Annotated in this window: 432 protein-coding genes, 6 tRNA genes and 1 pseudogene (2 of these 439 running past the window's edge); 179 read left to right on the top strand and 260 right to left on the bottom strand. The window is 68.0% G+C overall.

Annotated elements, in window-relative coordinates:
• The 14 genes from DFQ59_RS06935 to DFQ59_RS06870 form a co-directional block, all read right to left on the bottom strand.
• Positions 1-1,367 carry the 5' portion of a patatin-like phospholipase family protein gene (locus tag DFQ59_RS06935; protein WP_170142069.1) on the bottom strand. The gene continues 34 nt to the left of window position 1, outside the view, so 1,367 of the gene's 1,401 nt are visible here — the first part of the coding sequence; the start codon lies at positions 1,365-1,367; its stop codon lies off the left edge, out of view.
• Between the two features lie 46 nt (positions 1,368-1,413).
• Positions 1,414-2,517 (bottom strand): ABC transporter permease, encoded by a 1,104-nt coding sequence (locus tag DFQ59_RS06930; protein WP_114278941.1) that lies wholly within the window; start codon positions 2,515-2,517, stop codon positions 1,414-1,416.
• Between the two features lie 13 nt (positions 2,518-2,530).
• The gene (locus tag DFQ59_RS06925) at positions 2,531-3,658 is read right to left on the bottom strand and encodes an ABC transporter permease (RefSeq protein WP_114278940.1); all 1,128 of its coding nucleotides are present in this window, start codon (positions 3,656-3,658) and stop codon (positions 2,531-2,533) included.
• Positions 3,655-4,605, bottom strand: coding sequence for an ABC transporter ATP-binding protein (locus DFQ59_RS06920; protein ID WP_114279212.1), 951 nt, complete (start codon positions 4,603-4,605; stop codon positions 3,655-3,657). Before DFQ59_RS06920 ends, DFQ59_RS06925 begins: the two co-directional genes overlap by 4 nt.
• The gene (locus DFQ59_RS06915) at positions 4,598-5,563 is read right to left on the bottom strand and encodes an ABC transporter ATP-binding protein (RefSeq protein WP_114278939.1); all 966 of its coding nucleotides are present in this window, start codon (positions 5,561-5,563) and stop codon (positions 4,598-4,600) included. The genes DFQ59_RS06920 and DFQ59_RS06915 overlap by 8 nt, the downstream gene beginning before the upstream one ends.
• Positions 5,560-6,405 (bottom strand): HD-GYP domain-containing protein, encoded by an 846-nt coding sequence (locus DFQ59_RS06910; protein WP_114278938.1) that lies wholly within the window; start codon positions 6,403-6,405, stop codon positions 5,560-5,562. Before DFQ59_RS06910 ends, DFQ59_RS06915 begins: the two co-directional genes overlap by 4 nt.
• A gap of 1 nt (position 6,406) precedes the next feature.
• Complete coding sequence (locus tag DFQ59_RS06905; RefSeq protein WP_211314812.1) at positions 6,407-7,423, bottom strand: HlyD family secretion protein; 1,017 nt, start codon at positions 7,421-7,423, stop codon at positions 6,407-6,409.
• Positions 7,423-8,769 carry a TolC family protein gene (locus tag DFQ59_RS06900; protein ID WP_114278936.1) on the bottom strand — a complete coding sequence of 449 codons (1,347 nt, stop codon included), beginning with the start codon at positions 8,767-8,769 and terminating at the stop codon, positions 7,423-7,425. Before DFQ59_RS06900 ends, DFQ59_RS06905 begins: the two co-directional genes overlap by 1 nt.
• Position 8,770: 1 nt before the next feature.
• A complete protein-coding gene (locus DFQ59_RS06895) occupies positions 8,771-9,805 on the bottom strand; it encodes a hypothetical protein (RefSeq protein ID WP_147275189.1) in 1,035 nt (344 codons plus the stop codon).
• 108 nt (positions 9,806-9,913) lie between these two features.
• Positions 9,914-13,024: an efflux RND transporter permease subunit gene (locus tag DFQ59_RS06890; RefSeq protein ID WP_114278934.1), complete on the bottom strand. Its 3,111-nt coding sequence runs from the start codon at positions 13,022-13,024 to the stop codon at positions 9,914-9,916.
• Positions 13,024-14,163: an efflux RND transporter periplasmic adaptor subunit gene (locus tag DFQ59_RS06885; RefSeq protein WP_114278933.1), complete on the bottom strand. Its 1,140-nt coding sequence runs from the start codon at positions 14,161-14,163 to the stop codon at positions 13,024-13,026. The genes DFQ59_RS06890 and DFQ59_RS06885 overlap by 1 nt, the downstream gene beginning before the upstream one ends.
• Before the next feature lie 90 nt (positions 14,164-14,253).
• Entirely contained in the window at positions 14,254-15,231 is a 978-nt protein-coding gene (locus tag DFQ59_RS06880; protein WP_114278932.1) for a porin, read from the bottom strand.
• A 151-nt stretch (positions 15,232-15,382) separates the two neighbouring features.
• The gene (locus DFQ59_RS06875; RefSeq protein WP_114278931.1) at positions 15,383-15,826 is read right to left on the bottom strand and encodes a cytochrome c; all 444 of its coding nucleotides are present in this window, start codon (positions 15,824-15,826) and stop codon (positions 15,383-15,385) included.
• 59 nt (positions 15,827-15,885) lie between these two features.
• Positions 15,886-16,479, bottom strand: coding sequence for a TetR/AcrR family transcriptional regulator (locus DFQ59_RS06870; protein WP_114278930.1), 594 nt, complete (start codon positions 16,477-16,479; stop codon positions 15,886-15,888).
• A 90-nt stretch (positions 16,480-16,569) separates the two neighbouring features.
• Between DFQ59_RS06870 and DFQ59_RS06865 the strand changes: the two genes are divergently transcribed.
• The 3 genes from DFQ59_RS06865 to DFQ59_RS06855 all read left to right on the top strand — a co-directional run bounded on the left by DFQ59_RS06865 (position 16,570) and on the right by DFQ59_RS06855 (position 19,388).
• Entirely contained in the window at positions 16,570-17,787 is a 1,218-nt protein-coding gene (locus DFQ59_RS06865; protein ID WP_245937207.1) for a hydrogenase small subunit, read from the top strand.
• A gap of 57 nt (positions 17,788-17,844) precedes the next feature.
• The gene (locus tag DFQ59_RS06860; RefSeq protein ID WP_170142068.1) at positions 17,845-18,207 is read left to right on the top strand and encodes an EF-hand domain-containing protein; all 363 of its coding nucleotides are present in this window, start codon (positions 17,845-17,847) and stop codon (positions 18,205-18,207) included.
• 236 nt (positions 18,208-18,443) lie between these two features.
• A complete protein-coding gene (locus DFQ59_RS06855) occupies positions 18,444-19,388 on the top strand; it encodes a tyrosine-type recombinase/integrase (RefSeq protein ID WP_114278927.1) in 945 nt (314 codons plus the stop codon).
• A 14-nt stretch (positions 19,389-19,402) separates the two neighbouring features.
• Here DFQ59_RS06855 and DFQ59_RS06850 read toward each other — a convergent pair whose 3' ends face one another.
• The 16 genes from DFQ59_RS06850 to DFQ59_RS06780 all read right to left on the bottom strand — a co-directional run bounded on the left by DFQ59_RS06850 (position 19,403) and on the right by DFQ59_RS06780 (position 26,464).
• A complete protein-coding gene (locus DFQ59_RS06850) occupies positions 19,403-19,669 on the bottom strand; it encodes a hypothetical protein (protein WP_114278926.1) in 267 nt (88 codons plus the stop codon).
• Positions 19,670-20,182: a class I SAM-dependent methyltransferase gene (locus DFQ59_RS06845; RefSeq protein ID WP_245937206.1), complete on the bottom strand. Its 513-nt coding sequence runs from the start codon at positions 20,180-20,182 to the stop codon at positions 19,670-19,672.
• Positions 20,179-20,346: a hypothetical protein gene (locus DFQ59_RS19785; RefSeq protein WP_170142067.1), complete on the bottom strand. Its 168-nt coding sequence runs from the start codon at positions 20,344-20,346 to the stop codon at positions 20,179-20,181. The genes DFQ59_RS06845 and DFQ59_RS19785 overlap by 4 nt, the downstream gene beginning before the upstream one ends.
• The gene (locus tag DFQ59_RS06840) at positions 20,347-20,877 is read right to left on the bottom strand and encodes a hypothetical protein (RefSeq protein ID WP_211314811.1); all 531 of its coding nucleotides are present in this window, start codon (positions 20,875-20,877) and stop codon (positions 20,347-20,349) included.
• Entirely contained in the window at positions 20,870-21,646 is a 777-nt protein-coding gene (locus tag DFQ59_RS06835; protein ID WP_211314810.1) for a hypothetical protein, read from the bottom strand. The genes DFQ59_RS06840 and DFQ59_RS06835 overlap by 8 nt, the downstream gene beginning before the upstream one ends.
• Entirely contained in the window at positions 21,640-21,960 is a 321-nt protein-coding gene (locus DFQ59_RS06830; RefSeq protein WP_147275188.1) for a hypothetical protein, read from the bottom strand. The genes DFQ59_RS06835 and DFQ59_RS06830 overlap by 7 nt, the downstream gene beginning before the upstream one ends.
• Complete coding sequence (locus DFQ59_RS06825; RefSeq protein WP_114278923.1) at positions 21,947-22,276, bottom strand: hypothetical protein; 330 nt, start codon at positions 22,274-22,276, stop codon at positions 21,947-21,949. Before DFQ59_RS06825 ends, DFQ59_RS06830 begins: the two co-directional genes overlap by 14 nt.
• A gap of 105 nt (positions 22,277-22,381) precedes the next feature.
• Entirely contained in the window at positions 22,382-22,687 is a 306-nt protein-coding gene (locus tag DFQ59_RS06820; protein WP_114279210.1) for a carbon storage regulator, read from the bottom strand.
• Positions 22,680-23,654, bottom strand: coding sequence for a tyrosine-type recombinase/integrase (locus DFQ59_RS06815; RefSeq protein ID WP_114278922.1), 975 nt, complete (start codon positions 23,652-23,654; stop codon positions 22,680-22,682). The genes DFQ59_RS06820 and DFQ59_RS06815 overlap by 8 nt, the downstream gene beginning before the upstream one ends.
• Entirely contained in the window at positions 23,647-24,003 is a 357-nt protein-coding gene (locus DFQ59_RS06810) for a hypothetical protein (RefSeq protein WP_114278921.1), read from the bottom strand. The genes DFQ59_RS06815 and DFQ59_RS06810 overlap by 8 nt, the downstream gene beginning before the upstream one ends.
• Before the next feature lie 41 nt (positions 24,004-24,044).
• Positions 24,045-24,440, bottom strand: a complete 396-nt coding sequence (locus tag DFQ59_RS06805) for a hypothetical protein (protein ID WP_114278920.1) — start codon at positions 24,438-24,440, stop codon at positions 24,045-24,047.
• Entirely contained in the window at positions 24,437-24,619 is a 183-nt protein-coding gene (locus DFQ59_RS06800) for a hypothetical protein (RefSeq protein WP_114278919.1), read from the bottom strand. Before DFQ59_RS06800 ends, DFQ59_RS06805 begins: the two co-directional genes overlap by 4 nt.
• A gap of 53 nt (positions 24,620-24,672) precedes the next feature.
• On the bottom strand, positions 24,673-24,885 hold the full coding sequence (locus tag DFQ59_RS06795) for a hypothetical protein (RefSeq protein ID WP_114278918.1): 213 nt from the start codon (positions 24,883-24,885) through the stop codon (positions 24,673-24,675).
• A complete protein-coding gene (locus DFQ59_RS06790) occupies positions 24,885-25,466 on the bottom strand; it encodes a hypothetical protein (protein ID WP_114278917.1) in 582 nt (193 codons plus the stop codon). The genes DFQ59_RS06795 and DFQ59_RS06790 overlap by 1 nt, the downstream gene beginning before the upstream one ends.
• The gene (locus tag DFQ59_RS06785) at positions 25,463-26,212 is read right to left on the bottom strand and encodes a recombinase family protein (RefSeq protein WP_114278916.1); all 750 of its coding nucleotides are present in this window, start codon (positions 26,210-26,212) and stop codon (positions 25,463-25,465) included. Before DFQ59_RS06785 ends, DFQ59_RS06790 begins: the two co-directional genes overlap by 4 nt.
• An 18-nt stretch (positions 26,213-26,230) precedes the next feature.
• Positions 26,231-26,464, bottom strand: coding sequence for a hypothetical protein (locus DFQ59_RS06780; protein WP_114278915.1), 234 nt, complete (start codon positions 26,462-26,464; stop codon positions 26,231-26,233).
• A gap of 118 nt (positions 26,465-26,582) precedes the next feature.
• Here DFQ59_RS06780 and DFQ59_RS06775 point away from each other — a divergent pair, with 118 nt between their 5' ends.
• Genes DFQ59_RS06775 through DFQ59_RS19500 form a run of 4 tightly spaced genes read left to right on the top strand, consistent with a single transcriptional unit; the run spans position 26,583 to position 28,765 of the window.
• Positions 26,583-27,038, top strand: a complete 456-nt coding sequence (locus DFQ59_RS06775; RefSeq protein WP_114278914.1) for a helix-turn-helix domain-containing protein — start codon at positions 26,583-26,585, stop codon at positions 27,036-27,038.
• Positions 27,039-27,066: 28 nt separating this feature from the next.
• Entirely contained in the window at positions 27,067-27,492 is a 426-nt protein-coding gene (locus tag DFQ59_RS06770) for a hypothetical protein (RefSeq protein ID WP_114278913.1), read from the top strand.
• A gap of 13 nt (positions 27,493-27,505) precedes the next feature.
• Complete coding sequence (locus DFQ59_RS06765; RefSeq protein ID WP_114278912.1) at positions 27,506-28,180, top strand: hypothetical protein; 675 nt, start codon at positions 27,506-27,508, stop codon at positions 28,178-28,180.
• A gap of 12 nt (positions 28,181-28,192) precedes the next feature.
• Positions 28,193-28,765, top strand: a complete 573-nt coding sequence (locus DFQ59_RS19500; RefSeq protein WP_147275187.1) for a hypothetical protein — start codon at positions 28,193-28,195, stop codon at positions 28,763-28,765.
• A gap of 4 nt (positions 28,766-28,769) precedes the next feature.
• Here DFQ59_RS19500 and DFQ59_RS06760 read toward each other — a convergent pair whose 3' ends face one another.
• The 27 genes from DFQ59_RS06760 to DFQ59_RS06640 form a co-directional block, all read right to left on the bottom strand.
• Positions 28,770-29,531: a DNA adenine methylase gene (locus DFQ59_RS06760; protein ID WP_114278911.1), complete on the bottom strand. Its 762-nt coding sequence runs from the start codon at positions 29,529-29,531 to the stop codon at positions 28,770-28,772.
• A 176-nt stretch (positions 29,532-29,707) separates the two neighbouring features.
• Positions 29,708-30,025: a hypothetical protein gene (locus tag DFQ59_RS19495; protein ID WP_147275186.1), complete on the bottom strand. Its 318-nt coding sequence runs from the start codon at positions 30,023-30,025 to the stop codon at positions 29,708-29,710.
• Positions 29,992-30,426: a hypothetical protein gene (locus tag DFQ59_RS06750; RefSeq protein WP_114278909.1), complete on the bottom strand. Its 435-nt coding sequence runs from the start codon at positions 30,424-30,426 to the stop codon at positions 29,992-29,994. Before DFQ59_RS06750 ends, DFQ59_RS19495 begins: the two co-directional genes overlap by 34 nt.
• Positions 30,423-30,638, bottom strand: a complete 216-nt coding sequence (locus DFQ59_RS06745) for a hypothetical protein (protein ID WP_114278908.1) — start codon at positions 30,636-30,638, stop codon at positions 30,423-30,425. The genes DFQ59_RS06750 and DFQ59_RS06745 overlap by 4 nt, the downstream gene beginning before the upstream one ends.
• Positions 30,635-31,180, bottom strand: a complete 546-nt coding sequence (locus DFQ59_RS06740) for a M15 family metallopeptidase (RefSeq protein WP_114278907.1) — start codon at positions 31,178-31,180, stop codon at positions 30,635-30,637. The genes DFQ59_RS06745 and DFQ59_RS06740 overlap by 4 nt, the downstream gene beginning before the upstream one ends.
• Complete coding sequence (locus DFQ59_RS06735) at positions 31,180-31,569, bottom strand: hypothetical protein (RefSeq protein WP_114278906.1); 390 nt, start codon at positions 31,567-31,569, stop codon at positions 31,180-31,182. The genes DFQ59_RS06740 and DFQ59_RS06735 overlap by 1 nt, the downstream gene beginning before the upstream one ends.
• Positions 31,570-31,725: 156 nt before the next feature.
• The gene (locus tag DFQ59_RS06730) at positions 31,726-32,397 is read right to left on the bottom strand and encodes an SPRY domain-containing protein (protein ID WP_170142066.1); all 672 of its coding nucleotides are present in this window, start codon (positions 32,395-32,397) and stop codon (positions 31,726-31,728) included.
• Positions 32,397-33,824: a DUF2793 domain-containing protein gene (locus DFQ59_RS06725; RefSeq protein WP_170142065.1), complete on the bottom strand. Its 1,428-nt coding sequence runs from the start codon at positions 33,822-33,824 to the stop codon at positions 32,397-32,399. Before DFQ59_RS06725 ends, DFQ59_RS06730 begins: the two co-directional genes overlap by 1 nt.
• A gap of 10 nt (positions 33,825-33,834) precedes the next feature.
• The gene (locus tag DFQ59_RS06720; protein WP_114278903.1) at positions 33,835-37,026 is read right to left on the bottom strand and encodes a phage tail protein; all 3,192 of its coding nucleotides are present in this window, start codon (positions 37,024-37,026) and stop codon (positions 33,835-33,837) included.
• Positions 37,023-37,493, bottom strand: a complete 471-nt coding sequence (locus tag DFQ59_RS06715) for an NlpC/P60 family protein (protein WP_114278902.1) — start codon at positions 37,491-37,493, stop codon at positions 37,023-37,025. The genes DFQ59_RS06720 and DFQ59_RS06715 overlap by 4 nt, the downstream gene beginning before the upstream one ends.
• On the bottom strand, positions 37,493-38,338 hold the full coding sequence (locus tag DFQ59_RS06710) for a DUF2163 domain-containing protein (RefSeq protein WP_170142064.1): 846 nt from the start codon (positions 38,336-38,338) through the stop codon (positions 37,493-37,495). The genes DFQ59_RS06715 and DFQ59_RS06710 overlap by 1 nt, the downstream gene beginning before the upstream one ends.
• A complete protein-coding gene (locus tag DFQ59_RS06705; RefSeq protein WP_114278900.1) occupies positions 38,335-39,195 on the bottom strand; it encodes a DUF2460 domain-containing protein in 861 nt (286 codons plus the stop codon). Before DFQ59_RS06705 ends, DFQ59_RS06710 begins: the two co-directional genes overlap by 4 nt.
• 1 nt (position 39,196) lies before the next feature.
• The gene (locus tag DFQ59_RS20035; protein WP_211314809.1) at positions 39,197-41,317 is read right to left on the bottom strand and encodes a phage tail tape measure family protein; all 2,121 of its coding nucleotides are present in this window, start codon (positions 41,315-41,317) and stop codon (positions 39,197-39,199) included.
• Positions 41,298-41,633, bottom strand: a complete 336-nt coding sequence (locus DFQ59_RS06695) for a DUF1799 domain-containing protein (RefSeq protein ID WP_114278899.1) — start codon at positions 41,631-41,633, stop codon at positions 41,298-41,300. Before DFQ59_RS06695 ends, DFQ59_RS20035 begins: the two co-directional genes overlap by 20 nt.
• 20 nt (positions 41,634-41,653) lie before the next feature.
• A complete protein-coding gene (locus DFQ59_RS06690; protein WP_114278898.1) occupies positions 41,654-41,980 on the bottom strand; it encodes a hypothetical protein in 327 nt (108 codons plus the stop codon).
• 58 nt (positions 41,981-42,038) lie between these two features.
• On the bottom strand, positions 42,039-42,821 hold the full coding sequence (locus tag DFQ59_RS06685; RefSeq protein ID WP_114278897.1) for a phage tail tube protein: 783 nt from the start codon (positions 42,819-42,821) through the stop codon (positions 42,039-42,041).
• Between the two features lie 47 nt (positions 42,822-42,868).
• Positions 42,869-43,039 carry a DUF7210 family protein gene (locus DFQ59_RS19780; RefSeq protein WP_170142063.1) on the bottom strand — a complete coding sequence of 57 codons (171 nt, stop codon included), beginning with the start codon at positions 43,037-43,039 and terminating at the stop codon, positions 42,869-42,871.
• Positions 43,040-43,041: 2 nt separating this feature from the next.
• The gene (locus tag DFQ59_RS06680; protein ID WP_114278896.1) at positions 43,042-43,485 is read right to left on the bottom strand and encodes a hypothetical protein; all 444 of its coding nucleotides are present in this window, start codon (positions 43,483-43,485) and stop codon (positions 43,042-43,044) included.
• The gene (locus DFQ59_RS06675) at positions 43,482-43,853 is read right to left on the bottom strand and encodes a hypothetical protein (protein WP_114278895.1); all 372 of its coding nucleotides are present in this window, start codon (positions 43,851-43,853) and stop codon (positions 43,482-43,484) included. Before DFQ59_RS06675 ends, DFQ59_RS06680 begins: the two co-directional genes overlap by 4 nt.
• Positions 43,850-44,281 (bottom strand): hypothetical protein, encoded by a 432-nt coding sequence (locus tag DFQ59_RS06670; RefSeq protein WP_114278894.1) that lies wholly within the window; start codon positions 44,279-44,281, stop codon positions 43,850-43,852. The genes DFQ59_RS06675 and DFQ59_RS06670 overlap by 4 nt, the downstream gene beginning before the upstream one ends.
• 194 nt (positions 44,282-44,475) lie before the next feature.
• Complete coding sequence (locus tag DFQ59_RS06665) at positions 44,476-45,546, bottom strand: hypothetical protein (RefSeq protein ID WP_114278893.1); 1,071 nt, start codon at positions 45,544-45,546, stop codon at positions 44,476-44,478.
• Between the two features lie 41 nt (positions 45,547-45,587).
• Positions 45,588-45,935, bottom strand: a complete 348-nt coding sequence (locus tag DFQ59_RS06660; protein WP_114278892.1) for a DUF2190 family protein — start codon at positions 45,933-45,935, stop codon at positions 45,588-45,590.
• Positions 45,936-45,971: 36 nt separating this feature from the next.
• Complete coding sequence (locus DFQ59_RS06655; protein ID WP_114278891.1) at positions 45,972-47,072, bottom strand: hypothetical protein; 1,101 nt, start codon at positions 47,070-47,072, stop codon at positions 45,972-45,974.
• Entirely contained in the window at positions 47,069-47,305 is a 237-nt protein-coding gene (locus DFQ59_RS06650; RefSeq protein WP_114278890.1) for a hypothetical protein, read from the bottom strand. Before DFQ59_RS06650 ends, DFQ59_RS06655 begins: the two co-directional genes overlap by 4 nt.
• Positions 47,306-47,847: 542 nt before the next feature.
• Complete coding sequence (locus DFQ59_RS19490; protein WP_147275185.1) at positions 47,848-48,039, bottom strand: hypothetical protein; 192 nt, start codon at positions 48,037-48,039, stop codon at positions 47,848-47,850.
• Between the two features lie 69 nt (positions 48,040-48,108).
• Complete coding sequence (locus DFQ59_RS06645; protein WP_114278889.1) at positions 48,109-48,492, bottom strand: hypothetical protein; 384 nt, start codon at positions 48,490-48,492, stop codon at positions 48,109-48,111.
• Positions 48,489-48,737, bottom strand: coding sequence for a hypothetical protein (locus tag DFQ59_RS06640; RefSeq protein WP_211314808.1), 249 nt, complete (start codon positions 48,735-48,737; stop codon positions 48,489-48,491). The genes DFQ59_RS06645 and DFQ59_RS06640 overlap by 4 nt, the downstream gene beginning before the upstream one ends.
• A 39-nt stretch (positions 48,738-48,776) precedes the next feature.
• Between DFQ59_RS06640 and DFQ59_RS19485 the strand changes: the two genes are divergently transcribed.
• Positions 48,777-49,307, top strand: a complete 531-nt coding sequence (locus tag DFQ59_RS19485; protein ID WP_170142031.1) for a hypothetical protein — start codon at positions 48,777-48,779, stop codon at positions 49,305-49,307.
• 1 nt (position 49,308) lies between these two features.
• On the opposite strand, the gene DFQ59_RS06635 is transcribed toward DFQ59_RS19485, so the two are convergent.
• From DFQ59_RS06635 to DFQ59_RS06595, 9 genes are all read right to left on the bottom strand, one after another.
• Positions 49,309-51,411 carry a structural protein gene (locus DFQ59_RS06635; RefSeq protein ID WP_114278888.1) on the bottom strand — a complete coding sequence of 701 codons (2,103 nt, stop codon included), beginning with the start codon at positions 51,409-51,411 and terminating at the stop codon, positions 49,309-49,311.
• 17 nt (positions 51,412-51,428) lie between these two features.
• Positions 51,429-51,932 carry a hypothetical protein gene (locus DFQ59_RS06630; RefSeq protein WP_114278887.1) on the bottom strand — a complete coding sequence of 168 codons (504 nt, stop codon included), beginning with the start codon at positions 51,930-51,932 and terminating at the stop codon, positions 51,429-51,431.
• Complete coding sequence (locus DFQ59_RS06625; RefSeq protein ID WP_114278886.1) at positions 51,929-53,776, bottom strand: hypothetical protein; 1,848 nt, start codon at positions 53,774-53,776, stop codon at positions 51,929-51,931. Before DFQ59_RS06625 ends, DFQ59_RS06630 begins: the two co-directional genes overlap by 4 nt.
• 4 nt (positions 53,777-53,780) lie before the next feature.
• A complete protein-coding gene (locus tag DFQ59_RS06620; protein ID WP_114278885.1) occupies positions 53,781-54,047 on the bottom strand; it encodes a hypothetical protein in 267 nt (88 codons plus the stop codon).
• A 2-nt stretch (positions 54,048-54,049) separates the two neighbouring features.
• Positions 54,050-54,745 (bottom strand): hypothetical protein, encoded by a 696-nt coding sequence (locus tag DFQ59_RS06615; protein ID WP_114278884.1) that lies wholly within the window; start codon positions 54,743-54,745, stop codon positions 54,050-54,052.
• Between the two features lie 46 nt (positions 54,746-54,791).
• Entirely contained in the window at positions 54,792-55,055 is a 264-nt protein-coding gene (locus tag DFQ59_RS19775) for a Mor transcription activator family protein (RefSeq protein ID WP_170142062.1), read from the bottom strand.
• A gap of 10 nt (positions 55,056-55,065) precedes the next feature.
• Positions 55,066-56,136, bottom strand: a complete 1,071-nt coding sequence (locus tag DFQ59_RS06605) for a tyrosine-type recombinase/integrase (protein ID WP_114278882.1) — start codon at positions 56,134-56,136, stop codon at positions 55,066-55,068.
• A 340-nt stretch (positions 56,137-56,476) separates the two neighbouring features.
• Positions 56,477-56,998, bottom strand: coding sequence for a replication protein P (locus DFQ59_RS06600; RefSeq protein WP_147275183.1), 522 nt, complete (start codon positions 56,996-56,998; stop codon positions 56,477-56,479).
• Between the two features lie 40 nt (positions 56,999-57,038).
• Positions 57,039-57,953: a hypothetical protein gene (locus tag DFQ59_RS06595; protein ID WP_114278880.1), complete on the bottom strand. Its 915-nt coding sequence runs from the start codon at positions 57,951-57,953 to the stop codon at positions 57,039-57,041.
• A gap of 364 nt (positions 57,954-58,317) precedes the next feature.
• Between DFQ59_RS06595 and DFQ59_RS19480 the strand changes: the two genes are divergently transcribed.
• The 7 genes from DFQ59_RS19480 (at position 58,318) to DFQ59_RS06560 (ending at position 66,101) form a co-directional block, all read left to right on the top strand.
• The gene (locus tag DFQ59_RS19480) at positions 58,318-58,497 is read left to right on the top strand and encodes a hypothetical protein (protein ID WP_147275182.1); all 180 of its coding nucleotides are present in this window, start codon (positions 58,318-58,320) and stop codon (positions 58,495-58,497) included.
• A gap of 49 nt (positions 58,498-58,546) precedes the next feature.
• The gene (locus DFQ59_RS06585; protein WP_170142061.1) at positions 58,547-60,610 is read left to right on the top strand and encodes a marine proteobacterial sortase target protein; all 2,064 of its coding nucleotides are present in this window, start codon (positions 58,547-58,549) and stop codon (positions 60,608-60,610) included.
• Complete coding sequence (locus DFQ59_RS06580) at positions 60,607-61,200, top strand: class GN sortase (RefSeq protein WP_211314807.1); 594 nt, start codon at positions 60,607-60,609, stop codon at positions 61,198-61,200. Before DFQ59_RS06585 ends, DFQ59_RS06580 begins: the two co-directional genes overlap by 4 nt.
• A 157-nt stretch (positions 61,201-61,357) precedes the next feature.
• Positions 61,358-62,863 (top strand): efflux transporter outer membrane subunit, encoded by a 1,506-nt coding sequence (locus tag DFQ59_RS06575; RefSeq protein WP_342768426.1) that lies wholly within the window; start codon positions 61,358-61,360, stop codon positions 62,861-62,863.
• A gap of 12 nt (positions 62,864-62,875) precedes the next feature.
• Positions 62,876-64,177, top strand: a complete 1,302-nt coding sequence (locus tag DFQ59_RS06570) for an efflux RND transporter periplasmic adaptor subunit (protein ID WP_114278877.1) — start codon at positions 62,876-62,878, stop codon at positions 64,175-64,177.
• Positions 64,174-64,893 carry an ABC transporter ATP-binding protein gene (locus DFQ59_RS06565; RefSeq protein WP_114278876.1) on the top strand — a complete coding sequence of 240 codons (720 nt, stop codon included), beginning with the start codon at positions 64,174-64,176 and terminating at the stop codon, positions 64,891-64,893. Before DFQ59_RS06570 ends, DFQ59_RS06565 begins: the two co-directional genes overlap by 4 nt.
• Complete coding sequence (locus tag DFQ59_RS06560) at positions 64,893-66,101, top strand: ABC transporter permease (protein WP_114278875.1); 1,209 nt, start codon at positions 64,893-64,895, stop codon at positions 66,099-66,101. Before DFQ59_RS06565 ends, DFQ59_RS06560 begins: the two co-directional genes overlap by 1 nt.
• A gap of 178 nt (positions 66,102-66,279) precedes the next feature.
• Here DFQ59_RS06560 and folE read toward each other — a convergent pair whose 3' ends face one another.
• A complete protein-coding gene (folE, locus tag DFQ59_RS06555; protein ID WP_114278874.1) occupies positions 66,280-66,918 on the bottom strand; it encodes a GTP cyclohydrolase I FolE in 639 nt (212 codons plus the stop codon).
• A 248-nt stretch (positions 66,919-67,166) separates the two neighbouring features.
• Between folE and DFQ59_RS06550 the strand changes: the two genes are divergently transcribed.
• On the top strand, positions 67,167-69,404 hold the full coding sequence (locus tag DFQ59_RS06550) for a mechanosensitive ion channel domain-containing protein (protein ID WP_114278873.1): 2,238 nt from the start codon (positions 67,167-67,169) through the stop codon (positions 69,402-69,404).
• A 12-nt stretch (positions 69,405-69,416) separates the two neighbouring features.
• Here DFQ59_RS06550 and dusA read toward each other — a convergent pair whose 3' ends face one another.
• The 8 genes from dusA to acnA all read right to left on the bottom strand — a co-directional run bounded on the left by dusA (position 69,417) and on the right by acnA (position 78,583).
• On the bottom strand, positions 69,417-70,421 hold the full coding sequence (gene dusA, locus DFQ59_RS06545; protein WP_114278872.1) for a tRNA dihydrouridine(20/20a) synthase DusA: 1,005 nt from the start codon (positions 70,419-70,421) through the stop codon (positions 69,417-69,419).
• Positions 70,422-70,486: 65 nt separating this feature from the next.
• On the bottom strand, positions 70,487-71,560 hold the full coding sequence (gene modC / locus DFQ59_RS06540; RefSeq protein ID WP_114278871.1) for a molybdenum ABC transporter ATP-binding protein: 1,074 nt from the start codon (positions 71,558-71,560) through the stop codon (positions 70,487-70,489).
• A gap of 125 nt (positions 71,561-71,685) precedes the next feature.
• Entirely contained in the window at positions 71,686-72,162 is a 477-nt protein-coding gene (locus DFQ59_RS06535) for a GNAT family N-acetyltransferase (protein ID WP_114278870.1), read from the bottom strand.
• Between the two features lie 115 nt (positions 72,163-72,277).
• Positions 72,278-73,126: a ModD protein gene (gene modD, locus DFQ59_RS06530; RefSeq protein ID WP_114278869.1), complete on the bottom strand. Its 849-nt coding sequence runs from the start codon at positions 73,124-73,126 to the stop codon at positions 72,278-72,280.
• A 68-nt stretch (positions 73,127-73,194) separates the two neighbouring features.
• The gene (gene modB, locus DFQ59_RS06525; protein ID WP_114278868.1) at positions 73,195-73,863 is read right to left on the bottom strand and encodes a molybdate ABC transporter permease subunit; all 669 of its coding nucleotides are present in this window, start codon (positions 73,861-73,863) and stop codon (positions 73,195-73,197) included.
• Between the two features lie 39 nt (positions 73,864-73,902).
• Positions 73,903-74,676, bottom strand: coding sequence for a molybdate ABC transporter substrate-binding protein (modA, locus tag DFQ59_RS06520; RefSeq protein ID WP_114278867.1), 774 nt, complete (start codon positions 74,674-74,676; stop codon positions 73,903-73,905).
• Positions 74,677-74,717: 41 nt separating this feature from the next.
• On the bottom strand, positions 74,718-75,563 hold the full coding sequence (locus tag DFQ59_RS06515; protein WP_114278866.1) for a TOBE domain-containing protein: 846 nt from the start codon (positions 75,561-75,563) through the stop codon (positions 74,718-74,720).
• Positions 75,564-75,907: 344 nt separating this feature from the next.
• Positions 75,908-78,583: an aconitate hydratase AcnA gene (gene acnA, locus DFQ59_RS06510; protein WP_114278865.1), complete on the bottom strand. Its 2,676-nt coding sequence runs from the start codon at positions 78,581-78,583 to the stop codon at positions 75,908-75,910.
• A 295-nt stretch (positions 78,584-78,878) separates the two neighbouring features.
• Between acnA and acnB the strand changes: the two genes are divergently transcribed.
• Positions 78,879-81,461 carry a bifunctional aconitate hydratase 2/2-methylisocitrate dehydratase gene (gene acnB, locus DFQ59_RS06505; RefSeq protein WP_114278864.1) on the top strand — a complete coding sequence of 861 codons (2,583 nt, stop codon included), beginning with the start codon at positions 78,879-78,881 and terminating at the stop codon, positions 81,459-81,461.
• 84 nt (positions 81,462-81,545) lie between these two features.
• Here the strand turns inward: acnB and DFQ59_RS06500 are convergent, their stop codons facing one another.
• The 9 genes from DFQ59_RS06500 to uvrY all read right to left on the bottom strand — a co-directional run bounded on the left by DFQ59_RS06500 (position 81,546) and on the right by uvrY (position 88,585).
• Entirely contained in the window at positions 81,546-83,003 is a 1,458-nt protein-coding gene (locus tag DFQ59_RS06500) for a sensor histidine kinase (protein WP_211314804.1), read from the bottom strand.
• 212 nt (positions 83,004-83,215) lie between these two features.
• Positions 83,216-83,722: an anti-virulence regulator CigR family protein gene (locus tag DFQ59_RS06495; protein ID WP_170142060.1), complete on the bottom strand. Its 507-nt coding sequence runs from the start codon at positions 83,720-83,722 to the stop codon at positions 83,216-83,218.
• Between the two features lie 259 nt (positions 83,723-83,981).
• Positions 83,982-84,068 (bottom strand) — tRNA-Leu (locus DFQ59_RS06490).
• Positions 84,069-84,106: 38 nt separating this feature from the next.
• Positions 84,107-84,180: transfer RNA gene (locus DFQ59_RS06485), tRNA-Cys, on the bottom strand.
• 96 nt (positions 84,181-84,276) lie between these two features.
• Positions 84,277-84,352, bottom strand: a tRNA-Gly gene (locus DFQ59_RS06480).
• A gap of 104 nt (positions 84,353-84,456) precedes the next feature.
• The gene (pgsA, locus tag DFQ59_RS06475) at positions 84,457-85,023 is read right to left on the bottom strand and encodes a CDP-diacylglycerol--glycerol-3-phosphate 3-phosphatidyltransferase (protein ID WP_114278862.1); all 567 of its coding nucleotides are present in this window, start codon (positions 85,021-85,023) and stop codon (positions 84,457-84,459) included.
• Between the two features lie 280 nt (positions 85,024-85,303).
• Positions 85,304-87,148, bottom strand: coding sequence for an excinuclease ABC subunit UvrC (uvrC, locus tag DFQ59_RS06470; protein ID WP_114278861.1), 1,845 nt, complete (start codon positions 87,146-87,148; stop codon positions 85,304-85,306).
• Positions 87,145-87,798, bottom strand: a complete 654-nt coding sequence (locus DFQ59_RS06465; RefSeq protein WP_114278860.1) for a uracil-DNA glycosylase — start codon at positions 87,796-87,798, stop codon at positions 87,145-87,147. Before DFQ59_RS06465 ends, uvrC begins: the two co-directional genes overlap by 4 nt.
• A 139-nt stretch (positions 87,799-87,937) precedes the next feature.
• Entirely contained in the window at positions 87,938-88,585 is a 648-nt protein-coding gene (gene uvrY, locus DFQ59_RS06460) for a UvrY/SirA/GacA family response regulator transcription factor (protein WP_114278859.1), read from the bottom strand.
• A gap of 518 nt (positions 88,586-89,103) precedes the next feature.
• Here uvrY and proV point away from each other — a divergent pair.
• From proV to proX, 3 genes are all read left to right on the top strand, one after another.
• Positions 89,104-90,294, top strand: coding sequence for a glycine betaine/L-proline ABC transporter ATP-binding protein ProV (gene proV, locus DFQ59_RS06455; RefSeq protein WP_114278858.1), 1,191 nt, complete (start codon positions 89,104-89,106; stop codon positions 90,292-90,294).
• Between the two features lie 121 nt (positions 90,295-90,415).
• Positions 90,416-91,387, top strand: coding sequence for a glycine betaine/L-proline ABC transporter permease ProW (gene proW / locus DFQ59_RS06450; protein WP_114278857.1), 972 nt, complete (start codon positions 90,416-90,418; stop codon positions 91,385-91,387).
• Positions 91,388-91,418: 31 nt separating this feature from the next.
• On the top strand, positions 91,419-92,435 hold the full coding sequence (gene proX / locus DFQ59_RS06445) for a glycine betaine/L-proline ABC transporter substrate-binding protein ProX (RefSeq protein WP_114278856.1): 1,017 nt from the start codon (positions 91,419-91,421) through the stop codon (positions 92,433-92,435).
• Between the two features lie 216 nt (positions 92,436-92,651).
• On the opposite strand, the gene clpX is transcribed toward proX, so the two are convergent.
• The 10 genes from clpX to DFQ59_RS06395 form a co-directional block, all read right to left on the bottom strand.
• Positions 92,652-93,944: an ATP-dependent Clp protease ATP-binding subunit ClpX gene (clpX, locus tag DFQ59_RS06440; RefSeq protein WP_114279205.1), complete on the bottom strand. Its 1,293-nt coding sequence runs from the start codon at positions 93,942-93,944 to the stop codon at positions 92,652-92,654.
• Entirely contained in the window at positions 93,937-94,827 is an 891-nt protein-coding gene (gene nifM / locus DFQ59_RS06435) for a nitrogen fixation protein NifM (RefSeq protein ID WP_114278855.1), read from the bottom strand. Before nifM ends, clpX begins: the two co-directional genes overlap by 8 nt.
• Before the next feature lie 3 nt (positions 94,828-94,830).
• Positions 94,831-95,271, bottom strand: coding sequence for a nitrogen fixation protein NifZ (locus DFQ59_RS06430; RefSeq protein WP_114278854.1), 441 nt, complete (start codon positions 95,269-95,271; stop codon positions 94,831-94,833).
• A gap of 14 nt (positions 95,272-95,285) precedes the next feature.
• Positions 95,286-95,609 carry a nitrogenase-stabilizing/protective protein NifW gene (gene nifW / locus DFQ59_RS06425; protein WP_114279204.1) on the bottom strand — a complete coding sequence of 108 codons (324 nt, stop codon included), beginning with the start codon at positions 95,607-95,609 and terminating at the stop codon, positions 95,286-95,288.
• Between the two features lie 54 nt (positions 95,610-95,663).
• Complete coding sequence (locus DFQ59_RS06420; RefSeq protein WP_114279203.1) at positions 95,664-96,203, bottom strand: hypothetical protein; 540 nt, start codon at positions 96,201-96,203, stop codon at positions 95,664-95,666.
• A gap of 5 nt (positions 96,204-96,208) precedes the next feature.
• Positions 96,209-96,952, bottom strand: a complete 744-nt coding sequence (gene cysE, locus DFQ59_RS06415) for a serine O-acetyltransferase (RefSeq protein ID WP_425451008.1) — start codon at positions 96,950-96,952, stop codon at positions 96,209-96,211.
• Positions 96,953-97,019: 67 nt separating this feature from the next.
• Positions 97,020-98,174, bottom strand: coding sequence for a homocitrate synthase (gene nifV, locus DFQ59_RS06410; protein ID WP_114278852.1), 1,155 nt, complete (start codon positions 98,172-98,174; stop codon positions 97,020-97,022).
• 244 nt (positions 98,175-98,418) lie between these two features.
• On the bottom strand, positions 98,419-99,627 hold the full coding sequence (gene nifS / locus DFQ59_RS06405) for a cysteine desulfurase NifS (RefSeq protein WP_114278851.1): 1,209 nt from the start codon (positions 99,625-99,627) through the stop codon (positions 98,419-98,421).
• A 2-nt stretch (positions 99,628-99,629) separates the two neighbouring features.
• Positions 99,630-100,517 carry a Fe-S cluster assembly protein NifU gene (gene nifU / locus DFQ59_RS06400; protein WP_114278850.1) on the bottom strand — a complete coding sequence of 296 codons (888 nt, stop codon included), beginning with the start codon at positions 100,515-100,517 and terminating at the stop codon, positions 99,630-99,632.
• A gap of 36 nt (positions 100,518-100,553) precedes the next feature.
• Positions 100,554-100,877, bottom strand: coding sequence for a HesB/IscA family protein (locus DFQ59_RS06395; protein ID WP_114278849.1), 324 nt, complete (start codon positions 100,875-100,877; stop codon positions 100,554-100,556).
• A 283-nt stretch (positions 100,878-101,160) separates the two neighbouring features.
• On the opposite strand from DFQ59_RS06395, the gene DFQ59_RS06390 reads away from it, so the two are divergent.
• On the top strand, positions 101,161-101,907 hold the full coding sequence (locus DFQ59_RS06390) for a hypothetical protein (RefSeq protein WP_114278848.1): 747 nt from the start codon (positions 101,161-101,163) through the stop codon (positions 101,905-101,907).
• Positions 101,908-101,979: 72 nt separating this feature from the next.
• Here the strand turns inward: DFQ59_RS06390 and DFQ59_RS06385 are convergent, their stop codons facing one another.
• Complete coding sequence (locus DFQ59_RS06385) at positions 101,980-103,809, bottom strand: hypothetical protein (protein WP_114278847.1); 1,830 nt, start codon at positions 103,807-103,809, stop codon at positions 101,980-101,982.
• A 6-nt stretch (positions 103,810-103,815) separates the two neighbouring features.
• Positions 103,816-105,486, bottom strand: a complete 1,671-nt coding sequence (locus DFQ59_RS06380; RefSeq protein ID WP_114278846.1) for a thiamine pyrophosphate-binding protein — start codon at positions 105,484-105,486, stop codon at positions 103,816-103,818.
• Positions 105,487-105,600: 114 nt separating this feature from the next.
• On the opposite strand from DFQ59_RS06380, the gene DFQ59_RS06375 reads away from it, so the two are divergent.
• On the top strand, positions 105,601-106,209 hold the full coding sequence (locus tag DFQ59_RS06375) for an HAD family hydrolase (RefSeq protein ID WP_147275181.1): 609 nt from the start codon (positions 105,601-105,603) through the stop codon (positions 106,207-106,209).
• Positions 106,210-106,279: 70 nt separating this feature from the next.
• On the opposite strand, the gene DFQ59_RS06370 is transcribed toward DFQ59_RS06375, so the two are convergent.
• Complete coding sequence (locus DFQ59_RS06370) at positions 106,280-106,699, bottom strand: hypothetical protein (protein ID WP_114278844.1); 420 nt, start codon at positions 106,697-106,699, stop codon at positions 106,280-106,282.
• Positions 106,700-106,857: 158 nt separating this feature from the next.
• Between DFQ59_RS06370 and DFQ59_RS06365 the strand changes: the two genes are divergently transcribed.
• The gene (locus tag DFQ59_RS06365; protein WP_114278843.1) at positions 106,858-107,166 is read left to right on the top strand and encodes an antibiotic biosynthesis monooxygenase family protein; all 309 of its coding nucleotides are present in this window, start codon (positions 106,858-106,860) and stop codon (positions 107,164-107,166) included.
• Positions 107,167-107,202: 36 nt separating this feature from the next.
• On the opposite strand, the gene DFQ59_RS06360 is transcribed toward DFQ59_RS06365, so the two are convergent.
• From DFQ59_RS06360 to nifH, 18 genes are all read right to left on the bottom strand, one after another.
• On the bottom strand, positions 107,203-107,580 hold the full coding sequence (locus DFQ59_RS06360) for a hypothetical protein (RefSeq protein ID WP_114278842.1): 378 nt from the start codon (positions 107,578-107,580) through the stop codon (positions 107,203-107,205).
• A gap of 2 nt (positions 107,581-107,582) precedes the next feature.
• A complete protein-coding gene (locus tag DFQ59_RS06355; protein ID WP_114278841.1) occupies positions 107,583-107,909 on the bottom strand; it encodes a (2Fe-2S) ferredoxin domain-containing protein in 327 nt (108 codons plus the stop codon).
• 9 nt (positions 107,910-107,918) lie between these two features.
• Positions 107,919-108,239, bottom strand: a complete 321-nt coding sequence (fdxB, locus tag DFQ59_RS06350) for a ferredoxin III, nif-specific (RefSeq protein WP_114278840.1) — start codon at positions 108,237-108,239, stop codon at positions 107,919-107,921.
• A gap of 15 nt (positions 108,240-108,254) precedes the next feature.
• Positions 108,255-108,464, bottom strand: coding sequence for a CCE_0567 family metalloprotein (locus tag DFQ59_RS06345; protein WP_114278839.1), 210 nt, complete (start codon positions 108,462-108,464; stop codon positions 108,255-108,257).
• Between the two features lie 14 nt (positions 108,465-108,478).
• Positions 108,479-108,952, bottom strand: a complete 474-nt coding sequence (locus DFQ59_RS06340) for a NifX-associated nitrogen fixation protein (protein WP_114278838.1) — start codon at positions 108,950-108,952, stop codon at positions 108,479-108,481.
• A 14-nt stretch (positions 108,953-108,966) separates the two neighbouring features.
• A complete protein-coding gene (locus tag DFQ59_RS06335; RefSeq protein ID WP_114278837.1) occupies positions 108,967-109,419 on the bottom strand; it encodes a SoxR reducing system RseC family protein in 453 nt (150 codons plus the stop codon).
• Positions 109,416-109,862, bottom strand: a complete 447-nt coding sequence (locus DFQ59_RS06330; protein ID WP_245937204.1) for a NifB/NifX family molybdenum-iron cluster-binding protein — start codon at positions 109,860-109,862, stop codon at positions 109,416-109,418. Before DFQ59_RS06330 ends, DFQ59_RS06335 begins: the two co-directional genes overlap by 4 nt.
• A gap of 10 nt (positions 109,863-109,872) precedes the next feature.
• The gene (nifN, locus tag DFQ59_RS06325; protein ID WP_114278835.1) at positions 109,873-111,294 is read right to left on the bottom strand and encodes a nitrogenase iron-molybdenum cofactor biosynthesis protein NifN; all 1,422 of its coding nucleotides are present in this window, start codon (positions 111,292-111,294) and stop codon (positions 109,873-109,875) included.
• Entirely contained in the window at positions 111,287-112,678 is a 1,392-nt protein-coding gene (gene nifE / locus DFQ59_RS06320) for a nitrogenase iron-molybdenum cofactor biosynthesis protein NifE (RefSeq protein ID WP_114278834.1), read from the bottom strand. The genes nifN and nifE overlap by 8 nt, the downstream gene beginning before the upstream one ends.
• A 219-nt stretch (positions 112,679-112,897) precedes the next feature.
• Entirely contained in the window at positions 112,898-113,839 is a 942-nt protein-coding gene (locus DFQ59_RS06315; protein WP_114278833.1) for a hypothetical protein, read from the bottom strand.
• Between the two features lie 44 nt (positions 113,840-113,883).
• Positions 113,884-114,660 (bottom strand): 4Fe4S-binding leucine-rich repeat protein, encoded by a 777-nt coding sequence (locus DFQ59_RS06310; RefSeq protein ID WP_114279202.1) that lies wholly within the window; start codon positions 114,658-114,660, stop codon positions 113,884-113,886.
• 8 nt (positions 114,661-114,668) lie between these two features.
• Positions 114,669-114,935, bottom strand: coding sequence for a DUF6129 family protein (locus DFQ59_RS06305; RefSeq protein ID WP_114278832.1), 267 nt, complete (start codon positions 114,933-114,935; stop codon positions 114,669-114,671).
• 4 nt (positions 114,936-114,939) lie between these two features.
• A complete protein-coding gene (locus tag DFQ59_RS06300) occupies positions 114,940-115,647 on the bottom strand; it encodes a dinitrogenase iron-molybdenum cofactor biosynthesis protein (RefSeq protein WP_114278831.1) in 708 nt (235 codons plus the stop codon).
• A gap of 93 nt (positions 115,648-115,740) precedes the next feature.
• Entirely contained in the window at positions 115,741-115,935 is a 195-nt protein-coding gene (locus DFQ59_RS06295; RefSeq protein ID WP_114278830.1) for a 4Fe-4S binding protein, read from the bottom strand.
• Between the two features lie 76 nt (positions 115,936-116,011).
• On the bottom strand, positions 116,012-116,236 hold the full coding sequence (nifT, locus tag DFQ59_RS06290; RefSeq protein WP_114278829.1) for a putative nitrogen fixation protein NifT: 225 nt from the start codon (positions 116,234-116,236) through the stop codon (positions 116,012-116,014).
• A gap of 93 nt (positions 116,237-116,329) precedes the next feature.
• Positions 116,330-117,901 (bottom strand): nitrogenase molybdenum-iron protein subunit beta, encoded by a 1,572-nt coding sequence (gene nifK / locus DFQ59_RS06285; RefSeq protein ID WP_114278828.1) that lies wholly within the window; start codon positions 117,899-117,901, stop codon positions 116,330-116,332.
• 102 nt (positions 117,902-118,003) lie between these two features.
• Positions 118,004-119,482, bottom strand: coding sequence for a nitrogenase molybdenum-iron protein alpha chain (nifD, locus tag DFQ59_RS06280; protein ID WP_114278827.1), 1,479 nt, complete (start codon positions 119,480-119,482; stop codon positions 118,004-118,006).
• Positions 119,483-119,580: 98 nt separating this feature from the next.
• The gene (gene nifH / locus DFQ59_RS06275) at positions 119,581-120,474 is read right to left on the bottom strand and encodes a nitrogenase iron protein (protein WP_114278826.1); all 894 of its coding nucleotides are present in this window, start codon (positions 120,472-120,474) and stop codon (positions 119,581-119,583) included.
• A 182-nt stretch (positions 120,475-120,656) separates the two neighbouring features.
• Between nifH and DFQ59_RS06270 the strand changes: the two genes are divergently transcribed.
• The 4 genes from DFQ59_RS06270 (at position 120,657) to DFQ59_RS06255 (ending at position 123,174) form a co-directional block, all read left to right on the top strand.
• Positions 120,657-121,496: an NAD(+)--dinitrogen-reductase ADP-D-ribosyltransferase gene (locus DFQ59_RS06270; RefSeq protein WP_114278825.1), complete on the top strand. Its 840-nt coding sequence runs from the start codon at positions 120,657-120,659 to the stop codon at positions 121,494-121,496.
• A gap of 174 nt (positions 121,497-121,670) precedes the next feature.
• Entirely contained in the window at positions 121,671-122,528 is an 858-nt protein-coding gene (locus DFQ59_RS06265) for an SIR2 family protein (RefSeq protein WP_245937203.1), read from the top strand.
• A complete protein-coding gene (locus tag DFQ59_RS06260) occupies positions 122,525-122,767 on the top strand; it encodes a hypothetical protein (protein WP_114278824.1) in 243 nt (80 codons plus the stop codon). The genes DFQ59_RS06265 and DFQ59_RS06260 overlap by 4 nt, the downstream gene beginning before the upstream one ends.
• Positions 122,764-123,174 carry a bacteriohemerythrin gene (locus DFQ59_RS06255; protein ID WP_114278823.1) on the top strand — a complete coding sequence of 137 codons (411 nt, stop codon included), beginning with the start codon at positions 122,764-122,766 and terminating at the stop codon, positions 123,172-123,174. The genes DFQ59_RS06260 and DFQ59_RS06255 overlap by 4 nt, the downstream gene beginning before the upstream one ends.
• Before the next feature lie 81 nt (positions 123,175-123,255).
• On the opposite strand, the gene draG is transcribed toward DFQ59_RS06255, so the two are convergent.
• From draG to nifL, 8 genes are all read right to left on the bottom strand, one after another.
• Complete coding sequence (gene draG / locus DFQ59_RS06250) at positions 123,256-124,236, bottom strand: ADP-ribosyl-[dinitrogen reductase] hydrolase (RefSeq protein ID WP_425451000.1); 981 nt, start codon at positions 124,234-124,236, stop codon at positions 123,256-123,258.
• A 2-nt stretch (positions 124,237-124,238) separates the two neighbouring features.
• A complete protein-coding gene (locus DFQ59_RS06245; protein WP_114278821.1) occupies positions 124,239-124,817 on the bottom strand; it encodes a nitrogen fixation protein NifQ in 579 nt (192 codons plus the stop codon).
• A 49-nt stretch (positions 124,818-124,866) separates the two neighbouring features.
• Entirely contained in the window at positions 124,867-125,292 is a 426-nt protein-coding gene (locus DFQ59_RS06240; RefSeq protein WP_114278820.1) for an ArsC/Spx/MgsR family protein, read from the bottom strand.
• A gap of 1 nt (position 125,293) precedes the next feature.
• Positions 125,294-125,533, bottom strand: coding sequence for a hypothetical protein (locus DFQ59_RS06235; protein ID WP_114278819.1), 240 nt, complete (start codon positions 125,531-125,533; stop codon positions 125,294-125,296).
• 14 nt (positions 125,534-125,547) lie between these two features.
• Positions 125,548-125,826, bottom strand: coding sequence for a 4Fe-4S binding protein (locus DFQ59_RS06230; RefSeq protein ID WP_114278818.1), 279 nt, complete (start codon positions 125,824-125,826; stop codon positions 125,548-125,550).
• Between the two features lie 11 nt (positions 125,827-125,837).
• Complete coding sequence (gene nifB / locus DFQ59_RS06225; RefSeq protein ID WP_114278817.1) at positions 125,838-127,343, bottom strand: nitrogenase cofactor biosynthesis protein NifB; 1,506 nt, start codon at positions 127,341-127,343, stop codon at positions 125,838-125,840.
• 238 nt (positions 127,344-127,581) lie between these two features.
• Positions 127,582-129,138 (bottom strand): nif-specific transcriptional activator NifA, encoded by a 1,557-nt coding sequence (gene nifA / locus DFQ59_RS06220; RefSeq protein WP_114278816.1) that lies wholly within the window; start codon positions 129,136-129,138, stop codon positions 127,582-127,584.
• 36 nt (positions 129,139-129,174) lie between these two features.
• Positions 129,175-130,800: a nitrogen fixation negative regulator NifL gene (nifL, locus tag DFQ59_RS06215; protein WP_114278815.1), complete on the bottom strand. Its 1,626-nt coding sequence runs from the start codon at positions 130,798-130,800 to the stop codon at positions 129,175-129,177.
• 314 nt (positions 130,801-131,114) lie between these two features.
• Between nifL and rsxA the strand changes: the two genes are divergently transcribed.
• The 8 genes from rsxA (at position 131,115) to DFQ59_RS06175 (ending at position 139,609) form a co-directional block, all read left to right on the top strand.
• Positions 131,115-131,696, top strand: a complete 582-nt coding sequence (gene rsxA, locus DFQ59_RS06210; RefSeq protein WP_114279200.1) for an electron transport complex subunit RsxA — start codon at positions 131,115-131,117, stop codon at positions 131,694-131,696.
• A gap of 53 nt (positions 131,697-131,749) precedes the next feature.
• On the top strand, positions 131,750-132,283 hold the full coding sequence (locus DFQ59_RS06205) for an RnfABCDGE type electron transport complex subunit B (RefSeq protein ID WP_114278814.1): 534 nt from the start codon (positions 131,750-131,752) through the stop codon (positions 132,281-132,283).
• Between the two features lie 28 nt (positions 132,284-132,311).
• On the top strand, positions 132,312-133,778 hold the full coding sequence (rsxC, locus tag DFQ59_RS06200) for an electron transport complex subunit RsxC (RefSeq protein ID WP_114278813.1): 1,467 nt from the start codon (positions 132,312-132,314) through the stop codon (positions 133,776-133,778).
• A complete protein-coding gene (locus tag DFQ59_RS06195) occupies positions 133,775-134,869 on the top strand; it encodes an RnfABCDGE type electron transport complex subunit D (RefSeq protein ID WP_114278812.1) in 1,095 nt (364 codons plus the stop codon). The genes rsxC and DFQ59_RS06195 overlap by 4 nt, the downstream gene beginning before the upstream one ends.
• Complete coding sequence (gene rsxG, locus DFQ59_RS06190) at positions 134,862-135,503, top strand: electron transport complex subunit RsxG (RefSeq protein WP_114278811.1); 642 nt, start codon at positions 134,862-134,864, stop codon at positions 135,501-135,503. The genes DFQ59_RS06195 and rsxG overlap by 8 nt, the downstream gene beginning before the upstream one ends.
• Before the next feature lie 43 nt (positions 135,504-135,546).
• On the top strand, positions 135,547-136,230 hold the full coding sequence (locus DFQ59_RS06185) for an electron transport complex subunit E (RefSeq protein ID WP_114278810.1): 684 nt from the start codon (positions 135,547-135,549) through the stop codon (positions 136,228-136,230).
• 35 nt (positions 136,231-136,265) lie between these two features.
• Complete coding sequence (locus DFQ59_RS06180) at positions 136,266-136,532, top strand: RnfH family protein (RefSeq protein WP_114278809.1); 267 nt, start codon at positions 136,266-136,268, stop codon at positions 136,530-136,532.
• A gap of 233 nt (positions 136,533-136,765) precedes the next feature.
• Positions 136,766-139,609 (top strand): AMP-binding protein, encoded by a 2,844-nt coding sequence (locus tag DFQ59_RS06175; RefSeq protein ID WP_211314803.1) that lies wholly within the window; start codon positions 136,766-136,768, stop codon positions 139,607-139,609.
• 93 nt (positions 139,610-139,702) lie between these two features.
• On the opposite strand, the gene DFQ59_RS06170 is transcribed toward DFQ59_RS06175, so the two are convergent.
• Positions 139,703-139,790, bottom strand: a tRNA-Ser gene (locus tag DFQ59_RS06170).
• Between the two features lie 163 nt (positions 139,791-139,953).
• On the opposite strand from DFQ59_RS06170, the gene DFQ59_RS06165 reads away from it, so the two are divergent.
• Positions 139,954-140,625, top strand: a complete 672-nt coding sequence (locus DFQ59_RS06165; RefSeq protein WP_114278808.1) for a Bax inhibitor-1/YccA family protein — start codon at positions 139,954-139,956, stop codon at positions 140,623-140,625.
• Between the two features lie 76 nt (positions 140,626-140,701).
• Here the strand turns inward: DFQ59_RS06165 and DFQ59_RS06160 are convergent, their stop codons facing one another.
• Entirely contained in the window at positions 140,702-141,247 is a 546-nt protein-coding gene (locus DFQ59_RS06160) for a hypothetical protein (protein WP_114278807.1), read from the bottom strand.
• Positions 141,248-141,382: 135 nt separating this feature from the next.
• On the opposite strand from DFQ59_RS06160, the gene DFQ59_RS06155 reads away from it, so the two are divergent.
• The gene (locus DFQ59_RS06155) at positions 141,383-142,429 is read left to right on the top strand and encodes an Sfum_1244 family protein (RefSeq protein ID WP_114278806.1); all 1,047 of its coding nucleotides are present in this window, start codon (positions 141,383-141,385) and stop codon (positions 142,427-142,429) included.
• A 79-nt stretch (positions 142,430-142,508) separates the two neighbouring features.
• Here DFQ59_RS06155 and DFQ59_RS06150 read toward each other — a convergent pair whose 3' ends face one another.
• The 5 genes from DFQ59_RS06150 to DFQ59_RS06130 form a co-directional block, all read right to left on the bottom strand.
• Positions 142,509-142,847 (bottom strand): TusE/DsrC/DsvC family sulfur relay protein, encoded by a 339-nt coding sequence (locus DFQ59_RS06150; RefSeq protein WP_114278805.1) that lies wholly within the window; start codon positions 142,845-142,847, stop codon positions 142,509-142,511.
• A gap of 138 nt (positions 142,848-142,985) precedes the next feature.
• A complete protein-coding gene (cas6, locus tag DFQ59_RS06145; protein ID WP_114278804.1) occupies positions 142,986-143,672 on the bottom strand; it encodes a type I-MYXAN CRISPR-associated protein Cas6/Cmx6 in 687 nt (228 codons plus the stop codon).
• 18 nt (positions 143,673-143,690) lie between these two features.
• Positions 143,691-144,398, bottom strand: coding sequence for a hypothetical protein (locus DFQ59_RS06140; protein ID WP_114278803.1), 708 nt, complete (start codon positions 144,396-144,398; stop codon positions 143,691-143,693).
• Positions 144,399-144,521: 123 nt separating this feature from the next.
• Positions 144,522-144,701: a sulfur relay protein DsrC gene (locus DFQ59_RS06135; RefSeq protein ID WP_114278802.1), complete on the bottom strand. Its 180-nt coding sequence runs from the start codon at positions 144,699-144,701 to the stop codon at positions 144,522-144,524.
• A gap of 154 nt (positions 144,702-144,855) precedes the next feature.
• Entirely contained in the window at positions 144,856-145,749 is an 894-nt protein-coding gene (locus DFQ59_RS06130) for a TauD/TfdA family dioxygenase (protein ID WP_245937202.1), read from the bottom strand.
• Positions 145,750-146,190: 441 nt separating this feature from the next.
• On the opposite strand from DFQ59_RS06130, the gene dsrA reads away from it, so the two are divergent.
• The 19 genes from dsrA to DFQ59_RS06035 all read left to right on the top strand — a co-directional run bounded on the left by dsrA (position 146,191) and on the right by DFQ59_RS06035 (position 164,586).
• The gene (gene dsrA, locus DFQ59_RS06125) at positions 146,191-147,459 is read left to right on the top strand and encodes a dissimilatory-type sulfite reductase subunit alpha (RefSeq protein WP_114278800.1); all 1,269 of its coding nucleotides are present in this window, start codon (positions 146,191-146,193) and stop codon (positions 147,457-147,459) included.
• 84 nt (positions 147,460-147,543) lie between these two features.
• Positions 147,544-148,614, top strand: coding sequence for a dissimilatory-type sulfite reductase subunit beta (gene dsrB, locus DFQ59_RS06120; protein ID WP_114278799.1), 1,071 nt, complete (start codon positions 147,544-147,546; stop codon positions 148,612-148,614).
• Positions 148,615-148,636: 22 nt separating this feature from the next.
• Positions 148,637-149,029 carry a sulfurtransferase complex subunit TusD gene (gene tusD / locus DFQ59_RS06115; protein WP_114278798.1) on the top strand — a complete coding sequence of 131 codons (393 nt, stop codon included), beginning with the start codon at positions 148,637-148,639 and terminating at the stop codon, positions 149,027-149,029.
• Between the two features lie 13 nt (positions 149,030-149,042).
• Positions 149,043-149,432, top strand: a complete 390-nt coding sequence (gene tusC / locus DFQ59_RS06110; RefSeq protein WP_114278797.1) for a sulfurtransferase complex subunit TusC — start codon at positions 149,043-149,045, stop codon at positions 149,430-149,432.
• 15 nt (positions 149,433-149,447) lie between these two features.
• On the top strand, positions 149,448-149,747 hold the full coding sequence (gene tusB, locus DFQ59_RS06105) for a sulfurtransferase complex subunit TusB (RefSeq protein ID WP_114278796.1): 300 nt from the start codon (positions 149,448-149,450) through the stop codon (positions 149,745-149,747).
• 66 nt (positions 149,748-149,813) lie between these two features.
• Positions 149,814-150,146 carry a TusE/DsrC/DsvC family sulfur relay protein gene (locus tag DFQ59_RS06100; protein WP_114278795.1) on the top strand — a complete coding sequence of 111 codons (333 nt, stop codon included), beginning with the start codon at positions 149,814-149,816 and terminating at the stop codon, positions 150,144-150,146.
• Between the two features lie 76 nt (positions 150,147-150,222).
• The gene (locus DFQ59_RS06095; protein ID WP_114278794.1) at positions 150,223-150,963 is read left to right on the top strand and encodes a respiratory nitrate reductase subunit gamma; all 741 of its coding nucleotides are present in this window, start codon (positions 150,223-150,225) and stop codon (positions 150,961-150,963) included.
• An 18-nt stretch (positions 150,964-150,981) separates the two neighbouring features.
• Complete coding sequence (gene dsrK, locus DFQ59_RS06090) at positions 150,982-152,523, top strand: sulfate reduction electron transfer complex DsrMKJOP subunit DsrK (RefSeq protein ID WP_114278793.1); 1,542 nt, start codon at positions 150,982-150,984, stop codon at positions 152,521-152,523.
• A 35-nt stretch (positions 152,524-152,558) separates the two neighbouring features.
• Positions 152,559-154,541, top strand: coding sequence for an NAD(P)-binding protein (locus tag DFQ59_RS06085; protein ID WP_114278792.1), 1,983 nt, complete (start codon positions 152,559-152,561; stop codon positions 154,539-154,541).
• A gap of 14 nt (positions 154,542-154,555) precedes the next feature.
• Entirely contained in the window at positions 154,556-154,951 is a 396-nt protein-coding gene (locus tag DFQ59_RS06080) for a hypothetical protein (protein WP_114278791.1), read from the top strand.
• Positions 154,952-154,991: 40 nt separating this feature from the next.
• Positions 154,992-155,756, top strand: a complete 765-nt coding sequence (dsrO, locus tag DFQ59_RS06075) for a sulfate reduction electron transfer complex DsrMKJOP subunit DsrO (RefSeq protein ID WP_114278790.1) — start codon at positions 154,992-154,994, stop codon at positions 155,754-155,756.
• 21 nt (positions 155,757-155,777) lie between these two features.
• Positions 155,778-156,992: an NrfD/PsrC family molybdoenzyme membrane anchor subunit gene (nrfD, locus tag DFQ59_RS06070; RefSeq protein WP_114278789.1), complete on the top strand. Its 1,215-nt coding sequence runs from the start codon at positions 155,778-155,780 to the stop codon at positions 156,990-156,992.
• Between the two features lie 58 nt (positions 156,993-157,050).
• Positions 157,051-158,052 (top strand): glycosyl transferase family protein, encoded by a 1,002-nt coding sequence (locus DFQ59_RS06065; protein ID WP_114278788.1) that lies wholly within the window; start codon positions 157,051-157,053, stop codon positions 158,050-158,052.
• An 85-nt stretch (positions 158,053-158,137) separates the two neighbouring features.
• Entirely contained in the window at positions 158,138-159,547 is a 1,410-nt protein-coding gene (locus tag DFQ59_RS06060) for a cobyrinic acid a,c-diamide synthase CobB (RefSeq protein WP_114278787.1), read from the top strand.
• An 89-nt stretch (positions 159,548-159,636) separates the two neighbouring features.
• Positions 159,637-159,972 (top strand): HesB/IscA family protein, encoded by a 336-nt coding sequence (locus tag DFQ59_RS06055; protein ID WP_114278786.1) that lies wholly within the window; start codon positions 159,637-159,639, stop codon positions 159,970-159,972.
• A gap of 13 nt (positions 159,973-159,985) precedes the next feature.
• Positions 159,986-161,425 carry a dihydrolipoyl dehydrogenase family protein gene (locus DFQ59_RS06050; protein ID WP_170142059.1) on the top strand — a complete coding sequence of 480 codons (1,440 nt, stop codon included), beginning with the start codon at positions 159,986-159,988 and terminating at the stop codon, positions 161,423-161,425.
• Between the two features lie 207 nt (positions 161,426-161,632).
• Positions 161,633-163,282, top strand: a complete 1,650-nt coding sequence (locus DFQ59_RS06045) for a GAF domain-containing protein (RefSeq protein WP_114278784.1) — start codon at positions 161,633-161,635, stop codon at positions 163,280-163,282.
• Between the two features lie 153 nt (positions 163,283-163,435).
• Positions 163,436-164,086, top strand: coding sequence for a response regulator (locus tag DFQ59_RS06040; RefSeq protein ID WP_114278783.1), 651 nt, complete (start codon positions 163,436-163,438; stop codon positions 164,084-164,086).
• Positions 164,083-164,586 carry a rhodanese-like domain-containing protein gene (locus DFQ59_RS06035; RefSeq protein ID WP_245937201.1) on the top strand — a complete coding sequence of 168 codons (504 nt, stop codon included), beginning with the start codon at positions 164,083-164,085 and terminating at the stop codon, positions 164,584-164,586. Before DFQ59_RS06040 ends, DFQ59_RS06035 begins: the two co-directional genes overlap by 4 nt.
• A 242-nt stretch (positions 164,587-164,828) precedes the next feature.
• Here the strand turns inward: DFQ59_RS06035 and cysG are convergent, their stop codons facing one another.
• From cysG to ald, 8 genes are all read right to left on the bottom strand, one after another.
• Complete coding sequence (cysG, locus tag DFQ59_RS06030) at positions 164,829-166,292, bottom strand: siroheme synthase CysG (RefSeq protein WP_114278782.1); 1,464 nt, start codon at positions 166,290-166,292, stop codon at positions 164,829-164,831.
• A 93-nt stretch (positions 166,293-166,385) separates the two neighbouring features.
• Positions 166,386-167,660 (bottom strand): serine--tRNA ligase, encoded by a 1,275-nt coding sequence (gene serS / locus DFQ59_RS06025; protein ID WP_114278781.1) that lies wholly within the window; start codon positions 167,658-167,660, stop codon positions 166,386-166,388.
• Positions 167,661-167,669: 9 nt separating this feature from the next.
• On the bottom strand, positions 167,670-167,978 hold the full coding sequence (locus DFQ59_RS06020; protein ID WP_114278780.1) for a DUF190 domain-containing protein: 309 nt from the start codon (positions 167,976-167,978) through the stop codon (positions 167,670-167,672).
• Complete coding sequence (gene crcB, locus DFQ59_RS06015; RefSeq protein ID WP_114278779.1) at positions 167,975-168,346, bottom strand: fluoride efflux transporter CrcB; 372 nt, start codon at positions 168,344-168,346, stop codon at positions 167,975-167,977. Before crcB ends, DFQ59_RS06020 begins: the two co-directional genes overlap by 4 nt.
• Before the next feature lie 63 nt (positions 168,347-168,409).
• Positions 168,410-169,747 carry a replication-associated recombination protein A gene (locus DFQ59_RS06010; RefSeq protein ID WP_114278778.1) on the bottom strand — a complete coding sequence of 446 codons (1,338 nt, stop codon included), beginning with the start codon at positions 169,745-169,747 and terminating at the stop codon, positions 168,410-168,412.
• A 52-nt stretch (positions 169,748-169,799) separates the two neighbouring features.
• Positions 169,800-170,441 carry an outer membrane lipoprotein periplasmic chaperone LolA gene (gene lolA, locus DFQ59_RS06005; protein WP_114278777.1) on the bottom strand — a complete coding sequence of 214 codons (642 nt, stop codon included), beginning with the start codon at positions 170,439-170,441 and terminating at the stop codon, positions 169,800-169,802.
• Positions 170,442-170,458: 17 nt separating this feature from the next.
• Positions 170,459-172,753 carry a DNA translocase FtsK gene (locus tag DFQ59_RS06000; RefSeq protein WP_114278776.1) on the bottom strand — a complete coding sequence of 765 codons (2,295 nt, stop codon included), beginning with the start codon at positions 172,751-172,753 and terminating at the stop codon, positions 170,459-170,461.
• Positions 172,754-172,806: 53 nt separating this feature from the next.
• A complete protein-coding gene (gene ald / locus DFQ59_RS05995; RefSeq protein ID WP_114278775.1) occupies positions 172,807-173,880 on the bottom strand; it encodes an alanine dehydrogenase in 1,074 nt (357 codons plus the stop codon).
• Between the two features lie 134 nt (positions 173,881-174,014).
• Between ald and trxB the strand changes: the two genes are divergently transcribed.
• From trxB to glgP, 5 genes are all read left to right on the top strand, one after another.
• Positions 174,015-175,001 carry a thioredoxin-disulfide reductase gene (gene trxB, locus DFQ59_RS05990; RefSeq protein WP_425451007.1) on the top strand — a complete coding sequence of 329 codons (987 nt, stop codon included), beginning with the start codon at positions 174,015-174,017 and terminating at the stop codon, positions 174,999-175,001.
• Between the two features lie 53 nt (positions 175,002-175,054).
• On the top strand, positions 175,055-175,765 hold the full coding sequence (gene aat, locus DFQ59_RS05985) for a leucyl/phenylalanyl-tRNA--protein transferase (protein ID WP_114278773.1): 711 nt from the start codon (positions 175,055-175,057) through the stop codon (positions 175,763-175,765).
• A 146-nt stretch (positions 175,766-175,911) separates the two neighbouring features.
• A complete protein-coding gene (locus DFQ59_RS05980) occupies positions 175,912-176,631 on the top strand; it encodes an arginyltransferase (protein WP_114278772.1) in 720 nt (239 codons plus the stop codon).
• Between the two features lie 90 nt (positions 176,632-176,721).
• Positions 176,722-176,806, top strand: a tRNA-Leu gene (locus DFQ59_RS05975).
• 480 nt (positions 176,807-177,286) lie between these two features.
• The gene (gene glgP, locus DFQ59_RS05970) at positions 177,287-179,845 is read left to right on the top strand and encodes an alpha-glucan family phosphorylase (protein WP_114278771.1); all 2,559 of its coding nucleotides are present in this window, start codon (positions 177,287-177,289) and stop codon (positions 179,843-179,845) included.
• A 177-nt stretch (positions 179,846-180,022) separates the two neighbouring features.
• On the opposite strand, the gene malQ is transcribed toward glgP, so the two are convergent.
• The 3 genes from malQ to glgC are packed head-to-tail and all read right to left on the bottom strand — an operon-like array spanning position 180,023 to position 184,498.
• Positions 180,023-181,513, bottom strand: coding sequence for a 4-alpha-glucanotransferase (gene malQ, locus DFQ59_RS05965; protein ID WP_114278770.1), 1,491 nt, complete (start codon positions 181,511-181,513; stop codon positions 180,023-180,025).
• Complete coding sequence (locus tag DFQ59_RS05960) at positions 181,510-183,240, bottom strand: glycoside hydrolase family 57 protein (RefSeq protein WP_211314802.1); 1,731 nt, start codon at positions 183,238-183,240, stop codon at positions 181,510-181,512. The genes malQ and DFQ59_RS05960 overlap by 4 nt, the downstream gene beginning before the upstream one ends.
• On the bottom strand, positions 183,230-184,498 hold the full coding sequence (gene glgC, locus DFQ59_RS05955; protein ID WP_114278769.1) for a glucose-1-phosphate adenylyltransferase: 1,269 nt from the start codon (positions 184,496-184,498) through the stop codon (positions 183,230-183,232). Before glgC ends, DFQ59_RS05960 begins: the two co-directional genes overlap by 11 nt.
• 413 nt (positions 184,499-184,911) lie before the next feature.
• Between glgC and glgB the strand changes: the two genes are divergently transcribed.
• Positions 184,912-187,128 (top strand): 1,4-alpha-glucan branching protein GlgB, encoded by a 2,217-nt coding sequence (gene glgB / locus DFQ59_RS05950; protein ID WP_211314838.1) that lies wholly within the window; start codon positions 184,912-184,914, stop codon positions 187,126-187,128.
• Positions 187,128-187,577, top strand: coding sequence for an RDD family protein (locus tag DFQ59_RS05945; RefSeq protein WP_114278767.1), 450 nt, complete (start codon positions 187,128-187,130; stop codon positions 187,575-187,577). The genes glgB and DFQ59_RS05945 overlap by 1 nt, the downstream gene beginning before the upstream one ends.
• Before the next feature lie 266 nt (positions 187,578-187,843).
• Here the strand turns inward: DFQ59_RS05945 and lptG are convergent, their stop codons facing one another.
• On the bottom strand, positions 187,844-188,908 hold the full coding sequence (gene lptG / locus DFQ59_RS05940) for an LPS export ABC transporter permease LptG (protein WP_114278766.1): 1,065 nt from the start codon (positions 188,906-188,908) through the stop codon (positions 187,844-187,846).
• Complete coding sequence (gene lptF / locus DFQ59_RS05935) at positions 188,905-190,008, bottom strand: LPS export ABC transporter permease LptF (protein ID WP_170142057.1); 1,104 nt, start codon at positions 190,006-190,008, stop codon at positions 188,905-188,907. The genes lptG and lptF overlap by 4 nt, the downstream gene beginning before the upstream one ends.
• A gap of 211 nt (positions 190,009-190,219) precedes the next feature.
• Here lptF and pepA point away from each other — a divergent pair, with 211 nt between their 5' ends.
• The 6 genes from pepA (at position 190,220) to DFQ59_RS05905 (ending at position 199,702) form a co-directional block, all read left to right on the top strand.
• A complete protein-coding gene (gene pepA / locus DFQ59_RS05930; RefSeq protein WP_114278764.1) occupies positions 190,220-191,719 on the top strand; it encodes a leucyl aminopeptidase in 1,500 nt (499 codons plus the stop codon).
• 25 nt (positions 191,720-191,744) lie between these two features.
• Entirely contained in the window at positions 191,745-192,182 is a 438-nt protein-coding gene (locus DFQ59_RS05925) for a DNA polymerase III subunit chi (RefSeq protein WP_114278763.1), read from the top strand.
• A complete protein-coding gene (locus DFQ59_RS19475) occupies positions 192,179-192,538 on the top strand; it encodes a hypothetical protein (protein WP_147275180.1) in 360 nt (119 codons plus the stop codon). The genes DFQ59_RS05925 and DFQ59_RS19475 overlap by 4 nt, the downstream gene beginning before the upstream one ends.
• Positions 192,539-192,643: 105 nt before the next feature.
• Positions 192,644-195,448, top strand: coding sequence for a valine--tRNA ligase (locus DFQ59_RS05915; protein WP_114278761.1), 2,805 nt, complete (start codon positions 192,644-192,646; stop codon positions 195,446-195,448).
• Positions 195,449-195,802: 354 nt separating this feature from the next.
• A complete protein-coding gene (locus tag DFQ59_RS05910) occupies positions 195,803-196,864 on the top strand; it encodes an HD domain-containing phosphohydrolase (protein ID WP_245937200.1) in 1,062 nt (353 codons plus the stop codon).
• 279 nt (positions 196,865-197,143) lie between these two features.
• The gene (locus DFQ59_RS05905; RefSeq protein ID WP_114278759.1) at positions 197,144-199,702 is read left to right on the top strand and encodes an ATP-binding protein; all 2,559 of its coding nucleotides are present in this window, start codon (positions 197,144-197,146) and stop codon (positions 199,700-199,702) included.
• Between the two features lie 242 nt (positions 199,703-199,944).
• On the opposite strand, the gene DFQ59_RS05900 is transcribed toward DFQ59_RS05905, so the two are convergent.
• From DFQ59_RS05900 to DFQ59_RS05885, 4 genes are all read right to left on the bottom strand, one after another.
• Entirely contained in the window at positions 199,945-200,850 is a 906-nt protein-coding gene (locus tag DFQ59_RS05900; protein ID WP_114278758.1) for a crotonase/enoyl-CoA hydratase family protein, read from the bottom strand.
• A gap of 339 nt (positions 200,851-201,189) precedes the next feature.
• Positions 201,190-202,233, bottom strand: coding sequence for a beta-N-acetylhexosaminidase (gene nagZ / locus DFQ59_RS05895; protein WP_114279196.1), 1,044 nt, complete (start codon positions 202,231-202,233; stop codon positions 201,190-201,192).
• Between the two features lie 101 nt (positions 202,234-202,334).
• The gene (locus tag DFQ59_RS05890) at positions 202,335-202,679 is read right to left on the bottom strand and encodes a DUF1820 family protein (RefSeq protein WP_114278757.1); all 345 of its coding nucleotides are present in this window, start codon (positions 202,677-202,679) and stop codon (positions 202,335-202,337) included.
• A gap of 104 nt (positions 202,680-202,783) precedes the next feature.
• The gene (locus tag DFQ59_RS05885; protein WP_114278756.1) at positions 202,784-203,260 is read right to left on the bottom strand and encodes a L,D-transpeptidase; all 477 of its coding nucleotides are present in this window, start codon (positions 203,258-203,260) and stop codon (positions 202,784-202,786) included.
• Between the two features lie 515 nt (positions 203,261-203,775).
• Here DFQ59_RS05885 and DFQ59_RS05880 point away from each other — a divergent pair.
• A complete protein-coding gene (locus DFQ59_RS05880) occupies positions 203,776-204,075 on the top strand; it encodes a DUF6763 family protein (protein ID WP_147275179.1) in 300 nt (99 codons plus the stop codon).
• A 106-nt stretch (positions 204,076-204,181) separates the two neighbouring features.
• Here DFQ59_RS05880 and DFQ59_RS05875 read toward each other — a convergent pair whose 3' ends face one another.
• Together DFQ59_RS05875 and DFQ59_RS05870 are read right to left on the bottom strand one after the other, a co-directional pair.
• Entirely contained in the window at positions 204,182-205,006 is an 825-nt protein-coding gene (locus DFQ59_RS05875; protein ID WP_170142056.1) for a universal stress protein, read from the bottom strand.
• A 22-nt stretch (positions 205,007-205,028) separates the two neighbouring features.
• A complete protein-coding gene (locus DFQ59_RS05870; protein WP_114278753.1) occupies positions 205,029-207,446 on the bottom strand; it encodes a Lon protease family protein in 2,418 nt (805 codons plus the stop codon).
• 155 nt (positions 207,447-207,601) lie between these two features.
• Here DFQ59_RS05870 and DFQ59_RS05865 point away from each other — a divergent pair.
• Positions 207,602-207,676 (top strand) — tRNA-Val (locus DFQ59_RS05865).
• A gap of 56 nt (positions 207,677-207,732) precedes the next feature.
• On the opposite strand, the gene DFQ59_RS05860 is transcribed toward DFQ59_RS05865, so the two are convergent.
• Positions 207,733-208,185 carry a peptidase associated/transthyretin-like domain-containing protein gene (locus DFQ59_RS05860; protein ID WP_211314800.1) on the bottom strand — a complete coding sequence of 151 codons (453 nt, stop codon included), beginning with the start codon at positions 208,183-208,185 and terminating at the stop codon, positions 207,733-207,735.
• Positions 208,186-208,478: 293 nt separating this feature from the next.
• Between DFQ59_RS05860 and DFQ59_RS05855 the strand changes: the two genes are divergently transcribed.
• The 8 genes from DFQ59_RS05855 to DFQ59_RS05820 all read left to right on the top strand — a co-directional run bounded on the left by DFQ59_RS05855 (position 208,479) and on the right by DFQ59_RS05820 (position 219,328).
• On the top strand, positions 208,479-209,750 hold the full coding sequence (locus DFQ59_RS05855) for a YfdX family protein (protein ID WP_170142055.1): 1,272 nt from the start codon (positions 208,479-208,481) through the stop codon (positions 209,748-209,750).
• A 290-nt stretch (positions 209,751-210,040) separates the two neighbouring features.
• Positions 210,041-211,483, top strand: a complete 1,443-nt coding sequence (locus DFQ59_RS05850; RefSeq protein WP_170142054.1) for a sensor histidine kinase — start codon at positions 210,041-210,043, stop codon at positions 211,481-211,483.
• Entirely contained in the window at positions 211,476-212,873 is a 1,398-nt protein-coding gene (locus DFQ59_RS05845) for a sigma-54-dependent transcriptional regulator (RefSeq protein WP_114278750.1), read from the top strand. The genes DFQ59_RS05850 and DFQ59_RS05845 overlap by 8 nt, the downstream gene beginning before the upstream one ends.
• A 276-nt stretch (positions 212,874-213,149) precedes the next feature.
• Positions 213,150-214,562: a DegQ family serine endoprotease gene (locus tag DFQ59_RS05840; protein WP_114278749.1), complete on the top strand. Its 1,413-nt coding sequence runs from the start codon at positions 213,150-213,152 to the stop codon at positions 214,560-214,562.
• Between the two features lie 228 nt (positions 214,563-214,790).
• A complete protein-coding gene (locus DFQ59_RS05835) occupies positions 214,791-215,165 on the top strand; it encodes a YidH family protein (RefSeq protein WP_114278748.1) in 375 nt (124 codons plus the stop codon).
• A 19-nt stretch (positions 215,166-215,184) separates the two neighbouring features.
• Entirely contained in the window at positions 215,185-215,838 is a 654-nt protein-coding gene (locus DFQ59_RS05830) for a YfdX family protein (protein ID WP_114278747.1), read from the top strand.
• Between the two features lie 27 nt (positions 215,839-215,865).
• A complete protein-coding gene (locus DFQ59_RS05825; RefSeq protein WP_114278746.1) occupies positions 215,866-216,963 on the top strand; it encodes a transaldolase family protein in 1,098 nt (365 codons plus the stop codon).
• Complete coding sequence (locus DFQ59_RS05820) at positions 216,950-219,328, top strand: glycoside hydrolase family 15 protein (protein WP_114278745.1); 2,379 nt, start codon at positions 216,950-216,952, stop codon at positions 219,326-219,328. The genes DFQ59_RS05825 and DFQ59_RS05820 overlap by 14 nt, the downstream gene beginning before the upstream one ends.
• Before the next feature lie 57 nt (positions 219,329-219,385).
• Here the strand turns inward: DFQ59_RS05820 and DFQ59_RS05815 are convergent, their stop codons facing one another.
• From DFQ59_RS05815 to DFQ59_RS05795, 5 genes are all read right to left on the bottom strand, one after another.
• Positions 219,386-221,131, bottom strand: a complete 1,746-nt coding sequence (locus tag DFQ59_RS05815; RefSeq protein WP_114278744.1) for a SulP family inorganic anion transporter — start codon at positions 221,129-221,131, stop codon at positions 219,386-219,388.
• A gap of 168 nt (positions 221,132-221,299) precedes the next feature.
• Complete coding sequence (locus tag DFQ59_RS05810; protein WP_147275178.1) at positions 221,300-221,635, bottom strand: hypothetical protein; 336 nt, start codon at positions 221,633-221,635, stop codon at positions 221,300-221,302.
• 116 nt (positions 221,636-221,751) lie between these two features.
• Positions 221,752-223,035 (bottom strand): sensor histidine kinase, encoded by a 1,284-nt coding sequence (locus DFQ59_RS05805; RefSeq protein WP_147275177.1) that lies wholly within the window; start codon positions 223,033-223,035, stop codon positions 221,752-221,754.
• Complete coding sequence (locus DFQ59_RS05800) at positions 223,019-223,705, bottom strand: response regulator transcription factor (protein WP_114278741.1); 687 nt, start codon at positions 223,703-223,705, stop codon at positions 223,019-223,021. Before DFQ59_RS05800 ends, DFQ59_RS05805 begins: the two co-directional genes overlap by 17 nt.
• A gap of 37 nt (positions 223,706-223,742) precedes the next feature.
• Positions 223,743-224,231, bottom strand: a complete 489-nt coding sequence (locus DFQ59_RS05795; protein WP_114278740.1) for an aminoacyl-tRNA deacylase — start codon at positions 224,229-224,231, stop codon at positions 223,743-223,745.
• A gap of 169 nt (positions 224,232-224,400) precedes the next feature.
• Here DFQ59_RS05795 and arfB point away from each other — a divergent pair, with 169 nt between their 5' ends.
• Together arfB and hemG are read left to right on the top strand one after the other, a co-directional pair.
• Positions 224,401-224,829, top strand: a complete 429-nt coding sequence (gene arfB, locus DFQ59_RS05790; RefSeq protein WP_114278739.1) for an alternative ribosome rescue aminoacyl-tRNA hydrolase ArfB — start codon at positions 224,401-224,403, stop codon at positions 224,827-224,829.
• Between the two features lie 4 nt (positions 224,830-224,833).
• Entirely contained in the window at positions 224,834-226,180 is a 1,347-nt protein-coding gene (hemG, locus tag DFQ59_RS05785) for a protoporphyrinogen oxidase (RefSeq protein ID WP_114278738.1), read from the top strand.
• On the opposite strand, the gene DFQ59_RS05780 is transcribed toward hemG, so the two are convergent.
• The 3 genes from DFQ59_RS05780 to DFQ59_RS05770 form a co-directional block, all read right to left on the bottom strand.
• Entirely contained in the window at positions 226,165-227,202 is a 1,038-nt protein-coding gene (locus tag DFQ59_RS05780) for a DUF3549 family protein (RefSeq protein ID WP_114278737.1), read from the bottom strand. The two genes, hemG and DFQ59_RS05780, sit on opposite strands and share 16 nt — an antisense overlap.
• Before the next feature lie 65 nt (positions 227,203-227,267).
• Complete coding sequence (locus tag DFQ59_RS05775; RefSeq protein ID WP_114278736.1) at positions 227,268-227,660, bottom strand: VOC family protein; 393 nt, start codon at positions 227,658-227,660, stop codon at positions 227,268-227,270.
• Positions 227,657-228,913: an MFS transporter gene (locus DFQ59_RS05770; protein ID WP_114278735.1), complete on the bottom strand. Its 1,257-nt coding sequence runs from the start codon at positions 228,911-228,913 to the stop codon at positions 227,657-227,659. Before DFQ59_RS05770 ends, DFQ59_RS05775 begins: the two co-directional genes overlap by 4 nt.
• Positions 228,914-228,994: 81 nt before the next feature.
• Here DFQ59_RS05770 and DFQ59_RS05765 point away from each other — a divergent pair, with 81 nt between their 5' ends.
• Positions 228,995-230,197, top strand: coding sequence for a multidrug effflux MFS transporter (locus tag DFQ59_RS05765; RefSeq protein ID WP_211314799.1), 1,203 nt, complete (start codon positions 228,995-228,997; stop codon positions 230,195-230,197).
• Positions 230,194-230,583 carry a VOC family protein gene (locus DFQ59_RS05760; RefSeq protein ID WP_114278734.1) on the top strand — a complete coding sequence of 130 codons (390 nt, stop codon included), beginning with the start codon at positions 230,194-230,196 and terminating at the stop codon, positions 230,581-230,583. The genes DFQ59_RS05765 and DFQ59_RS05760 overlap by 4 nt, the downstream gene beginning before the upstream one ends.
• A 20-nt stretch (positions 230,584-230,603) precedes the next feature.
• Here DFQ59_RS05760 and DFQ59_RS05755 read toward each other — a convergent pair whose 3' ends face one another.
• Genes DFQ59_RS05755 through DFQ59_RS05745 form a run of 3 tightly spaced genes read right to left on the bottom strand, consistent with a single transcriptional unit; the run spans position 230,604 to position 232,865 of the window.
• On the bottom strand, positions 230,604-231,194 hold the full coding sequence (locus DFQ59_RS05755) for a nucleoside deaminase (protein WP_114278733.1): 591 nt from the start codon (positions 231,192-231,194) through the stop codon (positions 230,604-230,606).
• Between the two features lie 2 nt (positions 231,195-231,196).
• Complete coding sequence (nhaA, locus tag DFQ59_RS05750; RefSeq protein ID WP_114278732.1) at positions 231,197-232,393, bottom strand: Na+/H+ antiporter NhaA; 1,197 nt, start codon at positions 232,391-232,393, stop codon at positions 231,197-231,199.
• A 46-nt stretch (positions 232,394-232,439) separates the two neighbouring features.
• Complete coding sequence (locus DFQ59_RS05745; RefSeq protein ID WP_114278731.1) at positions 232,440-232,865, bottom strand: MarR family winged helix-turn-helix transcriptional regulator; 426 nt, start codon at positions 232,863-232,865, stop codon at positions 232,440-232,442.
• A 344-nt stretch (positions 232,866-233,209) separates the two neighbouring features.
• Between DFQ59_RS05745 and zapE the strand changes: the two genes are divergently transcribed.
• Positions 233,210-234,307 carry a cell division protein ZapE gene (gene zapE / locus DFQ59_RS05740; RefSeq protein WP_114278730.1) on the top strand — a complete coding sequence of 366 codons (1,098 nt, stop codon included), beginning with the start codon at positions 233,210-233,212 and terminating at the stop codon, positions 234,305-234,307.
• A gap of 46 nt (positions 234,308-234,353) precedes the next feature.
• On the opposite strand, the gene DFQ59_RS05735 is transcribed toward zapE, so the two are convergent.
• Complete coding sequence (locus DFQ59_RS05735) at positions 234,354-234,926, bottom strand: hypothetical protein (protein WP_114278729.1); 573 nt, start codon at positions 234,924-234,926, stop codon at positions 234,354-234,356.
• Between the two features lie 178 nt (positions 234,927-235,104).
• Between DFQ59_RS05735 and DFQ59_RS05730 the strand changes: the two genes are divergently transcribed.
• The gene (locus tag DFQ59_RS05730; protein WP_114278728.1) at positions 235,105-235,599 is read left to right on the top strand and encodes a tellurite resistance TerB family protein; all 495 of its coding nucleotides are present in this window, start codon (positions 235,105-235,107) and stop codon (positions 235,597-235,599) included.
• Here DFQ59_RS05730 and DFQ59_RS05725 read toward each other — a convergent pair.
• Entirely contained in the window at positions 235,577-235,861 is a 285-nt protein-coding gene (locus DFQ59_RS05725) for an antibiotic biosynthesis monooxygenase family protein (RefSeq protein WP_114278727.1), read from the bottom strand. The two genes, DFQ59_RS05730 and DFQ59_RS05725, sit on opposite strands and share 23 nt — an antisense overlap.
• A 333-nt stretch (positions 235,862-236,194) precedes the next feature.
• On the opposite strand from DFQ59_RS05725, the gene DFQ59_RS05720 reads away from it, so the two are divergent.
• From DFQ59_RS05720 to DFQ59_RS05710, 3 genes are all read left to right on the top strand, one after another.
• Positions 236,195-238,912, top strand: a complete 2,718-nt coding sequence (locus DFQ59_RS05720) for a cation-transporting P-type ATPase (RefSeq protein WP_114278726.1) — start codon at positions 236,195-236,197, stop codon at positions 238,910-238,912.
• A 17-nt stretch (positions 238,913-238,929) separates the two neighbouring features.
• Positions 238,930-240,339: an MBL fold metallo-hydrolase RNA specificity domain-containing protein gene (locus tag DFQ59_RS05715; RefSeq protein WP_114278725.1), complete on the top strand. Its 1,410-nt coding sequence runs from the start codon at positions 238,930-238,932 to the stop codon at positions 240,337-240,339.
• Positions 240,340-240,573: 234 nt separating this feature from the next.
• Positions 240,574-242,451, top strand: a complete 1,878-nt coding sequence (locus DFQ59_RS05710) for a transglycosylase SLT domain-containing protein (RefSeq protein WP_170142053.1) — start codon at positions 240,574-240,576, stop codon at positions 242,449-242,451.
• Between the two features lie 18 nt (positions 242,452-242,469).
• On the opposite strand, the gene DFQ59_RS05705 is transcribed toward DFQ59_RS05710, so the two are convergent.
• Complete coding sequence (locus DFQ59_RS05705; protein ID WP_425450999.1) at positions 242,470-242,871, bottom strand: acyl-CoA thioesterase; 402 nt, start codon at positions 242,869-242,871, stop codon at positions 242,470-242,472.
• Positions 242,872-243,038: 167 nt separating this feature from the next.
• Here DFQ59_RS05705 and DFQ59_RS05700 point away from each other — a divergent pair, with 167 nt between their 5' ends.
• Both DFQ59_RS05700 and DFQ59_RS05695 read left to right on the top strand, forming a co-directional pair.
• Positions 243,039-244,235 (top strand): acyl-CoA dehydrogenase, encoded by a 1,197-nt coding sequence (locus DFQ59_RS05700; protein ID WP_114278722.1) that lies wholly within the window; start codon positions 243,039-243,041, stop codon positions 244,233-244,235.
• A gap of 76 nt (positions 244,236-244,311) precedes the next feature.
• Complete coding sequence (locus DFQ59_RS05695; RefSeq protein ID WP_114278721.1) at positions 244,312-244,740, top strand: MaoC family dehydratase; 429 nt, start codon at positions 244,312-244,314, stop codon at positions 244,738-244,740.
• On the opposite strand, the gene DFQ59_RS05690 is transcribed toward DFQ59_RS05695, so the two are convergent.
• Both DFQ59_RS05690 and DFQ59_RS05685 read right to left on the bottom strand, forming a co-directional pair.
• Complete coding sequence (locus DFQ59_RS05690) at positions 244,730-245,251, bottom strand: L,D-transpeptidase family protein (protein ID WP_114278720.1); 522 nt, start codon at positions 245,249-245,251, stop codon at positions 244,730-244,732. The genes DFQ59_RS05695 and DFQ59_RS05690 overlap by 11 nt on opposite strands.
• A 241-nt stretch (positions 245,252-245,492) precedes the next feature.
• Positions 245,493-245,897, bottom strand: coding sequence for an H-NS histone family protein (locus tag DFQ59_RS05685; RefSeq protein WP_114278719.1), 405 nt, complete (start codon positions 245,895-245,897; stop codon positions 245,493-245,495).
• A gap of 240 nt (positions 245,898-246,137) precedes the next feature.
• On the opposite strand from DFQ59_RS05685, the gene pabB reads away from it, so the two are divergent.
• Together pabB and DFQ59_RS05675 are read left to right on the top strand one after the other, a co-directional pair.
• On the top strand, positions 246,138-248,042 hold the full coding sequence (gene pabB, locus DFQ59_RS05680; RefSeq protein WP_114278718.1) for an aminodeoxychorismate synthase component I: 1,905 nt from the start codon (positions 246,138-246,140) through the stop codon (positions 248,040-248,042).
• 284 nt (positions 248,043-248,326) lie between these two features.
• A complete protein-coding gene (locus DFQ59_RS05675) occupies positions 248,327-248,773 on the top strand; it encodes a hypothetical protein (RefSeq protein WP_114278717.1) in 447 nt (148 codons plus the stop codon).
• A 64-nt stretch (positions 248,774-248,837) separates the two neighbouring features.
• Here DFQ59_RS05675 and rssA read toward each other — a convergent pair whose 3' ends face one another.
• From rssA to cysM, 9 genes are all read right to left on the bottom strand, one after another.
• Positions 248,838-249,773, bottom strand: coding sequence for a patatin-like phospholipase RssA (gene rssA / locus DFQ59_RS05670; RefSeq protein WP_114278716.1), 936 nt, complete (start codon positions 249,771-249,773; stop codon positions 248,838-248,840).
• 3 nt (positions 249,774-249,776) lie between these two features.
• The gene (locus DFQ59_RS05665) at positions 249,777-250,304 is read right to left on the bottom strand and encodes an NUDIX hydrolase (protein ID WP_114278715.1); all 528 of its coding nucleotides are present in this window, start codon (positions 250,302-250,304) and stop codon (positions 249,777-249,779) included.
• Entirely contained in the window at positions 250,301-251,104 is an 804-nt protein-coding gene (gene mazG / locus DFQ59_RS05660; protein ID WP_114279194.1) for a nucleoside triphosphate pyrophosphohydrolase, read from the bottom strand. Before mazG ends, DFQ59_RS05665 begins: the two co-directional genes overlap by 4 nt.
• A gap of 90 nt (positions 251,105-251,194) precedes the next feature.
• Entirely contained in the window at positions 251,195-253,405 is a 2,211-nt protein-coding gene (gene relA, locus DFQ59_RS05655) for a GTP diphosphokinase (RefSeq protein WP_114278714.1), read from the bottom strand.
• Positions 253,399-254,733 (bottom strand): 23S rRNA (uracil(1939)-C(5))-methyltransferase RlmD, encoded by a 1,335-nt coding sequence (rlmD, locus tag DFQ59_RS05650; RefSeq protein WP_114278713.1) that lies wholly within the window; start codon positions 254,731-254,733, stop codon positions 253,399-253,401. The genes relA and rlmD overlap by 7 nt, the downstream gene beginning before the upstream one ends.
• A 51-nt stretch (positions 254,734-254,784) precedes the next feature.
• On the bottom strand, positions 254,785-255,594 hold the full coding sequence (locus tag DFQ59_RS05645; protein WP_114278712.1) for a 3'-5' exonuclease: 810 nt from the start codon (positions 255,592-255,594) through the stop codon (positions 254,785-254,787).
• A gap of 33 nt (positions 255,595-255,627) precedes the next feature.
• Positions 255,628-256,260: a YdbL family probable chaperone protein gene (locus DFQ59_RS05640; protein WP_114279193.1), complete on the bottom strand. Its 633-nt coding sequence runs from the start codon at positions 256,258-256,260 to the stop codon at positions 255,628-255,630.
• Between the two features lie 77 nt (positions 256,261-256,337).
• Entirely contained in the window at positions 256,338-258,422 is a 2,085-nt protein-coding gene (locus tag DFQ59_RS05635) for a hypothetical protein (RefSeq protein WP_114278711.1), read from the bottom strand.
• A 30-nt stretch (positions 258,423-258,452) separates the two neighbouring features.
• Positions 258,453-259,346, bottom strand: coding sequence for a cysteine synthase CysM (gene cysM, locus DFQ59_RS05630; protein ID WP_114278710.1), 894 nt, complete (start codon positions 259,344-259,346; stop codon positions 258,453-258,455).
• A 149-nt stretch (positions 259,347-259,495) separates the two neighbouring features.
• Between cysM and DFQ59_RS05625 the strand changes: the two genes are divergently transcribed.
• The 3 genes from DFQ59_RS05625 to DFQ59_RS05615 are packed head-to-tail and all read left to right on the top strand — an operon-like array spanning position 259,496 to position 265,382.
• The gene (locus DFQ59_RS05625) at positions 259,496-261,490 is read left to right on the top strand and encodes a TonB-dependent receptor plug domain-containing protein (RefSeq protein ID WP_114278709.1); all 1,995 of its coding nucleotides are present in this window, start codon (positions 259,496-259,498) and stop codon (positions 261,488-261,490) included.
• Positions 261,491-261,519: 29 nt separating this feature from the next.
• Entirely contained in the window at positions 261,520-262,536 is a 1,017-nt protein-coding gene (locus tag DFQ59_RS05620) for an ABC transporter substrate-binding protein (protein WP_114278708.1), read from the top strand.
• Positions 262,533-265,382, top strand: a complete 2,850-nt coding sequence (locus DFQ59_RS05615; RefSeq protein ID WP_114278707.1) for a response regulator — start codon at positions 262,533-262,535, stop codon at positions 265,380-265,382. The genes DFQ59_RS05620 and DFQ59_RS05615 overlap by 4 nt, the downstream gene beginning before the upstream one ends.
• Here the strand turns inward: DFQ59_RS05615 and acpS are convergent.
• The 13 genes from acpS to rpoE all read right to left on the bottom strand — a co-directional run bounded on the left by acpS (position 265,360) and on the right by rpoE (position 276,562).
• The gene (gene acpS, locus DFQ59_RS05610; protein WP_114278706.1) at positions 265,360-265,746 is read right to left on the bottom strand and encodes a holo-ACP synthase; all 387 of its coding nucleotides are present in this window, start codon (positions 265,744-265,746) and stop codon (positions 265,360-265,362) included. The genes DFQ59_RS05615 and acpS overlap by 23 nt on opposite strands.
• A complete protein-coding gene (pdxJ, locus tag DFQ59_RS05605) occupies positions 265,746-266,483 on the bottom strand; it encodes a pyridoxine 5'-phosphate synthase (protein WP_114278705.1) in 738 nt (245 codons plus the stop codon). The genes acpS and pdxJ overlap by 1 nt, the downstream gene beginning before the upstream one ends.
• The gene (recO, locus tag DFQ59_RS05600; RefSeq protein ID WP_114278704.1) at positions 266,480-267,214 is read right to left on the bottom strand and encodes a DNA repair protein RecO; all 735 of its coding nucleotides are present in this window, start codon (positions 267,212-267,214) and stop codon (positions 266,480-266,482) included. Before recO ends, pdxJ begins: the two co-directional genes overlap by 4 nt.
• Positions 267,215-267,242: 28 nt before the next feature.
• A complete protein-coding gene (era, locus tag DFQ59_RS05595) occupies positions 267,243-268,145 on the bottom strand; it encodes a GTPase Era (RefSeq protein WP_114278703.1) in 903 nt (300 codons plus the stop codon).
• Positions 268,138-268,818 (bottom strand): ribonuclease III, encoded by a 681-nt coding sequence (rnc, locus tag DFQ59_RS05590; protein ID WP_245937198.1) that lies wholly within the window; start codon positions 268,816-268,818, stop codon positions 268,138-268,140. The genes era and rnc overlap by 8 nt, the downstream gene beginning before the upstream one ends.
• Entirely contained in the window at positions 268,815-269,189 is a 375-nt protein-coding gene (locus DFQ59_RS19770) for a DUF4845 domain-containing protein (RefSeq protein WP_170142052.1), read from the bottom strand. The genes rnc and DFQ59_RS19770 overlap by 4 nt, the downstream gene beginning before the upstream one ends.
• A 278-nt stretch (positions 269,190-269,467) precedes the next feature.
• A complete protein-coding gene (lepB, locus tag DFQ59_RS05580; RefSeq protein WP_114278701.1) occupies positions 269,468-270,274 on the bottom strand; it encodes a signal peptidase I in 807 nt (268 codons plus the stop codon).
• 1 nt (position 270,275) lies between these two features.
• On the bottom strand, positions 270,276-272,078 hold the full coding sequence (gene lepA, locus DFQ59_RS05575) for a translation elongation factor 4 (RefSeq protein ID WP_170142051.1): 1,803 nt from the start codon (positions 272,076-272,078) through the stop codon (positions 270,276-270,278).
• Between the two features lie 366 nt (positions 272,079-272,444).
• Positions 272,445-273,881: a DegQ family serine endoprotease gene (locus tag DFQ59_RS05570; protein ID WP_425451006.1), complete on the bottom strand. Its 1,437-nt coding sequence runs from the start codon at positions 273,879-273,881 to the stop codon at positions 272,445-272,447.
• Between the two features lie 28 nt (positions 273,882-273,909).
• The gene (locus tag DFQ59_RS05565) at positions 273,910-274,386 is read right to left on the bottom strand and encodes a SoxR reducing system RseC family protein (protein ID WP_114278700.1); all 477 of its coding nucleotides are present in this window, start codon (positions 274,384-274,386) and stop codon (positions 273,910-273,912) included.
• Positions 274,379-275,380: a MucB/RseB C-terminal domain-containing protein gene (locus DFQ59_RS05560; protein WP_114278699.1), complete on the bottom strand. Its 1,002-nt coding sequence runs from the start codon at positions 275,378-275,380 to the stop codon at positions 274,379-274,381. The genes DFQ59_RS05565 and DFQ59_RS05560 overlap by 8 nt, the downstream gene beginning before the upstream one ends.
• Positions 275,380-275,946, bottom strand: a complete 567-nt coding sequence (locus tag DFQ59_RS05555; RefSeq protein WP_114278698.1) for a sigma-E factor negative regulatory protein — start codon at positions 275,944-275,946, stop codon at positions 275,380-275,382. The genes DFQ59_RS05560 and DFQ59_RS05555 overlap by 1 nt, the downstream gene beginning before the upstream one ends.
• A 40-nt stretch (positions 275,947-275,986) precedes the next feature.
• Entirely contained in the window at positions 275,987-276,562 is a 576-nt protein-coding gene (gene rpoE / locus DFQ59_RS05550) for an RNA polymerase sigma factor RpoE (RefSeq protein ID WP_114278697.1), read from the bottom strand.
• Positions 276,563-276,890: 328 nt separating this feature from the next.
• On the opposite strand from rpoE, the gene nadB reads away from it, so the two are divergent.
• Positions 276,891-278,531, top strand: coding sequence for an L-aspartate oxidase (gene nadB / locus DFQ59_RS05545; RefSeq protein WP_114278696.1), 1,641 nt, complete (start codon positions 276,891-276,893; stop codon positions 278,529-278,531).
• Here nadB and DFQ59_RS05540 read toward each other — a convergent pair.
• Together DFQ59_RS05540 and DFQ59_RS05535 are read right to left on the bottom strand one after the other, a co-directional pair.
• Positions 278,470-278,928 carry a hypothetical protein gene (locus DFQ59_RS05540; protein ID WP_114278695.1) on the bottom strand — a complete coding sequence of 153 codons (459 nt, stop codon included), beginning with the start codon at positions 278,926-278,928 and terminating at the stop codon, positions 278,470-278,472. The two genes, nadB and DFQ59_RS05540, sit on opposite strands and share 62 nt — an antisense overlap.
• Positions 278,894-279,142 carry an FAD assembly factor SdhE gene (locus DFQ59_RS05535; protein ID WP_114278694.1) on the bottom strand — a complete coding sequence of 83 codons (249 nt, stop codon included), beginning with the start codon at positions 279,140-279,142 and terminating at the stop codon, positions 278,894-278,896. Before DFQ59_RS05535 ends, DFQ59_RS05540 begins: the two co-directional genes overlap by 35 nt.
• Before the next feature lie 92 nt (positions 279,143-279,234).
• On the opposite strand from DFQ59_RS05535, the gene DFQ59_RS05530 reads away from it, so the two are divergent.
• The 6 genes from DFQ59_RS05530 to ygfZ all read left to right on the top strand — a co-directional run bounded on the left by DFQ59_RS05530 (position 279,235) and on the right by ygfZ (position 287,291).
• Positions 279,235-281,499, top strand: coding sequence for an ATP-binding protein (locus DFQ59_RS05530; protein WP_114278693.1), 2,265 nt, complete (start codon positions 279,235-279,237; stop codon positions 281,497-281,499).
• 5 nt (positions 281,500-281,504) lie between these two features.
• Positions 281,505-282,908, top strand: coding sequence for a sigma-54-dependent transcriptional regulator (locus DFQ59_RS05525; RefSeq protein WP_114278692.1), 1,404 nt, complete (start codon positions 281,505-281,507; stop codon positions 282,906-282,908).
• Positions 282,909-283,146: 238 nt separating this feature from the next.
• Complete coding sequence (locus DFQ59_RS05520) at positions 283,147-284,127, top strand: TRAP transporter substrate-binding protein (protein ID WP_114278691.1); 981 nt, start codon at positions 283,147-283,149, stop codon at positions 284,125-284,127.
• Between the two features lie 21 nt (positions 284,128-284,148).
• Positions 284,149-284,709, top strand: coding sequence for a TRAP transporter small permease (locus DFQ59_RS05515; RefSeq protein WP_114278690.1), 561 nt, complete (start codon positions 284,149-284,151; stop codon positions 284,707-284,709).
• Positions 284,706-286,106, top strand: coding sequence for a TRAP transporter large permease (locus DFQ59_RS05510; RefSeq protein WP_114278689.1), 1,401 nt, complete (start codon positions 284,706-284,708; stop codon positions 286,104-286,106). Before DFQ59_RS05515 ends, DFQ59_RS05510 begins: the two co-directional genes overlap by 4 nt.
• A gap of 135 nt (positions 286,107-286,241) precedes the next feature.
• Positions 286,242-287,291: a CAF17-like 4Fe-4S cluster assembly/insertion protein YgfZ gene (gene ygfZ, locus DFQ59_RS05505; protein WP_114278688.1), complete on the top strand. Its 1,050-nt coding sequence runs from the start codon at positions 286,242-286,244 to the stop codon at positions 287,289-287,291.
• 95 nt (positions 287,292-287,386) lie between these two features.
• Here ygfZ and lysS read toward each other — a convergent pair whose 3' ends face one another.
• The 23 genes from lysS to trmJ all read right to left on the bottom strand — a co-directional run bounded on the left by lysS (position 287,387) and on the right by trmJ (position 309,237).
• Positions 287,387-288,940, bottom strand: coding sequence for a lysine--tRNA ligase (gene lysS / locus DFQ59_RS05500; RefSeq protein ID WP_114278687.1), 1,554 nt, complete (start codon positions 288,938-288,940; stop codon positions 287,387-287,389).
• A gap of 295 nt (positions 288,941-289,235) precedes the next feature.
• Positions 289,236-290,334 (bottom strand): peptide chain release factor 2 gene (gene prfB / locus DFQ59_RS05495; protein ID WP_114278686.1). Its coding sequence is split into 2 segments (ribosomal slippage): positions 289,236-290,258 and positions 290,260-290,334, totalling 1,098 coding nucleotides; the frame shifts between segments, so codons are not numbered across the junction.
• A gap of 350 nt (positions 290,335-290,684) precedes the next feature.
• The gene (gene htpX / locus DFQ59_RS05490) at positions 290,685-291,575 is read right to left on the bottom strand and encodes a protease HtpX (protein ID WP_114278685.1); all 891 of its coding nucleotides are present in this window, start codon (positions 291,573-291,575) and stop codon (positions 290,685-290,687) included.
• Positions 291,576-291,658: 83 nt separating this feature from the next.
• Positions 291,659-292,099: an HIT domain-containing protein gene (locus DFQ59_RS05485; RefSeq protein WP_114278684.1), complete on the bottom strand. Its 441-nt coding sequence runs from the start codon at positions 292,097-292,099 to the stop codon at positions 291,659-291,661.
• 190 nt (positions 292,100-292,289) lie between these two features.
• Positions 292,290-293,690, bottom strand: coding sequence for a ribosome biogenesis GTPase Der (gene der / locus DFQ59_RS05480; protein WP_114278683.1), 1,401 nt, complete (start codon positions 293,688-293,690; stop codon positions 292,290-292,292).
• A gap of 26 nt (positions 293,691-293,716) precedes the next feature.
• Positions 293,717-294,874: an outer membrane protein assembly factor BamB gene (gene bamB / locus DFQ59_RS05475; RefSeq protein WP_114278682.1), complete on the bottom strand. Its 1,158-nt coding sequence runs from the start codon at positions 294,872-294,874 to the stop codon at positions 293,717-293,719.
• Complete coding sequence (locus DFQ59_RS05470; RefSeq protein WP_170142050.1) at positions 294,871-295,524, bottom strand: YfgM family protein; 654 nt, start codon at positions 295,522-295,524, stop codon at positions 294,871-294,873. Before DFQ59_RS05470 ends, bamB begins: the two co-directional genes overlap by 4 nt.
• Before the next feature lie 73 nt (positions 295,525-295,597).
• Positions 295,598-296,896 (bottom strand): histidine--tRNA ligase, encoded by a 1,299-nt coding sequence (gene hisS / locus DFQ59_RS05465; RefSeq protein WP_114279189.1) that lies wholly within the window; start codon positions 296,894-296,896, stop codon positions 295,598-295,600.
• Positions 296,897-296,944: 48 nt separating this feature from the next.
• Positions 296,945-298,045: a flavodoxin-dependent (E)-4-hydroxy-3-methylbut-2-enyl-diphosphate synthase gene (gene ispG, locus DFQ59_RS05460; protein ID WP_114278680.1), complete on the bottom strand. Its 1,101-nt coding sequence runs from the start codon at positions 298,043-298,045 to the stop codon at positions 296,945-296,947.
• A 14-nt stretch (positions 298,046-298,059) separates the two neighbouring features.
• Entirely contained in the window at positions 298,060-299,067 is a 1,008-nt protein-coding gene (locus DFQ59_RS05455) for a RodZ domain-containing protein (RefSeq protein ID WP_170142049.1), read from the bottom strand.
• On the bottom strand, positions 299,067-299,849 hold the full coding sequence (pilW, locus tag DFQ59_RS05450) for a type IV pilus biogenesis/stability protein PilW (protein ID WP_114278678.1): 783 nt from the start codon (positions 299,847-299,849) through the stop codon (positions 299,067-299,069). The genes DFQ59_RS05455 and pilW overlap by 1 nt, the downstream gene beginning before the upstream one ends.
• Positions 299,849-300,961: a dual-specificity RNA methyltransferase RlmN gene (gene rlmN / locus DFQ59_RS05445; protein ID WP_114278677.1), complete on the bottom strand. Its 1,113-nt coding sequence runs from the start codon at positions 300,959-300,961 to the stop codon at positions 299,849-299,851. Before rlmN ends, pilW begins: the two co-directional genes overlap by 1 nt.
• Before the next feature lie 49 nt (positions 300,962-301,010).
• On the bottom strand, positions 301,011-301,442 hold the full coding sequence (ndk, locus tag DFQ59_RS05440) for a nucleoside-diphosphate kinase (protein WP_114278676.1): 432 nt from the start codon (positions 301,440-301,442) through the stop codon (positions 301,011-301,013).
• Between the two features lie 282 nt (positions 301,443-301,724).
• On the bottom strand, positions 301,725-301,919 hold the full coding sequence (gene iscX, locus DFQ59_RS05435) for a Fe-S cluster assembly protein IscX (RefSeq protein ID WP_114278675.1): 195 nt from the start codon (positions 301,917-301,919) through the stop codon (positions 301,725-301,727).
• Positions 301,919-302,257 carry an ISC system 2Fe-2S type ferredoxin gene (fdx, locus tag DFQ59_RS05430; protein ID WP_114278674.1) on the bottom strand — a complete coding sequence of 113 codons (339 nt, stop codon included), beginning with the start codon at positions 302,255-302,257 and terminating at the stop codon, positions 301,919-301,921. The genes iscX and fdx overlap by 1 nt, the downstream gene beginning before the upstream one ends.
• Positions 302,258-302,259: 2 nt before the next feature.
• Positions 302,260-304,140, bottom strand: a complete 1,881-nt coding sequence (gene hscA, locus DFQ59_RS05425; RefSeq protein WP_114278673.1) for a Fe-S protein assembly chaperone HscA — start codon at positions 304,138-304,140, stop codon at positions 302,260-302,262.
• A gap of 160 nt (positions 304,141-304,300) precedes the next feature.
• Positions 304,301-304,864, bottom strand: coding sequence for a Fe-S protein assembly co-chaperone HscB (hscB, locus tag DFQ59_RS05420; protein ID WP_211314798.1), 564 nt, complete (start codon positions 304,862-304,864; stop codon positions 304,301-304,303).
• Complete coding sequence (gene iscA / locus DFQ59_RS05415) at positions 304,857-305,180, bottom strand: iron-sulfur cluster assembly protein IscA (protein WP_114278671.1); 324 nt, start codon at positions 305,178-305,180, stop codon at positions 304,857-304,859. The genes hscB and iscA overlap by 8 nt, the downstream gene beginning before the upstream one ends.
• Positions 305,181-305,310: 130 nt before the next feature.
• Positions 305,311-305,694 (bottom strand): Fe-S cluster assembly scaffold IscU, encoded by a 384-nt coding sequence (gene iscU / locus DFQ59_RS05410; RefSeq protein WP_114278670.1) that lies wholly within the window; start codon positions 305,692-305,694, stop codon positions 305,311-305,313.
• A 57-nt stretch (positions 305,695-305,751) separates the two neighbouring features.
• Positions 305,752-306,966, bottom strand: coding sequence for an IscS subfamily cysteine desulfurase (locus DFQ59_RS05405; RefSeq protein WP_114278669.1), 1,215 nt, complete (start codon positions 306,964-306,966; stop codon positions 305,752-305,754).
• Positions 306,967-307,014: 48 nt separating this feature from the next.
• The gene (gene iscR / locus DFQ59_RS05400; RefSeq protein ID WP_114278668.1) at positions 307,015-307,485 is read right to left on the bottom strand and encodes a Fe-S cluster assembly transcriptional regulator IscR; all 471 of its coding nucleotides are present in this window, start codon (positions 307,483-307,485) and stop codon (positions 307,015-307,017) included.
• 78 nt (positions 307,486-307,563) lie between these two features.
• Positions 307,564-308,397: a serine O-acetyltransferase gene (gene cysE, locus DFQ59_RS05395; RefSeq protein WP_114279188.1), complete on the bottom strand. Its 834-nt coding sequence runs from the start codon at positions 308,395-308,397 to the stop codon at positions 307,564-307,566.
• Between the two features lie 84 nt (positions 308,398-308,481).
• Positions 308,482-309,237, bottom strand: coding sequence for a tRNA (cytosine(32)/uridine(32)-2'-O)-methyltransferase TrmJ (trmJ, locus tag DFQ59_RS05390; protein ID WP_114278667.1), 756 nt, complete (start codon positions 309,235-309,237; stop codon positions 308,482-308,484).
• 139 nt (positions 309,238-309,376) lie between these two features.
• On the opposite strand from trmJ, the gene suhB reads away from it, so the two are divergent.
• Positions 309,377-310,174 carry an inositol-1-monophosphatase gene (gene suhB, locus DFQ59_RS05385; protein WP_114278666.1) on the top strand — a complete coding sequence of 266 codons (798 nt, stop codon included), beginning with the start codon at positions 309,377-309,379 and terminating at the stop codon, positions 310,172-310,174.
• Between the two features lie 89 nt (positions 310,175-310,263).
• Here suhB and secF read toward each other — a convergent pair whose 3' ends face one another.
• From secF to DFQ59_RS05345, 9 genes are all read right to left on the bottom strand, one after another.
• Positions 310,264-311,205, bottom strand: coding sequence for a protein translocase subunit SecF (gene secF / locus DFQ59_RS05380; protein WP_114278665.1), 942 nt, complete (start codon positions 311,203-311,205; stop codon positions 310,264-310,266).
• 12 nt (positions 311,206-311,217) lie between these two features.
• Positions 311,218-313,080 (bottom strand): protein translocase subunit SecD, encoded by a 1,863-nt coding sequence (gene secD / locus DFQ59_RS05375; protein ID WP_114278664.1) that lies wholly within the window; start codon positions 313,078-313,080, stop codon positions 311,218-311,220.
• A 17-nt stretch (positions 313,081-313,097) separates the two neighbouring features.
• Positions 313,098-313,430 carry a preprotein translocase subunit YajC gene (gene yajC / locus DFQ59_RS05370; RefSeq protein WP_114278663.1) on the bottom strand — a complete coding sequence of 111 codons (333 nt, stop codon included), beginning with the start codon at positions 313,428-313,430 and terminating at the stop codon, positions 313,098-313,100.
• Positions 313,431-313,469: 39 nt separating this feature from the next.
• The gene (gene tgt / locus DFQ59_RS05365) at positions 313,470-314,585 is read right to left on the bottom strand and encodes a tRNA guanosine(34) transglycosylase Tgt (RefSeq protein ID WP_114278662.1); all 1,116 of its coding nucleotides are present in this window, start codon (positions 314,583-314,585) and stop codon (positions 313,470-313,472) included.
• 35 nt (positions 314,586-314,620) lie between these two features.
• Positions 314,621-316,081 (bottom strand): sensor histidine kinase, encoded by a 1,461-nt coding sequence (locus DFQ59_RS05360; protein WP_114278661.1) that lies wholly within the window; start codon positions 316,079-316,081, stop codon positions 314,621-314,623.
• 58 nt (positions 316,082-316,139) lie between these two features.
• Positions 316,140-316,712, bottom strand: coding sequence for a DUF2058 domain-containing protein (locus tag DFQ59_RS05355; RefSeq protein WP_114278660.1), 573 nt, complete (start codon positions 316,710-316,712; stop codon positions 316,140-316,142).
• A 109-nt stretch (positions 316,713-316,821) separates the two neighbouring features.
• Positions 316,822-317,874 (bottom strand): tRNA preQ1(34) S-adenosylmethionine ribosyltransferase-isomerase QueA, encoded by a 1,053-nt coding sequence (gene queA, locus DFQ59_RS05350; protein WP_114278659.1) that lies wholly within the window; start codon positions 317,872-317,874, stop codon positions 316,822-316,824.
• 163 nt (positions 317,875-318,037) lie between these two features.
• Entirely contained in the window at positions 318,038-318,172 is a 135-nt protein-coding gene (locus DFQ59_RS20475; protein WP_281268236.1) for a hypothetical protein, read from the bottom strand.
• 180 nt (positions 318,173-318,352) lie between these two features.
• Positions 318,353-319,114, bottom strand: coding sequence for an IclR family transcriptional regulator (locus tag DFQ59_RS05345; RefSeq protein ID WP_245937197.1), 762 nt, complete (start codon positions 319,112-319,114; stop codon positions 318,353-318,355).
• 114 nt (positions 319,115-319,228) lie between these two features.
• Here DFQ59_RS05345 and DFQ59_RS05340 point away from each other — a divergent pair, with 114 nt between their 5' ends.
• The 12 genes from DFQ59_RS05340 (at position 319,229) to DFQ59_RS05285 (ending at position 336,550) form a co-directional block, all read left to right on the top strand.
• On the top strand, positions 319,229-321,457 hold the full coding sequence (locus tag DFQ59_RS05340) for a phosphoketolase family protein (RefSeq protein WP_114278658.1): 2,229 nt from the start codon (positions 319,229-319,231) through the stop codon (positions 321,455-321,457).
• 6 nt (positions 321,458-321,463) lie between these two features.
• Positions 321,464-322,819: a four-carbon acid sugar kinase family protein gene (locus tag DFQ59_RS05335; protein ID WP_114278657.1), complete on the top strand. Its 1,356-nt coding sequence runs from the start codon at positions 321,464-321,466 to the stop codon at positions 322,817-322,819.
• A 234-nt stretch (positions 322,820-323,053) separates the two neighbouring features.
• Positions 323,054-324,199: a substrate-binding domain-containing protein gene (locus tag DFQ59_RS05330; protein WP_114278656.1), complete on the top strand. Its 1,146-nt coding sequence runs from the start codon at positions 323,054-323,056 to the stop codon at positions 324,197-324,199.
• A gap of 71 nt (positions 324,200-324,270) precedes the next feature.
• Complete coding sequence (locus DFQ59_RS05325) at positions 324,271-324,966, top strand: TRAP transporter small permease subunit (protein ID WP_114278655.1); 696 nt, start codon at positions 324,271-324,273, stop codon at positions 324,964-324,966.
• Between the two features lies 1 nt (position 324,967).
• Positions 324,968-326,503: a TRAP transporter large permease gene (locus DFQ59_RS05320; RefSeq protein WP_114278654.1), complete on the top strand. Its 1,536-nt coding sequence runs from the start codon at positions 324,968-324,970 to the stop codon at positions 326,501-326,503.
• A 34-nt stretch (positions 326,504-326,537) separates the two neighbouring features.
• Positions 326,538-328,040, top strand: a complete 1,503-nt coding sequence (locus DFQ59_RS05315; protein WP_114278653.1) for an FAD-linked oxidase C-terminal domain-containing protein — start codon at positions 326,538-326,540, stop codon at positions 328,038-328,040.
• A complete protein-coding gene (gene glcE / locus DFQ59_RS05310) occupies positions 328,037-329,101 on the top strand; it encodes a glycolate oxidase subunit GlcE (RefSeq protein WP_114278652.1) in 1,065 nt (354 codons plus the stop codon). Before DFQ59_RS05315 ends, glcE begins: the two co-directional genes overlap by 4 nt.
• A gap of 186 nt (positions 329,102-329,287) precedes the next feature.
• Positions 329,288-330,505 (top strand): glycolate oxidase subunit GlcF, encoded by a 1,218-nt coding sequence (gene glcF / locus DFQ59_RS05305; protein ID WP_114278651.1) that lies wholly within the window; start codon positions 329,288-329,290, stop codon positions 330,503-330,505.
• A 250-nt stretch (positions 330,506-330,755) separates the two neighbouring features.
• Positions 330,756-331,649 carry an NAD(P)-dependent oxidoreductase gene (locus DFQ59_RS05300; protein WP_114278650.1) on the top strand — a complete coding sequence of 298 codons (894 nt, stop codon included), beginning with the start codon at positions 330,756-330,758 and terminating at the stop codon, positions 331,647-331,649.
• A gap of 3 nt (positions 331,650-331,652) precedes the next feature.
• Positions 331,653-333,122 carry a CoA-acylating methylmalonate-semialdehyde dehydrogenase gene (locus DFQ59_RS05295; protein WP_114278649.1) on the top strand — a complete coding sequence of 490 codons (1,470 nt, stop codon included), beginning with the start codon at positions 331,653-331,655 and terminating at the stop codon, positions 333,120-333,122.
• Positions 333,123-333,167: 45 nt separating this feature from the next.
• Complete coding sequence (locus DFQ59_RS05290) at positions 333,168-335,348, top strand: malate synthase G (RefSeq protein ID WP_114278648.1); 2,181 nt, start codon at positions 333,168-333,170, stop codon at positions 335,346-335,348.
• 320 nt (positions 335,349-335,668) lie between these two features.
• Entirely contained in the window at positions 335,669-336,550 is an 882-nt protein-coding gene (locus DFQ59_RS05285) for a DMT family transporter (protein WP_114278647.1), read from the top strand.
• Positions 336,551-336,628: 78 nt separating this feature from the next.
• On the opposite strand, the gene DFQ59_RS05280 is transcribed toward DFQ59_RS05285, so the two are convergent.
• The 6 genes from DFQ59_RS05280 to DFQ59_RS05255 form a co-directional block, all read right to left on the bottom strand.
• Positions 336,629-337,006: a YajD family HNH nuclease gene (locus DFQ59_RS05280; protein WP_114278646.1), complete on the bottom strand. Its 378-nt coding sequence runs from the start codon at positions 337,004-337,006 to the stop codon at positions 336,629-336,631.
• A 32-nt stretch (positions 337,007-337,038) separates the two neighbouring features.
• Entirely contained in the window at positions 337,039-337,926 is an 888-nt protein-coding gene (locus DFQ59_RS05275) for a hypothetical protein (RefSeq protein WP_114278645.1), read from the bottom strand.
• Positions 337,923-338,105, bottom strand: a complete 183-nt coding sequence (locus DFQ59_RS05270; protein WP_114278644.1) for a hypothetical protein — start codon at positions 338,103-338,105, stop codon at positions 337,923-337,925. The genes DFQ59_RS05275 and DFQ59_RS05270 overlap by 4 nt, the downstream gene beginning before the upstream one ends.
• Positions 338,106-338,217: 112 nt before the next feature.
• On the bottom strand, positions 338,218-338,628 hold the full coding sequence (locus DFQ59_RS05265; RefSeq protein WP_114278643.1) for a cytochrome c: 411 nt from the start codon (positions 338,626-338,628) through the stop codon (positions 338,218-338,220).
• Positions 338,629-338,672: 44 nt separating this feature from the next.
• Complete coding sequence (locus DFQ59_RS05260; protein WP_114278642.1) at positions 338,673-339,056, bottom strand: DUF488 domain-containing protein; 384 nt, start codon at positions 339,054-339,056, stop codon at positions 338,673-338,675.
• Positions 339,057-339,078: 22 nt separating this feature from the next.
• Positions 339,079-339,678, bottom strand: a complete 600-nt coding sequence (locus DFQ59_RS05255; RefSeq protein ID WP_114278641.1) for a DinB family protein — start codon at positions 339,676-339,678, stop codon at positions 339,079-339,081.
• Positions 339,679-340,062: 384 nt separating this feature from the next.
• On the opposite strand from DFQ59_RS05255, the gene DFQ59_RS05250 reads away from it, so the two are divergent.
• The 4 genes from DFQ59_RS05250 (at position 340,063) to DFQ59_RS05240 (ending at position 342,837) form a co-directional block, all read left to right on the top strand.
• Positions 340,063-340,827: a hypothetical protein gene (locus DFQ59_RS05250; RefSeq protein ID WP_114278640.1), complete on the top strand. Its 765-nt coding sequence runs from the start codon at positions 340,063-340,065 to the stop codon at positions 340,825-340,827.
• A 58-nt stretch (positions 340,828-340,885) separates the two neighbouring features.
• Positions 340,886-341,428: a trypsin-like serine peptidase gene (locus DFQ59_RS05245; RefSeq protein WP_114278639.1), complete on the top strand. Its 543-nt coding sequence runs from the start codon at positions 340,886-340,888 to the stop codon at positions 341,426-341,428.
• 275 nt (positions 341,429-341,703) lie between these two features.
• On the top strand, positions 341,704-341,853 hold the full coding sequence (locus tag DFQ59_RS19765) for a hypothetical protein (protein WP_170142048.1): 150 nt from the start codon (positions 341,704-341,706) through the stop codon (positions 341,851-341,853).
• Positions 341,854-341,961: 108 nt separating this feature from the next.
• On the top strand, positions 341,962-342,837 hold the full coding sequence (locus tag DFQ59_RS05240; RefSeq protein ID WP_114278638.1) for an alpha/beta hydrolase: 876 nt from the start codon (positions 341,962-341,964) through the stop codon (positions 342,835-342,837).
• Between the two features lie 102 nt (positions 342,838-342,939).
• Here the strand turns inward: DFQ59_RS05240 and DFQ59_RS05235 are convergent, their stop codons facing one another.
• Positions 342,940-343,554 (bottom strand): flavin reductase family protein, encoded by a 615-nt coding sequence (locus DFQ59_RS05235; protein WP_114278637.1) that lies wholly within the window; start codon positions 343,552-343,554, stop codon positions 342,940-342,942.
• 263 nt (positions 343,555-343,817) lie between these two features.
• Positions 343,818-344,015 (bottom strand): DUF3330 domain-containing protein, encoded by a 198-nt coding sequence (locus tag DFQ59_RS05230; protein WP_114278636.1) that lies wholly within the window; start codon positions 344,013-344,015, stop codon positions 343,818-343,820.
• Positions 344,016-344,460: 445 nt separating this feature from the next.
• On the opposite strand from DFQ59_RS05230, the gene DFQ59_RS05225 reads away from it, so the two are divergent.
• Positions 344,461-346,434, top strand: a complete 1,974-nt coding sequence (locus DFQ59_RS05225; RefSeq protein WP_114278635.1) for a B12-binding domain-containing radical SAM protein — start codon at positions 344,461-344,463, stop codon at positions 346,432-346,434.
• A gap of 40 nt (positions 346,435-346,474) precedes the next feature.
• On the opposite strand, the gene DFQ59_RS05220 is transcribed toward DFQ59_RS05225, so the two are convergent.
• From DFQ59_RS05220 to DFQ59_RS05205, 4 genes are read right to left on the bottom strand one after another with little or no spacing between them, the layout of a single operon-like run.
• The gene (locus tag DFQ59_RS05220; RefSeq protein WP_114278634.1) at positions 346,475-347,602 is read right to left on the bottom strand and encodes an ABC transporter permease; all 1,128 of its coding nucleotides are present in this window, start codon (positions 347,600-347,602) and stop codon (positions 346,475-346,477) included.
• 2 nt (positions 347,603-347,604) lie between these two features.
• Positions 347,605-350,331 (bottom strand): ribosome-associated ATPase/putative transporter RbbA, encoded by a 2,727-nt coding sequence (gene rbbA, locus DFQ59_RS05215; protein WP_114278633.1) that lies wholly within the window; start codon positions 350,329-350,331, stop codon positions 347,605-347,607.
• Positions 350,331-351,311: an HlyD family secretion protein gene (locus DFQ59_RS05210; RefSeq protein ID WP_114278632.1), complete on the bottom strand. Its 981-nt coding sequence runs from the start codon at positions 351,309-351,311 to the stop codon at positions 350,331-350,333. Before DFQ59_RS05210 ends, rbbA begins: the two co-directional genes overlap by 1 nt.
• A complete protein-coding gene (locus tag DFQ59_RS05205) occupies positions 351,308-352,018 on the bottom strand; it encodes a TetR family transcriptional regulator (protein ID WP_170142047.1) in 711 nt (236 codons plus the stop codon). The genes DFQ59_RS05210 and DFQ59_RS05205 overlap by 4 nt, the downstream gene beginning before the upstream one ends.
• Positions 352,019-352,150: 132 nt before the next feature.
• Between DFQ59_RS05205 and DFQ59_RS05200 the strand changes: the two genes are divergently transcribed.
• The 3 genes from DFQ59_RS05200 (at position 352,151) to DFQ59_RS05190 (ending at position 361,658) form a co-directional block, all read left to right on the top strand.
• Positions 352,151-356,587 (top strand): Lhr family helicase, encoded by a 4,437-nt coding sequence (locus DFQ59_RS05200; RefSeq protein ID WP_425450997.1) that lies wholly within the window; start codon positions 352,151-352,153, stop codon positions 356,585-356,587.
• Positions 356,588-356,998: 411 nt separating this feature from the next.
• Positions 356,999-357,868: a hypothetical protein gene (locus tag DFQ59_RS05195; RefSeq protein ID WP_114278629.1), complete on the top strand. Its 870-nt coding sequence runs from the start codon at positions 356,999-357,001 to the stop codon at positions 357,866-357,868.
• 247 nt (positions 357,869-358,115) lie between these two features.
• Positions 358,116-361,658, top strand: a complete 3,543-nt coding sequence (locus DFQ59_RS05190; protein WP_245937196.1) for a PPi-type phosphoenolpyruvate carboxykinase family protein — start codon at positions 358,116-358,118, stop codon at positions 361,656-361,658.
• 540 nt (positions 361,659-362,198) lie between these two features.
• On the opposite strand, the gene DFQ59_RS05185 is transcribed toward DFQ59_RS05190, so the two are convergent.
• The 4 genes from DFQ59_RS05185 to DFQ59_RS05170 form a co-directional block, all read right to left on the bottom strand.
• The gene (locus DFQ59_RS05185) at positions 362,199-363,110 is read right to left on the bottom strand and encodes a patatin-like phospholipase family protein (RefSeq protein ID WP_170142046.1); all 912 of its coding nucleotides are present in this window, start codon (positions 363,108-363,110) and stop codon (positions 362,199-362,201) included.
• A 4-nt stretch (positions 363,111-363,114) separates the two neighbouring features.
• Positions 363,115-363,768 (bottom strand): LON peptidase substrate-binding domain-containing protein, encoded by a 654-nt coding sequence (locus DFQ59_RS05180; protein WP_114278627.1) that lies wholly within the window; start codon positions 363,766-363,768, stop codon positions 363,115-363,117.
• A 15-nt stretch (positions 363,769-363,783) separates the two neighbouring features.
• On the bottom strand, positions 363,784-364,866 hold the full coding sequence (nadA, locus tag DFQ59_RS05175; protein WP_114278626.1) for a quinolinate synthase NadA: 1,083 nt from the start codon (positions 364,864-364,866) through the stop codon (positions 363,784-363,786).
• A 344-nt stretch (positions 364,867-365,210) separates the two neighbouring features.
• Complete coding sequence (locus DFQ59_RS05170) at positions 365,211-366,179, bottom strand: NAD(P)H-binding protein (protein WP_114278625.1); 969 nt, start codon at positions 366,177-366,179, stop codon at positions 365,211-365,213.
• 312 nt (positions 366,180-366,491) lie between these two features.
• On the opposite strand from DFQ59_RS05170, the gene DFQ59_RS05165 reads away from it, so the two are divergent.
• The 4 genes from DFQ59_RS05165 to DFQ59_RS05150 all read left to right on the top strand — a co-directional run bounded on the left by DFQ59_RS05165 (position 366,492) and on the right by DFQ59_RS05150 (position 371,334).
• On the top strand, positions 366,492-367,226 hold the full coding sequence (locus DFQ59_RS05165) for an SIMPL domain-containing protein (RefSeq protein ID WP_114278624.1): 735 nt from the start codon (positions 366,492-366,494) through the stop codon (positions 367,224-367,226).
• A 351-nt stretch (positions 367,227-367,577) separates the two neighbouring features.
• Complete coding sequence (locus DFQ59_RS05160; RefSeq protein WP_114278623.1) at positions 367,578-370,034, top strand: PKD domain-containing protein; 2,457 nt, start codon at positions 367,578-367,580, stop codon at positions 370,032-370,034.
• A gap of 198 nt (positions 370,035-370,232) precedes the next feature.
• Complete coding sequence (locus DFQ59_RS20470) at positions 370,233-370,871, top strand: histidine kinase (protein WP_114278622.1); 639 nt, start codon at positions 370,233-370,235, stop codon at positions 370,869-370,871.
• Positions 370,872-371,007: 136 nt separating this feature from the next.
• Positions 371,008-371,334: a hypothetical protein gene (locus tag DFQ59_RS05150; protein WP_114278621.1), complete on the top strand. Its 327-nt coding sequence runs from the start codon at positions 371,008-371,010 to the stop codon at positions 371,332-371,334.
• Positions 371,335-371,420: 86 nt separating this feature from the next.
• Here the strand turns inward: DFQ59_RS05150 and DFQ59_RS05145 are convergent, their stop codons facing one another.
• Together DFQ59_RS05145 and DFQ59_RS05140 are read right to left on the bottom strand one after the other, a co-directional pair.
• Positions 371,421-374,408, bottom strand: coding sequence for a patatin-like protein (locus DFQ59_RS05145; protein WP_114278620.1), 2,988 nt, complete (start codon positions 374,406-374,408; stop codon positions 371,421-371,423).
• 50 nt (positions 374,409-374,458) lie between these two features.
• Positions 374,459-375,595, bottom strand: coding sequence for a M20 family metallopeptidase (locus DFQ59_RS05140; protein WP_170142045.1), 1,137 nt, complete (start codon positions 375,593-375,595; stop codon positions 374,459-374,461).
• A 374-nt stretch (positions 375,596-375,969) separates the two neighbouring features.
• Between DFQ59_RS05140 and torA the strand changes: the two genes are divergently transcribed.
• The 3 genes from torA to pdxR all read left to right on the top strand — a co-directional run bounded on the left by torA (position 375,970) and on the right by pdxR (position 381,256).
• Complete coding sequence (gene torA, locus DFQ59_RS05135; protein WP_114278618.1) at positions 375,970-378,396, top strand: trimethylamine-N-oxide reductase TorA; 2,427 nt, start codon at positions 375,970-375,972, stop codon at positions 378,394-378,396.
• Between the two features lie 102 nt (positions 378,397-378,498).
• A complete protein-coding gene (locus DFQ59_RS20030) occupies positions 378,499-379,515 on the top strand; it encodes a c-type cytochrome (RefSeq protein WP_211314796.1) in 1,017 nt (338 codons plus the stop codon).
• A 250-nt stretch (positions 379,516-379,765) separates the two neighbouring features.
• Positions 379,766-381,256, top strand: coding sequence for a MocR-like pyridoxine biosynthesis transcription factor PdxR (gene pdxR, locus DFQ59_RS05125; RefSeq protein WP_114279184.1), 1,491 nt, complete (start codon positions 379,766-379,768; stop codon positions 381,254-381,256).
• Positions 381,257-381,301: 45 nt separating this feature from the next.
• Here pdxR and DFQ59_RS20465 read toward each other — a convergent pair whose 3' ends face one another.
• The 7 genes from DFQ59_RS20465 to DFQ59_RS05095 form a co-directional block, all read right to left on the bottom strand.
• Positions 381,302-381,436: a hypothetical protein gene (locus tag DFQ59_RS20465; protein ID WP_281268234.1), complete on the bottom strand. Its 135-nt coding sequence runs from the start codon at positions 381,434-381,436 to the stop codon at positions 381,302-381,304.
• 448 nt (positions 381,437-381,884) lie between these two features.
• On the bottom strand, positions 381,885-382,862 hold the full coding sequence (locus DFQ59_RS05120) for an ATP adenylyltransferase family protein (protein ID WP_211314795.1): 978 nt from the start codon (positions 382,860-382,862) through the stop codon (positions 381,885-381,887).
• Between the two features lie 6 nt (positions 382,863-382,868).
• On the bottom strand, positions 382,869-383,510 hold the full coding sequence (gene msrA, locus DFQ59_RS05115; protein ID WP_425451005.1) for a peptide-methionine (S)-S-oxide reductase MsrA: 642 nt from the start codon (positions 383,508-383,510) through the stop codon (positions 382,869-382,871).
• A gap of 147 nt (positions 383,511-383,657) precedes the next feature.
• A complete protein-coding gene (locus tag DFQ59_RS20460; RefSeq protein WP_170142044.1) occupies positions 383,658-386,288 on the bottom strand; it encodes an AAA family ATPase in 2,631 nt (876 codons plus the stop codon).
• Positions 386,269-387,369 carry a metallophosphoesterase family protein gene (locus DFQ59_RS05105; protein ID WP_211314794.1) on the bottom strand — a complete coding sequence of 367 codons (1,101 nt, stop codon included), beginning with the start codon at positions 387,367-387,369 and terminating at the stop codon, positions 386,269-386,271. The genes DFQ59_RS20460 and DFQ59_RS05105 overlap by 20 nt, the downstream gene beginning before the upstream one ends.
• A 55-nt stretch (positions 387,370-387,424) precedes the next feature.
• The gene (locus DFQ59_RS05100) at positions 387,425-388,321 is read right to left on the bottom strand and encodes a helix-turn-helix transcriptional regulator (protein ID WP_114278614.1); all 897 of its coding nucleotides are present in this window, start codon (positions 388,319-388,321) and stop codon (positions 387,425-387,427) included.
• Positions 388,311-389,177 (bottom strand): alpha/beta fold hydrolase, encoded by an 867-nt coding sequence (locus DFQ59_RS05095; RefSeq protein ID WP_211314793.1) that lies wholly within the window; start codon positions 389,175-389,177, stop codon positions 388,311-388,313. The genes DFQ59_RS05100 and DFQ59_RS05095 overlap by 11 nt, the downstream gene beginning before the upstream one ends.
• 250 nt (positions 389,178-389,427) lie before the next feature.
• Here DFQ59_RS05095 and DFQ59_RS05090 point away from each other — a divergent pair, with 250 nt between their 5' ends.
• The 4 genes from DFQ59_RS05090 to DFQ59_RS05075 all read left to right on the top strand — a co-directional run bounded on the left by DFQ59_RS05090 (position 389,428) and on the right by DFQ59_RS05075 (position 395,314).
• Positions 389,428-391,320, top strand: a complete 1,893-nt coding sequence (locus tag DFQ59_RS05090) for an FTR1 family protein (protein WP_170142043.1) — start codon at positions 389,428-389,430, stop codon at positions 391,318-391,320.
• Positions 391,321-391,551: 231 nt separating this feature from the next.
• Positions 391,552-392,571: a PilZ domain-containing protein gene (locus DFQ59_RS05085; RefSeq protein ID WP_147275176.1), complete on the top strand. Its 1,020-nt coding sequence runs from the start codon at positions 391,552-391,554 to the stop codon at positions 392,569-392,571.
• 95 nt (positions 392,572-392,666) lie between these two features.
• A complete protein-coding gene (locus DFQ59_RS05080; protein ID WP_170142042.1) occupies positions 392,667-394,358 on the top strand; it encodes a PAS domain-containing protein in 1,692 nt (563 codons plus the stop codon).
• Between the two features lie 32 nt (positions 394,359-394,390).
• Complete coding sequence (locus DFQ59_RS05075) at positions 394,391-395,314, top strand: isoaspartyl peptidase/L-asparaginase family protein (protein ID WP_114278610.1); 924 nt, start codon at positions 394,391-394,393, stop codon at positions 395,312-395,314.
• Between the two features lie 28 nt (positions 395,315-395,342).
• Here DFQ59_RS05075 and DFQ59_RS05070 read toward each other — a convergent pair whose 3' ends face one another.
• The 6 genes from DFQ59_RS05070 to DFQ59_RS05045 form a co-directional block, all read right to left on the bottom strand.
• Positions 395,343-396,182 carry an ABC transporter permease gene (locus DFQ59_RS05070; protein ID WP_114278609.1) on the bottom strand — a complete coding sequence of 280 codons (840 nt, stop codon included), beginning with the start codon at positions 396,180-396,182 and terminating at the stop codon, positions 395,343-395,345.
• Positions 396,183-396,188: 6 nt separating this feature from the next.
• The gene (locus DFQ59_RS05065; RefSeq protein ID WP_114278608.1) at positions 396,189-397,256 is read right to left on the bottom strand and encodes an extracellular solute-binding protein; all 1,068 of its coding nucleotides are present in this window, start codon (positions 397,254-397,256) and stop codon (positions 396,189-396,191) included.
• Entirely contained in the window at positions 397,253-398,314 is a 1,062-nt protein-coding gene (locus DFQ59_RS05060) for an ABC transporter ATP-binding protein (protein ID WP_114278607.1), read from the bottom strand. Before DFQ59_RS05060 ends, DFQ59_RS05065 begins: the two co-directional genes overlap by 4 nt.
• Positions 398,311-399,093 carry an ABC transporter permease gene (locus DFQ59_RS05055; RefSeq protein WP_114278606.1) on the bottom strand — a complete coding sequence of 261 codons (783 nt, stop codon included), beginning with the start codon at positions 399,091-399,093 and terminating at the stop codon, positions 398,311-398,313. Before DFQ59_RS05055 ends, DFQ59_RS05060 begins: the two co-directional genes overlap by 4 nt.
• A complete protein-coding gene (locus tag DFQ59_RS05050; RefSeq protein ID WP_114278605.1) occupies positions 399,090-399,725 on the bottom strand; it encodes a TIGR00725 family protein in 636 nt (211 codons plus the stop codon). The genes DFQ59_RS05055 and DFQ59_RS05050 overlap by 4 nt, the downstream gene beginning before the upstream one ends.
• Positions 399,726-399,971: 246 nt before the next feature.
• Complete coding sequence (locus tag DFQ59_RS05045; RefSeq protein ID WP_114278604.1) at positions 399,972-400,310, bottom strand: hypothetical protein; 339 nt, start codon at positions 400,308-400,310, stop codon at positions 399,972-399,974.
• 341 nt (positions 400,311-400,651) lie between these two features.
• On the opposite strand from DFQ59_RS05045, the gene DFQ59_RS05040 reads away from it, so the two are divergent.
• Entirely contained in the window at positions 400,652-402,424 is a 1,773-nt protein-coding gene (locus DFQ59_RS05040; RefSeq protein WP_114278603.1) for a DEAD/DEAH box helicase, read from the top strand.
• A gap of 15 nt (positions 402,425-402,439) precedes the next feature.
• On the opposite strand, the gene DFQ59_RS05035 is transcribed toward DFQ59_RS05040, so the two are convergent.
• Entirely contained in the window at positions 402,440-402,712 is a 273-nt protein-coding gene (locus DFQ59_RS05035) for an ACT domain-containing protein (RefSeq protein ID WP_114278602.1), read from the bottom strand.
• Positions 402,709-404,364: an acetolactate synthase 2 catalytic subunit gene (gene ilvG / locus DFQ59_RS05030; RefSeq protein WP_114278601.1), complete on the bottom strand. Its 1,656-nt coding sequence runs from the start codon at positions 404,362-404,364 to the stop codon at positions 402,709-402,711. Before ilvG ends, DFQ59_RS05035 begins: the two co-directional genes overlap by 4 nt.
• Positions 404,365-404,788: 424 nt before the next feature.
• Here ilvG and DFQ59_RS05025 point away from each other — a divergent pair, with 424 nt between their 5' ends.
• The 6 genes from DFQ59_RS05025 (at position 404,789) to DFQ59_RS05000 (ending at position 411,851) form a co-directional block, all read left to right on the top strand.
• On the top strand, positions 404,789-405,589 hold the full coding sequence (locus DFQ59_RS05025) for a hypothetical protein (RefSeq protein WP_114278600.1): 801 nt from the start codon (positions 404,789-404,791) through the stop codon (positions 405,587-405,589).
• Between the two features lie 139 nt (positions 405,590-405,728).
• The gene (locus DFQ59_RS05020) at positions 405,729-406,355 is read left to right on the top strand and encodes a DsbA family protein (RefSeq protein ID WP_114278599.1); all 627 of its coding nucleotides are present in this window, start codon (positions 405,729-405,731) and stop codon (positions 406,353-406,355) included.
• A 100-nt stretch (positions 406,356-406,455) separates the two neighbouring features.
• Entirely contained in the window at positions 406,456-407,913 is a 1,458-nt protein-coding gene (locus tag DFQ59_RS05015; protein WP_114278598.1) for an ATP-binding protein, read from the top strand.
• A complete protein-coding gene (locus tag DFQ59_RS05010) occupies positions 407,910-408,584 on the top strand; it encodes a response regulator (RefSeq protein WP_114278597.1) in 675 nt (224 codons plus the stop codon). The genes DFQ59_RS05015 and DFQ59_RS05010 overlap by 4 nt, the downstream gene beginning before the upstream one ends.
• 128 nt (positions 408,585-408,712) lie before the next feature.
• Positions 408,713-410,908, top strand: coding sequence for a PepSY domain-containing protein (locus DFQ59_RS05005; RefSeq protein WP_114278596.1), 2,196 nt, complete (start codon positions 408,713-408,715; stop codon positions 410,906-410,908).
• Between the two features lie 94 nt (positions 410,909-411,002).
• Positions 411,003-411,851: a fumarylacetoacetate hydrolase family protein gene (locus DFQ59_RS05000; protein ID WP_114278595.1), complete on the top strand. Its 849-nt coding sequence runs from the start codon at positions 411,003-411,005 to the stop codon at positions 411,849-411,851.
• A 1-nt stretch (position 411,852) separates the two neighbouring features.
• Here DFQ59_RS05000 and DFQ59_RS20610 read toward each other — a convergent pair.
• Both DFQ59_RS20610 and DFQ59_RS04990 read right to left on the bottom strand, forming a co-directional pair.
• Positions 411,853-412,241: pseudogene (locus DFQ59_RS20610) on the bottom strand (neutral zinc metallopeptidase); the annotation flags it as partial.
• Between the two features lie 36 nt (positions 412,242-412,277).
• Complete coding sequence (locus tag DFQ59_RS04990) at positions 412,278-413,753, bottom strand: cation:proton antiporter (protein WP_170142041.1); 1,476 nt, start codon at positions 413,751-413,753, stop codon at positions 412,278-412,280.
• Positions 413,754-413,918: 165 nt separating this feature from the next.
• Here DFQ59_RS04990 and DFQ59_RS04985 point away from each other — a divergent pair, with 165 nt between their 5' ends.
• From DFQ59_RS04985 to DFQ59_RS04850, 28 genes are all read left to right on the top strand, one after another.
• Positions 413,919-414,989 carry an SAM-dependent methyltransferase gene (locus tag DFQ59_RS04985; RefSeq protein WP_114278593.1) on the top strand — a complete coding sequence of 357 codons (1,071 nt, stop codon included), beginning with the start codon at positions 413,919-413,921 and terminating at the stop codon, positions 414,987-414,989.
• A 1-nt stretch (position 414,990) separates the two neighbouring features.
• The gene (locus DFQ59_RS04980) at positions 414,991-415,530 is read left to right on the top strand and encodes a DUF2878 domain-containing protein (protein ID WP_114278592.1); all 540 of its coding nucleotides are present in this window, start codon (positions 414,991-414,993) and stop codon (positions 415,528-415,530) included.
• 2 nt (positions 415,531-415,532) lie between these two features.
• The gene (locus DFQ59_RS04975; protein WP_114278591.1) at positions 415,533-416,336 is read left to right on the top strand and encodes a DUF1295 domain-containing protein; all 804 of its coding nucleotides are present in this window, start codon (positions 415,533-415,535) and stop codon (positions 416,334-416,336) included.
• Positions 416,333-417,037 (top strand): DUF6134 family protein, encoded by a 705-nt coding sequence (locus DFQ59_RS04970; RefSeq protein WP_114278590.1) that lies wholly within the window; start codon positions 416,333-416,335, stop codon positions 417,035-417,037. Before DFQ59_RS04975 ends, DFQ59_RS04970 begins: the two co-directional genes overlap by 4 nt.
• Positions 417,034-417,567 (top strand): lipocalin family protein, encoded by a 534-nt coding sequence (locus DFQ59_RS04965; RefSeq protein ID WP_114278589.1) that lies wholly within the window; start codon positions 417,034-417,036, stop codon positions 417,565-417,567. The genes DFQ59_RS04970 and DFQ59_RS04965 overlap by 4 nt, the downstream gene beginning before the upstream one ends.
• Before the next feature lie 151 nt (positions 417,568-417,718).
• Complete coding sequence (locus DFQ59_RS04960) at positions 417,719-418,006, top strand: encapsulin-associated ferritin-like protein (RefSeq protein ID WP_114278588.1); 288 nt, start codon at positions 417,719-417,721, stop codon at positions 418,004-418,006.
• A 331-nt stretch (positions 418,007-418,337) separates the two neighbouring features.
• Positions 418,338-419,588, top strand: a complete 1,251-nt coding sequence (egtB, locus tag DFQ59_RS04955; RefSeq protein WP_211314792.1) for an ergothioneine biosynthesis protein EgtB — start codon at positions 418,338-418,340, stop codon at positions 419,586-419,588.
• Positions 419,585-420,541 (top strand): L-histidine N(alpha)-methyltransferase, encoded by a 957-nt coding sequence (gene egtD, locus DFQ59_RS04950; protein ID WP_114278586.1) that lies wholly within the window; start codon positions 419,585-419,587, stop codon positions 420,539-420,541. The genes egtB and egtD overlap by 4 nt, the downstream gene beginning before the upstream one ends.
• 27 nt (positions 420,542-420,568) lie before the next feature.
• Positions 420,569-420,790 carry a hypothetical protein gene (locus DFQ59_RS04945; protein WP_114278585.1) on the top strand — a complete coding sequence of 74 codons (222 nt, stop codon included), beginning with the start codon at positions 420,569-420,571 and terminating at the stop codon, positions 420,788-420,790.
• A gap of 449 nt (positions 420,791-421,239) precedes the next feature.
• Positions 421,240-421,782, top strand: a complete 543-nt coding sequence (locus DFQ59_RS04940; protein WP_114278584.1) for a Na+/H+ antiporter subunit E — start codon at positions 421,240-421,242, stop codon at positions 421,780-421,782.
• Positions 421,779-422,051, top strand: a complete 273-nt coding sequence (locus DFQ59_RS04935) for an MrpF/PhaF family protein (protein WP_114278583.1) — start codon at positions 421,779-421,781, stop codon at positions 422,049-422,051. The genes DFQ59_RS04940 and DFQ59_RS04935 overlap by 4 nt, the downstream gene beginning before the upstream one ends.
• A complete protein-coding gene (mnhG, locus tag DFQ59_RS04930; RefSeq protein WP_114278582.1) occupies positions 422,048-422,353 on the top strand; it encodes a monovalent cation/H(+) antiporter subunit G in 306 nt (101 codons plus the stop codon). Before DFQ59_RS04935 ends, mnhG begins: the two co-directional genes overlap by 4 nt.
• Before the next feature lies 1 nt (position 422,354).
• Positions 422,355-422,627: a Na(+)/H(+) antiporter subunit B gene (locus DFQ59_RS04925; RefSeq protein WP_114278581.1), complete on the top strand. Its 273-nt coding sequence runs from the start codon at positions 422,355-422,357 to the stop codon at positions 422,625-422,627.
• Entirely contained in the window at positions 422,614-423,321 is a 708-nt protein-coding gene (locus tag DFQ59_RS04920; RefSeq protein ID WP_114278580.1) for an MnhB domain-containing protein, read from the top strand. Before DFQ59_RS04925 ends, DFQ59_RS04920 begins: the two co-directional genes overlap by 14 nt.
• Positions 423,318-423,785, top strand: coding sequence for a sodium:proton antiporter (locus DFQ59_RS04915; protein ID WP_114278579.1), 468 nt, complete (start codon positions 423,318-423,320; stop codon positions 423,783-423,785). The genes DFQ59_RS04920 and DFQ59_RS04915 overlap by 4 nt, the downstream gene beginning before the upstream one ends.
• Positions 423,782-425,260 carry a complex I subunit 5 family protein gene (locus DFQ59_RS04910; RefSeq protein WP_114278578.1) on the top strand — a complete coding sequence of 493 codons (1,479 nt, stop codon included), beginning with the start codon at positions 423,782-423,784 and terminating at the stop codon, positions 425,258-425,260. Before DFQ59_RS04915 ends, DFQ59_RS04910 begins: the two co-directional genes overlap by 4 nt.
• A complete protein-coding gene (locus DFQ59_RS04905) occupies positions 425,257-427,113 on the top strand; it encodes a proton-conducting transporter transmembrane domain-containing protein (protein ID WP_211314791.1) in 1,857 nt (618 codons plus the stop codon). The genes DFQ59_RS04910 and DFQ59_RS04905 overlap by 4 nt, the downstream gene beginning before the upstream one ends.
• Positions 427,113-428,012: a respiratory chain complex I subunit 1 family protein gene (locus DFQ59_RS04900; protein WP_114278577.1), complete on the top strand. Its 900-nt coding sequence runs from the start codon at positions 427,113-427,115 to the stop codon at positions 428,010-428,012. Before DFQ59_RS04905 ends, DFQ59_RS04900 begins: the two co-directional genes overlap by 1 nt.
• Positions 428,013-428,029: 17 nt before the next feature.
• Positions 428,030-428,761, top strand: a complete 732-nt coding sequence (gene nuoB / locus DFQ59_RS04895; RefSeq protein WP_114278576.1) for an NADH-quinone oxidoreductase subunit NuoB — start codon at positions 428,030-428,032, stop codon at positions 428,759-428,761.
• The gene (locus DFQ59_RS04890) at positions 428,758-429,315 is read left to right on the top strand and encodes an NADH-quinone oxidoreductase subunit C (protein WP_114278575.1); all 558 of its coding nucleotides are present in this window, start codon (positions 428,758-428,760) and stop codon (positions 429,313-429,315) included. The genes nuoB and DFQ59_RS04890 overlap by 4 nt, the downstream gene beginning before the upstream one ends.
• Positions 429,312-430,454 carry an NADH-quinone oxidoreductase subunit D gene (locus DFQ59_RS04885; RefSeq protein WP_114278574.1) on the top strand — a complete coding sequence of 381 codons (1,143 nt, stop codon included), beginning with the start codon at positions 429,312-429,314 and terminating at the stop codon, positions 430,452-430,454. Before DFQ59_RS04890 ends, DFQ59_RS04885 begins: the two co-directional genes overlap by 4 nt.
• Positions 430,454-432,286 carry an FAD-dependent oxidoreductase gene (locus DFQ59_RS04880; RefSeq protein WP_114278573.1) on the top strand — a complete coding sequence of 611 codons (1,833 nt, stop codon included), beginning with the start codon at positions 430,454-430,456 and terminating at the stop codon, positions 432,284-432,286. The genes DFQ59_RS04885 and DFQ59_RS04880 overlap by 1 nt, the downstream gene beginning before the upstream one ends.
• Positions 432,283-432,795: a ferritin family protein gene (locus DFQ59_RS04875; RefSeq protein ID WP_245937195.1), complete on the top strand. Its 513-nt coding sequence runs from the start codon at positions 432,283-432,285 to the stop codon at positions 432,793-432,795. Before DFQ59_RS04880 ends, DFQ59_RS04875 begins: the two co-directional genes overlap by 4 nt.
• Before the next feature lie 294 nt (positions 432,796-433,089).
• The gene (locus tag DFQ59_RS04870) at positions 433,090-434,139 is read left to right on the top strand and encodes a tripartite tricarboxylate transporter substrate binding protein (RefSeq protein WP_114278572.1); all 1,050 of its coding nucleotides are present in this window, start codon (positions 433,090-433,092) and stop codon (positions 434,137-434,139) included.
• 90 nt (positions 434,140-434,229) lie between these two features.
• Positions 434,230-435,720: a tripartite tricarboxylate transporter permease gene (locus DFQ59_RS04865; protein ID WP_114278571.1), complete on the top strand. Its 1,491-nt coding sequence runs from the start codon at positions 434,230-434,232 to the stop codon at positions 435,718-435,720.
• A complete protein-coding gene (locus DFQ59_RS04860) occupies positions 435,717-436,160 on the top strand; it encodes a tripartite tricarboxylate transporter TctB family protein (protein WP_114278570.1) in 444 nt (147 codons plus the stop codon). The genes DFQ59_RS04865 and DFQ59_RS04860 overlap by 4 nt, the downstream gene beginning before the upstream one ends.
• A gap of 88 nt (positions 436,161-436,248) precedes the next feature.
• Positions 436,249-437,325, top strand: a complete 1,077-nt coding sequence (locus DFQ59_RS04855) for an ATP-grasp domain-containing protein (RefSeq protein WP_114278569.1) — start codon at positions 436,249-436,251, stop codon at positions 437,323-437,325.
• 369 nt (positions 437,326-437,694) lie between these two features.
• Positions 437,695-441,444, top strand: a complete 3,750-nt coding sequence (locus DFQ59_RS04850) for an efflux RND transporter permease subunit (RefSeq protein WP_114278568.1) — start codon at positions 437,695-437,697, stop codon at positions 441,442-441,444.
• Positions 441,445-441,459: 15 nt separating this feature from the next.
• Here DFQ59_RS04850 and DFQ59_RS04845 read toward each other — a convergent pair whose 3' ends face one another.
• The gene (locus tag DFQ59_RS04845; protein WP_114278567.1) at positions 441,460-442,395 is read right to left on the bottom strand and encodes a class I SAM-dependent methyltransferase; all 936 of its coding nucleotides are present in this window, start codon (positions 442,393-442,395) and stop codon (positions 441,460-441,462) included.
• Positions 442,396-442,808: 413 nt separating this feature from the next.
• Between DFQ59_RS04845 and DFQ59_RS04840 the strand changes: the two genes are divergently transcribed.
• The 6 genes from DFQ59_RS04840 (at position 442,809) to DFQ59_RS04825 (ending at position 448,814) form a co-directional block, all read left to right on the top strand.
• Positions 442,809-444,068, top strand: coding sequence for a tyrosine-type recombinase/integrase (locus DFQ59_RS04840; RefSeq protein ID WP_170142040.1), 1,260 nt, complete (start codon positions 442,809-442,811; stop codon positions 444,066-444,068).
• A gap of 232 nt (positions 444,069-444,300) precedes the next feature.
• The gene (locus DFQ59_RS04835) at positions 444,301-444,525 is read left to right on the top strand and encodes a helix-turn-helix transcriptional regulator (protein WP_114278565.1); all 225 of its coding nucleotides are present in this window, start codon (positions 444,301-444,303) and stop codon (positions 444,523-444,525) included.
• Positions 444,485-444,769, top strand: coding sequence for a hypothetical protein (locus tag DFQ59_RS19465; RefSeq protein WP_170142039.1), 285 nt, complete (start codon positions 444,485-444,487; stop codon positions 444,767-444,769). Before DFQ59_RS04835 ends, DFQ59_RS19465 begins: the two co-directional genes overlap by 41 nt.
• A 596-nt stretch (positions 444,770-445,365) precedes the next feature.
• Positions 445,366-447,189, top strand: coding sequence for a DUF927 domain-containing protein (locus DFQ59_RS04830; protein ID WP_114278564.1), 1,824 nt, complete (start codon positions 445,366-445,368; stop codon positions 447,187-447,189).
• Between the two features lie 274 nt (positions 447,190-447,463).
• A complete protein-coding gene (locus tag DFQ59_RS19755) occupies positions 447,464-447,793 on the top strand; it encodes a hypothetical protein (protein ID WP_170142038.1) in 330 nt (109 codons plus the stop codon).
• Complete coding sequence (locus DFQ59_RS04825; RefSeq protein ID WP_170142037.1) at positions 447,780-448,814, top strand: tyrosine-type recombinase/integrase; 1,035 nt, start codon at positions 447,780-447,782, stop codon at positions 448,812-448,814. Before DFQ59_RS19755 ends, DFQ59_RS04825 begins: the two co-directional genes overlap by 14 nt.
• Positions 448,815-449,493: 679 nt before the next feature.
• Here the strand turns inward: DFQ59_RS04825 and DFQ59_RS04820 are convergent.
• Positions 449,494-450,129, bottom strand: a complete 636-nt coding sequence (locus tag DFQ59_RS04820) for a tyrosine-type recombinase/integrase (protein ID WP_114278562.1) — start codon at positions 450,127-450,129, stop codon at positions 449,494-449,496.
• 381 nt (positions 450,130-450,510) lie between these two features.
• Here DFQ59_RS04820 and DFQ59_RS19460 point away from each other — a divergent pair, with 381 nt between their 5' ends.
• Together DFQ59_RS19460 and DFQ59_RS04810 are read left to right on the top strand one after the other, a co-directional pair.
• Positions 450,511-450,708, top strand: a complete 198-nt coding sequence (locus tag DFQ59_RS19460) for a hypothetical protein (RefSeq protein WP_147275174.1) — start codon at positions 450,511-450,513, stop codon at positions 450,706-450,708.
• Positions 450,709-451,102: 394 nt separating this feature from the next.
• A complete protein-coding gene (locus tag DFQ59_RS04810) occupies positions 451,103-451,480 on the top strand; it encodes a hypothetical protein (protein WP_114278560.1) in 378 nt (125 codons plus the stop codon).
• A gap of 39 nt (positions 451,481-451,519) precedes the next feature.
• On the opposite strand, the gene DFQ59_RS19455 is transcribed toward DFQ59_RS04810, so the two are convergent.
• Positions 451,520-452,230, bottom strand: a complete 711-nt coding sequence (locus tag DFQ59_RS19455) for an ATP synthase subunit B family protein (RefSeq protein WP_147275173.1) — start codon at positions 452,228-452,230, stop codon at positions 451,520-451,522.
• A gap of 181 nt (positions 452,231-452,411) precedes the next feature.
• Here DFQ59_RS19455 and DFQ59_RS04805 point away from each other — a divergent pair, with 181 nt between their 5' ends.
• Together DFQ59_RS04805 and DFQ59_RS04800 are read left to right on the top strand one after the other, a co-directional pair.
• Complete coding sequence (locus DFQ59_RS04805) at positions 452,412-453,878, top strand: hypothetical protein (protein ID WP_147275172.1); 1,467 nt, start codon at positions 452,412-452,414, stop codon at positions 453,876-453,878.
• 153 nt (positions 453,879-454,031) lie between these two features.
• Positions 454,032-454,284: the 5' portion of a hypothetical protein gene (locus DFQ59_RS04800; protein ID WP_114278558.1), read on the top strand. 50 nt of this gene lie beyond the right edge of the window; only the first 253 of its 303 coding nucleotides appear in the window; its start codon is at positions 454,032-454,034; its stop codon lies beyond the right edge, outside the window.

The raw sequence follows: 454,284 nt of genomic DNA, 5'->3' as shown, positions 1-454,284 counted from the left end.
GACGCGCCACCAAGGGCGTGCAGCAGTTGCCGGTAGGCCGGGGAGTGCTCGAGCACGCTGCGGGCGGCCAGGCGCAGGGCATCAACATCCTGCGCCGGGAGCCGGAAGGAGGTGGGCAGGCCCTGCAGACGGGCGCGCTCGGCGGGATCCGATATGGACCCCAGGTTGACCTCCACCAGGTGGAAGTCGATCTCTGCGCAACCGGGCTCCGGCCGGGCGCCGCAACGCTGCTGGATGACCTCCCGGCGCCACAGTTCCATGTGGGAGCGCAACAGCTCGAGGGTCTCGAAGCTGTAGCGGTTGATGGGAACCGTGGTGGCCGAATTGACGATGGAGCTGAGGGCCAGGTCGCCGGGGTTGCGATCCCAGCGCAGGTCGAGCCCTGGTTCGGCGTTGACGACGATGAAGACCACCTGGCGGATGGAATTGAGCCCCTCCCGCTGCATCCGCCCCCAGATGCCCCCTTCCAGGATGAGCTGGTCCAGTGCGCCACGTACCCCCAGGTTGTCCGCCAGTCCGCCATCCAGCAGGTGCAGGTAGGGGCGCTGGGCGGTGTCCAGGTAGGAAACCTGCCAGCGGGCCTGACGGTAGCGCCGGGCAGAGATCCCGGGATTCTCCAGGGCTTCGGTGACCCAGGCCGGGGGGGTGAAGCCGCAGGTGCCGGCATGGTTGTGCAGGGCCACCGGCGAGAACAGCACCGGTACGGCGGATGAGGCCGCCACGGCCCGGGCCACGGAGAAGCGGGAGAGATCGGAGCAGATCCAGTCGAACTGGCCCTGGGTGAAGCTGAAACCCGTGCCCAGGGTCATGTCCGTGGCGTTGATGCGCACCCGGGGCGCTCCGGGCCGATTCATGTCGGCGAAGGTGGCCCCCTGGAACAGCAGCCGGTCGTAGAGATCGGCGGCCAGTTCGCTCTTGCCGTAGAGCGGCGAGCCGAGACGGATCCAGTTCCAGGGGTTGAGCAGGCGCCGGGTGAGGCTGCCCTGGACATCGCGCTTCAGGAAGGCTGGCTCGAAGTCGGTGAAGATGCGCTCACCGTAGAGTCCGTAGTAGGCGGCGGTGAAACTGCCGCCGGAGACCGAGGAGATGAGATCCACCTCGTCCAGCAGCCGGCGCCGGCGTCCCTCCCACTGGATTTCGGTATCCCGCAGGGCCTCCAGCACCCCGTAGCTGAAGGCGGCCGCCCGGGTGCCGCCGCCGGAGAAGGTGAGGATCACCTGCAGGGAGTCGGAACGGTCGTGGGACGACTCCTCGTACAGGTTTTCCTCGCCGGGTGGGTGCGTGGCGGGTGAATTGACCGGGTAGACGCTGCAGGCGGGGAGGGCGAGCTCCAGCAGGATCAGCGCCACCGGTTTCCACCGCCCCATGCATCGGTTCCACATTTCCATGACGGGCTTCCTGTCCTGGGTCCGTTCAGTCCATCCGCTTGCGGAAGCGCGCCGCGCTGAAGCCGAGCAGCAGCAATCCGAGCAGGGCCTGGGCCAGGTACTCCGGCCACAGCACCTCCAGACCCACGCCCTTGAGGAACAGGTCACGGATGATCACCAGGAAGTAGCGCAGCGGGTTGAGGTAGGTGATCCACTGGGCCGGCCCGGGCATGTTCTCGATGGGGAACATGAACCCGGAGAGGAGCACCGCCGGCAGGTAGAAGAAAAAGGCGGACATGAGTGCCTGCTGCTGGGTCTGGGAGATGGTGGAGATGAACAGTCCCACCCCGATGGTGGACATGAGGTAGAGGCCGGCGCCGAGGAACAGCAACGGCAGGCTCCCACGGATGGGCACGTCGAACCAGTAGACCCCGATCACGGTCACCAGCACCACGTCCACGTAGGAGATCACCACGAAGGGCAGCGTCTTGCCCAGGATCAGCTCCAGTGGCCGGATGGGGGTGACCATGAGCTGCTCCATGGTGCCGATCTCCCGTTCCCGCACCACCGCCATGGAGGTGAGCAGCAGCGAGGTGAGCAGCAGCAGCACACCGATGACCCCGGGCACGTTGTAGTAGCGGCTCTTGAGGTCGGGGTTGTACCAGGCGCGGCTGCGCAGATCGATGGGCGGGGCGACGGCCTCTCCGCCCTGGCTCATGGAGTAGTCGGCGATGATGCGCTGGGCGTAGGCCATGGCGACGGTGCCGGTGTTGGAGTCGGTACCGTCGACGAGGGTCTGGACGGCGGTCGGGCGCCCACGCTCCAGGTCCTCGCCGAATCCCCGCTCGATGTGCAGCGCCATGATCGCCTCGCCCCGGTCGAGCCACTCCTGCAGGCGTGTCGGCGACTCCACCCGGGCCAGCACATCGAAATAGCGGGAGCTGGTGAAACGCTGCTCCAGGGCACGGCTGTGACTGCTGCGGTCCTGGTCCAGCACCACGGTCTTGATGTGCTCCACGTCGGTGGTCACGGCGTAGCCGAAGATGATGAGCTGGACCACGGGCGTGACGAACACCAGGAAGCGCATGCGCGGATCCCGCAGCACCTGGATGAACTCCTTGATCAGCATCCGGTAGATTCGTTCCCACATGACGTGTCGCGCCTCAGTCGAGTCTCTTCTTGAACTTGCGCAGCGCCACGCCCAGGACCACCAGGGCGAACAGCGACAGGAAGGCCAGCTCGTTCACCAGCAGGGCGGGGGGGCTGGCCTTGAGGAATACCGCCTTGAGAATGGTCACGTAGTAGCGGGCCTGCACCGCGTGGGTGATGACCTGGAGGAAGCGCGGCATGTTGTCGATGGAGTAGAGGAACCCCGACAGCAGGAAGGCCGGAATGAAGGTGGCCACCATGGCCACCTGGCTGGCCACCAGCTGGGAGCGGGCCGCGGTGGAGATGAGGATGCCGAGTCCCAGGCCGCCGAGCATGAACAGGGCCCCCGAGCCGAGGAGGAAGGCGAGGCTGCCGCGCAGCGGGACATCGAAGACCCACACGGCCATGGCGATGGAGAGCAGCACGTCGAAGACCCCGATGAGAAAGTAGGGGGTCATCTTTCCCAGCAGCAGCTCCAGGGGCTGGATGGGGGTGGCGATGAGCTGCTCCATGGTGCCGGATTCCCACTCCCGGGCGACGGTGAGCGAGGTGAGCAGCGCGGTGATGACCGTCATGATGACGGCAATGAGACCCGGGATGATGAACCAGCGGCTCTTCAGCTCGGGGTTGTACCAGACCCGCAGGCGGTTCTCCACGGCGAGTTCCACCTGCCCCCTGAGATCGGCGGAAAATCCCTCCGTCACCCCCTCGGCGTAGTCGATGGCGATGGTGGCGGTGTTGGCGTCGCTGCCGTCCACCAGCACCTGCACCGCCGCCGTGCGCCGCTGGTCCAGGCGTTCGGAAAAATCGGTCGGGATCACCAGTGCCAGGTGCGCCCGTCCCGAGACGACCGCAGCCTCCGCCTCGGCGTAGGTCGCGGCATCGGTGACCACGGTGAAGTAGTTCGAGGCGGGGAACGCGCGGATGTAGTCGCGGCTGGCGGCACTGCGATCCTGGTCGTAGACGGCCAGATCCAGGTTGTTCACGTCCAGGGTGATGGCGTAGCCGAACAGCACCAGCAGCAGGACCGGCATGAGGAAGGCCATGGCGAGGCTGCGCGGGTCGCGGCGGATGTGCAGTGACTCCTTGCGCACCAGCGCCAGGTAGCGCCGGCCGCTGAAGCGGGTCCGGGTGACATTCATGGGGCGCTCCTGAGGGCATCGTCGGCCTCGATCAGGGACACGAAGGCGTCTTCCATGGACGGGACGATGGGCTCGATGGAGGCCAGGTGGATGTTCTCCAGCGTGAGCTGGCGGCGGATGGCGGCGGTGGCCAGATCCGCGTCATCCACGCTCACGTGCAGGGTGTCGCCGAACAGGGCGGCCTCGGCGGCCTGGGGCAGGGCTTCCAGGGCCTCGAGGGCGGCGTAGGGCTGGTCCACCCGCACCTCCAGGACCGTGCGCGTCACCGCCTCGCGCTTCAGGCGTTCCGGGGCGCCCTCAGCGATGAGCCGGCCGCGGTAGATGAGCGCCAGGGCGTCGCAGTACTCCGCCTCCTCCATGTAGTGGGTGGTGACGAAGACCGTGGTGCCGGCATGGGCCATGCGGGCGATGAGATCCCAGAACCGCCGGCGCGAGAGGGGATCCACCCCCGAGGTGGGCTCGTCCAGGAACAGCAGGGGCGGTTCGTGGAGCACGGCGCAGCCCAGGGCCAGGCGCTGCTTCCAGCCGGCGGCCAGATCGCGGGTGAGGGCGCGGCGCTTGTCCCCGAGCCCCGCCATCTCCAGCACCCAGGCCTTGCGCGCGGCGCGCTGCGCCCGCGGGACATTGTAGAGGCCGGCGAAGAAGTCGATGTTCTCCTCCACCCGCAGATCATCGTAGAGGGAGAACTTCTGCGACATGTAGCCCACCCGGCGCTTGATGGACTCCGGCTCCCGCAGGACGTCGAAGCCGAGTACCCGGCCGCTGCCGCCGGAGGGCAGCAGCAGGCCGCAGAGCATGCGGATGGTGGTGGACTTGCCCGAGCCGTTGGGCCCCAGGAAGCCGAAGATGCTGCCGCGCGGCACCTCCAGGGAGATGTGGTCGACGGCCACGAAGTCGCCGAACACCCGGGTGAGATCGCGCACCGTCACCGCCAGTTCATCACTCATGGCCGGCTCCGCCATCGGCCTCGTCACGGTCCGCCAGGGCCAGCTCGCGGATGAACACGTCCTCCAGGGAGGCGGGGATGGGTCGTGCCGCGCGCAGGGCGATGCCCGCCCGGCTCAGCGCCGAGCGGGCGGTGGCCAGTGTCCCGGGGTCATCGGCGAACAGGTGCAGGTGGCCGCCGAACAGGCTCACCCGCTGCGACCCCAGCCGCTCCACCAGCAACTCGCGGGCCTGCCGCGGAGCATCCGTCTCCAGCTCCAGCAACTGGCCGCTCAGCGTCTCCCGGAGGCGCTTCGGGGTGTCGCAGCGGATCAGGCGACCCTGGTGCATGAGCCCCACCCGGCTGCAGCGCTCCGCCTCGTCCAGGTAGGCGGTGGAGACGAAGATGGTGACCCCCTCCTTGACCATGCTGTAGAGAATGCGCCAGAAATCCCGCCGCGAGACCGGGTCGACCCCGTTGGTGGGCTCGTCCAGGAACAGCACCTCGGGCTTGTGGATGAGGGCGCAGGCCAGACCCAGCTTCTGCTTCATCCCCCCGGAGAGGTTACGCGCCAGGCGCCGGCGGAACGGCGTGAGGTTGCTGAATCCCAGCAGCCGCTCCTCCATCGCCAGCCGGGTCCGGCGGGGCACGCGGTAGAGATCGGCGTAGAAGCGCAGATTCTCCTCCACGGTCAGGTCGGGATAGAGGCCGAAGCGCTGGGACATATAGCCGATGCGGTTCTTGATGGCCTCCTCGCCGCCGGGCAGCGGCTGGCCGCTCACCCGGGCGCTGCCCTCCGAGAGGGCGAGGATGCCGGTCAGCATGCGCAGGGTGGTGGTCTTGCCGGCGCCGTCGGGCCCCACGAGGCCGAATACCTCGCCCCGTGCGACCGAGAGATCGAGTCCGCGCACCGCCCACAGGGCGTCGAAGGTCCGGCCCAGCCCCTCGCAGCGAATGGCGGTTGATACAGCGGAATTCATGACCGGCTCCGTGCGAATTGTTCGAGGATGTCGGCGCGGGTCGCCACGGCCACCACTTCCGCGTCGAAATGACTCCCCGCCGCGGCCCGGATGACCACCGCCGCCTCGGCCGGGGTGATGGCCATGCGGTAGGCGCGGTCGCTGGTGAGGGCGTCGAAGACATCGGCCACGGCAATGATGCGCGCCGGCAGGGGGATGGCCCCGGCCACCAGGCCGAGGGGGTAGCCGCTCCCGTCGAGCCGTTCATGGTGGGCGCGGACGATGGGGGCCAGGTGCCGCAGTTGCGGGCTGGCGGCGAGAATGTCGGCCCCCTGGTCGGGGTGGCGCAGGACGGCGGCCCATTCGGGGCCCTCCAGCTCGCCCGGCTTGGTCAGGATGCCGTCGGGTATGCCGAGCTTGCCGAGGTCGTGCAGCAGCGCGGCCTGGCGGATGGTCTCCACCTCCTCCGCGGGGCGCTGAAGCGCCTCGGCAAGAATGACCACGTAGCGCGCCACCCGGCGGCCATGGCCCGCGGAGTAGGCATCCTTGAGGCCGAGGGCCTGGTTGAAGGCCGTAAGGATCGCCTCGTAGTGGCGCCGGCGCTCGCCCAGGAGCCGGGCCACCAGTTCGCGGCTCCAGCCCAGCAGCAACGACCAGAGCAGGGTGCTGCCGCCGATATAGAGGGCCAGCCGGAGCAGGACCGGGGCGAGGCCGAAGCGCTCCGGAAACCCGAAGCGCAGGGCCGCCAGCTCCCCGGCGCCGATGACCACCAGGCTGACCGCCAGGTAGACCCCCAGCGCGGCCCGGTGCTGGCGGGCCAGTCCTGCCAGCAGGCGTCGATCGGCAGCGGCGGTGCTGGTCATGTCAGTTGACCACCGTCACCGGATTCGCGGGGGAATGGATGACCACATCCGCGGGCATGCCGGGCTTGAGAATCCCCTCGGGGTTCTCCACCCGGACATCCACGGCGAAGACCAGCTTCACCCGCTCCTCCTGGGTCTGCACGTTCTTCGGGGTGAACTCGGCCTCCGAGGCCACGTAGGTGACCCGGCCGCTGAAGCGCCGGTCGGGGTGGGAGTCCACGGTCACTTCCGCATCGCTCCCGAGCCGGATGCGGCCGATGTGCGTCTCCGGGATGTAGACCCGCACCCAGGGACTGGCCAGGTCCCCCACAGTGAGGACGGGCCGTCCGGCGGCGAGGTTTTCGCCCGGCTCGGCATGGGTGCGCAGCACGACGCCGTCAATGGGGCTGACCGCTTCGAGATCGGAGAGGCGTACCCGCGCGGCCAGTGCCGCGGCCGTCGCCTCCTCCATTGCCGCCTGGGCCGCGGCGATCTGCTCGGGCCGGTAGCCGGCTTTGAGCATGGCCAGCTTTTCACGGGCGCTCTGGTAGCGCTGGGCCGCGGTGTCGGCTGCGGTCTGTTCCAGTTCGAGCTTCTGCCGGCTGATGGCGTCCGCCTCGAACAGGGCTTCGGCGCGGCGGGCCTCGGCTCGGCGATATTGCAGGTCGGCCCGTGCCTCGGCCACTGCCGCCTCCGCCTGGGCGATCTCCTCACGCCGGTAACCGGCCTGCAGTTCCTTCAACCGTGCTGAAGCCGCGGAGAGGGAGGCCTGGGCCTGGATGGTGGAGAGCACGGCCTCACGGGTGTCCAGCGAGGCCAGCGGGTAGCCCCGACGGACCGCATCCCCTTCGTCCATGAGTCGCTGGTCCAGGGTGCCGGCCACGGGAAAGGAGATCAGCACCTCGGTGACTTCGACCGTGCCGGAGGCGAGAATCCGGTCCGGATCCTCCTTCGCTGACCAGGGCCACTCCCAGGCGTCCGCGGCGCCGGGATTGAGGATGAGGGCCAGGGCGGATAACAGCAGGGGAATCACTTTCATCATGGTCTGGTTCCTCCGAACCGGTCCGATTCAAGATGGCCGACGGCCAGGAGCAGTCGCGCCTGCTCCACTACGATGCTGTACTCGGCCTCGATGCGGCTGGCCGTGGCGCTCCACAGGGCGGCTTCGGCCGCCAGTAGGTCGGTGACCGTACTGGCGCCGTTGCGGAACTTGAAGGTTTCCACCCGCAACGCCTCACCAGCTTCCCGCTCGCCGGCTTGTGCCGCCTCCAGCTGGGCCCGGCGGGTGGTGAGCCCACCCCAGGATTCACGCACCCCGAGGGTGACCGCGTCCCGGCTGGACTGGATGCCGAGCTGGGCGCGCTCCCGGCGCAGGGCCGCCTGGCGGACCCGGGTGCTGCGCACGGCGCCATCGAACAGCGGCACCGAGATGTTCACCCCCATCTGCCACTCGTCCTCCAGTTCCAGATCACCGCCGGAGTTTCCGTTCAGCCGTGCCTGGAGCCGGACCTCGGGCAGCCGCTCCCCCCGGGCGATGTGGAGATCATCGAGCGCGGTGAGCTGCTCGGCCCGGGAGCGTTGCAAATCGGGATGGCCTGCCAGGGCCTGGGCCAGGGCGGCATCCCGGTCCTCCGGCAGGGGCAATTCCAGGCCGCGGATATCGGCCAGCGGCGGAAGCGGATCGGTGCTGCCCAGCAGTCGCGCCAGTTGATCGCGGGCGTCCCCGGCACTCTGGCGTTCCGTCGCGAGGTCATAGCGCGCTTCGGAAATCTGGGACTGGATCCGCATCCGCTCCAGCGGCGCCGCGGTGCCCTGCTTGATTTTCAGTGCCAGGTCGGCATCCTCTGCCTCCAGTCCACGTATCCGGTGTTCCAGCGCGGTCACCACCTCGCTGTGTTGCAGTGCCGCGGTATACGCGGTCACCACATCGAAGATGAGTTGCTGACGGGAGCCCGCCAGCGCTTGGGACTTCGCCTGCAGGCCGTGTTCCGCACGGCGTTCGCCCGCCACCAGCCTTCCCCCCGCATAGAGGGGCAGGGTGAGGCCCACGCCCAGGCTGGCCGTATCCTCGTCCAGGGGTGGAAAGCTTCCCGGGTCATGGATGGAGTGGGTCAGCGTGGGCTCGGAGTGGTGGGTGTAGTCCCCCTCGAGGGTCAACTCGGGCATCCGCTTGCCGCGGGCCACCTCCCGCTCCAGTGCCTCGGCCTGCAGGTCCCGGTGCAGGCCGGAGAGATTGGGGTTCTCCACCAGTGCCCACTGAATGGCCTGGTCCAGGGTCAGACGCCCGGTGTCGAGGGTCAGCGCGACCGTCGTGGCCGCCGAACCCGGGAGGGGGAGTGCCAGGCCCAGCACCAGCAGGGCGGCGAATCGGACTTTGCGTGCCACGTCAGCTCCTTGTCGTCTCGGTGTGGGGGTTCGGGCAGGCCAGCGGTGAATCGGAGCCGGGAGCGAACACCACCAGGTCGTCCTGATTCATCATGGACGTGGCGAGTTCCTCCTCGATGCGCTCGAGCAGCACCTGCGCGTCCATCCCGGGGGGGATGCAATCGGGTGATTCCAGCACGGCGAGGGCGGCGCAGGGGGCCCGGGAGCCGTCCTCGTCCCGAAGCCCGGGGTCCGTGGCCTCGTCTTTGGCGTCAATGAGGAAGCCCTCGGCCAGCAGCACGGCCTCGTCGCCCGTCAGCCGGGTCAGCACCGCGGCGATGCGCCCGCCGCCCAGGTAGCCCACGAGTTCCACGTTTTCGCTCAGGCCCTGAATCTGGCGGAAGAGGTGCCGGGAGGCCGAACGGAGGTTCTCCGGCGGGTAGGCCTCAGTGGTCTCTGTCCATTGGGTCGGTGCGGATTTGCTGCCGGCGATGCCGGCCAGCAGGAGCATGACCGGCTCTCCATAGTGGCGCAGGGCCGCGAGCCTCTGATCCAGGTAGTGGACGAGAATGTCCCGGTGATAGAGTCCCGCGTCCGGGTCCACGAGCGGCAGGATGGGAAGAAACGCCGAACCCTCTCCCGCCAGATCGGCCAGGCGCCGCAGCAGGGCCTGCCCCAGGTGGCCGAAACAGTGGCGGGTGGCATAGGCGGCGCAATAGCGGCTCGAGGAAACCTGCATGCGCCGGCTGATGTCGGCCAGCAGGGTCGCCAGGAACCTGGCATGGGAGGCGGGCAGGATCGGTGAGGATTCGCTGCCGAGCGCCTGCACCCGTGCCGCAATGGTCTCCCCCTCGCAGGTGTCGAGAATCAGGTCGTTCTGCGTCTCTTCCGCCAGAGTGCCCAGCTTTTCATGAACCACCAGCCCCCGCACCGCCGCCCAGCACCGCAGCGGCCCGGACGGCCGCTCCGACCAGAGGCCGGTGATACGGACCCCGGGGACGACGCACAGTTGTTCGGCGAGCTCCTGCGCCGTTTCACCTCCGCCGAGAATCGCCACTCTGACCTCTCCGGAGATTGTCTCCCGGAATCCGTCGCAGTCGTGCCTGGGGCAGAAAATCCGCTCTTCCGGATGGATGTGTGTCATGGCCGGGATCTCCATTGGCTGTCAGAGGGTTTCCAGCAGGGGGTCGGCGGTGCGGGGATCGGGTGCACGCCGTTCCACCAGGAAGATGAGGACCGGAATGATCACCAGCGTCAGCAGGGTGGCGGCGAGGATGCCCCCGATGACCACCGTGGCGATGGGCGAGAAGCGTTCGGCGCCCACGGCCAGCTCCATGGCCAGGGGCAGCATCCCTGCCACGTCCGACAGCGCGGTCATCATGATGGGCCGGTAGCGCACGTGAACCGACTCGATGATGGCTGCCCGGATCGCCATGCCCGCCCGGCGGCGCTGCAGGACGTAGTCGATGAGCACGATGCTGTTGTTCACCACCGTCCCCACCAGCAGGATGATGCCGAGCAGGGCGGGCATGGATAGGTATTTGCCGGCCACCAGCAGGGCGGCGGCCGCGCCGATGAACTGCAGAGGCACGGCAGCCATGATGGTGAAGGGATGCTTGAAGGAGCGGAACTGCGCCACCAGCACCAGGTAGACGGCGAGCAGGCCGGCGGCCAGTGCCGCCAGCATCCGCTTTCTGGCATCCTGGAAGTCACTCTGTTCACCGGTGATAGCCAGGCTGTAGTCCGCCGGCAGCTCCAGGTCGGCCAGCGCCGTCTGCACATCGGCGATGGTCTCCGACAGGGGGCGGCCATACTGATAACCGAGAACATCCAGGGTCTGCTGGAAATCCTCCCGGGTGACGATACGGGGGCCCAGGCGCTCTTCCAGTTGCGCCACGTCCCGCAGGGGTAGGGTGCCGCCGGGCACCTGCAGGTGGAGGTCGCCCAGGTCGCCGAGATGATCCCGGTCCGCGTCCGCATAGCGCAGGAAGACATCCAGGTCGCGGTGCCGGTCCTGGCGGTAGGGGGTTACCACGCTGCCCTCCATGGCCTCGTAGGCGCGTGCGGCGATGGCCTCGCCGTTGAGGCCGAGCTCGGCGGCCCGTTCCCGATCGATGACCACGTTCACCTCGGGCGTGTCGAGGGCCCAGTTCTTGTAGGGATCCCTGACGCCCGGTACGTTGCGGATGCGATCCAGGACGGCGCTGCCCAGTTGGTCCAGGACCACCGGGTCGGGGCCGCTGAGGCGCACATCGATGGGCGCCGTGGTGGTGGAGCGGGCGGTGCCTCCCTGCTCCTTCAGCACGGCCAGGGTGATGCCGGGAACCCGCTCGATCCCGGCCCGTGTGCGCTCCATGATGGTCCAGATGGAGTCGGTCCGCTCGGTTCGCGGCGTCAGGTTGACGGTGATTTCCGCCTGGTTCACACCCATGGCGCCCCGGTTGCCGAGGTAGTGGCCGCCCGGCTCGTACCCCGTCTGGGTGCTGACGCCGATGACCTCCGGCTCCGCCAGCAGCAGCTGCTCCACCGCCGAGACCGCCTCCAGGGTCTGCTCCAGGGGCATGCCGGGGATGGTGTCGATCTGCACCCGGAAGTTGCCGGCATCGAACTTGGGCAGCATCTCGCTGCCGACGAAGGCCATGAGTCGGGCGCTGGCGACCAGCAGCAGCAGGGTCACGGCAAGGGTGCGCCAAGGCCGGCGCAGGGCCACCTCCAGCAGGGCCAGGTAGCCGTCCTTCAGCCCATCCATGAAGTTGTTGAAGGGCGCGACCCAACGGGCCAGGCGGGTTTCGCCATTGTCCTCGGGATGGAGCCACAGGGCCGTGAGCACCGGGATGAGGGTGACCGAGACCACGAAGGAGGAGGCGAGGGCGAAGGCGAGCGTCCAGGCCAGGGGGGCGAACAGCTTGCCGACGAAGCCGCCCAGGAAGACCAGCGGGATTAGCACCGCCAGGGTGGTGACCGTGCCGGAGAGGTCCGCCAGGAAGATCTCCTCGGTGCCCTCAAGCGCCGCCCGCAACGGGGTCTTGCCCGGCATGGCGAGATGACGGTGAACGTTCTCCAGTACCACGATGCTGTCATCCACCAGCAGGCCGATGGCCAGGATGATGGCGGACATGGTCACCATGTTCAGGTCGATGTTCGCCATCCACATGAGGACGAAGGTCATCAGGAAGGAGACCGGGATGGAGATGGCGATGATGGCGGCCTGGCGCAGATGGGCCAGGAACAGAAAGATGAGGAGAATGACCAGTATGATGGCGGTGAACACCGACGTGGTCATGTTGTCGATGACCAGTTCGGTAAAGGCGGAATCGTCGTCCGCCAGGGTGAACCGGAGCTGGGGCATCTCCCGCTCCAGTGAGGCGACGGCGTCGCGCACCTGCTCCGCCACCCTCACCGTGTTGGCCTCGTCCCGTTTCAGGATTTGCACGGCGATGGCCGGCTCGCCGTTGTAATGGTAGGCGCTGCGGGCCTCGTGAGAGGTCAGGGAGACGTCCGCCACGTCGGCCAGGCGGATCTCACGACCCTGCCGGTGGGCGATGATGAGTTGCCCGGCGTCGCCGGTGTCACGCAGCGGCATGTCGAAGCGGACCACCGCCTCCCGGCTGCCGCTCTGGATGCGCCCCCCCGAGGCGGTGAGGTTCCACCCCGCGAGCGCCTCGGCCACCTGCCCCAGCTCCAGGTCGTAGGCCCGCAGGCGGTCCCGTTGCACGGCCACATGCAACTCATACTTGTGGCCACCGAACACGTCCACCGCGGCCACTCCCGGCACCAGCTGCAACCGGTCGCTGACGGGGTTGTCCGCCAGTTCGCGGACTGCCTCGAGGGACAGGCTGCCGGAACTGATGGCCAGGGTGAGAATCGGCTTGTCGGAGGAGGAGAACTGCAGGACCTGGGGCTCACCGATGCGCGGGGGCAGGTTGCTGCGGACACGGCTGATGGCATTCTGGACATCCACCGCGGCCTCGCCCACCCGGCGATCATAGTGAAACTCCACCTTCACCACCGACAGGCCGGTCTGGCTGGTGGAGGTGACGCGGGCGACGCCATCGATGCCGGCGAACTCCTCTTCCAGGATCTTGCTCAGGTTCTTCCCCACATCGGTGGCGGCCACGCCGGGGTAGTCGGTGATGACCGTCACCACCGGCGGATCGGTGTCGGGGAAGAGCTGAACCGGCAGGCTGAAACGGGCCACCACGCCGAACACCACGACCGCTATGAGGGTGGCGAAGACGGTATAGCGATAGGTGAGGGAAAAGCGGGGCCAGCTCATCAGAGCCCCTCCTTTCCGGCGAGCCAGAGCGGTTGGCCGTCAGCCAGCCGGGGGTCCGGGGTCGTCACGACCCACTCGCCATTTTCCAGCCCATCGATGATCCGAATCCGACGTCCCGTACGCGCCCCCGGGGTGACTGGCCGCCAAACCGCCGTCTGGTCGCGGACGACGTAGACCCCGGATTCGCCGTTCCGCTCCCGGAGCGCCTCGAACGGGAGCACCAGGGCCGACTCTTCGTACTGGAGAACCACTTCCACATCGGCCTGCATCCCGGGCAGGAGCCCTTCGGTGTCGGAGCGGAGAAAGGTTTCGAGCGTGGCCGTCCGGGTGCCGGGCTCGAGCGCTGGATAGAGCTGATCCACCCGTCCGGCGAGGGCCGCGTTCACGGCGGGGATGCGGACCTGGACCGGCAGTCCCTTTCCGAGTCCCGGGAGATCGGACTGGGGCACGCTCACCACCGCCTTGAGGGGTCTGGATGCCACCAGCTCCACAAGCGATTTGCCCGGCATGGCCAGCTCGCCCGGCAGGACGGAAATGGCCTGAATGCGCCCGTCGAAGGGCGCGTTGAGGATGGTGTAGTCCCGCCGGGTGCGGGCCATCGCCTGCTCCTCGCTGTTCTCCCGCAGGGAGGCCTTCAGGGTCGCAACCATCCGGCGTGATTCGTCGCGGTTGCGCTCGGGGATGGTGCCGGCCTTGAACAGCTTCTCGTCGCGCCTGAGCTGGGTTTCCCAGAAATCGAGTTCCGACCGGGTACGCTGCTCGCTGGCCTTGAGGCGACCCAGATCCTCGGTCATCTCCTGGTCATCCAGCAGGGCAATCAGCTGGCCCTTTTCGACGGTCTGGCCCTCGCGGAACGGAATTTCCTTCACCACTGCCGTCACCCGGGCGGAGAGGATCACCCGCTGGTGGGCCTCGACGCTGCCGGTGTATTTATGGCTGACGACGAAGGGTTCCTGCCGCAGCTGTTCAACATCCACGGCGAGGGGCGCACGCGGCAGGACAGGGACCGGCTCAAGCCGCTCCCCGACGCGCAGCGCCGCCATGGCCGTCACAAGAGCCAGGAGGAGCGCCAGCCCGGTCAACGCCATGCGCTGACGGCGTTTCTGGGATGCTGATGGGGCGGTATGTGTTTCTGTCATGCCGTACTCCGGAATACGGATAGTGAAAACTGGTGCCGGGTTGTGCGCCCATCCCTGGGCGCACGGTGTTACACAACGCTGAAAGAACGTCTAAAAGTCGTGCCGGATGCCGACACCAAAACGCTGACCCTCGACGTACTCGACGCAGGAGTCACCACAGCTCACCTTGTTGTGCTCGGAGTCCTCATACTCCGCGTAGACACGGGTGCGCTTGCTGAACATGTGTTCCGCGCCCAGGCTCCAGTTGCTGTATTCGCCACCGGCACCGGCATCCACGTCGCCGTAGACCGCCCTGATGGTGTTGTTGCCGAAATAGGCCTCGCCGCCGACGGCCCAGGAGGTCACGTCGTCGCGCGTCAGCGCCGTGTCGCTGAAAAAGGTGTACTCGGCAATCTCCTCGCTGGCGTTCTCGTACTGGCCAATCACCGCGAAGCGGCCGACATTGAACTTGCCGGCAAGCCCGAACTGGTCGCCTTCGCCGCTGTTCTCGCGCAGCCATGAGGCACCGATGGACAGGGGGCCGTTCTCGTAGTCGAGGGAGAGATTGGTCCAGTCGGCAAAGTCCTCGCCCGTATCCTCGCCGGCACCATCACCGTCGATGACCAGTGCCGCCTTGCCGCTCAGGCCGTTGAAGGTGGGTGTCACATAGGCCACGGCGTTGCCGACCCGCGCCAGGCCGAGGTAGTGGTCGTCCATCGTGTCGATCTGCATGATGTCGGTCTTCGCCACGCTGCCGTAGTAGGGGGTCCACTGCCGGCCCATGGCCACCGTGCCGAACTGGCCGGAGATGCCCGCGTAGGCCAGTCTTCCGTCCAGGTTGCCCGAGTCGGATGCATCGACGCCGAACTCAAGTTGGTAAATGGCAGTCATACTGTTGCCGAGGTCCTCGGAACCCTTCACGCCGATTCGGGAACTGTTGTTTTCCACGTCCCAGGATTCGCTGTCCCCCGTATCCATGTCCTCCTGCACGAGGTTGACATTCACCCGCCCGTAGACAGTGGGGTTCGCGGTGGCGGCCAAGGGCGCCGCCAGGGCCACGGCTACGGAAAATCCAAGCAACTTTTTCATCGGTTTCACTCCTTGGGAAAACGGTTTCGATGCTGATGGCTGCAATCACGCAGTCGGGACTGCGCTGCCCTCCGTGTTGAGAGGGCCCTTCAAGCCAGGCGCCCGGGAACGGTGCACCTGGCGCAAACGGGACACGGTGTCCATGGGTGCATCACGGGTGGAGGAGGGCGCGGACGCGTTGGCGGAAACCGGCGTGACAGTCGACGCACTGTTCCACGAGCAGGCTGTAGTGCGCGGCCGCCGCCAGTGCGTCCTCTCTCTCCGCCGCCTCGGCGAGGCTCGTTGCGGCATCTTGGACGGCGCTGTCGGCACTCCTGAAGCGCTCGGCATCCGTCCCCAGGCCCGCGAGAATCTTCAGCCGCTCGCTCATGCCCGGACGGGGATGATCGGCGATGGCCCGTGCTGCCTCGGCCAGGGTGGGGTAGTCCTCCTGCACCAGAGCCCCGCTCGCCCGGCAGAGGTCATCCCCGAGGGTCTTCATCACCGCCTGCAGGTTAGGTCCCGCGAGCGCCGGCACGCCCTGGAGCAGAAGCAGCAAACCAAGCGCAACCCGGCTCGGGGCAGCGGTGCGAAAGGCGCGATGTCGTGTGGCCATTCAGGTCTCCAGGCGATTAAAAGCAATTAATTGCTCACATTCGGGGCAAAAAAATATACTCAGCCCTCCGGCGCCAGCAGGGGCCAGAGGAACTGCCAGAGCGGCTCCGCCTCGGCATCCAGCGGGAACTCGAAGTCGAAGATGGACCAGCGGGCGATGAGACCCTGGATGAGGGCGATGATGTAGCGGGCGGCGGCATCGGTATCCAGGTCGGGACGGAAGCGGCCGCTCTCGATGCCCTCGGCGAGGAGGGCGGACATTCGTGTGGTGTAGCGATCCATGACCTTCCGCACCACGGCCTTGAGCTTGGGCGACTCCGAGTGTAGGCGGTCCGAGAAGATAAGACGCGGCACGCCGCGCTGGCGGGAGACGAAGGCCAGTTGCCGGGTGATGATCTGCTGCAATCGCTCATCGGCCGGCGCCTTCGCCGTGAACAGGCCGTCCAGGGCGGCGAAGAGTCCGTCGGCCACCAAGTTGATGGCGGCGCCGAAAATGGCATCGCGGCTCTTGAAGTGACGGAAGATGGTCGGCTGGGCAATCCCCACCCGATCGGCGATGGCCTGGGTGGTCACCTTCTTCACGCCGTGCTCCGCCGCCAGTTCAAGTGCGCCCTGGACAATCTCGGCTTTGCGTTCCTCGGTTGGCTTGCCCATACTTTAAGAAAGCTCAAATGTGAGTGATTAATTGCTTTTTAAACGATGTCTTCCCGACTGTCAAGCTCTGGCAATACGGAGGAGATCTATTTGACAACCTGTCTGTGGACCGGGCGGCTGCATGTCGATGCCCCGGAAACGATTTCGTCACCGACCCTCGCGCGGGGGCTCTCAAGGCGCGCCTTTCTCAAGTGGGCCGCGGTGACGGCCTCCAGCCTGGCATTGCCGGCGTCCGCCGCCGCGGAGATGATTGATGCGCTCGATGACCGTCGCCGGTTGCCCGTCATCTGGCTCTCGTTCCAGGAGTGCACCGGCTGCAGCGAATCCCTGACCCGCGCCGAGGCTCCCACCCTCGAGCGGCTGCTGTTCGTCTTCATCTCCCTGGAGTACCACCACCTGCTCCAGGCGGCGGCGGGCACGCGGGCGGAAGCGGCCCGTGACGAAGCCCGGGAGCGGGAGAAGGGCGGCTACCTGCTGGTGGTGGAGGGCTCCATTCCGACCGCCCTGGGCGGCGCCTGCGCCACCACGGCGGGGAAGAGCCACCTGGACCAGCTGCGGGAATTCGCCGCGGATGCCGCCGCGGTCATCGCCGTGGGCGGCTGCGCCACCGACGGTGGCCTGCCGGCCGCGGCACCCAATCCCACGGGCGCCATGGGGGTCGGGGCGCTGATGGAGGCGGGGCTGGTGGCGACCAGGCCACTGGTGAATCTCCCCGGCTGCCCGCCGCTGCCCGTGGTGCTGAGCGGAACGCTGGCCCACTACCTGGCGTTCGGGCGATTTCCCGACAGCGACGAAGCGGGCCGGCCACGGGCCTTCTACGGCGGAACGGTCCATGAACGCTGCAGCCGCTACCACTTCTACCAGCAGGGCCTCTTCGCACGGCGGTTCGACGACGAAGGCGCCCGCCAGGGCTGGTGCCTGTACGAGCTGGGATGCCGGGGACCGGTCACCCGCAACGCCTGCGCCTCGCACAAGTGGAACGGGGGTGTCAGCTTCCCGATCCAGGCCGGGCATCCCTGCATCGGCTGCTCGGAGTCCGGTTTCTGGGACCGGGATGGCTTCTACCGGCCGCTCGAGGCGATAGCCCTGGAGCGAGCCGACGCGTCCGGCCGGGGAGAGGCCCTCTACCAGGGCAACTGCGTCTACTGCCACCCGGTGGACCCGGCGCAGTTCGGCCTCGCGCCCGAAGAGTTGGTCGAGCGCCTGCGCTCGAGCGGAATCCGCGCCCACCGGCGCTTCAGTTTCACGGATGGGGAATTGCAGGACCTGGAAGCCTACCTGTCCGACCGGGCCGCAACACCGCCATGAGCGTGGAACAGGACGGCACCTTGTCTGAGAAGTATTCTTGAAATGTTATGCAACACAATGAATATACATAATAAAACATGGCCGTTTCGGTACGGGATCCGGCTGCTTCCCTGTCTGCTGGCGGCTTTCGTCGTGACCGGCGTCGCCGCGGAGGAGCCGGTAACCAGACCCTTTTCCGTCCACGACCGGGACCAGGACGGCGTCCTGAGCCGCGATGAGTACGCCGCACTGCTGGGACGGATGCAGGAGCGACACGAGGCCGGGCGGTTCCTTTGTCCGCGCCCGCTCGACTTCGAAGAAGTGGACGCCAATGGCGACCAGCAGATTACGGAAGAGGAACTGGGGGCGGCGCTCGAGTCGCAACTGGAGCGCCAGCGCGGCTACCGGCATCGCCGCGGACGCGAGGGGCGGCAGCGCTAGTGCGGTGGAGGTGGATTGCTTGACGCATGATGCCGGGTTGCCGCGCGCAATCCTGCAGGCAACTGAAGCGGGGCGGAGGCGCCTGTGGTGGACGGACGCCACGAAACCGGCCAAGGACAGCTCATGAGAGCCCCATCTGAAAGTTCGCATAATATAGATTATGTTAAATGCTGAAGCGGTCATGACTGATTCCTTTGTGGAAGAAGCGCTTAGGCGCGATTGCATGGCTGCTCGGAATGACGGAACCCGCGTTAAAACGCACTTATGGTCGTGTCGGCGACCTGCTCTACCGGTTCGACCAGTACCTGCTCGTCGGTGGCCGTTCGGCGACGACGCGGCGGGTGTACCTCGCCACGTTGCGCCGGTGGGCCGCTGCTGTTGGTGATCTGCTCGCGCCATCCGGTTCATCACGCGACGACTGGATCCGCGCACGCCGGCGCTCGGTCGGCGTGGCCACCTTCAATGCAGAGATGTCGGCGCTGCGTGCCTTCTACCGCTGGGCCCACTTCATGGACCTGTCGGAGACTGACCCCGCCACGTTCATCCCACACAGCACCCGGGCGCCCCGGCGGCTGGTGCGGGTGCTCAATGAGTACCAGGTTGGCGCCCTGCTCTCCGCGCCGGACCTGCAGACCCTGATCGGTTTCAGGGACCATGTAATCCTCCGCCTGGTGTACGAAACCGGGCTCCGTGCCTCCGAGGTGGTGCGCCTGGAGCTGGGCAGCGTGTCCGATGACCGCACGGTCAGGGTGGACGCCGGCAAAGGCCGGGTGGACCGGATCCTGCCCATCTCCGAGCAGATGCTCGGGCTCCTCGATAGCTGGGTGATGCTCCGCCGGGCAACGCTGCCCGGGAAGTCGGCGGTGCTGTTCTGCACCCACCGCGGCAAGCCATTCCGGTCCGGGCGCAGCGTGTGGGAGATCGTCAACCGCTACGCCCGGGAGGCTATGGGCCTGGCCCGTGGCTACGAAAGCGTCCGCCGGGTGGCCCGCCAGAAGCCCTGGTCCGGCCAGTATCCCCATCTGCTGCGAGCGGCGATGGCCACCCACCTGCTCGAGCGCGGGTGCGACCTGCGGGCCGTGCAGGAGCTGCTCGGCCACGCCAGCCTGTCCACCACGGCGCGCTACCTGGCCGTGGATATCCAGATGCTGAAACGGGAGCATGCCAAGTTGGGGCGTTGAATCGGTCATCAATTTTAGTCAGTTCCTTGCGCCCTCATCACATCGCGCATCACTTCCAAGCGGTCGATGTAATCCTGAACCTCGTCAGGCCCATTGATCAGGTCGGTAATAGGTATCGCCTGCACATCATCACTGCGGCTGGCGTGACTCTTGGCGTATTCCTCTGTGTACAGTTCGGCCATCAAAACTCGGTGCACGTACCCGGCGCTGTTGTGGGCGTAATACATGCCGTTCTTCTTCAACACGTAAGGAATTTCCATTTTCATGCTCCCTAAAGCCATCTATGACTCCTTCATAAACACCAGCCAGTGCGTGAGCCCGCCGCGCCCGGAAACCTGCCCGAAAAGCGGACGCTCCGGAGTCAGCGCCAGCACCTCGCGCAGCTTGACGTGGGTTTCGTTCCACTTGAACACCAGCACACCCTCAGGCTCCAGTACCCGGAAGCACTCGGCAAAGCCCCGGCGCAGATCCTCCCGCCAGTTGTCGGAGAGCTTTCCGTACTTCGTGGCCATCCAGCTTTTCGGCCCGGCCCGCTCCAAGTGCGGCGGGTCGAACGCCACCAACCGGAAGGTGTTGTCAGGGTACGGAATATCCCTGAAGTCCATCAGCACGTCAGGCTCAATGTGCAGCGTCCTGGTGCCATTCTCTCGCCCGTGACTCCGGTCGGTAACGGTGATCGTCTCGCTGCGCTTGTCACCGAACACAGCACCCTGGTGCTGACGGTCGAACCACATCATCCGAGTGCCACAGCAGGCATCAAGCACCTTGAATTTGACCGCGCTGTCTGCGCTCACCCCTTACTCCGCATCATCAGCACCAGTCCGCCGGCCAGGGCGAAGGCGGCGGCGGGGATGTGGGCGAGCGGGCTGGCGAGGGCGTATTCGCACCACCCGCCCGCGGCGAGGTAGCCCCACGGGAGGGCCTTGTAGATGGGTTCAGGCCACCAGATTCCGTTCATTCACGCCACCTCGTCCTGGGTCCATGCCGCCTCGTGGGCGAAGTTCGCCGCGACGAGGGCCTGCGCCAAAGGCGGACAGACGCTGTTGCCGCACCCGCGCACCTGGGCGGCCTTGCTAAGGCGCCTGCCGTCCGGGCCCTGGTCGATGATGACGGTCACCAGCTGCAGACGGTCGCGGGCGGTCACCGTCGGCGCCGGATCGCGCAGGTCGCGTCCGGTGGTACCGGACCCGCTGCCGTAGTACGGCGCCATCAGGGCGGCCACGAGCGCCGCGTGGTTGCCGCCGGCGGTGATGGTCGGCGCCGGGGTGTCCAGCGGACGGTGGCGGCGGTCTCTGCCCTTGAGGTTCAGCAGGTGGGCCGCGCAGAGGGCGTGGTGGTCCTGGGTGGTCACCGTGCCGGCCGGGCGCCGGGCGTCGATGCCGGTGGAGGCGCCGCCTCCGCCGGCGAAGAGGTCCACGACGAGTTCGTGTCCGAGGTCCATCCTGCCCTGCCTCATGTCCCGCACCCCCCGGTGCACTCGCTCAGCCATAGCTTCCCTTGCTCCAAGTCATCCGGCGTCGACAGTGCTTCCTGCAGGGGGCGGAGACTGCGGTGAACGAAGACCGCTTCTGCATGCACCCCATGCATCCCCCCCCCCGGATTGCCGTGTCCACGCGTAGGGCTTCGGCAAAGGCCTCTGGGTCGTTATCTCGCAACTGGAGCCACTCGTTGTTGGTGTGGTACGGGCAGAATACGCAGGCGCTACGTGGCGGGGTCGGGTATCCGTGCCGCGTCATCCAGGCAATGCAGTCGTTCCTCGTCATGCGCTGTTCGATGAGCGGGAATCGAGTGCTGATCCAAGGCTCCCTGGCGAGCTTTGCACGGCGGACTTCATCCGTAGAAATGCCGACCCACTGCTCAACCACAGGCTCTTTGGGCGCACGTTGGCGTGGCTTCAGCCCAAGTCTCTTCCGCAAGTACCGGCGGATGGGGTCAATCTTGTAGTCAGATGTGCATTGCCGAGAGAGCATGGCCTCGCTGCCATTCACGCCCCGCACGAAGAACGGCGGGCGCCCCCACGAGTTACCTTTGTTGGCTGCGGCGTCCAACACCTCGGCCCTAAGATCCCCAGCGGAAACCACATCCACTGGGAGCGGCAACTTCGGCACCAGCCACTCCAGCCACCTGTATACGCTGGCCGGTTCTGCGTGAGTGTCTGCGAAAACAGCCCTATCCGGCATGTCGATTTCGCCGTGTGTCGCCATCATCGCCATGGTGCTCGACTGGACACCACCTCCCAGATTCAGAATGGTCAACATTGCGCCCCCCTCCCCGGCCGGATGTCCGGCAGCTTCTGCATGCGTTCGAGGAACGCCCGGTAGTGTCCGCGCTTCATCTGCTTGGAACTGGAGACGCCGACGGCCCCGAGGTGGAGGCGGTAGAGTTCGTCGTCGCCGGTCTTGCGGTCGATGAGGCCCTTGCGGGCGGCGATGGTGTGAACCTTGGCGATCCGCGACTTGTTCATGACAAAGCGCGGGCGAACGAGGCGGGTGCCGCAGTAGGGGCACTCCTTCGTCCCTGGTGCGGAGAAGCGGCCGCAGAGGCTGCACTGGCGAGGCTTACGCGGCTTCATGCCAGGGCCTCCGCAGCAGGTTGAAGGGCCCCATGTCGGGGATGGGAGTGCGGCGCCGCTCGACCTGGACCAGGCGGGGGCCGTCGTCGTCCTCCACATCGTGCGGCCGGTTCTGCGGCGGCGGGGTGCGCATCCGCGACGGCAAGGTAATGTTGTAGCGACGCGCGTACCGGTAGATGACTCCGGGGTCGCAGGAGAGCATGGCCGCGATGCCGTAGGCGCTGTATCCCCTGCCCGTCAGCTCCTCCAGCACCGCGCGCAGGGGCCTGCCGTGGCTTTTCAGCACGCGCTCGGTCAGGGGTGTCTGGCGGGCCATCAGGCAGCGGCCTCGGCGTCGTGCTTCGCCTGATGCTGGGCGAGTTCTTGGCGGCCAGGGCGTCGCCGAGGGCGGCGTCCAGGGCCTTCGCGTCAAGGGTGATCTTCATGCTACCGCCCTCCCCCGGCCCCGCGGCCGGTTCCCGGGCACCAGCTCCTCGCGGAGAATGTGCACGTCGGCGGGCGCCTCGAAACCGAGGCGCGCCTGCCCGCGGTTGATATCCAGCAGGTGGACGGTGACGACGCCGAGCTGCACGAAGCCGTTGAGCGGGATGATGGAGACCGCCCGCCGGTCGGTGCGCGGCGCGTCGAAGCGCAGCTTGGCGCTGCCCGACCAGAGCGTCTCCAGGGTGCAGATGAGGTCGCCGCCGATGTGGACGGCCTGGCCGGTGGTGCGGCTGAGCTTAAGCATGGCGCGCACCCCCCACCGGGCACTCCCGGAGCAGGCGCATGCGGAGCCGCTCCTGGCTCTGCTGGCCGTAGGTGTCCGCCGTGGTGGACGTGCGGCTGTGCCCGCTCAGGTAGTGCGCCAGCGGCAGGCCGGCGCGGTCCATCACCTCGCCGATGCGGCGGTGGCGGAGCAGGTGGCAGTGCAGGCCCGGAACTCCGGCCCGCTCGCCGTACTCCCGCAGGCGCTGGTGGATACCGGCCCGGGTCAGGCGCCCGCCGCGGGAGGAGAGGAACAGCGCCGGCGGCGAGTCCTGCCGCTCGAAGGCGTGGCGCACGGGCAGCCACTCCGCCAGCCGCTCCATGGCCGTCTCGTCGGCCACGGTCTCCTTCTCCGCCCCGCCCTTGTTCAGGTAGGTCACCCGGCCAGAGGGCAGCACGGTGAAGCGCGGCGGCCGGTCCGGGTCGTAGAGGTCGAGACTGGCGATGGCAGTGACCCGGAGACCGGCGGCGTACATCAGCCGGAACAGGGCCCGGTCGCGCAGCCCGAGGCGGGTGTCGGCCGGGATCCCGTCGATGACCCGCAGCAGGGTGCCCTCCTCCGGCGCCACCACCTTGCGGGCGTGCCAGCGGGGCGGCTCCACGTGCCGCATGGGGTTGGCCTGCTCGGTGAGCCAGTCGCGGCGCACAGCGAAGCGGAACAGCCCCTTGGCCGCCTCCAGCGCCCGGGCCGCCGTGCGCGGGCTCAGCCCCTCGCCGTGGACGAGGGCCTCGAGCCAGCGGTCGATGTGCTGGGGCGCGACCGACTGCACCAGGCGGATGTCCAGCCCGGCGAGGAAGCCCACCAGCCGCTCCAGGTCGCGCCGGTAGGCCTGCAGGGTGTTGGCCGCGTAGCTCCGGGCCGACAGGTGCCCGAGGAAGCGGACCGCCAGCACTTCCAGATCGCCCGCCGGCGTGACGCTGCGGGGGGTGAAGGCGAGGATGTCAGCCATGGGCCGCCTCCTTGGCGCCGATATCGCGGACAGCGAGCACGGCGTCGGCCCAAATCCAGGGCCATATGGCTCGCTTCACGATCCTCGCCTGCTGCGTGTACTCCCTGCGCACCGCCCAGAAGGCGTTCCAGGCATTCTCGTACGGCTTGAGCGATGGCTCGTCCATGTCGTAACAGGGGTCTTTCACCCAGTTGGCGGCGAGAGCAACCAGCTCCGTTGTCAGGTCGCCACACAGCTCACGGGGATCGCGCGGCGGCTCCTCTGGCGGCGGAGATAAGTGTCCAGTGATATCGAAATCCCACAAGGGTTCTGCCGGAGCATGAGCAGCGATGTAATCGCGCAGAAACATGCCATTGTGAGGTCCATGCATCTGGGGGAATGCATACATGGTCACCACCCCCCGTAATTGGCCAGCAGGTCGGCCAGGACGTTGCGGCGGTCCTGGTCGAGGCGGATGGCCAGTGTGCCGACGGTGGAGCGCCGCAGGCGCAGCTTGCGCTTGAGCTCCGCTGCGTCGTCGTCGTTGTAGAAGGAGACCATCTCCAGCAGGAACATCCGCTCGCCGTCGGAGACGGGCATGCGGGCGTAGCCCTCCACGGCCTGCATGTTGGGGATCAGCTGCCACTTGGAGGTGGCGGCGTCAACGGACGGCGCGGGATCATAGCCGCGGGCGCAGGTAAACAGGTATTGTCCAGCCAGCTTCACGCCACGCTTCCAGGCGTCGAGGAAACGGTCGGCACTGGAATCGGGGTTCATCTGCTGCAGTGTCCGGATGGTCGCGTTCATGCCGGCGCCCTCCCCCCGTTCACCACGGGGAAGCGGGTGCGGTTGGCGACGCGGTGCGCCAGCACGTCCATGACGGTCATGCCCCGATGCCAGCGGCGCCAGGCGCGCTGCTCCAGGTCCGAGAGCGGCCGGCACAGCCGGACCATCGCCCCCAGCCTGTTGTGATGGATGTCAGCCATGAGTAAAATCCTCGTGTCGATACGGCCCTTGTGGGCCTTGTTAAGCCCGGCTCTCAGGCCGGGTTTTCTTTTGCCCCCGGGAGGGCGCCCCAGTCGCGCCGGTAGAGCTGGCTGGTCTTGAACCAGCCCAGGCCCGGCGCTTCGGCCCACCAGTGTCCCTGCCGCACCTCGATGCGGCTGATGTGGACCCCGGTGCGCCTGGAGAGGTGGTTGCGCACCGCCTCGATGCGGGCGGTGGCGCGGGTTGATTCAGCACGGGCGGCCATCACTTCACCACCCGCACGCCGCGCTGGACGGCCTGCTCGGCCAGCGCCTGGTCGATGGCTGCCACCAGGCCGGTGGCCTTGCCGATGACGTCGTGCAGTTCGGCCCGGGCCCGTGCGAGGTCCGCGGCGCTGTCCGCCCCGTCGATGCGGCAATCGCCGAGCAGCGCGCCCAGGGCCTCGGTGGCCTCCCCCACTTCCCGCAGCCACTCCCCGGCGTCCTGCACCTGCTGGGCGCGGTCCGCGTCGGGCGCAGCCACATGGAGCAGGCCGTAGCGGGCGGCGAGGTCGGCCACCAGCTCGCGGCGGTGGGGCTCCGGCAGCGCGTAAGCAATGGCCTCCTCGAGGTCCACCGGCAGCCGCGCCTCCCCCTCCATGAACCGCTTCAGGAGCTGGGCGTTGGCCCGCATGTCCTTGTAGGCGTCGCCGCCCTCGTGGAAATGGACGGCTCGCTTCCTCTGGGCGACGCGCGCGGCGTACTGCTCGGATACATCGGCGGCCAGGGTCGGCCAGCTGGTGGCGGTGGCGCGCAGGTAGGCCTGCACGTGGCGGGTGATGGTCTCGGAACGGGTCTCGCGCTTCATGACACGGCCCTCACGGTCGAGACCGGCGTCTCATTGTCGTCGGCCAGAAACGGGATATGCTCCAGATCAGGGTGGGAATCGATCAGCCCGCGCAGCGTGCTGACGTGCCACAGCCGCCCGCCGGACGGGGCCGGGATGCGGCGGGACTGGAGCTCGGTGCAGATGGCCCGGAGGGAGAGTCCACTATGCTCACGCAGGCGCAGGATCTCCTCCCGCACACCCCAGGTCTCGGGGTCGCGGAACAGGCGCTCGCCCTGGCGGACGCAACCGTAGGGCGTCGGCCCCCAGGCCATGGACTGGTCGCGCAGCCCCCTGAATATGCGCACGGCGCGCTGGCGGATCTTGTCGCGGTCGCGCTGGCAGGCGGCCAGCTTGATGGTCAGGATGAACATGCCGTCCGGGTCGGAGGTGTCCACCTTGTCGTCGACGAACGCCATCACCCAGCCGCGCCGGTCGAACTCGGCGGCCACCTGCAGCCCGTCCACCGTCAGGCGGAAGACGCGTTCCAGGTCGATAGCGACGAACCCTTCGGCCTCGCCGTCCCGCAGCCGCTCCAGCAGCTCACGGCCGCCGGGCCGCTTCTCCAGCGGGATACCCGCGGAGACGCCGTCGTCGACGATGACGTCCGCCAGGTCGTGCCCGTACAGGTCGCAGTAGCGGTGCAGGCCCAGGTCCTGGATGGGGAGGCTCCGGCCGCGGTCGGCCTGCTCCTCGGTGGAAACGCGGATGTAGCCCAGCAGCTTCATTGTGAGGCCCTCCCTGGCTCAGGCGGCTTTGCGGGTGGAGTCGTCGTACTCGGTCCAGAGCTCGGCGGGCTTGCCGCGCCAGCCGCGGCTGGCCAGCATCCCCTCCACCACTCTGCGGATCTTCAGCAGGTTGCCGTGCAGCATCCGGTGGCAGCGCTCCCGGTCGAGGGCCTTGTAGGCGATGGTCGGGTCGGAGCCGAGGTGCTGGCTTACCTGGCGGACGGAATATCCGTAATAACGAAGCAGGCGCACGGCTTCGGTTTCTGTCGTAGAATCAATGTGTTTGTTCACCGTCATGACCACCACAACCTGTGTCGGATGCCCAAGTTATGTGTATGTATAGCACCCACAATATGCGGTGTCAACACCAATGAATGAGGTTGTCGGCCTGATTCGGGAGGTCCTCGACCGGTTGAAAGAGATCGAGGGCGTTGAGAACGACTCAGACCTTGCTAACCCGCTGGTGGTCAGCAAGCGACTGATCGCGAGCTGGAAGGAGCGGAACAGCGTCCCGTGGCAGGTGCTTTTCACCTACAGCCGCAAGCACGGTATTTCGCTCGACTACATCCTCAATGGCTGGGGCAGCCCATTCCAGACGGACGCCATGGTTGGTGAACCTGGCGCCATCTACAGCCTGGAGACGAGCGCCGACCCCGTTTATCGGGTTGCTGGGCAGGTGCACCGGGCGCTGAGCGAGCTTGGGGCCGAGCTGGGCGAGGAGAAGTTTTCCGAGACGGTGCGCTACCTGCACCGTTCCATGATGGACAAGGGGGACGATGCGGTCCCCTACGAGCAGGTCCTGTCGGTGGTGAAGCTGGCTGTCTGACCCTCAATTCTCGAAGCAGGGAGGCTCGATGAAAAAGCTGCTGATTGGCATCCTCGTGGTTGGGCTTCTCTTCGGCGGGCTCGTGGTCTGGGCCCGGTCGAACCCGATGCAGGCGCTCGACCTGATAGCGTGGTTCGAGAACATCGGCGACCCCCACCTGAAGCAGTGCGAGGCGCTGCTCGAGGACTCCCTGGTCTCCCCCTCCTCCCTCGACATCATCGAACGCGACGTCTACGCCTTGGAGGACCATAAATCCATCTATCTCAAGTTCGACGCCCAGAACCGCATGGGCGCCGTGCTGCGGATGACCGCAAACTGCAACTATCCCGTCGACCCCGCCACCCTGTTGGGGGAGGACCCGACACCGGCCTACAAGTCGAAGCCGGATGCTATGACGATCAACGGCAAGCCGGTGGAGAATCTGGATTTGAAGGTGCTGCTGCTGGACGACTAAAGGGAGGCCCTGAATGGCCAGGCAGAAGGGACGAATCGGATGTGGCGGGCTTCTTGGTCTGATGTTGCTTGCGCTGATCGTGCTCATCGCGTTCGGCGGTTACATGGAGGAGAAGGATCGCAAGGCCCGGGTCGCCGAGGAGCGTGCACAACAGCAGGAGGAGCAGCGGCGATTTCAGGCCATGACGCCGGAGCAGCGGGCGGAGATAGTCAAGCAGCGCGAGGCGGAGGCAAAGGCCCGCCAGGAGGCCGAGCAGCGGCGCCTGGGCCTGAAGTGGAGCTACTTCGACCGTGAGGACAAGATGGGGCGCGGCACAATCAAAAGCGCCGTGGTGAAGTCACTCAACGAAATCAACCTGAAGTTCCCGTATCAAGGGGCCCAGCGGGCGACCTTGCTGCTCAGGAAACATCCTGAATACGGGAAGGATGTAATCCTGTCCGTAGAGAACGGGCAGCTGCTGTGCGAGTACGACGGCTGCGAACTGACGGTCCGGTTTGGGGAAGGGAAGCCGGTCAAATACAGCGCGGCAGAACCTGCAGACTTCGACCCCACCACCCTCTTCATCCGGAACCATGACCGCTTCGTCGCCAACACCAAGAAAGTGGACAAGGTGGCGGTCGAGGTTCAGTTCTTCCAGCAGGGGAACCGGGTGTTCGAGTTCGATGTCTCGGGGCTGCAGTGGCCGTAACAGGAACGGGCGATGTCAGACGATTGGTGGGATGAGCAGTTCGACAAGCGGGGAGAGGACCCGTTCTATTGGTGGCTGCAGGCCAGGCGTTTGAAGCGTGGGGCAGATCTCATCTGGGAGATATACGAAAAGGAGGTGCAGCGATTCCTCAATGACCCGGATGGTTTCCATGAAGAGGAAAGGTTGGCCGGCACGACTAGCGTCGATATTGAGATGTGTAATGTATATTATTTTCTGTTAGGGCTCGCGGTTGAGGTCTTGGCAAAAGGAATTCTGGTAGGGAGAGACCCAAAGTGCCTGTCAAAAAACAAAAAATATAATCATAATATTAAAGGTTATATCTCTGAATGTGGCATCTCATTCGACGAGAAAAAGAAAGAACTGCTCGATGCATTGTCCACCATTGTGCAATGGAAGGGGAGATATCCCGCGCCGAAGTACCGGGGAGATTGGGCGCCCAGTCGGACTTCATACGCAGAAAAAACAATGCCCGGAACGATAGCCCAGAGAGACAGGCATGAACTGGAAGACATTTATGCCACTCTCAACCAGATCCTCTGCCAAGAACATGCGAACCGTAGTTAACGGCCTACCAGCTGCAGACAATTAACTCCCCCCGCTCCACGGTGCATCGGCTCCCGCCAACGGTGTGCCGCAGACTGACCTCCCGCATTGAAAACCCGGCGAAGGCCTCCCGCATTTCCGGGATATCGTTCACGCTGACGATGGCGCGGCCCTTCAGCTCCCGCATGGCCGTGGCCATCCGGCCGTACTCCTCGAGCCCGAACGGCACTCCGTACCCTTCGGTTTTCCAGTAGGGCGGGTCCATGTAGAACAGCGTGTGCGGGCGGTCGTAGCGCCGCATGCAGGCGTGCCAGTCCTCGCTCTCGATGTAGGCACGGGCGAGGCGGATGTGTGCCCCGGAGAGTTCCTCCTCCACCCGTAGGAGGTTCAGCTTCGGCGGTGCGCTGGGTGCGGTGCCGAAAGTGCGCCCTGTTGGCCGGGCGCCGAAGCAGGTCTTCTGCAGGTAGTAGAAGCGCGCGGCCCGCTGGATGTCGGTCAGGGTCTCCGGTGGAACATCCCGGAGCCACTTGAACATCTGCCGGCTGACCAAGGCCCACTTGAACTGGCGGATGAACTCCTCCAGGTGGTGCTGGACCACGCGGTAGAGGTTCACGATGTCGCCGTTGACGTCGTTGAGCACCTCCACCTTCGAGGGCTCCTTCATGAAGAACAACGCCGCCGCGCCGGCGAACGGCTCGACGTAGCACTGGTGGTCGGGGAACATGGGAAGGATCTGCTTGGCCAGGCGGCGCTTGCCACCCAGCCAGGGGATGAACGGATAGGACATGGCAGTGGTTTCCGGCGGTCTCTGCAATCGGCTTTCGCTGTGCTAGGCTCCACCTACCTCGTCGACGGGGTGGGGGGCCTTGCCTGTTGCAGTGCCTGCCACTGCTTCGGGGGCCGCGCCATGTTGGCGCATGGCGCGGTCGCCCCTCTTTATTCGCTGTCTGGTGGTGTTGCGGTTCAGGGCGGCCGCATCAGCCGATCCAGCGCCTTCTCGTAGGCTCTCACCCGCTCCAGGAGGTCCGTCACCAGGCCGTGGATCCAGGCCTCGCCCTCCGACGTGAGGGCGGACTTTGCGTCCGGGTCGGCCGGCGCGACGAAGGCCCGCGGGGGCGGCGCCTGCACCTGGTAGGGCTCGCGCAGCGCCTCGGGCAGGTACTGGATCTCCGGCACCGTGGGGACCAGCACCTCCACGGTGCGCACCCGTTCCGGCGCCTGTGCGCAGCCCGCGAGCAGCGCGGCAATCAGTAGCGCTGACCAGGCAGCGATTCCGCCCATGCCTGCATCTCCTCGTGTCCGCTGGGGGTTCCCGTCTCGCGCCGGCGTTCCGCTGATCGGCGGAGGACTTCGGCGGCGGCCTGACCGGCCTCGCGCCCGCGCTGCTCCACCTGCCGGATCCCCTCGTTCTGCCGCCCTACATGCGCCTCCAGCGCGGCCAGGTCCGCCGCTGCGGCCTCGGCCTTGCGCTGCCACTCGGCGCGCTCGGCGTCCGCCTCGGCGGCGTCGGCCTGGGCGTGCCACACCCGGGCCTGCTGCACGCCAGCCACCAGCAGGGTGGCCACCAGGCCGACGACGGCGGTGATCAGTACCGCCTGGCCACTGCCGCCCGTGAACCAGCCCACGGCCCGCAGGGCAAACCTGGGGGCTACCTTGGCGAGCAGGCCAAACAGGATGTTCACGGCTTGCCCTCGTCTGGATCGTCGCGGCGCCGGTTGACCCATCGGTAGAGGGCGATGGCCGTCCCCAGCAGGCCGATGACCGCCCCGAGGGCGGCCACGGTGCCGCCGGTGCCGGGGATGTCCGGGGGGGTGGCGCTGAAGGTCCGCACCACGGCCCAGGTGATGACGCCCGCGGCCCAGGCCACCAGCAGCTCGTCGAATAGACTCTTCATGCGCTGTGCCCCTGCCGGATCAGGTCGCGCCAGTCGACACCGGCCGCCTGTAGGTGGGGATACTCCCGGTGGTGCGGGCTCCAGCGGCCGGACCACTCGAACCCTACCCGCTCGCCGAGCGCGCCGTAGCGGTCCCACAACTCACCGTCGACACCAGGGCGTCCCCAGTCTGGACGCCCGTCCGCTCCGGCTGTCGCCCAGACCGGCTTGCCGTCCCGCAGCGGGACAGCGTCCAGGGCCACGCCATACTGGTGAAGGCTCTGTCCGGGCCCGGCCCATGTGACCGGCCCCGGCCCGTACTGAGGGCCGACGTCCATCAGCAGGCGCGCGAAGTCCGACCGGCCGAGCGCCTCCATCTCCCGGGCCTTGCGCTCGATCTCGCGCAGGGCTCTCCCGCGCCGGAAGAGCCGCGCCTGTTCCTCGGCGCTGCGCAGGGTGCAGTAGATCAGCAGGTCCAGCCCCGCCCCATCGGCCAGGCGCACGAGCTCCCGGGCCATCTCGGCGACGTAGGGCTGCAGGTCATCGAGGCGGCGGCTGGCCATCAGGTGCGGCCCTCCTCGCCCTCATGGTGGCGGCGGTCCTCGTCGCTGCGGCGGATGGTGATGGCCGCCTCCCAACCCAGGCGGCGCAGCGTGACGACGGCCGCCAGGTTGCCGGTGGCCATCATCGTGGAGATGGCGAAGCCGGTGAGCAGGCCGCCGCCGATGATGTGGGGCTCGGTGACATGCATGCCGGCGATGAGCGCGGCGGAGAGCACGATGCCGGCCGAGAAGATGCCGAGCACCACGTAGGCCGAGATGAACCCGACGCGCAGTGACTTACGGGTGATCAGCGAATGCTGGATGGCCGCGGCGCAGCCACCCAACCCGCCGGTGATGGCCGCCAGGGCGTAGAAGAACGCGATGACGTGGGGAGCGAGGCGTTCAGGCATGGTCCCTTCCCTGCTGTTTGTGGCAGGGTGGGCGAGGCTGGGCTACATTGTCGTCCGAAACGGGTCACTTTATTCAGGCATGGTGGTGGCAGGGGCGCACGCCGACGCCGCGGCCGGTGCTGCGGCTGCTGGCGCTGTGGCGGATGGTCCGCCGCGTCAATATACCCCCGCGTTGAAGCCACTCGGGACGCTGTAGGAGAATGCGGACGCGCCGAAATTCGCGGTGACGGCACTAGGGTCTGTAGGCGGTCGATAGAGGCCGACGGCGGGATACTGGGTGCCCGCGAGGCCCGTGAATGCTGCCCCCGTGCCCGCAGCCGGATCGCCAGACGCCTGCCAGGTGCCGTTCTTACCCCACCAGATTTTCCCGGCGGTCATGTCCAGCGCCACCTGGATCACGTCGCCAGTCGCATAGGTTGCGCCATAAGCAGTCGTGCTGCCGTTGTTATATTTGTACCCCCCACCTTCCGTGTATGAGTAGGAGGTGGCCGTCGAACCGGGTGCGGCCGCCGTCGGCAGCGATGCGGTGCCGATACCGATCACGATATAAGGCGATGTGTTGCCGCTGATGACCGTGACTTCCCAATACCACTTCCCCGACAGCTTGCCTTTGGTCGCGCGGACAGATTCATATGTTGAACTTCCGCCTTTGGTCGCCGTGAGGTCCCCGCCGCTCAGCGTGATGTTCGGGCCCTTGGCCGACGCATCCCAAGTGGCGTAGATCACGGTGCCGCTTCCGCCGGCGGCGAGCTGCAAACCGTGATGGATCAGGCTATCCGTGCCGCGCGGCAGGATCAGCCCAGTCCTTTCGTCACGACGCCAGCGCATTACTTGCTGTCCTCGAATGCGCGGCCCAGCCGCCAGGTGGTCGCCGCGTCCCGAGTGTAGCCTGCGATCACGTCCACAGCCGCGGCCGCGGCGCTGATTGTCGGCGCGCTGCCGCCGGGCCATTTGGTCCCGGACGGCCATCCGCTGACCGTCCGGCCGCCGGTGGCGTCCTGGGTGAGCTCGATGGTCAGCGGTATCCAGCCGGTGCCACTGGGCAGGTTGGTGATGCTGACGGTGGTCACGTTCTGGTTCAGCGTGACCGCGAAATTCGGCCCGTTGGTGCAGTCGAGCGTGAGGGTCCCGGTCGTGAGCGTGGCGGTTCCCTGCCCCTCGATCCAGCGCCGCAGAATGGGCCGCTTGAGGTCCTTGGCGTTCATGTCGAGGTGGCCGCCGGCCGTCACGTCGCCGCTGTCGGCCTCGACCCACTTGCCGTCCTGCAGAATCCGGCCGGTGGCGCCGTCCTGACGCGGCCAGGCGTTGTCCGTCCCTGTTGCCGGCCCCTCGACGACGAACGGTATCCAGGCGCGCCGGTCGGTGCTGGCGGTCTGGCTGCCGCTGACGGTGGTCACCTGGCGCAGCGGAATCTTCCCGGCGGTGAAGCCGGTGGTGTTGGCCGTGACGGTGCCGCCGGAGTCAATCTCGACGTAGTTGGTGTTGTTGTCGGTGAGCGCGACGGTGCCGGCCGACACACTGGTCACGGTGGTGCGCAGACGGATCGACCCGGCCTGATAGCCCCAGGTCAGGCCGGTGGTAGTGCCGCTGTCCTCGTCGAAATCGCCCAGGCTGCTGCCGCCGCCACCAGCTCCGCCGCCCAGCGAGACCCAGGTGCGCCGGTCGGTGACAGACGTGATGCCGCTACCATCGGTGACGACGGTATAAAGCGGGATGCGGCCGGACGTGTATGCGCTGGTATTGGCCAACACCGTTCCGGCACCGGTCAGCTCGACGTAATTGGTGCCGCTGGCCGTGAGCGCGACGGTGCCGGCCGACACATCGGTGACCGCCGAGTCGTTGCGCACCCGGCCAGCGCGGTAGCCGAATGTCAGGCCGGTGGTGGTACCCGGGTCCTGGCTGAAATCCTGCATCGCCACGATTCGGATCGGGGCCTCCCGCCAGCGGGTGCCGTCATGCGACAGCAGCACGTCCTCGTCGTCGCACCAGACATTCCAGCCCTCGCCCGGGGTGACGGCGTACCACGTTGACGAGTAGTAGCGGGCGATCTGGCCGAGCGTGAAATACGACCAGGCCCCGGTGACGCTGTCGACGATGTAGGTGTGCCCGTTGGCCGGACTCGCCGGCGGCCCGCCGTTGGTGCGGCTCTTGACGTGGAAGCGGCTCTCGATCTCGCGCAGGATGGTATTGACGACGGTATCAGGCTCCTGGGGATTCGAGCTCATCTCCGTGAGTTTCAGATATTCGGTGGTCATGTTCCGCTCCCTAGATCGTGGCGCTGCCGGCGTAGCCGCGGCCGACATCGGTGCTCAGCTGATAGACTCTGACGCTGACCGGCGTGTTGGGCGTCACGCCGTCGGTGCTCATCTGGGCGGTGGTATAGGTCACCGACTCGGTGGCGCTGGTGAGTGTGCGCAGCACGGTGGACCCGCTCATGATGTCCACCTCGTAGCTCTGCAGGTCGCTCAGCCCGGGCCGCCAGAAGGGCCGTGGCACGAACCGGCCGCGGCGCTGCCAGCGGACGGTCAGGGTGCCGCTGGCATCCCGGCTGCCGCGGATCATCACCGGCGCCCAGGGCTCGAGCGAGACGCCCGCAGCGGTGAAGCTGACGGGCTGCACGTCGGCGATGCCGTTACCGAAGCTCACGGCCTTGTATTTTCGGCCGGCCCCGATGCGGCTCACATCCAGGTCGATGCGCTGTAGGGTCGCGGAATCGAGCAGCACTACGGTCTCCGCGGCGGCGTGGCCGCTGGTCGCCCACTCGGTGCCGCGCCGGCCGCGCAGCAGGGTGGAGAGCTGATAGCGGCGAGAGCCTAGATAGGTCACGTCGGCCACGCCCACCACCTCATCGCCCCACAGCAGGACATTTCCGCCCGCGCGCACCTGTGCCTCGGTGGCGCTGGACAGCGCGCCGTTGGGTCCCACCAGCCGCACCACCACCGAGTTGGTGCGGTCCCACATCGTGGCGGCATGGTCGGGCAGCGCCGTCTCGGCTACGCCGATGACCGCCGCCTCGGTGAGGGTGGCCACCAGGCTGTAGCTCTCGCCGTCCTCCGCATCGCTGACGTAGAGGTTGCAGCCGCTCCAGCCGGAGAGATAGCCGCAGGCGGCGACCACGATTCCGGCGCCGGTATGGGCGTCGGTCAGCGCGGGCGGGTCGAGCAGCGCCAGGTGAGTGGGGCCCGGGAGCGCGATACCGCCGGATGGGACCGGCGGGCTGGCGGTGGGCAAACCCTGGCCGGTGTAGGCACTGGCGGCCTCGGCCTGGAGCTCCCACTCGATGGTCCCGTCGCCCGACTCCGCCACCCGCCGCAGCCAGGCGCGGCCCTGCGGCAGATCGAGCACGTCTCCGGCCTCGTACCTCGCGTGTTTCACGCCGACCGATGTGCTCCAGCTCAGGCGCTCCAGGTGGGGCTCCTTGGCGTAGATCGTGGCGATGTCCTTGCACTGGTCGGCGGTCAGGATGGCGGTGGTGCGCAGGGTGAGATCCTGCCCCTCGCCGAAATTACGCATGCGGTAGGTCTGCTGGACCGGGGCATAGTCGGATTCCGGGTCAACGGCCACCACGGTGACGCTGCGCGGGAGCGCGATGCCCTGGGCGGCATAGGTGGTGATGGGCGGGTCGAGCACCGGCGCGCCGCCGTTGGCCGGACGCATGCCGAGGTCGGCCTGCTCGATGGTGGCCACGGCGGAACCGCCCTTGGGCGTGACCTGCAGCTGACCGGCGCTGGTGCGCATGCGGTAGTGGTACAGGCTGGACAGTTGCAGCAGCCAGTCGCGGGCGGCCTGCTGACTGGTGATGGACAGCCGCACGGGCGTCGTCGGCAGCAGGCTCTCGTCGTGGTCGGCAGACGCCACGCCGGCGCGTTCCACCAGGTCGCCCAGCACGGCCGGCAGCGTATCGGCGCCGGCGGCCAGCAGGTCGTCCATGTACATCTGGCCCACGCTCAAGGTGATCATGTAGGGCGCGAGCGGCCAGATGGAGAGGGGAAAGCTGATGTAATCTCCGTGGCTGTATGTCCCTTCCAGGGTCGCCGTGCCGTCGGCGTTGAGCGTGAACAGGCGGATTTCGGCGGACTCCACCAGGATGAACTTGTCCTCGTAGACCCAGAATGCATTGGCCGGGCTGCTGCCGTAGCCGGCGCCGATGGCCCATTGGTCAACGGTGGCCAGTGTATCCACATCGATCTGATAGACGACGGCGGCCGTCGGGCTGGAGTAGAACAGGTACAGACTGGCCCCGTCATGGCTCGGCATCATCCGGTAAAGCGTGGACGTGCCCGTGCCAGCGATGACGGTGACCGAGTCCGACCAGTAGCTGCTGGGGCGCCGCTCGCGGGTATCGTCATCGACCCAGGGCCACTTCGTGATCCGGTAGCCCTCATCGGTAATCCACTGTCCGCGGACGACGGCGCCGTTGACGGCGAACAATGCGGCGCCCGCCGGCAGGGTGACACCGGCAGGAAGATAGACCCGATCCTCGGCGGCATAGGCGGTCGGGTTTTCCCAGCTGCTCCAGTAGAAATAGGTGAACCAGTTGGTCTCGATCCACAGACCCGGACTGTTGCGCACGGGGATGAACGTCGCATCGACACTCGTATACGGCCCGGCGTCGACGGTCTTGATCTCCTTGCTCAGGAGATTGCCGTCGAGGTCGTAGCGGGAGCGGAACACGTCGCGCCAGTACCCGCTGCCGTCGATGAGCTCGTTCTCGCTGCCGACGGCCAGGACGGTGCCGTTGTCCTCCTCGATGCTCATGTTACGCCACTGCAGCGTCACGTTGCCGGGATTGAACCCGGTCAACCGGTGCGGCGGGGTGGAGGCGCTGGCGGCGATCTCAAAGCGCAGCAGCGGCACCTGTTTGGTGGCGCCGCACTTGAGCTTCTCCATGATGCACAGCGCGTGCCCGCGGTAGCCGGGCGACCAGCCCTCTGCGGCCTCGATGAGCGCCGGCGGGTCCTGGTCGCTCGTTCCGGTCAGCACCTGGATGTTGTCGGCTATCTTGCGGCTCTGGATGAGCGTGGCGGCGTCGGCACCGGTGCCCACGTCATAGATCAGCTCGCCCGTGGTGAGGTTCCAGATTCGGCGCACGCCGCTGATGGGATTGCCGTCGGTGCAGTCGCGCAAGTAGAAGGCGATATCGATGCTGTACTCGTAGTATTCCTGGCTGACCCCGCCGCCGCCCTTGCCGCCGCTGCTGGTGGTCTTTTTGTGGGCGTGGAAGTTTGACGCCCACACGGCGAACGGCGCATCGACAGGGTAGGTGCCGTAACCCCACCCCATGAACTTGCCGTAGCCGCTGACGCTGTAGGAGAGGTCTCCCGGGTCGGCCTTGATGGTCTGGCCGGAGGCAAACAGGGAACTGCCGATGGAGAAACCCAGCGACGGCATGCCGAAGAACGATCCGACCCATGCGCCGACCAGGCCGCCGGCGAGCTGTCCGATGGAGCCGCTCACTCGGGCACCCCGGGCAGGCGGAAGGCGAAGCGCAGGCGGCGCTGCCAGCCTGCGTCGATGCCGTTGATGCTGACCTTGCCGGTGGTCTCGTAGGCGTGGGCCATGCGCAGGCCGTGCAGGAGGATGGCGGTGTGGGAGGCGGGCCGGCGGCCGAGGACGACGAACAGCAGCACGTCGCCCGGGTTCGCCTGCTCGACGGGGATCTCGGTGCAGCCGAGGGCGCGGAGCTCCTCCCGGTAGCGCTCGTCTGACTGGTGCAGGTGCCGGTCGGCGCTGTAGGTGGGCAGCGGCGTGCCCTCCGGCACCAGCCCGGCGCCCATGGCCACGCCGAGGATGTAGCTGGCGCAGTCGCAGCCGCCGGTCGGGCCCTTGACCGGGTAGTGTCGCGAGCGGTAGGGCGTGCCCGCCCAAGTGACGGCCTCGGTGAGGATGCGCTCGCGGCGGGCGGTGGCGATGATGTGCGACATCAGCTCTCCCCCGCGATCTGCGTCTCGGGCCGCACGAAGGGCAGGCCCTGGTAGTTGGGCCGGTTACCGAACTTGTCGCAGCCGCCGGCGCCGTCGGTGTGGTCGCACCCGGGCGTGATGGTGAAGGTGTCGCCAATGCTGATGGCGCGGCGGGCCGGCAGCTGCAGGGTCAGCTCGCCGCCGGCGGCATGGGCCTCCACGGTGTAGGAGAGCCCGGCGTTGTCGCCGGTGTCCCAGGTGATGAGCCCGTCGGTCCAGTAGGGCACGGTCTGCGTCAGGCCGGAGTCGGTGAAGGTCACGCGCGGATGGCTGCCGTCAACGGCTGTGACCGTGCCGCTCACTTCGTAGAGCGAGAGGTCCACGTTGCACTGGCCGACGCCGGTCGAGCCGAGCTCCACTTGGCAGTCCGGCCCGGCCGTGCGACCGAGCGGGCGGCTGAGCTTCTGCATGATGTCTTCGGCCTGGAATTGGAACCCGTCACGGCTCCACTGCAGCTTGCCCATGTCGCCGCGGAAGGTGGTCATGAACTCAGGCGGCGAGAGCTTCCAGAAGGCGATGCCCGCGACGATGTAGCACTCGTTGAAAAGGCCTTCGATCAGTGATTGCTCGTTGTAGTCCCCCCAGCCTCCAGAGAGCTGCAGGTTGTCGACAGCGGTGTCGATATAGCTACGCAACGGCGCACGCCAATCGCCGGATGCGGGCTCATATACCACCCCGTCAATGGTAAGTGGCCGGGTATGATTGCAGACACCGAAGGCCGTACCATCGCGCAGGTGAAAACGCACCGCGCGACAGGCGCGGCCAGCTTCCAGCTCAGTCTGACGTGCCGCTGAGATCGGCCTCACTCGTCCACCTCCTCGAAGACCACCTCTCCGAGACGCACAATTCGGCCCACCACTGCGTCGGACGGCGGCTCGATGCGGCTGGATAGGCAGACCTGGAATTCCCACTCAAGGTCTGCCGTTATGATCTCCCCCGCCTGCGGCAGGGTATGTGTGGTGCCGTCATTGGCGCTGTATGCAGGGAAGGCCGAGGAATCAACCGGGATGCTGATGTGGTTGGCGTCGACAACGGCCACTATTTCGCGGCGGTCGTTGAGCCCCGACCACCCCGTTCCTGTGAACGCACCCAGATGGACAGTGTCGCCTGTGGTAAGCCCGTGCCCCGTAATCTCGAGCACGCACGGCGAGGCCGACGTTGCGCCTGTCACCGTGCCGGCGAGATCGGAATCGAACGATACCTCGCCGCTCAACAGGCCGACGCTCCAGCGGCTGGTCTGCGCCACCGGACTGCCGGCCTGGCCGATGTAGATGGCAACCGTCCCATCGACCGGCTTGGTGATGCGGTGGGTGTAATCGTCACCGAAGGACGCTACCAGCTGGTAGGCCTGCGTAACCCCATCACCCGCACCGAGCGCCTGGCCGGCGCGTTTATTGAAATAGGTTCGCGGATCACGCAGCCGGAAACTGTCACGCCGTCCGCCGACGCCGAGACTGAACTCGTAGATAGCCACCCAGTCTGACCACTTGCGCACCTGGGGCGGAAACGTAACCCGATACTGGCCCTCGTCGGTGGTGCTCAAACGCTGCTGCACCAGGCTGCCGTTACCTGCCGAAGATACCGGCGGAGGCAGGATCCCCCCGCGCATCTCCTGCCAGATCAACCGCTCAACAGGAAACAGCCTGTCGACGAATGTTCCCATGTCAGCGGCCGCTCCTGCCCAGGTTCAATCCCTCGATCTCGCGCATGGTCATAACGGCCAGCTCCTGGGAGACGGGCGCCACGGTACGCAGTACATCCTTGGAGTCCATGGCCTTGATCTCGAACCTCGGGGCGATGGTGATCTGCGTTCCCCCTCCGGACACGCCTAGCTTTCCGTCACGCCCCCGCTTGAGCGGTAGGATGGCCTCATCGTCTTCCTCGCCCATCAGCCCGATCCCATCGCGCATCGGGAAGAGCGTCGGCGAGGTGACGATTCCGCCATCAGCGAACGGCACCACGCGACCGCCGGAAAAGACATTCCCTTTCGCGTTGGCCGTGAGCCCGGTGGCGTACTTGACCATGGAGCTGCCGAGGCTGCTCAGCCAGTCGCTGCCGGAGCCCTTCAGCAGGTTGCCGGCGAACAGCATCACTTCGGAGGCGGCGAGTTCCGCCGCCATTTTCCGCAGCATGGTGGTGAACCCGTCCAGCGCCCCGTCGAATCCCTCAGCGAGCGGGTCGAAGAAGAACTGGGAAAAGGCGTCGTGCATACCCTCGGCAGCACGCTCCGAGAACGCGGCCATGGTGGACAGGGACTTCTTCGCTTTTTCCTCGGCCTCGCTGAACCTCTCCCGCGCGTCGGTGACCGCCCGGTTCAGGGTCTCCTGGCTGATGGCGCCGGCCTTGGCCAGGAGGGTGTAGCGCTCCAGCTCGTCGGCGAACTCCTCGAGCGGGGTGCGCATGGCCTCGGTGAGGCGGGCGCCCTCATCCATCAGCGCCTGGCGCTTCTCCTCGGCTTCCCGCGCCGAATCGGTGTCGATGGCCAGCAGCTGGAGCAGGCGGTCGTGCTCGTCGCCGGAGATGAGCCCGGAGGCCCAGGCGCGGTCGAGGTCGGCCACGGCCTGGAGGTATTCCCGGGTCTTTGCCGCCGCGGGGTCGAGTGCGTCAATCAGGCTGGTGAGCCGGGTGCGGTAGGCCTCCAGCTCGGTGGCGGCCGCCTTCTGTGCGGCGGAGGCGGCCGAGGGGTCCCACGGCTTGAGCACCGGCGCCGGCGGCGGCTGGTCCGGTGTCCCGCCAGCCTGGGCGCCCTCGAAGAGTTCCTTCTGGCGCAGGCGGGCCTGCAGCAGCAGGCGGTTGATCTCGTCCAGACGGGCCTGCAGGTCCTCTTCCGAGGGGAGGAACTGCGAGGCCAGCCAATCCTTCATTGCGGCGTTTTCGCTGCTGCCGCGCTGGACGGTCTGCAGCCGCTCCAGGGCGCTATCGCGGAGCTCAAGCAGCCCCTGAATCTCCCGCTCGATGGCCTGCTCGCCCATCTGGTCGACGCTGCCCAGGCTCTCGAAGAAACTCTTGGCGGCAATCGCCAGGTCCTTGAACCCCTCGGCGGCTTCCACAAGGTAGGGGCTGAGCTCGAGCAGGGCCTGGGTCAGGTGGGCATCGACGATTTTCCAGACCGCCTCGAGCTGGGTGTTGGCCTCGGCGGCGTTGCGGATCAAATCGGCGTCCATGACGATGCCGAGGTCCCGCGCCTCCTGCCGCAGGCGGTCGAGCCCGGCGGCCCCGTCGCGCAGCATGTTGACCATGACCACGCCTTCGGAGTCGAAGAGCTTGAAGGCCAGCCGCAGCCGTTCCTGCGGGCTCTCGACGCGGGAGATGGCCTCGGCGACGTCGCGGAACAGGTCCTCGCCCACGCGCAGCTTGCCGCTGGTGTCGGTGAGCTGCACTCCGAGCTCGGCCAGGGCGCCCTTGGCCTCGCCGGTGCCATCGGCCGCCTCCGCGGCACGGCGGAAGAACCGCTGCAGGCCCATCTCCATGGTGGAGATTGCGACGTTACTCTGCTGAGCGGCCCAGCGGTACTCCTGCAGGGTCTCGATGTTGAGGCCCAGCTTGTCTGCGGTTGACTCCAGGGCGTCGGCCATGCCGAGCGCGCCATTGGCGTAGGCGGCCATGGCCCCCACGGTGACGACGCGCAGCAGGTTGCTCCAGTTGAGCAGGCTGGAGTGGCTCTTCTTGACCTTTCCATCGACGCGCTCGAAGCCATGCTCGAGCCCGGCGAGCGAGGCCTTGACCTTGCCGCTCCCGTCGGTCTCGAGCTTGATGATGAGCGTGTCAGTGCGGGTCTTTGCCATGGGTCTTGTCAGCGCGCTCGCGGATTGCTTCCAGGGTGTAGGCCTCCATCTGGCGGATCTGCCCGAACAGATGGGTGCGTTCCCGGCGCGGGACGCCGGCGAGCCGGAACCAGGCCGCAACGCCGGCGTAGTCGAGTCCGGTGGCCCGGCCCCAGGCGTCCCGGCGCCACTGGCTCTGCAGCTCCAGCCAGGCCGTGGCGGCGGCGGTGTTCATGGGCAGCAGCTCGGGCTCCGGGCAGGCCTCGCAGGGGCCGTCGTCGTCCCGGGCCTCGCGGCAGCCCTTGCATATCTCTGGGCCCGCCCCGTCCGCCGCCATCAGCCAGCGGACCCAGCTCCTCAGTTTTTTGCGGGGGCCCCCAGGCAGGCGGCCAGAAACTCCCGGGCCACCGCCCGCTCGAACCAGCGCCGGTCCAGCAGCGCCAGGAACGCCTCCAGGCTGAAGGGGATCGGCTTCCCCTCCGGGTCGGCGAGCCCCTCCCAGCCGAGGGTGTTGTCGACGAGCACCTGCTCGGCCTCCTCATCGCCCAGCTTCCCTGTCACGAGACGCTTGAGCGCCTTCCGGCCGACGAGGCGGAAGGTGAAGGGAATCTTCGCGGTCTGCCCGTCGGGCAGCTCGAACAGGACGGGGCGGGTGACAATGTCCTGGTCAGCGATGCGCAGCATGTGGGAGTCCTCTTGTTATGGCGCGCGGGCGGGGTCCGCCCGCGCGCAGTTATCCGGGTCAGGCCGGGCGGCCGTCGACGTAGAGCGGCGCGGTGTTGGTGTCCTTCTTGAGCAACTCCACCTCGAAGGCGATCTCCTGGTGGCGCTGGCTCTCCGGGTCGCCCTTCAGGTCGAGATCGCCCGTCGGCGTGAGGTTCACCATGGGCATGTAGTAATCGCGGTTCGCGCCCTTGAGGTTGCTGCCGATGACGCGCACGGCGCCCTGCTGGGTGGTGGCGGAGAGCGCGACGACCTGGTCGCGGGTGTTGGCGGCCTTGGTGTAGTCCACCAGGAGGTCGCTGTCGTCGGCGATGCTTCCGCCGGGCACGATGTAGAGCCGGGCCAGGGTGAGGTCCACGGTGTAGTCCGTGCCGTCGACGTAGGTGGTCGTGCCGGTATCGTCCGTCACCGTCACCGCGCTGATGCCGCGCACGCCGGAGGGGTTGCTGGCGTCGGTGCCCAGCTGGTAGTAGCGCCCCTGCTGCACGGCGCTGATGGCCTCGTCGGTCACCGACCCGCTGCTCTGGGTCTTGGTGGACGCGGTGCTCACCACCCACATCGCCAGGTTGTCGATGTCCAGGCTGCGGGTGCGCATGGTGCCCATGCGGTCGAGGCGGGTCGTCACCTCGTCGGCCTTGACAGAGACGCCGTCCTCGTTGTCGTAGGTGGCGATCTTCTCGGCGCTGCTGTTGAGCACGAAGCCCTGGGTGTTGCCGATGTAGCGCTCGCCCGTCCGGTTGCCGTTGGCGTCGAAAGGATCAAAGTAGACCTTGCCGCCCGGGACAATGAAGGTGTCGCCCATGATGTCTCTCCTCTATCGCGTTGCCCCGTTGGGCTCAGATGACGGGCTCAGATGACGCCCTGCTCCTTCAGCCACTCCGCCTGGCGCGGGGTGACGCGGATCTTGTCTCCCACGGCGCAGGGTTTTCCGCGGTGGGTGTGGCCCTCCTTCCTGATGGTCACCTCGACGCGCTCGGCGGGTTCCTGCACGGTGGCGGCCTGGGTCTCGGTCTTCTTCATGATCAGCTCCCCTCGATGTAGAAGGCGGACACGGTGGCCCGCATGACGTGGGTGGGGTGGTTCGCCCCGCGGTCGCTCTCGAAGGCGCTCAGGCGGGCGACCACGCCGGAACCGCCCAGGGACGGGTCGGCGATGATGGCGCGGGCCAGCAGGCCGGGGAGCTCGAGGCGCTGGGCGAAGGCGCTGGACGGGCCGGGCTCCGTCCAGACCAGCGCGATGTGGATGTCGGCGACCCAGTCCTGCAGCTCGCCGTCCGTGCCCTGCCCCTCCCCGTCGCCGAGCTCGAATATCAGCGCCGGCACCTCGCCGTCGCCGAGGGTGTTGATGGGGATGTTCCCGTCAATGGCGGTCAGCGCCCTGCTGAAGTGCCCGGAGGCCCACGCGCCGAGCCCGGCGTCGGACAGCAGCCGCGCCTTCAGTCCGGCGTGGAATGCCTCCAGGCTCACAGGACCATCCTCGTGAAGACGGTCCGCATCTCGTCGCGGATGTACTCGCCCGCGTCCACGTCCTCCGCTGCGTCGTCGAGGAACGGCCGCTCGTCGTGGATCCGCGCGGCGTAGACAGTGGTATTGCCGACGATGGCGAGCCGCGCATTCTCGACCTGGAAGAAGTGCCCGCCGCGCAGTGTGCCCTTGCGCACCGGCACCGGGTAGCTGCCGGGCGCATCGGCGCCGGAGCCGGACAGGTTGCGCACCTGCTCCCGGTCCACCGCGGCTGCGCCCTTCCGGAGCCCGCGGCGCAGCGCGCCGTCGAGCTGGCCCCGGCGGGTGTTCCAGCGGCGGGCGATGGCGAGGGCGTTGCTGGTGGTCTTCACGTGTTCACCTCGGTGAAGGGACCGCTCTGCACGACGCCGACGGCGACACCGCCAGTGGCCAGGCTGCCGGTGACCTTCGAGAGGAAGTCCCAGGCGCGGTCTTCTGCGGCCTGGGCCATGGCGAGGTATTCCCGCTGACGCAGGTAGGCTTGCGAGTCCTCTGTGCGCTGGAGGCGCAGATCCGCGTCGAGCTGCACGGCGCGCCGGCGCCAGAGCTCCGAGGCGACGAAATTCACCTCGGCGCGCTTGAGGTAGAACAGGGTGGTGCCTGCGGCGCCGGCGTAGGCCGCGGCGCCGATCTCACCTGTGATGAATGCCTCGGCATCGTCCAGCATGGGGGCCACGTAGGCGGCCCAGTCGTCAGGAGCGCCGAACTGGACGGCGGAGAAGCCGAGCGCGGTGATGTCTGCTGCGGTGGCCTTGGGCATTCACGGTGTCCTCGTGTCTGCCCGGTAGTCTGGACGGGGCGCGGCGGGCGCGTCGTCCGAAATGGGTCAATTTGTGCCGGGTGTCTCGTCGGACGCGGCCTGCACCGCCAGCAGTGAGAGGAACAGGGGCAGGAAAAAAATGCCCGGGGCGTTTATCCCCGGGCAATCCCATAGCTGACATGGGCGGAGGAGAATCAGCTGAACTTGCAGCGCTTCACCTGGTCGGTGTCGCCGATGGCGGCGTTGTACTGCCCGACGCCGACGATGTCGGTGGCGCTGACGTAGATGTTGCGGTCGGTCTCGGTGGTGAGGTCCTTCCAGACGCCGCGCTTGATCTTCCGGCCCGGGAGCACGAGGTACCAGCCGGTGTCCGATGCGGACACGTGGGTGGTGCCGATGATGCCGCCGATGCGGTGGGCCAGCGGCTGGCTCACCGTGCCCTGGTCGACGATGGCGCTGCCGCGCTGGGCGGTGAGCATGCGCTCCAGGCGACCCACCTGCTCCACCGCGCAGAGGGCGTAGAAAGTGGGGTTGTCGCCCACGGCGTAGCCTTTCTCCTTGACGGCCCGGATGATGGCCGCGGCGGCGTTGTTGGCGGTCTGCACGTCGTCGGTGGCAAAGGCCTGGTCGACGCCCGCGCCGAGCGCAGTGAACAGCCCGTAGTGCAGGGACGCCATCTTGTCGTAGAAGGTGGTCATGAACTCCATGACCGCCTCGTCGATGTTCCAGTACTGCTGGAACTGGAGCCAGGCGTCCAGCAGGCCGAGGCCGTCGCTCCACTCCAGGTAGCTGACGCTGGCCTTCGCCTCGCTGATGTTGCGGCGAATATTCGCGGCCTGCCCCGGGCGGCGCTGGGTCCAGGTGAGGCCCGCGTTGGTGTCGAGGATGTCGAAGTGGTCATGGGTCGAATTGCGCAGGTCGAGAAAATCGAACAGCAGCGCGAAGGCCATGTCCATCTCGGGCATGTTGGTGTGGAACCACTGCTCCATCTGGTTGGACACGTCGTTCAGATAGGGCGTGTCGTCGCTGGTGGCGTACTTCTGGCCCAGGAAGGCCTTCATGTGCGCCTTGATGGCATCGAAGCTGGGCGCGCGACCGGCCCCGCTGACGCCCTTCACGCGGGCGGGATCCACGCCAGCCATGGGCGACATGGCCAGTGCCAGGGGAACTTTGGAGAACTCCCAGCCGATGGCGCCCGCCAGCATCTTGATCTGCTGGTCGTCGGGCAGGCCCCGGAGCTTGTCGAACTTGATGCTGGTGTGCATGGTTTCTCCCTCTTCAGTCGGTCAGGTCCAGGGCCCTACGGTCAGGCGGCGTTGACGAACGGGCTGAGATCGATTTCGCCCTCGGTGTCGGCGCTGGCGGCCGCCTCCGCCACGATGCCGGCCAGGGTGTTGGCGGTGGACGTGGTGGTGAACTTCTCGGCCGTCGCGTCCCAGTAGATCTTCGTGCCGAAGGTCCAGGCCTCGCCGGTGGCCTTGGGCACCCGCACGCGGTCGGCCTTGTAGACGAAGACGTTGTCGGCGTCGGCATCGGCGGCGTTCATGGCCATGCAGACCAGCCCACCCACCACGTAGAAGCCCTTGGCGGTGGTTGCCGCGGTGTGGGCGACGACGGACCCGGTGAAGTCCACGCTCAGGATTTCGGTTGCCATCGTTCTGCTCCTCTACTCTGTTCCGGGCGCGGCCGGTCAGCCGGTGACCAGGGGGTTTTCGGTGGGGTTGAAGGCGCTCTTCTGGCCGTCCTGCTTGGGCCGCGGCCCGCCGCCGGCGGCGGTGGCGTTCGGGTCGCCGCCCGCGATGGTGCCGCCCGCCGGGACCAGTTTCTTCACCCGCTCGGCGTAGGCCTTGAGCCGGTCCATGGACCAGTCGGCGTAGAGGGCCTTGGCGTTCTTGGTGCTGGCCTCATCGTCACCGGTGACCATCCCGGCCAGGCGCTCGGAGGAGACGATGTCGTTCACCAGCTCGTCGTGGGCCGCCTGACCGGCGGACACGGCGGCCTTGAGGGCGTCGGGGTCAGCGGCCAGCCCATCGCCCACCGCCTTGGCGATGGCGTCAAAGCCGTCGGCCTTGGGCTGCAGCGCCTTGGCGCGGGCCTCGGCGTCGTCGGCCTTCTTCTGCAGCGCCTTCATCTGCTCTTCGCTCATCTCGTGATCCTCTGCGGTGGGGCGCGGCGCGCCCTTGTGGAAACGGGCCCCGGGCTGGGCGCCGAGCCAGACAAGCGAGGCCTCCAGCGCCTCGCCGGGTCCGAGCAGCCGGTAGGCGATGGTGTCCCCGGCCGGGTTCTGGATGGCGGTGCGATCCGAAGCGGTGAAGCCGAGCGACTGGTCACCCGCAACGCCGGCGTCGATATCCAGGATGAGGTCGGCGTTCTTCCCGGACCGCGGGAGGTAGCTGGAAGCCTCCAGCAGCTTCGCCCGCTCGGTACCGGGCGGAAACTGCAGGCCGGGCTCCCGGAGGGCCGCGCGGGCCTCGTCGAGGCTCATCTCCACGACCCGGGCCTCGAACCAGCGCCCGATGCCCGGCCCGCTGTCGCCGTTCCAACCGCCCGGGTGGCGCAGGTGCAGGCCCTTGCCCGGCAGGGTGCGGGCGAAGTCGTCCAGCAGCCCGTCGTCCAACACCTCGCGGTCGCGGTCGATGCCGTTGTGGCCGAGGTAGGCGGTGCGCACGTAGACCTGCTCGGCGGCGAGCTCGGCCAGGGCCAGGCGGTTGATGGCCTCCAGCTGGTCGCTGGAGGCCTCGCCCGCGGCTTTGCGGACGGCGGTGGACAGCTTGGTGCGCTGCAGGCTCATTTCGTCAAATGGCGGTTGCGCCAGTCGGCCTGCGCGCAGTCCAGCGGGCCTGTGTAGTCCGCCCGCTTCCAGTCGGGGATCTCGGCGGCCTTTGCCTTCGGGCTCTCGGCCACGGCGTCGGCGCCGGCTGCGGGCTCCGGCGGGGTGCTCTCCGCGGCAGCGGCTTCGGCGGTCTTTGCCTCGGGCGTGGCGGCCTCGGCGTCGGCTTCGGGCTTCGTCTTCTTCGTGGTCACGATCTGCCCCCTGGGTCGGATGGGTCCGGTGCGACCGGCTCGGTTTCGGTCGTGTTCGGGGGCAGTCTGGACGGATGGCGGCGGGCGCGTCGTCCGAAATGGGTCACTTTATGATTTGGGGTATAATGCTCGCAGCGTCATCGGCTTCCCGCCGAGCGGGAAACCCCGGGGCGCGAGGGCCTTCCCACAAAGGCCCTGGTCCTCAAGTGGAGAGGGCTAAAGGGCTGGTCCTGTTAGGCGCTTCGGCGCCGATACGCGGTGGAAACCCCGTATTCGGCCCCGAGGCTACCGAACCAGGATAACCAGTCCGCCGTCCGGAGGGACCGATCATCCCGATGGGCTAGCGCCAGCCAGGGCGCAAATAGAAATACACGGGTTTTATACCCACGGCGCCGTGGGCCGAACCTGAGGGCATCCCTTATGGTCCGTCTCACGATCAAGGTCGAGGTATCGATCTCCATAACCGCACTCCTTCGGGTGGCGGCGGTGGTGTTGATGCTGCTGGCCTAAACCGGGCGGGGGCGCGAGCCCCCGCCCACCTCTCATCTTCGCCCGGCCTCGCGCACCAGCGCCGCGAGCCGCTCGGGGTCAACCACCCACTCCAGCCCCACGGCATCCCGCAGCCGGCGGAACTGCGCCGCCTGCGCCTCGGCGATCTCCAGCCGGCGGTGGAGCTGTTCGTTTTCCTGTTCCAGTTCGCGCAAAATGACTTCCTTCTGTTTTATCAAATCCATCTGCCTATTCTCCGGGTTATCAAATGCTTTGATTGAACTGCCTGACAGTGATAGCCCGGAACGGTGGATTCAGCCCGCGGTGGACGCCAGACGCTCGCCGGCCTGGAGGCGGCGCATCACCTTGCGCAGAACGAGATAGCCGGCGATGTCGCCGTCCACGTCCTCGTCTTCGTCCGGCTGCCCGGAGCGAATGCGGGAGAGTTTGTCGTCCAGCCGCACCGCCAGCTGCTCCATGGGGTTCGCCCGGGAGAAGATGCGCACCGGCTCCAGGGCCGAGTTGCCGTACTTGCGGTTTTTCTCCAGCAGCATCGCGCAGAGCGCGTCGCACTCCTCCCGGATCAGGCGCTGGACCAGGGTCTGCTCTTCCGTCATGGCGTCGGGTCTCTCGAAGTAGGGTCGTTGGGTACGCTCGTACCAGGTGGACTGGACGAGCCGCATGTCGGGGTCGGTCACGGCGCGCGGGCCTCGCGGCGTGGCACCACGATGCGCAGCCACACGCCCTGCCCCCAGGCGTAGGTGAACCAGCAGGTGATGAGGAACAGCCCCCACTGGCCGGATTGGACGGCGGCGGCGAACCAGAAGGGCTGGCCCACCAGCCCCACCAGGTAGCCCCAGCGGCTCCACGGTTCCGGGCGACCCACCATCCAGATGGCGGCGCCGCTGAATAGGGTCATGCCGAGCTGTATTAATGCGTTCATAATGTGGTTCTGTATGTCTAAATTATCGGAGTAATGCGTATGCCATTTATTGGTTACTTTTTGAACTCTGAACACCTTGAGCCGTGGGTTTGGCATATCGGGAAACTGGTAGTGAATTTCAACGCTATTGAGCTAATGACGCTTACGTGGCTTGAGCAATTGGAAAAAGATCCTGAACGGCACGATGAGCTTGTAAATTTGTCGTTTGGAAAACGCGTAGCTGCCATAAAATCTATTGTTGGCAAGACGGCTGTCAGTGAAAACCTTAAGCAAGAGATCCGAGATGCGTGGGGGAAAACCAAAGAGATTGCACGAGTCAGGAATAGCATTGGGCACAATCCAGTTATCTTCGGTTGGCACACAGAAGATGGTCAGCAGCCTGAACGTCCTCCAGATTTTATCGGCCCTCTGAATGTAAAAAACTCAAGGAATAGCGGCGGAGCTGGGGCTCTGATTGTCGAGTTCGACCAGATTACAAATGCTATTGATGATTCGGTCGCGGGTATTCAACGTCTCCACGACCTTCTAATCATGCTGCTCGACGAGATGTCTAAGACACAGTCGACGTGACTCATCTTTCCACTGCCGTCACCGTGCACCGGCAGCTCGGGTGGCTGTCGCGGCTCGGCATGGGTCCGCTGCCGACGGCGTAGGGGCCCGCGCCCTGGCGGGAGAGGCAGATGGGGCAGCTGTCCGGGGCGGCGACCCAGTCGTATTCCTCGATTTCGTGGGCGGCGTACTGGGTGAGCTTGCCGGCGGCCTGGGCGGCGCTGATCTCGCTGCGGGCGATGCGCACCCAGTCCACCTCGTGGGCGTCGAAGCGGGCGCGGAGCTGGCGGGCGACATCGAGCGGGTTGAGCCCGTCGTAGGCGCCCTCCTCGAGGGTGCGGATGATGTCCTCCCGCAACGCCCGGGTGGCGGCGTCCTTCACGAGGTCCATGGCGCCGAGACGCATGGCTTCCCGGGTGGCGCTGCGCACGCTCTCCTCCACGGCGTCGGCGTCGAGCTCGGCGGCGCTGTTGACCACTCCGCGCACCCAGGCGGCGTACATGTTGGTGGCCAACGCGGCGTCCTCGCCGCCGACGGTGGCGATGAACTCCTCCTGCAGGTCCATCAGCAGCTGCCCCATGGCGGCCGGGTCGTAGAGGAACACCGGGCCCTCCGGCGCCTTGGCCCGCTTGCCGCCGGTCTCCAGCCCCAGCGCGGTCAGGGCGTCGCTGTAGAGCTTCCGCCAGGAGCCGAGCAGGGTCCGCTCGGTGGCGCGCTCCAGCCGCGGCAGCTCCGGGTCGTCCTCCACCCACGGTTCCTTGTGCAGGTGACCGTGGGCGTGCTTGCGGTAGTCGTCGTCGATGGGGAAGACCACCTTGCCCGAGGCGGTGACCTGGGCGGGCTGAGACTGCCCGGCGCCGGAGAGCATGAGCTGGGTCTGGGCGTCGAGGAAGGCGGCCTGGGACTGGGCCACGAGGTCCTGCAGGCTGGGGAGGTCCTGCACCAGGCGCCAGTCGCCCTCATTCCAGGTGACGCCGCGGGCGCGCAGCGCCGTGGCCACCACACGGGAGAGCCCGGGCCGGCGAAGGTCCCAGCGGGTGCGGCTCTCCTGCAGCACGAGCTCGCCCTGGCGCTGGGCCAGCCGCTCGGCGGTGGACCAATGGAAGCCGAGCATCCACGACGGCAGGCCGGTCTTGCTGACGATCTGCTCGAGGATGTGTCGGGCCGGGGCCTCCAGTTCCAGCACCTGGCTATCGCCGCCGATCACCTTCAGTTCCAGGTTGTCGTCGCGGCCGACGGCGTTGACGAAGTCGGCGGACTGGCCTTTGCGCTTCAGGTCGAGGACACGACTCAGGTTGTCTGCCAGGGTCTTGCGCCGGGCCTCCAGCTGGGTATCGTTGAGTCTGGCGTTGGTCTTGTAGTTGAGGCTGAAGGCCGGGTTGCCGAACCGCTCCCAGGTCTGCAGGGTGGCGTTGTCGATGGTCAGCAGCACGCGGGCAACGAACTCCATGGAGCGCATGAGGCTAACGCCATAGGGAGAGTCGGCCTCGGGATTGTAGACGGCGTAGACCAGGGCCGCGGGCTCCAGGCGGCGGTAGCCGATGCCCTGCAGGTCGCCGAGGTCGCCGGCGCTGTAGGTGTTGCGGAGCACGCGTTCGATCTGCTCGGTGCCGTCGCGGCGGGTATTGCGCTGTGGCGTCGGCGGACGGTACCAGGCCTCCAGCCGCCCGTCGCGCCGGCGGAAGTGAACGCCCTTGGAGTCGGCCACCCGCAGGCGCTCCACGTCGTCGGCCGTGGTGGATAGCGCCCACTCGCCCACCGTGAAACCCTGCTCGTAGAGCTCGTTGCCCTGCGAGCGGTAGAAGGCCTGGAAGCCGGTCTCCAGATCGTTCACCCGCACGTTGTCCATCCAGTCGGTGATGGCCCGCTGCAGGCGGTCGCTCTCCGCCTCGGGGCGGATGATGCCGTCCAGTGTCACCAGCCGGTTGATGGCCGCGTCGATGGGCGGGATGGCCTCCCGCAGAGCCTCATAGAGCCGCGGCGCCACTTCGCGCGCCACCCAGTCGGACAGCACGTCGGTCCACGGCCCCTGCGCCTGCACCTCGCGGGCGGTCAGGTTGCGGCCCTGCAGCGCCGACTTGGAGCGGCCGAGGCCGGAGAACCAGGATAGGGGGTTGAGGTTCATGCGGTCGTGTCCCGTGGCTAGTCATTGCCGGCATCGTTCGTGATGCCGTCGTAGATCTCTCTGAGATGCCCGCGAATCTCCATACGCCGAAGCGCGGAAACCAGCATCATCGTTTCGCTGCGCTTGCAGCCTGTAAACGGTCTCTCTTTCCACCACATGCAGTTCCCAGGGAACCCATGCACCTTGCGGATCACCTTCGGCGTTGCCCACAGCAGCCCCCACCCGGGCGGCAGGTCATCAGGCCGCACCACGTCAGGCGGTGACAGATAGAACCTCCAATCACCCATCCCGTTCTTTGGAACCATGCGGAACGGTTTATTCTTGTCGGCCTGGAAGTCGCTACGCGACACCTTGCACTCAACCAGAATTGACAGACCATCCCGCCACCCAATCGCATCAGGTAACTCACCATTCGCCGTGTACGCACGGAAAGGATCGCGAATGGTCACGCCACATCCCTGTCGCCTGAGCCACCGTTCGGCGCGTATGACCAGCTCGTCGTGAGTGGGCTGATAGCTCACGCCACATCCCTCCGCTGAACCCCGGACGCGAAGACGTCGGCCACGCCTATCTGCTCGCTGTAGACCTTGCGCAGCAGGGCCACGCGGTCGGCGTCGATGGTGTGGTCGTTGTCCTTGCTGAAAATCCGGTTGCGGGCGCCCTCGCGGGCGGTGTGGTTGCTGTAGTGCTGGATGACGTCCGGGTCCCACGGCATGGCGTAGCCGGCGCGCTGGAGCCGCAGGGTGATGACGTCGGTCGCCCACTCCTTGGCAGGCTTGCGCACGGGCTTCGGGTCGCCGGTCTTCTGGTCCGGTTCCTCGAGCACGTTGCCCTCCTCGTCGATGCAGTCGACGGAGGCGGAGAAGTTGAACCCGGTCAGGCGCTCGTCATAGTGGGCGTCGGCGTACTCGTCGAGGGCCTGGAGCATCTGCACGACGGCGGTGCCGGCGTTGCCGAAGTCGATGCCCCACTCGGGCTGGAAATCCAACAACTCGTCCAGGCAGTAGATGAGCTCGCACTGCACGTCGTAGCCCAGGCCCTTGGCGTGGATGCGGGCGATGCGGCGCAGCTCGCCGCCCACTTCGCGCCAGACCATCAGCTCGGTGGGGTCCTTGGCGAAGCCGAGGTCCGCCCCGCACCAGTAGCGGCCGGGTCCTGGCGGGGTGATGAACTCGCGCAGCAGGCGGCGCACGGCCTCACGCACGGCGGTGCGGTCCTTGGCCTTGAAGGGGGCCAGATCGTCGTCGCGGTCCACCAGCCAGTGTTCCTGGGGGCTGCGGCGACTGCCCTCGGTGGTGACCAGCTCCACGCGGTAGGCGGAGACGTGCAGGTCCCCGCGGGCGGCGTCGGCCACCAGGTGGACGCTGCGGTACTCGGGCACGTCGCGGATGTTCTGCTGCAGCAGCGCCCAGGGCCAGACCGGGTTCTCCTGCTGCCCGTGCAGGCCGAGCACGTTGCGCTGATAGCCGGGGGTGTCGCGCCCGCCGTACCGGCGCTGGAACTCGCGATCGCGCTCCTCGCTCCAGAAGGGGTCCGGCATGAGGGTCTTGGGCCAGTGGAACAGCCGCATGCCGGGCCGGTCGGCCGGCAGGTTGGCGACGGCCCGCTGGGTCATGCGGTAGTACTCGGTGGCGTTGTCGCCGTCCGGCACGGAGTAGATTCGCTGGACGCAGCCGGGCTTGAGGGCGCGGTGGAACTCGGACCAGCAGACCGGGTTCTTGATCTTCGCCGCCTCGTCCATGAACGACATGGCGTTGACGTGCACGCCGCGGAAGGCCTCGCCGTCGTAGCCGGCTGGGCGGAAGTAGACCCGCCCGAGGCCGGTGGGGCCGTTGAAGCGCATCATGTAGTGGGGGTGCTTCTTCGGCTTCAGCCAGAAGCGGTTGATGAGAGGCTTGCGTCCGCCCTGCCCTTCGGCCTCGCCCACGTGCTCCTCGATGGCCATGATGATTTCGTCGAGGTGGGTCTGCTGGGGTGCGCCCACGAGCACCTGCGGGCGCTGAATGGAGCCGCCGAATCCGCTGCACATGCCCCAGAGCACCAGGGCGACGATCTCCCGGGTCTTGCCCACCTCGGCGCCGTCCTGGTGGATGACGTCCTGGAACCAGGCCCGGACGCTCTCCTGCTGATAGGCCCAGAAGTTGTAGGGCTCGCCGGTGTCCGGCTCTTCCATGAAGGCGCGGGCCCAGAGCACCGGGTCCTCGCAGACGTAGAGCAGCTGCGCCTGGTCAAGGCTCAGTCCGTAGTCGCCCCGGTCGAGCCCCTGCCAAGACCACGCCTTCTCACCCAGCCACCAGTCGAAGTCGTCGGCGTCGACAACGCAGCGATTGCGGATCTGGGTGAGTTCTGGGGTTTTGGTTGGCATTGACTCAACCGCTGAAATCGACCCTGAGGAACAGCTTGCCGCCATCTCCGTCAGAGTATTCAGTGGGAAAGTAAATCGTTCCGCCGAACCCGTGATCACCGCATCCACGTTGATCAACGAACTCCATGGGCAGGGTTTTCATGTCCGTAGACTGTTGCTGAAACCCACTCAGGTCCGGGCGAGCATGCAGCCCACCAATAGTCCAGTACACATCGTTTAGGTGGTCCATCAACTCCTTGAGCACGTCCCCGAAATCCATCCTGACGTCCATCGTCACTCCTCCCCGTGGTTGATGGTGACGCGGCGCACCGGGCGTCCGCCGGCGCGGCTCAGGGCGGTGCTGAACAGGTCGCGGATGGCGTCAGTCGCATCCTCAGCCTCCTGCAGCTTCTGGACGCTGCGCGGCGTGACCAGCAGTTCCGGCAGGTTGATGCCGATCCCGTCGAGCAGCTTGATGTAGTGCGCCAACGCCGGGTTGGCGACCGGCTTGTGCCCGACGACATTCCCCTCCTTGTTCACCAGCGGGATCTCGCGGACGACGCCGTTTTCGGCGATCTCGGCACGGAGCTGCTGCAGGACCTCCAGCGCCCCGGCCATCTGGGCGGCCAGCATGCCGTGCCCGCCGGCCACGTCGCCGCTGTGGAGCACGTCCATCAGGGAGTCGAAGGCCTCCAGGTAGACGGTCTTGTCCAGGCAGTCGCCGCCCTCCTTGGTCAGCCCCTGCTCCACCAGGCTGCACGGGTAGCTGTCGCAGGTGGTGCGGCAGGGACGCCCCATCATGCCGAGCCGCTGCCACATCTGGTTGACGGGGCTGTAGAGTCCGGTCTTCCAGGCGTTGCGGCTTGAGGCGGCCTTGCCCTCCTCGGTCACCGGGCCGGTGCTGTGCTGGGCGGCCTGGCGCCGTTGCTCGATGGCGGCGGGCGTCATGGTGTAGGGGCGGCGCTGCGGCTTGTCGGTTTCTTCGGTCATGAGCGGAATCCTCGCTGGTCCATGGGTGCCTGTCGTCCGAAACGGGTCACCGATCGCGGCGGCCAAAGAGGATGCGCCGCACGTGGCGGGTGTCCACCCCGTACTCGGCCGCCAGTTCCTTCATGTTCCAGCCCCGGAACCGCTGGCGGATCTCCTCATCGCGCACTGCTCTCTCCAGGCAGGCCCAGAAGTTGTCTTCCGTAGGGACGTGCACTTTCTCACCGCCCAGCCTCGACAGCACCACGCCCAGGGCGTCGACCCCGATGCGCTGGCCGATCTCGACCCACGGCGAGTGGTCAGGCGCAAACAACTCGAGCAGTTCAGTCCTGTAGCTGGCCGGTCTTGCGCCGGAACCAGAGCGGCATCCCATCTCGCTTCTCCCCAGTGACTTCCAGCAGGCGTTCCACCGGCATGCTGGTTTGCAGCTGCCGGTCGGATACGGCGATGTAACCCCGGGTGGTCTCGATCTTTTCGTGGCCGAGCGCGATGCGGATCCGCTCGATGTCCACCCCGGCGTCATAGAGGTCGGTGGCAAAGGTGACCCGCAGCCGGTGCAGGTGGCTCTGCACGTTGCCGCGCAGGTCGGCCTGGCGCGTGGCCCGCCCCAGGACGTGGCTCATACCTGACCGGTCCAGCCGGCGACCTACCCACCGGCCCTTGACGCCGACGAAGACCGCGGCTGGGTCATCCAACTGGAGGCGGTCCCGGTCGGCGAACCATGCGTGCAGCCCGTCCATGACTGGGCGCTCGAAGCGCACAACGCGCTCCTTGGCACCCTTGCCGTGGAACGTCACATAGCCGAAGCGCTCCCGGAACTCGAGGCTGTCGAGGCTCAGGGCGACCACCTCGTGGCGCCGGGCCCCGGTCCCGTAGAAGAACAGCAGGATGGCGTAGTCCCGCCGCCCCAGCGCCGTGCCACGGTCGCAGGCGCCGAACAGCCGCTGCAGCTGGGCCGCGTTGTACTTCTTCGGCACCCGCCGCTCCTGCCGCGGGCCGGGCACGGAACGCACCGGGCTGATGCCGGCCCCCATCGCTTCCCGCCAGGCGAAGAACCGGCGGATGGCGGTGATGTGCACGTCCCGCGCCTTCGCGCCCAGGCCGATCTCCACGTAGAGGTGGCGCTGGTATTCCTCGGCCAGGGGAGTGGAGACGGCCGCCAGCCCGCTACCGCGCACCGTGAGCCAGGCGAAGAACCGGCTTACTGCATCGAGGTAGTTGTGGACGGTGTTGTGGCTGAAGCCGCGCACCACCCGCAGGTGTGCGCCCCACTCCATCAGCGCCAGGAGCAGCCCGGGCTCCAGCCCGCGACCGTCGATGCGGTCCAGCAGCGCCGACACGCTCGGGTGAGTCCCGGCGAGCAGTTCGCGCAATGTCTGCACCTGGGCGCTCATCCCCCCCGCACCCCCCCTGCGGCGGCCAAGGAGAAGCCCCCCATTTTCGAGGCAGCACCAGGGCGCGGCACCCCCCCGGCCTGGCTGAGCTTTGGGCGGGGGGTGGGGTGGTGTTCTGTACCCACCGGTCCACCACCGCCACAGCCCGCACCAGCCGCGGGGCCCCGGCCGGCGCCAATTCCGTTTTCCGGTTCGTTCGAATGCTGCACCGCACCACACCAATACAACGCAGTTCGTTGGATGCCACGGCCAGCGCGGGCAGCCGCCGAGCACAGAGCAGAAACCGCAAGTACGCCTGCGCCGCAATTCATTGGATAGGAAGGGGAAAAGGTCGGTCCGCTCATCTTCCGAGAATCTCCTTCAGCCGGCCAACAGCAGCCTTCGCCGCCGTCCTGTCGACCACCGTTGCCCGCGTCGGCAACGCCCGCGGAATGGGCGCTGCGAACTCCTCCCCCGCCAGCGTTCTCCGACAGACAATCTGGTAGGCCCGCTCGAACAGCGGCCGCGCCTTTGCCTCGGTGAGAGTGGCAAGCTCGAACAGACCGCACTGCGTCGCCGCGTGATAGATGGCTGGATGCGACCAATCGCCGCGGATGCTCTCGTGTTGTCCAGCCATCCGCACCGCTTCCCGGTAGGCCTGTTCGAGACCCGGCAGTCCCAGGTCTTCCGGAGTCGGCTGGCACCAGCGCCGGAATGTCGGCAGCGGCGGCGGCCAGTCGTCGCCCCTGTCCGCGCACCGCGACAATCCGAACGCCAGCTGCTTGGGTGTGATCCCGCGCAACCCGCGGCGCCAGGTCTGGTATGCACGACCACCTGGTTGTCCGTACTGCGACTCCCACCGGTGCCCGTAGAACTCGGACATCTTCTCCCAGAGCTCCACCATTGCCCGTTCCGCTGGGGGTTCAGATCCGCTGCCCGGCGACGATCCGTTCTCCGTCGCCTCCTGCTCCTGCTTCGACCTCGTCGAGGTATCGGCGTCCTGCCTCTGCCGCCCGGTCAGCGACTGATTGGCGATCTCGTGGGCGCGCTGCATCACGACCTCCGTTTGGGTTTCCCCCGGAGCCGAGCAGCTCCAGGACGATGGGTTGCAGGTAGAACACTCCGAATGGCTGGCCGCGCTTGGCGACCCGAGCCTTTTCAACGGCGAGCTGGAAGTGCTCCAGCTGTGCCCCCGCTTCAATGAGCCTGCCGATGACAGCGCGGTCGTCCGGCCTGATCAGCCAGCTGTGCGGCACTCCGTTGTCGGCCAGAAACCGGATGGCGGCTCCGATGGTCTGGCCCTCGTGTGCGTGCGCGCGCGGGTCTGTCTGTCTGTCTGTAGATCCTGATCCCGGATGTGTGGTGCTCTGCCCTCGTGGCGGCTGGTGCTCTTGGTGGTGTTCTGCACTACTAACGCGCTGAATATTGGAGCTTTCTTCTTGGCGCTCTGGTTGGCGTTCTACCTTGGTGTTCTCTTGGGGTTCTGAATTTGGACGGACTGACCCTGTGTGGGCCATCGGGAGCGAAAAAACGAGATGCCCCCACTGCTGTTTTGCCAGTGCGTTGACGAGCCCGGCGCGCTGCAGCTCACGCAGACGGGCCCGGAGGTAGTCGATGGTGATGGTGGTCGACCTCCGCGCCTTGGCGCTGCTGTGCTGGTCAGGGAGGTGCTCCAGGAGTTCTGCTAGCATCCGGTAGCTGATGCGGCGATACCGGCCGACGATTCCGGTGGAGTAATCCATGTACCGGCGCAGGCCCCGCAGGTAGATCACCTGGGCGTCGGTTGTCAGCCCCTGCAGCGCCATATCCTCGGCGTCGTTCCAGCTGGTGACCGCCACGAGGCGCTACCAGGCAGGCTGGATCTGGTGGCCGTAAGGAGGTAGAAGGGAGGTTGACCGCGGACAGCACATAACGTGACTTATCGTCGCGACCTCCCCTGCCGAGCCGCTAGAAACGAAGGCAGGAAGTGCTCCTAAACAAATATAGATTATGTTAAATAATGAAGCTGCCAGCCTCGACCCATGAGGGTATTGATGGGTTCGATTCGCTTCTGACACCCCTTCTGTCATCCATCCGCCCCAATTATTCGCCACTTTGCCTCCTCCAGGCCCAGCCAGCATCAGGCGGCCGATCTGGAATGGTGTCATGGATGCTGTTCAGCACGGCTTCCAATGCCATCAGCCAGAACGGAGAAGTGAGCTCATGAAACTGTTCATCCCCACCGATGATCCCGCCAGGGATGCCGCGGCGCACACGGAACTTCCCGTTCCTTACCATCCCGACCACCCCTGCCTGCGTCTCTACGCGCAAACCGACCGGATTAAGGGCATCGAGAGTCCCGTGGCTGGGAATGCGCGCGAGGTGAGCCATGGACGGAACTGATATCGGCACCTTTGCCATCCCCCGCGCAGCGGATGGGCGAAATCGAAGCATGCGTACACGCTGGCCCAGCGTGCTTACCTTCGCCGCCGTGCTGTTGTTCGGCGCCGGGTACGCCGAGCGGATCCACGCCGCGATTCTCCCCGACAGCCCCTCCTTTGCCGGCGGCGCCCTGCTGTTCAGCGCTGATCCCGAAGCTGAGCCGCTCCCGGCGCCGCTCCAGAGCACCGAGGCGGCTATCCGGGTCACAGGCATGCTCGCCCGCGTCCGGGTCGTGCAGCAGTTCCGCAATCCGGCGTCCGCATGGGTCGAGGGCCGCTACATATTCCCCCTTCCCGATACCGCCGCGGTGGACCGGATGCGCCTCCGGGTGGGCGATCGCCTCATCGAAGGCCAGGTCCGCGAACGCCGGGAGGCCCAGCGCGTCTATGCCGCGGCGGCTGCTAGCGGGCGCCACGCAGCGCTGGTGGAGCAGGAGCGGCCCAACATGTTCACCACCTCGGTGGCCAATATTCCCCCGGGCGGCACCGTGACCGTGGAACTGGAGTACCAGCAGGCGGTGAGCTACAGCGATGGCCGGTTCAGCCTGCGCTTTCCCATGGTGGTGGGCCCCCGCTACATCCCGGGTCAGCCCATCGTCCCGGATGGGGATGGAGCATCCCTTGCCACGACGGTGGTGGCCGATGCCGGTCGCATCAGCCCGCCCGTCCGGCACCCCGCCGACGGTCCGGTCAATCCCGTACGCCTGAGCGTGGAGCTGGAGCCCGGATTCCCGCTTGCACGGGTCGAGAGTCCCTACCATGCTGTTGCCGTAGGGCAACAGGACGAGCTCCGCTATCGCATCGGACTCGCCGAGGGGCCGGTGCCCGCCGATCGCGACTTCGTCCTGCAGTGGCGCCCGCTGCCGGGTGCCGAGCCGCGCACCGCACTGTTCAGTGAGCCGGACACTGCCGGCGCGGGTGGCTATGGACTGGTGCAGATCCTGCCGCCCTTCGGCGACGACTCCCCTGCCCCGCCGCCGCGGGAGATGGTGCTGGTCATCGATGTCTCCGGTTCCATGCACGGCGAGTCCATCGCCCAGGCCCGGGCGGCGCTCAGCCTCGCCCTGGAGCGCCTGCGTCCGGGGGATCGGTTCAACATCATCCGCTTCAATCACAGTGCGCAGGCGCTGTTTCCGGCCTCCCGTCCGGCCGATGAGCGCAGCCTGTCCCTGGCCCGGCGTCTCGTTGCCGGCCTGGAGGCCGAGGGCGGCACGGAGATGCTCGCCGCCCTGCGGCTCGCCCTGGACCAGCCGCAGAATCCCGAACTGCTGCGCCAGGTGGTGTTCATCACCGACGGCGCGGTGGGCGACGAGGACCGGTTGTTCGATTTCATCCGCCGGCACGCCGGCGCCAGCCGGCTGTTCACCGTGGGCATCGGTTCGGCGCCCAACAGCCACTTCATGCGCAAGGCGGCGGGGTTCGGTCGTGGCACTTTCACCCATATCGGCCGGCCGGGCGAGGTGTCGGAGCGGATGGGAGAGCTGCTGCGCAAGCTGGAGTCCCCCCAGCTCACCCACCTGGAGCTCACCACGCGGGACGGGGCTGCCCCGGTTCGCGTCCTGCCGGAGCGGATTCCCGATCTCTACCGTGGCGAGCCGCTGCTGCTGGCGCTGCACTGGACCGGCGCGGCACCGGTGATCGAGGTGCGCGGCCGGCTGGCGGGCAGGCCCTGGTCCCAGACGCTGGCGCTCGGCCAGGCCCGGGCTGGCGCGGGTATCGGCGTGCTGTGGGCGCGCCGCCGCATCGAGGCGCTCATGGACGCCCACCGGGCGAGCCGCGACGGGACGGTCCGCGACGAGCTCCGCCGGGCGGTGGTCGAGGTGGCGCTGGCTCACCACCTGGCGAGCCCCTTCACCAGCCTGGTGGCGGTGGACGTGACGCCGGTGCGGCCCGGTGCCGAGAGCCTGCAGCGCCGCACCGTGGCAACCAACCTGCCTCACGGCTGGGACTACGACCACGTGTTCGGCCTTCCCCAGACCGCCACGCCGGGTCCGCTGCTGCGCTGGCTGGGGTTGGCGCTGGTGTTGGGGACCCTCCTCGGCTGGCGTCTGCTGCCGGGGAGAGTCCGGACGTGAACCGGCGGACGGGCCTCCTGCTCCTGGGCCTGGTCGGCCTGGGGATGCTGGCCTGGGGCAGCTGGATTCCCCTCAAGGGGCTGCTGGCCCAGGCGCTGCTGGAACGCGCTTGGGCCGCCGGCAGCGCCACCGCGGCCCCGCGCCCCTGGCCCTGGGCCGACACCCGCCCGGTGGGGCGGCTGCGCGTGCCGCGCCTGGGGGTGGATCTCATCATCCTCGCCGGCGACAGCGGGCGGACCCTCGCCTTCGGGCCGGGCCTGGCCGCCGGCAGCGCACCGCTGGACCGCACCGGCACCCACCTGGTGAGCGGCCACCGCGACACCCACTTCAGCTTTCTCGGCGCGTTGCGGGAGGATGACCGGATCGAGCTGGAGCGGCCCGACGGGTCCCGGCGCCGTTACCGGGTCAGCGGGACCGCGGTGGTGGACGCGCGCACCACGGCGTTCGGCGCCGATTCGGACCGGCTGCTGCTGGCCACCTGCTGGCCCCTGGAGACGCCGGTTCCGGGGGGATCGCTGCGCTATCTGGTGACCGCGGCACCGCTGGCCCCCCGGGCTTCCCTGCCAGGCGCCGGAGCGGCCGTTCCCTGAGCCGCCCTGTTCCGCAGGGGGCGACAGCGCCACCCCGCCGCATCCCTGCCGGGTGGCATGACCGCCCCTCCGCCCCCCGCTCTCATGACATTCCCTCAATTCTTCCTCAATTGATGCCAATAGGCGTCCCATACTCATTGGGTGAGCAACGGGGAGAATGCCCGCCGGAATGAGGTTCGCCAGCGTCATGAGAGAAGCACCCGCGTCATCGGCCCGGTCGCGCGAGCAAGGCGGGCGGATCGGTCCGTTGTTTCTCGTCGCGCTTGTTCTGGGCGGCTGCGCCGCGGTGGGGCCGGACTACAAGGCGCCGGAACCCGGGGTTCCCGCGGCCTGGCAGCGGAGCGCGGCGGGGTCGAGCGTCGGGATGGATTCCGGAATCCTGGATCACTCCCACTGGTGGGCGAATTTCGACGATCCGCTCCTGGCGGACCTCGTCGAGCAGGCGCTGGCGGGCAGTCCCGATGTGAAGGCCGCGCTGGCCCGGCTGCGCGAGGCCCGGGCCCGGCGCGGTGTGGCCGCCGCCGAGCGGTTTCCGACCCTCGGCGCCTCCGCCAGTATCAGGCGCAGCACCTCCAGTGGCGAGAGCGGCAGTGGGCAGACCCGGGACCTCTACGCGGCCGGCTTCGACGCCGGCTGGGAGACGGACCTCTTCGGCGGCAGGCGCCGGGCTCTCGAGGCGGCCCAGGCCGACCTGGCCGCCGCCGCGGCAGAGCTTGGGGACGTCCGGATCACGCTGGCGGCCGAGGTGGCCCTGAACTATGTGGAGCTGCGGGACTACCAGACGCGACTGGACATTGCGAGGCGCAACCTGGCCAGCCAGGAAGAGACCCTCGATCTCACCCGCTGGCGGGCGCTGGCCGGGCTGACGACGGCGCTGGATGTGGAACAGGCCCGCTCCAGCCTGGAACAGACCCGGGCCCAGATGCCGGGTCTGCGCACCGGCGCTGTGGCGGCGCAGAACCGCCTTGCGGTACTGCTCGGGCGCAACCCCGGGGACCTCGACGGACAACTGGCGGCGGTGCGGCCGATCCCGTCACCGCCCAGGACCATCGCCGTGGGCATCCCGGCGGACGCCTTGCGCCGGCGGCCGGATATCCGCGCCGCCGAGCGGAACCTGGCTGCCGCGACCGCGCGCATCGGCGAGGCGGAGGCGGATCGCTACCCGGATTTCAGCCTGAGCGGCACCCTGGGGCTGGAGTCTCTGGCCCTCGATTCGTTGTTCGGCGGCGGTGCCGTGACCCGTTCCCTGGCGGCGAGTCTCGCCGCCACCCTCTTCGACGGCGGGCGCATTCGCCGGAACATCGAGATCCGGACCGCGCTCCAGGAACAGGCCCTGGCCAGCTACGAAACCACCGTCCTGAATGCCCTCGAGGAGGTGGAGAACATCCTGGCGGGGCTCGCCAACCGGCAGGCGGAGCGGGATGCGCTGCGCGTCGCCACCGGTTCGGCCCGGAGTGCCGCGGCACTCGCACAGGCGCAATATAGTTCCGGCCTGGTGGATTTCCAGACCGTTCTCGATACTCAGCGCTCGGTATTAAGTCTTGAAAGTCAGTTGAGTAGCGCGGAAAGTGAAATTGTGTCTGAAGTTATACGCCTGTACAAGGCTCTCGGTGGCGGATGGGCAGGGGCGGCCGAGGCCGGCCCCGATGGGCGTCTTGAGTGAGGGACGGGAAACATGAGCGGGCCCGATATCAGGGATAGCGATGATCTCAACCAGGTGTTGAGCTCGAAGGGCGGTTCCCCCCGCGGAAAGGTCCTGCGGCGGGTTCTCATCGGTCTCTGCCTGCTGGCCCTGGTGGCCGCGGGGGTCTGGTACGGAAGCAGCGACACGCCCTCGACCGGGGTGCGTTACCTCACCGAGCCGGTCGTGCGTGGGGACCTCCACGTGACCGTGACCGCCACCGGGACCCTGCAACCCACCAACCAGGTGGAGGTGGGCAGCGAACTCTCCGGCATCATCAAGTCGGTGTTCGTGGAGGAGAACGATCGGGTGGAGGTGGGGCAGGAGCTGGCGCGGCTCGACACCACCAAGCTCGGGGCCCAGGTCCTGCGCTCCCGCGCCGCGCTCAAGTCCGCCGAGGCGAAGGTCCGGCAGGCCGCCGCCAGCGTCCGGGAGGCGCGCGCCAATCTCGCCCGCCTGCGCCAGGTGGCGGAGCTGAGCGGCGGCAAGATGCCGGCGCCCGCGGACATCGACGCCGCTGAGGCCACGCTGGCGCGGGCCGAGGCCGACCAGGCCAGCGCCGAGGCCGCCGTGTCCGAGGCGCAGGCGGCCCTGGAAGTGGACGAGACCGATCTCGCCAAGGCCAGCATCCGCTCTCCCATCAACGGCATCGTCCTCACCCGCTCGGTGGAGACGGGCCAGACCGTGGCCGCCTCGCTGCAGGCGCCGGTGCTCTTCACGCTGGCGGAGGACCTCACCCAGATGGAACTGCATGTGGACGTGGACGAGGCGGATGTGGGCCAGGTGCGCGAGGGGCAGACGGGCAGCTTCAACGTGGATGCCTACCCGGACAAGCTCTTTCCGGCGGAGATCACCCGCGTCAGCTTCGGTTCCCAGACCGTGGAGGGGGTGGTCACCTACGAAACCGTCATGCGGGTGGAAAACAACGATCTCTCCCTGCGGCCGGGGATGACCGCCACCGCCGACATCACCGTGGAGGAGCGCCGTGGGGTGCTGAAGGTGCCCAACGCCGCGTTGCGTTTCACCCCGCCGCGGACGGCGACGGGCACTGACCAGCGTCCCGGGGGCATCGTCTCCAGCCTGATGCCCCGCCCGCCCCGCTCCGTCACCGGCCGCAGGGCCAGCCAGCAGAACGGCGGCGGCGCGGCCAGGCAGGTCTGGATCCTGAGCGACGGAGAGCCGCTGGCGGTGGCGGTCGCCACCGGCGCCAACGACGGGCGCATGACGGAGATCGTCTCCGGCGGATTGGAGGCGGACATGGCGGTCATCGTCGATTCTGAGAGCAATGGGCGATGAGCCCGGATCGGGACCAGGCGGCACCGCTAATCGAGTTCCGCAGCGTCACCAAGGTCTACGGCCAGGGCCAGGCCGCCCTGCAGGCCCTGCGCGGGGTGGACCTGCGCATCCAGGCGGGTGAGTTCGCCGCCATCATGGGGCCGAGCGGCTCGGGCAAGTCCACCGCCATGAACATTCTCGGCTGCCTCGACATCCCCTCCTCCGGCTCCTACCGGTTCCGGGGGGTGGCGGTGGAGAGCCTGAGCCGCAACCAGCGGGCGCTGCTGCGCCGCCACTACCTGGGTTTCGTGTTCCAGGGTTTCAACCTGCTCTCGCGCACCTCGGCGCTGGAGAACGTGGAGCTGCCCCTCATCTACCGTGGCATTGCCCGCGCAGCGCGCCATGCCCGTGCCCGCCAGGCACTGGAGGCGGTGGGGCTGGGCGGCTGGGAGCGGCATACGCCGGGAGAACTCTCGGGCGGCCAGCAGCAGCGGGTGGCCATCGCCCGGGCCATCGTTACCGATCCGGCAGTGCTGCTCGCCGACGAACCCACCGGCAACCTGGACACCGCCCGCAGCCGCGAGATCATGGAGCTGCTCTGCGGTCTCAACCGCGACCAGGGCATCACCGTTCTGATGGTGACCCACGAGCAGGAGATGGCGGCCTACGCCGGCCGGGTGATCCACTTCGTCGACGGCCGGGTGATCGATGAGAGCCAGGGCGGGGAGGAACGCTGATGTTCTGGAATGCGCTGCTGCTCTCGCTGCGGGAGATTCGCCGCAACCTGCTGCGCTCCTTCCTCACCATCCTCGGCATCGTCATCGGCGTGGCCGCGGTAATCACCATGGTGACCCTGGGCAACGGCGCCACGGCCATGGTCTCCAACCAGATCGCCAGCCTCGGCAGCAACCTGATCATGGTGCGCCCCGGCCGGCGGATGGGGCCCGGACGCGATTCGGCCGGTTCCAACCGGTTCAAGCTGGCCGATGCGCAGGCCATTTTCGCCGAGGTGAATTCCATCAAGGCGGTCGCGCCCTCCGCATCCCAGACCGTGACGGCCATCTACGCCACCGAGAACTGGTCCACCAGCGTCACCGGCAGCACCAACGACTACTTCGCCGTGGGCAACTGGGAGCTCCAGGAAGGGCGCGAGTTCACTCCCTCGGAGCTGCGGGCCGGCAAGGCGGCCTGCGTCATCGGCGCGACCGTGCGCAAGGAGCTGTTCGGGACCCGGAGCCCGGTGGGAAGCAAGATCCGGCTCAAGCAGTTCTCCTGCGAGATCATCGGCCTGCTGCGCTCCAAGGGTCAGTCGGCCATGGGGATGGACCAGGACGACGTCATCGTCATCCCACTGCGCACCTTCCAGCGGCGCATATCCGGCAAGACGGAGGTGAGCAGTATCCTGGTCTCGGTGCGCGACGGGGCCTCCACGGAGAAGGTGCAGGCGGACATCACCCGCCTGCTGCGCGAGCGACGCCACATCGCCGCCAACGAGGATGACGATTTCAACGTTCTCGACACCAAGCAGATTGCCGAGACCCTGACCGGCACCACGCGGGTGCTCACCATGCTGCTGGGGGCAGTGGCGGCGGTAAGCCTGCTGGTGGGGGGCATCGGCATCATGAACATCATGCTGGTGTCGGTCACGGAGCGCACCCGCGAGATCGGCATCCGTCTCGCCATCGGCGCACTGGAGCGGGAGGTGCTGCTGCAGTTCCTGGTGGAGGCGGTGGTGCTCTCCTCCCTGGGCGGGGTCGTCGGCGTGGTGCTGGCGGTCAGCGCCTCGATGGTGCTGGCGGACCTGATGCAGGTGCCCTTCATCCTCGACCCGGCCATCACCCTGCTGGCCTTCCTCTTCTCCGCCGCCGTGGGGGTGGTGTTCGGCTACTTCCCCGCGCGCCGGGCCGCCCGGCTGGACCCCATCGAGGCTCTGCGGCACGAGTAGGGCGGCCGTGAGTGCGTGAATGCGTTATTGCGAAAAGGCGGTCGATGCCGACCTACGGCTACGGCTCACGCATTCACGCACTCACGCACTCACGCACTCACGCACTCACGCACTCACGCACTCACGCACTCACGCACTCACGCACTCACGCACTCACGCACTCACGCACTCACGCGCGTCAGCGCCGGATGAGGTCCAGGAACTCGGCGCGGGTGGAGGCGTTGCGCTCGAAGGTGCCGCGCATGGCGCTGGTGATGGTGGAGCTGTTCTGCTTCTGCACGCCGCGCATCATCATGCAGAAGTGGCTGGCCTCGGTGACCACCGCCACGCCGTGGGCGTTCATGATCTCCATCAGCGCGTCGGCGATCTGGTTGGTCATGCGCTCCTGTACCTGCAGGCGCCGGGCGAAGACATCCACGATGCGGGCGATCTTGCTCAGGCCGATGATCTTCCCGTTCGGGAGGTAGGCCACGTGGGCCCGGCCGAAGAACGGCAGGACATGGTGCTCGCACAGCGAGTAGAACTCGATGTCCTTCACCAGCACCATCTCCTTGCAGTCGTCCTCGAACAGGGCGCCCTTCACCACCTCCTCGGCGGTGACGCCGTAGCCGCTGGTGAGGAAATCCATCGCCTTGGCCACCCGCAGCGGGGTGCGGGTGAGTCCCTCGCGCCGGGGATCCTCGCCCAGACGCACCAGCATCCCGTGGACCAGGCTCTCGAACTGCTCGTCATAGGTCTCGTCGGCTTCGGCATCCAGGTTCGCCGCGTAGTGCCCGCCCTTCACGATATCGGTCTTGAGCCGCTTGTTGCTGTCCATTCCTCTCTCCTGCAGGGCCTGCACCGGGTGATTCAGAGCGCCCGTGGCGCCGTGCTGGCTTGATCTGGATTCTGAGTGCCTTACCCTCGTAAGGGTCGGCAGATTGAGTCTGCGGCCGTGGTAATCAGAACGGGACCGACCGGCGACCAGCGCCGGGTGACGCAGAGTTTCATCTGATTGTATCTCCGCGTGCCCAGTATATAGGGCTCTCCCACGGTTTTTTACACAAGTCTTACAGGGACTTTCACATGCATCGGATCCGCCATATCCGCACCGCCAACCTCATCATCCTGCTGCTCCTGGTGTTCCCGCTGCTTCTTCCGGCTCCGGCGGGCGCGCAGCCGGCCGCCGAACCGCCGGCCGCCGATGCGGATGTGGAGGCCCTGATCCACGTACTGGAGAATCCGGACGCCCGTGCGCGACTGCTGGAGCGCCTGCGTGAAACAGCGCCGGCCGCGGCGGGCGACGCGAACGGCGCCGCGCTCCAGGGCGTCACGGCCGACCTGCTCGGGCGCGTTTCCCAGCGCTTCGGCGTGCTGGCCGGAGAGCTCCGGACCGTGGCAAGTGTCGTGGGTGAGCTGCCGCTGCTCCTCGAGCGCCTGCCCCGGCAATGGTCCGACCCCGAACGGCGTTCCTTCTGGCTCTCCGTGCTGGGCAACCTCGCGCTCACCCTCGGTGCCGGCTACCTGGCCTGGATGCTGCTGCGGGTGCTCACGCGGCGCCCGCGACGGGCGCTGGCCGGACGTGTGCGCGATACCCTGGCCTCGCGACTGCTGGCCTTTGTCCCCTCGCTGATGCTGGAAATCGTCCCCGTGGGCGCCTTCGCCCTGGCCGCGTGGACGGCGCTGGCCCTGGTGGACCCGCGCGAGCAGACCCGGCTGGTGGTGCTGGCCTGGGTCTATGCCCTGATCGTGGTACAGGGGCTGCGCGCGGTGGTGCGGGCGGTGGTGACGCCCGATGCCCCCTCGCTGCGCCTGGCCGCCATGGATGACGAGAGCGCCCACTACGTGGACATCTGGACCCTGCGGCTGGCGGGCACGGCGGGCTACGGCTTCTTCCTGCTGCAGGCGGCCCTCCTGATGGGGCTGCCCGGCGACCTCCATGCCTTCCTGCTGCGCCTGCTCGGCCTGGTGGTCGCGGTGCTGGTGGTGATCTTCATCCTGCAGAACCGTGAGCCGGTGGCCACCTGGATTCGTGGCCGGCCGGAGGGGGCCGGGACGCCCCCCGGTGCCGGACTGCAGGCCCTGCGCAACAGCCTGGCGCGGACCTGGCACCTGCTGGCGGCGCTCTATACCGGCCTGCTGTTCGTGATCGGCTCGCTGGGGGTCCCGGGCGGCTTTGTCTACCTGTTCCGCGGCACCGCGCTCACCCTGCTGGTGCTGCTGCTCGGCCGGGGGGCGGACCAGGTGGCGGGCCGGCTGGTGGAGCTGCGGTTCCGTATCAGTCCCGAGCTGCAGCGGCAGCTCCCGGGGCTGGAGCGGCGGGCCAACCGCTACCTTCCCATTCTCTCCGCGGTATTGCGGGCGGTGATCTACGTGATGGCGGCGCTGGCCGTTATGCAGGCATGGGGACTGGGTACCCTGGAGTGGCTGATCTCCGGACCGGGCCGGGCCGTCGTCGCCATTTTCGTCCGGGTGGCCGGCATCCTGCTGGTGGCCCTGGCGGCCTGGGAGATCATCGGCGGCTACCTGGAGCGGCGCCTGCGGGAGACCGGGCCCGATGGCCAGGTGCTGGTGCGCAGTGCGCGCACCCGCACGCTGATGAGCGTGGCGCGCAATGCCCTGCTGGTGGTGGTGAGCGTGGTCTCGGTGCTGATGATCCTCTCCGAGCTCGGCATCAACATCGCCCCCCTGCTCGCCGGTGCCGGCGTGGTGGGCCTGGCGGTGGGCTTCGGCGCCCAGAAGCTGGTGCAGGACGTCATCACCGGGGTGTTCATCCTGTTCCAGGATCTGATGGCGGTGGGCGACGTGGTGAAGCTCGGCGATCGGGCCGGGGTGGTGGAGGCCATCTCGATCCGCTCGGTACGGCTGCGGGACCTCACCGGCACGGTGCACACCATCCCCTTCAGCGCCATCGACACGGTGAGCAACCTCACCCGCGACTTCTCCTTCTACGTCTTCGACGTGGGCGTGGCCTACCGCGAGGACGTGGACCAGGTGATGGACCTGCTGCGCGCGGTGGGCGATGAGCTGCAGGCGGACCCGGCCTTCGCGCCGCTGATCCTCGAGCCGCTGGAAGTGCTCGGGGTGGATGCCTTCGCCGACTCGGCGGTGATGATCAAGGCGCGGATCAAGACCGTGCCGCTGAAGCAGTGGAGCGTGGGGCGGGAGTTCAACCGGCGCATGAAGCACCGCTTCGATGCCGAGGGCATCGAGATTCCCTTCCCCCACCTGTCGGTCTACTTCGGCGCCGACAAGGAGGGCAAGGCGCCGCCGGCGTTCGTCAAGCTCCAGGAGCCGGCGGCGGGAACGGCGGCGGCCGATTGAGCCCGCGCGCCCTCAGGCGCTGAGCGGTTCCCGGACCACCGTTTCAGGCGGGACTTCCCGCAGCGCCGCCCGGATGAGATCGGACCCCGCCCCGGGCCGGTGGGCGCCTTCGGACAGGACCCGGCGCCAGCGCCGCGCCCCGGGCCGGCCCGCGAACAGGCCCAGCAGGTGGCGGGTCATGCGGGTGAGCGGCACGCCCGCCGCCAGCTGGCGCTCCACGTAGGGGAGGTACGCCTCCACCACCCCATGGGGCGTCGGCACCGCGTGGCCGTCGCCGTAGAAGCGCCGGTCCACTTCCGCCAGCAGCCAGGGATCGTGGTAGGCGGCCCGGCCCACCATGACCCCGTCCACCCGCTCCAGGTGCCGGGCGGCGTCCTCCAGGCTGGCGATGCCGCCGTTGACGATGATCTCCAGCGCCGGGAAGTCCCGTTTCAGGGCGTAGACCAGGTCGTAGCGCAGGGGCGGGATTTCCCGGTTCTCCTTCGGCGACAGGCCCTGCAGCCAGGCCTTGCGGGCGTGGACGATGAAGGTGCGGCAGCCGGCACCCGCCACGGTCGCGACGAACCGGGCCAGGGCGTCGTAGCTGTCGAGGTCGTCGATGCCGATCCGGTGCTTGACCGTGACCGGTATCTCCACCGCCGCGGCCATGGCCGCCACGCACTCGGCCACCAGGCCGGGCTCGGCCATCAGGCAGGCGCCGAAGCGGCCGTTCTGCACCCGGTCCGAGGGGCAGCCCACGTTGAGGTTGATCTCGTCATAGCCCCACTCCGCGCCCATCCGGGCGCACCCGGCCAGCGCCCGGGGTTCGCTGCCGCCCAGCTGCAGCGCCACCGGGTGCTCGGCCGCGTCGTATCCGAGGTGGCGCGCGGCGTCACCGTGGAGCAGCGCGCCGGTGGTCACCATCTCGGTGTAGAGGAGCGCGTGCCGGGAGATGAGCCGCAGCAGATAGCGGCAGTGGCGGTCGGTCCAGTCCAGCATGGGGGCGACCGCGAAGCGTCGCTGCAGGGGCGTGTTCATGACGCCATTGTAACCGCAGCCGGTGTCGCGAAAGGAGGCCGGTGGGCCCCCTGCCCGCCGGCGGCTCAGTTCAGCAGCGCCAGTGCCTTGGTCTGGGCGAAGAGCGGCTGGCCCGGCCGCAGGCCCAGGTGGTCGGCGGACTTGCGCGTGATCCGCGCCAGCAGGATCGCATCCCCCACCTCGAGCCGCAGCAGGAGCTTGCTGCCGTTGAGCTCCGCCATCTCCCGTAGCCGGGCGGGGAAGACATTGAGAATGCTGGTCTCCCCGGGACGGTTCAGCGTCACGCTGACGTCCTGGGCATGGATGCGCAGGCGCAGGCGCTGGCCCGGGGTGAGGGCCCGCCGGCTGATGGTGAACCGGCCGCCGGGAAAGTCGAGGTAGGTGAGCTGGTAGCGCTCGTCGTGCTCCGCCACCCGGACCTCCACCACCGCGGCGGCTTCCGGATCCCGGGCCAGGGGCAGATCGAGGCGGGTGAGCGCCTCGTTGAGCCCACCCTGATGGATCACCCGGCCCTCCTGCAGGAGTACCACGTGGTCGGCCAGGCGGGCGACCTCGTCGGGGGCGTGGCTGACGTAGAGCACCGGGATGGCGAGCTCGCCGTGGAGCCGTTCCAGGTAGGGCAGGATCTCCGCCTTGCTGGCCAGGTCGAGGGCGGCCAGCGGCTCGTCCATCAGCAGCAGTTCGGGGCTGCTGAGCAGCGCCCGGGCGATGGCCACCCGCTGGCGCTCGCCGCCGGAGAGTCCGCCGGGCGCGCGCCCCAGCAGCCGGCCCAGCCCCAGCAGCTCCACCGCCTGGTCCATGGCCACCCGCCGCCGGCTGCGGTCAATGCGTTTCCAGCCGAACTCCAGGTTGCGCTGCACGGAGAGGTGGGGGAACAGCCCCGGTTCCTGGAAGACATAGCCGATGGGGCGGCGATGGGTGGGGAGGAAGCGTCCCCGCCCGCTCTCCTGCCATACCTCCCCGTTCACCTCCAGGCGGCCGACAGGGGCCCGCTCGAGGCCGGCGATGCAGCGCAGGAGCGTGGACTTGCCCGAGCCGGAACGCCCGAACAGCGCCGTCACGCCACGGCCGGGGGCGGAAAAACCGGCGTCGAGACTGAACCCGCCCAGACCGAGTTCGAAGTGTGCGTTGATGCCCATCGGCGTCCCCTCCCCCTGGTGTCGGCCCCCGCCTTCCGGTCGCCTGCCGCCGGTGCCGGACAGCGGGGTCGCGCGTACTTTCGTGTCAATCGAAAAAGGTGTCACAACCATTTGATGAATGGTGTTCATTCCAGGCGCCGCCGCAGGGCGACCATCCGGCTTCCGCGCCAGCTCAGCCGCTGATAGAAAGCCAGCGCCGCCCCGTTGCCGCGATCAGCCAGCAGCTGCAGGCGGTGGATGCCCCGCGCCCGCGCCCACCCTTCGGCCGCGTCCAGCAGTGCCGTACCCACGCCGCGGCCACGCCGTTCCGGCAGCACCACCAGGTCCTCCACCAGGCCGCTTTCACCCCCTTCCGCGGTGGAGACCAGCAGCTGCAGGCTCACCATGCCCACCACCCGCCCCGCCATCTCGGCCACCCACAGGCGTGCCGTGTCGGGACGGTTCAGCAACAGCGTCAATCCCTTGCGCTGACGTTCGGGATCGATGCTGAAGTCCGGTTCCACGCGGAACAGAACCTCGAGCAGTTTCACCATTGCGCAGAGGTCCTTCGCTTCGGCCAGGCGGATGTGGAAATTGACTCGTGGCGGGTGATTCCTGTTCATCCTTCCGCTCCCTTGTGGCCGTAGGGTGGGCGCCGGGCCCCGCTGCCGGCCCGGGGACCGGCAGCCGCCGCGCCGGCCGGACATCGATCCGGACACCACCGGCGCACCATGCCGTTCAGGTGGCCGGCGCCAGTCGTACGCCGATGTCGGCGGGCTCGGCGCGGTAGACCGAGCTCAACACCAGGCCGTCCACCCCGGTGGCGGCGTACTTGTCAATGTTGCCGGTCCCGATACCGCCGGCGGCCAGTAGCCGCACCCGCGGCCAGCAGGTGCGGATTTCCTCCACGGCCGTGCGCAACCCCCCGACTGGAAGCTTGTCGAACTGGAGCACATCGACCCCGGCACGGGCGGCCACCCGCGCCTGTTCCAGCGATTCCACCTCCACCACCAGCGCCTTTTCCACCAGCCTGGGCCGCAGGCTGTCCAGGCGTTCGAGCAATCCCTCCAGCCCACCGACGAAAGCCAGGTGCTGGGGGAAAACCAGCACCGTTTCGGAGAGTCCGAGCCGGTGGGGCAGCGCGCCGCCGGCCAGGTATGCCTCCATCGCCAGTCGTTTGAAACCGGGCGGATACTTGCGGGTCGCATACAGTGGCAGATCCGGCCGTACCGTCCGTGCGCGTGCGACGAGCTCCCGGGTGTGGGTGGCGATGCCGCAGGCCTGCTCCAGCAGGTTCTGGGCCACCTTCCAGCCCCGGTGGAGATGGGCGGCGTCGCCAGTGGCCCGCAGCAGGATGGCCCCCGACGCGGCGTGCTCGCCGCTGGCCACGATGCCGGTGATCCGGGCGCCGCAGCGCTCCAGCACCCGCGCGGCGACGGCGCTGCCGGCCACCACCACCGGGGCACGGGTCCGGAAGTTGATCTCCGCGGATTGTGCCCCGATTCCCAGAAGCCAGCTGGTGAGGTCGGGGCCAGGCACATCCTCATCGATCCATCTGTCAATCAATTCATCTGGATAGAAGATCATTTGAATGCTATTCCTCGACGATTCCCGCGCGCCGCCACACACGGACAACCGGGACCGGACGCTCCCGCTCAGGCGCTCGCCCGGGCCATGCGCCGGTTCATCAGCTGCAGGATGAGCAGCACCAGGAAGGCGAAGCCGAGCATGCCGCCGGCGAGCAGGTGGGCGCTGCCGTACTCCAGGGCTTCCACATGGTCGTAGATGGCGATGGAGATGACCTTGGTCTGGCCGGGTATGTTGCCGCCGATCATCAGCACCACGCCGAACTCCCCCACGGTGTGGGCGAAACCGAGGGTGGCCGCGGTCAGGAAGCCCGGCCTGGACAGGGGCAGCGCCACGTGAAAAAAACGGTCCAGGGGGCCGGCCCGCAGGGTGGCGGCCACCTCCAGCGGGCGTCGGCCCAGGGCCTCGAAGGCGTTCTGGATCGGCTGCACCACGAACGGCAGGGAGTAGACGCAGGAACCGATCACCAGGCCCGGAAAGGTGAAGGCGAGGCTGCCCCACCCCAGCTCCTCGGCGAGCCCCCCGAGCGGTCCGTTGGGACCCAGACCCACCAGCAGGTAGAAGCCGAGCACCGTGGGCGGCAGCACCAGGGGCAGCGACACCAGTGCTCCCAGGGGGTGGCGCAGCCAGTGACGGGTATGGGCCAGCCACCAGGCCAGCGGGGTGCCCACCGACAGGAGCACGACCGTGGTCACGGTGGCGAGCTGCAGGGTCAGCAGAATGGGTTCGAGTTCCATGGTCGTGCTCCCGGGCGGGTGTGACGGGGGGCGGATACCCTATTCGGTGCCGTAGCCATAGGCTTCGATGACCGCGCGGGCCGCCGGGCTCTTCAGGTACTCCGCCAGCGCAACGGCTGCCGGATTGCCGGCCCCCTCCTTCAGCAGGACCGCCTGCTGCTGCAGCGGGGCGTAGAGGGACTGGGGGACCAGCCAGCGGGAGCCGACCTTCTCCTCCGGCAGCAGGGCCACCTGGGACAGCGCCACGAAGCCGAGCTCGGCGTTGCCGCTGGCGACGAACTGGTAGGTCTGGGTGATGCTGTCGCCGCGGATGAGGCGATCGGAGACCGCGGCCTCCAGCCCGAGTCCTTCCAGCACCTCCATCGCGGCGGTCCCGTAGGGTGCGGTTTTCGGATTGGCGATGGCGAGCCGGCTGAACTCCCCCGATTTCAGCACCGTACCCTCCCCGTCCACGCGATCCGGGGCCGGGCTCCAGAGCACCAGCCGGCCGACGGCGTAGGTGAAGCGGCTCCCGGGGACCGCCTTCCCCTCCTCCTCCAGTCGTTTCGGGCGGGCAGCGTCCGCGGCCAGGAACAGCCCGAAGGGGGCGCCGTTGACTATCTGGGCATAGAGCTTGCCGGTGGAGCCGTAGCTGGCCAGGACCTTGTGGCCGGTCGCGGCCTCGAAGGCGGTGACGATCTCCTTCATGGCGGCGGTGAAATTGGCCGCCACGGCGGCGTTGACCTCCGCGGCCATGGCAGCGGAGTGCGGCAGGAGTGCCGTGGACGCCAGGAGGAGAGCCCTTGCGAGGTTGGTGAATCCCTGTCTTTTCATCGTTACTCCCTACTGTGGGTGTCGTGGTTGCGAAGCGGCGGTCAGCGGGTTGCCAGGATCACGCTGGAGGCCTTGAACACGGCGCAGGCCCGCATTCCCTCGCGCAGCTCCAGGTGGCCGATGCTCTCGTTGGTGAGAATGGAGGTCAGGGTCTTGCCGCCGCCCAGATCCAGGGTCACCTCGCCGTTCACGGCGCCCTCCCGGCACCAGACCACCTCGCCGCAGAGGCGGTTGCGGGTGCTGAGCCTGAGGCCATCGTCAGCGTCGGTGAGCAGTATCGAGGTGGCCTTCACCAGGGCGTAGGCAGCATTCCCGGGGGAGAGCCCCAGCCGCTCCACGCTGCCCTGGGTGATCATCGCCACGAGGCGGTTGCCGCCACCGATGTCGAGGGTGACCTCGGCGTTGACGGGGCCGCTCGCGATGGCCAGGACCGTGCCATGAAACTGGTTGCGCGCGCTGCTCTTCATTTCCAGTCGCTCCATGAGTTGGCGGAAATCTTCCATTTCATCCAGTGCCTGCAGATCGGCATGCAATTTGTTGAGATAGCGCCTGTGCATGACCTCGACCCGCTCGAACAGCCGCAGCTGGCGCAGGCCATGGGCCGTGATGCGGCTGCCGCCCCCGTGGCGTCCGCCCGCCGCACTTTCCACCAGGGGCCGTGGGGCGAGGTTGTTCATCGCCTCCACCGCATCCCAGGCGGCCTTGTAGCTCATGCCCGCCGCGCGGGCCGCGGCGGTGAGCGTGCCCAGCTCGGCAATCTTCCGCAGCAGCACCATGTGGCGGCGGCCCGCGAACCTGCGGCCCGCGAGACAGAACTGCAGTTCGGCGTCGAAACCCGGCAGGTCGGCTGTTCCGGCTCCGGTCCTGCCCTCGGTGTGTTGCGTCATATAGGGCGCTCCATAACGCGGGTCGTGTCCGCCCCTGTTCGACCGGCAGGAACCGGCGCGCGGCGGGTCTGTACCCTTGCCACAGCAATCTCCATGCCGAAGTATGGGTTCAGCCCAACCCGTTGATTCGACGCCGTTGGCGTATGCGGTTTGTCGGAAAGCCTTCAGTGGGGAGGGCGCAGTGGGGGAAGGTTGTCGGGATGCCGACACAGGCGGAGTGGAGACGGCGGGGAGGCCGTGAAGGGGACTGGGATCGGATGCGGGGTCGGAAAACCGCTGGGCCGGGATGCCCCGGAGCCGCGGGGAGGGCCTGCCCCCCCGCGGCTTCTTCCCGGGTTTTCCGGCTAGGCCGCCAGCAGCTGGCGCAGTACGTAGTGGAGGATGCCGCCGTGACGGTAGTAGGCCTGCTCCTGGGGCGTGTCGATGCGCACCCGGGCGCGGAACCGGATCGGCTCACCGCCGCTGTCCGGGGTGGCGGTGACCTCCACGTCCCCGCCGAGGGCGGCCACGCCGCGGATGTCATAGGTCTCCATGCCCGTGAGGCCCAGGCGCTCGGCGCCCTCCCCGTCCATGAACTGCAGGGGCAGGATGCCCATGCCCACCAGGTTGGAACGGTGGATGCGCTCGTAGCTGCGGGCGATGACCGCCCGCACGCCGAGCAGCCGCGGACCCTTGGCGGCCCAGTCGCGGGAGGATCCGGTGCCGTACTCCTGGCCGGCGAGGACCACCAGGGGCACGCCGCTCGCCTGGTAGTGCATGGCGGCGTCGAAGATGGTCATCTGCTCGCCGCCGGGCTGGTGGCGGGTCCAGCCGCCCTCCGTGCCGGGGGCCATGTGGTTGCGCAGGCGGATGTTGGCGAAGGTGCCGCGCATCATCACCTCGTGGTTGCCGCGGCGGGCGCCGTAGGAGTTGAACTCCAGCTCCCCGATCCCGTGCTCCAGCAGGTAGTGGCCGGCGGGGCTGTCGCGCTTGATGGCGCCGGCGGGCGAGATGTGGTCGGTGGTGACGCTGTCGCCCAGCACCGCGAGGCAGCGGGCATGGAGGATGTCCTCCACCGGCGCGGGTTCCGGCCCCATGGATTCGAAGTACGGCGGGTGCTTGATGTAGGTGGAGGACGGATCCCAGTCGTACAGCTCCCCTTTGGGCACCTCGAGCGCCTGCCAGGCGGGATCGCCCGCGAAGATGCGGGCGTAGCGATCGCGGAACATCTCCGCGTGCACCGATGCCTCGATGGCCGCCTGGATCTCTTGCCGTCCGGGCCAGAGGTCGCGCAGGTGGACCGGCTTGCCGTCGCTCCCCGTGCCGAGGGGCTCGTGGCGCAGATCGATGTCCATGCGCCCGGCCAGGGCGAAGGCCACCACCAGGGGCGGTGAAGCCAGGTAGTTGAGGCGCACCTCCGGGTGCACCCGGCCCTCGAAGTTGCGATTGCCCGAGAGCACCGAGCAGACCGCCAGGTCGCCCTCGGCGATGGCCCGGCTGACGGCCGGGGGCAGCGGTCCGGAATTGCCGATGCAGGTGGTGCAGCCATAGCCCACGGTGTGGAAACCCAGGGCCTCCAGGTGGGGCGTCAGTCCGGCGCGATCCAGGTAGTCGGTCACCACCCGCGAGCCGGGACCGAGGCTGGTCTTCACCCAGGGCGGCACGGACAGTCCCCGCTCGTGGGCCCGCTTCGCCAGCAGCCCGGCGCCGAGCATCACCGCCGGGTTGGAGGTGTTGGTGCAGCTGGTGATGGCGGCGATCACCACCGCGCCGTGGCCGAGGCCGGGGCCGCCGGGCTCCATCTCCACCCGCTTGTCCCGGGGGCCGGCCTCGTCGTGGCCCTGCAGGTACTCCCCGAGGGCGGCTTCGACATTCGCCTTCACATCCGGCAGCGGAACCCGGTCCTGGGGCCGCTTCGGACCGGCCAGGCTGGGCTGGATGGTGGCGAGATCCAGCTCCAGGAGATCGGTGTAGCGCGCCGGCGGGGCGCCGGTCTCGCGCCACAACCCCTGGGCGCGGGCATAGGCCTCCACCAGCGCCACCTGGTCTTCGTCGCGACCGGTCAGGCGCAGAAAGCGCAGCGTCTCCCCGTCGATGGGGAAGATGCCGCAGGTGGCGCCGTACTCGGGCGCCATGTTGGCGATGGTGGCGCGGTCCGCCAGCGGGAGGTGGACGAGGCCGTCGCCGAAGAACTCCACGAACTTGCCCACCACGCCGTGGGCGCGGAGCGTCTGGGTAATGGTGAGCACCAGGTCGGTGGCCGTGGCGCCTTCCGGCAGTTCTCCCTCCAGGCGCATGCCCACCACCTGGGGTGTCAGCATGGAGATGGGCTGGCCGAGCATGGCCGCCTCGGCCTCGATGCCGCCCACGCCCCAGCCCAGCACCCCGAGGCCGTTGATCATGGTGGTGTGGGAGTCGGTGCCCACCAGGGTGTCCGGGTAGGCGAGCCGCTCCCCTTCCCCCTCCGTCCCGAAGACGGTGCGGGCGAGATACTCCAGGTTGACCTGGTGCACAATGCCCATGCCCGGCGGCACCGCCTGGAAATTGGCCAGGGCCTTCTGGCCCCAGCGCAGAAAGGTGTAGCGCTCATGGTTGCGCTGGAATTCCAGATCGGTGTTGCGGGCGAAGGCCGCCGCCGTGCCGAAGGCGTCCACCTGCACCGAGTGGTCGATGACCAGTTCGGCCGGCTGCAGGGGGTTGATGCGGGCCGGATCCCCGCCCATGCGCTCCATCGCCTCGCGCATGGCGGCCAGATCCACCACCGCGGGAACGCCGGTGAAATCCTGCATCAGCACGCGGGCCGGCCGGAAGGCGATCTCCCGATCGGGCTCGGCCCGGGGATCCCAGGCCGCCAGGGCCTCGATATCCCGGCGGGTCACGGTCTGCCCGTCCTCGTGGCGCAGGAGGTTCTCCAGCAGCACCTTGTGGGTGAAGGGCAGCGTGCCGACATCGAACGGTCCGTCGAGCGCGCCCAGACGCCAGTAGGTATAGCGGGCCGCGCCCACGGGGAGCACTGCACGGGCATTGAAGCTGTCGGACATGGAATCCCCCTGTCTGACTGCGTGGCTGGGTCGGGAGCCGGTGCCGTCCTGCAGGCAGACTCCGGCGTCCCGTTCAGAAAGCATAGCGTGTCCGTCAAGACGGACGCGGGCGGGTCTTGTGCAGCGCGGAAATGAAAGGTATTTTGCGCGATAAGTAAATTACGTTGTCCTATAAGCATACTCTATGGCCATGTTTTTTACGGGGAATGGAGCATCGTTTGCCCGCCAGGGTGAGCCAAACGGCGCGCGGTGAAGTACGATATGCGCCGGAAATTTCAGGTATGGAGGAAGTGCAGTGCTCGAAGCCTATCGCCGTCATGTAGAGGAACGCGCCGCAGAAGGTGTCCCGCCGCTGCCGCTCAACGCCGAGCAGGTGGCCGCCCTGGTGGAACTGCTCAAGGCACCGCCGGCCGGCGAGGAGTCGTTCCTGCTGGAGCTCATCACCCAGCGGGTGCCGCCGGGGGTGGATGAGGCCGCCTACGTGAAGGCCGCCTTCCTGGCCGCCGTGGCCCGGGGCGAGGCCGAGTGTCCCCTCATCGACCGCGTGCGCGCCGTGGAGCTGCTGGGCACCATGCTCGGCGGCTACAACATCCACCCGCTCATCGAGGCCCTGGATGACCCGGCGCTGGCTCCCACCGCCGCCCGTGCGCTGTCCCACACCCTGCTCATGTTCGACGCCTTCCACGACGTGAAGGAGAAGGCGGATGCCGGCAACGGCCACGCCCGCTCGGTGCTGGAGTCGTGGGCGGAGGCGGAGTGGTTCACCGCCCGTGCGCCGCTGCCGGAGAAGGTCACCGTGACCGTGTTCAAGGTGCCGGGCGAGACCAACACCGACGACCTCTCCCCGGCCCAGGACGCCTGGTCGCGGCCCGACATCCCGCTGCATGCCAACGCCATGCTGAAGAACCCGCGGCCGGGCATCGACGACGCCCTGGCCCAGATTGCCGAACAGAAGGCCAAGGGCTTCCCGCTGGCCTACGTGGGCGACGTGGTGGGCACCGGCTCCTCGCGCAAGTCGGCCACCAACTCGGTGCTCTGGCACATGGGCAACGACGTCCCCTTCATTCCCAACAAGCGCGCCGGCGGCTTTGTCCTGGGCGGCAAGATCGCCCCCATCTTCTTCAATACCATGGAGGACGCCGGGGCCCTGCCCATCGAGTGCGACGTGAGCGCGCTGGAGATGGGCGACGTGATCGACATCCACCCCTTCGAGGGGGTGGTCCGCCGCCACGACAGCGGCGAGGAGGTGTGCCGGTTCGCCTTCAAGACCGAGGTGCTCGTCGACGAGGTGCGCGCCGGCGGACGCATTCCCCTCATCATCGGCCGCGGCCTGACCGAGCGCGCCCGCGAGGCGCTGGGCCGCGGCCACTCGGAGGCCTTCAAGCGCCCGCAGCCCGCCGCCGACAGCGGCCGCGGCTTCACCCTGGCGCAGAAGATGGTGGGCCGCGCCTGCGGCGTGGAAGGGGTGCGTCCGGGCGTCTACTGCGAGCCGCGCATGACCACCGTAGGCTCCCAGGACACCACCGGGCCCATGACCCGCGACGAGCTCAAGGACCTGGCCTGCCTCGGCTTCTCGGCGGACCTGGTGATGCAGTCCTTCTGCCACACCGCCGCCTACCCCAAGCCGGTGGACATCCAGACCCACCACACCCTGCCGGACTTCATCGCCTCCCGCGGCGGCGTTGCCCTGCGGCCCGGCGACGGCATCATCCACTCCTGGCTCAACCGCATGCTGCTGCCCGACACGGTGGGCACCGGCGGCGACTCCCATACCCGCTTCCCTCTCGGCATCTCCTTCCCGGCGGGCTCCGGCCTGGTGGCCTTCGCCGCCGCCACCGGCGTGATGCCGCTGGACATGCCCGAGTCGGTGCTGGTGCGCTTCAGCGGCGAGCTGCAGCCCGGGGTGACCCTGCGCGACCTGGTGAACGCCATCCCTCATGCCGCCATCCAGCAGGGGCTGCTGACGGTGGAGAAGGCGGGCAAGAAGAACATCTTCTCCGGTCGCATCCTGGAGATCGAGGGGCTGCCGCAGCTGAAGGTGGAGCAGGCCTTCGAGCTCTCCGACGCCTCCGCCGAGCGCTCCGCCGCCGCCTGCACGGTGAAGCTGGACCGGGAACCCATCATCGAGTACCTCAACAGCAACATCACCCTGCTGAAGTGGATGATTGCCAGCGGCTACGAGGATCAGCGCACCCTGGCCCGGCGCATCGAGGCGATGGAGAAGTGGCTGGAGAATCCGGAGCTGCTGGAGGCCGACGCCGATGCCGAGTACGCCGCCGTCATCGACATCGATCTCGCCACCATCCGGGAGCCCATCCTCGCCTGCCCCAACGACCCGGACGACGTGAAGCTGCTCTCCGAGGTGGCCGGCGACAGCATCGACGAGGTGTTCATCGGCTCCTGCATGACCAACATCGGCCACTACCGCGCCGCGGGCAAGGTGCTCGAGGCCTTCGGCGGCGCTGTGCCCACGCGGCTGTGGATCTGCCCGCCCACGCGCATGGACCAGCACCAGCTCACCGAGGAGGGCTACTACGGCATCTTCGGCCGTGCCGGCGCCCGCACCGAGCTGCCCGGCTGTTCGCTCTGCATGGGCAACCAGGCGCGGGTCGCGGACGGGGCCACGGTGATCTCCACCTCCACCCGCAACTTCCCCAACCGGATGGGCAAGGATGCGCGGGTCTACCTGGGATCGGCGGAGCTCTCGGCCGTGTGCGCCGTGCTGGGCCGCATCCCCGGCGTGGAGGAGTACCAGGCGCACATGCAGGGTCTCAACACCCTGGCCGGCGACATCTACCGTTACCTGAACTTCCACCGGATTGCGGAGTTCAAGGAGGTGGCGGACAAGGTGATCCCCCTGGCCCAGGCCTGCCCTTGAGCCACGAATCGGCCCCCGGCGGCTCGTCCGAAGGGGGCCCCCGGTTCATGTCCGCGTCATCCGCGACAGGGCGGGCCGGGCAGGTTACAACCGGAACGGAGCCCCGGCCTGCGGGCGGCGGGCATTAGCCGCCTTTGCGGGGCCGTCGAACACCGCGGGGAGCACGATCCGGAAGGTGGTGCCGTCCGGCCCGCTGCGCTCCAGGATGAGATCACCGCCGTGGGCGCGGACGAGATCGCGGGCGGTGGCCAGTCCGAGTCCGGTGCCGCCGGCGCTCGCGGCGCCGGCGAAGGGCGTGAAGAGATGTTCCCGGGCCGCGTCGGGAATTCCGGGGCCGTCATCGGAAAAGCTGATCCGCACCCGGCCGCCGGGCTCGGTGTCGGCCTCGATGCGCACGGTGCCGTGGTTGTCCATGGCCCGCACGGCATTGCGGCCGAGGTTCATGAAGACCCGGTAGAGGCGGTCGTAATCGGCCTCCACCTCGAGCCCCCGCTCCACCTCCAGCGCCCAGCGCACATCCCCCTTCTCGCAGGGCTCCAGCGAGGCGCCCACCTCCTGCAGCAGCTCCAGCAGGGGAAAGCGGCGCCGTTGGGGAACCGCCTGGTCGCCCCGGGCCAGGTCCAGCGTCTGGGTGCAGAGCTCAACGGCCCGGTCGAGGGAACCCACCAGCAGCGGCGTGACCCGCTTGACCCCGGGATCGTCCACCCGCTGCAGCCGTTCGGCGATGAGGTCTGCGCTGTTGAGGATGCCGCGCAGGTCGTGGGTGATCTTGCTCACCGCGGTGCCCAGCGCCGCGAGCCGGGTCTTCTGGGCCAGTGACTGGCGCAGCTCGGACTGCATGCGGGCGAGCTCCCGTTGCAGCACGCCGATCTCGTCGCCGCGGCGGGTGGGCGGCAGCATCCGGGCCGGGTCCTCGGGCGCCTTGCGGTAGCCGACGAGGTTGAGGGTCAGGCGGCGCATGGGCCGCACCATGAGCCACTGCAGCGTGGCGTAGACCAGCCCGGCGGTGATGAGGGAGATGACGATGGAGAGGTTCAGGATGCGCCAGGAGTAGTCGACCATCTCCCGGAACAGGTTGTCCTCCCGGAGGAAGATCTCGACCTTGATGCCGGGCTCGCCCCGGGCCGGTGTGATGACGGAGATGGTGCGCCTGCCGCCGGCGGCCATGGTCAGGAAGGCATCGCGGATCAGTTCCGGCGCGCCCGCCCCGTCGAGCTCGTAGCTGGCGTCCACCCGGGGCATGCCGCCGAGCATCAGTTCCGCCATGGGGCGCCACAACTCCACCGCCAGCACGCCGGATTGCTGCAGCAGCTGCTGCTCCAGCTCCGGCTCCAGCCGCCCGGTCGGCGTGGCGTCGAGCGCCAGTGTCGCCAGGTGCGCCTCGTTGGCCCGCTCCAGCAGGAAGGACTGGCGGAACCGGGCGATGGAAGGGACGTAGATCAGCACCTCGCTCAACATCACGAACAGGATGGTGAACAGGAGCAGCCGCGCCGAGAGGCTGCGGCGCAGAGGAGGCAGGGTGGTATCGGTGTTCCGGCTCAAGCGTTTCTCCCGCGCGATAGTCAGTGCTCTGCGGAACCGCAGCTGGTTGCGGGTACGGGGTTCCCTCCATCAGACCGTATTCCCCCGCCCGTTCCTTTCCGCTCCAGGGTCGGTCCGGAGGGCGGATTCAGCGCTTGCTGCCGGCGCGGCGACAGAGTCCCGACTCCCGCTCTCCACCCGCCGGGCGGGGAGCGCCCGCACGGGTCCACGCCTTAGTGGAAGACGTTGCGGATCACCTCGCTGACAAGGCCGGTGGCGGCCTGGATCAGCACCAGGTCACTGCCTGTCTGGACCCAGTCGTAACCGTCATGGTACGGGAGGGCGGAGCGCAGATCGGGGTTGACGTAACGCTTGGCGATTCCGGGCGGGAGGGGCTTGCCGCGCGCGAGATTCTTGCGGATGCCGGGCGGCAATGGCTTGGCGCCGCTGTACAGGAGTTCCCGGCGCCGCTCGCCCAGGAGGCCCTCGATGGCCGCCACGGTGAGACCGGTGGTCACCAGGTCTTCCACGGCGGCGGCGTTCCGATCATCCTTCCCCCGCTCGCCATGCCCGTTCATGCCGGACTTGCCGTTCCTTTCCGGTCCGTTCTGGACTTTCTCATGGGATTTACCGTTGCCCTTGCCCTCGGGCGGGGCCGCCTGCAAGGGTGACAACGCCAGGCCGACCACGACGAGTGCGCCGAGGAGTGTATAGAGGCAACGCCTTACGGAATGTCCCATGGGTGCTCTCCTTCGGGTCATGGGAGAGAGGAATTCCAATCGATGTTAGCAGGCGAAATGCGGCGGGTCACCCGGACCCGCCCGGGGAGCACGCCCCGAGGCGCGCTGTTCCGCCATCAGCGGACCATGGGCGTCGCCGCCGGTGTTGCGGGGGGTGCCGGAAGGCAGCGGAAGGGAGTCGAGTCTGGCCCGTCATCCTGGCGCCCGTGGAACGGCCGCTGCCTGAATCCGCTTATGCTGGGCAGTGAAGGGATGAAACTGGTGCCCGGAGCCGGGCTCGAACCGGCACGGGGTCGCCCCCGAGAGATTTTAAGTCTCTTGCGTCTACCAGTTTCGCCATCCGGGCGGGGCTTGTGGTCGTTGGCCCCGGAGGAAGGGAAAAAGTGGAGGCTGGGGTCGGAATCGAACCGGCGTCCACGGCTTTGCAGGCCGCTGCATAACCACTCTGCCACCCAGCCAGGGTAAAATCGTCGGCGCCCTTCGGGGCGCCCGGGCCTCGGGTTGCTGCTGGTCCCTAAGGCCAAAAACCCCGGCGTTGCCGGGGTTCCTGAATCTGGAGCGGGAAACGAGACTCGAACTCGCGACCCCAACCTTGGCAAGGTTGTGCTCTACCAACTGAGCTATTCCCGCGTCATTGTGGGCGCCATTTTAGCGTCCGCTGATGGGTTGTCAAGCCTCGGTCACGGGGTTTTCACAACCACCGCCACCCATCCGCCGAAAGTGGTCCGAAATGATCAGTTTGTACTTTCCCGCCCGGCCATGAGCACCGGCCAGGCGGCGCGCAAGTAGATGAACATCGACCACAAAGTCAGGCCCGCCGCGAGGTAGAGCAGCACGTAGCCGATATCCGCGATGGGCAGACCCACCAGGGGATCATGGTACAGCAGCAGCAGGATGGCCACCATCTGGGCGGTGGTCTTCACCTTCCCCACCCGGGATACGGCCACGTGGGCCCGCTTGCCGAGTTCGGCCATCCATTCGCGCAGGGCCGAGATGGCGATTTCCCGGCCGATGATGATGGCGGCCGCGATCGCCAGGAAGGGGCTCGGATCGTCCTGCACCAGCAGCACCAGGGCCACCGCCACCATGAGCTTGTCGGCGACCGGGTCGAGGAACGCGCCGAAGGGCGAGCTCTGCCCCAGGCGCCGGGCCAGGTAGCCGTCGAGCCAGTCGGTGACGGCCGCAAGGAGGAACAGCGCGGCGGAAATCTCCCGGGCCCAGCCGATGGGCAGGTAGAACGCCAGCACCAGGACCGGGATCAGGGCGATGCGCAGGAGTGTCAGAAGGTTCGGGATGTTCATCAATGGGCCTGTGGGTCTTGTTTTGTTCACACCTGGCGGAGATGGGGGCTGTTCCGGCAGGGCGTCGATACCGCAGAACCACCGTCCTGCCGGGCCGTTGCCCGGCATTCCCGGCACCTCGAACGGCGACACGGATGATTCCGCCCTGCTCCGCTCCTCCGCGCGTTCCGCTGGAGGCTCGGCATTAGTTTACTGCTTCACGGCCCCGGTGTGCCGTGAGAATTGCCGGCCGCGGGCAATGGACGGGGCGAGTGGCGCCCGGCCATGCCCGGGATCGGAGTCAGGATTCGTTGTGGAATGCGTCGTAGAGGCGTTGGGCCAGGGCCCGGCTGATGCCCGGTACCCGGGCCAGGTCCTCCACCCCGGCCCGGGCGATGCCCTGCAGGCCGCCGAAGTGGCGCAGCAGCCCGCGCCGCCGTTTCGGCCCGACCCCCTCCACCGTCTCGAGGGGCGAGCGGCTGCGCTTGCGCGCCCGCTGCTGGCGGTGGCCGGTGATGGCGAAGCGGTGCGCCTCGTCGCGGATCTGCTGGATGAGGTGCAGGGCCGGCGAGTCGGCCCGCAGGGTGAACTCGATCCCGCCGACCACCAGCCGCTCCAGGCCGGCCTTGCGTGAGGGTCCCTTGGCGACGCCCACCACGATCACACCCTCCACCTGCAGCTCCTCGATGACCTTGAGCGCTTCGGCCACCTGGCCCCGGCCGCCGTCGATGAACAGCACGTCGGGCAGCTTGCCCTCCCCGCTCTTGAGGCGGGTGTAGCGCCGCGACAGCGCCTGCTGCATGGCGGCATAGTCGTCGCCGGGGGTGATGCCGGAGATGTTGAAGCGCCGGTAGTCGGACTTGAGCGGACCGTTCCGGTCGAACACCACGCAGGAGGCGACCGTGGCCTCGCCCATGGTGTGGCTGATGTCGAAGCACTCCAGCCGCTGGGGCAGCGCATCCAGATCGAGTGCGTCCTGCAGCGCCTCGAAGCGGCGGTAGACGTCCTGGCGGCTGGCCAGCCGGCTGGCCAGGGCCTGCTCGGCGTTGGTGCGGGCCAGGACCACCCAGCGGGCGCGCTCCCCCCGCAGCCGGTGCAGCAGCCGCACCCGGTGGCCGGCCTCCGTCCCGAGCACCTCCTCGAGCAGCTCGGAGGCATCGAACCCGGCCTCGATGAGAATTTCCCCGGGAATGTCGGCCGCGTGGCGGGCGTTGAGATAGAACTGGGGCAGGAAGGCCTGCAGGATCTCCCGCGCCTCGATCCCCTCCGGGGCCCGGGGGAAGAAGTCCTTGCTGCCGAGCAATCGCCCGCCGCGGACGAACAGCACCTGGACGCAGGCCATGCCGGCCCGGGCGGCCACCGCCACGATATCGGCATCCCCTCCGCCACCGCTCACATACTGGCGCTCCTGCACGCGCCGGAGGCTGGTGATCTGATCGCGCAGCCGGGCCGCCTGCTCGAACTCCAGGGCCGCGGCGGCAGTCTCCATCCGTTCGGCGAGCTCCTCCGCCACCGTGTTGCTGCGCCCCTCCAGGAACATCACCGCGTGGCGGACGTCCTCGGCGTAGGTCGCCGGGGTCACCAGCCCGACACAGGGCGCGGTGCAGCGCTTGATCTGGTACTGCAGGCAGGGGCGCGAGCGGTTGCGGTAGAAGCTGTCCTCGCACTGGCGCACGGGGAAGAGCTTCTGCAGCAGCTGCAGGGTCTCGCGCACCGCGCCGGCGCTCGGGTAGGGACCGAAGTAGCGGCCCTGCTCGCGCTGCGGACCGCGGTGGAATCCCAGCCGCGGGAAGTCGGACTCGCCGGAGAGGAAGATGTAGGGGTAGCTCTTGTCGTCGCGCAGCACCACGTTGTAGCGCGGGCGATGAGCCTTGATGAGGTTGTTCTCCAGCAGCAGCGCCTCGCCCTCGGTATGGGTGACCGTGACCTCGATGGCCCGGATCTGGGCGACCAGGGCCTGCACCTTGGGGCTGGGATTGCCGGGCCGGAAGTAGCTGGAGACCCGTTTTTTCAGGTTGCGGGCCTTGCCCACGTAGAGGATCGCGCCCTTCTCGTCCAGCATGCGGTAGACGCCGGGGCGCGAGGTGAGGGTCCGGAGGAAGGCGGCGCTGTCGAAGCCGCCCTTCGGCTTCTCCGCCTGGCTCATGGCGCCTCGAGCAGCGTTCGGGCCCGCAGCAGCACGGCGTCGAACATGGCCTCGGTCAACCGGCGGGTCTGGGTGTTGTAGCGGCTGCAGTGGTAGGAGTCGAGCAGGATGCCCTCTGCGCCGAGAGCATGCTCGGCCCCGTGGGCGAAGGGATGGGAGGAGAGTTTCCGGTCCAGCGCCCGCAGGACAGCCCGGTGGGCAATGGCGCCCAGGGCCAGGATGACCGGCCGCGACGGCAGGCGGCCGAGCTCCAGGCGCAGGAAGCCGTTGCAGGCGTTGACCTCGGCGGTGGTGGGCTTGTTCTGGGGCGGAACGCACTTGACGGCATTGGTGATCCGGCACCCGTCAAGCACCAGGTCGTCGTCGGCCGCCGTGGAGGCCGGCGCGCTGGCGAAGCCGTGGGCATGCAGCGTGCGGTAGAGCAGGATGCCGGCATAGTCCCCGGTGAAGGGGCGGCCGCTGGCGTTGGCTCCGTGCAGGCCGGGGGCGAGTCCCACGATCAGCAGGCGCGCCCGGGGATCGCCGAACGGGGGGACCGGCGCTGCATGATAGCCGGGGTGCTGCAGCCGCACCTCCCCCAGGAAGGCGGCCAGCCGGGGGCAGCGGCGGCAGTCGGGTTCGAAGGAAAGCGTGGGTTCTGGAATCTGCATGATCGCTCGATAATCAGGCTGCCGGGAGGGTTGGGTCCGCGACCCGGAACGGTCTTCCGTCCTGGCGCTGCCGCGCCATGCATCCGGCCGGGCCGCACCGGGCGACGCGCGGTGCCGGGCTGCCGCGATCGGAGCCGCCCTACCCGGCCTCGGAGTCCTCTATGAGTCCATGGCGGATCGCCAGCCGGGTGAGCTCCACGTCATTGTGGACGCCCAGCTTCTCGAACAGGCGATAGCGGTAACTGTTCACGGTCTTCGGGCTGAGACAGAGCTTGTCCGAGATTTCCTGCACTTTCTGTCCATTGGTGATCATCAGCATCACCTGCATCTCGCGCTCCGAGAGCGTCTCCCAGGGTGATTTGTCGCCCTGGCCCAGGTGCTTCATGGCAATGCGCCGCGCCACTTCCGGGGAGAGATAGGTCTGGCCGGAGCGCACGGTGCGAATGGCTTCGACCATCTGGTGGAAGCCGGCATCCTTGGTCAGGTAGCCGGTGGCGCCCGCCTGCAGCAGCTTGGTCGGAAACGGCTCTTCACTCAGTGCGGTCACGGCGATGACCTTCGAGCGCGGCGAGACCCGCAGCAGTTTGCGGGTGGCTTCCAGGCCGCCGATGCCGGGCATCCGCACATCCATCAGCACGACATGGGGCTGCAGGTCGCGGGCCATCTGCACGGCTTCCTCGCCGCTGGAGGCCTCTCCTATGACGTTGATACCCTCGGCGGTGTTGAGCAGGCTGCGGATGCCCGCCCGTACGAGTTCATGATCATCAACCACCAGGACTTCGATCATCCTCTGTTCTCCGGATACCTGGATGCATGCCCGGCGGGTATCCCTGCCAGAGGGATGGTGCCGCCGGGCAAGCCGACATCACCATACGCCACGCTTTCCCGCGAAGTGTATTGGTGCGCCATGAAAATTAACAAAATGGAACGGACTAGTATTTCCTATTCGCATCAATGGATTCAAGGGAAGGATGTCCCGCCCGGGCCCCGGAGCGTTTGCAGATGCGACATGAGTGTGGCAGGGTAAGGACCTAAGTGATTGACATAAAAGACACCTGTGAATTACGGCTTTTCCCTTCCCAGCCACTGCAACAGCGTACCGTGCCTGACTCGCGCCTGGCTTGAGTGGTATCAGGCCATCCCGCGCGGGCGGGATTTCCGTTTCGTGCCGGTGGGCGGATTCGGTCTTCATCTCGGCCCGAATATCTGACCCGATTTTCCAGTTTTCGGGTTGACGGCGACTCTATTGCGTCCGCCGGCGGCCCTTTCCCATCCGGAGTAATCAACGCCACGGGGCTATGACCCATGACCGAAAAACTGACCGTCAACAATCTCTACAAGATCTTCGGCAGCCGTCCACAGCAGGCCATGGCACTTCTCGAAGAGGGCCTCGACAAGGAGACCATCTTCGAGAGGACCGGTCAGACGGTCGGGGTGATGGACGCCAGTTTCAGCGTCAACGCCGGTGAAATCTTCGTCATCATGGGACTGTCGGGCTCCGGCAAGTCCACCCTGGTCCGCCTGCTGAACCGTCTCATCGAGCCCACCTCCGGCGAAATCCTGGTGGACGGCAAGGATATCGCCAAGCTCTCGCGGGACGAGCTCATCGAGCTGCGGCGCCGTGACATGAGCATGGTGTTCCAGTCCTTCGCCCTGATGCCCCACCTGCGGGTCATCGACAACGTGGCCTTCGGCCTCGAGATTGCCGGCGTCCCGAAGGCGGAACGCCGCGAGCCGGCCATGCAGGCCCTGGCCCAGGTGGGGCTCGAGGCCTACGCCGAGAGCTATCCCAACGAGCTCTCGGGCGGCATGCAGCAGCGTGTGGGGCTGGCCCGGGCGCTGGCCAACGAGCCCTCCGTCATGCTCATGGACGAGGCGTTCTCGGCGCTGGATCCCCTCATCCGCTCGGAGATGCAGGACGAGCTGCTGCGGCTGCAGTCGGAGTCCGAGCGCACCATCATCTTCATCTCCCACGACCTCGACGAGGCCATGCGCATCGGCGACCGCATCGCCATCATGGAGGGCGGGCGCGTGGTGCAGGTGGGCACTCCAGACGAAATCCTGCGCAACCCCGCCGACGACTATGTCCGCTCCTTTTTCCGCGGCGTGGACGTCTCCCAGGTGCTCACCGCCGGGCACATCTGCCGGCGCGAGCAGATCACCGTCATCGACCGGGCCGACACCGGCGTGCGCGCCGCCCTGAAGCGACTCGACGACTATGATCGCGAATTCGGCTACGTCATCGACAAGGCACGCCATTTCCAGGGCGTGGTTTCGGTGGATTCGCTGCGCGACGCCCTCGCCGGCGACAACCCCGCCTTCAGCCAGGCACTGCTCGCCGGGGTGAATGCCATCCCCAGCGACACCCTGCTCAACGAGGTGATGAGCATCGTGGCCCAGAGCCCCTGTCCCGTGCCCGTGGTGGATGACAAGGGCCGCTACCTCGGCGCCATTTCCAAGACCGTCCTGATCGAAACCCTGGACAAGGCGGCCTGAGCCCGGTGCTTGTCGGTGCGCTCACGCCCCGCGGGACCAGGGAGGGTACAGGCCGCGCGACAGCGAACCACCAGGGCCGGACGCCCGCTGACGGTTCGCGTCACAGACGAGTGATTTAACCATGAGCGATTTCTCACTGCTGGATCCTTTCGAAACCTATACCCTGCCGCTGGGCGACTGGGTCGAGAGCGGTCTCGACTGGCTGGTGGACAACTTCCGCGCCATCTTCCAGGCGATCCGCTGGCCCGTGGACCAGGTGCTCGGCGGCGTGGAGGGCGCCCTGCAGTGGCTGCCCCCGCTCGTCGGCATCCTCATCATCGGTCTCATCGGCTGGCAGGTGGCGGGACGCCGGGTGGGTATCGGGACGATCATCTCGCTGTTCTTCGTCGGACTGATCGGCGCCTGGAGCGAGGCCATGACCACCCTGGCCCTGGTGTTCACCTCCGTGTTCTTCTGCATCCTCATCGGCATCCCGGTGGGCATCGCCGCGGCCCGCAGCGATCGGCTGGAGGCGATCATCCGTCCCGTTCTCGACGCCATGCAGACCCTGCCGGCCTTCGTCTACCTGGTGCCCATCGTGATGCTGTTCGGCATCGGCAATGTGCCGGGCGTGGTGGTGACCATCATCTTCGCCCTGCCGCCGCTCATCCGGCTGACCGACCTCGGCATCCGCCAGGTGCCGGCGGACGTCATCGAGGCCGCGACCGCCTTCGGCGCCACGCCCCGGCAGCTGCTCTACAAGGTCCAGCTCCCCCTGGCCATGCGCACCATCATGGCGGGGGTCAACCAGACCCTGATGCTGGCGCTGTCCATGGTGGTGATCGCCTCCATGATCGCCGTGGGCGGCCTGGGCCAGATGGTGCTGCGCGGCATCGGCCGCCTGGACATGGGGCTGGCCACGGTGGGCGGCGTGGGCCTGGTGCTGCTCGCCATCGTCATCGACCGCATCACCCAGGCCCTGGGCACCCCCAACAAGGAGCGGGCCGGGCTGGCCTGGTACGAATATGGTCCGGCAGCGCTGGTGCTGGGCGCCTGGCGCGCGCTGAGCGGCCGCCGTGAACAGAGCGTGGGTGTCGGCAAGGACGCCCACTGACCCTTTCCCCCTGACACAGAGGAGAAGACTCATGAAGAAGAACAACATCGGCAAGCAGGGACTGATGGCGCTCGGCCTGGCCGCGGCGCTGAGCCTGTCCGGCACCGCCGCCGCCGCGGAGATGCCCGGCAAGGGCGTGACCGTGCAGCCGCTGAAGAGCAGCATCGCGGAGGAGACCTTCCAGACGCTCATCGTCATGAAGGCGCTGGAGGAGCTAGGCTACAAGGTTCGCGACATCATGGAGATCGAATACGCCGCCGGCCACGTGGCGCTGGCCAACGGCGACGCCACCTTCATGGCCGATCACTGGGATCCGCTGCACAACGACTTCTACGAGCGTGCCGGCGGCGACGAGAAACTCTACCGGGAGGGGGTCTTCTCTCCCGGCGCCATGCAGGGCTACCTCATCGACAAGAAGACCTCGGACAAGTACGGCATCACCAACCTGGGCCAGCTGAAGGATCCGGAGATGGCGAAGATCTTCGACGCCAACGGTGACGGCACCGCGGATCTCGCCGGCTGCACGCCGGGCTGGGGCTGCGAGCAGGTGATCGAGCACCAGCTCGACGCCTTCGGGCTGCGGGACACGGTCACCCACAACCAGGGTTCCTATTCGGCCATCATCGCCGACACCATCACCCGCTACAAGAAGGGCGATCCCATTCTCTACTACACCTGGACCCCCTACTGGGTGAGCGGCGTGCTGGTGCCCGGCAAGGACGTGGTGTGGCTGAACGTCCCCTTCTCCTCCCTGCCGGGTGAGCGCAAGGATGTGGACACCGCCATGCCCGACGGCAGCAATACCGGCTTCCAGGCCAACAGCCAGCGCATCGTGGCCAACCGCGAATTCGCGGAGGAGAATCCCGCCGCGGCGAAACTGTTCGCCATCATGGAGATCAGCAGCAACGACATCAGCGCGGAGAACCTGATGATGCGCGACGGCGAGGACAGCGAGAAGGATATCGAGCGTCACGCCGAGGAGTGGATCAAGGCCCACCAGGAGACCTTCGACGGCTGGGTCGCCGAGGCCCGCAAGGCCGCCATGTAGGACCGCGTCTCCAGGCAGCGGGGCATGTGGACAGGCGGGCCCCCGGGCCCGCCTTTTTGCATCCGCTTCCGGCAGCGCGGGCATGCCGGTGCATCCACCGCGCCGCTGACGGGAGCGGCGATTCCCGGCCCTGGCGGAGTCACGCGCCCGTCGTTGGCTGGCATCGGGACGCCAGGACGAAAAGGGTGTTGGCTGGCCGGATGGGGCCGGTTCGCGTCAGCCCGCACCCTCGGCAGCGAATTCCGCCCCTGCCGGCACGGTCCCGAACAGCGGGACCACGCCGATATCCCCCGCCGCATCCCGGTCCACCACGCAGCGCCGCACTCCCGCCATGGAGGGCAGCTCGAACATGGTCCGCTGCAGGAGCCGCTCCATGACGCTGCGCAGCCCCCGGGCCCCCGTGCCCCGCTCCAGGGCGGCGTGGGCGATGGCCATGAGGGCCTCCTCGGTGAACTCCAGCTCCGTGTCGTCGTAGCGGAACAGGGCCTGGTACTGCCTGACCAGGGCGTTGTGCGGCTCGGTGAGGATGCGCGTCAGCAGCCGTTCATCGAGTTCGTGCAGAGGGGCGATGATCGGAAACCGGCCGATGAATTCGGGAATCAGACCGAAGCGCCGCAGGTCCTCCGGGACGACCTCCGCCAGCGGATCCCCCCCGGGGCGCTGTTCGGTGCTATTGGTGAGGGGGGCATGAAAACCGATGCCGGAACCCCGGGCGGCGGTTCGCTCACCCACGACCCGCTCCAGTCCTGAGAACGCACCGCCGGCGATGAACAGGATGTTGCGGGTGTCCAGGGTGACGGTTTCCGCGCCCTCCTTGCGTCGGCCCCGGGCGGGAATGGACACCTCGCTTCCCTCCACGAGCTTCAGCAGTGCCTGCTGCACGCCCTCCCCGGAGACGTCCCGCACCCCGAGGGCGGAATCCCCGGCGCGGGCCAGCTTGTCGATCTCGTCGATGTAGATGATGCCGTTCCGGGCCCGTCGGGGATCTCCGTCGGCCTGGTCCAGCAGGCGGATGAGCAGGGTCTCCACGTCATCCCCCACGTAGCCCGCCTGGGTCAGCGTGGTGGCATCGGCAATGGCGAACGGCACCCCCACGATTCGCGCGAGTGTGCTCGCGAGCAGGGTCTTCCCGGTGCCGGAGGGGCCGAGCAGCAGGATGTTGGACTTCTCCGGGACGACCGGGCTCTCCTCCACGGCCGCGATTCGTGCAGGCCTGGTGCCCTCCATGCCCGCGAGACGCTTGTAGTGGTTGTAGACCGCGACCGCCAGGATCTCCTTGGCCGTGTCCTGGCCGATCACGTGGGCATCCAGGAGGCGCTTGATCTCTCGCGGGACCGGTGGCGGAGCCAGGGTTTCGTCGCTCCTGCGCCGCCGGCCCCAGCTGCCGACCACGGTGGCGGCCAGCTGCACGCAGTCCTCGCAGATGTGTCCTTCCAGTCCGGCGATGAGCGGGGTCTCCGGCGTGTGCCGGGTGCCGCAGAAGGAGCATTTCATGGGGTGTTCAGCCATGGGGGCCACCCTGCGCCGCCGCCAGCAGTTGCCGGATCCAGGCGCGCTGGTGCTGTCGGCGCAGCCGCTCCTGCATCTGTTCGCGGAGGCGCGGCGCCACCTCCGCGAAGCCCAGTTCGGCGGCGGGATGGATCTTGTCGCAGCGGAGCAGGTGCAGGCCGAGCTCCGATTCCACTACGTCGCTGAGCCCGCCCTCGGGCAGGGCGAACAGGACTTCGTCCAGGGCCGTGTAGAGCTTGCCGCGGGGAATGGTGCCGATGAGTCCGCCATGGAGAGCGCTGGGGCACTCCGAGTGCTGTTGCGCCAGCGCGGCGAAGCGATCCGGGTCGGTGTGGATTTGGCCGGCGATGTCCCGGAGGCGGGCTTCGGCCACGCCATGTCCGTTCTCGGGGAAGTCGGGATTCACCGTCACCAGGATGTGACGCACCGTGCGGGTTTCGGGGCGGACAAAGCGCTCCCGGTTGAGCTGGTAGTGGATCTCCAGGTCGACGGGACTGATGTCCCCGTGGCGGGTACCGACCCGATCCAGGATCGCGGCAAACCGCAGCTCCCGGTACAGGGCCACGCGCAGCGCCTCGGCATCCAGGTCGTTGCGGTCCAGATCAGCTTCCATTTCCGCGCGATCAGCGTAGCGTCCCCGCACGGCACTGAAGGCCTGCTCCACCCGGGCGGGAGAAACCACCACCTCCCGTGCCTCGGACGATTCCAGCACCAGGCTCTCGATCCGCAGGCTTTGGCGTGCCTGCTCCTCGGCCCGCGTGCGCTCCAGCGGGTCGAGCTCCCCGGGGCGCCGGGAGAAGTTCTCCTGGGCCACCTTGAGGAGATGGTAGGCGAAAGCCTGGTTCAGGGGCGGAGGGGTTGTTGGGCGCAGTGCGGTTTCCATGGTTCATTCCCCGGCTTCATCAAGCGCCTGTTCCGGCACGAGCAGCATCCTGCCGTTGAAATGGACGTGATAGGCGAATCCCGTTTCCGCATCGCGCAGCACCTTCATCACCTCGCCGATTCGCCCTGGTTCCGCCACCACCTCACCGCGGATGGCGAGTGCCGTGCGCGGCGTCACCTTGTCGCGGAACTCGAACCGGCTGGGGATCCAGGGTTCGGACTCCGGCTGCAGTTCCTCCTCCCTGCAGCCCACCACGCGGCTGCTGTCGAGGAAGTGGACCGAGTAGATGAGCTGGTCCTGGAGGAAGGTGCCCACGTTCTGCACGTGGCCCACGCAGCCGCGGCGCACCAGCAGCTCGCCGGTACTCATGCCGGGGTAGGTGCCGTCGTTGCGTACGTTGCGCAACAGCCGCACCGCATCGCCATAGTCGAATCGTGGACGCATGGCAGCTCTCCCGCTCAGTGCCTGATCAGCTGGTCGACGGGGATGAAGACCGGCTGGGGTTCGTGCATACGGAAGACCCTGAACACCTTCTCGGCGCGTGCGTCGGAGTGCACGAAGTCGCTGTAGGCCCGCGACAGCAGCGAACGGAACAGGGCGTGCCTGGCCTCCTCCTGCGGCGGGAGCGCCCCTGCCGCATCGATGTAGTCGTGGAAACGCTGCAGAATGTGCAGCCGGTTCACCTGAACGACAGAAGGAACGAAGGCGATCCCGAAGTAGTCGAGAAACTCCTCCGCGCTGCCCAGTTCCTCCAGGTCCAGTTCCATGTTGCTGTCCGTCATCTCTTCATTCTCCCGGTAAGGGCCGGCAGTGCCGGCCAGGCGCATGGGGCCGGTTCAGGCTTCCGCGACGGAGATGCCGTCATCGTTGCGGCCACTGGGTTCGGCCATGGCGCCAAGGGCCAGGTCCAGAAGCGGACCGGCGCCGAGGCGGTCGTTGCTGTCGAGCTGCACGACCTTGCGCAGCCGCTCCACGGCACATTCAGGATCGCCGAGACGCAGGAGCAGAAAGCCCGTGGCCTTGAGTGCCAGCAGGTAGAAGCGCGTCAGCACGATGGAAGTGACTACCGCATTGGCCAGGTCGGCATAGTCGAAGTCACTCCACGTGCCGCGCAGGCCCAGCATCCGTCCGGCCACCTGCAGGGTGCGTTCGGCCACCTGAAGCGCATCCCCGTAGCGGTGCCGGTAGTAGTAGAAGCGGTAGAGGGCCACCAGCACCGCCAGGTGCTCGGGCGCGAGGAAGTAGGCCCGCAGCAGCAGGTGCTCGGCCCTCTCGTGCGGGTAGCAGGCCGCGGCCTCCTGCAGCAACCGCTCCGGCTCGTCGCCCAGCGGGGCGTCGAAATACATAGCCTGGCCTTCGAAATCGAGCAGATCCATGACGGTCATCCTCGCGTCGGTTCCCGCGATACGCCCCCACTGGCGGGGGTCGCGGTCTCACACAGTTCCATTGCGTTGCACTCGTCGCAGTCCTCGACCGGCATCGCGCCTGATCCTGCCTGGCGTTGCTCCAGGATGCGGATCCGGTCCAGCAGGCAGGTGATGGCGCTGGCGACCGGATCGGGTATCAGGTGATGGTTGAGGTCCACGCCGTAGGGGTTGGGACGGCTCTCGCCGCGGTGACGCACCACCCGTGCCGGGATGCCGACCACCGTCCGCCGGGCGGGCACATCGGCGATGACCACCGAGTTGGCGCCGACCCGGCAACGCTCGCCCACGGTGATGGGGCCGAGAATCTTGGCGCCTGCGCCGACCACCACGCCGTCCTCCAGGGTGGGATGGCGCTTGCCCTTGCTCCAGGAAGTACCGCCCAGGGTGACGCCGTGGTAGAGCGTGACGTCGTCGCCCACCTCCGCGGTTTCGCCGATGACCACGCCGCAGCCGTGATCGATGAAGAAGCGCCGGCCGATGGTGGCGCCGGGATGGATCTCGATGTGGGTCCAGCTCCGCACCACGAAGGCGAGGAAGCGGGCCAGGTAGCGGAAGTTGCGCCGCCACAGGCGGTGGGCGATGCGGTGCACGAGGATGGCATGAAGGCCCGGGTAGGTGGTGAGCACCTCGAAGCGCGTGCGTGCCGCCGGGTCGCGCTCGAAGACGCAGGCCAGGTCCTCCCGGAGCTGGCTGAGCAGCGTGATGCGCTCGTTGCAGACGGGGCGTTCCAGCAGGGCGGTCTGGTCCGTGCTCATGACACTCTCCTCAGTGGCCCACCGCCAGCGGCAGCGGCTCGAGCAGCTCGGCGTAGAAGGCGTGCAGGTCCTCCGCTTCGGGCGCGCGCTTGGCATCCATGGTGAAGCGCCGCACGCGCCCGAGGATGAGGGCCGCCTGCTCGCGGGTCAGGGCGATGCCGAGTTCGCCGTAGGCGCGGATGACGCCGTGGGTGCCCGAGTGCTTGCCCAGCACCAGGCGGTGGCTGCGGCCCAGCTCCTGCGGATCCACGCCCTGGTAGTTGAGCGGGTCCTTGAGCAGGCCGTCCACGTGGATGCCCGCCTCGTGGGTGAAGACGCCGTCGCCCACCAGGCTCTTGTGCCAGCCGATGGCGCGGCCCGAGGCGCGGGCCACCAGCGCCGAGAGCTCGCCGTAGTGGCGCAGGTCCACGTGGGTATCGATGCCGTAGAGGCGGCGCAGGCCCAGGGCCACCTCCTCCAGGGGGGCGTTGCCGGCGCGCTCGCCGAGGCCGTGAACCGTGGTATTGGCGTGGGTGGCGCCGCCGAGCACGGCGGCGAAGGTGTTGGCGGTGGCCAGCCCCAGGTCGTCGTGGGTGTGCACCTCCAGCTCCAGATCCACCGCCGCGCGCAGGGCGCGGAAGCGCTCCAGCATACCGAAGGGCTCCATGATGCCGAGGGTGTCGGCGAAGCGCAGACGGCGGGCGCCGGCGCGCTGGGCCGTCTCGGCCACCCGCAGCAGGAAGTCGCTGTCGGCCCGGGAGGCATCCTCGCCGCCCACGCAGACCTCCAGGCCGGTGTCGAGGGCGGCCCGCACCTGGCGGTCCACCTCGGCGAGGACCCAGTCGCGGTCGCGGCCGAGCTTGTGGCGGATCTGCTGGTCGGAGACCGGCATGGAGAGGTCCACCATCTGCACCCCGAGACCCATGCAGCTCCAGAGGTCGTCGGCGCGCATGCGGCTCCAGACCAGCAGCCGGGCGTTGAGCCCGAGGGCAGCCACCGCCCGGATGGCCTCGCGCTCCTCCCTGCCCATGGCCGGGATGCCGATCTCCAGCTCCGGCACGCCCACCGCGTCGAGGCCGCGGGCGATGGCGAGCTTCTCCTCCAGGGTGAAGGCCACGCCCGCGGACTGCTCTCCGTCGCGCAGGGTGGTGTCGTCGATTGTCAGGGTCCGGCTGGTTGGCTGCATGGTGCTTCCCTCGCTGTCCGTATGAGTGTTAGCAACAGCCGTGCCAGCATCCATGCCAACATAAAAACAATGGGTTGGGCGTTCACCTCGGCCGTATTGGCCGGTTTGCGACAGACAACCGGGCAGGCGCTGTAGGGGTTGGCACATATCGCCCTGAAGCGGGTCGCTGCCTCCGCCAACGGCCGACCGGACAAAAAAAACGACCGCCGGTGGCAGACCGGCGGTCGCAACAGGGAGAGACACGTCAGGCGTAGGCGGGGGCGAAGGCCTTCTCCGGCTCGCTGACCGGGCCGTCCTCGCCCCAGTAGGGGGAGAGCTTGCGCAGCTGGGCGATCACCGGGGGTACGGACTCGATGACCCGCTCCACCTCCTCCGGCGTGTTGTAGCGGGAGAGGGAGAAGCGGATGGTGCCGTGGGCCGCGGTGAACGGGATGTCCATGGCGCGCATGACATGGGAGGGCTCCAGCGACCCGGAGGTGCAGGCGGAGCCGGAGGAGGCGGCGATGCCCTGCTTGTTGAGCAGCAGCAGGATCGCCTCGCCCTCCACGTACTCGAAGGCGATGTTGAGGGTGTTGGGGAGGCGGTTGGCCGGGTCGCCGGTGACGAAGCAGTTGGGCACCGCCGCGAGGACGCCCTCCTGCAGCCGATCGCGCATGGCGCCCACGAAGATATTCTCGTAGTCCAGGTGCTCCAGGGCCAGCTCCGCGGCCTTGCCCAGGCCGATGATGGAGGTGACGTTCTCGGTGCCGGCCCGGCGGCCGCGCTCCTGATGGCCACCGCGCAGCAGCGGGCGGAAGCGCACCCCGCGGCGCAGATACAGTACCCCCACCCCCTTGGGCGCATGGAGCTTGTGGCCGGAGAGCGAGAGCATGTGGATCTTGCTGTCGGCCAGGTGGATGGGCACCTTGCCCGCCACCTGCACCGCGTCGGTGTGGAACAGCACCCCGGCGCTGTCGGCAAGCTCGGCCATCTCCTCCACCGGGAACAGGGTGCCGGTCTCGTTGTTGGCCCACATCACCGAGACCACCGCCACCCGGTCCGAAAGCAGGCGGATGTACTCCTGCATATCGAGCCGCCCCTTGCCGTCCACCTTCAGGCGGTGGACCGTGTAGCCCTCCTTCTCCAGGTGCTCGCACAGGCTCAGCACCGCCGGGTGTTCCACGGTGGTGGTGATGATCTCGCGCCGCTCCGGCTGGGCGCGCAGCGCCGAGAGGATGGCGGTGGAGTCCGATTCGGTGCCGCAGGAGGTGAAGATGATCTCCGAGTCGTGCTCGGCCCCGAGCAGCGCCTGCACCTGCCGGCGCGCCTGCTTGAGCGCCATGCCCACCTTGTTGCCGAAGCTGTGCAGCGAGGAGGGGTTGCCGAACTGCTCGGTGAAGTAAGGCAGCATCGCCTCCACCACCTCGGGTGCCACCATGGTGGTGGCGTTGTTGTCCAGGTAGATGTCGCTCATGTTCAGAGCCCTCCCGCTTCCGCGGCCAGACGGGCGGACGCCGGCATGACCTTGACGAACTCGCCCAACTCCTCGGTGAGCTGCTGCTGGATGCCGCCCAGCGTCGTCGCGGCCATCTGGCAGCCGGCACAGGCGCCTTTCATGTTCACGTAGATATTCCGGCCCTCCACGTCCACCAGTTCCACGTCGCCATGGTCCATCTGCAGCCGCGGGCGCAGGGACTCGATGATCATCTCGATGCGGCGGATGCGCTGGATGTTGGTGAGCCTGCCGCTCGCGGCCGCCACCTTGGAGGGGGCGCTGGGGTCGAAGGCCTCGCCCTGCTCCGCCAGGACCTTCACCAGAATCTCCTCGATCCCCTCATGGCAGGCCGCGCAGCCGCCGCCTGCCTTGGTGTAGTGGGTCACGTCCTCCACGGTGCGCAGGCCGTTGGCGCGGATGGTGTCCTCGATGAGCACGGCGTCCACGGCGAAGCACTTGCAGATGAGCGCCCCCTCCTCGTGGTCGTCGCTCCAGATCTCGCCGCGGTAGTTGGCCACCGCCGCCTGCAGCGCCTCACGGCCCATCACCGAGCAGTGCATCTTCTCCGGCGGCAGACCGTCGAGGTAGTCGGCGATGTCCTGGTTGGAGACCTTGAGGGCGTCATCCAGCGTCATGCCGGTAATGATCTCGGTAAGCGCCGAGCTCGAGGCGATGGCCGACCCGCAGCCGAAGGTCTGGAACCCCGCGGCCTCGATCACCTCCGTTTCCGGGTTCACCTTGAGCATCAGGCGCAGGGCATCGCCGCAGCTGATGGAGCCCACGTCGCCCACCCCGTTGGCATTCTCCACCGGACCCGCATTGCGGGGGCTGAAGAAGTGCTCCTTGACCTTGTCCGAGTAGTCCCACATGGTCTCTCTCCCGGTATATGCTTGGATCCCGCCGGTTCAGGCGGTGAACGAGGACCCGCAGCCGCAGCTGTGGGAGGCGTTCGGGTTGACGAACTTGAAGCCGCTCCCCTCGAGGCCGTCCAGGAAGTCGACGGTGGTGCCCTTCAGATAGGGGGCGCTCAGGGGGTCCACGTAGACCGTCACGGGACCGCAGGTCACCTCGAAGTCCTCGGCCTCCTTATCCGCCACCAGGTTCATGCTGTACTGGAGGCCGGAGCAGCCGCCGCCCACCACGGCCAGGCGCAGGCCGCTCACCGGTTCTTCGGAACCCTGGATGAAACGGCGGATGGCCTTCTGGGCGCTTTCGGTCAGGGTGAGCATCGATTCATCTCCTTGTGGCAGGTGTGAATTGCCTGATTCGTGCCGAGGGTTCTGCAACGCCTGTGCCACTTGCTTGGAAATAATGCAACGTATTGATTGTTATCAGCTCATGTGCTGATCACGACCCCGGCGGGCGTTGTTGCAAACCCTACATAACGGCTCGAAGCCTTCAAAACCACATTCAAAAAAGGGAGAAGAGGATGACACTCGATCAGCGCCAGCCCGGCGATCTCGCCTACGCCGTCACAGAGACTCACCGTTAGTTACCTGCCGGTCCCAAACGATGCCTGACCGATATTCGAGAATCTTCCTGCTGAGCCACATGCGCGCCTATACCAGCCTGGCGGGACACATTCTTGGATCCAACCCGGCCATCAACGGCTATTTCGAGATGCACCTCGGCTACGAGGATGCGGGGGCCCTCGATCGCCAACTCGCCGAGTACAGGAAGCATGAAGACCTCAAGGACGGCAGCCGGTACCTCTTCGACAAGCTGTTGCACAATGACTACCGCTTGCTGCCGGAACGGCTTGGTCAGGCGCGGCTGAAGATCCTGGTCGGGATACGGCCGCCGGAACCCACCCTGAAGAGCATCGTGGACCTGTTTGAACGCAAGGGGGGGAACGAGGCCTACGCATCGCCCGAGGCGGCAACGCGCTACTACACGGAAAGACTCGAGTGGCTGGCCGATTTCTGCCGCGCCAGAGCCGGTGCGTACTTCTATTTTGACGCCGAGCTGTTTCGCGCCCGGCCCCAGGCCCTGCTCACCGCCCTGTCAAACTGGCTCGAGCTGGAGGAGCCCTTGAGCGGGCACTATCAGGTGTTCAGCCAGACCGGCAAGGCGCGCAGGGGTGATTCGTCCGCGTTCATCCACCGGGGAGAGATCGCCAGAGGGGGGGCGGACTACCCTCACGTCCGCATTCCACGACAGCTGCTGGACCAGGCGCAGGCGACCTACCTGCGTTGCCGGCGGCAGATGGTCGAGTTCGCCGCGGACGCCATCCTCCTGGAGGCATCGTCGCCTCCCTGAGTTCGTGAACAGCTTCACGCCTGGAGGCACAGCCAGCGGCTCTGAAAGTGCCGCCGGGAGTGGCGCAGCATACTAGGCGAAGAGGCTGTCCCAGGCATCGCGCTCCGAACGGTAACGGATGAGCGCAGCGACGATCTGCTCCCGGCGCCGGGCACGGTGCGCCGCGGACCGGATCTGCTGCCATGCAGGCGACCGCTCGCCGAAGTTGCTGCGGATGCTGGTGATGAATACCTCCGCCTGGGCCATGGCTGGCTCCAGCACCGCCCGCCCCTGCCACCAGTGGCCCTCGTCGAAGACCAGCGCCCGGAGCCGCTCCAGCTTCTGCGCCACGGCCTGGTGCTTCTCCTCGTAGAGGGCGAGCAGCTCCGCCTCCTTGCGTCCGATGATCCCGCGCACCAGCGCCTCGGGAAAGGGCCGCTGCACATCCGCCTCCTGCGCCAGCGCCTCGGCGGTGAAGAGCATCAGGTCGCCGAAGAACTGGCGCTCGAACTCGTCGGAGAGATCGATCACCTGCAGCTCGCCCGCCTGTTCCAGCTCGACGCCGGGACGGAAGTCGTCCTGCGGCCCGCCGCCGGAGGTGCGCGTGTGCAGGTGGGGCATGTTGATGGAGGCGAAGCGATGGCCGATCTCCGCGGCGATGAGGCGCCCGGCGGTGGGGCCGGACATGCGCAGGCGCAACTCGCCGAAGGGAATGATGTACTTGAGCCCCGCGAAGTTGACCACGTAGTTCCCGGGATAGACGGTGCGCGCGGGCGCGAGCGCCGTGAGGCCGCTGCCGTAGTCGAAGAACGTCCTGCGCGTCAGGTGCTCGCCGAAAAAGAAGGCGTTCAGCCGCCCGCAGAAGTCCCGCAGGCACGCCCCGTGATCGTGCGCGCCGTGGAGGCGGCAGCGGTAGGGAAAGGTATCCACCGGCTTCTCGAAGCCGAACAGCCCGGCCAGATCGTGGTAGGCCGCCGCGCCCGGCCGCCGCGCCGGCAGGGCGTGGAAACGGCAGGCCTCGTCGGGATCCAACGCCGCCATCGACCGGAAGTGGGCCGTCACGTCATCGAGGAAGTTCGCCGCCATCACCGACGGCGAGACCGGTGGGTCCCCCACCAGCTTGCCCGTCAGCATCAGGGTGTCCGTGGTGCGGAACACCTTGTCGATGGCATGGAAGTAGTTCAGCCCGCAGACGGACTGCTCGCCCTCCCCGGTCAGCCGGTTGACGCAGAACGACTGGTCGCTGTCGACCATGTAGTAGAGGGTCCGCGCCCTGTCCCCGGTGAGCTGCAGGCACTTCAAGTAGCTGAGGTTGCGGTTCGCCGCCTGGCCCTTGCGGTAGAAGCGCTCCCGCGGCAGCCGGGTGAGAATGCCGCCGAGCCGCTCCCGCAGCGTTCCGGGCAGCGAATGCAGCAGCTCGTACTGCTCCTTAAGCCCGAAATGGACCACCCGCAGCCCCTTCCCCCGGTACGCTTCCACCAGCGCCCGGTGCTGGCGGACGTTCTCCGGGTCGCGGCTGTCCTCGGCCACCACCACCTGCACCCGCTGGTAGACCCCGCCCCGGGTTCCGCCGTAGCCGAACTTCTCGCACAGCTGATGGATGCTCTCCAGGCAGGCCTTCAGGTGGGCCGGGCGGTCCGCCACGGGGATGCTGAGGATGAAGTGGTAGCGATCGTCGCCACGGCGCTCCAGCAGCGCCTCCTGCTCGCGGAAGAGCGACTGGTAACAGTCGAGCAGACCGTCGAAGTCGGGGGGATCGCCCCACAGGGCCTGTTCCAGCAGCGGGTAGCACCGCTCGTAGAGGCCGATCGGATCCCCGGGGGAGTCGCTGTTCAGCGACTCGCCGATGGCCGCCAGCCGGGGAATGGCCTGCCCGTAGAGTGCAACGCACTCGCGCAGGCGGGCGGTATCGGAGTCCGTCATGGGCCCCTAGCGCCGCGACGAGTAGTTGGGGTAGGCATCGCGGTCGATCAGAACCTCGATCAGGTTGATGCCGCGCCTGAAATCGAGCCCGGACAGTCTTTCCGCCAGGTCCTCTTCGCTCTCCACGCGCACGTGCCGTATGCCGAAGGACTTCGCCAGGACGGCGTAGTCCGGGTTGACGAAATCGCAGTCGATGAACCGGTCGTGGTAGTGCTGGTGCTGGTTCTTGCGGATGAGCCCCATGGTGTCGTTGTTGAACAGCACGATGTTCAGGGGGATGTCGTAGTTGACCGCGGTCATGATCTCCATGGCGCACATCTGGAAGCCGCCATCGCCCAGCAGCGCGAACATCGGCTTCCCGATCGCACAGGCCGCGCCGATGGCGGCCGGGACCGCATGCCCGAGAGCGGAGATGCCGGTGTTGGGATAAAAGCGATCCTTCCTGGAGACGCGATAGAAGTTCTGCGCGAACACGATGTTGTCGTCGAACATGACCAGGCCTTCGGGGAACTGCTCCTCCAGCCAGCGGTAGAAGGCTTTCACATGGTCGAACTGGCGGCTGAAGATGGTCTCCCCCGCCGCGTCGATCGCCCGCTGCGCCGCCTTGACGAAGGCATCCACGTCCACCGGCTCCCTGGGGGTGATCCGCTGCGCCTCGATGGCTGCCTCCAGCGCCCCGAGATAGGGACCGAGGTCCGTATGCACCACCAGGTCGGCCCGGAAGACCTTCTCGAGCTGCTGCGGGTTGCTGTCCACCTGGATCAGCTTCTTGCCGGCGAGCAGCCGCTTGTCCCAGACATAGCTGGTGCGCTCGTTGAAGCCCGCTCCCAGCATGAGCACCAGGTCGGCCTCCTGCTCCATGTAGCGCATGGCGTGGCCGCCCGAGGTCACGCCCAGGCTGCCCAGCGACAGGGCGGATCGCTCGTCGATGGCGCCCTTGGCCTTCAGGCTGCTGGCGACGGGGATGTTGAGCCGCTCGCTGATATGGCTGAGGCTCTCCCGGGCGCCGGCCAGGATGCAGCCGTAGCCGGCGAGGATCATGGGCCGCCGCGCCGCGCGGATCAGCGCCAGCGTCTGTTCAATGCTCTCCGCCGGAACCACCGGCTCGCAATAGGAACGGGCGAAGGCCACCTCCTCGAGGAGGCTCTCCTCCACCAGCTCGTTCTGCACGTTGTAGGGCACGCTGAGCACCACCGGCCCGGGTGTGCCCGAGAGCAGGTACTTGGCCGCCTGGTTGAGGACGCTGCCCAGGTAATCGGTGCGCTCGATCAGCCGGTGGTAGCGGGTGATGCCGGTGAACATCGCGACCTGATCGACGCTGCCGCCTTCGCCGGAACTCTCCTGCAGCCCCCCCTTCCCGAAGATGTGGGTGGGTGCCTCGCCCGTGATGGCGATCACCGGCAGATTGTCGCTGTAGGCGCTGGCGATGCCGGTCACCAGGTTGGTGGCGCCGGGTCCGGCCGTGGTGATGCAGGCGCCCACCTCACCGGACGCACGGGCATAGCCGCCGGCCATGAAGGCGGCCGCCTGTTCGTGCTTCACCAGAATCGATCGGATGGGAGAATCGTAGAGGCGGTCGTAAACCGGTAGGATATGCGAACCGGGAATGCCGAAAATCGTTCCAACTCCCAGTTTTTCCAGGAATCTGACCAGGATCTGGCTGACTGGTACCTTCATGACCTCACGAGGGAAATATTTGTTGCGAGAGAGCGAAGGATAAGGGCAATCGATGACGAACGAAACCGTAAACACAGGATATTAATCCTGGTAATGCAGCGATAAGTGGAGAAGATGGCGAAGCACACGATCAAGGCGTTGCTGCTGGACTACGGCGGCGTAATCGCGGACGAGGGGTTTCAGAACGGCCTGAGGGCCCTGTCCCGTGAGCAGGGGTTGGACGAGGGCGCCACGCTGCAGGTGGCCAAGCATGCGGTGTATGACTCCGGCTTCATCCTGGGATGGGGAACCGAGAAAGACTTGTGGCGGATGATGCGCGACGGTGCCGGACTGACGGGCAGCGACACGGAACTCACCCGGCGCGTTCTCGACGGGTTCGTGCTGCGTCCCTGGATGCTGGAGCGGGTCCGCCAGCTGCGAGCCCGGGGCTGCCTTACCGTCATTCTCAGCGACCAGTCCCACTGGCTCGACTGGCTCGACCAAAGGGACCACTTCTTTCAGTACTTCGATCACGTGTTCAACAGCTATCACATGGGAAAGGGCAAGCGCGATCCCGCGCTTTTTCCTGAAATCACCCGATTGCTCGCGCTGTCACCCGGCGAGATTCTCTTTGTCGACGACATGCAAAGCAACGTGACGCGGGCGCAATCGGCGGGATGGCAGACCATTCGCTATCGGGACAGGGCCAGCTTCCTGGAGCAGATGGCGCGTCTCCTGGGCTAGCTCCAGGACCGGCCGCGCCACTCGATACCCGGCGTCGAGTCCCCGTGTACGGGGGGAATTCCCTTCGCGGTCACCCGCCCAGGATCAGTTCGTAGGCACGGCGCAGCAGTTCCAGCTCGAGCGCCGGGAGACCGCGGGCCGCGGTGAGATCGATGAACTCGGCACCCGCCGCCGCGGCGGCGGCGAAGGGGGGATCGATGGTGGTGAAGCGGGCCAGGAATACGGTGACAGGCCCGCTGCCCGCCTGCACGTTCGCCAGGTACTCTCCCTCCGCTTCCAGGCTGCCGACGGGCAGGCCCAGGCGCAGCTCGGCATCCCGTACCGCCGCACCCGGGTGGAGCGCCACCTTTCCCCCACTCCCTTCTGCCAGCAGCTCGGCGCCCGGCGGCAGGGGCTCGAAACCGCAGACGGTGGCGCCGGGCAGGCGCAGGAAACGGGTGCGGGCACTGGTGGCCTGGGTGTGGAAGAGGATGATGCGGGAATCGATCATGATTCGCTTCTCCGGCAGGGCGGGACAGGCCCGGTCCGGCGCGACGGTGCGGGACGGGCCACGGCACGGCGATGGAACGGGCGGCCCGCGCCGGAGTCTACTCTCGGCAAACAGCCCGCTACGCTCCGCCGCCAACAACCATTTACAGGAGGGATTCCATGTATATCGTGACCAACCGCGTACCCGTGGCCGAGGGCTGGGAGGAGGCTTTCGAGGAGCGCTTCCGCCAGCGTGCCGGCCAGGTGGAGAAGCAGCCGGGTTTCGTGCGCATGCAGGTGTTGAAGCCCGATACGGCCGAAACCCCCTATGTCGTGCTCACCACCTGGCGGGACAAGGCCGCCTTCGAAGGCTGGCTCGGCTCGGAGGACTTCCAGGCGGCCCACCGGAACCCGCTGCCGAAGGAGGCTTTCACGGGCCAGGGGCGGATCGAGTCCTTCGAGGTCATCATCACCGCTGAAGGCGCCTGACCGGCCTCTCTCCCGGCCTGCCGCCGCCCCGGCTCATTATTCCAGGGCGGGCAGCAGGCGCGGTTCGCTCTTGAGGGCGCCTTCCCTGCCCCACACGGTGACCGCCTCCACGAACCAGCGCCGATCGCCGGGATGGGGGCGGACCACGTCATACTCGGCGAAGCAGCTGCCGTCGGCGTGTATCACCACGGCGCCGTGACGGCAGCCGGCGCGATCACGCCACTCGCCCATGAGGCTCGGGGTGCCGCTGGCGGGATCGTGCTGCAGGCGGTAGCTCGCCGTGCCGGGCGCCACCCGGATGGGACAGCCGCCCGGAAAGGCGAGCTTCCCGGCCTCCCGCAGCAGGGCGGCGCAGATGGCGTCCAGCATCCGGGCGCGCTCCGTCAGCACCGCCTCGAGCGTGATCGCGCTCATGGCTATCCCCAGAACTCGCTGGAGACCTGCAGCCGCTCCAGCGGATGGTTGCCCTCCAGGTGTTCATCGAAGATGGCCGCCACGTCAGCCCGCGTCACGCCGCTGTACATCACGCCCTCGGGATAGACCAGCACGCTGGGGCCCTCGCTGCAGGGCCCCATGCAGCCGGTGGCGGTCACCTGGATGCGGTTGAACAGGTTGCGCTCCTGCAGGTTCCAGAGGAACTCGTCGTACACCGCCGCGCAGCCCCGGTCGGCGCAGGAGCTGCGCGGATGGCCGGCCGGGCGGCCCTGGGTGCAGACGAAGACATGTTTTTCCGGTTTCGCCATGGGAGCGCCTCAGGCCGCAGCAGCCGGTTCGTGGGTCATGCAACCCTTGGGGCAGACCCGGCTGCAGGCTTCGCAGCCGATGCAGTCCAGGGCGTTCTTCAGGCTCATCACCATGGAGGTGTCGTCGGAGAAGCCGTCATCTCCGTAATCGTCCTCGTCATCGAAGTCGTCGAGCCCATCCACGTCCTCGCGGTCCACCAGGTCGAAGACATCCCGCGGGCAGACCTTGAAGCAGCGGCCACAGCCGATGCACTTGGCCTGGTCCAGGGCGTTCACAAAGGCGGGGGTCCATGCGATGCCCCCCCGTGTCAGTCCGGTAATCGGTTCCATCGTCGCGTGTCTCTCTTACTGGCCGCTGGCGGCCTCAAGTCTGGCGTTGGCCTCGGCCCAGTCCCGGCAGGCCTCGAAACAGGATTGGGCAATGGCGGGTATCTCCTCGAAGGCCGCGGGCAGCCGTTCCTCCACCAGGTCGTGCAGTTCGCCGGCCTTCTCGGTGGCGATGCGTTTCGCCCTGCGCACCTCCTTCTCCAGGGCTTTCAGCTCTTCCGGGGTCATGCCGTGCCCTCCTCTCACATGCCGGCGACGGCGGAGTGCTCGCCGATGATCTCCAGGGCCACCGACAGCAGTTTGTCCGCGTCGTCCTTCATCCGGGAGAGGGAGTCATAGCCGAAGCGGTGCACGTCGCGGAGCGTCCGATCCATCACCACGAGCTTGCCGACGGTGATGATGGCGCGGCCGAAGCCCTCGTGGGTGAGGTTGAGCATGGGTACCGCCATCAGCCCGCACTCCTTCTCGATGAGTGCGGCAATGGCGTTGTAGAACGCCTTGACCCGGGACAGGGTGATCTCGTCCGGATCGCCGATCACGGGAATCTCGCGCTTCTTTTCCCTGGTCAGGACAAAGGGCTCGAGGATCCGCGCGGCCGGCCAGTTGTCATAGGTGCCGTAGGTATCCACGGCACGCATCTGGCGGACCATTTCGATAACGAAATCCGACTCGAAAATCGGGTTGTCCTGGGTGCGCTCCATTGCGGCTTCGGTCATGGTATGTCTCCTCGTTACGGGTGAAAATCGACAGGTCGTGCCGGTACGGCGTCCGGTCCGGCAATGAAAGGCTGGTACTCCCGCACGGCCCGTGCGGTCAGGCGGCGGGCAATCAGTGCGGTGAGGCTCATCCCCAGCACACCGGCCAGCGCCACCTGGAAATCCGAACCACCCGCGGCGGCGCTGAGGAGTGTGCCGGCAACGAGCCCCAGCAGCGGCAGCAGGTAACCGAGCAGTGATGCCCGCAGCAGGGCCCCATCGGGAACCGCCACCATCACCCGTTCACCCAACTGCGCGCCGGCCTGGTTGCGAACCCGGTAGCGCCGTGTCCTGGTGCCGCCAAGGGCGCCCAGCACGGCGCTGCCGCACCCGCCCGCACCGCAGCTGCTGCAGGCGGACCTGGCGGCCGTCTCCACCCAGGCATGGGTTCCGTCAAGGGCGACCACGCTGGCGGGTTCCCGGGTCATTCTTCCCAGCCCTCGCTTTCCATGGCATCGAAACGGCCGGCATCCGTACGCGTGTGACGGCGGATGGCCTGGGCCAGCCAGGCGTTCGGTCCGGAGCGCAACTCTTCCTGCAGCGACGCGATGAGCTCGCCGATGGCCGATCCTGCGGAAACCTTGACCGGCTGGATGTTGCGGGCCTTCAGCTGGGCCACCGCGGAGGCACCCACCGCCTGGCTGTAGGCGGCCACGCAGCCCGCCAGTGCGTCAATCTTCGCGGCCAGCTTGTCTTCGTTCCGGCCGCCCGCTTCGGCGGCGCTGCGGACATCCTGGAACTGGACCACTTCCACCAGGTGTGCCTGATCCCGATCCACGGCGTAGATGGCGAAGGCGCTGGCGGCGCCGAAGTGCTGGTTCACCGATTTCATGTCGGTGGAGGCGAACGCCACCTTGAGGGCGGTTTTCATGAATTCCTCCTCAGTGCCGGAGCCGAGAACCTGCAGCCGTCGTTCCAGGGGCATGGGCTTCCTCCAGGGCATCGCGCTTCTGGGCGTAGATGGAGCGGTAGGGGTGGATCTCGCCGCGCTCCAGGTGCAGCAGGGTGTTGGCCAGCTCGAACAGCGTCTGACGGGTGCCGCGGTAGCCCACCCAGGTGCGGGTGTAGCCGCCGAGCTGGTCGTACTGGGGGAACCCCGCACGCAGCAGCGGCAGGCCGAGGCGCCCGGCGCTCTCCACCCCGTGGGAGTTGCTGATGACGAGCTCCGCCCCGGCGGCACGGGCCATGTGCTCGAAGTCCTCGAGATCGCCCACCTTCACCGTGTCGGCGGCCACCCGGGTCAGCACCGGCGCATTGGCGGGCGCCACGGCCGCCACCGTCGCGGCCCCCATGCCCGAGAGCAGCTCGCTGAAGGCGTGCAGCAGATCGGGGTCGGCGGCCACGCCGATGCGGCTCATGCCGATCATGAAGTGGGTGTCGAGCATGGCGTCCTGGAGCTGGGCGCGCTGGCGCTCGATGCGCGGCGGCACCGGCTCGCCCGAGATCTCGTGCAGCGCCTGGACGAAGGCGTCCACCGCCTCCAGTCCCATGAGGTGGTCGAAGCGCCGCTCCGGCACGCCGGTGCGCTCCGCCAGCAGGTCGGCCGCCGGGTTCTGGGATGCGCCGATCACCAGGGTGGCCGCGGCATCGCCCAGGGTGGCCACCTCGCTCACCGGCGTGCCGCCGATGGTCAGGGGGCTGAAGTCCTGGCCGGTGAGATGGCCGTCCAGGGAGTCGGAGAGATCGGGAATCACCACCGGGCGCAGGCCGAAGGTCTCCACCAGGTCCTTGATCTCCTCCAGATCGCCCGGGGTCAGGGAGGCACCCACCAGGATGTTCACCTGGTGCCGGCGCGCGCCGGGCCGGGTGCCCGCCTCGGCGGCCGGGGGCACCAGGGTGTCGATGAGGGCGCGGGTGGCGGCGGCGAAGCCGGTCTCGGTGCAGCCCACGTAGTCGGGCGTGCTCACCGGCACCACCGGAATCGCGTCGTACTCCGGGTGCCTGGCGCGGAACTCGCGCACCGCCATCACCACGTCGCTGCCCTGGGTCTCGGAGAGGCCGGTGGTGGGCACGCCGATGAGCCCGGGCGAGGACTTCTCGCACAGGGTGCGCAGCCCCTCCACCACGTTGTTGTCGGAGCCCATCACCGTGCTCACCTGATCCATGGCGGTGGTCTGCAGCGGAATCGGCTCGCGGAAGTGGCGCACGAAGAAGACCTTCCCGAAGGCGGTGCAGCCCTGGGAGCCGTGCAGCATGGGGATGGCCTTGTGGAAGCCGAGGAAGGCCAGCGCCGCGCCGATGGTCTGGCTGGACTTCAGCGGGCTGACGGAAAGGGCCTTGTTGCGCTTGAGGATCTCAGCCATGACGGGCACCTCCCTGCCAGGGGGCAGGCCGGCGCACGGCCTCCCAGATGGGGCTCTCGAGGGTCAGGCAGAGCTGGCGGGCCAGCTCCACCATGCCGTCGTAGCCGGCGTAGCCGAACTCCCGTTCCTGGTTGATGTCGAGGAAGGGGATGCGCGCCTTCAGCGCCGTGTACATGTTGCGCCCACCGGCGATGAGGATGTCCACGCGCTGCTCGCGCACCAGGTCGATCAGCGCCCTGGGATTGCCCTCCTCCAGCATCCTGGCGTCCGCGCCCATCAGCTCGCGGATGCGCGCCTTGTCCTCCTCCGTGGACTTCCTGGTGCCGGTGGCCACCACCTCCATGCCCAGGTCCTGCAGCGCGGAGATGACCGACCAGGACTTCACGCCTCCCGTGTAGAGCAGCACCCGCTTGCCGCGCAGGCGCTCGCGCCAGGGCTCGAGCGCAGCGAAGATGCGCGCCTCCTCGCGGGCGATGACCCCCTCGGTGCGGTGGCTGAGCTCCGGGTCGCCGATGAGGCGGGCGAAGTCGCGCAGCGCCCTGGAGACGTCGGTGACGCCGTAGAAGCTGCCCTCGAACCAGGGGGTGCCGAAGGCCTGCTGCAGCTTGCGCGCCACGTTCACCATGGCCTTGGAGCAGACCATCATGTTCACCTCCGAGCGGTGCATGGTCTGCACCTCGCGGAAGCGGGCGTCGCCGGAAAGGGTGCAGAGCACCCGCAGCCCCAGCTCGTCCAGCAGCGGCAGCACGTGCCAGAGCTCGCCGGCGATGTTGTACTCGCCGATGAGGTTGATGTCGTGCACCCGCACCCCGGGCGGCGCGACGCCCTCGGGCAGGGGATCGGGCTCGCGGCTGCCGCAGACGTACTTGACCATCGCCTCCCCGGCGATGCGGTTGCCGAGGTTCTTGGTGCCGTAGAAGCCGGCGGCATCCACCGGCACCACCGGCGTGCCCCAGCGCTCGGCGGCGGCCTTGCACACCGCCTCCACGTCGTCGCCCACCAGGGCGGGCACGCAGGTGTTGTAGACGAACACGGCGGCGGGCTCGTGGGTCTCCACCGCCTGCTTGATGGCGTGGAACAGCCGCTTCTCGCCGCGGCCCATGATCACGTCCTGCTCGGTGAGGTCGGTGGTCATGCCGATGCGGTAGAGGGTGGGGCCGCTGGAGCGGGTGCCGCGGTTGTCCCAGGAGCTGCCGGCGCAGGCGATGGAGCCGTGGACAATGTGGGCCACGTCCGCGATGGGCAGCAGGGCAATCTGGGCGCCGTCGAAGGCGCAGCCGCCGGCGGTGGCGCCGGGCTTGGGCCGGGCGCAGCCCGACTTGGACTTGTTGTTGTGGCTGCAGGCCGGTTCGTCCAGCAGTGCCGCAATGTCCTTGGGTTTCATGCAGAAATCCCCTTCAATCGTTGTCTGCAGCGAAGATTGCAATGCTCGTGCCACTGGACTTAAACCATTCCCCTCAGTGGCTTGCATCACTGTCCGCTTGTCGCAAAGGCGACAACCGGCCCGCATTGACGGGTTCTCGACAGGGATCGATCCGGCGTCGTGGCATGGGACAGGCTGCCGTCCCGGTTGCCGCCAGCGGCCGTGAATCGGGCTCTGCGCCTAGGTGCAGTAGGGGTGCGCGCTCCAGCGTCCAAGCACCTTCAGGTCCCGTGGCGGGAGGTAGTCGAAGGCGCCCATCAGGTCACGGTGCACCGCCGCGGCCAGTTCGTGGGGCACGCGACGGCTGCCGAGCATCCAGAAGTACCAGGCGAAAGGGTATCCAGCCGACCGGTCGAAGGCGTGAATCTGGTTGGCCAGCTGGGTTCCCCGGGACGGTTCCGACAAACGGAGCCGGGGAACATCCGTGTCCATGGGAATTGGCCTCACGCTGAGGCGCGTATCCCCGTAGCGGTCGACGGCGTCACGCAGGGCCAGGATCCAGTGTTCGCACAGAGGCGCATTCTCACCCGCGCTGCTCGATTTCCAGTCCGCCACGAAGCGGACCACGGGCAGATCGCTTCCATGCCGGGTTTCCAGCTCCCCCAGCAACCCGGCGGCGTCGAACAGGCGCCGGAACTGGTAGTGCCCGTTGCCGACGGAGCGGGGTTCGAGCCGGGGATACTCGAAGGGATCCAGGAACTCCCCCAGGTTGTCGGGGATCCACCCGGGGATCACAAGGGGTCGATCCACCACCTCCCTCAGTTCTTCCACCTCGAGTTGGAGGAACTCGGCAGGGCCCTCGCCGAGCCGGGCCACGAAATAGTGGGTCTGGCCATCCAGGCGGGTGGCCAGCAGCCCGTCATCCGCATAACGGGCCAGGAGGCGCAGTACATCGCCCTCCGCTTCACGCTCCGCCCACTCGCCAATGGAATCAGCCACCCGTTCGCCGTCCGCGCTCACGACACCTCCAGGCCGGTACCAGCCGCCACGGGTCAGCGCGTGATGGAACACCGGGCCCGGGCTGAGCGTATTGAGGGTCTCCACGAACGCGGGGAGGTTGGCGGGTGTCTGGTCGGCACACAGTTTCGCCAGGGACAGGGCCAGTTCGTTGCTCTGCGGCATGTTCTCCTCTCTCGTACCGGTACGCGCGCAGGGGCGGCAGGGTTTCAGGTCGCCGGGCCGGGGGCGGTGGTCCCCGGCTCCTGGTGGGCGAGCCGCCTCTTGGCGACGGTGCGGACATCCATGTCGGGATCCCGGGCCAGGGAGCCGAGCAGCCGGACGGGGGCGCGTTCCGCCACCGTCAGACGCACGCGCCAGTCGGTGTCAGCGGCCAGCCCCTCCAGCCACTCGGGCGGCATGCGTTCGGCGACCCGGCGGCGGACCTCGGCTTCGGGATCCATGCACATCAGCGGCAGGCTCTCCACCGGCAGCCGCGCGGCAACCGTCTTGCGGACTTCGCGGTCGGGGTCGCAGATGAGCCGGAACAGTCGTCCGGTCGGCAGGCGCCTGGCCAGGAATATCCGCACCTGGTAATCGGTGTCGCTGGCCATGGCCTCCAGCTGATCCGGCGCAAGACGTGCGGCAACGATGACCCGGACATCCCGGTCGGGATCCCGCATCAGGCGCTGCAGGTCCTCTTCGGGGAGGCGCCAGGCCAGTACGCGCCGCACCACCTCGTCGGGATCATCGACGAGAGCGGGGAGACGCTCCTGCGGTGCGTGGCGCGCGGCGATGGCCCGCCGCTCCCAGAATTCGTCGGCCAGGTAGTCCGGCGCCAGTTGCGGGTTGGTGCGGAAGAAACGGTCCATCTGGCGCCCGCTCATCGCGACCACGCAGCTCTCGCCCGGGCGGCAGCGGCCGGTATCCAGCAGTTCGGCGGCGTGGGAGCAGCCGCTGCAATCGGCACGCGGCGTGAGGTCGTCGCCCGGGAGCTGCGGCTGCATGACCACCTCTACTCCGGCTCCACCGAGGCCAGCACGACGCCGGTGGCGACCGCTGCGTCACCCGTCAGCCTCAGGCAGTGATCGCGGCTGTCCACCAGGTAGAGGTTGAATCCGGGCCGCTCGCGCACGGGCGGGGGCCCCTGGATGTCGTCATCCGAACACCAGGTGAAGTGCACGCCGGGCCACTCGCCGCGCAGCCGCGCCACCAGCGCCTCGTCGAGCCCGGTCACCGCCGCCCGCTCCACGATCCGATCCAGGTCGGCGCTCTCGATCATGGTCCTACGCCTCCTCCGCTTCGCGCTCGAAACGTACCCGCGCCTCGGCATCCTGGCCCATCGCCTTGGCGAGCCAGGGCGGGGGCGAGCCGGCGATCACGTCGCGCAGCTGCTCCATGCGCTCGCGGGCGTTGCCGCCGTCGGGACGCTTGATGGGGTGGATTTCGCGCTTCACCACCTTCGCGGCGGCGGGTCCGCCGATGGAGGCCACGAAGAGCACGTGGCAATCGTCGATGAGGCCGGCGCGCCAGTCGTTCTTGTCCGCATCCGCGGGCGCCGCACCGACTCCGCGCACGTCCACGAGGCGCACCTCCGCGGCCGACACCTGGTAGACCAGAAAGCGCCGGCAGGAGCCGAAGTGGCCGTCCAGCAACTCGCCGCCGTTGGAGGCGCAGGCCACCCGGATGGACACGGGCATGTCGCCCTCGGCATAGGGCTCGCTGGCCGGCAGACCCGACTCCTCCACGCCCTCCTCGCCACGCAGGCAGGCCACCGCGCGTTTGAGCGCTCCGGTGTCGGCGTCGTTGAACTCGCCGTCGGCCGCGCTCCTGAACTCCTTCACCCTGAGGGTGGCGAGCTTCTCTTCGCTGGGGGGCAGGCCCACCAGCTCCGCCAGTACCCGGAGCAGCCGGGCGGGTTCGGTGTCGGGCAGGTGGCGCGCGGCCAGGCCGATGCGCAGCGCCAGCTCCCGGGAGATGGGTTGGTCACTCATGTCTCTGCTCCCCACAGGGGCGCCCGCCCAGGCGGCCGCCCTCGAATCGGGCGGGCGCGGAGACGTGCTCCGCGCCCGCGCGGGTACAATCACTCAGGCGGGGACGATGCAGCCGTCCTCCATGCACACGTCGAGGCACTGGGGGCTGTCGAACTCCCCTTCGCACTCGGTGCAGGTCTCTTCCTCGATCTTGAAGACACCCTTGAAGGGCTTGATGGACTTGGTGGGGCACACCGGCTCGCAGTCGGTGCAGGCGGTGCACAGGGATGCAACGATCTTCAGGGCCATGTCGGTATCTCTCCAAAAGTCTGCGTGAGCGGTGAGCCAGGGGCTGCGCGCTGCGCGGGGGCTCACCCGGCTCGGTTCACTCCGCGGCGTCGAGGCGCCTGGCGCGTACTGAGTAGGGCAGTCGCTCCGGCGCCGGCTGCGGCTCGATGTAGTAGCTGCCGCCGTTGTTGAGCTTGATGGTTCCGCCCCACTTCTCCGGGTCGTCGAACTCCATCGAGGTGATGGTGTCCTCGAGGTCGCGCTTGGGCAGGTAGAACACGTACTCGCCACCTTCGCCGCGACGGATCATGATGTTGGCCATTGGGCACTCCTTGGGCGTGCGTGAGGCGTGAGGGGTAAGGTGTGAGGAACAACCTCACGCCTACCGCCTCACCCCTCACCGACCGGGCTCGCGTCAGCGGATCAGGTCGTAGTTGTAGTCCGTGGTGCCCATGCCGCGGGTCTCCTCGTCGAGCCGCTCCAGCACTGCGTTGACCAGGGTGGTCAGGAGATACATGGCGCCCTCGTAACCCCAGGTGGTCATGCGGTGCAGGTGGTGGCGGTCGAAGATCGGGAAGCCGATGCGGATGAGCGGCACCTCGAACTCCTTGCCCTTGTGCAGCGTGTCGCGCTGGATGAACTTGCCGTAGCTGTTGCCGATGAGGAAGTCCGGCTTGTCGGTGAACATCAGCGAGCGCAGGTGCCACAGGTCCGCGCCGATGTAGACCTTGCCGCTCGCGCCGTAGGGCGAGGAAGCCAGCAGTGCCTCCACGGCCTTCTTCCAGCGCTTGTTGGCGTGGGAGCAGAGGATGTGGGTCGGCTCGGCGCCCAGCTCCAGCAGGAACTTCACCATGCCCAGCAGGAAGTCGGCGTCACCGTAGAGGGCGAACTTCTTGCCGTGCAGCCAGGCGTGGCTGTCGGTCATCATGTCCACCAGGCGGCCGCGCTCCCTGGTGAGCGACGCCGGGATGGGCTTGCCGGTGATCTCCGAGACCTTCATCAGGAACTCGTCGGTGGCCTCCAGGCCCATGGGGACGCCGAGCTTGGGCACCTCGTGGTTCCAGGTGGTCTCCACGTACTTCTTGGTCTTCACCAGCTGCCAGGGCTGCAGCAGGAAGGTGGTGTGGGCATTGGGGGCGTCCTTCACCTCATCGATGCCGGTGCCGCCGTCGTACATGCGGAACTGGCCGTCGGCGGGGGTGTCGAGCACCTCGCTCGGATCGGAGAGCAGGGAGTAGCCGACGCCCATCTCCTCCATCATCCGGCGGAGGACCCGGAAGTTGCCCAGGTAGGTCTCGAAGCCCGGCACCAGGTTGATCTTGCCGTTGCTGCCGACCTCCTTGCCCTCCATGTGGTTGAGGGTGAAGTAGCGAATCGTGCCCTCGAACATGTTGTCCCAGCCGGTGGTGTGGGAGCCCACGAAGCTCGGCGTATGGGCGAAGGGGGTGGGGAAATCCTCCTCGATGTGCCCTTCCTTCTTGGCGTTGCCGATGAAGGCATTGAGGTCGTCACCGATGACCTCGGCCATGCAGGTGGTGGAGACGGCGATCATCTCCGGCTTGTACAGCGCCTTGGCGTTGGCGAGGCCGTCGAACATGTTCTTCTGGCCGCCGAACACCGCCGCGTCCTCGGTCATGGAGTCGGAGACGCAGGAGACCGGCTCCTTGAAGTGACGGTTGAAGTAGCTGCGGAAGTAGGCCACGCAACCCTGGGAGCCGTGCACGTAGGGCAGGGTCTTCTCGAAGCCCAGGGCGCACAGCACCGCGCCGAGCGGCTGGCACGCCTTGGCGGGGTTGACGGTCAGTGCCTCACGCTTGAAGTTGAGCTCCTGGTACTCCTCGGTGGTGCTCCACTGGAACACCTCGTCGATCTTCTCCTGGGGATGACGCTCCTCGAACAGCTTCTGCTTGTTCGAGAGGGTCTCCTTGTATTCGTCGGCACGAAACAGCGGGTAGCTGGGTTTGATGTTCTCGACACTCTGGCTCATGGCTGCTCTCCACCCGTGCCACCAATCTGTGGACTGACGGGTCAAAGTTGATTCGGTCCCGCGGGGCGCTGCCTGCGCCCCGCGGCATCGGTCACGTCTCGGTTACGCGCTTGCGGCGGCGGCTTCGGCCTGCTCGGAGGCCTTCTGCCAGGGCGCTTTCAGCTTGCTCCAGCAGGGATTGTTCAGGGTCATGTCCATGTCGCGGGCGAAGATGGCGAAGCCGTCGTAGCCGTGGTACGGACCCGAGTAGTCCCAGGAGTGCATCTGGCGGAAGGGGATGCCCATCTTCTGGAAGATGTACTTCTCCTTGATGCCGGAGCCGATGAGATCGGGCTTCACCTTCTTGACGAACTCCTCGAACTCGAAGCCGGTGACGTCGTCGTAGATGAGGGTGGCGTTGCCCATCTCCTTGATGGTGCGGTCGTAGTCGTCGTTGTGGGCGAACTCGTAGCCGGTACCCACCACCTCCATGCCCAGGTCCTCGTAGGCACCGATCACGTGACGGGGACGCAGGCCGCCCACGTACAGCATCACCCGCTTGCCCTCGAGACGCGGACGGTACTTGGCAATCACGGCCTCGTACTCGGCCTTGTACTTCTCGATGACGCGCTCGGCACCTTCCTTGATCCTGTCGTCGAAGAACGCGGCGATCTTGCGCAGGCTCTCGGCGATCTTGGTGGGTCCGAAGAAGTTGTACTCCATCCACGGAATCCCGTACTTCTCCTCCATGTGGCGGGAGATGTAGTTCATGGAGCGGTAGCAGTGGAGCAGGTTCAGCTTCGCCTTCGGGGTGTTCTCCATCTCCGCCAGGGTGCCGTCGCCGGACCACTGGGCGATGACACGCAGCCCCATCTCCTCGAGCAGCGTGCGGGAGGCCCAGGCGTCGCCGCCGATGTTGTAGTCGCCGATGATGGTGACATCGTAGGGGGTGGACTCGAAGGCCTGGTCGTCGCGGTTGCCCAGCACCCAGTCACGGATGGCGTCGTTGGCGATGTGGTGACCCAGCGACTGGGACACGCCGCGGAAGCCCTCGCAGCGTACCGGCACCACCGGCTTGCTGATCTCCGCGCCCTTCTTCTTGGAGACCGCCTCGATGTCGTCGCCGATGAGCCCGATGGGGCACTCCGACTGCACCGAGATGCCCTTGTTCAGCGGGAACAGGCCCTCGATCTCGTCGATGAGCTTGTCCAGCTTCTTGTCACCGCCGAACACGATGTCCTTCTCCTGGAAATCCGAGGTGAAGTTCATGGTGCCGAAGGTGTTGATGCCGGTGACGCCCACGTAGTAGTTGCGGCGCCCGGCGCGGGAGTACTGACCGCAGCCCACCGGCCCGTGGGAGATGTGGATCATGTCCTTCACCGGACCCCACACCACGCCCTTGGAGCCGGCGTAGGCGCAGCCGCGGACGGTCATCACGCCCGGCAGGGACTTGCGGTTGGAGGTGATGCACTTCTTCGACTGCTCGACCGACTGGTCGTTGACCGTGAGGTGCTTGGCACGGTCCTTCCGGGCCTTTTCCGGATAGACCTCGAGCACCTCCTGGATAAGGGCTTCGGTCTCTTCGCGCGTCATTGCTGCCATGATGGTTCTCCTCTGCCGGCGCCACCCATCCGTGGACACCGGACGCTGGAAACGATTCGGGGTGCGCCCCGGCCGGTCAACGGCCGGGGCGCATTGGATCAGGCTGTCGCCCCGGCAACCAACTCGTCCGCGGCAGACTTGCCGACGATGCTCTCGTCCTCTTCGTCGAGGATGCCGAAGTCCATCATCACCTCCTCCAGCTCATCCATGGTCAGCGGGGTGGGAACGACGAACATCTTGTTGTCGATGATCTTGCGGGCGAGAGCGCGGTACTCGTCGGCCTGCTTGGCCTGCGGGTTGTACTCGATGACCGTCATGCGGCGAATCTCGGCGCGCTGCACCTCGTTGTCGCGGGGCACGAAGTGGATCATCTGGGTGCCGAGGCGACGGGCCAGCTCCTCGATGAGCTCGTCCTCGCGGGCCGTGTTGCGGCTGTTGCAGATGAGGCCGGCCAGGCGCACGCCGCCGGAGCTGGCATACTTCACGATGCCCTTGGAGATGTTGTTGGCCGCATACATGGCCATCATCTCGCCGGAGACCACGATGTAGATCTCCTGGGCCTTGTTCTCACGGATGGGCATGGCGAAACCGCCGCACACCACGTCGCCGAGCACGTCGTAGAAGACGAAGTCCAGGTCCTCTTCGTACGCGCCCTCTTCCTCCAGGAAGTTGATGGCGGTGATCACACCGCGGCCGGCGCAGCCCACGCCCGGCTCGGGACCGCCGGACTCCACGCACTTGATGCCGGCGTAACCGGCCTTCAACACGTCCTCCAGCTCCAGGTCCTCCACGGAACCGGCCTCGGCGGCCAGGTGCATGATGGTCTCCTGGGCCTTGGCATGAAGAATGAGGCGAGTGGAATCGGCCTTGGGGTCGCAGCCCACGATCATCACCTTCTTGCCCGCTTCGGCGAGGGCCGAAACCAGGTTCTGGGTCGTGGTGGATTTGCCGATACCGCCCTTTCCGTAGATTGCACACTGACGCAATGCCATGATTTATCTCCTCGTACGCAGGGTTTGGGGCATACTGCCTGTCGTCATGTCTGACGACCCTGACTCAGCAAGCGCCGTGCCAAATTCGGAAAAGATTCGTAAGGCCAGGTATGACAAAGATAAATTTGTGAATGGCGGGAAAAATATGTACGTGGCAATACCAACAAAACCCGGGCGACTGTATGGATGACCACAAGACAGACAACGTTCCCACGGTGCCCGCCTATGCCCGCGTTCCCTTCAATCGCTGCAACCTTCCGGCGGTGATCCTCGGCAGCCTCACCTACCAGAGACATCCCGTGCCCCTGGTTCTCGATGGCGTCGCAGCGCTCCACCACCGTTTTTTCGAGCAACTCGACACCATCGACGATGCCGGGCACCGCGCCACCCACTTCATGGCCCACATGTCCGCCCACTTCAGCCTTGAGCATCCCGAGGAGGCGGGTTTCGTGTCGGGGCGGGGGGGCAAGGGGCGCACCCGGGCCGACTACCTGCGCCAGGTGCGTGGCTGGTCCTTCGACGCCAATGGCCGGGAGGGCGCGGTGCTCAAGGCCTGGGTGACCTCCCGCTTCGGCCTGTTGCCGCGTTTTCACCGCGAACCGCTGGGCGACTACGCGGATAACGCCTACGCCGCCTTTCTCGAAGAGATGTGCCGCGGCCTCTACGGGACCAATGCCCTGGAGGCGCAGCTCGACCTGCTCTACAGCTATTGCCAGTACGAACTGGCGCGGCGGTATCCCGGAGAGACCCACCTTGTTCTCTACCGTGGCGTGAACCGCGTCGGTGAGCACGAAGTGCTCGGGCGGCAGCGTGACGGAGGTCTGCGGGTGCTGTTCAACAACCTCAACTCATTCACCCGTGTCCGGGAGCGCGCAGACGAGTTCGGCGACTACATCCTCACCGTGGCGGTACCGCTGGCGAAGATCTTCTTCTTCACGCAGCTGCTGCCGGGACGGCTGCGCGGCGAGGAGGAGTACGTGGCCATCGGCGGGGTTTACGAAGTGGCGCTTACGACCCACTGAATTCGTCGGTTAAGGCACGCGGCCACAGCTTCTTGTCGCTTTCACGACAAGGATTCGACCCATTCGGGTCTGCAGGTTGTCCCAACCCATTGATTGATGGTGTGCGCCGGGCTGGCAAGCCTTTTGCCTTGGTTAAGGTGATGGAGCTTCCCAACGACCCGAGGACAAGCGACCGTGCCTACCCCGAACCTGAATGAACTGATCGACCGCCTGCAGGGCGGCAGCCTGGTTCCCTACCTGGGCCCCGGCGTGCTCGCCGACGTGGTCCACAGTGACACCGGCGCCCCCATGCCGGCCGACAGCGACAGCCTGATCCTGGCCATGAACGGCGGCCAGCCCATGGCGCCGCGGCTCATGTGGGAGTTCCCGCGGGCGGCCATGAACGTGGAGCTGAAGCGCGGACGCGCGGCGGTCAACCGTTTTCTCACCGAGACCTATGGCGATCGCGGCTGGAGCCGCGCGGCGCTGCACGACTGGCTGGCGGAACTCAAGCCCGCCTACGTGGTGGACATCAACCGCGACACCCAGTTGCAGGAGAGCTACGCCACCACCCCCCACCTCCTGGTGCGCGGCATCGCCCGGGCAGGCGGGACCGACTACCGCTTCGCCATCCACCAGCACGACGGCAGCGGCTACCGCGAAGTGACCCAGCAGGAGGCCGACGCCGCCCTGCCGGTGCTCTTCAAGCCCATGGGCAGCCCCCTGCCGGAGCCCACCTACATCGCCTCCGATGCCGACTACGTGGACTACATCACCGAGCTCATGGGCGGTTTTGCCATCCCGGCCTTCCTCAAGGAGCGGCGGACGGGATGCCAGTACCTCTACCTCGGTCTGAGCCTGCAGCGTGACACCGAGCGCATGGTCATGTCCGACATCGTCTACTCCGCCGGCAGCCCCACCGGCTGGGCACTCATCCCCGCGCCCACCGACAAGGAGCGGCGTTTCTGCGCAAGGCTCGGCATCGAGGTGGTGGAGAGTGACGTGGCGGATTTGCTGGAGTGCGCCGGCGCGGCGGGAGTGGCCGCCGCATGAGCCGCAGCTTCCGCCCCTGCCTGGGCAGGACCGCCTGCCAGGACGACGGTGTCTTCTGCCGCACCTGCGGCCGCAGCGCCGGGGAGATCGCCACCACCCGGCGCCTCACTGCCGAGCTGGCCGAGGCCGCCCTCGCCTACCAGTACGACAACGCCGGGGAGTTCTTCGAGTACATTGCCCGCAAGGCCGCCAGGAAGCACCGCCACGCCCTCGAGCAGGCGGAGAAGGTGCCGGCGTGAGTCTCATCGCCGAAGTGGATCGCCACTACCGCCTGGGGGTGGAGGACATGGACCAGGTGCACCGGGAGTTCGCGGACCTGGTGAACGCGCTGGAACAGGCCGACAAGCCCGCCTTCGCGGCGGGCTTCGGCCGCCTCCTGGCCCACACCGAGGCGCACTTCGCCGCCGAGGAGGCGCGCATGGCCGCCAGCGCCTTTCCCGCCACCGCCGAGCACCGGGCCGACCACCAGCGGGTGCTGGGCGACCTGCACCGCTTCGCCCGCCAGGTGGCCCGTGGCCGGACGGCCATGGCCCGCGCCTACCTGCGCGAACAGATCCCCGCCTGGTTCTCCCTCCACGCCACCACCATGGACAGCGCCCTGGCGGCCCACCTCAAGGCCACACGAAGCCGCGACGCCGAAGCCTGATCGATGTGGTTCGTGCCGCACCGCATCCTACGTGTTTGGCAACCGGCAGCTGAACACTCTCCACGAACCACCTCCGCATCATCATGCGCGGGTTCTCTCCCCCTCCACCGCACGACCGAGGGGTGAGGCCGCCAGCAGCCGCAGCGCCTGGGTTTCGCAGGCCTCCCGCACTTCCGGCAGAAGGGCCTGGCGCCAGCGCCGGGGGATGCCCTCCTCCCCGTAGAGCGCGCCGGCGATCATGCCGAGGATGGCGCCGCTGGTGTCGGCGTCGCCGCCGCGGTTGACCGCGGTGACCAGCGCGGCTTCGAAGGTGTCGTTGCCGAACAGCGCCTGGAACACCACCCGGAGGGTCTCCACGATGTAGCCGCTGGGGTTGAGGGTGGGTTTGCGGTCATAGCGGAACTCGGGATGGGCGGCGGTGAGCCGGGCCACCCGTTCGGCCATCCACGGCAGGCCGGCGCCCTGGATGGCGCCCTGCACCAGCTCCACCACGCACTCGGTGCCGGCGTCGGAGAGGGGGTTGTGATGGGTGGTGTGGGCCTGGGCACGGCTTGCCGACCACACCGCTTCGGGGGAGGCCCCCAGGAGCGCCAGGGCCACCGGCAGGCAGCGCATGGCCGCGCCGTTGCCGGCGTCCATCTCGTTCTCCGGGACCTGGCACAGGCCCTCGGTGCGGAAGCGGATGATGCCCCGGCGCACCGTGTGGCCGATGTCCACCGGCTTGCCGCGCATCCATTCGCTGAAGGCTTCCGCCACCGCACCCGGCGGGAAGGCGTTATGGCGCAGGTAGACCTCGCCGAGCGCCAGGCTCATCTCGGTGTCGTCGGTGACCTGGCCGCGCCTGAGGCGGAGCCAGCCGCCGCCGAGGATCTGGCGGTGGGTGCCGTACTGCTCCCGGATCTCGCCGGGAGTCATGAACTCCACCGTGGCGCCGAGAGCATCGCCCACCGCCAACCCCAGGTAGGCGCCCACCGCCCGTCGCCGCAGCTCCGGGATCGCAGCCGGGGGCCGCTGTGGATGCCGTGAGCCGGAGCGGTTCGTGGGGCCGGCCCCATCGCCCACCCTCACTCTTCCGGACCGAAGCAGTGGGTGTAGTCCGCACACACCTCGCAGGAAGGGGCACGGCAGGTGTAGATGCCTTCCGCCGCGCACAGTTGCTTGTAGAGGAACTTCTTCCATTTCATGTCCTCTACGTTGCGCCCCGCCAGGTCCGGGAAGTTATGCGCCATCAGCGCGCTCAACTCGCCGCGGTTCCACAGCCCCAGGTCCTGCCACAGGTGGTCGCTGGCCAGGCAACCGGCGGCCACGATACCGGCCATCCAGGTCTCCGAGGGGGTATGCCCGGCCCGGTCCCGCAGCAGCAGGGTGAACAGTTCCTCGTACTCCCCGGTGCGTTCCCGATCGATTTCAGGGTGTGGCGGGGGAGCGGGTGTCCCGAGACCCGGGAAGTGGTGGGCCAGCAGCTGGTGGAAGGCGCCCGGGTCGAGGCCCAGCCACGCCGGGAGCGCGCCGCCGCCGGTGAACCAGGTGGAAAGGATGGAGGCCATCGGGCCATCGTTGGGATCGCCGCCGGCGTGGGCCAGCAGGCGTTCGCGCAATTCCAGGGGTGTTTCTTGGGCCAGGTTCGGGCTCGGGGTAGTCATCGTCGTCACTCCAGCGGCTGCGGCGCCGCCCTCCGGGGCGCGCCGGACCTCAGGCGGGCGTCTCGTCGCAGGGCTCCCCGCCCGTGCTCGGGCAGATCTCCAGGTCGCGGCCGAGGGCCGCAGGGGTCAGGCCAATCCAGGCGTCCACCCCGGCCGGGTCGAAGCCCGCGCGCCGCTCCTCGCCCACCCGCATGAGCGGGCGGCGCACCAGCAGCGGATCGGCCAGCATCAGCCTGAGCGCCTCCGTCTCGCTGAGGCGCTCAGGCACCACCGTGCCCGACTTGACCCCGGGCGCGGTGCGATTGAACCAGTCGCTCACCGGCAGTGTTCCGAAATAGCGGCGCAACTCCTCCGCGCTCCACGGCTCGGCCAGGAGGCTGCGCACCTCGAGCTGGTGGCCGGCGGCGCGCAACAGCCGCTTCTGCTCCCCGTTGCCGATGCAACCGGGCTTTTCGAAGAACAGCACCCGGGCCATGTCAGCCCCGCCGCAGTTCGTGCATGGCCGCCAGCAGCGCCCCCTGGCGCCGCCACACCCGCAGCGGCACGTGGTGGGCGGCCGGATGGTGGCGGTAGCTCAGGGTGAGGCTGCGCTGACCGGCCAGCCGTGCCCGCAGCTCCCGGCGCAGCCGTCCTATGCCCTGGTGCAGGGTCTCAGCCAGCCGCCGGGCCCGGGAGGCGCTGTGATCGGGGTTACAGGGGATGGTGAGCGTGGCCATGACGGTGATCCTCCTCAGCGGGCCTGGATTTCCACCATCGCCTCCGCCAGCCGTGACGGCGGGATGCCGGTGAGCGATCCGGGCGGGTTCAGCGCCAGGCCCGCGGCGTCCAGGATGGCGCCCTCGATGGGGCAGATGCTGGCGCACTGGGGGTCGGAAAAGTCCCCCTCGCACTCGGTGCACTTGCGCGCATCGATGAGGAAGTGCGGGTGTGCCTCGAAGATGGCCTGGCTCGGGCAGAGCGGCTCGCAGGCCCAGCAGTTGACGCAGCTTTCGATGATCTTCAGTGCCATGACCTCGTCCCTCAGGCGCTGGCGCGGGTGGGCTGTTCCACCGGCCGTTCCAGAAGCCCGGCCTCGGCCATCTCGCGGTAGACGATGGCGACGGCCTCCTCGATGGGCTCCATGGCGTGCTCGCCGTTGGGGGCGATACCCGCCTCCTCCAGCTCACCCCAGGGCTCGTAGCCGATCTTGGAGCAGAGCACCACCTCGCAGCCGCCGAGGATGCGGATGGTCTTCTGCAGGGCGGTTTCGGCATCGCCGCAGGTGTCGCCGCCGCTGCAGTAGAGGTCCACCTTGCGGTGGCCGATGAAGCGCACGTCCTGGGCGCTCGCCTCGTAGACCAGGAACTCGCGGGCGTGGCCGAAGTGCTGGTTGATGACCCCGCCGCCGGTGGTGGCCACCGCCATCAGCACCGGCCGCAGCTCCTTCTTCTTCGGCATCAGCGAGGCGAGCGACACGAAGGACTCGCCGCTCTTCCTGCGCTGCGCCTCGCGGTTGGCCTCGATGGCGGCGTGTACCGCCTTGCGCTGCTCCATGGCGGCGGCGTAGTCGATCTCCATCTCCTCGATCCGGTCGAGGGTGAACTCGGCACCGCGGTCCTCGCCCAGCATGCCCACCGCGTCGGCGCGGCACTGGCGGCAGTGGCGCATCATGGCCATGTCGCCGGCGCACTCGTCCTGCAGCGCCTGCAGCTCGTCGTGGGTGGGGCCGCGCTGGCCCATGACACCGTAGAAGGTGCCGTGCTCGGCCTCGGCGATGAGCGGCATGACGTTGTGCAGGAAGGCGCCCCTGGCCTTCACCACCTTCGAGACCTCCTTCAGGTGCTCGTCGTTGACGCCCGGGATCAGCACCGAGTTGACCTTCACCAGGATGCCCCGCTCGGTGAGCATCTCCAGCCCCTTCTGCTGCTGCTCGATGAGGATCCTGGCGCCGCGCCTGCCCTTGATGCGGCGGTTGTTCCAGAAGATCCACGGATAGATCTTGGCGCCCACCTCCGGGTCCACGCAGTTGATGGTGATGGTCACGTGGTCGATGTTGTGCTTGCACAGCTCCTCCACCTGCTCCGGCAGCGCCAGGCCGTTGGTGGAGACGCACAGCTTGATGTCCGGCGCCTGCTCGGTGAGGGCGCGGAAGGTGGCGAAGGTGCGCTCGGGGTTGGCCAGCGGGTCGCCGGGGCCGGCGATGCCGAGCACCGTCATCTGCGGGATGTTGGCGGCCACCGCCAGCACCTTCTTCACCGCGTGCTCGGGGGTGAGTAGCTCGGAAACCACGCCCGGGCGCGACTCGTTGGCGCAGTCGTACTTGCGGTTGCAGTAGTGGCACTGGATGTTGCAGGCGGGCGCCACCGCCACGTGCATGCGCGCGTAATGGTGGTGCGCCTCCTCCGAGTAGCAGGGGTGGTTGTGCACCTTCGCGCGGATGTGCTCCGGCAGGTGCGCCAGCTGATCGGTACTGCCGCCGCAGCCACTGGAGGCACATCCCCCGGCGGCGTTCGGCAAGCTCTCCTGCCCCAAGACCTTCAACTCCATTGGCCACCTCCGGATACACTGTGGACATTTTCCTGCGGATCCCGAAGCAGATACCGTGCCGACTCTTCAAAAGAGTGGAATATCAGCAGGATAGAATTCACGCGCAGTGCGTCCGCGCGGATCGGCGTAGGGAATCCGACAGCGGCCGGAACCTTTCTTGTCGGGTAACTGACAGGTATCCGGGGCGGGCCCCGGGACGGCGGCGGCACACGTCGCCGGTGCGTCCCGAAGCCCGGAATCAGATCTGCCGGAGGCGGATGTTGAGGGTCTGGATGCGGTAGGCGATCTGGCGTGGGGTCATGCCCAGCAGGCGGGCGGCCTTGGCCTGCACCCAGCCGGCCTCCTCCAGGGCGGCGATGACCCGTTCCCGTTCGTCCAGGTCGGGGTCGTTGAAATCGACCTTGTGAGTGGTGTCGGCGGCAGGGGGTGCCTCGAGGCTGTGCTCGCTCAGGCCGGCCACGACGATGGCGTCGCGATCGATCTTGCTCCCCTCGCACATCACGGCGGCACGCTCGAGGCAGTTCTCCAGTTCCCGCACGTTGCCCGGCCAGCGGTGGCGCATCAGCAGGCGCACGGCGCTGTCGGTTATCTCCAGCGGGCGGCCCTGGATGCGCGCGATCTTCTCCACCAGGAAGGAGGAGAGCTCGGGGATGTCCTCGATGCGCTCCCTGAGCGCCGGCATGCGGATGGGCATGACATTCAGGCGGTAGTAGAGATCCTCGCGGAAGACGCCCTCCTCCACCTCCCGCTCGAGATCGCGGTTGGTGGCGGCGATGACCCGCACGTCCACCTTGTGGGTGCGGGTGCCGCCCACCCGCTCGAACTCGCCCTCCTGCAGCACACGCAGGAGCTTGGCCTGGAACGCGGCGGAGATTTCGCCGATCTCGTCGAGAAAGATGGTGCCGCCGTCGGCCTGCTCGAAGCGTCCCTTGCGCTGGGCCACCGCGCCGGTGAACGCCCCCTTCTCGTGGCCGAACAGCTCGCTCTCCAGCAGGTTGTCCGGCAGGGCGGCGCAGTTGAGCTTGACGAAGGGGCCGCTGGAGCGGGGGGAGTTGTAGTGGATGGCGTTGGCCACCAGCTCCTTGCCGGTTCCGGACTCGCCGCGGATGAGCACGGTGGTGTTCCACTTGGCCACCTGGCGCACCTGATCGAAGACCCGGCGGATGATGTCGGTATGGCCGACGATATTCTCGAAGCCGTGATTGCCGCGCACCGTCCGGCGCAGCTTGTCCCGCTCCTCCTCCAGCTGGCGGCGCTCGCTCTCCACTTCGCGGGAGAGCAGCACGATGCGCGCAATCAGGTTGGAGACCATCTCCAGGAACCGGACCTGCTCCGGGAGGAAATCGGTGGAGGGCGGCTGGGCGGTGAGGACGCCCACGGTGTCCTGGACCCCGGTGCGGATGGGAACGCCCACGAACGGCAGTCCCGCCTGGTAGATTCCCAGCCGATCGAGAAAACGCGGCTCGTCGGCCAGCCGCCGCACCACCACCGGCTGATCCTCCGCCAGGATGGTGCCCACCAGTCCTTCGCCGCGTCCGTAGCGCACGGGTCGATCCCAGCGTGCCTGGTCGCCGCGGGTGTGGCTGACCAGCAGCTCACCGGTCTCCTCCTCCTCCAGCGCGATCATCCCACCGGAGAGTCCGCCCTGTTCATCCAGGACCTTGAGCACCTCCAGCAGCGTTTCATGGACATTCAGCGACTGGCTGAGCACCCTGCTGACGGCGTAGAGAGCCTCCAGCTGATCCGCGATCAGTCGGAACAGCGAGGTGTCCTTGGGGGTGTTGAAATCGGTCATGTTTCCCTGTTGACCTCTGCTTCGTCTATACGTCTATCATTCCTGCCCGAGGGGCAGTGACACCCGGACCCGGCATCCGCTCTGGAAGCCGGGGTCGAACTCGATGCTGCCGCCATGCCGGGCCGCGGCGTCCTGGGCGAGCACCAGGCCCATTCCCACGTGGCCGCCCGATGCGTGCCAGGCACTGAAGAAGGGGTCAAAGACCCGCAGGCGCAGCTCCGGCGCCACCCCGGGGCCGGAGTCGTCGATCAGGACCTCCACGGCATCGCCCCGGCTGGTGGTGGTGATGGTCAGTTCGCTGCCGCGGGCGTCGGGTTCGGCCATGGCATCGATGGCGTTGTCGATGAGCTGCCTGAACAGGGTGCGCAGGGGCTGTTCGGCGCCGAGGACCCGGGGCAGGACCGGCGTCGGGTGCCAGTCCACCAGGATGCCGTTTGCCAGCAGCCGCTCGGTGCTGATGGAGAGCACATCACGGATGATCTGGTTGATGCTGACCGGGATGCGGGGCTCCGGCTGTTCCGCCGGCTGTGCCGCCCGCAGCGTCTCCAGGGCCTCCTCGCCGGTGCTGCGCAGTTCGTTGAGCAGCGCCCGTACCGATGCGAACTCCTCGCCCCGCCGCTCCAGCATCGCCGCGGCCGCAGTGGCCACGTTAATCGGACCCTGCAGCTTGAACAGGGCGCCGGAGAGCGTCTCGCGGATGCCCTGCGCCAGCTGCCGTTCCGCCATCAGGGCCCGTACGGCGTTCATCCGTGTCTGTTCCTGCTGGCGCTTGAGCTCGGTTATCTCCGTGGCGACGAAGAGCAGGAACTGCTCGGTGCGGGTCTCGAAGTAGCTGTCCACCTGCAGATCCAGCTCGCCGACCCAGGTGCCGGAGCAGGAGAACCAGCGCGGCGCGCCACCCTGGCCCGGGTCGTATTCCACCGCCACGTCCGTGAAGCCCGTCCGCTGTGCCGCCTGCCGGGCCAGTGTCTCCGGCGTGAAGTCCGGGACCGCCGCCAGCAGTTTCAGTGCCGGCTCGAGGCCGTGCATGTCTCCCAGTAGCCGCTTGTAGGCCTCGTTGACCCGCACCACCGAACCATCCGTCGCAAGCAGTGCGATGGCCATCGGGGCGGCATCCACCACCGACTCGATGAGCGCCTTCTGGTTGTGCACCCGGAGCTCCAGGCGATGGAGTTCGGTCACGTCGCGGTGGATGCCCACGAAGTAATCGATATGGCCGGACCGGTCCACGACCGGGGCGATGGTGAGCTCCGCCAGGTAGGGCGTTCCATCCTTGCGCCGGTTCACCAGCGTCCCGGACCAGGCCTGCAGGGACATGAGGCTGGTCCACAGGGCGTCGTAGACATCCCGCGGCGTGGCCCGGTTGGAGAGGATCGACTCGTTCATGCCGATCACCTCGTCGGCGCTGTAGCCGGTGACCCGCTCGAAAGCCGGGTTGGCGTAGATGATATTGGCGCGCGGGTCCGTGATGGAGATGGCCACCGGGGACTGCTCCACGGTCTGCAGGAAGACCTGCGGCGGCAAAGGCACCGGGCCGATATCGAGCGCCTCCCGGAGGGTGTCGATTACCTCTGCCGGCGTGCCCGCCGGCGGTGAGGACAGGAATCGGTCCAGCGCAACGCTCAGCCGTCTGTTGTCGGTAGGGGGTGACTCTCGTTTCATCACCTGACTTCCTCTTGGCAATTACCACACTTTCCCTGCAACTACTGTGCCCGGATCCGCGTGCATGGGGTTGCATGGGTGCCGGAGCCGGCGCTTCCGCGCCAACCCGCTGTCGCACAAGGGGCCTCTGTCGACTTTGCAACATTGCCCCGCCCTACTCCGGTGGGCTGTCGGCTTCCCAACACCCGGACGTGTGCGCCGGAAGCGGGCATATCCTTCGCGGCGCGCACAGTTATGGCGCCCGGGACCGGGGGATGGCCGCTGGCATGCAAGATGCATTTCCAGGCCAGGAGGGTTCATTCATGACCGACGGAATCACGCACTACCTGCTGCTCATCCTCGGCACGGCGCTGGTGAACAACGTGGTGCTGGTGAAGTTTCTCGGCCTGTGCCCGTTCATGGGCGTGTCGAACAAGATCGACACGGCCATCGGCATGGGCATGGCCACCACCTTCGTGATGACCATGGCGGCGGTGGCGAGCTGGCTGCTGGAACGGCTGGTGCTGGTGCCCTACGACCTGGGTTTCCTGCGCATCCTCACCTTCATTCTGCTGATAGCCGCGGTGGTGCAGTTCACGGAGATGGTGGTCAAGCGCGTCTCGCCGGTGCTGCACCAGATGCTGGGCATCTTTCTGCCGCTCATCACCACCAACTGCGCGGTGCTCGGCGTGGCCCTGCTCAACGTGCAGCAGGGCCACGGTTTCGCCGAGAGCGTGCTCTACGGTTTCAGTTCGGCCATGGGCTTCACCCTGGTGATGGTGATCTTCGCCGGACTGCGGGAGCGCCTCGCCCGGGCGGAGGTGCCCGAGGCCTTCGCCGGCGCGCCCATAGGATTCGTGGCGGCCGGCCTGCTGTCCCTCGCCTTCATGGGCTTCTCCGGCCTGGCGACGCAGTAGGAACGGGTGGGCGGCCGGGCGGGTCCGGCCTGCACAGAAGGAGTTGATACGGCATGTTGATCGCGATTTTCAGTCTCTCGGCCCTGGGGCTGGTGCTGGGCCTGCTGCTCGGCACCGCGGCGCGTTTCCTGAAGGTGGAGGGCAATGCCCTGGCCGGGGAGATCGAGGCGCTGCTTCCGGGCTCCCAGTGCGGTCAGTGCGGCTATCCCGGATGCGGGCCGGCCGCCGAGGCGCTGGCCTCCGGGGCCGCGCCGGTCACGGTCTGCCCCCCGGGCGGCCGGGCGCTGGCCGAAGCCCTGGCGGCGAAGCTCGGCGTGAGCGCCGACCTCTCCGGGGTGGAGGACCGGGCGCCCATGCTGGCCTTCATCAACGAGGCCCTGTGCGTGGGCTGCACCCGCTGCTTCAAGCGCTGCCCCACCGACGCCATCCTGGGGGCGTCGCGGCAGATCCACGCCGTTCTCACCGAGGCCTGCACCGGCTGCGGGAAGTGCGTCGATATCTGTCCCACGGAGTGCGTGGAGATGCACGAGGTCCGTCCCACGCTGCAGACATGGTACTGGCCCAGGCCGGTGCCGGTGGGCGCATGAACAGGCGGATGAGACGGGGGTGTCGGCCATGAAACTGTTCAGGATTCGCGGCGGTGTCCATCCCGAGGAGCGCAAGGAGGCCACCGCGCAGCGCCCCATCGAGGCGGTGCCGTTGCCCGCGCTCCTGCGCATACCGCTGCAGCAGCACATCGGGGCTCCCGCCGAGCCGGTGGTCCGGATGGGCGAGCGGGTGCTGAAAGGCCAGTTGCTGGCCAACAGCCAGGGGATGATTTCGGCCCCCGTCCACGCCCCCACTTCCGGGCGCATCGTCCGCATCGGCGGCTACACCGCGCCCCACCCCTCGGGTCTGCCGGTCCGTACCATCACCCTGGAGCCGGACGGAAAGGATCAATGGATCGGGCTGGAGGGCGTGGACGATCCCTTCGCCCTGGAGCCGGAGGCCATCTCCGCCCGGGTGGCGGCCGCGGGCATCGTCGGCATGGGCGGCGCCACCTTCCCCGCCGCGGTGAAGCTGAACCTGCGCCGACGCTACCGGCTGCGGCTGCTGGTCATCAACGGCGCCGAGTGCGAGCCCTATCTCACCTGCGATGACCGGCTGATGCAGGAACAGGCCGCCGAGGTGGTGGACGGTATCCGCATCATGGCCCATGCCCTCGGCGTCACGCGGGCACTGGTGGCCATCGAGGACAACAAGCCGCGGGCGCAGGAAGCCATGCGCATGGCCTGCCAGGGCGATCCGGTGGTCTCGGTGGCGGGCGTCCCCACCCGTTATCCCATGGGCTCGGAGAAGCACCTCGTACAGGCGCTGACCGGCCTGGAAACCCCGGCCCGCGGTCTCACCGCCGACATCGGCGTGGTGGTGCACAATGCCGCCACGGCCTTCGCGGTGCACGAGGCCATACGCTTCGGGAAACCGCTGCTGGAGCGCGTGGTCACGGTTTCCGGCGGGGCGGTGCGCACACCGCGCAACCTGCGCACCCTGCTGGGCACACCCGTGGAGCACCTGCTGAAGCTCTGCGGCGGCACCACGGCGGAGCCGGAGCGGCTGCTGAGCGGCGGCCCCATGATGGGCCAGGTTCTTCCCTCGGTCCGGGTGCCGGTGGTGAAGGGTTGCAACGGCATTCTCGCCCTCACCCCCGACGAGGTGCGCAGCGAGCGGGCGATGCCCTGCATCCGTTGCGCGAGCTGTGTCGGGGCCTGTCCCTGCGGACTGGTGCCCCTGGAGATGGCCGCCTACATCCGGGCCGGCGACCTCGAGGGCGCGGCCCGCTTCGGCCTGGCCGACTGCATCGCCTGCGGCTCCTGCTCCTATGTCTGTCCCTCCCGCATCCCCCTGGTGCAGTACTTCAACCACGCCAAGGGCGAGGTGGCCGCGCGTGAGCGCGCCCGGGTCAAGCAGGAGGAGACGAGGCGGCTCGCGGCCCAGAAGAGCGAGCGGCTGGAACGCATGGCCCAGGCCAAGCGCGAGGCACTGGCCCGGCGCAAGGCCGAAATGGCGGCCAGGAAACAGGCAGAGGCGGAGGCCCGCGCATGAAGAACCCGATACCCCATCCCGGACCCCACGCCCATGCCGGCAACACCGTTCGCCGCACCATGGTGCTGGTGATGCCGGCCCTGCTGCCGGCCACCGTCTACGGCGTGCTGCTGTTCGGCTGGCCGGCCCTCTACCTGCTGCTGGTCACCGTGGCGAGCGCCCTGGTGGCGGAAGCCGTCAGCCTGCGCATTGCCGGCCGCCCGGTGATGCCCTTCGTCACCGACGGCTCGGCGCTGCTCACCGGCTGGCTGCTGGCGCTCACCCTGCCGCCCTGGGCGCCCTGGTGGATCGGCGTGGCGGGCGCGATCATCGCCATCGTCCCCGCCAAACAGGTGTTCGGCGGTATCGGCCAGAATCCCTTCAACCCCGCCATGGTGGCCCGCGTCGCCCTGCTGATCTCCTTCCCGCTGGAGATGACCACCTTCGTGGCGCCCCAGCCGCTCTGGAGCGGACAGGGCCCCGGCCTGCTGGCCGCCCTGGATGTCACCTTCGGCTCCGGCGGGTCCCTCGACGCAGTGAGCAGCGCCACCGTGCTCGGCCACGTGAAGACCGAGCTGGGGCGGGGCGTGGCCCTGGATGCCGCCCAGGCCGGCACCTGGGGCGCCGGCGCCCTGGCCCTCGGCGGCGTGGCCGGCAGCCTGGGCGAGACCTCGGCGCTGCTGATCCTGGCCGGCGGCCTGTTTCTCCTGGTGCGGAGAGTCATCAGCTGGCACATCCCCGTCGCCATGCTCGCCACCCTGGCGCTGCTGGCCGCCGTGGCCCATGGCCTGGCTCCGGACCGCTTTGCCGGCGCCGGACACCACCTGCTGGCGGGGGCCACCCTCCTCGGGGCGTTCTTCATCGCCACCGACCTGGTCACCTCCCCCGTCACCCGCCGGGGGCAGATCATCTACGGTGCCGGCTGCGGCCTGCTGGTCTTCGTCATCCGCACCTGGGCCGGCTACCCGGAGGGCATGGCCTTCGCGGTGATGCTGATGAACAGCATGACGCCGCTCATCGATCACTACCTCCGCCCGCGCATCTACGGCCGCGACCGGCGCGGGGAGCCGCTGGTGGTGGCGGATGCCGCCGGGAGGGCGAGCCATGACTGAGACCGTGCTCAGCGGCTGGCGCAGCCGCATTCCCTACCAGTCCGGGCTGCTGGGGCTGGTCTCCACCCTGGCCGCGGCACTGCTGGTGGGCGCCAACCTGGTCACCCGCGAACCCATCGCCCAGCGCGAGGCGGAGGACCTGCGCGCCTCCCTCGCCCAGGTGGTGCCGGAGGCGATCCACGACAACAACCTGCTGGAGGACACGGTCGATATCCGCGACGGGGCGCAGGTGACCCGTTTCTACCGGGCCCGCCGGCAGGGCGCGGTCAGCGCGGTGGCCTACCGCATGGTCGCCCAGGGCTACTCCGGCGACATCGTGCTGCTGCTGGGGGTGGCGCCCGACGGGAGCATCCTCGGGGTGCGGGTGCTTTCCCACGCCGAGACACCGGGGCTCGGCGACCGGATCGAGGTGCAGAAATCCGACTGGATCCTGGGCTTCAGCGGTCTGTCCCTGGACAACCCGGCAACCGCCGAATGGGCCGTGAAGAAGGACGGCGGCGTGTTCGATTCCTTCAGCGGCGCCACCATCACGCCGCGGGCCGTGGTGGCGGGCATCCGGCGGGGGCTGGAGCTCTACCGGGCCCACCGCCGGGAACTGAACGACGCCACCGGCAGCGCCGCCCCGCCCCGCTAGCGCCCTGCCACAGGCCCAGACAACAGCAACGGAGACGCAGCCAATGGCCCTTTCCTACCAGCGCATCGCCCGCGACGGACTGTGGGACAACAACGTGGTGCTGGCCCAGCAGCTGGCCCTCTGCCCGGCCCTGGCGGTCACCGGGACTGCCACCAACGGCCTGGGCATGGGGCTCGCCACCACGGCGGTACTCACCCTGGCCAATGTCATCGTCGCCTCGTTCCGCAACGCGGTGAGCCCGGAGGTGCGGATCCCGGTCTTCGTGGTGGTCATCGCCACCCTGGTGACCCTGGTGGATCTCTTCCTCAACGCCTGGCTGCACGACCTGCACAAGGTTCTCGGCCTGTTCATCGCCCTCATCGTGGTGAACTGCGCCATCCTCGGCCGGGTCGAGTCCTTCGCCTCCAAGAACGCCATGGTGCCCGCCCTGGCGGACGGCCTGGCCATGGGGATCGGCTTCACCCTGGCCATGGTGGCGCTGGGCGGCGTGCGCGAAATCCTGGGCAGCGGCACCCTGTTCGCCGACGCCCACCTGCTGCTCGGCAGCAGTTTCGCCTTCCTGGAACTGGTCCTGATTCCCGACTACAAGGGCTTCCTGCTCATGATCCTGCCTCCGGGCGGGTTCCTGGCGCTCGGCTTTCTGCTCGCCGGCCGGCGCGTGCTGATGCGGCGGGCGGAACGGCGCGCACTCGCCGCCGATCCCGGGCTCAGCGGCGCCGGCGCCTGAGATCCCGGCGCGGCAATGAAAGGAGATCATCACCCATGAACATCGGGGTCGCCTACGCCGCCGCCGGACGCCAGGTCTGGCTCAAGGTCGAACTGCCCGAGGGCAGTACCGTGCGGGACGCCATCGAACGATCCGGCCTGCTGGAGCAGTTCCCGGACATCGATCTCGACCGGCAGAAGGTGGGCATCTTCGGCCGCGTCGCCCGCCTGGACGCCCCCCTGGAGGATGGCGTCCGGGTGGAGATCTACCGGCCCATCACCGCCGATCCCGAGCTGGCCGAGCGCTCCGGCGATGACGACTGAGCGGGTGCTGGCGGGTGCCGGAGCACCTGTCGCCCGCTTCCGATGATCCGGCTCCCGGACCCTCCCTGAAGCCCCGCACCGCCCCCCCGGCCCCCCTGTCCGGACGGGCCGCCATGCGCCTGCCGTACCGCATTTGTCTATAACTTCAACAGGGACGCGGACAACCGGGGTCGCGGTCGGGTAAGTTTGCCGCGGCGGCCAGGCAATGGAATCCGCGCCAAGGCGGGGACACTGTGGCAACGGAGCGGGAGCGTACGACGGGCCAGGGCGGCGCCGATGACGGCGCCGGGCGGCTGCTGGCGGAAGTGCGCCGGCTCCTGGCCGAGCTGCACCCCGGGGGCGCGCCGGCGGAGGTCGGCCTCGACGCCGACCTGGAGCGGGAGCTGGGACTCGACAGCCTGTCGCGGGCGGAGCTGCTGCTGCGCCTGGAGGACGCGTTCGGAGTCAGCCTGCCGGAATCGATCCTGGCCACGGCGGAAACTCCGCGGGCGCTGCTGCGGGCGGTCCGCGCCGCCACGGCTCCCCGGCCGCCGGATGGGTCCCGTGAAGTCCGGTCCGCCGCCGTCGGGGAGGCCGGCATCGCCCCGGAGGCGGCGCGGACCCTGCAGGAGGTGCTCGACTGGCATGTCCTGCACCACCCCGGGCGCATCCACGTCCATCTCCTCGGCGCGGGCGACACCCCGGAACCGATCACCTACGGGGCGCTGCGGGACGGCGCACTGGCCGTGGCGGCGGGGCTCGCGGACAGGGGCCTGCAGCCGGGGGAAACGGTGGCGATCATGCTGCCCACCGGCCGCGACTACCTGCTCTGCTTCCTCGGCATCCTCTACGCCGGCGGCATTCCCGTTCCCATCTACCCCCCGACGCGACCCTCCCAGCTGGAGGACCACCTGCAGCGGCACGCGCGCATCCTGGACAACGCCCGCACCGTCGCGCTGATAACCGTCCCCGAGGCGAAGCCGCTGGCGCGGCTGCTGCAATCCCGCGTCGGGGCGTTGCGCGGCATCCTCACCCCGGCGGATCTCCACGGCGCCGCCGGCGCCTTCGGCGGGCTCCCGGCCCGGGGCCGGGACACGGCGTTCCTGCAGTACACCTCCGGCAGCACCGGCCAGCCGAAGGGGGTGGTGCTCAGCCATGCCAACCTGCTGGCCAACATCCGCATCATGGGCCGGGCGGTACGCGCCGATTCCTCCGACGTGTTCGTCAGCTGGTTGCCCCTCTACCATGACATGGGCCTCATCGGCGCCTGGCTGGGCAGCCTCTACTACGCCATTCCGCTGGTGCTCATGTCGCCCCTGGCCTTCCTGGCCCGTCCCAGTCGCTGGCTGTGGGCCATCCATCACCATCGCGGCACCCTCTCCGCGGCACCCAACTTCGCCTTCGAGCTGTGCCTGATCCGGATTCGTGGCAGCGGGCTGGAGGGGCTGGACCTGGGTTCCCTGCGCCGGGTGTTCAACGGCGCCGAGCCGGTCAGCCCGCAGACGCTGAGGCGCTTCAGCGCGCGCTTCGAGCCCTATGGATTCCGGCCCGAGGCCATGGCCCCGGTCTATGGCCTGGCCGAGGCGGCAGTGGGGCTGGCGTTCCCGCCCCTCGGCCGGGCGCCGCTCATCGACCGGATCCGGCGGGATCCCTTCCTGCGCAGTGGCCATGCCCTGCCGCTGACGGAGGGTGACGGCCACGCCCTGGAGTTCGTCGGCAGCGGCCAGCCCCTGCCCGGCTACGGGATCCGCGTCGTGGACGAAGGCGGGCGGGAGCTGCCCGAGCGGCAGCAGGGACGGCTGGAGTTCCGCGGGCCTTCCGCCACCAGCGGCTATTTCCGCAACCCGGAAGCGACCCGGCGGCTGTTCGACGGCGAGTGGCTCGACAGCGGCGATCTCGCCTACCTCGCCGAGGGCGAGATCTATGTCACCGGCCGGGTGAAGGACGTGATCATCCGCGGCGGGCGCAACATCCATCCCCAGGAGCTGGAGGCGGCGGTGGGTGAGCTGCCCGGCGTACGCCAGGGCTGCGTGGCGGTGTTCGGCAGCCCGGATCCGGCCACCGGCACCGAGCGCCTGGTGGTCATGGCCGAGACCCGGGAAACCGGACCGGCGGCGCGGGAGGCGCTGCATGCCCGGATCAACGGGGTGGCAGTGGATCTGCTGGGCATTCCTCCCGACGAGACCGTGCTGGTCCCTCCGCGCACGGTGCTGAAGACCTCCAGCGGCAAGATCCGCCGGGCGGCCAGCCGGGAGCTCTACGAGCAGGGCCGCAGCGGACGCCCGCCGCGGGCGGCCTGGCTGCAGTTCGCGCGCCTGGCGCTGGCGAGCCTCCCGCCCCGGTGGCGCCGGACCCGGCAGGCGAGCGGCCGTTTCGCCTTCGCCGCCTGGGCCCACGTGATCTTCTGGAGCCTGGCGATTCCCGTGTGGCTGACGGTGCTGCTGCTGCCGCGGATGGGCTGGCGCTGGGCGGTGATGCGCGCCGGCGCCCGGCTGCTGCTGCGCCTGACGGGCACGCCCCTGCGGGTCGACGGTGCCGGGAGCCTGGACCAGGGTGACCAACGTGTCCTGGTGGCCAACCACCAGAGCTATCTCGACGGCGTGGTGCTGGTGGCCGCGCTGCCCCGGCCGGTCCGCTTCGTGGCCAAGGCGGAGCTGCGCCGCAAGCCCATACCCCGGCTGTTCCTGCAGCGTATCGGCGTGGAGTTCGTGGAGCGCTTCGACCGCCGGCAGGGGGTGGCGGACGCGGAGCGCACGATCCGCTCCGTGCGCGCAGGCAGCGCCCTGCTCTCCTTCCCGGAAGGGACCTTCCGGAGCATGGCGGGACTGCTGCCCTTCCGCATGGGGGCGTTCCTGGCCGCCGCGCAGGCGGGTGTGGCGGTGGTGCCCATCGCCATCCGCGGCACCCGATCGATACTCCGCGGCCGCTCCCACTTCCCCCACCGGGGTACGGTCAGCGTGCGGATCGGCAAACCCCTGGATCCGGCGGGAACGGACTGGGCGGCGGCGGTGCAACTGCGCAACGCCGCCCGCGCCTGGATACTCGACCACGCGGGCGAGCCGGACCTGGGCGCGGGTGGTGCGCCGAATCGGATGTGATTGGCCGGAGGCGATAGGGAAATGGCCTGCCCGGCCGCGCCAGGGAGGCGTCGGGCAGGTCTGTCAGGTGCCGGCGGCAGGCCGGGACGAGGCTGGCGGAGAGGGAGGGATTCGAACCCCCGGACCCTTGCGGGTCAACGGTTTTCAAGACCGCCGCTTTCAACCGCTCAGCCACCTCTCCGTGAGGGGGAGGAGGATAACCCAAAGGCCCGTGCGGGCAAAGCCCGCCCGCGGGCGGACCGGGGTTGAACGGCCGCCCGCCTCGCGTATCATGCAGTGAACTTCATTCCCGGCCGGCAGTCTCACGCATAGGGAAAACACTAACCCAGGAGGACGTACCCGACATGTACACGAATCGCGAAGTGGCAGCCGTCCGATCAACGGATTCGGTGCTCGCGACCAACAAGGTGATTCGCAACACCTACATGCTGCTGTCCATGACGCTGCTGTTCAGCGCCCTGACCGCGGGCATCTCCATGGTCTTCAACCTGCCCCATCCGGGCATGATCCTGACCCTGGTGGGCTATTTCGGCCTGCTGTTCCTGACCACCAAGTTCCGCAACAGCGGCCTGGGCGTGGTGTTCGTGTTCGCCCTCACCGGCTTCATGGGCCTGACCCTCGGCCCCATCATCAGCGCCTACATGAGCCTGCCCAACGGCGGCCAGCTGGTGATGACCGCGCTCGGCGGCACCGGCGTCATCTTCATCGGCCTGTCCGCCTATGCCCTGACCACCCGCAAGGACTTCAGCTTCATGGCGGGGTTCCTGATGAGCGGCATCCTGGTGGCGTTCCTGGCGGGGATCGGCGCGGCCATCTTCAACATCCCGGCCCTGGCGCTGGGGGTCTCGGCCATGTTCGTGCTGCTGATGTCGGCGCTCATCCTGTTCGAGACCAGCAACATCATCCACGGGGGCGAGACCAACTATGTCATGGCCACCGTCTCCCTCTACGTGGCCATCTACAACCTGTTCCTGAGCCTGCTGCACCTGCTCGGCGCCTTCAGCGGCGACGACTGAGCCCGGCGGCGACCGGAAACGAAAAACCCCGGCCATGCGGCCGGGGTTTTTTGTGCCCGCGGGGAGGCGGCGGGACTCAGCCGAGCTGGTCGTTGAAGGACTTGCGCATGAGCTTGAAGGCCTCGGGCGCCTCGATTTCAGCGACCTGCTCGCGGATCCACTTGTTGCTCTCCTCGCCCACCGCTTCGGCGACCCGGTCGGCCAGGTAGCGGTTGAAGCTGTAGCCGGGGCCATCTTCGCCGTAGGTGAGACCGGCGTAGTCGGCGGAGCGCTGGTTTATGAGATCGATGAACAGGCGCCTGTAGTCGCCGGGCCCGGCGAGATCGGTGATGTTCTCGTCGACGATCTCGGCGAAGCGCAGCGCCATGCGGGTGATGAGGCGCTGGCGATCCTCCTCCTCCATCAGGCCGTAGGCGGTCCGGTCGGCGGCCTGCAGCTGGTAGGCCAGGAACTCCATCACGATGCCGAAGCGCTGCCGGTTCTCGGTGATGGGGAAGTTTTCCGATTCCAGGTGTTCCAGCCGGTTCATGGCGATTTTCCAGCCGTTGAAGGCCAGCACGCTGGCGATCTCTTCCGGCGACTTGGGCTGGTCGCTCTTGTGCCACTTGCTCTTGATGCGCACGCTCGATTCCCTCTACCCAGGAACGCCGGCGGAACCGCTCCGCCCGCCGGCTAGTATTAGTGGAGGGCGTATGCTAACGTTTTTTAAAATCAGAGTAAAATACTCAGAAATAGACGGGCTATACGGAGTATGACCATGCAGAACTTCGACCGGCTGGTGGAGACCGTACAGCGGAACTGCCATGTCTCCGATGCGCGCTATGCAGGCAACTACTCCATGTGCACCTTCCTGTTGAAGATGCGCGAGTACTACCGCTGGGAACGGGGATTCGCCCCCGGGGTCAGCCTGCCCCACGAGGAAGTCGGCGAGTGGCTGCAGGAGCGGGAGCGCCTGTGGCAGGAGATCGAGAACGAGGGCTTCAGCCCGGTGGCCATCGACGATCGCCACCTGGATCCCTTCGACAGCCACAGCATCAACCAGCTGCTCGTGCCTGAAAGCCTGGTCTACAGCGGCGTCTACGGCCGTTTCTCCAAGCCGCTGTTCTTCCTCGGCTGCCTGCAGAGCGAGGAGACGATCCGCGGGTTCCGGGTGCTCGTCACCGACAACGAGTACGCCCGCGATCTCTCCGCGCCCCCCGCGATGACCCAGGGCCGGACCATCTACGTTCGCCGTGCCGCCATCCGGCAGATGATCTGGGAGTCCTACGAATCCTGGCGCTGGCGCCGCAAGGAGGGTGCGCTGGAGCGTGCCCTGGCGGATTACGGCTTCGAGGAGGATGCCGAGGCGGCCCTGGAGCGGATGACCGACGCGGTCCTGGCGCTGGTGAAGGAGCACGAGGTGGGCGAGGCCCTCGCGGGCGAACTGCTGGGGCCCGACTGGGAGGAACTGGTGATGGCGGTGGCGGCGACCCGCGGCGAGGTCCTGGCCCGCGCCCTGCGCGACCACCTGGCCGATTCGCTGGCCACCCTGCCGCGGCTGCTCGCCGAGGGCGAGAGCAGCCTCTGGCACTACTATGCGGCGAACCTGACCGGCATGCGCCAGGCCCTGCTGCCGGCATTCATGCCGGCCTACGAAAGCTGGCTCGCGAGCGGCGGTGACGAGGCGCTGGCGGCGCTCGCCCGGCGTGCCCGGGGGCACTGGGAGCAGCGGGCGCTGGCATTGCTGGAACGCTTCCGGGCCGAGCCCCGGGAGCTGATCGTCGAGTTGCAGAAGCTGCCGGAGGCGGACCTGGCGCTGGCCTGACGCCGGAGGGATCGGCGGCCGAAAAAAAGAAACGGGGCGCCAGGAGCGCCCCGCTTTTTTCCGGCCGGGTGGCTGCGGATCAGTAGCCGCCCTTGCGCCGGGTTTCCGGCAGGCCGCCGATCTTGCTGGACTGCTTGGCCGGCCCGCGGGGGAAGAGCTGGTAGAGGCTGTTCTGGCTGGTTTCCGGCCCCCACACATCCTTGAAGTGCTTGACCATGTTGCGCTCGTTCGGCTGGTTGCCGTTGTTGTTGTAGAACTCGTCGCGCATGTAGTTGATGATTTCCCAGGCCTTGTCGTTCAGCTCGACACCCTCGGCCGCGGCGATGGCGCCGGCCACCTCCTCGGTCCACTCCTCGCCGTTGACCAGGTAGCCGTTGGCGTCCGCCTCGATGGTGTTGCCGTTCACTTCGTAGTTCATCGTTTCTCCCTCGTTGTTGCCTCAGTCCCGAAACCCGCTACAGCCGCCGGCGGTGCAGAACTTTCCCCCGGGGACAGGCGGGCTGTCCGGGGCCGTGTCGGGCTTGTGACTGTCGTCGTTGCTGCGTTGAAAGAACCGTTACAGGAGCGTTTCGTCCGCTTTCTTCACACCCTTGTGGGGAATGAACACACCACAGCCCAGCTTCCGGGCGGGGCCGATTCCGGCCTGCTGCAGGCGGATGGAATCGGCCGGTTTCAGGTCGGCGAGCATCAGGCTGCGGGTATGCAGCTCACCCGCCGGGGTGCGGATGACGTGACCGCGGCCGCACATCACCTTCTTCACCTGCACGCCCAGCGCACGCAGTTCCGCCACGGTCCGGTGCAGGAACTCGTCCTCCGCCTCACCGGCCGGCCCCACCACGTAGCGGGCGAAGAGCGTGGTGCCGGCGCTCAGGGGCCGCACCGTGGCCTCCTCGATGCGCAGCGCATGGCCGCCGACCTCGAGCGTCTGCCCGGTGAGCGCCCGGGCGGCCTCGACCCGGTGAGCGGGCAGCCGCAGGGTGAACCGGGTCCGCCGGGAGAGGTAGATGACATCGTCGGCACCGCTTTCGGGCCGGTACCAGCCGTTGCCCGATTCCGCGCCGTGGATGGTGTGGAGCGCCGCACCGGCCTCGGACCCGAACCAGGGCAGCACCCGGCTGACCTCGGTGTAGAGGGCGTGGGCGTGGTCCACCGGGAGGGCGCGGCAGTCGATGCGGAAACTCAGATCCACGATATCGCCGGGCACCGGGCCCGCGGCCCGCTCATCGTCCTCTTCCCAGTACATCTCAGCCTCCCGCCGGTGTCACTGCACCGGCAGCCGCGCGCGCAGGGCGTCGCGGTCGTACCACCAGTTGCCCCGGACCAGCTTCTCCAGGGCCTGCCCCAGGTGGGGCAGAAAATGTTCGGGGTTGTTCAGCCCCAGCCGATCGACCCAGAACCCGAATTCCGCCTGGCTGTCCACCATGCTGTGGGCCTTGGCCACTTCCGCCATCTGCGCGGCGGTGAAATCGCGCAGCCCCTCTCCCGCCTTGCCCTGGCCGCGGGTGCACGCCAGGTAGTAGGCGGTTGCGGCCGCCACGGCGGCGGTATCACCGCCGGGCGGGGACTCCTCCACCAGGTGGCGGAGCATGATGGCGCTGATCTCGGGGTCGATGGGATAGGTGACCGCCAGCCAGATGCCCTGGCCCAGGGCTTCCAGGGACGCCTCCTGATCGGACTCGAACAGTACGTCACTGGCCTCGACGGCGCCTTCCCAGTTTTCCAGGCCGACGAACATGTCGAAGGCTTCGCGGGCGACGTCCCAGGCCTCCGCACCCCGCTCCAGGCGATTGAGCACCCGGCCCTTCTCCACCAGCCGGTGGGCGCGCAGGCTCGGGTCCCCCGCCTCCGGGAGCTCGAGCAGCTCGGCGTCCACCTCGGCCAGCTGGCGCTCCAGCGCCCCGCGGGTCTCCGTATCCACTTCGAGCGGGCCCGTCAGGCCGGGAAAATGCTTCTCTATTTCGTGATTCATCATCAACTCCGGGGCGTAACCAACTGATGCGGCATGCTTTAAAGCCTCTCGGTAACGGAGCGCCGTGATGCTCCGCCGGACCACCGGATCGGGACGGTCAACGCCCGGACCGGGATCCTCCCGTCAGGTGAACGCCGCCTCCAGGCGGTCCTCCCAGTTCTCGGGCGTGTCCTTGAAGGTGGGGCGCACGTCCATGCGGAAGAACCGTTCACCTTCGCGGGCCCGCTTCCTGACCAGCTCTTCGAGCTGGGCGAAGCTTTCCAGTTCATGGTGCTGAATCAGCAGTTCGCTTAGATAGAGCATGAAGCCACCTCGTCGCTTGCGACCCGTTCCGCATCAGCCCGGGGCACAATATTGTGCGCTGGAATGGACGTGTTGGGATCGGTTTTGGTCATTTGAATCTTTTATATATGTATATGAATTGCCGGTGTACGGCGCTGGATGAATCCGCCCCGGGTCAGGTACCGGCGATGCGCTCGTAGAAGCGCGCGCGGTAGAGGGTTCGCCGCTGCTCCGGCCCGTCGTTGAAGCCGGTGCGCATGTGCAGGACGTTGTTGCACAGGATGCCCTGCCCCGCCTCGAGACGGAAACGGATGGCGTGGGGGGCATCGGTTGCCAGCAGGGTCTCCAGGAACGCCAGCGCCTCGCGCAGCAGGGGATCATCGGCCCAGGCGATGTTGCGTCGGCGCGCGGTGTAGCGCATGTGCAGGGCGCCGCTGACCCCATCGACCGAGAATACCGGCCCGGTCTGCGCCGGGCGCAGCACACCGGACGCGTCGCTGTTGGCCGGGATGGTCATGCAGGCCGGCCGCATGAGTGCCCGGATGTAGTCCGGATTCTCGTCCCGCAGCCGGAGGTAGATGATCTCCGGGTCGATACAGGCGTTCTCCCCGCCCTCCGCGGCCGGCTCCTGGCAGTGCAGCATCATGCTGCGGATACGTTGCTCCGGGGGGTTGTAATAGCCGTCGGTGTGCCAGTTGATGGGGCGATCGGTATAGGGAATGTAGTCGCGCCGGCGGGCATCCCGCGCCACCTGGAGGGTGGCGATGCCGTCGGCGTCGGCGCAGAGGTGGCCGTCCCGGCGTACCAGGCCGAAGGCGCCGGCGACCGTGCGGAGCGTGTCCCGGCCGGCCGTGCCCGGCGGGGCCCGGTAGATGCAGAGATTGGCGCGGCGGCACGCTTCCAGCATCCGGGCATGCTCGGCGGGTTCGATCCGGTCCGGGCGCGCCAGATCGGTCACGAGCGCCGCCGGCGACGGCGGCCAGGCGGCGAGTTTCGCCGTGCGCCAGCGGGCGAATGCGGCCGCATTATCGGGATCGAAGGGACTGTCGGGCATGGGTTGTCTTGACATACAAGGTTGATCTTTCCCTGCCGCAGGCGTATCAAATGGCCCCGACCGGTTTTACCAGGGGATAGTATACCCGAGTAAATAAGTAAGTAATGAACAACTTAATTGCTTGCTCGGCCCCTGTAAAGACTTGCTGCAATGCACCAGAAAAAAACTGCCCGCATATATCCCATTCGGGATAGATGGGTGGGGGGTGGCACCCCCTCTGGACGGTGTTCGTTTATTAGGAGCTACTACTAAACTCCATCGGACCGGTCCTCAGATGGCTGTCGTGATTTCGATGCGAATGCAGCTGATGATGAGGGAATCCGAACCAGCTTCTGCATGCACCGGCACTCAGTTAACTCGAGCTGACAGTGAGTAAGTAAAGCCAGAGGCCCTGCGGCCAGGAATACCTGGTTGGCCTAAAGAGTCAACGATCGTTGATCTAGGGAGAACATTACCATGGCAGAAAAACACCCGACTCCTAATCTTGATCAGCTGGAGAGCGGTCCGTGGCCGAGCTTTGTGACCGGCCTGAAGAAGATGCGCGACGAGCACCCCGACGAGCGCGTGCGCCAGATGAACAATGACCTTCTGGGTCAGCTGGAAACCTCCTACCAGACCAAGAAGGGTTACTGGAAGGGCGGCACCGTCGGCGTCGTGGGCTACGGCGGCGGCATCATTCCCCGCTTCACCGAGCTCAAGAACGAAGCCGGCAAGCCGCTGTTCCCGAACGCCGCCGAGTATCACACCCTGCGCATCATGCCGCCGGCCGGCATGCACTACACCACCGACGTGCTGCGCAAGATGGCCGACGTCTGGGAGAAGTACGGTTCCGGCCTCATCGCCTTCCACGGCCAGTCCGGCGACATCATGTTCCAGGGTGCCACCACCGACAACGTCCAGCCCGCCTTCGACGAGCTCAACGAGATGGGCTTCGACCTCGGCGGCGCCGGTCCCGCCGTGCGTACCGGCATGTCCTGCGTGGGTGCCGCCCGCTGCGAGCACTCCTGCGCCAACGAGCAGCGCATTCACCGCATGCTGGTGAACCGCTTCCTGGACGACATGCACCGTCCGGCCCTGCCCTACAAGTTCAAGTTCAAGGTCTCGGGCTGCCCCAACGACTGCATGAACGCCATCCAGCGCGCCGACATGGCCACCATCGGCACCTGGCGCGACGACATGAAGGTCGACCAGGACGAGGTCAAGGCCTTCGTCGCCGCGAAGGGCCGCAAGTACGTCATCGACAACGTCATCACCCGCTGCCCCACCCAGGCCCTGTCGCTCAACGACGACGACACCCTGGCGGTGGACAACCGCAACTGCGTGCGCTGCATGCACTGCATCAACGTGATGACCAAGGCCCTCTCCCCGGGCGACGACAAGGGCGTGTCCATCCTGATGGGCGGCAAGCGCACCCTGAAGATCGGTGACCTGATGGGCACCGTGGTCATTCCCTTCATGAAGCTCGAGACCGACGAGGACTACGCGCGTCTGGAGGAGATCGCCGAGAACACCATCGATTTCTTCGCCGAGAACGCCCTGGAGCACGAGCGTACCGGCGAGATGATCGAGCGTATCGGCCTGGTGAACTTCCTCGAGGGCATCGGCCTGGAGGTGGATCCCAACATGGTCGCCAACCCCCGCACCAGCTCCTACGTCCGTACGGACAGCTGGGACGAGGAGGCCGAGAAGTGGTTCCAGCGTAAGGCCGAGGCGGCCGCGGGCTGACCCGGGTCTTAATCGACGAAGCCAGGGGGCGCCCCGAGTGGGCGCCCCTTCCAAAACTAGATAAGCGCTATTTTGGAGGTAAGCATGTCAGCACCGCGTATGCCCATTGAGAGCGGCGTGCCTGATCCCTTCCCGTACATGCACCCGCTGATGCGGAAGAATTTCGGCAACTGGTCCTGGCACGACCGTCCCCGTCCCGGGGTTCTGCACCACGTCGCCAAGAGCGGCGACGCCATCTGGACCGTCCGCGCCGGCACCCAGCGCCAGATGGATCTCTACACCGTCCGCAAGCTGTGCGATATCGCCGACGAATTCGCCGAAGGCTTCGTCCGCTTCACCATCCGCTCCAACATCGAGTTCATGGTGAGCGACGAGTCCAAGGTCCAGCCCCTGATCGACAAGCTGAACCAGGAAGGCTTCCCGGTCGGCGGCACCGGCAACTCGGTGTCCATGATCTCCCACACCCAGGGCTGGCTGCACTGCGACATCCCCGGCACCGACGCCTCCGGGGCGGTGAAGGCGCTGATGGACGAGCTGCACGATGAGTTCGTCAACGAGCAGATGCCCAACCGGGTGCGCATGACCACCTCCTGCTGCCAGATCAACTGCGGCGGCCAGGGTGACATCGCCATCAACATCCAGCACACCAAGCCGCCGAAGATCAACCACGACCTGGTGGCCAACGTCTGCGAACGCCCCTCCGTGGTGGCCCGTTGCCCGGTGGCGGCCATCCGCCCCGCCATGGTGAACGGCAAGCCGTCGCTGGAAGTGGACGAGAAGAAGTGCATCTGCTGCGGCGCCTGCTATCCGCCCTGCCCGCCCATGCAGATCAACGACCCCGAGCATTCCAAGCTCGCCATCTGGGTCGGCGGCAAGAACTCCAATGCCCGCAGCAAGCCCACCTTCCACAAGCTGGTGGCCGCCGGCATCCCGAACAATCCGCCCCGCTGGCCCGAGGTTGCGGACGTGGTCAAGAAGATCCTGCGCGCCTACAAGGAAGATGCCCGCGAGTGGGAGCGCATGAACGAGTGGATCGACCGTATCGGCTGGCCGCGGTTCTTCGAACTGACCGGTCTGCCCTTCACCAAGTTCCACATCGACAACTGGAAGGGTTCGCGCAGCTCGCTTAACGCGTCGGCGCATATCCGCTTCTGATCAAGGGATGGCAGGCACAGCTATGAAGTTTGCAATCCAGGTAAACGAAGGGCCTTACACCCACGAGGCATCCGACACCGCCTACCTCTTCACCCGGGCGGCGTTGGAAAAGGGTCATGAGATCTTCCGCGTGTTCTTCTACCACGACGGTGTGAACAACGGGACCAATCTCACGACCCCGCCCCAGGATGACCGGAACATCACCAATCGCTGGTCCGAGCTGGCCGCGAAGCACAATCTCGACTTCGTGGTCTGCGTCGCTGCGGCCCAGCGCCGCGGCATCGTGGACGAGGGCGAGATGAAGCGGAACGGCAAGAGCGCGCAGAACATCGCCGACGGCTTCCGCATCTCCGGTCTGGGACAGCTGATTGAGGCCGGTATCCAGGCGGATCGCCTGGTGGTCTTCGGCGACTGAGTGGGGGAGAGTCATGTCTGAAGAGATGATGGAAGAAGGCGGGACCATCAAGAAGTTCCTGTACGTCAACCGCAAGGCGCCGTACGGGACCGTCTACGCGCTGGAGTCCCTCGAGGTGGTGCTGATCGGCGCCGCGTTCGAGCAGGACGTGAGCCTGGTGTTCATGGATGATGGTGTGTTCCAGATCACCAAGGGTCAGGATACGGCCGGCGTGGAGATGAAGAACTTCTCCCCCACCTACCGTGCACTTGAAATGTACGACGTGGAGAAGCTGTTCGTGGAGAAGGAGTCCCTGGACGCCCGCGGGCTCACCGAGGACGACCTGCTGGTCCCCGTCGAGGTTATGACCTCCGAGCAGATCCGCGACCTGATGGAAGATCAGGACGTCATCCTGAGCTTTTAAGGAGAGGCACGGACCATGTTGCATATCATCAATAAGTCGCCCTTCGAGCGTAACAGCCTGGAGAGTTGCCTGCGTACCGCCACCAAGGGAAGCACGCTGCTCTTCATCGAGGATGGCGTTTACGCGGCGCTGGAAGGCTCTGCAAAGGCCGAGACCCTGCGTCAGGCCATGCAGGATTACACCGTCTGCGTCCTGGAGCCGGATCTTGCGGCCCGGGGTATCGCCGCCAAGGCGATGGATGGGATCAAGCGGGTCGATTATGCTGGGTTCGTGGACCTGGTCGCCGAGAGCGAGCGGGTGCAGTCCTGGCTGTAGAACTCCAACGGCAATTTAATTTCCGGCCGGCTCCGGCCGCCGGATGAACTGAAAGGAGAAAGTACCATGGCACTTGAAGTTGGTGGCAAGAGCGTTGAGACCGACGAGGAAGGCTACCTGGTCAACCTGGCCGACTGGGACGAGGAAATCGCCGGCGAGCTCGCCAAGAGCGAGGGCGTGGAGATGACCGAGAACCACTGGGAGGTCGTGAACTTCCTGCGTGAGTACTACAACGAGTACCAGATCGCCCCGGCGGTCCGCGTGCTGACCAAGGCCATCGGCAAGAAGCTCGGGCCCGAGAAGGGCAACAGCAAGTACCTGTACGAGCTGTTCCCCTACGGCCCGGCCAAGCAGGCGTGCAAGATCGCCGGCCTGCCCAAGCCGACCGGCTGTATCTGATCAGCAGCAGTCCTGGAAAGGGGGGCGTAACACCGCCCCCCTCCCCTTACCCGGTGGCACTCGAGGTGCAAGCAGAATGTCGTTCCTGACCGTGACGTATGCAGTGCTGTTTTATGCCGCGACCGCGATCCTGATCGGCGGTCTGGCCTACAAGATCAGTGTATACGCCCGCACCCCGGCACCGTTGAAGATCCCGACCACGCCCGCCCCCACGACCACCAGTGGCGTGGTGATGCGCATGGGCCGCGAGGTGATCTTCTTCGAAAGCCTGTTCAAGTCCAGCAAGTGGACCTGGTTGTTCGGCTGGATGTTCCACATTTCCCTGGCGCTGGTCCTGATCCGTCACCTGCGCTATTTCACCGAGCCGGTCTGGTTCTGGGTCAGCTGGCTGCAGCCGTTCGGCAAGTACGCGGGCTTCTTCATGGTGCTCGGGCTGCTCGGCCTGTGGTCCCGCCGCGTGCTCGTGGACCGTGTGCGCTACATCAGCGCGCCCTCCGACCACCTGATTCTCGCCCTGCTGGTGGGTATCGGCATCACCGGCCTGAGCATGAAGTTCGTTGCCCATACGGACATCGTCAGTCTCAAGGCCTTCGTATTGGGCCTGATGTACTTCGACTGGCAGCCTCTGCCGGCCGACTTCAATCTGCTGCTGCACCTGTTGCTGGTGGCGGTACTGATGATCATCTTCCCGGTGAGCAAGCTGCTGCATGCCCCCGGCGTGTTCTTCAGCCCGACCCGCAACCAGGTGGACAACCCCCGCGAGACCCGTCATCTCGCACCTTGGGCGGCTCCGCTCGACTCCAGCAGCGCCGAATAATTCAGGAAGAAGGCACCCATGGCAGATTACGAGACTCCCAAGCTGCTCGCAGACGTGCCCGTGGTCGTGGTTCCCAACATCAAGCCGGGGGCCATGTCCCACAGCAGCCCGTACGTGGCCAAGCCCGATCACAATATCCCGCTCGGCTTTCCCGGTGAGCTGGTGGAGAACTGGCAGGAGGCGGCCATCGCCAAGATGGGCGATATCCTGCAGAAGTACCGCTCCATCCAGGTTTACCTGGATTCGTGCGTGAAGTGCGGCGCCTGCACCGACAAGTGCCACTACTTCCTCGGCACGGCCGATCCGAAGAACATGCCGGTGGCGCGCCAGGACCTGCTGCGCAAGGTCTACCGCCGCTACTACACCTTCGCCGGCAAGTACTTCCCCAAGCTGGTGGGCGCCACCGACCTGACCAAGGAGGTGCTCGACGACTGGTACAGCTACTACCACCAGTGCTCCGAGTGCCGCCGCTGTTCGGTCTATTGCCCCTACGGCATCGACACGGCCGAGATTTCCATGGCCGCCCGCGAGATTCTCGACTCCATCGGCTACGGCCAGAAGTACTGCAACGAGATCATCGCCAAGGTTCACAAGATCGGCAACAACCTCGGCCTGCCCGGCCCGGCGCTGGAAGCCACCCTCGAGGACCTCGAGGATGACATCAAGACCGATACCGGCGTGGACGTGAAGCTGCCGGTGGACCAGGAAGGCGCCGACATCCTGCTCATCACGCCCTCCGCGGACTTCTTCGCCGAGCCGCACATCGACGGCCTCATCGGCTACGCGAAGGTGTTCCATGCCGCGGGGCTCAGCTGGACCCTGTCCAGCTATGCCTCGGAAGCGGCCAACTTCTCCATGTTCATCGGCAGCTACGACAACATGAAGAGGCAGGCGGAGCGCATCCGCAAGGCGGCGCTGGAGCTGGGCGTCAAGCGCATCATGGTGGGCGAGTGCGGCCATGCCTGGCGTGCCGCCTACAGCTTCTGGAACACCCTGGCGGGCGTGGGCCACGGCGCGGCCGATGACGACAAGTACGCGCGCATGCTGCAGAAGCAGCTCGACCCGCGCTTCCCGGTGCCGCAGCACATCTGCGAGTCCACCTACGATCTCATCCAGCAGGGTGCGATCAAGCTGGACAAGTCCGCCAACGACCACCGTCGCGTGACCTTCCACGACTCCTGCAACGTGGCCCGCGCCTCGCGCATGGGCGACATGCCGGGCGGGCAGTTCATCATCCCCCGTGAAGTGATCAAGGCGGCCTGCAACAACTTCTTCGACATGGCCCCCGAGACCATCCACGAGGGAACGTTCTGTTGCGGCGGCGGTGGCGGCCTGCTCACCGACGATTTGATGGAGGTGCGCGTCAAGGGTGCCCTTCCGCGCATGCAGGCCCTGAAGTACGTGGTCGACGAACACAAGGTGGATACCCTGGCGGCCATCTGCGCCATCTGCAAGACGCAGTTCGCCAAGGTACTGCCCTACTACGACTTCCCGATGCACATGATTCTGAGTGTTCACCAGCTGGTCGGGGACGCGGTCATCCTGGGCAGCAACGACTAACTACTACAAGATTCGTCTTGGCAGAGGAGATACCCATGGCCACTTCGAGCGACGACATCAAGAAGATAACCAACCGGAAGTTCAAGGACGGCGACAACGAGCATTACGCCTGGAACCGCTGGGTGTTCAAGGGCGACGAGAGCTACCGTTGCCCGACCTATGTCCACCGCACGCCCCCCTGCCAGGGCAGCTGCCCGTCGGGCCACGACATCCGCGGCTGGCTCGATATCGTGCGCGGCATCGAGAAGCCTGCCGAAGGGATGGACTGGAAGGAGTACGCCTTCCGTCGCAACACCGAGGCCAACCCGTTCCCCTCCATCATGGGTCGCGTCTGCCCCGCGCCCTGCGAGGACGGCTGCAACCGCAACAAGGTCGAGGAACACGTCGGCATCAACTCGGTGGAGCAGTTCATCGGCGACAACGCCCTTGCCGCCGGCTACCAGTTCGAGGCCGGTCCCGACACGGGCAAGAAGGTGGCCATCATCGGTGGCGGCCCCGCCGGCCTGGCCGCGGCCTACCAGCTGCGCCGCCGCGGCCACGGCGCCACCATCTTCGAGTCCAAGCCCGGCCTCGGCGGCATGATGCGCTACGGCATCCCCGGCTACCGGACCCCGCGCAACGTGCTCGACGGCGAGATTCAGCGCATCCTCGACCTCGGCGTGGAGGTCCACACCAACACCAAGGTGGGCGTGGACATCTCCATGGAGGACATCGAGAAGGAGTTCGACGCCGTCCTGTTCGCCATCGGCGCCTGGTCCGGCCGCGCCCTGCCCATACCGGGCGGCGACAAGGCCACCAACTGCATCACCGGCGTGGCCTTCCTCGAGGCCTTCAACCAGGGTCGCCTGAAGCACGTCACCGGCAAGGTGGTGGTGGTGGGCGGTGGTGACACCTCCATCGACGTGGCCTCCGTGGCCCGCCGCCTCGGCCACATCGACGTGGTCAGCGAGAAGGATCGCCCCGAGCACGTCATCATCAACCAGACCGCCCACGACGTGGTGGAGTCTGCCGCCCGCCAGGGCGCCGACGTGCTGCTGATGTCCCGCGCGCCCATCGAGAAGATGAACGCGGCGAAGCACGAGATCGACGACGCGCTGCGCGAGGGCGTGGAGATCCGCGGCCGGCTCAACCCGGTCGAGGTCATCCTTGGCGAGGACGGTCGTGCCAAGGCCCTGCGCGTGCAGGAGCTGCAGGAAGACGGCAAGACCCCGGTCGAGGGCAGCGAGTTCGACATCGAGTGCGATCTCATCGTCGCGGCCATCGGCCAGGGCGGCGACCTGACCGGCATGGAGACCTTCGGCAACCAGCGCGGCCTCATCGATGCCGACAAGCACTACCAGGTGCCCGGCAAGGAAGGCTATTTCGTCTGCGGTGACATCGTGCGCCCGCACCTGCTGACCACTGCCATCGGCCAGGCCTCCATCGCCGTGGACAGCATCGACGGCTACCTGCAGCAGAAGGATCTCGGCAAGCGTCCGAAGGTGGACGTGCACCATTTCAACCTGCTGGAGAAGCTGCGCGAGACCCACCTGGAGCCGGCGCCGTTCCAACTCGAGGCCAAGGACTCCGTCTACAAGAAGGAGACCGACCTGGGCGCCCGCGGCACCTCCGAGGCGAAGTTCGCCGTGCACAACTACGAGGATCGTTCGCAGAGCGAGATCATTCCCGCCGACGAGCTGTTCCTGGGGCACTTCCCCTTCACCCCGCGCAACCGCCGACAGCACGTGGAGGTCAGCGCCGAGAACGTGCTGGGCAACTTCGAAGAGCGCCTGGTGGCCCTCGACGAGGAGAAGACCGTCGCCGAGGCGAAGCGCTGCATGAGCTGCGGCATGTGCTTCGAGTGCGACAACTGCGTGGTCTTCTGCCCCCAGGAGGCGGTCAAGAAGACGCCCAAGGCCGAGGCCACCATGGGCCGCTACGTCTACACCGATTACAGCCGCTGCATCGGCTGCCACATCTGTGCCGACGTCTGCCCCACCGGCTACATCGAAATGGGGCTCGGCGCCTGGGCCAACTAGGAGGGAAGGTCCTGATGACCTGCTTCGCAAACCTCAAGCGGTCCCTGACCGTGCTGGCGACGGTTGCGCTGCTGGGGGCTTCGGCCCCCGGCGGCGCCGCCGACAGCGGTATCCCCATGCCCAGCTTCATGGAGCCGCAGGGCACGCAGTGCGTGGAGGATACCGACTTCATGCGCCGCAACCACATGGAGGTGATCCTCGATCACCGTGACAAGACCATGCACGAGGGGATCCGTACCAAGAAGCACAGCCTCAAGGAGTGCATCAACTGTCACGCCGCTGACTACCAGGGCGACGAGAAAGCCCGGGAACAGCACTTCTGTGTGAGCTGCCACCAGTACACGGCGGCCCAGCCCGATTGTTTCCAGTGCCACAGCCTGAAGCCGGAACAGCCCGGCGCTGCACGCTGAGAACGGCCGCAACCACAGGGAAACAGGCAAGAGCCCGAGAATGAACGAGACCAGCGAACACACTGATCTGAACCGGCGCGAGTTCCTGACCCGGAGCGCGGCCACGGCGGGAGTCGCCCTCGCCCCCGGAGTCATGCTCTACAGCGTCGCCCAGGCCCGTCCCGCCGACGAACCCGTCTCCAGCGCGGTGCGCTGGGGCCTGCTCATCGACACCAACAAATGCGCTTCCGGCTGCAGCGACTGCGTGAGCGCCTGCGAACGGGAGAACGGCTGGGGTACCGGTTCCACCGACGAGTCCCACTCCGACGCGACGCAGAAGGCGCAGTGGATCCGCAAGGTGGAGGTGAAGAACACCGAAACCGGACACGCCTTCACCCTGCCCATGATGTGCCAGCACTGCGAAAATCCGCCCTGTGCCGACGTCTGCCCCACCGGGGCCTCGTTCCGGCGCGACGACGGTATCGTCCTGGTGGACAAGCACATCTGCATCGGCTGCCGCTACTGCATGATGGCCTGCCCCTACAAGGCGCGCTCCTTCGTCCACGAGACGCTCTCGGACCAGAAGCCCTATGCCCCCCGCGGCAAGGGGACCGTGGAGTCCTGCACCCTGTGCGTGCACCGGGTCGACGCGGGCGATTCCCCCGCGTGCGTGGAGGCCTGCACGGCCGAGAATCACAATGCCATGCTGTTCGGTGACCTGAACGACCCCGCAAGCCCCATCGCCAAGACGGTGGCCACCTACGCCACCACCCAGATCCGGGCCGACCTGAACCTCAACCCCGGGGTCCGTTACCAAGGCATCTAGTCACGGGAGCTCAGCCGCAAGATGAAGCATATCACCTATCGCGAACTGCCCGGACGCAGCGGCTACTACGGCCTGCTCGGGGCCCTGGCACTGGTTGTCCTGATGGGCTTCGGCGCCTTTCTGTACATGGAACACCACGGCCACTACGTCACCGGAATGAACAACCAGGTGGTCTGGGGCACACCCCACGTGTTCGCCGTGTTCCTGATCGTGGCCGCCTCCGGGGTCCTCAACATGGCCTCCATCGGGTCGGTGTTCGGCAAGTCGATGTACAAGCCCCTGGGGCGCATGGCGGGCCTGCTGGCCATCACGCTGCTGATGGGCGGCCTGACGGTCCTGGTACTGGACCTGGGGCATCCGGACCGCCTCATCGTGGCCATGACCCATTACAACTTCAAATCCATCTTCGCCTGGAACATCTTCCTCTACACGGGCTTCATGGCCATCGTGGCGGTCTATCTGTGGTCCATGATGGAGCGGCGGATGAATCCCTACTCCAAGCCGATGGGTTTCCTCGCCTTCGTCTGGCGCCTCATGCTCACCACCGGTACCGGTTCCATCTTCGGTTTCCTGGTGGCGCGGCAGGGCTATGACGCGGCGGTCATGGCGCCCATGTTCATCGCCATGTCCTTCTCCTTCGGCCTGGCCATCTTCCTGCTGGTGCTACGCGCCATGGAGGGAGGCTTCGGCTGGGAGCTGGGCGGGATGGCGCTGAAGCGCTACAAGAACCTGCTGGGCGTGTTCATCGCCGCCACCCTCTACTTCGTGGCGCTGATGCACCTGACCAATCTCTACGCCACCGAGCACCACGGCGTCGAGGCCTTCATCCTGATGAACGGCGGGATCTACACCTTCCTGTTCTGGGTCGTGTTCGTGCTGGTGGGCAGCCTCCTGCCCCTGGGGCTGCTCTACCACCCGGCCACCGGCGGCTCGCGCACCTGGATCACCGCCGCCTCCGTGCTGGTGCTGGTGGGCGCCATCGCCCTGGTGTACGTCATCATCATCGGCGGCCAGGCCTACCCGCTGGTGCTGTTCCCGGGCATGGAGGTGAGCAGCAGCTTCAATGACGGGGTGGTGAACAGCTATGCGCCCAGTCTGCCCGAGGTGGTGCTGGGTGTCGGCGGCATCGCCCTGGCCCTGGCGCTGGCGATGGTCGCCATGCGGGTGCTGCGCTTCATCCCCGAGACCATGTCCGACGAGGCCATGCAGCAGTACCTCGAGGCCAGCAAGCACTGACACCGGGCGCGATGGGCGGATCGCCCGCCCATCGCGCCTGTACAGCAGGAGTGACCGGATGGCACAGCAGGAACACCCCTTCGCGCATTACGTGCGCATCCTCGGCAAGGGTCGCAACGGATCCCGCTCCCTCTCCCAGGAGGAGGCCGAGACGGCGCTGCGGCTCATCCTGCGCAACGAGGTGGAGCCGGTTCAGCTGGGCGCCTTCCTGATGCTCATGCGCGTCAAGGAGGAGAGTCCCGAGGAGCTGGCGGGTTTCGTGCGCGCGGCCCGTGCCGACATGGCCCCGCCCGCCGGCCTGGGCGCGGATCTCGACTGGTCCTCCTACGCGGGCAAGCGCCGCCACCTGCCCTGGTTCCTGCTCTCCACCCTGCTGCTGGCCGAGAACGGTATCCGGGTCTTCATGCACGGGGCCAGCGGGCACACCGCCGGTCGCATCTATACCCAGGATGTGCTGTCCACCCTGGGCCTGCGCCATGCCACCAGCTGGGACGAGGTGGCCGAGGATCTGGAGGCGCGCAACTTCGCCTACTTCCCCCTCGAGCACATGTGCCCCAAGCTGCACGAGATCATCCAGCTGCGCCCGCTGCTCGGGCTGCGCTCCCCGGTCCATACCCTGGCCCGGCTGCTCAATCCCCTCGATGCGCCCTACGTGATGCAGGGCATCTTCCATCCCGGCTACCGCCCGGTGCACCAGGAGGCCGCGCTGCTGCTGGAGCAGCCACACCTGGCGGTCATCAAGGGCGAGGGTGGCGAGATCGAGGTCAACCCGGACATGGCCTGCCTGGTGCAGAGTGTCCATGACGGGGTTCTCGCCGACGAGGAGTGGCCGCCGCTGTTCCCGCAGCGCCACGTGAAGCAGCCGGAACTCGAGGTGGGGCATCTGGCCGCACTCTGGAACGGCGAACTCGAGGACGAGTACGCCGAGGGCGCCGTGATCTCCACCGTGGCCGTCACCCTGCAGATGATGGGGCGGGCCGAAACCCGCGATGCGGCCCTCGCGCAGGCGCGGCAGATGTGGCGGCAGCGCCCGCGGGAGAAGTACTCCCGGGCGGCCTGAGGCAACGGCGGCCTTCACCGGCCGCCGGCGCCCCCTTCCGCCTTGCTGCCCCTGCAGAGTCCCACAACCGCGGAACGGGCCCCCCATGTCCCACCTTCTCATCTCCGCCGCCCACAAGTCCTCGGGCAAGACCACCATCACCCTCGGGTTGTGCGCCGCACTGCACGCGCGCGGTTTGCGCGTACGCCCCTACAAGAAGGGTCCCGACTACATCGACCCCATGTGGCTGGGGATGGCCGCGGGACGCTCCTGCCTGAACCTCGACTTCCAGACCCAGGACAACGACGAAATCCTGCGCACCTTCGCCTGCGGGTTGCGGGAGACGGACATCGGCATCGTGGAGGGGAACATGAGCCTCTACGACGGCATGGATCTCGAGGGCGGCAACAGCAACGCGGCGCTGGCGAAGCTCATCGGGGCGCCCGTGATCCTGGTGCTGGACGCCACCGGCGTGACCCGGGGCATCGCCCCACTCCTGCTCGGCTACCAGGCCTTCGACCGCGAGGTGGACATCGCCGGGGTGATCCTCAACCAGGTGGCCGGCCAGCGCCACGAGGAGAAGCTCCGCGCGGTCATCAGCCACTACACCGACATCCCCGTATTGGGAGCGGTACGCCGCAATCCGGAGCTGCGCATCAGCGAACGGCATCTCGGCCTGGTGCCCAGCAACGAGCTCGGCACCGCGCGGGAGAAGATCGACTACACCGCCGGGGTGATCGCGGCGCAGGTCGACCTCGACGCCCTCATCGAACTGGCCGCGGCACGCAGCGCCGGGCCTGACCCGGCGCTGTTCCAGCCGGAACCGGTCTCTCCCGTGCGCGATCTCCGCATCGCCATCGCCCGCGATCCCGCCTTCGGCTTCTACTATCCCGGCGACCTGGAGGCGCTGGAGCGGGGCGGAGCCGAGCTGGTGCCCGTCGATACCCTGCGGGACAGCGAACTGCCCGCGGTGGATGGCCTGTTCATCGGCGGCGGGTTCCCGGAGACCCACACGGAACAGCTGGAGGCGAACCGGTCGCTGCGCCGTTCCATTCGCACCGCCATCGAGGCGGGCCTGCCCGCCTACGCCGAGTGCGGCGGACTCATGTACCTGGCCCGCAGCATCACCTGGCAGGGGCGGCGCCACGAGATGGTGGGCGTGGTGCCGGGTGACATCCGGATGCACGAGCGCCCCGTGGGCCGTGGTTACATCCACGTGCAGGAGACCGGCGAGGGTCCCTGGCCGCTGCGGGATGCCGCTGGGCGGCTGGCCGGGTTCCATGCCCACGAATTCCACCATTCCAGCATCGAGAACCTCGATCCGGACTGTCGTTTCGCCTTTCGGGTGCTCCGCGGCACCGGGCTCGGCAACGGTTATGACGGGGTGGTCTACAGGAATCTCCTGGCATGCTATGCCCACCAGCGTGATGTGGGCGCCAACCACTGGACCCACCGCTTCCTCGAATTCGTACGCCACTGCCGCAGCCGCACGGCGGTACGGGCCGCCGGCGGCTGAGCGCCCCGGCGAACCGGAACCGGTGCCGGGCCGCTGCCGGCCCGCGCCGAAGCAATCCATCGTCAACCAGACAACCAACAGGAGAGCCGATGTTCAAGATCACCGAACGCGCCGCTGAACAGGTACGCCGGTCCATGGAACAGGGAGAGATCGACGGCCTTGCCCTGCGGGTGGCGGTGCGGACACTGCCCGACGGCGGCTTCGACTACGGTCTCGGTTTCGACGCGCCGGCCGCTGATGACCTCCGCATCTCCTCCCAGGGGGTCGAGATCCTCATCAACCCCGCCCTGCGCGAAATGCTCGAGGGAACGGTCATGGATTTCGTGGAGCTGGAATCGGGTGAGATGAGCTTCATTTTCCTCAATCCGAACGATCCCAACTACATACCGCCCAAGGAGGCGGATGTCGAGGTTCCGCAGGAGTGAACCGGTAACGCCCATGGAACTGGATGTGGTGGTCATCGGCAGCGGTCCGGGCGGCTACAAGGCCGCCCTGACCGCCGCCCAGCAGGGAGCGCGGGTGGCCCTCGTGGAGAAGGGCCTGGCGGGCGGCGTGTGTCTGAACGAGGGCTGTGTTCCGAAAGCGGCGCTCATCCGTCTCGCCGGCCTGATTGAGTCGGCCAATTCACTCAACGGCCGGGGGCTGGTGGGCGAGGTGCGCGGCGACTTCCCCGCCGCCATGGCGCACAAGGCCCGGGTGGTCGATGGCATCAGCGCGAATTTCCCGGTCTGGCTGCGCCGGCTCGGAATCCGCTACCTCCAGGGCAGCGCCCGGCTTCTCGATCCGCGCACGGTCGCCGTCGAGGGGCCCGATGGGAACGTCACCCTGCAGGCCCGGCGGATCATCGTGGCCACCGGCGCCATCCCCCGCGAGCATCCGGCCTGCCCCGCCGACGGGGTGCGGATTCTCAATTCCCACCACTTCATGTACCAGCTCGACGCCCTGCCCGCCTCCGTGCTGGTGGTGGGCGGGGGTGCGGTAGGCTGCGAGCTCGGCTACTTCCTGCAGCAGTTCGGCAGCCGGGTCACCCTCGTCGAGCGCCAGGATCACCTTCTCGGCGGCATGGCCCTGCCGGCGCGGGCGACCCAGCTGCTGGAGCGCAAGTTCCTGCGCCTGGGAACCGAGCTGCGGCTGGGCGTCGAGGTGGTCGGCACCCGGGTCGGGAACGACGGCGTCAGCGTCAGCTTCAGCGACGGCGGCGAGGGCCACTACGAACGGGTGCTGGTGGTCATCGGCCGGCGGCCCGCACCGAGCGGACTGGGGCTCGAGAAGCTCGGCGTCGAGTTCGACGCCGAGGGCTTCATCCGCACCAGCAAGTACCTGGAGACGACGCAGCCGGGTATCTACGCGGTGGGAGACTGCAAGCCCGGACCGATGTCCGCCAACGCCGCCTTCCACGACGCCAGGGTGGCGGCATTCAATGCTGTCCGCGGCAACACGCTCCGCGCCAACTATCACCGGGTGCCGCTGGTCATCGATTCGGCCCTGCAGATCGCCACCGTGGGACTGCTGGAGGAACGTGCCGAGGCGGCCGGCTTCGAGCCCGAGTTCGCCCGCGCGAACTTCATGGCCTCCATCAAGGCCCGCGCCCACAACGACGCCGAGGGCTTCATCGAGGTGGTCCACGACGACGAGACCGGGCAGCTGCTGGGCGGCTGCATTGTCGGTCCCGACGCCGGGGAGCAGATCCACATGCTCGCCGCCGCCTGCCAGTCGGACCGCGGGCTGTGGTTCTTCAGCGACATCAACTACACCCACCCCTCCTGGTACGAGGACCTGGGCAATGCCATCAATCCCCACGCCCAGGCCATCGCCCGCTCCGGACGCGACCTCTTCCGCCCCGGCATCTTCGCCACCGACGTCGGCGGTGAGGACTGAAATAGCTTGTTTAACAGCAGATTATGCGAATTACGCAGAATTACGGTTACTGTCCGGTCGAATCCGCGCGCGCTTCCAGCCGTGTCGCCTGGAATTGAGCGGGCCAGAGACTGGCAGAGTACGGTGTCCGGGTGGAAGCGTGCTAAGATGGCGCTACTAGTGCCTGTCTTATAAGCCAATTTCTGCCCCCTGCGGGGTGACTGCCACATGCAGCTGTTGGAGCCGAAGAAGGCCGCGGGCCGTATCCGCGACCTGGCCATCTGGATGATCCCACCCGCCCGCGGCTGGCGGCGCAAGTCCGCCGGCATCTGGCGCAATCCCCTGTTCCAGCCCATGGCGGCGCTGGTGGCGGTGCTGTTCGTGCTGGCATTCAGCGGCCTGCTGCTGTTTCCCCGGGGGGGCGAGGACCGGGCGGCCCTGCTCCCGGGCCACCTGCTGCTGTTCCTCCTCGGGCTGGTGTGCCTGGCGATCCTGGCCCGGCGCATCCACCAGCAGCTCCTCCAGCCGCTTGCGCATCTGCGCAACTGGGCCCTGCGTATGCGGGGCGGCAATCTCTCCGCCCGGATCCCGGTGCCTGAACGGGGCGAGTTCGCCGAGCTGGCCCGGGATATCAACTCCCTGGCCGAGTCGCTGCAGAACCTGACCCAGGACATGGATCGCCAGGTCCAGCTGCAGACCGAGCGGCTGGAACAGAAAACCCGCTCCCTCGAGGTTCTCTACGACGTGGCCGCCGGGGTGAACTCCTCCCGCGACCTGGACGATCTCCTCACCCGTTTCCTCAGCACGGTCATGAAGATCGTCGATGCCCACGCCGCGGCGGTGCGCCTGATCCAGGACGACAACCAGATGCGGCTGGTGGCGAGCATCGGCCTGGAGGAAGGGGTTGCCGAGCGGGAGCGGATCATGTCCACCGACAGTTGCCTGTGCGGGACCGCCGTTTCCGCCGGCGAGGTCATGTGCCAGCAGGACATGCGCCGTTGCGACGCCCAGATCGGACGCCCCCTGCTCCCCCACCAGGAGCTGGAGATGATCGCCGTGCCGCTCCAGTACCGGGGCCGGACCCTGGGTGTCTACAACCTGTTCGTCGACCCGGGCACCCACGACCGGCAGTGGCAGGAGTGGAAAAACCTGCTCAATACCATCGGCCAGCATCTGGGCATGGCCATCGAGAAGTCACGCCTGGATGCCGAGTCCCAGCGCCTGTCGCTCATGCAGGAGCGGGCCATGCTCGCCCACGAGCTGCACGACTCCCTGGCGCAGTCCCTCGCGAGTCTGCGCATGCAGATCAAGATGCACCAGGAAACCCTTGCCGACACGGGCAATTTCCAGGCGCAGATGGAGCTGGCACAGATCAAGAGTGGCCTCGACCAGGCCTACACGGAGCTGCGCGAGCTGCTGGATCACTTCCGGGTCCGGATGGACGAACGCGGCCTCATCCCCGCCATCGAGGACTTTCTGCGCCGGTTCCGGACCGACACGGGCATCAAGGTCTTCTTCCAGCGCCAGTGCCAATCGCTGGACCTGCCCCCCTCCTACGAGGTCCAGGTGCTGCGCATCGTGCAGGAGGCCTTCGCCAACATCCGCAAGCACAGCCAGGCGAAGACCGCCCGGCTTCTGCTCAGCTGCAACGACGCGGGCGACTATCGGGTGCTGGTGGAGGATGACGGTATCGGACACCACGCCCAGCGCCAGGGCGAGGACGGGGAGAGCGGCCTGCGCGGCGAGCACATAGGCCTCTCGGTCATGCGCGAGCGTGCCCGGCAGCTCTCGGGCGAGCTGAATATCGAGAGTGATGCCGGCGAAGGGACACGGGTCGAGCTGACCTTCCACTACCCCACCATCAGCAGTGTCCTCTGATAGCATGCGAGCGGTGTGATCGCGCGGTCGCGGGCCGGCGCCAGGGCGGGTGTACCGCCCTCGGCGCATGGTGGCCGGATACCAAATTCAAAATATTACCGGAATGTGATATTTTCCGGCGAACCACTCTGACAGGGGCGACTCAGTAGCCAGATGCGGGTCCTGATGATAGATGATCATGCCCTCTTCCGGGCCGGCCTGGCGGCACTGCTGGAACGCCGGGGCATCGAGGTGGTGGCCTCGGTCGGTGACGGCAAGGAGGGGCTGGAGCTCGCCGAGCAGCTGAAACCCGACGTCATCCTGCTGGACATGCGCATGCCCGGCATGGACGGCATCGAGGTGTTGAGGGCGCTGCGGGAGGGCGGCAACGAGACGCCGGTGGCGGTGGTGACCACCAGCCGCGACGGCATGGATCTGATCAAGTCCCTGCGGGGCGGGGCCCAGGCCTACCTCATCAAGGATATGGAACCCGACGAGCTGGTCAGCGCCCTGCAGGAGGTGACCTCGGGCGAGACGGTGGTGGCCAAGGAACTGGCCGGTGTGCTGGCCCGGGTGGTCCAGGGCGATGGCGGCAGCCCGACACGCGCGCCCACCGAACTGGCGGAACTCACCCCCCGGGAGCAGGAGATCCTCAAGCACCTGGCCGAGGGGCAGAGCAACAAGGTGATTGCCCGCAACCTGGGCATCTCCGACGGCACCGTGAAGCTGCATGTGAAGGCCATCCTGCGCAAGCTGGGCGTCCACTCCCGGGTGGAAGCGGCGGTGATGGCCGTGCAGCTGGGACTTGCGAGGAAGAGTGAATGAACGAGCAGGCGGCGACTGCCGGCGAAGCACGGCCCCTCACCTACATGGGCCTGGTGGATCTCTGCCGGGCCCGGGTGACCGAGATTTTCCCCTGGGACCTGGTGGAGGAGATCGAGGCGGGACGCGAACCGCTCATTCTCGACGTGCGCGAACCCTACGAGTACCAGGCCCTGCATATCGCCGATTCACTCAATGTCCCCCGCGGCGTGCTGGAGCCGGCCTGCGACTGGGGCTACGAGGAGACCGTGCCCGCGATCGCCCGGGCGCGCGAACGGGACATCGTGGTGGTGTGCCGCTCCGGCTACCGCAGCATCTTCGCCGCCGACACCCTGCAGCGCATGGGCTACCGCAGCGTCCGTTCCCTGAAGACCGGCCTGCGCGGCTGGAACGACTACGAGCAGCCCCTGGTGGACGGCGCCGGCAATCCCCTCACCCTGGACGACGCCGACGCCTACTTCGCCGCCGGCCCCAGCGACGAACAGCTCGGTCCCAGGAAGTAAATGGACAGGATTGACAGGATTTACAGGACACAAGATCAAGAGCGTTTTTATCCGCAGATTACGCAGATTACGCAGATTGGTTAGACAGCGAAGATAAGCAGCCGCGGGATGGATTCCCGCGGCTGTTTTGTTTCTGCCAGGACTTGGTCACCGAAACCAACGCCTGTTTCAACCCGAGACAGAAAACAACCCACAACAGGAATCCTGTCAATCCTGTCTATTTTTAAAAAATTCTTTTCGTTTCAATCCCCGGCGCGGCTCGCCTCGCGGGCTTCGGCGGTCTGCTCGGCGGAGGGGTTGCGGGGCTGGCCGACGCCGGCCTCCGGGTCGAACCAGGCGAGCTTGTCGTGCAGGCGGACCACTTCGCCGACGATGATCAGCGTCGGTGGCTTGATGGTGGCGCCTTCCACGAGCGCCGGCATGGTGCCCAGGGTGCCGATGAACACCTTCTGCTGCGGGGTGGTGCCCTTCTGCACCAGCGCGATGGGGGTCTGCTCCGGCAGGCCGTGGCGGATCAGCTCCGCGCAGATGATGGGCAGCCCCTTCAGGCCCATGTAGAAGACGGTGGTCTGGTTGGGCTGGGCCAGTGCCGGCCAGTTGAGGTTGGTGGTGCCGTCCTTGAGGTGGCCGGTGACCAGGTTCAGGGTCTGGGAGAAGTCCCGGTGGGTGAGCGGGATGCCCGAGTAGGCGGCGCAGCCGGCCGCCGCGGTGATGCCCGGCACCACCTGGAACGGCACGCCTTCCGCCGAAAGGGTCTCGATCTCCTCCCCTCCGCGGCCGAAGACGAAGGGATCGCCGCCCTTGAGGCGCACCACCCGCTTGCCCTGCTTCGCCAGCTTCACCAGCAGATCGTTGATCTGCTCCTGGGGCAGCGTGTGCTTGTCGCGCTCCTTGCCCACGTAGACGAGCTCGGCGTCCCGCCGCACCAGCGACATCACCTGGGGCGAGACCAGGCGGTCGTAGACCACCACGTCGGCCTGCTGCATGAGCCGCAGGGCACGGAAGGTGAGGAGATCGGGATCGCCCGGCCCGGCGCCCACCAGGTAGACCGCACCGGTCCGGGCAATGGCCGCCTCGTCGCCGGACAGGGCCTTCTCCAGCGCCTTTTCCGCCAGCTCCTCCTGCCCCGAGAAGACCATTTCCGCCACCGCGCCGCCCAGGACCTGTTCCCAGAAGGCCTTGCGCTCGGCGCTGTTGGAGAAGCGCGCCTGTACGCGCTCGCGCCAGCGGGCGGCGAGATCGGCCAGCCGACCGTAGGCGGCGGGGATGAGGGTCTCCAGCCGGGCGCGGACAAGCCGCGCGAGCACCGGGGAGCGGCCGCCGGTTGAGACCGCCGCCACCACCGGTGAACGATCGATGATGGAGGGCACGATGAAGCTGCCCAGCTCCGGGTCGTCGACGACGTTCACGGGAATCCGGCGGCTGCGGGCGAGCTCCGCCACCTGGCGGTTGACCGCGGCGTCATCGGTGGCGGCGATGACCAGCTCGCAGCCCTCCAGGTCGGATTCGGAGAAGGTGCCGGCATGGTACTCGACGCTCCCCTGCTCCACCTGCTGGGAGACGCCGCTGCAGAGCGCGGGTGAGACCACCCGGACCCGGGCGCCGGCGCCGCACAGCATTTCGATCTTGCGCGCGGCGACTTCTCCGCCACCCACCACCAGGCAGGGTCGTCCACTGATGTTCAGGAAGATTGGTAGAAATTCCATGATCTGTCGGCACTTATCCGATACGCAACTATTCAGTGAATACTAATATACCCGTCGTCCGAGGGCACCCCCCCCTTTGGGAGAGGCGCCTGTTCAGGCGATCAGCTCCAGCCCGCCCAGGTAGCCGCGCAGGGCGTCGGGTACCCGGATGCCGCCGTCCGCCTGCTGATAGTTCTCCAGCACCGCCACCAGGGTGCGGCCAACAGCCAGGCCGGAGCCGTTGAGGGTGTGCACGAGCTCCGGCTTGCCGGTGTCCGGATTGCGCCAGCGGGCCTGCATGCGCCGGGCCTGGAACGCCTCGAAATTGCTGCAGGAGGAGATTTCCCGGTACTTGCCCTGGCCGGGCAGCCATACCTCGATGTCGTAGGTCTTGGCGGCGGAGAAGCCCAGATCCCCGGCGCACAGGGCCACCACCCGGTAAGGGAGCCCGAGCCGCTGCAGGACCGCCTCGGCATGGCCGGTGAGCCGCTCCAGCTCGGCGTAGGACTCCTCCGGGCGCACCACGCGCACCATCTCCACCTTCTCGAACTGGTGCTGGCGGATCATGCCGCGGGTGTCCTTGCCATAGGCGCCGGCTTCGCTGCGGAAGCACGGGGTATGGCAGGCCATGGCCAGCGGCAGGGCGTCGGCCTCCAGGATCTCGTCGCGCACGATGTTGGTCACCGGCACTTCGGCGGTGGGGATCAGGTAGTAGCCCGGCTCGCCGCGCAGGGCGAACAGATCCTCCTCGAACTTCGGCAGCTGGCCGGTGCCGAACAGGCTCTCCGCATTCACCAGGTAGGGGGCGTAGACCTCGGTATAGCCATGCTCGCGGGTGTGCAGGTCGAGCATGAACTGGATCAGGGCCCGGTGCAGGCGCGCGACGGGTCCGCGCATCACGGCGAAGCGGCTGCCGGTGATCTTGGCGGCGGTCTCGAAGTCGAGCCAGCCGTTGCGCGCTCCCAGGTCCACGTGGTCGAGGGGCTCGAAGTCGAATACGGGAGGCTCGCCCCAGCGCCGCACTTCGAGATTCTCATCCTCGCCGCTGCCGTCCGGGACGCTCTCGTGGGGCAGGTTGGGGATGCCGAGCTGCAGCGCCCGCAGATCCTCCTGCAGGCGCTGCAGCTGGACCTCGGCCGCCTTCAGGCGCTCGCCCAGGTCGGCCACTTCCGCCAGCAGCGGGGCGATATCCTCGCCGGACGCCTTGGCCCGGCCGATGGACCTGGACCGGGTGTTGCGCTCGTTCTGCAGCTCCTGCACCCGCACCTGCAAAGCCTTGCGCTCGTTCTCCAGCGCCTCGATGCGCCCGGTGTCGAGCCGTAAGCCGCGTCGCGCCACCCGCGCCGCCACCTCGTGGAGTTCGTTTCTCAGCAGTCTGGGATCTAGCATAGGTCCTGTTCAGTCGATGGTTGCCTGCGCGGGCCAGACCACGATGTGGCCTGGTTCCACGTACTCTTCCAGGGTCGCGAGCACCTGCTCGACCCGCTCGGGGGTATCGAAAAACTCCAGCACCAGGGGGAGATCCAGCGACAGGTCTACCAGGCTGGTGGTGTGCAGGGCTCCCGAGCTGCCGAACCCGGCGATGCCGCGGAACACGGTGACGCCCCGCACCCGTTCACGGTCGTGCAGCAGTTCCACCAGCTCGCGCATCAGGTGCTGGCCTTCGGTCAGATAGACGCGCACCATGCGCACATCCTGTCTTCTCATAGCTGCCTCCCCATCAGAACGCCGGCCCAGGTGGCCGCCAGGCAGGCCAGCACGCTGAGCGCGGCGTTGGCCAGCGCCCTGCCCCAGGCCCCTTCCTGGAGCAGCGCGAATGTCTCGAGGGAAAAGGTCGAGAAGGTGGTGAACGCGCCCAGCAGGCCCACCATCAGCGCCGCGCGCCACTCCGGCGCCAGGGTGACGCGCTCAACCAGCAGCACGAACAACACGCCCATGGCCAGCGAGCCGAGCACGTTGACCGCCAGGGTCCCGTAGGGGAATGCGCGTCCGAACAGGTTGTAGACGCCGGTGGAGACCCAGAAGCGCAGCACGGCGCCGACGGCCCCCCCCGCCGCGATGGCCATCAGCTGCATCGCATCGATCCCCGCACCTCTCGCTCCCCCCGGCTGCGCCATCCGCCCGGATCATTTTACACCCTATCCGGGCCCTTTCTTGCGCTCCCTGGCGCGGTCCAGCGCGCGCAGGTGTTCCAGCTTCTCGCCGATCCTGATCTCCAGGCCGCGGGGAACCGGCCGGTAATAGCGCCGCTCCCCCAGCTCCTCAGGAAAGTAGCGCTCCCCGGCGGCATAGGCCTCCGGCTCGTCGTGGGCGTAGCGGTAGGCGTGGCCGTAGCCCAGCTCCTTCATCAGCCGGGTGGGCGCATTGCGCAGGTGCACGGGCACCTCCAGCGTGCCGCTGCGCCGCACATCCTCCTGGGCGGCGCCGTAGGCGGTGTAGACCGCGTTGCTCTTCGGCGCGCAGGCCAGGTAGGCCACCGCCTGGGCCAGGGCCAGCTCCCCTTCCGGGCTGCCCAGCCGATCGTAGGCATCCCAGGCGTCCAGTGCCAGGTGCAGGCCCCGGGGATCGGCGTTGCCGATATCCTCGCTGGCCATGCGCACCACCCGGCGGGCGATGTAGACCGGGTCGCAGCCGCCGTCCAGCATCCGCGCGAGCCAGTAGAGGGCGGCATCGGGGGCGGAGCCGCGCACCGATTTGTGGAGGGCGGATATCTGGTCGTAGAAGAGGTCGCCGCCCTTGTCGAAGCGGCGTACATCGCCGCTGAGCACCTCCTCCAGCACCGTGGCGTTGATGACCCTCCGCCCCTCCTCCTCGCCGGCCAGATCGGAGGCGATCTCGAGCAGGTTGAGCGCGCGCCGGGCGTCACCGTCGGCGGCCGCGGCGATCTGCCGCCGGGTTGCGGCATCCACCTCCAGGCCCTGGCCGCCGAGCCCCCGTTCGGCGTCGGCCAGCGCCTGGCCCAGCAGCGCGTCGATATCCTCCGTCTCCAGCCGCTTGAGCACATAGACCCGGGCCCGGGATAGCAGCGCGTTGTTGAGCTCGAAGGAGGGATTCTCGGTGGTGGCGCCGATGAAGGTGACCGTGCCCTCCTCCACGAAGGGCAGAAAGGCGTCCTGCTGGGCCTTGTTGAAGCGGTGCACCTCGTCCACGAACAGGATGGTGCCGCGGCCTTCGGTCACGATGGCCTGCCGGGCCTCCTCCACCGCCGCGCGGATGTCCTTCACCCCGGCCAGGACCGCCGACAGGGTCACGAAGCGGGCGCGGGCGTAGCCGGCCATCAGCCGTGCCAGGGTGGTCTTGCCGGTGCCGGGCGGGCCCCACAGCACCATGGAGTGCAGGTTGCCCGACTCCACCGCCTGGCGCAGCGGCTTGCCGGGACCGAGCAGGTGGGGCTGGCCCACGTATTCGTCGAGGTTGCGCGGACGCATGCGCGCCGCAAGCGGCTGCAGTCGGGTCCCGGCATCGGTGGTCGGCATCGCTGGAGGCTCGTCAGGTGTGTTGTGACCGGATATCCGCGCCGGCGCGGCCTCAGCCGCCCTCGCCGATGACATCCACACCGGGCGGCGGCGTGAACCCGAACAGCGCCGGGTCCAGCCCCGGGTTGGCCTCCACGTCGCTGAAGGTGAGGCGGGTGGACTGGCCCAGGTGATCGGTCAGCTCCATCTGCGCCAGGGTCTCGCCGCGGAAACCGATGAGCATCTGCTGGAAGACGGCTTCGGGATCGCGGGGTACGAGTTCGTACCAGTGGATGCCCTCCTGGTCGTCCAGGGGGGTGACGATGAAGTTCTCCTCCAGCCGGCCGAGGTCGCCGCCCAGCAGCAGCGCCGGGGTGTTGGCCAGCGCCTGCCCGAGGGGGCGGACCGAGACCTGCAGCAGCTCCGGATCGTAGAGCCACAGCGTCCGGCCGTCGCTGATGACGTGCTGTTCGGCCGGTTCCAGGTAGTCCCAGCGGAAGCGGTCCGGCCGCTCCAGCACCATGGTCCCGGTGGATCGCTCCATGACCGCGCCGTCCATGTCGCGCACCTCCTGGGTGAAGGTCGCGCGCAGCGCCCGGGTGTCGGAGAGGAAGCGGGTCAGCCGGTCGGTATCGGCCGCCGCCGCCAAGGCGGTCCACAGCGCCGCGATGAGGAGCAGCCCGGGGGAGAGGCGGCGGGCAGGATGTTTCGGCATGGGGAGACTCACGGGGATCAGTCGGTTCCGGGAGGCGGCGGCGCGATCACTTCGCGGCTGCCGTTGGTCTGCATTTCGCTCACGATGCCGGCCTGCTCCATCGCCTCGATCATGCGCGCGGCGCGGTTGTAGCCGATCTTGAGGCGGCGCTGGACGCTGGAGATGGAGGCGCGGCGGGTCTCGGTCACCACCCGCACCGCCTCGTCATAGAGGGGATCGGACTCGGCATCCTCCCCGCCGTCGCCGCCGGGACCGCCCTCGCCGTCGGATCCGCCCTCGAGGACGGCCTCCACGTAGTCGGGCTCGCCGCGGGCGCGCAGATCCTCCACCACCCGATGCACCTCCGCGTCGGCGACATAGGCGCCGTGGACACGCATCGGCAAGCCGGTGCCCGGGGGGAGGTAGAGCATGTCGCCATGGCCGAGCAGCTGTTCGGCGCCGGGCTGGTCGAGGATGGTGCGCGAATCCACCTTCGAGGAGACCTGGAAGGCGATGCGGGTCGGGATGTTGGCCTTGATGAGGCCGGTGATGACATCCACCGAGGGGCGCTGGGTGGCCAGGATCAGGTGGACACCCGAGGCGCGGGCCTTCTGCGCCAGGCGGGCTATGAGCTCCTCCACCTTCTTGCCCACCACCATCATCAGGTCGGCGTATTCGTCCACCAGCACCACGATGTAGGGCAGCGGGTCGAGAACCGGCGGCTCGCCCTCCAGATCCGGGCTGGCCAGGGGATCGGGGATCGGCGTGCCGGCCTTGTGGGCCTCGCGCACCTTGCGGTTGAAGCCGGCGATGTTGCGCACCCCCAGCGAGGCCATGAGGCGGTAGCGGCGCTCCATCTCCGCCACGCACCAGCGCAGGGCGTTGGCCGCCTCCTTCATGTCGGTCACCACCGGGGCGAGCAGGTGCGGTATGCCCTGGTACACCGAGAGTTCGAGCATCTTGGGATCGATGAGAATGAGGCGGACCTCGTCGGGCAGGGCCTTGTAGACCAGGCTCAACAGCATGGCGTTCAGGGCCACCGACTTGCCCGATCCGGTGGTGCCGGCCACCAGCAGGTGGGGCATGCGCGCGAGATCCACCACCACCGGGTTGCCCGAGATGTCCTTGCCCAAAGCCAGGGTGAGCGGCGAGGCCGCCTCGTCATAGGCCCGGGAGGTGAGCACTTCGCTCAGGTGCACGATGGCGCGGTTCTCGTTGGGGATCTCCAGGCCGATGACCGACTTGCCCGGGATGACCTCCACCACGCGCACGCTGACCGCGGACAGGGAACGGGCCAGATCCTTGGCCAGGTTGCTGATCTGGTGGCCCTTCACGCCGGGGGCCGGCTGCAGTTCGAAGCGGGTGATGACCGGACCGGGGTTCACGGCCACCACCTGCGCTTCCACCCCGAAGTCCATGAGCTTGAGCTCCACCTGGCGTGAAATGGCCGCCAGCGCCTCCTTCGAGTAGGAGGTCTGGGCCTTGTCGCCCTTGTCCAGCAGACCCAGGGTGGGCAGGGTGCCGCTCTCCGGGTTCTTGAACAGGGGAACCTGGCGCTCCTTCTCCACCCGCTTGCTGGGTTCCGGCTGGGCGATGACCGGCTCGATGCGCGGCGGTTTGCGCTTCTCGACCTTTTTCACCTCGGCCTTGGCGATCTCGCGCCGCTCCTGCACCGCCCGCCGCGCCGCGAGCCGTTCGCGCAGCGACCGTACCCGGGTGCGGAAGGTATCCAGCGCCCCGAGTGTGAAGCGGCCCACCGCATCCATGAGCCCGAACCAGGAAAGCCCGGTGAACAGGGTGACGCCGGTCAGGAACAGCGCCAGCAGCAGCAGCGTCGAGCCCATGAAGTTGAACACGGCGTGGAGACCGCCGCCGACCACCTCGCCGAGGATGCCCCCGCTCGATTGGGGCAGCACCATGGACGGGGTGTCGAAGTGCAGCCAGGCGAGCCCGCAGCCGGTGGCCACGGTCACCACGAAGCCGACCGCGCGCAGGGAGAAGCGGGTCCACTGGGTGGCCATCTCGCCCTGTCGCCCCTGGAAGACCAGCCAGCCGCTGTAGCCCACCATCAGCGGGACCAGGTAGGCCATGTAGCCGAACAGGGCGAGGAAGATGTCCGCGAACCAGGCGCCGGCCACACCGCCGGCATTGGTGGCCGCGCCGCCGCTGCCGCTGTGGGTCCAGCCGGGATCGGTGGGCTGGTAGGTGACCAGCGCGAGCAGCAGGTAGAGCGCCACGGCGGAGAAGAGGATCAGCGCACCCTCGCGCACTCCCCTGCCCACGTGTATCGCGAGCGGCAGGCCGTTTCCAGATTTCCGTGATGCCTGTCCCAAGTCCTTTACCTTTTCCTTAAGTAGTCAAGCTAATTTATAAAATATTAATGAAATTATACCTGAGAGGCCAGGATGTTCCGGAGGGCGGGATAGCGGATTTCACCGGCTTCGACATTGATGCCCGCAGCCAGGGCCGGACGATCCCGCCAGTCGGCCTCCAGCAGCCGCGCGGCATAGGGAATGAGCGCCGCGGAGAGTGCCTGGGAGGCGGTGCGCGGCACCGCTCCCGGCATGTTGGTGACGGCGAAGTGCACCACGCCCTCGTCAACGTAGGTGGGTTCGGCATAGGTGGTGGGCCGGGTGGTCTCGATGCAGCCGCCCTGATCCACGGAGATGTCCACGATGACGCTGCCGGGCTGCATGGCGGCGACCATGGCCCGGTCCACCACCCGGGGCGCGCGGGCGCCGGGAATCAGTACCGCGCCCACCAGCAGGTCCGCCTGCGCCACGGCCTGCGCCAGCGCGCCGCCGTAGGGATAGAGCGCGGTGACGTTGGGGCCGAGGTCATGCATGGCCACCAGCTTGTCCGGCTTGCGATCGAACACCGTCACCCGGGTGCCCGCGGCAGCGGCCGCCGCGGCCGCGTTGCCGCCGGCGACGCCGGCGCCGATGATGACCACGTGGCCGCGCTCGCCCGCGGGCAGGCCGCCGAGCAGCAGGCCCTTGCCGCCCTGGGGCCGGTGCAGCAGGTGGGCGCCCACCTGGACTCCCAGCCGCCCGGCGATGGCGCTCATGGGCGCCAGCAGCGGCAGGTGCGTGCCTTCGGAGACCGTTTCGAAGGCCACCGCCGTCAGGCCGATATCGAGCAGCGCGCGGAACAGCTGCGGCTCGGCCGCCAGGTGCAGATAGCAGAACAGGCGGTGGTCGGAACGCAGCAGGGGGTACTCCTGCGGCTGCGGCTCCTTGACCTTGATGATGACCTCCGCCGCGCCGTATACCGCGGCGGCGTCCGGCGCTAGGCGCACCCCGTGGGCCTCGTAGTCCGCGTCCTCGTAACCGCTCAGGCGTCCGGCGCCCCGTTCCACGAGCACCTCGTGACCGAGCCGCACGAGCTCCCCCGCCGCCTCCGGCACGAGTGCCACCCGGCCTTCGAGGGTCTTGATTTCACGTGGAATTCCAACGCGCATGGCGGCTCCTTTACCCACTGGAATGCATTGCGTACTATACCACCCCTCATGCTGGCCGGACACGGTGACGGGCGCCCGCCGGACCCCTGGCGAGGGGCGCCGTCCCTCCACCGCGGTCCGGCTGTCAGCCCGGAATCCCCACAGGACGCTTTGCGGAGAAAAACATGAGCGAAACCAAGCACTGCCGCCTCCTCATCCTCGGTTCGGGGCCGGCCGGCTATACCGCGGCCGTCTACGCCGCGCGCGCCAACCTCGACCCGGTGCTGATCACGGGCCTCGAGCAGGGCGGCCAGCTGATGACCACCACCGAGGTGGACAACTGGCCCGGCGACGTGGAGGGGCTGCAGGGTCCCGGACTCATGGAGCGCATGCGCAAGCACGCCGAGCGCTTCAACACCGAGATCGTGTTCGATCATATCCATACCGCCGACCTGTCCCGGCGCCCCTACACCCTCACGGGCGATGCCGGCGCCTACACCTGTGATGCGCTCATCATCGCCACCGGGGCCTCGGCCATGTACCTGGGACTGCCCTCCGAGGAGGCCTTCCGCGGCAAGGGCGTCTCCGCCTGCGCCACCTGCGACGGCTTCTTCTACCGCAAGCAGCGGGTGGCGGTCATCGGCGGCGGCAACACCGCCGTGGAGGAGGCGCTCTATCTCTCCAACATCGCCGACCATGTCACCGTCGTGCATCGCCGGGACAAGTTCCGTTCCGAGAAGATCCTCGCCGACCAGCTGCTGGAGAAGGCCGCCGGCGGCAATGTCACCATCGAGTGGAACCACGTCCTGGACGAGGTGCTGGGCGACCAGAGCGGCGTGACCGGGATGCGCATCAAGAATGTCGACAGCGGCGAGACCAGGGAGGTCGAGCTGCAGGGCATCTTCGTGGCCATCGGCCACAAGCCCAACACGGCGCTGTTCGAGGGGCAGCTCGAACTGGATCACGGCTACATCAAGGTGAAGAGCGGCACCGGCGGCAACGCCACCGCCACCAGCGTGCCCGGCGTATTCGCCGCCGGCGACTGCATGGACCACGTCTACCGCCAGGCCATCACCTCCGCCGGCACCGGCTGCATGGCCGCGCTGGACGCCGAGCGTTATCTGGACGGCCTGGAAGACTGAGCAGGTGTGCGCGCCGCGCGGTACCGGCCGCGCGGCGCCCTCCTCCACCCGTCATGGAGCGACTGTTCTGGATCGAGCCCGGCGCTCCGGCTGAATTCCCCGACCCGGAGCTGGCGCTGCGGGAACCCGACGGGCTCCTCGCCGCGGGCGGCGATCTCGGTCCGGAGCGCCTGCTGGCCGCCTACCGGGAAGGCATCTTTCCCTGGTACAGCGAGGGCCAGCCCATCCTGTGGTGGTCGCCCGACCCGCGGGCCGTGCTCTTTCCCGATCGCATCCGCATCACCCGCAGCCTCCGCAAGACCCTCAGGTCGCATCGTTACCGGGTTTCCATGGACACGGATTTCGCCGCCGTGATCGCCGCCTGCGCCGAGCCCCGGCCCGGCCAGGATGGCACCTGGATTACCGCCGCGATGCGCAACGCCTACCTGCGGCTGCACCTGCAGGGTGCGGCCCATTCGGTGGAGGTGTGGGAGGACGGGATGCTCGCGGGTGGTCTCTACGGGGTGGCCATCGGCCGGGTCTTTTTCGGCGAGTCCATGTTCACCCGGGCCCGCGATGCCTCCAAGGTCGCACTGGTCCACCTGGCCGGCCAGCTCCAGGCCTGGGGATTCCCGCTGATCGACTGCCAGCAGACCACCAGCCATCTCCTGACCATGGGCGCGGTGGAAATTCCCCGCCGGGAGTTTCTACACTGGGTCAGGGAGGCCCGGCAGTTGCCGGGCCGCGCCGGACCGTGGCGGCTGGACTGGACATACGGCCCGTGAATCCGGCCCGCTGCCGGTCCGCGGCAACGGCCGGCGGCCGCGGCGCCGCCCGATACGGATTGGATGTGCGGGCGTCCTGAGGTAACGTGGAGCGAGAGAGCAACCCCCCCAGAAGGCATCCCAGGAGCTGCACGGCAGATCAGGCCATGTCCGAACAGCATCCCTCGACAACCGGCACCATCAAGCTCTATGCCACGGCGCCGCACCCGTGCAGCTACCTTGCCGGCCGTCAGGCGACGACGCTGTTCGTCGATCCCTTCTATCCCCTCGATACCGGGATCTACAGCTATCTCTCCCGCCTCGGTTTCCGCCGCAGCGGGGCCCACGTCTACCGCCCGGAGTGCGCCGGCTGCCGGGCCTGCATCCCGGCACGCATCCCGGTCCGGCACTTCCGTCCCGATCGCGGGCAGCGCCGGGTCTGGAACCGCAACCGGGATCTGAGCGTACGCTGCCTGCGCGGCGTTCATCCGGCCCGGCACTACCCCCTCTACGAACGCTACATATGCTCCCGTCACCGGGACGGCGACATGTACCCTCCGGACCGGGAGCAGTACGAAAGCTTCCTGGGCTGCGAGTGGAGCGACACCTGGTCCTACGAATTCAGCCTGGAAGGTCGCCTGGTGGCGGTGGCGGTGGTCGACCGCCTGGATGACGCCCTGTCGGCCATCTACACCTTCTTCGAGCCCGGCATGGATGCGCGCAGCCTCGGGACCTACGCCATCCTGTGGCAGGCCCAGGAGGCCGCCCGCCTCGAGCTCACCTGGCTCTATCTCGGCTACTGGATCGAGGACTGCCGGAAGATGAGCTACAAGGGTCGCTTCCGTCCCCTCGAGATTCTCCGCGACGGCCACTGGATTCCCCGCTAGTGTCCGGGTGCCGCTTGCCGGGCCCCGCCGGTCCGAGCTTCCCGGCTTGTCACCCTGCCCGCCGGCACCCTATACTTCCACCCCCTTCAGGCCGGGATGGCGGAATCGGTAGACGCGCCTGACTCAAAATCAGGTGGGGCGACCCGTGCGAGTTCGAGTCTCGCTCCCGGCACCAGACACTTTCCAGTCCGAGCCCTGACAGCTGCCCGTTCAGCGTCGCGCGAGGAATTCGGGCCGGCACGCCTGCCCTGCACCGAAATGGGTCAGCGGCTGCCGGGCTGCGCACCACCAGCCACTCCAGGACCCCGCCGGACTCCGCCCCTGTCACCCGCCGTGGTCTCGTCTCCCCGTTCTCCCCTCGCCGTCGCCGGGGTGTGTCCGGGCGCACGTCACACCCGGGCAGGCCCTCGTCCGCCGGCACGGATGCCCCGCCGATCCCTGCCGGGAGCGGCGCTGCGGGGGCCGACCGGCCGCCGGTGCGGACCCATTGCGAGACGCTGGGTGAGGCCCGCCCGGGGTTGGGTTAGTATGTGTGACGATTGTCACATGCGATCACTATAATCCTGCCCATCGGAGGGCGATGCCGCGGCTTCGTCGCGGCACCTCTTTTGCATGCAGCCAAGAACAACAAACTTGAGGAACCCGGGGGTTCTCAATGAACGGCACCCGCTTCACACTCGAAGTCCAGCCCATCCTGCCCGAGCGCCTGCAGCGGCTGCAGGAACTGGCGAACGACCTGTTCTACAGCTGGGATCGGGAGGTCCGCGGGCTCTTCTTCCGGCTGGATCGGCAGCTGTGGGATGAATGCGGTCACAATCCGAAGCTGTTTCTGCGCCGGGTTTCCCAGAAGAAGCTGGATCGCGCCGCACAGGACAACGTCTTCGTGGAGGACTTCAACCGGGTTCTCTCCAGCTACGACACCTACCGCCAGGAGCGCTACCGTTCCGGACTGGAGGAGTACCTGGATCCGGAAAGCGACCTGATCGCCTACTTCTGCGCCGAATTCGGGTTCCACGAGAGCTTCCCGGTCTACTCCGGGGGCCTGGGCATCCTGGCCGGGGACCACTGCAAGGCGACGAGCGACCTGGGTGTCCCCCTCGTGGCCGTGGGACTGCTCTATCACCAGGGCTATTTCCGCCAGCGCATCGATGGATTCGGGAACCAGGTCGCCCACTACGTGGACAGCGAATTCGCCGATCTGCCCATCAGCCCCGCCCTCGACGCGAAAGGGCAGGAGGTGCACGTGCAGATCCACCTGCCCGGCCGCGGCGTCATGCTGAAAGTCTGGAAGGCGGTGGCGGGACACGTCACCCTCTATCTTCTCGACAGCGACCTGGAAGCCAACGCCCCCTCGGATCGGGCCATCACCCACCAGCTCTATGGCGGTGATGTCAACACCCGGATACAGCAGGAGATCGTGCTCGGCGTGGGCGGAGTCCGCGCCCTGACCTCTCTCGGTCTGCAGCCGACCGTGTGGCATATCAACGAGGGCCACGCCGCGTTCCAGATCCTGGAGCGGACCCGGCGCTGGGTGGCCAAGGGGATGGAGTTCGAAGCGGCGCTGGAACTGGTGGCGGCGGGGACGGTGTTCACCACCCATACCCCGGTGCCCGCCGGCCACGACATGTTCGAGCACCACCTGATCTCCAGCTATTTCGCCGATTACATCGACGATCTCGGCATCGGCATGGAGCGCTTTCTGGCGCTGGGAACGATGCCGGAGAATCCCCACGTGTTCAACCAGACGGCGCTGGCCCTGCGGGGGTCGCGCTTCCATAACGGGGTGAGCCGCATCCACGGCGGCGTCGCCTCGGAGATGGAGTCCTATGTCTGGCCCCAGGTGCCCCCGGCGGAGAATCCCATCCGCTACGTCACCAACGGCGTGCACGTGCATACGTTCCTCGCCCGCGAATGGGCCAACCTGTTCGACATGCGTTTCGGCGGCGGCTGGCGCAACGAGCTCCTGAGTCAGGAGTTCTGGAAGCGGGTGGACGAGATTCCGGACCATGGCTACTGGAGCCTGCACCAGTCGCTGAAGGCGGAGCTGATGGTGGACGTGCGCCGGCGGGTCCGGGCCCAGTTCGCACGCAACGGCTGCAGCGACGCCGAATGCGAACGGCTCATGCGTTTCCTGGATCCCGATGAGAGCGGCATCCTGACCATCGGCTTCGCGCGCCGCTTCGCCACCTACAAGCGGGCCGCGCTGATCTTCAATGACCCCGAGCGGCTCGCGCGCCTGGTCAACGATCCGGAGCGTCCGGTGATGCTCATCTTCGCCGGCAAGGCCCATCCCCACGACGAACCCGGCCGCCACCTGATCCAGGTGATCAACGGGTTTTCCCGCCGTCCCGAGTTCGAGGGGCGGGTGCTCATGCTGGAGGATTACGATCTCTCCTTGGCGCGCAAGCTCGTCAGCGGCGTGGATGTCTGGCTCAACAACCCCGAGTACCCGCTCGAGGCCAGCGGCACCTCGGGGCAGAAGGCCGGCATCAACGGTGTGCTCAACCTCAGCGTGCTCGACGGCTGGTGGGGCGAGGGGTACGAGGGGGACAACGGCTGGGCCATCGCTCCCCACGGCCCCGAGTTCGATCCCGCCTACCGCCAGCGCGAGGATGCCCGCGAGCTGCTGGACCTGCTCGAGCACGAAATCATCCCGCTCTACTACGACCGCAACGGGCACGGCTTCTCCGACGGCTGGGTGAAGAAATCCAAGCAGTCCATGAAGACCCTCATGCCCCGCTACAACGCCGAGCGGATGGTGATGGACTACGTGATGGGGTTCTACGCCCCCGCCGCGCGGCAGCGCCGCCGCCTGCTGGCTGAAGACGCCGCCGGGGCCCGGGAACTGGCAACCTGGAAATCGAGGGTGCGCAAGCTGTGGCCGGGGGTGCGCGTGTCGCGCCGGGATCCCCCGCCCGCGAAGATTCGCGCCGGTGAGACGCTGCCCGTCCATGTCAGCGTCGAGCTCGGCGGACTGACCAGTGATGACATCGTGGTGGAGTGCCTGGTGGGGACCGAGGGCGAGCGCGGCGAGCTCCTGATCCACGACCAGTACCAGCTCACCGCGCGGGAGACCGATGCCCAGGGCCAGGCCCTGTTCACCCTGGACCTCTCCCCCACCCTGCCGGGCCTGCAGTACTACCAGCTGCGCGCCTATCCCTATCACCGCCTGCTGAGCCACCGCTTCGAGCTCGGCTGCATGCTGTGGGTGTGAGTCTGCAGCTGAACCGCGGCAGGAAGCTTTAACCGCAGATTGCGCGGATTAGACGGTTGTCGACAGCAGACAGCGCCTGACGAGGGCGCTGCGAGCATCCATCGCTGGCGGCAGGTCGAGCTGCCGCCAGCGCGAATTACTCCAGCTAATCGGCGTAATCCGCGGTTGGTTGATGAATCAACCCTGCAGGCGGCCGTACAGGGCGGTGAGGTGGCGCAGGCGGCCGGCGGCTTCCGGGGGCACCTGGGACCATTCGAAGCGCCACTGCCAGTTGCCGTCGGAGACACCGGGGACGTTCATGCGGTGGGAGCTGTCGAGCCCCATGACATCCTGCATCGGTATCATCGACAGGCATGAGACCGAGGCGAGCGCCGCGCGGATGAGGGCCCAGGGCATCGGGTCCCGGGGCTGGCCCAGGTAGTCCAGGATGCGGTTCCGGAGCGCCGGATCGAGACTCCTGAACCAGCCGCTGGTGGTGTCGTTGTCGTGGGTCCCGGTATAGACCACGGTGTCGCGGGCGTGGTTGTGGGGCAGGTAGGGATTGCCCGGGTTGCCGTCGAAGGCGAACTGCAGCACCCGCATGCCCGGCAGGCCATGGTCACTGCGCAGCGCGTGGACCTCGGGGGTGATGGTGCCGAGATCCTCGGCCACCACCGGCAAGGGTCCCAGGGTTTCGTCCAGCGCCCTGAACAGGGCATCTCCCGGCGCCTCGCGCCAGTGGCCGTTCACCGCGGTCTCCTCCCCGGCCGGTATCTCCCAGAAGGCCTGGAAACCGCGGAAGTGATCGATGCGGACCAGATCGAACAGGACCAGCTGGGTACGCATGCGCTGAATCCACCACGCGAAGCCATCTGCCTCCAGGCGTTCCCAGTCATAGAGCGGGTTGCCCCAGCGCTGGCCCTCGGTGGAGAAGTAGTCGGGGGGCACCCCGGCCACCACCGTGGGTCGGCCGCTCTCGTCGAGGCGGAAGAATTCCCGTTGCGCCCAGACGTCGGCGCTGTCGTGGGCCACGAAGATGGGCAGATCGCCGAACAGGTGGACGCCACGGCTGTTGGCGTGGCGCTTGAGGGCCAGCCACTGCACCCGGAACAGGTATTGCCCGAGCCGCAACCGTTCCAGGGTCTCCGCCAGCACGCCCCGGGCCTCGTCCAGGTCGGCCGGCACCCGGTCGCGCAACGGCGCGGGCCACTGGAACCAGGGACGGTTGCCCAGCGCCCGGCGCAGCGCCCGGTAGAGGACATAATCCTCCAGCCACCAGGCCTCTTCTTGGCAGAAGGCCTCGTATGCGGCCCTTTCCGCCGCGTCCGCATGGGCGCGGAAGCCCTCCAGGGCCCAGGTGAGAAGGCGCTCGCCGCGCTGCGGCTCCGCGGTACCCGCCTGGTCGAGGGCGTCCTCGAGCAACCAGCCCGCCTCCACGACCCGTTCCCAGCTGATGATGCAGGGGTTGCCGGCGTGGGCGGAGAGGGTCTGGTAGGGCGAGAGGTCGTCGTGGGTGGGACCCAGGGGCAGAACCTGCCAGACACGCTGGCCCGCGCTGACCAGGAAATCGATGAAATGGTAGGCCTCTACGCCGAGATTGCCCGCGGGGCCCGGCCCTGGAAGGGAGGTGGGATGCAGCAGGATCCCGGAGAGGCGGCGGTCGAGTATGGCTGCATGTCCGCCCCTCATGCCTGGGCCTGCCCCGGGCGCATCACGCCGCCCATCTGTGGCCTTCCCTTGCCGGTGGTGAAGGTGTGGGAGAGATATTCCGGCGGTACCACGCCGATCAGCTGGTAGAGATTGCTGAGGTGGCGGCGGAAGAGCTGCTCGAAGTCGGAGACCGTGTCCGCGGGGTTGTAGTCGCCGAACCACCAGAACCAGTCCGAACCCTCGCACACGGCCAGCTGGCGTTCCGCGAGCTGCAGTCGTCGTCCCATCAGCCGGCCATCGGCCACGGCCTCGTCGAAGGCCCGCTTGGCCTCGCCGAGCATGTCCCACCCCCGGTTCTTGTCCTTGTCCCCGATCCAGGTGGAGAAGGTCCCGTAGACCCAGCTCCCCGCCACCAGTTCGCCCAGCGTGCGGATCTGCACCTCGCTGTCCACGCAGGCGGAAAAGGTGGTGAGATCCAGTCCGGGGTGCTCCGCCAGCCGCTTGTAGAGCGCGGAGAGGAAGAACTGCCCGTTCTCCGGGTAGTACTCCCAGGCGTTCTCGCCGTCGAGGATGATGGAGACCACGTTCTGTTCCGGATGCGCGCAGTGGGAGGCGATAGTCTCGAGGTGGCGAATCAGGTCGGCCACGGCATCGTCGGCATGCCAGTTCGCGTAGGTGAAGCCAATCAGGTCGGAGAGTCCGTCATCCCGGAAGAAGCAGGCGGGGCCCGGGTTTTCGGCCCGGTAGGGATGGTAGAGCGCCGGTCCCTCGGGGGTCTCCCAGGCGGTTCCCGTACGCTGCAGGCTGTTGTGCAGGACGCTCTGGCCACTGGCCACCCAGTCGAAGCCGAGTTCGCCCAGCAGCGCCAGGGCCGCGCTACTCACCCCGCCCTCGGCCGGCCAGCAGCCGCTGGGGCGGAAGCCGAAGTGGGTCTCGAAGGTCTCGATGCCCTCCTCCACGTGCCGCCGGGCGCGTTCCAGTCCGCCGGGGTAGGCCTTCAGCTCCGGCAACGGCGCCTCGGGCATGGCCTCGCGGGCGCTGCGGAGATCGAGCAGCAGCGGCAGGATGGGGTGTGCATAGGGGGTCACCGAGAGCTCGACCCGGCCCGCTTCGGCCAGTTTCCGGTAGCGCGGAAGCACCGCCCCCAGGACATCGGCGATGACGCCCAGCAGTTCGCTCCGGTCCTGCAGGCTGAAGCCGCTGCCCTTCTCCTGCAGGCGCAGGACCCGCCCATCCTCCCGGCGCACCGACTCGCCCAGCCAGGCCAGGTGATACCAGACCAGGATGTCGGCGAGGAACTGATCGTCCAGGTAGGTGAGCACGTCGGGGTTGTCCACCACCAGGCGGGCGATCTGGGACAGCTTGGCGAAGGGGGTGAAGCGCTGGATCAGCCGCTGCTCGTTGGCGCGCAGGCAGGCCCGGATCAGCGCCGCGCGCTGGTCGTTGACCACCGGCAATACCGGGCTCACCAGGGCCGCCAGCAGGGGATCGGAGATGGGCTGCGCGTTGTTCAGGTAGCCGCGGGTCTGGTCCGCGTAGTCGGAGATCTGCTCCAGCAGGATGGGGGCGAAATTGACCACCGCCCGGGCATCCGGACACGCCTCCAGGTGGGCGGCCATGTCGATGTAGTCCTTCACCGCATGCAGATAGGTCCACGGCAGGCGGTAGACACCGGTGATCAGGTCCCGGTACTGGGGCTGGTGCATGTGCCAGGCCAGCACCACCCGCAGCCGGCCGCGGCCGGCCTTGTCCGCCTTAGAGGACATGGTGACGCTCCTGGCCGAGCATCTCGGGGGTGACGAGAACCACGCCCCCGGGGCTCACGTGGAAGCGCGCGGCATCCTGCTCCCGGTCCTGCCCGATGTGGGTGTCGGGCGGAATCTGGCAGCCCACGTCGATGATCGCCCGGGTGATGCGGCAGTTGCGCCCGATGACCACGTCCGGCAGCACCACCGAGTCCTGCACCTGGGAGAAGGATCCCACCTGCACGTTGGAGAACAGCAGCGAGTGGCGTACCAGCGATCCGGAGACGATGCAGCCGCCGGAGACCATGGAGTCCACCGCCATGCCGCGGCGGTCGTCGTCGTCGAAGACGAATTTCGCCGGCGGCAGCTGGACCTGGTGGGTCCAGATGGGCCAGGTCTCGTCGTAGAGATTGAGCTCCGGGGTGACCCCGATGAGCTCCAGGTTGGCTTCCCAGTAGGCGTCCACGGTTCCCACGTCGCGCCAGTAGGCCATCTTGCCGGTCTGGGGATCGCGGAACGGGAAGGCGACGACCCGATGATTCTCGATCACCTTCGGAATGATGTCCTTGCCGAAGTCGTGGGACGAGTAGGTATCGTTGGCATCGGCAACCAGCTGCTCCTCCAGGAAGCGGGCGTTGAAGATGTAGATGCCCATGGAGGCGAGCGCCAGCTCCGGCTTGCCGGGGATCGACTGTGGTGAATCCGGCTTCTCGGCGAAATTCACCACCCGTCCGGCCTCGTCCACGGCCATCACCCCGAAGGCGCGGGCCCGCTCCAGCGGCACCTCCATGCAGCCGACGGTCATGTCGGCGCCCTGCTCCACGTGGTAGGCGAGCATCTCGCCGTAATCCATCTTGTAGATGTGATCGCCGGCCAGGATGAGGACGTATTCCGGATCGTGGCTGTGGATGATGTCGAGGTTCTGGTACACCGCATCGGCGGTCCCGGCGTACCAGGAGGTTTCGATGCGCTGCTGGGCCGGGAGCAGCTCCACGAACTCGTTCAGCTCGCCGCGCAGGAAGCCCCAGCCCTGCTGGATGTGGCGGATGAGGGAGTGGGCCTTGTACTGGGTCAGCACCCCGATGCGCCGGATCCCGGAATTTACGCAGTTGGAGAGGGGGAAATCGATGATGCGGAATTTCCCCCCGAAGGGGACAGAAGGCTTGGCCCGCCAGAGGGTGAGCTGCTTGAGTCGGGAACCCCGACCCCCGGCCAGTATCAGCGCCAGGGTATCCCGGGTCAGGCGACTGATGAAACGGCCTGAATGGTCGATCTGCATAGGCATGGCTCCTTGTCTGGGTCCTCCAACGGCGCATGGGTATGGTACAGCCCCGGAAGCCGACAAAGCCAGATTCAGGGTCCTGAACAAGTGTGTCCGCAAGGCGTTTTCGCGGGTCTGCGCCGGGAGTTGCGGGCAAGGGCGCGCGCTGGTGTGCATGGCCGCCCGCGCCCTCTCACTGTGTGCATCGGAACCGGGGCCGGGGCGGCTCCGTCGCCCCTCCCCAGCCGAGTCCCCGGACCCTGGCCGGAACGGCCGGGCACTGCCTGTGGACGCTGTTCCCGACCCGGTCGCCGGGGTATTGAACGGCCCCGGGAAACATGCCGAGTCTGGCCTAGTCGGCTTCAAGGGCTGTATGATTGTCCCGCTCAAGTGAGACCGGATTATGAACCTCACAGCCCCTCCGGCACGATATCTGCGGAGGTGGTACAGCTGTCCCATGGAGCAGGCCCATTACCCCCGAAATCAAGAAACTAGTCGAAGCCCGGCACCACGATCCATTCGCCGTTCTGGGGCATCATCCCGGCACCGCCGGCGAGTCGGTGGTGCGCGCCTTCGCGCCCGATACCGCCCGGCTCGCCATCCTGTCCGGCGGGCAGCGCCTGCCGATGGAACGCCACCCTGGAACCGATCTGTTCGAGTGGCGCGGAAAGACGGCGCTCCTCCCCGGGGGGCATCTCGAGTTCGAGCGCGACAACGGCCGCGGCGAGCAGCAGCGCTATTTCGATCCCTACGGGTTCCCCCCCCAGCTCTCCGACTATGACCTGCACCTGTTCGGTGAGGGGCACCACTGGCATGTCTACCGCCACCTGGGCGCCACGCCGCGGGTGGTGGACGGCGTGCCCGGCGTGCTGTTCGCCACCTGGGCCCCGAATGCCGAGCGGGCCAGCGTGGTGGGCGATTTCAACGCCTGGGACGGCCGTTGTCACCCCATGCGGGTACGGGGCGGCAGCGGTGTCTGGGAGCTGTTCATCCCCGGCCTCACCCCCGGTGCCTGCTACAAGTACGAGCTCCGCAACCGGGCCACCGGCGAGGTGGTCCTGAAAACCGATCCCTACGGCCAGCGCTTCGAAATGCGTCCGGCCACGGCGGCCATCGTGGAGGCGCGCAGCGGCCATGCCTGGCAGGACGGGGCATGGATGGCGCGGCGGGCCGGAAGCGACTGGCTGCACCAGCCCCTCTCCATCTACGAGCTGCACCTGGGATCCTGGCAGCGCGATTCCGGGGGCGGGTTCCTCAATTACCGGGAGCTGGCGCAGCGCCTCGTGGAGCACGTGGGGGGGCTGGGTTTCACCCACATCGAGCTGCTGCCGGTCACCGAGCATCCGCTGGACGCCTCGTGGGGCTACCAGTCCACCGGCTTCTTCGCGCCCACCAGCCGTTTCGGCACGCCCGATGATTTCCGCTACTTCGTTGATCTCTGCCACCAGGCCGGCATCGGCGTCCTGCTGGACTGGGTGCCGGGGCACTTTCCGAAGGATCGCCACGCCCTGGCGCGCTTCGACGGCAGCGCCCTCTACGAGCACGAGGACCCCCGCCTGGGCGAGCATCGCGAGTGGGGGACCTACATCTTCAACTACGGGCGCAACGAAGTGCGCAACTTCCTGCTGGCCAGCGCCATGTACTGGCTGGAGGAGTTCCACATCGACGGCCTGCGGGTCGACGCGGTGGCCTCCATGCTCTACCGGGACTACTCCCGTCCGGCCGGGGAGTGGCTGCCGAACATCCACGGCGGCCGGGAGAACCTGGAGGCCATTGCCTTCCTGCGCGAGCTCAACGAGGTGGTCCATGCCCGCCACCCCGGCGCCATGGTGATTGCCGAGGAGTCCACCGCCTGGCCCATGGTCTCGCGTCCGGTCTGGCTGGGGGGGCTGGGCTTCTCCATGAAGTGGAACATGGGCTGGATGCACGACACGCTCGAGTACATGAGCCGTGACCCCCTCTATCGCAGCCATCACCACAGCCTGCTGACCTTCAGCCTCCTCTACGCCTTCAACGAGAATTTCGTGCTGCCCTTCTCCCACGACGAGGTGGTGCACCTGAAACGCTCGCTGCTGGACAAGATGCCCGGCGATGCCTGGCAGCGCTTCGCCAACCTGCGCCTGCTCTATGCCTACCTGTTCACCCACCCGGGCAAGAAGCTCCTGTTCATGGGCGGCGAGTTCGCCCAGGGGCGGGAGTGGAACCACGACACGGCGCTGGACTGGCAACTGCTCGAGTTGCCCGCGCACCAGGGCATCCAGCGGCTGATCTCCGATCTCAACCGGCTCTACCGCGGGCAACCCGCCCTGCACCAGCACGATTTCGACGCGCGCGGCTTCTCCTGGGTGGATTGCGAGGATGCCGCCCGCTCGGTGCTCAGCTTCCGGCGCCACTCCGACGCCGGCGACGTGCTGGTGATCTGCAACTTCACTCCCGTGCCCCGGCCGGGCTACCGGGTGGGCGTGGACCGTTCGGGTTTCTACCGGGAACTGCTCAACACCGACTCGCGCCACTACGGCGGCAGCGACATGGGCAACGGCGGCGGAGTCTCCAGTCGGCCGGAGGCCTGGAATGATCGTCCACACAGTATCGAGCTCACCCTCCCGCCCCTGGCGATGGTGGTGCTCCGGCACGAGGAACACCCCTGATGTCCGGAAGTGAAGCGACCCCTCCCGCCGGCTTCGTTCGCCGCCTGCTGGCGATTGTCTACGACCTCATCCTGCTGCTGGCGGTGCTCTACGTCGCCATGGGCGCCCTGCTCCTGATCACCGCCGGCGCGGCCAACCAGCCCGGGAGCCCCTGGCTCAGCGCCTACCTGCTCCTGGTGAGCTTCATCTTCTACGGCTGGTTCTGGATCAACGGGGGCCAGACCCTCGGCCTGCGCTCCTGGCGGCTGCGGGTGGAGGAAGGCGACGGCCGACCCCTCACCTGGGGCGTGGCCATGCTGCGCTTCTCGCTCGGTTTCCTCACCTGCCTGCCGCTGGGTGTCGGCTTCCTGTGGATGCTCATCGACCGCGAGCGCCGCACCCTCTACGACCGCCTCTCCGGCACCCGCGTCGTCCTCCTGCCGCCGAAGCCCAGGCACGAGACTGAATAAACCGCAGATTGACGTTGATTTACGTTGATTCCTTCGGTTCCTGAAACACCTCTTCGGCCTGAACTCCGTTGGCTCGTGGACAACCCGGGTTCGACCCGGGGGCAATGACGGGTTCCCACACGCAATAGCCCAACCGGTAGCGGTCGTGTCCGTTTCAACGTCGCGCCTCCACCGACGGGCCAGTCTGCCGAGTGATGCTTCAGCGGATGGACCTAGGCAGGACAATCAACGTCAATAAACGCCAATCTGCGGTGGAAGCGGCAGTTTCAGGCGTTGCGGCGGGCCAGCACCAGGGCGGCGGCGAGGAACACCAGGGAGGGGACGAAGGCGCCGAACAGCGGCGATGCGCCGTAGACCAGGCTGAGCTGCCCGGCGGTCAGGTTGAACAGGTGGAAGGCGAAACCCGCCACGGCGCCGACCACCAGGCGGGCTCCGGTGTGGGCCGAGCGCAGCGGACCGAAGGTGAAGGGCACCGCCAGCAGGACCATGACCGCGATGGCCAGGGGCTTGGCCAGTCGTTGCCAGAAGGCTAGCCGGTAGCGGCCGGCATCGAGATCGTTGTCCTCGAGATAGGCGATGTAGCGGTGCAGGCCATAGGCGGAGAGGTTCTCTGGCTTGACGATGGCCACGCTCAGCAGGTCCGGGTTGAGCATGGTGTCCCAGCCGGCCTGGTCCAGGCTGTAGGTCCGCACCCGCTCCTCCTCCAGCACGCTCTGCTCCAGGCCCTCGAGGACCCAGTGGCCGTCGCGGAAAAGCGCCCGTCGCGCCAGGGTGGCGACCCGCAGCTGCTGGGAGTCGTCGAATTCGTAGATGGTGATGCCGGCCAGCACCGCGCCGGGCAGAATGTCCTGGATATGGATGAAGGTGCCGCCGTCCTTGGCCCAGAAGCCCTCGGCGGTCTGCAGCGTCGCCCGGTTGGTCTTGGCCATCGAGCGCTGCGCCTGGGCGTACTGCTCCGCCCCCGGGGCCACGAACTCTCCCATGAGCATGCCGCCGAGCGCGATGAGCAGCCCCGTCTTCAGTACGCCCAGCCCGATGTTGAGAATGGAGCGCCCGGCCGCCCGGAGCACCACCAGCTCGCCGTGGCTGGCGAGCAGTCCCAGCGCCGCCACGGCGCCCAGCAGGGCCGAGACCGGCAGCAGCTCATAGGCGCGTCGTGGCAGTGTGAGGAGGACGTAGGCCAGGGCATCGAAAACGCCGTAGGTGCCTTTTCCCACATCCCCCAGCTCCTCGACCAGGGTGAAGAACAGCTCCACGCCAAGCAGTACCGCGAGCACCAGCAGCGTGGCCAGGAGGACGTTCAGGCCCAGGTAGCGGTCGATGATCCTCATGCGGTGCGCCACTGTTCACGCAGCCGGTCCCAGCCGAAACGGCCCGGCAGCAGCACCAGGACGGCGGCCAGCAGCAGCAGATGCACCCACCACAATCCGACGAAGCCCGGTATGCGGCCGTCCTCCACCCATACCCTGGCCACGCCCAGCAGGTTCACGTAGACGATGTAGGCGAACAGGCCGGGGAGAATGCGGGCGAAGCGTCCCTGGCGCTGCCGCGTGCGCCCGAGGGGAACGGCCAGCAGCGCCAGCAGCGGGGTGGAAATGATGATGGAAAGGCGCCATTGCAGCTCGGCGATATCCTTCGGTCCGCCGCGCTGCCAGAGCTCCCCGCTGCCGAGGCTCTCGCGCTTGACCTTGGGTGTCGCCGCCTGCTCCTGGACCCGCACGGCATAGCGATCGAAGTTCACGATGCGGAAATCGCCCTGCCCGGGAACGCCCTCGTAGCGATGGCCCTGGTCCATGACCACGAAGTAGTCGCCGGTATCGGCGTCCCTGCTGAGCAGGGCTTCGCGGGTCGAGATGACGCCGATGCGGGGGGTGCTGCCCTCGCGCTGACGGAGCACCCGGGCCACGAAGACATTCTCCAGCCGCTGCTCGCCCTCGCTCAGGCGCTCGACATAGAAGATTCCGCGGCCACCGGCCAGTTCCGTGAACCGTCCGGAGGAGATCATGCGCAGGGCCGCGGTGGCCCGCTCGGCCGCCTTGATGCTGTATTCGCGCTCGCTGGACCAGGGCCCCACCACCAGGATCAGCAGCGCCACCAGGAGGGTCACGGGCACGCTGATGCCGAGCACGATGCCGGCCAGGCGGCCGGGTCCGATGCCGCTGGAGAAGAAGACGAACATCTCCTGGTCGCGGTAGAGCCGGCCGAATACCATGAGAATGGCCAGCATCAGGGCCAGGGGCAGCATCTGCCCGAGATAGGCCGGCAGCTTGAGCAGCAGCAGCACCAGGATGCCTTCGCCGGAGAACTGGCCGCTGACCGCCTCGGCGAGATAGTTGACAAAGCGGTTGCTGACCAGCACGGCCAGAAGGAGCGTCGAGATGCCGGCCACGCTGGTGAGTACGGACCGGGCGATGTAGCGGGGGATGATCAAGGCCGGCTTCTTGTTTGGGTTATGGCGGACGCGCCGCGCCCTTTCACGTTGGTTATTTCTTGGTAAACTAGCCGATAAGCTCAAAAAGGCGGCAAAAATCATACTTTTCCGCCTGTTTCACAGCCGCGGGACTCCGTTTCAGGCAGCTGACCGGGTACCGTCGTGCTGATTATCCACGAACCGTCTTCGCTTGTCTGCATCGGGAGAGGCTATGGAATTCAGTGTCAAGAGCGGCAACCCGGAAAAACAGCGCAGTGCCTGTGTGGTGGCGGGCGTGTTCGAGCCCCGCCGGCTCTCCCCCGCGGCCCAGCAGATCGACAAGATCAGCGACGGGTTCCTGAGCAACCTGCTGCGCCGCGGCGACCTCGAAGGCAAGCCGGGACAGACCCTCCTGCTGCACAACGTGCCCGGGATGCTCAGCGACCGGGTGCTGCTGGTGGGGTGCGGCCGGGAGCGGGACTTCAGCGAGGCCGTCTACAAGAAGGCCGTCGCCACGGCGGTCAATACCCTCAATGAAACCGGTGCCATGGAGGCGGTCTGCTTCCTGACCGAGCTCGGCCTGAAGGGCCGCAATATCGCCTGGAAGGTGCGCAAGGCGGTGGAGGCGGCCAACGAGACCGTCTACCGGTTCGATCGTTTCAAGACCGAGAAGAAGCCGCCGCGGCGGCCGTTGCGCAAGTTCGTGCTCAATGTGCCCACCCGGCGCGATCTCGCCCCCGGCGAGGCGGCCGTGCGCCAGGGACAGGCCATCGCCACCGGCGTGCGACTGGCCAAGGAGCTGGCCAACCTGCCCGGCAATCACTGCACGCCCACCTATCTCGCCGAGCAGGCGCGTTCGATGCCGAAGGTCTACAAGAACGTCAAGACCACGGTGCTGGAGCAGGCGGACATGGAAAAGCTCGGCATGGGCGCCCTGCTCTCGGTGACCCGGGGCAGCCGCCAGCCGCCCAAGTTCATCATCGTGGAGTACAGGGGCGGACCCAAGGGGCAGGCGCCGGTGGTCCTGGTGGGCAAGGGCATCACCTTCGACTCCGGCGGCATCTCCATCAAGCCGGGCGCGGCCATGGACGAGATGAAGTTCGACATGGCCGGTGCGGCGGCGGTGATCGGCACCCTGACCGCGGCGCTGGAGCTGCAGATGCCCATCAACCTGGTGGGCCTCGTGCCCAGCTGCGAGAACCTGCCCGACGGCAATGCCAGCAAGCCGGGGGACGTGGTGACCAGCCTCTCGGGGCAGACCATCGAGATCCTGAACACCGATGCCGAGGGCCGGCTGATCCTCTGTGATGCCCTGACCTACGCCGAGCGCTACGAGCCGGCGGTGGTCATCGACGTGGCCACGCTGACCGGCGCCTGCGTGATCGCCCTGGGCAACGCGGCCACGGGCCTGTTCTCCAATCACAACCCGCTGGCGCACGACCTCCTCGCCGCCGGCACGGAGAGCGCCGATCGCTGCTGGCAGCTGCCCCTGTGGGAGGAGTACCAGGAGCAGCTCGACACCAACTTCGCCGACATGGCCAACGTCGGCGGGCGCGAGGCCGGCGCCGTCACCGCGGCCTGCTTCCTCTCCCGCTTCACCGGCAATTACCACTGGGCCCATCTCGACATCGCCGGCACCGCGTGGAAGAGCGGCAAGGAGAAAGGGGCCACCGGCCGGCCCGTCCCCATGCTCACCCAGTACCTGCTGAACTGCTGCGGCCAGGGCGAGTGAACGGGACGGGCGGGGACAGGCGGCGATGACCCGGGTCGATTTCTACATCCTCTCCGAACCGCGCCGCGAGGTGCGCGCCCGGTTCGCCTGCCGGGTGGTGGAGAAGGCCTATGGGCGCGGCTACCGGATTCACCTGCATGCCGGATCCGGGGACGAGGCGCAGGCTCTCGACGACCTGCTGTGGACCTGGCGCCAGGACAGCTTTCTGCCCCACCGGCTGCTCGCCGGCGGCAACGGCCCGGAACTGATCCGGATCGGTCATGGGGAGGAGACCTGGCCCGCTGCCGACGTGCTGGTCAATCTCGCTCCGGAGGTGCCGGCCTTCTTCAGCGGCTATCCCCGGGTTGTCGAAATCGTCACCCAGGATCCCGAAACCACCCGGCTTGGCCGTGAGCACTACCGGTTCTATCGTGAGCGCGGCTATCCCCTCAATACGCACGATCTGCGGGAGAAGCAGCCATGAGCCGCGAGCAGCCTCCGGATCCGGAGGCGATCCCCGTCCTCGACGAGGTGGTTCAGCCCGGGCGCCCGGCCCCCGACTCAGTCCCGCCGGCCGGGGGCACGGAGAGCGAAGCCCCCCTTCCCCCCCCGCCCGCGACCGGCGCGGATGAGCGTCTGCTGGCGGAGCAGCTCACCGCCGCCCTGCTGGGCGCGGTCCGCCAGGAGCTCGCCGACACCCTGCGCCGGGAGGCGGACCACCTGGCGGCGCGGCTGGTATCGGAACTGGCGCCGCGGCTGCGCGAGCGGCTCGATACCGCGCTCGGGCAGGCCGCCCGGAGTCACGGGGACAGCGCTGGAGATGGCCCGCGCGACGACTGACGTTACGTTATAATGCTGCATTTTCCACTCACCGGTTACTGAACCGTCGACACGGCATGGCGCGCCCTGCCTGCCGTCCGCCCTTTGTTGTTGATTCGGACCATCATGGACAAGACCTACGATCCCCATTCCATCGAGCAGCGCTGGTACGAGACCTGGGAGAACAACGGCTACTTCGCCCCCAGCGGCGAGGGCGCCCCCTACTGCATCATGATCCCGCCGCCCAACGTGACCGGGAGCCTGCACATGGGGCACGCGTTCCAGGACACCATCATGGACGCGCTCACCCGCTACCACCGCATGCGGGGCGACCGCACCCTCTGGCAGGCCGGTTCCGACCACGCCGGCATCGCCACCCAGATGGTGGTGGAACGTCAGCTCAACGTGGAGAGCAAGACCCGCCACGATCTCGGGCGGGAGGCGTTCGTCGAGCGGATCTGGGAGTGGAAGGAGCAGTCCGGCGGCACCATCACCCGCCAGCTGCGCCGCATGGGCGCCTCGCTGGACTGGAGCCGCGAACGCTTCACCATGGACGAAGGGCTCTCCGAGGCCGTGATCGAGGTGTTCGTCCGGCTCTTTGATGAGGGCCTCATCTACCGCGGCAAGCGCCTGGTGAACTGGGACCCGGTGCTGCACACGGCGGTCTCCGACCTGGAAGTGGTGTCCCAGGAGGAGGACGGCTCCCTCTGGCACATGCGCTATCCCCTGGCCGACGGCTCGGGCCACCTGGTGGTGGCCACCACGCGGCCCGAGACCATGCTCGGCGACACCGCCGTGGCGGTCCACCCGGATGACGAGCGCTACCGCCACCTGGTGGGCAGGATGGTGCGCCTGCCGCTGGCGGAGCGCGACATCCCCATCATCGCCGACGACTACGTGGATCCGGCGTTCGGCACCGGCTGCGTGAAGATCACCCCGGCGCACGATTTCAACGACTACGCCGTGGGCCAGCGCCACGACCTGCCGCTCATCAACGTCTTCACCGTGGACGCGCGGATCAATGCCGAGATGCCGGAGCGCTACCGCGGCCTGGACCGGTTCGACGCCCGCGAACGGATCGTCCAGGACCTCGAGGCGGCGGGCCTGCTGGAGAAGATCGATCCCCACAAGCTGATGGTGCCCCGCGGCGATCGCTCCCACGCGGTCATCGAACCCTACCTCACCGACCAGTGGTTCGTGGACCTCACCCGCGAGACCCAGCCCGACGGCCGTCCCGGCGGGCTGGCCGCCATCACCCGGCCCGCCATCGAGGCGGTCCGCGGCGGGAACATCCGCTTCATCCCCGAGAACTGGGAGAAGACCTACTTCCAGTGGCTGGAGAACATCCAGGACTGGTGCATCAGCCGCCAGATCTGGTGGGGACACCGCATCCCGGCCTGGTATGACGCCGACGGCCGGTTCTACGTGGGCCGCAGCGAGGCGGAGGTGCGCGAGAGGCACGGCCTGGGCGAAGCGGTGCCCCTGACCCAGGATGCGGACGTGCTGGACACCTGGTTCTCCTCGGCCCTGTGGCCCTTCTCCACCCTCGGCTGGCCCCGCGAGACGCCGGAGTACGCCACCTTCTACCCCACCTCGGTGCTGGTGACCGGCTTCGACATCATCTTCTTCTGGGTCGCCCGGATGATCATGATGGGACTGAAGTTCACCGGTGACGTCCCCTTCCGCGAGGTCTACATCCATGGCCTGGTGCGCGACGCCCACGGCCAGAAGATGTCCAAGTCCAAGGGCAACGTGCTGGACCCCATCGATCTCATCGACGGCATCGAACTGGACAGCCTGGTGGCCAAGCGCACCAGCGGGCTGATGCAGCCGCAGATGGCGAAGGCCATCGAGAAGATGACCCGCAAGGATTTCCCCGACGGCATTCCCGCCTTCGGGACCGATGCCATGCGTTTCACCTTCTGCGCCCTGGCCTCCACCGGCCGCGACATCAAGTTCGATCTCGGGCGCATCGAGGGCTATCGCAACTTCTGCAACAAGCTCTGGAATGCCGCCCGCTACGTGCTGATGAACACCGAAGGCCAGGACACGGGCCGCGGGAATGAGCCGGTGGAGCTGTCCCTGGCCGATCGCTGGATCATCAGCCGGCTGCAGCAGACCGAGCGCACGGTGGCGGAGTCCATCGGGGCCTACCGCTTCGATCTCGCCGCCCAGGCCATCTACGAGTTCACCTGGAACGAGTACTGCGACTGGTACCTGGAGCTCTCCAAGCCGGTGCTCACCACCGAGTCCGGCAGCGAGGAGGCCCGCCGCGGCACGCGGCGCACCCTGGTCCGGGTGCTGGAGGCCCTGCTGCGCCTGGCCCATCCGCTGATGCCCTTCATCACCGAGGAGATCTGGCAGCGCGTGGCGCCGCTGGCCGGCAAGTCCGGCTCCACCATCATGCTGCAGCCCTATCCGCAGGCCGAGGCCGGAAAGGAGGACGCGCAGGCCGTCGCGGACATGGAATGGGTGCAGGCCTTCATCATCGGGGTACGCAGCATCCGCGGGGAGATGAACATCGCCCCCGGCAAGCCGCTGGCGGTGCTCCTGGACCATGGCGGGGAAGAGGACCGGCGACGCCTGGAGGAGAACCGGGCCTTTCTCTCCACCCTCGCCCGGCTGGAATCGGTGGCCTGGCTCGAAGCGGGTGCCCGGCCGCCGGTTTCCGCCACCGCCCTGGTCGGCGGGATGCGCATCCTGATCCCCATGGCCGGACTCATCGACAAGGATGCCGAGCTCACCCGGCTGGGCAAGGAGATCGCCCGCCTGGGCAAGGACCTGGAACGCGCCGAGGGCAAGCTGGCCAATCCCAACTATGTCAACAAGGCGCCCGCCGAGGTGGTGGAGAAGGAACGGCAGCGGGCGCTGGAGGTGCGCTCGGCCCTGGAGAAACTGGAGGCGCAGAAGGCCCAGATCGAGACCCTGTGACGACTCGCCCGGGCCGCTGCGTTCGGGATGTCGCGGCGTTTGCCGGGGACCGAACGCCCAGCCGCGGCAATGCCGGGGAACGGTTGCCTGCCGGGGCGGCGGATTCGATTTCCCTCCGCCTCGACGCGCCCGCTGGAAGCGGGGGGATTGGCGCCGAAAAACCTGGCAGGTTGCCGGCGTTCCACCGCACCGCCAGTGCCTCCGCCCGCCGCGGTTACTGTGATACCCTTCACGGGGCTTGACACCGGCGTTGGTCTCCGTCCCGGGATGGGGCTACATTAATCAAGACCGCAGCCGTATTCTTCGCCAATGCAGCGCTGCATTCCAGCCATGCCACGGGGCCGCGCACGGATCATGTCAACCGTTCTAATCGTCGACGACCAGTTCACCAGCCGCAAGATCCTTGCCGAGCTTGTGCAGAAGATTGAAAACGGTCTCGACATCGTCACCTTCGCCAATCCCCTTGAGGCGCTGGAATGGTCCCGTGAAGCCCAGGCGGATCTGGTCATCACGGACTACAAGATGCCCGAGCTCGACGGCGTCGAGTTCACCCGCCGGTTCCGGGCCACTCCCCACGGAGCCGACATTCCCCTGGTGGTGATTACGGTGGTGGAGGATCGCAACATCCGCTACCAGGCGCTGGAGGCCGGCGCCACCGATTTTCTCACCAAGCCCATCGACCACTACGAGGTCCAGGCGCGCTGCCGCAACCTGCTGACCCTGCGCCGCCAGCAGCGCATCATCAAGGACCGCGCCAAGTGGCTGGAGCAGCAGGTGGCCCTGGCCACCGCCGAGATACGTACCCGCGAGTACGAAACGCTGCTGCGCCTGGCCAAGGCCGGTGAATACCGCGATGTGGACACCGGCAACCACGTGTTGCGCATGGCCAAGTACTCCCGCCTCATCGCCGATCAGCTGGGGCTCCTGCCGCAGGAGAGCGAGGTGATCGAACAGGCGGCGCCGATGCACGATATCGGCAAGATCGGTATTCCCGACAGCATTCTCCTCAAGCGGGGCCGGTTGACCGATCGGGAACGCGAGGTCATGAAGGCCCATACCCGGATGGGTTACGAGATACTGAAGGGCAGTCCCTCGAAATACCTGCAGATGGGGGCGATCATCGCCCTCAACCACCACGAGCGCTACGACGGCAGCGGCTATCCCCAGGGGCTCGCCGGTGACCGCATTCCCCTTGCGGCCCGCGTGGTGGCGGTTGCCGACGTCTACGATGCCCTGACCACCGTCCGTCCCTACAAGCCCGCCTGGTCCAGCGAAGACGCCATGGACTACCTCACCACCCAGGTCGGTCGCCATTTCGATCCCCGCTGCGTGGAAGCCTTTCTCTCCGATCACAGCCGGGTGTTCGAAGTGCAGCGTCAGCTGCCCGACATGGGGCGGCTCGAAGAAGCCGAGTGACCGGTCACACCCCGGCACGCGCGGACTTGTGCTATCTCTTTGTTTAGGCTTTACTTTGCCAAAGTGAGTGGCGAATTCCGCGCGGCCTGACTTCATGGGCCGGGCCGGGCTGTCCGGTGTACCCGCACCGCACCAGCGGGTGGATGGCGCGCGCCGGGTGAAACGCCACGCAGGCTGGGGTATCTTCAGCGTGGCCGCCTCCCGCGGGGCCAGCCACGCTGGCTGCGCCCTTCCGAATCATGCGGTTCAGGTTCCAACCGAGAGACCGAAGAGAGCTCGATGCCCCTGTCCACAACCCTGAAAGCGGTAATGCGGGTGCGCCGGCGCCGGCAGGCCGATCCCGAGCGCGAGCAGGCGTTCCTGCGTACCCTGCTCGGGTCGATCGCCGTGGGTTACCTGGTCTACTCGGCCTTCGCCGACGGCGTCATCGAATCCCACGAGGCCAGTGTGCTGGTCGCCTCGGCGCTGTTCCTGGCCGCCACTTTCGGCCTGCTGGGCTGGATCCTGACCCATCCCGGCATCGCGCCCCGACGCCGGGTGCTGGGCATGGTGCTGGACCTGGGCGCCACCTCCTACGCCATGTACATGCTCGGGGAGACGGGTGCGCCGCTGTTCGGCATCTACCTGTGGGTGACACTCGGCAACGGTTTCCGTTTCGGCGCCCGCTATCTCTACGTGGCCACGCTCATCAGCCTGACCGGGTTCATCGCGGTGATCATGCTCAACGACTACTGGGCGACCCACCGCATCCTGGCCATGGCCATGCTGTTCACCCTGTTCCTCATTCCTCCCTACGTGGCGACCCTGCTGCACCGCCTGGAGGATGCCGTGGAACGGGCGAACCAGGCCAACAAGGCCAAGAGCCGGTTCCTGGCCAACATGAGCCACGAGATCCGCACGCCGCTCAACGGCGTCATCGCCATGAGCGATCTGCTCATGGACACGCGCCTCAATACCGAGCAGAAGGACCTGGCGCAGACCATCCACGCCTCGGCCAGAACCCTGCTCTCCCTCATCGAGAACATTCTCGACATCTCCAAGATCGAGGCGGAGAAGCTGGTCCTGGAGCGGACCGAGTTCGATCTGCACGCACTGGTCAACGGCACCGCCGCCATGCTCATCCCCCAGGCGCGTGCGAAGGGGCTGATGTTCACCGTGCACATCTCGCCCGAGACACCCTTCCTGCTCCTGGGCGACGCCCTGCACATGCGCCAGATCCTGATCAACCTGGCCGGCAACGCGGTGAAATTCACCGAGGAGGGCGGGGTCGAGATCCGGGTGCATCGGCTGTCGGAGAACGAGACCGCCGTCAGGCTGCGGTTCGAGGTGATCGATTCGGGCATCGGGATTCCCGCCGACGCCAGGGCACGCATCTTCGACAGCTTCACCCAGGCCGACGACTCCCATACCCGCCGTTACGGGGGGACCGGCCTGGGCACCACCATCGCCAAGCAGCTGGTCGGGCTGATGGGCGGCGAGATCGGCGTGGAGAGCGAGGAGAACCGGGGCACCACCTTCTGGTTCGAGCTGCCGCTGGAGAAGCAGGCGGTGATGCGGCAGGCGGGCGGTCCGCCCATGAGCCTCAGCGACACCCGGGTGCTGCAGGTGGCCGTTCCCTCGGCGGACCGGCGGATAGTCGCCGACTTCCTCGCCGGCTGGGGCGTCAGCTCCGACTCCTGTCCCTCCTGCGCCCAGGCCTTCGCCCGACTCGTTGACGCCGCCAACAAGGGCACACCTCACCACATCGTGCTGGCCGATGCCCGCTACCTGGACATGACGCCCCAGCAGTTCGCCTCCGCGGTGGCGGGAGAAACGGCGCTGCGCCAGGTCTCGCTGGTGCTGATCCATGGCGGACTCGACCATCTGCAGCAGGAACAACTGCTCCAGGGCGGCTATTCCGCCCTGCTCCACCATCCCGTGGCCAAGCCGCTGCTGTTCAATGCGCTGCACGCGGCGCGGTCCGAACAGGCGCCCACGGACGACGTGGTGCGGCTCTCCGAGCACCTGGCGGCGGCCTGCGACGGCGCCCGGCTGAACATTCTCGTGGGCGAGGACAACCGGACCAACCAGAAGGTCATCCAGCGCATACTCGAACGGGCCGGGCACACCTCCCGCATCGTCGGCAACGGCGAGGAGGTTCTCGACGCGCTGGAGAGCGACAGCTACGATCTGGTCATCATCGACATGCAGATGCCGGTGATGGACGGCCTGCAGGCGATGAAGATCTACCGCATGATGCCGACCCAGTCCGGGCACCTGCCCTTCATTGTCCTCACCGCCAATGCGACCACCGAGGCAATGCGCGAGTGCGAGGAGGCCGGCGCCGACTCCTATCTCACCAAGCCGATCGAACCGCGCCTGTTGCTGGAGGCGATTCGCCGCCTGACACCGGAAAAGGAAGAGAGCAGACCCACCATGGAGAAGCTCCCCACGTCGCCTGTTCAATCGACGGACAAACCGTCGGCCCCCGTTGCGGGCGGCAGCCTCAGCCCGCAGACGCTCGAGCACCTGGAACGGCTGGCCCAGGGCAGCGATTTCCTCGAGGAGCTCATCGACGGATTCATCAGCGACACCGAGGATTTGCTGGGACGGCTGCGCCCGGCCGTTGACCGCTGTGCCTTCGAAGAGGCGCGCGACATCCTCCACGCCATCGCCGGGAGTGCCGGCAGCCTCGGCGCCGATACCCTCTACGAAGCCTGCTCCCAGCTCTCACGGGCCACCCGGCTCGGTGACCCGGGGCTGATGCGCCAACGCCTCGAGGGGCTGTTCCGCGAGTTCGAGCAGACCCGTGAAGCCCTGCGCGAGTATCTGCGCCGGCGCAACGCCGCGCACGCCTGATCGCTCCCGCCCGGACCTGCCCGCGCCACGCAGGTGTCATGCTCTCACCACGAAGGCACGGAGGTCACGAAGCCCCGCCCAACCGACCGGGCCTCCGTCGGGATCCCAGGGCGCGATGAATGATTCGGCGGCCAGACCCCGCCGGCCGCCGAACCCGCACCGGCCGGTCCCTTCGTGATCGGCCGCTTCGTGTACTTCGTGACTTCGTGGTGAATTCGGGTTCCAGTCCGCCCGCGTGTTCTTCAGGCCACCTCGTGGGCGTTTTCGCCCTTCTTCTCGTCGCTGAAGGCCTTGTCCTGGGCGCGGACGAGCCGCTCCATCACCTTCAGGTCCTTGGCTTCCAGCTGCATGGCCGCGTCGACCCAGATGCGGGTGATGTCCATCAGCTCGGCATGGGTGACGGGGTTGTAGCGCTGGCGCACCCGCTGCATGGCCAGCTGGCCGATGCGGGAACGGCTGTGCTTGCGCACGTAGCGGTAGACCGCCTCCTCGCCCTCCCCCTCCTCGGCGAGGATGTCCACGACGCCCATCTCGAACAGCTCCTCGGCGGTATGAATCCGGCCGCCCAGGATCAGCTGCTCGGCACGGATGGGATCGATGCGGCGCGCCAGCAGGCTGTAGGCGCCCATGCCGGGGAACAGGTTGAACAGAATCTCCGGCAGTCCCATCTGGGAACCGCGTTCGGCGATTACCACGTTGCTGGACAGGGCCGCCTCGAAGCCGCCGCCGAGGGCCTGCCCCTTGACCAGGGAGATGGTGGTCAGGGGCAGGTTGTAGTTGATGGCGTTGGGGAAGAGAACGTCGATGCAGGCGGTGGCGTACTTCAGCAGGCCGGTGCGATCCCGTTCCCGGATCAACGACATGAACAGGCTGAGATCCCCGCCGAGATTGTAGACGCCCGGAACGTCGGAGGTGAGCACCTGGTAGTTGACGGGGAGGAGCTCACCGTTGGCCGGGAAGCGGCCGCCGTGGTTTTCCAGGATGCGCTGGTACTTGCGCAGGTCCTCGAGCAGGCGCGGGGTGAAACAGGGTCGCGGAGCGGCGTGCATGTAGAGCCAGATGATGCCGTGCTCCATGTCGAAACGGGTGGTCAGCTGCTCGTAGTAGGCCTGGACACTGCCCTGGAACTTCTTGCTTTCAAAAGACATGGCGAACCCCCTTGGTACGCTGGTGACCCATTGAGTGAACTGGCAAAGATCAAAAAAAATACATCTGAAACAGGCACATAGAAGAGCCTTTTTGCCTTGACCCAAGTATGGGCAATAGGGGGTTAAAAGCAAATGTCCACGCTCTCCGATGTGACGCGGTTCACAAAACGGATGTCCGGAAGCCATCCCTCGCCGGAGAGCGCCGCAACGGAGTCCGCCGCAGCGACCGCGGGTGGGCAGATCAGCGCATGGATACGGGGCGCGGGGCATCGGCCCCGATGTGCGGTGCGAAGCCGCCGGGAGAGGAGGAATCCGGCGCTTGCCCGCCCGGCGCCGGAGTCAGACCAGGTCGAGTGACTGGGGTGGTTCGAGTCCGGCCACGGCGTTGACCGCCTGCTTCCAGGCCTGGGACTGCATCAGTTCGGGACGCAACGGCGCGGGCCGGCCGTGCAGCCGGACCAGGCGCAGATGCGCGGTGGGGTCGTCATGGTTGCGGAGTCGATCCAGCACCCGGTGGGTGGCGGCCCGGTCGTTGCAGACCAGCACCATGTCGCAGCCCGCCTCCAGGGCGAGTTCGGCGGCGGATTCCGTATCGCCGGCCACCCGGGCACCCTCCATGGTCAGGTCATCGCTGAAGATGACCCCCTGGAAGCCGAGTCGCCGGCGCAGGATCTCCTGCAGCCAGTGCCGCGAGAAGCCCGGCGGCATGGGGTCCACGTGGGGATAGACCACGTGGGCGGGCATGATGGCCGCGAGTTCGCTCCGGCACAGCCGCTCGAAGGGCACCACGTCCTCCAGCAGCAGCTCCTCGAGCCGGCGCTCGTCGCGGGGAATATCCACATGGGAGTCGGCGGCCACCGAACCGTGGCCGGGAAAGTGCTTGCCGGTGGCGGCCATGCCGGCCCGGTGCATACCCTCGATCCATGCCTGGGCCAGCCGGGTGACCGTGTCCGGCAGGCGATGAAAGGCACGGTCGCCGATGACTTCGCTGAGACCCCGGCCCAGGTCGAGAACGGGTGCCAGGCTGAGATCCACCCCCACCGCCCGCAGCTCCGCGGCCATGAGCCAGCCGCCGGTTTCCGCCAGGCGCAACGCACGCTTGGGTTCCTGCTCGAACAGCGCCCCGAGGCGGGCGGCGGGAGGAATCCGGGTGAACCCTTCGCGGAAACGCTGGACCCGTCCCCCCTCCTGGTCCACCGCCACCAGGAGCCGCGGCTCGCGCAGGGTGTGGATTTCCGTCACCAGCGCCTGGATCTGCTCCGGATCGCTGAAGTTGCGGCTGAACAGTATCACGCCGCCGACTGCCGGGTGACGCAGCAGTTCGCGCTCCTCGGCGTCCAGCTGCAGTCCCTGCAGGTCCAGCATCACGGGCCCCAGTGACATGGCGTCTCCCACCCCCTGTTCCATTATTGTTGTGCTGTGCACGGGATGATTACGGATTCATGACGGGGGAGCAAGCGGAACGGCGCCGGTCGCGGACCCCATCAGCGTTTTCCGGGTCCCTTGTCCGGGGGCGGCACGGGAAACGGGAACGGGGTGACCACGGCCGAATCGCCGAGCTCGATGACCTTGGCGGGACCTTCACGATCCACCTCGTCGATGCGTACCACCGAATGCAGCGGGATGAAGGTGCGCGACACGCCGAGGAACTCGGTTTTGAGGCGTTCCTCCACCGGGTCCACCAGCAGCGCGCTCTTCTCGCCGAACACGAGGTCCTCCACTTCGACAAATCCGAACAGCGAACCCTGGGTAACCTTGCGCGCATAGATTTCGTACAGGGAGCCCTGGTTGTGGAAAAGGACCTTGAAAAGACGTTGCTGGGTGGCCATCGGACACGGTTCCCGGCTGCCGGAGCGGACCGCAAGAATAGCACAGCCCGCGCATCCCGGATGGCCTCCGCCGCTGTCCCGCCGGGCGTGGCGCCGCCCCGGGACTACTCGACGATGAGAACCCGCGTGCCCACCGGCGTGCGATCGAACAGCTCCACCAGGTCGCGGTTGCGCATGCGTATGCAGCCATGGGACAACGGCACCCCCATGGGCAGCTCGTCCGGACAGCCATGGATGTAGATGTAGCGGCGCATGGTATCCACGGACCCGAGGCGGTTGAGTCCCGGTTCCAGGCCGCTCAGCCACAGGATCCGGGTCAGTATCCAGTCACGGTCGGGATATCGCGCGCCCAGCTCCGGAGTGTAGATCTCCCCGGTGGGCCGACGGCCGACGAAGACGGCGCCGGGCGGGCAATGGCTGCCGATCCGGGCGCGGACCTGGTGCAGCCCCCGCGGTGTGCAGCCGCTGCCGGATCGCTCGCCGGCGCCGTTGCGGGCGGTGGACACGGGATACTCGAACCGGGCCCCATCCTGCTCCAGGATCAGCCGCTGACGGCCAAGGTCGACAACAATCCGTGGCATGTGTGGTAGCTCGCTGTCTCTGTGCAGGGCGTTCCCGGGTCCAGTCCCCGCCCCGCCGGCGATCGGCAGTCGGGGGCTTGCGTCGCGTCAGTCTGGCATACCCGACCGGCCCCGGACAAAACCGAGCCCGGGATCTCACCCAGCGGCCCCTGGGCAAGGTGCGGTGGACGGTGGGGCGAACTGCCCCTTCGAACAACGCAACACCGGCGCGGCCGGCGCTTAGACCCGCTCCTCGCCACCCCGCCTGGCGCGGTGCGGCCTGGATGGGGGGTGGCCGCGCCGGCGGGGTCACCGATCGCTTGCAATCCGCCGCAAAGACTCCTATTGGTAAGGTACGTGGACCGGGAGCGCGCCTCGCGGGCCCGGAATCAGCGGGTGATCTGCCGCCGGCCGCGGCCGCCCGTTGCTGCTCATCGCACCATGCGTCGGCGCCGACAGGGATGATCGGATGTGCTTCCAGGGGCGACGCAGTACACTGGGTTACAGGGGGCCACAGGATGATGGAGGATGCAGCCATGGCCGAAAGCTACCGTCCCGTTGTGGGTGAATGGTACTGCAACCTCGAGACGGGTGACCTGTTCGAGGTGGTCGCCCTGGACGAGGACAGCGGCACCATCGGTATCCAGTATTTCGAGGGCGAGGTGGAGGAGATCGATGCCGATACCTGGACCGAACTGATGCTGGAGCCCAGTGCGGAGCCCGAGGACTGGTCCGCACCGTTCGATGACCTGGAGCCGGAGGAGGTCAACTACGGGGAAGCCCAGCGTCCGGAAAACTGGTCAGGTCCCTTCAACGACATCGATCGGGAAGACTGACACCCCCGCCCTGTCCTGCAACGTCCCCGCCCGGCTGGCGCGGCTGGTGAGGTCACGGGTCGGGCGTCATGTTCCCCGTTGCCCGGCGCTCCACCAGCGCCTGGTGTCAGCGTATCAACAGGAGCGAACAGCTCAGCCCGCCCAGCAGGTGCTCGGTGAGGTCGAGATCGGAACTCATGCCGCGGGTGGGGGCATGGGTTACGAGAATCCGGCCCTGCTCGGTTTCCACCGCGCGCTGCAGCATCTCGGGTGAAGCACCTTGGATGAACAGGAAGCGCGCCTGCGCCCCCTGCTGTTCCAGCCATCGTCCGGCCAGTTCGCGCAGGGACTCGGCTTCCGCTCCACCGACCCTCGGTATCAGCACCACCAGCCCGTCCCGCTCCCGCCGCGCCAGCTGAAGTGCCGCGGCGAGTGCGCGGTACGCGGGTTCACCGCCGTCGAACAGCACCAGCACCGGGCGTCCGGGCGGAGCCTTCCGCCCGACCAGCAACGGCGTTTCCAGTGTGGACTCCAGGACCTGTCGCAGGTTGCTGCCGATGATGCGGCGGTGGGGATTCCCTCCCCGACCCAGCACGACCAGGTCGGCATCCCGGGCCGCAACCAGCAGTTCCGTGACGATCCGCCCGCGCACCACCCGGAGCGAACCCGCGATCTGCCCATGCCGGAGACTCTGGCGCAGCAGCTTCTCTATCAGCCGGACCTGGGCCCGCAGGCTCTGTTCCAGCTGCAGGGCGTCCAGGCGCCGGGGCATGCCCGAGGAGAGACCCACCTCGCGGGTGAAGGGCAGCTCCGCCAGGCGCAGGAGATTGGCATCCTCCACGAACAGCCCGAGCAGCTCGGCCCGGTAGCGTACTGCCAGCTCGACGGCCGCCTCCAGTGCTTCCCGGCTGTGGGGCGAGGCGTCCAGGGCCACGAGTATGCGGCGGATCACATGGGTATTACCCGGCTCCGGTTCAGGAGGTTTCGCCGCCGGAGTCATGCTTGTGCTCCATCAGCTCGAGACGCAGGTGGTAGAGTTCATCGAGGCGATCATCCACCCGGCGGTTGAGGCTGCCCTCGGGGTATCTGCCCTCGCTGTCGGCCTCTCCCGCAGGCAGCCCGGTCAGCAGGGCGGCGGCCTGGTCCACCGTATCCAGCGGGTAGACGTGGAATCGACCCTCACGACAGGCTGCGACCACATCCTCGCGCAACATGAGGTGGGGAACGTTGGTGCGGGGAATCAGGACCCCCTGCTCCCCGGTCAGGCCGCGGGCATTGCAGATGTCGAAGTAACCCTCGATCTTCTCGTTGACACCGCCGATGGCCTGCACCTGGCCGTGCTGGTTGACCGAGCCGGTGACGGCGAGGGACTGCTTCACCCCCGCGCCGGCCAGGGCCGACAGCAGGGCGCAGAGCTCCGCCACCGACGCGCTGTCGCCTTCCACCATTCCGTAGGACTGCTCGAAGACCAGGCTGGCGGAGAGGGACAGGGGCCGGTCACGGGCATAGCGGGCGGCCAGGTAGTGGGACAGGATGAGCACGCCCTTGGAATGGATGGAACCACCCATTTCCACCTCGCGCTCGATGTCCACGACCTCTCCCTCGCCGAAGCGGGCGGTGGCGGAGATGCGCGAGGGCTGGCCGAAGGCGAAGTTGCCGAGATCGATGACCGACAGTCCGTTCACCAGTCCCACCTCCACACCCTCCGTCCGGATGTTGATGGTGCCGCGCTGGATCTCGGCATAGATGCGTTCGCGCAGCCGGTCCGAGCGGTGGATGCGGGCGTCGATGGCGGTCTGAATGTCCGGTCGCGTGATGACCTCGCGCCCGGCCTCCGAGGCATAGTGATGGGCCTCACGGAGCAGATCCACGATGTTGCCCACGTGGGTGGAGAGCCGCTCGCTGTCACCGGCCGTCCGGGCACCGTGCTCTATCGCCCGGGCGACGGCTGCACGGTCCAGGGGCAGCAGCGAGTGCTCCCGGGCCAGGGTTCCGATGAGGCGCGCGTAGCTCCGGGTGCCCTCCGGGGTGCGGTCGATATGCTCCTCGAAATCGGCCGCCACCTTGAACAGCTTGTCGAAGTCCGGGTCGTACTGGCTGAGCAGGTAGTAGAGCAGCCGGTCCCCCACCAGGACCACCTTCACGTCGAGGGGGATGGGTTCCGGCTCCAGGGAGACGGTGCTGACCAGGCTGAAGAACTGGGCCACCGATTCGATCCGGATCTGCCGGGAGAACAGCGCCCGTTTCAGGCCCTCCCAGGAGAACGGCTGGGTCAGTACCCGGCGCGCATCGATGATCAGGTAGCCACCGTTGGCCCGGTGCAATGCGCCGGGCTTGAGGAGGGTGAAATCGGTAACCAGGGTGCCCATCTGGGCCACATGCTCCACCCTTCCCACCAGGTTCTGGAAGCTGGGATTATCCTCGTAGACCACCGGTGCCTCGCCGTGATCGGCATTCTCCACGATGAGGTTCACTTCATAGCGGTGCTGGAGCGAGCCGCGCAGCCCCTTCCCCTCCTCCTCCTCGCCCGGACTTTCCGCCATCTTGCGGAAATTCTCCGCGTTTTCTATGACGTCCTGCTCCAGCTCCTTCAGGTGCTCCAGCACCTCGGGCAGCGCCACGTAGGTTTCATGCAGGTGCTCCATCAGGTGGCCGACCGCGGAGAAGGTGATTTCGCGATTGAGCTCACGCACCTTGTCGCGCACCTGCTTGCGCCACTGGGGAATCTTCAGCAGGATGCGCTGCAGGTGCTCCTGCAGGGTGGAGACCACCGCCTCGACCCGCTGCTGCTCCTCCTCGTTCAACTCATGGAACTGATCCGGGGTGAGCACCTCACCCTCGCGCATGGGTGCGAAGGCAAAGCCTGCCGGGGTCCGCAGGAGCGAGATGTCGTGCGCCTCCGCCTCCTTCTGCAGCTCGGCGAGCGCCGCCTCCTGCCGGGTTTCGAACTCCTCCTGGATCTCCTGCCTGCGGGTCCGGTACTCATCGCTCTCGAAAGCGGCGGGAATGGCCCCGCCGAGCTCGTCCACCAGTTGCTTCACATCGTCGCGCAGCCGCCGGCCCTGGCCCGGGGGCAGGCTGAGGGCCCGGGGCTTGTGGGGACTGGTGAAGTTGTTCAGGTAGCACCAGTCGCGTGCACGGAGCTCCTGCCCCGCGCGCTGTTCCAGGAGTCGGCGCACCAGGGTCAGCTTCCCCAGACCGGATGGGCCGAGGACGAACAGGTTGAACCCTTCGGCCCGGATACCGACGCCGAAATGGATCGCCTTCCGGGCCCGGTCCTGGCCCAGCATCTCCTTCATCTCCTCGAGCTCGGCGGTAGTCTCGAAGTCCAGCCGGCTGGTATCGCAGGACTGGTAGAGAGCTTCCGGAGCAAGGGGCTTCAGCTCAGACATGACACTCCTTGGTCGGTTCTTCGACGGCCGTTCCCACGTCTGCATCATAGTCCAAGCGGCGGATGGTTGCCGTTGCCTGTCGGCGTCCGGAAGGCATCAATCCCCATTTGACCGCCCCTCTACCCGCGGCTATAATGCGCGCCATTCCGAAATTGGGGCGATTAGCTCAGCGGGAGAGCACTGTCTTCACACGGCAGGGGTCGCTGGTTCGAACCCAGCATCGCCCACCAGTACAAAAAAAGCCCGGCCACAAGTGCCGGGCTTTTTTTCGTTATGCCCCTCCGGGCTACTCGTCCGCTGCCCGCACCGGCTCGTCTTCGGCTCCCACCGCCTCCCACGACCAGCCGGCGTGGGTGGTCCCGCTTCCGACCTGGATGACGCGGGACTGGGTATTTCCCTTGTAGGTGGCGCTGACCTTGTAGCTGCCCGCGGGCAGATCCACCAGCAGGAACGGCCCGTCGGTCCGGACGCTCAGCACCGGCGCACCGCGTGCTCCGGAGATGTCCACAGCCACGTCGGCGATGTAGCGCTCCCGCTTCCCGGCCCGTTCGGCGAATTCCAGCACCAGCGAATAGTTGCCGGCCTGCTCCTTGATCGCCGCCACCTCGTCGCTGCCGATGCCGCCGCTGACATAGCGAATGTCTCCGGCGGTCTGCACCGGCATCGCCGCCGCCAACGCGCTCCCGAACGCGAGGAGACTGCCGGCCATCAGCATCAGTAACAGTGTTTTTACCTTCATAGCGTTGTCCTCCCTCCTTGACGTCTGCCGCCTCCAACCCATGCCATTGATATAGACCGCCGCCGGGGTCCGGGGCAAGTTCACCCCCGGATCCCGGCTGTGCTCCTGCCGGCGCGGAGACTGGTGAAATGGGCCGTTCCACCACCGTCGCCGGGTCAAAACCACCGGCATCGGTATCTGATCATGGCGTTTCCCCCCTGAAATCCCGCTGTCCATGCTGGCACGGCAGATGCAACGGATGCGATACCGGGCAGCCGCGACTGCCCTGTCGCAACCGCAAGGAGGATACGACCATGTACAACCTGAAACCCAAGCTGCTTGCCGTCGCCTTGCTTGGCGCCGGCCTGGGAACGCTGGTCTTGCCGGCGCAGGCGGCCGCCATCCAGGAACAGGTCAAGGTGACCTCGGCAACCCACCTCGGCGCCGACGAGGCCGCGGCCATCTCCTCGGCCGCGGCCCAGGTGCTGCGGCACGTGGCCGAGGCCCGTGCCGCCCTCCACCGCAAGGACGGCGAGTCCGCCAGGACCCAGTTGGGCAAGGTGGACCGGCTGCTCGAGATCATCGGCGCGGCCCTGCCCACGGCCACGGTCAAGGATCGGATCTGGGTCGCCAAGCGACACCTGGAATACGAGGACAGCGAACAGGTGCTGCCCGATCTGATCCCCATCTACAGCTCCCTGGACGAGATCCAGGATCTGGTGCCGGTACAGCAGGCCAGGGAACATATCGACAAGGCGAAGCAGCGGCTGCAGAAGGGCGACAAGCAGGCCGCCGACGAGGAGTTGCGCGCCGGCGACGCGGCGCTGGTCTACACCGAGGTGGACTTGCCGCTGCAGCGCACCCGAAACCGGATCGAAGCGGCGCGGACCGCCCTGGACAAGGGGGACTCGCAGGCGGCCGATACGGCGTTGCAGCAGGCCGAGGACAGCGTGGTCTACCTGTCGGTCAGCGTTGATGCCCCCATGGCCCGGGCCCGGGAATCACTGTGGCAGGCCACCCGCGATTTCACGGCCGGTGCGGTGGACTCGGTGCGGCGCGACCTGGCCGAGGCCGATCGCTATCTGCATCACGCCGCCCAGTCCATGGACGAGACGACCCGGAATACTGCCAACCACCTGGTTGAGGAGCTGCAGGCGGTGAAGGAGCGGCTGGAAACGGGGGGGAGCACGGTGGCCGACAGCCTGTCGCGCCTGTGGGAGGAGTCCGCGGCCCTGGCCGAGCGGGCCGAGTCCTACGTGGATACGGGCTGGCAGCGCCTCACCTACCAGCCCCTGGGCAAGGACGACCTGGTGGAGGCGCGCCTGCACGTGCATTTCGCCCGCATCGACCAGTTCACCTCCCATGACTCGCGCCAGGCCGGCAGTGAGCTGGAGAGCGCCCTCGGATACCTGGACGAGGCGGAGCGCCACGTGGCCAAGACCCACCGCGACGAGGTGAAAAGACTGCGTGGCGAAGTGCAGCAACTGATGGCCCGGGTGGGCGATGTGGGCAAGTCGGGCATTCCTGTCGCCCAGGACTACGACCGGACGATCGAACAGATGAGCGGTCTCATCAGGACCCTGTGAGCCCGCCGTGATGGGTCCGGAGGAAGGGCAAGCGGCATGGTTCATATCCACCGACTGGTGGATATGAACCGGTTTTCAACCACGCGGCATCCCTTCCCGGCGGGCCGGGGCCGGCGTCTGCGCTGAGATTCACGGTTGGCAGGGACCCTGCATGGGATTCACGCCGGGGGCTCCGGCTGAATCCGGGCAACCCTGTTTGTCCGGGAGGATCCGACGAGGCGCCGTGAATGTTTGCAAGCACCTGGCTGCAGCGATTTAATGCATGGAAACCCCGCCATGGCCAGCCATTGATGCTTCGATCCCTGCTATTGCGTTCCGCCTGGCTGCCCGCGGCCATCACCGCCATACTGCTGGTCTGCAGCCTGGCGCTGCTGGTGGGCGCCTCCTGGCGCAGCCTGGAGCGGCTCGATCCCATCCATGCCCATCAGCTGCACCTCTACCGGCTCCAGGACCTCGGGCTGCGGCTCCAGGAAGCCCTGGTGGAGAGCCTCGACACCTCGGCGGATTCGGGAGACGTGGATTTCGGCGCCTTGCGCAGGGATCTGGATCGGCTGCTGGGCGGCGACGATAGCCTGGTGCAGGACACCCCGTCGCGCCTGCGCCGGGCCCGTATCCTGCTGGACGACCTGAAGCGCAATCCCAGGACCGCCCTCATCGCCGCCCTGGGCGAGCTGCGCACGGCGCTGGTGTCGGAATACCGTGCCCACGACACGCTGCTGCGCGATGTGCAGAACAACGCGCTGCTGGAGCTGCGGGTCTCCTCGGCCCTGACCGTCGTCATCCCGCTGCTCGGTCTGATGCTTCTGTTCCTGCTCCGGCGCCGCATCCTTCTGCCCCTGAACAACCTCCGCGATCTCATGGCCCACCTGGCGCGCCAGGAGTACCGGAGCGCCGCGACAGAAAACGTCACGCCCGTCCTGCTCCCCGTATTCGAGAATTACAATCACATGGTCGAACGGTTGCAGGAGCTGGAGCGGCACCACCGGGAACGGCAGGAGTCACTCGAGGCCGCCGTCCATCGCGCCACCGCCACCCTGCTCCAGCAGCAGCGGGAACTGGCCCGTTCCGAGCGTCTCGCGGCGGTGGGTGAGGTGGCCGCCGGGGTGGCCCACGAACTGCGCAACCCCCTCGCGGGGGTGCAGATGGCGTTGAGCGGCCTGCACCGGGATCTCACCGATGCCGGCCACCGGGATCGGATCGAACTGATTCTGGGCGAGATCAAGCGCCTCTCCCGACTGCTCAACGATCTGCTGGGCCAGGCCCGCACGCCACCGGAGCCCCCGGTGGCGGTGGATCTCGGGCGGACACTGGAGGAACTGCTGGAACTGGTGCGTCTGCAGGTGCCGGCACGGGTGCGGCTCGACGCGGAGGTCACGCCGGGACTGTGTTGCCGGTTGCCGGAGGCCGGTCTGCGCCAGGCGATACTGAACCTGCTGCTCAACGCCGCCCAGGCGATCGGCGATCGGGAGGGGCATATTCACGTGACGGCCGCCTGCGAGGCCGGCCAACTGCGCCTGTCCGTCGCCGACGACGGCCCGGGGCTGCCCGCCGAGCTGCTGCAGGACGGGGTACGGGCGTTCGCGAGCTGGCGCGAGGGCGGCACCGGCCTCGGACTGGCCATGGTGCAGCGCTTTGCCCGGGAGCAGGATGGCCGCCTGGAACTGGGCGCCCGCGAGCCAGGGGGCGCCTGTGTGAGTCTGCTATTGCGCTGCGGGACGAATGCCGATGAGTGAGACATTGCTGGTCATCGAGGACGAGACGCTGGTGGGCAGCGAGCTCCAGCGCCACTACCGGCGTGGCGGCTGGGAGGTGGTGCTGGCACGCAGCCTGGCCGAGGCGCGCCGGAGCCTGGTGGACCAGCAGCTGGAGCCCCTGGTGGTCATCAGCGACATGAGCCTGCCCGACGGCAATGCGCTCGATCTGCTGGAAAGCCTCGCTCCGGCGCGAGGCGGCGGGGAGTGGATCTTCCTTACCGGCTACGGCAGCGTGCCGGATTCGGTGCGCGCCCTGCGTCTCGGCGCCTACGACTTCCTGGAGAAGCCCTGCGACCTGGAGCGGCTGGACGTGGTGGTGGCGGGCGCCGGCCGCAGCGCCCGGGCCCAGCGGCGGCTGCGCGACGAGGCCGCCGCCCGCAGCCGCCGCTATGCGCCCGCCTCCTTCGCCGGCCGCAGTCCGGCGGCGCAGTCGGTGCGCAAGATGCTCGAACGACTCACCCGGGTACCCTTCAGCGCCCTGGTGATCACCGGAGAGACCGGCACCGGCAAGGGACTGGCCGCCCGCATCCTCCATCATGCCGGCACCCGTGCCGACGGCCCGCTGGTGGAGGTCAACTGCGCCGCCCTGCCCCATGAACTGCTGGAATCGGAGCTGTTCGGCCACGAGCCGGGCGCCTTCACCGGGGCCAAGGGCCGGCGGCGCGGGCTGATGGAGCAAGCCAGCGGCGGCACCCTGTTTCTCGACGAGATCGCGGAGCTCGATCCCGAGCTCCAGGCCAAGCTGCTGCGAGCCGTGGAGGATCAGCGTATCCGCCGGCTGGGCGGCGACCGGGAGATCAGCGTGGATCTCCAGATCCTGGCCGCCACCAACCGGGACCTCGAAACGATGGTCGCGGAAGGCGACTTCCGCAACGACCTGTACCATCGCCTCAGCGTGTTCCGCCTGGAACTGCCCCCGCTGCGTTCCCGCAAGGCCGACCTGGAGGATCTCGTGCCCCTGTTCGTGGCGGAGTTCAATGCCAAGTCCGGGCGCCGGGTAAGGAACTTTCCGGATCCCCTGTGGGAGCGGCTGCGGGCCCACGACTGGCCCGGCAACGTGCGCGAGCTGCGCAACGTGGTGGAGCGCTGCGTGCTGTTCTCGGACGGCGAGGAGTTCCCCCTCGAATGGCTGCAGCTGGGCAGTCCGGCCGGGGCGGTCGCCGCCCTTCCCGCCGGAGCCGGCTCCGAAGGGGTGTTTCTGCCGCTGGACGGGAGCATGGCCATCGAGGACATGGACCGCCACATCATCCGCACCGCCCTGGAGAAGCACGACTTCAACGTCTCCGCCACGGCCCGGGCGCTCGGAACCACCCGCGAAACACTCCGCTACCGGGTCCAGAAGTACCACCTGCTGCCGGATTCCGACTGACACCCGGCGTGGCCGTCCGCCCTGCCGGCGCCTGCCCCGGCCGGGGGGAGGTCACTTCCCGCCGCCCCCGGGCCGGCGGTGCATATCCCCACCGCCACCACCTGACCCTGGTTGAAGTCCACCAGCCGTGACCATCCCCGCAGCCGGGCACCGGTTGCCCACTTCGTGAAAACAGCAGGTTGCATCATTGGCATGGAAACTGCCCTGTTTCAGCAGAGCACAGCTCCCGCTGTGCGGCAGGAATGATCCGAATCACGCGGTATGGGAACGAGGACCATGAACAGACACTACAAACCGCTGCTGGCCGCCGTGACCGCACTGGCTCTCCTGCTGGGCGCGTCCCAGCAGACCATGGCCCAGGCCACGGCGCTGCCCGATTTCAAGAACCTGGTGAAGAACAACGCCGCCACGGTCGTGAACGTCAGTACGGAACAGAATGGCGAGATGGTGGCGGAACTGCCTCCCGGCATGCCGGATCTCCCCGAGGGCAGTCCCTTGAACGACTTCTTCCGGCGCTTTTTCGAGAACCGTCCGGATCAGCCGCAGCGGGTCCGTTCCCTCGGCTCGGGGACGGTGATTTCCAGCGACGGCTACATCCTCACCAATGCCCACGTGGTCAAGGATGCCGATCGCATCACCGTGCGCTTCAACGACCACCGGGAGAAGCCGGCGACGCTGGTGGGCATGGACGAGCGCAGCGATGTGGCGCTGTTGAAAGTGGATGCAAAGGACCTGCCCATCGCGCACCTGGGCGATTCCGACACCCTCGAAGTCGGCGAGTGGGTACTCGCCATCGGCTCGCCCTTCGGTCTGGAACACACCGCGACCGCGGGTATCGTCAGCGCCCTGGGCCGCAACCTGCCCAGCGACACCTATGTCCCCTTCATCCAGACCGACGTGGCGGTGAACCCGGGCAACTCCGGCGGACCGCTGTTCAACACCGACGGGGAGGTGGTGGGCATCAACTCCCAGATCTACAGCAAGACCGGCGGTTACATGGGGCTCTCATTCGCCATTCCCATCAATGTGGCCATGAAAGTGGTCGAGCAGCTGAAGACCACCGGGCACGTGGAACGGGGCTGGCTCGGAGTGATGATCCAGGGCGTCAACCAGGACCTGGCCGAAAGCTTCGGGCTGGAGCGCCCCCGCGGCGCCCTGGTGGCCCAGGTGACGCCGGACAGCCCGGCCGCAAAGGCGGGCCTCGAGCCCGGTGACGTCATCCTCGGCTTCGCCGGCGAGGCCATCGAGCAATCCTCCCAGCTCCCGCCGCTGGTGGGCGACACGCGGCCCGGCACCGAGGTCGGCCTGCGGGTGCTCCGTGGCGGCAAGGAGCGGGAAATCAAGGTCACCATCGAGGCCCTGACCGAGGAGACCTCGGCGATGGCCGCCCCGGACGGCGGCAAGGCGGTGCTGAAGATGGCCGTCAGGAATCTTACCCGGGAACAGCGCGACGCGATCAAGGAAGGCGGGCGCGGCGTCCTGGTGACCGGTGTCGAACCGGGCCCCGCCGCCGAGGCCGGCATCCGTCCGGGCGATGTCATCCTGAACCTGGACGGCAAGGATGTCACCGACGTCGGCCAGCTGAGCGGGCTCATCAAGGAGTTGCCCCACGGCAAGGGCCTGCCGCTGCTGATCCGGCGTGGCGACAGCAATATCTTCATCGCCCTGCGGCTGCCGGACGCCGACTGAACACCCCCGACCCCCCAGCTCCTCCTGGAGCATTCGGGCGGCCTCTCGGCCGCCCTTTTTTTGCTTCCGGCAGCGGTTCATATCCACCACCAACACCACCGGCTGAATATGACGCAGAGATCGCAACCGACTGTATTGAAAGCGATAGCCATTCTGGCGCACTCGTTGCATTGACCTGGTTGCAACCCACACGACAACCCCCAACCGGTGGAGGCCCAACGCACGACGATGATCAATCACTACCGCGACCACGCAGCCAATGAGCGCACCTTCCTGGCCTGGGTCCGCACCGGCATCACGGTGATGATGCTCGGTTTCCTGGTGGAGAAATTCGATATTTTCCTGGCGGCCGTCGCGGTGGAGACCCACGGCCTGCAGGGTGTCCAGCAGCACGGCAACGGGAGCTGGCTGGTAAGCCTCTCCCTGGTCTGCCTGGGAATCGTCATGAACGTCTGTGCGGCATTGCGCTTCTTCCGCACCGGGCGGGAACTGGAGGGCGAGGCGCCGGCCCGCTTCCGCAGCCGTCTGCTCGGTATCGGTCTGCCCTCGTCCATGGTCCTGTTCGGGCTCTACCTGCTGGCCTACCTGACCCGCATTCTGTAAATCCACAAGGAGTTCGCCCATGTCCAGCCTGCCCCGCTTCATCGCCATCCTGCTGTTGCTGGGAGGACTCGGCGCCACCAGCCTCGGCGTCGCCGCGGCGGCGCAGGATTCGCCCCCGACCCCCGTCCTGCCGGGCACCCGCGCGCTGGTGGCATCCGCGCTGGAGAAGGTTGCCGAGGCCGAGCATGGTGTCCAGGCGGCGAAGGATGATCAGAAGGCGCTCTCCCGGGTGGTGGAGTCGCTGTCATGGGCCCGGGATCTGATCGCCCTTGCCCGCATGGATCAGCCCACCGGTGAGGCGCGCGCCCTGCTCCGTTATCTGCAGCTGAAACTGAAAATCGAGGACAACCGCGAGGCGCTGGTCGACCTGCTGCCCCTGGAGCGGGCACTGGAACGGCTCGGGAATGATCCCGGCCTGCCACATGCCCGTGAACTGCTGCAGAACGCCAAGCGCGCCCTGGAGACCCCCGACCATGCCCTGGCGCTGAAAACGCTGGAGGAGCTGGACCGGACGCTGGTGCGGGACTGGATCGATCTGCCCCTCGATGCCGCCGCGGACAGTATCAGGCAGGCCCTGGATCAGATCATGACCCGGCAGCAGCCGCCCGCAGCCGATCTGCTCCCCGCCGCCGAGAAGAGCCTCCTCCAGTTGCTTGCCGGCACGGCATCCTGATCGGCTCCGGTGGCGAGGGACGCGGCCATGGACACGACTTCACGGCACCCGAAGACGGCGGCCCCGGAGCGGATCCCGGAACCGACCCGGCGCCACGGCATGTGGCTGGATGGCGTCAGCCCCGCGCTGATCACCTCCGGAGAGCTTGAACGGCTGCCGTTCGGGGAGGAACTGGCGGGCACCATGCTGCGGCTGGAGGACGCCATCCCCGGGCTGGCGGGTGAATCGGCACGGGTGGGAGGGATCCGGGCCAGTACCACACTGGGCTCGCTCCACCGGCATCTCTACCTGGAATTGGCGGCAATGACCGCGGAGCGTTTTCTACCCGTCTATCGCTCCAGCGGCGGTGAACAGGGCCTGGTGAGCGTCGAAGTCCATCCGCGCCACGCCCTGCACGCGGAGGAACTGTCCGCCGAGGTCCGCCATCTCCGCCGGCTGCTGGTTCAACCCAACGTGGTGGTGCATGTCCCGGGGACGCCGGCCGGCCTGGCCGTCGTGCCCCAGCTGGTCCATGCCGGCGTCAGCGTGCATGTGGGGCTGGTCTTCACGGCCGCGACCCTGGCCCGTGTCGATGCCGCCCTGCTCGCGGCGCTGGAGGCGCGATTCGATGCCGGGCGTCCCCTGGGCACCATCAGCCTGTTTGCGGGCTTCCGCCCGATCGGGCCTGCGGCGGCCGGGCAAATCCCGGGGCCGGAGTGCCATTGCCCCGCAACCGCCCGCCAGGCCCTCCTCACCTGGCGCCGCCTGCAACGCTCGCACCGCTGGAGCGAACTCTACCGCTATGGCGCGCGGGCGCCCCGGCTGATCTGGACCGGATGGACCGGTGCGGCTGACCGGTCACCGGTCTGTGCCTGTCTGCGGGCACCGGACACCCACCATGCACTGCCCCTCCACACCCTGGTGTCGCGCTGCCCGCGGGACAGCGGACTGACGGCCTGTCCACTGGCCGGAGAGGGCGCGCCGGAACCGGCCGAACGGACGCAGCGGTTCAGCGTGGACAACGCGGATAGCCGGTCATTCGGCAGGTTGCAGCACGAGGTCCTGCTGCAGCGTCAGCGCCGGCTCGAACAGCGCCTGCGGGATGCGGTAGCCGCAGACAGGAAGGGTGCGGATGAGCACGGTTGAGGAGCAGGCCATGGAGGCGCCGGGAAAGCCGGGGCTGACGCCCACCTGGACCGACAGCCGCAAACAGCTGGTGGGTTGCAGCCTGGGCGCGTCGAGGCTCTGGTTCACCGTCGCCGGCGGCATCGTCACCGAGGTCTACCACCCGCGCATCGATATCCCCCAGGTGCGCGATCTCGGTTTCATCGTGGCCGACGGGCGGGGATTCTGGGTGGAGGTGAAGCGGCTACCGGCGCCCGACCTGAGCCTGGCCCGGCCCGGGGTGCCCGCACTGCAGGTGATGCACCGCCATCCCCGCTTCGCACTCACCCTCCGGGTGGTCCCGGACGCGGATCGGGATGTGCTCCTGCTGGAGGTGACGCTCGAGGGTGACGGGGACTTGCGCCCCTACGTCCTGCTGGCGCCCCACCTGGGTGGCACGGGGCTCGGCAACCGCGCCGCGGCGGGGCGTCACCGCGGCCGCAATGTGCTGTGGGCGGAGCAGGGACCGTTCGGGCTGGCCCTGGCGGCGGTGGCTGCGGGACAGTCGGATGGGTGCGGACCGGGCAGTGCCGGGTACGTGGGCGTCAGCGACGGTTGGCAGGATTTCAGGCGCAATGGCCGGATGGCCTGGCACTACCGGTGTGCGGGACCCGGCAATGTCGCTCTGCTGGCGCCCCTCGAGCGCCGCTCGACCGTGGCCCTCGGCATCGCCACCAGCCGGGAGGCGGCCGCCACCCTGGCCTTCAGTGCCCTGGCCCGGCCATTCGCCACGGCTTGGCAGCGGCAGGTGCGCGACTGGTCGCAGCGCCTTGCCGCCCATGGCGGCGTTCCGGCCGCCGGTGATCCCGCCCTGCCGGAAGCACTGGAGAACTGCCTGGCGGCCTCCGCACTGGTTCTGCGCTGCCACCAGGACCGCATCTATCCGGGCGCCATGGTGGCGAGTCTGAGCATTCCCTGGGGCGAGTCCCGCGATGACCGCGGCGGCTATCACCTGGTCTGGCCACGGGACCTGGTGGAGTGCGCCGGCGCCCTGCTCGCCCTTGGCGCCGCCGGCGAGGCGCGGGATGTGCTGTGCTACCTCATCGCCTCCCAGTATGCCGATGGCCACTGGTCGCAGAACCAGTGGCTGGGCGGCAAGCCCTACTGGGACGGCGTGCAACTGGACGAGGCGGCGTTTCCGGTCCTGCTGGCCGCCGCCCTGGAGGAGCAGGACGCCAGGGACGGCATCGAAGTCGCCACGATGGTGCGCCGGGCGCTCGGCTTCATCATTCGCCACGGCCCCGCATCGGAGCAAGATCGCTGGGAGGAGGACAGCGGGGTCAGCCCCTTCACCCTGGCGGTCTGTATCGCGGCGCTGGTGGCGGGGGCCGGGTTCCTGGACCAGGAAGAGCGCGACACCGCCCTGGCGGTGGCCGATTTCTGGAATACCCGCCTGGAAAGCTGGACCGCCGTACAGGGAACGGGGTTGGCGCGGCGCTACGATGTGGCTGGTTACTACGTGCGGGTTGCCCCGGCGGAGGTCGTGCAGGAACGCGGCGCGCTCGACCGCCGCCTGCCCATCCGCAACCGCGCCCACGACCCGGGCCTGCCGGCCAGCGAACAGGTGGGCCTCGAGTTCCTGCAGCTGGTGCGCTTCGGCCTGCGCCTGCCCGGTGAACCCCTGGTGCGCGACAGCGTCAGGATCGCCGACGCCCTGCTGCGGGCCGACACCCCCCGCGGACCGGCGTGGCACCGCTACAACGGCGACGGCTACGGCGAGCATCCCGACGGGCGCCCCTTCGACGGCGCCGGACGCGGCCGGGCCTGGCCACTCCTCACCGGTGAACGGGGCCACTACGCCCTGGCAGCGGGCGAGGATCCCCTCCCCTACCTCCTGGCGATGGCGGCCATGGCCGGTCCGTTCGGCCTGTTGCCGGAGCAGGTCTGGGACGCGGCGCCGCCCGCCGACGCTGAACACCCGGCGGGCCGTCCGACCGGGGCGGCGATGCCGCTGGCCTGGGCCCACGCGGAGCTGGTGAAGCTGCAGGCATCCAGGCGGCTCGGCCGGCCGTTCGATCGGCCGGCCCCGGTCTGGCGGCGCTATGGCGGCCGGCCGCCGGCGCCGACCCTGGCCGTGTGGACCCCCTGGGCGCCCATACGGACCCTGTGGCGGGGGGAGCGACTGTGCGTCTGCCTGCCCGAGGCGGGAGTGGTGCACTGGGGGCGGAACGGCTGGCGGGAGGTGCGGGACGTGGCGACCGTGCCGGCCGGTTTCGGCCTGCACCGGGCGCTGCTGACGGATGCCGGCCTCGGCAGCGGGGAGACCGTCGAGCTGACCTGGCGCGGGGAGTTGACGGGCTGGTCCGGCCAGGAGGTGGTGATCGGGGTGCGCGAACCGGGGCAGTAAAAAAAACGCCGGGCGTCCGATCCTTGCGCGCCCGGCGGGGTACAAACGGTGAGGCTGTCAGCCCCCTGTCGCGGGCAGGGGAAGCGCCTGGCACTCGGAGAAGATGCGCCGGGTGCAGTTGCGGCACACGTCGGCATCGAGCTGTTCGAAGATCCTGCCGATGGCCTCGGACTTGGAGGCGAAGACATGATCCCGGCCGATCTCGTCCAGATAGCCACCGTTCTGCAGCGGCTTGCACACCCCGTCCTTGGCGCCCACCAGGTAGAGGCCGCCACCGTTGAGGCGGCGGGAGCCGGCCTCCTGCACGAGGAGTTCGGCACCGGCCACGTCGATGAAGTTGATGCCCGAGGTGATGATGGCGAGATGCTTCTGCTCGGGCTGGCGGGCCAGGAACAGGCTGAAGGACTCGCGGATGTGGCTGACCGCGCCGAAGAACAGCGAGCCGTCGATGCGCACGATCTTGAGCTGGGGGCACTCGGGCAGAGCCGGGTCGGTGGTGAAATGCCGCCCCGGCACCTTCGGATCGGGCACCCGGGAGATGACCCGCGGCCGCGAGGTGCGGTTCAGGTAGAGCACCAGCGACAGGATGACGCCGAGGAAGATGGCGAACTCCAGCTCCAGGAACAGGGTGCCGAAGAAGGTGCTCGCCAGCACGGCCGTCTCCGAGCGGCTGGTGGCGATGATGTTGCGGATATGGTGGAAGTCGATGAGTCCCCAGGCCACCAGGAACAGGATGCCGGCCATCGCCGCATTGGGCAGGTAGGCGGCATAGGGCGCCACGAACAGCACGATGACCATCAGCAGGCTGCCGCCGAAGATGGCCGCTATCGGGGTCTTGGCCCCGGCCTCGTAGTTGAGGCCGCTGCGATTGAAGGAGCCGGAGGCGACATAGCCGGAGAAGAAGCTGCCGGCGATGTTGGACAGGCCCTGGCCGATGAACTCCTGGTTGCCGTCGATGTGCTGTCCGGCGCGGATGGCGAGCGAGCGGGCGATGGAGACCGCCTCGGTCAGGGCGAAGAGGGTCACGGCCAGTGCCGCCGGGGCCAGTTCGCGCAGGGTGTGCAGGGAGAAGTCGGGCATCGACAGGGGGGGCAGCGCCGCGGGCAGCGCGCCCACGGTGCGGATGGCCGTCACCGACTCTCCGAAGGCGGCGTTCAGCCCCAGCGCCGCCAGGCTGCCGGCCACCATGGCGATGATCATGTACGGCAGCCGGGGCAGGAAGCGGCGGGCGGCGATACCGGTGAGCAGCGTCACCAGCCCCACCGCGGTCACGTAGATGTTGATATCCCCCAACTGGCTGAACAGGGACAGGATGGTGTCGTGGAAATGGCCGCCACGGGGAATCTCGATGCCGAAGAAGTGCTTGAACTGGTTGCTGGCGATGAGCAGCGCCGCGCCGGCGGTGAAGCCGATCACCACCGAGTGGGAGATGAAGTTGACCAGCGTGCCCAGCCGGGCCAGCCCCATCACCAGCTGGATGACGCCCACCATGACCGTGAGGGTCAGCGCCAGGCCGACGTACTCCGCGGTGCCCGGCTCGGCGAATACGCTCAGCGACGAGAACAGCACGATGGAGGCCGCGGTGGTCGGACCGGAGACAAGATGCCAGGAGGAACCGAACAGGGCCGCGACGATGGCCGGAATCATGCCGGCGTAGAGACCGTACTCCGGGGGCATGCCGGCAATCGTGGCGAAGGCGACGCCCTGGGGCAGCACCACGATGGCGCCGGTGAGACCGGCGACGAAATCATTGCGCAGGGTGTCCCGGGTAACCCGGTGGCGCCAACGCATGAAGGGCAGCATGCGCACAAGCCAGGCCGGGAGATTCCCCTTTCCGGCACGCCCCTTGCGCGCCGACCAGTGTTCTGTTGTGACTGACAAGTTCGATAGACTCCTTGCGCCGCGGCACCGGGTGCTGCGGCCCGAATAAGCTAGGGTCGGAAGTACGGACTGAACTACGGATTACGGGGTTTACAGCCCGCCGGGCCACTCCGCCACACCGACCATCAGCACCAGGGCGGTGAGACCGCCGGCAATGCCGGCCAGGCCGGGGTGGTTCAGCGTCACCTCGCGCCGCAGGCGCACCCGCCCGAGCATGCCGGCCAGCAGGGCACCGACGAGGCCCCAGATGGGCGTGACGTGGTGCACCCAGCCGGGCGCACCGTTGAGCTCGGGCGCCAGCACCAGCGCCAGGCTGAGCAGGGCGATGGCCAGCGAGGGGGTGAGGAACACCCGGCGCCGCGGCTGCCAGGTGCCGGCGTCGGTCACGGGCCGGCGCGGCAGGGTTTCGTACTGGGACTGGGACATGTCGTCCTCCTCCACTGATTCCGGGGACGCACGGAGGCCGGCTGGCATCCTGCGTGGCTCCCGGAATGCTAACGCCAGGCGGGTGAAGGCGAGGTCAAGCGGATGTCAAGGAAAGGTCAAGACGGGGTGTGTTGCGAACCGAAGCGGAGTCGGGCGCGGGTGCCCTCCCCCGACTGGCTGGCCAGCTCCAACCGCCAGCCGTAGCGGTTGCAGATCCGGCGCACGAGCGAAAGCCCGATGCCGGCGCCGGCGCTGCCGGGGCCGGAGACGTGGGGCTCCAGGATCCGTTCCCCCAGCTCCTGGGGAAGGCCGGGGCCGGTGTCCTCCACCACCACCCCGTCCCGGTCCAGGTGGATCCTGATCCGCCCCGCGCGGGTGTAGGTGAAGGCGTTGCGGACCAGGTTGCCCAGCACCACCGCCAGCAGGGTGCGCTCCGCCGCCACGCAGGGGGAGTCATCGGCACCGAGCTCCACCGTCACCGGCTTGTCCCGCAGCAGGTGGCGATGTTTTTCCACGATCTCGTGGATCAGGCTGTCCACGTCGCACTGGGCCGTGGTGACGGCCTCCCCGGCCTCCTCGCGGGCCAGCACCAGCAGCGCGCTGGTGAGCTCTCCCATTTCGTCCACGGCGCGGGCGATGCGTTCCACCCGGGCCCGGGCCCGGGATTCGAGCGCCGGGTCGGTGAGCAGGACCTCGGCGGCGCCCGAGATGACCGCCAGCGGAGTGCGGAGCTCGTGGCTGATGTCGGCGGTGAAGGCGCGTTCCCGCCGGATGAATGCCTGCAGGCGGCGCTGGAAGCGTTCGAAGGCCCGCGCCAGCTCGCCAACCTCGTCCCGGGGGTAGTCCTGGCCCAGCGCGGCGGGCAGGTCGCCCGGTCCGAGTGTCTGTACCCGGCGGGACAGCTGGCTGACCGGGGCGATCACCCGTCCCGCCAGCCACAGCCCTCCGGCGGCGGAGAGCAGGGTCATGAGCAGGGCCGCGCCCGCCAGGATGAGGATGATCTGCCGCTCCCGGCGCAATACCTGGCTTTCGTCGTAGAGCAGCCAGAAACGGCTGCCATGACGCTCGGCCACGGCCACCAGGTAGGGGCGGTCCGCCAGCACCAGGGCGTGTCGGCCCTCCGGGAGCGAGCGGACCGCCGCCGGGATATCGCGGCTGAAACGCTCGCTCGGCTCCACGAAGCCGCGCACCGTGGTGGTGTCGGGGGGCGGCGAGTGTGGGTTGCGGTTGCGCCGGCTGATGTAGTCCTCCAGCTCCGCGGTCAGCGCCTCGTCGACCAGGCGCCGCTCCAGGTCGTGTACCGCCACGAAGAGACCCGCCATCAGCAGCAGGCTGAGGCCCGCGCCGAACAGGGCGAAGGCCAGCACCACCCGGGCCCGGAGGCTACGACGAAATCTCATCCGGGTCTGCCAGCTGGTAACCCACCCCGCGCACGGTGCGCAGCAGGGGCCGCGTGAATGGATGGTCGATGGCGGCGCGCAGCAGGTGCATGTGCGCGCGCAGGGAGTCGCTGTCGGGCGGCGAGTCGCCCCACACCACGCGTTCGATCTGGGCCCGGCTCACCACCCGCGGGGATTCCCGCAGCAGCAGCTCGAGGATGCGCAGGGAGATGGGCGGCAGTTCCAGGGTGCGGCCCCCGCGGCGCACCCGCCGGCTTGCCGGGTCCAGCTCCAGGTCCGCCACCCGGAGCACCGGGGTGGAGACCCCGCCCCGGGATCGTCGCACCAGCGCGGCGAGGCGGACTTCCAGCTCCTGCAGCGCGAAAGGCTTGACCAGGTAGTCGTCGGCACCGCCGGCGAAACCCTCCAGCTTGTCCTGCAGCGTGTCCCGAGCGGTGAGCATCAGCACCGGGAGGCTGCGGCCGGCCCCGCGCAACCGCCGGCAGACCTCCACCCCGTCGAGGCCCGGCAGCATCAGGTCCAGCACCAGGGCATCGAAGGACTCGTCCATCGCGCGCTGCAGGCCGGCCCAGCCATCGAAGGCCACGTCCACCGTGTGGCCGCGGCCTTCCAGGTAATCCACCAGGTTGGCGACCAGGTCCGGGTTGTCCTCGATGACGAGCAGATGCATGGGCGTGGGATGCCGGGTTCCGGGAAGGTGCGGTCCGCTATTCGGGCTGAGCCACGTTGACGAGGACCGCTGCCAGCACACGCGCGGCTTCCCGGGGCTCCATGGAGACAAGATAGCCGCGACTGCCGCCGTTGATCCAGATGCGGGGAAGCTCGAGGATGGTGGCTTCCATGTACACGGGCATGGGGTGGCGCGTGCCGAAGGGGGAGGTGCCGCCCACCTGGTAGCCGCTGTGGCGGCCGGCCACCGCCGGGGCGCAGGGCTGAACCGTCTTCGCCCCGATGGCCCGGGCCAGGGCCTTGGTGGAGACCTCGCGATCGCCGTGCATCAGCACCACCAGCGGCTGCTGCCGGTCGTCCTCCATGATCAGGGTCTTCACCACCGCGTGCTCGTCCACCTCGAGCTCGCGCGCGCACTGGGCGGTGCCGCCGTGATCCACATAACGGTAGGGGTGGTTCCCGAATGCCACCCCGGCGGCGCGCAGCGCGTGCACCGCGGGCGTGACGGGGGTCTTGTGCTTGCCCATCGGGTGAATCTCCTTGAACGTCGCCGGTCGAGGTCGCCGGCATCCGCGCTGCATCGGTGTTGTGCCCGCATGCAAGGGTGCCCGCCATTCCCGCGCGAGTGCGCCTGGCGGCTGGCCCCGCACCAAATCGCCGAATGCGCCTCCCGGGAGGAGGCAGTACACTGGCACCATGATATCCGTGACCCCCACGCTGGTTATCGACGAGAGCGAGATCGAGGAGAGCTTCATCCGCGCCTCGGGCCCCGGTGGCCAGAATGTTAACAAGGTCGCCACGGCGGTGCAGCTGCGCTTCGACGCCGCCCGTTGCGCCACCCTGCCCGAACCGGTCCGGGCGCGCCTGCGCCGGCTCGCCGGCCGGCGCATGACCTCTGAGGGGGTGGTGGTCATCACCGCCCAGCGCTACCGCAGCCAGGAGCGCAATCGCACCGACGCCCTGGAGCGGCTGCTGACGCTGCTGCGCGAGGCGGCCGCGCCCCCGCCGCCCAAGCGCCGGCCCACCCGCCCGGGACGGGCCGCGAAGGAGCGCCGCCTGCAGGAGAAGCGCCAGCGCGGCGACACCAAGCGCACCCGGCGGCCCGTCTCGGCACGGGATGAGTGACCCCATGAAGATCGCCATCGTCGGCGGCGGCATCAGCGGCCTGGCCACCGCCTTCCACCTGACCCGGCTGCTTCCCGGCGCGGAAATCGTGCTGTTCGAGCGCGCGCCCCACCCCGGCGGGACCATGCGCACGGTGGAGCGGGAGGGTTTCCGGTTCGAGGCCGGCGGCAACGGCTTCCTGACCAACAAGCCCCATACCCTGGCGCTGGTGCAGGCGGCCGGCGCCGAGGACCTGCTGCTGCGCAGCAGCGACGCGGCGCGGCGGCGCTTCATTTTCAACGGCGCCCTGCATCGGCTGCCCGAGAGCCCGCCGGCCTTTCTCGGCAGCCGCCTGCTCTCCCTCCCGGCCAAGCTGCGGGTGCTCGCGGAGGTCTTCGTCCCGCCCCGGCGCGACGGCGGCGAGGAGACCCTGCAGTCCTTCGGCTACCGGCGCCTCGGGCGGGCGTTCACCGATACGTTCCTCGATGCCATGACCGCCGGCATCTACGCCTCGACGCCGGCGGACCTGTCGGTGCAGGCGGCTTTTCCCGCCGTGGCGGCCCTGGAGCGGGAACATGGCGGCCTGTTCCGCGGCATGCTGGCCAGGCGCCGCCGGGAAGCGGGACCGGGCGGGGTGCTGATGAGCTTCCGGGGCGGGGTGGGCAGCTTCATCGACCACCTCGCCGGGCTGCTGCGGGAACGCGTCCGCACGGGCAGCCCCGTGACCGCGCTGGCCCGCACGGCGGCGGGCTGGCGGCTGGAGGCCGGGGACGTGACCTACTCGGCCGACCGGCTGGTGCTGGCCTGCCCGGCCCATGCCGCCGCGGCCCTGCTGGAACCGGTGGACGCCGGACTGGCGGCGGAGCTGGCCGCCATCCACTACGCGCCCATCGCGGTGGTCGGGCTCGGCTACCGGGGACTGGATCACCCCCTGGACGGCTTCGGGCTGCTCACCACCAGCGCCGCCCGGCTGCCGATCCTGGGTGTCCTGTGGGACTCCAGCATCTTCCCCGACCGGGCGCCGGAGGGTGGGCAGACCCTGCGGGTGATGATCGGCGGGCTGCGCAACCCGGAGCTGGCGCTGCAGTCCGAGGCCGAGCTGGTCCGCACCGCGCTGCGGGGTGTGGGCGCCACCATGGGCTGCCGGGCCGAACCGGTGGTGACCTTCGTGCAGCGCTGGGAACGAGGCATTCCCAGCTACCGCATCGGGCACCTCGGGCGCCTGGAGCGCATCTTCACGGCCGCCGCCGCCCTGCCCGGCCTCTACCTCGTCTCCAACGCCTACCGCGGCATCGCCTTGAACGACTGTGCCGCCAGTGCCCTGGCCTGCGCCGGGGAGCTCGCGGCCGGGCGCCCTCAGTCGGTGCGGTAGGCGCTGAACAGCCCGCCGATGGCGGCGGCAAGCGCCGGCGACCGGTCCGGATCCCGCAGCGACGCACGCAGTGAATCCCGCACCCCGGGGACGAACAGCAGGTCGGCCAGGCACTCGTTGAAGAAGGGCTGGCCGGAGCGGTTGGCCGCCAGGACCTCGAGAAATGCACGCCGGATGTCCCCCTCCTCGAGCGCCTCCCAGCAGCGTCCGGCGATGGCGGCCAGCACTTCGGGCTGCCGGGCGGCGGGGCTGGCCAGGGTACGCAGCAGCAGGGCGTTGCGCAGTCCCCGGCCGCGGGCGCCGGCCATGGCGCGCACCGCGGCGACCGCGGCGCCGGTATCCGGTTCGCCCAGTTCCAGGTTGCGGGTGGCCCGCGCCAGCAGGGCCTCGGCCACGGCGGTGCCCACCGTCCCGTTCTCCAGCGCCGCGCCCAGGGCGGCGAAGGGTTCGGCCGGAAGATGCGGCACGGCCCCGGCCAGCAGGCGCTCGTTAGCCTCCTCGTCGAGTCGCACGGCCAGATCCGCCAGGCCCTGCAGCCCCAGGCCCCGCCAGGCGTCCCAGCCCGCCTCCCCGGTGAGGTACTTCAGCAGCGTCCGGTAATGGACCGAGGCCGGCCGGCGCAGATCCCGGGCCACCCGGGCGTGGAACGCCGCCATGCGCTCCTCGCGGGGCTGGAACAGGCGCGGATTGTCCCGCCCCAGCGCCTCCGGACGCGGGGGCCGGCCATCGAGGCCGAGCGCCTCCGCCAGCCGCTGGAGAAACTCGTCCCGTGCCGCCTGCACCAGGCCGCCGAGCTCGTCCAGCGGCAGGCGCAGGAACCAGACATGGGGTTCGACACCGCCCCCGCGGGGATGCAGCAGCACTCCGAACCAGGCCTGCCGCAGCAGCGGCCAGGGCCAGGGCCGCTCGGCCCGCTCGAAGGCGAGGAAGCTGTCGCGCGGGACCCGCTGCACGCGCCGGCCCATCTCGATGATGCGCAGCTCCGCGCCCGCCGTTTCCAGGAATTCCGTCAATGTCTGCATGATTCGGGGATGCGCTTCTCGGGTTACGGTTCACCGGACGGAACCGGTGCGGATGATTGCAACGTTCACTGCTCCTGCCAGCGGAGGTTCCAGACCACCTCCCAGGCGTGGCCGTCGGGATCGCTGAAGAACCCGGCGCGGCCGCCCCACTCCATCGCCCCGGCGGGCCGCAGTATCCGGGCGCCGGCGCGCCGCGCCCGCTCCAGCAGTGCGTCCACCGCCGCGGCCGAGGCGACATTGTGGGACAGCAGGACGCCGCCGCTGCCGGCCTCCACCCCGCCGTAGGCCGCCAGGTCCGCCGCGGGAAAGAGGGCCAGGCGGGTGCCGCCCGTGTCCAGCCAGGCCACGCCGCGGGAGCGCCCCGCCAGCGGCCAGCCGAGGCCGTCGTGGTAGAAAGCCAGGGCCCGGTCGAGGTCCGCGACCCCCAGGGTGATGGCGCTGATGACAGGCCGGCTCATTCCTCCTCTCCGCCGTCGGGCCGCGATGGATGCGCCCGCCACAGGAACCAGGCCATGCCGAGCAGCTGCAGCAGCAGCAGGAGGCCGAAGGCGGCGCGGTAGCCGGCCGGATCGTAGCCGGGACCGGGCGAGAACAGATCGATGATTTCGCCGATGCCCCACTGGGCGCCGAACGCCGCCACGAACACCAGCAGGTTGAGGCCGGTGTTGGCCCGCCCCGCCAGTTGTGCCGGGAAGCCCTGGGAGAGTGCGGCATAGTTGATCACGCCGGTGGTGCCGAAGAAGCCGAACAGGATCCACAGCCCGGTGCGCAGGGGCGCCCAGTCCAGCAGCAGGAGCGCCTGCACGGTCATGAACAGGGTCATGCCCCCGCTCGCGACGGTCATGGGCCGGATGCCGAACCGCCCGAGCCGCTCGGCCAGCGTGCCCATCAGCACGAACCCGACGACCATCGCCCCGGCCATGAAGGCGAGTACCGTGGCCGCGGGTCCGGCCTCCAGCCCCGCCACGTCCCGCAGCCACGGTCCCGCCCAGAGGCTCTGCACGGAGAGGAAGGTGGCCTGGGAGGCGACGGTCCACGGCACCACCCGCCAGAACAGCGGGCTGGAAAAGACGCGCGCCACACCGCGGAACTGCCCGGCCAGGCTGCCGCCGTCGCCGGGCGCCTGCCCGCGCTCCGGAACCACGGCGAAAATCAGCACCGCCACGGTCGCCGTGAGCAGCGCCAGCACCAGGAACACCCCGCGCCAGTCGGTGACCGCCAGGGCCAGCTCCACCGGCGCGGTGGCCGCCAGCGCCCCGAGACCGCCGGCACCCAGCTGCAGGCCGTTGACCAGTGGCAGACGCTCACGGGGGAACCAGTGCACGAAGGCATGAAACGCGGCCATCAGGCACGCGGAGACGCCGAAGCCGATGAGCGCCCGCCCCGCCACCAGCCCGGCCACGCTCTCCGCCCGGGCGAAGACGAACGCCCCCGCCGCGGCGCACAGCAGCAGCATCGACTCGGTGCGCCGGGAGCCGTAGCGGTCGAGCAGGATGCCCAGGGGCAGCTGGAAGGCGGCGAAGGCGAGGAAATAGGCGCTGGTCAGCAGCCCCAGGATTCCGGCGTCCAGGGCCAGCTCGGCGCCGAGGGCGGGACCGATGACCGCATTCACGGCGCGGAACAGGTAGGAGAGAAAGTACCCCAGGGCGAAAGGCACGAAGATGCGTGCCACCAGCGCGGGGGAGAGCATTGGCGGGGAAGCCGGGGTCATGGCGGCGTATTATGGCGCGCCGGCAAGCCTTGAGCGAGTCCGGGCTACATGGTCAACTACGGCATGAATTCCGGATCCTCCATGGAGCGCCCCGCCGTGGCCCTGGTGCTGACCGCGCTGGTGGCCTACGGTCCGCTGTCCACCGATCTCTACCTGCCCTCGCTGCCGGCCATGACCGAGGCGTTCGGCACCAGCGTGTCCAGCGTCCAGCTGACCCTGAGCGTGTTCATGTGGGGCTTCGCGGTGGCCCAGCTGATCTACGGCCCGCTCTCCGATCGGCTCGGCCGCCGCCCGGTACTGCTCGGCGGCCTGGTGCTCTACGTGCTGGCGAGCATGGCCTGCGTCCTCGCCGATTCCATCGCCACCCTGATCGCCGCCCGTTTCCTGCAGGCCCTGGGCGCCTGCGCGGGCCCGGTGCTGGGACGCGCCATCGTACGCGACATCTACGGCCGCGAGCGGGCCGCCCGGGCGCTTTCGTTCATGGCCTCCGGCATGGCGCTGGTGCCGGCGGTGGCGCCGATCCTCGGCGGCTGGCTGCATACCGTCTTCGGCTGGCGTGCCAACTTCGCGGCCATGGCCGGCTTCGGGGCGCTGGTGCTGCTGTCGGTCTGGCTGATCCTGGCCGAGACCAACCGCTGGCGCGATGCGGGCGCCACCGGACCGCGCCGGATCCTGCGCAACTTCATCCGCCTCCTGGGGCACCGCGAGTTCGTGGGCCACAGCCTCTCGGTCGCGTTCTCCTTCGCCGCCCTGTTCAGCGTCATCTCCGGCCTTTCCTTCGTCGTCATCGACGTCCTCGGGGTGGCGGAACGCAACTTCGGCTACGTGTTCCTGTTCGTCGTGGCCGGCTACATCACCGGCACCTTCACCTCCGGGCGCCTGAGCCGGCGACTGCCCATCGAACGGCTGATCCGGGCCGGCGGCCTGATCGGGGTGGCCGCGGGCCTGGCCATGGCCGCGCTGGCATGGGCCGGGGTGGAGCGCATCTGGGCGGTGATGATCCCGGCCAGCTTCGTGTTCATGGCCGCGGGGCTGGTGATGCCCAACGGCATGGCCGGCGCCATCGGCCCCTTTCCCGCCATGGCCGGCGCCGCCTCCTCGCTGCTGGGTTTCCTGCAGATGGGTCTCGCCGCCGTGGGCGGTTACCTGGTGGGACTGTTCCATGACGGGACCACGCTGCCCATGGCGGTGGTGGTCCTGATCTGCACCGCGCTGACCTTCGCCGCCCACGGCCTGCTGGCGCACCGGGCCGGCGCCGATCCGGCCTCCGGGGAGGAGACATGAACGCATCCGGAACGAGACCCCTGGTCGCGGGCATTCACCATGTCAGCCTGCTGGTGGCAGACACCGGGCGGGCGCTGGAATTCTACCGTGACCTGCTGGGCCTGGAGCAGGACCCGCGGCGCCCCGAACTCGGCTATCCGGGCGCCTGGCTGGGGATCGGCGATCGGCAGCTGCATCTCATCGAGCTGCCGAATCCCGATGCGGCGGCGGAACGGCCGGAGCACGCCGGGCATGACCGCCACCTGGCCCTGCGGGTGACCGACATCGACCTCCTGCAGCAACGCCTGGAACGGGCTGCAATACCCTTCACCCGCAGTCGTTCGGGACGCGCGGCACTGTTCTGCCGCGATCCGGATGGCAACGGGCTGGAATTCATCGGCGCCTGAGCGGCGGAGCCGTTGGCGCCTCAGTCGGCGGGTTCCCGGCGGGCGTTGTAGATGAGGCCGCCCTCGTCACGGTAACGGCGCAGCACCGCCACGGCCTCCTCCCGGCAGATGTCCCGGGTCACGCGGATGCCCCGGCCGGCCAGCGCCTCGGCCCAGTCCGCGGCCTTGGGACCCTCGTCGAAACCGATGGCCCGGGCGTCGCTGTCGCGGGCCCCGCAGGTCAGCGACCGTACCCCGGACCACAGGGTTGCACCCTGGCACAGGGTGCAGGGCTCGGTGCTGGTGACCAGGCCGTGGGCGGCGAGCCCGGGCGCACTGAGATCGTAGTGGCCGACGCGCCGCTGGGCCAGCATGACGGCCACCACCTCCGCGTGCAGGACCGCGCACTGCTCCCGGTGCACCAGGTTGATGCCAGGCGCCACCAGGCGGCCGCCGTCCAGCTCGAACACCCCCGCGGCGAAGGGTCCGCCGGTCCCCTCCTCCACGTTGCGCTCGGACAGGGCCACCACCAGCGCCATCTGCTGCGCGGGCGTGGGGAAGTGCGTCCCCTGTTCGGCAAGGAACTGTTCCACCCAGGCAGGCAGGTGGAAGCTGAAAGCGGAAGGCTCCATGGTCAACGGCTGGCGGGCCGCGGCAGAACCCGGCGCAGCAGCAGGTAGCCGGCCACGGCGGCCACGAGGGAACCGCCCAGCACTCCGAGCCGCACGGCAACCGCGTAGTCCAGCCCGTCCTGCTCGAAGGCCAGCGAGCCGATGAACAGGCTCATGGTGAAGCCGATCCCGCACAGAATCGCCACGCCCAGGAGACCGGCCCAGGTCGACTGCTCCGGCAGCCGGGACCAGCCGAGAAGTATGGGAACGGCGCTGAAACTGAAAACCCCCACCGTCTTGCCCAGCAGCAGTCCCAGGGCGATGCCGAGGGGTATCGGCTCGAGCAGGCTGGCGGGGGTCAGGCCGGTGAAGGAGACCCCGGCGTTGGCGAATGCGAACAGGGGCAGGATGCCATAGGCCACCCAGGGATGGAGGCGGTGTTCCAGTTCGCGCAGCGGCGAGCGCTCCGGGTCGCGTGGATCACGCAGGGGAATGGCCAGCCCCAGGGCCACGCCGGCCAGGGTGGCGTGCACGCCGGACTTGAGCACGCAGACCCAGAGAAAGATGCCCACCAGGATATAGGGTGCCGTGCTGCTGACGCGGGCCCGGTTCAGGATCACCAGGGTGCCGGTACCCACCAGCGCCAGGAGCAGCATGGTGGGGGACAGGTTGCTGGTGTAGAAGGCGGCGATGATGAGGATGGCCCCCATGTCGTCGAGTATGGCCAGCGCCGTCAGGAAGACCTTCAGCGACAGGGGCACACGGTCGCCCAGCAGCGCCAGCACCCCCAGGGCGAAGGCGATGTCGGTGGCCGTGGGTATGGCCCAGCCCTCCAGGGCCACGGGATCGCCGAGGTTGAAGGCGGTGTAGATGAGGGCGGGAACGGCCATGCCGCCCACGGCCGCGATGGCCGGCAGGATCACCTGGCGCGGATCGGAGAGCTGCCCCGCGAGCATTTCGCGCTTGATCTCCAGGCCGACGAGGAAGAAGAACACGGCCATCAGGCCGTCGTTGATCCACAGCAGGAGGGGTTTGGCCAGGTGCAGCCCGCCGATGCGGATCTCCACCGGGATGTCCAGAAAGCCGGCGTAGAGCCTGTCCAGCGGAGAGTTGGCCAGCACCAGCGCCAGCGCGGCGGCGAATATGAGCAGGATGCCGCCCGCGGACTCGAGCTTGTAGAACTCGCGCAGCAGTGGAAGCGTGCCTTCCGGACGGCTCATGGTTTCTCCAGGTCGGGGGGCAATCGGTTCAGGTACCGCCGGTGTATCAGTTGAGGTTCCTGAACACGGTGTCCAGCAGCCGCCGCAGCTCGTTCTGCCGGGTCTTGTCCAGGCCCTGGTAGGCCTGTTCCCGCAGTTCGTAGACCACCGGCATCACCACATTTTGCAACTCCCGCCCGGCGGGCGTGAGGTGGACCTGGTAGCTGCGGCGGTCGTCCGGGTCCCGATCCCGCTGGACCAGCCCCTTGCGCTCCACCTTCGCGATGATGCGGGTGATGTTGGGCTTGTCCTTGAGCAGCAGTTCGGCCAACGTGCTCTGGGAGACCCCCTCGCCTTCCCACAGCTGCACCAGGACCGCGTACTGCTCGGTGGTCAGGTCGAAGGGTCGCAGCCGCTGGGCCAGCTCGAGGCGCAGTCGGGCCGCGGTCTTCAGCAGTGCGAATCCAAGGCTGGAGTCGGTTCTTTCCGGCATTCAGGCAGGCCCTCGGTGAGCGCGGTTACGTATCCATGGGAGCTGTCATCCGAATTCCATTCCGCACGTGGATGCGCTGGTCGCCCTCCGGCACTCCGCCAGCGGCCCCGCATCAGCGAACCCGGGCCGATTATTTCACATCACTGGACAACGTTCACAATTCCATTGTCGCTTTGACCGGTCGAACGGGTTCCGGCTATTTGCCAGTGCCCGGCCGGCCGGGTAAAGTTGCTAGCCGCGCGGCCCTGCACGAGCGCCAGCGGCATGGCCGGAAATCCGCTTCCGTGACGGCTTTCCGCGCCACCCGGCCAATCCATGATCGTCGTATCCTGTCACCGAGACTCATGACCCCGCTCGAGCGTTATCAGCATGATCTCCTGCGCGATGACTTCCTGCCCGACGCGGCCCAGGAAACCGCGGTGCGGCACCTGCAGACGCTCCACGATGCACTGCTGGCGGCGGAGACGGCGGAGCGTTCCTGGAGCGCCCGTCTGCGCCGGCGCTTCTCCCGCGGGCCCACGGAACCCGTCCGCGGGCTCTATTTCTGGGGCGGCGTGGGGCGCGGCAAGACCTATCTCGTGGACACCTTCTATGAATGCCTGCCGTTCGAACAGAAGATGCGCATGCACTTCCACCGCTTCATGCAGTGGGTGCACCACGAACTGGATCACCTCAAGGGCCGGCCCGACCCCCTGCTGAGTGTCGGCGAGCGCCTCGCCGCCCAGGCCCGGGTGCTGTGCTTCGACGAGTTCCATGTCGCGGACATCGCCGATGCCATGGTGCTCGGCGGACTGATGCAGGCGCTGTTCGCCAACGGCGTGACCCTGGTCGCCACCTCCAACATCATCCCCGACGAGCTCTACCGCAACGGGTTGCAGCGCCAGCGTTTCCTGCCGGCCATCGAGCTCATCAAGCGCCACACCCGGGTGATCAACGTGGACGGTGGCGTGGACTACCGGCTGCGTACCCTGGAGAAGGCGGAGATCTACCACTGGCCGCTGGATGCGGCCGCCGAATCGAGCCTGCGCGAGAGCTTCCTGAAGCTGGCGCCGGAACCGGGCATGGAAGGCGAGATCCTGGAAATCGAGGGCCGCACCCTGTCCACCCGCAGCTGTGCCGACGACGTGGCCTGGTTCGACTTCACGACCCTCTGCGACGGTCCCCGCAGCCAGAACGACTACATCGAGCTGGCACGGCAGTTCCATGCCGTGCTGGTGAGCGGTGTGCCGATGATGGACGACGAGCAGGCAGACCAGGCGCGCCGGTTCATCAGCCTGGTGGACGAGTTCTACGACCGCAACGTGAAGCTGATTCTCTCCGCCGCCGCGCCGGTGGAGACGCTATACCGCGGCGAGCGTCTGCGCTTCGAGTTCGAGCGCACCCGCAGCCGGCTGCTGGAGATGCAGTCCCACGACTACCTGGCCCGCCCGCACCGGGCGTGAATGTGCGCATCAGCGCCGGGAAATGCGGCGCGACCCGGTGCATCCATCATCCATCCTTCCCCGGCTGATGGTAGAAATAGCGCCACGGACCGGCGCCCAGGGTCTCCAGGCGGGCCATGAGCCCGTCGCCGGGGACCGCTTCACCGGGAAACACGCCCCAGATCTCCACGAACAGGCGCCCCGCTCCCCCGTGCCGGCGCCAGTCGAGCCGTGCCGGAGTCGAGGCACACCCGCAGGCCGGGCAGCGCCACGCTGCTTCCGGGTCCATCCGCCAGCCCGCCAGGGCTGTCCGCCACTCCCGCAGCGGCGACGCGCAACCGGGGCAGCGGGGCGTCACGGCATTGCCGCCGACAAGCAGCTCCACCTGGCCCGGCGTCTGCCGGATGCGCAGGTGACAGGGCGGTCCATCGCCCTCCCCGTGCAGCGCCAGGGCCGGTGAGCAACCCAGAAAGGTCACATGCCAGAGCAGCTTCCCGCCCGGAGCGAGGCGCCCGGCCCCGGCATCGACGCTGTCCGGATGCACGAGGCCGAGATCCCGCAGGGCAGCGAGCAGCGCATCGGGGGACGGTGTCCCGGCGTCGGGGTCGGCGGGCGTCAGTATCAGGCAGCTGTGGCTCATGGCATTCCGGTCGCTGGGCAACTGGTAACTGGCAACTTGCAACTGGCAACTGTACCACCACGACCCTCCCGGCCGGGTGCCGGAACCCCGCCCGGGATTCAAGGTCGAAACGAAGCATCGGGGAGGCTTCCTTCCGAACTGGTAAACTTCACCCTTCTGCGACCCGCCGGGGAGATTCATGCTGCAACGACTTCAACGCTTCTTCGAGACCCGCGTGCTGGAGCACCGGGACGAGCAGGGCCGTCACGGCGGTCACACGCTGCGGCTCGCCGCCGCGGTGCTGCTGGTGGAAATGACCCGGGCCGACTTCGAGGTGAGCCCGGAGGAGCGGACGGCGGTTCTGGAGGCGCTGCGCCGCGCCTTCGCCCTGCCCGAGGCGGAGCTGAAGGAGCTGCGGCGGCTGGCCGAGGCCGAGGCGCGCACGGCCATCTCCCTGTACCCGTTCACCGACCGCATCAACAGCAGTTACGATGCCGGGGAGAAGCGCGAGCTCATCCGCCTGCTGTGGCGGGTCGCCTATGCCGACGGCCGGGTGGACAAGTACGAGGACTACCTGGTGCGCAAGGTGGCGGAGCTGCTCTATGTTCCCCACCGGGATTTCATCCGCTGCAAGCACGAGGCCAAGGCCGAGATCGAGGCCGGACCGGGCCTCAGACCGGCTCCGCCACCGTGATGTGTTCCGGCTCCTGCAGCATCGGCTCCACGCAGGCCATTACCCGGCGCCGGGCATCGGAGGCGTACCACGCATCCCAGTGCTCCAGGGAACGCCAGTTGGATATCACCACGAAGTGGTTGTTATCCTCCACATCGCGCAGGATCTCGCCGGACAGGTAGCCGGGAGCGCGCACCGCCTCCTGGATGACCTCCCTGACGACCCGTTCCAGTTCCTCTCGCATGCCCTCCACGAACTGCCGCTCGATGAGTACGCGGATCATGGCTGTCTCCCGTGAATATGACTTTGTGCATCTTTTCCCAAGGGTAACCCAACGACGCCGGCCCGGACACGCCGAACCGGGTGATTTCCTGGGATGAAAGGCGGCTGCGGGGGGCTCCCTGCGGGCGCGCCGCCGGCCGGCCATCTGCGGCGTTGCGCTTGCTTGAAAGGGGACCTGCCCTTCCTGCGCAAGCGCGCCTTGCATCTGAGCGGCCGGCGACTCGCTGAATGCACCTCCAGGAGTGACGCAGTACACTAGAATCGAATCAGCAGCGGTGCCGATACCAACAGGATACATCGCCTCCAGTGCGGTGCTCTGACCAGCGGGTGTCCAATGCGCAGAACCACGGTTTCCGATCCACCCCGCGTGCCCTGGCACACGATCGATCCCGAAGCGGTATTCGAGCAACTGGGCACCGGCCCGGAGGGACTGCCCCTGGACGAGGTGGAGTCGCGCCTCGAGCGCTACGGCCTCAACCAGCTACCGCAGCCGCGCCGGCGCGGCCCCCTGGCCCGGCTTGCCGACCAGTTCAACAACCTGCTTATCTACGTGCTGCTCGGCGCGGCGCTGGTCACCGCCCTCCTCGCCCACTGGGTGGACACCGGCGTCATCCTCGGGGTGGTGGTCATCAACGCGCTGATTGGCTTCCTCCAGGAAGGCAAGGCCGAGAAGGCGCTGGATGCCATCCGCGGCCTGCTCTCGCCCCAGGCGACGGTCATCCGTGCCGGCCGACGCCAGGTCCTGGCCGCCGAGCACCTGGTGCCCGGGGACGTGGTCGTACTCCAGTCCGGGGACAAGGTTCCGGCCGATCTGCGCCTGTTCCGGGTCCGTGACCTGCGCATCGAGGAAGCCTCTCTCACCGGGGAATCGGTACCGGTGGAAAAGGCCGCCACCGCGGTGGAGCCGGATGCCGTGCTCGGCGATCGCAGCAGCATGGCCTATGCCAGTACCCTGGTCACCTACGGCCAGGGCGCCGGCGTGGTGGTGGCCACCGGTGCCGGCACCGAAATCGGGCACATCAGTGCCATGCTCGGGCAGGTCCAGACCCTCACCACGCCGCTGCTGAAGCAGATCGCGCAGTTCGGCCGCTGGCTCACCGCGGCCATCCTCCTGCTGGGAGGGTTCACATTCCTGTTCGGCGTTCTGCTGCGTGACTACAGCGCCACCGATATGTTCCTGGCGGCCGTGGGGCTGGTGGTGGCCGCGATCCCGGAGGGTCTGCCGGCCATCATCACCATCACCCTGGCCATCGGCGTCCAGCGTATGGCGCGGCGCAACGGCATCATCCGCCTGCTGCCCGCGGTGGAGACCCTCGGCGCCGTTTCCGTCATCTGCTCGGACAAGACCGGGACGCTGACCCGCAACGAAATGACCGTGCAGGCGGTGGTCACGGCGGGGGCGTCCTACGGGGTGACGGGGGTGGGCTACGATCCCCACGGGGCGGTGATTCTCGACGGCCGTGACCAGGACCCGGCCGGGCAGCCGGAGCTGAATGAAATCGCCCGCGCCGCACTGCTCTGCAACGACGCCCAGGTGCGTGAGCGGGATGGCGCCTGGCAGCTGGACGGCGATCCCACCGAGGGAGCGCTCGTCACCCTGGCACTGAAGTGCGGGCTGGATGCCGACTATCAGCAGCAGCTGCTGCCGCGGGCGGACACGATACCCTTCGAATCCGAGCACCGGTTCATGGCCACCCTGCATCACGACCATGCCGGCCACGGCTTCGTCTACCTGAAGGGTGCGCCCGAGAAAGTGCTGGAGATGTGCACCCGCCAGCGCCGTGACGGCGAGGATCTGCCCATCGACCCCGACTACTGGCACGGCCGGGTCCTCGAGCTCGGCCGCAACGGCCTGCGCACCCTGGCGCTGGCGTTCCGGCCGACCGGGGATGATCACCGGGAACTCGCTTTCGCCGACGTGGATGGCGGGCTGACGCTGCTCGGACTGGTGGGGATCATCGATCCGCCCCGGCAGGAGGCCATCGAGGCGGTGGCCCGCTGCCGGTCGGCCGGGATCCGGGTCAAGATGATCACCGGGGATCATGCCGTCACCGCCATGGCCATCGCCGGCCAGATGGGGATCGGCGACGGCTCCGCCGCCCTGACGGGAGCCGAGCTCGAGCACCTGGACGACGCGGCCCTGTGCCAGCGGGTCGGTGGTGTGGACGTCTTCGCCCGCACCAGCCCCGAGCACAAGCTGCGCCTGGTCACCGCGCTCCAGGCCGAGGGCCAGGTGGTGGCCATGACCGGCGACGGGGTGAACGATGCCCCGGCCCTGAAGCGCAGCAACGTCGGTGTGGCAATGGGCCGGAAGGGAACCGAGGTGGCCAAGGAGGCCGCCGAGATGGTGCTGGCCGACGACAATTTCGCCTCCATCGCCCACGCGGTGGAGGAAGGCAGGACGGTCTACGACAACATCAAGAAATCGATTCTCTTCATCCTGCCCACCAACGGCGCCGAGGCCCTGATTCTCGTGGCCGCGGTGGTGCTGGGGCGGTCGCTGCCCATCACGCCGGTGCAGATCCTGTGGGTGAACATGATCACCGCGGTGACCCTGGCGCTCTCGCTCGCCTTCGAGCCGCCGGAACAGGATGTCATGGGTCGTCCACCGCGCCGTGCCGAGGAACCGATCCTCTCCAGGTTCCTGGTCTGGCGCATCATCTTCGTCTCCATCATCGCCGTGATTGGCAGCTTCGGCCTGTTCATCTACGAGCGCCAGGCGGGCATGGACGTGGAATACGCGCGCACCGTCGCCGTCAACACCCTGGTGATGTTCGAGGCCTTCTACCTCCTCAACACCCGCTACATCGATCGTTCGGTGCTGTCCCGGGAGGGACTCCTGGGCAACCGCTACGTGCTCTACGCCATCGTGGTGGTGGTCCTGTTCCAGCTCCTCTACACCTACCTGCCCTGGATGCAGCTGCTGTTCCAGTCCCGACCGCTGGAGGGCATGACCTGGCTGCGCATCGTCCCCGTGGCCGCCTCGGTGTTTGTCCTGGTGGAGATGGAGAAGGCTCTGTACCCGTACCTGCGCCGCCGCGGGTCGTCCTGAACAAGGGGGATTTGAACATGGACATCCAGTTCCTGGGCGCCGCGGGCGAGGTCACCGGCTCCTGCCACCTGCTGCGCGTGAACGGTCGCCGCATCCTGCTCGAATGCGGCCTGATCCAGGGCACCCGCCAGGCGGAAGCCCGCAACGCCAAGCCGTTTCCCTTCAAGGCCGCGGAGATCGACGCGGTGATTCTCAGCCATGCCCACATCGATCACTCCGGTCGCCTCCCCCTCCTCTACAAGTCCGGCTTCCGCGGACCGGTCTACACCCACGGAGCGACCCGTGATCTGTGCTCCATCATGCTGCGCGACTCGGCCTACCTCATGGAGAAGGATGCCGAGTGGGACAACCGCAAGCGGCAGCGCAAGGGGCTGGAGATGGTCCAGCCGCTCTACACCCGCAGGGATGCCGAGCGGGTCGTGGAGCTGTTCTCGCCGCTGGACTACGACAGCGAGATCGAGGTGGTGCCGGGGGTGCGCCTGCGCCTGCGCGATGCCGGGCACATCCTGGGCTCGGCCATCGTGGAGCTGTGGCTGGAGGAGAAGGGCGTACGGCGCAAGGTGGTGTTCAGCGGCGATCTCGGTCACCGGGGCGCCCCCATACTCCGCGATCCCGTCCAGGTAAAGGATGCCGACCTGGTGCTGATGGAGAGTACCTACGGCAATCGCCTGCACCGGAGCTGGGAAGCGACCTGGCAGGAGCTCGGTGAGATCCTGGAGAAGACCCGGCGCGACGCGGGGAACATCCTCATACCCGCCTTCGCCGTGGGCCGGACGCAGGAACTGCTCTACCTGTTCGGTCTCAACTACGAACGCTGGGGGCTCGATCGCTGGGATGTCTTCCTCGACAGCCCCCTGGCCATCGAGGCCACCGAGATCCACGCCCGCCACACCGAGCTCTACGATCGGGAAGCCGCGCGGGAGAACCACATCAACGGCAGCCTGTTCGCCCTCCCCAACCTGCACATCAGCCGTACCGCGGCCCAGTCCATGCGCCTGAACCGGATAAGCGCCGGCGCCATCATCATCGCCGGCAGCGGGATGTGCAACGGCGGTCGCATCAAGCACCACCTGAAGCACAACCTGTGGCGCCACAACTGCCACGTGATCATGATTGGATTCCAGGCGGCCGGCACCCTGGGCCGGCAGCTCGTGGATGGCGCGACCCATATCCGGTTGTGGGGGGAGACGATCCGGGTCGGCGCCGAGGTGCATACGGTGGGCGGCCTCTCCGCCCATGCGGACCAGCAGGGGCTGCTGGACTGGTACTGCGGATTCCGCGACCATCCGCCCGTCGTCCTGCTGCACGGCGAGCCAGAGGCGCAGGAACAGCTCGGGGCGCGACTGGAAGCCGAGTGTGGCGGTGCACGGGTGATCCGCCCTGAACCGGGCGAACGACTGGATCTGACCCATTTGCCCAACCGATGATATTTCCGATCAATCGATAGACCGCAGCAATCGAAGCCACGGGGCCGGGTGAACGCACCCCCCGGCCAAAACCCATACAAAAAGTCCAGTTTTCAGCGCTCATGGAAATGCTCTAGTGTAGGGAGCCGGCCCGACCGGACCTTGTACGGGACCATTTCCAGGATGGGGTGTATGTTTCGATATGCAGGACTCCTGCTGATTGCAGTGTGGTGTTCCCCGGGGGCGGCCATCACCGTGCCTGACTATTCGTCCGCCCGGCAGGCTTTTCTCGAGGCCCGCGCCGCGCTGGACGCCGGCGACCGGCCGCGCTTCGAGAGCCGGCTGAAGACCCTGCGCGACTACCCCCTCTACCCCTACCTCCTCTACTGGGATCTGCGTGCGCGCCTGGGGACGGTCGAACCGGTTGAGGTCACGGAATTTCTCGACCGCCATGGCGAGCTGCCTCCGGCCCGGTGGCTGCTGGAGGCCTGGCTGGACAAGCTGGCCGATCAGGGCGACTGGAGCACCTACCTGGCATTCCACCGGCCCGGTCTCGGCACCAGCCAGTCCTGCCAGCGTCTCCAGGCACTGCTGTCGACAGGCCAGGCGGAAACGGCTCTCGCGGAGGTGGAGGCCTTGTGGCTGTCGGGTCGTTCCCAGCCGAAAGCGTGCGACCCGGTGTTCGACGCCTGGCGTGATGCCGGCCAGCTGTCGCCGGAGCGGGTCTGGGGACGCGTCGAGCTGGCCATGGAAGAGGGCCAGACCGGCCTCGCCCGCTACCTGAAGCGCTATCTGCCCGCAGGAGAGGCGGAGTGGGTGGAACGCTGGATCGAAATCCACGGACACCCGCAGAAGGTGCGGGAGCAGATCCCCGCTGTTCGCGCCCATCCACGGGCCGCGCAGATGGTGGTGCATGCCCTGCGCCGCCTGGCGTGGCGCGACCAGGACCTGACCGCGCGTCTGTGGGAGCAGTACCGGGCCGAAGGCGGGTTCACCGACGGGCAGGCGGAGCGCGTTACGGCGCGTCTGGCGCTGGCCATGGCCATGCGGAAACATCCCGATGCCGCGGTCTGGCTGCAGCGGGCCGCGGCAAGCGATCCCGATCTCGCCGGCTGGTGGGTGCGGGAGGCGGTTCGCGCTGGCGACTGGGCACAGATCCTGGCCCGCATCGATGCCCTGAAACCCGAGGTCGCCGCCGAGGAGAGCTGGCGCTACTGGAAAGCGCGCGCCCTCGAGGAGACGGGCAGACGGGCTGAAGCGGAGGCCATCTACGCAAACCTGGCCCGGGAACGCAGCTACTACGGATTTCTCGCCGCCGATCGCCTGGGGAGCGAATACCAGTTCAACGATCGCCCCCTGCGCTACGATGACGCGCAGCTGTCCGCGCTGCTCGAGCGCTGGCCGGGGCTGGTGCGCTCGCGTGAGCTCCACCTGGCCGGACTGGAGCTGGACTCGCGCCGGGAGTGGTACACGGAGATAGGGCGGATGGGGGACGAGGAGCTCAAGCAGGCAGCCAAGCTCGCCCATCTGTGGGGGTGGCATGATCGGGCCATTCTGACCGTGGCCAGGGCGGACGCCTTTGACGACCTGTCGCTGCGCTTTCCGCTGGCCTTCGGTGACGCGGTGGAGCGCGAAGCCCGGGAGCGCGAGCTCGATCCGTCCTGGGTGTACGCGATGCTGCGCCAGGAGAGCGCGTTCCGTCCCGAGGCCCGCTCGCCGGTGGGCGCCCGGGGACTGATGCAGCTGATGCCGAAGACCGCCGATCTGGTCGCCCGCAGTCTCAACACCCGCATCTCCAGCTACGAGAGGCTCTATGAGCCCGAGTTCAACATCCGCCTGGGGACCACCTATCTGCGGCGGGTGCTGGACCGGCACGACTCCAACCCGGTCCTGGCCACAGCGGCCTACAACGCCGGGCCGCACCGGGTCGACCAGTGGCTGCCCGAGGATGGTCCCTGGACGCCGGATCGCTGGGTGGAATCGGTCCCCTTCTCCGAGACCCGGACCTACCTGCAGCGGGTGTTCGCCTATACCGCCATCTACGATCACCGGCAGCAGCGCAGGGTCGAACCACTGAGCCGGCGCATGCCGAAGGTACAGCCGGCCGCGGCCTCCCCGACGGACGACGACTGAACCCCTCGCCGGCGGCGCTCAGGCCTCTCCCTGCACGGGGCGCGAACGGCCCTCGGCGTCCACGGCCACGTAGGTCAGGGTGGCCTCGGTCACCTTCGCGCATTCGCGGCGGGTCGGGTAGCGCTGGGCGAACACCTGGACCTCAACGGTGATGGAGGTGCGCCCCACCCGCTTGACCTCGGCGAAAAAGCTCACCACGTCGCCGACGAACACGGGACGGTGGAATTCGAAGTGGTTCACGGCCACCGTCACCACCCGCCCCCCGGCGGCCTCCACCGCCGGGATGCTGCCGGCCACGTCCACCTGCGACATGATCCAGCCTCCGAATACATCCCCGTTGGGATTGGTGTCGCTGGGCATGGCCACGAGCCGGATTGACGGCTGCCGCTCGACCGGAAAGGCTGTATCCTGACTGCTCACAAGGCCTCCGTTCCCCATTGGAACACTCCGGGATTCTACTGCCCCTGGAGCGGGCAATGCCAGCGCCGGGGGTGCGGGGGAATGCGTCGGCAAGGCCATTCCACCCCTCCCTCACCTGCCCCGTGGCGACAGGCACGATACGGTTAGCAAACGACCTGGGATTGCACATGAGCCAGCAGACGGAACAACCCGCGGCCACCTTCCATTGGCAGGATCCCCTCGATCTCGAAAGCCAGCTCTCTCCCGCGGAACGGAGCATCCGCGACGTCGCCGCCCGGTTCGCCCGGGAACGGCTTGCACCGGGCGTTCGCCGGGCCCATCGTGAGGAAGGCTTCGATCCCGGGCTGCTGCGGGAGCTCGGCGCCCTGGGCTTCCTCGGGCCAACGCTCAGCGGCTACGGCTGCGCCGGCACCGGCCACGTGGGTTACGGATTGATGGCCCGGGAGCTGGAGCGGGTGGACAGCGCCTACCGGACCGTACTCAGCGTCCAGTCGAGCCTGGTGATGTATCCCATTCACCGCTTCGGTTCGGAGGAGCAGCGCGCCCGTTACCTGCCGCGGCTCGCCCGGGGCGAGCTCATCGGCTGCTTCGCGCTTACCGAACCGGAGCACGGTTCCGATCCGGGCGGCATGGACACCCGGGCAACCCCGGTTGCCGGAGGCTATCGGCTGTACGGGAACAAGACCTGGATCACCAACGCCGCCATCGCCGACCTGTGCCTGGTCTGGGCCCGGGTGGACGGCGACGGCATCCGCGGATTCCTGGTCGAGCGGGGGGGCCAGGGGCTCGCCACCCGGACCATCGAGGGCAAGTTCTCGCTGCGCGCCTCCAACACGGGCGAAATCCACCTCGACGGGGCATTCGTGCCGGAGGAGCGGGTGCTGCCCGGCGCCCGGGGACTCGGCGGGCCCTTCGCCTGCCTGAACCAGGCCCGCTACGGCATCGCCTGGGGTGTCATGGGCGCGGCGGAGGCGTGCTGGCACACCGCCCGGGACTACACCCTGGAACGGCGGCAGTTCGGCCGCCCCCTCGCCGCCAACCAGCTGGTACAGCGCAAGCTTGCCGACATGCAGGGCGAAATCACCCTGGGCTTACAGGGCGTGCTGCGCCTGGGGCGGCTGTTCGAGGCCGGGGCGGGGACGCCGGAGGCGGTCTCCCTGCTCAAGCGCAACAACTGCGGCAAGGCGCTGGATATCGCCCGCCAGGCGCGCGACCTGCTGGGCGCCAACGGCATCAGCGACGCCTACCCGGTGATCCGGCACCTGCTCAACCTCGAAACGGTCAACACCTACGAGGGCACCCATGACATCCACGCCCTGATACTCGGACGCGCCATGACGGGTATCCAGGCTTTCACCGGGTGATCGGCGGCTCGATGCCGCGGACGGGGACGAACGGGCGGGATGCGCCTTCGACAGCCATGCACAGGAGACATGAGACGTGAACGACAAGCATGCCGGTGGAATCAAGGTCGGTGACAGCGCCAGTTTCCGCAAGACCGTCACCGAGGCGGACGTCACCCTCTATGCCGGGATTACCGGCGATCTCAACCCCGCCCACATTGACGAGATATTCGCCCGCGAATCGATGTTCAAGGAACGTATCGCCCATGGAATGCTGACCGCCGGTCTCATCTCGGCCGTGCTCGGCACCCGCCTGCCCGGACCCGGAACCATCTACCTGGGACAGACACTGAATTTCCTGGCGCCGGTGCATATCGGCGACACGATCACGGCGACCGTCGAGGTACTGGAACTTGTCGCCGGAGGCAAACGGGCACGGCTGAAGACCGCCTGCACCAATCAGGACGGCGCCACGGTCCTGGAGGGCGAAGCGACGGTGATGCCGCCCCGCCGGATCAGGGTGTGATAATGACGGGGGTGCCCACCTTGACCAGCGCGAACAATTCGCGGATGTCACCATCCCAGAGCGCGATGCAGCCCTCGGTCCAGTCGCGGTGGGCGCCGAATCCATGGATGAAGATGGCGCCGCCGAGGACCGTATCCCAGGGCGGCGAGGTGCCGTTGTCTATGGCACGGCTTATCCGGCGGAACTCTTCCCGGGTGATGCGTCCATCGAGAAAGGCCTTCTCCGCGTCGAGCCGGTTGGGATAGCTGAGGCCCAGTGACAGGTAGAAACGGCTGTCCGGGTTTTTCACCGAGACGTAGTATTCGCCTTCGGGTGTCCGCCCGTCCCCCTCATTCCGCTTGGGACCGGAAGGATTCTTGCCCAGCGCGACCGGGTAGCTCTTCAACAGCCGATCACCGGTATAGAGCGCCAGGGTCCTGGAGCTCTTGTGGACCAGGATACGCAGGGGGCCTTCGGCCACAGGAGCGGGCGCGGGCGACTGCTGCCGCCCCGCTTCCCGTTGCGGGTCCATCGTTTCCGTGGAAGCCGGTGCCGGCGCCGGTTTCTCGGCTACGGCGCAGCCGCCAAGCAGGGAGATCAGGAGCAGACAGGGAAGAAGACGGAGCATGGCAGCTGGCGCAACCGGATAATCACGGGCGGGATGGCTGTAAACGGACATGGCCTGTTTTGCACCGGAAGGCAGGACCCCTCCCGCCGGAACCTGCGGGTCGGCTGCCCCGGACCGCGGCCATGCGGGTCCGGGGCCAATCATGCTACTTGATGAGCAGGTCGTCCAGAGTCTTCCCGGAGGAGATGGCGGCGCCGACCCAGCGGGGCTGCTTGCCGCGGCCGGTCCAGGTTTCCTTTGCATTGTCCGGGTTCCGGTACTTCGGCTTGACCTTCATCTTGGGCTTGGCCTTGGCCTTGGTCTTGGCGACGGCCTTCTTGCGCGGGACGCGGGTCTTCGGCTTCGCGCCGCCGGGAGTCGAGAACAGCCCGGCGATTTCCTCGGCGCCGAGACCAAGCCGGCTGATCTGGCGGGCGACTGCCTTGAACTCGGAGGAAGCGGTCAGGGCGGAAACCTTGTCCTGGAACTCCTTCTGCTCGATCTGCTGCTGGAGCGCTTCCAGTTCGGCTTTCATTTCGTTGATGGTTTTCTGCTTCCTGGGTCTGGGCATCGTTACTCTCCGGATTATCGTTTCGAATCGGTTTCAGATACCAATTCCTGGGTTTTATATCGGCTGTCCTGGTTCGCCCCTATTCGCGTCGGGTTAAATATTAATAATCATCCGGCATAATGACAAGGAATACAGGAAGTATTTTCCACATTACGGATATTGTCGCTTCCGAACGCCCGGATTCCGACGATCCACTATAATCAGGCGCCGTGACGTCGGTTCCAGAGAGCGAGACATCCCTTGTATCACACTCTATCCATCAGCACGCTGCCGGTACCGGCGCCGGATGAAACCTGGGTACTGCTGGAGAGCGCGCGGCCCGACCGTGAAAACCGTTACTCCTATGTTTTCCGCGCTCCCGTGCGTGAGATTCTCCTCGAGCGCCCGGAAGAGGCCGAGTCGTTCCTCGGGACCCTTGAAGACCTGCGTGGCCGGTACTGGCTGGCCGGGTACCTGACATTCGAACTCGCCTACGCCCTGGAACCGAAGCTGCATGCCTGCATCCCTTCCCGCGACGGGCCACTGGCCTGGTTCGGCGTGTTCGAAAAGCCACACATCTTCGACCACAGGACCGGCACCTGGTCACCCGAACCGCCAGACACGCAATCCACGCTGCGCACCGACGCGGTTGCCGGCGACATGTCCGCTACGGCGGTTGAATATTCACCAGGGATTTCCCCCGGGGAATACGCCGCGGCTGTTTCGGAAATCCAGAATTGGCTGCGGGAAGGGGAAACCTACCAGGTGAATTTCACCTTCCCCGGCACCTGCCGCTCGCCCCTCCCCCCGTTCGAACTCTACTCCCGCCTGCGCGAGGCGCAGCGTGTTCCCTATTCCGCGTTTCTCCAGCACGGCGATCGCACGCTGCTGTCCCTCTCGCCCGAGCTGTTTTTCCGCGTCGAGGGCAACGCCATAACCACGCGCCCGATGAAGGGAACCGCTCCCCGCGGACGCAGCACCCGGGAGGATGGCCGCCGCCGCCGCGGCCTGCGCCGCGACCCGAAGAATCGTGCCGAAAACCTGATGATCGTCGACCTGCTGCGCAATGACCTCGGCCGGGTCTGCACGGCCGGGAGTGTGCGGGTGCCCCACCTGTTCCGGGTCGAGGCGCATCGAACCCTGCTGCAGATGACTTCGACCATCACGGGCACCCTCGACGATCACTGGACCCTGCCCTCTCTGCTGCATGGGCTCTATCCGTGCGGCTCGGTCACCGGCGCCCCCAAGCTGCACACCCTGGAACTCATCGCCGGAATAGAAACCGGGCCAAGGGGCGTCTACTGCGGCGCCATCGGCTTTACCGCGCCCGATGGACGCTGCACATTCAACGTGCCGATCCGCACCCTGGAACGACATGCGGGCGAGAGGGACTGGCGCTTCCACACCGGCAGCGGCGTGGTTTACGGCGCCGATGCCGGAATGGAATGGCGGGAATGCCTGGGCAAGACGGCATTCCTCACCACGCCGACGCCGACCTTCGAACTGCTGGAGACCCTGCGCCTGGACGGCACGGGCATCACCCATGCCGATGCGCATCGCCGCCGGCTCGCCGCCTCGGCCCGCTACTGGGATTTCGAATTCGACCGGAAAGGCTGGGAACGACTGATCGGTACCCTCCGGGAGCACGCGGAGAACCGCCCGCAGATGGTGCGCATCCTCCTGGACCGCGGGGGCAGGCTGCGCTGGGAGCGCATGCCGCTGGAGGACGCCGCGACGACGACGCCCACGGTCCGCCTCAACCCTGAAGCGGTGGATCCAGAAAATCCCTACCTCTACCACAAGACTACCTGGCGACCCTGGTATGAGCAGACCATGGCGCGGATCCGCGCCGGAGATATTTTCGACGAGATCTATATCAATAGCCGGGGAGAGCTCACCGAGGGGGCCCGCACCAACCTCTTCGTGCGGTTGGAGGGGGCGCTTGTGACCCCGCCGGTGGAGTGCGGCCTGCTGCCTGGAATCCTGCGCGAGGCGCTGCTGCGCGGGGGCGAGTGCCGGGAAAGGGTTCTGCGGCCCGGCGACCTTGAGCGGGCGGAGGCCATCTACTGCGGCAACTCCGTTCGTGGCCTGGTCCGGGTCAACTGCGTCGGTCCGCAGCTGTCCTCAGAAGCCGGGCCGGCACATGGGCACAATAAAAAACTTTGATGGCTCAGGCGGTTGACAAGACCGGACCCCGTGGTTAATTTGTTCACCAAGCGCCGATTTGATCCACAGCTTGCGGGCGCTCAATAAATGCAGCTAAAGCGGGTGCCCTTAAAAGCCTGCTTTAGCCGATGCTGAAGCGGGCTTTTTTCGTTGCACGGAAATCGCCGATTTAATCGACAACTTGCAGGGCGATCAATAAATGCTGCTAAAGCGTTCGCGGTCCCAGATTCCCCCGGGCCCGGAGCAACGCACTCAACAACCGGGGGAGTCAGAGGAACACGGCAATGAGCAATCTTCGCACCCACATCGACACTGACACCGAGACCGAAACCGATACCGCCTCCCGCGCCGAGGTCACCGGCACCACGGCAGAGCACCTGCAGCTGCCCCGCGGCGAGGCGCTCATCTCCGCCCTGGTGCTGGCCCAGATCAAGGCCGAACCGGAACTGGCACGCCAGCCCCTGGACACCCTCCTGTGCCGCTCCATAGAGCGCGCCGCACGGGTCTACGGCCTGATCCAGGAGACCGCCGACACGCCGCCGGTACTGCGTCGGCTGCTGCCCCATGCCCATCGCCTCATCGAGGAGCTGAACGCTCTGGCCGAGGCGCAGCCGGCGGCCTGTCGCAGCCATCGGGAACAGGCCGAGCAGCGCCACCATTGGCGCGCCCAGGAGCGCGCCGCCGACGTCATCGCCTGGTGCATCGTCAACGAGGAACTCGAGGCGGAATGAGCACACGGGCGGGGCCGTCATCGCGGCCCCGCCCGCCGCCGCTCGCCTGATCCGTCACCCTGGGTCAGGACTCCAGCACGCTGAGCAGTTCCGGCAGCGCCTTCTCCATGCTCCTGCGTCCCTGTTCGATGGCCTCGGCGGCGCGATCGTAGTCGAGCACGCCCAGATGGGCGAGGCGCGGCGCAAGATAGATATCGGGGGGATCGCCCGCCATCCGGCTGCGGGTGATGCGGTCCTGCATGATGTTGATGGAATCGAGCAGGACCGTGAACAGCCCCGGCGATCCGGACCCGTCGGTTCCACGTCCGCTGCTGAGCAGCGCCGCGGGCAGGTTGCGGCGCAGGCTCTCGTTCAGACGGTTCATGAGGGGATCCAGGCGCCCCTCAGCCGCCGCTCTCTCCTGGGGCCGCTTGCGGCGCTTGCCCACGATGTCGCCATTGAGGTTGACCGCGATCACCACCTCCGCCCCGAGCGCACGGCACAGCGAAACCGGAACCGGGTTGACCAGGCCGCCATCCACCAGCCAGCGTTCCTGGTAGCGGGCCGGGGAGAACAGGCCGGGCAGCGCCATCGAGGCGCGTACCGCGTCCAGCAGCGATCCCTCCTCCAGCCACTGCTCGCGGCCGGTCTCCAGGTCGGTCGCGACGGCCGCGAAGCGGCATGACAGCTTGCCGATCTCCTGGTCCTCCACGTATTCGCGGAAGATCTCCATCAGCCGCTCGCCTTCAATGAACCCGCCGTTGAGACGCACGTCCATGAGCCGCACCACGTCCCACCAGCTCAGGGTCTCCACCCACTCGTGCAGCCAGGGCAGATTGCCGCTGGCGTAGGCCGCGCCCACCAGTGCGCCGATGGAGGCGCCGCAGACCACTTCCGGGCGGATACCGGCCTCTTCCAGGGCCTCGATGATGCCGATATGGGCCCAGCCGCGGGCCGAACCGCTGCCGAGGGCGAGCCCCACCCGCGGCGTCCCGCCCTGCTGCCGTTTCCCGGCGTCCATGGCTCAGTCTCCCCGCCCGTCGAGCAGGGGACGGGCGCGGAGCAGACCGATGATCGTCTTCGCGTCGCGCAGGCGACCGTCGAGCGCCTGCCGCAGGGCCTCGGCGTAGGAAAGCCAGTGCACTTCCATGAGCTCGTCCTCCTGGTGCTCCGTGGCCACCGTCGTCAGTCCACGGGCGAGGTAGAGGTGGATCACCTCGTCACAGAAACCGGGCGTGCTCAGGACGCTGCCGAGGGCACGCCAGTAACGGGCCCGCAGCCCCGCCTCCTCGCCCAGCTCCCGGCGCGCCGTGGCCAATGGCGGTTCGTCCGGCTCGAGCTTCCCGGCCGGAAGCTCCCACAGCCAGCCGCCGGTGGCGTGGCGGTACTGGCGCACGAGACAGACGTTGCGCCCGGCGTCCAGCGCCACCACGGCCGCGCCGCCGGGATGGCGCACCACCTCCAGCTCCAGCGTGCGGCCGTCCGGCCGCCGCACGGTCTCGATGCCGAGATCCACCACGCGGCCCCGATGGATGGACCGGCGGCCGGTCATCCCAGCCGGTCCTTGGCCGCGGCCCAGAGCCGTTCCAGCCGTTCCGGGCCGGCCTGTTCTGGTGCCGTGCCCTCCGCGGCGAGCCGCGCCTCCATGTACCGGAAGCGGCTGGAGAAACGGTGGTTGGCGGCGCGCAGGGCGCGCTCCGGGTCCACCCCGGCATGGCGCGCCAGGTTGACGCAGGTGAAGAGCAGGTCGCCCAGTTCCGCCTCCACCCGCTCCGGCCCGTCCGCCCCGGCCCGGGCCTCCCGCAGCTCCCGGATCTCCTCGTCGAGCTTGCGGAACACCCCGTCGATGTCGGGCCAGTCGAAACCGGCCCGCGCGGCACGGGACTGGAGCTTGCGGGCGCGGGTCAGGGCCGGCAGGGCGAGACTCACCCCGTCGAGCAGGCTGTGGAGATGCTCCGTGCCGCGATCCGCCGCCTTGCGTTGCCGTTCCGCCGCCTTGTGGGCCTCCCAGGCCTCGGTCTGCTCGGCGGCATCGGCCACCACGGCTTCGCCGAAGACATGGGGGTGACGGCGCACGAGCTTCTCCACGATGGCGGCGGCCACATCGGCGAAGGTGAACTCGTCCGCCTCCTCCGCGATGCGCGCGTAGAAGACCACCTGGAACAGCAGATCGCCGAGCTCCTCGCGCAACTCGCCGAGATCGCCGGCCTCGGCGGCCTCGGCCACCTCGTAGGCCTCCTCCAGGGTGTGCGGCGCCAGGCTGGCATAGGTCTGCTCGAGATCCCAGGGACAGCCGCGCTCGGGATTGCGCAGGGCCGCCATCACCTCCAGCAGTTGTTCCACGGGATTCATCGGCGGCTCCTCCACGGTATCGCCTGCGCTCATCGGAGCGCGAGAAAGCGCTGGCCGGACACATCCTCCGGCCTGGACCGGGCCCCCGGTTCAGTGGCGCCGGTGGACCTCGATGACATTGGGCAGCTGGTTGATCTGATCCAGCACCCGGCCAAGCTGATCCAGACCGTTGATCTCCAGCGTCAGGGTCATGTCGGCGGTGTTCCCCTCCTTGTCCGAGAGGGTGTTCACCGCGGTCACGTTGATGCGATCGTTGGCGAGCAGGCTGGTGATGTCCCGCAGCAGCCCGTGGCGGTCATAGGCCTTGATGTAGACGTCCACCGGATAGGTGCTGCGGGTCTGCCCGCCCCACTCCACCTCGATCAGCCGTTCATCCTCGCGGCGCTGGTACTCCAGCACGTTCGGGCAGTCGCGGCGGTGGATGGTGACCCCCCGCCCGCGGGTGATATAGCCCATGATGGCATCGCCGGGCACCGGCTTGCAGCAGCGCGCCATGTGGGTCAGCAGGTTGCCGACACCCTGGATATGGACATCGCTGTCGGAGGTGGGCGTGCTCGGCCGGGAGATGGGCAGGGGCAGCTCGGACTGGGGCGGCTCCTGGCGCTGCAGGACCTGGTGCGCGGTGACCACCTGCCCGGGGCGGATGTCCCCGGCGCCCACGGCCGCCAGGAGGTCCTCGCCGCGCTTGAAGTTGTATTTCCCGGCGATGGTCTCGTAGTCGATGGGACCCAGGCCGAGACGCTGCTGCTCGCGCTCCATGGCGGCGCGTCCGGCGGCGCAGTTCTTGTCATGGTCCTGCAGCCGGAACCAGTGCTGGACCTTGCCCCGGGCCCGCCCGGTGTTGAGATAGCCGAGGTTGGGATTGAGCCAGTCGCGGCTCGGGGCGCCCTCCTTGGCGGTCAGGATCTCCACCTGCTCACCGGTCTGCAGGCGGTAGGTGAGCGGCACGATGCGGCCGTTTATCTTGGCCCCCCGGCAGCGGTGACCGAGCTCGGTGTGGATGTGATAGGCGAAATCCAGCGGCGTGGCGCCCACGGGCATGTCCACCACCTTGCCCTGGGGGGTGAAGACGTAGACCCGCTCCTCCACCACCGCGCTCTTCAGATCGTCGAGCAGGGCCTCGGTATCGCTCAGCTCCTCCTGCCAGTTGAGGATCTGGCGCAGCCAGGCGATCTTGGCCTCGAAGCTGGAGTCGTAGGCCATGCCCTCCTTGTAGCGCCAGTGGGCGGCCACGCCCAGCTCCGACTCGCTGTCCATCTCGTGGGTCCGGATCTGGACCTCCAGGTTCCGGCCCTCGGGGCCGATGACCGCGGTGTGCAGGGAACGGTAGCCGTTCTCCTTGGGGGTGGCGATGTAGTCGTCGAACTCCCGGGGGATGTGGGCCCAGAGGGTGTGGACGATGCCCAGCGTCGCATAGCAGTCGGGGATGGAGTCGACCAGCACCCGCAGTGCGCGCACGTCGTGGATCTGGTGGAAATCCTGGCTCTTGCGCTGCATCTTGCGCCAGATGCTGTAGATATGCTTCGCCCGGCCGTGGACCTCCGCCTGGATCCCGGCGCTCGCGAGCGACTCCCGCAGCTGATCCATCACGCGGCGGATGTAGCGCTCGCGGTCCACCCGGCGCTCTTCCAGCAGGCGCGCGATCTGCTTGTAGGTGGCCGGCTCCAGGAAGCGGAAGGCGAGGTCCTCCAGCTCCCACTTGATCTGGCCGATGCCGAGCCGGTTGGCCAGGGGCGCGTAGACCTCCTGGGTCTCGCGGGCCAGGTCGCGGCGGACCGGTTCGTCGGCGTCCCGGGCCAGGCGCATGGCGACCACCCGCTCGGCCAGCTTGACCAGCACCACGCGGACGTCCTCGACCATGGCCAGGAGCATCTTGCGCAGGTTTTCGGCGTGGCCGCCGTCGCGGCGCCGATCGCCGGCGTTCTGGTAGATGTCGTGGATGGCGTTCATCTGCCGAATCCCGCCCAGCAGTCGGCTCACGCCCTCGCCGACCCGTTCGGTGACCGTCTCCAGCTCGAGCACGTCGTCACGCACGCAGGGGTACAGGAGCGCGGCGGCGAGGGTCTCCGGATCGAGGCGCATGTCGGCGAGCACATCGGCCATGGCCAGTCCCTCGCCCAGGACGCCGCCCTCCCCCCCCGCGGGGCCGCTGTCCGGAAACGTGTCCTGGAGCAGCGCACAGGCGGCACGCAGGCGATCGGGCGCGAGGTCCGGACGCTCCTGGCGCAGCAGCACCAACCAGTCCTCCAGGGTGATCTCCCGGTCGGCGTCGATGCGGATGCTCTCCTTGACCTTTACCATGGCTTCTCGAACAGGGCGATGGACTCCACGTGGGTGGTATGGGGAAACATGTCCATGATACCCGCGCTCACCAGCCGGTATCCCCCTTCGCGCACCAGCACGCCGGCGTCGCGGGCCAGGGTGGCGGGATTGCAGGAGACGTAGACGACCCGGCCGGCACCGAAGGCAGGCAGGTGGCGGACCATCTCCAGGGCGCCGGTGCGGGGCGGATCGAGCAGCACCTTGTGGAACCCGGCCCGGGCCCAGGGTTCGGCGCTGAAGTCCCCCGCCAGGTCGGCGGCATGGAACTCGGCGTTGGCGATGCCGTTGCGCTGCGCGTTCCCGCCGGCCCGGGCGACCATCCCGGCGTCCCCCTCCACGCCCACCACCGCGCCGCAGCGGCGGGCCAGCGGCAGGGTGAAATTGCCCAGCCCGCAGAACAGATCGAGAATGCGGTCCTCGGCCGAGGGCTCCAGCAGCGCCAGGGCGTGGTCCACCATGGCGAGGTTGATCTCGGCGTTCACCTGGGCGAAGTCGGTGGGCCGGAACAGCACCTCCACGTCGTAGGCCGGCAGCCGGTAGGTGAGCGCCACGGCATCACCGGGCCCGAGGGGGTGGACGCTCTCAGGCCCGGCCGGCTGGAGCTGGATGTGCAGGCCGGTCGCGGCGCCGAAACCGGCCAGCCGGGCGCGGTCGGCCTCGCCCAGCGGCACCATGTTGCGGAACACCAGTACCGTGTGCTCGTCGCCGGCCGCCACCTCGATCTGCGGGATGGCGTCGCGGGCATCGAGCGAACCGATGAGCGCACGCAGCTCCCCGATGCGCTCCCCCACCTGGGGCACCAGCACCGGACAGGCGCCGATCTCGGTGATGAAGCTGCTGCCCTTCTCCCGGAATCCCACCAGCACCCCGCCCTTCTTGGCGACATGGCGCACCCCCAGGCGGGCCTTGCGCCGGTAGCCCCAGAGCGGTCCGGTCAACGGCGGCAGGACCGTCTCCGGCGCCACGTCCCCGAAGTGGCGCAGGTTGCTCAGCAGCGTCTGCTCCTTGCGTGCCCGCTGGGCCTCCGGGGCCAGGTGCTGGAGGCTGCAGCCGCCGCAGGAGCCGAAATGGAGGCAGCGGGGCTCCACCCGCTCGGCGGCGGCCTCGATGAGGGTATGCACGACGCCCTCGTCGAAACGGCCGCGCCGGCGCCGATAGGTGAACGACACCCGTTCGCCCGGCAGGGCGCCCTGGATGAACACCGTCTTGCCCTCCACGTGGGCCACCCCGCGGCCATCGTGGGAGAGATCCTCGACCACGGTTTCGACCGGATCGAGGGGAAGGTTCTGCTTGCGTTTTCGTGCCATGGTGCTGTCGGTAGGTGGTCCGCCGCCGCGGAGCGGGGCAGGTCGGGAGGCTCAGGCGCTTGCTGCCCCGGCCCGCCGGAGAAACGGGTCCGCGGCCCGCCAGGCATCGAGAAACGCCGTCAGGTGCGGCTTGTTCTCCTCGGCCAGGGAATCGGCCAGCAGGCGCAGTTCGGCGGCATGGGCGCTCTCCAGTAGCTGGCCGCGGAACAGCTGGTAGCGCAGGTAGACCAGGTAGGTGTTGAGGACGTCGGTTTCGCAGTAGTCGCGGATGCGGCCGATCTCACCCGCCTGGAAGCTCTCCCACACCTTGGCCCCGCTCATCCCCATCTTGCCCGGGAAACCGAGCAGGCCGGCCATCTCGTCCAGGGGCACGTAGGCGCGCGCCTGGTAGCCGGCCAGCAGGTCCATGAGATCGGTATGGCGGGTGTGGTAACGGCTGAGGTAGTTGTTCCAGCGGAAGCTGGTGTCCTCCTCGCCGGTCTCCCAGTAGCGCGGGGCGCTGATCCCGTGCAGCATGGCGCGGTAGTGGAGCACCGGCAGGTCGAACCCGCCGCCGTTCCACGACACCAGGGTCGGGGTGAAGCGGTCGATGCCGTCGTAGAAGCGCTGAATCAGCTCGGCCTCGCCGGAGTCGGGATCGCCCAGGGACCAGACCTTGACCCGGTCTGAGCTGCGCAGCACGGCGGAGATGGCCACCACCCGGTGCAGATGCAGGCGCAGGAACTCGGTCCCGTTCTCCTGCCGGCGCTTGTTGAACATGACATTCGCCACGTCCTTGTCGCTGAGCCCCTCCAGCCCGTGGAGCCGCCGCCCGCCGTCCAGGTCGGGCACCGTTTCGATATCGAATACGAACAGATTCATCACTGCTGCCGTGTCAGGCGGATGGGGCCCGCGTCACCGGCGCCAGGCGCCACTGCCGTCCTGGTACCACCAGCCGCGCTGGCGGGCATTGTCCGCCCAGCGCTGGGCGAAGGTGTCGCGGATCTGATCCGTCCACTCCGGATGACCGTTGGCGCGGGCGATCTCGGCATACAGGGCCTGGCGGTCGCGGTTCTCATCGGCCAGCAGCTGCTTGAGCTCGTTGCGGGCCTGGAGGGGAACGGCCTTGGGGTCGTGAATCGCCACCAGGGCGTCCTTGGTGACGCCGATGGCGCCGGACGCGTAGTAGGATTCGAGCCGCTCATGGCGCTGCTTCATGGCATCCTGGATGCGGCGGATGGCGGGGGTGGAGATGTCGATGTCGGCCTCGGCCGCGTGTGCTCCGGGTATCGCCCGGGTGAGCAGCAGCGCCAGTGCCGCCTGGCGCCAGCCCGGGGTCAGGGCCGAGGACTTGTCCGGCGCCGGGGATTCCGGGGTCTTCCCCTCCTCGGGCGCAGTCTGCCCGGGGGGCTGCTCGCCCCAGACATCCTGGATGATCCGGTCCGCGGCCTTCTCCGCCGCGGCGGCCGGGAAGTAGATGTTGATGGTCACGCAGGCGCTCAACAGGAGCAGCATGGGCAGCAGCAGAAACCGACGCGTGGTGTTCATGATTTCATCCTCCAGTTCCGGGTATTCCCGGTCCATTCTGTCACTGCGGCGCCGGACAGACGGCGCATTGGCATCCCCTACTCCACAACGGCCGGGCCCTGCTCGGTGATCCGCTGCAGACGCTGCACCAGCACGTCCCAATCCACTTCGCGGCTGTAGCCGACCACGTCGATACGCGGCAGTCCACCGCCGCGGACGATGGTGTATCCGCCGTTGCTCTCCTCGAGGCCGTCCATCCGGCACACGCCCCGTGCCAGCCGGCAGCTCAGGCCGATGGCATCGTAGGAGAACGATTCGAACATGCGCAGGAAGCTTCGCGACAGGGCGCCACCCACACCGCCACCCAGACTGGTCAGGTTGTCGACGGCCCGCTGGCTGATGCGGTGGCGCGAGCGGTCGCCGGGCGGGGTCCGGAAATCGGCATCGAAGGCCACCGGTTCCCAGTTCTCCAGGCGCAGCCCGTGAATGCGGCCTCCAAGCCTGCCCTGAATGTTACCAAAGGCGAAGGTCCGGGTCAGCGTATCCAGGTCCAGGTTGTCCAGGTCCACATCGGCGCTCAGGCGCGGAATGACGCCGAAGGGGGACTCCAGGCGCAGGTCGCGGACCACCACGCTGCCGTCGAAGACCCGCACCAGCAGCGCGCCGTCCACGCCCAGCACCCCGTCGCGGTAGGAAACGGCGGGGATCATGCCGGAGAGCTTCCCGGACATCTCCGGCCAGCCCAGCGCCGTGGTCAGGGCCTGGAGGGAGACGGGGGTCAGCATGCCCTCGAAGCCCACTTCCGGGTCCGGCGCACCGAGACCCGACACCCGGAGGGAGTCCACCTGCAGCCGGCCGTCGAGAACGGGCAGCGCGAAGGGCTCCGGCAGCTCCAGCCGGTCGCCCGCGGCCGCGAAATGGAGCGTGGCGGCACCCAGCTCCACGGCGTACACCTGCCCGCGCTCCCAGCTGAGCCGTGAACTCCGGGGTTCGCCCGTGTCCGCCCAGGCCAACTGCCCCGCCAGGCCCGTCACGGCGAAGCGGCCGTGTTCGTCGGCGATGTCCACCGACTGCAGTGTCGCGTCGACCGCCGCCAGGCGGCCGTCGAGCAGCTCCAGGCTGACGCTCCCGCCGCCCCCGAGCTCCAGGGCGTCGAGTGCCGTGCCGAGGAGAAACGGCTGCAGATAGCCTGGATAGGCGCGGCTCAGGTCCGGGCTCTCGGCCGTCAGCTCGAGCCGCTGCACCGGAACGGTCGCGGTGGTGTCCAGCCGGGCCGATCCGCTCACCCGGAGCAGTCCATCCTGCTCGAGTTCCAGGTCGGCGAGGGTCAGGGTCCCTTCCCGCGGCCGCCATCCGCCGCGGGTCCGGAGCCGCAGCGGCGCCTGGGCGAAATCGGCGAATACCGGGTCGGAGTAGATCTGACCCTGATCGATCCGCCCCGTCACGCTGCCGGCCCACCCCGCGCCGGCCGGCTCGGCCTGCAGCTGCAGATCCACCCGCAGCTGCTGGCCGACCTGGAGTCCCTGCTCATCCTCGTAGCTCAGTCCCCGCAGCTGTCCGGAGAGCGTCAACGGCTGCGGGGCACTTCCGCCCCCGGTCCTGAAACTGCCGCTGAAGCGGCCGGAGGGATTGAATTCCCGGACCGATGCCAGCGTCGTGCCGGACAGCGCGAGGAGCCGCTCAATCGCCACCTCCTCGGCATCCAGCTCCAGGCTCCAGTGTCCGCCCCGGCTCCGGAACAGGCCCCGGATCCGGCCGTCCGCGAACCGGGTGTCCCGCAACTGCAGGCGCAATTCCCCCTCCTCCGGGCTGTAGGTCACGCCCAGGGGGAGCACCGGGTCGCCCAGGTCCGGGCTGCGCAGCTGCAAGGTGGCCGCCGCACAGGTGACCCGGGCGGCGGTCCACTGGAGTTCGGGGCAGCGGAGCTCGAGCGCATCGACCGCGGGCAGCCCGGGAGGAAGCGTGAGCGCCTCAACGTCCGCCGCGAGGGTCAGTCGGCCTTCGGCGTCCCAGGCGAGCTGCGCATGGATGCCGCGCCCCTCCCACCCTGGCCCTGACAGTGCCCCGAGATCGAGACCCAGCCGCTCCACGGCCCATACAGCCGCCATCCCCGGCACCAGCAACAGCACCAGCACCAGCAGGAGGCCGGCGGCGGGATGGCGTGGGCGGAGGCACGGGGGCATCGGTCCGGGCTGGGCGCCGCCCCACACGGGTCAGGTGGCCGGGAAGACCTCGGTGGAGAGGTAGCGGTCGCCCCGATCGCAGATGATGGCGACGATGACCGCGTTTTCCACCGTTCGGGACAGGCTCAGGGCGGCGGCGATGGCTCCGCCCGAGGAGATGCCGCAGAAGATGCCCTCGCGGCTCGCCAGCTCCCGGGTGGTCCGCTCCGCCTCCTCCTGGCCGACGTCGATGATCCGGTCGACCCGCAGCGGTTCGTAGATGCTCGGCAGGTAGGCCTCCGGCCAGCGGCGGATGCCGGGTATGCTGGCTCCCTCGGCGGGCTGGACGCCCACAACCTGCACGGCGGGATCCTGCTCCTTGAGGTAGCGGGAGGTGCCCATGATGGTGCCGGTGGTGCCCATGGCGCTGACGAAGTGGGTGATGCGTCCGCCGGTGTCGCGCCAGATTTCCGGCCCCGTACCCTCGTAGTGGGCGCGCGGATTGTCGGGGTTGGAGAACTGGTCGAGCACCCGGCCGCGGCCCTCCGCCTCCATGGACTTGGCCAGATCGCGGGCACCCTCCATCCCCTCCGCCCGGGACACCAGGATGATCTCGGCGCCGAAGGCCTTCATGACCGCCCGCCGTTCCACGCTCATGTTGTCGGGCATGATGAGGACCATCCGGTAGCCCTTGATGGCCGCCGCCATGGCCAGCGCGATGCCGGTATTGCCGCTGGTGGCCTCGATCAGGGTGTCCCCCGGCCGGATCTCGTCGCGGGCCTCGGCGTGGCGAATCATGCTCAGTGCGGGCCGATCCTTGACCGAGCCGGCGGGATTGTTGCCCTCCAGCTTGGCCAGGACGAGGTTGGACGTTTCCCCGGGGAGGCGCTGCAGGCGCACCAGGGGAGTATTGCCGACATATTGCTCGATGGTGGGAATGTCCATGGGGCGCAGTTTAGCCCCCATAAACCCGACAAAGCCATATCCCGGAACCCCCGGCCAGCGGAAGTGTGCAGTCATTCGTTGACCTGCGGCAGTCCGGTTCGCACAATGCAATCATACTGTTACGCAACCCTCACGCAGGGATCGAAACCATGGACCCCGACCGACATGAATCCAGCATCCACCCCGGCCGCGTGGGGATGCTGCTGGCCGCCGCCTGCTGCATGGCCGGTCCGTGGCCCGCCGCCGCGGAGCATGACCTGCCCCTGACCGAGGATCTCTTCCTCGCGGAGATGCCCGTGGTGCTGTCGGTCACCCGGCTGGCCCAGCCCACGGCCGACGCGCCGGCCTCCACCACGGTGATCGACCGGGCGATGATCGAGGCCAGCGGGGCCCGGGAACTGGTGGATCTCCTGCGCCTGGTGCCGGGGTTCCAGACGGGACGGGTCAGCGGGAACCAGTTCGTGACCACCTATCACGGTCTCGGGGACGCCTATGCACGGCGCATGCAGGTGCTGGTGGACGGTCGTTCGGTCTATATCCCCAGCTTCGGCGGCGTGCCGTGGGCCGACCTCCCGTTGGCCATGGAGGACATCCAGCGCATCGAGGTCATCCGCGGTCCCAATGCCGCCACGTACGGCTCCAACGCCTTTTCCGGCGTCATCAGCATAACCACCCGCCACAGCGCCGAGACCCACGGCGAGTTCCTGCAGGCCACCGTGGGCAGCAACGACATCGGTGACCTCTTCTACCGCCACGGCGGCAGCCGCGGCGACCTGGACTACCGGATCAGCCTGGGTTACCGCCAGGACGCCGGCATCGGGGAGCGCCAGGACGACTGGCGATCGCGGCAACTGAACCTGCGCGGCGACTACCGCCTCTCCGATCACGACGTTCTCCAGGCCCAGTTCGGCTTCCTGCAGGGACCGCGGGGCCGGGGCACGCCCGGCGAGCGCGGCAACCTGCCACGGGATGCGAAGGTCCACAGCCATTTCCAGCAGTTGCGCTGGGAGCGCGCCCTCGAGCCCGGCGCGGATCTCTCCGTGCAGCTGTTCCACACCTACGTGGATACCAACGAGGGGTTCCTGGGCGGCCCCTACTTCGGCTACTACCTGCCCCTGGATTTCGATGTCCGCACCGAGCGCTGGGAGCTTGAGCTCCAGCACACCCTGAGCCCCGCGGACGATCTGCGCCTGGTGTGGGGCGGGAGCGCGCGGCTGGACAGCGCCGACTCCGACAGTTATCTGGGTACGGGCTCAGGCCGGGAGAACGACATCTATCGCCTGTTCGGCAATGCCGAGTGGCGCATGAGCGATGCCCTGCTGATGAACCTCGGCGGCATGGTGGAGAACAACGGCATTACCGGCACCGACTTCGCCCCGCGCCTGGCGTTCAACTACCGCGTGGCGGCCGGCCATACCCTGCGCACGTCGGTGTCCACCGCCACCCGCACCCCGTCGATGTTCGAGGCCTTCGCCAATCAGCATTTCTGCATCGAATCGCTGGGGCTTTGCGAGCAGACCATCCTCACCAACGGTCAGCTCGATGCCGAGCGCATCACGGCCTATGAACTGGGCTATAATCTGGAGCTTGCCGACCTCGGGACGATGGTCGATATCCGTTTGTTCAGGGAAGAACTCAGTGATGTCATCGGAATGTATTTCGCCGCGACCGGCCTGCCCCCCTGGTTGGATGTGGTGGAGCCCGGGGCATGGGATTTCGTCAACGATGACGATATTCTCCTCACCGGCATCGAGACCCAGCTGGACTACCGTCCGGACCGCCACAGCGGCCTGCGCCTGGCCTACTCCTACACCCGGGTCGAAGCGGACGATCACCGCGAGCAGTACAGCCGCAGCGTACCCCGCCACACCGCCAGCCTGTTCCTGTTCCACCGCTTCCCCAACGACCTGCGGGCCAGCCTCCTGTACAGTTTCACCAGCGGCATGACCTGGCTCGGCGACGGCAGTACGGTCGAGCCGGCACGACGCCTCGATCTCAGGCTGGCGAAACCCTGGCATTCCGGCGGCGTGCGCGGGCAGTTGGAACTGGTGTTGCAGAATGTCCTCGGTGAGTACCACGATTTCGTCTATCAGAATTCATTTGCACCCCAGGCCTACCTGCAGCTGAGCCTGCAAGTGGACTGAGACCGGAGGCGACCGCACGGGCCGAGGCAATGGACGCACAGACTACCCGGCAGCGCTGCCACAGCAAGGATGCGAAGCAGGCGTCAACCCACGGCTGCGGGTGTGTATTCCTGTTGCTTGTCGGTCTACTGTTCCACGTCCAGGCCCTCGCCGCGGATGGGCCCCGCATCCTGGTCATGACGGAAGTGGCCGGTGGCGTGTACGGCCAGACGCTGGAGGGGCTGGAACAGGTCCTCGCTGCGCTGCCGGAGGAGTCGCGGCCACGGCTTGTGGTACGCGAGCTGTCCAAGCTCCAGCCACTCCCCGATACGACCGGCTACGACCTGGTGGTGACCCTGGGCAGTGACATGGCGGCGCGCCTGATGACCAAGCCCCCGGATGCGTCGCTGCTGTGTCTGCTCATTCCCCGGCTGACGTTCAGGCACCTCGTCTCACAGCTGCCGGAACCATCCCGCCAGCGGGTATCCGCCATCTACCTGGATCAGCCCTTCGCCCGGACCCTCCATCTCCTGCAGAGCGCGTTTCCGGAAGCCCGCGACATAGCCGTTCCGCTCGGACCCTCGTCGGCCCTGGAAAAGACGGAGCTCGAAGCGGTGGCGGCAACCCATGGGCTGCGGCTGCACCCGGTGCATATCCGGGAGGACGAGAATCCCCTGCCTGCCATCCTCGGCCTGCTCGACGATTCGGATGTGGTGCTCGCACTGCCCGATCCCGTCGTCTACAACCAGTACAGCGTGCAGGGCATCCTGCTGGCGACCTACCGGCGCGAAATACCCGTGATCGGATTTTCCCGCGCCTACGTAAGGGCCGGTGCGATCGCCGCGGTGTACACTACGCCGGTACAGGTTGGACGTCAGGCCGGGCGCCTGCTGCTCGACGCATTCGCCATGACTCCCCCGCGACTGCCGCCGCCCCGGCCGCCAGAGGAGTACGAGATTGCCGTGAACCGCCAAGTCACCCGCTCGCTCGGCATCGTCCTTCCGGATGACGCCGATCTGCTCGGGCAGGTCCGGCGGATGGACGCCGTGCAGGAGAGACGGCCATGAAGAACTGGGGCATCCGCCACAAGGTGCTGCTGCTGGCGCTGGTCCCGACGCTGGTGCTCTCGTTGCTCCTGAGCGCCTATTTCATCTCCATCCGCATCTATGATCTCGAGGAGGGTATGCTCGAGACCGGGCGGATGCTGGTCCAGCAGCTCGCCCCCGCCGCGGAGTACGGTGTCTTCTCGGGCAACGGGGAGATTCTCCAGGGCCTGGTGAACGCGATTCTGGAAGAGCAGGATGTCCGTGCCGCGGCCATCTACGACTCCGACCTCCAGCTGCTGGTCCGTGCCGGACCGGAATTCGCACCCCATGATCGCCCGCTCGTGGACACCCGCAGCGGCGTGGTCATGTCCGAGGCGCGCAACGGCCGTTCGATCATATTCCATGCCCCCATCGTGATCGGCAACGTCATGGTTGCCGATTTTCCCGATCAAATGGCCGACCCCGGCACGCGGTCCACGACGGGAACGCGGCTGCTGGGGACCGTGGCCGTCGAGGTGTCGCGCACGGGCACGCTGCTCAAGAAATACCAGGCCATCATCAATGGCGCGATCCTGCTTGCTGGCGTACTGGCCATCAGCGCCGTCGTCGCCCTGCGCATCGGCCGCAGCGTCAGCGACCCCATCCTCGCCCTGACCCGGGCGGTCGACCGGATCCGTTCCGGCGACCTGGATACGCGTGTCCCGCCGGAGGGGGGTGGCGAGCTGAACACCCTCGCCTCCGGGGTGAACGCCATGGCCGAGTCCCTGGGCTCGGCACGCAGTGAAATGCAGGAGAACATCGACCAGGCCACCGCCGACCTGCGCGAGACGCTGGAAACCATCGAGATCCAGAACATCGAGCTGGATATCGCGCGCAAGCGCGCCGAGGACGCCAACCGGGTCAAATCCGAGTTCCTGGCCAACATGAGCCACGAAATCCGCACTCCCATGAACGGCATCATCGGCTACACGGAACTGCTGCAGAAGACCCGGCTGAACGGGGTGCAGTCCGAGTATGTGGCAACCATCGAGAAATCGGCCTCGGACCTGCTCAACATCGTCAACGACATTCTCGACTTCTCCAAGATCGAGGCGGGAAAACTCTCCCTCCAGGTGAGCGACTTCCCGCTGCGCGATGCGGTGGAGGACGTGGTGTACATGCTGGCGCCGGGTGCCCGGCAGAAGGGCCTGGAGCTGATCTCGCTGTTCTACTCGGATGTCCCCGACCGCGTTCGGACCGATTCCACGCGGCTGAAGCAGATCCTGATCAACCTGGTGGGCAATGCCATCAAGTTCACCAACCGCGGCAGCGTCGCCGTGCGCGTCATGCTGGAGGAGGAGAACGAGGAGAACTCAACCCTGCGCATCAGCATTGCCGACACGGGCATCGGCATGGATCGGGAACAGCTGGCGCAGCTGTTCAAGCCGTTCCAGCAGGCGGACGGCTCGCCCAGGCGCCTGTTCGGCGGCACCGGTCTGGGACTCATCATCTCCAAGAAGCTGGTGGAACAGCTCGGGGGTTCCATCAGCGTGGAGAGTGAACTCGGCCGTGGTTCGACCTTCACCTTCACTTTCACCTGTGCCACGGGACCCGCGGTGCGCAACCTGCATGCCGACGGCCTCGCCGACCGCCGCGCCCTGATCTGCGAGCCCCATCCCCTCGTACGCACGGCGCTGCGGCACCTGCTCACCGGCTGGCGCATGCAGGTGACTGAAATCGATGACCGCGATCGCCTCGCAGAGCACCTGGACACCGCCCGCGCCCAGGGACGCCCCATCGAGCTGGTGCTGATCGGCACGGCCGCGGGCGACACCTGCAACAGCGATGTGGAGGCACTGCTCGGCACCCTGTGCCGGGACGGTGGCGCGCCGGTCGTACTGCTGCCCAACGCCAGCCCGCACCAGCTGGTGTGCAGGGAACGCCTCAAGGCGCTGGGGACCGCCGCAATACTGCCAAAGCCGGTTTCGCAGCAGCGGTTGCGCAGGGAGCTGGTCGCCATCCTGCTGGGCCGGGCTGACAGCCCGGTTGCCGCCAGCCCGGGCGCCCTGGACAACGACTCCTCCGCTCCCGGAAGCACGCCCTCCGTGCTGGTGGTCGACGACAATGCCGCGAACCTCAAGCTCGCCACCATCATGCTCGAGGAACTCGGGTTGCGGGTAAGCCAGGCCTGCGATGGCGTCGAGGCGCTCGAAGTGCTGCGCGGGCAGGATTTCGACGCCGTGCTGATGGACATCCAGATGCCGCACCTGGATGGGGTGAGCGCCACCCGCGAATTGCGCGCCATGGAAAAGGAGGGTCTACGCACCCCGGTCATCGCGCTCACCGCCCACGCCATGGCCGGTGAGGCGGAGAAACTTCTGGCCGCGGGCCTGGACGACTACCTTTCCAAGCCCTTCAACTCCCGTCAACTCGCGGAGAAACTGAAGTGCTGGCTGACATTGCCGGGCGCCAGGGACACCGGTCCCGAAACGGGTCCGGTTCCCGGTCCGGCTCCGGAGTCCGGTATGTCGGTCATCGACCATGAGCTCGGGGTTCGTCTGGCCAACGGCAACCGGGAACTGGCCGACGAGATATTGCAGCAGCTCGTCGGGGAACTGGGGGAGAAGGTCGAGGCCATCGCCCAGGCCCACGCGAGTGGGGAACTGTCACGGATGCGGGAACTGGTCCACCGAGTCCATGGCGGTACCTGCTTCACCGGCGTTCCCCAGCTGAAGGCATCCGCCGAGCGCCTCGAGCGGGCGCTGCTGGCAAAGGACGACGACGCGGCAATCGCTTTCGCCCATACCGCTTTCCGCGCTGCCGCCCACGCGGTTCTCGCGGCAGCCGGCGAGAGTGTGGCGACGCTCAGGGAGCAGCGGTCAAAATGACGAACGCGAGCGCGTAGGCACCGTCATCGGAAATGCTGAGGTGGCAGTCCCGGGCCCGCATCGCCCGCAGCCGCTCCAGGGCCGCTCCGCTGCACTGGATGCCCGGCCGCCCCATCTCGTCGTGGACCACCGCCAGCTGGCGCAGGCTGATGCCGTCGCGGAAGCCGGTACCCAGCGCCTTGGCAAACGCCTCCTTGGCGGCAAAGCGCTTGGCCAGGAACCGTCCGGGATCCGCTGCACGACGGAACTCCTCGTGTTCCGCGCCGGCCAGGATACGGCTGCTGTAGCGCTCGCCGAAGCGCTGCAGGCCCCGCGCCAGTCGCGCCACTTCCACCAGGTCGGTCCCGATACCCGCAATGCTCATCACCGCGCCGCGTCCATGAGCCGGCGCATCTCCGCGACCGCTTCGCGCAGCCCCGTGATGACCGCCCGGGCGATGATGGCGTGACCTATGTTGAGCTCGTTGAGCTGGGGCATGGCCGCAATGGGGTGGACATTCAGGTAGTTGAGGCCATGGCCCGCATTCACGACCAGCCCCGCCGCAGCGGCGTGGCGCACCGCCGCGGCCACGCGCTCCCGTTCCGTTGCGCGGCCGGGCGCATCGGCGGCATCGGCGTAACGCCCGGTATGAATCTCGACAGTGGGTGCGCCGGCGGCCACCGCGGCATCGATCTGGACGGGATCGGGATCGATGAACAGGGAGACCTCGATCCCCGCCGCCGCCAGGCGCGCGCAGGCATCGCGCACCCGGGGAAGCTGTCCCGCCACGTCCAGTCCGCCCTCGGTGGTCAGTTCCTGGCGTTTCTCCGGCACCAGGCAACAGTGTTCCGGGCGGTAGCGCTCGGCAATCGCCAGCATCCCGTCGGTGACCGCCATTTCCAGGTTCATCCGGGTCTGCAGGGTCTGCCGCAGCAGCTCCACGTCCCGTTCCTGGATATGCCGGCGATCTTCGCGCAGGTGCACGGTGATGCCGTCCGCACCCGCCAGCTCGGCCTCGGCGGCCGCCTGGACGGGATCGGGAAAGCGGGTTCCCCGGGCCTGGCGCAGGGTGGCGACATGATCGATGTTCACGCCAAGCAGAAGACGGCTCTGCCCAGTCACTCGGTGGTCCTCCTTCTGCGGGTCCGGATCAGCAGGTCCCGGCTTTTCAGGGGCCGCGGACCCAGGTGGGGGGCAAGGATCGAGGCCAGGAGGCGCTGGGCCTGCTTCTGGCAGGTCTCGTCAAGCGGCGTGTCCGCGGCCAGGGCCTGCAGACAGCGGCCCAGGATGGTTATTCCGCCCGTCGGAGTGTCGCGATCCGCACCGGCCGGGATCGCTCCCCGTTCCGGTTCATAGTGGTAGTGCCCGTCGGCCGACAGGGCCTCGCCCCGGGCATCCTCGTGCAGCTGCAGGCCGTAACCCAGGACATCGAGGAGCCGTTTCTCGAACCGACGCAGTATTGTCGGGTCGCAGCCATGGGTTTGCAACCTGCCGAGGGCGTCATGGTAGGCGGAGAACAGCTCGGGAGCCGGATCGTGCCGCGTCAGCAGGCGCAGCAGCAGCTCGTTGAGGTAGAACCCGCAGACCAGGGCATCCCCCTGCAGGTGCAGCGCCCTTCCCGCCGATTCGGCGCCGGTGAGAGTCGCCAGCTCTCCGGGCGCCGACCAGGACAGGAGCAGCGGTACGAATGGCTGCAGCAAGGGGCGTACCCGCGAGCCGGGGCGACGGGCGCCACGGGCCACGATGCCGATGCGTCCGTAATCGCGGGTCAGCACCTCGAGCAGCCGGCTGGTTTCGCGATAGGCACGTTGATGCAGCACGTAGGCGGGCTGCAGGCTTACCCGCTCGGACATGGGTACCGGTCCGGTTCAGTGGGGGACGTCAGTCGTTCTGGTATCCGAGGCTGGCCAGGCTCCGTTCGTCATCGGACCAGCCTTCACGGACTTTCACCCACAGGCGCAGGAAGACATGGGCGTCGAACAGCTTCTCCATGTCGTGACGGGCCTGGCGGCCCACTTCCTTGAGCTGTTCCCCGCCCTTGCCGATGACGATGGCCTTCTGCCCGGAGCGTTCGACCCAGATGACGGCACTGATGCTGCGCCGGCCCTCCTCCTCGCGGAACTCCTCGAGCTCCACCGCCAGCGCGTAGGGCACTTCATCCCCCAGGCTGCGCATGAGCTTTTCCCGGACGATTTCGGCCGCGAGGAACCGTTCGCTGCGGTCGGTGAGCTGGTCGGCATCGAACAGCCAGTCCCCCTCGGGCAACTGGCTCGCGATGATTTTCTCCAGGACATCGAGATTGTCGCCGGAGTAGGCCGACAGGGGGACGATATCGAGGAACCCGGCCTTGGCGGCCAACGCCTGCAGGTGGGGCAGCAGCCGGGTCTTGTCCGCGATGCGGTCCACCTTGTTCACCGCCAGGATCACCGGCCGCCCCGCCTCCATGACGCGCTTCAGGAGCTGGGCGTCCTCGTCGGTCCAGCGCAGGCCGTCCACCAGCATCACGATCACGTCCACCTCCGCCAGGGTGCTCAGCGCGGCGCGGTTCATGTAGCGGTTGATGGCGCGTTTTCCGCCCTGGTGGACACCCGGCGTATCCACGTACACCGTCTGCACCGCACCTTCCGTCTTGATCCCGAGAATCCGGTGGCGGGTGGTCTGGGGCTTCGGCGAAGTGATGCTGATCTTCTGCCCGAGGAGCCGGTTGAGCAGGGTCGATTTGCCCACATTGGGACGCCCGACAAGGGCGACGAAACCGCTGCGGCGGGCTTCCGGTTCACTCATTGGTGATATTCCTGAGAGCGATGCGGGCAGCTTCCTGCTCGGCGCGTCGCCGGCTGCTGCCCGTACCGCGCGTGGTCATGTCCAGGCCCTCGATCCGGCACTCCACCCGAAAGACCTGGGCGTGCGCCTCTCCCTCGACGGAATCGACGAGGTAGGTCGGCAGGGCGAGACGGTGAGCCTGCAGATACTCCTGCAGGCGGGTCTTGGGATCCTTCAGAGTCCCCTGCGGCGACAGGGCATCCAGGCGTTCGGCGTACCATTCCAGCACGCATCCGCGACAGCACTCCATGCCGGCGTCGAGATAGATTGCGCCGATGACGGCTTCCAGCGCGTCGGCCAGGATCGATTCGCGGCGGTAACCACCGCTTTTCAGCTCTCCGGAGCCGAGCAGCAGGTAGTCCCCCAGCCCGAACTCCCGGGCCAGGACAGCCAGGGTCTCACCCTTGACCAGGCTGGCGCGCAACCGGCTCAGCTCACCCTCTTTCGCCTGCGGAAACCGGCGATAGAGTTCCTCGGCCATGACGAAGCTGAGAATGGCGTCGCCGAGAAACTCCAGCCGCTCGTTGTTGTCCTTGCGGAAACTCCGATGCGTCAGCGCGCACTCGAGGAGTTCGGTTTGGTGAAATCTGTGGCCCAGGTGGCGGAACAGTGGATCGATCGGTGGTCTTGTCACTGAGCCACGAATTCCTCGCTGTCGTCGAAGCTGACCACCGCATCAATATTGGCGACCATGGGAATGCGAACCTCGTAGGTCACCCGGATGGTGAGTTTGCCCTGCCGGTTTTCAATCTTGACGTTCCCTTCCCGCACCCGATCAACATCATCGATACTGATCCGGCGAATGAACAGGTTCATGACCTCGTGATTGGTCTTGCGGGTGATGAAGGGCTCCTCGTGCAGCGACTGCAGTGCGCTCGTGACCTTGTAGTGCTCCAGGTAGACCGGTGTCAGACGCAGTACCAGCAACGCGAAGAAAGCGACTAGCCCCAGGATGATCAGCCACCCGATGGCGGTCATTCCTCTCTGGCTGAAGCGTGTTCCCATGGTCATTCTCCTGCGGTGGTCGGGGTTGGGATCGAGTATAACGCCTGCGCTTGATCCTGCAGGCCCGCACGGCGCCGCTGGTCGGGGGGAACCCGAACCACCGGTCACGAAAATGACGCCGGGGGCCGTTGGTCCCTCTACGGCAACGCTGCATACACGGGAAAAGCTATACGCTGCGACGCCCCGAGGCAAGCCGCAGGCCGGCGGCCCCGGCCACATCCGCCCGGGGCCGCCGGGCGAACATGCCTTCGGTCACTCCCGGTGTTCGCGGCCGGACATCAATCGATGCCGGACCCGATGCGGGACCAGGAAACGCCCCCGGCCTCGCCGTCGTAGTTCATCCAGATCAGGAATGCCTTGCCCACCAGGTTCTCTTCGGGAACCGTTCCCCAGTAACGGCTGTCATTGCTGTTGTCGCGGTTGTCCCCCATCACGAAGTACTGGCCGGCCGGGACCACGAACTCGCCCTCGACGGAAGGCTGACCGTTGCGCACGAGGATATGGTGGGATACCCCGTCGAGCAGTTCCATGCGCTCCTCGGCGCCGGTCATCACGGCTCCCGCCCCCTCCCCCTGGTAGATCCCGAGGGAATCCTGCCCGGCGGGCTGGCCGTTGATATAGACAGTCTTGTTGTAGTAGGCGACCCGATCCCCGGGCACACCGACCACCCGCTTGATGTAGTCGACGCCCGGATCCTGGGGATAGCGGAAGACCACCACGTCACCCCGTTCTGGCTCGCCCACCTCCAGCACCTTGCTGTTGAGGACCGGCAGCCGGATGCCGTAGGCGAACTTGTTCACCAGGATGAAGTCGCCCACGAGCAGGGTGGGCATCATCGAGCCGGAAGGAATCCGGAACGGCTCCACCACGAAGGACCGCAGCACCAGAACGGCGAGCACGACCGGGAAGAAGGAGCGCGCGTATTCGACCACCACCGGCTCACGGGCTGGCTCTGCGGCGGCCGTACCGCCCTCCTCCGTGGCCAGGGAGCGGCGTTTCGGCGCCCACAACAGGGCGTCCAGGGCCCATATTCCACCGGTCAGGAAGGTGGCGAGCACGAGCAGCGTTGGGAAATCAAGGCTCATATTATTTTTTCTCTACCTGCAGGATGGCGAGGAAGGCTTCCTGGGGGATCTCGACTTTGCCGAGTTGCTTCATGCGCCGCTTGCCCGCTTTCTGCTTTTCGAGCAGCTTGCGCTTGCGCGAAACGTCGCCGCCATAGCACTTGGCCAGGACGTTCTTGCGCAGGGCCTTGACCGTGCTGCGGGCGATGACGTGATTGCCGATGGCCGCCTGGATGGCCACTTCGAACATCTGCTGGGGAATGATCTCCTTCATCTTCTCCACCAGGTCACGCCCGCGGTTATAGGCCTTGTCCCGATGGACGATGAGCGAGAGCGCGTCCACCCGCTCGGCGTTGATGAGGATATCGAGTTTCACCAGGTCGGCGGCCTGGAACCGCTTGAAGCTGTATTCCAGCGAGGCGTAGCCGCGGCTCACCGACTTGAGCCGGTCGAAGAAATCCAGCACCACTTCGTTCATCGGCAACTCGTAGGTGAGGGTCACCTGGTTGCCGAGATACTGCATGCGCTTCTGTGCGCCGCGCTTCTCCACGCACAGGCCGATGACGTTGCCCACGTGCTCCTGGGGCACCAGGATGTGGGCTTCCACGATGGGTTCCCGGATCTCGCGGATGCGGCCCGGCTCCGGCAGGGTCGCCGGGTTGTCCACCGAGATGACCTCATCGGCCGTGGTGAGCACCTCGAAAACCACCGTCGGGGCGGTGGTGATGAGGTCGATTTCGTACTCCCGCTCCAGGCGTTCCTGGATGATCTCCATGTGGAGCATGCCCAGGAAACCGCAGCGGAAGCCGAAGCCGAGCGCCGTGGAGGTCTCCGGCTCGTAGAACAGCGCCGCGTCGTTCAGGCTCAGCTTGGCCAGGGCGTCGCGGAAATCCTCGTAATCGTCGGAATCCACCGGAAACAGCCCCGCAAAGACCTGGGGGCGCACCTTCTGGAAGCCCGGCAGCTGCTTGTCCGCGGGGCGGTTGGCATGGGTCAGGGTGTCCCCCACGGGCGCCCCGTTGATGTCCTTGATGCCGGCCACGACGAAGCCCACCTCACCGGCGCGCAGGGCCTCGGTACGGGTCCGCTTGGGAGTGAAGATGCCCACCTGGTCGAGCAGGTGATCCCGCCCGGTGGACATGACGCGGATCTTCTCGCCGGGCCGCAGGGTGCCGTCCATGACCCGGACCAGCGACACCACGCCGAGATAGTTGTCGAACCAGGAATCGATGATGAGGGCGCGCAGGGTACCCTCCGGATCCCCCTGAGGCGGCGGGATGTCGGCGACGATGCGTTCGAGCAGCTCATCGACCCCGAGACCGGTCTTGGCGCTGACCCGGGAGGCGTTGTCCGCCTCGATACCCACGATCTCCTCGATCTCCTGGATGACCCGCTCGGGCTCCGCCTGGGGCAGGTCGATCTTGTTCAGCACCGGCAGGACCTCGAGCCCCTGCTCGAAAGCGGTGTAGCAGTTGGCGACCGTCTGGGCCTCCACTCCCTGGGCGGCGTCCACCACCAGCAGCGCCCCCTCGCAGGCGGCCAGTGAACGGGAGACCTCGTAGGAGAAGTCCACATGGCCGGGGGTGTCGATGAAGTTGAGCAGGTAGTTCCGCCCGTCCCGCGCCTGGTAGCGCAGGGAGACGCTCTGGGCCTTGATGGTGATGCCGCGCTCCCGCTCCAGGTCCATGGAGTCGAGCACCTGCGCGGACATCTCGCGATCGGCCAGGCCGCCGCAGTTCTGGATCAGACGGTCGGCCAGGGTGGATTTGCCGTGATCGATATGCGCGATGATCGAGAAGTTGCGAATGTGGCTCAGTGCACTCACGGCGTGTCGGCGATCCTGGAATCCGGTTCTTGGTCGGGACTGATGGAGAGGGGCTTCAGACACTTCCGTGCAGGACTGCGGAGCGGCATGAAGGCCGGCTCACGGTCTGCCGGGCGGTGGGAGTCGCTGCCGCAACCGCGCAAAACAGGTTCTGGATCCCCGAAAGGAGCGGATTCTAACGTATTTCGCCTTGGCGAGGAACAAGCCGGGGCGATGCCGGCGGGTGGCCGGCGGTTCCGGTGCAGCCAATGGGAAAACGTGTGAGTTCAGCAATTAACTGCTTTTATTTCAATTGGTTTTCGAGCTTATTTAAGGCGCACAATCAACAGACCCGACCCGGGCTGAGCCCGGGCCGGACACCGTCATTCACCCCGCCGGAACACGCAGGGCCAGGAACAGGGGACTCCCATCCCGCTGCACCAGGAGCGCGGCCGATTTTCCCCCGGGCAGAGATTTGATCAGCTCACGGAACTGCTCGGCACTCTCCACGTCCTGGTTGTTCAGGCGCAGGATCAGGTCACCCTGGCGGATGCCGGCCGCGCGGGCCGCGCCGGGCTTGACCGATTCCACCATGACACCGCCCTGCTCGACCCCCAGGGCCTCCCGCTGCTCGTCACTGAGATCGGCGACCGTCAAGCCGAACCGGCTGTCCTCGATGGGCGAGGGTTCGGGTTTTCCGCCACCCGCGGCAATGGACTCCTCCTCGGGAAGCTCGCCAATCTCGATCTTGAGATTCCGCTGCTTGCCGGCCCGTATCAGCTTGACCGGCACCGAGTTGCCCACCTTCGTGGCGCCCACCAGCGGCGGCAGTTCGGAGGACTTGTCCACGACATGGCCGTCGAACTCGACAATCACATCACCCACCTGGATTCCGGCCTTGGCCGCCGGGCTGTCCGGCATCACCTGGGCCACCAGGGCGCCGCGGGGTTGATCCATGCCGAAAGACTCGGCCAGGTCCCGGGTCACATTCTGGATCAGGACGCCGAGCCAGCCGCGCGAGACGTAGCCCTGGGTCTTCAGCTGGTCCACCACCTGCATGGCCATGTCGATGGGAATGGCGAAGGACAGCCCCATGAAACCGCCCGTGCGGCTGTAGATCTGGGAGTTGATCCCGACCACCTCGCCGTCCAGGTTGAACAGGGGGCCACCGGAGTTGCCCGGATTGATGGCCACGTCCGTCTGGATGAAGGGCACGTAGTTCTCGTTCGGCAGGCTGCGTCCCTTGGCGCTCACGATGCCGGCGGTGACCGAATGATCGAAGCCGAACGGCGAACCGATGGCGAGCACCCATTCGCCGACCTTCAGATCCTCGGAACTGCCCACGTCGACCACAGGCAGATCATCGGCATCCACCTTGAGCAGGGCGAGGTCGCTGCGCTCGTCGCTGCCGATCAGCTCGGCGATCAGTTCCCGGCGATCGCTGAGACGCACGATGATCTCGTCGGCGTCCCGGATGACGTGATAGTTGGTCAGCAGATAGCCGTCCCGGGAGATGACGAACCCGGAGCCCAGGGACTTGGAGTTGAAGGTCCCTTCATCACCCCCTTCCCCGTCCTCGCCGAAGAAGCGGCGCAGGAAATCCCGCAGGGGGGAGTCCTCGGGCAGATCGGGCAGGTTGAGCTCCGGAGGCAGGTGCGGCGATCCGCTCACCTTCTGTGTCGTGCTGATGTTCACCACCGCCGGGCCGTAACGCTCGACCATCCAGGTGAAATCGGGCAGCTCCCGGGCCTGGGCAATCCCGGCACCGGCCAGCAACCAGATCAGCAGGGCCGTGCACAGGGCCGTACCACGGGATAGGGGAATTCGCTTCACGCATTCTCTCCTGTTCTGTTCAGCTTGGGTTGTGCAGGCTGACCTTGAAACCGACGGGCTGCAGCGCGCTGCGCAGGACCACCGGCTGGTAGTTCCGGTCGGTCTGGATGCGGCGGCTGAAACGGCGCACGGCGAGAAATCCCGCTGCCAGCCCCAGTACTCCGCCCAGTATCGCCAGTCCTTCGCCTTCCGCGCCGGACATCGCTGTCGCCAGACCGGCGCCGACGAACAGCCCCACCAGCGGGATGGCATAGACGGCGAAGGAACCTCGGACCAGGGCCGACTCGCTCAGGCCGATGATCACCTCATCCCCGACCCGGGCCTCGGCCTGGTTCAGGGCCCGGATACGGTTCATGCGCTGCCCGAACATCTTGTCCAGCACCGAAGTGCCGCAGCCCGCTTGGGCGGAGCAGCTGCCGCAGGCAGTCCTGCGCCGGGTCTCTACCCAGGCGAATGCGCCTTCCACCGCCACGACGCGGCCCGCTTCTTCAATCATCCCGGCTCTCCGTGGCGGTCCGGCGTACCGAGTTGGCAACCCGCTCCACCGTCTCCGCCGGAACCTCGCCCACGACGGTCACCTGGTGGCCTTCCACCGCGACCGAGAAGGCGTGGGCGGCACCCAGGCTGGCGACGCTGCCGCCGCCTTCCGTCACCATGCTCTGCTCCTGGATGTAGACCGACACGGACGCCAGTCCATCGCTGAAGCCGAGATAGCGTACCGGCCCGGGGACACGCTGCAGACGCCGAACACTGCGGGTGGTGGGTTCGAATCCCGGCGGCAGCCAGTGGGCCGACCAGCCCTCATCCAGCCCTTGCTCCGGGGAGCTCCGGCCGGACTCGTCGAACCAGGACCAGCCCTTGACGCCGATGGTCGGTTCGAGCGCCGAGTCGGGAATCTCGTCGCGCACCTCCAGGGTGACGAAGAGTATCTGTTCGAGCAGTTCGCCCCCCCGGTCAACGAGGTCGGATCGCAGGAGAAGTCCGCTGTCGCGGTCGACCCAGAGGCGGTAGCCGTAGCGATATCCATCCCGGGGGTCGATGGCGACCTCCTGCGCGTCACGGCCGGCGATCCGGGCCCTGGCGCCCAGGCTGAGCCGGTAGTGCCGGGCCAGGCGCTCCACGTCCATGTCCTGGGCCGGCTGCAGGATCTCTCCGGGCGGATTCCGCTCCACCACCACCGATCGGGCATCGGGATAGATGCAGGTAACCCCGCTCTCGTCCCGCAGCACCTCCCGGGGTGTGCCGTTGAGATGAATGAGCCGTTCACGTACCCGTCCGGACTGGAAAGCGTGTATCACCCGGACCGTTTCCAACCGGTTTTCGTGGCTGTAGACGAAGGTGCCTTCATAGTTGAGGGTGCGCGTGGCCTCGGCCATGTGCGCTATGATCGACTGCGGTCCGGGATCCGAATCGGCGGCCACCGCCTGGGCACAGGCCGCCAGCAGGGCTGCCAGGAGAATCCTTCCCAGGCTCGAACCGGTTCGGAACATCAACGCTGGTCGCTGCTTCCGACGATACGCACGTAGGGCAGGACTCCCTGTACGCGCGTTATGGCGGAGTGCTCATAGTGGTTGACCAGGTAATCCTGCAGCCGTTCGTCCACCAGGGTGCGGGAGCGCTCCGCCGGGCTCAGCTCGGTACGCATGATCCCGGCCGGGCCCGCCATCTGGGAGGAGGCCACCTGTTGCGGGGGAGCAACGGCCGGCTCCTCGCGCACCAGCACCGGCACCACCAGCACCGCCGCCACCGCCACACCGGCGGCGATGGCCATGCCGGCCGCCTGCTTGAGATAGGGGCTCAGCCGGTGCAGGCGCAGGTTGGCCGGCGCCAGGATGGCGGGTTCGTCCTCCAGCGCGGCGGCCACCCGGGCGGCAAGGCCCGGGTCCATCCGCTCCGGCAGAGCGCCTCGCAACGCTTCGCCGATCAGGTGATAACGTTCCCAGCAACCCCGGGTCTCCGGGTCCGACTCCAGCTCGTTGAGCAGTACCCGGGTCTCATCGGCCCCCAGTTCGCCGTCCACCAGCGCAGACAGCTGCTCATGCTTCTGTTCGGTCATGTGCTTGTCCACCCAACTTGTTGTTTGTCTGCCGTGTCCATCAATCCAGCAGGGGTCTGAGCTTGCGGTCGATCGCCTCGCGGGCGCGGAAAATCCGCGACCTGACGGTACCGACCGGACAATCCATCGTCTGGGCAATCTCCTCGTAGCTGAGACCTTCCAGTTCCCGCAGCGTGATGGCGGTGCGCAGATCCTCGGGCAGCTGCTCGATGGCATCGAAGACAGTCTGCTGGATTTCGTCCCGCAACAGCATGCGCTCGGGGGATGCATTCTCCTTCAGGCCGGGGGCGCCCTCGTACTGCTCGGCTTCCTCGGCATCGATATCCGTATCAGGTGGTCGGCGGGCCTGTGACACCACGTAGTTCTTGGCCGTGTTGATGGCGATACGGTAGATCCACGTGTAGAAGGCGCTCTCGCCCCGGAACTTGGGCAGCGCACGGTAAGCCTTGAGGAAGGCCTCCTGGGTCACATCCTGAACCTCGCTGGGATCGTGGACATAACGTGTGATGAGCTTTGCCAGCCGATGCTGGTACTTAAGGACCAGGACATCGAAGGCTCGCTTGTCTCCTCTCTGTACCCGTGCGACAAGCTCCTGGTCTGTCCTCTGTTCTCCCATCCACTCGATCCTGACATCCGGGGCGCATCCGTGCGCCTGTTACGGTAGACAATATCCATGCACCAGAGTTCGGCACCGTGGCGAAAAAGGCGGTACAGCCGCATTCTTGCGCTCATCATGCCATGGGTCACGGGCTCCACTGGATCACGGGTGCGGCACTCGGCGTGGCCCCTGCCCCTGATTGGCTGTATATTGTGGCCGGTTTCTCCGCACTCCACCACTGTTGCGCTGCGCCCGTCCGCCCGGTCCCGTCTGGTGCAGCGGACCGGGCCCCACGGCGGGAGATTCGGTTCGATCCACCGCGCCAGGACAGGATGACCAGCGAGCGATGACCGTTCAGCACGATTTCGATGTTCTCATCATCGGCAGTGGCGCCGCGGGGCTCAGTGTTGCCCTGCGCCTTCCCGAGACCACGCGCATCGCCGTGCTGTCCAAGTCCGAAATCGAGGAGGGCTCCACCCTCTATGCCCAGGGCGGCATCGCCGCGGTGCTCGACAGCAAGGACTCCTTCCAGTCCCACGTGGAGGACACCCTGGTCGCCGGCGCGGGATTGTGCGAGCCGAAGGTCGTGGAGTTCACCGTCAACCATGCCCCCGCCTGCATCGACTGGCTCATCAACGAGCACGTGCCCTTCACCCAGGCGCGGGACGCTGACGGGGTGCTGCGCTACCACCTGACCCGCGAGGGCGGCCACAGCCACCGCCGCATCATCCATGCCGCGGACGCCACCGGGCGGGCCATCGAGACCACCCTCGCGTCGGATGCGCGCGAACGCCCCAACATCACCCTCCACGAGAGCCACATCGCGGTGGATCTCATCACCGCCGGCAAGCTCGGCCTGCCGGGCGGCCGCTGCCTCGGGGCCTATGTCCTGGATCGCAGCACCCAGCGCATCGAGACCTTCCAGGCCCGGTTCACGGTGCTGGCCACCGGCGGCGCCAGCAAGGTCTACCTCTATACCAGCAATCCGGACGTCTCCACGGGGGACGGCATCGCCATGGCCTGGCGGGCCGGCTGCCGGGTCGCCAACATGGAATTCAACCAGTTCCACCCCACCTGCCTCTACCATCCCCATGCCAAGTCGTTCCTGATCACCGAGGCGGTCCGTGGCGAGGGGGGACGGCTGCTGCTCCCGGACGGCACCCGCTTCATGCCCGGACTGGATCCCCGCGCCGAGCTGGCGCCCCGGGATATCGTCGCCCGTGCCATCGACCACGAGATGAAACGCCTGGGGGTGGAGCATGTGCTGCTGGACATCAGCCACAAGCCGGCCGATTTCATCCGCGGCCACTTTCCCACCATCTACGAGAAGTGCCTGGAATTCGGCTACGACATGACCCGCGAGCCCATTCCGGTGGTGCCGGCCGCCCACTACACCTGTGGCGGCATCATGACCAACCTGCAGGCACGCACCGATGTGGCCGGACTCTACGCGGTGGGGGAAGTGGCCTACACCGGGCTGCACGGGGCCAATCGCATGGCCAGCAACTCGCTCCTGGAGTGCCTGGTCTTCGCCGACAGCGCCGCCCAGGACATCGTCGCCCAGCTCGAGGAGGTTCCGCTCCCGCCCCAGCTGCCGCCCTGGGACGAGAGCCGGGTCACCGACTCCGACGAGGAGGTGGTGGTCTCCCACAACTGGGACGAGCTGCGGCGGTTCATGTGGGACTACGTGGGCATCGTGCGCACCAACAAGCGGCTGGAGCGGGCCAAGCGCCGCGTCGAGCTGCTGCGCCGGGAGATCCGGGAGTACTACAGCCACTTCCGGGTGACTGACGACCTGCTGGAGCTGCGCAACCTGGTGGAGGTGGCCGATCTCATCATCCGCTCGGCCATGTCCCGCAAGGAGAGCCGCGGCCTGCACTATACCCTCGACTACCCCCGGCCCGACGACACCCGGCCGCCGTCCCCTACGGTTCTTCTGCCGCCGCAGCCGACGTTCCGGCGCCGAGCCGACGCCGCAGGCGCCTGAGCATCTCCTCTTCGGCGCCGCCGGCCGTCACCAGCAGGGTGTAGTGTGCTCCGTCCCGCCTGCGCAGCCGGGCATGGACCAGCCAGCGGCCGGTGAGCCCGGGGCCGGTCGGCACCACCTCGTGCCGCTGTCCGGTCCCGTCCTCCACCCACCAGCGCCCCCCGGCATCCACCGACACCGCGGCAAGAGCCGCCCTGCCCCGCCGCGCGACCCGGCGCCGCCAGACACGGAGCAGGCTCCAGCCCACCGCCGGCGCCACCGGCACCAGGCTCCAGGCGGGCGCGCCGGAGAGCATGACCGCCCCCAGCGCCAGGCCATGGGTGAGCAGGTGGTACAGCCGCTCGGGCGCCGTGGCCCGGGGCTCAATGCGCAGACAGGGCTCGGATCCGCTCGACAAGGCCGGCAAGCTCCGGGTCGGGTACCGGCTCCCCTTTCAGGAGCCAGTCCATCAGGTCGGGATCGGACTGCTCCAGCAGGCGCTCGAACACCGCCAGGGCCGCCCCGTCGAGACGGTCCAGGTCCTGATCGGCGAAACGCTGCAGGATGACATCCAGCTCCAGCATCCCGCGGCGGCAGTGCCAGCGCAGTCGCGCACGCTTGTCCTCGCTCATCGGTTTTGTCGTCAGCCTCGCTCGGTCTCGGGTCAGGGTTTGGGGCGGTACGGGGGTATTATAGGGAATACGTCACCCCCCTGGACCGAGCGATGACCGAAAGTCCGCGCTTCCGCAACCTCGCCCGACGCCGCCGGCGCACGCTGCTGGCCACCACCTTCGCCGGCCTGTTCGCGCTGATCCTGTGGCAGACAGCGGTGTGGACCCGCAGCGCCAGCCTGCAGGGACTGATGGACCAGGGCTGGCAGAACCTCAACCTCTACATCGCCAATGTGGAGCGCGAGCTGGAGAAGTACGAAATCCTGCCCGAGCTCCTGGCCACCGACCCCCATCTCCTGGAACTGCTCAACCACCCCGGCGAACCGGACCGGGTCGACGCGGTCAACCGGCGTCTGGAGCGCCTGAACGGCATCACCGGCGCATCGGACACCTACCTGATGGACAGGACCGGCCTGACGCTGGCAGCCAGCAACTGGAACTCCGGCACGCCGTTCGTGGGCGAGAATTTCAGCTACCGGCCCTACTTCCAGGAGGCGATGCGCGGCGGCCTGGGACGTTTCTTCGCCCTCGGGACGACCTCCAACAAGCGGGGCTACTACTTCGCCTATCCGGTCCGCGCGGCGGGTGCCATCCGCGGCGTGGTGGTGGTGAAGGTGAATATCAGCGCCCTGGAGTCGCGCTGGGGCGGCGACCGGTTCGAATTCCTGGTCACCGACCCCGACGGGGTCATCTTCAGCAGTTCCCGCCCGGACTGGAAATTCAACACCCTGCACCCCCTGGAGCCGGACCAGCTGCGGCGCATCCGCGCCAACCGGCGCTACAGCGACCTGCCGCTGCCGGTGCTGCCCGTCACCGCGGTCGGGGAAATCGCTCCCGCCGCCCGGCTGGTGCGCCTGCGGGAAGACGGCACCCGGCGCCCGCAGGCCCGCGAATTCCTGGAGCTGGTCCGTCCGATGCCCTCCGCCGGCTGGAACGTCCATATACTCACCGGGCTGGAACCGGTGCATGCCCAGGTGCTGCGCGCCGTCCTGACGGCCGCCTTCCTCTTCGCGCTGCTGCTCCTGACCTCCCTGTTCCTGGTGCAGCGGCGGTTGCGCCTGCGGGAACGGAGCATCTACGAACTGCGCTCCAAGAAGGTGCTGGAGGCGAACGAACTGCGGGTCCGCACCATCATCCACAACACCCACGCCGGCCTCATCACCACCGACGGCCGCGGCACCATCGAGTCCTTCAACCCGACCGCGGAGCAGCTGTTCGGCTATCGATCGGAAGAGATCAGGGGGGCACACATCACCCGTCTCCTCGCTCCCGACGATCGGGCCGGACTCCAGTGCGAGCTCGATCGCAGCCCCCTCAGCGGCTCCGGCTCGGTCGAGGTCGCGGGACTGCGCAAGGACCACAGCCGCTTCCCCACCGAGCTGGCGGTCCGGGAGATGCGCATCGGCGCGGAGCGCAAGTTCATCGCCACCGTGCACGACATCAGCGAACTGAAGCGCACCGAGGACGCACTGCGCCGCGCCCATGACATGCTCGAAAGCCGCGTCCAGGAGCGCACCGCCGATCTCTCCCGCACCAACGCCAGGCTGACCCGGGAGATCGATGAGCACCGCCGCACCGAGGATGCCCTGCGCCGCACCCAGAACGAACTGATACAGGCGGCAAAACTCGCCGTGCTGGGCCAGCTGGCCACCGGCGTGAGCCACGAGCTGAACCAGCCCCTGGCCGCCATCCGCACCTACGCCGACAATGCCCGCGCCCTGCTCGACCAGCAGCGTCCCGATGACGCGCGCTGGAACCTGGAGCAGATCGCCGCCCTCACCGATCGGATGGCGCAGATCAGCGCCCAGCTGAAAGTGTTCGCCCGCAAGACCTCGGGACGCAGCGTCCCGGTCTCCGTGTCCGCCGCGGTGGAAGCGGCGCTGGGAATCCTCACCAGCCGGATCCGCGCCCTCAACGCGGAGGTCGTGTGCAGCCTGCCGGAGGGGGATCTGCTGGTCCGGGGTGACGCCGTGCGCCTCGAGCAGGTGCTGGTGAACCTGATCAACAATGCGCTGCAGGCCATGGAAGGGAGCGAACAGCCGCGGCTGGAGATCGCCGCCGCGGCCCATGACGGGCGCGTCGACCTGGTCATCCGTGACCATGGCCCCGGCATCCCCGAGCAACTGGTGGCGCAGGTCTTCGACCCCTTCTTCACCACCAAGGAGACCGGGCTCGGTCTGGGCCTGTCCATCTCCAAGCGCATCACCGAGGAGATGGGCGGGGCCCTGCATGCCGGCCGGGCAGCCGGGGGCGGCGCGGAATTCACCCTGGAGCTGCCCCGGGCGGAAAGCGCAGACCGGGAATCGGCACATGGTTGAGCCCCATGGACGGATTTCCCCCGGGACAGAAACACAACGGCGAACAGGAGACCACGGTGGGAGTAACAGGACCGGTCATCTTCATCGATGATGAAAGGCACATCCGGATGGCGAGCCAGCAGACCCTGGAGCTGGCCGGGTTCGAGGTGCAGAGTTTCGACAACGCCGCCGCGGCGCTGCCCCTGCTCAGTCGTGAATGGCCCGGCGTGGTGGTGTGCGACATCAAGATGCCGCGCATGGACGGGCTCGCCTTCATGGAGCAGGCACTGGCCGTGGATCGGGACCTGCCCGTGATCCTGGTGACCGGACACGGCGACATCTCCATGGCGGTGAACGCCATGCGCGATGGCGCCTACGACTTCATCGAAAAGCCGTTCCCCGCGGAAACCCTCATCGAGGTGGTCCGCCGGGCGCTGGAGAAGCGCGGCCTGACCCTGGAGAATCGCACCCTGCGGGTCGAGCTGGAGGCCCACAGCGCCCCGGGGCCGCGGATCATCGGCAACACGCCGTCCATGCAGCGGCTGCGGGCCCTCATCGCCCGGCTGGCCGACACCCAGGCCGACGTGCTCATCCTCGGCGAGACCGGCACCGGCAAGGAGCTGGTGGCCCGCTCCCTGCACGAGCACAGCCGCCGCCAGGGGCACAACTACGTGGCCGTCAACTGCGGGGCCGTACCGGAGAACCTGATCGAGAGCGAGCTGTTCGGCCACGAGCCCGGCGCGTTCAGCGGCGCCCAGGGCCGGCGCATCGGCAGGTTCGAGCACGCCAACGGGGGCACCCTGTTCCTGGACGAGATCGAGAGCATGCCCCTCGCGGTCCAGGTGAAGCTGCTGCGGGTGCTCCAGGAGCGGGCGGTGGAACGCCTCGGTTCCAACGAGCTGATCCCCCTCGACCTGCGGGTGGTGGCGGCGACCAAGGTGGATCTCAGGGAAGCCTGCGCCCGGGGGGAGTTCCGCGAGGATCTCTACTACCGCCTCAACGTGGTCACCATCGATATCCCCCCGCTGCGTGAACGGCGCGAGGATATCCCCCTGCTGTTCCAGCACTTCCTCCTGGTCGCCTCCTCGCGCTACCAGCGCGAGGCGCCGCCGCTCAGCAGCGAGCAGATCCGGGCGCTGCTCTCCCACGCCTGGCCCGGCAACGTTCGCGAGCTGCGCAATGCCGCCGAGCGCTACGTCCTGCTGGGGGAGTCCCTGGGCTATGACCTGGACCGGGTCACCCAGGGCTTCAGCCTGGAGGGCATGACGCTGCCGGAGCACATCGACTGCTTCGAACGCAGCCTCATCGAACAGGAGCTTCGCGCCCACAAGGGCAGCATCAAGGAGACGGTGGAGGCCCTCGGAATTCCGCGCAAGACCCTCACCGACAAGATGCGCAGGCACGGCCTGGACCGGCGCAACTACAAGTAGCCGGGGCAGGCGCAACAGGCGGATTCCCGCCCATGCAAACGACCGTTTGGGCGGAATTCCGCCACCTTTTCCTGGCATGGATTCCAGCATTACTTCCCATCCAATTGTTTATTCTGTCTTTTATAAATTCCAGGCATTTCTGGCCTATCCTTTGCTCTATCCGGATACAGGCGCCCTTCCCTTCACCCTGGAGTCGCCCACAACCCGATAACCCGGAGTTCACCAGGAGGAGCAAATCATGCGAGTACTGACTGCTGCATTGGCCCTGCTTGCCCTCGTCGCGGCCGGTCCCCTTTCCGCCGCCCCCATCGTCATCAAGTTCTCCCACGTGGTGGCCGAGAACACCCCCAAGGGCCAGATGGCCATCAAGTTCAAGGAGTTGGTGGAGCAGCGCCTGGGCGACAAGGTGGTGGTCGAGGTCTATCCCAACTCCCAGCTCTTCGGCGACGACAAGGTGCTCGAGGCCATGCTGCTCGGCGATGTGCAGATTGCCGCTCCGGCCCTGTCCAAGTTCGAGCGCTACACCAAGGCCCTGCAGATCTTCGATCTGCCCTTCCTGTTCAAGGACATGGCCGCGGTGGAGCGGTTCCAGCAGAGCGCCGAGGGTCAGCAGCTGCTCACCTCCATGGAGGACAAGGGCGTGCTCGGCCTCGGCTATCTCCACAACGGCCTGAAGCAGCTCTCGGCCCATTCGCCCCTGCGGGTGCCCGAGGACGCCCACAAGCTGAAGTTCCGCGTCATGGCCTCCGATGTGCTGGTGGCCCAGTTCGACGCCGTCGACGCCGCCGCGGTGAAGAAACCCTTCTCCGAGGTCTTCACCCTGCTGCAGACCAACGCCATCGACGGCCAGGAGAACACCTGGTCCAACATCTATTCCCAGAAGTTCTTCGAGGTGCAGGAGTACATCACCGAGTCCAACCATGGCCTGCTCGACTACCTGGTGGTCACTTCCAGCGACTTCTGGAACGGCCTGCCCGATGACATCCGCGCCGAGGTGAAGGCGGCCCTGGACGAGTCGCTCGCCTATGCCAACGACTTGGCCAACAAGAAGAACGAGGCCGACAAGGCGGCCATCATCGCCTCCGGCCGCAGCGAGGTGATCGAGCTCACCGACGCGCAGCGCCAGCAGTGGGTCGATGCCATGCGTCCGGTGTGGAAGCAGTTCGAGGATGAGATCGGCAAGGATCTGATCGAGGCCGCCTACAGCAGCAACCAGTAACCCGACGACGGAACCGCCGCGATGCGAACGCTCGCCAAGCGCATCCTCAACAGCGCGGAGGAGGGAGTCATCTCCCTCCTCCTCGTGTCCATGACCCTGCTGGTGTTCCTTGAGGTGGTGCTGCGCTTCGGCTTCGGCACCACCTTCATCTGGGCCCAGGAGCTGACGCTGCACCTCTCCGCCTGGTTCGTCCTGTTCGGGGTCTCCTACGGCCTCAAGGTGGGAGCCCACATCGGCGTGGACGCGGTGGTGAGACTGCTGCCGCCGCTGGGACGGCGGGTCGTGAGCGGCATCGCGGTGGTCCTGTCCCTGATCTACTGCGGACTGTTCATCTACGGTTCCTGGATTTATCTCTACAAGATGAAGCGCATCGGCATCGGGCTGGAGGACCTGCCCATCCCCACCTGGGTGGCCCACAGCATCCTGATCATCGGCTTCGTGCTCCTCTCGCTGCGCCTGCTGCAGCTGCTGTGGGCCATCGCCATGGGTCGTGCCGAGGGCTTCCAGCTGGCGGACGAGGCCCGCGAGAGCATGCACCTGGCCGCCGATGCCAACCGGGATGGCGGGGAGGGCCGGTCATGACCACCGCCATGCTGTTCCTGCTGCTGTTCGGCTGCATGTTCCTGGGCATGCCCATCGCCATCGCGCTCGGGCTGTCCAGCATCGCCACCATCCTGATGTTCTCCCACGACTCGCTGGCCTCCATCGCCCTGAAGCTGTTCGAGGCGCTGTCGGGACACTACACCCTGCTGGCGATTCCCTTTTTCATCCTCTCCTCGGCCTTCCTCTCCACCGGCGGCGTGGCGCAGCGGCTCATCCGCTTCGCCATCGACAGCGTGGGGCACATCCGCGGCGGACTGGCCATGGCCTCGGTGATGGCCTGCATGCTGTTCGCCGCGGTGTCCGGCTCCTCGCCGGCGACGGTGGCCGCCATCGGCTCCATCGTCATCGCCGGCATGGTGAAGGCCGGCTACCCGGAGCGCTTCGCGGCGGGCGTCATCGCCAACGCCGGAACCCTGGGCATCCTCATCCCGCCGTCCATCGTCATGCTGGTCTACTCGGCGGCCACCGAGGTCTCCGCCGCGCGCATGTTCATGGCCGGATTCATCCCGGGGCTGATGATGGGCCTGATCCTGATGGTGGCCATCTACATCGTGGCGCGCATCAAGAAACTGCCCTCCCAGGAGCGCACGCCGCTGCGGCAGATCCTCAAGTCCGGCTTCATCGCCTCGGGCGGCATCCTGCTCATCGTCATCGTCCTCGGCTCCATCTACCTGGGTGTGGCCAGCCCCACCGAGGCCGCGGCGGTGTCGGCCGTCTACGCCTTCCTGGTGGCGGTGGTGGGCTATCGCGACATCGGCCCGATGAAGGACATCCCCTGGCGCCGGGAGGGGGAATCCGTTTCGCGCCTGCTGCTGCGCAACGGCCTGCAGATGCTCTGGGCCCTGCCGCGCTCGGTCACCGATCCGGAAGTGCGCAAGGTGGTGCTCGACGCCGCCAAGGTCAGCATCATGCTGCTGTTCATCATCGCCAACGCCATGCTGTTCGCCCACGTGCTGACCACCGAGCGCATCCCCCACGGCATCGCCGAGACCATCGTCGGCTGGGGCCTGCCCGCCTGGGGCTTCCTGATCGTGGTGAACATCCTGCTGCTGATGGCGGGCAACTTCATGGAGCCCTCGGCCATCCTGCTGATCATGGCCCCCATCCTGTTCCCCATCGCCATGCAGCTGGGCATCGATCCGGTGCATCTGGGCATCATCATGGTGGTGAACATGGAGATCGGCATGCTCACGCCGCCGGTGGGACTGAACCTGTTCGTCACCGCGGGCATCACCGGCCACAGCATCGGCTGGGTCATCCGTGCCGCCCTGCCCTGGCTGATGCTGCTGCTGCTGTTCCTGATTCTCATCACCTACATCCCCCAGATTTCCCTGTTCCTGCCCGAGTACATCGACTCGCTGCGGGGATACAGGTAACGCCCGCCGCCGGACTCCGCCCGGGTCCGGCGGCATACCCCCACGGTTGTCCTGCTGACAAGCGCGGATGGTGTGTCTATGATGAGACGCCAGTAATGGCTGCGCGGTACGGCATGACTCCCGGAGCGGACACCCATGAAAGAACGCTGGAAAAAGTTTCTTCTCGACGCGGGCGCTGAAATGGACAACGGCCGCGTGCTGCATTTCGGCAATCCCGAACGCGAACTGCGGGTGGCAACCACCGGCAACGTCCTGAGCGATCTCAATCACCTGGGGCTCATCTCCGCCCATGGCGCCGATGCCGCCACCTTCCTCCAGGGCCAGCTGACCTGTGACATCCGCGATGTCACGGACGACAGCAGCCTCCTCGGCGCCAGCTGCAGCCACAAGGGCCGCGTCCTGACCCTGTTCCGGCTGTTCCGCCGCGGCGACGGCTACTACCTGCAGTGCGCGGCCGAGCTCGTCGAGGAGACGCTCAAGCGCCTGCGCAAGTACGTGCTCATGTCCAAGGTCACCCTCGAGGACGCCGGCAGCGCCATGGTCCGGTTCGGCTACCTCGGTCCCGAGGCGGACCGCCACCTGTCCGAACTCCTGGGCAAGGTGCCGGAAGAGGTGGGTTCCGTGATCCAGACCCCCGATCTCCTGGTGGTCCGGCTGCCGGGCACCCAGCCGCGGTTCGAGATCGCCGGCAGCCTGGAGCCCGCCTGCAAGCTGTGGGAGTCGCTCAACGCCTGGGCCGCGCCGGTGGGGGCCGAAGCCTGGCGCCTGCAGTCGATCCTGGCCGGAGTGCCCGAGGTCTATGCCGCCACCAGCGAGCTGTTCGTGCCGCAGATGCTCAACCTCCAGGTCCTGCAGGGGATCAGCTTCATCAAGGGCTGCTACACCGGCCAGGAGGTGGTTGCCCGCTCCGAGTACCTCGGCAAGCAGAAGCGGCGCATGTTCCGGGCCTTCGCCCCCGCCGCGGATCGGCCCGATCCGGGCACCGACCTCTACGCGCCGGGCAGCCAGAGCGGACAGGGTCCCGGCAAGGTGGTCGACGCCGCCCTGGCCCAGGGCGGCGGCTACGAGATGCTGGTGGTGGCCGAGCTGGCGGCGGTGGAAGCCGGCGGCATGCGGCTGGGGGATGCCGAGGGGCCGGAGCTGGAGTTCCGCGAACTGCCCTATGCGCTGCCGGAGAAGGCCTAGGGCGGGAGGTGTGAGGAGTCATGGGTGAGGGGACAATCCCAAAACCCGAACGAGAAGCCGGTGCCAACACCGGCTTCTCTTGTTTAGCAGTAAGGTCAGACTATCTGATCTTCGTCAGGTACGCCGGGCTCCTGCTCTCCACCATCCCCTGACTCCTTGCGGCCGGCGCGCGGGCGCATGTGGGGGAACAGCAGTACGTCGCGGATGGAGGGGGCGTCGGTGAACAGCATCACCAGGCGGTCGATGCCGATGCCTTCGCCCGCGGTGGGCGGCATGCCGTGCTCGAGCGCGGTGATGTAGTCCTCGTCGAAATGCATCGCCTCGGCGTCGCCCGCCTCCTTGGCCTCCACCTGGCGGCGGAAGCGCTCGGCCTGGTCCTCGGCGTCGTTGAGCTCGGAGAAGCCGTTGGCGATCTCGCGCCCGCCCACGAAGAACTCGAACCGGTCGGTGACGAAGGGATCCGCGTCGCTGCGGCGCGCGAGCGGCGAGACCTCGGTGGGGTAGGCGGTGATGAAGGTGGGCTGCATCAGCCGGTGCTCGACGGTCTTCTCGAAGATCTCCGTCTGCACCTTGCCGAGCCCCCAACCCGCCTCCAGGGGAATCTCCAGCTCGCCGGCGATGGTGCGCGCCCGGGCCTCGTCATCCAGATCGGCGGCGGTGAGCTGCGGATTGAAGTGGAGGATGGACTCCTTCAGGGTCATCCGGGCGAAGGGCTGGCCGAAGTCGTAGGTCTCGCCCTGGTAGGTCACCGTGGTGGTGCCGAGCACCTCCCGGGCCACCTGCCGCAGCATGGTCTCGGTGAGGTCCATCAGGTCGCGGTAGTCGGCGTAGGCCTGGTAGAACTCCAGCATGGTGAACTCGGGGTTGTGGCGCGGCGAGAGCCCCTCGTTGCGGAAGTTGCGGTTGATCTCGAAGACCCGCTCGAAGCCGCCCACCACCAGGCGCTTGAGGTAGAGCTCCGGCGCGATGCGCAGGAAGAGCTGCATGTCCAGCGCGTTGTGGAAGGTGGCGAAGGGGCGCGCCGCGGCGCCGCCCGGGATGGCCTGCATCATGGGCGTCTCCACCTCCAGGAAGTACTGGTCGGTGAGGAAGCGGCGGATGGCGTCGATGGTGCGCGAGCGCACCAGGAAGGTCTGGCGGCTCACCTCGTTCATGATGAGGTCGAGGTAGCGCTGGCGGTAGCGCGTCTCCTGGTCGGTGAGGCCGTGGAACTTCTCCGGCAGCGGCCGCAGCGACTTGGTGAGCAGGCGCACCTGCTCCGCCTTCACGGTGAGCTCGCCGGTCCTGGTCTTGAACAGCGTCCCCTCCACGCCGACGATGTCGCCCAGATCCCAGCGCTTGAACTGCTGGTAGACCCCCTCGGGCAGCTCGTCGCGGCGCAGGTGGACCTGGATGCGCCCGGACATGTCCTGGATGTGCATGAAGGCAGCCTTGCCCATGATGCGCCGGCTCATGATGCGCCCGGCCACCGCCACGCGCCGCGGGTCGGCCTCCAGCGCCTCGTTCTCCTTCCCGCCATACTCCGCGTGGAGCTCGCCCGCCACCACGTTGCGGCGGAAGTCGTTGGGGAAGGCGATGCCGTTCTCGCGCAACTCCGCCAGCTTGGCGCGGCGCTGGGCAATCTGTTCCTGCTCGGTCGGTTCAGTCATCTGTTCCTGTCCGCTATTCACCACCAAGGCATGATAGGGAAAGACTGATCAAGACCGCAGATTAACGTTGATTGACGCTGATTTTCCATCGCCTCCCGGGCCGTCGTGGGAGCACAACCAAGGAACCGGCGGTGAATCGCTGGTGGATGTGCCGCCCCTCGATCCGAAACGCTCATGCCGGAGGGATGTCGGGGAGTTACAGCCTTCGTCGTCCAATCAGCGCCAATCAGTGTCAATCTGCGGTAGACAGATTCTTTCAGTTTTTCTTCGTGGCCTTCGTGGTGAGTGATTCAAATCAGAGTCCCTGCTTGAGGCTGGCCTCGATGAAGCCGTCGAGGTCGCCGTCGAGCACGGCCTGGGTGTTGCCCACTTCCACGTTGGTGCGCAGGTCCTTGATGCGGGACTGGTCCAGCACGTAGGAGCGGATCTGGCTGCCCCAGCCGATGTCCGACTTGGTGTCCTCCAGGGCCTGCTTCTCGCTGTTGCGCTTCTGCAGCTCCAGCTCGTAGAGCTTGGCCTTCAGCTGCTTCATGGCCTGGGCCTTGTTCTTGTGCTGCGAACGGTCGTTCTGGCACTGCACCACGATGCCGGTGGGATTGTGGGTGATGCGCACGGCCGACTCGGTCCGGTTAACGTGCTGCCCGCCGGCGCCGCTGGCGCGGTAGACGTCGATGCGCAGGTCCGACGGGTCGATCTCGATGTCGAAATCCTCGTCCACCTCGGGTGCGACAAACACCGAGGCGAAGGAGGTGTGACGGCGGTTGCCCGAGTCGAAGGGCGACTTGCGCACCAGGCGGTGGACGCCGGTTTCGGTACGCAGCCAGCCGTAGGCGTAGGGGCCCTCGAAGAGGATGGTGGCGCTCTTGATGCCGGCCACCTCGCCCTCGGAGACCTCCATCAGCTCGGTTCTGAAGTCGTGCCGCTCACCCCAGCGCAGGTACATGCGCAGCAGCATGTTGGCCCAGTCCTGGGCCTCGGTGCCGCCCGAGCCGGCCTGGATATCCACGTAGGCGTTGCTGCCGTCCATCTCGCCGGAGAACATGCGCCGGAACTCGAGGCCCGCCACCTGGCTCTCCAGGCGCTCCACATCGGCGGCCACCTCTTCGACGGTGCCGGCGTCGTTCTCCTCGCGGGCCAGGTCCAGCAGCTCGCGGGCATCCCCGAGCCCCCGGTCGAGGGCCTCCAGGGCCTTCACCTCATCCTCCAGCCGGGCCCGCTCGCGCCCGAGCTCCTGGGCCCGATCGGGCTTGTTCCAGACCTCCGGATCCTCGAGCTCGCCTACGACCTCTTCCAGCCGTTCACGCTTGCCGTCGTAGTCAAAGATACCCCCTAAGGGCTTCATAGCGCCCCTGGAGGTCGTCGATCTGCTGCAGGATGGGGTTGATCTCGAGCATCGTGATTCCGCTCCGGGAAAAAGCGGAATTGTACCGGAGCCGGGGCCGGGGCGGAACCTCCGCCGGTCAGGAGATCACCGCCAAGACGCCAGGAACGCAAAGACAAAAAGTTAATAAAGCTACCGCAGATTAGCGGGATTTTCGTTGATTGACGGTGCCATTCCAAAGTCGTTGGTCAGGCAACCTTCCAACACGCGTGACCGCGAATGCACAAGGCAACGTGGTCGGCTTGGGCGATACACTATTCGGATTGTATGAGAAATCTGCGTAAATCAGCGTAATCTGCGGTTAAAACTTTTTTCATCTTTTCTTTGCGTTCCTGGCGCCTTGGCGTTGATCGACGGCTGGCTTCAGGAGGAGCGGGCCTTGAGGGCGGCGATGCGCTCCTCCAGGGGCGGGTGGGTCATGAACAGCCGCTTGAGGCCGGTGCCGATGCCGCCGGAGATGCCGAAGGCGGCCATCTGGTCGGGCAGGTGGGGCTGCCGCACGTTCGCCTGCAGCCGCTCGAGGGCCGCGATCATCTTCTCCCGTCCGGCCAGTCGGGCGCCGCCGGCATCGGCGCGGAACTCGCGCCGCCGGCTGAACCACATGACGATGATGCTGGCCAGCACCGCAAGCACCAGCTCCGCGATGATGGAGGTGATCCAGAATGCCGGGCCGTGTCCCCGCTCGGTCTTGAACACCACCCGGTCCACCACGTGACCGATGACCCGGGAGAGGAAGATGACGAAGGTGTTCACCACGCCCTGGATCAGGGCCATGGTGACCATGTCGCCGTTGGCCACGTGGCTCACCTCGTGGGCCAGCACCGCCTCGGCCTCGTCGCGGGTCATGCTCCCGAGCAGGCCGGTGCTGACGGCCACCAGGGCGTTGTTGCGGTTCATGCCGGTGGCGAAGGCATTCACGTCGGGGGCATCGTAGATGGCCACCTCGGGCATCCCGATGCCGGCCCGGCGGGCCTGGCCGGCGACGGTGTCCAGCAGCCAGGCTTCCGCCTCGTTGCGGGGCCGCTCGATCACTTTGGCGCCGGTCATGCGCTTGGCGGTCCACTTGGAGATCGCCAGGGAGATGAGCGACCCGGAGAACCCGATCACGCCCGCGAAGATCAGCAGTGCGTTCAGATCGAGCCCCACGCCCTGCTCGTCGAGAATGCTTTCGATGCCGAGCAGGCGCATGGTGATGTTGAGCACGAACAGGACTGCGATGTTGGTGCCCAGGAACAGGGCAATGCGGGTGAACATGGGCGTATGGGCTCCTTCTCCGGGCCGTTGCGTCAAAGGTGTATATGGGCTCGCTCAACGGCTTTCAAGTGTCCGCCACGAGTTCAGACCGGCGCCGCCGGCTCCGGTTCCCAGGTGACCCGTTCGCCGAGGCAGCCCCTGAGTTTCTGCCGCAGGTGGCGCAGCCCCGCCTCGCTGTAGGGCCGGGCCGGGACCCGACCCCACACCGGCGCCGGCCAGGCCGGATCGTCACGGTGTCGCACCACGTGGTGGACATGGAGCTGGGGCACCACGTTGCCCAGGGCCGCCACGTTCATCTTGTCGGCGCAGAAGCACTCCGCCAGCCGCTCGCCGAGGAAGCAGGATTCCTGCAGCAGCTGCAGCCGATCCGACTCGTCCAGCTGCCAGATCTCCTCCACCCCCTCCCGATCCGGCACCAGGATGAACCAGGGGTAGTTGGCGTCGTTCATCAGCAGCAGCCGGCACAGGGCAAACCGTCCCAGCTCGATGCAGTCCGCCGCCAGCCGTTCGTGCAGTGCCGCCATAACCGCTCCTCGGAAGGCTTTCCGTGACCGCAGATTGACGTTGATTCTCGTTGATTCCTGTTGCCAGCCCAGGTTGTTACAAAGCCGCTTTCGGCATGATACAGGCTTCAGAACAGGCTGCTTCCGCGTGGATGGGCGTTTTCAAATCCACGAGAATCAATGCCAATCTGCGGTTGATCCTTGAATCTTCTCAGCGCCCCTTCTTCTTGGTGTGGCGCATGAGCCGCTTGCGCTTCTCCTGCTGGCGTGGAGTCAGGGGGTTCTTGCGGCCGGCGAAGGGGTTCTCGCCGGTCTTGAACTCGATGCGCACGGGGGTCCCCTCCAGCTTGAACACCTTGCGGAAGGTGTTAACGAGGTAGCGCCGGTAGGAGTCGGGGACATGCTCGGTCTGGTTGCCGTGGATGATGACCAGCGGCGGGTTGCGCCCGCCCAGGTGGGCATAGCGCAGCTTGATGCGCCGCCCGTGGACCAGCGGCGGGGCGTGATCGGCCACCGCGTCGGTAAGCACCTGGGTCAGGCGGGTGGTGGACAGGGCCTGGGTCGCCGCCTCGTAGGCCGCCTCCACCGAGGCGTAGAGATCACCCACCCCGGTGCCATGGAGGGCGGAGATGAAGTGGATGCGGGCGAAATCCGCGAAGGCGAGGCGGCGCTTGAGCTCGTTGCGGACCCGCTCGCGCTCGTCGCGATCCATGCCGTCCCACTTGTTCACCGCGATGACCAGCGCCTTGCCGGTTTCGATGACGAAGCCGAGCAGCCGCAGATCCTGGTCGGACACCCCCTCGCGGGCGTCCACCACGTGGATGACCACGTGGGCCGCCTCGATGGCCTGCAGCGTCTTCACCACGCTGAACTTCTCCACCACCTCGTGCACGCGGCCCCGGCGGCGTACGCCGGCCGTGTCGATGAGGGTGTAGCGGCGCCCGCGCCGCTCCAGGGGGATGAAGATGCTGTCCCGGGTGGTGCCCGGCAGGTCGCAGACCACCACCCGCTCCTCGCCGAGCATGCGGTTGACCAGGGTGGACTTGCCCACGTTGGGGCGTCCGGCGATGGCGATCCGGATGCCGCCCTCGTCCTCGGTCGGCATGCCCTCCTCCGCGGATTCGGGGAAACCGGCCAGGACTTCGCCGACCAGGCCGGCCACGCCCCGGCCGTGTGCGGCGGCGACCGGGTAGGGTTCACCCAGCCCCAGTCCGTGGAACTCCGCCAGCGCGGCGGCCGGGTCGATGCCGTCCACCTTGTTCACCACCAGCCTGACCGGCTTGCCCAGCCGCCGCAGCCAGTCGCAGATGCGCTGGTCGCCCGGGATCAGGCCCGAGCGCGCATCCACCATGAACAGGACCGCGTCGGCCTCCTGCACCGCCTGCTCCACCTGGCGGGCCATGAGGCCGTCCAGCTGCTCGGCCTCGCCGCTCAGCCCGCCGGTGTCGATGACTATATAGGAGCGCAGGCCGATGCGGCCCTCGCCATAGAGGCGATCCCGGGTCACGCCGGGCATGTCGGCCACCAGGGCGTCGCGACTGCGGGTAATCTGGTTGAACAGCGTCGATTTGCCCACGTTGGGGCGCCCGACAATCGCGATGACCGGTTTCAAGGTGTCTGGCCTGGTTCGTTTGGGGGTTACTGCAGCCGGAACGCGGCCAGTTCGCCGTCGGCACCCGCGGCATAGAGCGTGTTTCCAACGGCCACCAGCGCCGAAACCTTGCGATCGTCGAGGCGGTTGCGGGCCAGGAAGTGGCCATCGCCCGAGGACATCCAGTGCAGGTAGCCCTCGAAGTCACCCACCACCACCGCACCATCCACCACCACCGGCGCGGTGAGGCGGCGGGCCCGCAGCTTGTCCTGGCGCCACAGCGCGCTGCCGCGCCGATCCTCCAGCCCCCAGACCAGGTCGTTCTCGTCGGTGACATAGACCATGCGCTCGTTGGCGCCCAGGCCGCTGTAGGAGGACATCTCCCGCTCCCACAGGGCCTCGCCGCTGAACAGGTTCAGCGCGGCCACCCGGCCCTGGTAGGTCACCACGTAGACCGTGTTCCCGACCACCACCGGCTCGGCGTCGATATCCACCATGCGTTCGATCTCGCTGCGGCCGCGGGGGATGGCGATGGAGCGCTCCCAGGCCACGTCGCCCTTCTCCAGCAGGACCGCCACCAGGCGTCCGGTGGCGAAGCCGGCGATGGCCGCGCCCCGCGCCAGGACCGGGGAGCTGGTGCCCCGCAGGGTCAGCACCGGGATGCCGCGGTCGTAGATCCAGGTCCGCGCCCCGTCGGCTGCGCCGAGCCCCCAGAGCTTGCCGTCGATGGTCTGCACCACCACCCGGCCCTCGCCGGCCTGGGGCGCGGCCAGCACCTCGCTGGAAACCCGCGCGCGCCAGCGTTCGTTGCCGTTGTCGGCATCCAGCGCAATCACCTCGGCATCGCTGGTGCCCACCAGGACCAGGCCCTCGCCCAGCCCGACCCCGCCGCTGATGCTGGTGTCCAGGTCCCGGCGCCAGACTTCGCGGCCGTTCTCGGCATTCAGGGCCACGACCAGGCCGTTGGCGTCGGCCATGTAGACGCGACCGCCCCCCACGGCGGGCAGCAGCCGGATCGCCTGACCGTCGATGCCGTCGCCCACGTTGGCGGACCACAGGGTGGCGACGGAACGCTCGGGCGGAAACTCTTCCAGCGGGGTGGGAGGCTCGGCGTTGTCCTCGCCGATCATCCAGCCGCTTACCGTGGAACAGCCCCCCAGCCCCAGGAGCAGGAACAGCGGGAACAGCGTCAGCAGGCGTTTCATTGGCCCTCCTTGCCCGTCACGGGGGTTGCCAGGTCATTCAGTTTCATTTGCAGCAGATCGCGATTCTCCGCCGGTGCGGGCAATGCGGCGAGAGCCGCGGCGTAGGCCGCGCGGGCTTCGTCCCGGCGTCCCAGGCGCGCCAGCGCATCGCCGCGCAGCTCGTCGTAGCGGGGCGCGAAGCTGCCGGCCTCGACCCCCTGCAGCAGTGTCAGGGCAGCTTCGGCGCGATCGGCGCTGACCAGCACCCGCGCCAGGCGCAGACGCGCCATGTGCCGGTAGGATTCGCTCCCGGCATGGTCCAGCGCCCAGCGCAGCCGCGCTTCGGCGGCACCCAGGTCACCGCCGTCCACAGCGACCTTGGCCGCCGCGAAGGCCGCCAGGACCGCATAGGGTGTGTCGGCGTAATCGGCGGCGAGCCGATCCGCGAGCTCGCGGGTCTGCTCCGCGCCACCCTTGGCGAGTGCCGCCAGGGCCGACTCGTAGAGGCCGGAGGCGTCCACGGCACGCTGGTCCTGGTAGCCGACCCACCAGCGCCACCCGAACACGCCACCCAGGCCCAGCACCAGGCCGAGGAGAATGGCCACGCCGTTCTCCTTCCACCATTTCTTGATGGCTTCTATCTGTTCCTGCTCGGAATCATAGACATCCACGGCCTGCTCCCGTCTCTCGGTTTCCGAAATTGCTGATATGTTCGCCCGGCATCAGATCGCGCACGGCGGCGCGTCAATGCCCGGCGGCCGAACCGTCCACCAGCGCTGCCAGGCACCGGCACAGGGCGTCCTCGCCCAGACTCTCCTGGTCGTGATCCTCGCGCAGGTACTTCACCCCCACTTCCCCGCGCGCGATCTCGTTCTCGCCCAGCAGCAGCGCAAGGGCCGCACCGCTGCGATCCGCCCGCTTGAGCTGGGCCTTGAGGCCACCGCCGCCGCAATGGGTCAGCAGCCGCAGACCGGGCACCCGATCCCGCAGCCGCTCGGCCAGCAGGAGCCCGTCCTGCTGCACCGTGTCGCCGCCCAGCAGCGCCAGGTAGGCGTGGGGGGCGACATCGGCCGGTCGTGCCCGCTCCGCGGATTCCATCAACGCCACCAGCCGCTCCAGGCCCATGGCGAAACCCACCGCCGGCGTGGCGCGGCCACCCAGGTGCTCCACGAGGCCGTCGTAGCGGCCGCCGGCGCAGACCGTTCCCTGGGCTCCCAGCGCGTCGGTGACCCACTCGAACACGGTCCGGCCGTAGTAGTCGAGCCCGCGGACGAGACGCGGATTGAGCGTATAGCGCAAGCCGGCCGCCTCGAGCACCGCCACGAGACGATCGAAATGCGCCCGCGATTCGGGGTCCAGATGATCGATCAGCAGCGGCGCCTGCCCGATAATCGGCTGCATGTCGGGATTCTTGCTGTCGAGGATGCGCAGCGGGTTGGTTTCCAGCCGTCGCCGGCTGTCCTCGTCCAGGGCCGCATGGTGTTCCTTCAGGTAGTCCACCAGCCGGTCACGGTAGGCCGCGCGGGCCGCGGCGGTGCCCAGGGAGTTGATCTGCAGCTCCACCAGGTCAGCGATGCCCAGCTGCCGCCACAGGCGGCCCGTCATCAGGATCAGCTCCGCGTCCACGTCCGGCCCCTCGAGGCCGAACACCTCGGCGCCGATCTGGTGGAACTGGCGGTAGCGCCCCTTCTGCGGCCGCTCGTGACGGAACATGGGACCGAGATACCAGAGCCGCTGCACCTGGTTGTAGAGCAGCCCGTTCTCGATCCCGGCGCGCACGCAGCCGGCGGTACCCTCGGGACGCAACGTCAGGCTGTCGCCGTTGCGATCCGTGAAAGTGTACATCTCCTTCTCGACGATATCGGTGACCTCGCCGATGGAACGCGCGAACAGCTCGGTCCGCTCCACGATGGGCATGCGGATCTCGCCGTAGCCGTACGCGGCGAGAATATCCCGCACGGCACCCTCGATCTGCTGCCAGTAGGGCGTCTGGTCCGGCAGGATATCGTTCATCCCGCGGACGGCCTGAATTGCTTTGGACAAGTTTCCCCCGTTGACCTTTCCGCTCTCCGCCGGGGCGGAGAGCACTGCTCAGCTGTCCTGTTCCGTGTCGCGTTGTTTCTGCAGGCGCTCGCGGATGACCCGCTCCAGTTCGTCCACCAGGCCCGCATTGCCCACCTTGCGGCTCGGGCTGCCGTCCAGGTAGAGCAGGTTGGCAGGGTCGCCGCCGGTCAGGCCGACCTGGGCCTCGCGGGCCTCCCCCGGTCCGTTGACCACGCAGCCGATGATGGCCACGTCGAGCGGGTCGATGACATCCTCCAGCCGCTGCTCCAGGGCATTGACCGTGGCGATCACATCGAACTCCTGCCGGGCGCAGGTGGGACAGGCGATGAAGTTGATGCCCTTGCTGCGCAGGTGCAGGCTCTTGAGGATATCGAACCCCACCTTGATCTCCTCCACGGGATCGGCGGCCAGGGAGACGCGGAGCGTATCGCCGATGCCCTCGGCCAGGAGCATGCCCAGCCCCACCGCGGACTTCACCGCGCCGGAGCGCAGTCCGCCCGCCTCGGTGATGCCGAGGTGCAGGGGCTGCTCGATCTGGCCGGCGAGCTGACGATAGGCGGCCACGGTCATGAACACGTCGGACGCCTTGAGACTCACCTTGAAATCGGGATAGGAGAGCCGGTCGAGGATATCGATGTGGCGCAGGGCGGACTCCACCAGCGCCTCCGGCGTGGGCTCTCCGTACTTGATCTGGAGATCCTTTTCCAGGGACCCCGCATTGACGCCGATCCGGATCGGAATGCCGCGGTCCCGGGCGGCATCCACCACGGCGCGGACACGGTCCTCGCGCCCGATGTTGCCCGGATTGATGCGCAGGCAGTCGGCGCCCAGCTCCGCCACCCGCAGGGCGATGCGGTAATCGAAGTGGATGTCCGTCACCAGGGGCACCCGCACCTGGGCCTTGATGCGACCGAAGGCCTCGGCCGCGTCCATGGTCGGGATGGAAACCCGGACGATGTCGGCCCCCGCCCGCTCCAGGGCCCGGACCTGCGCCACCGTGGCCTCCACGTCGCAGGTGTCGGTGTTGGTCATGCTCTGCACGCTGATGGGGGCGTCGCCTCCCACCGGCACGCTGCCCACCATGATGCGGCGCGAGACCCTGCGCTTTACGGCTGCCGGACCGTGCATGGAAGGGGCTCCGTTCAGTTGCCTTCGCCGAGGGTGAAGCGGGCCACGCCCTGACGGCCGGAGGCGAGGTGATCGTAGGGCTCACCGCGGTACTCGACCTTCACCACCGGCGCATTGCCCAGCACCACCCGGTACGGCAGGCCGCCGCTGTACTCCAGGGTTTCGCCCGCCGGGATGACGCCCACCTTCAGTACCTTGCCGCTGCCGTCGGTAATCCGCACCCAGCACTCGCCGCTGAAGGTGAGGCGCAGATCCGCCGCACCCACCTCCGCTTCCGCGGCTGCGGAGTCGGCCGCAGCCGCCGTCGTCCCGTCGTCCGGAGCGGGCGCCGTGCCGGTCCGGGCGGCTGCCGGCCCCGGCGCCCCCTCCGCTCCGGCGGGGGCCTCCGGCATGGGTGACGGCGGGGCGGACGGGGCCGCTTCGGGGGCGGCGGCTGCGATTGCCGGCGCCGAGTCCGGCTCCGCGGCCAGGCCCGGGCCGGGCGGCTGCGTGATCGGGACAGCCGGTTCGGACCCGACCGGGCGCGGGGGCGGCATGGGCTCCGCGCCCTCCCCGGCCATGCCGGCAGCGGGCGCGGTGGCGGGCGCCGGCTGATCCTCGGTGATATTGCTGCGCCACCAGATCACGGTCAGGGCAATGATGCCACCGACGATGGCGTAGGTAATCCAGCGCACCGGGCGATCGCTCATGCGGGCCTGGGTCCGCGCCGGCCTGGGCGTGACCCGGGGCGGCTCCGTCCAGCTGGCCCCCTCCACCCCGTCGAGCTGGATCAGCAGCTCGTCGGTGGGCAGCCCCATCAGGCGGGCGTAGCTGCGCAGGTAGCCGCGCATGAACACGGGACCCGGACCGGCATCGTAATTGTCGGTCTCGAGCGCATCGATGATGCTCCGGGTCAGGTGCAGCTGCGCAGCCACCTCGGCAGTGCTCAGGCCACGGGCTTCCCGTGCGGCACGCAACCGCGACCCGGGCTGGAGCCGGTCGCTGCGGTTGTTCTCCTCGGCTGGATCGACTGCGGTTTCCATCATTGATTCCCCGTCTGCATCAGCAATCGGTTCTCCTCGGAATCCGGGAACCGGGCCCGCAACAGCAGCGCGTAGCTCGCCGCCCGGTCATCGTCACCGGCAGCGCGGGCCAGGCGAATCCCGAGCCACAGACTCTGCGGCGTCTGTTCGGAAACTTTCAGAAACCGGTCCAGGTAGTCCTGGGCCAGTTCCCGGTTACCGCGCTCGAATTCGATGCGGGCGAGCTGGTAGAGGGACTTCGGCAGGCGGCTGTTGTTGCCCAGCGCACTGCGGAAATACTTCTCCGCCTGCTCGTTCCTGCCCGCCAGCAGGGCGCACTGGCCGGCATTCTCATAGGCCATGGCCGGGGTGCGGTAGAGCGGATTGTCGAGCGCCAGCTGGAACTCCCGGTCGGCGTCGTCGTAGCGCTTGAGCTCGCACAGGAACACGCCGTAGTTGTTGTGCGCCTCGGAGTAGTTCGGCTGCAGCTCCAGCGCCCGCTTGAACGAGCTCTCCGCCGCGTCGTATTCGCGCAGCCGGGCCCGGAGCAGCCCCATGGCATGGTGGGCCGAAGGCAGACGCGGATCCTCCTGCAGCGCCCGCTGCAGTTTCGACATGGCGAGATCGGGACGACCGCCTTCCATGTAGGCAACCCCGAGATTGGTATAGATCTCCGCCTTGGTCGGCTCGCGATCCACGCCGGGAATGGTCGTGACCGGCTCGGTGCGGCTCTGCAGCGTGTTGCAGCCGGCCAGGGCCAACACCAGGATCAGGAGCCAGCCCCCTTTCAACGCCTTCCTCATCACACTTGTCCTCCCTGCAGGGCGATGCGCTGGGTGCGGCGGGTCCGGTCGGCGACCCGCCCGACGAGCTGACCGCAGGCGGCATCGATGTCCGCGCCCCGGGTCTTGCGGGTGACCGTGGTGTAGCCCGCCGCCATCAGGATGTTGCGGAACTCGTCGATGGTGGCATCGTCCGGACAGCCGTAAGGCGCGCCCGGGAACGGATTGAAGGGTATCAGGTTGATCTTGGACGGCAGCCCCTTCAGCACCCGGCACAGGGCGCGGGCATGGGCCGGCGAATCATTGATGCCGGCCAGCAGCACGTACTCGATGGTTACCCGGCGCCGGTCATTTTCTCCCAGGTAGCGCCGACAGGCCGCCAGCAACTCCCGGATGGGATACTTGCGGTTGATGGGCACCAGCTCGTTGCGGAGTTCGTCGTCCGGCGCGTGGAGGGAGACGGCCAGGCTGACATCGCTGACCTCGGCCAGCCGGTCGAGGGCCGGCACGACACCCGCGGTGCTCAGGGTGACCCGGCGCTTGGACAGGCCGTAGGCGAGATCATCCATCATCAGGTTGGTGGCCCGAACCACGTTGTCGAGGTTGAGCAGGGGTTCGCCCATGCCCATCAGCACCACGTTCGTGACCATCCGGTCGCGGCCCGTGCCGGGCTCGGGATCCAGCTCCCGTACCGCCAGCCAGACCTGGCCGATGATCTCGCCGCAGGTGAGATTGCGGTTGAACCCCTGCCGGGCCGTGGAGCAGAAGGTGCAGTCCAGGGCGCATCCCACCTGGGAGGAGACACACAGCGTTCCGCGCCCCTCTTCGGGAATGAACACGGCCTCGACGCAGTTGCCGTCGGCCAGGCGCAGCAGCCACTTGCAGGTGCCGTCGGTGGAGCGCTGCTCCAGGGCCACCTCCGGCAGACGCACTTCCGCGACCTCGGCGAGGCGGGCCCGGAGCGCCTTGCTCAGGTTGGTCATGGCCGCGAAGTCGACGACGCCATGCTGGTGAATCCACTGCATGACCTGGGTGGCACGGAACGGCTTCTCGCCCAGCTCCGTGAAAAAGGCCGCGAGGCCCTCACGGTCCAGGTCCAGAAGGTTGATCTTGGGCGTCGTCGTCGCGGCCATAGGCATGGGTCGGGGGGGCCGGCGGCCTGAGGCCGCCGGCGCTCCGGATTCAGCGGGTACGGGGGCAGATCTCCTCTTCCCTGAAGAAGAAGGCGATCTCGGTCTTGGCGGTGTCGGGACCATCGGAGCCGTGCACGGCATTCTCGTCGATGGTGGAGGCGAAATCGGCGCGGATGGTGCCGGGCGCGGCCTCCTTCGGATTGGTGGCGCCCATCACCTCGCGGTGCTTGGCGATGGCGTCCTCGCCTTCCAGCGCCTGGACCATCACCGGGCCGGAGGTCATGAACGCCACCAGGTCGTTGAAGAAGGGACGTTCCCTGTGCACGGCATAGAAACCCTCCGCCTGCTCGCGGCTCAGGTGCAGCATCCGGGCGGCGACGATGCGCAGGCCCGCCTTCTCGAACCGGCTGTAGATTTCACCGATGACATTCTTCGCCACGGCATCGGGCTTGATGATGGAAAGGGTGCGTTCAACGGCCATCGATAGCTCCGCTAGTCAATTGTTTTTGAAAGATTAACACCAGAGTTCCCAGCGCCGCTCCAGAATCTCGCGCGCGACCGGGTTCCCGAGAAAAACTGAACCCGCGATTATACGCGGGTTCCGGGGCAATGACACGGTCTTTGGGATTCGGCAAGCGGTGCCGGTGCCGGTTTTCCGACGGGCCCGGCGGGGATCGCCCGGCCCCGCGTCCCGACGCCTGCGAACCTCAGCCGCGTCAGGCCGGCGCCGCCCGGCGGCAGGCCCGGAACGGGGCGGAACCGCTCAGTCCCGCTCCTCCATCCAGGCCATCTGGATGGCCTCCAGTATCTTCTCGTTGGAGTGTTCGGGGTCGTCGTCGAACCCCTCCAGGGCACACACCCAGGCATGCAGGTCGGTGAAGCGGACATAGCGCGGGTCGACCTCCGGATGGGACTCGTCCAGCTCGATGGCGATGTCGTTGATATCGGTCCACTTCATCAGTGATGCTCCGAGGCCAGGTTGATGTTGTACTTCGGAATCTCCACCACCAGGTCCGCGTCGGCAACCACCGCCTGGCAGCCGAGGCGCGACTCCGGCTCCAGGCCCCAGGCCTTGTCGAGCATGTCCTCCTCCACCTCGTCGGCATCCTCGAGCGACTCGAACCCCTCGCGGACAATCAGGTGGCAGGTCGTGCAGGCGCAGGATTTCTCGCAGGCATGCTCCAGCTCGATGCCATGCGCCAGGGCCGCGTCCAGGATGGTGGTTCCCGGCTCGGCATCCACGACCATGCCCTCCGGGCAATAGTCCTCGTGTGGAAGAAAAATGATTCTCGGCACCCTCAACCCCCCGCGAACTCTTCCAGTTTGTGACCCTGCAGCGCCCGGCGGATGCTGGCATCCATGCGCCGGGCGGCGAACTCGGCCGTCAGCCGGTCGAGCTCCTCCATGCGGCGCTTGATCAGGCGCTGATCGCTGCCCGAGCGCGCCTCGCGCAGCGCCGTCATGGCGCCATCGATGGCCTCCCGCTCCGCGCCGCTGAGCAGGCTTTCGCCATCGGCTTCCAGCGCGCTGTCGAGATTCTCCAGCAGGCGGTCGGCCTCCACCTGCTGCTCGCGCAGGTTGCGCGCCTGGACATCGTCCTTGGCGTGATCCAGGGAGTCGCGGAGCATGGACTCGATCTCCGCCTCGTTGAGGCCGTAGGAAGGCTTCACCTGGATGCTGCTCTCCACCCCGGTGGACAGTTCCCGGGCCGAGACACTGAGCAGGCCGTCGGCATCCACCTGGAAGGTGATGCGGATGCGGGCCGCGCCCGCCACCATGGCGGGGATCTCATGCAGCTCGAAGCGGGCCAGCGAACGGCAATCGCTGACCAGTTCGCGCTCGCCCTGGACCACGTGGATGGCCATGGCGGTCTGACCGTCCTTGAAGGTGGTGAAATCCTGTGCCCGGGCCGCCGGAATGGGCGTGTTGCGGGGGATGACCTTCTCCACCAGTCCGCCCATGGTCTCCATGCCGAGCGACAGGGGCAGCACGTCGAGCAGGAGCATCTCGTTCTCGGGCTTGTTGCCCACCAGGATATCGGCCTGGATGGCCGCGCCGACGGCCACCACCCGCTCGGGATCGATGTCGGTGAGCACCGGGCGGCCGAAGAACTCGCTGACCCGCTCCCGCACCCGCGGCACCCGGGTGGAGCCGCCCACCATCACCACGTCGGCGACCTCGGCGGCTTTCAGCCCGGCGTCGCGCAGGGTCCGGCGGGTGGTGGCCAGAGTCCGGTCGATGATGGGATCCACCAGGGCATCGAACTGCGCACGGGTCAGCACTCCCTCCCAGCTGCCCCGCCTGCCGCAATCGATGACGATGGTGGTCTGTTCGGCCTCCGTCAGCGCCTCCTTCGCGGCGCAGGCATGGGTCATGAGCCGGCGCAGCTCCTGGTGGCTGGCGTCATCGCAGACACCCGCCTGGGCCATGATCCACTCCGCCACGGCCCGGTCCATGTCGTCACCGCCCAGCGCCGTGTCGCCGCCGGTGGCCATCACCTCGAACACGCCCTTGTTGAGGTGGAGGATGGAGATGTCGAAGGTGCCGCCGCCCAGGTCATAGACGGCATGGATGCCCTCGGAGCCCCGATCGAGGCCATAGGCCACGGCCGCGGCGGTGGGTTCGCTGAGCAGCCGCAGCACCTTCAGGCCGGCCAGCTGGGCGGCATCCTTGGTGGCCTGCCGCTGCGCATCGTCGAAATAGGCGGGCACCGTGACCACCACGCCGCTCAGCTCGCCGCCCAGCGTATCCTCCGCCCGCGCGGCCAGCGCCTTAAGGATCTCGGCCGAGACCTCCACCGGGCTGATTTCACCGGCGACGGTCCGCAGGCGGGGCATGCCCTCCTCGCAGCCGACGAAGTCATAGGGGAGCAGGGAGCCGGCGTACTTCACGTCGCTCACGCCGCGCCCCATGAGCCGCTTCACCGAGGCGATGGTGTTGAGCGGGTCCTCGTGGGCGAACTTGCGCGCCTCGTAGCCGACGAGCACGCCGCCGTCCGCGCTGTAGTGCACCACGGAGGGCAGCAGGTGCCGCCCCCCGGCATCGGGCAGGGTCTCGGCGCTGCCGCTGCGCACGGAGGCGACCAGGGAATTGGTGGTGCCGAGATCGATGCCGACGGCGAGGCGTTGCTGGTGCGGGGCCATCGACTGGCCCGGCTCGGATATCTGCAGAAGTGCCATGTTTCAGGTTTCGATCAGACGTTCGAATGGGTAGACCTTGAAGCGGAGCGCTTCAGGGAGCGTTGCCGGAGAATCGCCCGCCAGGAGTCGTATGCCGCCGCTGGGCCTGGGTCCGGGGCGGTCATCACACTCGCGGGCCCCATGCCGTCCCGGCCGGCACTCAGAGCTCGAGCAGTTCCTCCTCCAGATCGGTCGCCTGCTGGTGCAGGCGCTCCATGAACTGCAGTCGCCGGACGGCCTCGCAGGCCGCCTGCAGGGACTCGGCGGTGCCGGAATCGAACTCTCGCGCCAGCTCCGTTCGCAGTGCGTCGATGCGCGCCTCGATGTCGCCGGCGACACGGGCCACGGCCTCGGCCGGCCGCTCCGCGTCACGGGCCTCCTCGAGACCCTCGCGCAGCTCCAGCTGGTCCATCAGGAAAGCGGGATCCATGACCGTGTTGTTTTCGAGTCCGGGGTCGAAACCCCGGCGCTCGAGCAGGTAGCACGCCCGCCGGAGCGGGTCGCGCAGGGTCTGGTAGGCTTCGTTGATGAGCGACGCCTTCTGTACCGCCAGCAGGCGGTCCCGGTCGGAGGCGCCGGCGAAGCGGTCCGGGTGGACGCTTCGCTGCAGATCGCGGTAGCGACCGGCCAGATCCGTCGCGTCGAGAGCGAAGCCGGGTTCAATGCCGAACAGGGCGAAGAAATCGTCAACCACCGGCGGGGTGGTCGGCTGGATTTCAGACACCGAAGCTCTCGCCGCAGCCGCAGGCATTCTTGGCGTTGGGATTGTTGAACTTGAACCCCTCGTTGAGCCCCTCGCGGGCATAGTCCAGCTGGGTGCCGTCGAGGTAGATCAGGCTCTTGGGGTCCACGATGATCTTCACCCCGTGGTCCTCGAAGACCTGGTCCTCGGGCCCGACGGCATCGGCGAATTCCAGGACATAGGCCATGCCGGAACAGCCGGACGGCTTGACCCCCACCCGCAGGCCTTCGCCCTTGCCGCGGTTGGCCATGTATTTCCGCACATGATCGGCGGCCGCTTCAGTCATCGTGATAGCCATTAGCATCGACTCCCATGTGGCTCTCGGTTCTATATCCGGTTCGACCGGACCGTGTACCCGGTGTTCCGGCCGCTGTCGGGCGGCCAATGGTAGCACAGCCCGGCTGCGCGGCACCCCGGATCCGGCCGGTTCAGCCCTTGCGCTTGGACTGGAAGTCCTCGATGGCGGCCTTGATGGCGTCCTCGGCCAGCACCGAGCAGTGGATCTTCACCGGCGGCAGCGCCAGCTCCTCGGCAATGGCGCTGTTCTTGATCTGGCGGGCCTCCTCCAGGGTCTTGCCCTTCACCCATTCGGTGACCAGGGAGCTGGAGGCGATGGCCGAGCCGCAGCCATAGGTCTTGAACTTGGCATCCTCGATGACGCCCTGGTCATTGACCCTGATCTGGAGCTTCATCACGTCGCCGCAGGCGGGTGCGCCCACCATGCCGGTGCCGACGTTGGGATCCTGCTTGTCCAGGTTGCCCACGTTGCGCGGGTTCTCGTAGTGGTCCATGACCTTGTCGCTGTAAGCCATGCGTCTTTCCCTCGTATTCATGTGCCGGCGCCGCAACGCCGGCCTGTCGTCAATCGGTCAGTGGGCGGCCCACTGCACGGTGGAGAGATCGATGCCCTCCTTGTACATCTCCCACAGGGGCGAGAGCTCGCGCAGCTTCTGGACGGCGGTGCGGATCTGCTCCACCGCGTAGTCCACCTCCTCCTCGGTGGTGAACCGGCCCAGGGAGAGGCGGAGCGAGCTGTGCGCCAACTCGTCCTTGCGCCCCAGCGCCCGCAGCACGTAGGAGGGTTCGAGGCTGGCGGAGGTGCAGGCGGAGCCGGAGGAGACGGCGATATCCTTCAGCGACATCATCAGCGACTCGCCCTCCACGAAGGCGAAGCTGACGTTCAGGTTCCCGGCCACGCGGTGCTCGGGGTCGCCATTGAGGTAGACCTCCTCCATGTCCTTGATGCCGTCCCAGAGGCGGTCGCGCAGCATCCGCAGGCGCTCGTTCTCGGCGGCCATCTCCGCGCGGGCGATGCGGAAGGCCTCGCCCATGCCCACGATCTGGTGGGTGGGCAGCGTCCCGGAGCGCATGCCGCGCTCATGGCCGCCGCCGTGCATCTGGGCCTCGATGCGCACCCGCGGCTTGCGCCGCACGTACAGGGCGCCGACGCCCTTGGGGCCGTAGATCTTGTGTCCGGAGAAGGACATCAGGTCCACCTTCATCTGCTGCAGGTCGATGGGCACCTTGCCCGCGCTCTGGGCCGCGTCCACGTGGAACAGCACGCCGCGGGAACGGGTCAGCTCACCGATGGCGGCGATGTCCTGGATGACCCCGACCTCGTTGTTCACATGCATGATGGACACCAGGATCGTGTCCTTGCGCAGGGCGGCTTCCAGCTTCGCCATGTCCACCAGCCCGCTCGGCTCGGGATCCAGGTAGGTCACCTCGAAACCCTCACGCTCGAGCTGCCGGCAGGTGTCCAGCACCGCCTTGTGCTCGGTCTTGCAGGTGATGATGTGCCGGCCCTTCTTCTGGTAGAAGTGGGCCACGCCCTTGATGGCCAGGTTGTCCGACTCAGTGGCGCCGGAGGTCCAGACGATCTCCTTCGGATCGGCGTTGATCAGGGCGGCCACCTCGGCACGCGCCTCCTCCACCGCCTTTTCGGCGTCCCAGCCGAAGGGGTGGGAGCGGGAGGCCGGGTTGCCGAACATGCCGTCCGGCGTGAGATAGGCCATCATTTTCTCTGCGACCCGGGGATCCACCGGGGTGGTGGCCGCGTAATCCATGTAGATCGGGAGCTTCATCGGTTTACTGCCTCGTACAGACCGCGGTAGCGTTCAGGGTAGGCCGGCTCAGGCGTTGAGCGCCCCGGCGCTGATGCTCTTCTCGCTGGCACCGTGCTGATGCTCGCTCTCGATGGCTTCGCGCCGCGTAACCAGCTCGCCCAGGGTGATGCCCTGCAGAAACTCCAGGATCTGGTCGCTGAGGTCCATCCACAGGTGGTGGGTCAGGCAGGCCCGGCCCTCCTGGCAGTTGCCCTGGCCGCTGCAGCGGGTGGCGTCGATCTTCTCGTCCACCGCCTGGATCACGTCGGCGACGGCGATCTCGCCGGCCTCGCGGCTCAGCCGGTAGCCGCCGCCCGGACCGCGGGTGCTGTTCACCAGCCCCTGCTTGCGCAGGCGGGAGAACAGCTGCTCGAGGTAGGACAGCGAGATGCCCTGCCGCTGGGAGATGTCTGCCAGGGTGATGGGCCCTTCCTGGTAGTGGATGGCCAGGTCCAGCATCGCGGTGACGGCGTAGCGCCCTTTCGTGGTCAGCCTCATTGCCTTTTACCTTCCCGGGTTGGTGTATAAGATACCGCTAATTCTACATAGCCTACTATGGCAGTCAACTAAAAATCCCTATTTATTTTGTTGACTCACTGTTTCCGGGCTCTCCTCCGCCGCCGCGGCGTCACCCTCCCCGGGAGAGCCGCAGTTGAGGTTCTCCTTGACCCGCTCGACGTCCAGCCCCTCCCCTTCGAGATCGGGGTACTCGGCCCCCAGGACCTTGAGTGAACGGCACATGGCTTCCAGCCGCTGGTCGGTGGCATGCATATGATCCAGCATGCAGTCGATGGCCTTGGCCACGGGATCCGGCATGGTGCCGTGCATGCCGTAGGCATCGAAGCCGATCTTGCGGGCGATGGCGTGGCGCTTCTGCTGCTGCTCGTCATCCTCCTCGCCCCGCATGATGACATGTCCGGGTACGCCGACCACGGTCGCCCCGGGCGGCACATCGCGGATCACCACGGCATTGGAACCGATGCGCGCGCCATTGCCCACCACGAGGGGACCGAGCACCTTGGCCCCGGCCCCCACCACCACGTTGTCGCCGAGGGTGGGGTGACGCTTGCCCGCACTCCAGCTGGTCCCGCCCAGGGTCACACCGTGATAGAGGGTGCAGTCGTCCCCGATCTCCGCCGTCTCCCCGATGACCACCCCCATGCCGTGATCGATGAAGAAGCGCCGGCCGATGCGCGCGCCGGGATGGATTTCGATGCCGGTGAGCCAGCGGGCCAGGGTGGAGAGGGTGCGGGCCAGCCATTTCCAGTTGTGCCGCCACAGGGCGTTGGCCATGCGGTAGTAGATGACGGCATGGATGCCGGGATAGTTGGTGATGACCTCGAAGGTGTTGCGTGCGGCGGGATCGCGATCGAATACGCTGTTGATGTCTTCGCGGAGTCTGGAGAACATGGGGCGTCCGAGCGGAAGGCTGAAAAGTCCCAGCATTATACTGGGTAATCACCCTCCCTTTCCAGCGGGAAACCATGATCGGCGTCAGTCTCCCGGCTCGGTAGGGCGCCGGAATTGCAGATGCTTCTCCATCGCCTTGAGCATGCCCCGCAGGATGTTGAGCTCCACCCGGTCCGGCCGCGCGCGGGCATAGAGGCGGCGCAGCCGGGGCAGGAGCCGCTTCGGGCTGTCCGGATCGAGGAATCCGGTCGCCACCAGGACCCGCTCGAGGTGGCCGTAGAACCCTTCCATCTCCGCCTGGGTGACGGGTTCACCCTCCGGTGCCTCGGGGGCGGCGGGACGCGCCGGCGCCGCTCCCGCTGCAAGGCGCAGCTCATAGGCCAGGATCTGCACCGCCGCGGCCAGGTTCAGCGAGCTGTAGTCCGGGTTGCTGGAAATGGTGACATGGAAGTGGCAGCGGGCCAGCTCGTCGTTGGTCAGGCCGGTCCGCTCACGGCCGAACAGCAGCGCCACCCGATCCCCCGCGCCCGCCTCGGCCGCCAGTCGCCCGGCCGCCTCGCGCGCCTCCAGCAGCGGCCAGGGCAGGGTCCGGCTGCGGGCGCTGGTGCCGGCCACCAGCACACAGTCGGCCACGGCCTCCTCCAGGTTCGCGCAGACCTCGGCCCGGGCCAGGATGTCGTCCGCCCCCGACGCCCGGGCCGTCGCCTCCGCACAGGGGTAGTCGGCGGGCTGCACCAGCCGCAGCCGGGACAGCCCCATGGTCTTCATGGCCCGGGCCGCGGCGCCGATGTTGCCGGGATGGGACGGGTTGACCAGCACGATGGTGATATTGTCGAGCACGGTTCAGCTCCTGGGGAAAGTGCGGAATTCTACCCCGGATTGCGCCGATTTCGCCGCCGGACGGCAACAACTGCCGCGCTGGCGCGCGCCCATGCTATTATTCGGCGTTTTCCAACGCAGTCGAGGGCTTCACCCACCCATGCACCCCCTGGTCAATATCGCCGTCAACGCCGCCCGCCGAGCCGGCAACGTCATCACCCGCGCCATTCCCAAGCTCGATGCCCTGCAGGTGCAGACGAAGGGGCGGCACGACTTCGTCAGCGACGTGGACCGCATGGCCGAGGCGGAGATCATCCAGGTCATCCGCAAGGCCTATCCCGATCACGCCATCCTGGCCGAGGAGAGCGGTGCCCAGGGCAGCGCCGAGGTGGTCTGGCTCATCGATCCCCTGGATGGCACCACCAACTTTCTGCACAACTTCCCCCACTATGCCGTCTCCATCGCGGTGCAGATCCGGGGCCGGCTCGAACACGGCATCATCTACGATCCCGTGCGCCAGGAACTGTTCACCGCCAGCCGCGGCTCGGGCGTCCAGCTCGATGGCCGGCGGGTGCGCGTCAGCCGTCTCAACGGCGTTGAGGGCGCACTGCTCGGCACCGGGTTCCCGTTCCGCCAGCCCCAGCGGCTGGAGGTCTACCTGAAGACCTTCAACGCCCTCTTCCCCCAGGCCGCGGACATCCGCCGCGCCGGCTCCGCGGCCCTGGATCTGGCCTACGTGGCGGCCGGTCGGCTGGACGGCTACTGGGAGTTCGGCCTGCAGCCCTGGGACATGGGCGCCGGCGCGCTGATGGTGCAGGAGTCCGGGGGCCTGGTGGGCGACTTCGGCGGCGGTTCCAACTTTCTCTCCAGCGGCAATATCGTGGCCGGCAGCCCGAAGGTCTTCAAGGGCATGCTCCAGGCCATCCATCCCTGCCTGCCGCCGGAGCTGCGCAAGTAACACCCCGGTCACCCCCGATGGGTGCAAAAAAAGACGCCCCGGCCGAGGCCGGGGCGTCTTTTTTGTGTCCGCCTGTCCCTCGGCGCGGCTCAGGGTTGTCCCCCGGCCTCCGCCCCCTCCTTCTTCGGCAGCACCAGGTCCTGCCTGCTCACACCCAGGGCGAGAGCGGCGAAGCTGGCCACGTAGATGGAGGAGTAGGTGCCGATCACGATGCCGAAGATGAGGGCGATGGCGAAGGCGTGGATGAGGGTTCCGCCCAGCAGGAACAGGGCCACCACCACGATGAGGGTGGTGCCCGAGGTCATGATGGTGCGTGACAGGGTCTGGGTCAGGGAACTGTTCACCACATCCATGGATGTTCCCTTGCGCAGCTTGCGGAAATTCTCGCGGATACGGTCGAACACCACCACCGTGTCATTCACCGAATAGCCGATGACCGCCAGCACCGCCGCCAGCACGGTAAGGTCGAACTCCACCTGCAGCAGCGAGAACAGCCCCAGGGTCAGCACCACGTCGTGCACCGTGGCCAGGATGGCCCCGGCGGAGAAGCGCCACTCGAAGCGGAAGGCGACGTAGATGAAGATGCCGATGAGGGCGTAGAGCATCGCCAGGCCGCCCTGCTCCACCAGCTGGTCACCCACCTGGGGGCCCACGAACTCCACCCGACGCACCTCCACCTTCTGCCCGGCGGCGCCATCCTGCAGCACCCGCAGTACCCGGGTGCTGAGGTCCGCGCTGCTCACGTCGGCGCGGGGGGCCAGCCGTACCAGGACATCGCGGGAGGTGCCGAAGTGCTGGGCCACCGCGTCGCCGAATTCCCCCTGCCGCAGGGTCTCGCGCACCCCGGCCAGGTCGACGGGGTTCTCGTAGCCCACCTCGATGAGGGTGCCGCCGGTGAAGTCGAGACCGAAGTTCAGCCCGCGGGTCGCCAGCAGGAGAATCGATGCCAGGACCAGGACGACCGACAGGATCACCATGGGCTTGCGCAGCCGCATGAAGTCGATCGTCCGGTTGATTCGAAAGAATTCCATGAGCTGAATCCCCTAGATGGACAGTTGCTTGACCCGGCGACCGCCGTAGATCAGGTTGATGACGGAGCGCGTGCCCATGATGGCCGTGAACATGGAAGTCACGATGCCGATGCTGAGGGTGACGGCGAACCCCTTGATGGGGCCGGTGCCGAAGCTGAACAGCACGATGGCGGCGATGAGCGTGGTGATGTTGGCATCGGCGATGGTGCCGAAGGCCCGTTCGTAGCCGGCATGGATGCTGGCCTGGGGCGTGTTGCCGTTGCGCATCTCCTCGCGTATGCGCTCGAAGATGAGCACGTTGGCGTCCACGGCCATGCCCACCGTGAGCAGGATGCCGGCGATGCCCGGCAGGGTCAGGGTGGCCTGCAGCATGGACAGGACGGCAACGATGAGCACCACGTTGGCCACCAGCGCCAGGTTCGCCACCAGCCCGAAGGCGCGGTAGTAGAGCGCCATGAAGATAATCACCGCGACCAGGCCCACCAGCGTGGCGATGAAGCCCTGGTTGATGTTCTCCTGGCCCAGGCTGGGTCCCACGGTGCGCTCCTCGACGATGTCGATGGGAGCGGCCAGGGCGCCGGCGCGCAGCAGCAGCGCCAGGTTGCGGGCCTCCTCGGTGCTGTCCAGACCGGTGACCTGGAAGCGCTTGCCGAGCTGTTCGCGGATGACGGCCACGTTGATGACCTCCTCCACGCGCAGCTTCTTCTTGACCTCCTTGCCGTCCACCACCGTGGTCTCGGTCTTGTTCTCGATGTAGACCACGGCCATCGGCTTGCCCACCTCCTCGGCGGTGGCCTTGCTGAAGATGCGCGCCCCCTTGCCGTCCAGGGTGATGAACACCGCCGGTGTGCCGGTCTGCTGCTCGATGCCCGAAGCCGCGTCGGTGATGTAGTCACCGGTGAGCATCACCTGGTTGCGGGTCAGGATCGGCCGCCCGTCCCGGTCGTGATAGAGCTTGGAGCCCGGCGGAACGCGCCCGGTCGACTGCGCCTCGTAGGCATCGTGGGTGTCGTCCACCATGCGGAACTCGAGCGTGGCGGTCGCGCCCAGGATCTCCTTCGCCCGCACGGTGTCCTGCACGCCCGGCAGCTGCACCACGATGCGGTTCTCGCCCTGCTGCTGGATGACCGGTTCCGCCACGCCCAGCTCGTTGACGCGGTTGCGCAGGGTGGTGATGTTCTGCTCCACCGAGAACTTGCGAATGTCCCGGGCCGCCTGCTCACGCATGGCCGCGTGCAGGAACACCCCTTCGGGCCGATCCTCGTCGATCAGCACCAGGTCGGCGAAACGGTCGCTGATGAAGGTCTCGGCCCTGGCCCGCTCCTCGGCATCGCGGAACTTGATGTCGATGCCGCCGCGGCCGGAGCGGCCGATGGTCAGGTAGCGGATCTTCTCCCCGCGCAGCTCCCCGCGCAGCTCCTCCACGTAGCGCTCCTCGGCCTGGGCAACCGCCGCGTCCATGTCCACCTCCATCAGGAAGTGGACACCGCCGCGCAGATCCAGCCCCAGGTACATGGGCAGCGCATGGATATCCAGCAGCCAGGCCGGCGTGGCCGGCGCCAGGTTGAGGGCCACCTGGTAGTCGGTGCCGAGGGCCTCGCGCACCACGTCGTAGGCTTCGAGCTGGGTCTCGGTGCTGCCGAAGCGCGCCAGCAGCTGGCGGCCGTCGTTCTCGATGGTCAGGGGCGGCAGTTTCGCCTGCTTCAGCGCCCCATTCACCTTCTCGACCAGGGCCTCGTCCACCGTGGCGCCGCGGTTGGCCGAGATCTGCAGCGCAGGATCCTCGCCGTAGATGTTGGGCAGCGCGAACAGGAGGCCGATCACCATGACCAGCGCGATCAGCACATATTTCCAGAGCGGGTATTTGTTGAGCATGACCGGGCGGGGATCCCTTACAGCGACTTGCTGGTGCCCTTGGGCATGAGCGAGGCGACCATCTGCTTCTGGACCTTCACCTCGATGCCCTCGGCGATTTCAACGACGACGAAATTCTCGCCCAGCTTGGTGATGCGGCCGAGCAGACCACCCGTGGTGACCACCTCGTCGCCCTTGGCCAGGTTTTCCACCATCTGCCGGTGCTCCTTGGCCCGCTTCTGCTGGGGGCGGATGAGCAGGAACCAGAAGACGATGAAGATGACGACGAGGGGGAGGAAACCGAGCAGGCTCGGCTCCTGGGCGGCTCCCGCCGGGGCCTGGGCCATGGCGTCTGCTATGAAGAAGCTCATTGGGATTTCCTTCTGACCATTGGTTGATGAAAGCCGGGATTATGACACAGGCGCGGGCCGTTGCGCGCGCCCGGCATAGAAGCGGGTGACGTAGTTCTCCAGTTCTCCGGCGGCGATGGCCTCCCGCAGTCCGCGCATCAGCACCTGGTAGTAATGGAGGTTGTGGATGGTGTTGAGCCGGGCGCCGAGGATCTCCCGGCAGCGATCCAGGTGATGGAGGTAGGCACGGCTGTAGTTGCGGCAGGTGTAGCAGCCGCACTGCTCGTCCAGCGGTCGCGGGTCGCCGCGGTTGGCCGCATTGCGAATCTTGACCACGCCGGTGGATGTGAACAGGTAGCCGTTGCGGGCATTCCGGGTCGGCATCACGCAGTCGAACATGTCCACGCCGCGGCGCACCGCCTCCACGATGTCCTCCGGCGTCCCGACGCCCATCAGGTAGCGGGGCCGGTCCGCCGGCAGTGCCGGCGCCGTGGCGTCGAGGATGCGCAGCATTTCCGCCTTCGGCTCACCGACCGAGAGGCCCCCGATGGCGTAGCCGTCGAACCCGATCTCCCGCAGCCCCGCCAGCGACTCCGCCCGCAGCTCCGGGTACATGCCGCCCTGGACGATGCCGAACAGGGCCGCCGGGTTGTCGCCGTGGGCCTCCCTGCTGCGCCGGGCCCAGCGCAGCGACAGCTCCATGGAGGCCCGGGCCGTGCGCTCATCGGCCGGATAGGGGGTGCACTCGTCGAAAATCATGACGATATCCGCGCCCAGGGCGCGCTGCACGGCCATCGACTCTTCCGGTCCGAGGAATACGCGGTCGCCGTTCACCGGCGACTGGAAAGTCACGCCCGCCTCGCTGATGCGGCGCATCGCACCCAGGCTGAACACCTGGAATCCCCCGGAATCGGTCAGGATGGGACCGTCCCAGTGCATGAAGTCGTGAAGATCGCCATGGGTCGCCACGACCCCGGTGCCCGGCCGCAGCATCAGGTGGAAGGTGTTGCCGAGAATGATCTCGGCCCCGGTGGCGCGCACCTCCTCCGGCGTCATGGCCTTCACGGTCCCGTAGGTGCCTACCGGCATGAAGGCCGGGGTTGCCACCGTCCCACGGGGGAAATGCAGCCGGCCGCGCCGGGCCATGCCGTCCTCTGCAACAAGCTCATACTTCATGTCTGATATCAATATATTATTTCTAGTATATGATTTTATTCGATATGCGTCGTGCCAGACGGGGGACATGGCAACACCACGGTAAAGCGGGTGCCGCCGCCATCCGCGTTGTCTGCCCGGATTTGACCACCATGGGCCACCACGATGTCGCGGCAGATGGCCAACCCCAGCCCGGCGCCGCTGCCCGCCATGCGCGTGCGGCTCGACTGCACGAACTTCTCGAAGATCCGTTCGGTCTCCCCTTCCGGAATCCCCACCCCGCAGTCGGTCACCGTCACGGCGACCGCGGGATGGCGCCCTCCCTGCCGGGACAGCTCGGCGGCCTGGAACCGTACCTCGATCGCGCTGCCGGCCGGGCTGTACTTGATGGCGTTGGAAAGCAGGTTGCGGATGACCTGCATGGTGCGATCCGGGTCGCACCAGACCTCCGTGACGGCGGTCTCCACCGTCAGGACCACTTCCTGACGGTGTTCGTCGAGGAGCACGCCGAACTCCTCCAGGGTCGCGCGCACCAGGTTGACCAGGTCGTAGGCGGCCAGCTCCAGCTCCAGCCGCCCGGCCTCGAGACGGGAGAGATCGAGCAGGTCGTTGAGCAGCGACAACAACCGCTGGCCGCTCTCCTGGACGACCCTGAAGTAGCTCTCGAGCCGATCGCGCCCGGCGTGGGAGGACTGTTCGACCCCCAGCCCCGCGAATCCCAGGATGGCGTGCATGGGCGTCCTGAGCTCGTGGGAGATGCTGGCCAGGAAGTGGCTCTTGGCCCGGTTGGCCGCCTCCGCCGCCTCCTTCGCCTGCTCCAGGTCCCAGGTGCGCTCGGCCACCAGCTGCTGCAGCCGATCCCGGTGCGCCCGCAAGGCCTCTTCCGCCTGCCGCCGCTCGACATTCTCCGCCTGCAACTCGGCCTTGAGGCGAATCAGCTCCCGGATCCCGGCATAGACGGCCAGTGCCTGGCGCACGATCTCCTGGTCGCTCTCCTCCTGCTCCAATGCGAGCGGCTGCTGTTCGCCATTGCCGCCCAGCAGCAGCACCAGTCGTTCCGCCGGATGACAGGCCCACAGCAGGCTGGCAACGCCCATGGCGTGGCGCAGACCGTCCATGACCGCCGGGTTCGAGGAGAAGTCGAGGGCTTCCGGGCAGTGGCCGCTGTCGCAACCGAGGTGGAGCTCGACGGGCGCCGCGCCGGCAGGAAAGCCCACCGCGCTCAGCACCCTGGCGGTGGAGCCGGACTCCTCGCAGGCCAGCATCAGGGCCCTGTCACGCCGCAGGGTCACCATCATGCGTTCCAGGAAGCTGATTGCGAGACTGCGCGGGTCAACCGCCTCCCCGGCGAGGCGGTTGAGCTCGCCCATGATCTCCGCAGTCGCACGATTGCGCCGCGCCTCCCGCCGGGACTGGGTCAGCGCCTGCTGCAGCTGCAGGATCCGGCTGCCCTGCTCGTCGCACTGGCGGCGGTAGAATTCGCGTTCCCGCGCAATCGAGTCCGGACTCTCGGTCATGGCCGCACGGGGACGGACTTCCCGGCAGGGTTGGCTGTGGCTGTGGACGTGGGCCTGTTCACCACATCAGGTCGTCCGGAACGGGGAAATCCGCATACGGGTCGTCTGCCTCCGGCGCCGGTTCGGGCTCGGCCCGGTGCACGAACAGCGTCGGCTCCAGGGCCAGGGCGCGATCCGCGACGGCATGCTCGACCAGGTAGTAGCCATTGTCCATGCCGATGATGGCGAGCCGCCCGGCGGCAAGCGCTTTCCGCTGCCCGGCATTCACGTAAATATGCCGGATGCGGGAATCCTGCACGAAGTTGTAGGCCAGGTCGCCGCCTTCGCGTTCCTGGGCGTTGCCCTGCAGGAGGTCGAGCACCTGGGCGGAGAGCGAGCGTTGTCGCCGCGCAGCCTCCCGTTCGGCGTTGAGCTCGCGGTCACGGGCGACCTTTGCCGCCTGCGCCATGGCGGCACGGTAGGCGGCCGAGTTCTTGTCCGCCAGGGACCCGCCGCCCTGCCCCTTCTTTTTCTTCTTCTTGCCCTTGGACTGCTGCTTGCGTTCCGCGGCGACCTTGCGCCCGGCTTCCCGGGCCTGGTCCTGCGTGGCCAGGCCGGCTTTCAGCAGCTGTTCCCTGAGATCGTTACCCATGGTTCCGTTTCCTGTTTCTCCTGCCCGACACCGGCATTCTCCCCATCCACGACCGGATTGGAACCCCGGCGGCCGCGAAGGTTCGGCTCCGGAGAGATCGATACATGCGTCAATCCGGTTCCGGCTCGTCGTCGAACCGTTGCGGGGTGAGGAACATCGCGTCACCGTAACTGAAGAAGCGGTAGCGCTGTTCCACCGCGTGCCGGTAGGCCGTCATCACGTTGTCGTGGCCGGCGAAGGCCGCCACCAGCATCAGCAGGGTCGACCCGGGCAGGTGAAAATTGGTAATGAGGGCATCCACCGCCCGGAAGCGGTAGCCCGGGTAGATGAAGATATCCGTGTCACCCTGGAACGGCTCCAGTTCACCGTTGCGGGCGGCGGTCTCGAGACTGCGCACGCTCGTGGTCCCCACCGCGACCACCCTGCCGCCGTGCGCCCGCACCGCGCGGACGCGCTCGCAGGTCTCCTCGCCCACCTCCACGTACTCGGCGTGCATGACATGCTCTTCGATGCGATCGACCCGGACCGGCTGGAAGGTCCCGGCCCCCACGTGCAGGGTGACGAAGGTGCTCTCCACACCCCGGGCCGCCAGGCGCTCCAGCAGGGCCGCGTCGAAATGAAGCCCGGCGGTGGGCGCCGCCACCGCCCCGTGACGGCGGGCAAAGACCGTCTGGTAGCGCTCCCTGTCCAGCGCCTCCACCTCCCGATCGATATACGGCGGCAGGGGAATCCGCCCCACCGCCTCGAGCAGCTCCAGCAGCGGCCGGTCGGCGTCGAAATAGAGCAGGAACAGGGCGCCGTCCCGGCCCAGGACCTCCACCTCCACCTCGCCTTCCAGCCGCAGCAGGGTTCCGGGCCGGGGCGCCTTGCTGGCGCGCACGTGCGCCAGGGCGTGGCGGGCGTCGATGATGCGCTCGACGAGCACCTCCACCCGGCCCCCGCTGGACTTCTCCCCCAGCAGGCGCGCGGGTATGACCCGGGTGTCGTTGAACACCAGCAGGTCTCCCGGGTGGAGGAGTTCGACCAGGTCGGTGAACATGCGATCCTGGAGCGACCCCGTCTCGCCTTCCAGGCACAGCAGGCGACTGGCACTGCGAAGGTCGGCGGGATAGCGTGCGATCAGGTCGTCAGGCAGTTCGAAATGGAATTCGCTGGACAGCACGGCAGCAGATCGGTGGCGGCAAAGCGCTGAATATTAACGGACGCTGGTGCTGCTGTCATTCCTGGAGATGGGTGGTGGGCGCGCCAGGTCAACAACCGATCAAGCATCTCCGCCAACGCCGGCCCCGCCACCCTCGCAGGCCGCGGTCCCGCACCATGGTGAATCAGTGGTTGAGCAGGGTAACGAGAAAATAGCCGGGAATCACCACCACGACAGCGAGTATTCCGTAGATGAGCCAGGGGCAGATGCCACCCAGGCTGTTGCAGGCCCGTTTGAGCCGACAGGTCCGACAGGTCATGGCTTTCCCTCGCGGTGAATTCTTGTTGCCAGGCAACCTCCCTGTCGCCCCGGCCCGGGACGTCCGCTCTCGACCGGGCCTTCATCCGGCTGTCACACACCGGTGGTCTACCTCTTTTTACAACATTTGCACCGCCTACGAACACCCCTTGTCCAGTGTGGTTATCTCCACCCGGAGCGTTCATCCCCCTTCGGGCGCATGGCCAAGCCGGGCCGAGATTCGCCGTCCCGCCTCCACCACCAGCGGTATCCATTCCTCCCGACGGCGATCGATGGGCGCGGAGATGGACAGTCCGGCCACGGCGTGGCCGTTGTTGTCGCGGATGAGCACCCCGATGCAGCCCACGCCCATCTCGGCCTCCTCGTCATCCAGGGCCCACCCCCGGGCAGTGGCCTCGCGAACTTCACGGACCAGGCTTTCCACCTCCGCCAGGGTATTGCGGGTATAGGAAGGCAGCCGGGTCCGTTCCGCGTAGGCGCGCACTCCCGCCTCCCCCTCCACTCCGAGCAACAACTTGCCCACCGCGGTCACATGCAGCGGAGCGCGGCTGCCCACCACCTGCTCCACGCGCATCATCCGGCTCGGGGTGAAACGCTCCACGTAGACCACCTCGTCACGATCCCGCAGGGTGAGATTCACCGTCTCGCCGATCTCGTTGCGCAGCCACTCCATGATGGGCGGCGCCTCCCGGCGCACATCCAGATGGGTGCCCACCTTGGCGGCCAGCTGCAGCAGACGGATACCAAGCCGGTAGTTGCCGGTGGGGCTGCGCTCCACGTAGCTGTTGGCGATGAGGGAGCCCAGGATACGGAACGCCGTGGAGGGGTGCAGGCCGGAGTCGGCGGCGAGCACCTTCAGGCTCGCCTCCCCGCCGGCCCGGGCGATGGCGTCCAGGAGGGATGCGGCACGATCGATGACCTGTATCGAGGAAGCTGGCTTCATGAATTTCACCATGTGAAAACGATTGTGTATTGTGGAATTGTAGTCGCCCCGCTATGGTTGGACCAGAAAATTTCTGTATGCCGCCATTACCTGCCAAACAGTGGGGAGACGAACATGAGCAGCGCCACCGTCATCAGCAAGTCCGCCGAAGACCACGCCCCGGATTTCTGCTCGGGCATCGACCACTTCGGGGGCCCATGGCCCGACTTCACCCGCCTGGCCCACACCGCGGCGATCCCCGAAGGCGCCACGGCAGTGGCCGACCCGACCGCTCCGGAGTCGATCTACCAGACCCTGCTGATGGCCGACGCCCTGCGTTACCTGACCCTGCAGGTGACCGGTGCCAAGGCCTCCGGCCATCCCGGCGGCTTCGCCAGCAGCGCCGACGCCTATGCGGCCCTGGTGATGCTGGGCCACACCAACATCGTCACCGAGGTGGGCCACCACGCGCCGGGGTTCTACAGCGCGATGTTCCTCGATACCTCCCTGGAGGAGATGGGCATCCACACCGTTTCCGACCTGCGCGAACGCTTTCGCGAGCGCCACGGTCTGCTGGGGCACCTCTCCGGCGCCATTCCCGGCATCCTCGCTCCCGCCGGTCCGCTCGGCCAGGGCCAGCACTTCGCCATGGCCGGCGCCCTGCTCCACCCCGGCACCCTGTTCCCCTGCACCCTCGGCGACGGCGGCTTCGGGGAGCCCTATGTGCTCTCCTCCATGATGCATTTCAACACCGCCTATCCCCAGGCCACCAACTTCCTGCCGGTGCTGATCTGGAACGGCTACAGCCAGGAACACCACTCCATGGTCTCCAACCTCAGCAATGAGCAGATGGTGGCCTACTGGAAGGGACACGGTTTCCAGGAGGTGGTGCTGGTGGATGCCCGGGACTTCGACGATTCCGGCCAGGAAGGTCCCTATGTGGACAGCACCCACTTCTCCCATGCCGCACGGCTGGCCTTCACCGGCGCGGTGCTCGCCGGCATGGATCGCGCCGCACGCTCGGCCCTGGGCGGACGCCTGACCGCCTTCATCGTCAAGCAGCTCAAGGGTGCCGGCGTCCATACCGTGGGTTCCAAGTCCCACAACCTGTACCCGGCCGACACCCTGGACCAGCCCCACATGATCGAGGGGCTGAAGCGCCGCGCCCTGAGCCCCGCGGCCTGGAGAGTCGTGCGCGAGAATTTCGTCCGCGCGGGCGGCGGGCCCGCCGTGCGTACCGTGGTCACCGAGCGGGTGCTGGATCTGCCCCCCCTCGGAAAGCTGCCCTGCAAGGAGTTCTCCAGGGACGAGAAGGCGGTGCCCTCCACGGCCATGGGCGCCCTGGTGGCGGCCGTGGGCGGCGCCGATCCCCGCTTCGTGGTGACCAACGCCGACGGCAACGAGGCCTCCGGCATGAAGAACATCAACGAGGCGCTCAAGATTCGCCACCCCAACACCGACCCGCTCTACAACCAGGAGCCGGCCGGACAGGTCTATGAACCGCTCAACGAGGATGCCTGCGCGGGCCTGGCCGCCGGCCTGTCCCTGTTCGGCTCGCGCGCCCTGTGGCTCTCCTACGAGAGCTTCGCCATCAACGGCTGGCCCATCGTGCAGACGGTCACCCAGGCCATGGCCGAGTTGCGCCGGCGCACCCCCTCGGTGGTGTGCATGTTCACCGCCGGCGCCCTGGAGCAGGGCCGTAACGGCTGGACCCACCAGCGTCCGGAGATCGAGAACTACTTCGGCGCCATGATGCGCAACGGCAACGTCTACCCGCTGTTCCCCTGTGACGCCAACACCATCCAGGTGGCCTACGAATGGGCCACCAACAGCTGGAACAAGGGCATGGTGATCATCGCCTCCAAGAGCCCGCTGCCGATCCATCTCACCCTGGAGGAGGCCCGAAACGGGGTCGAGAACGGCGCCGCCGTGCTCTACGAGAGCGCTGCCGGCGACCGCGGGACCGTGGTCTTCGCCGTCACCGGCGACATGGTGCTGCTGCCGGTGTTCGAAGCCCGCGACCGGCTCGAGGCGGACGGCTACCGGGTGCGGATCGTGGCGGTCATCAACCCGAGGCGGCTCTACCGTCCCCTGGACGTGGCCTGGGACAGCGTCTCCGAGCCGGACAACGCCTTCATGGACGACGATCACTTCAATGCCCTGTTCGACGGCGATGCCCTGTTGGCGGTCAGCGGCGGCCCGAGCGCCCCGCTGGAGCCGGTGCTGCTGCGCACCCGCGCCCCGCGCCGGGAGGTGTTCGCCTGGAAGCGCGGCGAGACCACCGCCTCCCCGGCGGAGCTCATGGAGCTCAACGGCATCACCGCCGGGACATTGAGCGGCCGGGTGCGGGACCTGCTGGGCTGATCGCCGATGGCCGCGACCAAGATCATAGTGCTGGACGACGATCCCACCGGGTCGCAGACGGTTCATGGCTGCCTGCTGCTCACCCGCTGGGACGAGGCGACCCTGCGCGAGGCGATTCTGGACGAATCACCACTGTTCTTCGTCCTCACCAACACCCGCGGCATGGACGCCGCACGGGCCGCGGCGGTCACCCGGGAAGTGTGCGGCAACCTGAGCCGGGCGCTGGGCGCTCTCGCCGCCCGGGGACACCCCGTCAACCCGATCCTGGTCAGCCGCTCCGACTCGACCCTGCGCGGCCACTACCCGGTGGAGACCGATGTGATCGCCGCGGAGCTGGGGCCCTTCGACGCCCACTTCCTGGTGCCCGCCTTCTTCGAGGCCGGGCGCATCACCCGCGGCAGCGTCCACTACCTGGTGGTGGACGGGCGGGAGGTGCCGGTGCACGAGACGGAGTTCGCCCGGGACTCGGTGTTCGGCTATCGCCACAGCTTCCTCCCCGACTATGTGGAGGAGAAGACCGGCGGCCGGATCCCCGCCAGCCGGGTGGAGCGGTTCCTGCTCGCGGACGTGCGCGGCGACATCCGGGCGCGGCTGCTGGCCCTGGAGGGCAACGCCTGCTGCGTGGTGGACGCCGAAAAGCAGGCGGATCTGGACCACTTCTGCCGCCAGCTCCAGGCCGCCGCCGGGGAGGGCCGCCGCTTCCTGTTCCGCAGCGCCGCCAGCCTGCTCACATCCCTGGCCGCCCTGCCGCCCCAGCCGGTGGCGCCGGACGCCATGGCCGCCTACGTCCGCGGCGGACGTCCCGGCGCCGTGGTGGTGGGCTCCCACGTGCGCAAGACCACCGAGCAGCTGGAGGCACTGCTGCGGGAGCCGGGCACGGTGCCGCTGGAAGTGGATGTGGATCGCCTGGAGAGGGAACGGGCGACCATGCTGGAGGAGATCCTGGAACGGGCCGCCGCGGCCCACGCCGCGGGCGGTACGGCGGTGATATACACCAGCCGCACCGAGCGCACCTTCGCCGATACCGCGGTGCGGCTCGCCTTCGGCGAACGGGTCTCCGATTTTCTGATGGACATAATCCGCGGCCTGCCGGAGAGCCTGGGCTTTCTCATCAGCAAGGGCGGCATCACCTCCAACGACACCCTGGCCCGGGGCCTCGCCCTGCGCAGCAGCCGGGTGGTGGGCCAGATCCTGCCCGGTTGCTCGGTGGTGCGCTGCCCGGCGGACCATCCCCGCTACCCCGACCTGCCGGTGGTCATATTCCCCGGCAACGTGGGCGATGCCGGGGCGCTGGCGGAGGCCTACCGCCGCCTGGCTCCCGCGGCGGTGGCGAGGCAAGGGGCACGGGAGGCCCGGAACTGATACAGGTTTCCGTTCACCATGTAAACACGTGTGAACAATTGCCAGAACAAGAGCGCAAAGCGCCGAGGGTCGCATAAGCTTCAACGAGAATAAGAATCAGGCGTCCAACAACAGACTACAACGGACGCCGGACAGAGGGCCGCAGCCAGACGGCCCCAGGGAGCTGCCCGCAGTTCCCAGGCAGGCGACGGCCCGTGGCCGTGGCCAAACCGCGCAACCGATGGAGGAACAAGCATGAAAGACGACCAGAAGCCCCAGGCACCGGAAGGGACGGGGTCCCCCGAGCGGACGGGCCGCCGCAACTTCCTCAAGAGCGCCGCTGCCGTGGGTGGCGTTGCCATTCTAGGCGCCCCCTACATCCGCAACGCCGAGGCCGCCAAGGGCCAGACCTGGAAGGTGCAGACCACCTGGGACGCCGGCACCACCGGCTACACCCTGTTCGAGGAGTGGTGCAACGGCTTCGAGGAGAAATCCGACGGCGAGCTCACCGTCAAGCCCTTCCCCGCCAAGGCCGTGGCCGCCGACAACAACGCCCTGTTCGAGGCGGTGCAGACCGGGGTGCTGCAGGGCATGAATCCCTTCACCCTCTACTGGGCCGGCAAGATTCCCGCCTCGGTGTTCCTCTCCTCCTACCCGGTGGGCCCCGATCAGCCGGCCCAGTGGGACACCCTGTACCTCGGGCTGGGCATGCGCGAGATGGCCCGCGACATCTACGCCAAGCATGGCCTGTTCTACGTCGGCCACATCCACCACGACGCCAACATCATCCACTCCAAGGTGCCGGTGAACAGCGTGGCCGACTTCCAGGGCCTGAAGCTGCGCGTGCCGGGCGGCATGGTCTCGGAGGTGTTCCAGGCCTTCGGCGCCAGCACCGTCAGCCTGCCCGGTTCCGATATCTTCCCGGCGCTGGAGAAGGGCACCATCGACGCGGCCGATTACGTGGGCCCGGCGGTCAACTGGGACCTCGGCTTCGCCCAGGTCGCCAAGTACATCCTCTTCGGCCCCCCCGGCCTGATGTCCATCTACCAGCCCGTCGACCTCATGGACCTCACCGTCAACCTGGGCGCCTGGAAGCGCCTGTCGCCCAAGGTGCAGCAGTTCGTCGAGGAGCAGGTGGCCGCCTACTCCCTGCACCACTACGTGACCATCCAGAAGCGCAACGTGGAGGCGATGAAGAAGTTCAAGGATGCGGGCAGCATCGTGTCGCGCCTCAGCGGCGAGGATGTGGAGGAATTCCGCCGCAAGGCCATCCCCATCTGGTTCAAGTGGGCCAGCAAGGACGAGGACGCCAAGCGGGTGTTCAAGCTGCAGCTCGACTACATGATGAACGACATCATGGGGTACGTGACCCCCGAGGACATCAAGGGCTACAGCCTGTAGCCCCCACTGCCACGGTTCCGGCGGGCGGATTGCCGCCCGCCGGCGTTTCCTCCACCCTGGAGTCACGCATCATGTCACAGGAACTGCACGGTTTCGGATTCGTGCTGCCCCACTGGTTCTACTGGGGCTGGCTGGTGATCATGCCCATCATCCTCATGTTCTTCACGCGCCGGCGCGGCGATGCACCGGCCGTGGCGCCCGCCCCCGACGAGGCGCTGGACATCGACCTGCTGGCCGAGGAAGACCCGGCGCTGCATGCCCCCGGCAACCGCTTCACCCGCGTCGTGGACTGGATCAGCAACATGTCCGGCATCTTCGTGGCGTTCTGGACCGTCAATGCCGTGTGCGCCTACTTCTATGAAGTGGTGATGCGCTATCTCTTCAACATGCCCACCATCTGGGTGCACGAGTCCTCCTACCTTCTGTTCGGCATGCAGTATCTGCTCGCCGGGGCCTTCGCCCTGCTCCACGGCGCCCATGTGCGGGTGGACATCCTCTATGTGAAGCTGCCCGTGCGCGGGCGGGTGGGCATGGACATCTTCACCTCGGTGTTCTTCTTCATCTTCGCCGCGGCATTGATGGGCACCTCGTGGAAGTTCTTCATGAATTCCTACGGGATGGGCGAAACCACCGTGGAGACCTGGGGCATTCAGTACTGGCCGGTGAAGGGGATGATGCTGCTCGGCGCAATCCTCATCACCCTGGCCGGCCTGTCGAAACTCATCAAGGACATCCAGCTGTTCCGCAGTCTCGGGGAGGAAGTCTGACATGAATGCAGCAACCGCATCCGCCCCGAATCCAAGCCTGATGGGCCGGTTCTGGACCTGGGCCATGATCCTGGCCAGCGTCGCCCTGCTGCTGGTGGTGGCGGTGGAAGTGATCAACATCGCCTTCTACGACCCTTACGGGGATGAATACTTCCTGTTCCGCAGCGCCGGCATCCTCGGCGATACCGACATCGCCGAGCTGACCATCATCATGTTCGGCAGCCTGCTGGTGCTGCTGATGCTCGGTCTGCCACTGGCCTTCGTCACCGGCGGCCTGGGTGTGGTCTTCATCTATCTGATCGGCGACCAGGTGATGCTCAACATCATCCCCAGCCGCATCTTCCCGATGATGACCAACTCGGATCTGGCCGCCATCCCGCTGTTCATCTTCATGGCCTCCATGCTGGAGCGGGCGGGCCTCATCGAGGAGATGTTCGATGTGGTCTACAAGTGGATGGGCGGCCTGCGCGGCGGCCTGGCCGCGGCCACCATCATCGCCTCCACCCTGCTCGCGGCCATGGTGGGCGTCATCGGCGCGGCGGTGGTGACCATGGGCATCATCGCCCTGCCGGCCATGCTCAAGCGCAAGTACGACCCGCAGATCGCGCTCGGCTCCATCATGGCCGGTGGCACCCTCGGCATCCTGATCCCGCCCTCCATCCTGGCCATTCTCTACGCCGTGGTGGCCCAGCAGTCGGTGGGCGAGCTCTACCTGGGCGCCATCATTCCCGGCCTGATGCTCTCGGGCATGTACATCGCCTATGTACTCTTCCGCACCTGGCTCAACCCGGCCCTGGGGCCCGCCATGCCCAAGGAGGAGCGCATCGGCATGCGGGAGAAGATTCTCCTCGTGCGCCAGCTCATCGCCCCGACCGTGCTGGTGTTCCTGGTGCTGGGCCTGCTGTTCGCCGGCGTCGCCACCCCGGTGGAAGCCGCCGGCATCGGCTCCTTCGGCGCCATCATCGTGGCCATGCTGCACAAGCGCTTCAACCTGGAGGCGCTGAAGTCGGCCTCCATCACCACAGTGAAGGCCTCGGCCATGGTGCTGTGGATCATCTTCGGCGCCTCCATCTTCGTGGGCTTCTACATCCTCCAGGGCGGCCAGGCCTTCATCACCGAGACCCTGCTCGGCACCGGACTCTCCTCCTACGGCATCCTGTTCCTGATGATGGTGCTGCTGGTGGTGCTGGGCATGTTCCTCGACTGGGTCGGCATCCTGCTCCTGGCGGTGCCCATCTTCGTACCCATCATCAAGAGCCTCAGCTTCGACGGCCTGTTCGGCCTGCCGGGGGTCCCCGCCGACGACGTGGCGCTCTGGTTCGGCGTCATCTACCTGGTGAACATGCAGATGTCGTTCCTGAGTCCGCCCTTCGGCTACGCCCTGTTCTACATCCGCGGGGTCTGCCCGCCGGAGATCAGCATGGCCACCATCTTCAAGTCCTCGCTGATCTTCCTGCTGCTGCAGACCGTGGGGCTGGTGCTGTGCGTGCTGATTCCGGGCCTGAGCGTCTGGCTGCCGAACCTGGTGTACGGTTAAAGTCGGTGAATCGCGTCGCTCCCGGAGGCAATCCATGAGTCTCGTTCTCCCTCAACGTCCCGAGCCGGATCCGCAGCTGCGGTCCACCCTGGTGCGGGCCCTGCGCGATTTCCTCCCGCCCGACGCAGTCCTGGAAGCGGAGGAGGAGCGCCGGCCCTACGAGTGCGACGGACTGTCCGCCTACCGGCAGCTGCCCATGGTGGTGGTCCTGCCGCGCACCGTCGGGGAGGTGCGGCAGGTGATGCGGCTGTGCCATTCCCTGGGAGTGCCGGTGGTGGCGCGCGGCGCCGGCACCGGTCTCTCGGGCGGCGCATTGCCCCTGGCCGACGGGGTGCTGCTGAGCCTGGCGCGGTTCAAGTCGATTCTCGACATCGACCCGGTGAACCGCACCGCCCGGGTGCAGCCCGGGGTGCGCAACCTCGCCATCTCCGAGGCCGTCGCCCCCCACGGCCTCTACTACGCGCCCGATCCCTCCTCCCAGATCGCCTGCACCATCGGCGGCAACGTGGCGGAGAACTCCGGCGGCGTGCACTGCCTGAAGTACGGCCTGACGGTGCACAACGTGCTGAAGATCCGGCTGGTGACGGTGGAGGGGGAGATCATCGAGGTGGGCGCGGACGCCCCCGACGCGCCCGGCTACGATCTGCTGGCGCTGCTCATCGGCTCCGAGGGCATGCTCGGGGTGGTGGTGGAGGTCACCGTGCGCCTGCTGCCCCTGCCGGAGCGCGCCCAGGTGGTGCTCGCCGCCTTCGATGACGTGGAGAAGGCCGGCACCGCGGTGGGCGAGATCATCGCCGCGGGGATCATCCCGGCGGGGCTGGAGATGATGGACGGCCCCGCCATCCAGGCCGCCGAGGACTTCGTCCACGCCGGCTACCCCACCGCTGCCAGGGCCATCCTGCTGTGCGAGGTCGACGGCACCAACCAGGAGGTCTCCGAGCACATCCTGCAGGTGCGCGCGGTGCTCGAGCGCTGCGGCGCCACCGAGGTGCGCACCGCCGGCGACGAGGCCGAACGGCTGCGCTTCTGGCAGGGCCGCAAGTCCGCCTTCCCGGCCGTGGGCCGCATCTCGCCCGACTACTACTGCATGGACGGCACCATTCCCCGCCGCCACCTGCCCGAGGTTCTGCGCCGGACCGCCGAGCTCTCCGCCGAGTACGCGCTCCCGGTGGCCAACGTCTTCCACGCCGGCGACGGCAACATGCACCCGCTGATTCTCTTCGACGCCAACAAGCCCGGCGAGCTGGAGCGGGCCGAGGCCCTGGGGGGAGCCATCCTGGAGCTGTGCGTGGAGGTGGGCGGCACCATCACCGGGGAGCACGGTGTCGGCATCGAGAAGATCGGCCAGATGTGCGTCCAGTTCCAGCCCGAGGAGCTGGAACAGTTCCGGGCCGTGAAGCGGGCCTTCGACCCCCGCGAACTGCTCAACCCCGGCAAGGGCGTCCCCACCCCGCGGCGCTGCTCGGAGTACCGCGCCCTGCCCGATCGCCATGGACATGACCATGTCCACGGCCACGGAGAAGATCCGCGCCCATGAGCCAGGACCAGACCCGAATCCTGCAGGAACAGGTCCTGGCCGCGGCCGCGGACGGAACCCGCCTCGACATCCGCGGCTGCGGAAGCAAGCGGGACCTCGGCCGGTCCGCCGCCGGCGCCCCCCTCGACGTCACCGGCCACCGGGGCATCGTCAGCTACGAACCCAAGGAACTGGTGGTGACCGCCCGCTGCGGCACGACCCTGGAGGAGCTGGAGGCGGAGCTGGCGCGACGGGGCCAGATGCTGGCCTTCGAGCCGCCCCGCTTCGGCGCCGGCGCCACCCTGGGCGGCACCATCGCCGCCGGCCTCTCCGGACCGCGCCGCGCCTATGCCGGCTCCGCCCGCGACTTCGTGCTCGGCACCCGGGTGCTGACCGGCCGTGGCGAGGTCCTGCGCTTCGGCGGCGAGGTGATGAAGAACGTGGCCGGCTACGACATCTCCAGGCTGATGACGGGCGCCTGGGGCACCCTCGGCGTGCTGCTCGAGGTCAGTCTCAAGGTGCTGCCGCACCCGGCCGGTGAGCTCACCCTGGTCCAGTCGCGCGGGACCGCCGACGCCCTCGAGGCCATGAACCGCTGGGCCGGCCGGCCGCTGCCCCTCAGCGCCACCTGCCATGACGGCGAGCGGCTCTACGTCCGCCTCTCCGGCGCGGCCAGCGCCGTGGAGCAGGCCCGGGCGGTCATCGGCGGCGAACCGCTGGAAGACGGCGCGGGATTCTGGTCCGACCGCATCCGTGAGCAGGGACACGCCTTCTTCGCCGGCGGCACCCCCCTGTGGCGCCTCGCCCTGCCGAGCGCGGCGCCCATGCCCGCGCTGCCCGGCAAGTGGCTGATCGAGTGGGGCGGCGGCCAGCGCTGGCTGCGCAGCGACGCGGAGGCGGAGACGATTCGCTCCGTCGCGGCCCGCCTCGGCGGCCATGCCACCCTGTTCCGCCACGGCGACCGGACGGGGCCGGTGTTCCACCCCCTGCCCGCGCCGCTGCTGGCACTCCACCGCCGGCTGAAGAACGCCTTCGATCCCCAGGGCCTGCTCAACCCCGGCCGCATGTACGCGGAAATCTAGCCCAATGCACCACGAAGGCACGAAGAACACGAAGCTGATTCGCTGGAGGCGACAGGTGCGAAGTTCCATCGCGGCAATCGAACGAGAGAGTTCGGCCGTCACTCCGCAGCCCGCGCGATACGGCAGGTGGCGGAAACAGTTCCATCTCTCTTCGCATCCTTCGTGCCTTCGTGGTGACAAATCGATATGCAGACCAGCCTGACAGCGGAATTCCTGGCCACGCCCGAGGGGCGGGAGGCGGACGCGATCCTGCGCGCCTGCGTGCATTGCGGCTTCTGCACCGCCACCTGCCCCACCTACCAGCTGCTGGGCGACGAGCTGGACGGACCGCGGGGGCGCATCTACCAGCTCAAGCTGATGCTGGAGGGTGTGCCGCCCACGCGCACCACCCAGCTGCACCTGGATCGCTGCCTGACCTGCCGGGCCTGCGAGACCACCTGCCCCTCGGGGGTACGCTACGCGCGGCTGGCTGACCTCGGCCGCGCCGAGCTGGAACAGCGGGTGCCGCGTCCCGCCGGGGAGCGACTGACGCGCTGGCTGCTGCGGACGCTGGTGCCCTACCCCGGCCGTCTCCGGCCGTTCATCGCCCTGGGCCGGCTGGCCCGGCCGCTGCTGCCGACAGCGCTGAGGCGCAAGGTGCCGGCCAAGCGCCCGGCCGGACCCTGGCTCGCCGCGGCCCGGGACCGGCGCATGCTGGTACTGGAGGGGTGCGTGCAGGCGGTGGCCACGCCCGCCACCAACGCCGCCGCGGCCCGGGTTCTCGCCCGCCTCGGCGTCACCCTGATCCGGGCCGACTCGGCAGGCTGCTGCGGCGCCGTGAGCACCCACCTGGCGGCACCCGCGGAAGGGCTCGACTTCATGCGCCGTAACATCGACGCCTGGTGGCCCCATATCGAGGCCGGCGCCGAGGCCATCGTGGTCAGCGCCAGCGGCTGCGGGACCATGGTCAAGGAGTACGGCGAGGCATTGCGCAACGACCCCGCCTACGCCGCGAAGGCCGGGCGGGTTGCGGGACTCGCCCGCGACATCGCCGAGGTGGTGGCGCAGGAGGACCTCGGGCGGCTGAAGGCCCGGGCTGAAGGCCGCAAGGTGGCGTTCCACAGCCCCTGCAGCCTCCAGCACGGCCAGCGGATACGGGGCGTGGTGGAGTCGATCCTGCGCGGAGCCGGGTTTCAGCTCACGCCGGTACCCGACGCCCACCTCTGCTGCGGCTCCGCCGGCACCTACTCCCTGCTCCAGCCGGAACTGTCGGGAGAGCTCCTCGCCAACAAGGTCGCGGCCCTGCAGTCGGGCGGGCCCGAGGTCATCGCCACCGCCAACATCGGCTGCCAGCTCCACATCGAAAGCGGCGCCGCCGTCCCCGTCCGCCACTGGATCGAGCTGCTGGACGAGGTCTGTAGCTGAACTTTGCGAAATAGACAGGATTTACAGGATGAACAGGATTTCACAGACAGCATTTTCGACAGTCAATGCGCCGGTGACGCCGGCTGAGGGCACAGCAGGCCGGCGTGTTCAGGCTGCTAGATGGAACGCGACGGCATGAGCGTGTGCCCGTCCGGGCGCATCAACCTCCCTACCGGCAGAATACTTCTTCAACTCAAAATCCTGTCAATCCTGTAAATCCTGTCCATTAACCAAAAAACAGGAGTCGCTGATGAAGGAAAGGGTCGGGTTTGTCGGGCTGGGGATCATGGGACGGCCCATGGCGCTGAATCTCCTGCGGGCGGGTCATGGGCTCGCGGTGCACGCGCGCCGCGCGGAGATGATGTCCCCGCTGGTGGAGGCCGGGGCCGCTGCCTGCGGCTCGCCGGCGGAGGTGGCCGCGCAGGCGGACATCGTCTTCACCATGGTTTCCGACACCCCCGATGTCGAGCAGGTCATCCTCGGTGACGGCGGGCTCGTCGGGACGATCCGCGCCGGCAGCGTGGTGGTGGACATGAGCACCATCTCCCCCTCCGCCACCCGGGCCATGGCCGACCGGCTGCGGGAGCATGGCGTGGAGATGCTCGACGCGCCGGTCTCCGGGGGTGAGCGCGGCGCCATCGACGGCACCCTCTCCATCATGGCGGGCGGTGCCGTGGAGACCTTCGAGCGGGTGCGGCCCCTGTTCGAGGCGATGGGCAGGAACATCATCCACATCGGCGGCAACGGCGCCGGCCAGGTGGCCAAGGCCTGCAACCAGGTGGTCATCGCCCAGACGCTGGTGGGCGTGGGCGAGGCCTTCATTCTCGCGCGCGCCTCGGGCGTGGACCCCGCCCGGGTGCGTGCCGCGCTGCTGGGCGGTTTCGCCGGCAGCCGCGTGCTGGAGGTGCACGGCCAGCGCATGCTCGACGACGACTACACGCCGGGGTTCAAGACCGCCCTGCACCAGAAGGACATGCGCATCGCCGTGCAGGCGGCCCACGAGCTCGGCATCGCCCTGCCCGGCGCCGCGCAGGCGGCCCAGTACATCAACGCCCTCGTCGGCCGGGGGCTGGGCGAGCTCGACTCCGCCGCCGTCTTCCGGCTGCAGGAGGAGCTGTCGGGCCAGGGCCACGGGGAAGGCTGAGCGATGGCCGGCACCCTTCCCAATTTCATCGGCGGACGCTGGGAGACTCCCGCGGCGGAGACGGCCGAGGTGCACGATCCGGCCACCCAGGCGCTGCTGGCGCGGGTGCCCCTGTGCGGCCCGGCGGAGGTCGACGCGGCGGTCCGGGCCGCCGCGTCCGCCTTCGGCGACTGGCGCCGCACACCGGCCACCGAGCGGGTGCAGTTCCTGTTCCGGCTCAAGGTCCTGCTGGAGGCGCACCGCGACGACATCGCCCGCACCATCACCCGCGAGTGCGGCAAGACCCTGGCCGAGTCCCACGGCGAGCTGCAGCGGGCCATAGAGAACGTGGAGGTGGCCTGCGGCATACCCACCCTGATGCAGGGGCGCAACCTGGAGGACATCGCCCGCGGGATCGACGAGCACCTGATCCGCCAGCCGCTGGGCGTGGTGGGCATCATCGCGCCGTTCAACTTCCCCGCCATGATCCCGTTCTGGTTCCTCCCCTATGCCATCGCCACCGGCAACAGCGTGGTGGTCAAGCCCTCCGAACGGGTGCCGGCGACGATGCAGAAACTGATGGCGCTGGTGCAGGAGACCGGGCTGCCGGACGGGGTCGTGAACCTGGTGAACGGCGGCGCGGCGGCGGTCGACGCCCTGCTCGATCATCCCGACGTGCGGGCTGTCAGCTTCGTCGGCTCCACCCCGGTGGCGCGCCATGTCTACAGCCGCGGGACCGCCGCCGGGAAGCGGGTGCAGGCCCAGGGCGGGGCCAAGAACCCGGTGGTCATCATGCCCGACGCCGACCCGGAGCTGACCACCGCCATCGTGGCCGACAGCGCCTTCGGCTGCGCCGGGCAGCGCTGCCTGGCCGCCTCGCTGCTCATCACCGTGGGCAGCGCCCGGGAGCGCTTCCTCGACGCCCTGGGCGAGGCCGCCGCCACGCGCCGGGTAGGGTACGGACTGGAGGACGACACCCAGATGGGGCCGGTGATCACCCCGGCCAGCAGGGTCCGCATCGAGGGGCACATCGAACGGGCGGTGGCAAGCGGCGCCCGGGTGCTGGTGGACGGCCGCGGACAGCGGCTGGCCGACTATCCCCACGGCAACTTCATCGGACCGACGCTGCTGGACGGGGTACGTCCCGACGATCCCCTGGTGGGCACCGAGGTGTTCGGCCCCGTCCTCGGCCTGCTCCACGCCGACAGCCTCGAGACCGCCATCGGCCTGGTGAATCGCGGCGCCTACGGCAACATGGCCTGTCTGTTCACCGAGAGCGGGGCCGCGGCGCGGCGGTTCCGCCACGAGGTCGAGGCCGGCAACGTGGGCATCAATATCGGCGTCGCCGCACCCATGGCCTTTTTCCCCTTCAGCGGCTGGAAGGAGAGCTTCTTCGGCGATCTTCACGCCCAGGGCAGCCATGCCCTGGAGTTCTATACCCAGACCAAGGTGGTGGTGGAGCGCTGGCCGCGGGAGTGGTCGCGCACCTTCTGATCAGGCCCATCAGCACCGGCGGAAACCGACACCAGGAGGCGACCCATGACCGAACGAGTGAACGTGGCCGGACTGCAGGTGGCCAAGCCGCTGCATGCGCTGGTAAACGATCGAATCGCCCCGGGCACCGGCATCGACCCGGAACGCTTCTGGGAATCGCTGGCGGACATGGTCCGCGACCTGGCGCCGAAGAACCGCGCCCTGCTGGAGAAACGCGACGCGCTGCAGGCCCGCATCGACGCCTGGCACCTGGCCCGCAAGGGACAGCCCCACGATCCCGAAGCCTACCGCCACTTCCTGGAGGAGATCGGCTACATCGTCCCGGAGGGGCCGGACTTCCAGGTGGGCACCACCCACGTGGATCCGGAGATCGCCTCCATCGCCGGTCCCCAGCTGGTGGTTCCGCTGAGCAACGCCCGCTACGCCCTCAACGCGGCCAATGCCCGCTGGGGCAGCCTCTTCGACGCCCTCTACGGCACCGATGTCATCCCCGGGGAGGGCGGCGCTGAGAAGGGCCCGGGCTACAACCCGGCACGGGGCGCCCGGGTGGTGGCCTACGCCAATGCCCTGCTCGACGAATCCGCACCCCTCGGGCAGGGCAGTTACGCGGCGGTGAGACGTTACGCGGTCCATGACGGACGGCTCGTGGTCACCCTGTCCGACGGCGGCGAGACGGGGCTGGCGGACCCGCGCCAGTTTGTCGGCTATCGCGACGAGGACGGGGTGCTGCGCTCGATCCTGCTGCGCCATCACGGCCTGCACATCGAGCTGCAGATCGACCCCACCAGCCCGGTGGGCCGCGACAGCCCCGGCAACATCAAGGACGTGGTGCTCGAGGCGGCCGTCACCGCCATCCAGGACTGCGAGGACTCGGTGGCCGCGGTGGATGCCGAGGACAAGGTCCAGGTGTACGGCTACTGGCTTGGGCTCATGCAGGGCACCCTGGAGGCCACCTTCCGGAAAGGCGACGCCACCCTCACCCGCCGGCTCAACCCGGACCGCAGCTACAGCGCGCCGGACGGCGGGATCCTCACCCTGCCCGGGCGCAGCCTGATGCTGGTGCGCAACGTGGGTCACCTGATGACCACCGACGCGGTCCTGACCGCGGAGGGCGAGGAGATCCCCGAGGGAATCCTCGACGGCATGGTGACGGTGTTCTGCGCCCTGCACGATTTGAAAGAGACCGGCAGCGTGCGCAACTCCCGCACCGGCAGCGTCTACATCGTCAAGCCCAAGATGCACGGCCCCGAGGAGGTCGCCTTCGCCGACGAGCTGTTCGGACGCATGGAGCAGGCCTTCGGCCTGCCCCACGACACCCTCAAGATGGGCATCATGGACGAGGAGCGGCGCACCACGGTCAACCTCAAGGAGTGCATCCGGGCCGCCCGCAACCGGGTCATTTTCATCAATACCGGATTTCTCGATCGCACCGGCGACGAGATCCATACCTCCATGGAGGCCGGCCCGGTCCTGCGCAAGAACGACATGAAGAACGCCACCTGGCTGCTGGCCTACGAGGACTGGAACGTGGACACGGGGCTGCTCTGCGGCCTGTCCGGCCGGGCCCAGATCGGCAAGGGCATGTGGACCATGCCCGACCGGATGCGTGCCATGGTGGAGGCCAAAATCGCCCACCCCCGGGCAGGCGCCAGCTGCGCCTGGGTACCCTCGCCCACCGCCGCCACCCTGCACGCCATGCATTACCACCAGGTGGACGTGGCGGCGCGCCAGCGCGAGCTCGCCGGACATGCCCGGGCGACCCTGGGCCAGCTCCTCTCGCTGCCGCTGGCCGGGAAGCCCGACTGGCCCGCCGATGCAATCCAGGCGGAACTGGACAACAACATCCAGGGCATCCTCGGCTACGTGGTGCGCTGGATCGACCAGGGGGTGGGCTGCTCCAAGGTGCCGGACATCACCGACACGGGGCTGATGGAGGACCGCGCCACCCTGCGCATTTCCAGTCAGCACGTGGCCAACTGGCTCCACCACGGCATCGTCAGCGAGGACCAGGTGCTGGAGACCCTGCGCCGCATGGCCGCGGTGGTGGACGCCCAGAATGCCGGCGATCCCCTCTACACCCCCATGGCCCCGGAGTTCGACGGCATCGCCTTCCAGGCCGCGCGCGACCTCATCTTCCTCGGCCGCGAGGTGCCCAACGGCTACACCGAGCCCACCCTGCATCACTGGCGCAAGGTGCTCAAGGCGTCATTGGATCAGGCGGGATAGGGGATTAAGGAGAAGGGTTAAGGGATAAGGGACAAAGGTCAAGCGAGGGCTGGCGTCATTGTCCTCTAAAAACGGGATTTCACTCCAATATAACGCGCTATCATCATGTTTTATCGAAACATGTACAGGTTGATATACTCCCGGAACCGCCGGGACGATTCCCTGCGGCTGCGTCGTCAATATTTCTGACTGTTGAGTTCAGGTACAGGCGAATCGACCCCGGACGCTTCGCCGATGCGCGCTGGAACCGATTGACCGAGGTGCCGGGCGTGCCATGACCGGCGCCTCCGGCTGAGGGGGGAAGGAAACTGGAACATCCATTGCCGCGGCTGCGCACCCTTCTGCTGACGGCCCTGGCCATGCTGGCCTTCGCCGCCAATTCCCTGCTCGCCCGCCAGGCGCTGGACTCGACACCCATCGACGCGGCGACCTTCACCTTGGTCCGCCTGGCCTCCGGCGCCCTGACCCTGTGGCTCATCGTGCGCATCCGCCGCGGCAGCGCCTGGACCCGGCCCGACTGGGTGGCGGCCGCGGCGCTGTTCGCCTACGCGATCTGCTTCTCCTTTGCCTATCGCTCCCTGACCGCCGCCACGGGCGCACTGATCCTCTTCGCGGCGGTACAGCTCACCATGATCGGCGCCGGCCTGCGCGCCGGCGAGGCGCCCACCCGGCGCAGCGGCGCGGGCATCCTGCTGGCGGTCGCCGGCCTGGTCTACCTGCTGCTGCCCGGGATTGCCGCCCCCGAGCCCCTGGGCGCGGGGTTGATGGCCGGCGCCGGGATGGCCTGGGGCCTCTACTCCCTGCGCGGCCGCGGCGTGACCGAGCCCCTGCGGGCCAGCGCCGGAAACTTCCTCGGCGCCGTGCCCCTGGCGCTGGCCGCCATGACGCCCTTCCTGCTGGCCGGCGAGGCCCGGGCGGACAGCGCCGGCCTGCTCCTCGCCGTTCTCTCCGGCGCCGTGGCCTCCGGGCTGGGCTATGTCGTCTGGTACGCCGCGCTGGCCGGCCTCGCCGCCACCCAGGCCGCCACCATCCAGCTCTCGGTGCCCGTCATCACCGCCCTTGGGGGCGTCCTGCTGCTGGATGAACTCCTCACGCTGCGCCTGGGGCTCGCCTCCGCCGCCATTCTCGGCGGCATCGCTCTGGTGCTGACCCGGCGACGGACCACGCCGGCGCGGACCGCCTCCGGGAACCGTTTCCGCTGAAGCGGCGGGCGCAACCGCCGGCTAGCTGCCATAGCCACTGCATGGGTTGTCGGCCGGCCCGGAAGCTGCGCCTGCCGGTCACCGGCTCCCCTTGAGCAGATCCTTGAGTCCCGCGAACGGATTGTGGGTCGCCGCGTCGCCGTTCGTCCCGCCGCTCCCCGCTCCCAGGCCGCTGGCCGCCTCCAGGTAGCGCTGGTGCTCGTTGTCGTGGCAGTAGAGGCACAGCAGCTCCCAGTTGCTGCCGTCCAGGGGATTGTTGTCGTGGTTGTGATCCTTGTGGTGGACCGTCAGCTCCCGCACGTTCTCGCGGGTGAACTCCCTGCCGCAGCGTCCGCAGACCCAGGGATAGAGCTTCAGGGCCCGCTCGCGGTAGCCCTTTTCCCGCTCCTCGCGCTGGCGGCGGGCCTCGGCCACCACGCGGTCGAGCCTGCCATTGTCCGGTTGCCTGCCTGCCATCGTGTCTCCTCCGGTGTTTCAGTACGAGTTGCTCACGCACGCTTGCGCAGGGCGGCCTCCACCAGCGCCGCCTTCAGGTTGTCCTCATCGACCACATCGGGGTAGAGGCGGTAGAGATTATCCACTTCCAGGACGCGCCTGCGCGCGGCCGTCTCCAGCCGCAGCCGGGTCTGGTCCGGAAATCCCCCCTGGGTCAGCAGCACCGGCGCCATCCACTCCAGGTAGTCCCGCACCAGGGTGGCCGTGACCGGATCGTCCCAATGCTCCCGCAGGGGCAGGACCGGAAAGTGCCCCGGCCCCAGGCCCCCGGGGCAGTGCAGCGGCCCGCCGCCCTCGATAGGCACCCCGCGGCCCGATTCGTCACGCCGGAACCACTGGGCCCGGCTGGGTCCGCCCGCGGCGGCGCGCACCCGCTGCTCCAGCTGCAGCCGCTCGTGGCTGGCCCCGGCCGGACCATAGCTGACCTCGCCGTCGGGCAGGGCCCGCCAGCGCGGCATCACTCCCCCGGCCAGGTCGAGACGGTTGACGGCGCTGGCGAGCAGCGCCAGGGGTTCATCGCGGGTGTCGAGCCACCACAGCTCGTAGGGGTCCCCGGGCGGGAACGGCACATCGAGGGAGGGCAGGATGCGGAGCAGCTCCGCGCTCGCCGCCTCCAACTCCGTGCGGCTCAGCATGGGGTTGCGCGGCAGGAAGGCGATGCCTTCGCCGGCCGACCAGACGGCATAGAGGGCGTAGCTGCCCCCGCCCCGGTCCCCCGCGTTGAGGCTGCCCCAGCGGTTCTGGGACCACTGGCTCAGCACCTGGATCTGCCAGTTGACGCCGTCGTAGCTCACTGCCCGCGCGGTTTCGTCCTGGGCCACCTGGATGGTGCTGCGCAGGGGGCAGAGGCGCCGGATCGAGTAGCAGCTGATCCCGCTCACGCCAGCTCCCGGAGCCGGCGTGTCAGCCGCTCGATGAGATCCGTGCAGAGATCCTGGAACTCGGGATCCAGGGCGTCGTAGAGAAACTCCAGCTCGTCCAGGACCGTCTCGGCCTGCTGCCGGGTGCGGATCCGGTCGAATTCGCGGGAAACCTGTTCGAGATAGCGATACGGTTCCATGGTTGAATCCGGGCAGCTCTCCCGGGGCGCCCCTGTTCCGGGGTCTGGAATCCATGCAGCCCGGTCAGGAGGCGATGAAAAGTCTCCGGAACGGACGGGCGCGCCCCCGCTCTCAGTGGACCCGGTAGGCGCCGTGACAGGCCACGCAGGCCCCCGTCACCTCCGCCAGTGCCCGGTAGGCCGGCAGGGGGTCGCCCTCCTGGGCCACGCGGGCGAAACGGCTGGCGGCGTGGTGCATGTCCGTCCCGAGCGCCTGCATGCGTTCCGGCATGTAGGGGGCCATGTGCGCCGCCCCGTGGTCGTCCAGGGAGCTCATGCCCAGCCGCTGCTCGGCCAGCTCCGCGGCCTGGTCCATCCGTCCCGCGGCGAGGTGCTCGAGGATCCCGTTGAGGGATTCCAGGTGGTCGCGCATGTTGGCGAGCATGTGCTCGCGCATCATCGGCGGCAGTTCGACCTGTTCCCGTTCCGTCGCGGCGACCGGGGTCATCAGTACACTCAGCAGCAATAGCAGGACTCTGTTCATCGGGACTCGCTCCTTTACTAACCCAAACCCTGACAAAGCCCCATTCAGCACGCCGCTACAGGGTCGGCTGCCGGGGTTGATCGGCGTTTCTCCAGGTACTCCCGCAGGGCGACGGCATTGTTGTACCGCTCATCCCGTGCCGCGAAGAGCAGGGTCGCCGTCCCGTCGCCCAGCGCCTGCCTCAGCTCGGCCACCGCGGCGGGATTCCCATCCAGCTCCGCGAAGTAGCGTTCGCGGAATCCCTCCCACTTCCCCGGTTGGTGACCGAACCACCGGCGCAGCTCATCGGATGGCGCCGCCGCCTTCACCCAGTGGTCCACGCCCGCTTTAGACTTCGCCACGCCGCGGGGCCAGAGCCGATCCACCAGGACCCTGACCCCGTCGTCCCGGGCGGGCGGCGCGTAGATACGCCTGACACGAATCTCCATCTCGCCGCCCCCGCTGCCGCTGTCACATGGAATTGGACTCCGACACGCCCAGTTGTTCCCGGATCCGCTCGATCTGGCGCCGGTGGGTGCGGTGGTGCAGCGCCGCCAGGCAGTGCCAGCCGTGGGCGTCCAGCGGGCCGAACCAGGGATGGGGATGGGTGCCGCGGCCGGCGAGCCGTGGGTTGCGCTTGACCGTCTGCAGGTAGCGTTCGACGGAGGCCTCGTAGGGGCCGAGCACCTCCACCATGGCGTCCGGATCGGGCTTGACCGCCTCGATGCGCACCTCCTCAAGTCCGCCCTCGCCCGCGCACAGTGCGGCGATGATCCGCGCGATGCCGTTGTTCACCCGCCGCAGATGGTCCAGCACCATGTAGACCGACCAGTTCCGGCTGCTGTCCTCCATGCCGGGGACGCGACGGATCAGCACCGGTTCCCCGGCGAGCGGCAGCGGCGTGGACCGGGCCATCTCGAATACCCGGCGCCCCTCGTCGAAGAACAGCCGCGTGGCCCGGGCATCGGAGAAGACCCGCCGCAGCAACCGGAACCCGGCCCGCGACAGCGCCAGTTCCAGGGGCGGCAGCCCGGCGCCGGGGCGCTGCAGCTGCGGTTCGGTCGGTTTCATCGTGGTTCGCTCTCCTGTCCGCGGAATTCCTGGCCTGACAGTGTAACCCGCTGGGCCGCGCGCGGCATGGGGCACGCCGGGGCGAGCGCTCCTGCGCCGCGCCCGGGACCCCACGGGAACGGAGCGGTCGCCGGAATCACGCGGGACCGGGGCGCGATCGGGGCTTCGTCCACGACCCGACGGAGCGTCGATTACGCGGATAGGGGCGTGCGAACTCGACGCATTCTCCTGTGCGCCTCGATCCACTCCCGCTCCGGTCGCCTCAGGTAAAACAATGCCTTGCCCGACGTTCCTCCCTCAAGCCTATCGAACCACTCCCCTCCATGCGGCGCCCCATGGTCTAGTGTCCTCAGGACTGACCCCCGGTGAAAAGGAGAGACTGTCATGGATGTCGCCACCAGGAACATCGCTGAAGTCCGGAGCTTCATCGACCGGCTCGAACTGGCCGAGCCGCCCCCCGAGCTCGCCCGCCTGATCCCCGCGGCCCCGCGGCTGGTGGACACCGAGAAGGGCGGCTACGTGGACGACGGGAGCATGGTTTCCTTCGTGGCCGGCCTGAGCGCCACCCACAAGAGCGACGTGCTCAACTCCACCCTGCTGGCCCAGCTTGCCGCCAACAAGCAGTTCGACCGGGAGGAGAAGACCGAGGCGTGGTACGACTTCTACCGCACCGTGCTGGAGAATGTGGGCTGGGTCATCCAGGCCTTCGACTTCACCCGTTTCGAGACGGCCGGCGCCACCTTCTCGGTCGACGAGGTGGTGGTCAAGATCCTGGCCGCCATCGCCACCCAGAACGATATCGCGGTGGTGACTGAAACACTGGAGGCGATGAAGGCGCTCACGGACGACGACGGCCGGGTGGTGCTCTTCAACCAGGAAAGCCACTCCCTGCAGAAGGGCAACTTCCAGATCGGCGTGTGCAGCGAATCGGACGGCGTGGTGGTGATGAAGATCGGCACCTTCTACTTCAGCACCACCCAGCAGGTGACCCGCCTGCTGTGGATGCAGTTCTCCAGCTCGGAGAGCGGCTTCTACCAGGGCGCCCAGACCGTCAACCTGAACGAGGAGGTCTACGCCCAGGTGCGCCAGCAGGTGGTCGACAAGCTGGGCGACAAGGCGCGCACCTTCGTTGCGGACCTCGACATCTGAACCCGTACTCCGGCGGGGCCCGGCCCCGCCGGCAGCCGGCCCGGGCCCGGGAGGCGCCATGTCGGAACGTGTCTGGAATGCGGCCATCCCCCCCTACTCCGCCATGGGGCTGCTGCGCATGCGCTTCAGCGACGGTGCCTGGTACCTCGGTACCGGCGCGCTCATCGATGCGCGCAACATCCTCACCTGCGCCCACAACCTGACCGAACAGGGAGCGGCTCCGGACCACGCCCTGGAGATCCGCTTCTATCCCGGCTGGAACGGCGCCCCGCCGCCCGACGGCGGCACGCCCTACGAGGCGGCGGAGTGCTGGTTCTGGCCCACGGCGTACCGGACCGGCCAGGATGCCTGGGACGTGGGCGTGGTGCGGCTCGCGGCGGCGGTGCCGCGGGAGTTCGCCTTCCAGCCCACGCAGTCGGCCGGCACCGGCCTGGTGGGGGAGTTTCTCGACCTGACCGGATATCCGGGCGCGCGGAACGGGGAGATGTGGCGCGATCATGACCAGGTGGCCGGTGTCGAGCTCACCACCAACACCCTGCTGTTCACCCACGACACCCTCCCCGGGAGCAGCGGTTCGCCCGTCTACCTCTACGATGCCTGAGTGTACTGCTTCACTCTTGGAGGCACATTCAGCGAGTCGCTGGCCGGTCAGATGCAAGGCGCGCTTGCGCAGGAAGGGCAGGCCCCCTTTCAAGCAAGCGCAACGCCGCAGATGGCCGGCCAGCGGCTCGCCCGAAGGGAGCCCCCCGAAAGCACCATGACCGTGTTGCAGCGCTTGACAAGGGAACAACCATTGCCTGCGCGCTGCGCCTTGTCCTGGCGCTTTCGGGGCGGCTCTGAAAGTACCTCCAAGAGTGAAGCAGTACACTAGAGGACGTGGTCAGGCAGTACGCCGTGCATGTCTCCCGGGGAGCCCAGGAACTGCGCCGCGGAGTCCTGCTGACCCCGGCGGTGATGGACTGGCTCGGTCGGGCGTGGGCGACGCCCTGCGATGCATCCGCATCCGCGGCCTGCGAGCTCGAGTGACCGTTGGGTGGAGCCTGCGCCGCGGGGCGGACCGCTGCGCGGCGTATGAACACCCGGCGGGTTCCGGCACAATACGTCCCTTCCGGGCCGGATCCGCCATCGCCATCCATGACCTCCCTGTTCCTGGGGCTCGCCGCCCTGCTGCTGACGATCCACCTGCTCGCGCCGCGGTTGCTGCGCCTGGCCTACCGGGTGCCCCGCCACGGGCATCCCGCCACGCCGGAGTCACACGGGCTGAGCGCGGAGGCAGTGGCGCTGGCCACGGCGGGGGGCAAGTGGCTGCATGCCTGGTTTGTCCCGGCCGGGACCGGGAGACCCGGACCCGCGGTGGCGATTCTGCACGGCTGGGGCGGCAACGCCGGGCTCATGCTGCCCTTCGCCGATCTCCTGCACCGGGCCGGCTACGGGGTCCTGCTGCTGGACGCGCGCAACCACGGCCGCAGCGACAGCGACGACTTCTCCTCCCTGCCCCGCTTCGCCGAGGACCTGGAACAGGGGTTTGACTGGCTGCGGGCGCGGCCGGAGGTGGATCCGGCGCAGGTGGCGCTGCTGGGCCACTCCGTGGGAGCCGCCGCCGCCCTGCTGGTGGCGGCCCGACGGCCGGAGGTCGCCGCGGTGGTGAGCCTCGCCGCCTTCGCCCACCCGGTAACGCTCATGCGCCGGCAGATGCGCGCCCACCACATTCCCTACATTCCCCTCGGCTGGTGGGTGCTGCGGGTCATCCAGCGCACAATCGGCGCCCGCTATGGGGATATCGCTCCCGTGAACACCATCCGCCGGGTCCGCTGCCCGGTGCTGCTGGTGCACGGCGAGGATGATCTCGCGGTCCCGGTGGCGGATGCCGAACGCATCCACGCCAACCGTCCCGGAGAGCACGTGCGGCTGCGGCGGCTGTCCGCCACCGGCCACGACTCCGTGGAGCGTGTCCGCGAGCACGGCGGCGAGCTGGTGGGGTTCCTGGACGGAGCGCTGCGACGCCCCTGAACCACCGCATCGAAAACCGGTTCATTGCCATGGCCGACAAGGCGCGGCAGCCCGGGAACCACGGGGATGGACGGTGCGCGGTGAGACGGCTCTCCGTGCTGCTCAGGCGGGCCGGGGAACCCGGATCACTTCGCCGAAAGCGACGTACTCGCTCGCACCGAGACGACCGAGGGGATCCACCTTCGCGGCATCCACCTTCAGCCGACCCTTCCCATCCCGCACGGTGACCCCGTCATCCACGTAGATGCGCCGCACCCGCCCCAGGATGAGGGACTGGGGCGTACCGCCGATTTCACGGATCTCGTGGCGCTCACAGGCGTAGGCGATGCGGCATTCGGCCAGCCGCGGCAGGCTGAACCCCTCGAACGGGACCGTCTCCAGCCCCACCTCCTCCAGCTCGGAGACGCCGGCCGCGCGAGTCGCCGAGGTCTGGGTGAGAACCCGGGCCTGCTCCCGGTGGGGAATGTGGATGACGAAGTGGCCGCGCTGTTCGATGTTGACCCGGGTGTCCTTGTTGCTGCCATCGGGCTTCCTGCCGATGGAGAGCATGATGAGCGGCGGGTCGCTGCACACGGCGTTGAAGTAGGAGAAAGGCGCCAGGTTGAGGTTTCCGCCCTCGTTCTCCGACAGCACCCAGGCGATAGGGCGCGGGATGAGCGTCTGGATCATCTGGATATAGACCGCGTCGGGACCGAGTTCAGACAGGTCGATGTACATGGATGCTCCTTGCCCGTGACATGGTTGTCGCGGCATTCTAACAGCCTGCCGAACCCGGGTGTTCCCGCAACGGCGGGTCGGGAACCGGGGGGGGAAGCGTCATGAAGCCGGGCAGCCAAACGCACGGATCGGGGACGGATGCCGCTGGTGCAAGACCGAAGCCACCCTCCCCCGGTCGTGGAGGATTGCATTCGACCGGGGTGAAGGATCATTGGCCGGGCGGCTGGAACCCGCCATGCCCCCGGCAGGCTCGGTGCCGCGGCCTATTCGATCTCCTCCCCGGGGCGGGGTTCCTCTTCACCGTTCTCGTGGTGCTTCCACTTCTCGAAACACTCAAGACCGCAGAAGTGGGCCACGTAGTCCACCGCCTCGGCGGTCTTCGCCTCGGAGACGGGGATCTCCTTCATGCACACCTCGCAGGAGACGGTCTTCTCCTGGCTGTTCTTCGTCTGACCGCCCATGCTTCACCTCCCGGGGTTTCCACCTGAAACGCCCGCCAGTCGCCGGTACTTGTACCCGGAGGAACCGGACCGGCGCGGCATGGCGTGGAACCGCACCCGATGTCCGGATGAGGCGCGCCAGGAAACCCTACCGATCATGTAGTCCAGTTCTCTGTACTTGTGTAGGAAGTTGACGCCTCCTGTCGTAGGTCATCGTCCTCTCTATTGACAAATATCCAGACAGACAATGTGTTGCATCAGAACTTCACGCAGCCGCGGTCAACTCCCATGGAAAAAATGTCCACAAGATCATTGACACAATTTTTCACATTATTAACTTAAGCGGATGTGTTGCCGAATCTGCAGTGCCAGAACGAATGGCCGGGCCGGCGGAGTTCGCGCCGCGGACGCAGCATGATCGACCGGCCTGCCGCGCACCGCGTCGCAGTCCGGTTCGGGAGGTGACATGGACATCACCCTTCTCATTCCACCCGTGTTCGACCCGACCCATCCGGACCCGGCCCTGCCGCCGCTGATTGCCGCGATCAACACGGGTGGACATCGGGCGCACGGTGTGGACATGAACCTGGCCACCCTCACCCGGGTACTCGACCATGACTGGCTGGAGCGCAAGCTCGGGGAGCTGGACCGGAAGTGCGACGCCGAATCGAGCAGCGAGCTGCGGGAGCGGCGCGAACTGTGCGGGCTGCTGTTGCCGAAGCTGAGGGAAACGCTTCCCGCGGCACTGGGGGCGTTGCGTCACCCGGACACCTACCGCGATCCCCTGGGCCTGGACTACCGCTCCAGCCTGGAGGTGATCGACAACGCCTTCTTCATCCTCAGCAGCTGTCACCATCCGTCCCGGTGGTCGCTGACCCGTTTTCGTTCCGCGCACGATCTCGAGCGCTCCGACGGGCTGGCGCTGGCCCTGACCGACCGGCGCACCAACCCCTTCGACGAAACCGTCCGCGTCTTTCTCGATAGCGATCCCGAGCGGGGGCATCTGGTTCGGGCCGAGGCATTCGGCATCGTCATCTCCCGGCCCGACCAGCTGCTGCCGGGCCTGACCCTCGCCCTGCAGCTGAAGGCGCGCTGGCCCGCGCGCAGCATCATCCTGGCGGGCCGCCATGTGGAGCAGATCGGCCGGGTACTGGCCGGCAGCGAGGTGCTTTCGGGCCTGGCCGACTACCTGATCCTCGGCGATGGCGAAATCGCGTTCCCGCGCCTGCTCGACACCCTCGGCAACGGCTGGCGCTCCGCGACACGGGAACGACCGGCAATCATCGACGAGCGGCTCGAGCACCCCGAGCGGAAGCTCCTCGCCGCCAGCCTGCCGGCACCCGACTGCGTCGACTTCGCCGGACGTCCCTATCTCGTGCCGCAACCGGTCGCGATGCTGCAGCCGACCCGTGGCTGCTACTGGCGCAAGTGCGCCTTCTGCAGCACATCGCCCGGACACGGCTGGCACTACCTGGAACGGCCCGTGGAGCGGGTGCTGGAGGACATGGAACAGCTGGAGCGGACCCTGGATACCCGGCGCTTCTACTTCAACGTGGACAACATCGCTCCGCTTCACCTGCGCCGGCTCGCCGAGGCGCTGGCCGTGCGTAAGCCGGGGATCGAATGGAGCACCAGGCTCTTCTTCGAGCCCACCCTGGCCGACTCGGCGCTGGTCGGCCTGCTGGCCGAGTCCGGCTGCCGCCAGGCCCGGTTCGGCCTGGAAAGCGCCAGCCCCGGACTGAGGAAACGCATGCGGCGCAGCGGAGACCCCGTACTGGTCGAGCGCGTGATAAAACTGTTCGCCCGCCACGGGATCCGGGTGCATCTGGACTGGATGGTGGGTTTCCCCGGCGAGACCGGGCATGACTTCCAGGCGACAGTCGAATTCCTGCGCCGCAACCGGGATGCCGTCCACACGGTGAATGTCTCCACCTTCCGCCTTGAGACCGGTTCGATGGTGTTCAGGGAGCCGGCAAGATTCGGGATCGAGATTGTCGATGATCCGCTCCGGGATCTGGCTCTGGAGCACGCCCACCACACCGGCCACGGATTATCCCCCCAGGCGGCGGCAAAGCATGCCCGGCGGGCCCGGGAGTTCGTGGAGACGCTGTTCGGGGGATCGTCCGGTGATGGGCTCCCGCTCCACGACTTCCTTGCCGCGACCTACCGGGGAATCCCCGCTAGCGTGGAGCGGGTAGCCCCGGGGAAGGTTTTCCGGCTGTGCGGGGATGTGCAGTCCATCCGCTCACGGGTCGACGCCGATCTGCTCTACCTCTGCTGTGAGCGCAGCGCCCGCATCTTCCGCCTCACCCCGGCCCAGTTGGAGCTGCTGCGGGCGGGGTCTGGGCCTTCGCACCGGCTGCCGGCGGCGCTGCTCCACGAGCTCCGGCAGGCGGGATTCCTCGAATCCGCCGACGCTTCGGTACGCAGGAGCGCCTGACCGGCCCGGAACAACGGGCCGGGATGACACCGGTCTTTTCTCAGAGCGAGGTGAGGGTGATGGCCTTGCGGAAGCGGGCCAGCGCGAGCAGGAAGAATACCGCGCCGATGGCGGCCATGGCGAGAAACTGGGGCCACACCACGTCGATCCCCGCACCCCGGTAGAGGATGCCCTGGGCCAGCGCCACGAAGTGGGTGGTCGGCGCGGCCTCCATCACCGTCTGCACCAGCTCCGGCATGCTCTCCCGCGGGGTGATGCCGCCCGAGAGCATCTGCAGCGGGATGATGGTCAGAATCATCAGCAACCCGAGCTGGGGCATGGAGCGGGCCACGGTACCCAGGAAGATGCCGATGGAGGTGGCCGAGTAGAGATACAGAACGGCCCCCAGCAGGAACAGGGGGACCGAGCCGGCGATGGGCACCGCCAGCACGCCCTTGATCATCAGCTCGATGGAGAGCCCCGCCCCGGCCACGATCACCAGCACGTTGGACCACACCTTGGCCATCATGATCTCGAAGGGGGTGAGCGGCATCACCAGCAGGTGCTCCAGGGTGCCGTGCTCGCGCTCGCGCACGATGGCCGCCCCGGCGAGCATGATGGCCAGCAGGTTCACGTTGTTGATGATCTCCACCACCCCGCCGAACCAGTGCCCCTCCAGGTTGGGGTTGAAGCGGTAGCGCACCACCATGCCGACGGCCTGGGAAGAGGCGGCCCGGTAGCCGCGCACGAAGGTGGCCACCTCGCCGTTCACGATGTTGCTGATGTAGTTGGCGCCGATGAACGCCTGGCTCATGCGCGTGGCATCCACGTTCACCTGGACCGCCGGCTGCTTGCCGGCCAGCACGTCGCGCTCGAAATTGACCGGAATCTCGATGACGAACGTGACTTTTCCGGTATCCAGGTAACGATCGACCTCGGAGAACGCGATCTGTTCGGGCGGCTGGAAGTAAGGCGGGTAGAAGGCCTCGGCGATGCGCCCGGAGAGGGGCGAATGATCCTCGTCCACGATGGCGATGGGGGCCTTGTTGACGTCGGTGGACATGGCGCTGGCCGCCACGTAGACACCGCCGGTGAAGACCCACAGGATGAGGAACAGCAGCACCTTGTCGCGCCAGAGGCTGCGCAGCTCCTTGAGGCCGAGGCGGAGGATGTTCTCCAGGTGCTTCATGGTCACCGCTCCTGTCTGCGCAGCAGCAGCGCGCTCAACGCCACCAGCACCGGCGCGAAAAGCGCCAGTGCCACGAGCTGGTCCGAGAGCGCCGAAAACCCCAGCGCCTTGGTGAAAACACCGCGGCTCACCACCAGGAAGTAGGTGGTGGGGTAGAACTGGCCAATCCAGTAACCCGCCCCTTCCAGGGAGGCCACCGGATCGACGAGACCGGAGAACTGCACCGCCGGCAGGATGGTGCCGATGGCGGCACCGGCGAGTGCCGCGATCTGGGTGCGGGTGAAGGTGGACATGAGCAGGCCGATGGCGGTGGTCGCACTCACGTAGAGGAACGCCCCGAGCGCCAGGGCACCGAAGTCCCCCTTGATGGGCACCCGGAACACCCACAGCGCCAGGGCGACCAGCCCGAGAAAGCTCACCATGCTCACGGCGATGTAGGGGAGCTGCTTGCCCACCAGGAACTCGATGCGGGTCACGGGTGTGACGTAGAAGTTGGTGATGGAGCCCAGTTCCTTCTCACGCACCACCGCCAGCGCCGTCAGAATCGACGGGATGAAGGCCAGCAGCAGCGGAAGCATCGCCGGCACCATGGCGTAGAGGCTCTTGTAGTCCTGGTTGTAGCGATAGCGCATCTCCAGCGCCACCATGCCGGCAGTGCGGGTGGCGCTGGTGCTGTGGCGGGCCAGATCCTTCAGGTACTGGTAGTGCATGCCCTCCACATAGCCACCGGCGGTCTCACCGCGGAACGGCATGGAGCCGTCCACCCAAACCCCCAGTTCGGGGGTCCGACCCCGTTTGAGGTCACGCCCGAAGCCGGGGGGAATCTCGATGGCCAGGGCGAGCTCCCCGCTGCGCAGACGCCGCTCCATGTCCGCGGAATCACGCAGGGGCGGCTGCTCCAGGAAGTAGCGGGAGCCGGCGATGTTCTGCACGTAGTCGCGGCTCTGTGGGGTGCCGTCGTAGTCGAGCACCGCGAAGTGCAGATCCTCCACGTCCATCGTCAGGCCGTAGCCCATGATGAGCATCAGAAACACCGAGCCCGCCAGCGCGAACACCAGCCGGATGGGATCGCGCAGCAGCTCCAGGCTCTCGCGCCAGGCATAGCCCACGGTCCGGCGCAGCGGCAGGTGGAGGCCGCGAGCGGGACGCGCCGAGGTGGTGGAGGGCGGCACCGTGGCGGCGGCGACGGGCTCACCCGTAGCCTCCGTGAGCACCTGGATGAACGCCTCCTCCAAGGTCACTGCACCGCGCTGCGCCTCCAGCGCCTGCGGACTGTCGCTGGCCAGCACCCGCCCGGCGTGCATGAGGGAGATGCGGTCGCAGCGCTCCCCCTCGTTCATGAAGTGGGTGGAGATGAAGATGGTGACTCCCTGCTCGCGGGAGAGCTTGATGAGCAGCTCCCAGAAGCCGTCGCGGGCCACCGGATCCACGCCGGAGGTGGGCTCGTCGAGGATCAGCACCTCCGGCTCGTGCACCACCGCCACCGCCAGCGACAGGCGCTGGCGGATGCCCAGCGGCAGCTCCGCCGCCAGCTCGTCGAGGCAGTCGCGGAGGCCGAAGGTCTCCACCAGCGCTGCCACCCGCGGCCCCACCCGCTCCGGCGCCAGGTGGAAGAGGCGCGCGTGCAGATCGAGGTTCTGGCGCACCGTGAGCTCGCTGTAGAGGGAGAAGCCCTGGGACATGTAGCCCACCCGCCGGCGGACGGCCATGTCGCCGGCGTCCACCTCGTGGCCGAACAGGCGCGCCGTCCCTTCGCTCGCCGGCAGCAGGCCGGTGAGCATCTTCATGGTGGTGGTCTTGCCGCAGCCGTTGGAGCCGAGGAAGCCGTAGATCTCGCCGCGGCCGATGCGGAAGCACACGCGGTCCACCGCGGTGAAATCGCCGAAGCGGCGGCTGAGTCCCTCCGCCTCGATGGCGGGCAGGCCGTCGCTCCCGGGACGCGGCGGCACCACCAGCTCCCGGTGGCGGGCGCGCTTCTCCTCCGGGAGCAGACGGATGAAGGCGGTGTCGAGGTTGTCGGCGCCGGTGCGTGCCAGCAGCTCCGCCGGCGTGCCGGTGGCCAGAACGCGGCCCGCGTCCATGGCCGCCAGCCACTGGAAGCGCGCCGCCTCCTCCATGTAGGCGGTGGCCACCACCACGCTCATGCCGGGGCGGCGCTGGCGCAGGCGCTCGATGAGCTCCCAGAACTGGCGCCGCGAGAGGGGGTCGACGCCGGTGGTGGGCTCGTCGAGGATGAGCAGGTCCGGATCGTGAATGAGGGCGCAGCAGAGCCCCAGCTTCTGCTTCATGCCGCCCGAGAGCTTGCCGGCGGCACGCCCGGCGAAGGGCGCGAGCCCGGTGCTCTCCAGCAGCTCGGCGGTGCGCGCCCGGCGCTCCGCGCGGTCCTGCCCGAACAGGCGGCCGAAGAACGCCACGTTCTCCTCCACCGAGAGGGTGGGATAGAGGTTGCGACCGAGCCCCTGGGGCATGAAGGCGATGCGCGGCGCCACCCGGCTGCGGTAGCGGGCATCGCGCATGTTGCCGCCGAGTACCTCCACCCGGCCGGCCTGCAGACGCCGGGCGCCGGCCATCAGGCCCAGCAGGGTGGACTTGCCCACCCCGTCAGGCCCGATGAGGCCCACCATTCCGCCGGCGGGGATCGTCAGGGAGACGCCGTCCACCGCCGCGATCTCCCCGTAGTGGTGAACCACCCGCTCGATCCGGACCACCGGGCCGGAAAGGGCGCTCATCACGGCAGCCTCGTCCGCAGCCTCTCCGGCCAGGGCGCCTGCGGGTCGAGACGTACATAGGCAACCCCCGGGATGCCGGTCTTGACCCGCTCCGCGCGCTCCTTGAGGAGGCGGGGCTCGATCTTCACTTTCACCCGGAACATGAGCTTCTCGCGCTCGCTGCGCGTCTCCACCTCGCGCGGGGTGAACTGCGCCTGCGGATCCACGAAGCTGACCTGGGCGGGAATCACGTACTGGGGAATGGCGTCGAGGATGATGCGCGCCTCGCCGCCCACGGTGACCAGACCGGCCTGGGCGGTGGGCAGGAAGATGGTCATGTAGACGTCGGTGAGATCGAGCACCGTCACCACCCGCCCGCCGGCGGCCAGCACCTCCCCGGGCTCGGCAATCCGGTAGAGCACGCGCCCGGCGATGGGCGTGGTCAATACGCTGTCATCGATATTGGACTGGATGCGGTCCACCGCCGCCTGGGCCGCCTCGATGGCGGCATCCGCCTCAACCACCTGCACGTTGGCCGCTTCCAGCGCCGCCTCGGCGGTAGCGAGCCGGGTACGATCCTGGTCGAGCTTTTCGATCGAGACGTGCCCCTGCCCGCTGAGGCGACGGGAACGTTCGTACTCGCCGCGGGCGTAGGTCAGCTCGCTCTGGCGCTGGCGCACGATGGCCTCTGCGTAGCGTGCCCCTTCCCGGGCCTTGCGCAGACCCGCGCTGGCCTCCCGGAGCTGGGCCTGCAACTCGTCGGTGTCCATGCGCGCCACCAGCTGACCCGCCTCCACCAGGGCGCCCTCCTCCACCAGCACCCCGTCGAGCCGCCCCGGCAGGCGGGTCGCGATATCCACCTCGGTGGCTTCGATGCGGCCGTTGCCGGAAGCGAAACCCGCCTCCAGGCCGTCGCCCCGATAGCTCTGCCAGACGCTCCAGCCGCCCACCGCGGCCAGGACCAGGGCAACCGGCACGCCCACGCGCTTGATGGAGTTCATTGACGCTTCCTCACATGCGGATGACTCGGGGATTCCACTGTCGCGTCCGGAGATACCGGGGCGCGGTCCGAGGCGCCGCCCTCCGGCTCCGGGCGCAGTATGCCGTCGAGAAACAGGTCGAGCAGGCGGGGAATGTCATTCACCAGGCAGACCGGGCTGTCGACGGACAGGTTCAGGTCCAGCAGGCCGTGCAGGTAGCTCAGTACCCCACCCGCCAGAATCTCCACCGGCAGGCCGGTACGGACATAGCCACGACCACGCAGGTACTCGAGCGCCCCCACCAAGACCCAGTAGAGTGACTGGCGCTCCTCCAGGGAGACCCGCTGCAGTTCGGTCTGCCGCTCGCTGAACTCGACCGAGCGCAGGAGGATGCGCACGGTCAGACCCAACTCGCGACTGCCGAGGATATCGCTGAAGGCGGCGGAGAGAATGGTCCGGAAATGGCGGGCGGGATGTTCCGGATCGAGGGCCCGGAGCGAGTCGCGGTAGTGACGGGACAGGGGGAAGAGGTGGAGCGCCCAGAGCGCCAGGATGATCTCTTCCTTGTTCCTGAAATGCCAGTAGACCGCCCCACGGGTCATGCCGGCGTTCGCGGCAATCTGGTTCAGAGTGGTGTGGACCACCCCCTGGCGCCGGAACAGCTCCAGGGCCGAATCGAGCAGCACCCTGCGGGTCCGATCGGCCTCCGTTCGGGTCTTTCGCGCCATGACGGACTGATACCCCTGCCTGAGCCTGACACCAAGTAAGTCTAGTACATACATACATGTTTGTATGTTTACTTTCGGGTCCCCGCGGCAGCATGGCTTGACAACCCGGCCAGACCCCGGCGATCTGTGGCCATGGACCCCTTTTCTCCCGCCACCCGCCACTGGTTCCGGCAGGCCTTCGCCGGGCCCACGCCCGTCCAGGCCCGGGGCTGGGAGACTGTCGCCCGGGGGGAGCACGCCCTGCTGGTGGCGCCCACCGGCAGCGGCAAGACCCTGGCGGCCTTCCTCTGGGGCCTGGACCGGATTACGGCGCTCCCGTCCGACGCGCCGCCGGGAGTCCGGGTGCTCTACATCTCGCCCCTCAAGGCGCTGGCCTACGACGTGGAGCGCAACCTGCGCGCCCCGCTGGCGGGTATCCGCCAGGCGGCGGCCGGGCTCGGCGCGGAGTACCGCGCACCCGGGGTCGATATCCGCACCGGCGACACGCCCCAGGCGGAGCGCCGCCGCCAGCTGAAGCGCCCGGGCGAGATCCTGGTGACCACCCCCGAATCCCTGTTCCTGCTGCTCGGCTCGGCCGCCCGGGAGACCCTGCGCACGGTGCACACGGTCATCGTTGACGAGGTGCACGCGCTGGCCGCCGTCAAGCGCGGCGCCCACCTGGCATTGTCGCTGGAGCGGCTGGCGGAGCTGTGCGCGCGGGACCCGCAGCGCATCGGCCTGTCGGCCACGGTGCGCCCGGCGGCGACCGTCGCGGCCTTTCTCGGCGGGGAGCGGCCGGTGAGCGTGGTGGATGCCGCGGAGCGGCCGCACCTCGACCTCACGGTGCGGGTGCCGGTGCCGGACATGGAGAACATCGAGCCAGCGCTGCCGCGACGGCGCGGCGGCAAGGCGCCGGGTGCGATGGTCGCCGGGGGCAGCGGCGCGGCGCCCTCCGAGCGGGGCATCTGGAGCGCCCTCTACCCGGAGCTGCTGGAGCAGGTCAGGAGTCACCGCACCACCCTCATCTTCGTCAACAGCCGCGGCCTCTGCGAGCGGCTGGCCCAGCGCCTCAACGATCTGGCCGGCGAGGCGCTGGTGGCGGCCCACCACGGCAGCCTCTCCCACGCCCGCCGCGCCGCCATCGAGGCGGACCTGAAGGCGGGCCGGGTACGCGGCATCGTCGCCACCAGCTCGCTGGAGCTGGGCATCGACATGGGCGCGGTGGACCGGGTGCTGCTGGTGGAATCGCCGGGGGCGGTCTCCCGCGGCCTGCAACGGGTGGGCCGTGCCGGCCACGGCGTGGGCGAGGTGAGCGCCGGGACGCTCTATCCCAAGTTCCGCGGCGACCTGCTCGAGTGCGCCGTGGTGGCCGGGCGCATGATCACGGGCGAGATCGAGGCGCTGCGGATGCCGGACAACCCGCTGGACGTGCTGGCCCAGCAGGTGGCGGCCATCTGCGCCGAGCGGCCACGCGCGCGCGCCGACATCGCCACGCTGGTCCGCCGCGCCCGGCCCTGGCGACAGCTCTCCGACGCGGCCCTGGAGGCGGTGCTGGACATGCTCTCCGGGCGCTACCCCGGCGACGAGTTCGCGGAGCTGGTCCCCCTGCTGGCCTGGGACCGGGAGCGGGACGAGCTGCGCGCCCGCCGCGGCACGGCCCTGCGGGTGCGGCTGAACGCCGGCACCATTCCCGACCGCGGCCTGTACGGGGTGTTCCTGGCACCCGACGGCCCGCGGGTGGGCGAGCTGGACGAGGAGATGATCTTCGAATCGCGCACCGGGGACGTCATCCTGCTCGGCGCCAGCAGCTGGCGCATCGAGGCCATCGAGCGGGACCGGGTGCTGGTCTCGCCCGCCCCCGGCGAGCCGGGACGGCTGCCCTTCTGGCACGGCGAGGGGCCGGGCCGGCCGCTGGAACTGGGCCGTGCGCTGGGGGCCTTCGTGCGCGAGCTGGGCCGCCACCGTGGACACGACGCGGCGGTGCGCTGGCTGCGGGAGCACGCGCCGCTGGAGGCGCACGCCGCCGGCAACCTGGCCGACTACATCCTCGAGCAGCGCGAGCGCACCGGCACCCTGCCCACCGATCGGGCCGTCACCATCGAGCGTTTCCGCGACGAGCTGGGCGACTGGCGGATCTGCATCCTCAGCCCCTTCGGCGCCCGCCTCCATGCACCCTGGGCGCTCGCCATCCAGCACCGGCTCTCCGAGCGCGGCGGCTTCGACGTGCAGGTGCTCTACACCGATGACGGCATCGCGCTGCGCCTGGCCGACGCCGAAGCGCCTCCCGACCCGGAGTGGCTGCTGCCCGCCCCGGAGGAGGTGGAGGATCTGGTGACCCGGCAGCTGGCCGACTCGGCGCTCTTCGCCGGGCTGTTCCGGGAGAACGCCGCCCGCTCGCTGTTGCTGGCCCGCAACCGTCCCGACCGCCGCACGCCCCTCTGGGCCCAGCGCCTGCGCGCCCGGCAGCTGCTGGCGGTGGTGCGCCGCTACCCCGCCTTCCCGGTGGTGCTGGAGACCTACCGCCAGTGCCTGGCGGATGTCTTCGACATGCCGGGCCTGAAGGCGCTGCTGGGACAGATCCGCAGCCGCGAGGTGCGGGTGGACGAGGTGGAGACGGCCTCCGCCTCCCCCTTCGCCCGCTCCCTGGTATTCGCCTACGTGGCCGCCTACCTCTACGAGCAGGACGCGCCGCTGGCGGAGCGCAAGGCCCAGGCACTCACCCTGGACCGCGACCTGCTCGCCGAGCTCATCGGCCAGGCGGAGCTGCGCGAGCTACTCGATGCCGACGTGCTGGCGGAGCTGGAAGCGGAGCTGCAGAACCTGCCGGAGGCGCGCCGCGCCCGCGATGCCGACGCCCTCCACGATATCCTGCGCCGTCTCGGCGATCTCGATGCGGCGGAGCTGGCCGCGCGCTGTGCCGACAACCCGGCGCCCTGGCTGGAGCAACTGGCCGCCGAGCGCCGCGCCGTCGGAATCCCGCTGGCCGGCGGGATGCGCTGGATCGCCGCCGAGGACGCCGGCCTCTATCGCGACGCCCTCGGCGCCGTCCCCGGGGCCGGACTGCCCGACACCTTCCTCACCCCGGTGGAGCGGCCCCTGGAACGGCTGCTGGCCCGCTTCGCCCGCACCCGCGGCCCCTTCACCACCGCCGCGGCAACCGGCCGCTACGGCCGGCCCCAGGGGCTGCTGGAGCCGGCACTGCGGGCACTGGCGGCCGGGGGCCGGCTGGTGCGCGGCGAGCTGCGGCCCGGCGGCAGCGAGCCGGAGTGGTGCGATGCGGAGGTCCTGCGCCGGCTCAAGCGCCGGACCCTGGCCCGGCTGCGCAACGCGGTGGCGCCCGTGGCGGCGCGGACGCTGGGGCGCTTCCTGCCCGCCTGGCAGGGCCTCGACGACCCGGCCCCGGGCGCCGACCTCCTCGAGCGGGTGGTGGCACGTCTGGAGGGGCTGGCCCTGCCCTGGTCGGTGCTGGGCGGCGTAATCCTGCCGGCGCGGGTGCCCGGCTTCGTCCCCGGGCAGCTGGACCTGCTGACTGCCAGCGGGCGGGTGGTGTGGGTGGGTCGGGGCCCGCTCGGCCCCACCGACGGCCGCATCGCCCTGTACCGGCGGGAACGGGCTCCGCTCCTGCTGCCCGCGCCCGAAGCCTACACCCCCCCGGGCGTCGCCCACGCCGTCATCCTCGAGCAGCTGGAGGCGCGCGGGGCCTGTTTTCTCAGCGTCCTCGAGCAGGCCGTGCAGCGGGCCCACCCGGACATCGACGGCAACGAGTTCCGTGCCGCCCTCTGGGACCTGGTGTGGGCCGGACAGGTCACCAACGACACCTTCGCGCCGTTGCGCGGCCTCGGCGCCCGCACCCCGCGCACCCCGCGCCGGCGCGGCATCGATCCCCTCGCCGGCGGACGCTGGTGGCGGGTGGACGAGCTGCGCGCCGCCGGCATCAGCGACACCGAGCGGCAGCTCGCCCGCGCCCAGGCGCTGCTGGACCGCTACGGTGTGGTGAGCCGCGAAACGGCGGAGTCGGAGTCGGTTCCCGGCGGCTTCGGCGGCCTCTACCCGGTGCTGAAGCACCTCGAGGAGAGTGGGCGCATCCGCCGCGGCTGGTTCGTGGAGGGGCTATCCGGGGCCCAGTTCGCCCTGTCCGGGGCGGTGGACCGGCTGCGGGCAGCCCGGCAGGAGGCGTTCGACGCCGATCCGTCCATTGCTTCCGTCCGGGTACTGGCCGCCGCCGACCCGGCCAACCCCTGGGGCGCGCTCCTTCCCTGGCCCGCGCCGGCCCACCCGGAGGCCCGTCCGCGGCGGGTGCCCGGGGCCTGGGTGATCCTGGTCGAGGGCTGGCCCGTGTTCTGGCTCGGCCCCGGCGGACGCCGGCTCTGGAGCTTCCCCGACCCCGCCGCCGAGCCCGGTACGGCGCTGGCCGCCGCCTGCCGCGCACTTGGCCGCCTTCCCCGCACCACCCGTGGCCGCGGCCTGGTCATCGAGCGCATCGATGGCGAGCCCGCCCACGCCTCGCCACTGGCTCCCCTGCTGCGGGCCTGCGGCTTCGAAAGCGACTACAGGGGCCTCACCCCGGGGCCGGCTGCCGGTGGCCCGTAGCCGGCAACCGGCAACCGGCAGCTTCATTAATTGCGTTTAATCAATGCGCGGCGATGCCCGCACCCGTTAGGTTTCCACCTGCAAACCCAATCCTGACAGGGAGTCTTCCATGGCAGACAGCAGCCTATTCGACAGCCCCGCCGAACATCGCACCGTCGTCAAGTTCACCATCGCCGCGGTGGCGACCTACTTCGTCATTCTCACCCTGGCGATCATCGGCATTCTCTGAACTGCCGCTTTCCGGGCCGGATCCCGCGGGCGGCATCGGCAATGCCGCCCGCGGGAGACGTTCCCCTTTTCCACCAGACATTCATCCCCCTGAATTTTCCGTCCACCTCCGCCTCCATACGATCTAAGCTTTACCCTGCAGGGCAATGGATGATCCATCGCCCAGGGAACGGAGGAAGCACCATGCAACGGATCCTTGTCACTCTGCTGCTTGCCCTGATCACCGCGACGGCAGCGGTGGCCGCCGACCTGACCGGCACCTGGAAGGGTGACGACGGCGGTACCTACTACCTGCGCCAGGTCGGCAACCAGCTCTATTGGTACGGCGAACGCGGCAGTTCCAACCCTTCCTGGTCCAATGTCTTCAACGGCCGCATTCACGGCGATCGCGTACGCGGCGAGTGGGCCGATGTGCCCAAGGGCCGCACCATGAACGAGGGGCGGCTGGACCTGTCCATCGAGCGCGGCGGCAACGAGTTGGTCGCCGAGCGCAAGACCGGCGGTTTCGGCGGCTCGCGCTGGACCCGCGAGGGCGCCCCGGTGGCCATCGCCCCGATACCGCGTCCGGGCATGCGTCCCAGGCCGGTTCCGATGGCGCCGCGGGAGGACTGCGTCAACTTCGATCCGCGCAACGCCCAGGTCAGCCGCATCAACGGCCGCTGGAAGATCGTGGACGGCAGCCACTGGGTATTCGACTTCGGCGGCAACGAGGCCGAGGCCCGCCAGGCGCTGCGGGTGATCCGCCACTATCGCGCCGACCAGTCCTGCTTCGTGGGTCGCCCCGATCCCTCCCTGTCCTACCTGCTGGCGGGCGGCGCCGCACCGGCCGGCCCCATGCCCGGCGAGGATTGCGTCGGTTTCAACCCGGGCAACATCGAGGTGCGGCAGATCGGTGGACGGTGGAAGATCGTCGAGGGCAGCCACTGGATCTTCGACTTCCAGAACAAGGAGGCCGAGGCCCGGCAGGCGCTGAACATCATCCGCCATCACGAGTTCCGCAACTCCTGCTTCGTGGGCCGCCCGAACCCGAGCTTCAGCTACCTCAGGCGCTGAGCCCGGGGAGTTGCGGCAAGCGTCCCGGCGTCCCCGGCACGACCGGGGGCGCCGGCCGGATTTCCATCATTCCATCAACCGGTTTGGAATGGTCCGCCGGCCGGGGCCGGGATCAGCGCCGCGCCTGCGGCACCGAACCGCAGCTGCCGCCCGCGTATCTGTTGCAGTGCGGCAAGCCATCCCCATCCGAGGGCATTAACATGGCACGCTCAAAAAACGGGACCCGCGCGAGAAGAACCGAGACGCCATGCACGATCACAACCGCCTGCTGACCGACTGGACCGGCCTCGATGACCTGGAACAGGCCCTGGGACTGAAGACCGGGGAGGAGGACGAGAGCTGGAGCCGGCGCCGTCTGCAGCTCTACATCAACCTCAAGCTCGCCTCCTCCGGCCAACCCATCTGCCCTGCCGAGGAGGATGCCGAATTCCTCTCCGTCGCCCGCAGCCTGCTGCAGAGCTACCGGGAGAAGAGCCGCCTGCTCTCCGACTACCTCTGCCCCCCCGACCGCCGCATCCAGGCGTTTCTGGAACGCTACCTCGGTGACCTGGGGCCGGGGGCGGTGCCGCGCCTCCCGGGGAACACCATCGTGCTGGACCGCCACGGGGTTGCGCGGGAGCTCTCCCTGCCCCTCGGCCGCGACGCGTTCAACTCCGACATCCTCAGCAGTTACCGGGTGCGCCAGGGCGTACTGCACAACCCGGCCAGCGACCGGCGCACCACTGCCGGCTCATTCCACGTGGCCGAGGACGGCCTGCCCATCCCGGGCGACAAGAAGGCGGTGCCGAAGGCGGTCTTCGCCCGCCTGCTCGCCGCGGCCCTGTCCCCGCCGGAGGAACTGCTGCATCTGCCCTTCGCCACCGGCCAGCCGGAACCGGCCGCCATGTTCGCCTCGCTTCTGCTCCGGCCGCTGGTCTGTCCCGCCATTCCCGGCCGCGATGTGGCCAAGAGCATGGAGATCCGCTTCTTCGCTCCCGGCCGCCTGGTGAGCAACCTGGATTTCGTGGAGAGCATCTTCGGCAATGCCGGCAATCCCTACCTGGCGGACAACGACGCGGCCCTGGACGTGGAGCACTGGACCGGCCACACCGGCTGCGTCATTCTCGCGCCCCACCTGGTCGGCTTCACCAAGCGCGAGCTGGGCCTGCCCCACTGGGACGAGGCCAGCGAGCGCCAGCGCGCGGACGGCATGTGCTGGCGCGAGGCCGATGAGCGCTACAACGACGGCAACTCCTTCAAGATCACCGCCCGTGACGCCTCCGGGGTCATCGTCACCCTGCTGGCCGACAACTATTTCGGCTACTGCAAGAAGGAGGTGAAGACCCAGATCAGCTTCGCCGCCAACCTCTACGGGCTGGCCGAGGAGGAGCATGCCGGCGGCGCGCTGGTCTTCGTGCGCCGCAACCACGGCGAGGAGTACGGCGTGGACAGCCGCGCCCGCGCCAGCGGCTACAGCTTCGACGAGATGACGGGGATGTTCGCCCCGGTGATGGACGTCCAGCCCGAAGGCTACGCGGTTGACAAGCGCTTCCCGCAGGTCATCTACGTGCCCCAGGACCTGCGCATGGACCTCAACGCCCAGACCATCACCTGGTACCGGGACGGCGTGAAGCAGACCCTCAAACTGCGCCCCGGGCACATCTACATGCAGCCCAACGGCTACCGGGTGGAGATGCAGAAGCACCCGGGGGCGCCCTCCTGGCGGCTGCTGGGCACCGAGCCCGAGGGCACCTTCTGCCACAAGCCCTGCACCGTCTCCGGCGGCGGCAAGTCGGAGATCTCCAAGTCCATCGATGACGCGGTCATCTACGGCTCCCTCTACGTGGGCGATCTGGAGGAGGATCTCGATATCGTCGAGGCCATCTTCGAGCGCGACTACAGCGACCGTCTAAAGCCCGAGTTCGCCCACGAGGACCGTGATCCGAGCCGCAAGCCGCTGAGCCCCGAGCGCAGCCTCGGCTCCGTCATCAAGCTGCTCACCCCCTCGCCCGCCAATACCGACGCCTACAACGCCTGGCTGGAAACCATCCCCGACCATATCCGGGCGCTCGCCTTCATCATCAAGCGCGTCTACCGCCCCGAGTGGGGCGACCGCTGGCGCGAGCGGCTCTCCGTGGACGTGGTGAACGGCAGCCCCGGCCACGAGCTGAAGATGAACGGCCGCAAGCTGGTGGGCTCCTACCTGCGGGTGGGCCTGGAGGGCTCCAGCGCCTGGCGGGTGTTCAAGGTGCGCCAGGATTTCATCGCCGCGGAGAAAGTGCAGATGGAGGACGACATCAGCGCCTCCGTGGTGGTGCCCACCGAGGCGCTGTGCAACTGCTCGCCCAACGCCGCCGGCCATCCCAGCGTGAAGCTGGTGAGCAACTGCGAGTTCCGGCTGTTCCAGCGCCCCGACGAGGCCATCCACCCCGGCTTCGACAAGCAGACCGAGGCGGACATGGCCCGGCACGGCAACTTCATCGCCAATTTCGAACCCCTGCACGGCGAGGCGCTGGCGGATATCGTGGAGGACGTGGTGGGCTTCCAGGCCTTCACCCCGCCCATGCAGAACCTGCTGCGCGGCGCCTACGACGCCGGCACCGGCTACGTGGTCTCCTCCGCCCACCCGCGGCTGGTGGACGGCAAGCCGAGCAAGAACCCCCGCTACCTGCAGTTGCGCCCGGATCTCTCCGACCCGGTGCGCCGCTACGTGGCGGAGATGGGGATCCGCCTGCACCGGCGCGTCGCACTCGAGCGGCCCGTCTGCAACCCGGTGAACGCGGTGCTGACCGGCCGGCGCAACAACCCGCCGCAGCCCGGCATCCGGCCGCTGGCGGTCTACAACCCGATTCACTACCAGGAGTTGCCCGAGCTGTTCATGGACTTCATCTGCAGCCTCACGGGCAAGTCCCCCTCCACCACCGGCGCCGGCAGCGAGGGAGCCCTGACCAAGGGGCCCTTCAACGCCCTGCGCCCCACGGCGGACCTCAACAACGCCCTGGTCTCCTACATCCTCACCGGCTACGCCGGCTACTCCAGCGCCGCCGGCCACATCGGTCCCCGCATGCGGGTGGACCACGACGTCAGCCTGCTGATCCCGGAGATCTGGAGCCGTCTCACCGAGCGCGAACGCGATCCCGCCTGGCTCACCGAGCGCGGCTACCTGGAGCCGGTGCGGGATTTCGAGCACCGGGGGCGCATGGTGGCGGCCAGCCGGCTCGGCTACCGCATCACCGACCGTTTCGTGCACCGCTTCATGGGCAAGATCTTCGACAGTCCCACGGCGGTCTTCAACGAGTCCGTCCTGCGCCCGGAGACCCAGGATCTGGACGCCTTCGTCGACGGCGTGGACAACATCGTGGAGGCCCAGCAGCGGGTGGCCCGGCGCTACCTCGAGGACGGCAGCGTGGATGAGGCCTGTCCGCCCCTGCGCGCACTGCTGCACATCATGGCCGAGGGGCACTACCGGGGAAAGGATGTCCACCACCCGGAGATCCGCGCCCTGTTCACCCGCGAGTCGCTGCTCGCCTCGGACTGGTACCGCGAGCGGCTGGAGACCAAGCAGGCCCGCGACCAGGCGCTGTGGCAGCGCCATGTACTGAGCCTGGAGACGTTCCTGGCCCAGGAGAGCCATGCCGACGTGGCCGCCCGCCTGCGGATTGCCGAACGTTTGGAACAGGCACGGGAGAGGCTGGAATGGGTGGCGAGCCCCGAGTACCTGGAGAGCCTGCGCGGCACCATCGGCGCCGATCCCATGCGCCCGGTCCGCGACAGCGCCGAGCGCGGCGGCGAGGTGCCGGCGGCGGCCTGACCAACCCCCGCCCGGAATCCGGGCGCGGTGGGTGACGGCCGGGCCGGGGCCACCGCCTCCGGCACGGCCCGATGCCCAGCCTCCCGTGTCTCCCGCAAAAAAAACCCGCCGGGGTGCGGCGGGCAAGGAAGCGAGGAGGTCAAGCCATGACAATGAAGTCAGCACATGCGTGCACAGGAACAGATGCAGCCACCATGCCAATCTTTAAATATCAAACAATTCTGTTAGTTACGATTTTTTGTTGAAGCGCACACTGCCCCCGAACGGTGCCGGGAACAGCATGGGTGCACAGCGCTGGTGCGACTGGGATCCGGGGACGCTGCCGCGGGCGATGCCCAGGGGTGGACGGTCAATCGCATCGGCGAGGCTCTCGCGGGCTCCGTTCCGGCCGCAGGGCTCATCAACGCAGGTGGACGGAGCATCCCCGGCACGATTCCCCCCTCCCGGAAACGGCCCGGTGAAAGGGAGAGCGGACCCGAGTCTGCCGCAGCGTACCCTGACCCTGGCGGCCGTCCCCCCCTCGTTGGCTGGCGGCGGGACTCAGCCCAGCAGCCGCTTCAATCCCCAGCGCAGTTCCTGCAGGGCAGGTTTTGCCTGGTCGTAGATCTCCCCTGCCCGCTGGAAATCCATGACCCGGATGTCCTTGATGGGCGGCTTGATGTAGAGGTCGGGCCGGCTGCAGCGAAGCTTCTCCGCCACCAGCGCCTCTTCCATGGCGTGGAAGCTGAGAAAGACGCTTTCGATGACACCCGGGACTTCACCCCGCTGGTGGGTTCTCTGGCCAGAAACGTCGAGCGCCACCACCACATCACAGTCATCCAGCAGATCCCAGGGCACAGGATTGACGACACCGCCATCCACCAGCAGATGCCCACGGTACGGCACCGGCTTGAACAGTCCCGGCAGGGCAATGGTCGCCTTGAGGGCCGGCAACATCTCACCCGAAGAGAAAACGACGGGCTCCCGGCTCCAGAGGTCGGCGGCAACGACCCGCATCGGAATTGCGAGCTCGGCAAAGGTGTCGTGACGGAGTGCTCCATGCAGAAATTGCAGAAAATCGTCCGTATCGAGCAGCCCGCCACCGCCCATGGCCAGATCGATGTACTCGATCCAGCGGTAGCTGCCATGGAGCAGCCCCTCCCCCCGCCCGTCGCCCACCAGGCCGGTCATCAACTCCCTGATTTCGCGTCCGCTGCGGCCGGCGGCGTAGAGGGTGCCAAGCACCGCGCCGATGCTGGTGCCGGCGATGCGGTGGGGGCGCACCTTCATCTCGTCGAGCAGTTCCAGGAAGGGGATATGGGCCAGCCCGCGAGCGCCCCCGCCGCCCAGCGCGAGCCCCACCCGCGGGGTTCCCCTGCCCGCCCGCCAGTCGCCGCAGGCCGCCAGCGCCGCGCCGGAGGCGAGAACGGTCAGGAAGGCACGGCGGGAAGGATTGCAGGGGTGAGCGGCCACCGGTTCAGTGCAGGCCGCCGCCATTGTCGCGGCCAGCGGCGCCGAACTCGGCCAGGACAGTGAGCAGGCGGGCCCGTTCCACCGGGGTCACCGCCTCCACCAGGCTCTGCTTCTCGTCCACCCCGAAGGGCAGGTTGATGGCGAGGAAGTTCACCAGGCGGACGGGATCCATGGCGCGCAGCTTCTCCCATTCCACCTCCAGGCCGCTCTCCTCGCAGTAGCGGGTCAGGGCCACCATGAGGGGCTCGATTTCGGCCATCGGCGGTTCCGCCTCGTCGAGATCGGCGCGGAAGCGGCGCCAGTCGGGGACCACGCGCCGGTAGCCCCGCAGCAGGTCGAGTTCCTCGCTCACCTCGAAGCGGCATACCCCGGTGAGGAGAATCAGCAGGCGCCCGTCCTCGGTCTCGTTGAAACGGGTGATGCGCCCGGCACAGCCGATGCGGTGAATGCCCTCATCCGCACCGGCGGCGGGATCGGGCTGGATCATTCCGATCATCCGGCCCTGGCCGAGGGCGTCGAGAACCATGTTGAGGTAGCGCGGTTCGAAGATGTTCAGCGGCAACTGGCCGTGGGGGAGCAGAATGGCGCCGGGCAGCGGAAAGATGGCCAGCGTCGCAGGCAACTCGCTGAACACGGGACTGAAATGATTGCCTGCCATCGGTGCCCACCACCCTCAGTCGCACTTCGCCGGGCCGCCCACCAGCCCGTGATCGCGGGAGAAGTCCAGCATCCGTTTCACCGACTGGTAGGCCTTCCGGCGGATATCCTCGTCGATGAGGATCTCGTTGCGCCCGCTCTCGAGCACATCGGCCAGGTTCTCCAGCCCGTTCATGGCCATCCACGGGCAGTGGGCGCAGCTGATGCAGGTGCCGCCCTCACCGCCCGTCGGCGCCACCAGGAAGCGCTTGTGGGGCGCCGCCTCGCGCATCTTGTGGAAGATGCCGAAGTCGGTGGCCACGATGAAGGCGTCGGCATCCGACTCGCGCACCGCCTTGATGAGGCGGCTGGTGGAGCCCACCACGTCGGCCAGCTCGATGACCGCCTCGGGCGATTCCGGGTGCACCAGGACCTCGGCATTGGGGTTCTCGTCGATGAGTTTCTTGAGGGCGTCGGCACGGAACTCCTCGTGGACGATGCAGGCGCCGTCCCAGAGCAGCATGTCGGCGCCGGTCTCGCGCTGGATGTAGTGTCCGAGGTGCTTGTCCGGCGCCCAGATGATCTTCTCGCCCCGCTCCTTCAGGTGGCGGACGATCTGCAGGCCGTTGCTGGAGGTGACCACCCAGTCGGTGCGGGCCTTGACCGCGGCGCTGGTGTTGGCGTAGACCACCGAGGTGCGGTCCGGGTGCTCGTCGCAGAAGGCGGTGAACTCGTCCGCCGGGCAGCCCAGGTCCAGCGAGCAGCTGGCATCGAGATCGGGCATCAGCACCCGTTTCTCGGGATTGAGGATCTTGGCCGTCTCGCCCATGAAGCGCACGCCGATGACCACCAGGGTGGTGGCCGGGTGCCGGCTGCCGAAGTTGGCCATCTCCAGGGAGTCGGCCACGTGGCCGCCGGTCTCCTCGGCCAGCATCTGCAGCTCCTCGTCCACGTAGTAGTGGGCCACGAGGACCGCGTCACGCTCCTTCAGCAGTCGCTTGATCCGCTCGATAACCTCTTCGCGCCGTTCCGGCGACAGCGGCGCGGGCCGCGGCGCCTGCGCGGCACGGGCACGGATATCGGCCTCGAGCCGGTGCGGCACGTCAAAGGCTCTGTCCATCAAATTCCTCCGGCACATGGAGCGGACCACCTCGCCTGGCCCGCACATTCGAATGTTCCAATACTCAAGTCTAGAACGCTGACGACCGGTTCGTCAGCACCCCATACGGGATGAGGGGATGAAACGTTCGATTATGCCCCAATCGGGCCGGGGGAGGGATAGCCGCCGGGATTCCGCGGAACCCGCCGGGAATGGTGCGACAGGACGCCGTTGTGCGGCGATTCCGGAGGCGCAGGGGCGGCATCAGGTGGCGCAATCGGTATCTGCCGCCACGATACCGTCACACCCGGGGCTTTGGATTCCCGGCGTTCCCGGCGTCGAAGCAGTCGGGGATTCGCTTCGGTTCAGCTCCCCTGACCCGCCGCACGGGCCTGCGCGCGGGCGCCCTGGACCGACTGGAGATAGCCCAGGGCGTCGGGGCCGAACGGGGTCGGGGTGATGCCGAGAAGTTCGAAGGCGGGCCGGCCGTCGCAGCTGTTGCCCTCGGTGAGCATGCGCACCTGGTCGGCGGTCACGGGGAAGACCCCCAGCGGTTCCATCAGCGCGGCCACCCGCCGCACCACCCCGGCGGGCGCCGGCAGAGCCAGCTTGCGCCGCCCCCCGATCCCGGCGAGGGTGCGGATGATGCCACGCCAGCTGATCTCCACCGGCCCGCCCAGGTGCAGCACTTCACCCACCGTCTCCGGCCGTTCCAGGGAGAGCGCGAATGCCTCGGCAACGTCCCGTACAAGGACCGGGGTGAAGGAGAAGCCGCCGGCATCCAGCGGAAGCAGGCCCTCGTAGAAGAGCGGCGCCGGGATGGGCGGGCGGATCATCTGCTCCCGCAGCATGGAGCAGAACTCCATCTGCCCGCGCGGGTCGCCGAAGATGAGCGAGGGCCGGAAAATGGTCCACTCGAGGCCGCTGGCGCGCAGGTACTCCTCGGCGGCGAACTTGGTACGCTGGTAGGGTGTGCCGTCCGGGCGCACGCCGTTGGCGCTCATCAGCAGGAAGCGCTTCACGCCCATTTCCCCGGCCGTGTCGATGGCTCGCCGAGCGCCCTCCTCGTGCAGGGCGGTGAAGGTGATGCCCCGGCGCGGTTGCTCGCGCAGGATGCCGATGTTGTAGACGGCGGCGTCGACGCCCTCGAGGCAGCGGCGCAGCGCGTCGTCATCCTCCACACGGCCGGGCACCTGGTAGACCGAGTCGGGCCGGCGCAACCTGCCGCCGCTGCCCGGGCGCACCATCAGCACCGGGGTATGCCCATGGGCCAGGAGGGCATCCACCAGGTAGCTGCCCACGAATCCGGTTCCGCCGATGACCGCTACGCGCATGACGCTCACTCCTGCAGGGTGCCGCCCGGGCCCGGGCGGGGTCTCACATATGTACATCGTTTGTACTGTTATCATGAAGGGTGCGGCCGTCTGGTCGCGCATCCTCACGCCGTCGACATAAATTGCCTGAATAGGCGGGTATTTCTTGTCGTTCCTGTCTCTTACAGGCCTATTACTTGAGTCTGATAGTGGGTTAATGTACTGCTATTGTCAAGTTATTGCCGTGTACCGATGCTGCGCCTTGGACAACCCCTGGCGCAGAGGGATGGCGGGGGCTAGGATTACCGTATCTCTTGCCCGGGGAGGGCTTCGATGAACAGCAAGGGGACGTGGTGGGGGGCCGCCCTGGTGCTGGCCGCGGGCATCGCGCTGGGCGGCTGGTTCGTCGGGCAGGGCTTCCTCGAGGGCCGGCAGGCCGACCGTCATGTGACCGTCAAGGGTTTCGCCGAGCGCATCGTCAAGGCGGACCTGGCCCTCTGGCCCATGCGCTTCGTGGCCACCGGCAACGACCTCACCCAGGTGCAGGAGAAGCTGCGCAGCGACGCCGCCGCCGTCCTCGCCTTCCTCGCCGATGCCGGCATCCCCCGTGAGGCGGTGGAGCTCCAGAGCGTGGAGGTCACCGACCTCCTCGCCCAGGCCTACCGCTCCGGCCCCGTGGAGAGCCGCTTCATCGTCGCCCAGACGCTCATGGTCCGCACCGATGATGTGGACCGCATCATCCAGGCCAGCCAGAAGCTCGACGTGCTGGTGGATGCCGGCGTCGTCCTCAGCAGCGAGATGGGCCCCTCCGGCAGCGGCCCCTTCTATCTCTTCACCCGCCTCAACGATCTCAAGCCGGAAATGATCGCCGAGGCCACCCGCAACGCCCGTGCCGCGGCCCGGCAGTTCGCCGAGGATTCCGGCAGCGCCCTCGGCGGCATCCGCACCGCGAACCAGGGACTGTTCCAGATCCTGCCCCGGGACGACACGCCGGGGATGATGGAGTCGCGGCAGGTGATGAAGACGGTGCGGGTGGTTTCCACCATCCAGTATCTGCTGCAGGATTGAAATCGTCGCCCGGGCGGCCCCCACCGCGGCCGTCCTGGCGGCTGACTCCGTGCAGGAAACCATGCGGAGTCTTGCGTATTTCACTGTGCCCGCCCTGAAGTTCCCGCCACGGGTTCAATGCTTGCCAGACAGGCAAGACGAAGAGCCGGGGACCCGGAGCGCCGGGAGTAATCCGCTTCCGAGAAGAGAAAGTCCCGCCCGAACAGTGTCCTGCACGACCATCTTGAAGCGCCGGAAGAGGCACCCGCCTGGAGCGGTGCGGGGAGTCCGGGTACAAATATCCGCAATTCGCTCCCCAGGCCCCGCAAGCAAGCTAAGCTATTGATTATGGCGATCAAGAGGGACGCTTCCATGAAACCGAATGCCGGCCCCTTTACCCCGCTGAAGATCCTGCTGCTGGTGGTGCTCGCGCTGACCGCGCCGATCGCGCTCGGCCTCGAGGCCCGGCTGCCGGACACCCACCCGGGCTTGCATGCCCTGAAGCCGGGCGGCGCCCTCGCAAGGCTCGACGGCACCCTGTCCAGGCTCTATCTCGAGTTCCTGCAGCACCGGCGGGCGGCACCGACCGTTCCCTTCCACTCCCGCAACCATTTCATACGCGTCAGCCGGGGCCGGGTCCTGGTGGATGCGCGCGCCGCCGGGGACGCCGAAGCCCTGCTGGCGGATCTGGACCGGCTCGGGCTGCAGCGGGGCTCCGCGTTCGGCGATACCGTATCCGGCTGGCTGCCCATCGGGGTGGTCCGTCAGGCGGCGGCGCTCGGCAACCTACGCGCCCTCTCCGCCTCCATTCCGCTGACGAACGCCGGCAGCGTGACCAGCCAGGGCGACCTGGCGCAACGCTCCGATATCGCGCGCACCCTGTACGGCGTCAGCGGCGCCGGGGTCAAGGTGGGCGTGCTCTCAGACAGCTACGATCACCTCGGCGGCGCGGCCGCAGACGTGGCCGGCAACGATCTGCCGACCGGCGTCCAGGTAATCGACGACAGCGCCAACTGCGGAGATGCCGTCTACCCGGCCCCCTGCACCGACGAGGGGCGCGCCATGCTGCAGATCGTCCATGACGTGGCACCCGGCGCGGCGCTCGCCTTCCACACCGCCTTCAACGGCTTCGCCGGCTTCGCCAACGGCATCCTGGCGCTCGCCGACGCAGGCGCCGGCGTGATCGTCGACGATGTCATCTACCTCGGCGAGCCCATGTTCATGGACGGGGTGATCGCCCAGGCCATCGACCAGGTGAAGGGCGACGGGGTCGCCTACTTCTCGGCGGCCGGCAACCAGGCCCGCGACAGCTACGAGCACGGCTTCGTCAACAGCGGCGAGATGCTCTACATCGACATCGGCGGCGTGCTCTGGCCGGCCGGCTACATGCACGACTTCGACCCCGGCCCGTTCCGGGACACGACGCAGGAGCACACCATTCCCGCCGGGCAGTGCGCCATCTTCTCGGTGCAGTGGGACTCGCCCTTCGGCTCGGCCGCCGCGGGCACCGGCACCCAGAACGACCTCGATGTCTGGCTGCTGGATTCCACAGAGACGCTCATCGTCGCCTGGGACGCCCACGAGAACATCCCCACCGGCGAGCCGGTCGAGATCCTGCAGTTCTGCAACGACGGACTCTTCGCGCCCACCAGCCCGCCGGTGTTCAAGCTCGTCATCGCGCTGTGGGACGGCGCCGAGCCGGGCCTGATGAAAACGGTGCTGTTCGGCAGCGCCGCCATCGACGCGTACGCCACCCACAGCGGCTCGCTCTACGGCCACGCCAACGCAGCGGGTGCCGTGGCGGTCGGCGCGGCCTACTACCGGAACACCCCGGAGTTCGGCGTCAGCCCGCCCCTGCTCGAGTCCTTCTCCTCGGCCGGCGGCACGCCCATCCTGTTCGCGGCGGACGGCACGCGCCTGGCGGCGCCCGAGGTACGCATGCAGCCAGCCGTCGTCGCGCCGGACGGCGTCAACACCACCTTTTTCTACCCCGGCAGCGATCGCGACGGCGACGGCACCCCGGACTTCTCCGGCACCTCGGCCGCGGCCCCCCACGCCGCCGGCGTCGCCGCGCTGATGCTCGAGGCAAGACCCACGGCCTCCCCGGATGCCGTGCAGGCCGCGCTGGAGTCCACCGCCATCGACATGCTGGCCGCCGGCTACGACCCCGACAGCGGCCACGGTCTCGTCCGGGCCGACCAGGCGGTCGCCGCCATCGGCGCGGCGAACCTGCCGCCCACCGCTGCCTTCACCTGGAGCCCGGACAACCTCGACGTGCAGTTCACCGACCAGAGCGGGGACGACGACGGCACCGTGGTGGCGTGGAGCTGGAATTTCGGCGACGGCGGCACTTCGGGCGTCCGCAACCCGTCCCACAGCTATGGGACGGCGGGCACCTACACCGTCACCCTGACGGTGACCGACGACGGGGACGCCACGGACAGCACCAGCCAGCCGGTGACGGTGAGCGCGCCCCCGGGAGGCATGCCGCCCAGCGCCGCCTTCACCTACGCCTGCGACCGGCTCGCCTGCAGCTTCGACGCCTCCGGCTCCAGCGACGACGGCACCATCACGGGCTACGCCTGGGACTTCGGCGACGGTAGCGGCGGCAGCGGCTTGACGGCCGGCCACACCTATTCCGCGGCCGGCACCTACCCGGTTGAGCTCACCGTCACCGATGACGACGCCGAAACCGGTACCGCCACCGCCGACGTCCAGGCCAAGAGCCGGGGCAAGAGCGCGGGCTCCGGCGGAGCGAGCGACGGCGGCGGTGACACGGGCGGCGGCGGCTCCTGCCCGCCGGCCAAGGCCGCGAAGGGGAAGTGCTGACGCCTGAACGCCGGTTCCTGCCGACCTGTCGCTCGCAAGAGCCCCGGGAAGGGCGACGCCGATGCGCTTCCATCGGGAAAGGAAGCGGGCGGATTCCCGGTCCGACTTCGGGAGTGAACATTTCGTGGCGTCCGGACTCGGCCACCCAGGTGGTGCTGCGCCGGTTCCTGCCACACCGGGAGAGGACCGTGCGACCGCATGGGCATCCAACAGACAGATATCCGGCAGGCGCATGACATCGGCTTTCGGAATCCCGCGGGCACGCGGGGGCTGCTCCTGGTGGTGGAGGACGACCGCCATATCGCCGCCCTGGTGAAGACCTACCCGGCCCGGGCCGATGCGTCCCGGAGCGGCCTGCGGCCGCGGACGATCTCCTTGCGGGAACTGGTGGGCGAGACGATAGAACTCGGCCGGCAGCACCTGGAGGGGACCGGCCTGGAGGTGCGGCAGGTGCTTCCCCCGGAGGCGGCCTGGGTCCGGGCGGACCGCTCCCGCGCCCGGGAGGGGGGTGGCGCGGGCATCGGGCTGTCCATCGTCAAGGAACTCGTCGAGGCCCACGGCGGCACGGTCGGCGGCGCCGGGAAATCCCGACTGGAACGGCGGGCGCCCGTCCGCCCCGCACCGTGCCGGCTTCGGGGTTTCGGCACGCGGGGCTTCGCTATACTCAGATTCATCCCGGCCGCCCGTCGGCTGGCATGGCGGGCGCCGGGTGGCCCCATCCCCGCCAAGGAGCGCCCGCGGCAACATGTTCGGTCGACACCCCCTCGCCCCATGGCTGTTGTGCGGCCTCCTGTGCGGCGGGTGCGCCACGGTCGAGGAACGGCCGTATCCGCCTGACTGGCCCGCTCTGGCAACTCCCGGAACGGACTGCTCCGGAATCGGGGGGAGATACGCCGATCGCGGCCTGCTGACGGATGAAAAAAGCAGTCGGTCCTTCGCATCGCTCAGCGCGATCCTGAGTGACGAGCCGCCTGTGGAGGCCAGAACCGTTTCCATCTCGGTGGCCCGCAACCGCGAACTGATCATCACGGTATTTGACGCGAAGCAGACACCGACAAGAGTGAACCTCAGGAAGAACATGGCATTCACGTGCAGCTCGGGCACAGCGGCTATAGCCTGGGCCCATGGGTCCCTTGATCCGCTCGCCGTCTACTACGAATCGCAAACGATCACCCTGCACAGAGCCGTGGACGGCTCGCTGGTCGTCGGCCAGCGTTACACCGGCCGGGGTTATGTCTTCCTGGTTCCATTCTCGGACAGCAGCTCCTCGTGGGCCCGTTTCCAGCGGGTCGGCGAATAATCCGGTTGCAGCCGCCCGGTGGAATGCGGGCGCTCCTCCCGGCGCACTTGCCCGCGATCCTGTGAACCCCGCCCCTCGAAGAGCACTCACCCCAGCCACCCCCGTAGCAGCGGCACGACCTTCCACAGCACGAGCACCAGGGCAAACAGCCCGATCAGCAGCCGCGGATAGCGTCGCAGCAGCACGACGAGCCCCGCCGCGAGAACGACCGCGGCGGCCATCTCCACGCCGTCCGGCCAGTCGGCGGCGGGAGCCACCAGGATGGTGATGGCCGCCGCCATCGCCATGGCGTACAGGCTGACCAGCAGCCGACCCTTCTTCATCAGGGCCTGTACCAGGAGGTCCAGGGCCACCAGGGGGGTACGGGCGGCGGCGAAAATGCCCCGCAGGTACTTGAGCCCCGACCCCTTCCCCGAGAGGGCGCCGACGGCCACCGCGGCGGAGCGGGTGGCGGTGATGGTGAAACGGTCGGTGCCCACCTCGTCCAGCACCCGCTCCTCCCCGACCCGCGCGCCCTTGAACAGCTCCACGAGCTGTTCGCTGGACAGGGCGGGCGAGGCGGATGGCCCCGGGGCCTTGCGCGCGGCGTCGCCCAGCTGGCACAGGGCGCTGCGGAAGCGTTTGAGGAACTTGGAACCGAAGCCGGCCTGGTGGGCCCCGTCCAGTTCGTCATCGCCCACCGCGTCCGCCAGGGCGGGCAGCTCCCGGCGCAGGATGTCGAGATGCAGGCGTTCCCGCAGCATGGCCGCGCACTCGGGCAGGCAGTCCGGAATCGCCGCGTCGGTGCGCTCCAGGTAGGCCAGCTCGGCACCCATGGCTTCGAGCCGCTCCCGCCAGTGGGTCTCCAGCAGGACACGGTCGTCCTCCCGGGCGACACCCTCCAGCAACGCCTCGCGGAGCAGGCCCAGGACGGCCCCGGCCGCAGCCCCCGGCGCAATCCCGTCCCCCGGCTCCCGGCCATAGAGTCGGGCCAGACGCCTGGGATCCAGCAGGATGCGGAGCAGGCGCTCGGAGCCGTCGAGGCGTCCGAACATCCAGTCGTTGATGCGCCAGCTGCGCTTGTAGAAGGCGCCGAAGTGGGCCACCTGCACGCCGGCCAGCTTCTGCTCCAGCCGGTCCGGACCGCCGAAGGCGGTGGGCACGTTGGCGCTGAACTGGTAGAGCTCCATGAACTGGTCGCGGGGGGTGTCGGCACCGAAGGCATAGTGCACCACCTCCAGGGCGAGCAGTCGCCTCCAGGTCGCCCCGAGGCTGCCGTTCGCCTCCGGCAGGAGAAAGTCGGTCAGGGTGCTGAGATCGGCGAATTTCTCCGGGTGGCGCAGGGGCACGCCCAGGCCCAGCACGCCGTGCAGCAGCGGGCTGCTCTCCAGCAGCAGCCCGCCGATCCGGTCGGCGAGTTCGGCGAAGACCCGGGGGGGACGCAGGGGCTCGTCGGCCTGCAGGGTGGCATCGAACACTCCCACCCAGACGCGGATCTCGCGCTCCGCCAGCGCCATCACCCGGCTCGCATCCGCTGTTCCCAGCCCGGCGAGCTCGGGAGCCAGTGCCTGGCCGCGCCTCTGCCAGTGGCCCTGGTCGAGCCGGCGCAGGCGGGCGAGCTCCGCCACCAGGTCATAGGCCCGGCGCCGGGCCCGCATCAGGTCCGGCCATAACGCATCGCTCTCCCCGCTGCGCCGGGCGGGCACCAGCGCCACGGCCCGGCACAGCAGCTCCAGCACCACGGCCATGACGTTTTCCAGCGTCAGCAGCCCCCACCACCATTCGCCCCCCGTTCCCGCCTCCTCGAAGCGCTCGGGGAGCCAGGGCACCGCGCCGCAGCCGGCCAGGGCGCCGGCGATGCGCTCGCGGGCCCGCCGCCCCAGGGCGATGCCCCGTCCGGTGGCGTCGCGATGGCGCGCCGCGCCATCGGCCAGGGCGGTGGCGATGTAGTCCGCGGCGCTCTGGCAACGGCGCAGCCGGTAGCCGGGGAAGACATCCGCTGCCACCGTCTCGGCGCCCGGCCCGTCCACGGAACGCGCCAACAGCAGGCGGGTGTTGTAGTGCCGGGCGACCTCCTGGTTGTGGCGGGTGATGGCGCGCAGCTGATCCGAGACCGACTCCACCCGCGGGATGTCCACCAGCGATGCCAGGATGGTGCCCGCCAGGCTCGGGACCCGGGCCGGGTCCTGGGCGGGCGGATCGGGGATATGACCCGGGTCGGGGACCACGTAGGCCAGCACCCTTCGCACCTCGCCCTCCGCCCGCTGCAGAAACACCGCGTCGATGGCCGCTTCCAGGGGATTGTTGTCGAGCACGCCGCCGTCCACCACGAAGCAGCCCAGGGCGAAGTTCGCGTGGCCCTCGAGGCAGGGGACGGCTTCGCCGCCCGCGGAGATCTCGCCCTTCTCCTCCGCGCCAGGCAGGTAGAAGGGCTCGAAGGCGGCGGGGAAGGAGGCGGTGGCGCGCGCCGCGGCGGCCAGCTTGCGGGCGATCGCCGGGTCGGCAAAGTGATCCCGGGGCTGATCGGGGCCGCGTTGGAAGCGCATCAGGCCGCGGTGGGTGACATCGCGGATGACGGTCCCGGCATCGTCGGGGAAGTCGTGCACCTCCCCGCGCAGGACCGTGGTGGTGAGAAACAGCTCGATGGGCACCTGGGCGGGTGGCAGCAGGCCCGGGCCCTGCTGATCGCGGATGGCGTGGAAACCCTCCACCATGGCCTTGTAGAAGTAGCCGCCGTCGAGGAGCGAGGGGGGATCCTCCCGGGTGGGCGGGCGCAGCAGGGTGAGGATGTCGCCCTTGTTGAGCCAGATGTCGCGCAGGGGATCCAGCGGCTTGCCCTGGCTCATGGCCAGGGCCAGGATGGCGCCGTTGATGCCACCCGCGCTGGTACCGCTCACGATGTCCACCCGCGGGCGCAGGTGGAGAATGTCGCAGAGGCGGCCGTAGAGGGTCTCGCGGCGAACCAGCCGGTTGATCTCCTGGGTAACGCCGCCGATCCATACCGCCAGGCTGACCCCGCCGTTCATCACCAGGGCGATGCGCAGTTCCTGGTCGTGACAGGGACTTCCCGTGTTGTTCGCCTGGGCCTGGTTCATGGGGGTCTCCTGTAGGTCCCTGAAGAGCTGCCCCTGCTCCCTGAACCGTCCTACCGCAGCAGCCGGGCCAGGGCCTGCCGGTAGGCGAGGAAGGTGGGTTCCAGTGTCTCGAGCAGCACGCACTCGTCCGCCGCGTGCACATTCCGGTAGGTCACACCCAGGCCCGCCGTGGCGGGTATGCCCAGGGTGTGGAGGTAGTTGGCGATGCAGGAGGGCCCCGCGACTCCCTGGGGCACCGTGTGCCCGAACGCCTCGCGGGCCGCCTCGGACAGTGCCGTGCTCAGCGGCGCACCGTCCTCGAGGCGGTAGGCCGGCCAGCCCGGCGACCACCGGATCTCCGTGGCCGGCGCCCCGTCGCCATCCAGCCGCGCCGCCGCGTTCTGCAGCAGCGTTCGTGCCGCCCCGTCGTCGAAAGCGGGGGTGAGGCGGATATCCAGATCCAGCTCGCAGCGGTCCGGCACCAGCGAGAAGCTGCCGCCGCCGCGGATGCCCGTGGCGGTAATCCTCGGCGGGAGGGGGAAGGCGTCATCGGGGGGCGCCAGCGGCTCGGCCGCCAATTGACCCAGCAGCGCGCGGGCCCGGTCGATGGCGTTGATTCCCCGGTTGCTGGAGGAACCCGAGTGGGCGCCGAGGCCGTGGATGACGAGCCGCGCGCGCAGGAAGCCGCGGGCGCCCACCACCAGCCGATCATTGCCCGGGTAGCCGATCATCACCCCCGCGGGGGGGCGGTCGAGGTGCTTCTCCATGTAGGCGCGGATGCCGGCGAAGGTGCCGCTGTGCTCCTCCACATCGAAGACGAAGTTCACCCTGCCGGCGAGGCGCTCCCGCCCGGGCAGCAGGTCCGCCAGCACGTGGCAGAACACCGCGATGCCGGCCTTGCTGTCGGCGCTGCCGCGCCCGTACAGCCAGCCCGCCTCGATGGTGGGGCGATCGGGCGGGTGCCGCCAGGCGCCCGGGTCGCCGAAGGGGGCGGTGTCGGCGGTCGCGTCCAGCAGGTAGACGGGACCGGGCCGACCGCCCGCGATTCCGCCCGCGAGGCCCAGCGGCCTGCCCGCCGGGTCCCGCATCCATTCGTGGGGGATCTCATGGCGCTCGAGCCAGCCGGAGATCGCCCCGAGCACGGGGGTGCAGTCGTCCACGCCCGCCCGGCTCGGGCGGGCAACCAGCGCCTCCAGCAGATCGGTCATGGACTGCAGGCGTTCCGTGCGCGTTGTTGGCATATCCGTCAATGGCTCACTTTGCGGCATCGGCGCGTACCGCGGTGTGTCAGGGACACTCCCGCCAATCGGATGCAATCCGCGCCCGATTGGCGGGAGTGTCCCTGAGAATCTTGGAACCCAATCGAGGGCTTGTCCAGGCGGCACGAACCTGCGGCAACCCGCCGAGTGTATCCAAGAAGAATCCTGACTCTGGATCTAAGGGGATGCGGACTCTCCCCCTATAGTGGAAAACAAAAATGCACGATCGGCAGCGCCCAGGGCGTTTAGGCCCATCAGGCAGGCAAGCGGCGCGGTTCTTGGTACTGGACCAGCAACCCAACCACACTAGCGAGGATGGAAAAATGAAAGTCTCCCGGAGATCCTTTCTTGGTCACTCCGCGGCGCTGGGCGCCCTGGCGACGATGCCATCGATTGCAGGTGCCCATTCGCTGCTTACCGAACCCCTGCTCGACGCCTCGTCACGCCTGACGGCCACCCACTGGGGCATTATCCGGGCCTATGTCGAGGCCGGTCGACTGGCGCGAGTGGTCCCGTTCGAAAAAGACGCCTTCGCACCCTCCCCGGTCATCCAGGCATTCATGGATCGGGTCTATTCGGAAACCCGGGTGCGGTATCCGATGGTGCGCAGGGATTTTCTCAAGAATGGCGCGAAGAGCGACCGCACCGAGCGCGGGCGCGGCGACTTCGTCCGCGTAAGCTGGGATGACGCCCTGAACCTGGTCGCCGCGGAACTGGAGCGCGTCAAGAAGACCCACGGCAACACGGCGATCCACTCGGGCAGCACCGACTGGCACTCGGTCGGCAAGCTTCACAATTCCCCCGTGCTGCTCCGGCGCATGCTGGGTCTTCACGGCGGTTTCGTCGACAACACCGGCGACTTCAGCGTCGCCGCGGCGATGGTCATCCTCCCTCATGTCATCGGCGGTACCGAGGTCTACGATCAGCAGAGCGCCTGGACGACGGTGCTCGCGAACACCGATCTGGTGGTGCTCTGGGGCGCCACCCTGCTCAAGAACAACCAGATTGGCTGGGAGCCAACGGATCACACCGCCTACGAGGCGATGAAGGCGCTGAAGGAAAAGGGCACGCCCGTGGTCTCCATCGACCCGCGGATGACCGACACCGCCAAGTACTTCGGTGCCGAATGGGTGGCGCCCCGTCCCAACACCGACACCGCGCTCATGCTGGCCCTGGCGCACACGCTCTATACCGAGAAGCTTTACGACGAGAAATTCGTCGAGACCTATACCGTCGGCTTCAAGAAGTTCCTGCCCTACCTGCTGGGCACCAAGGACGGTCAGCCGAAGTCCCCCGAGTGGGCGGAAAAGATCACCACGGTTCCGGCGGATGACATCCGCAAGCTGGCCCGGCGCATGGCCAAGGGCCGCACCATGATCATGAGCGGCTGGGCCATCCAGCGCCAGGATCACGGGGAGCAGTCCTACTGGATGCTGGTGACGCTGGCCTCCATGCTCGGCCAGATCGGCCTGCCCGGGGGTGGGTTCGGCCTGAGTTATCACTATGCCAACGGCGGCTCCCTGACCGCGCGGCACGTCGCGCTCGGTGGCATCTCCGCCGGTGAGAACCCGGTAGCGGAGCATGTCCCTTACGCGCGCGGCCTGAGCGACATGCTGCTCAATCCGGGCATGACCGTCGATTTCAACGGCGAGAAGATCACCTACCCCGACATCCAGTTGATCTACTGGGCCGGCGGCAACCCGCTCAGTCACCAGATGGATCGCAACAAGCAGATCAAGGCGTGGCAGAAGCCCGAGACGATTATCGTCAACGAGCCGTACTGGACCAACACCGCGATGTTCGCCGACATCGTACTGCCCGCGAACACCACCTTCGAGCGCAACGACATCGTCTCCGTGAGCGAGTACAGCGGAAGGTATGTCGTCGCGATGCCGCAGTTGATCGAGTCGCAGCACGAGTCGATGAGCGATTTCGATATTTTCACCGCCATATCCGAGCGTCTGGGATTCAAGGACAAGTACACCGAAGGGAAGACCGAGATGCAGTGGGTCGAATCGATTTACGACGAGGCGGTCGCCGCGGCCGGGAAGGAGGGCCTGGAGATGCCCGCCTTCAATGACCTGTGGAACGGTGATGGCTACTTCGAATTCCCGGTACCGGAGGATGCGAAGAACTACGTCCGCTTCGGCGATTACAGGAAAGACCCGATCGCCAACGCGCTGGGGACCCCCTCGGGCAAGATCGAGATCTATTCCTTCGAGATCGAGAAGTTCGGTTATGACGACTGCCCGCCGCATCCAACCTGGATCGAACCGGCCGAATGGCTGGGTTCTGACAAGGTGGCGAAACATCCCCTGCACATCATCTCTCCGCACCCCAAGTACCGTCTGCATTCACAGATGGACAACACCTGGCTGCGCGAGGTCTACGAAGTCGCCGGGCGCGAACCGCTGTGGATCAATCCCGACGATGCCAAGGCCCGCGACATCAATAACGGTGATGTCGTCCGCGTCTTCAATGACCGTGGCGCCCTGCTGGCGGGTGCCATCGTCACCGACCGAATCCGCCAGGGCGTGGTGATGTTGCAGGAAGGCGCATGGTACGACCCGGACAAGCCCGGCGAGGCGGGTGCGCTGTGCAAGCACGGCAACATCAACCTGGTGACCCTGGACAAGGGAACCTCGAAACTAGCCCAGGGCAACGTGGCCAATACCGCCATTGTCGAGGTGGCAAGGCACAAGACCCCCGCGCCCCCCGTGACCGCCTTCACACCACCGGTCGGGGCCTGAAGCGCTCGAGGGCGTTCGGCCGCCCCCTCGGCTGCGCCGAACGCCCCCCCGCCGGGCCGCAGCACATGGCCCGTGGACGGCGATCCACGGCCGCAGATACCCATGTACCCGAACAACTGCACATTGGCTTACGGTGATTCGAAAATGTCCCACACGCACGGTGGAGTCGCGCCCAATCTGCTCGCTTCATTGTGGCGGTTCGCCGCCGTTTTGCTTGCCCTGGCCTCCGTCCCGGGTTCCGCCATCGCCGCGGAGGAACCGGCACCCCGGTTCGTGAACACGATCGCCGCTCTGCACGAAACCGTCGGCGGCCCTGTCCTTGCAAGCATCCTGCCCGCGACACCGGTCGTCATCCGCTCGCAGCAGGGAACGCATATCGAGGTGGAGGTGACAGGGTGGTCGCCGATGGGCGGTGCCAGCTACCTGTTCAAGGACATCGGCCAGCGCATCAGCCGTGCCGTTCTCACCGAGGAGGGCGTGAACAAGCGCGCTGTCATCGGCACCAGGGAGGACGCCTGGGAAAGCACCTGGGAGGACGCGAAGATCACGGGCTGGATCGAGCAGGGAGAGGTCGTCGAGGATATCGACACCATCTGGGAAGAGGCGAGCACCCTCTACTTCACACGCTGCTCGCGCTGCCATTCCCTGCGCCGCCCCAGGGAGTTCACCGCCAACCAGTGGCCGTCGGTGCTCAAGATCATGACGGTGCGCGCGGGATTCTCCAGGGAACAGGCCGCGCTGGTCACCGCCCTGCTGCAATACCATGGCCGGGATCAGAAGGGTGAGGACTTCTTTACGCGCACCGCGGAGACTGCCGCTCCCACGCCCGCTCCACCCGCCATTCCGAAAATCGCCGGTTCACCGGAACTCGCGGCCCAGGGCGGCGCCCTGTTCGCATCGGCCAACTGCTTCGCCTGCCACGGCCAGGATGCGAAGACGCCGATCATGCCCGTATACCCGAAACTGGCCGGACAAAATGCTGAATACCTGTTCAAGCAGATCCTGGATTTCAAGGGGGGTACCCGCGCCAACGATTCATTCTCCATGATGAAGGAATCCGTGCTGCCCCTGTCGGAGGACGACGCCCGGGCGATTTCCTATTGGCTCTCGCTCCAATAGACATCGCTTCACATGCAGACTGAAAACAGATACATTCATTGAGTGAATTTTGTTTTCGAACGCGGATTTCCACCACGCTCGTAACACGTTAGCGGTCCTCTCCCAATGGATCAGGATCGTCTGCAGCCGGAGTGTCGCGAATTCCGGCCACGGACGGCTGAAATCAGTAAGGATGCTCAGTCTTCCAGACAACGTGACACTTCTGGCCGCGCGTCGATTCACGAACGAAGGCCCGGGCGTCAGAAGCGTCATGAATGAATTGGAAATCCCCGTCCAGATACCGCTGAACATCTCGAAGCGGTCCACAGACTCGCTGCAACACCAAATCTGCGCTCAACTGCGGAAGCTGATCTCGGACGGACACCTGAGGCCCGGAACGCGTTTGACTTCGATCAGGGAAATGGCCGCTCAGCTCGGTGTTTCCTTCAATACCGTCAAACTGGCTTACCAGCAGTTGATTTCCGAGGGCCACCTGGTCACCTCGGAGGCCAGAGGCACCTTCGTTGCGCCCGTCTCGCCCGAGCAGCGGGTCTTCCTGAGCAACCCACCCGCCACTACACCCAGTCACGAACGCCATCCAACCCGGTTTCCACCGCCATTCCGCGGACGCAGCCAGATCAATCCGAGAAGGAGGGCCAACGCCGGGGCAATCGACTTCTGGGCCGGGCGAACCGATCCGCGCTCCTTTCCAATCAAGGAATGGCGCCACCTGATCAACGCGCAACTGCAACACGCCGGTGCGAACCTTACCGACTACGGCGACGCGGCCGGGCTCGACGCGCTGCGGTGCGCTATCGCCGAGCACCTCGCGCGGGCCCGCGGCTTCCGGCCCGATCCGCGGCAAGTGGTCGTTACCGCCGGAATCCAGGAAGCACTCTCCATCTCCGCGCGACTGTTCCTCGAGCCATCCTCCACGGCGGTTACCGAAGCCCCCTGCTACAAGGGCGCCAGCTACGTGTTCGAAAGCTTTGGCGCCCGGATCATACGGGTCGGGATCGACGAGGAAGGGATCCAGGTCGACCGACTGCCCGCGCAACGCTCCGCCCTTGTCTACGTCACGCCGTCGCACCAGTATCCGCTGGGCCACATCCTGTCGATGGAACGCCGGCATGCACTGCTCGAATGGGCCGCGACGAGCGGCGCTTACGTCCTGGAAGACGATTACGATTGCGACTTCCGCTTCGAGAATTCGCCGCTGCCTGCGCTTGCGGCCCTCGATAAACGGGGGAGCGTCATCTATCTGGGGACCTTTTCGAAGGCCATGGGAGTCGGCCTGCGCCTGGGCTACATGGTGCTCCCCCATGAACTGGTGGAACCGGCAACCACCGTCAAGGCCCTCTTTTCCTATTGCCAACCGTGGCTGGTACAGGCGGCAATGGCGGAATTCATCGCCAGCGGCAACTATGCCCGGCGCCTGCGCCAGGTGAGACACGACCAGAAGGTCAGAAGAGACTGCCTGCGCGACGCGTTGCAGCAGAATTTCGGCGATGTGAAGCTGAAGGGGCTCAGGGGCGGCATGCATGTCGTCTGGCACCTGCCGCCGGACTTCCCCCCCGCCTCGGAAGTGCAGCAGGCGGCGGCGGAATACCAGGTCAATGTCTACAACCCCGAGGCGGGAGGCGCCGACGTGACCGAATGCCGGTCGCTGAACGAGCGGCTGCTCGTGTTCGGTTACGCCTCTCTCTCGTCCGTGGAAATCATGGAAGGAATAAGCCGCCTGGCGCAGGCCATCTGCTGCTGATTGAACGGCACCGGACGCTATTGCGGGATCTCTTCCGGGTATCTCCTACCCGCCGCCGCCGTTGGGCGCCTGTTTGTATTCATCCCTCAGCCAGTCCCCTATCAACAGGAGCAGCAGGACGGGTACGACGATCGCCAGGAGGGCGGGAAGCGCCATCAGGATCATGTTGATTGCAAACATTGCGGCATCCTCCTTTGAATGTCAGCCTCATGGTCAACATAATCCCGGGATGCTGAAATCACCCTGAAACTCCGTGGTTTACCCGGACTGAAAAGGATCGTATGAATTGGGGCGGCAGGCACCGCAGTGAATCAGGCTTATCGACAAGGGAGGTGCGCAGCCATGGCGGACTCACCCGCTGAAAGGGCCCCGGAAAGCGACGGAACCGATACCTCCGCCTCCAGGGGCAGGGGCCGGAAATCCAAGAGCATGCACGACGGCGTCGCCGTGTGGTGCGACTGCTGCTCCTGCGAGGCGGAGCCCTACTGGGCCGAGCTGGCCGAGGAGATGGGCATCGAGCTCTACAACGACTACGAGGATGAGTGAAACAGGGGGCGTCTTCACCGCCGCCCCGCCACGCCTCCCCGGAACAGCTCGTCCGGCCCGACAGTCGTCCTGTTAATCCTGTCTATTCATTTTCAGGCGCCTTCCTGACCCCCACCGCCGCCAGGGCCGCCAGCGGACCGGTCTCGCGCAGGCGCCGCAGCTGTTCCTGGTCGCGCACCAGCAGCGCGCCGGCGAAGCCGAGCGCGTTGACCGACATGCCCTCCCAGAACTCCCGCGACCGGGGCGCCAGCAGCATCCACCCGCGGGTCGCCAGCAGGTTGTAGGGACAGGACTGCAGCGCCTCCGGTCCCTCTCCATGGATCCCCGTCGCCGCCAGGAGTCGACGGTAGCGGTCATGCAGCGGACCGGCGGCAGCTCCCGGAGCCAGCTCCCGCAGATCATCCAGCCGCACCAACGCGTGCCGGTACGGCAGCGCCGCCACGGTACCGATGCCCTCCCGGTAGGTGGCGCTGTCCAGCAGGGGGCCAAGCGGCAGCGGAGCGCCCGCCGCGTCGAGCGGCAGGGGCACCAGCTGCAGGTGGCGGTGGCGCTGGCTGGCGCCGGCCGCCGCGCCGCCGTTGTAGAAGCCGAGCGCGGGGTACTCTCCCAGGCACAGCCAGAGGGCCTCGAAGTCGGCCGGGGTGAGAAGCCGCTCCTGGTCCTCGAACGCGCGGGTGACCACCAGCAGGTGGTGCTCGACGACGTTGAACTTGTTCAGCACCGCACGGTGGGTGGGCGTGAGCTCCGCCACCAGCAGATCGGGCTCGGGTGGCAGGAAGGGGTTGGCGGGCGCCGTACCGCCCGCCTGCGCCGTGCGCGCCTGCGCCTTGCGCCGCAGGTTGGCCAGTATCCGCACCAGCCAGCTGACGCCATCGGCCTCGAAGCGCGCCGACGGCCCGCGCCCGTCCTTCCAGCGGTAGAGGGTGGTGCTGCCGGGACCTGGATCCACGGGCGTGCCCTTGAGCCAGGCCGGCGGGGTGTCGCGGTTTTCGATCAGCCACCACCAGGCCGCCCCGGCCAGGGCGGCGAGCAGCACCAGGAGCGCGAGGAGACGCTGCACGGCGGCTCAGCCCGCTGCGGCGTAGGCGACGCCGGTGCCGCCCAGCCCGCAGTAGCCGTTGGGCTTCTTGGCCAGGTACTGCTGGTGGTAGCCCTCGGCGTAGTAGAACTCGGGCACCGGCAGAATCTCGGTGGTGACGGCGCCATAGCCCGACGCCGTCAGGCGTTCCTGGTAGGCCGCCCTCGAGGCCTCGGCCGCGGCCAGCTGCCGCTCGCCGTGGCAGTAGATGCCCGAGCGGTACTGGGTGCCCACGTCGTTGCCCTGGCGCATGCCCTGGGTCGGGTCGTGGGACTCCCAGAACACCCGCAGCAGGGTCTCGTAGCTGACGACGGCGGGGTCGTAGACCACCCGGACCACCTCGTTGTGCCCGGTGCGGCCGCTGCAGACCTCCTCGTAGGTGGCGTTGGGCGTGTAGCCGCCGGCATAACCCACCGCGGTGGTGTAGACCCCCTCCTGCTGCCAGAAGCGCCGTTCGGCGCCCCAGAAGCAGCCGAGCCCGAACAGGGCGAGCTCCATGCCCTCCGGGAACGGCGGGGCCAGGGGATTGCCGTTGACGAAATGCTTCTCCGGCACCGGCATGGGGGTCGCACGGCCCGGCAGCGCCTCCGCCGGGTCCGGCAGCCTCAGTTTTCTCTCCATCCACAGCATGGTCATCTCTCCTCGTCCGGGTAGCGCCCCGGATCTCGTCTGGTCATGGCCCGCCCGTTGCCGGAACAGCCCTGTGCACCGCGGTCGCCACGCGGGGTGCCGCTCCCTCGTCCTGCCGGGACGCCGGGATCGTGAACGGACCGTCCGTCACCGGCCCCGCGGACGCGGCGGCAGGCGGATGACCCGCTCGGCGCCGAGGGTGTCGAAATCCGCCTCCTGGCAGGTGAAGACAATCACCTGCAGCCCCCGTGCCGCCTGGTAGAGCACGGCCTGCATGGCCTGCAGGCGCGCCGGGTCGGTGTTGATGAGCGCGTCATCCAGTATGACAGGTAGACGTCCGTCACCGGCCAGCAGTTCCGCCAGGCCGATGCGCACCAGGATCGCCAGCTGCTCCTGGGCACCGCCGGAGAGCATGCCGAAGGGCTCCGCGGTGTTGCCGGTGCGCAGCCCCTGCAGCGCCAGGTCCTCCCCCAGCGCCAGCTCCGAACCCGGGAAGAGCCGCCTCAGGTAGGGGCGGATGCGCGCCATGATCGGGGCGGTGAAGCGGGCCTGGATCTCCTGCAGGGCGGCTTCCAGCACCTCCACCAGCAGCCGTACCGCCTGCGCCCGGCGCTCCACGCGCTCCAGCTCGGCGCCGGCGCGGGCGGCCTCGGCCTCGGCCTCCTGGACCGCCTCGTGCAGGGCCTCGCCCTCGCGGGAGCGCAGGACCGCGTCCAGCCGCTCCGCCTCGCGGGCCGCACCGGTGCGCTCCTCCTCCAGCCGCTGCAGCGCCTGGCGGACCCGGTCCAGCTCCAGCGCCACCTGCTCGCCGCCCAGGGATTCCCAGGCCTCCCGGTAACCCTGCCGCAGGGCGAGCGACTCCTGCCAGGCCTGCTCGGCCGCGGCCAGCGCCGTCTCCAGGGCCTGGGCCCCGGGCAGCTCGTCCAGCTGGCGCGCCAGCCGGTCACTCTCCCGCGCCAGGCCCTCCACCCGCTCCCCCAGGGTCTCGGACTCGAGCCGGGCATTGGCGTATGACTCCCGGGCGGCATCACGGCGGGCACGGGCCGTCTCCAGCGCGGTCCGCGCCGCCCTGGCCCCCTGCTCAGCCTCCGCCTCGCCGGGCAGATCCCCGGGCAACCCCTCCATGCGGGAGAGTTCCGCGCCCGCCGCCTGGACCGACTCCTCCAGGGCCTCCACCCCGTCCGGCGCCGCCAGCCCGAGGCGGTCGAAAGCGCGGGCGGCCTCCCGCTCGTTCCGCTCCCGCTCCTCGTGGCGAATCCGGGCCTGCTCCGGGCTCTCCGCGCCGTGGCTATCGAGCAACGACCGCAGCGCCTGTTCGGCATCGCGCCGGCTCTGGCGCAGCGCCTCCAGGGAATCGCCGCCGGGCTCCACCCGCAGCTCCGCCAGTTCGCCGAGGCGGAACACGCGCGGCTCGGTGAGGGTCCAGGACTGCTCCGTCCCCGCGGCCAGCGACTCGCCGTCCACGCTGAACGTCCGCAGCGCCCGCACCTCCACCCGGGCGGCGGCGCCGAGCAGGCGCGCGTGGGCCGCCTGCATTTCCGCCTCGGCCCGGTTGATCCCCTTCAGCGCGACGGTGTCGATGGATTCCGCCGCCACCAGGCCTCGCAACCGGGTCGCTTCCGCCTGCAGCGTCCGCGCCCGGGCGAGGCGTTCGGCGAGCTCCGCGCGGCTGGACTCCAGCCCCCGGCGCCGGGCGGCGAGCCGGGCCAGGCGCAGCCGGGTTTCGGATTCCCGCTCCGCCGTCTCGCTCTCCTTCAGGGCCTGGTCGGCCTCGCGCAAGGCCGTGCGCTGCTGCTCCAGCCGCCCCTCAAGAGTCGTCCGCCCGGCATGGGCCTCGGCCTGCCGGGCCAGCAGGCGCTCCTGCTCCTCCGCCAGCGCACCGCGGCGCCCGCTCTGCTCCCGCAGATGCCGGAGCTGCTGCTCCTCGGCGCGGGTGCGCGCCTCCTGCAGGTCCAGCTGCCGGCGGGCCTCCCGGGCCGCCGCCTCCCTCTCCTCGGCGCTCCGGAGCTCGGCGCGGGCACGCGCCAGGCGGGGCTCCAGGCCCGCGAGGCGTTCCCGGGCCGCGGCCAGATCGGCCGCGGTGCGATGCAGGGCCTCGCGCCGCTCCCGGGCCTCCTCCAGCACGGCATCGGCGGCGGCGGCCGCCTCCCGGGCCCGGCGCAGCTCACCGGTCTCCTTCCAGGTGGCGGTCCAGTACTTTTCCGCCTCGGCGCGGGCCCGGGCGTGGATGCGGCGGCCCTCCTCGCCGGTGGCCGCCTCGCCCACCTCCAGCGCGAGGGCATCCTGCAGCCGGCCGCGGCCCGACCCGCTCAGGTGCTCCTGCGGGGGTTTCCGGGAGTCGCCCTGGGACAGCCACAGCAGCGGCCAGGAGCCGAGACTCTCCAACTGCCCGGCCCCGCTCCGCCCGGCGGGCTCCGGCAGGGCGAGCAGTTGGCGCAGGCGCGCCTCGGCCTCCTCCTGGCGCAAGGTCTCGCCGCCCCCCTCCAGCAGGGTCGCCGGGGACTTGAGGAACTGCTTGGTGACCGTGTAGGGGCCGGCGTCGGTCTCGAAGGTCACCCGCACCCGGGGCGGTTCGGTAGCGGACCAGCCCTGCAGGTCCTTCTTGTTCTGCGCGGCACCCTTGCTGGGTTCGAACAGGGCGTAGCGGATGGCCTCGAACAGCCGCGACTTGCCCGACTCGTTGGGCCCCAGCACCAGGTTGAGGTGGGGCGAGAGGTCGGCCAGGGCGTGATGCTCGAGACCCCGCCAGTGCCAGACTTCAACCGCGAGCAGATGCACCGTTGCCCTCCTCCACCAGGAAGCGGTACAGCAGCCGCAGGGCGTCGCGGGCGGCCGGCGTCTCCTGTCCCCGCAACGCCGCGGCGGCCGCGCCCGGGAAACCCTCCGCGGCCAGGGCGGCGAGATCGGCCTCGCTCGGCGACTCGGTGATGCCCGCAAGGTCCGGCCGCAGGTGGAGCAGGCGGCCGGACTGCGCTTCCAGGAGCCCGTCGAGGCGGGAGCGGTCGGCCAGTGAGAGCTCCCCCTCCAGGGTCAGCTCCACCAGCGTCCAGGAGCGCTCCTCCAGCCTCTCGAACCAATCCTCCAGGCGGTCCAGGTCGGCACTCTCGTGAAAGGCCCAGCGCTGCCGCAGCCAGCGGGTGCGGGCCACCGCTACCGGGGTCACCAGCGGCTCCGCGCCGGGGGCGGGGATCTCCACTACCAGCACGTTGCCCGGATCGCGCTCCTTGAACCGGGTAGCCTCGGGCGTGCCCGGATACCAGATGCGGGGGCCGAAGCGGAGGGTGCCGTGCCAGTCGCCGAGGGCCAGGTAGTCGAAGCCCCGCTCCAGCACCCGGCGGCCGTCGATGAGATTGGGCGTCTCGGTCTCCTCGGCGAAATCGAGCACGCCGCCGTGGGCGATGGCCACCCGCACCGTGCCCTCTTCGGTGCGCGGCGGGAGCCCGCGGGTGGGATCCTCGTACTCGTGGCGGCGGCGTAGCGGGCAGGGATGGAAGTCCGCCCCGCCGATGCGCACCGGGGCATCGTCGAGCAGCACCCGCACGTGGTCGCCGGCCTGCAGCCGGGCCAGCGCCGAGTCGGGGGTGGCGGCGTCGTGATTGCCGGGCAGCAGGAGCACCGGCAGGGGTCGGAACTGCTCCAGGGCATCGCGGGCCTGCTGCAGGGTCTCCTCGCCCACGGCGTTGTCGTCGAAGACATCGCCTGCCACCACCACGCACTCCACCCCCTGCTCCCGCGCCACCGCGGCGATGCGGCGCACCGTTTCGAACCGCTGGGCGCGGGCGCGGGCGCCCGCCTCCCCGGGGAGGTAGTTGAGCTTGAGGCCGAGCTGCCAGTCGGCGGTGTGGAGAAAACGGGTCATGAAAGCGAGCATGCCCTCCGTGGACGATGAACAGCGGACCAGTGCCGGGATGATATCAAACAGCGCCGCCGAGACCGTGCTCGGCGAACGCGGCGAGCTCTGCCACGCACGCCTCCACCGGTTTGCCCGAGGTCATGAGCTGCCGGTGGGCCGCGGCATAGAGCGGCTCGCGCTCGGCGAGGATGCGCCGCATGTCCTCGATGGCTTCGCGGCTCTCCTGCAGCGGCCGCAGATCGCCCTGCTGCAGCACGCGCCGGTAGTGATCATCCGGTTCGGCCCGGATCCACACCACTCGGTAGGCCTCCAGCAGCCGATCGTAGGTCACCCGCTCGGAAACCAGGCTCCCCCCGGCCTCCACCACGGCCCGGGGGTGGCGATCAATGGCCAGTTCCAGGGCCTGGCGTTCGAGGCGCCGGTAGCCGGACTGGCCGCGCAGGGAGAAGAGTTCGCCGACGGGCATCCCCCCCAGCTCCTCGATGAGCCCGCCCAGGCGCACGAAGGGCACGCCGAGGCGCTCCGCCAGGCGGACGCCGAGGGTGGACTTGCCCGCCCCGCGCAGGCCGATGAGGGCCACGCCATGGGCTCCCGGCGGGTGCCCGGCGTAGCGGACCCGCAGCAGTTGCAGAGCCTCGGCCTGCCGCTCCCGGTCCAGGGTGCGCAGGAACCGCTCCAGCTCCGGCAGCAACGCCCCGGCATTGTCCGGGGCCTGCAACAGCTCCGCGAAGGTGATACCGAAGGCCTCCGCCACCCGCCACAGCAACGCCACGGAGGCGTTCGCCTCGCCCGACTCCAGCTGGGCGATGTAGCGTTCCGAGATGCCGGAGTGGGAGGCCAGCGACCTGCGCGTCATGCCCCGCCGGGCGCGCAGGGCGCGGACCCGTTCGCCGAGCGCCGCGAGGTAGATCTTCACGGCGGTTCCGTCTTCCGTCCGCCGGTTCACTTCACTGTTCATGGTCGTCCTGTCCACCTGAATCCGCTGCGGCGGAATCGTTGCCGCGATGGGGGTCAGCCAGGCCCAGGCAGCGCCGGATGAAGGCGGTCACGTGGTTCCGGGTGGCCAGGGGCTGATCCCGGTAGGGGATATGGCCGCACTGCGCGAGAGTCGCCATTTCCACCGGCCCGCCCGCCCGGGCGGTGATGGCTTCCAGCTGGGCCAGGGTCCCGTACTCGTCCTCCAGGCCCTGGATGAGCAGGACCGGGATGTCGATGTCCGGCAGGCAGGATTCGATGTTCCAGTCCCGGAAACCCGGGTCCAGCCAGGCATCGCGCCAGCCCTCGAAGGCCACGTCCACGTTGGCGCCGTGCAGGCGCCGCAGACGCTCGCGCAGGCCACCAGTGCGCCAGGACTCGGAGATGGCCCGGATGCCGGCGGTGCAGACGGGTTCGTTGAAGACGTGGGGCGCCATCAGCACCAGCCCCTCTACCCGCGGATCGCGGACCCGGCCCGCATGGAGCAGCGCGATGGTGGCCCCGTCGCTGTGGCCCACCAGCACGGCCCGGCGGATGCCGGTCGTCTCGAGGATCCGGGGCAGGACCGTGGTGGCCTCACCGACCTGGTAGTCGAGGGGACGCGGCAGACTGACCGGGTCCGAGCGCCCGTACCCGGCGCGGCTGTAGATCAGCGCCCCGCAGCCGGTGGCCGCCGCAATCTCCGCGGGAAAGGCCCGCCAGCCGGCGACGCAGCCCAGACCCTCGTGGAGAAAGACCAGCGTCGGCGCCTCTCCGGGCGGCGGCCCCAGCCAGCGCGCCTCCAGGCGGACGCCCTCCAGCGCCAGGTAGCCATGCTCGATCCATGCGGCAGCGTTCACAGGCAATGCCTCCCGTCCGCCGTTCGCATCCGTTTCCGCCGCTGCGGCGAGATGTCCGGCGCTCACCCGATTAAGGATCCGAGCGGCAGCAAAGTTCCTATATGACGCTCCGCCCGCACCCTTCGATAGTACTTTATTTCAGGCAGGCGCGGGATTGGTGCGGATACGGAGTTGAAATCACCCATTGACTTCAAATGAGAATCGTTCTAATTTGCGTTACAACAATTCCACCGACCTGGAGGCCATGCCGATGTTGCGTGCCGTAGCCCTGCTGCTCCTTATTCTTCCGGCAGCCCATGCCAATGCCGACGCATCCCTGCAGCGCGTGCTGCAGACACTCGACTACGTGGCGGTGGACTACCCGGAGGCGGTGAACGGCGACGGCACCCTCGCCAGCGAGGCGGAGTATGCCGAAATGCGGGAATTCACCACGAGCGTGCGTGAGACCCTGGCCCGGCAGCCGCAGGAACCGCGCCGCGCCCCCCTGTTGGAGCTGGCCGGGAGCCTCGAGCGGCTGGTGGCGGAACGGGCGCAACCGGCCACGGTGGCGGCGCAGGCCGCCCGCCTGCGCGGACGGCTGATTGACGCCTACGACGTGGTCTCCCTCCCCGCCCGGGCGCCCGACCTGGCCCGGGCCGAAACACTCTACGCACGGGACTGCGCGACCTGCCACGGCGCGGACGGACGCGGCGACGGCCCCCAGGCGGCCCGGCTCGACCCGCCGCCCGTCAACTTCCGTGACGGGGAGCGCTACCGCCTGCGTACCCTCTACGGTGTCTACAGCACCATCACCCTGGGTGTGCCCGGTACCGGGATGGCCGCCTACACCGGCCTTTCGGACCCGGAGCGCTGGAGCCTGGCGTTCCTGGTGAGCGCCATGGGCGCCCCCGCGGCCGAGGCGTCCCCGCGGACCGCCGGCCCCGACTCGCCCGTCGCGGATCCGCGCCGGCTGGTGACCCTCTCCCCGGCCGAGGCGGAGAACCGCTATGGTCCCGAGGCGGCGGTGCTGATGGCCGAACTGACCCGGACGCCGGAGACGCTGTTCAAGGGGGACGAATCCCCCCTGGACCATGCCCGGCGGCAGCTGGCCGCCAGCCTGGATCATTACCGGAGCGGGGATCGGCAGACCGCCTATACCCTGGCCGTGGACGCCTACCTGGAGGGATTCGAGCTGACCGAGGGCGGCCTGAACGCGGTGGCCCCCGAACTGCGCGAGACCATCGAGCACGAAATGGGCGCTTTCCGCAACGCCGTCCGGGTCGGAGCGCCGGTCGAGACCGTGGCCGGGGCGCGTGAGCGGATCGACGGTCTGCTGGAGGAAGCCGCCGCCGCCCTGGACCAGACCGGGTTGTCCGGCAGCGCGGCGTTCACCGGTGCGCTGGTGATCCTGCTCCGCGAGGGTCTGGAGGCGATTCTCGTGGTGGCGGCCCTGGCCGCGTTCCTGGTCAAGACCGGGCGCCGCGACGCCCTGCCCTATCTCCACGCCGGCTGGGCGGGTGCGCTGGCCGCCGGATTCCTCACCTGGTGGATCTCCACCTACCTGGTGCAGATCGGCGGCGCCGGGCGCGAGCTCACCGAGGGAGTGGCCGCCCTGGTGGCGGCGGCGGTGCTGTTCTACCTGGGCTTCTGGCTGCACAGCAAGTCGCAGGCGGCCCAATGGCAGCGCTTCATCCACGACCGCGTCAACCGCGCCCTGAGCGCAACCACCCTCTGGTCTCTCGCCGGACTGTCGTTCATCACCGTCTACCGCGAGGCGTTCGAGACCATTCTGTTTTACCAGGCGCTGTGGGTGCAGACCCATGCCGGGAGCCAGCACCTGGTCCTTTCCGGGCTCGCCGTGGCCGCGGTGCTGCTGGCGGTGCTGGCGTGGCTGATCCTCCGCTTCAGCACCCGCCTGCCCCTGCGCCAGTTCTTCGGTGTCACCGGGGTGTTCATGTTCCTGCTCGCCATCGCCTTCGCGGGCAAGGGAGTGGTGGCCCTGCAGGAGGCGGGCCTGCTGCCCAGCAGCCCGGTCGGCATACCCTCCATCGAGCTGCTCGGCATCTACCCCAACCTGCAGTCGCTGGGGCTGCAGGCCGGACTGGTGGCGCTGGGCGGACTGATGCTCCTCGCCTCCAGGAGCCGCAAGACGATGGACGCCTGACCCCGTACCGCGGGCCCTCCCCAGGACGCCGGCCCGGCTGCGACCGCAGCCGGGCCGGAACCGCTCCGCATCCCGCACCGCCGGCCGCAGGCAACCCGAGGCGCACCACGGCGGTGGCGCCGGCGTTGTCCAACGGGGTTGGCGGTACGGCAGGGTTGGTTTCGGTTAAGATTCAGGGACAAGAAGGCGGCACCCGCCGTCCGACCCAGAGCCAGCCTGGAGCCTTGCCGAGTGCCCGACGAACGCCGCCGTAACCCCCGGGTACCAGCCCACCTCAATGTCCTGCTGTTGCGCACCGGACTGCGCCCGCGCAGCTGCCGGGTGCTGGACGTCAGCCCGGGCGGCCTGTTCCTGGAGTACGCCGTCAGCCGGGGGCCGCAACACGCCGATGAGCCGCCACCGCCGGAGAACGGCGAAACGGTGGAAGTCCGCCTGCTGGTGCGTGACGGCGAGACGCCGGAGCACTTCACCCTCGGCGGCCGGGTCACCCACCTGACCCCCAGCGGTCTCGGCGTCCTGTTCGATCAGCCCCAGCCGGTGCTCATGGGGCGGCTGCTGCGGAGCGAACCGGCTCCGGTCGATCGGGATCCGGCCGCGACCGGACCTGCCCTGCCCCAGCCCCCACCCCGGGAGGAGAACGCCATGCCGGGACGTACCGCCTTCTACGCCGTACTGGCCATCGCCGTCCTGGGCCTGGCGCTGGCGTTGAGCCAGTGGCTGACCACCGGCGGCATGCGCCAGGAGCTGGACAACCTGGAGACGGCCTATGCCGCCCTGTCCACGGAGCTGGAGCAGTTGCGCAGCCGCCAGTCGGAACTGGTCGCGCTGACCCGCACGCTCGCCGACATGGGCCGGCAGATGGACAGCATCTCCGCCTCCATGGGCGAGCTGCGTTCCGGAACGGAGAGGCCGCCCACGCCCGCACCCGCCGCCGTGGTGGAAACCGGCCCGGCCTCCACCACGGCGGCGGCGCCCGTACCGGATGAGTCCCCCGCATCCGAACCCGCCCCCGCAGCCGGTCCCTGGCAGATCAATCTCATCACCCTGGGCAACCGGGAGGCTGCGGCGGCGTTCGCCGAGCGCGCCCGTGCCCGGGGGGTTCCCGCCGAGCCGAGGCCGGTCACCCGCGCCGACCAGACCCTGTGGCGGGTCAGCGTACCGGGCTTCCCCGACGCCGAGGCGGCCAGCGTCAAGGCCCGTGACTACCAGGAGCGCCTCGGTCTGGAGGGAGCATGGGTCAGCCGGCGCTGAGACCGATCCGTTCTCCGGGGGGGGAATCCGATCCGCCCCGGCCCCCACGCGTGCTGGTGGTGGACGCTATCGCGGCCGAACGAAGCCTGACGGTCATGCTGCTGCAACGGCAGTTCGGCGGCTGCGAGGTGCTCGAGGCGCAGGATGCGGCCACCTTCGCCGAGCACCTGGCCCGCGGTGGCCTGGAACTGGTGATAACAGAGCGCGATCTCGGCTGGAGCAGCGGCCGCTCGATCCGGGACACGCTGCGGCGGGTGTTTCCCGACTGCCCCGTCGTGCTCTTCAGCACGACCCCGGGCGGCGGGGGCGCCGACGACGACAGCTACACGGCGCGCGTGGAGAAGAGCGAATCCGGGTACCTGCGCCTGGTGGAGACGGTGGGCCGGCTGCTGGGCATCGGCCACGGAGTGGCCGGGGCCGACCCGGCGCTCGAACACCTGCCGGTGGGCCTGCTGCTGCTCGATGCCGGGGGGCGCATCACCCGCTCCAACCCCCGGGCCCGTGAACTGCTGGCGCTGCTGGAGGGCGACCCGGAGGGCCGGGCCCTGTGGGAGCTGCCCGGCCTGGCCGCAGACCGCGACCGGCTGGAGCCGCTGCTGCGGGCGCCGGCCGCCGGCCACTGCGTCGAACTGCAGCCGCAGCGCGCGGGAACGCCTGCCACGGCGCTGCGCCTGCGCATCGCCAGCGGCGGAAGCGTCATCCCCCTTGTCGCCACGCTGGAGGATGTGAGCGACTACCGGGCCGAGTGCAGCGCCCTGGAACGGCGCCTCGAACGGCTGCAGCAGCGGGGCACCGAGCTGGAGCGTGCCGCCAGCGCCGCTCTGGAGGAGGCGCGCGCCCTGCGCGAGCTTACGCCAGTCGCGGAGGCCCGCGCCCTCACGCCGGCTCCTGCCGCGCCGGAAACGCCCACCGCCGGCGGAAAGGCGCCGGATTCCTCCCCGTCCGCTCCGGCTGCCGGGGCGCTGCCGGCCGCGATCACCGCCGCGCAGATCGCCGGCGAGGCACCCCCCGCGGAGGCGACACGCTTTCCCCCGGGCGCCCTCCTCGCCGGGATCGCCTTTCTCGGCATCGCGGTGATCGTCGCGGTGACGGTGTGGCGGCACCCCGCGCCCTCCGGACACCCCGCGACGATGGCCGGCAGCGTACTCGACCGCACCCCGGCGCCGGCAGCACCGGTGTCGGCCGGGAACGGCACGGGCACGCGGGAAGCGGAGGCCGAGGGCCCATTGGCCACGGCCGCTCCCGACGCCGCGGGGTCTGGATCCGTCGCGGTTGGCGCCACCCCGACACGGCCGACCGATGCCGGAGTCACGGAGACGCCCGCGGTGAAGCGACCGCAACCGCCGACCGCCGTGACCGGGGAAACAACCGCTGCCGGCACAGCTGCGCCACCCGCATTCGAGGCGGCCGGCGCACTCCCCGCCGGAGCCGCCACCCCGCAGCCTGCCGAAGCGGTGGATATCCCCCGGCGGGTGGCGGAGCTGATGGCCGAGGCGGCGGCCCACGAGCAGGCCCGTCGTTTCACCCGGCCGCCGGGTGACAACGCCTATGCCAGCTATCTGCGGGTGCTGCAGCTGGTGCCCGACCATCCCGGCGCGCGTGCGGGCCTGGCGGGCATCAGCGAACGCTACGCACTGTGGGGGCGGAACGCCGAATCCCGCGGCCAGTGGGAGCAGGCGGTGAAATACTATCGCCTGGCCCGGGCCATCAACCCCGAACGCACCGGCCTGGACGCCGTCATCCGGCAACTGGAATCCCGTATCAGGAACCGCGCCGGCCGCCGCTGAACCGGTGTCCGCAGGACTCGAGGAGCAGCGCCATGCACTCACACCCAGCCTATGCCATCGTCGTCCATGGCGGTGCGGGCAAGTGGTCCGGGCAGCCGGAGGCCGAGGTCCTGGACGGGGTCCGCCGTGCGGCGGCGGCGGGCCTGGCCCGTCTCGCCGACGGTGAACCCGCGCTGGAGGCGGTGATCGCCGCCGTCTGCCTGCTCGAGGACAACCCCCTGTTCAACGCCGGGACCGGGGCGGCCCTGAACAGCGAGGGCGAGGCCGAGCTCGACGCGGGCGTGATGGTGGGCGAGGGACTGCGCAGCGGCAACGTGGCCGCGCTGCGCCGGGTGCGCAACCCGGTGCTCGTCGCGCGGCGGGTGATGGAGGCCACCCCCCACGTGCTGCTGGCCGGCGACGGCGCCCTGCGCTTCGCCCGCGCACAGGGGTTCGAGGACTACGACCCGGTCACGCCGGAGCGGCGCGCGGACCGGCAGCGGCGGCTGGCCGCCCGGGAGCGTGGCGAGGACCTGCCGACGGCGACGGAACCCGACGCGGACACCCTCACCCGCGGCACCGTGGGCGCGGTGGCGCTGGATACCCGGGGGGGATTCGCGGCGGCCACCTCCACCGGCGGGCTGACCCTCAAGCTGCCGGGACGGGTCGGCGACTCCCCGGTGCCCGGGGCGGGCAACTGTGCCGGCAGCCACGGCGCGGCCTCGGCCACCGGCCAGGGCGAGCTGATGCTGCGCTTCGGCACCACGCGGGCCGTCTGCGAAATGCTCGCCGGCGGACACCATGCCCAGGCCGCCGTCGCCACCGTGCTGGCACGCATGGGCAGCTTGTTCAAGGGTGACGTGGGACTCATCGCGGTTGATCGGCTGGGACGGATGGGCATCGCCCACAACACACCGGCCATGCCCCACGCCTTCGCCGGTGCGCGGCTGGCCCTGCAGGCCCGGATGCGGGGATGAGCGCGGGAACGGAGGACTGCGGCCGGACTCAGCGATGACGCTCGGTGCGGCGGGTGGCGTACATCTCGCCCACGGCCATGATGAGGGTACAGCCGGCCAGCAGCACCACCGACAGCGCCGCCGCGGCGGGAAAGTCGGAACCCACGTCGGACACCTTGCTGTAGAGCAGCAGGGGCAGGATGTTCACCTGCGTGCCCACCAGCGCGAGCGCCGTGCCATAGGCGCCGAACGCCACCGCCGCCACCAGGCAGAAGGCCACCACCGCGCTCGGCAGCGTGGCCGGGATGAGCACGTCCCACATGGCCCGCAGGCGACCCGCGCCCAGCGACTGGGCCGCCAGGATCTGCTGGTGCTCGAAGTTGAGCAGCACCGGCAGCAGCACCAGCACCACCCGCGGGATCAGGTAGTAGCAGTAGGCGAAGGCGAGCCCCGTGGGGCTGTAGATGAAGCCGGCGAAATGGGCCGCGTCCACCAGCCCGAAGTGCTCCAGCACCAGTGTCACGAACCCGGCCCGGCCGAAGGCGAGAATGAAGCCGTAGGCCACGATGAGGCCGGAGAAGGTGAGCGGCAGGGAGATGAAGAACATCAGCGCCGTTCGCCGGGCCTCCGACATGCGGGCGAGCTGGTAGGAGACGCCGAAGCCGGCCAGCAGCGACAGGCTGGCGGCGGTGAGGCTGAGGACGATGGTTCCCCACAGCCCGCGCCAGAACAGCGAGTCGCTGAACACCCGCATGAAGGCCCCGCTGGTGGTGAAGGCCTCGGCCGAGACCACCACCAGCGGCAGCACGAAGAACAGCAGGATGATGAAGGAACCAGGCGCGGCCAGCAGCACCAGCCGCACCTGCTTCCGGCGTGAGTTCGCCAGCATCTCCGCCTACTTCCCGAGCACTCCCTTGGCCCAGCCCTCGTCGATGTCGGTCTTGCGCGCCGCCGCCTTCTGCAGGTCGAGCGGGAGCACCTGCGGTGCCGGTGGCATCTTCTCCGCCACGTCCGCCGGCAGCTCGATGCCGGGGACCGACGGGCGCACGAACCCTTCGGCGAAGATCTGCTGACCCTGGTCGGAAAGGGTCCAGTTGAGCCACAGCTTCGCGGCATTGGGGTTGGGACCGTTCTTCACCATGCTGATGGCGTAGGGGGCGGCCACGCTGGCCTCCTTCGGAATCACCACCGCCACCTCGTCACCCATGCCGTCCACGTACTTCGCCTTCAGCCCGTCGTTCTCGTAGGAGATCCAGATGGGGATCTCGCCCTTGACGAACTTCGCGTAGGGCGTGGTGCCCTCGGTGCGCAGCACGTTGCCGGCCTTGTGCAGGCGGGTCAGGTAGTCGATGCCCGGCTTGACGTTGTCCATGTCGCCGCCGTTGCCGAAGTTGGCGGCGAAGCTGAGCACCTGTCCCACGCCGGTGGACCGGGGGTCGAGGTAGACGATGCTGTTCTTGTACTCGGGCTTGAGCAGGTCGGCCCAGGACTCCGGCACGTTCTGCACCAGCTTCTTGTTGACGATGAAGGCGATCACCAGCTGGTGGATGGTGAACCACTCGCCGTCGGGCGCCCGGAACACCTCCGGCAGCCGCTCGAAGTTCACCGGCTTGAACGGGGCCAGCAGCCCCTTGCCCTGCGCATCCACCGCGGAGGCGGCGAAGTAGTAGGCGGTATCGGCCTGGGGCCGGTTGCGGGACTTGTCCAGGGCCACCACGGTGGCGGCCGAGCCGAGGTCGTTGTAGACGATCTCCACCTCGGGGTAGCGGGCCTTGAAGGCCTTGAACTGCTTGGCCCAGTTGGCCCAGGTGGGGCCGGTATCGAAGCTCACCACCAGGCCCTCCTTGGCGGCGGCGGAGTAGAGCTCCTGTTCGCCGGGATACATTTCCGGCCCTTCGAAGGCGGTGGCCAGGATCGGCAGCAGCGCCAGTCCGGCACCGAGGATCAGCTTGCGCAGTTTCATGGTTGCTTCTCCTCCAACGGTTTGTCGTGGGGTCCAGCGGGGATGAGCTGGATATTCTGGGGCGGGATGTGTATCCGTTCGATGACAGCGCGGGCGCTGGTCTCGCCGAGCACGGTCCCGCCCCGGATTTCCGCGTCGTAGCGGCGCAGGGACCCGAGGAAGCGATCCCGGGTGACCCTGCAGGAAAACTCGTTGATGCCGTCCGGCGCCGGCCCGACGACCACATTTTCCGGCCGCACCAGGACGGTGACGGGTGTTCGCTCGGGCAGATCGTGGGGCGGCAGCTTCAGCAGCCCCAGGGGCAGCTCCACCCCATCGCCACCGACGCTGTGGCCGTCCCAGAGGTTGGCCTGGCCGACGAAGGCGGCGATGGAACGGGTGGCCGGCCGGTCGTAGATCTCGGTGGGGGTGGCCACCTGGACCAGCCGCCCGGCCTCCATCACCGCCACCCGGTCGGCCATGGAAAGCGCCTCCTCCTGGTCATGGGTGATATGCAGCGCGGCGATGCCGTGCTCGCGCTGCAGGCGCCGGATCTCGTCCCTCATCAGGGGACGCAGTGCCGCGTCCAGGGCCGACAGCGGTTCGTCGAGGAGCAATGCCTTGGGCTGGAACACCAGGGCGCGGGCCAGGGCCACGCGCTGCTGCTGCCCGCCTGACAGGGTGCCGGGATAGCGATCGGCGAACTGGGCCAGCCCCACCCGTTGCAGCGTCTCCCGGGCGCGCCGCAGCCGCTCCTCCCGGGCCACGTGGCGCACCTTGAGGGGGTAGGCCACGTTGTCGGTGGCGGTCATGAGGGGGAACAGGGCGTAGTTCTGGAACACCACCCCGAGCTGGCGCTCGCGGGGCCGCAGCCGGGTGACGTCGAGCCCGTCGATGATCACCTGGCCGCGGTCGGGGAACTCGAACCCGGCAACCATCTTCAGCAGCGTGGTCTTGCCCGATCCGCTGGCGCCGATGCAGGCCACCAGCTCGCCGGGCTGGATCTCGAGGTTGACATCGAACACCCCGGCGCCGGCGCCGGGGTAGGTGAAGTTCACGCCCACCAGCTGCACGCTCATGCCGGCTGGCCTCCCCGCACCCGCGAGGCCGAGCGCGCGGTGAGCGCCCCGCCCGCCGCCGCCAGCAGGGCCAGCGCCAGCAGCACCACGGTGGCGGCGCAGGCGAACCCGGTGGCGCCGTAGAAGGCCTGCAGCAACACCACCGGGTAGGGGCGGCTGAGGAACCCGGCGATGAGGTTGGAGAGCTGGAACTCGCCGATGGAGAGCGCCGCCACCATGATGAGCCCCGAGGCGAGGCTGTGGCGCAGGGTCGGCAGGACCACGTCGAAGAACCGCTGGCGGAAGCTGGCGCCCAGGGACTCGGCGGAGATCTCGAGCTGGGCGAGTTTCAGATGGCGCATGTCGGAGACCAGGGTCTGCAGCAGGTAGGGAATCGTGAGCACCACGTGGCCCAGCACTAGCAGCCAGGTGCTGCCGAGATAGGGCAGCGCGTCGCTGGAGAAGACCAGGATGAAGCCGAAGCCGAGCACCAGCGGCGGTGCGGCGATGGGCAGCAGGGCCACCAGGCGCACGGCGAAGTTCACTCCCCGGGCGGCGCTGTTGTAGAGGGCGTAGGCCAGCGGCGTGGTCACCAGCGTGACGATAGCGCAGCAGGCCAGCGTCACCCGGAGGCTCACCATGAAGGCGCGCTGGAAGCTGGGGTCGTTGTAGACCTCGACATACCAGTTGCCGGTGAGGCCGGTGGGCATCAGGGTATTGGTCCAGTACTCGCCGAAGGAGCCGATGAACAGCAGCGCAATGGGGGTGAAGAGATAGATGAGGTAGATGAGAACGATCATGCCCCGGGCTCCTCCAGCTGCAGGAAGGTCCGGCACAGCCGCTCCTCCAGCTCCGGCCAGTCCTCCAGCTGCACCACGCCGGGAATCCGGGGCGCGCCGGCGAGCCCGAACACCGGCCGGCCGAACTGGAGCCCGAAGGCGGCCTCGGAAATCGTGCCGTAGCCGCCCCCGACCGCCACCAGGGCCCAGCAGGCGCGGGCGATGATGGCGTTGCGGGCCACGCCGATGCCCGTCGCGATGGGGATGGAGACGTAGGCGTTCGCCGCGTCCCACTCCGCGTCGGGAAGCAGGCCCACGCTGATGCCGCCGGCGGCGGCGATGCCGCGGCAGGCCGCTTCCATCACGCCCTGGCGGCCGCCGCAGAGAACGGTGAAACCGAGGCGGGCGAGTCCGGCGCCCACCGCCTCGGCCACCGGCAGCTGCTGCGCCTCGGGTTCGCGGGGGCCGATGAGCCCGACCGGGATCCGCCAACGGGTTTCCACCCCGTGCTGGAGCCAGCGAACCGCCTCCGCGGGTGAGACGCTTTCACCACCCGTTCCCTGGTCGGCCGGGTGCCAGCTGCGCCGGCGGGGGTCGAACTCGCGCCCCCGGGCATCGAGGAGTCGCGCAGCGCTGCGGTCGAGGGTGAGCATGCCTACGCCGGTGGTGCAGGGAACGGCAGACATCGCCAGTCGTGGCCCGAGGGTGCATTCCTCGAGCCGTCACGCGACAGGGTGAACTGCGGTTCCTCGGTTGATCGTCACCGGACACGTGGTCCGGTGGTCCCTCCCTGGCGCATCAGGGACCCGTGTCTGAATCCTGCCTCAAGGATAGCCGATGAACGGCCGGACGCCAGTCGCGGTGGCTGCCGACAGGGGACCGCCCAGGGGCCGGCCGGTTCACTCGGCCAGTTCCAGCAGCAGGCGCCGGTAACGGTCCAGTTGCCGCTGTTCCGCGACGGCGTTTTCACCCCCGGCGAGGCGGCGTTCGAGCCGCACCACCAGCCGCCGCAGTTCCTGCGCCCGCCGGCGCAGGCCCGCGTCCCAGACCACCCGCCGCCGCGCCGGGGACAGCGCCCTGAGCAGGTCCAGGTACTCCAGCGCCAGCACCCGGCTGGCCGCCGGACCGATGAGCCCTTCGCGGGCCTGGAAATACCACCCCTTGCCGGATACGTAGAACACGCGGGAGTCAGCATCCGGCGCGCCGGCGCCGGAGTGACCCTGACCCTCCCTGGCCATGGTTATCCTCCTCTGCGGGTATCGAACCGCCGTCCGTGGCGGAAGCGCGGGTCGGGGTCCGTCCCGCCATGGCCGCCGTCCGTGGCGGATTCCTTGCGGGCCGGACCCCGACCGGTTCCCATTTAACCGGAGCCGGGACCGGTGTTGGAGCCATCATCACCACCTGCCGCTGTAGGCGGTCCGCCCCTGAAAGCGCGGGCCGCGGCTTACAACGGGCGGGCGCCCATCGCCGGGCAGCCGACAAATCGGACGGCGGCCAGGCAACAGGCGTATAATGCGCCGTTCAATCACCAAAGCACCCGGCGTCCATCGACCGCGGCGCACCCAGCGAGACCCTGCTCATGTCCGTCCCCCCCCCCCCCGTCGCCTTTTCCGATCTGGCGCTGGCGCCCGAGATATTGCGCGCCATCGCCGAGATCGGCTACGAGACCCCCTCCCCCATCCAGGCCCAGTGCATTCCCGAACTGCTCGCCGGGCACGACGTGGTGGGGCAGGCCCAGACCGGGACCGGCAAGACCGCGGCCTTCGCCCTGCCCCTGCTCAGCCGGCTCGACCCGTCCCTGCGCGCCCCCCAGGTCCTGGTGCTGACCCCGACCCGGGAGCTGACGCTGCAGGTGGCCGAGGCCTTCCAGGCCTATGCCCGCCACCTGCCGGACTTCCACGTCCTGCCCCTCTACGGCGGCCAGAACCTGGGCCTGCAGCTGCGTCCGCTCAAGCGCGGCGTGCACGTGGTGGTGGGCACGCCCGGACGGATGATGGATCACCTGCGCCGCGGCAGCCTGGATCTCGGCCGGCTGCAGGCGGTGGTCCTCGACGAGGCTGACGAGATGCTGCGCATGGGGTTCATCGAGGACGTGGAGTGGATCCTCGAGCACACCCCGCCCCGGCGGCAGGTGGCCCTGTTCTCCGCCACCCTGCCGACGGCGGTGCGCCGGGTGGCCGACCGGCACCTGCACGAACCGCGCGAGATCCGGGTGCAGTCACGCACCACCACGGTGGAGACCATCACCCAGCGCTACTGGAAGGTGAGCGGGGTGCACAAGCTGGACGCCCTCACCCGCATCCTCGAGGTGCAGGACTTCGAGGCGATGCTCGTGTTCGTGCGCACCAAGAACGCCACCGTGGAGCTGGCGGACAAGCTCGAGGCCCGCGGCTACGACTGCGCGCCCCTCAACGGGGACATGAACCAGGCCCTGCGGGAACAGACCGTGGAGCGGCTCAAGAGCGGCAGCCTGGACATCGTGGTGGCCACCGACGTGGCCGCCCGCGGCCTGGACGTGGAGCGCATCAGCCACGTGGTCAACTACGACATTCCCTACGATACCGAGGCCTACGTGCACCGGATCGGCCGCACCGGCCGCGCCGGCCGGCGCGGCGAGGCGATCCTGTTCGTGGCCCCGCGGGAGATGCGCATGCTGCGGGCCATCGAGCAGGCCACCCGCCAGCCCATCGAGCCCATGCAGCTGCCGACCCGGCAGGACGTGGAGAACCGCCGCATCGCCCGGTTCAAGGAACAGCTGGCGGAAGCGCTGGAGACGCCGGAGCTGGGCTACTTCGAGACGCTGCTGGCGGAGTTCGCCCGGGAGCGGGACGTGCCCGAGCTGGAAGTGGCCGCGGCCCTCGCCTGGCTCCTGCAGCGCGAGCGCCCCCTGCAGGAGAACCTGCCGGAGGAGCCCCCCGTGCGGGCGCCGGAAGGGCCGCGCCGTCCCCGGCCGGAGACGCGCCCCGCGGGCGCCGGCGAGGCCCGACCCACGGACGTGGAGTGGGTCACCTACCGGGTCGAAGTGGGCCGTACCCACGGCGTGGAGCCACGCAACCTGGTCGGCGCCATCGCCAACGAGGCCGGCCTGGAGAGCCGCTACATCGGCCATATCCGGCTCTACGACGAGTACAGCACCGTGGACCTGCCCGCGGGCATGCCGAAGGAGCTCCAGCGCCACCTGCAGAATGTCTGGGTCTGCGGCCGGCGGCTGCAGCTCCAGCCCGAAGGCAGGCCCGGCGCGCGCGGCGCCGGCCGGCCGGCGCGTCCCGGTCCCGCCCATGCCAAGCCCGGCGGCAAGGGCAAACCGGCCGGCAAGGGCAAACCGGCCCGGCGCCGGGAGCGGGAATCCTGACCGGGCGGCGCCCCCTCAGGAGGAGGCCGCGGCGGGAACCGGCGCCTCCCGGCCCGCCTTCAGCAGCGTCGTCAGCTCGCTGATCCCCACCTGCTTCTCCAGCTGGCGGATCAGCCGCGCCGGGGGCAGTTCGCTCTCCACGGTGAGCCGCACCCGGTAGTGCCGGCCGTCGGCCGTTGGCCGCACCTCCAGTCCCTGGAGCTCGAAACCGCGTACCCGCGCCGCCTGCAGGATGCGCTCGAGAGTCGCCGGCGCCCGGCCGGCCTGCATCTGGATGTCGAACATCATGCCACCGTCCCCCTGATCATCTCCTCGTTCGCGTGGCCGGGCTTCACCATCGGCCAGACATTCGCCTCCGCCGCCACGGGCACATGCAGCAGGCACGGTCCCGGCGTCCGCAGGCACCAGTCGATGGCCTCCTCCACCGCCGCCGCTTCGGACACCCGCCGGGCGGGCAGCCCGAAGGCCGCCGCCACCGCCGTGAAATCCGGGTTGTCGGAGAGATCCACCTCGGTATAGCGGCCGTCGTAGCAGAGCTCCTGCTGCTGGCGCACCATGCCCAGCCGCTGGTTGTCGAACACCACCACCTTCACCGGCAGGCCGTAGCGCTTCAGGGTGGCCAGCTCCTGGACGTTCATCAGGAACGAGCCGTCCCCGCTCACGTTCACCACCGGCACATCGGGCCGCGCCAGCTGGGCGCCGATGGCGCTGGGCAGGCCGAAGCCCATGGCGCCGAGCCCCCCGCTGGTGAGGAGCTGGCGCGGGTGGTCGAAGGGGTAGTACTGGGCCACCCACATCTGGTGCTGCCCCACGTCGCAGCTGATGACGGCGCGGCGCTCCACGGCCGCGGCCAGCCGGCGCAGGAACGCCGCCGGGTCGATGCCGGGGCCCGCGCCGGCGCGCGCGGCGAAGCCCTCCATGCCGTGCAGGGCGCGGCAGTGGCGGCGCCAGCCCTCGATGTCGAGCGGCGCGGCCAGGGCCTCCAGGGCGGGCCCGATCGCACCCACCAGGGCGCAATCGGCCGCCCGCAGCTTGCCCACCTGGGCGGCATCGCCATCGAGGTGCACGACCCGGGCATGGGGCGCGAACCGGTCCAGGCGTCCGGTGACGCGATCGTCGAAGCGGGCGCCCACCACCACCAGCAGATCGCACTCCTGCACCACGCGATTGGCCGCCACCGAGCCGTGCATGCCGAGCATGCCCAGGTTGCACGGGTGGCCGTCGGGCAGGTTGCCGAGGCCCTTGAGGGTGAGCACCGTGGGAATGCCCGTCGCCTCCACGAAGCGGCGGAACGCCGCCTCCGCCCCCGCCAGGGTGACGCCGCCGCCGGCATAGATGACCGGCCGATGGCTGGAGCGCAGCAGTGCGCGCGCCGCCGCGACGGCTTCAGGCGCGATTGTCACCCCGGCCGCGGGCCCGGCATCCGGCCACGGTTCGGCGTCGACCTCGGCCAGCAGGATGTCCTTGGGCACATCCACCAGCACGGGGCCGGGGCGGCCGGAGGTGGCCACCCGGAAGGCCTCCCCGATGGCGGCGGGAAGCTCGCCGGGACGGCGCACCAGGATGCTGTGCTTGGTGACGGGCAGGCTTAGGCCGAGCACATCGGTCTCCTGGAAGGCGTCGGTGCCGATGAGCGCGGTGGGCACCTGGCCGGTGATGGCGACCAGGGGCACCGAGTCGAGGTGGGCGTCGGCGATGCCGGTGATCAGGTTGGTGGCGCCGGGACCCGAGGTGGCCAGGCAGACCCCGGGCCTGCCGCTGGCGCGGGCGTAGCCGCCGGCGGCGAATGCCGCCCCCTGCTCGTGCCGGCAGAGTATGTGGCGGATGGGCGAATCGATGAGGGCATCGTAGAGCGGCATGATCATGCCGCCGGGATACCCGAAGATCGTATCGATGCCCCGGGCTTCAAGCGCCCGGGCGATGTGCTCTGCCCCATTCATGGGCGGAATCCTCCCGATAGTCCGGTCTGCAGGCGGTCTGGTTGTGGCGGGGCGCGTCGACGACGACCGGGACTACGGGAACGCCAATCAGGCAGTACATGGGAATCACCTCTCGCTTTCACTGGGCCGGAAAAAGAAAAGGCCCCCGGATCTTTCGATGCGGAGGCCTGTTCGGGTTCGGTTCCGGAAACGCTAGCCGGCAGTCTCTCCGCGCGGTCGGGCAACGACCACGAGTACCAGGGAGACGATAACCAGCAGGGCCAGGATGTTCATGCGCGTTGGGGCAGCAATCCGGTGTCGGCGTTTCGGAAGATTCAATCCTAGCGGGCGCCGGGCCGGCTTGTAAAGACCCCGTGGCGGCGTGTGGGAGCGGCCGGTCCCGAGGCATGGGCGTGACTGTGAGCCCCGGTTACAATGCCCCCCCATGAAGCGCCCGCTCCCAGCCGCCGTCACCCGCGCCGCCCTGCCGCTCCTGCTCCTGGCCCTCGCCGCCGGGGCGGGTGCGGCCGAAGCGCCCGGGCTGATCGGCGAACTGAACGTGCTGCCGCGGGCACCGGCCTTCAGCCTGGGCGTGAACGGCGCGCCGCACCGGTTGCGGGTGTGCTGGAACTGGGGCTGCAAGAGCGAGGGCGAGCTGCTTCTCGATGCCGGGGACGGCGCCGAACTCGACCGCATCTTCCGTCACCCCAGCTGCCGGGGCGGCGGTCCGGGGCTGGAGCTGCAGCAGATCCGGCTGGCCATCCGCTACCTCGAGCGCCGTGCCGGGGAGCAGCTCCCGGTGGCGAACGACCGCGGCGGCAACGAGGCGGATGCCGGGGTGGAGGGCCGCACCGACTGCATCGACAACACCTCCAACACCCTCAACTACCTTCACTTCCTCGACCGGCTCGGCTACCTGCGCCACTGGCGCCCGCCGGCCTCGGGCTACTACGAGAGCACCTGCCTGCTCTGCCCCACGCCCCGCCATACCGCCGCGGTCCTGGTCCTCGCCGACCGGCCGGCGGTCCGCTTCGTGGTGGATACCTGGCTGCGGGACAACGGCAGCCTGCCCCTGGTGGCGCCGGAAGGTCCCTGGCGGCGGCTGTTCATCTACCGCGACAACGACCGCCTCAACCCCTGGTTCGGACTGGAGGAGCTGCAGGTCTACTGCGACAGCGGCTTCTTCGGCCCGGAAAAGCTGGTGGCGGCGGAACGGGCCGTGGCGGAGGCCGCAGCCGCACGCTGATCCCCGCCCTCCCGCACCGGAGCCGCCGCCGTTACTGGCCCTGCGGCGCCTGAGTGTCTAAGCTCCGCTAATCGGGGCCGTCATGGCCACCCGCCCAACCGCCGGGACCGGTGCATCCCGGCGGCCCCCGGAGAGGAGCATGTCCACCACCCTCTGGTACGTGCACGATCCCATGTGCAGCTGGTGCTTCGCCTTCCGGCCCACCCTGGCGGCGCTGCAGGCGCGCCTCCCGGAAGCGGTGGCCGTGAAGCGCCTGCTCGGCGGCCTGGCCCCCGACACCGATGAACCCATGCCCGAGGCGATGCAGGCCTATCTCCAGGCCACCTGGCAGCGCATCGAGGAGCGCGTCCCCGGCACCCGCTTCAACTTCGATTTCTGGACCCGCTGCCGGCCCCGGCGCGCCACCTGGCCCGCCTGTCGCGCGGTCATCGCCGCCCGCGCCCTCAACCCCGCCTACGAGGTGCCGATGGTCGAGGCGATCCAGAACGCCTACTACCGCCAGGCCCGCAATCCCTCCGAAACCGACACCCTGGTGGCCCTGGCGAACGAACTGGGGCTGGACACGGTGCGTTTCGTGCGCCTGCTGGATGCCCCGGAGACCCACAGCCGCCTGTCCGAGGAGATGGGGCGCGCCCGGGCCATGGGCGTGGACGCCTTCCCCTCCCTGGTGCTCGAGATCGATGCCAGCCGCTGGCGGGTGGCGGTGGACTACAACGATCCCGAGGCCATGGCCCTGCAGGTGGACGCCCTGCTCACCGCCACCTGACGGCGGCGCCGTCCGTCCGCGGCCACCCTGTTGCCGCTCCATATTTCTTGCCCATTCCTCTGCACAATCATGTTTGAGGCAATCCCCTGAGCCACGGGCCGTGAAGAAGACCATCACCCGCAAGCTGTTCCTCACCCTGCTGCTCACCTCCCTGGTGCTGGTGAGCGGCATGTACGCGTTCATGCAGTGGTCCTTCGATCACGGCTTCATCCGCTACGTGGAGCAGCGCGAGCAGCAGGTGATCGACGGGCTGGTGGAGGAGCTGGCGCTCATCCATGCCGCCGACGGCGGCTGGGAGGCGCTGGCCGCCTCGCCGCGGCGCTGGCTGCAGCTGGTGATGTCGGTCCACAGCCACCCGATCCGGGGCAAGCGCCTGGAGTCGCTGCTGGAGCGCATGCGGCCCGGCGAGTGGCCGCCCGGCGAGGCCCCGCGTCCGCCGCGGGGCTTCCCCACGCCGCTCGAGCTGCGGGTACGCCTGCTCGACGCCTCGCGACAGGTGGTCTACGGGCGGCCGGAGGAGCCGCAGGCGGAGCTTACGCTCCATCCCGTGCGCGAGGACGGCGTCGTGGTGGGCTACCTGGGGGTGCGGGAAGACGAGGCCGCGCTGTTCCTGAGCCACGACCTGCGCTTCGCCGAACAGCAGAACCAGGCCTTCCTGCTCATCGCGCTCGCCATGCTCCTGGTCTCCGCGGGACTGGCCCTGCCGCTGGCCCGCCACTTCGTCAGGCCGATCCGCTCCCTCACCCGCGCCACCCGCCAGCTCGCCTCCGGCGACTACAGCCCGCGCATCGTCCACCGCGCCGATGACGAGCTGGGACAGCTCGCCCGCGACTTCAACGACCTGGCCCATACCCTGGGCCGCAACGAGGCGCTGCGCCACCAGTGGGTGGCCGACATCTCCCACGAGCTGCGCACGCCCCTGGCGATCCTGCGCGGCGAGATCGAGGCGGTCCAGGACGGCGTGCGCAGCTTCGATGCGGGGGCGGTGGAGTCGCTGCACCAGGAGGTGCTGCACCTGACGCGGCTGGTGGATGATCTCTACGAGCTGTCCATGTCCGACATCGGGGCGCTGGACTACCGCAAGGAGCCGCTCGACCTCGGCGCCGCCGCCCGGACCGCGATCGAGGGGCTGGCGCAGGCCTTCGGCGCGAGATCGATCCGGGTCGAGACCGACGGCCTCGACGGCGGCGCCGCCATCGTCAACGCCGATCCCGACCGCCTGGAGCAGCTGTTCGCCAACCTGCTGCAGAACACCCTGCGCTACACCGATCCGGGCGGCACGGCACGGCTGTCCCTCACAGTGGCGGCGGGGCGCGCCGTGCTGGTGCTGGAGGATTCCGCCCCGGGCGTCCCCACGGCGGAGCTGCCGCGCCTGTTCGATCGTCTCTACCGCACCGAGGGCTCACGCAACCGGGCGTCCGGCGGCACCGGGCTGGGACTGGCCATCTGCCGCAATATCGCCGAGGCCCACGACGGCAACCTCGCCGCCGGCCCCTCGGACCTGGGCGGCCTGCGCATCACCCTGGAGCTCCCGCTGCTCGACGAGGAGGCGCCATGAACGGAACCCTCCTCATCGTGGAGGACGAGGCGAAGCTGGCGCGGCTGCTGGCCGACTACCTGGTCCAGGCCGGGTTCACGACCCATACCATCGACAACGGCCTCGACGCCGCGCCCTGGATCCGCGCCCACGAGCCGGACCTGGTGCTGCTGGACCTGATGCTGCCGGGGCGCGACGGACTGGACATCTGCCGGGAGGTGCGCGGCTTCAGCCCGGTGCCCATCATCATGGTCACCGCCCGGGTGGAGGAGATCGATCGGCTGCTGGGGCTCGAGCTGGGCGCCGATGACTACATCTGCAAGCCCTTCAGTCCCCGCGAGGTGGTGGCCCGGGTGCGGGCGGTCCTGCGCCGGGCACGGTTGTGCGAGATCCCGCGCAACGAACCCGTTCGCCTGGACCCGGACCGGCTGCTGGTCAGCGCGGGGCCACGAACCCTGGAGCTGACCTCCGTGGAGTTCCAGCTCCTGCAGACCCTGGTGCAGGCGCCCGGGCGGATCTACTCCCGGGATCGGCTGATGGACCGCATCTACCCCGACAACCGGATTGTCAGCGAGCGGACCATCGACAGCCACGTCAAGAAACTGCGCCGCAAGCTCGAGGCCCTGCTGCCCGGCCGCGAGCTCATCCATTCCGTCTACGGCATGGGCTACAAGTATGAACCCGACGCCTGAGCGGCCCGCCGGCGCCGCTCCATTCCGCTTCCCCACTTCCTGCAAATTTCCTCCGTAGTGGCAGTCCAGACTCCGGATCAAAGGACCGGACCCTCCCTCCGGCCCACCTCGACCCCGGAGCCACCATCATGCTCAACCCCTCCCGCAAGCGGTTTCTGATCCAGGCCCACCGCTGGATCGCCCTCGCCCTCGCGCCGCTGTTCCTGCTGATCCTCCTCTCCGGCGCGGTGCTCGCCTTCAAGCCCATCCTCCATGCGGCCGGGGACGGTGCGGAGGCCGCCACCACGGTGGCCGGGCCCGCCGCGGTGGCGGCGCTGCTGGAGCGGGTCGACCCGGAAGGCCGGGCCCGGTCGGTCGAGATCCTCGCGGACGGCCTGGTCAGCATCGCCGATATCGGCGTCTACGATCCCGCCACCGGCGAACGGATCGGCACCGCCGACACGGGCTTCGACCTCTTCGGGACAGCCGAGCGGCTGCACAAGGATCTGCTGGCCGGGGCCGGCATCGTGGTGGAGATCGCCACCTATGCCATGCTGCTGATCGTGGCGGCGGGGCCGTTCCTGGCCTGGCCGCGCCTGCGCAGAACGCTCATGGGCTGGCACCTCGGGCTCGGCTGGGCCCTGCTGCCACTGGCCCTCCTGCTCCCGCTCACCGGCGTGCTCATGACCCTGCACGTGGGCATGGGGGAAATGCCGCGCATCCCCCGCGCGACCACCCCCCTGCCCCTTGCCACGGCACTGGAACAGGCCTCCGCGGAGACCGATTTGAGCGGTCTATGGACGGTGCGGCGCTTCCGCGGTGGCACGGCGCTGGTCATGACCCGCGGCACCGCCGGCGCCCGGGCCTACATCGTCTCCGACGCCGGGGTGAGCGCGCTGGATCGGTCCGGCAACTGGCCCAAGACGCTCCACGAGGGCACCTGGGCCGGGGCCTGGTCCGGGACCCTGAACCTGGTGGGAGCAATCGGCCTGACCGGCCTCACCCTGACCGGCTTCCTGTCCTGGTACCGGCGCCGCCGGCAGGCGACGGCCCGCAGTGGCGACGCGGACGCCGACATCCTGGTGGCCCATGCCAGCCAGACCGGCACCGCGGCGCGCCTGGCCGAGGCCACGGCCACAGCCCTGCGCAGGGGCGGCGAGCGGGTCGCACTGGCCTCCCTCGGTGCGCTCAATCCGGGTGAATTGCACCGCTACCGCCATGTCCTGCTCCTGGTCTCCACCACCGGCGAGGGCGAGGTGCCGGACCCGGGCCGCGGCTTCCTGGCGCGACTGGCCACCACCCGCCTCGACGGGGTGAGGTTTGCCCTGCTCGCCCTGGGCGACTCCCGCTATGCCCGTTTCTGCGGCGGCGGGGAGGCCCTGCTCGGAGCGCTGGTGACCGCCGGCGCCGAACCGGCCCTGCCCATGCGCCTGGTGGATGGAGCACCCGCCGTTCCCTGGCGGAGCTGGCTCGACAGCCTGTCCACGACCCTCGGCATCCGGCCGGGCGTTCCGCCCGTGGTGGACGAGGATCGGCCCCTGACCGTCCGGCTGCGGGAACGCACCCGCCTGGACCGTGCCGGTGATCCCGGGACCCGGGCCGCCTACCGCCTGGTGCTCGAGGCCGATGGCGGCGTGGATTTCCGCCCCGGCGACCTGCTCCTGGTGGCACCCGGCGCGGGTGAAGCCGAGCGCTGCTACTCCATCGGCTCCTCCTCCCGGGTGACACCGGGCGAGATCCGGCTCTCGGTGGGCCTGGTCGAGCTGGCCGAAGCCGCCGGCGGGCCAAGGCTCGGCGCCGCGAGCGGCCTGCTGTGCCGGACCCTCGCCGTGGGGGAGAGCCTGGCGGCGAGACTACGCCGCCACCCGGCCTTCAACCCCCCGGCGCACCCCGGGCGGCCGCTCATCATGGTGGCCGCCGGCTGCGGCATCGCCCCCTTCACGGGCTTCCTCGACGAGCTCGAGGCGGACACCGGCCGGGGCCCCGCCTGGCTCTTCTTCGGCAACCGCCGGCGCAGCTGCGACTATCTCTACGGCGGGCGGCTGGAGGCGCTGCACGCCGGCGGCGTCCTGACCCGGCTCGATACCGTCTTCTCCCGCGACCAGGCCGAGCGCCGTCATGTCTCCCACGCCATGGTGGCCGCGGGCGCGGAGCTGGTGCGCTGGCTGCTGGAGGAGGATGCCCTGCTCTACGTCTGCGGCCGCGCCAGCACCCTGGGCGGGAGCGTGGACCAGGCGTTGGCGCAGGTCCTGGCCGAACACGCCGGGCTCGACCCCGCCGCCTCCAACGAGTTGCTGCGGCAGTGGCGGGCCAGCGGCAAGCTGCGCCGGGATCTGTTCGACTGAGGGACGCAGCGGCGAGGCCGCCGGTGCGGGTTGACCGCCGGTGGCCCGGTGGGCCATAAACCGGGGACTGATTCGCTGGTGGAGATTCCCCCTCATGAAGCTGTTGCGCTACGGCCCCCCGGGAGCCGAGAAACCGGGCCTGCTGGATGGGGAGGGCGGCCTGCGCGATCTCTCCGCCGAGGTCGCGGACATCGCCGGGGAGGCGCTGACCCCGGCCGGCATCGCCCGCCTGCGGGCGCTCGATCCCCGCGCCCTCCCCCGGGTGGAGGGCAACCCGCGCCTGGGGCCCTGCGTCACCGGTGTCGGCAAGTTCATGGCCATCGGGCTCAACTACGCCGATCACGCCGCCGAGGCGGGGATGGCGCCACCGGCGGAACCGGTACTGTTCAGCAAGTACCCCAGCGCCATGTGCGGCCCCAACGACGAGGTCATCATCCCCCGCGGCTCGGTCAAGACCGACTGGGAGGTTGAGCTGGGCGTGGTCATCGGCCGTCCCGGCAGGCACATACCCGAGTCCGATGCGCTGGCCCACGTGGCCGGCTACTGCGTGGTGAACGACGTCTCCGAGCGCTCGCTGCAGCTGGAGGGGACGGGGCAGTGGGTCAAGGGCAAGAGTTGCGACACCTTCGCCCCCACCGGGCCCTGGCTGGTCACCGCCGACGAGGTGCCGGACCCCCAGAATCTGCGCCTGTGGCTGGAGGTGGACGGGCACCGCTACCAGGACGGCAGCACCGCCACCATGATCTTCGGCGTCGCCCGGCTCATCAGCTACCTGAGCGGCCTGTTCACCCTCCACCCCGGGGACATCATCTCCACCGGCACTCCGCCCGGCGTGGGCATGGGCGTGAAGCCGGCCCCGGTCTACCTGCGCCCCGGCCAGGTGATGCGCCTGGGCGTGGAAGGCCTCGGCGAGCAGCGGCTGCGGACGGTGGCGGAGCCCTGACTCAGGGGGTCTCCACGGCGAAGGTGTCGCAGCGCTCGAGCGCCCCGCTCTCCAGGCCGATCCGGAACCAGCGCACCCGCTGGGCGGAGCTGCCGTGGGTGAATGAATCGGGATTGACCGTGCCGCGCGCACCTGTCCGGAGATGCCGAGCAGGGTCTGCACGTGGTGCCCCACCTCGTGGGCGATGACGTAGGCCTGGGCGAAATCGCCTGGCGCCCGGAAGCGCTCCTTCAGGTCGCGGTAGAATCCGAGGTCGATGTAGACCCGGTGGTCCCGCGGGCAGTAGAAGGGACCCGCGGCGGCCTGGGCGAAACCGCAGGCGGATTCCACCGCATCGGTGAACAGCACCAGCCGCGGCTCCTCGTAGACGCCGCCCCGGGCGCGGTACAGTGCCGGCTGTCGCCGGGTTCCGGGAGCAAGGCGCCGTCACGACTCCCGCTTCCGCCGGCCGAGCGACCAGCGCAACCCGAGCGGGGTGATGAGCGTGGTGACGATGACCATGATCACCACCGCCGAGAAGACCTGGCCGCTCACCACGCCGAGTCCCTTGCCGATGCTGACGAAGATGAGGCCCACCTCCCCCCTCGGTACCATGCCGATGCCGACGCTGAGGCGATCCACCCCGGGACCGGCCACCATGCCCGCAATCGCCTTGCCCAGGGTGGCCACCACCACCAGCGCCGCCGCCAGCCCGAGGGTATCCGGATCCAGGAAGGCGGCGAGGTTGACCTGCATTCCCATCAGGATGAAGAACACCGGCGCGAACAGCGCCTCCAGGGGCGCAAGGATGCGGATCGGCACCGGATCGGCGCCGCGGTGGGCGGCGAAGTGCTCCTCGTTGACGATGAGACCGGCGGCGAAGGCGCCGACGATGGTGGCGAGCCCGATGCGGTTGGCGGCCCAGGCCACCATGAAGGCGACGAACAGGGGAAACAGCAAGGTCAGGTGCTGGCGCTCGATGCGTGCGGCGAAACCGGTGAGCATGGGCATGAACCGCCCCCCGAGCCCCACGAGCAGGCCGAAGAAGAGCCCCGAGACGAGGGTAATGCGCGCCACCTCGCCCCACTCCAGCGCCCCCCGGGTCACGATGCCGGTCACCACCGCCAGGATGATCAGCCCGAGAATGTCGTCGATGACGGCGGCCCCCAGGATGAGGCGTGCCTCCCGGGTCCGGGTCCGGCCCAGGTCCTTGAACACCCGCGCGGTAATGCCGACGCTGGTGGCGGCCAGGGTGGCGCCGACGAAGAGATCCACGGCGGGTTCCCGGGCCGGGAGGAACAGACGGCTGGCACCGTAGCCGAGTGCGAACGGGATCGCGATGCCGACCACCGCCACGGCCAGCGCCCGGTATCCCACCTGCAGCATCTCCTCCACCCGCGATTCGAGCCCCACCATGAACAGCAGCAGGATGACGCCCAGGTTGGAGAAGACCCACAGGCCGTAGCTCATCAGCAGGTAGCGCGGCGCGCCCTCGCCGGTCAGGACCGCCAGCACCGCTGCTCCCGCGCTGCCGGCCTGCAGCTGCCCCGGGGTCATGAATCCGCGCGCCACCTCGGCCACCGAGAGCCCCGAGTCCCACACGCCCCGCACGATGTTGCCCGCCAGGTCGGCGTGCATGATCAGGATGGCCAGCGGCCCGCCCGCCGCGTAGAGCACGTTGCCGATCAGCACGCCGATCAGCAGTTCGCCGAGGACCGAGGGCTGGCCCAGTCGACCCGCCGCCCAACGGCCCACCATGGCGGCCAGGATCAGGAGCGCCAGTTCCAGCAGGATGCCCGCGAAGGGATCACCGTGGCCGGCGCCGCCAGCAGCGGCCCTGGCCGTGCCCGTGACGCCCGCAAGAACCGGGACCAGCAGGCCGGCGGCGGCTCGGCTGTTGATTGCCTGTCCGATGGTTTTCACCTTTCGATTCCCGCCCTGCTCCGGACAAGCATAGACATCCCGGGCAGGGTGCACATCCCGTTCCGGCCGCAATTCCATTGCAATTCAATTCTTGTACTCATTTCGTTTTTATCTTATACATTACCTATACATTCAACTTTGTCGAGACGGTGCGCGGGAGGCGGTATGAATGCGGTTACGGCACGGACCATCGGCTGGGTCGAGCAGGGCCTGGTGCCCGACAGCGTCATCCGCCATGGCATCCGCCGACTGCTCGGCCAGCGGCTCGGGTCCCTGCCGCTGGCGGATGCAGAGGGGCTGGCGGAGCTGAAGCGGGAGTTCGTGGCGGCGATGGACAGGGCGGAGATCGCCCCCCTGCCCCACAAGGCCAACGAGCAGCACTACGAGCTGCCGGCGGAGTTCTTCGCCACGGTCCTCGGGCCGCGGCGCAAGTACAGCGGCTGCTGGTGGCCGGAGGGGGTGGAGACCCTGGAGATGGCGGAGGACGCGGCGCTGGCCGCCACCTGCGAGCGCGCCGGGCTGGCCGATGGCCAGTCGATCCTGGAGCTCGGCTGCGGCTGGGGCTCGCTCAGCCTGTGGATGGCGGAGCACTACCCGGCCAGCCGCGTCACGGCGGTCTCCAATGCCCACTCCCAGCGGGCGTTCATCCTTGCCGAGGCCCGGCGCCGGGGCCTGGAGAACCTGGAGGTCATCACCGCGGACATGAACGACTTCACCACCGCGCGGCGCTTCGACCGGGTCGTGTCGGTGGAGATGTTCGAGCACATGCGCAACTACCGCTGCCTGTTCGGCCGCATCAACGGCTGGTTGCGGCCCGGCGGCCGTTTTTTCCTGCATATCTTCTGTCACCGCAGCGCGCCCTATGTCTTCGAGGCGCGGGATGCCGGCGACTGGATGAGCCGCCATTTCTTCAGCGGCGGCACCATGCCCAGCGACGACCTGCCGCTGTGGTTCCAGGACCGGCTCCGGCTGCGGGCGCACTGGCGCTGGGACGGGCGCCACTACGAGCGCACCCTGAACGCCTGGCTGCGGCGCATGGATGCCGGCCGCGCAACGCTGTGGCCGCTGTTCACCCGGACCTACGGCGCCGACGCGGAGATCTGGTGGATGCGCTGGCGCATCTTCTTCATGGCCTGCGCGGAGCTGTTCGGCTACAACGACGGCCAGGAGTGGTGGGTGGGCCACTACCTGTTCGAGCGGCAGCGGGACGACCCCGCCGCTGCGGAGACGGACTGACATGCCCCTGGCGCTCAATTTCCTCCTGTTCCAGCTGGGCTGGTTCGCCTGCGTGCTCGGTGGCGCCCACCAGCTGCCCTGGTTCGGGGTCGGGGTGGCGGGCGCCATTGTCCTGCTGCACCTCCGCCTGGCGGCGGAACCCCGGCGCGAGCTCGCCCTGATCGCCGCCGCCGGTGCACTGGGCGCGGTATGGGACAGCGCGCTGGTGGCCACCGGACTGCTGGCCTATCCCTCGGGGCTGCTGCACCCCTCCCTGGCGCCGGTCTGGATCATCGCCATGTGGATGCTCTTCGCCACCACCCCGAACCTCTCGCTGCGCTGGCTGAAGGGGCGGCCGTGGCTGGCGGCCGCCTGCGGCGCCGTGGCGGGGCCGCTGGCCTACCTGGGCGGCGAGGCCCTGGGGGGCGTGCGCTTCAACGCACCGGCCGCCGGCCTGGCGGCCCTGGCCCTGGGCTGGAGCCTGCTGCTGCCGCTGCTCATGGGCGCGGCGGTGCGGCTGGACGGCTTCGCCCCGCTGCACCCCCGTCCCGGAGACGCCTGATCATGTACGAACTCTCCATCCACCTCTCCGCGCTCCCCGTCATCCTCGTGGCGGGTGGCGTCACCTGGGTCATCAGCGTCCTGCGCCATGACGTGAGCATCGTCGACAGCCTCTGGTCGCTCATGTTCCTGCTTGCCGCCGGTGTCTATTTCATGCAGGCGCCCGCCGACTCGGCGCACGCCGTGCTGGTGCTGGTGCTGGCCGCGGTGTGGGCGCTGCGCCTGGCCGGCCACATCACCTGGCGCAACCGGGGCGTGGGCGAGGACCGCCGCTACCAGGCCATCCGCCGCCACAACGAACCGAACTTCCGGCTCAAGAGCCTCTACCTGGTGTTCGGACTGCAGGGCGTGCTGGCCTGGGTCATCTCCATGCCACTGCTGGCCGCCATGCTCGCTCCGGGTCCGCTCGGCCTGCCCGGGCTGCTGGGAATCCTCCTGTGGGGGGCGGGGATGGTCTTCGAGACCCTGGGCGACTGGCAGCTGGCCCGCTTCAAGGCCGATCCGGGCAACCACGGCCGGGTCATGGACCGGGGCCTGTGGCGCTATACCCGGCATCCCAACTACTTCGGCGAGTTCTGCATCTGGTGGGGCTTCTACCTCATCGCGCTCGATGCCGGCGGCTGGTGGAGCATCCTCTCGCCGCTGCTGATGACCTTCCTGCTGCTGCGGGTCTCGGGCGTGGCGCTGCTGGAGCGGGACATCGGCGAGCGCCGCCCCGCTTACCGCGACTACGTGTCCCGCACCAACGCCTTCTTTCCCGGGCCGCCCCGTTCTCCCGCCTCCCCCAGCCATGGAGAGACGCCATGAAGACCTTGCACCGCTCGCGCCCCGCCCTTGCCGCCGGTATCCTCTCCGCGCTCCTCCTGTGGCCGTTCCTTCCCGCAGCGGCCGTGGAGACCGGCCAGCTGCGCTTCGCCGTCTACCTGGACGAGCGGCCCATCGGCTGGCATCACTACCACGTCACCCCCGTGCGGAACGGCTACCGGGTGCGGAGCGAGGCGGGCTTCGAGGTCAAGCTGCTGTTCCTCACCGCCTATCGCTACGAGCACAGCAGCGAGGAACGCTGGCGGAACGGCTGCCTGGAGCACCTCGAGGCCCGCACCGATGACAACGGGACCCTCCACCACGTGGAGGCGGAGGGAGACGGACGCTGGCTGCGGCTGACCCGTGACGGAGGCGGACCGACACCCGTGACGGGCTGCGTCATGACCTTCGCCTACTGGAACCCCGCCTTCATCGGGCAGACGCGCTTGCTGAACGCCCAGACCGGCGAGCTGGTGGAGGTGGCGTTCGAACCGGCCGCCACGGCGCTTCCGGCCGCCGCCGGACCGGGGTCGCGCGCCTACCGGCTCTCGGCCGGCGAGCTGGACCTGACCCTCTGGTACTCGGACTCGATGCAATGGCTGGGGCTCGAATCGCGCACGGGCGGCGGACGGCTGATCCGCTACCTGCGCAGCGACCTGGCGCCGCCGCGGGAAGACGCGCAAGGCCGGGAGCAGGTGTCATGAGGCCGGCCGCACAGCTGCTCCCGCTGCTCCTGCTCGCCGGCCTGGCCGGCTGCGCGGGCCCGGGTCAGAAGCCCATCTCGGTGGTCGGGCATGTGGATCTCGAGCGGTTCATGGGCGACTGGTACGTGGTGGCGAACATCCCCACCTTTCTCGAACGGGATGCCTACAACGCCGTGGAGTCCTACCGGCTGGAGAGCGGGGACCGGGTGGCGACCACCTTCACTTTCCGCCAGGGCGGCTTCGACGGTCCCCGGAAAAGCTATCGGGCCACCGGCTTCGTGCTCGACCGCGACAGCAACGCGGTGTGGGGCATGCAGTTCCTCTGGCCCATCCGGGCCGACTACCGGATCATCCACCTGGACGAGGGCTACCGCCTGACCATCATCGGCCGGCAGCAGCGCGACTACGCCTGGGTGATGTCCCGCACCCCGGGTATCAGTGATCGCGACTGGCGGCGGGCGGTGGACCTGCTACGGGCGCAGGGCTACGACACGGCCGCCCTGCAGCGCGTGCCCCAGCGCTGGGACTGACGCCCCGTCCGGACCGCCGTCCAGCGCCTGGGCTCGACGGTCCGGAGGGATGGAAGCGGTTTTGCTCCCGCCCGGTTTACAGCCGCCGCCCGGCGGACAAGAATAGCCCCATCAGGTCCGCGACCCACCCACAAGCAAACTGGAGGTGAACATGGCCAACGAAGGCTACCACGAGCCTACCGCAGAGCTTTCCGACGACACCCGCGACATGCATCGCGCCATCGTCTCCCTGATGGAGGAGCTGGAGGCGGTGGACTGGTACAACCAGCGCGTGGACGCCTGCAAGGACCCGGAGCTGCGGGCCATCCTCAAGCACAACCGCGACGAGGAGAAGGAGCACGCCGCCATGGTGCTGGAGTGGATCCGGCGCCGCGACCCCGCCTTCGACCACGAACTGCGCGACTACCTCTTCACCGACAAGCCCATCGCCCACGAATGAGCCGGAACCGCCCGGGCGTGTCCCGGGCGCTTCCCGTCGGCGTCCCGCCAACGATGCTCGCGCACCGTCCCCCGCAGGCGCCCCGACGCACCCCTCCCGTGAAGGCCTGAACCATTTCGTCATGACCGGGTCATCACTACATGCCACCCTGTTTTCAGGGACCCGCGCGATCGGTGCCGAACGAAACCGGCGCGCGGCCTGCAAGGCAATGAAATAACGACAATTTCCAGCCAGTCAACAGCGCAGGCTGGTTGACCCCCGCCGGCAATGGCTCTATACGTTTCCGGACGGGCGCCGCGCCATCGGGGAACTGGATATGCCAGCCGGGCTGATGCGGGGACAACAGGAAACGGAGCGCCTCACCCGGCGCTACCGGACTGTGCGACGGCGGAGCGAGGCCCTCTGCCGACCGCTGGCGGTGGATGACTACCAGGTCCAGTCCATCACCGAGACCAGCCCGCCGAAGTGGCACCTCGCCCACGTCACCTGGTTCTTCGAGACCTTCCTGCTGGAGCCCTTCCTGCCCGGCTACCGCCCCTTTCACGATCGCTTCCCCTACCTCTTCAACTCCTACTACGAAACGGTCGGGCCCATGCAGCCGCGACCGCTGCGCGGTCTCCTGTCCCGGCCCACGGTGGAGGAGGTCTACCGCTACCGCGCCCACGTGGACGAGCGCATCGAAGCGCTCCTGGAGACGGTCGCCGGTCGCGACCGGCCGGAGGTGCTCGCGCGCCTGACCCTGGGACTCAACCACGAGCAGCAGCACCAGGAGCTGCTGCTCATGGACATCAAGCACAACTTCTCCGTCAACCCGCTGCTGCCCGCCTACCAGGCGACCGGCCCGGGCGCCGCCGCCCCTGCCGCGGCGGCGCCGGACTGGATCGAGGTTGCGGGCGGAATCCGCGACATCGGCCACGGCGGCGCGGGCTTCGCCTTCGACAACGAGGGACCCCGGCACCGGGTCCTGGTGCGCGATCACCGCCTCGCCACGCGGCTGGTGACCAACGGGGAGTACCTGGCGTTCATGGAGGACGGCGGCTACGAGCGTCCCGAGCTGTGGCTGTCCGACGGCTGGAGCCTGATCCGGCGGCAGGGCTGGCGCCACCCGCTCTACTGGCACCGTGACGGCGAGCGCTGGTCGGAGTTCACCCTCGGCGGTCCGGGGCCCCTGGATCCGGACACGCCGGTCTCCCATGTGAGCTACTACGAGGCGGACGCCTTCGCCCGCTGGGCCGGGAGGCGCCTGCCGGAGGAGGCGGAGCTGGAGCTGCAGCTCGCGGACAGGCCCGTCGAGGGCAATTTCGCCGACTCGGGGCGGTTCCATCCCCGGCCCGGCAGCGGCCAGTGGTACGGCGACCTGTGGGAGTGGACGGCGAGCCCCTACGGCCCCTACCCCGGCTTCCGGCCGCTGGGCGGAGCCATGGGCGAGTACAACGGCAAGTTCATGTGCAACCAGATGGTGCTGCGCGGCGGCTGCTGCGCCACGCCCCACGACCACATGCGCCCCACCTACCGCAACTTCTTCTATCCCCATGATCGCTGGCCCTTCACCGGCATCCGCCTGGCAGAGGAGATTTCATGAGCGCACGCCTGCAATACAGCGAACTGCCGATGGCCGTCTCCGAGCTGGAAACGGCCGTGCTGGAGGGGCTGGGACGGAGCCCGAAGGCGATACCGCCAAAGTTTTTCTATGATCGCCGCGGCTCGGAGCTGTTCGACGCCATCTGCGCCCAGCCGGAGTACTACCTGCCGGCGGCGGAGCGGGAGATACTCCAGACCCGCGCCGCCAGGATCGCCGCCCGCACCGGGAGCGGCTGCGTGCTCATCGAGCCGGGCGCGGGGAACGGGGCCAAGGTCCGGTTGCTGCTCGAGCATATCCGCCCGTCGGTGTTCGTCCCCCTGGACATCTCCGGCAGCTACCTCCAGGCCTCGGCCGAGCGGCTGTCGCGGGACTTCCCCTGGCTGCGGGTCCACGCCGCCCGGGCCGATTTCTCCCACGGCCTGGAGCTGCCCGCGGGCCTGCCGGAGGGGCGGCGGGTGGCCTTCTATCCGGGCTCGAGCCTGGGCAACTTCGAGCCGGAGGCGGCGGTGGCGTTCCTCGCCACCGTGCGCGAGGCGGTGGGTGACGCGGGCGGACTGCTGATCGGCATCGACACGAAGAAGGACACCGGCCTGCTCAACGCCGCCTACAACGATGCCGCGGGGGTGACCGCCGCGTTCAATCTCAACCTGCTGCACCGGATCCGCCGCGAGCTGGAGACCGATCTGGATCCCGACAACTTCCACCATCACGCCTTCTACAACCCGGAGCCGGGGCGCATCGAGATGCACCTGGTGAGCCGGGTGGCGCAGGAGGTGCGGGTGAACGACAGCCTGTTCCCGTTCCGTGCCGGTGAAACCATCCACACCGAGTCCTCCTACAAGTACCACCCCGAGGAGTTCCGGATGCTGGCCCGGCGCGCCGGATTCCAGCCCCTGGATCTCTGGCTCGACAGTCGGGGGCTGTTCAGCTTCCACTACCTGGAGGCGTCATGAAAACGTGACCGCCGGGAGGGATGAATCATGCTCAGATTGCTGGTCGCCCTGGCCGCCCTCTTCCTGATCCTGTGGATCTACACGGGGGGAAGTCTCACCGGCGGGAACGGCGGTGGCGTTCAGGAAATGAAATCCCGTGCCGTCGACAAGGCCCGGTCGGTGGAATCCCTAGTGCAGGACCATCCCCGGCAGGTGGAGGAACAGCTGCGCCGCATCGAGTCGGAATCGAACATTGACGGCACGCGGTGAATCCTGCCGATCGGGTCATGCCTGAGGCGGCCGCGCAGGCGACAGGCCCGCCGCCGGGTCACGGCAATAACCTATTGTTGACAGGGATTTCGCCGTGCCCGTTCCGCGGCGCGATCCCGGTGCAGCCACTTGCGCTGACGCACCAGGATGGTCCAATCTGGGGTCTGCGGCCGCAAGCGGAGAGCAGAACCGGGGACCACCCCATGGCATCCTCCGCAACCCGGCCTGGATAACAATAATTCGCGGCAACAATCAGTTAGTGACTGCCAGAACAATCTGACGCCAGGCGGTACCGGCCTGCATCGGCACCACAATCCGGTTCTACGCCGCGGTTGGCACAGCTCATGCGTGGCTGCCACGGGTCGTGGTGTACGACCGGTTGTCACGAACATCTGTGATTCTTCCTGAGATCGGAACCAGATCCACTCCCACGGGACAGGGCCGTTACGATGGACCAGCAGACAGAAACGACGCCGGCCGCAGCCGGGCCGAAACCCGGATGGAACAACGCGGCGCGCCTGTTCGCCCTCTCCTTCCTGTTGTGGCTGCTCCTCACCGGCAGCCTGGCCCCGGCCGAACTGGCAGCGGGACTGCTGGTGGCCGCCGCCGCGGCGACCCTGTCCCATCCCCGGATCACGCTGCTCACGGGGCTGCGCCTGACCCCCGCGGCGCCCCTCCACCTGCTGGCCTATCTGGGCGTCTTTGCCGCCGCGCTCGTGCGCGCCAATCTCGACGTGGCCCGCCGGGTGCTCTCCCCCGCCCTGCCCATCCATCCCGGCGTGGTGCAGATCCGGACCGGCCTGCGCTCCGAGCTGGGCCGCCTGCTGCTCGCCAACAGCATCACCCTCACTCCCGGCACCCTCACCGTGGACGTGGAGGAGGATCGCCTGCTGGTGCACTGGATCAGCCTGCCCGCCGGGGCCGACGTGGAAGCGGCCACGCGGGCCATCGCGGAACCCTTCGAACGTCACCTGAGCGGATTCCTGGAATGAACCTGCCCGACTGGCTGCAACTTGCCCTCCTGCTGCTGTTCGGCGGCGCCGTGCTCCTGGGCCTCGCCCGGCTCGTGCTGGGGCCGCAGGCCCCGGACCGCATCGTCGCCGCCGATACCCTGGCGGTCATCGCCACCGCCGGGCTGGTGCTGCTCTCCCTGGTGCTGGAAAGCGCCCTGTACCTGGACGTGGCGCTGGTCTACGGCGTCCTCGCCTTCGTGGGGGTGGTGGCCCTGGCCCGCATCATCGAGGGAGGTGCGCGCCCATGAGCCTGCCCGGCAACCTGTTCCTGCTGCTGGGAGCGGCCTTCTGTTTCCTCGGCGCGCTGGGACTGTTCCGCATGCCCGATGTCTACAACCGCATCCAGGCGGGGACCAAGGCGGTGACCCTCGGCACCCTGTGCATACTGCTGGGGGTGTGGTTCCACCACCCCGAGTGGTGGGCCAAGCTGGCGGCCATCGGCGGGCTGCTGCTGCTCACCAATCCCGTGGGCTCCTCCACCATCGCCCGGGCGCTGTTCCTGGCGGGGGTGCGGCCATGGCAGTCCCACCCTGCGGACAGGGAGGTCTGAGATGTTCTGGATCGTGCTCCTGATGGTGGTGGTGATGCTGGCCAGCGCGGTGGCCGCCCTGCTGCTGCCCAACTTTCTCGGCGCCGTGGCCTCGGTGTCGGTGGTCTCCCTGGGGGTGGCGGGGCTGTTCGTGCTGCTCCGGGCCCCGGACGTGGCCATGACCGAGGCGGCGGTGGGCGCCGGACTCGGCAGCCTGCTGCTGGCGCTGGCGCTCAGGCGCCTCGGTCTGTGGCGGCTCGAGGTGCAGGAGGAGACGGATCATGCCGACCGCTAGAGTGACCACGCTCGGGCCGCTGCTGTTCGCCGCCGGCTTCGCCTTCCTGCTCGCGGTACTGGTGGCGGGGCTGCCCTTCGGCGCGCCGCCCATGACCGTGGGCGAGGCCATCCAGGGCGACGCCGCCGGAACGGTGGGCGCGGCCAACTTCGTCACCGCCGTGGTGCTGGCCTACCGCGGCATCGATACCCTGGGCGAGCTCTCCATCCTGTTCGCCGCCGCCATGGCCGCCGGGCTGGTGCTGGGTCGGCCGGGCGAACGCCGCGCCGGCGCCGCCCCGGCGGGCTTCATCCTCCGTGCCGGCGCCGACCTGCTGTTCCCGCTGCTGCTGGTGGTGGGACTCTACATCATCCTCCACGGCCACCTCACCCCGGGCGGCGGCTTCCAGGGCGGCGTCATCCTGGCGGCGGCCTTCGTGGTGCCGGTGCTGGCCGATCCGGGCCGGCCGCCGGAGCACCGCCGGCTGGCCTGGGTGGAGGGGCTGGCGGGCGCGGCCTTCATCGCCACCGGGCTCGCGGCGCTCGCCTGGGACCACCAGTTCCTCGCCCCGCTGCTGGGCCGCGGCACCCTCGGCAGCCTGGTCTCCGCCGGCACCCTGCCGCTGCTCTACCTGGCGGTGGGGCTCAAGGTGGGCGCCGAGCTGACCGGCCTGCTGGTACGCATGACCGAAGCCGACGGGGAGGCGCCCCGGTGAACGACGCCACCACCCTCACCCTCTACCTCGGCGCCATCGGCCTGCTGGTGATCGGCATCGCCGGACTGGTGCTCGCCCGCCACCTGTTCCGGGTGGTCATGGCGCTGGCCATCGCCGAGGCCGGCGCCAACCTGCTGCTGGTGCTGACCGGTTTCCGCTGGGACGCGGTCGCGCCGATTCTCACCGGCGCGGACCGCGCCCCCATGGTGGACCCGGTGCCCCAGGCCCTGGTGCTCACCGCCATCGTCATCGGCGTCGGCGTGCAGGCGCTGGCCCTGGCGCTGGGCATCCGCCTGCGCCAGGCCTACGGCACCCTCGACCTGCGGCTCATCCGCGCGCGGATGGTGGAGGAGATCGACGGCGCGGCCGGGCTCGCGCCCGCCGGCAGCCGGGACCGCCCCGCCGGTGAAAGGCCCCTGCCGCCGCCGCGGCCGGCCGCCCTGCCCCGGGAGGCGCGCCCATGATCGCCCTGGCCGTGGCCCTGCCCCTGCTGGCCGCCTTCCTGCTGCCCCTGACCGGTCCGTTGCGCCGCATCGTGGGTCCCGCCACCCTGCTGCTGGTGGCGGCCACCGCCTTCAGCGCCTGGCCGCGGGCGCAGGTGGAGCCCTTCACCGTGGCCATCGGCGGCTTCCGCCCGCCCCTCGGCATCCTCTTCTACGTGGACGGGGTGGCGCTGCTGTTCGTGCTCGCCGTGGCCTTCAGCTGCCTGCTGCTGTGGCCCTGGAACGAGGCGGCCGGCAGCCGCAAGCACGCCCTCACCCTGCTGCTGGCCGCCGGCTGTTCGGGGCTGGCGCTGTCGGGTGACCTGTTCAACATCTACGTCTTCTATGAACTGGTGGCGGTGGCCTCCTATGGCCTGGCGGCCGGGGCCGGCAGCGGCCGCGCCTACGCCGCGGCCTTCCGCTACCTGGTGCTGAGCAGCCTCGGCTCCCTGCTGGCGCTGGTGGGCATCGCCCTCGTCTACCACCGCACCGGCACGCTCAACCTGGCCCACCTGGGCGAGCTCGCCCCCACCCTGCTGAACGACCCGCTGGGGCTCGCCGCCTTCCTGCTGCTGCTCCTGGGGCTCGGGGTGAAGGCGGAGCTGTTCCCCGTGAACGCCTGGGTGCCGGAGGTTTACGCCGGGGCCGAGCGCCGGGTCTCGGCCCTGCTGGCGGGGCTGGTCTCCAAGCTGGCGGTGCTGGTGCTGGTGCGCCTGCTGGTGCTGGTCTTCCCCACCGACGAGGCGCGCACGGCGCTGTTGCTGCTGGGCACGCTCGGCATCCTCAGCGGCGAGCTGGCCGCCTACCGCGCCCGCGACCTGGCGCGGCTGCTCTCCTGGTCCTCCATCGGCCAGCTCGGCATCGTCTTCGTGGCCTTCGCCGTTCCCGGCGAGGCGGGCCTGGTCGCCGGCCTGGCGGTGGCGCTGCACCACCTGGTGGCGAAGCCCGCGCTGTTCCTGCTCGCCGAGCGCTGGGGCGGCAGCCTGGAGTCGCTCACCGGGGCCGGCCGCCGCAGCCCCTTGGCCGGCGCGCTGTTCGTGCTGTTCGCCCTCTCGCTCATCGGCGTGCCGCCCCTGCCCGGTTTCTGGGCCAAGTTCCTGGTGCTCTCCGGCCTGGCGGCCCAGGAGGGCGGGCTCTGGTGGGCCGCCGCGGCGGTGATCCTCGCCACCACCGTGGTGGAGGCCAGCTACCTGTTCCGGGTGGTGGGCCGGCTCTACGCCCGCGACGCGGACGGCGCCACCGCGCCCCACGCCACCGGCCCCCTGACGGGCGCCGCCGTGCTGGGGCTGGTGCTGATCCTCGGCGGCGCGAGCGCCGGGCCGCTGGGCGACGCCCTCGGCCACATGGCCGCCCAGGCCGCCGACCGCGCGGCCTATCTCGGCCGGGTGCTGCCGGTACGCACCATCGAGCGCCCCGGCACCCTGACCCTCAACGCTGCCCCGGAGGCCCGGCCGTGACCCTGCTGGATCTGCTGCTCCTGCTCTCCCTCGCCACCGGGGCGCTCGCCTGGCTGCTGGGACGCTGGTCGGGCGCGGGCGTGCTCGCCGCGCTGCTCTACGCCGGGCAGCTCGCCCTCCTGGGCGCCATGGACGGGAGCGCGGCCGCCTCCCCCACCTTCCAGGTGCTGGGCCAGACCATCGCCTGGTCCCTGGACCCCTTCGGCCGCTTCTTCGCCCTCATCACCCTGGGTGCGGCCATCGCCTCCGCCTGGTTCATGGCCGGCGAGTGGGGCCGCCGCTACACGCAGGCGGGCCACAGCCTGCGGGCGCTCCACGGGGCGCTGGCGATCAACGTGCTGGCCATGCTCCTGCTGCTCGCCAGCACCGACCTGGTGTCGCTGTTCATCGGCTGGGAGCTGGTGAGCTGGGCCGGCTTCCTGCTCATGGCCCAGGGCGGCGCTGCGGCGGTGCGCGCCGCCCTGCGCTACGTCACCTACGCCATGGGCGGGGCCATGGCCGTCCTCGGCGGCACGGTGCTGGCCTATGCCTGGACCGGCACCCTGGACCTGGGGCTCCTCGCCGAGCGCCTGCCGGCCCTGGAGCCCGGACGGCTGTGGCTGCTGGTGGCGCTGTTCACGGGCGGCTTCGGGGTGAAGATGGGGCTGCTGCCCTTCCACCTCTGGCAGGCGCCGGCCTACGCCGAGGCACCGGGCCCCGGCACCGCCTTCCTGGGCGCCATCTCCTCGCGCATGGGCCTGTTCGCCATCGCCCTGGTGCTGGCGCGGCTGGTCACCCTGGAGGGGCTCGACGGGCTGCAGATCCTGCCGGGCCAGTTCGGGGTCCGCGACCTGCTGGCGTGGGTGGCCGCCTTCACCATCGTGCTGCCCACCTTCACGGCGCTGAAGCAGAACGACGCCCGCTACCTGCTGGCCTGGCACGGCATCGGCCAGGGCGGCTACATGCTCATGGGGCTGGTGGTGGGCGACGCCATGGGCAGCGCCGGCGGTCTGATGCACGTGTTCAACCACGCCACCTACCAGGCGGCCCTGTTCCTCTCCGTCTACGCGGTCATCCACCGCACCGGCACCGCCGACCTCAACCGCCTGGGCGGGCTGGTGGTGCGCATGCCGCTCTCCTTCCTCACCATGCTGGTGGGCATCATCGGCCTGGCCGGCCTGCCGCCCATGAACGGCTTCGTCTCCAAGTGGCTCATCTACCGCTCGCTGATGACCGAGGGCATGCCGCTGCTGTTCGTGGCCTCGGTGATCGGCACGCTGGGCACCATCCTCAGCGTCTACAAGCTGATCCACAACACCTTCCTCGGCCAGCTGCGCAGCGAGCACGAGCATATCCGCGAGGCGCCCTGGAGCATGACCGGCCCGATGCTGGCGCTGTGCGCCATCGTCTTCGTCACCGGGACCGCGCCGGGGCTGGTGCTGGGCTGGGTGGCCGACGCCCAGGCGGCGCTCGGGCTGCCGGTGCTCCGCTACACCCTGGGCGGGGTGGCCTCCGCCAAGGGCGGGCTGGACATGCTCTGGATCGTGGGGGTGCTGTTCGGCGGCTTCGGCGTCGGCGCCCTGCTCTTCTACGGCGGCGGCGGGCGCAGCCGGCGGGTGCACCAGCTGGACAACTACGCCGGCGGCCATTTCCTCTCCGCCGACGTGCGCTACCAGTACAGCGACAACTTCTACGCCGGCCTCATGCACCGCATCGGCCCCCTCTACCGCAACGCCTTCACCTGGCTGGAGTCCGCGCTGGTCTCGGCGGTGGACCTGGCGGCGCTGGCCATGCAGGGGGTCTACCGGCAGCAGGCGCCCGCGTTCCTCCTCCTCATGACGGCCGTGGCGGGCCTGGCCTGGGTGGTACTGTGATGGATGCCCTGAACCTGGCGCTCGAGCTGATCCTGATGCCCCTGGTGGCCTTCGTGGTGGGGCTGTTCATGGTGCTGATGATGCGCAAGATCGCGGCGAGGATTCAGCGCCGCGTGGGCCCGCCACTGCTGCAGCCCCTCTACGACATCATCAAGCTCTACGGCAAGCAGACCCAGATCTCCCACGGCCTCGTCCACGACATCGGCATCGTCATGGCGGTGGGCGGCTACGTGGCCGCCGAGACCCTGCTGCCGGTACCGGGGATGGACGGGCTCGCCGACCGGGGCGGCCTCATCACCCTGGCCTACCTGATGATGATTCCCTCCCTGGGGCTGGCCCTGGGGGTGGGCCAGTGCGCCAACCCCAACGGCTCCATCGGCATCGCCCGCGCGCTCACCGCCATGCTCGCCTACGACATCCCCTTCGTCATCGTCATCTTCGGCGTGGCCTGGCACTACGGCACCACCAACCTGGCGGACATCATCGCCCTGCAGCAGGCCGCCGGCCCCGGCGGCTGGGGCGCGGCCACCATGCCGCTGCTGGCCCTGGCGGGGCTGTTCTCGGTGCACGCCATGCTGGGCAAGCAGCCCTTCGAGATCTACGTGGCGCCGGCGGAGATCGCCACCGGCCCCATGGTGGAGATGGGCGGCAAGTTCCTGGGCGGCCTGTTCGTCATGCAGACCTTCCAGTTCTACACCGCGGGCGTGCTCTACGCGAGCCTGTTCCTGGGCGGCGGGGAGAACTGGCTCACTTTCCTGGTCAAAGCCTTTGCGGTGGTGGCCATCCCCATGTGCATCGCCTTCCTGTTCCCCCGCTACCGCACCGAGGATCTGCTGAAGATGATCTGGAAGTGGCCGGTGCTGCTGGGCCTGGCGGGCCTGTGGCTGATCATGCACTGAGCGAATGGAGGACTCCCATGAGTGACTTGAAGCAGATCCCCATTCACGCCGAGGGCGACGCGGGCGGCGATCCGAAGTCGGAGGGCCTGTTCACCCGTGTGTTCGACGAGCTGAAGGCCTTCTGCCGTTCCCGCTCCCTGTTCATGCTCCACTACTGCACCGGCTGCGGCGCCATCGAGCTGCCGCCGGCCATGACCTCGCGCTTCGACATGGAGCGGCTCGGCATCCAGCCCATGGTGACGCCGCGCCAGGCGGACATCCTGCTGGTGACCGGCTATGTCTCCATCAAGACCCTGAAGCGCATCATCCTCACCTACGAGCAGATGGGCGGGCCGAAGTACGTGATCGGCATCTGCTCCTGCACGGTGAACGGCGGCATGTACTGGCAGAGCTACGCCACCGCCAAGGTCCTGAACGAGTACCTGCCGGTGGATCTCTACATCGCCGGCTGCATGCCCCGCCCCGAGGCGGTCATCACCGGCATGCGCCAGCTGATGGAGAACATCCGTACCGGAAAGGCGGACAACTGGAAGGACTACTACCGCCGCTACGACCACTACCTGGGCAACCAGCAGCAGCTCTTCGGCGAGCGCTGGCAGACCCCCACCGACGTCATCGGCGAAGCGGACCACTACGGGCTCGCGGGCCCGGAGACCACCGGCCCGCACACCGCCCTGCTGCAACAGCACCAGGTGCCGCTGCAGCCGCTGGAGATGCGCCTCGGATCCAGGCAGGAGCGCAAGCCATGAGCCGGCAGAGCCTCGCCCCCCAGCTGGAGTTCCTGCTCCAGGAGATCGAGGGCATCCGCATCCGGCGCAAGGGACCGCGCCGGGTGCGGGTGGATCTCGCCGCCGAGACCCTGCCCGCCCTGCTGGAGCTGCTCAAGGGCCGCGCCGGCTACGTGCACCTCTCGGCCATCACCTGCGTTGACTGGATGGAGCAGGAGGAGTTCGAGCTGGTCTACCACCTCTGGTCCTACGAGACCCGGGTGCTGGTGATGGCCCACATCCGCCTGCCCCGCGACCCCGGCGTCTACCTCTCGGTCTACGACCTGTTCAAGCCGGCGGCCTTCTTCGAGCGCGACATCCACGAGATGTTCGGCCTCTACTTCGAGGGCAGCCCCGACATGGGGAAATTCATCCTCACCGAGTGGGAGGGCCCGCCCCCCATGCGCAAGGACTTCGACGGCGAGGCGTGGGTCATGGACCACTTCAACTGGCAGGCCTACCACCCCGACTGGCTGAAGGAGATCGAGGCCCAGGGCGGCGGCATCACCACCCGGCCGGAGGATGTGCGCCGATGAGGCCCGAGAACTACGAGGCGGTCAACCATCCGCCCAGCAACGAGTTCGAGCTCTTCTTCGGCCCCAACCACCCGGGCATCGAGGGCAACTACGCGCTGAAGGTGAAGCTCAACGGCGACCAGGTGGTCTCCGCCCGCGCCGACGGCGGCTACCTGCACCGCGGCTTCGAGAAGCTGATGGAGGGGCGGCTGTGGATTCAGAACATCGCCCTGGTGCCGCGCATCTGCGTGCCCGACCCGGTGCCCATGGAGGTGTGCTACTCCCTGGCCGTGGAGGAGCTCGGCGGGATCACGGTGCCGGAGCGCGCCCAGTGGATCCGGGTGCTGCAGCTGGAGCTCTCCCGCATAGCCGCCCACCTGTTCACCTTCGGCGGCCACGCGGCCACCACCGGCATGTACAGCAACATGTACTGGGGCGTGGCCGACCGCGACCAGGTGCTCGATCTCTTCGAGGAGCTGAGCGGCGGGCGCGTCTACCACATCTACAACATCCCCGGCGGCGTGCGCCGCGACATTCCCGCCGGCTACCTGGAGCGGGTCACCCGGACGCTGGACTACATCGAGTCGCGCCTGCCCGACTACGACAACCTGTTCTTCACCAACCAGGTGTTCGTGCAGCGGGCCCGGGGCATCGGCGCCATGAGCCAGGAGCAGGCCCTGGAGTGGGGGGTCACGGGCCCCAACCTGCGCGCCACCGGGCTGGCCTTCGACGTGCGCCGCGACGACCCCTACCTGGTCTACGACCAGCTGGAGTTCGACATCCCCACCGAGCAGGCGGGTGACGCCTGGGCGCGCACCCTGGTGCGGCGCCAGGAGCTGGTGCAGAGCATCCGCATCGTGCGCCAGGTGGTGGAGCGGCTCCCCCACGTCGGCGGCCCCATCCGCGCCCTGATTCCCAATCCGCTGGCCTGGAACCTGCCCGCCGGCGAGGTCTACACCCGGGTGGAGTCCTCCAAGGGCGAGCTCGCCTACTACGTGGTCTCCACCGGCGGCGACAAGCCCTACCGGGTCCACGTGCGCGGCCCCTCCGCCATGCACGCGGTGCAGGTGCTGGAGAACCTGACCGCCCGTGCGCGGCTGGAGGACATCGCCCAGATCATGTTCTCCCTCGACGCCTGCCCGCCGGAGGTGGACCGCTGATGGCCGACATCCCCTACAAGGACAAGGGCAGTCTGCTCAACCCGCTCAAGGCCCTGCAGTTCTTCGCCCGCCCGCCGGTGACCGAGCCGCTTGAGCCGCGGCTGGCCTCGGCCAACTACCGCGGCTTCCACCTCAACGACTGGGAGAAGTGCATCGGCTGCGGCACCTGCCAGAAAGTGTGCGACAACGCCGCCATCACCATGGTGCGCATCCCCGGGCTGCCGGCGGACCCGGCGCAGGGGATCCGCGACCAGCGCCCGGCCATCGACTACGGCCGCTGCTGCTGGTGCGGCCTGTGCGTGGACATCTGCCCCACCGCCTCCCTGGCCCTGTCGCGGGAGTACGTGCACACCTGCACCGATGCGGAGCTCGACAGCTACTTCGTCCTGCCCGACCCCAACGGGATGCACGGCCGGTACTACGGCCACGGCTGGAGCAAGAGCGCCGATTCGGACCTGGTGGACCTGCAGCGCCAGGCCATGGGCGAGCTCGAGCCCTCCGCCCGCGGCGACAACTTCCACGAGATCGTCGCCGGCTACGACGATCAGCAGGCCCTGCTGGAGGCCTCCCGCTGCGTCCAGTGCGGCATGTGCTTCGACGCCTGCCCCACCCACATGCACGCGCCGGAGTACATCCGTGCCATCTGGGAGGGACGCGTCGAGGACGCGGTGCGCTGGATCTACCGGACCAACCCCTTCGCCCATGTCTGCGGGCGGGTCTGCACCCACCGCTGCGAGGAGGCCTGCTCCATCGGCCACCGCGGCGAACCCATCGCCATCCGCTGGCTCAAGCGCTACGCCATGGACGCCCTGCCCCCCGAGCGGGTGAAGGCCATCGCCGCCGAAGGGCGGGTCGCCACGCCGAGCGGGCGCCGCGTGGCCATCGTGGGCTCCGGACCGGCCGGCCTCACCGCCGCCTTCGACCTGGCGAAACTGGGCCACGCGGTGACCGTGTTCGAGGGGCTGCCGGAGCCCGGCGGCATGCCCCGCTACGGCATCCCCGAGTACCGCCTGCCCTACGCCCGGCTGGACCAGGATATCGACGTGATCCGCTCCGTGGGGGTGGATATCCGCTGCAGCACCTGGGTGGGAAAGGACATCACCCTGGAGGAGCTGCAGCGCGACTTCGATGCCGTGGTGCTGGCCCTGGGGCTGCAGTTCGGCCGCTCCACCCGTATTCCCAACTCGGATCATCCCCAGGTGCGCAAGGCGGTGACCCTGCTGCGCCAGGCCACCGCCGGGGAGGCGTTCGGCACCCCGCGCAGCGCGGTGGTCATCGGCGGCGGCAACGTGGCCATGGACATCGCCCGTACCCTGGCCCGCCTGCAGCGCCGGGAGTACGGCGCGGCGCGGGTCACCGTCACCGCGCTGGAGGCGCGCAGCCACTTCCTGGCGGACGCCAGCGAAGTGCTGGAGGCGGCCGAGGAGGAGATCGAGATTCTCGATGCCCGCGGGCCGCGGGAGTGCGTGGTGGACGGGGCCGGCAACCTGGTGGGGCTGCGCAGCTGGCGGGTGATGTCCATCTTCGACGCCCAGGGGCGCTTCGCGCCGATCTACGACGAATCCGACGAGCGCCTGCACGAGGCGGAGATGGTGGTCGAGGCCATCGGCCAGGTGGCCGACACGGCGCTGCTGGGCGAGGCGCTCACCGAGCGACTGGAGTGGCACCGCGGGCGCCTCAGGGTGGACGCCGACGGGCGCACCAGCGAGTCCTGGCTGTGGGCCGCGGGCGACATGGTGAACGGCCCCGACGTGGTTCACGCCGTGGCCGACGGCCACCGGGTCGCGGCCGGCATCCATGCCTGGCTGGAACAACGGGAGAGCGTGCAGTGAGCGAACACGGCGAGGGCGGGGTGCACGGGATTGATCGCATCCGCGCCAGGAAGACCCTGGGGGAGATCCTGGAGGTGGCGGCCTCCTTCGAGGCCAGCGCGCGGGACTTCTACACCGGGCTGATCCCGCGGGTGAGCAAGCGCATCCGCTACCTGGTGGAGGAACTGGCCGAGGAGGAGGCGCGCCACCATGACCTGTTCAGCGATCTCGCCGCCCGCGGCGACATCGCCGGGCAGCTGCGCGCGCGGGTGGAGACACCCGCCTCGGACACCCGCTTCTCCGACTGCATCCAGGTCCCCGAGTTGGGCGCGGAGCCCGACGACCAGGCCATCCTCCAGTACGCCCTCGGCCGCGAACAGGCGGCCATGGAGCAGTACCGGAGCCTGGCCGGGAGCGTGGAGCCCGGCCCCGTGCGCGAGCTGTTCGAGTTTCTTGCCGAGGAGGAGACCCGCCACAAGGCGGAGCTGGAGAAGCTCTACTACGAAACCGTTCACAGCGGCGGGGTGTGAGGGTTGCCGGGACGCCGGCCCGGACCGGATGGACTCCCGACGCCGGTCGGTCAGTCGCCGCCCCTGGCATCGCCGCCCTGGTTGCAGGCGGCCCCGTCCACCCCGCAGCAGCCTTTGCACCATCCCGCCTCCGGCCCCCCATCGGGCCGATCCCGGGGGTCGCCCGCAGCTCTGGTTTTACTCCCGCGACCCAGACAAATTATAGTGCCCGGGACAATCCGGACTCCTTCCCGCAGTCGCAGACCGGTGCGATTCACGGGTGGGGCCATCAGCACCAGACAAGCGAGGCTACCGATGTCGGACTGGAACATCCGCGGGATGGGGTTCGGGGGAATCCTGGCTGTCCTCCTGTGCCTGCCACTGTCGACAAGCGCCGGCGCGGAGGATGGCGCCGCGGCGGAGTTCTTCCGTGGCCAGGTGGTACGGCTGGTGGTGGGCTACGGCCCGGGTGGGGGCTACGACACCCTCGCCCGGCTGCTGGCGCCGTGGATCGAACGGCGCACCGGCGCCACGGTGGTGGTGGAGAACCGGCCGGGCGGCGGCGGGCTGGTCGCCCTCAGCCAGGTCTACCGTTCCGCGCCCGACGGGCTGACCCTGATGCTGGTGAACGGCCCGGGCGCCGCCCTGGCGCAGCTGCTGGAGCTCGAGGGGGCCCGCTACGACCTCGGGCAGGTCCCCTGGCTGGCGCGGGTTAGCACCGAACCGAGCGTGGTCATGCTGAGCGGTCGATCCCCCCTCAGGAATCTGGCCGGGCTGCGCGCCGCAGGGGAACCGGTCAAGTGGTCCGGCGGCGGCAAGGCCGACGCCCTCGCCGATACCGCCGCCTGCCTCTCCGAGGCGCTCGGGCTCGAGGCGGAAATCATCATCGGCTACAAGGGCTCGAAGGAGGCGGCACTGGCGGCGATGCGGGGCGAGGTGGACGGCATCGTGACCTCTGACCGCTCCGCGCTCAAATATGCCCGTGGCGGACAGCTGGTGCCCATTGCGGTGCTGGATCGGGACCGCTCGCCCCTGTTCCCCGATCTCCCCACCCTGTTCGAGGCGGTGGAGCTGTCCGCGGAACAGGCCTGGTGGATCGACTTCCGCGCCCGCATGGCCCGCACCGGACGTGCGCTCCTCACCACGCCCGGAACCCCCGCGGACCGGGTGGCCTACCTCGCCGGGACCCTCGGCGGGATACTCGCCGATCCGGCTTTCGTCGCTGAAGCGTCGGCCAAGGGCTTCGGCATCGATCCCGCCGGGCCGGACACCCTCGCGGAACTGGTGACCGGCACCATCGGGGCGCTGGAGGGCGAACGGCTGGTCCAGGTGCGCCACGTGCTGCTGGAGAAATACTACCGGTGAGACCTCCGGCCACATGCTGCCCCAGGGGCGGCAACCGCCACCGGGCCGTCATGGGCCTCGAATAGACCGCCGCGGCACGACTGCCTTCCCATGCCGGACGTCATCTCCTCAGCCCTGAGCCTGGCCGCCCATGGCCCCACGCTCCTGGCGGCCCTCGCAGGGCTCTCCATCGGCCTGGTGTGCGGGGTGCTGCCAGGCCTGAGCGGCCTGTCCACGCTGGCCATCCTGCTGCCGTTCATCTACGGCCTGGATCCCCTGACCGGTGTCGGCTTCCTGCTGGCGGCCCATGCGGCGGTCTACACGGGCGGCTCCGTCACCGCCATTCTCCTGGGCATTCCGGGAGCGCCGGCCAACGCCGCCACGGTCAGGGACGGCTTCGCCCTCCACCGCCAGGGACGCGGCCTGTACGCGGTGGGCGCCGCGCTGACCGCCTCGGCCCTGGGCGGGCTGCTGAGCGCCCTGGCCCTGGTGCTGCTGCTGCCCCTGCTGCAGCCGGTGGTGCTGGCCTTCGGCGCCCCGGAGATCTTCCTGCTCGCCCTGGTGGGTATCGCCAGCGTGGCCCTGCTCGATCAGGGCGAACCGCTGAAGGGGCTGGTCGCCGCCGGCCTGGGCCTGTTCCTGGCCACCTTCGGCTACCAGCGCATCACCGGTGTGCCGCGCTTCTGGATGGAGAGCGACTATCTGCTGGACGGAATCCGGCTGGTGCCCCTGGTGCTGGGCCTGTTCGCCATCCCGGAAATCGTCCGCCTGGCAGGCGCCGGCCGCCGACCGGCGGCGGCCGGAACCGCACTGCGCTGGCGGGACCTCGCCCGCGGCGCGGCCGCGGTCCTGGAGCGGCCCTGGACCTTCCTGCGCTCCGTCGGCATCGGGGTCCTGGTGGGCATCGTCCCCGGCGTCGGTGGAGAGACCGCGCCCTACCTGGCCTATGCCGCGGCCCGCGGCCGGCGGGATCGGGATGCTGCCGGGGAGGCGGGCGATATCGACGGGGTCATCGCCCCGGAGGCCAGCAACAACGCCAAGGAGGGCGGCTCGCTGGTGCCCACCCTCGCCCTCGGCATCCCGGGCAGCGCCGCCATGGCCCTCCTGCTCGGCGGATTCCTGATCCTCGGCATCGAACCCGGCCCCGACTTTCTCGTCACGCACCTGGACATGGCGACGGCCCTGGCGATCATCCTCGCCGTGACCAACCTGGTCTCCGCGCTGCTGATGGTGCCGCTGGCCGCGGGCGTGGCGAAGCTGGCCTCCATCCGCGGCCAGTTCCTGGCCCCCGCTCTCCTGGTGCTGGTGGTCGTGGGCGCCTTCGCAACCGGGAACAGCGGCGTCGATGTCCTGTTCGTGTTCCTGTTCGGCGCCCTGGGCCTGCTGATGCGGCGGTTCAACTACTCCCGCCCGGCATTGGTGCTCGGCTTCATCCTCGGCCCCATACTGGAGACCTACCTGCACATCTCGCTGCAGGCCTACGGTCCGGCCTTCATCACCCGCCCCATCAGCCTGACCCTGGGCCTGATGCTGGTGGGTGTGTTCGCCTGGAGCTACCGGAAGTCCCGCGCCGACCGCCGTCCGGGGGTGACAGGCCCATGAACCGGACCGACTCGATTCTCCCCCTGCTGGCCGCGGGCCTGATCCTGCTGTTCCTGCTCTCCGGCTGGCTGTACTACGACTACGGCTGGGTGGTCATGCGCTTTCCCCTCCTGGCCGGCGCGCTCACCATCGGCGCCGCCCTGCCGCTGCTGCTGCGGCAGCGGCGCGGGCCCGTGACGCCTGAACCGCCATCGGACCGGGAGCGCGATGGGAGCATTGCCACCGAATTCAGCCATTACCTGGCGGTTGCCGCCATCCTGCCCGCGGTCTGGATCCTGGGTTTCGTCCTCGGGCCGGCCCTGTTCCTGCTGGCGTTTCTCAGGTGGCACGGCACGGGCTGGGGAGTGGCAGCCGCCATGGCCGCCGGGGCCGCGCTGTTCGTCCACGGCGTGTTCGTGCAGCTGTTGCAGCTGCAGCTGCCCGCGGGCGTTTTCGGCTAGGTTGCGCCGGTATTCATGCCACCGCCCCTTGGGGGTAAACTGCAGCCGTCAGACCTGCATCCCGATGAACGCAGCACCAGGATTTCCGATGACCAAGAAGAAGAATCCCCCCACGATCAGCTACTCCTTCCAGGCCGGCACCGGTACGCAGACAGCCCGATCAGCCCCGCCCGAGAGGAAGCCGCGGGTCCTCATCATCAACGCCATCCCTGACGACAACCGGGTTACGGTCGAATTCATCGATCAGCGGGGCTTCGAGTTCCACAACACGGGCAATTTCGAATTCCCCGAGATCGACGGCATCGACATCCATGTCCTGTTCCTCGGCGGCAGAAAGGGTGGCCAGATCAAGTTCGGCAGACCGGATTTCGCCGTCAATCTCATCTGTGACCCCGACAGCAACGCACGGGGGCTGGAGGCGGCCAGGGAGCTGATTGCGCGGGAGGGCATTCCCAGCCTCAACCCGCCCGAACGAATCGCCGCGACCAAGCGGGATCTGCTCTACCAGCGCTTCGCGGACTTCGAGGGCGTCCTGGTTCCGAAAACAATCCGCCTCCGCCCCCGTTATTGCCGGGATGTCAGAGCGGCCGTCGAACGGGGCGACATCCGGCTGCCGTTCATCTTCCGGCCGGCTGGCCAGCACGGCGGCAAGGGCATGACCCTGATCCGGGAGCCGGGGGACATCGACGAGCTGGAGCGCTTCGCCTTCGACGGGCGGGACTACTACCTGACCGAGTTCGTCGACTGCCGGGATCCGGACGGCTTCTACCGGAAATTCCGCGTGATCGCCATCGACGGCCGGCTCTATCCGCGCCACCTTTTCACCAGCGACCAGTGGATGGTGCATCGGAACTCCAAGCGGAAAGTGGCGGATTTCGAGGCCGATGAGAAGGAGTTCCTGGAGCATTTCCGGGAGCGGCTCGGCGAACGCAACCTGGCCCGGCTGGAAGCCTTCAGCGCCCAGGTGGGACTGGACTACTTCGGCATGGACCTGAACCTGCGCCCCGACGGCAGCCTGGTCATGTTCGAGACCAACGCCTGCATGTACTCACTGTTCGAGTCGAAACGCGACAACATCAAACCCTTTACCCGCGTCATCGGCGCCGCCCTGAGGGATATGATTTTCCGCCGCTACCGCGACAGCCGCTCCCTGGCGCTGCACTAGTGCGGCACGCGGGTGGCGCTGCCCGCGCGCCCTGCACGTTCAACCGGCCCTTCCCGCCCCCGCCGGACGCGTTTCCCCCTGGCCCCGGGCCCGCCCGGGAAGCGGGAATCCGGCTCCGATCCCCCGCCCCGTCCGGGCGCCCGGACAGCCTGTCGGCACTTTTACATCCGGGCATCCGTGGACTTTACTTACCCAAGGGACTGGTGCCCGGTCAGGGCGGAGAAATCGCGACTTGGCCGGTGCCGCAAAGATTGAGCCCGACATAGATCGTGGACATCCCGGCGACCACATGACAACAAGGGCCGGGCAACTGCCGGATGAGATGCGCCACCGCGTGCACGCCGGCGGGCAGGATGGAGGGGGGCGACCATGTCAGATCCTCAACAAACGCCGCCCGGGAACGGCGTTGTCGGGTGCGACAGACGGGACGAGCAGGCCGATCTCGGCACCGCCGGCAAGATAGCCCGCATGTTCATCAGCACGCCGGTTACGCCGATGCTGATGATCGCCACCCTCTGCATCGGCATCCTCGGCCTGTTGTTCACCCCCCGGCAGGAAGATCCCCAGATCTCCGTGCCCATGATCGATATTTTCGTCAGCTATCCGGGGGCCAGCATCCACCAGGTGGAGAGCATGGTGACCGAACCCCTGGAACGGCTGATGAGCGAGCTGCCGGGGGTCCGCCATGTCTATTCGGCCACCGGTCGCGGCCAGGCGCTGGTGACGGTGCGCTTCCGCGTCGGCGAGGAGATGGGCGCCTCCATCGTCAAGGTCCACGACAAGCTCCAGTCCAACCTGGACCGCATCCCGCCCGATGTGCAGATGCCGCTGGTGAAGCCGGTGGGCGTGGACGACGTGCCGGTGGTGGCCGTCACGCTCTGGTCCGCCGAGGTCGACGATACCCAGCTGCGCACCCTGGCGCTGGACGTGCTGCAGTCACTGGGAGAGGTGCCGAACACCGGCAAGGGCTTCGTTGCCGGCGGCCGCGCGGATCAGGTTCGCGTTGAGGTCTCCCTGGAGCGGCTGGCGGGTTTCGGCATCAGCCCCCAGCAGGTCGCCGGCACCATCCGCACCGCCAACTCCGAGCGCAACGCCGGCACCATGGAGGCCGGCAACACCGTGTTCAACGTCTACGCCGGCGCCTTCCTGCGCACCGCGCAGGACATCACCGAGCTGGTGGTGGGCAGCCGCGCCGGGCAGCCCATCTATGTGCACGACGTGGCCGATGTCCGTTACGTCTCGGAAGACGCCCAGCAGATGTCCACCTTCTTCACCGGCCCGGCCTGGACGGGCGGGGAGCGGGCTTCCGGCGAGGCGGCCGTGACCATCGCCATCGCCAAGAAGGAGGGAACCAACGGCGTCACCGTCTCGAAGGCGATCCTGGCCAAGCTGGAGCGGCTCAAGGGCACGCTGATTCCGGCCAACGTCAACATCACCATCACCCGTGACTACGGCAGGACCGCCAACGACAAGGTCAACGAGTTGCTCGGCGCCATGTTCGAGGCGGCGGTCATCGTCGCGGTGCTGTGCCTCGTGGGCCTGGGCTTCCGCGCCGCCCTGGTGGTGATCATGGTGATTCCCATCGTGATCCTGGTGACGGTGTGGTGGGCCTGGGTGGTGGACTACACCATCGACCGGGTCAGCCTCTTCGCCCTCATCTTCGCCATCGGCATCCTGGTGGACGATGCCACGGTGGTGGTGGAGAACATGTTCCGGCGCTGGCTCGAGGAGGGCAACACCAGCATCGCCGTGGGCGTGGATGCCGTGCGCGAGGTGGGCAATCCCACCATCCTCGCCACCTTCACCATCATCGCCGCCCTCCTCCCCATGGGCTGGGTCAGTGGACTCATGGGACCCTACATGCGGCCCATCCCGGTGCTCGGCTCCTCGGCCATGTTCTTCTCCCTGGTGGCGGCCTTCATCTTCACCCCCTGGCTGGCCCTGCAGATGCGTCCGCGCATGGAGGCGCTGGGTCGCGCCGAGCGCCGCGAGGAGAAGACCCGGCAAATCGTCTCCCGCCTCTACCGACCCCTCATCGAGCCGCTCATCCGCAGCCGCACGCTGGGGATCGGCTTCCTGATCAGCATCATCCTGCTCACCGTCGGGCTCTGCATGCTCTTCTACACCCGCACCATCACGGTGAAGATGCTCCCCTTCGACAACAAGCCGGAATTCAGCGTGGTGGTCAACCTGCCGGAGGGGACGGCCATGCCGGTGACCGCCAACGTGGTCCGACAGCTGGCGGTGAAGTCGCTGGAGATTCCCGAAGTGACCGCGGTGGTCACCTATGCCGGAACCTCCCAGCCATTCAACTTCAACGGCATGGTGCGCCACTACTACCTGCGCCGGAATCCGTGGGAGGGCGACCTGCTGGTCATGCTCGAGGACAAGCTGGAGCGCGAACGCGGCAGCCACGCCATCGCGGTGGCGGCCCGGGAGCTGCTCACGCCGCTGGCCGAACAGCTCGGCGCCCGCGTCGCGGTGGTGGAAATGCCGCCCGGCCCCCCCGTCCTGCAGACCGTGGTCGCCGAGGTCTATGGACCCGATGACGCGACCCGCCGCCAGTTCGCCCATGATCTGACGCAGATCTTCGCCGAGGTGGAGAACATTGTCGACGTGGACAACTACATGCCCGAACCCTACCGGTTGTGGCGTTTCGAGGTGGACACCCAGAAGGCCGTGCGCCGGGGCATTTCGGTGAACACCATCACCGACAATCTCGACATGGTCATGGGCGGCTACCGGCTCGGCGACGTCAAGCGCGGCAATGTCCAGGAACCCACCTACATCGTGCTGCAGACATCCCTGGCCGAGCGGTCCCAGATCTCGCAGCTGTCGAACATCCCCATACCCGCGGAAGACGGACGGCTGGTGCCGCTGGCGGAGCTGGGACGCTTCGTGCAGGAGTGGGAACAGCCGCTGGTCTATCACAAGGACCTGCGCCCCATGGAGTATGTGGTGGGCGAGATGGAGGGGCGCCTCGGCGCACCCATCTACGGCATGCTCGCGGTGGAGGATCGGCTGGAGGGCTACACGGCGCCCGACGGCGTGCAGGTCACCGGAATGCCGGGAGGGCTGATCGGCCCGCCCGCGGACGACTTCGTCTCCGGGTTCGAGTGGACCGGCGAGTGGACCGTCACCTATGAGACCTTCCGCGACATGGGTATCGCCTTCATGGCCGCGCTGCTGCTCATCTACGGGCTTATCGTCTGGGAGTTCCGCAACTTCACCCTCGCCGGGCTCATCATGTCCCCCATCCCGCTGACCCTCATCGGCATCATCCCCGGCCACCTGCTGATGGGCGCCGAATTCACCGCCACCTCCATGATCGGCATGATTGCCCTGGGCGGCATCATCGTCAGGCAGTCGATCCTCATCGTGGAATTCGTGAAGATCGAGGTGGAGAAAGGCCTGAGCGTGCGCGAGGCGGCGGTGCGCGGCGCGGAGATCCGCATGCGCCCCATCTTCATCACCTCGCTGACCCTGATGGCGGGGGCCTGGGCCATCATCTTCGATCCCATCTTCCAGGGCATGGCGGTGAGCCTGCTGTTCGGCGCGGGGGTGGCCACCCTGATGGCGGTGGTGGTGGTCCCGCTCGGCTGCATCAGCGCCCGCCGGCAGTTCTACCTCGTACAGACCGATGCCGGCGATATCGTCCTCAGCCCCGAATACGGGGTACGTGAACAGCACCCCGACACGGCGGAGGCGGAGCCCGTCCGGCGCCCCGCCCTGTGGCGGCGACTGTGGGGAATCACGGCACGGATTCTGGGCTGGACCTACTATGGCGTTCGCGCCGTCGTGATCCTGCTGGCCCAGGGGCTGAGCGCGATGCTGCAGCGGCGGCGCGAGGCACAGGCGGAGAACGGGGATCCGCCGACGCCGCAAGCCGCGTCCGCGGTTGACGATCCTCCGCCGGCGGAGGACGCCGCCTCCCCCGGGGCGGGTGCCGCGGCCGGGCGGTCGCCCGGCACTGCGAAGGCGGAGCAGGCCGAGGCCGGCGCGGCTCGGAAAACGCCGCCCCCGCCCACCGCCAGGGCGAAGGCGAAAACCGCCCGCACCAAATCCGGCGCGGGCAAAGGCCGGCGGGGCATCCGCGCGGACAAAAAACCGACAAAATAGCCGGCAAAAGTCCGGTCAGGGCCGGCGGCTCGCCACCACCTCCAGGCGCAACGCCGCTCCCGCCACGGAGGGGCCGGCGGGCCCGGGAGCCGCTCCCGGGCCCGGCTCGAGACGCTCCACCACGAAACCGTTGTCTTCCAGCAGTGCGCGCAGCTCCGCTGCCGAGCCCACCGGCCAGCTGTGGTAGCGGGCCGTGTACTCCTCCGCCCACCGGGCCAGCGTCGGGGCCTCGATGCCGATCGCCACGGGCAAGGTTGCGGCCGCCCGCAACACCCGCTCCCGGAAAGCTTCCCCCTGTCCGGCGCTGAAACGGACTTCACCGCTGCTGTCCGGTCGGATCCGGTTGATGGTCACCAGCTTTCCCCCCGGGCGCAGGAGTGCGCGCCAGACGGAGACCAGCTCCGCGCGCCGTTGCGGGGGGAAGTTGCCCAGGAAGGAGTGGGTGCAGATGACGTCGTGGGGTCCGCCGGCGGCTGCGAGGATATCGCCGGCCCGGGTGGCGATCCGCACCCCGTGACGCTCGGCATACCAGCGGTTGAGGAACAGGGGCGTCTCGCAGCGGTCGGCGACGGTCACCTCCGGCTGCGCCCCGTGCCGCGCATAGGCGTGCAGGACCAGCGCCAGCATGGCGTAGTCGGAGGTGCCGGAAACCAGCACCCGGGGATGGCTCCCGGTCGCCGCCAGCTCACCCAGCACCCGTTCGTAGAAGTGGCGCTGCATCCAGGGCGTGGCCACCACGCCGAGGATCCTGAAGTACTGCCACACCCCGTGGTACCAGTCGCAGTCTTCGCCTCCCCCCGATCCCCGGCGGCACAGTCCGGCCGCGCGTTCCAGGGCCAGCGGCGCACTCTCCGGGAGCAGACGGTCGGGATCGCTGAAGGGAGTCGCCGGCTCGTCCGCGGCAATGGTCCCGGAACGATTGCCGGCTGGAGCGGGGGGATTTTCGGGCATGGAACCGTATCGTCAGGCCGCAGATTCAGGACAGGGTAGCGCCCGGAGCCGCAAAGAAAAACCGGTCCCGGCCAACCAGGCGGGAACATCACAGCCAGGTCGTACCCGGAGCAGGCCTTGGAGCGTCGGCGCACAAAAAAAGGCCCGGCAATTCTGCCGGGCCTTTCTCGTTGGTCGGGGCGAGAGGATTTGAACCTCCGACCACCTGAACCCCATGCAAAATTATTTTTGTTTCCTGATGTTTCCCTGTGTTCCATCACCGTGTTTTATTTGATTTTTTCGTTTCACTACGTTCATAGTCGCCCACTAAGTTCCACTCATTTGTTACCCCAATGTCACCCCGGGTGACCACTTTTTGCTTTCTGCAGGTGGTTTGCCAACCGTGCCATGGGGCTGGTCATAGGGTGATGACCATGCGGTTCACCGACGCAAAGATCGCCGCGCTCAAGCCCCAAGGGCGCCGCTATGAGCTGTTTGAGGGAGGGGGGTTTGGTGTTCGCATCTCAACCCGCGGTGTAAAGACGTTCGTCCTTTTCTACCGCCACCAGGGGCGGCTCCGCCGGCTCAGCCTCGGTGAGTATGCGCCACCAACCTTCACGCTTGCCGATGCCCGCCTGAAGGCTGCAGAAGCGAAGCGCGCCTTGAAGGAGGGGAAAGACCCGGCCACAGAGGCCCTGGAGCGCCGCGAAGCCATTCGCAGGGCGCCGACCGTGGACCACTTGGCCGAGGAGTACATTGAGCGCTGGGCCAAACCCCGAAAATCCTCCTGGCGCGAAGACCAACGCATGCTGGAGAAAGATGTACTGCCGACCATTGGGAATCTGAAAGCTGCGGAGGTGCGCAGGAGGGATATAATCATGGTGCTCGACCTGGTCACAGATAGAGGTGCCCTTGTGGTAGCCAACCGTACCGCCGCCCTACTGAGCAGGTTGTTCAACTTTGCCGTTGACCGGGGAATTGTCGACGCCTCGCCATGTGTACGCCTGCCAACCCATGCCGAGCACCACAGGGACCGAGTTCTATCCGACGATGAGATAATAACCTTCTGGACTGGTCTCGACCGCGCCGACATGACTGCGCGCACGCGGCTCGCCCTTAAGCTGATCCTGGTGACCGGTCAGCGCCCTGGCGAAGTCTGCGGCATGGAGGAGAAAGAGCTGCAAGGCGACACCTGGATCATCCCCGCCACCAGAATCAAGACTCGCCACAAGATTCTCTCTGACCACCGCGTACCTCTCTCCGATCTCGCCATGGAGATAATCGAGGCTGCCCGGGCAATAGCGTTCGGAAGTGCCTTTCTCTTCCCTTCTCCATCCCTCTCTGGTCCGATGGATGAGAAGTCGCTCAGCCGAGCCATCCGACGGAACCTCCCTGGCGGGGAGCGGACTCGAACTTTCGAGGAAGGTGGCGCCGAGCGCGAGCCCGCACTGAACATGGCACATTTCACACCGCACGACTTGCGCCGTACGTGCAGAACCAAGCTCGCAGAGCTGGGGGTTTCTGACATCGTTGCTGAGCGCATCCTTAACCATGCGCTCCAGGGCATGGCGAGAGTCTACAACCACCACACCTATGAAGCGGAGAAGGTTGCGGCGCTTGTCGCCTGGGCCAACCGGCTGAACAAACTCACCAGGAGATCGGTCGGTTTAAACGTTGTCGCCCTCTGCAAGTAAGGATCACCCTGCAGACCTGCCGGGAGCCTACCCGCTTTTCCTTAATCGTAAACGCGCAGGCTGCAGCGTTAACTTTCTCAATGGTGTCTATAAGTTACGCACCATTCCTGTTGTGTCTTATCGAAACATGGACACGTTTCTCCATGTTTCTGTCCGCCCCTTTCGTTTCAGGATGTTTCCCGGACGCCCATGAACCACCAAGAGACACCTTGAAACACTAGAGGACATCGCAATGGCTGAACGAATCCTGCGGGAAGAGGAGGTGAAGCAGCGCACCGGGCTCGGAAGAACGACCCGTTGGCGGCTTGAGCGAGTTGGCAAGTTCCCCAAGAAGCGAAGCCTGGGATCACGTTGCGTCGGATGGGTCGAAAGTGAGGTCGACGCATGGATATTGGCGCGAGCTGGAGCCAATTCTCATGACAATGAGCGAGCAGTCGGCGCCGAAGCGGGCAGCTGAAATGAAGCGAGACAACGACCCTGAACGTAAGCAAGGCGACCACCCACCGCCCAAGGTATTGCGGAAACGTGGCATCTGCCAGCTTTCCGACAACCGGGGCGACCGCGAGGTGCGACTGCGTCCGGGCGCTCTCTGGTTCGTCTTCGGAGACCTGCTGATGAATCGGTTCGTGAAACGCAAAGATCCAACGGACTGCGTCATCGATGAGGAGGATTCAGGCACTCCCGATGAACCAGACAAATAGGCATCACTGGCGGATCGGCCAGCTGATAACCAGAGACGATGTGCCGAACATGAAGCAGCCCAGCGGGGCGGCCGCCGGGCTGCAATGGCGAAGCATGGAGAGGTTGCTGTGTCTGAGCATACACCTTCCGACGAACATAATAGCGGTTGTCGCAACTGGCGCAAGCCAGAACGTGAGTCACAGAACGATTCTCACGGAGCCCCCAGGCCCGGAGCCTGTCCCACGAGCCTGCGCCACGAACGGCGTACGCCACCATTCGGAAGACATCTTCTGAGGCTGAGCCGCACCGGAGGTCGACCAGCCAATTCCATATGGGTATTTATGGGCTCTGATGCGTGGGGTGCCATCAAGACAACAATCGATGCCCCGAAGCTGCTTCTTCCCCCTGGGGCGTTGGCATCCGAGTACCGTTGGCCCGTTTGCGGCATGGACTGTTTCATTGAGGTGCGGGGTAAAGCAGAGGCCGATGAGATCCTGGACCTCGCTCGTCAACTGCTGCTCTCTGGGGCCCCCTTCGTCAACATCCTCGCCAAACACGTATTCAATCGAGAGATCCTGACGGTCAGGCCGCGGCCAACATCACCCCGGGGGGATGCATGAGCACCACAGCGCCTGGTGTCATAGAGATACCCGTCGATGCTCGGGAGGCAGCCTGCATCAGATGGTCAAACATCCAGATCCCGAACGGCTACCAGCTCACAGAAGACGGCGTGTACCTGAATGAAACGACCGGAAAAGGCGAATCAGCCCCAAAGCTCCTGTCTGGTCCCATCTGGGTGACGGCGCGGACCCGTGACTACCGAAACAAGGAGTGGGGGCTTGTTGTTCACTGGTTCGACATCGATGGGATGGAGCACGAACGGGCGATCCCGGCCCGGCGTCTCCATGAGCCACGTTCAAGTCTTCCTCAGGAACTGGCCGGTGAAGGTCTCCACATCGTCCCTGGGCGCGAGAGGCTGCTTATAACCTACCTCGGCAGCTACAGCCCGGAGATACGCATCAGCAGCGTCTCCCGAATTGGCTGGATGGATGGACAGGTTGAACTGCCTGCCTACGTCCTGCCCACCAAGGTCGTGGCGCTTGGCGGTGCGACAACTGTCCTGTTCCAGCCGGAAAGACACAGCCCAAGCAGCTTATCCCTCCACGATAAGGGCTCGCTCGAACAGTGGCGACGGTTCGTGGCCACCCCATGCCGGGGAAATCCGCTCTTGATATTCAGCCTCTGCGCGGCATTTGCCGGCCCACTGTTGAAGTGGGCCGGGCTCGACAGCTGCGGCTTCCATCTCTATGGCAACAGCTCGAAAGGCAAGACCACCGCGCTGCAGGTGGCGGCCAGTGTGTGGGGGTGTGGCGCGGACCCAGCCACATCTGACCTGACCCACATCAGGCGATGGCACACAACAGCGAATGCGCTTGAAGGCCTGGCCGCCGGCCACAACGATGGATTGCTGGTTCTCGACGAGATGGGCTCGGTGGACTCTGCTGACTTCGGCCGTGTGATCTACGACCTGGCCGGCGGCCAGGGGAAGGCCCGAATGAACAAGGATGCCGAACTGCGGGAGGCGCGATTCTGGAGGATCGTGTTCCTTTCGTCCGGCGAGATCAGTGTCAGGGAGAAAATTGAGGAGGGGCGCCGCCCGGCGCGGGCTGGGCAATTGAACAGGTTCCTGGATATCCCGATCCTGGACCAGGTTGTGATGGAGACCAACAACAAAACCCCTGAGGTCTTTGTGAACGAGCTGAAGCGAGCATGCGCCCGCTTCTACGGTACCGCGGGGATCGCGTTCCTCGATCGGCTTATCGGTTGCCAGCCTGACATCCAGTCCCTGCAGCATGCCATCCGTGATGCACTAGATCGTTGGACCCAGCAGCTCACCGATGGTCTCGACCTGGACACGCCCCAGCGCCGTTCCATTCAACGGTTGGCTGTGGTCGCCCTTGGAGGGTCGCTTGCCGTGGAGTTCAAGGTTCTGCCCTTCACTGTTCTCGACGTGCAGCATGCCGTACAGCGAGCCCGCGACGCTTGGCTGGGAGATGATGGAAACCTTTCCGAGGCCCAACGAGGCGCCATCGCACTTCGGGAGTTCCTCCTGGCCCAGCGAGCCAGATTCCTCGATGCACTCGCCGATCATTCCAACAATGGAGGAAATGTCCGCGACGTTGCCGGCTATTACAACGCCCAGCAAGGGGTGTTTCTGCTTACCGATAGCGCCCTGAGAGAGGCATGCCGCGGCTTCTCCACCCGTGAAGTCCTGTCAGAACTGGCCCGGCTCAGAATGCTCTACCTCAACAACGGCGAAGGGCGGTTCAAGAGCCGGCACACGATCCAGGGCATCGGCAGAATCCAGCTTTTCGGGGTGCGCCGGGAGCTCCTCGAGCACCACCCGGAGGACGGCAAGAGCAGTGGTTTCCAGAAATAGTCACGTTTCGCGCCGTGACAACCGTGACACCGTGACAGTTTCCTATAAAACAATTGGTTACGTGGGTTTTTGCCGAATTCCTGCCGTGACACCGCCGTGACAGGTGTGACAGCTGTCACGGCGTGTCACGGCAGAGATTAGCCTACCGTGACAGCATCCGCGATATTTATTGTTTATGTTTCAGTGCGTTACATAATCGGTCACGGCTGTCACGGTTGTCACGGCGCGAAACGTGACAGCATGGAAAACCGCCCCATTCTCAGGAGGGCAAGAGATGACAGATCAGGCTTCGCTTCCTGTCGAAGGTGGTGTCTACAAAAGCGTTGGAGGGGGCGTATTCGAAGTCCTCGCCGTCGGCAAGTACCGCTCCTGTGACTGCTTCGCCATTCAAAGTGGCAACGAGGTCCATGTGCACAAACTTCAGCTTTGGCGCTTGGTCCCCGAGCTCCGTGGGGCGGAGCTTCTGAACATCAGTGATGACCTCCCGGATATCCGCGGTGTGGGGCTACGGTTCGGTTGCCGTATGGTCCAGGTCCGCAAGAGGGGAGACGAGATCCAGCTGGAACCAGCAAAAGGGGCAAAAACAGGCTATGGAGTCCAGTGAAGAATTGATCGAGGCCTTCCTGGCCCATAAGGAGCTGGTACAGGGGCGCACACCTGGAACCATCCGGGCTTATGGCCTTCGCCTGCGGCGCCTAGCCGCTTTCCTGGCCGCCCGTGGAATCCCGTTTACTGCTGCGACACTCGAGGACCTGCAGGCGTTTGCCGGGGTCCACCTGCACCAGCTCGGCGTAACGCCGAGAAGCAGGGGCGTGTCTGTGGCCGCAATTCGAGAATTCTATCGATTCCTGCATGGCCGCCGCCTGGTCGGAGCGAACCCAGCCACCCATCTCGAACCGCCGCGAGTCGGGACCTCGTTGCCATATGCCATGGGCCGAGCCCACGTAGAAGCTCTTTTCCAAACGTGCGACCTCGGAACATTTCTCGGAGTGCGTGATGCAGCGATCATTGCGATGCTGGCCGGTTGCGGTTTTCGCGTCAGCGGACTGGTCAGTCTCAACGAGGAATCGCTCGAGGTGGAGGTGGAAAGGGACGGCCGCGAAATCATCTTTGCGCGCGTACTGGAGAAAGGAAAGCATGAGCGGATCGTTCCCGTTCCAGCGTCAGCCTGGTTACTGCTGCGGGCCTATCTTGGGCACCCGGAGCTGGACAGGATCGACCGGACGCTACCAAGCGGCCGGCGGGTTCTGTTCGTCAGCACCAGGAACCGCTCCGTTCCAGAGCATGATTACTACGGCGAGGCCAGACGGCTACGGACCGGGGCCGTTCGAGAGATGCTTGTGAAACGTGGAGAGGAAGCGGGTATCCCCCGCGAGTACCTGCACCCACACGCCATGCGTCACCTTTTCGGGGTGGAGCTGGCGGAGGGCGATGTCGACCTAGACTTACGCGCGGCACTGCTAGGGCATCGCAGGTCCGACACCACCCGTCTCTATGACCGGATGAGCCGTCGACGCCTCCGCGATGCAGTCCTAAAGGCGGGGCCTCTCGCTAGTATCCGTACCCCGGTCGACGGGCTGGTAGAGGAGCTCAGGCGCCGACATACAGAGTCCCTTGCCCGTTAAAACGGTAATTCCCCGCACCTGAATGGAGTCCGGGGGGTGGGCATGCCGGGCGATGGCGGCCGGAAACATAACATTAGGAAAGTCTTATAAAGAACGGGCAAAGTGTGCAGCCCGTGAAAACTGTGTTGTAGACTGGAACCGTCCTCGAAGGTGACCGAGCCAGGGCGCTGCGGTCCCGGCGCCAACCGGGTTTCAACCCGACGGCGCCGGGGCGCAATTTGATAGTCCGGCGCAAACGGTGACCGAGCCGCGCCTCCCACCGTGTCTATGGAGGGCCTCGGCATGTGTGAACCTGCGTTTCACTACCACTTCCGCGGGCAGCATCTAACCCGCTCCAACTCCACCCTGCTCGCCTACGATGACGGCACCCTTGCGCCCGGGTGTGGCCGGCAGTGGCTCTACTCCGGGCCCGGCCACCATGGCGCATTACTGTTCTTCACGGTGAGTGAGCCGCCGGGGCTGCGGCATCGAGGCCGGGTGGGGCTGCTGTGTTTTCCCGTGCGACACAAAGAGACTGCGCATCTGCTCTGGTGTCGGTATCGGCACAAAGTCACCACCGAGGCGCAGGCCTTCGGGGTCGGGTCTGCCGCACCTGCGGTCGAGGCTGCGCACTATGCGCGCTTGGGAGCAGAGGCAAGATGGCTCGGCCGGGCGGTCTGGGCAGAAGGTGAACCTGGCTTCAGTCTCTCCAGAAGCTCTTAAACCTGTCGGGCGCGAGTTCGGTGTATCGGGTGGTGTGCATGATGTTCCTGTGCCCCAGGTACGCCTGAATCGCACGGGTATCGTGCCCGTCGGCCGCTAATTTGTAACCGCAGGCGTGGCGCAATTGGTGCGGATGGGCGGGGAACCCCAACCCGGCCGCCTCCCCTGCTCTGGACACGATCTTCCTGAAGCCCGAGTCCGTCAGGGGGCCGCCACGCTCCGTGGTGAATACGTAGGGGGTATGGGGATAGTCACGCTGTAGGCGCCGCAGCGCACGCAGCTCCGGGCCTCTGACGGGGTGCGTCGATGGGGTTCCACCCTTGAGGCGTGAGACGTGCAGCAGCCCACCCTTCAGGTCGACCTGGTCCCAGCGCAAGGTGACCAACTCGCCGGCACGCATACCGTGTCGGTAAGCAATCAACACCATGGTGGCATCCCTGTGTCCGTGGCGCCCCTGCCTTCTGGCGGCGGCCATCAGTCGCTCAACCTCGTCGGGGGTCAGGTGCTCACGGGGGCGAATCTCCAGGTTCGGGCGTCGCCCTGCACCGCGGTTGCCATACTTTCCCGCTTTCGATGGTTCGCGCACCCGGCTCTTGTCCTTCGCAGCGCACATGATTCCGGCCCTCCAACCTGAACACTTTCCCGTTTATGAGCATTTACGGGAAAGTATAGTACATGCGCCAATCGTTGCTATCCTGCCGCGTGAACACCAACCAGTGGAGGGCCTATGCACGATGACCACGCGGCAATAGATGGGGTGGGGGCTCGGCATGGAAACGCGCCTCTTGGTATAAGGGGGGGTGGGTACCTGAATGTCTGCACTACGGAAAGAAATCCCTTCGAGGGCGCGACAAACCAGCCGGCCATTCAGGACCTTCGGTCGATGGGCCTCTCCGCTATGTGGCTGGAGGTCGCCGAGTCAATTGGAGTCCGGGAGTTTCTGGTTGTCTGGGCCCAGATGGACGCTGCCAGGACGCAAAGGCCTGACTTCAGCTTGTACCTCCCGAAGTATGGGGCCTGGGAGCGTCAAGAGCGCAACCGGCTCATCCTGGATTATGCCGACGCCGGCATGTCGGCGGGGACCATCCGCCAGGCGCTCGCCAAGGCCCGTGGCATCACCCTGACCCAGAGGCATATCCAGAGAGTCATCAATCGCGAGCGCTCGAGGACAAGGCCGACCACCCACGAATAGTGGATGAACTGACATCACACCATACCGGCGCGAACGATCGTATTCATCGGCCCTGGTGAGGGGTCGGTGCTCGACGCGCGCGGAGAGAAATCAATAGGTCCCGGGGCGGGTACCTGCGTTCCTGCATATGCCATGGGCGGTCTCTCAACCTCCCACAGTGAGCCTCTTGAATAAACAGGACAGGTAGGTCTACTCTTTCCACAGGTGCTGACAACACCCAACCATAGGCGGATACCGCACCCGTCAGACAAGCGGTTTTTTTGTGCACCGATTTATGCCGGGCGTGCGCGAATACAAGACCTTCGGGGAATAAGCGCGCGGGACCTATGGCCCGTTGTCAGCGCCCGGCGCCCAGTTTCTGGGTCCAATGACAGCAATCCATAGGAGGTGCACCATGCTGCACTTTGTCCGTATCCTTCTCGCTGAGAGGTTCGTTCAGCCTGGTCAGCGCATCCGGCGCTGGCTCAAGCCTGGACAGTCAATCGAGATCGGCGACGACACATCTCTTGCGCTGCTTGCCGACCAACCCCAGTGTCTCAATCCTCTCGACTATCGAAGCCCATTGTTGATGCTTCGCGTCAACACCGCGGAGGGCAGTGAGCAGTTTGCAGTTCCCCCCGGCTCCGCCATAAACCTTGTCAGGAAGTTGGGGGTGTTTATTGCGCCAAGAGCTGCGCAACTCTCCAGAGCCGGCGTAGTCGAACGAGTCCTCGTCGAGCTCATTACGATGACTGACTCCCATAGCATCAGTCATGACATCGAAGCCTGCTGACCCCAGACAGAGCGGGGCCAACATTGGCCCCGCTTCTAGTCACTCGCCATCTGTTCGTACTTGATAATTAATCGGCGGGGTACGTTCGCATTCTATGCTGACTTCTCCCGCTGCAAGACGGCAAATTTCACAGTAATAGCGATTCCCAATCTTGTCATCGCACGTTACTGACACCTCGATGTTTCCGCTCATTGATCGAGCTGGCGTAAGGACCACCTTGAACTCCTGTTCAGGCTTGATTACATCAGATGGATATATCCTTGAGTTTTCATCACTTGTCAGCGAAAAGATCGGTGCTGTTCCAGCGTTGAGAATGCTAAAACTGCGGAGCTGCCCATTGTCCCCCTTCGAGCCAACCACCCTAAGTATCGGCTCACAATCTCTGAGTACCGACAGAGCAGATGCCCTGCTCTGCTCAATGATCTCCTTGGCCTGAACCTCAGCGGCATCGGCCTGACGCTTCGCATTCTCCGCCAAGATACGGGTCTGAATGACTTGCTCTTCCATCTCTCTCTGCTGGGCCAATAAAGCCTCGGTGTTCTGACGCAATTCATCTCCCTGCTGCAGGTAGCCCAGCACGAGCCAGAGAAACGCGACAGGTGCAAATACCCCAGAGAAGAAGTCTCCAAGTTCGTTTGGAGTCATTCCGCCTGATGGGTACAGTCGCCAAAGTAGCACCGCCATGACGGAAACCCACCCAACTGTGACGATGGCGCCGATCCGCATCCTCTTCCTATCTCTGGTATCCATTCCGCATCCCTCAGTGACCGTCCCTCGTAGTTTACTGCCCTAGAAATTGAGTGCCACGGTACTCCATTGTTTTGTCATGCCCTCCAGCGGTGAACTGTCGGCGTACCGGCGGCGAACCACCGGCAACTCGATGAGCTGCCATCAAGGGTTAACCGCACCACCCAAGCGCCAGGAGGACATGATGGACGCGCTCTATCCCGAGATTCGCAGGTTGCAGGAGAACATCGACCGCCGGCTGGGCTACCTGTCGATACCTGACGCCAAGCGGTTCGCCCAGTATGGCGGTTCGCTGCCGGCTCCGATTCGAAAGTTCACCGACGAGGTCCTGATACGCTTCGATGCTGACCACACACCTCGGCTGATGCACGAAAGCAAGATGCTGTCCGCGGGGGATGGGAGCGTTGCCGACGTCAGTGTGCCTGCCGTCTGGGAGCGCACCGTGCTGCGTGAAGCGCTCTACAGGATGGAGTTTCTCCCCCTGGTGGACGCGGGGACTGATGCCTTCGCCTCGAGCATCAGCATCGCCTACAGCCATCGAGACACCACGGCGGCGGGTCGCACCGACACCCGCGTCTACGAGGGGCAGGAGATCCCTCGGGCCGGGGTCGTTCAGACGTCGGAACTCGCTTATCCCATCCCGCAGAAAATCGCTTTTGAACTCAGCGATGAACTCCGCCACCTCGCTACCGCCAGAAGCATCGACTATGACCCCGTGGTGGAGAACATGAACAACTCGGCACGCATCATTGCCGAGGATTCACATCACCTGGTGATGAACGAATTCATCCATGCCTCCGATGAGTACGGCGCGGTTCCGATCGTCGGCGAGGACCTGGAACTCCAGGCCGATGGGGCAAAGAGAGTCTTCATTCTCGATCACTTCCCTGTCGTCCGCCCGCGCAAGACCTATGATCTCCAGGGCGCGCAGATCGGAAGCACCAAGAACCCGATTACCGTTACCTACAACGGTGGCGCGGTCGCGGAGTGGGACGGCACCGGGGAGCAGGTGCCCGGCATCTACTACGTGCTCAACTACAACCTGGGCGAGATCTACCTGTCCGACGAGGCGGGAGAGCCGCTTATTCCAGCCGATGGCACCGCCTACGCTATCAGCTACAGCTATGCCACCAACGCCTATGCGTTCGACACGGATACGCCGGTTGGAACGGACCCCGACGAGTACATGGATACCCTCCTCTACCGCCTTGCCCTCCGCAAAGGGCTGCTCGAGGACACCCGCTACTACAGGGCGGACCTCGGACTCATGAGCGGCACCGTGGCTACCATGGTCGGCCAGGCGAAGAAGTTCGGCGCCAACTTCAAGGTGCCCGGGACGGACCTTACTGTCGATGGCAGTATCGGACGCATCAAGGATATCCCCTTCACCAAGACCGCCGGCCCTGGTCTCTGGTTTGGTGACCAGCGGATACTTGTCGGTCAGCGCGGGACCACCAGGTTCCGTGTACTGAAACCCTGGCAGGTAACCAGCCTGATTAACCAGAAGGGCCCGAACGGACGATTCACTGGCAAGAAGGAGGCCTACGGGGACCAGTGGATCGCGCTCCATACGCCATCGCAGCTGAAGGCGGCGTACACCACCATCGTCCTCTATTCGGCGTCCAGTCGTGTGGCACGGGCTAACCCGTAACCACATGTCAGCAAGGAATTCGGCGGCTTCTCCCACCTCTTCGCCGCCGACCCACCGTGGTCCCGAGGTGGTGATATCGGGACATTCTCGTGTACCTCTCAGCCCGGCCCCGAGGCGGAAATATCGGGCTCTTTTCCCCATGAGGGATGACTCATGAAGGTGGAAATCGGTTCATTCCTAGCCACTATCCATCGCGTCTCTGCTCCCGAGGCAACCACGTGGTGCGCCTGGTACCGGAACTACCTTCTCAGCACCAACGATCGCATAGGCCTTTATCTTCTGAAGGCCTTTCCCATCCAGGTGCTTCAGTTGTTCACTGACATGACCCCGCCGCAGATCGATGCCTGCACACCTTCTCAGCTTGAGGGGTTGGCGCGGCTGTGCATCGACCTGAATCCACAGGTTG

Source organism: Thioalbus denitrificans (genome assembly GCF_003337735.1).
Lineage (GTDB): Bacteria > Pseudomonadota > Gammaproteobacteria > DSM-26407 > DSM-26407 > Thioalbus > Thioalbus denitrificans.
This window is presented reverse-complemented; position numbering and strand designations above follow the sequence as displayed.

Coding starts and splice junctions, on each gene's coding strand:
- DFQ59_RS04880 (WP_114278573.1), top strand. CDS start 430,454: ATGGCCGACATCCCCTACAAGGACAAGGGCAGTCTGCTCAACCCGCTC.
- DFQ59_RS06665 (WP_114278893.1), bottom strand. CDS start 45,546: ATGCACACCAGCATCAAGTTCGACAAGCTCCGGGGCCTGCCCGACGAC.
- DFQ59_RS05820 (WP_114278745.1), top strand. CDS start 216,950: ATGAGCACGGTTGAGGAGCAGGCCATGGAGGCGCCGGGAAAGCCGGGG.
- DFQ59_RS05080 (WP_170142042.1), top strand. CDS start 392,667: ATGCTGCTGCAACGGCAGTTCGGCGGCTGCGAGGTGCTCGAGGCGCAG.
- msrA (WP_425451005.1), bottom strand. CDS start 383,510: ATGCTGTGGATGGAGAGAAAACTGAGGCTGCCGGACCCGGCGGAGGCG.
- DFQ59_RS06345 (WP_114278839.1), bottom strand. CDS start 108,464: ATGACCCCGGAAGAGCTGAAAGCCCTGGAGAAGGAGGTGCGCAGGGCG.
- DFQ59_RS06880 (WP_114278932.1), bottom strand. CDS start 15,231: ATGAAAAAGTTGCTTGGATTTTCCGTAGCCGTGGCCCTGGCGGCGCCC.
- nadA (WP_114278626.1), bottom strand. CDS start 364,866: ATGGACAGAGCCTTTGACGTGCCGCACCGGCTCGAGGCCGATATCCGT.
- DFQ59_RS06660 (WP_114278892.1), bottom strand. CDS start 45,935: ATGGCAACCGAAATCCTGAGCGTGGACTTCACCGGGTCCGTCGTCGCC.
- DFQ59_RS06395 (WP_114278849.1), bottom strand. CDS start 100,877: ATGCTCACCCTGACCGAAAGCGCCCAGAAGGCCATCCGCCGTTTCATC.
- DFQ59_RS05690 (WP_114278720.1), bottom strand. CDS start 245,251: ATGGACCCGCAACGGGAAGCGGGGCGGCAGCAGTCGCCCGCGCCCGCT.
- DFQ59_RS06300 (WP_114278831.1), bottom strand. CDS start 115,647: ATGAGTGACCAACCCATCTCCCGGGAGCTGGCGCTGCGCATCGGCCTG.
- DFQ59_RS06235 (WP_114278819.1), bottom strand. CDS start 125,533: ATGGCCACGCTCACCATCCCCTGTAACCCCGATCACAGCGCCTCCCGG.
- egtD (WP_114278586.1), top strand. CDS start 419,585: ATGAGCGCACGCCTGCAATACAGCGAACTGCCGATGGCCGTCTCCGAG.
- DFQ59_RS04805 (WP_147275172.1), top strand. CDS start 452,412: ATGGACGCGCTCTATCCCGAGATTCGCAGGTTGCAGGAGAACATCGAC.
- DFQ59_RS06385 (WP_114278847.1), bottom strand. CDS start 103,809: ATGACGGACTCCGATACCGCCCGCCTGCGCGAGTGCGTTGCACTCTAC.
- DFQ59_RS06335 (WP_114278837.1), bottom strand. CDS start 109,419: ATGACCCGGGAACCCGCCAGCGTGGTCGCCCTTGACGGAACCCATGCC.
- DFQ59_RS06605 (WP_114278882.1), bottom strand. CDS start 56,136: ATGAGCGCCCAGGTGCAGACATTGCGCGAACTGCTCGCCGGGACTCAC.
- dsrK (WP_114278793.1), top strand. CDS start 150,982: ATGGCAGATTACGAGACTCCCAAGCTGCTCGCAGACGTGCCCGTGGTC.
- modD (WP_114278869.1), bottom strand. CDS start 73,126: ATGATCTTCTATCCAGATGAATTGATTGACAGATGGATCGATGAGGAT.
- DFQ59_RS05205 (WP_170142047.1), bottom strand. CDS start 352,018: ATGGCGCGAAAGACCCGAACGGAGGCCGATCGGACCCGCAGGGTGCTG.
- DFQ59_RS05265 (WP_114278643.1), bottom strand. CDS start 338,628: ATGAACAGAGTCCTGCTATTGCTGCTGAGTGTACTGATGACCCCGGTC.
- DFQ59_RS19755 (WP_170142038.1), top strand. CDS start 447,464: ATGACAGATCAGGCTTCGCTTCCTGTCGAAGGTGGTGTCTACAAAAGC.
- DFQ59_RS05735 (WP_114278729.1), bottom strand. CDS start 234,926: ATGAGCCACAGCTGCCTGATACTGACGCCCGCCGACCCCGACGCCGGG.
- DFQ59_RS06180 (WP_114278809.1), top strand. CDS start 136,266: ATGAACATCGGGGTCGCCTACGCCGCCGCCGGACGCCAGGTCTGGCTC.
- DFQ59_RS05795 (WP_114278740.1), bottom strand. CDS start 224,231: ATGGGCAAGCACAAGACCCCCGTCACGCCCGCGGTGCACGCGCTGCGC.
- pilW (WP_114278678.1), bottom strand. CDS start 299,849: ATGAGGAAGGCGTTGAAAGGGGGCTGGCTCCTGATCCTGGTGTTGGCC.
- DFQ59_RS19475 (WP_147275180.1), top strand. CDS start 192,179: ATGAGCCGCGAGCAGCCTCCGGATCCGGAGGCGATCCCCGTCCTCGAC.
- zapE (WP_114278730.1), top strand. CDS start 233,210: ATGACCCCGCTCGAGCGTTATCAGCATGATCTCCTGCGCGATGACTTC.
- DFQ59_RS04865 (WP_114278571.1), top strand. CDS start 434,230: ATGCCGGACGTCATCTCCTCAGCCCTGAGCCTGGCCGCCCATGGCCCC.
- DFQ59_RS05360 (WP_114278661.1), bottom strand. CDS start 316,081: ATGACCGAGAGTCCGGACTCGATTGCGCGGGAACGCGAATTCTACCGC.
- DFQ59_RS06850 (WP_114278926.1), bottom strand. CDS start 19,669: ATGGCTTTAGGGAGCATGAAAATGGAAATTCCTTACGTGTTGAAGAAG.
- suhB (WP_114278666.1), top strand. CDS start 309,377: ATGCACCCCCTGGTCAATATCGCCGTCAACGCCGCCCGCCGAGCCGGC.
- DFQ59_RS06705 (WP_114278900.1), bottom strand. CDS start 39,195: ATGGGAACATTCGTCGACAGGCTGTTTCCTGTTGAGCGGTTGATCTGG.
- DFQ59_RS04870 (WP_114278572.1), top strand. CDS start 433,090: ATGTCGGACTGGAACATCCGCGGGATGGGGTTCGGGGGAATCCTGGCT.
- htpX (WP_114278685.1), bottom strand. CDS start 291,575: ATGTTCACCCGCATTGCCCTGTTCCTGGGCACCAACATCGCAGTCCTG.
- tusC (WP_114278797.1), top strand. CDS start 149,043: ATGTCTGAAGAGATGATGGAAGAAGGCGGGACCATCAAGAAGTTCCTG.
- DFQ59_RS06890 (WP_114278934.1), bottom strand. CDS start 13,024: ATGAGCTGGCCCCGCTTTTCCCTCACCTATCGCTATACCGTCTTCGCC.
- DFQ59_RS06790 (WP_114278917.1), bottom strand. CDS start 25,466: ATGAAGCGCGAGACCCGTTCCGAGACCATCACCCGCCACGTGCAGGCC.
- DFQ59_RS05300 (WP_114278650.1), top strand. CDS start 330,756: ATGAAGGAAAGGGTCGGGTTTGTCGGGCTGGGGATCATGGGACGGCCC.
- glcF (WP_114278651.1), top strand. CDS start 329,288: ATGCAGACCAGCCTGACAGCGGAATTCCTGGCCACGCCCGAGGGGCGG.
- DFQ59_RS06885 (WP_114278933.1), bottom strand. CDS start 14,163: ATGACAGAAACACATACCGCCCCATCAGCATCCCAGAAACGCCGTCAG.
- recO (WP_114278704.1), bottom strand. CDS start 267,214: ATGTCCGAGCGGGTAAGCCTGCAGCCCGCCTACGTGCTGCATCAACGT.
- DFQ59_RS05090 (WP_170142043.1), top strand. CDS start 389,428: ATGTTGCGTGCCGTAGCCCTGCTGCTCCTTATTCTTCCGGCAGCCCAT.
- DFQ59_RS04925 (WP_114278581.1), top strand. CDS start 422,355: ATGTTCTGGATCGTGCTCCTGATGGTGGTGGTGATGCTGGCCAGCGCG.
- DFQ59_RS06515 (WP_114278866.1), bottom strand. CDS start 75,563: ATGACGCAACACACCGAGGGCAGGACCGGAGCCGGAACAGCCGACCTG.
- DFQ59_RS06310 (WP_114279202.1), bottom strand. CDS start 114,660: ATGCAGCCGCAGCTCCCGGGCGACGACCTCACGCCGCGTGCCGATTGC.
- DFQ59_RS06185 (WP_114278810.1), top strand. CDS start 135,547: ATGGCCCTTTCCTACCAGCGCATCGCCCGCGACGGACTGTGGGACAAC.
- modA (WP_114278867.1), bottom strand. CDS start 74,676: ATGAAAAGACAGGGATTCACCAACCTCGCAAGGGCTCTCCTCCTGGCG.
- DFQ59_RS06820 (WP_114279210.1), bottom strand. CDS start 22,687: ATGCTTAAGCTCAGCCGCACCACCGGCCAGGCCGTCCACATCGGCGGC.
- DFQ59_RS05280 (WP_114278646.1), bottom strand. CDS start 337,006: ATGGCAGGCAGGCAACCGGACAATGGCAGGCTCGACCGCGTGGTGGCC.
- DFQ59_RS05730 (WP_114278728.1), top strand. CDS start 235,105: ATGCTGCAACGACTTCAACGCTTCTTCGAGACCCGCGTGCTGGAGCAC.
- DFQ59_RS06910 (WP_114278938.1), bottom strand. CDS start 6,405: ATGACCAGCACCGCCGCTGCCGATCGACGCCTGCTGGCAGGACTGGCC.
- DFQ59_RS05715 (WP_114278725.1), top strand. CDS start 238,930: ATGGACATCCAGTTCCTGGGCGCCGCGGGCGAGGTCACCGGCTCCTGC.
- DFQ59_RS06860 (WP_170142068.1), top strand. CDS start 17,845: ATGAATATACATAATAAAACATGGCCGTTTCGGTACGGGATCCGGCTG.
- DFQ59_RS06560 (WP_114278875.1), top strand. CDS start 64,893: ATGTTCTGGAATGCGCTGCTGCTCTCGCTGCGGGAGATTCGCCGCAAC.
- DFQ59_RS04885 (WP_114278574.1), top strand. CDS start 429,312: ATGAGGCCCGAGAACTACGAGGCGGTCAACCATCCGCCCAGCAACGAG.
- DFQ59_RS06370 (WP_114278844.1), bottom strand. CDS start 106,699: ATGATCGATTCCCGCATCATCCTCTTCCACACCCAGGCCACCAGTGCC.
- DFQ59_RS06930 (WP_114278941.1), bottom strand. CDS start 2,517: ATGTGGGAACGAATCTACCGGATGCTGATCAAGGAGTTCATCCAGGTG.
- dsrO (WP_114278790.1), top strand. CDS start 154,992: ATGAACGAGACCAGCGAACACACTGATCTGAACCGGCGCGAGTTCCTG.
- DFQ59_RS06715 (WP_114278902.1), bottom strand. CDS start 37,493: ATGTCGCACATCATCGCCACCGCCCGCCGCGAGCGCATCCTCACCGAG.
- rlmD (WP_114278713.1), bottom strand. CDS start 254,733: ATGGCACGAAAACGCAAGCAGAACCTTCCCCTCGATCCGGTCGAAACC.
- DFQ59_RS06730 (WP_170142066.1), bottom strand. CDS start 32,397: ATGCGCTGGCGTCGTGACGAAAGGACTGGGCTGATCCTGCCGCGCGGC.
- aat (WP_114278773.1), top strand. CDS start 175,055: ATGGAGCGACTGTTCTGGATCGAGCCCGGCGCTCCGGCTGAATTCCCC.
- DFQ59_RS06010 (WP_114278778.1), bottom strand. CDS start 169,747: ATGCCGACCACCGATGCCGGGACCCGACTGCAGCCGCTTGCGGCGCGC.
- proV (WP_114278858.1), top strand. CDS start 89,104: ATGACCGAAAAACTGACCGTCAACAATCTCTACAAGATCTTCGGCAGC.
- DFQ59_RS06640 (WP_211314808.1), bottom strand. CDS start 48,737: ATGAACGCATTAATACAGCTCGGCATGACCCTATTCAGCGGCGCCGCC.
- glgC (WP_114278769.1), bottom strand. CDS start 184,498: ATGCAGATCGACCATTCAGGCCGTTTCATCAGTCGCCTGACCCGGGAT.
- DFQ59_RS05245 (WP_114278639.1), top strand. CDS start 340,886: ATGTCGGAACGTGTCTGGAATGCGGCCATCCCCCCCTACTCCGCCATG.
- DFQ59_RS06420 (WP_114279203.1), bottom strand. CDS start 96,203: ATGGATCTGCTCGATTTCGAAGGCCAGGCTATGTATTTCGACGCCCCG.
- DFQ59_RS06065 (WP_114278788.1), top strand. CDS start 157,051: ATGGCACAGCAGGAACACCCCTTCGCGCATTACGTGCGCATCCTCGGC.
- iscX (WP_114278675.1), bottom strand. CDS start 301,919: ATGAAGTGGACCGATATCAACGACATCGCCATCGAGCTGGACGAGTCC.
- DFQ59_RS06230 (WP_114278818.1), bottom strand. CDS start 125,826: ATGGCACTGAAGATCATCGAAAGCTGCGTCAACTGCTGGGCCTGCGAG.
- DFQ59_RS06840 (WP_211314811.1), bottom strand. CDS start 20,877: ATGGCTGAGCGAGTGCACCGGGGGGTGCGGGACATGAGGCAGGGCAGG.
- DFQ59_RS04985 (WP_114278593.1), top strand. CDS start 413,919: ATGAATGCGGTTACGGCACGGACCATCGGCTGGGTCGAGCAGGGCCTG.
- DFQ59_RS06205 (WP_114278814.1), top strand. CDS start 131,750: ATGTTGATCGCGATTTTCAGTCTCTCGGCCCTGGGGCTGGTGCTGGGC.
- nifH (WP_114278826.1), bottom strand. CDS start 120,474: ATGGCATTGCGTCAGTGTGCAATCTACGGAAAGGGCGGTATCGGCAAA.
- DFQ59_RS05160 (WP_114278623.1), top strand. CDS start 367,578: ATGAAACCGAATGCCGGCCCCTTTACCCCGCTGAAGATCCTGCTGCTG.
- nhaA (WP_114278732.1), bottom strand. CDS start 232,393: ATGAGCCGTCCGGAAGGCACGCTTCCACTGCTGCGCGAGTTCTACAAG.
- DFQ59_RS05220 (WP_114278634.1), bottom strand. CDS start 347,602: ATGAAGCACCTGGAGAACATCCTCCGCCTCGGCCTCAAGGAGCTGCGC.
- DFQ59_RS04945 (WP_114278585.1), top strand. CDS start 420,569: ATGCTCAGATTGCTGGTCGCCCTGGCCGCCCTCTTCCTGATCCTGTGG.
- nrfD (WP_114278789.1), top strand. CDS start 155,778: ATGAAGCATATCACCTATCGCGAACTGCCCGGACGCAGCGGCTACTAC.
- DFQ59_RS06565 (WP_114278876.1), top strand. CDS start 64,174: ATGAGCCCGGATCGGGACCAGGCGGCACCGCTAATCGAGTTCCGCAGC.
- DFQ59_RS06040 (WP_114278783.1), top strand. CDS start 163,436: ATGCGGGTCCTGATGATAGATGATCATGCCCTCTTCCGGGCCGGCCTG.
- DFQ59_RS06690 (WP_114278898.1), bottom strand. CDS start 41,980: ATGCTGCGCATCGCTGACCAGGACATTGTCACCCGCCCCGTCCTGTTC.
- DFQ59_RS06375 (WP_147275181.1), top strand. CDS start 105,601: ATGGCGAAGCACACGATCAAGGCGTTGCTGCTGGACTACGGCGGCGTA.
- DFQ59_RS06770 (WP_114278913.1), top strand. CDS start 27,067: ATGAAAAAGCTGCTGATTGGCATCCTCGTGGTTGGGCTTCTCTTCGGC.
- DFQ59_RS19455 (WP_147275173.1), bottom strand. CDS start 452,230: ATGGATACCAGAGATAGGAAGAGGATGCGGATCGGCGCCATCGTCACA.
- DFQ59_RS19465 (WP_170142039.1), top strand. CDS start 444,485: ATGACAATGAGCGAGCAGTCGGCGCCGAAGCGGGCAGCTGAAATGAAG.
- DFQ59_RS06130 (WP_245937202.1), bottom strand. CDS start 145,749: ATGTCAAGACAACCCATGCCCGACAGTCCCTTCGATCCCGATAATGCG.
- DFQ59_RS05910 (WP_245937200.1), top strand. CDS start 195,803: ATGTCAACCGTTCTAATCGTCGACGACCAGTTCACCAGCCGCAAGATC.
- DFQ59_RS05355 (WP_114278660.1), bottom strand. CDS start 316,712: ATGGGTAACGATCTCAGGGAACAGCTGCTGAAAGCCGGCCTGGCCACG.
- DFQ59_RS20035 (WP_211314809.1), bottom strand. CDS start 41,317: ATGGCAAAGACCCGCACTGACACGCTCATCATCAAGCTCGAGACCGAC.
- DFQ59_RS04970 (WP_114278590.1), top strand. CDS start 416,333: ATGAAGACCTTGCACCGCTCGCGCCCCGCCCTTGCCGCCGGTATCCTC.
- arfB (WP_114278739.1), top strand. CDS start 224,401: ATGATATCCGTGACCCCCACGCTGGTTATCGACGAGAGCGAGATCGAG.
- pgsA (WP_114278862.1), bottom strand. CDS start 85,023: ATGAACATCCCGAACCTTCTGACACTCCTGCGCATCGCCCTGATCCCG.
- DFQ59_RS05835 (WP_114278748.1), top strand. CDS start 214,791: ATGATCAATCACTACCGCGACCACGCAGCCAATGAGCGCACCTTCCTG.
- DFQ59_RS06340 (WP_114278838.1), bottom strand. CDS start 108,952: ATGACCGAAGCCGCAATGGAGCGCACCCAGGACAACCCGATTTTCGAG.
- ald (WP_114278775.1), bottom strand. CDS start 173,880: ATGCGCGTTGGAATTCCACGTGAAATCAAGACCCTCGAAGGCCGGGTG.
- DFQ59_RS05515 (WP_114278690.1), top strand. CDS start 284,149: ATGCGAACGCTCGCCAAGCGCATCCTCAACAGCGCGGAGGAGGGAGTC.
- DFQ59_RS06270 (WP_114278825.1), top strand. CDS start 120,657: ATGGATGACCACAAGACAGACAACGTTCCCACGGTGCCCGCCTATGCC.
- nifT (WP_114278829.1), bottom strand. CDS start 116,236: ATGGCCAACATCATGATCCGTCGCGGCGAAGGTGGCGAGTACGTGTTC.
- DFQ59_RS19485 (WP_170142031.1), top strand. CDS start 48,777: ATGCCATTTATTGGTTACTTTTTGAACTCTGAACACCTTGAGCCGTGG.
- DFQ59_RS06330 (WP_245937204.1), bottom strand. CDS start 109,862: ATGAAAACCGCCCTCAAGGTGGCGTTCGCCTCCACCGACATGAAATCG.
- DFQ59_RS05335 (WP_114278657.1), top strand. CDS start 321,464: ATGGCCGCGACCAAGATCATAGTGCTGGACGACGATCCCACCGGGTCG.
- nifD (WP_114278827.1), bottom strand. CDS start 119,482: ATGGCAGCAATGACGCGCGAAGAGACCGAAGCCCTTATCCAGGAGGTG.
- DFQ59_RS05520 (WP_114278691.1), top strand. CDS start 283,147: ATGCGAGTACTGACTGCTGCATTGGCCCTGCTTGCCCTCGTCGCGGCC.
- DFQ59_RS05140 (WP_170142045.1), bottom strand. CDS start 375,595: ATGACCGATCTGCTGGAGGCGCTGGTTGCCCGCCCGAGCCGGGCGGGC.
- hscA (WP_114278673.1), bottom strand. CDS start 304,140: ATGGCACTTCTGCAGATATCCGAGCCGGGCCAGTCGATGGCCCCGCAC.
- DFQ59_RS05180 (WP_114278627.1), bottom strand. CDS start 363,768: ATGGCAGGCAATCATTTCAGTCCCGTGTTCAGCGAGTTGCCTGCGACG.
- DFQ59_RS05250 (WP_114278640.1), top strand. CDS start 340,063: ATGGATGTCGCCACCAGGAACATCGCTGAAGTCCGGAGCTTCATCGAC.
- DFQ59_RS06260 (WP_114278824.1), top strand. CDS start 122,525: ATGAGCCGCAGCTTCCGCCCCTGCCTGGGCAGGACCGCCTGCCAGGAC.
- DFQ59_RS06535 (WP_114278870.1), bottom strand. CDS start 72,162: ATGAACAGGAATCACCCGCCACGAGTCAATTTCCACATCCGCCTGGCC.
- DFQ59_RS05830 (WP_114278747.1), top strand. CDS start 215,185: ATGTCCAGCCTGCCCCGCTTCATCGCCATCCTGCTGTTGCTGGGAGGA.
- DFQ59_RS06855 (WP_114278927.1), top strand. CDS start 18,444: ATGACGGAACCCGCGTTAAAACGCACTTATGGTCGTGTCGGCGACCTG.
- serS (WP_114278781.1), bottom strand. CDS start 167,660: ATGCTAGATCCCAGACTGCTGAGAAACGAACTCCACGAGGTGGCGGCG.
- DFQ59_RS06140 (WP_114278803.1), bottom strand. CDS start 144,398: ATGAATCACGAAATAGAGAAGCATTTTCCCGGCCTGACGGGCCCGCTC.
- DFQ59_RS05260 (WP_114278642.1), bottom strand. CDS start 339,056: ATGGAGATTCGTGTCAGGCGTATCTACGCGCCGCCCGCCCGGGACGAC.
- DFQ59_RS05270 (WP_114278644.1), bottom strand. CDS start 338,105: ATGGAACCGTATCGCTATCTCGAACAGGTTTCCCGCGAATTCGACCGG.
- DFQ59_RS06305 (WP_114278832.1), bottom strand. CDS start 114,935: ATGATCGAGAGCGCCGACCTGGATCGGATCGTGGAGCGGGCGGCGGTG.
- hemG (WP_114278738.1), top strand. CDS start 224,834: ATGAAGATCGCCATCGTCGGCGGCGGCATCAGCGGCCTGGCCACCGCC.
- DFQ59_RS06735 (WP_114278906.1), bottom strand. CDS start 31,569: ATGCCTGAACGCCTCGCTCCCCACGTCATCGCGTTCTTCTACGCCCTG.
- DFQ59_RS04980 (WP_114278592.1), top strand. CDS start 414,991: ATGCCCCTGGCGCTCAATTTCCTCCTGTTCCAGCTGGGCTGGTTCGCC.
- DFQ59_RS05290 (WP_114278648.1), top strand. CDS start 333,168: ATGACCGAACGAGTGAACGTGGCCGGACTGCAGGTGGCCAAGCCGCTG.
- DFQ59_RS05240 (WP_114278638.1), top strand. CDS start 341,962: ATGACCTCCCTGTTCCTGGGGCTCGCCGCCCTGCTGCTGACGATCCAC.
- DFQ59_RS05800 (WP_114278741.1), bottom strand. CDS start 223,705: ATGCATCTGCTCGTCATCGAGGACAACCCGGACCTGGTCGCCAACCTG.
- DFQ59_RS06920 (WP_114279212.1), bottom strand. CDS start 4,605: ATGAGTGATGAACTGGCGGTGACGGTGCGCGATCTCACCCGGGTGTTC.
- nifL (WP_114278815.1), bottom strand. CDS start 130,800: ATGAAACGAGAGTCACCCCCTACCGACAACAGACGGCTGAGCGTTGCG.
- lepB (WP_114278701.1), bottom strand. CDS start 270,274: ATGAGCCTTGATTTCCCAACGCTGCTCGTGCTCGCCACCTTCCTGACC.
- DFQ59_RS04910 (WP_114278578.1), top strand. CDS start 423,782: ATGATCGCCCTGGCCGTGGCCCTGCCCCTGCTGGCCGCCTTCCTGCTG.
- DFQ59_RS05980 (WP_114278772.1), top strand. CDS start 175,912: ATGTCCGAACAGCATCCCTCGACAACCGGCACCATCAAGCTCTATGCC.
- DFQ59_RS06575 (WP_342768426.1), top strand. CDS start 61,358: ATGCCCGCCGGAATGAGGTTCGCCAGCGTCATGAGAGAAGCACCCGCG.
- DFQ59_RS06785 (WP_114278916.1), bottom strand. CDS start 26,212: ATGAAGCTGCTGGGCTACATCCGCGTTTCCACCGAGGAGCAGGCCGAC.
- cysG (WP_114278782.1), bottom strand. CDS start 166,292: ATGGAATTTCTACCAATCTTCCTGAACATCAGTGGACGACCCTGCCTG.
- DFQ59_RS05745 (WP_114278731.1), bottom strand. CDS start 232,865: ATGCCGGAAAGAACCGACTCCAGCCTTGGATTCGCACTGCTGAAGACC.
- DFQ59_RS06430 (WP_114278854.1), bottom strand. CDS start 95,271: ATGCGTCCACGATTCGACTATGGCGATGCGGTGCGGCTGTTGCGCAAC.
- secF (WP_114278665.1), bottom strand. CDS start 311,205: ATGGAATTCTTTCGAATCAACCGGACGATCGACTTCATGCGGCTGCGC.
- DFQ59_RS05780 (WP_114278737.1), bottom strand. CDS start 227,202: ATGCAGACATTGACGGAATTCCTGGAAACGGCGGGCGCGGAGCTGCGC.
- DFQ59_RS06655 (WP_114278891.1), bottom strand. CDS start 47,072: ATGAGCCTGCAGCGCACCAAGCTGTCCACCGCCGTCCGCAAAGCCGCG.
- DFQ59_RS06355 (WP_114278841.1), bottom strand. CDS start 107,909: ATGGCGAAACCGGAAAAACATGTCTTCGTCTGCACCCAGGGCCGCCCG.
- DFQ59_RS04900 (WP_114278577.1), top strand. CDS start 427,113: ATGGATGCCCTGAACCTGGCGCTCGAGCTGATCCTGATGCCCCTGGTG.
- DFQ59_RS05315 (WP_114278653.1), top strand. CDS start 326,538: ATGAGTCTCGTTCTCCCTCAACGTCCCGAGCCGGATCCGCAGCTGCGG.
- DFQ59_RS20030 (WP_211314796.1), top strand. CDS start 378,499: ATGTACCCGAACAACTGCACATTGGCTTACGGTGATTCGAAAATGTCC.
- nifS (WP_114278851.1), bottom strand. CDS start 99,627: ATGAGCGACATCTACCTGGACAACAACGCCACCACCATGGTGGCACCC.
- nadB (WP_114278696.1), top strand. CDS start 276,891: ATGACCGTTCAGCACGATTTCGATGTTCTCATCATCGGCAGTGGCGCC.
- DFQ59_RS05330 (WP_114278656.1), top strand. CDS start 323,054: ATGAAAGACGACCAGAAGCCCCAGGCACCGGAAGGGACGGGGTCCCCC.
- nifU (WP_114278850.1), bottom strand. CDS start 100,517: ATGTGGGACTACTCGGACAAGGTCAAGGAGCACTTCTTCAGCCCCCGC.
- DFQ59_RS05010 (WP_114278597.1), top strand. CDS start 407,910: ATGAACGGAACCCTCCTCATCGTGGAGGACGAGGCGAAGCTGGCGCGG.
- DFQ59_RS05915 (WP_114278761.1), top strand. CDS start 192,644: ATGGACAAGACCTACGATCCCCATTCCATCGAGCAGCGCTGGTACGAG.
- rlmN (WP_114278677.1), bottom strand. CDS start 300,961: ATGGCCGCGACGACGACGCCCAAGATCAACCTTCTGGACCTGGACCGT.
- DFQ59_RS06045 (WP_114278784.1), top strand. CDS start 161,633: ATGCAGCTGTTGGAGCCGAAGAAGGCCGCGGGCCGTATCCGCGACCTG.
- DFQ59_RS05880 (WP_147275179.1), top strand. CDS start 203,776: ATGGCCGAAAGCTACCGTCCCGTTGTGGGTGAATGGTACTGCAACCTC.
- DFQ59_RS05720 (WP_114278726.1), top strand. CDS start 236,195: ATGCGCAGAACCACGGTTTCCGATCCACCCCGCGTGCCCTGGCACACG.
- DFQ59_RS19495 (WP_147275186.1), bottom strand. CDS start 30,025: ATGGGCGGAATCGCTGCCTGGTCAGCGCTACTGATTGCCGCGCTGCTC.
- pepA (WP_114278764.1), top strand. CDS start 190,220: ATGGAATTCAGTGTCAAGAGCGGCAACCCGGAAAAACAGCGCAGTGCC.
- DFQ59_RS06760 (WP_114278911.1), bottom strand. CDS start 29,531: ATGTCCTATCCGTTCATCCCCTGGCTGGGTGGCAAGCGCCGCCTGGCC.
- tusB (WP_114278796.1), top strand. CDS start 149,448: ATGTTGCATATCATCAATAAGTCGCCCTTCGAGCGTAACAGCCTGGAG.
- DFQ59_RS05725 (WP_114278727.1), bottom strand. CDS start 235,861: ATGATCCGCGTACTCATCGAGCGGCAGTTCGTGGAGGGCATGCGAGAG.
- uvrY (WP_114278859.1), bottom strand. CDS start 88,585: ATGATCGAAGTCCTGGTGGTTGATGATCATGAACTCGTACGGGCGGGC.
- DFQ59_RS06805 (WP_114278920.1), bottom strand. CDS start 24,440: ATGAACGCGACCATCCGGACACTGCAGCAGATGAACCCCGATTCCAGT.
- egtB (WP_211314792.1), top strand. CDS start 418,338: ATGCGGGGACAACAGGAAACGGAGCGCCTCACCCGGCGCTACCGGACT.
- proX (WP_114278856.1), top strand. CDS start 91,419: ATGAAGAAGAACAACATCGGCAAGCAGGGACTGATGGCGCTCGGCCTG.
- DFQ59_RS06100 (WP_114278795.1), top strand. CDS start 149,814: ATGGCACTTGAAGTTGGTGGCAAGAGCGTTGAGACCGACGAGGAAGGC.
- fdxB (WP_114278840.1), bottom strand. CDS start 108,239: ATGGAACCGATTACCGGACTGACACGGGGGGGCATCGCATGGACCCCC.
- DFQ59_RS05840 (WP_114278749.1), top strand. CDS start 213,150: ATGAACAGACACTACAAACCGCTGCTGGCCGCCGTGACCGCACTGGCT.
- DFQ59_RS05850 (WP_170142054.1), top strand. CDS start 210,041: ATGCTTCGATCCCTGCTATTGCGTTCCGCCTGGCTGCCCGCGGCCATC.
- DFQ59_RS05055 (WP_114278606.1), bottom strand. CDS start 399,093: ATGATCGTTCTCATCTACCTCATCTATCTCTTCACCCCCATTGCGCTG.
- DFQ59_RS06915 (WP_114278939.1), bottom strand. CDS start 5,563: ATGAATTCCGCTGTATCAACCGCCATTCGCTGCGAGGGGCTGGGCCGG.
- rsxC (WP_114278813.1), top strand. CDS start 132,312: ATGAAACTGTTCAGGATTCGCGGCGGTGTCCATCCCGAGGAGCGCAAG.
- DFQ59_RS05765 (WP_211314799.1), top strand. CDS start 228,995: ATGGAGCGCCCCGCCGTGGCCCTGGTGCTGACCGCGCTGGTGGCCTAC.
- DFQ59_RS06295 (WP_114278830.1), bottom strand. CDS start 115,935: ATGGCCCTGAAGATCGTTGCATCCCTGTGCACCGCCTGCACCGACTGC.
- DFQ59_RS05105 (WP_211314794.1), bottom strand. CDS start 387,369: ATGACCCGTTTTCTCCACACCGCCGACTGGCAGCTCGGCCTCAAGCTC.
- DFQ59_RS05000 (WP_114278595.1), top strand. CDS start 411,003: ATGAAGCTGTTGCGCTACGGCCCCCCGGGAGCCGAGAAACCGGGCCTG.
- DFQ59_RS06085 (WP_114278792.1), top strand. CDS start 152,559: ATGGCCACTTCGAGCGACGACATCAAGAAGATAACCAACCGGAAGTTC.
- DFQ59_RS05325 (WP_114278655.1), top strand. CDS start 324,271: ATGTCACAGGAACTGCACGGTTTCGGATTCGTGCTGCCCCACTGGTTC.
- DFQ59_RS06365 (WP_114278843.1), top strand. CDS start 106,858: ATGTATATCGTGACCAACCGCGTACCCGTGGCCGAGGGCTGGGAGGAG.
- DFQ59_RS05885 (WP_114278756.1), bottom strand. CDS start 203,260: ATGCCACGGATTGTTGTCGACCTTGGCCGTCAGCGGCTGATCCTGGAG.
- DFQ59_RS05535 (WP_114278694.1), bottom strand. CDS start 279,142: ATGAGCGAGGACAAGCGTGCGCGACTGCGCTGGCACTGCCGCCGCGGG.
- DFQ59_RS06570 (WP_114278877.1), top strand. CDS start 62,876: ATGAGCGGGCCCGATATCAGGGATAGCGATGATCTCAACCAGGTGTTG.
- DFQ59_RS05870 (WP_114278753.1), bottom strand. CDS start 207,446: ATGTCTGAGCTGAAGCCCCTTGCTCCGGAAGCTCTCTACCAGTCCTGC.
- nifE (WP_114278834.1), bottom strand. CDS start 112,678: ATGAAACCCAAGGACATTGCGGCACTGCTGGACGAACCGGCCTGCAGC.
- nuoB (WP_114278576.1), top strand. CDS start 428,030: ATGAGTGACTTGAAGCAGATCCCCATTCACGCCGAGGGCGACGCGGGC.
- DFQ59_RS06670 (WP_114278894.1), bottom strand. CDS start 44,281: ATGCCCAAGGCCACCGCAGCAGACATCACCGCGCTCGGCTTCTCCGCC.
- relA (WP_114278714.1), bottom strand. CDS start 253,405: ATGGTAAAGGTCAAGGAGAGCATCCGCATCGACGCCGACCGGGAGATC.
- nifB (WP_114278817.1), bottom strand. CDS start 127,343: ATGGAGTTGAAGGTCTTGGGGCAGGAGAGCTTGCCGAACGCCGCCGGG.
- DFQ59_RS06495 (WP_170142060.1), bottom strand. CDS start 83,722: ATGGGACATTCCGTAAGGCGTTGCCTCTATACACTCCTCGGCGCACTC.
- ispG (WP_114278680.1), bottom strand. CDS start 298,045: ATGCACGGTCCGGCAGCCGTAAAGCGCAGGGTCTCGCGCCGCATCATG.
- DFQ59_RS06600 (WP_147275183.1), bottom strand. CDS start 56,998: ATGTCCGAGTTCTACGGGCACCGGTGGGAGTCGCAGTACGGACAACCA.
- DFQ59_RS06035 (WP_245937201.1), top strand. CDS start 164,083: ATGAACGAGCAGGCGGCGACTGCCGGCGAAGCACGGCCCCTCACCTAC.
- DFQ59_RS05045 (WP_114278604.1), bottom strand. CDS start 400,310: ATGGCCAGGGAGGGTCAGGGTCACTCCGGCGCCGGCGCGCCGGATGCT.
- DFQ59_RS05510 (WP_114278689.1), top strand. CDS start 284,706: ATGACCACCGCCATGCTGTTCCTGCTGCTGTTCGGCTGCATGTTCCTG.
- DFQ59_RS20470 (WP_114278622.1), top strand. CDS start 370,233: ATGGGCATCCAACAGACAGATATCCGGCAGGCGCATGACATCGGCTTT.
- DFQ59_RS05100 (WP_114278614.1), bottom strand. CDS start 388,321: ATGAACAGTGAAGTGAACCGGCGGACGGAAGACGGAACCGCCGTGAAG.
- DFQ59_RS06925 (WP_114278940.1), bottom strand. CDS start 3,658: ATGAATGTCACCCGGACCCGCTTCAGCGGCCGGCGCTACCTGGCGCTG.
- iscU (WP_114278670.1), bottom strand. CDS start 305,694: ATGGCTTACAGCGACAAGGTCATGGACCACTACGAGAACCCGCGCAAC.
- DFQ59_RS06315 (WP_114278833.1), bottom strand. CDS start 113,839: ATGCCGCAGAGCAACGAACTGGCCCTGTCCCTGGCGAAACTGTGTGCC.
- DFQ59_RS05635 (WP_114278711.1), bottom strand. CDS start 258,422: ATGCCCCCGTGCCTCCGCCCACGCCATCCCGCCGCCGGCCTCCTGCTG.
- DFQ59_RS06795 (WP_114278918.1), bottom strand. CDS start 24,885: ATGGCCGCCCGTGCTGAATCAACCCGCGCCACCGCCCGCATCGAGGCG.
- DFQ59_RS06135 (WP_114278802.1), bottom strand. CDS start 144,701: ATGCTCTATCTAAGCGAACTGCTGATTCAGCACCATGAACTGGAAAGC.
- DFQ59_RS06685 (WP_114278897.1), bottom strand. CDS start 42,821: ATGGGCGACACCTTCATTGTCCCGGGCGGCAAGGTCTACTTTGATCCT.
- DFQ59_RS05825 (WP_114278746.1), top strand. CDS start 215,866: ATGGACACGACTTCACGGCACCCGAAGACGGCGGCCCCGGAGCGGATC.
- uvrC (WP_114278861.1), bottom strand. CDS start 87,148: ATGAGCCAGGCGGAGAAGCCGAAGGGCGGCTTCGACAGCGCCGCCTTC.
- DFQ59_RS06080 (WP_114278791.1), top strand. CDS start 154,556: ATGACCTGCTTCGCAAACCTCAAGCGGTCCCTGACCGTGCTGGCGACG.
- DFQ59_RS06825 (WP_114278923.1), bottom strand. CDS start 22,276: ATGGCCCGCCAGACACCCCTGACCGAGCGCGTGCTGAAAAGCCACGGC.
- glgP (WP_114278771.1), top strand. CDS start 177,287: ATGAACGGCACCCGCTTCACACTCGAAGTCCAGCCCATCCTGCCCGAG.
- DFQ59_RS04965 (WP_114278589.1), top strand. CDS start 417,034: ATGAGGCCGGCCGCACAGCTGCTCCCGCTGCTCCTGCTCGCCGGCCTG.
- DFQ59_RS05040 (WP_114278603.1), top strand. CDS start 400,652: ATGTCCGTCCCCCCCCCCCCCGTCGCCTTTTCCGATCTGGCGCTGGCG.
- DFQ59_RS06635 (WP_114278888.1), bottom strand. CDS start 51,411: ATGAACCTCAACCCCCTATCCTGGTTCTCCGGCCTCGGCCGCTCCAAG.
- DFQ59_RS06615 (WP_114278884.1), bottom strand. CDS start 54,745: ATGACCGAAGAAACCGACAAGCCGCAGCGCCGCCCCTACACCATGACG.
- DFQ59_RS05065 (WP_114278608.1), bottom strand. CDS start 397,256: ATGAAACTGCGCAAGCTGATCCTCGGTGCCGGACTGGCGCTGCTGCCG.
- DFQ59_RS05210 (WP_114278632.1), bottom strand. CDS start 351,311: ATGAACTCCATCAAGCGCGTGGGCGTGCCGGTTGCCCTGGTCCTGGCC.
- DFQ59_RS06240 (WP_114278820.1), bottom strand. CDS start 125,292: ATGGCCCGGGTGCTGTTCTTCGAAAAGCCCGGTTGCATCGGCAACGGG.
- DFQ59_RS04820 (WP_114278562.1), bottom strand. CDS start 450,129: ATGTGCGCTGCGAAGGACAAGAGCCGGGTGCGCGAACCATCGAAAGCG.
- DFQ59_RS06390 (WP_114278848.1), top strand. CDS start 101,161: ATGCCTGACCGATATTCGAGAATCTTCCTGCTGAGCCACATGCGCGCC.
- acpS (WP_114278706.1), bottom strand. CDS start 265,746: ATGAGCATTGCGGGTATCGGGACCGACCTGGTGGAAGTGGCGCGACTG.
- DFQ59_RS05805 (WP_147275177.1), bottom strand. CDS start 223,035: ATGAGATTTCGTCGTAGCCTCCGGGCCCGGGTGGTGCTGGCCTTCGCC.
- torA (WP_114278618.1), top strand. CDS start 375,970: ATGAAAGTCTCCCGGAGATCCTTTCTTGGTCACTCCGCGGCGCTGGGC.
- DFQ59_RS05525 (WP_114278692.1), top strand. CDS start 281,505: ATGGACGGATTTCCCCCGGGACAGAAACACAACGGCGAACAGGAGACC.
- DFQ59_RS05005 (WP_114278596.1), top strand. CDS start 408,713: ATGCTCAACCCCTCCCGCAAGCGGTTTCTGATCCAGGCCCACCGCTGG.
- acnA (WP_114278865.1), bottom strand. CDS start 78,583: ATGTCCGACAGCTTCAATGCCCGTGCAGTGCTCCCCGTGGGCGCGGCC.
- DFQ59_RS05165 (WP_114278624.1), top strand. CDS start 366,492: ATGAACAGCAAGGGGACGTGGTGGGGGGCCGCCCTGGTGCTGGCCGCG.
- DFQ59_RS06835 (WP_211314810.1), bottom strand. CDS start 21,646: ATGTTGACCATTCTGAATCTGGGAGGTGGTGTCCAGTCGAGCACCATG.
- DFQ59_RS06155 (WP_114278806.1), top strand. CDS start 141,383: ATGCAGAACTTCGACCGGCTGGTGGAGACCGTACAGCGGAACTGCCAT.
- ndk (WP_114278676.1), bottom strand. CDS start 301,442: ATGGCCGTTGAACGCACCCTTTCCATCATCAAGCCCGATGCCGTGGCG.
- DFQ59_RS06150 (WP_114278805.1), bottom strand. CDS start 142,847: ATGAACTACGAAGTGAACGGCAACACCATCGAGGCGGACGCCAACGGC.
- cysE (WP_114279188.1), bottom strand. CDS start 308,397: ATGTTCTCCAGACTCCGCGAAGACATCAACAGCGTATTCGATCGCGAT.
- DFQ59_RS05060 (WP_114278607.1), bottom strand. CDS start 398,314: ATGAGCGTGCAGCTGGTGGGCGTGAACTTCACCTACCCCGGCGCCGGC.
- DFQ59_RS05645 (WP_114278712.1), bottom strand. CDS start 255,594: ATGAATCTGTTCGTATTCGATATCGAAACGGTGCCCGACCTGGACGGC.
- DFQ59_RS04840 (WP_170142040.1), top strand. CDS start 442,809: ATGCGGTTCACCGACGCAAAGATCGCCGCGCTCAAGCCCCAAGGGCGC.
- DFQ59_RS06020 (WP_114278780.1), bottom strand. CDS start 167,978: ATGAGAAGACAGGATGTGCGCATGGTGCGCGTCTATCTGACCGAAGGC.
- DFQ59_RS19490 (WP_147275185.1), bottom strand. CDS start 48,039: ATGGATTTGATAAAACAGAAGGAAGTCATTTTGCGCGAACTGGAACAG.
- DFQ59_RS06050 (WP_170142059.1), top strand. CDS start 159,986: ATGGAACTGGATGTGGTGGTCATCGGCAGCGGTCCGGGCGGCTACAAG.
- DFQ59_RS05025 (WP_114278600.1), top strand. CDS start 404,789: ATGAAGCGCCCGCTCCCAGCCGCCGTCACCCGCGCCGCCCTGCCGCTC.
- DFQ59_RS04850 (WP_114278568.1), top strand. CDS start 437,695: ATGTCAGATCCTCAACAAACGCCGCCCGGGAACGGCGTTGTCGGGTGC.
- DFQ59_RS05075 (WP_114278610.1), top strand. CDS start 394,391: ATGCACTCACACCCAGCCTATGCCATCGTCGTCCATGGCGGTGCGGGC.
- tgt (WP_114278662.1), bottom strand. CDS start 314,585: ATGAAGTATGAGCTTGTTGCAGAGGACGGCATGGCCCGGCGCGGCCGG.
- DFQ59_RS05810 (WP_147275178.1), bottom strand. CDS start 221,635: ATGTCCCAGTCCCAGTACGAAACCCTGCCGCGCCGGCCCGTGACCGAC.
- DFQ59_RS04830 (WP_114278564.1), top strand. CDS start 445,366: ATGAGCACCACAGCGCCTGGTGTCATAGAGATACCCGTCGATGCTCGG.
- DFQ59_RS06550 (WP_114278873.1), top strand. CDS start 67,167: ATGCATCGGATCCGCCATATCCGCACCGCCAACCTCATCATCCTGCTG.
- DFQ59_RS06625 (WP_114278886.1), bottom strand. CDS start 53,776: ATGCCAACCAAAACCCCAGAACTCACCCAGATCCGCAATCGCTGCGTT.
- modB (WP_114278868.1), bottom strand. CDS start 73,863: ATGGAACTCGAACCCATTCTGCTGACCCTGCAGCTCGCCACCGTGACC.
- DFQ59_RS20475 (WP_281268236.1), bottom strand. CDS start 318,172: ATGACCTGTCGGACCTGTCGGCTCAAACGGGCCTGCAACAGCCTGGGT.
- DFQ59_RS06810 (WP_114278921.1), bottom strand. CDS start 24,003: ATGTTTCTGCGCGATTACATCGCTGCTCATGCTCCGGCAGAACCCTTG.
- DFQ59_RS05760 (WP_114278734.1), top strand. CDS start 230,194: ATGAACGCATCCGGAACGAGACCCCTGGTCGCGGGCATTCACCATGTC.
- DFQ59_RS05230 (WP_114278636.1), bottom strand. CDS start 344,015: ATGGGCGGTCAGACGAAGAACAGCCAGGAGAAGACCGTCTCCTGCGAG.
- DFQ59_RS06585 (WP_170142061.1), top strand. CDS start 58,547: ATGCGTACACGCTGGCCCAGCGTGCTTACCTTCGCCGCCGTGCTGTTG.
- DFQ59_RS05685 (WP_114278719.1), bottom strand. CDS start 245,897: ATGCCCAGACCCAGGAAGCAGAAAACCATCAACGAAATGAAAGCCGAA.
- DFQ59_RS04935 (WP_114278583.1), top strand. CDS start 421,779: ATGAACCTGCCCGACTGGCTGCAACTTGCCCTCCTGCTGCTGTTCGGC.
- DFQ59_RS05455 (WP_170142049.1), bottom strand. CDS start 299,067: ATGGAAACCGCAGTCGATCCAGCCGAGGAGAACAACCGCAGCGACCGG.
- DFQ59_RS05320 (WP_114278654.1), top strand. CDS start 324,968: ATGAATGCAGCAACCGCATCCGCCCCGAATCCAAGCCTGATGGGCCGG.
- DFQ59_RS05770 (WP_114278735.1), bottom strand. CDS start 228,913: ATGACCCCGGCTTCCCCGCCAATGCTCTCCCCCGCGCTGGTGGCACGC.
- DFQ59_RS04825 (WP_170142037.1), top strand. CDS start 447,780: ATGGAGTCCAGTGAAGAATTGATCGAGGCCTTCCTGGCCCATAAGGAG.
- DFQ59_RS05815 (WP_114278744.1), bottom strand. CDS start 221,131: ATGCTGCCCTTCATGCGTTGGCGCCACCGGGTTACCCGGGACACCCTG.
- DFQ59_RS05485 (WP_114278684.1), bottom strand. CDS start 292,099: ATGGCGGCACTGCACGAACGGCTGGCGGCGGACTGCATCGAGCTGGGA.
- rpoE (WP_114278697.1), bottom strand. CDS start 276,562: ATGGGAGAACAGAGGACAGACCAGGAGCTTGTCGCACGGGTACAGAGA.
- DFQ59_RS05235 (WP_114278637.1), bottom strand. CDS start 343,554: ATGTACATCGACCTGTCTGAACTCGGTCCCGACGCGGTCTATATCCAG.
- crcB (WP_114278779.1), bottom strand. CDS start 168,346: ATGCAGCTGATGGCCATCGCGGCGGGGGGGGCCGTCGGCGCCGTGCTG.
- nifM (WP_114278855.1), bottom strand. CDS start 94,827: ATGGAAACCGCACTGCGCCCAACAACCCCTCCGCCCCTGAACCAGGCT.
- iscR (WP_114278668.1), bottom strand. CDS start 307,485: ATGAGGCTGACCACGAAAGGGCGCTACGCCGTCACCGCGATGCTGGAC.
- DFQ59_RS06775 (WP_114278914.1), top strand. CDS start 26,583: ATGAATGAGGTTGTCGGCCTGATTCGGGAGGTCCTCGACCGGTTGAAA.
- lptG (WP_114278766.1), bottom strand. CDS start 188,908: ATGAGGATCATCGACCGCTACCTGGGCCTGAACGTCCTCCTGGCCACG.
- DFQ59_RS04835 (WP_114278565.1), top strand. CDS start 444,301: ATGGCTGAACGAATCCTGCGGGAAGAGGAGGTGAAGCAGCGCACCGGG.
- DFQ59_RS06725 (WP_170142065.1), bottom strand. CDS start 33,824: ATGACCACCGAATATCTGAAACTCACGGAGATGAGCTCGAATCCCCAG.
- DFQ59_RS05625 (WP_114278709.1), top strand. CDS start 259,496: ATGGACCCCGACCGACATGAATCCAGCATCCACCCCGGCCGCGTGGGG.
- DFQ59_RS06830 (WP_147275188.1), bottom strand. CDS start 21,960: ATGAAGCCGCGTAAGCCTCGCCAGTGCAGCCTCTGCGGCCGCTTCTCC.
- DFQ59_RS06195 (WP_114278812.1), top strand. CDS start 133,775: ATGAAGAACCCGATACCCCATCCCGGACCCCACGCCCATGCCGGCAAC.
- DFQ59_RS05560 (WP_114278699.1), bottom strand. CDS start 275,380: ATGTTCCGAACCGGTTCGAGCCTGGGAAGGATTCTCCTGGCAGCCCTG.
- DFQ59_RS05035 (WP_114278602.1), bottom strand. CDS start 402,712: ATGATGTTCGACATCCAGATGCAGGCCGGCCGGGCGCCGGCGACTCTC.
- DFQ59_RS06815 (WP_114278922.1), bottom strand. CDS start 23,654: ATGGCTGACATCCTCGCCTTCACCCCCCGCAGCGTCACGCCGGCGGGC.
- DFQ59_RS04975 (WP_114278591.1), top strand. CDS start 415,533: ATGTACGAACTCTCCATCCACCTCTCCGCGCTCCCCGTCATCCTCGTG.
- DFQ59_RS06740 (WP_114278907.1), bottom strand. CDS start 31,180: ATGGCCAGCCGCCGCCTCGATGACCTGCAGCCCTACGTCGCCGAGATG.
- DFQ59_RS05070 (WP_114278609.1), bottom strand. CDS start 396,182: ATGCTGGCGAACTCACGCCGGAAGCAGGTGCGGCTGGTGCTGCTGGCC.
- DFQ59_RS19770 (WP_170142052.1), bottom strand. CDS start 269,189: ATGGGAACACGCTTCAGCCAGAGAGGAATGACCGCCATCGGGTGGCTG.
- rsxG (WP_114278811.1), top strand. CDS start 134,862: ATGACTGAGACCGTGCTCAGCGGCTGGCGCAGCCGCATTCCCTACCAG.
- DFQ59_RS05340 (WP_114278658.1), top strand. CDS start 319,229: ATGAGCAGCGCCACCGTCATCAGCAAGTCCGCCGAAGACCACGCCCCG.
- nagZ (WP_114279196.1), bottom strand. CDS start 202,233: ATGTCACTGGGGCCCGTGATGCTGGACCTGCAGGGACTGCAGCTGGAC.
- glcE (WP_114278652.1), top strand. CDS start 328,037: ATGAGCCAGGACCAGACCCGAATCCTGCAGGAACAGGTCCTGGCCGCG.
- DFQ59_RS05530 (WP_114278693.1), top strand. CDS start 279,235: ATGACCGAAAGTCCGCGCTTCCGCAACCTCGCCCGACGCCGCCGGCGC.
- DFQ59_RS06765 (WP_114278912.1), top strand. CDS start 27,506: ATGGCCAGGCAGAAGGGACGAATCGGATGTGGCGGGCTTCTTGGTCTG.
- DFQ59_RS05295 (WP_114278649.1), top strand. CDS start 331,653: ATGGCCGGCACCCTTCCCAATTTCATCGGCGGACGCTGGGAGACTCCC.
- ilvG (WP_114278601.1), bottom strand. CDS start 404,364: ATGAATGGGGCAGAGCACATCGCCCGGGCGCTTGAAGCCCGGGGCATC.
- DFQ59_RS06465 (WP_114278860.1), bottom strand. CDS start 87,798: ATGCAGATTCCAGAACCCACGCTTTCCTTCGAACCCGACTGCCGCCGC.
- DFQ59_RS05225 (WP_114278635.1), top strand. CDS start 344,461: ATGGACATCACCCTTCTCATTCCACCCGTGTTCGACCCGACCCATCCG.
- nifN (WP_114278835.1), bottom strand. CDS start 111,294: ATGGCTGAGATCCTCAAGCGCAACAAGGCCCTTTCCGTCAGCCCGCTG.
- malQ (WP_114278770.1), bottom strand. CDS start 181,513: ATGAGGGGCGGACATGCAGCCATACTCGACCGCCGCCTCTCCGGGATC.
- DFQ59_RS06800 (WP_114278919.1), bottom strand. CDS start 24,619: ATGGCTGACATCCATCACAACAGGCTGGGGGCGATGGTCCGGCTGTGC.
- DFQ59_RS05945 (WP_114278767.1), top strand. CDS start 187,128: ATGTCCGGAAGTGAAGCGACCCCTCCCGCCGGCTTCGTTCGCCGCCTG.
- DFQ59_RS05640 (WP_114279193.1), bottom strand. CDS start 256,260: ATGAACACCACGCGTCGGTTTCTGCTGCTGCCCATGCTGCTCCTGTTG.
- DFQ59_RS06620 (WP_114278885.1), bottom strand. CDS start 54,047: ATGGACGTCAGGATGGATTTCGGGGACGTGCTCAAGGAGTTGATGGAC.
- DFQ59_RS19785 (WP_170142067.1), bottom strand. CDS start 20,346: ATGAACGGAATCTGGTGGCCTGAACCCATCTACAAGGCCCTCCCGTGG.
- DFQ59_RS05020 (WP_114278599.1), top strand. CDS start 405,729: ATGTCCACCACCCTCTGGTACGTGCACGATCCCATGTGCAGCTGGTGC.
- modC (WP_114278871.1), bottom strand. CDS start 71,560: ATGGGCATCAACGCACACTTCGAACTCGGTCTGGGCGGGTTCAGTCTC.
- DFQ59_RS05345 (WP_245937197.1), bottom strand. CDS start 319,114: ATGAAGCCAGCTTCCTCGATACAGGTCATCGATCGTGCCGCATCCCTC.
- clpX (WP_114279205.1), bottom strand. CDS start 93,944: ATGGCTGAACACCCCATGAAATGCTCCTTCTGCGGCACCCGGCACACG.
- DFQ59_RS04845 (WP_114278567.1), bottom strand. CDS start 442,395: ATGCCCGAAAATCCCCCCGCTCCAGCCGGCAATCGTTCCGGGACCATT.
- DFQ59_RS04890 (WP_114278575.1), top strand. CDS start 428,758: ATGAGCCGGCAGAGCCTCGCCCCCCAGCTGGAGTTCCTGCTCCAGGAG.
- yajC (WP_114278663.1), bottom strand. CDS start 313,430: ATGAGCTTCTTCATAGCAGACGCCATGGCCCAGGCCCCGGCGGGAGCC.
- mazG (WP_114279194.1), bottom strand. CDS start 251,104: ATGAATCCCGTGGAACAACTGCTGGAGGTGATGGCGGCCCTGCGCAAT.
- DFQ59_RS20465 (WP_281268234.1), bottom strand. CDS start 381,436: ATGTTTGCAATCAACATGATCCTGATGGCGCTTCCCGCCCTCCTGGCG.
- nifV (WP_114278852.1), bottom strand. CDS start 98,174: ATGCAGCCAACCAGCCGGACCCTGACAATCGACGACACCACCCTGCGC.
- DFQ59_RS05890 (WP_114278757.1), bottom strand. CDS start 202,679: ATGGCCACCCAGCAACGTCTTTTCAAGGTCCTTTTCCACAACCAGGGC.
- DFQ59_RS05405 (WP_114278669.1), bottom strand. CDS start 306,966: ATGAAGCTCCCGATCTACATGGATTACGCGGCCACCACCCCGGTGGAT.
- tusD (WP_114278798.1), top strand. CDS start 148,637: ATGAAGTTTGCAATCCAGGTAAACGAAGGGCCTTACACCCACGAGGCA.
- bamB (WP_114278682.1), bottom strand. CDS start 294,874: ATGAAACGCCTGCTGACGCTGTTCCCGCTGTTCCTGCTCCTGGGGCTG.
- DFQ59_RS04860 (WP_114278570.1), top strand. CDS start 435,717: ATGAACCGGACCGACTCGATTCTCCCCCTGCTGGCCGCGGGCCTGATC.
- DFQ59_RS06380 (WP_114278846.1), bottom strand. CDS start 105,486: ATGAAGGTACCAGTCAGCCAGATCCTGGTCAGATTCCTGGAAAAACTG.
- DFQ59_RS19500 (WP_147275187.1), top strand. CDS start 28,193: ATGTCAGACGATTGGTGGGATGAGCAGTTCGACAAGCGGGGAGAGGAC.
- DFQ59_RS05170 (WP_114278625.1), bottom strand. CDS start 366,179: ATGCGCGTAGCGGTCATCGGCGGAACCGGATTCGTGGGCAGCTACCTG.
- DFQ59_RS04855 (WP_114278569.1), top strand. CDS start 436,249: ATGACCAAGAAGAAGAATCCCCCCACGATCAGCTACTCCTTCCAGGCC.
- nifW (WP_114279204.1), bottom strand. CDS start 95,609: ATGACGGACAGCAACATGGAACTGGACCTGGAGGAACTGGGCAGCGCG.
- DFQ59_RS05960 (WP_211314802.1), bottom strand. CDS start 183,240: ATGTCCTCTAAGGCGGACAAGGCCGGCCGCGGCCGGCTGCGGGTGGTG.
- DFQ59_RS06870 (WP_114278930.1), bottom strand. CDS start 16,479: ATGGGCAAGCCAACCGAGGAACGCAAAGCCGAGATTGTCCAGGGCGCA.
- DFQ59_RS06060 (WP_114278787.1), top strand. CDS start 158,138: ATGTCCCACCTTCTCATCTCCGCCGCCCACAAGTCCTCGGGCAAGACC.
- DFQ59_RS05700 (WP_114278722.1), top strand. CDS start 243,039: ATGAGCCAGCAGACGGAACAACCCGCGGCCACCTTCCATTGGCAGGAT.
- pdxR (WP_114279184.1), top strand. CDS start 379,766: ATGAATGAATTGGAAATCCCCGTCCAGATACCGCTGAACATCTCGAAG.
- DFQ59_RS05925 (WP_114278763.1), top strand. CDS start 191,745: ATGACCCGGGTCGATTTCTACATCCTCTCCGAACCGCGCCGCGAGGTG.
- DFQ59_RS04960 (WP_114278588.1), top strand. CDS start 417,719: ATGGCCAACGAAGGCTACCACGAGCCTACCGCAGAGCTTTCCGACGAC.
- DFQ59_RS05615 (WP_114278707.1), top strand. CDS start 262,533: ATGAAGAACTGGGGCATCCGCCACAAGGTGCTGCTGCTGGCGCTGGTC.
- DFQ59_RS19480 (WP_147275182.1), top strand. CDS start 58,318: ATGAAACTGTTCATCCCCACCGATGATCCCGCCAGGGATGCCGCGGCG.
- DFQ59_RS05845 (WP_114278750.1), top strand. CDS start 211,476: ATGAGTGAGACATTGCTGGTCATCGAGGACGAGACGCTGGTGGGCAGC.
- proW (WP_114278857.1), top strand. CDS start 90,416: ATGAGCGATTTCTCACTGCTGGATCCTTTCGAAACCTATACCCTGCCG.
- cysM (WP_114278710.1), bottom strand. CDS start 259,346: ATGGACATTCCCACCATCGAGCAATATGTCGGCAATACTCCCCTGGTG.
- lolA (WP_114278777.1), bottom strand. CDS start 170,441: ATGCCGAAACATCCTGCCCGCCGCCTCTCCCCCGGGCTGCTCCTCATC.
- DFQ59_RS06875 (WP_114278931.1), bottom strand. CDS start 15,826: ATGGCCACACGACATCGCGCCTTTCGCACCGCTGCCCCGAGCCGGGTT.
- era (WP_114278703.1), bottom strand. CDS start 268,145: ATGAGTGAACCGGAAGCCCGCCGCAGCGGTTTCGTCGCCCTTGTCGGG.
- mnhG (WP_114278582.1), top strand. CDS start 422,048: ATGAGCCTGCCCGGCAACCTGTTCCTGCTGCTGGGAGCGGCCTTCTGT.
- secD (WP_114278664.1), bottom strand. CDS start 313,080: ATGCTCAACAAATACCCGCTCTGGAAATATGTGCTGATCGCGCTGGTC.
- DFQ59_RS05905 (WP_114278759.1), top strand. CDS start 197,144: ATGCCCCTGTCCACAACCCTGAAAGCGGTAATGCGGGTGCGCCGGCGC.
- dsrA (WP_114278800.1), top strand. CDS start 146,191: ATGGCAGAAAAACACCCGACTCCTAATCTTGATCAGCTGGAGAGCGGT.
- DFQ59_RS05755 (WP_114278733.1), bottom strand. CDS start 231,194: ATGGAGCCTTCCGCTTTCAGCTTCCACCTGCCTGCCTGGGTGGAACAG.
- DFQ59_RS04940 (WP_114278584.1), top strand. CDS start 421,240: ATGGACCAGCAGACAGAAACGACGCCGGCCGCAGCCGGGCCGAAACCC.
- DFQ59_RS05565 (WP_114278700.1), bottom strand. CDS start 274,386: ATGATTGAAGAAGCGGGCCGCGTCGTGGCGGTGGAAGGCGCATTCGCC.
- DFQ59_RS05860 (WP_211314800.1), bottom strand. CDS start 208,185: ATGAAGGTAAAAACACTGTTACTGATGCTGATGGCCGGCAGTCTCCTC.
- DFQ59_RS05620 (WP_114278708.1), top strand. CDS start 261,520: ATGGACGCACAGACTACCCGGCAGCGCTGCCACAGCAAGGATGCGAAG.
- DFQ59_RS05255 (WP_114278641.1), bottom strand. CDS start 339,678: ATGAAACCGACCGAACCGCAGCTGCAGCGCCCCGGCGCCGGGCTGCCG.
- rssA (WP_114278716.1), bottom strand. CDS start 249,773: ATGGACGCCGGGAAACGGCAGCAGGGCGGGACGCCGCGGGTGGGGCTC.
- DFQ59_RS05050 (WP_114278605.1), bottom strand. CDS start 399,725: ATGCTCACCCTCGACCGCAGCGCTGCGCGACTCCTCGATGCCCGGGGG.
- DFQ59_RS04810 (WP_114278560.1), top strand. CDS start 451,103: ATGCTGCACTTTGTCCGTATCCTTCTCGCTGAGAGGTTCGTTCAGCCT.
- rbbA (WP_114278633.1), bottom strand. CDS start 350,331: ATGAGCGCCCTTTCCGGCCCGGTGGTCCGGATCGAGCGGGTGGTTCAC.
- DFQ59_RS05195 (WP_114278629.1), top strand. CDS start 356,999: ATGCAACGGATCCTTGTCACTCTGCTGCTTGCCCTGATCACCGCGACG.
- DFQ59_RS06165 (WP_114278808.1), top strand. CDS start 139,954: ATGTACACGAATCGCGAAGTGGCAGCCGTCCGATCAACGGATTCGGTG.
- iscA (WP_114278671.1), bottom strand. CDS start 305,180: ATGGCTATCACGATGACTGAAGCGGCCGCCGATCATGTGCGGAAATAC.
- nifK (WP_114278828.1), bottom strand. CDS start 117,901: ATGAGCCAGAGTGTCGAGAACATCAAACCCAGCTACCCGCTGTTTCGT.
- dusA (WP_114278872.1), bottom strand. CDS start 70,421: ATGAACACGCCCCTGCAGCGACGCTTCGCGGTCGCCCCCATGCTGGAC.
- DFQ59_RS05665 (WP_114278715.1), bottom strand. CDS start 250,304: ATGACCGGCCGCCGGTCCATCCATCGGGGCCGCGTGGTGGATCTCGGC.
- DFQ59_RS06095 (WP_114278794.1), top strand. CDS start 150,223: ATGTCGTTCCTGACCGTGACGTATGCAGTGCTGTTTTATGCCGCGACC.
- DFQ59_RS19780 (WP_170142063.1), bottom strand. CDS start 43,039: ATGAAGAAGACCGAGACCCAGGCCGCCACCGTGCAGGAACCCGCCGAG.
- DFQ59_RS05900 (WP_114278758.1), bottom strand. CDS start 200,850: ATGTCTTTTGAAAGCAAGAAGTTCCAGGGCAGTGTCCAGGCCTACTAC.
- DFQ59_RS06695 (WP_114278899.1), bottom strand. CDS start 41,633: ATGGCGGCGGACGGGGCGGGCCCAGAGATATGCAAGGGCTGCCGCGAG.
- lysS (WP_114278687.1), bottom strand. CDS start 288,940: ATGACTGAACCGACCGAGCAGGAACAGATTGCCCAGCGCCGCGCCAAG.
- dsrB (WP_114278799.1), top strand. CDS start 147,544: ATGTCAGCACCGCGTATGCCCATTGAGAGCGGCGTGCCTGATCCCTTC.
- DFQ59_RS05190 (WP_245937196.1), top strand. CDS start 358,116: ATGCACGATCACAACCGCCTGCTGACCGACTGGACCGGCCTCGATGAC.
- folE (WP_114278874.1), bottom strand. CDS start 66,918: ATGGACAGCAACAAGCGGCTCAAGACCGATATCGTGAAGGGCGGGCAC.
- DFQ59_RS04920 (WP_114278580.1), top strand. CDS start 422,614: ATGCCGACCGCTAGAGTGACCACGCTCGGGCCGCTGCTGTTCGCCGCC.
- ygfZ (WP_114278688.1), top strand. CDS start 286,242: ATGAAAGAACGCTGGAAAAAGTTTCTTCTCGACGCGGGCGCTGAAATG.
- DFQ59_RS06905 (WP_211314812.1), bottom strand. CDS start 7,423: ATGAAAGTGATTCCCCTGCTGTTATCCGCCCTGGCCCTCATCCTCAAT.
- cas6 (WP_114278804.1), bottom strand. CDS start 143,672: ATGTACTGGGAAGAGGACGATGAGCGGGCCGCGGGCCCGGTGCCCGGC.
- DFQ59_RS06745 (WP_114278908.1), bottom strand. CDS start 30,638: ATGAAGAGTCTATTCGACGAGCTGCTGGTGGCCTGGGCCGCGGGCGTC.
- DFQ59_RS05145 (WP_114278620.1), bottom strand. CDS start 374,408: ATGAACCAGGCCCAGGCGAACAACACGGGAAGTCCCTGTCACGACCAG.
- DFQ59_RS06360 (WP_114278842.1), bottom strand. CDS start 107,580: ATGAGCGCGATCACGCTCGAGGCGGTGCTGACGGAGCGCGCCCGGATG.
- DFQ59_RS06055 (WP_114278786.1), top strand. CDS start 159,637: ATGTTCAAGATCACCGAACGCGCCGCTGAACAGGTACGCCGGTCCATG.
- DFQ59_RS05555 (WP_114278698.1), bottom strand. CDS start 275,946: ATGACCGAACAGAAGCATGAGCAGCTGTCTGCGCTGGTGGACGGCGAA.
- nifA (WP_114278816.1), bottom strand. CDS start 129,138: ATGACCGATTTCAACACCCCCAAGGACACCTCGCTGTTCCGACTGATC.
- DFQ59_RS06245 (WP_114278821.1), bottom strand. CDS start 124,817: ATGACTACCCCGAGCCCGAACCTGGCCCAAGAAACACCCCTGGAATTG.
- DFQ59_RS05675 (WP_114278717.1), top strand. CDS start 248,327: ATGAGCAATCTTCGCACCCACATCGACACTGACACCGAGACCGAAACC.
- DFQ59_RS05200 (WP_425450997.1), top strand. CDS start 352,151: ATGGACCCCTTTTCTCCCGCCACCCGCCACTGGTTCCGGCAGGCCTTC.
- DFQ59_RS05775 (WP_114278736.1), bottom strand. CDS start 227,660: ATGAGCCGGCCTGTCATCAGCGCCATCACCCTGGGGGTCGCGGACCTC.
- DFQ59_RS05855 (WP_170142055.1), top strand. CDS start 208,479: ATGTACAACCTGAAACCCAAGCTGCTTGCCGTCGCCTTGCTTGGCGCC.